The sequence below is a fragment of the Streptomyces sp. WY228 genome (assembly GCF_019287315.1).
Classification (GTDB): domain Bacteria; phylum Actinomycetota; class Actinomycetes; order Streptomycetales; family Streptomycetaceae; genus Streptomyces; species Streptomyces caviscabies.
In genome coordinates this window covers 6728090-7185451 of the sequence record NZ_CP079114.1, presented here as the reverse complement: position 1 = coordinate 7185451, position 457362 = coordinate 6728090, and the positions used below count along the sequence as shown (strand labels likewise).

The following is a 457362-nucleotide window of genomic DNA, read 5'->3' as shown; positions in this document are numbered from 1 at the left end:
GCGCAGTCGAAGGCGGCGCCGGAGGTCTTGGTGGCGAAGTCGTAGTCGATGTAGGGCTCGTTGTCGCCGACGCAGAAGGGCCAGCCGAAGTTGGCGGCCTTCGTCACCCGGGCGAACTCGACCTTGCCGGCCGGTCCGCGCTTGGGGTCGGCCGCGCCCGCGTCGGGGCCGTAGTCACCGACGTACACGGTGCCGGTGGCCTGGTCGACGGAGAAGCGGAAGGGGTTGCGGAAGCCCATCGCGTAGATCTCGGGGCGGGTCTTGTCCGTCCCGGGCTCGAAGAGGTTGCCCTCCGGGACGGTGTACGAGCCGTCCTCGGCGACCTTGATGCGCAGGATCTTGCCGCGCAGGTCGTTGGTGTTGCCCGAGGTACGCCGGGCGTCGAACGCCGGGTTGCGGTCGGGGCGTTCGTCGATCGGGGTGAAGCCGTCGGAGGCGAAGGGGTTGGTGTCGTCGCCGGTGGAGAGGTAGAGGTTGCCCTCGGCGTCGAAGTCGATGTCACCGCCGACGTGGCAGCAGGTGCCGCGCGAGGTGGCGACGTCCAGGACCTTCTTCTCGCTGGCGGTGTCGAGGGTGCCGTCCTCGTTGAGGACGAAGCGGGAGAGCCGGTTGACGCCCTCGAACTTCGCGAAGTCGGCGGCGGTGCCGGTCTCCGGGGCGTCGCCCGCGGGGGTGTCGAGCGGGGGTGCGTAGAAGAGGTAGATCGCCCGGTTCTCGGCGAAGTCCGGGTCGACGCCGACGCCTTGGAGGCCCTCCTCATCGTGCGTGTACACGGGGAGGGTGCCGGAGATCCTGGTGTTGCCGGCGCTGTCGGTGATCCGCAGCTCGCCGCTGCGCGAGGTGTGCAGCACGCTGCGGTCGGGGAGGACCGCGAGCGACATGGGCTCGCCGGTCTCCTCCGCGCCCTTGGCGAGGGTGACTTGCTGGAAGTCCTCCGCCACGGGTTCGTCGTGGCCCGGGTGACCCGGGTGGGCGGTGGCGCCGGGAGCGGAGCCGAGGGTCAGGGTCGCGGCGGCGAGCAGGCCGCCGGTGAACAGCGCGAGGGTCTTTCGGACGCGGGTCCGGGCCAGGAGCCGCTTTCGTGTTCTGTGCACGTTGGTCCTCCGGAGAGTGCCGGTTGTACGGGCGGGTGTAGCCGTGCCGTGCCGCGCGGGGACTGCCGCGCGTGCGCCGCCGGGGTCAGGAGCGACCCCGGTGACGCGAGTCATGTCGTGTACACGTGGTGGACGGTAGACCTGTTCGTCCTCGACGGAAAGCCCTTGTGCAACAGGTAAGTCGAACTTCTGCTTCCGTCAGGACAAAGCGATTTCCGGGCAGGGCGAGGCCGCCCCGGGGGCTGGGGCCCGATGTGCGGATCATGCCCCCGGGGCCTGCCGGACCGTGCTACTCGCCGCCGCCGAAGGCCGCGTCGAAGGAGGCCGACGGCGGGTCGAAGTCGAACCGCTTCAGGCTGGCAAGCGCTTCCGGAGCGCCGTGCAGCCGGTCCATGCCGGCGTCCTCCCACTCCACGGAGACCGGGCCCTCGTAGCCGATGGACCGGAGCATCCGGAAGACGTCCTCCCAGGGCACGTCACCGTGGCCGGCCGAGACGAAGTCCCAGCCGCGCCGGGGGTCGCCCCAGGGCAGATGCGAGCCGAGGCGGCCGTTGCGTCCGTCGAGACGCTTGCGGGCCTCCTTGCAGTCCACGTGGTAGATCCGGTCGCGGAAGTCGTAGAGGAAGCCGACCGGGTCGAGGTCCTGCCAGACGAAGTGGCTCGGGTCGAAGTTCAGCCCGAACGCGGGCCGGTGGTCGACCGCTTCGAGGGCGCGCTTGGTGGTCCAGTAGTCGTAGGCGATCTCGCTCGGATGCACCTCGTGGGCGAAGCGCACCCCCTCGGCGTCGAAGACGTCCAGGATCGGGTTCCAGCGCTCGGCGAAGTCCTCGTAGCCCCGCTCGATCATGTGCGGCGGGACGGGCGGGAACATCGCGACCAGGTGCCAGATCGAGGAGCCGGTGAAGCCGATGACCGTGTCGACGCCGAAGGCGGCGGCGGCCCGGGCGGTGTCCGCGATCTCCGCGGCGGCCCGCTGCCGTACGCCTTCGGGCTCGCCGTCGCCCCAGATGCGGGCGGGCACGATGCCCTGGTGGCGTTCGTCGATCGGGTGGTCGCAGACGGCCTGGCCGACCAGGTGGTTGGAGATCGCGAAGCACTTCAGCCCGTACTTGTCGAGCAGTTGGTGCCTGCTGTCCAGGTACCCGGGATCGGCGAGCGCCTTGTCGACCTCGAAGTGGTCGCCCCAGCAGGCGAGTTCGAGTCCGTCGTAGCCGAAGTCGCGGGCGTGGCGGCAGACCTCCTCCAGCGGGAGGTCGGCCCACTGGCCGGTGAAGAGGGTGAAGGGGCGGGGCATGGGCGGCGACCTCCTAGGCGGGGACCGGAGTGTGGACGGAGTTCTTGGCGGCGCTCTCCTCGACGGCGGCGAGCACCCGCTGCACCTGGAGTCCGTCCGCGAACGAGGGCCGGGGCGCGGTGCCTTCGGCGATCGTGTGGATCACGTCGCGGGCCTGGTGGACGAAGGTGTGCTCGTAGCCGAGGGCGTGGCCCGGCGGCCACCAGGCCTCCAGGTAGGGGTGCTCGGGCTCGGTGACGAGGATGCGCCGGAAGCCCGCGGTGGCGGCGGGTTCGGTGTGGTCGTGGAAGGACAGTTCGTTGAGCCGCTCCAGGTCGAAGGCGAGCGAGCCCAGCTCCCCGTTGATCTCCAGGCGCAGGGCGTTCTTGCGCCCCGCCGCCATCCGGGTGGCCTCGAAGGAGGCCAGTGCGCCGGAGGCGAGGCGGCCGGTGAAGATCGCCGCGTCGTCCACGGTCACCTCGCCGCGTTCCACCGTGTCGGCGCTGCCGGAGAGCCCGGCCGAGGCCCCGGAGAGCAGGGGCCTCTCCCGTACGAAGGTCTCGGAGACGGCGGACACGCCGGTGATCAGCTCGCCCGACAGGAACTGGGCGAGGTCGACGATGTGCGCGCCGAGGTCGCCGAGCGCGCCGGACCCGGCGTGTTCGCGCTTGAGCCGCCAGGTGAGCGGGGAGGCGGGGTCCACCAGCCAGTCCTGGAGGTAGGTGGCCCGCACATGGCGCAGCGGGCCGAGCCGGCCGTCCGCGATGAGCCGGCGGGCGTAGGAGATCGCGGGCACCTTGCGGTAGTTGAAGCCCACGATGGCCATCTGGCCGCGTGCGGCGGCCGCTTCGGCGGCGCGGACCATCGCCTCCGCCTCGTCGACGTTGTTGGCGAGCGGCTTCTCGCACAGCACGTGCTTGCCCGCCTCCAGGGCGGCGATGGCGATCTCCGCGTGGCTGTCGCCCGGGGTGCAGATGTCGATCAGCTGGACGTCGTCCCGGGCGATCAGGGCCCGCCAGTCGGTCTCCGCCGCGGCCCAGCCGTGCCGGGCGGCGGCGGCTTCGACCGCCGTCCGGTCGCGTCCGCAGATCGCGGCGAGAGCGGGCCGCAGCGGCAGATCGAAGACGTGTCCTGCGGTGCGCCACCCCTGGGAGTGGGCGGCGCCCATGAACGCGTATCCGACCATGCCGACCCCGAGCGTTCCCGGCGCCTGCCGCGGCGGGGTTGCTGGGGTCTGCGTTTCCGTCTCTTGACTACGGGCCATGCGGACTTCCTCCTCGTCGGTGTGCGGTAACGGGCCGGGGGATGCGCTCTCCGCATCCCCCGGAGTCCCGGTCAGTTGAAGCCCGTCGGCAGGTACTGGTCGATGTTGTCCTTCGTCACGACCGCGGAGTACAGGGTCAGCGAGGTGGGGATCTCCATCTCGGAGAGGCCGCTGACGCCCTTGCCCTGGCCGAGCGCCCGCGCCAGGTCGATCGCGGACGCGGCCATCGTCGGCGGGTAGAGGACGGTCGCCTTGATGACCGAGTCGTCGGCCTTGATGGCGTCCATCGCGGACTTGGCGCCGGCGCCGCCGACCATGATGAACTCGTCGCGGCCCGCCTGCTTGATGGCGCGCAGCGCTCCGACGCCCTGGTCGTCGTCGTGGTTCCACAGGGCGTCGAACTGCTTCTGCGCCTGGAGGAGCTGGGCCATCTTCGCCTGACCCGACTCGACGGTGAAGTCGGCCGCCTGACGGGCCACCAGCTTGATGTTGGAGTAGTTCTTGAGGGCGTCGGCGAAGCCCTGGCTGCGCTGCTTGGTCAGCTCCAGGTTGTCGATCCCGGCGAGTTCGACGACCTTGGCGTTCGGCTTGTCCTTGAGCTGCTCGCCGATGTAGTGCCCGGCGTTGAGGCCCATGCCGTAGTTGTCCCCGCCGACCCAGCAGCGGTAGGCCTGCGGGGAGGCGAAGATGCGGTCCAGGTTGACGACCGGGATGCCCGCCCGCATCGCTTCCAGGCCGACCTGGGTGAGCGCCTTGCCGTCGGCGGGGAGGACGACGAGGACGTCGACCTTCTTGTTGATGAGGGTCTTGACCTGGCCGATCTGGGCGGCGGTGTCGTTGGAGCCCTCGGTGATCTCCAGGGTGACGTCGGAGTACGTCTCCGCCCGGGACTTGGCGTTCACGTTGATCGCGTTGAGCCAGCCGTGGTCGGCCTGCGGTCCGGCGAAGCCGATGGTGACCGCCTTGCCCGGCTTGTCGTCGGCGGGCGCGCTGTTGCCCGCGGGCTCCGTCTTCTTGGGCTCGTTGCTGGTACAGGCGGTGAGGAGCGCGCCCGCGGAGACGGCGGCGGTTCCGAACAGCAGCCCTCTGCGGCTGGTTTCTGGCATGACGGTCTGACCCTTCATCCGGTGGGTGCTACGAGGTGCGGGTGCGGGGAGGTGCGTTGTGGGGCGCTCGGGTGCGGTCGGGCGCGCGGTCAGGTCTCCCTGCCGCGCATGGTGCGGCGCTGGACCAGGACGGCGGCGACGATGATGGCGCCCTTGGCGATCTGCTGGACGTCGCTCTGGAGGTTGTTGAGCGCGAAGATGTTGGTGATCGTGGTGAAGATCAGGACGCCGAGCACGGAGCCGACGATGGTGCCGCGGCCGCCGCTGAGGAGGGTTCCGCCGATGATCGCGGCGGCGATGGCGTCGAGCTCGTACAGGTTGCCGTTGGTGTTCTGGCCGGAGCCGGCCAGCACGATCAGCATGAAGGCGGCGATGCCGCAGCACAGCCCGGACAGCAGGTAGAGGTACAGGCGCTGACGGCGGACGTCGATGCCGGCGAGCCGGGCGGCCTCCGCGTTGCCGCCGACGGCGACGGTGCGGCGGCCGAAGGTGGTCCGGTTGAGGATCAGCCAGCCGACGACGGTGACCGCGGCGAACATGATGACCAGCGGCGGGATGCCGAGGATGTAGGAGTCGGGCAGGCCGAGGTCGAGGACCGAGTCGACGGTGACGATCTGGGTCTTGCCGTCGGTGATCTGGAGGGCGAGTCCGCGGGCCGAGGCGAGCATGGCCAGCGTCGCGATGAACGGGACCATGCCGCCGTACGCGATGAGGACGCCGTTCACGAGTCCGGCGGCGAGGCCGACGATCACCGCGGTGAACGCGATGCCCGCGAAGCCGTACTCCTGGGTGGCCAGGGTCGTCGCCCACACCGAGGCGAGGGCGACCATCGCTCCGACGGAGAGGTCGATGCCGCCGCTGATGATGACGAAGGTCATGCCGACGGTGACGACACCGATGACGGAGGCCTGGGTCAGGATCAGCTGGAGGTTGCCGGTGTCCAGGAAGGCGTCCGGTTCGGTGATGCCGCCGACCAGGATCAGGGCGGCGAGGACACCGAGCAGGGACAGGATCCGGACGTCGAGCCGCAGTCCGAGGGCCGGCCTGCCGCTGCCCGGCTTCGCGGGCGGTGCGTCGGAGGGGCCGGTGGGAGCCCCCTTGTCCGGCCCGTTGTGCTGCGCCGACGGGGCGGGCTGTGTCATGGCGTCGGGCTCCCTTCCATCACGAGGTCGAGTACGCGGTGCTCGTCGAGCTCCTGGGCGGGGGCCGTGTGGACCACTTCGCCCTCGCGGAGGACCAGCACCCGGTCGGCGAGGCCCAGGACTTCGGGCACTTCGCTGGAGACGAGCAGGACGGCGAGGCCTTCGTCGGCCAGCCGGCGGATCACGGCGTAGAGCTCGGCGCGCGCGCCGACGTCGACGCCACGGGTGGGTTCGTCCAGCAGCAGGACCCGGCAGCCGCGCAGCAGCCAGCGGGCGAGGACGGCTTTCTGCTGGTTGCCGCCGGAGAGGGTGCGGACGGCGGCGTCCGGGTTGTCGGGCCGCATCTGCAGTTCGCGGGTGGCGCTCCGCGCGGCCTTCCGCTCGCCGCCCCGGTCGATCCAGCCGATCCGGGCGAAGCGGGAGAGCGAGGAGACGGAGACGTTACGGGTGACCGACTCGGTCATCAGCAGGGCCTGGGCCTTGCGTTCCTCGGGGGCGAGGCCGATGCCCGCGGCGACGGCGGCGCGGACGCTGCCGGGCCGGAGCTGCTTGCCCGCCACGGTGACGGTTCCGGTGCTCGCCTTGCGGGCGCCGTAGATCGTCTCCAGGATCTCCGAGCGGCCCGAGCCGACGAGTCCGGCCAGGCCGACGATCTCGCCGGGCCGCAGTTCGAGGTCGACGGGCGCGAACTCGCCCTTGCGGGAGAGGCCTTGGACCCGGAGCACCGGTTCGGCGGTGGCGGAGGCCGGCTCTTCGGGGCGCGGCGGGAAGACATAGGCGACGTCGCGGCCGGTCATCATGGCAACGATGTCGCGCGTGGGGGTGTCGGCGGCGGGCAGTCCGACGGCGACGGTCCGGCCGTCCTTGATGACGGTGACCCGGTCGCCGATGCGGCGGATCTCCTCCAGCCGGTGCGAGATGTAGACGACCGCCACCCCGTCGGCGGTGAGGCCGTCGACGATCCGGAAGAGGTTGTCGACCTCGTCGGGGTCGAGGGCGGCGGAGGGTTCGTCCATCACGATGAGCCGGACGTCGTGGGAGAGCGCCCGTGCCATGGAGACGATCTGCTGCTGGGCGGCGGAGAGGTCGCCGACGTGCCGGGCCGGGTCGATCTCCGGGTGGCCGAGGCGGGCCAGCAGCGCTTTCGCCGCCGAACGCCCCTCCCCCGTACGGACGATGAAGCCCGCACTGGTCGGCTCGTGGCCGAGGAAGACGTTCTCGGCGACCGACAGGCCTTCGACCAGGTCGAGTTCCTGGTAGATGGTGGCGATGCCCAGGCGCATGGCGGCGATCGGCGACTTGAGCTGGACGGTTTCGCCGCGCCAGGTGATCTCGCCGTCGTTGGGCTGGTGGGCTCCGGCGAGCACCTTGATGAGGGTGGACTTGCCCGCACCGTTCTGGCCGAGGAGGCAGTGGACCTCGCCGGCCTGGACTTCCAGGTCGACGCCGTCCAGGGCGCGCACGCCCGGGAAGAGCTTGGTGATGCCTGACATGGTGAGCAGGGGTGGTTCTGGTGCCATGACGAATCCCCTCGGCGAATGGGGTCTCCCCTGCTCGGGCGGTGCCGAGGGGCCGGGGAGGGCCGGTGAGCGGACAGGGCGCAGGGCTGGAGGTGCCGTGGAGCCGGCGGCACCGCGAACGGCTGCTGACTGAAGAGGTGGTTCCGTGGAGCGTGGTGCGTACGGCAGCTGACGGGGTGGTGCGTCGTGCGGCCTGGGGTCAGGCCGGCGAGAAGAGGTGGTCGCTGATGAGCCGGGCCGCGCCGATCACTCCGGCGGTGGGCCCCAACTCGCCCAGCACGATGGGGAGGTTGCCGGTGGCCAGGGGCAGGGACTGCTTGTAGACCTGGGTGCGGACACTGGCGAGGAGGTTGTGACCGAGGCCGGTGACCCCGCCGCCGATCACCACCAGACCGGGATTGAAGAAGCTGACCAGGCTCGCGATGACCTGGCCGAGTCGGTTGCCGCCCTCACGGATGAGGTCGAGGGCGGCGGCGTCGCCGGCCGCGGCGGCGGCCGCCACATCGGCGGCGGTGAGGCGGCCCGCTGTCTCCAGCCGGGCGGCGAGCTCGGGCGAGCGGCCCTCCCGGGCGGCGTCCTCCGCGTCGCGGGCGAGCGCGGCACCGCTGAAGTGGGCTTCCAGGCAGCCCTTGTTGCCGCAGGCGCAGGGCCGGCCGTCCGGGTCCACCTGGATGTGCCCGATGTCGCCGGCGCTGCCGGTCGTACCGCGGTAGACCTCGCCGCCGACGACGATGCCGCAGCCGATACCCGTACCGATCTTGACGCAGAGGAAGTCGCCCACGGAGCGGGCGACGCCCGCGTGCTGCTCCCCCATCGCCATGAGGTTCACGTCGTTGTCGACCATGACGGGGCAGCCCAGCTCCTGGCTGAGCGCCTCGCGGACCGGGAAGCCGTCCCAGCCGGGCATGATCGGCGGCGCGACCGGCACGCCCTCGGGGAAGCGGACGGGGCCGGGAACCCCGATGCCCGCGCCGTCGAAGCCCTCGGCGAGCCCGGAGGCCCGCAGTTTGGCGGCCAGCGACAGGACCTGCTCGAAGACGGCGACGGGTCCTTCGCGCACGTCCATCGGGTGGTTGAGGTGTCCCAGTACCTCCAGCTCCGCGTTGGTGACGGCCACGTCTATCGAGGTGGCGCCGATGTCGACGCCGAGGAACCGCAGTTCGGGAGCGAGCCGGATGTTGTGCGAGCGGCGCCCGCCGCGCGATGCGGCGAGTCCGTCGGCCACCACCAGGCCGGTCTCCAGCAGCCGGTCCACCTCGACGGCGAGCTTCGAGCGGGAGAGATCGACCTGATCGCCCAGTTGCGCACGGGAGTTGGGTCCCCCGTCGCGCAGCAGCCGGAGCAGCCGCGCCTGATGCGCGTTCGCGGGTCGTGCCGTCATACGTCTCACGCGTCCCTCCCCGCCACATCGGCCAGTCCGTCGGGCTTTCGAGGGGAACGTAGCAGCGCTTTCCCGGAGTGGGAAGAAGTTGCGCAGGAATCGGCCCCAACTTTTTCCACACTCAGGACAAAGGTCGGCGGGGAGGGGTCACGGAGATCGACGGGGCGGCAGTACGAAGGTCTACGGGGAGGGGTCGTGGAGCTCCGCGGAGGCGGTCAGGGGCAGCGGATGACCTGGCCCGCGTAGGAGAGGTTCCCGCCGAATCCGAAGAGCAGGACGGGCGCTCCGGAGGCGACCTCGCCGCGCTCGACCAGCTTGGACAGGGCCATCGGGATGGAGGCGGCCGAGGTGTTGCCGGAGTCCACCACGTCCCGGGCGATGACGGCGTTGACCGCGCCGATCTTGCGGGCGACCGGCTCGATGATCCGCAGATTGGCCTGGTGCAGGACGACCGCGCCCAGGTCCTCCGGGGCGATGCCGGCCTTCTCGCAGACCTGCCGGGCGATCGGGGGGAGCTGGGTGGTGGCCCAGCGGTAGACGGACTGGCCCTCCTGCGCGAAGCGCGGCGGCGTGCCCTCGATCCGCACCGCGTTGCCCATCTCCGGCACCGAGCCCCACAGCACCGGTCCGATGCCGGGCCCGTCCGGGGTGTCGGGGGCGGCCGGGTCGGCGGTGACGACCGCGGCGCCCGCTCCGTCGCCGAGCAGCACACAGGTGGAGCGGTCGGTCCAGTCCGCGATGTCGGCCATCTTGTCGGCGCCGATCACCAGCGCCCGGGTGGCCGCACCGGCGCGGATCGTGTGGTCGGCGGTGGCCAGCGCGTGCGTGAAGCCGGAGCACACCACATTGATGTCCATCACCGCGGGCGACCCCATGCCGAGCCGGGCCGCGACCCGCGCCGACATGCTCGGGGACCGGTCGATCGCGGTGGAGGTGGCGACGAGGACCAGATCGATGTCCGAGGCCTGCAGACCGGCCGCGGCCAGCGCCTTGGCTGCCGCGTGCGCGGCCATCTCGTCCACCGGCTCGTCGGGGCCACCCACATGGCGGGTCTTGATGCCGACCCGGCTGGTGATCCACTCGTCGCTCGTGTCGACCATGGCCGCCAGGTCGTCGTTGGTGAGCACCTTGGCGGGCTGGTAGTGGCCGAGCGCCACGACACGTGAGCCGGTCATACGGGTTCCCATCGTCAGGTAGGGCAGGAAACATCCAGTCTTGGTCGCTACCGCCGGGTACGGGGGCACGTGATCCCACAGATATCCGGCCCACACGTTGGAGCATTGACAACAGCCTGGTCAGCGTGCTGAACAGGCGACGGCGACACGCCGGTGCGGGTGCCGGACAATGACGGAGTCAGGTTTCGGCTTCCGCCCACGGACACGGAAGCCGCCGCACACGGACAGAATCGGGTTCACATCCATGGGACGGGTCACCGAACGCCGACGCACCCTCCGCATCCGGGACGGTGCCGTCTCCTCCCGCGCGGACACCCTGGTGGCGGAGGAACCGCTGGAGATCCGGCTGAACGGCCGGCCGCTGGCCATCACCATGCGGACGCCGGGCGACGACTTCGCGCTGGCCGCGGGCTTCCTGGTCAGCGAGGGGGTGATCGCCGAGGGGGACGAGGTCCAGTCGATCGTCTACTGCGCCGGGGCCACGGCGGACGGTGTGAACACCTACAACGTGGTGGACGTGAAGCTCGCGCCCGGGGTCCGGGTCCCCGACATCACGCTGGAGCGGAACGTCTACACCACCTCCTCGTGCGGCCTGTGCGGCAAGGCCAGCCTGGACGCGGTACGCACCACGACCCGGCACCCGGTGGCCGACGCTCCCCCGGTGCGGGTCACTCCGGAACTGCTGTCCGCCCTCCCGGACCGGCTGCGCGCCGAGCAGCAGGTGTTCGACCGGACGGGAGGTCTGCACGCCGCCGCGCTGTTCTCCGAGGAGGGCGAGCTGCTGGACGTCCGCGAGGACGTCGGCCGGCACAACGCGGTCGACAAGCTGGTGGGCCGCGCGCTCACGGACCATCGGCTGCCCCTGTCGCGGGCCGTGCTGCTGGTGTCGGGGCGGGCCTCGTTCGAGCTGGCGCAGAAGGCCGTGATGGCGGGGATCCCGGTGCTCGCGGCGGTCTCGGCCCCGTCCTCGCTGGCCGTGGACCTGGCGGCGGAGAGCGGACTGACGCTGGTCGGCTTCCTGCGGGGCCCGTCGATGAACGTGTACGCCGGTGAGCACCGGATCGCGCTGGAGGCGGCGGCGCCGCAGGTCCGACCCGCCTGAGGGACCGGGGCGGCCGCTCTCCGCTCACCGCCCCGGGTATCCGCCGTGCACCAGGCCGCCGCTCACTCCCCCGCGAAGGCCAGGCCCTCGGCGGCCAGCGCCTCGCGGAGGACCCCGATCGCCTTCGGGCCGACCCCGTGCAGCGCGAGCACCTCCGCGGCGGTCACGGTCGTGAGCTGGGCGAGGCGGGTGTAGCCCGCCGCCCGCAGAGCGCCGCGGGCCGGATTGCCCGCCCCGTGCGGGAAGTCATCGGCGGGCGTACCGGGCTCGTCACTCATGGCATTCCCTCGCTGCCGGCTACCGGCTACCGTAACCGGTGGGTCCGACAACGCCCCGGAGGCGGCGGCCGGGCCTCCGTGCGGTTCCGGGTCACGGGAGCGGCGTTTGGCGATCACCGCGCAGACCATCAGCTGCATCTGGTGGAAGAGCATCAGCGGCAGCACGGCCAGGCTCGCGTGCGCCCCGAAGATGACGCTCGCCATCGGCAGCCCGGCCGCCAGGCTCTTCTTCGAACCGGCGAACTGGATGGCGATCCGGTCCTCCCGGTCGAACCCCAGCCGCCGTGCCCCGTACCAGCTCAGGGCGAGCATCAGCGCCAGCAGGACCACCTCGGCGGCGAGCAGCCCGCCGAGCCGGGCCGGGGTGACCTGGTGCCAGACCCCCGCGACCATCCCCTGGCTGAACGCGGTGTAGACGACGAGGAGGATGGACCCCCGGTCGACCAGTCCGAGCACCTTCTTGTGCCGGACGAGGAAGCCGCCGACCCAGCGGCGCAGCAGCTGTCCGGCGAGGAACGGGACGAGCAGCTGGAGCACGATCCGCAGCAGCGAGTCCGCCGAGAAGCCGCCCCCGGTCGAGCCGAGGAGCAGGGCGGCGAGGAGCGGGGTCACGAAGATCCCGGCGAGGCTGGAGAAGGATCCGGCGCAGATCGCCGCGGGCACATTGCCCCGCGCGATCGAGGTGAAGGCGATGGACGACTGGATCGTCGAGGGGACCAGGCACAGGAAGAGGAAGCCTGCCTGGAGCTCGGGCGTCAGCACGTACGGCACCAGGCCGTGGCTTGCCAGCCCCAGCAGCGGGAAGGCGACGAAGGTGCAGGCCAGGACGGTGAGGTGGAGGCGCCAGTGCTTGAGCCCGTCGAGCGCCTCGGCCGTGGAGAGCCGCGCCCCGTAGAGGAAGAACAACAGGGCGACCGCGCCGGTGGAGGCCCCGCCCGCCACCTCGGCGGCGGCGCCCCGGGCGGGCAGCAGCGCCGCGAGGGCCACGGTCGCGGCCAGCGCCAGGATGTAGGCGTCGACCGGCAGCCAGGACGGCGGTCGCGGAAAGCGGCGGGTCATGTGCTCGGGGCTCCGGCGGTAGGCGTTTCGGTCCGGCGTCCATCCTGCTCCCGTACCGCGCCATCGGGAATCCGGTATTCCACTCTGACTGTCATCACGGAACCCGATAACGTGGCTCCATGGACGCCACGTACGACCCCGCCCAGCTGCGTACGTTCCTCGCCGTGGCCCAGACGCTCAGCTTCACCCAGGCCGCGCGCCGGCTCGGGATCCGCCAGTCCACGGTCAGCCAGCATGTGCGGCGGCTGGAGGAGGCGACCGGGCGGCAGCTGTTCGCCCGGGACACCCATCGCGTCGATCTCACCGAGGACGGCGAGGCGATGCTCGGCTTCGCGGGGACGATCCTGTCGGCGCACGAGCGGGCCGCGGCGTTCTTCGCGGGCACCCGGCTGCGCGGCCGGCTGCGGTTCGGGGCCTCCGAGGACTTCGTGCTGACCCGGCTCCCCGAGATCCTGGAGTCCTTCCGCCGCGACCATCCGGAGGTCGAGCTCCAGCTCACCGTGGAGCTGTCCGGGACGCTGCACCGGCAGCTCGAAGCGGGCCGGCTGGACCTGGTGCTGGCCAAGCGGCGTACCGGTGACACCCACGGCGAACTGATGTGGCAGGACGCGCTGGACTGGATCGGCGCACCCCAGCTGCGGGTCGATCCGGAGCGCCCCGTGCCGCTGGTCGTCTTCCCGCCGCCGGCCATCACCCGGGCCCGCGCCCTGGAGGTGCTGGAGGAGCACGGTCGGGCCTGGCGGATCGCCTGTACGAGTACGAGCCTGAGCGGTCTGGTCGCGGCGGCGCGGGCGGGCCTGGGGGTGATGGCGCACTCGCGCGGGATGGTCCCGCCGGGCCTGGTGCCGGTTCCGGCCAGGACGGGGCTGCCTGAGCTCGGCACCGTCGACTTCGTCCTGCTGCACGGGAACCGCCGGGGCGCGTCCCAGGAGGCGGCCGACGCGCTGGCCTCAGCGATCCTGGCGGGCGGCGACCGGCTGCACCGCGGGACCGGCCGCTAGCGGCAGCCTCCCGCTCGCCGCCTCCGGCGCGGGCCCGCGGTGGTAACGGCGGGCGGATTCGGTGGAGATTCCGGCGCGAGCCGCTTACCCCTCCGTCAGAACTGGACCGGGCGGACGCCCGAGCCTTGCCCATCTGGCCGGATTTCGACGGTTGACCTGTGCGGACGACTCGGTGTGCGGCGGCTCCGGGCCCCTCCCGCCGGGCCCCGCCTTGGGGTAGCGTCGCGGCGCTGTGCGGAGCGCCACTAGGAGCATGTCATTGCGCGATTTCACTGTCCCACCCATGGCGGCGGCGCCTCAAGTCGGCGGTCTGGCCGATGTGGTCTTCGACTACGCGGAGGACGATCCGCACCGCGTCGCGCTCGGCCGCAAGGACGCCGGGGGCCAGTGGCGTGATGTGACCTCCGGGGAGTTCCGCGATTCCGTGCTGGCCCTGGCCAAGGGGCTGATCGCGCACGGGGTGCGGTTCGGCGACCGGGTCGCGCTGATGTCCCGTACGCGCTACGAGTGGACGCTCTTCGACTTCGCGCTCTGGACCGTCGGGGCCCAGTCGGTGCCGATCTACCCGACCTCCTCCGCCGAGCAGGTCCTGTGGATGCTGCACGACGCCGAGGTGGTGGCGGTGATGGTCGAGCACGAGGACCACTCCATGACCGTCGGTTCGGTGATCGACCGGCTGCCGCATCTGAAGCGGCTGTGGCAGCTGGACGCCGGAGCGGTGGACGAACTGGTCGCGGCGGGCGCGGGCATCGACGACGAGGTGGTGCAGCGGCACCGGCGCGCGGTGACGCCCGATTCCGTGGCGACCGTCATCTACACCTCGGGGACGACGGGCCGCCCCAAGGGGTGCGTGATCACGCACGCGAGCTTCATGTTCGAGAGCGACACGATGGTCACGCGCTGGGAGCCGGTGTTCCATTCCAAGCCCGGCGACGAGGCGGCCACGCTCCTCTTCCTGCCGCTGGCCCATGTCTTCGGGCGGATGGTCGAGATCGCCGCGGTCCGCGGCCGGGTCAAGCTCGGCCATCAGCCGGAGCTGTCGGCGAACGCGCTGATGCCGGACCTGATGACGTTCCGGCCGACGTTCATCCTGGCGGTGCCGTACATCTTCGAGAAGGTGTTCAACGGGGCCCGGCGCAGGGCCGAGGCGGAGGGCCGGGCCGGGCCGTTCGAGAAGGCCGTCGACATCGCGGTGAAGTACGCGGAGGCCCTGGAGCAGAAGGCGTTCGGGGACGGTCCCGGTCCTTCGGCCGGGCTGCGGATGCAGCACCAGTTCTTCGACAAGGTCGTCTACAAGAAGGTCCGCGACGCGATGGGCGGCCGGGTGCGGCACGCGATGTCGGGCGGCTCGGGGATGGACCGCCGGCTCGGGCTGTTCTTCGCGGGCGCCGGGGTGACGGTCTTCGAGGGGTACGGGCTCACCGAGTCGACCGCCGCGGCGACGGCGAACCCTCCGGAGCGGACCCGGTACGGCACGGTCGGGCAGCCCATCCCCGGCACCTCGGTGCACATCGCGGACGACGGCGAGGTGTGGGTGCACGGGCCGAACGTGTTCTCCGGCTATCTGGGCAACCCGGCGGCCACCCGGTCGGTGCTGCAGGACGGCTGGCTGGCGACCGGGGACCTCGGTGCGCTGGACGAGGACGGCTATCTGACGATCACCGGGCGGAAGAAGGAGATCCTGGTGACGTCCGGCGGCAAGAGCGTCTCGCCGGCCGGCCTGGAGGAACGCGTACGGGCGCATCCGCTGGTGGCGCAGTGCATCGTCGTCGGCAACGACCGCCCGTACATCGCGGCGCTGGTCACCGTCGACCAGGAGTCCGTGGAGCACTGGCTGACGATGCAGGGCCGCACCCCGCTGGGCCCGGCCGACCTGGTGCGCGACCCGGACCTGGAGATGGAGGTCCGACGGGCGGTGGTGGCCGCCAACACGGCGGTGTCGCAGGCCGAGTCGATCCGTACGTTCCGGATCCTGGCCCATCCGTTCACCGAGGAGCTGGGGCTGCTGACGCCCTCGCTGAAGCTGAAGCGGAAGGCGATCGAGACGGCGTACGCGGTCGAGGTCGACGCGCTCTACCACTGACCGGCGGCCACGGGAATGCCTGGACCCGCCCGGTCGTTGTCGTGGGGAGTCACCAACCGACGACGTTAGGATCGATCGCTCGTGAGCCAGGTCCCCTCCATCACCCTCAACAACGGCCTCGACATGCCGCAGCTCGGTTTCGGCGTCTGGCAGGTGCCGGACGACGAGGCGGAGAAGGCGGTCGCCACGGCCATCGAGACCGGGTACCGGAGCATCGACACCGCCGCGATCTACGCGAACGAGACGGGCACCGGCAAGGCCATCGCCGCCTCCGGCGTCGCCCGCGACGAGCTCTTCGTCACCACGAAGCTGTGGAACAGCGAGCAGGGCCACGACAGCACGCTGCGCGCCTTCGACGCCTCGCTGGACAAGCTCGGCCTGGACTACGTCGACCTGTACCTGATCCACTGGCCGGTCCCGGTGAAGGACGCGTACACCGACACGTACAAGGCGTTCGAGAAGATCCTCGCCGACGGCCGTGCGAAGGCCATCGGCGTGTCGAACTTCCACCCCGAGCACCTGAAGCGGCTGCTCGCCGAGACCTCCGTCGTCCCGGCCGTCAACCAGATCGAGCTGCACCCCCAGTTCCAGCAGGCCGAGTCCCGCGCCTTCCACGCCGACCACGGCATCGCCACCGAGGCGTGGTCGCCGCTGGGCCAGGGCAAGGGCCTGCTGGAGGTGCCGACGGTCGTCGCCATCGCCCGGAAGCACGGCCGCACCCCCGCCCAGGTGGTGCTGCGCTGGCACCTGCAGACCGGCAACATCGTGATCCCGAAGTCCGTGACCCCGTCGCGGATCAAGGAGAACCTCGATGTGTTCGGCTTCGAGCTGGACGCCGACGACCTGGCCGCCTTCGCGGCCCTGGACGAGGGCAGGCGGCTCGGCCCCGACCCGGCGGAGTTCACGGTCGGCGCCTGAGCCGACGGCCGGCGTCGATCGGGGAGACGGAAATCATGAGCGGCGGACTGGCGCCCGTGGTCGAGGCGGGTCCGTACCGCCTGCGCAACGTCGGCAGCCGGCTGCTGCTGGAGGTGTACGGCGCGGCCAAGGGCAGCGGGGCCCGGGTCCAGCAGGGCCAGGACGACGGGACGGCCGCGCAGGTGTGGCGGCTGTCCCCGGTGCACGAGGGCGCGGCCCTCTTCCACCTGGTCAACGAGCACAGCGGGAAGCGGCTGGACGTGGCAGGCGCCGACACGTCGAACGGCACCCGTATCCAGCAGTGGAAGGCCAACAACTTCGGCGCCCAGGAGTGGCTGATCGAGCAGCATCCGGAGGCCCCCGGAACGGTGACGCTGGTGAGTTTCATCAGCGGTCTCGCCATGGAGGTCGCGGACCGTTCCACCGAGGACGGCGGCTCGATTCAGCAGTGGGAGGACACCGACTCCCCCTTCCAGTGGTGGCGGTTGGAGCCGGTGAGGTAGCGCACCGGGGCCGCCGGCTCAGTCGGCGCGGCGGCCCAGGTGCACCGTGCGGGCGGTAAGCAGGTGGACGTCGGGGCGGTGGTGCAGGCCTTCGGGGTCCTCGGGGTCCAGCAGCCGTTCCAGTACGGCGCTGTCCTCGGCCGTCAGCAGGTCGCCGAGCACGTCGCGCTCGCGGGTGATGCTCGCGACGACATGGTCGCGGGCGGCCGGGGAGAGCGGGGCGGGCAGGTCGAGGAGGAAGCTGCGGGTGCCCTGCGGGACGAGGCCGACCGCGGTGAAGAGAGCACTCCAGTCCTCGGTCTCCCGCTTGGCTCCCGGGAGTTCGGACCGCATGCGCTCGAAGCGCGTGGCGGCGGCCGCGGTCATCCGGGCCTCCAGACCGGGCTGTCCGATGCCGATGTCGCGGGGCAGCCGCCGGGCGGGCAGGCCGCCCTCGACGAGCGCGACCGTGCCGCCGGGCCGCAGAAGCCCGGCGAATCCGGCCAGCGCGGCGCGCTGGTCGCCCAGATGGTGCAGGGAGTTGCCCGCCCAGATCAGATCGGCCTCGCCCAACCGGTCGAAATGATCGGGGAGTTCGGCCTCCAGGGTCCGGAAGCGGTCGATCACGCCGAGGCGTCGGGCCCGGTTCTTCGCCCGTTCCAGCAGAGCGGGCGTGGCGTCCACGGCCACCACCTCGGCCTCCGGGAAGACCTCGGCCAGCAGACAGGAGACGACACCGGGACCGCTGCCGACGTCCAGGACCCGGCGGACCTTCGGCGCGGTGGGCAGGGCGGCGATCCAGCGGGCCGCCTCCTCGTACTGGGTACCGTTGAGTTCGGCTTCCCGCTCCAGCAGGGGACCCAGGACGTCCCAGTCGATGTCGGCGGGGTGCGCTTCGTGGTGGCCGTGACCGGCGTGGCTGCTCATGGGGTCAGCCTCCCCGGACGGGACGCACGCGGCAAGCTTCTTTGCCGGTCCGGCAAATCGAGGCGGCCGCCGCGGACGACGCCCCGCACGGCCGAACCGGAACGTTCTTCGCCGCGGTCGGCCCGGCGGAATACACCACCCGTACACCGACCGAACGGTAGGCGGAGCACACATATTGCCGGGGTGACTCCGGGCCCATAACTTTCCCTTATGGAGCTGGAGTTGCGCCATCTACGTACGGTCCGTGCCATAGCCGACACCGGCAGCCTCACCAAGGCCGCCGCCACGCTGGGGCTTGCCCAGCCCGCTCTCAGCGCTCAGCTGCGGCGGATCGAGAAGGCCCTGGGCGGCGCTCTCTTCGACCGCGACCACACCGGGGCGCGGGCCACCCCGCTCGGCGAACTGGTGCTGGAGCGGGCCCGGGTGGTCCTGCCCGCGGTCAGCGAACTGCAGGCGGAGGCCGTGCGGTTCGCCAATGCCACGGGGTCGCTGGACCGGTTCCGGCTGGGCGGCACGCACGGTCCGCTGCTCGGCGGCCTGGTGGACCGGATGGCCGCCGCGCACCCGTCGGTGCCGGTGTCGACGTACACCTCGTGGTCGGTGGCCGAGATCGCCTCGCTGGTGATCGACGGGCGGCTGGACTTCGCACTGATCGGCACCTGCGGCGAGAGTCCGCCGCCGCTGGCGGACCGGCTGTCCTGGGAGGTCGTCGGGGTGGATCCGGTCTTCGTGATGCTGCCGGAGGATCACGCCCTGGCCGGCGAAGCGGAACTGGATCTCGCCGCGCTCGCGGACGAGTGCTGGGCGGACGTGCCGGGCGACGGCTGCTTCGCCGACTGTTTCACCGCGGCCTGTGCGCGGTCGGGCTTCACCCCGGTGTCGGTGTACGAGACGGACACCTCGTCCGTCGTCCACCTGGTGCAGGTGGGGCGGGCGATCGGGCTGTGCCGGGCGACGTTCCCGCCGACGCCCGGCGTGGTGACCCGACCGCTCGCCGGTGCGCCGCTCAGCTGGCGTCATCTGGTGGGCTGGCACCCGCACTCCCCCGCCGCGGACGCCGCGGCGGGGACGGTGGCCGGGGCGACCCGCGCGGCGTACGCGGAGGCGGTGTCGCGCAGCCCGGTCTACGCGCAGTGGCTCGGCGCGAACCCGCGGTTCGGCACGGTGGCCTGAGCCAAAGCGGCCTCCCGGTGCGCCGGGCTATTCGGCTCCGTGGGCCGGGGCGGCGGACGCCACCCGGGCGGCGAGCGCGAGGTCCTTCTCGGTGACCGCGCCTCCCGCGTCGTGCGTGTGGACGGAGAGGGCCACCGTGTTGTATCCGAGGGTCAGATCGGAGTGGTGGTTCAGCTCGTCCTGGATCCGCGCGATGTGGACCGTCAGCGCGGCGGCGGCGAAGTGGGAGGGCAGCCGGAAGGTCCGGGTGATCCGGTCCCCCTCCAGCGCCCAGCCGGGCAGGCTCTCCAGCCGGCGGTCGATCTCGGTCGGCGACAGCGGTTCGGCGCTCATGGAACGGCTCCCGTGGGTCTCGGTTGCTCACGTCTCGGTGGGCCGGCGTACACGTCACAGCGGCCCGTACCGGCCCCGGCCCGCCGGTGACGTTACGGTCTTGGCATGACGACTGTCTCGCCCGACACGGGAGTGGGGCCGCTGCTGCGCGACTGGCGCGAGCAGCGGCGCATCAGCCAGTTGGAGCTGGCCCTGCGCGCGGACTCCTCGGCCCGCCACATCTCCTTCATCGAGACGGGCCGCTCCCGGCCCAGCGAGGACATGGTCCTGCGGCTGGCCGAGCAGCTGGACGTCCCGGTCCGGGAGCGCAACGCGCTGCTCGTGGTCGCCGGTTACGCGCCCCGCTACGCGCAGACGCCGCTCGACGACCCCGCGATGGCCGCCCTGCGCGAAGGGCTCGACCGGCTGCTGGCGGCGTACGAGCCGTATCCGGCGCTCGTGGTGGACGGCGTCTACGGCGTGGTGGCGGCCAACCGGGGCATCGCGCTGCTGCTGGAAGGCGTGTCGGAGAAGCTGCTGGCCCCACCGGTGAACGCCATGCGGCTCACCCTCCACCCGGACGGGCTCGCCCCGCGCATCGTGAACCTCGCCGCGTGGCGGGCGGACCTGCTGGCGCAGATGGACCGGCAGATCGCCCTCGTACGCTCGCCCGAGCTGCGCGCGCTGTACGACGAGGTCGCCGCCTATCCCGTACCCGCACGGGCGGACGGAACGGACGGCACGGGGCCGGATCGGGGGCGGGAGCAGGAGCGGCCCGCCGCGTTCGCGCTGCCGATGCGGCTCGAACACGGGGGCCGGGTCCTGTCGTTCGTGTCGTCGATCGCGACGTTCAACACGCCCATGGACGTGACGGTGGCCGAGCTGGCCATCGAGACGTTCCTTCCCGCCGACCGCGGGACCGCCGCCTATCTGCACGCCCACGTACCGTCCTGACCCGGCCCCTTCCTGTCACCTCGGACGCGGGCCCGTCACCTCGGACGCGGTTCTGTCAGCTCAGACGCGGGCTCCGTTGTCGAGCGGGTCGCGGCGCTTCGGGCGGGGCTTGCCGCGCGCCGTGCCCTTCCCCTTGCCCGGTACGGGCGGCGGGGCCTTGGCGGTCCGCTCCAGGACGAGAGCCCCCGGTACGGCGGTGAACACCGAGGACCAGGTGCCGACGACGATGCCGATGAGCAGGGCGAGCGCGAAGTCGGCGAGCGAGTCGCCGCCCAGCACCGCGAGGGCGGCCAGGATGAACAGGGCGCCCATCCCGGTGTTCACCGTGCGAGGAACGGTCTGCAGGACGGCCCGGCGGGAGATGGTGTCCAGAGGTGTCTTCCGGTTGGTCCCCCACAGCTCGCGGACCCGGTCGAAGACCACCACCGAGTCGTTGACCGAGTAACCGATGACGGTGAGCAGGGCGGCCAGGAAGATGCCGTCCACCGGCCGCCCCAGCCAGGCGAAGGCGCCCACCACGAGGATCACGTCGTGCACCATGGCCCCGACGGAGGCCACGGCGAATGTCCAGCGGAAGCGGACCGCCAGATAGGCCAGTTGCACGGCCACCGCGACCGCCAGGGCGATCAGCGCGTTGCGCCGCAGTTCGTCGCCGAGGCTCGGGCCGATCAGCTCGTCCCGGACCTTCGTCGTCTCGCCGCCCTCCTCGGCGAGGGCGGCCCGCAGGGCGTGTTCGCCGTCGTTGTCGAGCTTCCCGGTGCGTACGGACAGATCGCCGTCGCCGGCCGTGGTGACCTCGGCGTCGCCGAACCCGGCGGCGGTGAGCGCGTCCCGGGCCGTCTCGACGTCGACCGGCCTGCTGGTGGAGTACTCGACCAGCCGGCCCCCGGTGAACTCGACGCCCAGGTCGATCCCGCGCACCACGATCCCGGCCACCGCGACGACGACCAGCGCCGCCGAGACGACGAGCCAGCGGACCGGCTTCCGGAAGAGCCGCGGATCCTTGCGGACCAGCCAGGTCCGTACGGCGCCGGGGCGCCCGATGCCGTTGACGCCGCGGTAGTCGCTGACGAAGCGGGTGTTCGCGGCGATCTCGGTGAGCGCGCGGGCGATGACCAGCGCGGAGAACATCGAGGCGAGGACGCCGATGGCGAGGGTGACGCCGAAGCCCTTGACCGGGCCCGAGCCCAGGAAGAAGAGCAGTCCGGCGGCGATCAGGGTGGTGACGTTGGAGTCGGCGATCGCGCTCCACGCCTGCTGGAAGCCGGTGGTCAGCGCGGAGCGCAGCGAGCGTTTCGGCCGCTCCGCGCACTCCTCCCTGGCCCGTTCGAAGACCAGGACGTTCGCGTCGACCGCCATGCCGATCGCGAGGACGAAACCGGCGAGGCCGGGGAGGGTCAGCGTGACGCCGAGGGCGACGAGCGCGGCGTAGGAGATCACCCCGTACGCGCCGAGCGCCACGGCGGCCAGCGCGCCGAAGAGGCGGTAGACGACGGTGATGAAGAGTGCGGTGGCGGCGGCCCCGATGAGGGCCGCCTGCATGCTCGCGTCGATGGCCGCCGCTCCGAGCGTCGGGCCGACGGTCCGCTGCTCGACGATCTCGACGGGTACGGGCAGGGCCCCGCCCTTGATCAGCAGCGCCAGGTCACGCGCCTCGTCCGCGCCGAACGAACCGGTGATCTGGGTGGCCCCGGACGGCAGTCCGGCCCGGCAGCCGACCGAGGGGTCGACCTGCGGTGAGGAGATGATCTTCTCGTCGAGGACGATGGCGACCCGGCGCCGGTCGTCCCCGGCCGGATGGCAGGCGGCCTCGCCGGTCAGCCGCTTCCAGTCCTGGCCCGCGTCCTTGCGGAATTCGAGCGAGACGCTCCAGCCCGCTCCGCCCTGCGCGTCGAACCCGGCGGTGGCGTCCTCGACGCCCGCGCCGGAGAGCCGGCTGGGGCCGAGCGCGAGGGGGCGGCCCTGTTCGTCGGGGAGGGTCAGCCGCTCGGGGTCGGCCGGGTCGGAGTCCGGGGTCTTCCCATCCGGCTCCTCGGCCGCCGGGCCCTCGACCGCGTGGAAGCTGAGCTGAGCCGTCCGGCCGATCACCTCGGTGGCCTGGCGCGGATCCTGGACGTCGGGCAGTTCGACGATGATCCGGTCCTCGCCGGAACGGGTCAGATTCGGTTCGGAGACGCCCAGCGAGTCGATCCGCTGGCGCAGCACCTCCAGGGTGCGGTCGGTGGTCTCCCGGTCCGCCTGGACGGTGGCGGTGTCCCGGGCCTGGAGCACGATACGGGTGCCGCCCTGGAGATCGAGGCCGAGTCTGGGCGACATGGTCAAGGTGATGAAGACGGAGACGAGCAGAACGGCGGCAGCCAGAACCGCTCGCACCACGGTGGCGCGAGTCATGGAGATCCTCCGGTGGGGCGTCGAGCGCCCTCACCTCAGTGAGGACGCGACGCCGATGCGGCAGATGCGGAACAGGACGGATGACCGGTCGTGGGACCGGTGGTCGTCCTGCCCGGAGGCCCCCGGACACCGGGGAGCGCGCCCCTGCGGCTGCCGGGCACGTCGAAGGTGTCCGTGGCGGTCCGCCGTACTCCGGCGCACGGCTCGGCGAGCCCCGGCGGAGCGGGCGTCAGCGCGTCGTGCGGGGGCGGCGGGGCGTGCAGGAGCAGATACGGCCGGCCGCTGCCCGCCCGCGGAGCCTGCGCCGGATCGGCCGCCGCCCGGGGCCGCTCGTGCCCGGCCCGCGCCACCGCACCGGTGTGGTGGCGCTCGGAGTGATCGGTCCGCGCGTGATCGGTCCCGGTCCGGTGGGTCGTCGGTGCGGCGGACACCGAGGTCACGGTGGTGGCGGCGGGGGCGCCGGCGGACATGGCGGCGGGCGCCGTGCTCCGGGCGGTCAGGGCGGGTGCCGCGCCGCTCGCCGTGGCGGCACCACCCACCAGGGTGAGAACGGTGAGCAGCAGCGCGGACAGCACGGACCGCACCCGGAACGCGTTCTCCCGGGGCCGTCCCGGGTACCGCGTCACCTCGGTCGGCCGGAGTGCTCGGGCGGCGCCGTCCGGTGGCGGAGCACGGAGCTGAGGATCTGTCCGGCGCCCCGGACGACCGTGGTCGACGGGTCGTCGGCCAGGCGCACCCGGGTGCCGAGGCAACGGGCGATGCGGTCGGTGACATCGGCCCGCAGCGCGCCGCCGCCCGCGAGCACCGGGCCCTTGCGCAGGGCTCCACGGATCGCACCGTGCCGGTCGTGCCGCCACATGGAGGTGATCATGTCGAGCACCGTGCGGACGAGGGCGGCGGGCAGCGCCGCCGGATCGAGGCCGTCGAGATCGTCGAGCCCGCTCTCGGCCTGCCGGGCGTCGGCGACCAGGCCGCCCACCAGGAGCGTGACCTCGGTCAGCTCGGCCCCCATGTCGACGACGAGCAGCGGGCCCGCCTCCCTCGGACCGGCGTACGCGGCGGCGGCCCGGGCGCTGCTGAGGACCACGACCCGCGTCGTCCCGAGCCCGGCGAGCAACGCGCGCGCGGCGGTACGGTGTTCGGCCCCGGCGAGCACCGGGTGGCTGAGGACGATCACGCTGTCGCTGCGGTCGGGGCCCAGAGCCGCGTCGGCGATCCGGCCGAGCAGCCGCCCGCAGGACTCGGGGTCGACGATGCGCCCGCGCCGGACCGGCCGTTCGGCGCCCCCGTGGGGGGCGGAGGCGGGGTACGGGTCGAGAACCAGGCCCCGGCCGGGCACCCAGGCCCGGGTACGGGAGCTGCCGAGGTCCAGGGCCAGACCCCGGGCGGCCGGAACGGCATCCGCTGCGCCCAGCGTGCCCGGCACGCCCTCGTGCCGGCGGTACGTCCGGAGGCCCGCGTGGGAACGGCCTGCCCCGAACGCCCCGGCACCGCTTCCGTCACGAAGCGGTCCGGGGCCCTTCCCCCATGGGCCCGCACCCGGGTGGAGCGGCCCTCGCCACTCGCCGGGCGCGGAAGCGGTCGGGAAACGGACAGCCGGTGGCGCGGTGGCCGGAAGGGCGGCGGCCGGGGCGGGGGCCGACGACGGGGGGACGGCGCGACCCGGTCGCTGTCCGTCGTGCACAGAACGCATCGTCCCTCACCCCCGGCCGCCCGTCGCAGCCGTCCACGCACCCCGTCGGCCCGCTGATAGCGAGGCGCGACCGATCCCTCACTATGCAATACGGGGTGGTGGAACGCCACTTCCCCGCAGATTCACAGGCCTCGACCTCGCCTCCGCACGGCGGGCGTCATCGGCTCAGCTCTCCTCCCCCGCAGCGAGGAAAGCGCCGACCAGCTCCGCGAACTCCTCCGGCACCGCGATCCGGACCCCCAGGTCCTCCGCCTTGGTGCGCTTGGATCCGGCCTTCTCCCCGGCGACCAGCATGCTCGTGCGCTTGGAGACGCTGGAGGACGACTTGCCGCCCGCCCGCTCGATCAACTCGTTCATCTCGTTGCGCGTCAGCTTCTCCAGCACTCCGGACATCGCTCCCGTGACCACCACGGTCATCCCCGACAGAGGCAGCGCGGAGCCGCTTCCGCCGTCGCCATCGGCCTCCGCCCCGGTCTCCCCGCCACCGGCGGCCTGCGCGTCCGCACCGGCCGGCTCCTCCGCCCCGGGCTCCGGGGGCGGGGTGGCGCCCGGCTCCGTCATGTTCACCCCGGCCGCGACGAGCTTGCCGATCAGCGGGGCCAGCTCCGCCAGCTCGGCGACGACCGCGGCGGCCTTCTCCTTGCCGATGCCGTCGACCCGCTGGAGCGTCTCCACGTCGGCGGCGACGATCCGGTCCATCGTGGCGAAATACCGCGCGACGCGGCGCGACATGGAACGCCCCGTGCCGCGCACGCCCAGGGCGCAGAAGACCCGGGAGAGCGGCCGGGCGCGGGCGGTGTCGATGGCGGCCAGGAGGTTGTCCGTGGAGGTCTCGCCCATCCGGTCGAGGGAGAGCAGCTGCTCGCGCTCCAGGGTGAACAGATCCGCGAAGTCGGCCACGAGGCCCGCGTCGACGAGCTGGACGACCCGCGTGGAGCCGAGGCCCTCGATGTCGAGCTGATCGCGCCCCGCCGCATAGGAGACGGAGGCGACCAGCCGGCAGTCGCGGCCCCGGGTGCAGCGCCAGCGCTGCTCGCTCGTGTCGATGGCGGAGCCGCACTGCGGGCAGCTCTCGGGGAAGGCGATGGGCGTCTCGTCGCCGGTGCGCAGGTGCACGACGGGGGCCTCGATGCGCGGGATGATGTCGCCCGCCTTGTAGACCATCACCTGGTCGCCCAGCCGCAGGTCGCGGCGGGTGATGTCGGCCGGGTTGTGCAGGGTGGCGTAACCGACGGTGGAGCCGTCGATCTCCACGGGCTCCAGGACGGCGCGCGGCGCGATGATGCCCGTGCGCCCGACGTTCCACTCGACGGACAGCAGGCGGGTGATCTTCTCCACGGCGGGCAGCTTGTGGGCGATGGCCCAGCGGGGCGCGCGGGTGCCGGAGCCCGCCTCGCGCTGGTCGGCCGCCAGATCGGCCTTGATCACGATCCCGTCGATGCCGAACGGCAGCGAGGCGCGCAGGGAGGCCGTCTCGGCCACCCGCGCCTGGACCTCCTCGACCGTGGAGACCCGGACCGGCGCCACGTCGGTGCCCGCGGCCGTGTGCACGCCGAGGCCGGCGACGTACGCCAGGATCTCGCTGTGGGGCAGTTCGCCGAGGGTGTCGGCGAGCTCCCCGGAATCGGGCAGCGGCAGTGCGCCGTAGGCGAAGAAGGTCGTCTCCACGCGGTAGGCCCGGTCCTTGGCACGCAGGGTGCCCGCCGCCCCGTTGCGCGGATTGGCGAAGGGGGCGCCGCCGTGCTCCGTACGGATCGCGTTGCCCTGCTCGAACTGCTCGTTGGTCATGAGGATCTCGCCGCGCACCTCGATGGTGACCGGCTCGGCCAGCCGCTCCGGCAGACCGACGACCGCACCGGCCGCGTGCGAGACGTCCTCGCCCGCCGTGCCGTCGCCCCGCGTGATGAGGCGCTCGAACCGGCCGTTCCGATAGCGCGCGGCGACGGCCAGGCCGTCCAGCTTCGGCTCGACGCTCCACGCCGTCACCGGCCTGCCGATCCGCCGCTCCAGCGACGCGGTCCAGGTCGCGAACTGCTCGGCCGAGAACACGTTGTCCAGCGACAGCATGGGCGCCGTGTGCGGCACGTCGCCGACGGCGGCCCCGCCCGCGACCTTGCCCGTCGGCGAGGCGGCGAGCACCTCGTCCGGGTGGTCCGCCTCGTACGCGGCTATCCCGCGTGCCAGCCGGTCGTAGGCGTCGTCGTCCAGCGCGCTCTCGCCCGTGGCGTAGTACGCGGCGGCGGCGAGCGAGGCCTCTTCGACCGCGGCGGCATAGGCGGCGGCATCGGCGAGCACAGCAGCTGAGTTCGTCATGGCCACCATTCTTCCGCCCACCACTGACAACGCCGCCGATCCCGCCTCCGCCCCGATCTTGAGAGAGCGCTCTCCCATGAACGCATCCCCAACTCGTCGCCCATCAGGCTTATTTCTTGGATCTGCGCACTCTCTTGACATGCACAGAAGGCAATCCTACGTTCCTCCGAGAGAGCGCTCTCTCTCATGATCAAGGAATCCCCCCATCCCCCCACGTCCCGAACAGGAGTGCCGTGCTCTTTCGTCATCGACGCAATCCGGACCACCGCCGTCAACGTTCCCTGCCGCCCTGGCGGTACAGAATCGCCGGGCTCGCCGCGGCGGCCCTCGCCCTCTCCTTCCTCCAGGCCAACGTGGGCAACGCGGCGGCCGACCGGGCCGCCGCGGACACCGCCCCGAAGGCCGCCGCGGATGTGGTGCGGGTGGCCGAGTTCCTCGCGGAATGCCCGTACACCCACCGGGCCCCCGACGACCCGATCGTCTTCCCCGGGCTGCCGGGCGCCTCCCACATGCACAGCTTCTTCGGCAACGACACCACGCACGCCGGCTCCGACCTGGCCTCGCTGGAGCAGGGCCGCACCTCGTGCTCCCCCGACACCGACCTGTCGTCGTACTGGGTGCCCACCCTCTACGACGGCGACCAGGAGGTGGAGCCCACCGGGACCACCTTCTACTACCTCGGCGAAGGGGTCAGCGACGACGTCATCCGGCAGATCCAGCCCTTCCCCCGGGGCCTGCGCATCGTGGCGGGCAACGCGAAGGCGACCGGCCCGCAGGACAACACGATCGCCCGCTGGTCGTGCCTGCACGCCGGCGAGGTCAACCCCTCGACGGACTTCGTGAACTGTCCGCCCGGCACGATGATGGAGTCCTACCTGGACTTCCCGCAGTGCTGGAACGGTACGGATCTCGACTCCGCCGACCACAAGAGCCACATGGCCTACCCGGTGAACGGCGGCTGCCCGTCCACCCACCCGGTGCCGGTTCCCAAGCTCCGGCAGGTGCTGCGCTACCCGGTGAACGGCGACCCGGCCCGCTTCCGGCTGGCGTCCGGGCCCGGCTACACCATGCACGGCGACTTCTTCAACGTATGGCCGGAGGAGGAGATGGCGCAGCGCGTCCGCGACTGCATCAACGCGATCGTCAAGTGCGGTTTCGACGGCAAGCCCTGACCGTACGTCAACTCCGTGCGCACCGCGTCCGCTCCGGGGCCCCGGCTCCGGGGCGGGCGCCCTCCCCCACCGTACGAGGACGCCTCATGAACCGCATGAACCTCCCGAAGCTCCCCCACCGGGCCGCCGTCCTCGGCCTGCTGGGCGTGCTGGCCCTCACCGGCGCGGCCGGCTGCTCATCGGCGGCGGACTCCGCACCTCGTACGACGGCGGATTCCGCGCCCCGTACGGCAGAGGCACGGACGTCCGCGCCGCCGTCCGCCACCGGATCCGCCTCCGCATCCGCCACTGACGTCGGCTGGGTCCAGCTGATGACCCCGATGAACCAGCAGGCGGTGAAGCTGCTGACGCTCGCCGCCGAGCGTGCGGACGAACCGCGGCTCCGCGCCTTCACGGTCCGGCTGCGCGCCGATCAGGAGGCGGAACTCGACCGCTTGAGGCCCCTGTTGACCCGGATGGGGCTGCCCCTGACCGATGTGCACGCGGGGCACGACATGCCCGGCATGGTGACCGAGCGGGACCTGACGGCGGCCCGCGCAGCCGAGGGGCCCGCGTTCGACCGGCTGGTCCTCGCCGGGATCCGGGACCATCTGCGCCAGTCCGCGCAGGTGTCGCGTTCCGAGATCACCGCGGGCGGCCGGGCGGACGCCCGTGAACTGGCCCGCGCCCTTGTCACGGCGCGCGAGACCTTCCTCGCCGAGCTGGCACGACTGCCGGGCGCGGAGCGGGCCCTCGGCTGAACGGGGCGGCCTGCCTGCGGGTATAAAGGGCTGCATGACAGCCGAAGTGCCGCCGCCCGTACGCCCCACGACCTTGGAGGACGTGGCGGCCGTGGCCGGTGTGTCACGGGCGACGGTGTCCCGGGTGATCAACGGGGCGACCACGGTGGACCCCGCCCTGCGCACCGTGGTCGAGGAGGCGGTGGCGACCACCGGCTATGTGCCCAACCGGGCGGCGCGCTCGCTGGTGACCCGGCGGACCGACTCGGTGGCCCTGGTGGTCTCCGAGCGGGAACGGCGGCCGATGTCCGAGCCGTTCGTCGGCCGGATGTTCTCCGACCCGTACTTCGGCCGGGTCGTCAGCGGGCTGCTGGAGGTGCTGCGCCCGGCCGGGATCCAGATGGTCGTGATGCTGGCCGACGACGAGGCCTCCCGGACCCAGCTGCTCTCCTATCTGCGCCACGGCCATGTCGACGGGGTCGTGCTGATCACCACGCACGCCGACGATCCGCTTCCCGGGCTGCTCCAGGAGACCCGGATGCCCGCCGTCCTCGCGGGCCGTCCGCACAAGCCGTCGCCGCTGGCCTATGTGGAGGTCGACCAGCACGCCGGGGCGCGGCTGGCGGCCGACCATCTGGCCGCGCTGGGGCGGCGGCGCATCGGCACCGTCTCGGGGCCGCAGGACATGCCCGCCGGACAGGTCCGGCTGACCGGTTTCCTGGAGGCCGTCGCCGCGCACGGCATCGAGGACGTGGCCTGCGCCGAGGGGGATTTCACGCATCTGGGCGGGGCCGCGGCCATGCGCAGGCTGCTGGCGGACCGCCCCGACCTGGACGGGGTGTTCATCGCCTCCGACCTGATGGCGCTGGGCGCGCTCCCGGTGCTGCTCCGGGCCGGGCGCGATGTGCCGTCCGATGTGGCGGTGGTCGGCTTCGACGACAGCAGCGCGGCGGCCGCCTGCGACCCGCCGCTGACCACGGTCCGGCAGCCGGTGGAGGAGATGGCCGCGGAGATGGCCCGGCTGCTGCTGAAGCAGATCGGCGAGCCGAGCGGCCCCTCGCCCTCCGTGCTCTTCCCGCCGACGCTGGTACGGCGGCAGTCGGCCTGAGTCAGGCCTTCGTCTCCGGCGCGTCCGGAACGGGGCTCTCCGGCACGTCCGGAACGACGGCCTCCGGCACGGAAGTCTCCGGCACATCCGGAACAGGGGTCTGTCGAACAGGGGTCTGTCGAACAGGGGCCTCCGGAACTGGCGGCTCCGGCGCCGGAGCCGCGGCCGGGAACGGCTCGTCCGCCAGGTCGGCCCCGGCGAAGCCCTCGGCCCGGACCGGTACCTGAGGTCCTGAGGACTCCTGGAGCCAGCGGGTCAGCACCCGGTGCACCGCCTCGGCGCCCACCAGCCCGCCGCCCGGCGGCACGGGCGCGCCCTCCGCGGTCTCGGCGGCCACGATGTCGAGCGGGTCGGTCAGTCCGCGCGGCCAGAGCAGGAACGGCCGGGACTGTTCGCCGCCGAGGCCGCCGTGCGAACCGATCTGCTCCTCGAAGGCGTGCACGGTGCCGGTGGCGGGGTCGTACATGGAGTTGACCATGACGTCGGCGACGTGCGGGAAGGTGTCGGTGCGCCGTACGGCGGCGGCCGCGCCGACGCCGAAGTCCGTGAGCGGGCCCTCGCCGTCCGCCAGTGCGGCGACGGGCACCTCGGCCCCGCCGGGTCCGAGCACCACGGAGCCGTGTGTCTCGCTGCGTACGAGGAGGAAGCCGATCCCCGGGTGGTTGGCGAGCGTGGAGAGCAGCGCCGGATGGCGGCGCTCGATCTGTTCGCGGGAGGCGCGGCCCTCGATGTCGGGGAAGGAGATCAGCCCGAGGTTGCCGGAGGCCAGCACGATCGGGTCGGAGAGCTTGGCCGGGTGCTCGGCCTCCTGGTCCTCGACGGGGCGGTGCAGGGCGATCCGCACCGCGTCGCGGGCCTCGGAGGCGCTGCGGGTGCGCTGGGCCCGACGCGGCACGGGCAGGCCGCAGCCGGCCCGGACGAGGTCCTTGAGCGTGAGTCCGTACTTCCCCGCGAAGGTCTCGCCGGGGCTCTGGCCGTGGTCGGACAGCAGCACGATCCGGTAGGCGCGCGGCGTGTGGTCGGCGATCTTGGCGATCAGGGCGAGCGAACGGTCCAGGCGTACGAGGACCTTCTCCGCGTCGCGGCTGTGCGGGCCGGAGTGGTGGGCGACCTCGTCGTAGGCGACCAGGTCGGCGTAGACGGCGGTGCGGCCGGCGAACATGTCGCCGAGGACGGCGGCGGCGACCACATCGCGCTCCACGACGGTGGCGAAGGCGCGGATGAAGGGGTAGAGCCCGCCGCGCTTGATCCTCGGGGTGACCTTCCGGGCGCGGGCCCGGGTCGACTGGCCGATCTCGCGGAGGACCTCGGCGACGAAGGAGAGAGCGGTACGGGTGGCGTTGGCCGGGTCGGAGAAGTAGGCGAAGTATCCGGCGCGGGAGCGGCGGCCCTTGCCGCGCCGGGCGGCCATGGAGAGGACCAGGGCGAGCTGTCCGGCGCCGCCGCTGAAGAGGTTGCCGCGGCTCGCGCCGTCGACGGTGAGCAGCCCTCCGTCGTGGGTGTGCGCGATGGCCCGGCGCTGCATTTCGAGGGCGCTCGCGGGCCGGCTGGAGACCATGAGCGTGCGGGTCTCCTTCTCGTACCAGCGGAACGCGGGCACGTCGTGGTTGCTGCCGTGCAGGATGCCGAGCTGGCTGGCGCCGGTCTGGCTGGACCAGTCGGTGCGCCAGGGGGTGAGGCGGTGTCCCGAGGAGTCGGCAAGCCAGCCGGCAACGGTCGGCATCAGCCCGTCGGCGGCGGCCTTCACCAGCACGTCGTGGCCGACGCCGTCGAGCTGGAGGAAGACGGTGCCGGGCGGTCCTTCGCGGCCGGGCTCCGGCGGGCGCGGGGAGCGGCCGCGTCTGCGGCGCCGGTCGGCGAGCCGGGACAGCCTGCGGCGGTAGGCCTCGTCGTCGCGGACGGCGAGGGCGGTGGAGGTGGCGGAGGCCACGGCGGACATCACGGCGGCCACGACGACGGCGGTCTCCGGCGCGGCGTCGCCGCGTCCGTCCGGGATGAGCCGCAGCGCTATCAGCAGCAGCGAACCGTTGAGGAAGAAGACCAGCGCGCCGAGGACGAGCGCCGGCACGATGAGCAGGGACCGTACGAGGACGGGCCAGACCAGGGCGGAGAGCAGACCGAACGCGCCCGCGCCCCAGGCGGCGGTGAAGGCCGTCTTGGTGATGGTGTCGCCGTCGTCGGACTGGAGCTGGAAGTCGGGCAGGATGCCGGCGAGCGCGAGCATGGTGAGGGTGGACACCGCCCAGACCGCGGTCACCCGCATCAGGGCTCTGCCCGCCGTACGCCACTTCCCGTCACCCACGCCGGTCCACCTCACGTCCTCTCCGCCCCCGGCCCCGCTGGTCCGGGGTCCGCTCTTCAGCTTTTCACAGCGTCGGTCCCGGTCAGCGGCTTCCGGGCGGACCGGCCGGGGGCGGCGGGACGGTACGGGGGGCGCATAGGCTCGTAGCGGCAGCGCACCCGGGCACGGGTGGCGCGGGCCGTGCCCGGACACGGGGTCACGGGGGTCGAGCGAGGAGGCGGACGTGCCGGTGGAGGTCACCTGGTGGGGTCATGCCACCTGCACGATCGAGGACTCGGGGGTGCGGGTGCTGACCGACCCCCTGTTCGTACGGCGCTTCGCGCATCTGCGCCGCCGCCGGGGCGAGGTGCCGCCGCCGCAGGCCGCGGTCGCGGAGGTGGTGCTGGTCTCCCATCTCCACTCCGACCATCTGCATCTGCCGTCGCTGGCCCGGCTGGCTCCCGGCAGCCGGCTGATCGTGCCGAGCGGCGCGGTGGCGGCCGTGCCGGGGCTGCGGACGCTCCGGCGGAGGCGGCAGCTGCAGATCACCGAGGTGCGGCCGGGCGACACGGTCCGGGTCGGCGAGGTGCGGGTGCGGGCGGTGTTCGCGCTGCACGACGGACGGCGGCTGCCGGTCGGACCGCACCGCGCGCCCGCGCTCGGTTACGTCGTCGAGGGCGAGGCCCGGACGTACTTCGCCGGGGACACCGGGCTCTTCGACGACATGGCGGACGCGGTGGGGCCGGTGGACGTGGCGCTGCTCCCGGTGGGCGGCTGGGGGCCCTACCTGGGGCACGGCCATCTCGACCCGGCCCGCGCCGCCGAGGCCCTGACCCGGCTCGCGCCGCGCTCCGCGGTGCCGGTGCACTACGGCACGTACTGGCCGATCGGGCTGGACGGGGTGCGTCCGCACGAGTTCCACGCGCCGGGCGACGAGTTCGTCCGGCACGCGGCGAAGCGCGCGCCCGAGGTGACGGTGCACCTGCTGGGGCACGGCGAACGGGTCGGTCCGGAGGTGGGCCGGTGATCCAGGAGATCCAGCAGGTGGTGCGGGAGCTGCCCACCGAGTCGACCCAGCAGGCGGTCGGCTACCCGACGCTGTTCGCCCTAGTGGCGCTGGGGTCCTTGGTGCCGGTGGTGCCGACGGGGGCGCTGGTGAGTACGGCGGCGGTGGTGGCGTTCCACCAGACGTCGCCGTTCGCCCTGCTCCTCGTGTTCGTGGTGGCGTCGGCCGCCGCGTTCCTCGGCGACATCTGTCTGTACTGGCTGGGGCAGCGCGGAGTGCGGTCGAAGAACGGCTCGAAGTGGCTGGAGGCGATCACCCGCCGGGCCGCGCCGGAGCGGCTGGCCCAGGCGCAGGCGAAGCTGGACGAGCGGGGCGGGACAGTGCTGGTGCTCTCCCGGCTGGTGCCGGCCGGGCGGATTCCGGTGATGCTGGCCTGCCTGCTGGGCCGGATGCCGTTGCGCCGGTTCGCCCGGGGCGACGTTCCGGCGTGTCTGGCCTGGGCGGCGACGTACCAGCTGATCGGGATCCTGGGCGGTTCGCTGTTCCCGGAGCCGTGGCAGGGGGTGGTCGCGGCGGTGGCCCTGACGCTGCTGATCAGCGGGGCTCCGGCGGTGTGGCGCAGGCTGCGGTCGGGGTTCGGCCCGGCGTCCTCGTGACCGTGCGGCGTGGTGACCGCGTGCCCTCGTGACCGTGCGGCGTGGTGACCGCGTGCCCTCGTGACCGTGCGGCGTGGTGACCGCGTGCCCTCGTGACCGCGTGCCCTCGTGACCGCGTGCCGTCGTGACCGCGCGACCTCGCCACGTCGTGGCCTCGTGACCACGCCCCGTCGCGGCCTCGCTCGGCGGCCGCGCACGGTCCACGCCGTCATCGGCGCAGTGCGGCGAAGACCGCCGCGAAACCGTCCAGCGCCCGTGCCACATGCGGGAGCTCCAGGGGTCGCGCGGCGGTGAGGGACTCCGTCTGCTGCTGCGGCGTGGCGCCCAGCAGCGGCCCCGTGCCCAGGCGTACGCGCAGGGCGCCGAGCTCGTCCCCGAAGCGGTGGCCGCCCGGGGCCGGTGCGCCGAGCCGGTCGGTGAGGTACTCCTCCAGCTCCATGGAGTCCGTGACGCCCAGATCGGCCAGCCGGGCGCGGAGCGGGCCGAGGTCGGCGTAGAGGTGGCGGCCGGCCTGCGGAGGGCGGGCCAGTGCGCCGGAGGCGAGGACCGCGCGGTGGGCGGCTGCGGCGACCTCGGTCTGGAGCGCCGCGGCCCGCCGGATCCGGTCGCGTACGGAGTCCGGTTCCGCCAGCGCGTGGGCGGCCGTGTGGGCGATCGGACCGGCGACGAGCGCGCCGAGCGCGGTGAGGATGTCCAGGGTGCGGGCGTGCCGGACGGCAGCCCGGGCGGTGTCCGGGAAGCGGGCGACGGCGACCGGCCAGGCGGCGGGCGCGAGGGCTCCGGCCAGGTCGGCGATGACCGTGACATCGTCCGGGCACATCTCGGCGGGGCTGAGCAGGACGGTGTCGCGGGGCCGGTGCACGGTGTCGCGCCAGGTCTCGTCGCTGATGATGTGCAGCCCTTCGCCGACCGCCGCCTCGCAGGCCTCGCGGACCAGCTCGGGCGGAGCGACGGTGGCGGTGGGGTCGTCCACGACGGACAGCAGCAGCAGTTTCGGCCTGCCTCCCTCGGCACGGACCCGGCGGACGGTCTCCAGCAGGGCGTACGGGTCGGGCACGCCGCCGCACTCGGCCGGGGTCGGCACATGGTAGGCGGGCCGCCCCAGCAGCCGGGCCTGCGGCATCCAGGTGGCCGGGCAGGGTCGCGGCATGAGCACATCGCCGCCGTGCGCGCCGATCAGCGCCAGGAGAAGCGGCTGGGCGCCGGGGGCGGCGGCGATACCGCCCGCCGTACCGTGCAGCCCGCGCCGGTCCCAGTAGCCGCGGGCGGCCTCCCGCAGGACCGGGCCGCCGCCGGGAGGTTCGGGGCGGGTCCGCTCGGAGGCGGCGGCCAGCACGGCGGCCAGTTCGGGAACGACCGGAAGACCGGGGTCGGGCGCGGGCGGCCCGTAGCGGACGGGGCCGTGGTCCTCGTGCGCGGGGGCGGCCTCCTCACCCGACCGACGGGCCCGGTCCTGTCCGTGGGCCCGGTCCTGTCCGTGAGCCCGGTCTTGCGCGGGGGCGGCCTCCTCGCCCGACCGACGGACCCGGTCCTGCGCGGATGCGGCCGCCGGGCCCGGCCGACGGGCCGGGTCCTGCGCGGGGGCGGCCTCCTCGCCCGGCCGACGGACCCGGTCCTGTCCGTGCGCCCGGTCCTGCGCCGGGTCCCGGTTCCCGGGCCGGCCGGTGTCCTCGGTCCCGTCGGTCCCGTGCATCCGGGCCTCCTCCGCCACTCGTCGCTCCGCGTCCGCGCCCCGGCCGCCCGCCCGGCCACCGGGCCCGGTGCCGCCACCCGGCTCCGGGCCGACGGCGTCTCCGGCTTCCTCATGACGGCCTCTCCGGATGACGGCCTCTCCGGCCCTTTATACGGAGGTTCCGGGCGGCCCGCCCGCTCACTTCGGGTGCCCGGCGCCGGGACCGTCACCGCGTGGGCCGTTCCGCCGGTCGGCGGCTCCACGTGGCCAGGGTCTCAGCGCGCCTGCTGGTTCAGCCCGGCCGCGCCGGGTATTCGCTGAGCCATGTCCACACCGAGAACCTCATCCGCCGCCCCCGCCGCCGCCCGCCTGCGCGGCTGGCTGCAGGGGCGGGACCTGGCCGTCTTCCGGAGCGTCGCGGACCGGCACTGGCCGGGCGCCGATCCGCTGCTGCCCAGGCTGAGCCGGAGCGCCAACCACGGGCTGCTCTGGTTCGGGGCGGCGGCCGGGATCGCGGCCCTCGGCAGCAGTGCGCGCTCCCGGCGGGCCGCGCTGCGCGGGGTGGCGTCCCTCGCCGTGGCCTCGGCGGCGATCAACACGGTCGGCAAGGGCGCGGTGCGCCGCGAGCGGCCGATAGTCGACCTGGTGCCGGTGGTGCGGCAGCTCAAGCGGCAGCCTGTCACCACCTCGTTCCCCTCCGGCCACGCCGCGTCGGCCGCCGCCTTCGCCACCGGGGTGGCGCTGGAGTCCAGGGGCTGGGGCGCGGTCGTGGCCCCGGTCGCGGTGGCCGTGGCCGCCTCGCGGGTCTACACCGGCGTCCACTATCCGAGCGATGTGCTGGCGGGTGCGGCGCTCGGCGTGGGTGCCGCGTTCGCGCTGCGCGGGGTCGTGCCCACCCGGGGCCAGCTGCCCGCGCCCGGCCGCCCGCCCGGTGAGGCCCCTGCGCTGCCCGCCGGGAAGGACCTCGTCGTGGTGGTGAACCACGAGTCGGGCACGGCCACCGCGACCGCGTCGCTGGTGCGTGAGGCGCTGCCCGCGGCGCAGGTGGTGGAGGTGCCGCCGGAGGAACTGTCGGCCGCGCTGGAGAAGGCGGCGGGTCAGGGGCGGGCGCTGGGCGTCTGCGGCGGCGACGGCACGGTGAACCTGGCGGCGTCGGTGGCGGCGACGCACGGCATGCCGCTGGCGGTCTTCCCCGGCGGCACGCTCAACCACTTCGCCTACGACCTCGGCATCGAGACCGTCCACGACACCGCCGCCGCCCTCGCCGCGGGCGATGCGATCCGGGTGGACCTCGGCCGCTTCCGGCCGGGCCCCAAGGGTGCGGACGGGGCGGACGGCTATTTCCTCAACGCCTTCTCGCTGGGCGTCTATCCGGAGCTCGTGCGCACCCGGGAGCGCTGGTCGCCCCGGATCGGCGGCTGGCCGGCGGGGGTGCTCGCGGCGTTCCACGTGCTGCGCGGCGAGCGGCCGCTGGAGGCCGAACTGCAGGGCCGCAGGCGTCCGTTGTGGCTGCTCTTCGTCGGGAACGGGCTCTTCCAGCGGGTGGGGCCCGCCCCGGGCCGCCGCCACAATCTGGCGGACGGGCTGCTGGACGTCCGGGTGGTGCACGGTGGCCGGGGGCCCGCGCTACGGCTGCTGGCGGCGGCGGTGGCGGGACCGCTGACCCGCTCCCCCGCCCATGCGGCGGTGCGGCGGCGCCGGGTGCGGATCGGCGGTCTCGCACCGGGGACTCCGTACGCGTACGACGGTGAAGTGGCGCACTCCGGAACGGAGTTGCTGATCGACAAGCTGCCGGAGGCGCTGACGGTCTACTGCCCGATGCCGGTCTGACGCATCGAAGCAACGTCCGCATGGCAAGACACCTATCTCATCATCCGACATGGCGACGTACGGTTGTTCCTGTCGCCGTGCCCGTCGGCGCGAGGTTTCGGGAGAGGACGCAACGCCATGCCGAAGGAGACCGCCGTGTACACGCACGGCCACCACGAGTCGGTCCTGCGCTCGCACCGCTGGCGGACCGCCGCCAACTCGGCGGCGTATCTCCTCGGTGAACTCGGCCCCGGCCTGACGGTGCTGGACGTCGGCTGCGGTCCCGGGACCATCACCGCCGATCTGGCCGCACTGGTCGCGCCGGGCCGGGTCACCGCGGTGGACACCAGCACCGGCATCCTCGGCCAGGCCGCCGCTGTGGCGTCCGAACGAGGACTGGAGAACGTCGAGTTCGCGGTGGCCGACGTCCACGCGCTGGACTTCCCGGACGACTCGTTCGACGTGGTCCACGCCCATCAGGTGCTCCAGCACGTGGGCGACCCGGTCCAGGCGTTGCGCGAGATGCGCCGCGTCTGCCGGCCCGGCGGTGTGGTCGCGGTGCGCGACAGCGACTACGCGGCGATGACCTGGTATCCGGAGGCACCCGGGCTCGACACGTGGCAGGAGGTGTACGGCCGGGTGGCCCGCGGCAACGGCGGCGAGCCCGACGCCGGCCGCAGGCTCCTGTCGTGGGCGCGGCGGGCCGGTTTCACCGACATCACCCCGACCGCGGGCGCCTGGTGCTTCGCCACCCCGGAGACCCGTGCCTGGTGGAGCGGCCTGTGGGCGGACCGTACGACGGACTCGGTCTACGCCGAACTGGCCGTACGCGGCGGCCACGCGAGCACCGAGCAGCTCACGGCCATCGCCGGGGCGTGGCGCGCCTGGGGCGAGGAGGGCGACGGCTGGTTCCTGGTCCCGCACGGCGAGGTGCTGTGCCGGGCCTGAGGTGACGGCCCGACCGGAATCGATCACATCGGCGGCGGCCGCCAACTACCCTCGTACGCATGGAGATCCTCGGAGCCACGCTGCGTATCTGCGTCGACGACCTGGAGGCCGCGGTGGCCTTCTACGAGGGGCTGACGGGCACGTCGGCCCTGCGCTTCGAGCGCGGTGGGGTGTCGGTGGCCGCGATCGGCTGCTTCCTGTTGATGAGCGGGCCGGAGTCGGAGCTGGAGGTGCTGCGCAAGGTGGGCGCCACCATCGCCGTCAAGGACGTCGACGAGGCGAACGAGGCGCTGACCCGGGCGGGCGCGCGGGTCATCGCGGGGCCGGTGCCGACCCCGGCCGGCCGCAACCTCATCGCGCTGCACCCGGACGGCTCGGTCTTCGAGTACGTGGACCGCAACGTCACCGTCTGACCGGCCGCCCGGGGCTTTCGTCGATCACTCCTGGGGCGGGCGCATGCGGAAGTCGTAGGCCTCCGGCAGCGGCTCGTCGCTGACCGCTGCCCACAACTCGTCGAGGATTCCGGCCCCTTCGCGCAGGTCGGCAACCTCGAACCCGGCGTCGAAGACCGCCCGCGCCGCTCCGGTGTCGCCCTCGGCGACCAGGATCCGGGCGTCGAGCAGCCGGAAGCGTCCGCGCTCGCGGATCGCGTCCGGCAGTCCGGCCAGCAGGGTCCGGGCCGCGCCGGAGCGGCCGGCGGACAGCTGTGCCTCGATGGTCTCGCGGGCCAGGGCGGTGAGCAGGGCGCCGCCCTCCGCCGATGCGATGAGGTCGCCCGTTCCCGGGGCGCCGAGGTCCGCGAAGGCCTCGGCGTACAGCTCGGCGGCGTGGTCCGGCCTGCCGCTCTCCTCGGCGGCGACGGCGAGGCAGCGCAGCAGCGGCCAGCGGGGCGCCGGATCGCCCTCCAGGCCGCGTTCCCAGCTGCGGACGGCCTGGGCCCGGTCGTCGGCGTGCCACTGTGCGATGCCCAGGTGGTATTCGGTGTGCGGGTCCGCGTCGGCGGTCTCCAGCATGTCGCGCCAGGGCGGCGAGACCGGTGTCGGCCCCGGTATGCCGTGCGGGCCCGGCTGCGGCAGGGTGCCGTGCTCCAGCAGCTCACGCCAGGGCGCCTGTGGTGCGCCGATGGTGCGGAGCGGGAACGGCGTGCCGGGCAGCCGGTGGCCGGTCCTCAGCACCTCCAGCGCGCCCCAGCCGGAGCCGGCGGCGAGGATCTCGCCCGGTTCGGCGTCGGCGTACGGCAGCCAGGCCGCGTACGCCTCCTCCACTGTTCCGCGCGGCAGCGCCTGCGCCAGCCGCGCGCCCGCCTCCTCGGTGGCGGCGGCCCAGTCGCCGCCGTGCACGGTGGCCGGGTCGGCGGACAGCGGGCCGTAGGACTCCAGCCAGCTGAAGGAGGCGCCCGCCTCCAGCGGCACGTGCTCCAGCTGGGTGCGGGCGAGACCGGCCTGGATCTCCGCGTAGCCACCGCCCCCGGGCCCGTTCAGCCACTCCTGCCAGCGGCGGCCGCCCTTCCCGTGGCCCCAGCGGAACAGTTTGCGGCCGCGCAGCAGGTCGGTGGAGGTCTGGGCGAGCCCGTGGCCGTCCGCGTCGAGCGCGGCGATCCACCGGCGGGCGTCCTCGGGCAGCTCGTAGAAGTGGTCGGCGGGGTACGCGGAACGCAGCGGGTAGGTGTGGTCGAGGCCGTCCGCCTCCGGGACGCCGACCCGGGTGAGGGTGTGGTCGTAGCCGAAGTGCCAGGCCTCGTCGGCCGGGACCAGCACCCGGGTGTCCGGGGTCTCCGGCACGGCGATGTTGGACCACCAGTAGACGGGTGCGGGCTGCTCGTGCGGGTTGCGTATCCGTACGCCGACGTGCAGGAAGTCGGAGTCGTCGGGGAGCCAGAGGTCCACCTGGAAGGGCAGGTCGCGCAGCCGCTCCCACTCCCAGAGGCGGACCATCGTGCCGCCGTCGGGTGCGGGCACGAGCGCGGCGTGCAGCGGCGCGCAGGACAGGGTGGTGTGGCCGGTGGCGCCGATGTTCCACTCGATCCCGCCGGAGAACCAGGCCCCGTTGAGGGCGAAGGCGGCGGGCTGGAGGACCGGGTTGCGGTGGAGGAGTTCGCGGCCGGTGGGCTTGTGGTGCAGGGAGTGGATCCGGCCGCCGAGTCCGGGCAGCACGGTGACCCGCAACCGCCCGTTCTCGATGACGACGGCGTCGATGCCGGTGGGGGTGCGCTCACGCCCGTACCCGTCGAGCAGCCGGGTGGGCAGGACGGTGCCCAGGGGCCGGTGGCCCAGTTGCCGGGCCATGTCGCGGGGCAGGCCCGCCCGTTCGCGGGGGTCGAGGGTGGGCGGCGCGGCGGGCGTGCGCAGTGGTGGGAGCGGGTTCTCCGGTCCGAGCGGTGCTGCGGGCAGGTTCAGTACGGCACGTCGTACGGTCGTGGCCAAGGCGCCCTCGTTCCCTCGCGGTGGGCCGCCGCGGGTCCGGGCGCCCCCGGTGACCATGGAACACGCAGGTGGCCGCGTGGGCCAGAGCCCCGTCGGCCGGATTTCGCGCGCCCTGGCCCGCCGGTAACTCCGTACGGCCGCGGCCGGCTCCTCAGGCGCCCTTGAGCGCGCCGACGACGAGGTCGGCGTCCCGCATGCCGAAGAGGCGGACGTCCTCGTCCTTGAGGTAGGGGCGGAGCCCTTCGAGGTCGCTGAGGTCCGGCTGCCCCCGGCCGGTGGCGATGGCCAGTTCCTCGCCGCCCGCCACGCCGATCCGGTCGCTGTTGCCGGTGTGCCGGAAGTCGGCGGATCCGTCGACGGCGGCGAGACCGTACCGGCCGATGCGGCGGAGGGCAGGGCCTGTCGTCACATTCCCGTCGTCCGGTGTCCTTCGATGCGGTCGGCGAGGGTGCGGGGGCGTCGAGGACCACGATCGTACGCATGCGGATCATCCCCGCCGGGGCGGCGCAGGGCCCTCAAGCGGTTTCGCCGACAGTGTGCGCGGCTCCCGTGCGGCCCGGTCCGGGGCCCGCCGTCACTGCTTCCGGCGGCGGAAGAGGTAGCCGCCGCAGCCGAGCCCGATGAGGAACATGGCGGCCAGCGCGGACCACAGCGGCATCGTCACCTCGGGGATCAGCACCCGGATGGTGACGTCGTTCGTGTTCACGCAGATGAACACGATGACGAGCACGACCACCACACCGACCGCGATACGCCCCGGAGTGAGCCATCCCTGGGCGCGCCCGCTGTCGCTCGATACGTCCTTGGGGCTCATGGTCCGGCCCTTCCGCTCGTCCTCGCCCGTCCGGCCCGCCGTCGTGCGCGCGACCGCCCCCCGGGGTCCCAGCATGGGCGGATGCCGGGTCCGGAGGGCGGTGATGTTGCGCCGTTCGGGTGAACGAGCGGGGGCGGGCGTCAGCCGGCCGGGACCACCGGGAGTTCCAGGACGCCGGTGTCCTCGGGGGCGTGGACGACGGTGACGGGCTTGATGCCCCGGTTGCCGAAGTACGCGGTGTCGCTGGCGGCGATGGCGAACTCCAGCCGGTGCCCCTTCTCGTACCGGTGGACGATGCCGGGCAGCTCCACCGTGAAGGGCCGGGTGACGTCGGGCACCCGGACGGGCGAGACGAGCCGGTTCACCAGTGTCCGGGTGCCGTCGGGGGCGACGTCGTAGACCTTGGCGAACAGGACCAGCTTGTCGGCGGCGTCGCCGCTGTTCTGGACCCGTTCCGTCTTCGGGGAGAGGACCTTCAGGGTGGCCTTCGGCGCGCCGACGACGTCGAGGGGCGCGGTGAGGGGTTCGCTGCGCCAGCCGAGGTAGGTGCCCTTGATGTCGTACGGCTTCGGGTCGGGCAGTCCGATCAGCGGGGCGATGGAGCTCTCGGAGTGGCTGGTGGGCACGAGCCAGTTGGTGTACTGACGGCTGCCGCGCGCCACCTTGGAGCGGTTGTCGACGAGCTTGCCGTCGCCGGAGAGGTAGAGGGACTGCGAGAGGGCGGGGACGTCGGCGGCCGAGCCGTAGCCGCTGTGCCAGTCACGGTAGTAGGAGAAGGCGGGCCCGGTGTCGGTGTCCGTCTTCTTCTGAAGGTAGCGGTCGAACCAGGCCAGCACCCGCTGCCCGACGTGGCTGGTCTCCAGATTGCCCTGGCTCAGGTCGAGTTCGCCGGGAACCTGGCCGCCGCTGTGTCCCCAGGACTGCCAGATCATCTTCGTCTCGGTGCCCTGCGCCTTGAGCGTCCGGTAGGTCGCCGTGGCCTCGTTGAGGTTGAACAGGCTGTCGGCCTGGCCCTGGACGATGAGGGTGGGGGCCTTGACCCGGTCGAGGTAGGAGACGGGCGAGACGCTGCGCGCGTAGGCGAGCATGTCCTCGGCCCTGTCGGCGGGGTAGCGGCCGGAGTTGAGCAGCCGGATGGTCTCGCAGGCGCGGGTGGCGAAGTGCAGGCAGTCCAGCCGGTTGATGCGGGACGGGTCCAGGCTCGGGTTGAGGAGCGGCTGGCCCTCGCCGATGAGGTAGAAGCCGTTGGTCCACTGCCACTTGAAGACGCCGGGGGTGTCGGAGGTGACGCCGGTGCGCGCCCCGGTGTTGTTGGGGGCGAGCGCGTAGCCGAGGTCGTTCCAGGTGATCAGCGGGACGAGGGCGTCGACGCGGGGGTCGACGGCGGCGGTGGCCAGCTGGATCGCGCCGCCGTAGGAGCCGCCGATCATGCCGACGCGCGGGTCGCCGTCGGCGTCCTGGGTGACGAAGTCGGCCTTGGTCCCGTCGTCGGCCGCGCGGACTCCCCCGAGGAAGTCGAGGAGTTCGGTCGCGGCCCGGCCGTCGATCCCGGGGTCGTCGAGGGTGATCAGACAGCCGGACTTGCCGAAGCCGAGGCCGGAGTAGACGAGTCCGACGTAGCCGCGTTCGGCGAAGGCCTTGCCGATGGCGTCGGTGGAGCCGTCGGACTTGCTGCCGCCGAAGCCGTTGGTGGCGAGGACGGCGGGGGCGGGGCGGTCCGCGTCGACTGCGGTGGGCCGGTAGAGATCGGCGTCCACCGTGCAGGTGCGGTCGCCCGCCCCGACGGTGAACGTCAGCGGGGTGACGGTGTACGGATCGGCCTCGGCATGGGCCGGACCGGCGAGGACGAGGGGGGCGACGAGGGCCGCCCCGGCGACCGCCACCAGCGGGCCGCGCACTCTGGAAACAGCACCTGACACGAAGACCTCCACACCGAGGACACCTTACCGACCGGTAAGTAATGGGCCGCGCTCATGCTGTGACACAGGTCATAGCCGTGTCAACGCATCGGTCAGCGGTTCTTGACGGAAGTTCACGTTCCGCGCGTGCGTGCACACATCTCCGGGCGGGAGGTCCGGGGAGAGGTTCAGCGCAGGGCGGGCTCCTCGACGGTGAGCGTGCAACGCCCCCCGTCCGCCGGTGCGTCGAGCACCGCGGACACGCCCAGCGGAATCGTCAGGGCGGTCGGGCCGTGGCCGAAGCCCAGCTCCTCGACCACGGGTATGCCCAGCGGGCCCAGCCGGTCGGCGAGGACGGCGCGGATCCTCTCGTACGGTCCGCACTCCTGCCAGGAGCCGCAGGCCACCCCGGCGACCCCGGCCAGGGCTCCGGAGCGCAGCAGCCGGGTGAGGATGCCGTCGAGCCGGTAGGGCTCCTCCCCGGTGTCCTCGATCACGAGCAGGCCGCCCCGGGCGTGGGCCCGGCCGCCCGGAGTGCCGGTGTCGGCGGCGAGCAGGCTGACGCATCCGCCGTACAGGACGCCCCGCGCCCGGCCGGGGACCAGGGCTCCGGCCGATTCCAGGCCGAGGGTGCGGACGGTCTCCGGCTCGAAGAGGGTGGCGCGCAGATGTTCGCGGGTCGGCGCGTCCTTGAGGAACGTCTCGGTGGCGACCATCGGCCCGTGCAGGGTCGAGAACCCGGCCCGCAGGGCGAACGCCTCGTGCAGCACGGTGATGTCGCTGTAGCCGACGAACGCCTTGGGCCCGGCGGCACGGATCGCCGCCCAGTCGACCAGGTCGACCATCCGGTGCGCGCCGTAGCCGCCCCGGGCGCAGAGCACGGCGTCCACGGACGGGTCGCACCACGCCTGCTGGAGGTCCGCCGCACGGTCCGCGTCCGCCCCCGCGAGGTAGTCCAACTCCGGGTGGGTGTCGCGAACATGGGCGCCGAGGACAGGTTCGAGGCCCCAGCCGCGCAGCACGGCGAGGCCTTCCTCCAGCCGGTCGGCCGGCACGGGGCCGCTGGGCGCGACGACGGCGACCCGGGAGCCGGGGTGCAGCCGGGGCGGCCGGGCGAGCGGGGCGGCCGGGCTGTGGCCCTCGGCCGCCCGGTCCCGGTCCGCACCGGTCACGTGGTCAGCTCCAGGGGCTCCACGTCGGGCCGATCGATACCGAACGTCTGTGCGTAGAGGGAGAGTTCGGCCTCCAGTGCGCGGATGAGGGTCTCCGCGCGCCGGAATCCGTGGCTCTCCCCCGGGAAGGCGATATAGGCGTGGGCGACGCCCCGGCCGGCGACGGCGGCGAGGAACCGCTCGCTCTGGGCGGGCGGGCAGATCACGTCGTCCAGGCCCTGGAGCAGCAGGAACGGGGTGTTGAGCCGGTCGGTGCGGTTCATCGGGGAGCGTTCGCGATAGCGCTCGGGCACCTCGGCGAACGGGCCGACCAGGGACTCCAGATACCGCGACTCGAAGTCGTGGGTCTCGTCCGTGGCCCACCCTTCGAGGTCCAGGATCGGGTAGAGGATCGTCCCGCAGGCGTACAGATCGGTGGAGGTCAGCGAGGCCGCGGTGGTCCAGCCGCCCGCGCTGCCGCCCCGGATCGCGAGCCGGTCCGGGTCGGCTGCGCCCTCCTCGACCAGGGCCGAGGCCACGGCCGCGCAGTCCGCCACGTCGACCACGCCCCACTGGTCGCGCAGCCGTTCGCGATAGCCGCGTCCGTAGCCGGTGGAGCCACCGTAGTTGACCTCGGCCACACCGATGCCGCGCGAGGTGAAGTAGGCGATCTCCAGGTCGAGGACGAGCGGCGCGTGGCCGGTGGGCCCGCCGTGCGCCCGGACCACGTACGGCGGCTTCCCGCCCTCGGGGCCGGTGCGGTCGGGGCTGTGCGGCGGGTAGATGTGGGCGTGGATCTCACGGCCGTCGGGGCCGGTGAAGGCGCGCTCCTCGGGCTCCGGGTAGTAGGCGGGGTCGACCGCGTCGTGGTGGGGTGCGCCGATGGTGCGGGTGCGCCCGGTGGTGGTGTCCAGCTCGACGACCTCGGGGGCGCTGCGCGGGCTCGCGGCGACGCCGACGACCCGGCTGCCGTGCACGGCGAGCGTGTCGGACCAGGAGGTCCAGGGGCCCGGGGCGTCGGCGAGTTCGCCGGTCTCCGGGTCGAGGATGCCGAGCCGTTTGCCGCCCTTGCCGTGCAGGACGGCGATCAGTCCGTTGTCCAGCGGGTGGAACCAGCGCAGCCCGATCTTCCACAGGGGCCCGCCGAACTCCTCGCCCCGGGGCGGCAGCAGGCGGCTGCTGGGGACCACGCCGCCCGCGACCGCGTCGGGCCGGATGCGCTGGAGCTCCCACCAGTCGGCGAGGTCGGAGACGAACAGCAGGCTGCCGTCGCGGTCCCACTCCACCTGGCAGACCGATTCGTCGAGGTCGCCGACGAGGGGCCGTACGCCGGTGAACGCACCCGCGTCGGTGATGTCGGCCAGCATGACCACCGTGCCGTCCCAGGGCATCCGGGGGTGGTCCCAGGCGATCCAGGCCGCCCGCCGCCCGTCGTGGGAGACCTTGGGCCCGGTGACGAACCGGTGCCGGTCGTCGGAGAGTTCACGGATCGCGGCACGGTCGTCGGCCGCCGATCCGTCCAGCGGTACGGCGGCGACGACCCGGCGTACGTCGGTGGGCGCGGGCCCGGTGAACTCCTCCAGCACGCACCACACTTCGCCCGCCGCGCCCTGTTCCGGGCGCACCTGCGGGTCCACCCAGCGCAGCCCGCCGCCGACGTCCGACACGGGAGTGAGCGGCCATGGCTCGTCCGGCCCGTCGGGGCTGTACGCGTACAGCCGCTGATCGGTGAAGTGGACGAACACCACGAGGAGTTCGCCGTCCGCGCGCACCGTGCCGGCCCAGGGCTGTCCGCCGTACTCGATCACCCGGCTGCGGGCGTTCCAGGGGGCGGGCAGTACGGGGGCGGTGGTGCCGTCGGCGCGGCGGCGCATCAGGGCGCGCCGGCCGCCCTCGGCGGGGCGCGGCTCGGTCCACCACACCTCGTCCCCGACGGTGCCGAGGTGGTCGGGACGGCCGTCGTGCGAGGCGGCGAGCGCCGCGTCGATCGGCGACGGCCAACTTCCGTACGGCGCTGCTGGCACGGTGTTCACGTAGGTCGGTCCCCCCGGGGTGCGGATCGGTCGGCAGAGGTCGGACGGGTCGGCGGTCGGCCCGACGGTCGGTCAGGCGGTGCGCAGGTAGTGGTCGAGGACGCGGACGCCGAAGTGGAGGGCGTCGACCGGGACGCGCTCGTCGACGCCGTGGAAGAGCCGCTGGTAGTCGAAGCCGACGGGCAGCTTCAGCGGGGTGAAGCCGTAGCCGGTGATGCCGAGGCGGGAGAACTGCTTGGCGTCGGTGCCGCCCGACATGCAGTACGGGACGGTGTGCGCGTCCGGGTCGAACCGCTCGACGGCGGCGCGCAGCTTGGCGTACGTCGGTGAGTCGACGGGGGCCGTCAGGGCCGTCTCGCGGTGGTAGAACTCCCAGGAGACGGAAGGGCCGGTGAGCCGGTCGAGGGTCGCGTGGAACTCCTCGTCGCCGCCGGGGACCGTACGCCCGTCGATGAAGGCGGTGGCGTGGCCGGGGATGACGTTGACCTTGTAACCGGACTCCAGCATCGTCGGGTTGCTGCTGTTGCGGACGGTGTTCTCGACCAGCGAGGCGGCCGGGCCGAGCTTGCCGAGGAGCTGGGCGACGTCGAAGCCGGGGTCGTCGAGGTCGACGGTGATGCCGTGCAGGGCGGCGATCTCGGTGATCGCGGCCCGGACGGTCGGGGTGAGGCGGATGGGCCACTCGTGCTCGCCGATCCGGGCGACGGCGGCGGACACCGCCGTCACCGCGTTCTCCCGGTTGACCTTGGAGCCGTGCCCGGCCCGGCCCTCTGCGGTCAGCTTCAGCCAGCCGGTGCCGCGCTCACCCGCCGCGATCGGGTACAGCGCGAGGCCGTCGCCCGCGTGGAAGGTGAAGGCCCCGGACTCGCTGATGCCCTCCGTACAGCCCTCGAAGAGCCCTGCGTGCTGCTCGGCGAGGAAGCCGGAGCCATCGGCGGCGCTGTCCTCCTCGTCGGCTGTGTAGGCGATGACGATGTCGCGCGCCGGGCGGAAGCCCTCGCGGGCCCAGCCCCGTACGACGGAGAGGACCATCGCGTCCATGTTCTTCATGTCGACGGCGCCCCTCCCCCACACGACTCCGTCGCTGACCTCGCCGGAGAAGGGGTGCACGGTCCAGTCGGCGGGCTCGGCCGGCACCACGTCGAGGTGGCCGTGGACGAGCAGCGCGTCGGCCGACGGGTCGGTGCCGGGGATCCGGGCGACCACATTGGTCCGGCCGGGGGTCCGCTCCAGCAGCGTCGGTTCGATTCCGGCGTCGGCGAGCCGCTGGGCGACGTACTCGGCGGCCGGGCGCTCCCGGCAGTCGCCGCCGCCCCGGTTGGTGGTGTCGATGCGGATGAGTTCGGAGGTGAACGTCACCACCTCGTCGAGCGCCTGCCGGTCGACGGGTCCGAGCAGGTCGGGGGCGTCAGCCATACTGTTCCTCCACGGCGGCCGACACGATCGTCGTCACCGCCTTGAACGTGCGAATTCCTTCGTACATCGTCGCGCTGGTGTACGCGACGCGCCTCTCGCCGCTGGGCGCCACGCCGGGGACGACGGTGGCCGCGGCCGCCAGATGTTCGGCGTCGAACTCCAGCTCCACGGTGAACGCGGTGCCCCTGACGGGCTGCCCCCGGCCCGCGAGCACGGTGGCCGATTTCGCCGCCGCCCTGATGTCGGCGGCGGTACGGGCGGGGGTGCGGCACACCGCCGCGTAACGGGAGACGTAGTCCTTGACGGCGACCTTCCGGGCGTCGGGGGCGTATCCGTCGGCGTCCACGCAGGTCAGGTCGTCGCCGGTGACGAGGACGACGGGCACGCCGTACTCGGCGGCGACATGCGCGTTGAGCAGGCCCTCGCTGGCGCGGACGCCGCCCAGCCAGACGCCGGTGATGGAGTTGGCGAGGTAGGTGTGGGCGAGGACGCCCTCCGTGCCGGCCCCGGTGTGGTAGCCGACGAAGGCCACCGCGTCCACGTCGCCGTGCTGGATGCCCTCCACCATGGACAGCGACTTGTGCTTGCCGGTCAGCATCTGAACGCGTTCGTCCAGGTGCTCCAGCAGCAGATTGCGCATCGACCAGTGGGCCTCGTTGACCAGGACCTCATCCGCGCCGCCGTCGTAGAAGCCGAGCGCCGCCGCGTTCACGTCCGAGGTGAACATCGACCGGCAGCGCTCCCATTGCGGCGTCCCCGGCAGCACATCGGCAGGCCAGGTCACTCCGGTCGCGCCTTCCATGTCCGCGCTGATGAGGATCTTCATGCCGCCACACCGTACGCGCCGTGAGCGGCGCGGGCCAGGGAGGGGCGGCCCGCCAGTGGTCCAGTCCGCAGAAGGTCCCTCCGGTGGCCCTGCCTTCGTCCTCCCGGGGGGCCTCCGGGCGAACACTATGAACGCAATGTGCGCGGGGCTTCTCCCCCGGCCGCGCCGCTTCCTAGCATCCCGGCAATCCGGCGCACTCCGCGCCGGGCAGACAGCCAGGAGCCGCGCCCGTGAACTCCCCCCACCCGCCCGCCCGTGTCCGGCCGATGTACCGCCGCCACCGGTTCCGCTCCGCCGCGCTGGCCGCCACGATCACGGCCCTGCTGCTCGGCACCGCGGGCAAGGCCCCGGCCGCGCCCGCTCCGGCGGGCAGCCCCGCCGGGGCCCCGGTCGCGGCCGACTGCCCGGCGGCGCTGGCCGGAAAGGCTCGGTGTTACACGGGTCAGGACGGGAACGGGGCGCACTACGCCCTCGCCGTGCCCACCCGCTGGAACGGCTCGCTGGTGGTGCACGCGCACGGCGGGCCCGACCTGGGCGACGCCTCGGACCCGGCCCGCTCCACCGAGGACCTCGAGCGCTGGGCGGTCATGGTCCAGGAGGGGTACGCCTGGGCCGGCTCCTCCTACCGGCGCGGCGGCTACGGCACCCGGATGGCGGCGGCCGACACCGAGAGCGTGCGCCGGGTGTTCCTCGACCGGTTCGGGAAGCCGGAGCGGACCTTCGTGCACGGCCAGTCCTGGGGCGGGAACGTGGCCGCCAAGGTGGCGGAGACGTACGGCACGAAGCCGGGGGCGTACGACGGGGTGCTGCTGACCAACGGCGTGCTGGGCGGCGGTTCGCGCGGCTACGACTACCGTGTGGACCTGCGCGTGGTCTACCAGTACTACTGCGGCAACCACCCCCGCCCCACCGAGCCGCGGTACCCGCTGTGGCAGGGGCTGCGCCCGGACTCCACGATGACGGCCACCGGACTGCGCGCCCGGCTGCGCGAGTGCACCGGTTTCGACGCCGACCCGGCCGCCCGGACCGCGCTCCAGCAGCGCAACCTCGACGACATCCTGGCGGTCACCGGGGTTCCGGAGCGGTCGCTGGAGTCGCATCTGCGGTTCGCGACGTTCACCTTCCGCGACATCGTCTCGACCCGGCTGGAGGGCCGTAACCCCTTCTCCAACAGGGGTGTGCGGTATGCCGGTTCGCACGACGACCGGGCGCTGAACGCGGGCGTGGAGCGCTTCTCGGCGGACCCCGCCGCGCTCCGCGACCTCTCGTGGGACAGCGACCTGACCGGGCGGGTGTCGCTGCCCGTCCTCACCCTGCACGCGATCGACGACCCCACGGCGTTCGTCGAGCACGAGTCCGCCTACCGGGCCACGCTGCGCGGCGCGGGCCGGGAGCACCGGCTCGTGCAGAGCTTCACCCGGGAGAGCGAGCACTCCGGGCTGAGCAGCGCGGAGTACGCCAACTCGATCACCGCGCTGGACCGTTGGGCCCGCACCGGCCACAAGCCCACCGCGCGCTCGCTGGCCGACTCGTGCGCCGCCTTCGACCGGACGTACGGCACGGGCTGCTTCTACGATCCGGCCTTCCGCCCGTCCTCGTACGCCTCCCGGGTGCTGCCCCGGCCGGGCGGGCTCGGCTGGCCCGCCATGACCGCGGCCCAGGAGCGGGCCTGGGGCCGGATCGACGGGGTGGGCATCGCGCCCTGACGCACCGTCACCATGCGGTGAGCCCACCGAAACGCCGCCTTCACACCGGCCGTACGCGAGGGTAATGGCGACTGCCTAGCGTCGCCCGCCATGGACACCCGCGCACAGCTCGCCGAACCGGCTCCACCGGACCCCGCACCGCCCGCCGCCCCCGACGAACGTCAGGCGGTGCGGGAGACGCTGGAGGACTACACGCTCCGTTTCGCGCCGCGCAGTTACCGGCGCTGGACCCCGATGGTCGTGGCGACCACCGCGCTGGGCGGTATCGCGTACATGGCCGACTTCTCCATCGGCGCCGGGATCGCCATGGCCCACGGCACCGGCAACGCCCTGGTCGCGATCACCGTCGCGGCGGCCCTCATCTTCGTCACCGGCTTCCCGCTCGCCTACTACGCGGCCCGCTACAACATCGACCTGGACCTGATCACCCGGGGCTCCGGCTTCGGCTACTACGGCTCGGTCCTCACCGCCGTCATCTTCGCCAGTTTCACCGTGATCTTCTTCGCCCTGGAAGGCGCGATCATGGCGCAGGGCCTGGAACTCGGCTTCGGGCTCCCGCTGTGGCTGGGCTACGCCGTCTCCACGCTCATGGTCATCCCGCTCGTCGTCTACGGGATGAAGGCGCTCAGCAAGCTCCAGGTGTGGACCACTCCCATCTGGCTGCTGCTGATGGTCGGCCCGCTGGTCTATCTGGTCGCCACCGACCCGGGCACGGTCGACAGCTTCCTCGCCTACGCGGGCACCGACGGCGAGGGCAGCCTCAACACGGCGTCCGTGCTGCTCGGCGCGGGCGTCTGCCTCTCGCTGATCGCCCAGATCGGCGAGCAGATCGACTACTTGCGGTTCATGCCGCCGAAGACCGAGGCGAACAAGCGCGGTTGGTGGACGGCGATGGTCATGGCCGGTCCCGGCTGGGTGGTGCTCGGCGCGGTCAAGCAGGCCATCGGCGTCTTCCTCGCCGTCTACATCCTCTCCGAGGTGGGGCCGGCCGCGGCGACCGAGCCGATCCAGCAGTTCCGCGGGGCGTTCGACGCGATGATGCCGTCCTGGCTGGTGGTCCCGCTGGCCGTGGTGCTGGTGGTGATCAGCCAGATCAAGATCAACGTCACCAACGCGTACTCCGGTTCGCTGGCGTGGACGAACTCCTTCACCCGCGTCACCAAGCACTACCCCGGCCGCATGATCTTCGTCCTGGTCAATCTGGCCTTCGCGCTGATCCTGATGGAGGCCGACATGTTCAGCTTCCTCAACAGCATCCTGGGCTTCTACTCCAACTGCGCCATCGCCTGGGTGGTGACCGTCGCCACCGACATCGGGGTCAACAAGTACCTGCTGAAGCTGTCCCCGCACGCCCCGGAGTTCCGTCGCGGCATGCTCTACGCGGTCAACCCGGTCGGCGTGACGGCGTTCACCGCCGCCTCCGGGCTGTCCATCGCGATGTACTTCCACGCCTTCGGCGACACGGTCCAGCCGTACTCCCCGGTCGCCGCCGTCGTGATCGCCTTCGTCCTCACCCCGGTCATGGCGATCGTCACCCGGGGCCGGTACTACCTGCGCCGGGGCGACGACGGCATGCCGGTGCCGCTGCTGGACGCCGAGGGCAACCCGAGCGCGGACGCGTACGACTGCCACGTCTGCGGGCAGTCCTTCGAGCGCCCGGACCTGGCCGCCTGCGCCACGCACGGGGCCATGGTCTGCTCGCTGTGCCTGAGCACGGACAAGGCGGGCGACCATGTGCTGCCGGCCGCCCCGCCCGTACCGCTCTCCGGCGCCTGATCCGCGTCAGGCGGCCTTCGCGTCCCGCAGCAGTTCCTCGATCCGGGACAGCTCGTCCTCGGTGAAGTCGAGGTTCCGGGCGGCCTCGACGCTGTTCTCCAGCTGGGCGACGCTGCTCGCGCCGACGACGGCGGAGGTGAGCCGGCCGCCGCGCAGCACCCAGGCCAGGGCCAGCTGCGCGAGCGACTGGCCCCGCTCCTTCGCCAGCGCGTCCAGCGCGCGCAGCCGCTCCACCAGCTGCGGGGTGACGGCGTCGGCGGACAGGAAGGGGCTCGCGCCGGCCGCCCGGGACCCGGCCGGAATGCCGTTCAGATAGCGGTCGGTGAGGATGCCCTGCTCCAGCGGCGAGTAGGCGATGGACCCGGCGCCCAGCTCGTCCAGGACGTCCGGCAGCCCGTCGTCCTCGATGCGGCGGTCGAGCATCGAGTACCGGGGCTGGTGGATGAGGAGCGGGGTGCCGAGGTCCTTCAGGATCGCGGCGGCCTCACGGGTCTGCGCGGCGGAGTAGTTGGACAGCCCGACGTACAGCGCCTTGCCCTGCCGTACGGCGGAGTCGAGCGCGCCCATGGTCTCTTCGAGGGGCGTGTCCGGGTCGGGGCGGTGGGAGTAGAAGATGTCGACGTACTCGACGCCCAGGCGCTTCAGGCTCTGGTCGAGCGAGGAGCGCAGATACTTCCGCGAGCCCCACTCCCCGTACGGCCCCTCCCACATGTGGTAGCCCGCCTTGGTGGAGATGACGAGCTCGTCGCGCAGCCGGGCGAAGTCGGTCGCCAGGGCGCGGCCCAGCGTCTCCTCGGCGGAGCCGGGCGGCGGGCCGTAGTTGTTGGCCAGGTCGAAGTGGGTGATGCCGAGGTCGAAGGCGCGGCGCAGGATGGCGCCCTGCGTCTCGGGCGTCCGGTCGCCCCCGAAGTTGTGCCAGAGGCCGAGCGAGAGCGCGGGCAGCAGGAGACCGCTGCGGCCGGTGCGCCGGTAGGGCATGGCGGAGTAGCGGTCGGCGGACGGCAGGTACATGGGCAGGCTCCGCTGGAGAGATCCGGGGCGTACGAGGGGAACGGAGACCAGGCTTCCGCAGATCGATCCAGCAGTCCAACAGGAGATTCCGCTCGGATTCATCGCCTACATTGCTCAATCATGGAACTGCGTCAGCTGGAGCACTTCGTCGCCGTGGCGGAGGAGCAGCACTTCACCCGCGCCGCCGAGCGCCTCGCCGTCTCGCAGTCCGGGCTCTCCGCCTCCGTACGGGCGCTGGAGCAGGAGCTGCGGACCCCGTTGTTCAGCCGCACCACGCGCACGGTCCGGCTCACCGAGGCCGGGCGGGCGCTGCTGGTGGAGGCGGAGCGCACGCTGGCGGGCGCGCGGGCGGCGCGGAGCGGGTCGAGCCGTGCGGGGCTGTTGCCGATGGTGCTGCTGTGTGCGGCGGGGCACGGGTTCGCCGGGCGGCCCGAGGTGGGGTGGGCGGAGCTGCCGGGGGCGTCGTTCATCGACTTCCACCCGGACTGGGGGCCGCGCCGGGCCGCCGACGAGGCGTTCGCGGCGGCCGGGGTGCGGCGGACCGTGGGGCTGGAGGTCAACGATGTGCACAGCCTGCTGGAGCTGGTGCAGGAGGGGCTGGGGATCGCGGTGGTGCCGCACCACTTCTCCCGGAAGCCGGAGGCGGCCCGGCTGGTCACGGTGGAGCTGGCGGGCGGGCACCGGCCGGTGTACGAGAGCGTGGCGGTGCTGCCTGCGGCGCGGAGCCTGAGCCCGGGGGCGCGGGCGCTGATGCGGCTGGTGGCGGAGGACCCGCTGCGGGAGCAGGCCGGCGAGGTCGTACGGGAGCCGGCGGCGGGCTGAACCCCGGAGCCTCACCGGCCCCGGGGTCCAGCCCGCCCCGTCCCGTACGCCTCAGTCCTCGTGGCCGAGCTGGAGGTCGCGTTCGGTGCGGCCGCCGCCCGCGACCTGGAGGACGGTGGCGACCGGCGGGTAGCCGGCCGCGATCACGGTGTACTCGCCGGACGACAGATCGACGAACCGGAACGAGCCGTCCGCCCCGGTGGTGAGCGTGTCCACCACATTGCCCGCCGCGTCGAGCAGGGTGACCCGGGCGTCCTCGACGGGGCGTCCGCCGGTGGCCCGGACGACGCCGCGCAGGACCGCTCCGCCCGCCAGCTCGATGTCCTGCCGGGTCTCGCGGGCGGCCTGCACGCTGACCGGGAGGGCGGCGGGGCGGAAGGCGGGGGCGCTGGCGGCGAGGGTGTACTCACCGGCGATCAGCTCGCCGATGACATAGCCGCCCTCGCGCCCGGTCCGGGTGGAGGCGACGACCTCGCCGCGTACGTCGGTGAGGGTGACGGCCGCGTCGGGTACGGGGGCGCCGTCGGGGGTGAGGACGGATCCGGCGAGGCGTCCGGCGCCGCCGAGCACCACGTCCAGCTCGACGGGACGCTCGCCCACGGTGACGCTGACGGCCTGCGGCTGGTGTCCGCCCGCCGCCGCGATCAGGACGTACGAGCCGGCGCCGGGCACGCTCAGCGCGTACCGCCCGTCCTCGCCGCTGGCCCCGCGCCCGACCTGCTGCCCCTGGACGTCGATGAGGGTGAGGGCGGCCCGGGAGACGGTGGTGCCGTCGGGGTGCTGGACGCTGCCGTGGACCGGGACGCCGGAGAGGTAACCGGTGGCCGGGCGGCCGGAGTCGGCGCGGGCGGCGGGGATCTGGGTGGTCGTGGGCTCGGCGGCGGCTTCGGGGCTGTGGTGGGACACCAGCGGTTTCTCCTTGAGGAAGAAGGCGAGGATCAGGCCGAGCACGAGCACCGGCACGAGGTAGAGGAAGATGCGCGGCATCGCGTCGACGTACGCCTGGATGTAGGCGTCGCGCAGCGCGGGTTCCATCGCGTGGACGATCTGCGGGGTGATCGACTCGGGGTCGGGCAGCTCCGCGCCGGTGGGCAGGCGTACGCCGAGGGCGTCGGAGAGCCGCCCGGCGAACAGCGTGCCGAAGATCGCCGCGCCGACGCTGCCGCCGATCTGCCGGAAGTAGTTGTTGGCGCTGGTGGCGGTGCCGAGGTCCGAGGGGCGTACGGAGTTCTGCACGGCGAGCACCAGAACGGACATGACCAGTCCGATGCCGATGCCGAGAACGGCCTGGTAGAAGCTGTACACCTGCGGGGAGGTGTCCGCCTCCAGCAGGGACAGCAGCCCCATGCCGACCACCGAGACGGCGCTGCCGACGATCGGGTAGATCCGGTAGCGGCCGGTGCGGGTGATGAGCTGGCCGGAGACGACGGAGCCGCCGACGATGCCCATCATCATCGGGAGCATCAGCAGCCCGGACTCGGTGGCGCTGACCCCGTCGACCATCTGGAGATAGGTGGGGAGGTAGCTGGCGGCACCGAAGAGCGCGATGCCGACGACCGCGCCGACCAGGCCGGTGACGTTGAAGACGGAGTCGCGGAACAGCCGCAGCGGAATGATCGGTTCTGCGGCCCGGTGTTCGGCGAGGACGAAGAGCGCCGTCGTGAGGACCGCGCCCGCCGAGAGGGCCAGGATGGTGCGCGAGCCCCAGGCGTACTCGGTGCCGCCCCAGCTGGTGACCAGCACCAGGCAGGTGGAGGCGACGGCGAGCAGCACCGCGCCGAGGACGTCGAGGCGGGGCCGGACGGCGGGCCTCGGCAGCTTGAGGACGACCGCGATGACGGCCAGGGTGACCAGGCCGAAGGGGACGTTGATGTAGAAGCACCAGCGCCAGGAGGCGTGGTCGGTGAAGAAGCCGCCGAGCAGCGGTCCGGCGACCGAGGCAAGGCCGAAGACCGCGCCGATGAGCCCCATGTAGCGGCCGCGCTCCCGGGCCGGGACGATGTCCGCGATGATCGCCTGGACGCCGATCATGAGGCCGCCGCCGCCGATGCCCTGGAGGGCGCGGAAGGCGATCAGCTCGTCCATGGTGCGCGACCAGCCCGCCAGTGCGGAGCCGATGATGAAAACCACGATGGCGAACTGGAAGACGCCCTTGCGGCCGAAGAGGTCGCCGAGCTTGCCGTAGAGCGGCAGGACGATCGTGGAGGCGAGGAGGTAGGCGGTGACCGCCCAGGACATCTTCTCCAGGCCGTGCAGCTCACCGACGATCTTCGGCAGGGCGGTGGCGACGATCATCTGGTCGAGCGCCGCGAGCAGCAGGGTGAGCATCAGCCCGAGGAAGACCATGCGGACCTGGCGGGGGCTGATCTCCGCCGCGCCCGGGTCGGGTGCGGGTCCCGTCGGAGGGGGTGGCGGGGGCGGTGCGGCGGGGAGTTCGACCGTCGCCGCCGTGCCGTCCGGAGTCGGGCCGTCGGGCCCCGTGCCGTCCGGCTCGTCCTTCACCAGCGTGATACCGCCCACCACGTAACGCTCCCCTCGTCGCACCTGCGCCGCCCATTTGTCGCATCGCGCGGCAAGGCGGGGCAAACGTGATGAGGGGCGTGCACGGCGCGTACGGAGGGCTTATGCGCCGGTGGGAGCCACTACGGCGCACAACCGGCCACCCCGGAAAACCACCCGTTCCGGTGAGGCCGGTCGTGCGTGCGCTTCTCCTTCTCGCCCTCTACTTCTCGACCTCGGTCGCGAGGTTCTGGAGCAGCTCGTCGTAGATCCGGCCGAGGCCCTTGGGCGCGAAGGTCCGCTCGAAGAACCCGCCGATGCCGCCCGCGCCGTCCCAGACCGTGGTCACGACGGCCTTGGACTTCCCCTCACCGGCCGGGGTGACGGTCCAGGTGGTGACCATGGAGGAGTTGCGGTCCTTCTCGACGAGCTGCCCGTCGGTCGGCTCGCTGACCTCCAGCAGGCAGTCGCGGACGCGCTTGCTGGTCGCCTGGAGCTTCCAGTGCACGAGGGTGCCCTCGCCGTCGCCGCCCTCCCGGACCTCGTACTCGCTGAAGTGCCCGGTCAGCACCTTGCCGCGGACGTCCTTGTAGTCGGCCAGCGCGTCGAACACCGCCTCTGCGTCCGCCGCGATGATCCGCTCCGTGGTGGCCTCGACCTGCGCCATGGCTGTTCCTCCAGCAATCCGTGATTCGGGGGGTGGGCTGAGCCAACCACCTGGGGTGCGGCCGCTCAAAATCGGGGCCGGACGGGGTCAGGGGCAGCGGGTCCCGAGGACGCAGAACTCATTGCCCTCCGGGTCGGTGAGGACGACCCAGTGCGCGTCGCCCTGACCGACGTCGGCGCGGCGGGCGCCGAGCGCGAGCAGCCGCTCGACCTCCTCGCTCTGCTCCCGGTCGGTGGGGTTGACGTCGATGTGGAGCCGGTTCTTGACGGACTTGCCCTCGGGGACCCGCGCGAAGGTCAGCGCCGGGGGCACGGGCCCGGGGCGGCTCTTGCCCTCGGGCACCTCGGGCGAGCCGATCATGACGACGCCGTCCTCCTCGTCCGCGTCCTGCACCTCGTAACCGAGGACCGCGCACCAGAAGCGGGCGAGGGCGGCGGGGTCGGCGCAGTCGATCGCGAGCTCGGTGAACTTGCTGGCCATGGTCGAAACCTCCGGTCACGTAGCGGTTCCTCGCAGGGTCGCACGGTGGTCGCGGGCCTGTCCCGCACGATCAAGGGAACAAGTGTTCTATTCTGCGGTCAGTGCTACCGAGGAGGCGTCCATGCGCTGGGACAATCTGGTCGAGAACAGCTCGACGACCGGGAACAGCGCGCTCTTCGCCGCGGACGCGGTGACCACGCGCACGTTCGACACACCTGAATTCCGAGGAATCACCTTCCATGAGATCCGGGCCCGGTCGATCCTGAACCGGGTGCCCGGGGCCTCACGGATGCCGTTCGAATGGACGGTGAACCCGTACCGGGGCTGCACCCACGCCTGTGTGTACTGCTTCGCCCGCAAGACCCACAGCTATCTGGACCTGGACACCGGCATCGGCTTCGACTCCCAGATCGTCGTCAAGGTCAACGCCGCCGAGCTGCTCCAGCGGGAGCTGGCCTCCCGGCACTGGCGGGGCGAGCACATCGCGATGGGCACCAACGTCGACTGCTACCAGCGGGCGGAGGGCCGCTACCGGCTCATGCCGGGCATCATCACCGCCCTGCGCGACCGGGCCAACCCGTTCTCCATCCTGACCAAGGGCACGCTGATCCTGCGGGACCTGGAGCTGCTGCGGCAGGCCGCGGAGGTCGCCGAGATCGGCGTCTCGGTCTCCGTGGGCTTCACCGACCGGGAGCTGTGGCGGACGGTCGAGCCGGGCACGCCCTCGCCGGAACGCCGGCTGGACGTGGTGCGCGCGCTCACCGACGCCGGCATCGGCTGCTCGGTCCTGATGGCCCCGGTCATCCCGTTCCTCGGCGACCGCCCGGAGCAGCTGCGCGCCACCGTCGCCGCCGTCGCGGACGCGGGCGCGGCATCGGTGACCCCGCTGGTGCTGCATCTGCGCCCCGGCGCGCGCGAGTGGTACATGCACTGGTTGGGGCAGCACCATCCGCATCTGGTGGAGCGCTATGAGCGGATGTACGCGGACGGGGCGTACGCCCCCACCTGGTACCAGCGCCGGATCACCCGTCAGGTGCACGAGCTGGCGGACGAGTTCGGGATCGGCCCGGCGCACCGGGGCGCGGCCAGGCGGATCGACCCGGCGCCCGCCGCCGCACCGGAGCCCGGCCCGACCCAGCTGACCCTGCTGTGAGGGCCGTGGGGCCTCCGGTGGGGCCGATGGCGTGACCGTACGGGCCGAGTCCGCGCGGAACGGGCCCTTCCGCCGGGGAATTCGGGGAGCATGCGGCGGGGACCGGTGATCCGGCGCCGCGTCCCGCCACTCCGGGAGGCCCCATGACGAAACGTGCAGGAATTCTGGTCGCCGTCGGTGCGACCGTCGCCGGTCTGCTGACCGCCGCGCCCGGCCCGGCCGCCGCCACCCCGGCGAGCACGCCGCCCGCACCGAAGCTGAAGTGGACCGACTGTCCGACCGAGAGCTATCCGACGCTCCAGTGCGCGAAGGTCCGCGCCCCGCTGGACCACCGCAGCCCGTCGGGCCGCCAGATCACGCTCGCGCTGTCCCGCGTGCCGCACACCGCGAAGAAGTTCCAGGGCCCGCTGCTGGTCAACCCGGGCGGTCCGGGCGGCAGCGGTCTGTCGATGGCCGGGTTCGTGGCGTCCTCGCTGCCGAAGAAGGTCGCCGCGCAGTACGACGTGATCGGCTTCGACCCGCGCGGCGTCGGCAAGAGCACCCCGGCCCTGAACTGCCTGCCCGGGCACTTCGATCCGGTGCGCCCGGACTCGGTGCCGACGTCCTACCGCGCGGAGCGGATCAACCGCGACCGGGCGGAGTCCTTCGCCCGGGCCTGCGGCGAGAAGCACGGCGACGTGTTGCCGTACATGGACACGGTCAGCGCGGCCAAGGACCTGGACGTGATCCGCCGGGCGCTGGGCTCCCGCCAGATCAACTACTTCGGCTACTCCTACGGCACCTACCTCGGCGCGGTCTACGCCAAGCTGTACCCGGAGCGGGTCCGCCGGCTGGTCCTGGACTCGGTCGTCGACCCGGACGACGTCTGGTACGAGGGCAACCTCGGCCAGGACTACGCCTTCGACGACCGCCACAAGGCCTTCGCCGCCTGGGTCGCGCAGCACGACGCGGCGTACGGCCTGGGCACCGACCCGGCGGCGGTCGAGGCCGCCTGGTACCGGATGCGGGCGGACGTGGCGCGGGAGCCGGCGGGCGGCACGGTCGGCGCGAGCGAGCTGGAGGACACCTTCCTGCCCGGCGGGTACTACAACGGCTACTGGCCCTACCTCGCCGAGGCGTTCGCCGCGTACGTGAAGAACCGCGACGCCGAGGCACTGGTCGAGGTGTACGAGAACTTCGGCGCGGTCGACGCGAGCGGCGACAACGGCTACTCGGTCTACACGGCCGTCCAGTGCCGCGACGCCGGCTGGCCGGAGCACTGGAGCACCTGGCGCAACGACAGCCGCCGGATCCACAAGAAGGCGCCGTTCATGACCTGGAACAACACCTGGTACAACGCGCCGTGCGCGAACTGGCCGGTGGCGCCGCTGCAGCCGGTCCCGGTGAACAACCGTCAGCTGCCCCCGGCGCTGATCCTCCAGGCCACCGACGACGCGGCGACCCCGTACGGCGGCGCGGTCAGCATGCACCGCAAGCTCAAGGGCTCCAGCCTCGTCGTGGAGGAGGGCGGCGGCAACCACGGCATCACGCTGAGCGGCAACGACTGCCTGGACGAGCATCTGACGGCCTATCTGACCGACGGCACGGTGCCGCGCGGCCGGGGCGAGGCGGACGCGGTCTGCGCCGCCCTGCCGGACCCGAAGCCGCTGCCCGCCGAGAAGGCGGCGGCCCAGTCGGTGGACAACAGCAAGGGCAGCCGTCTGCACGGCCTGCTGGGCTTCCGCCGCTGAGCCGCATCCGGCGGGCCGGTTGACGGCCTGCGGAAAATCACGGGCGGGGCGCGGGAGAGTGCACGAGGATGGCCCGGCATGAGCCACTCCACCACTCCCCCGCGCCCGTCCCCGTCCGCGCCCGGCACCACGATCCGCGACATGCGCGTCGACGACTGCGAGGCGGTCGCCACGGTCCGGGTGCGCGGCTGGCAGCACGCCTACCGGGGCCTGCTGCCGCAGCCGTATCTGGACGGCATGGACATCGCCGAGGAGACCGGGCTGCGGCGCACGTACTTCGAGGAACGCGGCGAGAGCGTGAACGTGGTCGCCGAACAGCCCGACGGGACCGTGATCGGCTGGGCCTGCGTCGGCCCGCACCGCGCCGAGGACCACGGGCGCCCCGGCTGCGAGCTGTACGCGATCTACGTCCTGCCCGAGCACATCGGGACCGGCACCGGTCGCGCCCTGCTGGCCGAGCTGACGGCCCGGGCCGCCGCCGCGGGCCACCCGGACATGGCGCTGTGGGTGCTCCGCGAGAACGGTCCGGCGCGCCGGTTCTACGAGCGGGCCGGGTTCCGGCCGGACGGGGGCGAGGACACGTTCACGGCGGGCGGGGTCCTGGTGACCGAGGTGCGTTACGTCCGCCCGCTCACCGCCCCGGCAGCCGGCTGAGCGCGTCCGCCGCCGCCGTGCCCAGGCGCGGATGCGGCAGGGCCGCCGTGAGGACCGGCCGGGCGCGGTCGTCGGCGAGGCGGCCGAGGCCCTCGACGCAGGCCAGGGCGACGCGCCAGTGCGGTTCGCCGGGGGCCAGCAGGCGTTGGAGGGTGGTGACCAGGGCGGGGACCGACTCGGGGGCCCGCAGGTCGGTCAGCAGGCGCACCGGGTGCAGGGCGTAGGCGGTGCGCAGCGCGTTGGTGGCAAGGGCGGCGGCGGCCCTCGGGGTGCGGGGGTCGTTCAGGCGGGCCAGGGCGTGGGCGGCGGAGACGCAGCGTTCGGGGTCGCGGTGGTTGAGCAGGAGCACCAGGGCCTCGAAGGCCCGCCGGTCGCCCGCGCAGCCGAGCCGGAAGGCGGCCAGCTCGCGGGCCCACAGCGGCCGGTGCGGCTCCACCAGGACCCGGGCCAGCTCCTCGGGGTCCTCGACGGCGACGAGCCGGGCGTACTGCGGCGATCCGGCGGCCTCGGGTTCCAGCCGGTCCACGAGTGAACGGAACTCCTCGTCCATGACGTCATCCATGACGCTCAGCGTATCGACGGACACGCTCCGTACGGGCGGGCATCGAGGAGTTCCTGTGGCCCAGGGCACAGGGATCCAGGGGTGGCGCGCTCGTTACTCGCCGGTTAGTCTCATCTGAGCGGGGCACACTCCCCGCAGGCTCCGGTGGCCTGGTGACGCAGCCATCCGGAGTGCTTGTCGGTTCGGCTTTCCGTGCGACGTGACCCCGGGACAGGGTCCGTCACCCCCTCACGGCCGGGCGCGCGCTCTTCGCGCCTCGGCCCCGCGCTCCACGACACGCAGCTTCCGTACGCCACGCGCCGCTCCCTCATCGCCGCGCGCGCCGTGCTCCCACAGTCGTCACTCACCCTGGAGTCCCGTGATGGACACCCCTCTCTCCACCATCGCCGTCGTCGGCCTCGGCACCATGGGCACCGGCATCGCCGAGGTCCTGGCCCTGGCGGGCCGCGAGGTCGTCGGCATCGACATCAGCGAGACGGCCGCCCTGGCGGCCGTCGCCTCCCTCGAAGCGTCCACCGCACGGGCCGTGGGCCGTGGACGGATCACCGAGCAGCAGCGGAGCGACGCCCTCGCCCGGTTCCGCACCTCCGACGACCTGCGCACCGCCGCCGAGGCCGAGCTGGTCGTCGAGGTGGTGCCGGAGACGTACGAGATCAAGCAGCAGGTGTTCCGGGAGCTCGACGCGATCGTCTCCCCGACCGCGATCCTGGCGACCGGCACCAACGCCCTGTCGGTGACCCGGCTGGCCGCCGAGTCCCAGCACCCCGAGCGCGTTCTCGGCCTGCACTTTTTCAACCCGGCGCCCGCGATGAAGCTGGTCGAGGTGGTCTCCTCGGTGCTGACCGCGCCGCCCGCCGTCGAGGCCGTCACCCGGCTGGCCCGGGACCTGGGCAAGGAGCCTGTCGCGGTCGGCGACCGGCCCGGGTTCGTCGCGGACGGGCTGCTCTTCGGGTATCTCAACCAGGCCGCCGCGATGTACGAGGCGAACTACGCCTCCCGCGAGGACATCGACGCCGCGATGAAACTGGGCTGCGGGCTGCCGATGGGGCCGCTCGCCCTGCTGGACCTGATCGGCATCGACACCGCCCGCACGGTCCTGGAGGCCATGTACGCCGAGTCCCACGACCGGCTGCACGCCCCGGCCCCCGTCCTCGGCCAGCTCAGCAGCGCGGGCCTCACCGGTCGCAAGGCCGGGCGCGGCTTCTACACGTACGACGTCCCGGGCGGCCAGAGCGTGGTGCCCGACGCGCTGACCCCGGCGGCCGACGCCGAGGCCGGTACGGGCCGCGCGGTGGCGTCGGTGGGCGTCGCGGGCTCCGGGACGATGGCGTCCGGGATCGCGGAGGTCTTCGCGAAGGCCGGTTACGCCGTGGTGCTGGCGGCCAGGACCCAGGAGAAGGCCGATGTCGCCAAGGGCCGGATCGCGAAGTCGCTGGAGCGCTCGGTGGCCAAGGGGCGGCTGACCGCCGAGGCCCGGGACGAGACGCTGGGCCGGATCACGGCGGCCGGTTCGCTGGACGCGTTCGCCGAGGTCGACCTCGCCGTCGAGGCGGTCGCCGAGGATCTGGAGATCAAGCGGCAGCTGTTCGCCACGCTGGACAAGGTCTGCCGGCCGGGCGCGGTCCTCGCCACCACCACGTCCTCGCTGCCGGTCGTCGCCATCGCCCGGGCGACCGCGCGCCCCGAGGACGTCATCGGGATGCACTTCTTCAACCCGGCGCCCGCGATGAAGCTGGTCGAGGTCGTCCGCACGGTCCTGACCGCCGACGACGTGCACGCCACGGTCCGCGCCGTCTGCGCGAAGATCCGCAAGCACCCGGTGGACTGCGGGGACCGGGCCGGGTTCATCGTGAACGCGCTGCTGTTCCCGTACCTCAACAACGCGATCAAGATGGTCGAGGAGCACTACGCCTCGCTGGACGACATCGACGCGGCGATGAAGCTGGGCGGCGGTTACCCGATGGGCCCGTTCGAACTGCTCGACGTGGTCGGCCTGGACGTCTCGCTGGCCATCGAGAAGGTGCTGCACCAGGAGTTCCGCGACCCGGGTCTGGCGCCCGCGCCGCTGCTGGAGCATCTGGTCGCCGCGGGCTGCCTCGGCCGCAAGACGGGGCGTGGCTTCCGCGAATATGCCCGTCGCTGACCCGGGAGCCGGGTGGGGCGGGCTGCTGGGACCCTCCGGCGGCCCGCCCCCGCAGGCGCGCTCTCCTGCACCGATGCGTTACGTTCATGCCATGTCCCAGCCCGCCAAGTCACCCCGTGCCACCGCCGCGACCGACGCCCCGGAGACCACCGCGGGGACGCGCGCGGCCGCCCAACGGCTCAAGATGCGCCGCGAACTGGCCGCCGCCGCGATGGAGCTCTTCGCCACGAAGGGCTACGAGGCGACCACCGTCGACGAGATCGCGGGCGCCGCGGGAGTGGCCCGGCGGACGTTCTTCCGCCACTTCCGCTCCAAGGAAGAGGCCATCTTCCCGGACCACGACGACACCCTCGTCAGGGCTGAGGCCGTCCTCAACGCGGCCCCCGCGCACGAGCATCCGCTCGACACCGTCTGCCGCGGCATCAAGGAAGTCATGAAGATGTACGCGGCCAAGCCCGCCGTCTCCGTGGCCCGCTACAAACTGACCCGTGAGGTACCGACCCTCCGGGAGGCCGAGATCGCGTCGGTGGCCCGCTACGAGCGGCTGTTCACCCGCTATCTCCTGGGCCACTTCGACGAGCGCGACCACCATGTGGGCAACGACGACCCGCTGCTCGCGGAGGTCGCCGCGTCCGCCGTGGTCACCGCGCACAACCATGTGCTGCGCCGCTGGCTGCGGGCGGGCGGCCAGGGCGATGTGGAGGCCCAGCTCGACCGCGCCTTCGCGATCGTCCGCGACACCTTCGGCACCGGCATCGGAGCCGGCCGGACCACGGGCGCCGAGCCCGAGCGGGCCCCGGCGGCGACGGTCGCGGCGGAGGGCGAGGTGCTCGTCGCGGTGGCGCGTACCGACGCCCCGCTGGACGAGGTCATGCGGACGATCCAGCAGGCCCTCAAGGAGCGCTGAGGCCCCCGCGGGCCGCGCCGTAAACCCGTTCGCGGCGGCCCGGGGCCCGTGGTTCGGTTCGCCCATGCGAACCGATGAAGTACGCGACCTGTACGACCGCACGATGCGCGAGCACGCCCGCCCGGACGGGCCGGGCGTGCGGGTCGAGCGGGCCGGGCCCGTGGTACGCCAGGTGGGCGGGCCCGACGACTGGAACGGCGTCGTCTGGTCGGACCCGGAGCTGGCCGCCGCCGGGGCCGACGCGGCGATCAGGGCCCAGATCGAGCATTGGGCCGCACTCGGCCACGAGGAGTTCGAGTGGAAGCTCCACTCCCATGACCGGCCGGCCGACCTGGGCGAGCGGCTGCGCGCGGCCGGATTCGCACCCGAGCCGCCGGAGACCCTGCTGGTGGCGCCCACGGAGCTGCTGACCGGACCGGTCGTGCTGCCCGAGGGCGTCACGCTGCGCCCGGTGACGGACGCGGCGGGTGCGGAGCTGATGGCACGGGCCCATGAGCGGGCGTTCGGCACGGACGGCACCCGCCTCCTGCACCAGGTCGTGAAGCGGCTGGAGGAGGCCCCCGACGACTTCGTGGCGGTCGTGGCGCTGGCCGCCGGGGAGCCGGTCAGCTCCGCCCGGATGGAGCTGTACCCGGGCACGGGCTTCGCGGGGCTCTGGGGCGGCGGGACGGTCGCGGAGTGGCGGGGCAGGGGCGTCTACCGGGCACTGGTCGCGTATCGGGCCCGGATCGCCGCCGAGTGCGGCTACGGCTTTCTGCAGGTCGACGCGAGCGCCATGTCGGCCCCGATCCTGGCCCGGCTCGGCTTCACGGCGCTCGGCACGACGACGCCGTATGTGTACCGCGCGGCCGGATAACCGCCTGCCAGCAGGACAGAACGTCCCGTAACACCCATCGTGTTGCTCATGCGTGCCCACGGGATGACAAGTGAGAGAAATTGTTGGCACTGGGTGCCTTGTCAGGTGTCACGGAGTGCCATACGTTGAAGGTGTCCGGGCGGCCGGCGTGCTGAGACCTCACACGTACGCCGGCTGTCCCCGCAACCACCGTGCTGCGCGCCCGGACGCCTGCGTCACAGGCACCCTTCTGCTCCACCGGGCAAAGCCGAGCTCCACCTGCCGAACCGACGGCAACACCTCCACACCGCACCGCTCCCCCTGCCAGCAGGGCCCCTCAAGCGTTCCCTCGACGCCGCATCACCGGAGGCAACACCGTGAAGGAAATCCTGGACGCGATTCAGTCGCAGGACAGCACGGCCGCGGACTTCGCGGCCCTGTCCCTCCCCGAGTCCTACCGCGCCATCACCGTGCACAAGGACGAGGCGGAGATGTTCGCGGGCCTCGAAAGCCGTGACAAGGACCCCCGCAAGTCGATCCACCTCGACGACGTCCCGGTCCCCGAACTCGGCCCCGGCGAAGCCCTCGTCGCCGTGATGGCCAGCTCGGTGAACTACAACTCCGTCTGGACGTCGATCTTCGAGCCGGTGTCGACGTTCAACTTCCTGGAGCGCTACGGGAAGCTCAGCGAGCTCACCAAGCGCCACGACCTGCCGTACCACGTCATCGGCTCCGACCTCGCGGGCGTCGTCCTGCGCACCGGCCCCGGCGTGAACGCCTGGAACCCGGGCGACGAGGTCGTCGCGCACTGCCTGTCGGTCGAACTGGAGTCCTCCGACGGCCACAACGACACGATGCTCGACCCCGAGCAGCGGATCTGGGGCTTCGAGACGAACTTCGGCGGCCTGGCGGAGATCGCCCTCGTCAAGTCCAACCAGCTGATGCCCAAGCCCCAGCACCTCAGCTGGGAGGAGGCCGCGTCCCCGGGCCTGGTCAACTCCACCGCGTACCGCCAGCTCGTCTCGCGCAACGGCGCGGGCATGAAGCAGGGCGACAACGTGCTGATCTGGGGCGCGAGCGGCGGGCTCGGCTCCTACGCCACCCAGTTCGCGCTGGCCGGCGGCGCCAACCCGATCTGTGTCGTCTCCTCCCCGGAGAAGGCCGACATCTGCCGCGCCATGGGCGCCGAAGCGGTCATCGACCGCAACGCCGAGGGCTACAAGTTCTGGAAGGACGAGCGCACCCAGGACCCGAAGGAGTGGAAGCGCTTCGGCAAGCGCATCCGCGAGTTCACCGGCGGCGAGGACATCGACATCGTCTTCGAGCACCCGGGCCGCGAGACCTTCGGCGCCTCGGTCTACGTCACCCGCAAGGGCGGCACGATCACCACCTGCGCCTCCACCTCGGGCTACATGCACGAGTACGACAACCGCTACCTGTGGATGTCGCTCAAGCGCATCATCGGCTCGCACTTCGCCAACTACCGCGAGGCGTGGGAGGCCAACCGCCTGATCGCCAAGGGCAAGATCCACCCGACGCTCTCCAGGACGTACTCCCTGGAGGACACCGGGCAGGCCGCGTACGACGTCCACCGCAACCTCCACCAGGGCAAGGTCGGCGTCCTCGCCCTGGCCCCCCGCGAGGGTCTGGGCGTGCGCGACCAGGAAATGCGCGAGCAGCACATCGACGCCATCAACCGCTTCCGCAACGTCTGAGGTTCTCCGATGAACGAACGTCAGAAGGACCGGCCCTGGCTCATGCGGACGTACGCCGGTCACTCGACCGCCGAGGCGTCCAACGAGCTGTACCGCCGCAACCTCGCCAAGGGCCAGACGGGTCTCTCGGTCGCCTTCGATCTGCCCACGCAGACCGGATACGACCCGGACCACATTCTCGCCCGCGGCGAGGTGGGCCGTGTCGGTGTTCCCGTCTCGCACCTCGGTGACATGCGGCGGCTGTTCCAGGACATCCCCCTGGAGCAGATGAACACCTCGATGACGATCAACGCGACCGCCATGTGGCTGCTGGCGCTCTACCAGGTGGTCGCGGAGGAGCAGGGGGCCGACCCCACCAGGCTCCAGGGCACCACGCAGAACGACATCGTGAAGGAGTACCTCTCGCGCGGGACGCACGTCTTCCCGCCGGCGCCCTCGCTGCGGCTGACCACGGACATGATCACGTACACGGTCAACCGCATCCCCAAGTGGAACCCCATCAACATCTGCAGCTACCACCTCCAGGAGGCGGGGGCCACCCCGGTCCAGGAGATCGCGTACGCCATGTCGACCGCCATCGCGGTGCTCGACGCGGTCCGCGACTCGGGCCAGGTGCCCGAGGAGAAGTTCGGTGACGTGGTCGCCCGGATCTCGTTCTTCGTGAACGCGGGCGTCCGCTTCATCGAGGAGATGTGCAAGATGCGCGCCTTCGGCCGCATCTGGGACCGCGTCACCCGCGAGCGGTACGGCATCGCCAACGAGAAGCAGCGCCGCTTCCGCTACGGCGTCCAGGTCAACTCCCTCGGGCTGACCGAGGCGCAGCCGGAGAACAACGTCCAGCGCATCGTCCTGGAGATGCTGGCCGTCACGCTCTCCAAGGACGCCCGCGCCCGCGCCGTACAGCTGCCGGCCTGGAACGAGGCGCTGGGGCTGCCCCGGCCCTGGGACCAGCAGTGGTCGCTGCGGATCCAGCAGGTGCTGGCGCACGAGAGCGATCTGCTGGAGTACGAGGACATCTTCGCCGGCTCCCATGTCATCGAGGCCAAGGTGGACTCGCTGGTCGAGGAGTCGCTGGCGGAGATCGACCGGATCCAGCAGATGGGCGGCGCGATGGCGGCCGTCGAGTCCGGCTACCTCAAGTCCGAGCTGGTCTCCTCGCACGCGGCACGCCGGGCCCGGATCGAGGGCGGCGAGGAGAAGATCGTCGGCGTCAACATCTACGAGACGACCGAGCCCAACCCGCTCACCTCCGACCTCGACGGCGCGATCATGACCGTCGACCCCGAGAACGAGGCCCGGGTCGTGGCGGCCCTGCACGAGTGGCGCGACAACCGCGACGAGGCGCGGGCGTCCGAGGCGCTGGCCGCGCTGAAGAAGGCCGCGGCGGGCACCGAGAACATGATGGAGGCCACCGTCGAGTGCGCCCGCGCGGGCGTCACCACCGGCGAGTGGTCCTGGGCGCTGCGGGACGTCTTCGGCGAGTTCCGCGCGCCCACCGGGGTCTCCTCGGCCCCGGTCGCGGTCACCGCCGAGCCGGGCAGCACGCTCGCCCTGGTCCGCGAGAAGGTCACCCGGACCGCCGCAGACCTCGGTGTCGGGCGCCTGCGCCTGCTGGTCGGCAAGCCGGGCCTGGACGGGCACTCCAACGGCGCCGAGCAGATCGCCGTACGGGCCAGGGACGCCGGGTTCGAGGTGGTCTACCAGGGCATCCGGCTGACCCCCGAGCAGATCACCGACGCGGCGATCGCCGAGGACGTGCACTGCGTGGGGCTCTCCATCCTCTCCGGCTCGCACGCGGAGCTGGTGCCCGACGTGCTGCACCGGCTGCGCGAGGCCGGGGCGCCGGACATCCCGGTGATCGCGGGCGGCATCATCCCGCCGGCCGACGCCACCGCTCTCATCGAAGCCGGAGTGGCCGCCGTCTTCACCCCGAAGGACTTCGGCATCACCGAGATCATCGGCCGTATCGTCGACGAGATCCGGAAAGCGAACAAGCTCGACCCTCTGGAGGTCCCCGCATGACCACGCCCACCCCCTCGGTCAACCGTCTGCGCCCGCGCCGTTCGTGTCTGGCCGTGCCGGGCTCGAACCCGCGCTTCCTGGAGAAGGCCCAGGGCCTCCCGGCCGATCAGGTCTTCCTGGACCTGGAGGACGCCGTCGCGCCGCTCGCCAAGGAGGGCGCCCGCCACCACATCGTGGACGCGCTCAACAACGGTGACTGGAGCGGCAAGACCCGGGTCGTGCGGGTCAACGACTGGACGACGCACTGGACGTACCGGGACGTCATCACGGTCGTCGAGGGCGCGGGGCCGAACCTCGACTGCATCATGCTGCCGAAGGTCCAGGACGCCCAGCAGGTCGTGGCGCTGGACCTGCTGCTGACCCAGATCGAGAAGACGATGGGCTTCGAGGTCGGGAAGATCGGCATCGAGGCGCAGATCGAGAACGCCAAGGGCCTGGTGAACATCGACGAGATCGCCGCCGCCTCGCCCCGGCTGGAGACGCTGATCTTCGGTCCGGCCGACTTCATGGCCTCGATCAACATGAAGACCCTGGTCGTCGGCCAGCAGCCGCCCGGCTACCCGGCGGACGCCTACCACTACATCCTGATGCGCATCCTGATGGCGGCCCGCACGCACGACCTCCAGGCGATCGACGGCCCGTTCCTCCAGATCCGTGACGTGGACGCCTACCGCGAGGTGGCCGGCCGCGCCGCCGCCCTCGGCTTCGACGGCAAGTGGGTGCTGCACCCGGGTCAGGTCGACGCGGCCAACGAGGTGTTCTCGCCCTCGCAGGAGGACTACGACCACGCCGAGCTGATCCTCGACGCCTACGACTGGTGCACCTCCGAGGAGGGCGGCAAGAAGGGCTCCGCGATGCTCGGCGACGAGATGATCGACGAGGCCAGCCGCAAGATGGCGCTGGTCATCGCGGGCAAGGGCCGGGCCGCCGGAATGCAGCGCACGTCCAAGTTCGAAGCCCCGGAGGCCTGATCATGCAGTTCGGACGCACCTTTGAGGAGTTCGAGGTCGGTGCCGTCTACAAGCACTGGCCCGGAAAGACGGTCACGGAGTACGACGACCACCTCTTCTGCCTGCTGACCATGAATCACCACCCGCTGCACATGGACAGCAATTACGCGGAGAAGACGACCGACTTCGGCAAGAACGTGGTCGTCGGCAACTACGTCTACTCGCTGCTGCTCGGCATGTCGGTGCCGGACGTCTCCGGAAAGGCCATCGCCAATCTGGAGGTCGAATCACTCCGGCACATCGCGCCGACCTTCCACGGCGACACGATCTACGGCGAGACGACCGTGCTGGACAAGACCCCGTCGAAGTCCAAGAACGACCGCGGGATCGTGTACGTGGAGACCAAGGGCTACAAGCAGGACGGCACGGTCGTCTGCGTGTTCCGGCGCAAGGTGATGGTCCCCACCGAGACGTACATCAAGGAGCGCGGCGGGGAGCAGCCCGGCCGCCCGACGCCCGCCAAGTAACCGTGTGAAGCCTTAAGGCCATCCGCGTGAAGCCACAGGAGAAGCAGCCATGACGCGACTCGCCCAGACCGCCGGTCTGAACGACATCCAGCGGGAAATCCTTTCCACGGTCCGGGATTTCGTCGACAAGGAGATCATTCCGGTCGCGACCCAGCTGGAGCACCGCGACGAGTACCCGACGGAAATCGTCGAGGGGCTCAAGGAACTCGGCCTGTTCGGGCTGATGATCCCCGAGGAGTACGGGGGTCTGGGTGAGTCGCTGCTCACCTACGCGCTGTGCGTGGAGGAGATCGCGCGCGGCTGGATGAGCGTGTCGGGCATCATCAACACGCATTTCATCGTGGCCTACATGCTCAAGCAGCACGGCACCCAGGAGCAGAAGGACACGTTCCTGCCGCGGATGGCGCTCGGCGAGGTGCGGGGCGCGTTCTCGATGTCCGAGCCGGCGCTCGGCTCGGACGTCTCGGCGATTTCGTCGAAGGGCGTGAAGGACGGCGAGGAGTACGTTCTCAACGGCCAGAAGATGTGGCTGACGAACGGCGGAACGTCCTCGTTGGTGGCCGTTCTCTGCCGAAGTGACGAAGGCCACCCCGAGGGGACCGCGCCGCACAAGTCGATGACGACCTTCCTGGTGGAGAAGGAGCCCGGATTCGGAGAGGTCCGGCCCGGCCTCACGATCCCCGGGAAGATCGACAAGATGGGTTACAAGGGCGTCGACACGACCGAGCTCATCATGGACGACCTGCGCATTCCGGCCAATCGCGTCCTGGGCGGCACGACCGGCCGAGGGTTTTACCAAATGATGGACGGCGTCGAGGTCGGGCGGGTGAATGTCGCCGCGCGTGGCTGCGGAGTCGCGCAGCGTGCGTTCGAGCTGGGCGTTTCGTACGCCCAGCAGCGTCATACCTTCGGCAAACCGATCGCCCAGCACCAGGCGATCCAGTTCAAACTGGCCGAAATGGCCACCAAGGTCGAAGCCGCTCATGCGATGATGGTGAATGCGGCACGCAAAAAGGACTCCGGGGAACGAAACGACCTGGAGGCAGGGATGGCGAAGTACCTCGCCTCCGAGTACTGCAAGGAAGTCGTCGAGGACGCCTTCCGTATCCACGGCGGTTACGGCTTCTCCAAGGAGTACGAGATCGAGCGCCTCTACCGCGAGGCGCCGATGCTGCTGATCGGTGAAGGTACCGCCGAGATCCAGAAAATGATCATTGGCCGGCGCCTCTTGGAGGAGTACCGATTCCAGGGCTGAATGTCCCTTTCGAGGCGATTTGGTGGCGAAGAACATCACACCAGGTCAGCCTCGGCGGGTGCCTTTCCGCCGTCCGACTCGGCTGCTGGCTTGCCCAGTTGCGCCCGGCAACCGATAGCATCTTCGGAAAGCCGCCGTCCCCCGTTGCCAGCGCGGCATCATCCGCTACGAAGGTCATCCATGCCCGACAGCACTTCCTCCGCACCCCGCGGCGGGGTCCGCATCGCCCGCGGAGCATCGCCGTGGCTCCTGCCGACCGTCGCCACCGCAGCCCTCAGCCTGGCCCGCGCCCGCAAGTCGGGGCGCTGGGCAGCAGCGGCTGTGCCCACCACCGCGCTCGCGGCGGGCATGCTGTGGTTCTTCCGTGACCCCGAGCGCGAGATCACTGACGGCCGGGTCATCTCCCCGGCCGACGGTGTGGTGCAGAGCATCATGCCGTGGAAGGACGGGCGCACCCGCGTCGCGATCTTCATGAGCCCGCTCAACGTCCACGTCAACCGCGCGCCGCTGGCGGGCACCGTGACGTCGGTCGAGCACATCCCGGGCGGGTTCGTTCCGGCTTTCAACAAGGAGAGCGAGAACAACGAGCGCGTTGTCTGGCACTTCGACACCGAGCTCGGCGACATCGAGATGGTGCAGATCGCGGGAGCGGTCGCCCGTCGGATCGTGCCGTACCTCCCCCAGGGCACGAAGGTGGAGCAGGGCGAGCGCATCGGCCTGATCCGCTTCGGCTCGCGCGTGGACATCTACCTCCCGGAGGGGATCGATGTCGCGGTCGAGGTCGGTCAGGCCACCACCGCGGGGGTGACTCGAATTGACCGTGATTGATCCTGATACCAAGGCCGGCTGGGTGCCGGAGGCGGACGAGGAGAACGACGCCGACGGCGCGGAGGACATGCCGCTGTCGATGCGGCTGTCGATAGCGGACACGCTCACGCTCGGTAACGCGACGTGCGGGTTCATGGCGGTGTACTTCACCACCACGGGCATTCTGATCCCGCACCTCACGGGCAGCGACGAGACGGGCATGGCCCGGCACTCGGCCGCCACCGCCGTGATCCTCATGCTGATGGCCGCGATCTTCGACCTGTTCGACGGACTCGTGGCGCGCAAGCTGCGCTCCTCGCCGATGGGCGCCGAGCTGGACAACCTCTCGGACCTCATCAGCTTCGGTCTCGCGCCGGCCTACTTCGTGCTCGTGTACGGCATGGTCGCCGACGACGCCCATCAGCGGGTGTCGGCACTGGCGGCGATCGTCGTGTTGCTGGCGGTGGTGCTCAGGCTTGCCAGATTCTCCTGTGTGACGTTGAAGGACGGCATGTTCCAGGGCATGCCGAGCCCCTTCGGAGCGCTGACGGTCGTCTCGATCGTGCTCCTGGAGCTGCCCTTCATCCCGACGCTGCTCGCGATCGTCGGCGTGGCATGGCTGATGGTGAGCCGGGTGGAGTACCCCAAGCCGCGGGGCATCCTCGCGGTGGCGATGCTCGGCTGGATCGTGGCCGCGATGGGGCTGCTCGCCGCATGGGCGTTCGACGCGCCCGGCGGTCAGCTGCTGCTCCAGACGGGCTGCGCGCTCCAGGTGGTGCTCGGCGCGGTGATCCCGCTGTTCGCCACGGCGCGACGGGTGAACACGTTCCGTGACAACCGGCGCGAGGCGCGGGCGGCACAGCTGCCGTAGCGGCGGACAGGTAGGACCAAGACAGGGCGAGGGCCCGGATGCTCCCCGGCATCCGGGCCCTCGTGCGTTCCCGCCCGGTCAGGAGGGCCCGCTCGGCGCCGCATACCACCGCTCGGGCCGGGCCGCCAGAGGCGAAGCCCTCCCGGTGGCTGAGAAGTTTCGGCAGTGAGGTGAGTACGGGGTTCCCGTCACCACAGCGTGAACCGCTTCTAGGATCACCTCGCAACCGACGCCCGGGCCCTTTCGGCCAGGGTGCGGTCCGGGGGGCCAGGGGGGTCCGAGATGAAACTGATGCTGGTGGGGACACGCATGGTGGCGGTCGCGGCGGCGGGGGTGCTGCTGGCCGGATGTGGCGGGTCGGGGTCGAAGGGCGAGGACCGGCCCGACCCGAAGCCGAGCGGATCGGCAAAGCAGGGCGGACCGGCGGCCGACGGCGAGAAGACCGGGGCGACCGGGAAGCCGGACCCGAAGCAGTCCACGCTGCCGGGGGCGCTGCCCAGCGCGTACGACTTCACGCCGGACCCGGAGCGGGTGCCGAAGACCGCGGCCCAGGCCCGGAAGCTGACGCGGAACGCCGCGCTCGGCGAGGCCGACTGGACGGCCGGGATGGTCCGGCACACACCGTACGAGAGCGCCGGCAGCTGGACCGTGCTCCCGGACTCCTGCGTCTGGACCCGCTCCGCGCTGCCCTCCGGCGTACTGGACAGCTTCACGCGGCGGCTCGACATCCCGGCGCAGGACGGCAAGGGCCGGGTCCAGGGGGCGGTCACCGTGACCGTGCACCGGAGCGAGGCGGGCGCCGACAAGGAGATCAAGGACACCGTCCAGGAGAGCTTCCGCTGCCCGCAGCAGGAGCTGGGCGGCGGGCAGCGGCTGAGCGGTCTGATGTCGCTCCAGTTCGACCAGAAGGACGTGCGCAACGCGGACGCCTCGCTCTTCGAGGCGGGGAAGTACACCGGCCCCGGCTCCGGCGGGACCCAGGACTATGTGTGGACCAAGTCCCGGATCGGCCCGGTGACGACGGCCGTGTCGGTCAAGGGCGCGAAGGGCTACCTGAACAGCGACCTGCTGCGGATCGCCGCCGAGGGCGGCGCCAAGGTGCTCTACCGCGTCGAGCTGGAACTGAAGTGACCGCGGGCCCGGACGAAAGGCACTGACCACTGATGGAACCGCTCCGTTCCGCCGACCCGGCACGGATCGCCGGATACCGCATCCTCGGCCGGCTCGGCGCCGGCGGCATGGGTGTGGTGCTGCTCGGCCGGTCGCCCGGCGGCGCGCTGGTGGCGATCAAGCTGATCCGCGCGGAGTACGCCGACGACCCCGGCTTCCGGGCCCGCTTCCGGCGGGAGGTGGCGATCGCCCGGCAGGTGCGCAACCGGTGGGCGGTGCCGGTGGTCGACGCCGACACCGAGGCGCCGGCCCCGTGGCTGGCCACCGAGTTCGTGCCGGGGCCCGCCCTGAGCGAGGCGGTCGGCGGCGGAGGGCCGCTCCCGGAACGCGGGGTGCGGGCGCTGGGCTCGATGCTGGCGGAGGCGCTGGAGGCCGTCCACGCGGCGGGGCTGGTGCACCGGGACGTCAAGCCCGGCAATGTGCTGCTGGGGCTGGACGGGCCCCGGCTGATCGACTTCGGGATCGCGCGGGCCCTGGACGACACCGTCCTCACCGCGACGGACGTGATCGTCGGCTCCCCCGGCTTCCTCTCGCCCGAGCAGGCGCAGGGCCGGCGGATCGGTCCGGCGAGCGACGTCTTCTCGCTGGGCTGCGTCCTGGTGTACGCGGCCACCGGCGGGCGGCCGTTCGGCACCGGTCCGGTGGAGGCGATGCTGTTCCGTACGGTGCACGACCCGGCGGAGCTGGGCGCGCTGCCGCCCGGGCTGCGTCCGGTCGTCGAGGCGTGCCTGTCCAAGGCCCCCGAGGGCCGTCCGACGACGGCGGACATCCGGCGCGCGTTCGCCGAGGACCTGTCGGGCGGCAGCTGGCTGCCCGGCCCGGTCACCCATCTGATCGCCGAGCGCTCGGCGCGGATGCTCGCGCTGCCCGACATCGACGCGACGAGCCTGGACGCCGGATCCGGCACCGGCCTGGACGGCGGCCCGGACACGGGCACCGGCACCGGCACCGGTCTCGGTACGGGGCCCGGCGGGCGGGACACGACCGCCGTTCCGGCCCCGGTCGGCCGTCGCCGCTTCCTCGCGTACGTCGCCGGGGGCACGGCCCTCGCGGCGACGGGCGGGACCGCCGCGTGGCTGGGCTTCTCCGGCGACGGCAAGGACCCGGGCGGGAAGGGCGAGGAGGACGACGGGAAGGCGGCCCGCCCGGAGCTGCACATCGGGCTCCAGGCCGACCTCAGCGGTCCGTCGGCGGCCGTCGGCAAGGGGCAGGACCGGGCGGCGCGGCTCGCGGTGGCGGAGCACAACGCCCGGGGGAACGCGCCGTTCACGCTGCGGCTGACCACGGTCGACGACGGGGGCGACGAGGAGCGGGCGAAGGCGGCGGTGCGCCGGTTCGCCGAGGACCCGCTCCTGGTGGCCGCGATCGGGGCGACCGGCACGGACGCGGCCCGGGAGGCGCTGGTCGCGTACGACGAGGCGGCGCTGCCGCTGCTCAGCGTGGTCGACGGCGACATCCGGCACCTGAACCGGATCTTCCTGTGCGCCCGGCCGCGCAACGACATGCAGATGCTGCCGGTGGCCCAGTTCCTCGGGGCGTACGAGATCGACCAGGTCGCGCTGGTCGACGACGGCACCGAGTACGGCCGGCAGACCACCCGCTTCCTGGACACGGGGCTGCGCGGCAACGGCCGCACCGTGTTCGCGGAGACCGTACGGGAAGGCACCCGCGACCTGGACGCCGAGGCCGGGCGGATCGCCGCGAAGCGGCCGGGGGCTGTGGTGTACGGGGGCGGCTGGCGGGATGCCGGACGGTTCGCGAAGTCGCTGACCCGGGCCGGGTTCCTGGGCCCGAAGATCGGCACCCAGGCCGTGCACGACCCGCGGTTCCTGGCGGAGGCGGGCGAGGCCGCGGCGGGCTGGCTGGTCGTCTCGACGGCCGCGGACCCCGCCTCCGTACCCTCGGTGCACCCGTTCGCCGCCGCCTACCGGGGGCGCTTCGGCGGCGCGCCGCCGCTGTTCGCCGCGGAGGCGTACGACGCGGTCGGGCTGATCGCCGCCTGCGCCGAGGGACTGGGCCGGGAGACGGTCAGCCGGCAGGATCTGCTGCCCGCGCTGCGGACGACCTCGTACAAGGGCGTGTCCAAGAGCTACGCCTTCGAGTCGGCCAACGGGATGTACACCGGGACCGGGGTCTTCATCTACCGCGTGGAGCGGGGGCGCTTCCGGTACATCGGGATGGACGGCACGGAGGTCTGACCGGGCTGCCCCGGTCAGACCTCCCGGCCCGGCTCAGGAACCGCCGGTGAAGGACTCGGCCGCCGCGGCGACCTCGGCCGGCCGGACCACCTTCAGACCGCCGGAGGCGCCCGCGTCGGGCTTCATGATGACGCTCTCGCGGGTGGACGGCGCCTTCGGGTCCGAGAAGTCGTGCGTCACCCCGAATTCGGTCCCGTACCCCTTGATCGTGAGCAGCGCCTTGTCGATGCCCTCGCGGGTGAGGTCCTTGTCGTCGCACGCCTTCGACAGGGCCTCGCCGAACAGGGAGGCCGCCGTGTAACCGGCGACGACGCCGTTGTCGAGGACGTCCTTCGGGTACTGGGCGGCGTACTCCTTGGCGAGCTTGGCCGGGCCGTCGCCCGGGTCGCCGATGGGCAGGGTGGAGGCGGCGACGTAGTAGTCCTTGAGCAGGGCCGGGCCCGCCTGGGTCTTCAACAGCTGGGGTGCGAAAGCCGAGTTGTTGCCGACGACCGGGACATCGAAGCCGGTGGCCGTCGCGACGCCGACCAGCGAGGCCGCCTGGCGCGGACCCGCGCTGACGATCACGGCCTTGACCCCGGCCTGCTTGAGGGCGGCGACCTGGGCCGTCATGTCGTTGTCGGTCGGCTTGATCTTCTGCTCGACGACGGTGAGCCCGGCCTCCTTCGCCGCGTGCTTCGAGCCGACGAGCGCGTTCTCGCCGTAGTCGCCCTCGAAGTAGACGTGACCGATCCTGTCGCCCTTCGCGATGCGCTTCTCGGCGAGGAGGTAGTCGATCAGGTTGATCGTCTCGACGTCGTAGGTGGCGCCGATGACCCGGATGTACGGGGAGCCCAGCAGGTTCGCCGACCAGGCCTGCGGCAGCACCAGGCCCTTGTCCTGGCCGTCGACGCGCTGCTCGACGGCGGCGACGAACGGCGAGCCGATGAACTGGGCGAAGCCGAGCACCTTCGGCTCCAGCTCGGTGTACGCGGCGATCGCCTTCTGCGGGTCGTATCCGTGGTCGCGGACCGTCAGTTCGATCTTCCGGTCGCAGATGCCGCCCGCGTCGTTGGTCCGCTTGACCCACAGCTGCTGCGCCTGGGTGACGCTCTTGCCGAGCGAGGCGTAGACGCCGGTCATGTCGGTCAGCACGCCGAGGGAGATCGTCGAGGAGGAGACCCCGGGGCCGGTCTTGAGGCCGCCCTCGCCCTCCTCGTTCGCCTTGGAGTCGGTCGCCTTGCCGCTGCACCCGACGAGGGTGACGGCGAGGGTCGCGACCACGGCCGTGAGCACTCTCAGTTTCATGACTTCTCCCCTGGATTCTTCGGAGCCGCTGGTTGCTTCGGAACAGCCGGTTTCTTCGGAGCCTTCGGCTTCTTCGTACGGGCGAGGCGGAGGCGGGCGAGGCCGCCGGGCAGGAACAGGACCACCGCGACCACCGCGGCGCCGTACAGATAGCGGGACGCCTCGCCGGGTGCCAGACCGCCCGTACCGGGGGCGGAGACCAGCGGCAGGGAGTCGCTGTAGTGCGTGAACACCTGGGGCAGCAGCGAGACGAAGGCGGCGCCGATCACGGCGCCCGCGACGCTGCCGAGCCCGCCGATGACGATCATGGCGAGGTATTCGAGGGACAGGATCATGCCGAAGTACTCGGGCACGGTCCGCTGGAAGACCAGGGCGAGCAGAACGCCCGCGAGGCCCGCGTACATCGAGGACAGGACGAAGACGCCGGCCCGGTAGCGGGCCACCGGCACGCCCATCACCCCGGCGGCGATCCGGTGGTCGCGGATGGCGTTCATGGCCCGTCCGGGCCTGCCGCGCAGCACCCCCCGGGCGAACAGCGCGCTCAGCAGGAGTGCGGCCAGGCCCGCGTACCAGAGCTTCTCCGAGGAGCCGAACGGCACGGCGGCGACGATGAGTTCGCTGTCGTCGAAGGTGAAGCCGAACAGCGACAGCGGCGGGACCGCCCGGCCGTTGTAACCGCCGGTCAGCGAACCCGCGTTGAACAGGACGTGCTGCCCGATGAAGATCAGCGCCAGCGTCGCGATGCCGAGGTACGCGCCGCGCAGCCGGCCGGCGATGGGGCTGAAGAGCCCGCCCGCCGCTCCGGCGAGCAGCACGGCGAGGATCGCGGCGAGCCAGGTGGGCAGCCCGAGTCCGGTCAGCGTGTGCCCGTTCTCGGTACTGCTCTCCCCCGCCAGGACGCAGTAGCCGTACGCGCCCACGGCGAGGAAGAACGCGTGGCCCATGGAGAGTTGGCCGGTGGCGCCGGTGAGCATGTTGAGCCCGATGGCGCCGATCGCCGCCGCCATCGCGAACAGTCCGGCCTGGAGCCAGAAGCGGTCCAGGTAGAACGGCAGGACGAGGAGCAGCAGGGAGCCGATGAGGACGGCGTACGTACGGGGGCTGCGCAGCCGGTCGGTGACGCCCGCCGATCCACCGCGGACGGAAGCGGGCGCGGCGGGGGCTTCGACGGTGGTGTCAGACACGGGCCAGCTCCTTCGTGCCGAAGAGTCCCGCCGGCCGGATCAGCAGGACGGCCACCATCACCAGGTAGGGCGCCAGATCGCCGATGCCCCGGCCGAGGAAGGAGAGGTCGCTCTGGTAGCCGGTGGCGAGCGACTCGGTGATGCCGACGATGAGTCCGCCGGCCAGCGCCCCGGTGGTGGAGTCGAGTCCCCCGAGGATCGCGGCGGGGAACGCCTTGAGCGCGGCGAGCGAGGTGGCGCGTTCCAGGCCCGGGGTCGGGAACACGGTGAGGAAGAGCGCGGCGACGGCGGCCAGCGCCCCGGCGACCGCCCAGGCGGCGAGCGAGACCCGGCCCAGTTTGATGCCCATGAGCGCCGCCGTCTGCGGGTTCTCGGCGGCGGCCCGCATCGACACACCCCACGAGGTGTAGCGGAAGGCGAGCAGGAACACGGTGATCAGCAGCCCGGCGGCGAGGAACGCGGCAATGCGGGTCTGGGCGAGCGTGATGGAGCCGACGTGGACGACCTCGTTGCCCCACGGGTCGCCGAGGGCGAGCACGTCCGTGCCCATGCGGCGGGTGAGTTCGGTGATCAGGAGGATGTCGACGCCGATGGTGACGATGGCCAGGACGCTGTGGTCGCTGCCCCGGTAGCGGCGCATCACGAGGAACTCGATGGCCGCCCCGACAGTCGCGGCCCCGGCGATGCCGACGAGCAGCGCGGGCCAGAACCCGATGTCGTCGTGGAGCACGGCGGTGACATAGCCGCCCGCCAACAGCAGGGACGCGTGGGCGAAGTTGACGACCTCGGTGGCCTTGAAGATGACGACGAAGCCGAGCGCGATGAGGGCGTAGACCGAGCCGATCGACAGGCCGCCGAGGAGGAGTTCGACGAACGTGGTCATTGAGGTGCTCCCAAGTAGGCCTGGACGACGGCCGGGTCGTTCTGGACCTCGGCGGGGGTGCCGCCCGCGATCCTGCGTCCGAAGTCGAGTACGGTCACCGCGTCCGCGAGCCGCATCACGACGCCCATGTCGTGCTCGACCAGCACGATGGAGATGCCGAGGCTGTCGCGTACGTCGGCCACGACGGCGGCGGTGCGGCGGCGCTCGTCCGCGGTCATGCCGGCGATCGGCTCGTCCAGCAGCAGGACCTTCGGCTCCATGCACAGGGCGCGGCCGAGCTCGACGAGCTTCTGCTGTCCGTACGGCAGCGAGCCCGCCGGCCGCTCCAACTCACCGGCCAGGCCGATGAATTCGGCGATCTCGCGGACCCTCTCCCGGTGGCGGCGTTCCTCCCGGGCGGCGGAGGGCAGGCGCAGGCCGGTGGCGAGGAACCCGGAGCGGGTCAGCCGGTGGCGGCCGAGGAGGAGGCTGTCGGCGACGGTCGCGTGCGGGGGCAGCGCCAGGTTCTGGAAGGTGCGGGCGACCCCGAGGTCCGCGATGGCGTGCGGCGGGAGTCCGGTGAGTTCGGTGTCGCCGAGGCGGACGTGTCCGGAGGTGGCCCGGTAGACGCCGGACAGGACGTTGAAGCAGGTGGACTTGCCCGCGCCGTTGGGTCCGATGACGGCGTGCACGCTGCCGGGTTCGACGGTGAAGGAGACGCCGTCCAGGGCGGTGAGCCCGGCGAAGCGGACGGTGACGTCCTCGACGGCGAGGGCGGCCGTGGTGCTGTGCGCAAAGTCCGTGGCGGTGGTGGTCACGCGGACCACCTGCTCAGGGTGCGCCGGGTCCGGGCGGCCGGGTCGGCGTCCGCCGCCGCGTCCTCGTCGACGACGCCCAGATAGCGGCGGCGCACCTCGTCGGAGGCGGCGAGTTCCTCGGCGGGCCCGGACAGGGCGACCTCGCCGACGTCGAGGACGTACGCGGTGGAGGCGAGCCGCAGCGCGATGGCCGCGTTCTGCTCGACGAGCATGACGGAGGTGCCGCTCGCGTTGATCTCTTGGACGGTCTCGGCGATCCTGGCCGCCATCAGCGGGGCGAGGCCGAGCGAGGGCTCGTCCAGCAGGAGCAGCCGGGGCCCCGCCATCAGGGCGCGGCCCATCGCCAGCATCTGCTGCTCGCCGCCGGAGAGCAGCCCGGCCCGCTGGTGCGCGCGGTCGGCGAGCACCGGGAACAGCTCGTGGACACGGGCCAGTGCGGCGCCCGTCTCCTTGCGTCCGCCGCGCGCCCCGAGGGCGCCCGCCCGCAGGTTGTCGGCCACCGTCATCCGGGCGAAGACCTGCCGGCCCTCCGGTACCTGGACCACTCCGGCGGCCACCACCTGGGCGGGCCGCAGCCCTTCCAGGGGGCGGCCGTCGAACCGGATGGTTCCGGTGCCCGTCCCGCGGTGGAAGCCGAGGGTCCGCGACACGGCCCGCAGCAGCGTGGTCTTGCCCGCGCCGTTGCCGCCGAGTACGGCGGTGATCCCGCCGTCCGGCACATCGACGGAGATGTCGCGCAGCGCCCGGACCGGGCCGTAGCCGACGGACAGCCCGCGGATCTCTAGCGTTGCCATGCGTCCTCCTCCTTCCGCCTTGTCGTGTGTCGTGTGTCGTGCTGGTCCGTGGGGGTGGTGCCACAGACCAGCACCGGGCGGGACGTGCGTCCACGGGGCGGGACCGACTCGATGCGGGCGACCAGCGAACGCGGGGCCTCGTTGTGCACGCGCACAGACGCGGTGACGGGCGGCCGCCCGCACCTCCGGCCGGTGGCATCCTCATCGGTCGTCAGGTGCGCCCGGACCCGGGGACGGAGCGGCGGATGCGGCGTGGAACGCGGTACGGGGCGCTGCTCGGCCCGCTGCTGGCGGGCGGGGCGCGGCCGGACCTGGTGGCGCGTGCGGCGCGCGGACTCGGGCTGCCGGAACGGGGGCGTTACGCGGTGGTGGTGCTGGGCGCGCCGGTGCCGGATGCGGCGGTGGTCGAGGGCCCGGACGCGGACGGCGCGCGCTGGTGGTGGGGCGGGGCCGAGGGCGCCCCGGGCGAGGCGGAGGGCCGGGAGGAGGCCCGTGAGGTCGCGGTGGTGCTGCTGGGCCCGGCGGGACCGGCCCGGGCGGTGGCGCGGCTCAGGGAGCTGGGCGCCGGGCCGGGGGGTGTGAGCCCGGTGGTGGGTTCCCTGGCGGAGCTGGGCGCCGCGCGCCGGCTGGCGGGTACGGCGCTGCTGACGTGCGAGCCGGGCAGCCGGGAGATCGTCCGGCTGGACGAGCGGCTGCCGGCGGCCCTGCTGGTGAGCCGCCCGGAGCTGTCCACCCGGTTGCTGGCGGAGGTGTTCGGCCCGCTGCTGACCCTCGTACCGGCGGAGCGGTCACTGCTGGTGGAGACGTTGGAGGCGTGGCTGGCGTGCGGGGGTTCGGTGGGGCGGGCGGCGACCCGGCTGGGGTGTCATCGCAACACGGTGTTCAACCGGCTGCGGCGGCTGGAGCGGCTCACCGCGCGCTCGCTGTCCCGGCCGCGCGAGCTGGTCGACCTGGTGCTGGCGCTGGACGTGCTCCGGCTGACGTCGGCGCCGCCGGGTCCCGGGGGCGGGGGCTGAGGGGGCGGGGCCGGTCGAGGTGGTACGGCCCTGCTCGGCGAGGGGCCCGGTCGCCGGCAGCCGCCACGGGAAGGGGCCCGGGTCGTCGTCCCGGGCCCCTCCCCGTACGGGGTCGTACGGACGTCAGCGCAGCAGGAAGTCCCGGGCGAGCGACTGTGCCGCCCGCTCCAGCAGCGGCCCGGCCTGGGCCATGGACACCGCCGGGTCCGGTTCCAGCTCGGCCAGGGCGTAGGCGCGGCGGATGCCCGCCTTCTCCAGGGCCTCCAGGGGCAGGGCGAGGCGGCCGCAGACCGCGACGACCTCGATCCCGGCCGCGCGGGCGGCGGCGGCCACCCCGGCCGGGGCCTTGCCGTGCAGCGTCTGCTCGTCGAGCGAGCCCTCGCCCGTGATGACCAGCGTGGCCCGGGCGAGCGCCGGGGCGAAGCCCAGCACGTCGAGCATGACCTCGATCCCGGGGCGGAAGCGGGCGCCGAGGGCGACGAGCGCCCCGTAACCGATGCCGCCGGCCGCGCCCGCGCCGGGCAGGGCGGCCGTCTCCGGGCCCAGCACCGAGGCGAAGTGCGTCAGGGCCGCGTCGAGGACCGCGATGTCCTCCTCGCTCGCGCCCTTCTGCCGCCCGTACACCTCGGGGGCGCCCTTGGGCCCGGTCAGCGGGTTGTCCACATCGCTGGCCAGGACCAGGTCGACGTCCGCCAGGCGCGGGTCGAGCCCGGACAGGTCGGCCTCGGCCAGCTCGGCGAGCGATCCGCCGCCGGGGCCGACGGGCTTGCCGTCCGCGTCCAGGAAGCGGGCGCCGAGGGCGGCGAGCATGCCCGCGCCGCCGTCCGTGGTGGCGCTGCCGCCGACCCCGAAGACGATCGTCGTGGCACCCGCCTCCAGGGCGGCCAGCAGCAGTTCGCCCGAGCCGTACGTGGTGGCCGTGAGCGGGGCGAACACCCCGTCGGGCAGGAGCTGGAGGCCCGAGGCCTCGGCCATCTCCACCACGGCGGTGGACCCGCGCAGCGCGTACGCCGCCGTCACCGGCTCCCCGAGGGGGCCGGTCACCCGCGCCTCGCGGCGCTCGAATCCGGCGGCCACCGCCGCCGCGACCGTACCGTCGCCGCCGTCCGCGACCGGCAGGGTCTCCACCCGCACGCCGGGCACGACGCGCCGCAGCCCGGCCGTCACCCGCTCCGCGACCTGTACGGCCGTGAGCGAGCCCTTGAACTTGTCCGCCGCGACGAGCACGCGCGCGGTCTCCACATCTGCTCCGTCCGTCACCTTGCATCCCTTGCTTTCGAACAGGCAGTCGCGCCGCCCCGACCCTATCCGCACGACCCCTGATCTGCCCATGGCCGTCCACGGCCGGACCCGTGCCACTACGCTGGCGGCCGTGACGACTCACGATGCCGACTACGCCGCGTACATCGCCGGGCTCCCCCGGGTCCTGGCCGGTGCCGCCACGCTCTTCCGTGACGTGGAAGGGCGGATCCTGCTCGTCGAGCCGAACTACCGCGAGGGCTGGGCGCTGCCCGGCGGGACGGTCGAGTCGGAGACCGGCGAGGGCCCCCGGCAGGGCGCCCGGCGTGAGACGGCGGAGGAGATCGGCCTCGACGTGGCCCCGGGGCGGCTGCTCGCCGTGGACTGGGTGCGGGGCGTGGGCCGGCCGCCGATCGTGGCGTACGTGTACGACGGCGGGGTGCTGACCGCCGCCCGGCTGGCGGCGATCCGGCTCCAGGAGGAGGAACTGCTGTCCTGGAAGCTGGTGGCGCCCGCCGATCTGGACGGCTTTCTGCTGGGCGCGCTCCGTCACCGGGTTCGGGCGGCGCTGGCGGTCCTGGTCTCCGGCGGCGGACCGGCGGAGCTGGAGGACGGCGAGCCGGTCGCGTAGGCGCGCGAAGGTCGCGTACTCCCGCGAAAGTCGCGTTGTCGCGGGAAAGCGGCTGCGGGCGGTCAGCCCTGCTGCGCGTCCGGCTTGATCTCGACGTCGCGCGCCGCACCCTCGCGCTCGGCGACCACGGCCTCGGTGCGGTGGCCGCGCGCGATGTAGTCCCGCACCACGAGTTCGACGGCGTCCTGGGGGTTCCCGACCCCCGCGAGCACCATGACTTCGACGACGAGTTCGGCATCCAGACTGACGGTCACCTTGGCCATGCGCGGACCCTACCCCGGCATGTTCCGCGCGTGGGCCGCTTCCCGCCGCTTTCCCGGAAGGGCGACGCCGGGCGGGCGGGACCACCATCCGGCCCGGCCCCGATGTGTGGCCGGACGCCATCGTCGTGGGCCGTCGCGGGTTCCTAGTCTCGTCGCAGCCGATGCGACGAGAGGTGTGCGGATGAGCAGGGACAAGGTGGTCGCCGACGCGGCGGACGCGGTCGCGGACGTGGCGCGCGGAGCGTCGCTGGCGGTGGGCGGTTTCGGGCTGTGCGGGATACCCGGTGTGCTGATCCACGCGCTGCTGGAGCGGGGCGCCGGTGAGCTGCGGGTGGTGTCCAACAACTGCGGCGTGGACGACTGGGGCCTGGGCCTCCTGCTGCGGGCGGGGCTGATCGCACGGATGACCAGCTCGTACGTGGGTGAGAACAAGGAGTTCGCGCGCCAGTATCTCCAGGGCGAACTGGAGGTGGAGCTCGTCCCGCAGGGCACCCTGGCGGAGCGGTTGCGGGCCGGTGGTTCGGGCATCCCGGCGTTCTACACCCCGGCCGGTGCGGGCACCGTGATCGCCGAGGGCGGTCTGGCCTGGCGGTACGGCGCGGACGGCTCCGTCGCGGTCGCCTCGCCGCCCCGGGAGACCCGGGTCTTCGGCGGGCGGGAGCATCTGCTGGAGGAGGGCATCACCACCGACTTCGCGCTGGTGCGCGCCGCCGTGGGCGACCGGCACGGGAACCTCCGCTTCGACTCCTCCGCCCGCAACTTCAACCCGCTCGCCGCGATGGCCGGGCGCATCACGGTGGCGGAGGTGGAGGAACTCGTCGAGCCCGGCGAACTCGCCCCCGACGACGTCCATCTGCCCGGCGTCTTCGTCCAGCGGGTCGTCCCCATCGTCCCCGGTGACCCGCACGCCGAGAAGCGCGTCGAGCGCCGTACCGTCCGCACCGCCCCCGCCGCTCACGCCACCGCCCACGAAGGGACCGTCTGAGATGCCGCTGACGCGTACGCAGATGGCGGCCCGCGCCGCCGAGGAGCTGGCCGACGGCTCCTACGTCAACCTCGGCATCGGTCTGCCGACGCTCATCCCGGACCACCTGCCGGACGGCGTCGAGGTGGTGTTCCAGTCGGAGAACGGCATCCTCGGCGTCGGCCCCTACCCCGACGCGTCCGAGGTCAGGCCCGACCTGATCAACGCGGGCAAGGAGACGGTGACGCTGCGGTCCGGGGCGTCCTGTGTCGACTCCGCGCTCTCCTTCGCGATGATCCGGGGCGGGCACATCGACGTCGCGGTGCTGGGGGCGATGCAGGTGTCCGCCTCCGGCGATCTGGCGAACTGGGTGATTCCCGGCAAGGTGATCAAGGGCATGGGCGGCGCCATGGATCTGGTCCACGGGGCCCGGCGCGTCATCGTGTTGACGGAACACACGGCACGCGACGGCTCCCCCAAGCTGCTCGACGCCTGCACGCTGCCGCTCACCGGGCGGGGCGTGGTGCACCGGATCATCACCGATCTCGCGGTGCTCGACGTCACCCCCGAGGGCTTTCTGCTGCGGGAGGTGGCCGACGGGGTGACGGTCGATCAGGTGCGGGCCGCGACCGGGGCGGAGCTGACCGTGGCGCACGAGCCGGTACCGGTGCGCGCGTAGCAGCCGGGCGTACTCCCGGCAACAGGTCGTGGCCCCCGGCTCCCGGGCCGGTTGTGGCGGGCATCGCCATTACCCGCCCTCCCGCCCGCTTCCTACGGTGACCGCACCTCGGCCGCACCGCCGCCGCACGGCGCGCCCCGGCCGGGGTCACGGGATCACGGGCGATCCCGTGCACCGTCCCACGGGAGGTCACCATGTCGTACGCCATGCCGTCGCACCCGGCTCCGTTCGGGGCTCCGCCCGGCGCCCCGCCGCCCGGAGCGCGGCGGGGCGGGCGGTGGAGCCGTGCCGTCCGCCGGTTCGCCGCCGTCGTCGCCCTGGCCACCGGGGCGGCGCTGGCGGGACCGGGGCTCGCCGGGGCCGCATCGACAGACCCCGTGGCCGCCGAGGTCCGGGCGGCCGCCTCGCTGGAGCGCGTCGCCGCGTTCGGGGCCAACCCCGGCGGCCTGAACATGTACGTGTACCGGCCCGCGGCCCTGCCCGCGAACGCGCCGGTGGTCGTCGCCCTGCACGGCTGCACCCAGAGCGCGCAGCTCTACTCCGACAACTCCGGGCTGAACACCTTCGCCGACCGGCACGGATTCCTGGTCGTCTACGCCGAGACCACCACCGCCAACAACGCCAACAAGTGCTTCAACTGGTTCCAGCCGGGCGACACGCGGCGGGGCCAGGGCGAGGCCGCGTCGATCCGGCAGATGGTCGCCCATGCCGCGACCGCCTACGGGGTGGACACCGGCCGGGTCCAGGTGACAGGTCTGTCGGCGGGCGGGGCGATGACGTCGGTCATGCTGGCCGCCTACCCGGACGTGTTCTCCGCGGGCGCGGTCGTCGCGGGCATCCCGTACGGCTGCGGAGTCGACGTCGTCTCGGCGTTCGGCTGTATGAGCCCCGGCGCGGACCGCACTCCGGCGGCGTGGGCGCAGGCCGTCCGGGACGCGCACCCCGGCTTCGCGGGCCCCTGGCCCCGGGTGGCGATCTGGCACGGGGACGGCGACGCGACCGTCGCCCCGAGGAACGCCGATGAGCTGCGGGACCAGTGGACCGCGGTGCACGGCCTCGGCCAGACGCCGGACCGTACCTCCACCATCGGCCCCAACAGCACCCGCAGGAGCGAGTATCTGGCGGCCGACGGCGCGAGCGTCGTCGAGGTCGACCGGGTGCCCGGCATCGGGCACGGCACTCCGGTCGATCCGGGCGGCGGCGCGGAGCAGTGCGGCGCCACCGGCACCCAGCACTTCATCGACTCGATCTGCTCCTCCTACTGGATCATCCGGTTCTTCGGTCTCGACGGCACCACCACCCCGGAGCCGCCCGTCGACCCGCCCACCGAACCCGCCGCCTGCTGGACGTCCAGCAACTACGAGCACGTACGCGCCGGGCGGGCCACCACCACCGGCGGCCTGGTGTACGCGAAGGGCTCCGGCCAGGACCTGGGGCTCTACAACACCTTCGTGACCCACACCCTCAAGGAGTCACCGCCGGGCCACTACGTACTCGCCGACGGCACCTGCCCCTGACACCCCTCACTCTCCAACACACCGACGTACCCACATCCGCTCGCCCACTCACCCGCTCATCGACGGAGGCCCAGCCCATGCCAGTCGCCCCACCGGCAGTCCGGCACACCGGATCACGACACGACCGTCCGCGTGGTCCGGCCCGCGGCCGGTGGCTGCGCGGGGCGGCCGTCGCCGCGGCCCTGCTGACGGCGTGGACGGCGGCCCCGTCCGCCGCCGCCCCGCTGTCGCCGGACACCGGCAAAGGCGGTCACTGCGCGCGCTCCGGCCTGCTGAGGGTGCCCGGGGCCGCCCATCAACAGACCGACTGCCTAAGGGAGTTGACGACGGCAGGTACGGTGACGTCCGGGCACACCGACCCGGCCGACTGGGCCGGGCTCACGCCGGAGGGCCTGGCCACACCCACCGGCGTACCGGGCATCCAGATCGACGGCTACTTCCCCGACACCTCCACCGGCAACACCAACCACGGCTGGAACCACGACTCCCAGTTCGTCATCCGGCTCCCCGACCGCTGGAACGGCGGCCTCGTCGTCGCCGGATCGCCGGGGGTGCGCGAGCAGTACGCCAACGACCGGGCCTTCGGCGACTGGGCGCTCGCCCGGGGCTACGCGTTCGCCGCCACCGACAAGGGCAACACCTCGGCCGCCTTCCACCGGGACGGCACAGCCCCCGGTGACGCCATCGCCGAGTGGAACACCCGCGTCACCCAGCTCACCCGCGCGGCCCGGCTGACCGTCGCGCAGCGCTACCACCGCCTCCCCTCCCGCACCTTGGCGATGGGCATGTCCAACGGCGGCTATCTGGTGCGCTGGCAGCTGGAGAACCACCCCGGGCTGTACGACGGCGGGGTGGACTGGGAAGGCACGCTCTGGACCGCCGATGGGCCGAACCTCCTCACCTTCCTGCCGCCCGCCCTCCGCGCCTATCCGCGCTACGCGGCCGGGGGCGCGGACGCCGAGGAGGCCCACCGGGCCATGACGGCCGCCGGATTCCCGGCGGGTTCGGAGTTCCTCTGGCCGTACCACCACCAGTACTACTGGGATCTGACCCAGCGGATCTACCGGGAGGAGCTGGACCCGGAGTTCGACGGCGCGACCGAGGCCGGCACGCCGTTCTGCGCGCCGGGAACGCCCGCGTGCGACGCCGACTACGGCTACGCCGAACGGCCGGCCGAGGTCCGCGACGCCGTCGCGAGGATCGCCCTGACGGGCCGGATCGGGAAGCCGCTGATCAGCTTCCACGGCACCCTGGACGTCCTGCTGCCGATCTCCGTGTCCTCGGACGCGTACGCCTCGATGGTGCGGCGAGAGGGCCGCGGCGCGCTCCACCGCTACTACCGGGTCGAGGGCGGCACCCATGTGGACTCGCTCGTCGACGCCTTCCCCGACCGGCTGCGGCCGCTCGTGCCGTGCCACCGTTCGGCGGCCGCCGCGCTGGAACGCTGGCTGGACGGGAGCGGGCGGCCGCCGTCGAGCCGGACCCTGAAGCTGCCGGAGGGCGCCTCTCCCGCCGAGCTGCTCGCCCGCTGCCGCCTGGACGGGTAGCGGCCGCCGGCCGGCTCGCCCGCCCCCGACGGGGCCCTCCACTCCGGAGGGCCCCGTCCCGTGCGTTTCGCCGGTTTCGTCGTGGTGTCCGCCCCGTGGCCCCTGGTGCCCCGCACGTCACACAGGGTTCGGCGGGTGGCGATGTCCGCCACTTCCCGCCCGCCCACTGTGGAGATCCACGCCATGGGCGGCCCGGCGGAGTGTCTCTAGCGTTTCCGGCCATGACGAGCCAATTTCACGCAGCGCCCGGTTCCCCGGCGCCGGAGGCCGGGGCCGTGGACCTCAGGGGGCGTACCGCCCTCGTCACCGGCGGCGGCAGCGGCATCGGCCGGGCCACCGCCGAGGCGCTCGCCGGGGCCGGGGCCCTGGTCCATGTCGTCGACCGCGAGGCCGGGAGCGCCAAGTCCGCCGCCGCCGCGGTCGGCGGCGTGGCCCACGTCGTGGACCTGGCCGACCCCGAGGCGATCGGGACGCTGCCGGACGCTGTGGACGTCCTGGTCAACAACGCGGGGCTGCAGCACGTGGCCGCCATCGAGGACTTCCCGCCGGACCGCTTCGAGCTGATCCAGAAGGTGATGGTGAGCGCCCCGTTCCTGCTGATGCGCCACTGCCTTCCGCACATGTACGCCGAGGGGTGGGGCCGGATCGTCAACGTCTCCAGCATGCACGGGCTGCGGGCCAGCGCCTTCAAGTCCGCCTACGTCACCGCCAAGCACGGCATGGAGGGGCTGAGCAAGGTGGCCGCGCTGGAGGGCGCCCCGCACGGGGTGACCAGCAACTGCGTCAACCCCGGCTACGTACGTACGCCGCTGGTCGAGGGCCAGATCGCGGGCCAGGCCGCCGCGCACGGGATCGCCCCGGAGGAGGTCGTCGCCGGCATCCTGCTGGACCGCTCCGCGATCAAGCGGCTGATCGAACCCGAAGAGGTCGCCGCCGTCTGCCTCTGGCTCTGCGGCCCCCACACCTCGTACATCACCGGCGCCTCGCTCCCCGTCGACGGGGGCTGGGGCGCCCACTGACCCCACACCCGCCTCCGGTCCCCACCGGAGCCGGGCGCACCACCCGCACCCCCGTCCCTGACCCACCTGCCAACGAAACGCGGTGACTCACCATGGGTTCCCCCAGCTCCGCCCCGCCCGGCAACGGCCGGATCGGCCGGATCGTCGCGGCCAGCCTCGTCGGCACCACCATCGAGTGGTACGACTTCTTCCTCTACGGCTCGGCCGCCGCGCTCGTGTTCAACACGCTGTTCTTCCCCAGCAGCGACCCGCTCGTCGGCACCCTGCTGGCCTTCCTGACGTACGCGGTCGGCTTCGCCGCCCGTCCGCTCGGCGGCGTCGTCTTCGGCCACTACGGCGACAAGATCGGCCGCAAGAAGCTCCTCGTGATCAGCCTGCTGATGATGGGCGGCGCGACCTTCGCGATGGGGCTGCTGCCCACCCACGCCAGCATCGGCGTGTGGGCTCCGATCCTGCTGACGGTCCTGCGGCTGGTCCAGGGCTTCGCGCTCGGCGGCGAGTGGGGCGGCGCGGTCCTCCTCGTCTCCGAACACGGCGGTGACGAGCGGCGCGGCTTCTGGGCCTCCTGGCCGCAGGCCGGAGCCCCCGGCGGCAATCTGCTCGCGACCGGCGTCCTGGCGCTGCTGGCCGCCGTCCAGTCCGACGAGGCCTTCCTTGCCTGGGGCTGGCGCATCCCGTTCCTGCTCTCCGGCGTCCTCGTGATGCTCGGCCTGTGGATCCGGATCTCCGTCGAGGAGTCCCCGGTCTTCCTGGAGGCGCAGAAGAAGGCGCAGGAGCAGGCCGCCGCGGGCGTCAAGGAGCAGCCGCCGGTCGTCGAGGTGTTCCGCAGGAGCTGGCGCGAGGTGCTCCTCGCCATCGGCACCCGCTTCGGCGAGAACATCTCGTACTACATCCTCACCGCGTTCCTCCTGGTCTATGTGACCGTGCACCTGGAGCTGTCCAAGAGCGACGCGCTCAACGCCGTACTGATCGGCTCGGCGGTCCACTTCGTCACCATCCCGCTGTGGGGCGCGCTCTCGGACCGGATCGGCCGCCGGCCCGTCAGCCTGATCGGCGCGCTCGGCATGGCCGTCTGGGCGTTCGGCTTCTTCGCGCTCCTGGACACCAGGTCCTTCCCGGTGATCGTCCTGTCGGTCACCGTCGGGCTGCTGCTGCACGGGGCGATGTACGGGCCGCAGGCGGCCTTCATCTCCGAGATGTTCGACACGAAGGTCCGCTACTCCGGCGCCTCGATGGGCTCCCAGCTCGCCTCGATCATCGGCGGCGCGCTCGCCCCGCTCATCGCGGTCGAACTGCTCAAGGACTACCGCTCGTCCGTCCCGATCTCCCTCTACCTCTGCTTCGCCGCCCTGGTCACCGCGGTGACGGTGTGGATCGCGAAGGAGACCCGGGGCCGCGATCTGGCCAAGGACGGCCTGGGCTCCTCGGTCCCCGCCGCGCCGGCCGCCACCCGCGAGGACTCGGTCCCGCTCGGCCGCTGACCCCCCGCCCTCCCGCGCGCCGCACCGCTCGTACGGCGCGCGGGAGACGCACACACCCCCGCTGCCCGCTCGGCCCTCCCCGGGAGGCGATCACCGTATGCTCACCGGCGTGACAGCCCCCGGCCCCCAGCACTCCGCGGCAGCCCTGCGCCGGCTCCTCGACCTGCTGGCCCAAGGTGCGGCGGCCGAGGAGTTCGACCGGCCCGCCACCGCCGCCCGGCAGGCGGGAGCCTCCGCGGCCGAGCTGGCCGAGATCGCGGAGGCCGCCGCCGTGGCGCTGCGCATCCGGCGCACGCTCAGCCAGCACCGGGTGCGCGAGGCGCAGCTCACCGCCCTGTTCGACACCGCCAGCGACCTGGCGGCCCTGCGCGACCTGGACGCCGTGCTGCGGGCCATCGTCCACCGGGCGAAGCTGCTGCTCGGCACCGACGTCACCTACCTCTCGCTCAACGACGACACCGCGGGCGACACCTATATGCGGGTCACGGACGGGTCGGTGGCCGAGGCGTTCCAGCGGGTGCGGCTCGGCATGGGCGAGGGCCTGGGCGGACTGGTGGCCCAGACCGCCCGCCCGTACGCGACCGGCGACTACCAGGCCGACACCCGGTTCCACCACACCACCACCATCGACAGCGCGGTCCTGGACGAGGGGCTGCGGGCGATCCTCGGTGTGCCGCTGCGGCTGGGCTCGCACATCATCGGTGTGCTGTACGCGGCCGACCGGGCCCCCCGCGAGTTCACCGCGGGCGAGGTGGCGCTGCTCTCCTCGCTGGCCGACCACGCCGCCATCGCCATCGACGGGGCCCGGCTGCTGGAGGAGACCCGGGCCGCACTGGTCGACCTCAACGCCGCGTCGGAGACCATCCGGACGCACAGCGAGGCGATGCGCCGCGCCGAGGAGGCCCACGACCAGCTCACCGACCTCGTGCTCCAGGGCGGCGGAGCCGACGACGTGGCGGCGGCCCTCGCCGACATCCTGGACGGCGGGATCCTCATCCATGACGCGGACGGCGCGGAACTGGCCCGTGCCCGCACCGAGCCGCTGCCGCAGCCGATCCCGGCCGTGTCCGCCTCGCGGGCCAGGGGCCGGGCCGTTCCGCTGGGCGGCACCTGGGTCTGCGCCGTCCTCGCCGGACCCGAACTCCTCGGCTCCATCGCGCTGACCGGCCGGGCGGGGCTCGCGGACGCCGACCGGCTGCTGTTCGAGCGCGCCAGCGTCGTCACCGCGCTGCTGATGCTGCTGCGCCGCTCGGTCGCCGAGACGGAGGACCGGGTACGGGGCGAGCTGCTGGGCGATCTGCTCTCACGCACCGGCGACCCGGGCACCCTGGCGGCCCGCGCCCGGCGCCTCGGCGTCAACCTGACCCGCCGGCACAGTGTGTTCGTCGCGCACAGCGAGGTGGCCCCCCGGCACCGGCTGCTGGCCGCGACCGCCCGGAGCGCGCAGGCCCGCAACGGTCTGGCCGGGCTGCACCACGACCACGTCGTCCTGGTGGCGCCGTCCGAGGAGCCGGGACCGGCCGCGCAGGCGCTCGCCGCCGAGCTGGGCCAGGCGGTCGGCTGCCCCGTCACGGTCGGCGCGGCGGGCCCCGCCACCGGTCCGGTCGACCTGCCGCACGCGCACAACGAGGCCGACCGCTGCCTCTCCGCGCTGCGCGCCCTCGGTCACACCGGGAGCGGCGGGGCCGTCGCGGACCTCGGGTTCATCGGCGTGCTCCTGGGCGACCAGGCGGACCTGGGTGGCTATGTCCGGCGGACGCTGGGGCCCGTGCTCGACTACGACAGCCGGCGCGGCACCGATCTGGTCACCACGCTGGACGCCTATTTCGCCGAGGGCGCGAGCCTCACCCGGACCAGGGCCCTGCTCCATGTCCATGTGAACACGGTGGTGCAGCGGCTGGAGCGCATCGGCCGGCTGCTCGGCCAGGACTGGAACACACCGGCCCGCACGCTGGAGATCCAGCTGGCCCTGCGCCTCCACCGGCTGACCCGGGGCCTGTGAGGGGCCGCGTCCCTTCGGCGGGAGGGCTCTCAGCCGTCCAGGCCCGCCGAGACCCGGCGCGAGGGCTTGAAGACGTACAGGTCGAGGATGTCCGGGGCGTCCGCGAGGCCCGGGCCGCCCGCCGCCGCCCAGGTCACGATGTCCTGCTCGGCGTGCTCGTCGTTGACCAGGCCCAGCCAGACCGGCCGGCCCCCGGCGCGACGGCCCTCGGCGGAGGGCTGCACGACGATCACGTTGCCCTGCTCGCAGGCGTCCAGGCAGTCGACGGCCCGTACGGTGGCGGCGCCCTCCAGGCCGGAGCGCAGCCGCGCCAGCTGGGCCGCGTGGTCGACGCCGGGGATCTTCTCGGTACCGCAGCAGCAGCCCCGGCAGACGCTGACGGTGGGCCGGGGGACGCTCTGGGCGGGCACGTCCTTGCGGGAGCGGCGGCTCATGGGGGCACTTCCCGTCGCGGTGGGTGATGGGGAGGGGACCACCGGTGGCACGGGTGATCATCACGACTCTACCGAGGCGGCCACGGCTCGAACACCAGCGCCCTCGTCCGGCCGGGTGGGGTATCGTTGACGGCTGCGAAGGGGAGTAGCCCCGCAAACCGGTCGTCGACATACTGGAGCCTTCGGGTTCCCGGTGGCCGGGCTCGTGAGTCCTGTCGAAGGGATCTCCACGGGCGGGCGAGACCTTCGGTCCTGTATGACACGTCCACGTCCTGTGGGCGCTGCCGTCATGCCGGGCCGAGTGGTCCTCCGAAAGAGCCCGAGCGGCGCTTCGCGAAGATCCGGGGCCCGGCTCGAACAGAAAGCCACCCGGAATGCACCTCGACCCTCTGGCGATCATCACCGCCTTCGGGCTGATCTTCCTCGCGGAGCTCCCCGACAAGACGATGTTCGCGTCGCTGGCCATGGGCACGCGGATGCGGCCGCTCTATGTGTGGTTCGGCACGTCGTCCGCGTTCATCGTGCATGTCGCCATCGCCGTGGGTGCGGGCGGACTCATCGGCCTGCTGCCCGACTGGATCGTCAAGCTGGTCTCGGCCTCGCTCTTCGCGCTCGGCGCGTTCCTCCTGCTGCGCGGCAGCGGCGGGGACGACGAGGAAACCGAGGTGAAGACCGTGACCGGCTTCTGGCCGGTCTACTCGACCGCGTTCATGGCGGTCTTCATCAGCGAGTGGGGCGACCTGACACAGATCACCACTGCCAACCTCGCGGCGAGCAACGGCGCCTGGTCCACGGCGCTCGGCTCGGCCGCCGCCCTGATGTCCGTCTCGGCGCTGGCGCTGCTCGCGGGGAAGTTCATCGCCAAGCGCGTACCGCTGAAGACCGTGCAGCGCATCGGCGGGCTCTGCATGCTGGGCCTCGCCGTCTGGACGGCCGTGGAGATCTTCACCGGCTGAGGCCGGCTGAGTCCGGTGCGCGGCGCACGCGTCGGGCGGGGGCGTTCCGGTTCCGGAACGCCCCCGCCCGCGCCCGGGACCACTCCCCCGCCCGCGCTCAGAAGAGAGCCTGCGCCTCCTCCCCCGTACCGCCGCTCTCGAACGCGAGGAGGCGCTGCTTGCGGTCCAGGCCGCCGCCGTATCCGGTGAGGCTTCCGGAGGCGCCGATCACCCGGTGGCACGGCACGATGATCCCGACCGGGTTCTTGCCGTTGGCCAGGCCGACCGCCCGTGAGGCGCCCGGTTTGCCGAGTTCCTCGGCGAGTTCGCCGTACGTACGCGTCTCGCCGTACGGGATCCTCAGCAGCTCCGCCCAGACGCTCCGCTGGAACGGGGTGCCGTGCAGGTGCAGCGGGAGGTCGAAGGCGGTGCGGTCCCCGGCGAAGTACTCCGTGAGCTGCCGGACCGCCTCCCCGAAGGGCTCCGGGTCCGGTACGCCGAAGGTCTCCTCGGGCGGCCGGTGGCGCTGGTCGGTCATGTAGAGGGCGGAGAGGACGCCGTCGGTGGCGACGAGCGTCAGCGGGCCGTAAGGGCTGTCGACCACTGTGTGCTGCTTGGTGGGGGGCGCGGGGGCCAGGGGTGTCACGGGGTTCTCCTTCAGGCGGGCAGGTGGTTGATGGGGTGGTCGTCCACCGTCCAGAGGTACTGCACGGCGTACGCCCGCCAGGGGCGCCAGCCGGCGGCCCGTGCGGTGAGGGCGGCGGGAGTGGCCGGCAGCCCGAGGCGCTCGGCGGCCCGGCGGATGCCCAGGTCGGTGGGGAGGAAGGCGTCGGGGTCGCCGAGGGCCCGCATGGCGATGGACTCGACCGTCCAGGGGCCGAAACCGGGCAGTGCGGCCAGCTCCGCGCGGGCCCGCTCCCAGTCGGTGTCGGTGCCGAGCCGCAGCCGGTCCTCCGCGAGGGCGGCGACGAGCGTGGTGAGGGTGGTGCGGCGGGTGCGCGGCAGGGCCAGGGCCTCCGGGTCCAGGCCCGCCAGCGCCTCCGGCGTCGGGAAGAGGTGGGTCAGGCCGCCCTCGGGGTCCTCGACCGGGACGCCGTGGGCGGTGACCAGGCGGGCCGCGTGGGTGCGGGCGGCGGCGGTGGAGACCTGCTGGCCGAGCACCGCGCGTACGGCGAACTCCGCGCCGTCCACCGTGCGGGGCACCCGGCGGCCCGGGCCCGCGTCGACCAGCGGGGCGAGCAGCGGGTCGGTGCGCAGCTGGGCGTCCACGGCGACCGGGTCCGCGTCCAGGTCGAGGAGCCAGCGGCAGCGGCTGATGGCCCGGGTGAGGTCGCGGGGGTCGGTGAGGGAGAGCCGGCAGGCGATGTGGTCGGAGGCCGGGGCGAGGGCGACGACGCCGTGCCCGTACGGGAGGGTGAGGGTGCGGCGGTACGCGCCGTCGCGCCACTCCTCGACGCCGGGGACGGCGGTCGCGGCGAGGTGGCCGAAGAGGTTGCTGGGGTTGAGCGGAGCCCGGTACGGCAGGCGGAGCGCGATGACGCCCGGTACGGCGGTGGCCCGCGGGCCCCGGGCGGCGCGGGTGCGCAGCTCGCCGGGGGCCAGGGCGAAGACCTCGCGGACCGTCTCGTTGAAGGCGCGGATGGAGGAGAAACCGGCGGCGAACGCCACCTGTGCCATGGGCAGTTCGGTCGTCTCGATGAGGAGGCGGGCGGTCTGCGCGCGCTGGGCGCGGGCCAGGGCCAGTGGTCCCGCGCCCAGCTCGGCCAGCAGCTGGCGTTCGATCTGGCGGGCGGAGTAGCCGAGCCGGGCGGCGAGTCCGGGCACCCCCTCGCGGTCGACGACCCCGTCCCGGATCAGGCGCATGGCGCGGGCCACCGAGTCGGCGCGGGCGTTCCACTCGGGGGAACCGGGGCTGGTGTCGGGGCGGCACCGCTTGCAGGCCCGGAAGCCCGCCTGCTGGCAGGCGGCGGCGCTCGGGTAGAAGGTCATGTTGGCGACCTTGGGCGGTACGACGGGGCAGCTGGGGCGGCAGTAGATCCGGGTGGTCAGGACCGCGGTGAAGAACCAGCCGTCGAAGCGGGCGTCCTTGGACTGGACGGCCCGCACGCAGCGCTCGGTGTCGGTGTGCATGGTTCCAGGATGGTGCACCGGTCAGCGGCCTGGCTGGCGGAAATCCGACATGGGCCTCACGGTGCCGGAGCCGCCCCGGGAGCCTGTTCAGCCGCGCATCGCGAGGACTTCCTCGAACTCCACGTACGCGTGCGCGTCGAAGAGCACGAAGCGCACCTCCTCGACCGGCTCCACGGTCTCCGCCAGGACCGTGCGGACCGCGATCCGGGCCCCGTCGTCCATCGGCCAGCCGTAGATGCCGGTGGAGATCGCCGGGAACGCGATGGACTTGGCCCCCAACTCCGCCGCCAGGCGCAGGGATGCGCGGTAACAGGAAGCGAGCAGGGCGGAGCGGTCCTGGGCGCCGGAGAAGACCGGGCCGACCGTGTGCACGATCCACTGCGCGTCGAGGCGTCCGGCGGTCGTGGCGACGGCCTGCCCGGTGGGCAGCCCCTTTCCGTAGTGCGAGGCGCGCAGTTCACGGCAGGCGGCGAGGATGTCGGGTCCGCCGCGCCGGTGGATGGCGCCGTCGACTCCGCCGCCGCCGAGGAGCGAGGAGTTCGCCGCGTTGACGATGACGTCCACGGACTGGTCGGTGATGTCGCCGCGGACCAGACGTACGGCGGGAGAGACAGAGGTGCTCATGCGGACATCATGCCGCGCGCCGGGGGCCTTCGCCGCCCGGTCCGGCGGACCGGGCGGCGCGAACCGCGACAGTGTCGGGCGCGGCACCGGCCGGCGGCGTTCAGGAGGCGCGCAGCCGTCGCCATACGGCCTTGGCGGCGTGGTGGCCGGACATGCCGTGCACGCCGGGTCCCGGCGGGGTGGCCGAGGAGCAGAGGAAGACCGCCGGGTGCGCGGTCGCGTACGGGACGCGGGCGAGCTTGGGGCGGATGAGGGTCTGCAGGCCCGAGAAGGCTCCGCACGCGATGTCGCCGCCGATGTAGTTGGCGTTGCGCTCGGCGAGCTGAGGCGGTCCCGAGATCGCGCGGGCGAGCACCAGATCGCGGAACCCGGGGGCGAAGCGCTCCAGTTGGCGTTCGATGACGTCGGTGGCGTCGCCCTCCCAGCCGGCCGGGACATGTCCGTACACCCAGAAGACCTGGCGCCCTTCGGGGGCCCGGGAGGGGTCGGTGAGGCTCGGCTGGGCGGTGATGAGGAAGGGGGCGTCGGGGTCGCGGCCCTCGACGGCGGCCCGCAGCGCGGTGTCGATGGCTCCGGCGGTGGGGCCGATGTGGACGGTGCCGGCGCGGCGCGCTTCCTCGGCGGTCCAGGGAACGGGGCCGGACAGTGCGTAGTCGATCTTGAAGGCGGCGGCGCCGTAGCGGTAGTGGCTGTAGGCGGAGCCGAGGCCCGCGATCCGGGCGAGCGCGGAGGGCGAGGTGTCGAAGATGTAGGCGCGGGCGGGCGGGAGTTCGTCCAGCCGCTTGACCTCGCTGCCGGTGCGGATGGTGCCGCCCTGCTCGCGGAGGTAGGAGGCGAGGGCGTCCGAGATCGCCTGGGAGCCGCCGCGCGGCACCGGCCAGCCGTTCTCGTGGGCGGCGAGCGCGAAGACGAGGGCGATGGCGGAGGTGGCGAAGCCGCTGGTGGGAGCTATGGCGTGGGCGGCGAGCCCGGCGAAGAGGCCGCGCGCCTTCTCGCCCCGGAAGCGCCGGGAGACCCAGGTGGCGGGCTGGAGGCCGAGCAGCCCGAAGCGGGCCAGCCGGTACGGGTCGCGGGGCAGGCCGTCCCAGGGGGTGCGCAGGAAGTCGGCGGCCAGGGTGTCCCAGCGGCCGAGGAAAGGGGCCATGAGGCGGCGGTAGGCCCCGGCGTCGGCGGGCCCCAGCGACATCGCGCTCTCGCCGACGGAGCGGGTGAGCGCGGCGGCGGTGCCGTCCGGGAAGGGGTGGGCGAGGTCGACCTCGGGGTGCAGCCACTCCAGTCCGTGCCGGGCCAGCGGCATCGCCCGGAACGCGGGCGAGCCGATCCCGAGGGGGTGCACGGCGGAGCAGGGGTCGTGCCGGAACCCCGGCAGCGTCAGCTCCTCGGTGCGGGCGCCACCGCCGACGGTGTCGTGCGCCTCGTGGACCTCCACGGCGAAGCCCCTGCGGGCCAGTTCGGCGGCGGCGGTCAGCCCGTTGGGCCCGGCCCCCACGACGACCGCATCGAGCATCGAGGGCACCTGGGGACTCCTTCGTCGGCCGGCGGGCGGAGACCCAGGATATTCGGGCGCGCCGACAGCGCGGACGCGGGTACCCCGGGGCCGGCCCGGCGGGTCAGCCGCCGGACCGCAGCGCGGCCAGGACGCGCTGGGCGGTGGCCTCGTCGCGGGCCGCCGTGAACGGCAGGTCGTTGCCGCCCGTGATCCGGAACGGGGCGCCGGACAGGGTGGACTGGACGCCGCCCGCCTCGGTGACCAGGAGCAGGCCCGCGGCGTGGTCCCAGGCCAGCTCCCAGTTGAAGGCGACGGCGTCCTGCGCGCCGCGGGCGACGGCGAGGTATTCGAGCCCGGCCGAGCCACAGGGGCGGGGAGCGATGCCTTCGGTGCGCAGGCCGAGCAGGGCCCGCTTCTGCGCGTCGGTGGTGTAGTCGGGGTGCGAGGTCGCCACGTCGAGCACCGCGCCGGGGGCGGGCGACCCGGAGCGTATCGGTACGCCGTTGAGCGTGGCGCCCCGGCCGCGCACGGCGACGGCCATCTCGCCGAGGACGGGTGCGTACGTCCAGGAGGCGTGGACCTCGCCGTGCAGGGCGAGGGCGACCAGGGTGCAGAAGCCGGCCTCGCCGCGGACGAACTGGCGGGTGCCGTCGACCGGGTCGACGATCCAGACCGGGGCGTCGCCGCCGAGGGCGTCGTAGACGGCCGGGTCGGCGTGGACGGCCTCCTCGCCGACGACGACCGAACCGGGCAGCAGCTTGGTGAGGGCGGCGGTGAGGTGCTCCTCGGCCAGCCGGTCGGCGGCGGTGACCAGGTCGTGCGGGCCGCTCTTCTCGATGATCTCGTGGGCGGCGAGCTTCCGGTGGCGGGGCATGATCTCGGCCGCCGCCGCGGCGCGCACGGCCGCCTCGACGTCGGCGGTCGGCCCGGTGTGCCCGGCGGTCCCGTACAGGAAGTCATCGATCATGGGCCCACCCAATCACGCTCGGCCGGCGAGGCGGCCACCCACCCGGCCCGTCCGGCGTCCCGGCCCGTCCGGCGTTCGAGGACGGATCCGGCACCGTCGCCGAGCGGCCCCTCACCACGCGCGGGCGGCCCCGGTCAGCAGATCCCGCACCCGCGCCACCTGAGGGTTGACGGCGGAGCCGGGGCGCTGCACCAGGTACGTGGTGTTGATCGGCGGGTCCTCGGGGGCGTACAGCTCGACGAGGGCGCCCGAGGCCAGTTCGTCCGCGCAGAGGTAGCGCGGCAGCACCGTGAAGCCCGCCCCCGCCACCACGGCGGCGAGCACCCCGCGCAGGTCGGGCACGGTGACGGCGGCCCGGCAGTCGAGGCGGCGGCCGAAGACGTGGCGCCAGTAGCGGCGGGCGATGGGCAGATCCTCGGCGTACGTCACCAGCGGCAGGCCGTGCAGCGCCCCCGGGCCCTCGGCCGCGAGGCGCTCCGGTGCCCCGGTCCGGGCGGCCCAGTGCGGAGCGGCCGTCAGGACGAACTCCTCGTCCATCAGCGGCACCGCGGACAGCGCCCGGCCGCGCGGCCGGGTGGTCGCGATGACCAGGTCGTGGCGGCCCGCGCGCAGCTCGTCCAGGAGCGGATCGGTGAGCCCGGTCGCGGCGCGGAGCAGCAGCCCGTCCGCGACCAGCGGGGCCAGCGCGGGCAGGACCCGCAGGCACATCAGCTCGGCGGGGCCCGCCAGATGGACGGGGGCGGCCGGGCGCTCACCGGCCGGGACCGTATCGCCGGTGACCTCGGCGAGGGCGTCCAGCGGGGCGACGATCCGGGCCGCCAGCTCGTCCGCGTACGGCGACGGGGCGACCCCGCGCGGCAGCCGCTCGAACAGCTCCCGGCCCACCTGTCGCTCCAGGGCCCGCATCTGGGCGGTGACCGTGGGCTGGGACAGGCCGAGCAGCCGGGCGGCGGCGGTGAAGGACCCCGACCGGTGCACGGCGAGGAAGGTGCGCAGCAGATTCAGATCGGCCGGGCCGGCCGGCTGCACGCCCGTATCCGCGTGCGCGTCCGCCGTCCGGCCCAGCCCGGCGAACCCATCAGGACCCTTATGCCTCATAGCTGCCAGCCTATTGGAAATCTATGGAAGATCCGTCCTACGGTCGCATGAGTCAGCCCTCACCGGGACTCCCCCGCACACACTTCTCTCTCGACCTACGGAGACGTACGACATGGCAAAGATCCTTTTCGTGGTGACCGGCGCGGACCACTGGACCCTGGCGGACGGCACGAAGCACCCCACGGGCTTCTGGGCCGAGGAGGCCGTGACCCCGTACGAGACCCTCACGGCGGCCGGTCACGAGGTGGTCGTCGCCACCCCGGGCGGCGTCGTCCCGACCGTGGACCGAGGCAGCCTGGCTCCCGAGTTCAACGGCGGCCGGGAAGGCGCGGACCGGGTCGCCGCCGCACTGGACGGGTTCGAGGAGCTGCGGCGGCCCGTCGCGCTGGAGGACGTGGACCTGGACGCGTACGACGCGGTCTTCTACCCCGGCGGCCACGGCCCCATGGAGGACCTCGCGGTGCACGAGGCATCCGGCCGGCTGCTCGCCGACACGCTGGCCTCGGGCAAGCCGCTCGGCGTGGTCTGCCACGGTCCGGCAGCCCTGCTGGCCGCGACCGGCCCCGACGGCGCAAACGCGTTCGCCGGGTACCGGCTGACCGGTTTCACCAACACCGAGGAGACCCAGGCGGGCCTCGCGGAGAAGGCCAAGTGGCTGCTCCAGGACCGGCTGGTGGAGCTGGGCGCGGACTTCCAGGAGGGCGAGCCCTGGGCCCCGTTCATCATCACCGACCGAAATCTGATCACCGGTCAGAACCCGGCGTCCTCCGCCCCGCTGGCCGCCGAACTGCTGAGCCGGCTCGGCTGACGGGCGCCGCGAGGCCTCAGGCCCCGCCCGTTCAGACCCAGTCCCGCCGTGCGGGCGGCTCGCAGAGTTCCAGCACGACCGCGCCCGTCTCCGGTTCGTCCCCGGAGACGGGCCGCACGCGCGCTCCGACCGTCACCAGATGCGGTGCCGCGCCCACGATCCGGCAGCGGAACACGAACCCTTCGGGGAACCGCACCAGCGACTCGTTCCGCGCGGCCTCGGTGTAGCGGTGGACGACGGCGGTACGGACGACCACGCCGTGGCCGGTGGTGCGTTCAGGCTCCAGTTCGCTCGACGCGCACACCGGGCACAGCAACCGCCGGAACGAGGCGGTGCCGCACCAGCGGCAGCGGTGGTAGGAGAGGCCGCACTCCTCGTGCGCCTTCTGGACGGTGCCCATTCCTGTCTGGGACACGGCTCGACCCCCTGCGCTCGACTCGGACGCGCCGCACCTGCACTGCCGGCGCGTCCGCACCATATGGCACTCAGTGCCGGACAGTAAAGGCACTGAGTGCCCATTGATACACGGTTCCGGCCGCCACGGCGCTCAGCTCTCGCCGACGGCGGCCTCGATCTGCTGCACGACGCGCCACATCGGAGTCCCTTTCCGCGCCACCATCACGACCACCTCGCCGTCGACGGAGACGGGCGTCGAAGCGGCCGCGCCGACCGCCTCCGCCGCCTCCCGCTCCGGCCGCGCCGAGACCGGGACCACCTCGCCGACGGGCCGCGCCCACACCGCGCGCACCAGGTCGAGCGCATGGTCGACGGCTTCCTCGGGGTCACCCTCCCCGCCCGAACGCAGCCACAGCCGCAGCCCGTTGTTGTGCGCGGCCACCACGGACGCCGCGATCACCTCGGCCCGCAGCTCCCCGTCGCCACCCTCACCGAACCGGCCCCGCAGATGCCCGGCGAGGGTCTGTTCGTAACGGCGCACCACCGACAACTCGTACGTCCGCAGCCCCGGCACCTCCCGGGTGAGGCGGTAGCGCTGTACGGAGAACTCGGGGTTGTCCGCGTACATCCGCAGCACGATGCGCGCGGCGTCGCACACCGCACCGACCGGGTCGCTGTCGTCGACGGCCGCCAGGAACTCGGTCATCTCGGCGAGGCAGCGCTCGTGATCCGGGAAGACCGCGTCCTCCTTGGACGGGAAGTAGCGGAAGAACGAGCGCCGCCCCACCCCGGCCCGGGCCACGATGTCGTCCACGGTCGTCCGCTCGAAGCCCCGCTCCAGGAACAGCTGGAAGGCCGCCTGGGCGAGCACCTCCCGCATGGGTGCCTTCTTCTCGGGTCCTCGCGCCTCGCTCATGCGGCGAAACGTAGCACCGGAACGGCACTTTTGGCACTGGGTACCTTTACAGAGGGTACTGAGTGCCATAGTGTCGTCACCACTACGAACGACACCCAGGTGGGACCACACCCAGGTAGGCAGGAGAGCCGGCGTGAGCTTGAGGATCGTTGTCTGTGTGAAGTACGTGCCCGACGCGACCGGTGACCGGCATTTCGCCGATGACCTGACGCTGGACCGTGAGGATGTCGACGGTCTGTTGTCGGAGCTGGACGAGTACGCGGTCGAGCAGGCGTTGCAGATCGCTGACGAGGCTGATGATGCGGAGATCACCGTGGTGACGGTGGGTCCGGAGGATGCCAAGGACGCGTTGCGCAAGGCGTTGTCGATGGGTGCGGACAAGGCGGTTCACGTCGAGGACGACGATCTGCACGGTTCGGACGTGATGGGGACGTCGCTGGTGCTGGCGAAGGCGGTGGAGAAGACCGGCTATGACGTGGTGATCTGCGGGATGGCTTCCACCGATGGTGTGATGGGTGTGCTGCCGGCTCTGCTGGCGGAGCGGCTGGGTGTTCCGCAGGTGACGCTTCTCTCCGAGGTCGCGGTCGCGGGGGGCGTGGTGACGGGGCGTCGTGACGGTGACACCGCCTCGGAGCAGTTGGAGGCGTCGTTGCCGGCGGTGGTGTCGGTGACCGACCAGTCGGGTGAGGCGCGTTACCCGTCGTTCAAGGGGATCATGGCGGCGAAGAAGAAGCCGGTGGAGTCGCTGGATCTGGAGGATCTGGGGCTGGAGGCGGACGAGGTGGGTCTGGCGGGTGCGTGGACCGCGGTCGACTCGGCGACGGAGCGTCCGGCGCGTACGGCGGGCACGATCGTGAAGGACGAGGGTGAGGGCGGCAAGCAGCTCGCCGAGTTCCTCGCGGGCCAGAAGTTCATCTAGGCCCCCCTCCCTCCCCTCTCCCTCTCTCTCCCTCTCTGTCTCGTTTCTTCTCGTCTGGAGTGCGTTGTCATGGCTGAAGTTCTTGTTCTGGTCGATCATGTGGACGGTGCGGTGCGTAAGCCCACGCTGGAGCTGCTGACGCTGGCGCGTCGTGTCGGTGACCCGGTCGCGGTGGCGCTGGGTACGGGTGCGGAGGCGACCGCGGGTGTGCTGGGTGAGCACGGTGCGGTGAGGGTGCTGACCGCTGATGCCCCGGAGTTCGCGGACTATCTGGTGGTTCCGAAGGTCGATGCGCTGCAGGCCGCCTACGAGGCGGTGTCCCCGGTGGCGGTTTTGGTGGTGTCCTCCGCGGAGGGCAAGGAGATCGCTGCGCGGCTGGCGCTGCGGGTCGGCTCGGGCATCATCACCGACGCCACCGATCTGGAGGCCGGTGAGCAGGGTGTCGTGGCGACGCAGGCGGCGTTCGCCGCTTCGTACACGACGAAGTCGCGGGTCTCCAGGGGTGTTCCGGTGATCACGGTGAAGCCGAACTCCGCCCCGGTCGAGCCGGCTGCGGCCGCGGGTGCTGTGGAGGCTCTGTCGGTGTCGTTCGGTGCGAGCGCGACGGGCACGAAGGTGACCGCGCGTACGGCGCGTGAGTCGACGGGGCGTCCGGAGCTGACGGAGGCGGCGATCGTGGTCTCGGGTGGCCGTGGGGTCAACGGGGCGGAGAACTTCCCCGTGATCGAGGCGCTCGCGGACTCCCTCGGTGCCGCGGTGGGTGCGTCGCGTGCGGCGGTGGACGCGGGCTGGTATCCGCACACCTCGCAGGTCGGGCAGACGGGCAAGTCGGTCTCGCCGCAGCTGTACATCGCTTCGGGTATCTCGGGCGCGATCCAGCACCGGGCGGGTATGCAGACCTCGAAGACGATCGTCGCGATCAACAAGGACGCCGAGGCCCCGATCTTCGAACTCGTCGACTACGGCGTCGTCGGCGACCTCTTCGCCGTCGTTCCCCAGCTCACCGAAGAGATCAACACCCGCAAGGGCTGACCTTCGGCGACCGGAACCGCTCCGGGCCGCACGGTGAACCCACCGTGCGGCCCGTCCGCGTTCTCAGCGTCGTTCTTCCTCGGTCGCACGTGACGGCGGCGGGTCGGCGTCCTCGCGGTCCTGGGCTTCCAGGCCGAACGTGGTGAAGGCCGTGCGCTCGGGCAGCGGGTAGAACTCTTTGCCCGTCAGCGCGTTAACGATGACGGCGGACCGCCAGGCGGCCAGGCCCAGGTCCGGTGCGCCGACGCCGTGCGTGTGCCGTTCGGCGTTCTGCACGAAGACGGAACCGGCGATCTCCGGGGCGAGGACGAGCCGTTGGGTCGCGTCGACCTGCGGACGCCCGGCCCCGTCGCGGACGATGGACGGGTCGAGAGCGGCGAGCAGGGTGTCGACGGGGCGCTCCCGGTAGCCGGTGGCGAGGACGACCGCGTCGGTGACGAGCCGGCCCCGCGTCTCCTGCTGGCCGTGCTCCACGCTCAGTTCGATGCGCCCCTCCGCGGTGGTGGCAGCGCCGGTGACCTCGATGCCGGGCGTCAGTGTGACGTCGGGCCAGCCGCCGCCGAGGCTGCGGCGGTACAGCTCGTCGTGGATGTCTCCGAGCGTGTCCCCGCTGACGCCCTTGTACAGCTGCCACTGCCGGGGCAGGAGCCGGTCCCGGGTGGCCTGCGGAAGCCCGTGGAAGTAGCGGGTGTAGTCGGGCGTGAACTGCTCCAGGCCGATCTTGCTGTACTCCATGGGCGCGAACGCGGGCGTACGGGCCAGCCAGGTCAGCCCCTCCGCCCCCTCGGGCCGGGCCCGCAGCAGGTCCAGCAGGACTTCGGCGCCCGACTGGCCCGAGCCGACGACGGTGATGTGGCGGGCGGCCAGCAGCCGGTCCCGCTGGGCGAGGTAGTCCGCGGAGTGCAGCACGACGGCGGCCGGGTCCTGGATTAACTCCCGCAGTGGCTCCGGGACATACGGTTCCGTGCCGACCCCCAGGGCGAGGTTGCGGGCATGGGTGAGCCCGGTCGACAGAGTCTGCCCGTCCGGGTCCAGCCGGGTGAACTCCACGGCGAACGCGCCCTGTCCGGGGTCCCAGGCCACCGTGTCGACGCGGTGGCCGAAGCGGGTGGCGGGGAGCTCGGTGCTCACCCAGCGCAGATAGCTGTCGAACTCGGAGCGGAGGATGTGGAAGCGCTCGGCGAAGTAGAAGGGGAAGAGCCTGCGGCGGATCTTGATGTAATTGAGGTAGGACCAGGGGCTGGTGGGCTCCACCAGGCTCACCAGGTCGGCCAGGAAAGGCACTTGGAGGGTGGCTCCCTCGATGAGCAGCCCGGGGTGCCAGTGGAAGGCGGCGCGCTGTTCGTGGAAGACGGTGCGCAGGCCCGGTACACCGTCGGCGAGCGCGGCGAGCGAGAGGTTGAAGGGCCCCGCCCCCACTCCCAGCAGATCGAGGGGCGGCGTGCGCGGTCCGGGCGTCATCGGGTTCCTCCGGCGGGTGTCACGGGGGCGGCGGTGGGTCGTCCCGGGCGAGTCGTGCGCATCGTCGACATCATGGCGACAGCCTTTCCGCCCCGGGGGCTTCGGTACCTTCGGCCGCCTGGGCTTCGCTCACGGCACGGTCCGCCGCCGCTGTGACCAGGTCGAGCAGCGGAAGCAGGTCGGCCGTCGCGGCGTTCGGGTGCAGCAGGGTGGCCTTCAGCCACAGGCGGCGCCGGCCGTCGCCGTCCTCCGCCACCGCCCGGCCGAGCACGGCGCGTCCCTCGGCGAGCAGGATCCGGCGGACGGCGGCGACCACGGCGTCGCCCGCATCCTCGGGCAGCGTGTCGGCCACCGCCGGCCGGAACAGCACGGTGCTGATACCGATCCCGCCGGGCCGGCGGCGCAGTGCGGGCCGCGCGTCGACGGCTTCGCCGAACTCATGGGCCGTCCGCACGCAGTGCTCCACCAGTTCGCCGAGTCCCCGGCGGCCGAGCGCCCGGAAGGTGACCGCCATCTTCACGGCGTCGGGGCGTCGGGTGGTGCGGATCGAACGGCCCAGCAGGTCCGGGAGTCCGGCTTCGGTGTCGTCGTCGGCGTTGAGGTAGTCGGCGCGCAGGGACAACGGCGTGAGCATTCCGGCGTCGGCGACGGCCAGCACCCCGGCGGCGACCGGCTGCCAGCCGAGCTTGTGCAGGTCGAACGTTACGGAGTCGGCGCACTCCAGGCCCGTGAGCAGCGGGGCCAGCCGCTCGCTGAACAGCAGCGGACCCCCGTACGCGGCGTCGACATGGAGCCGGGCCGTGTGCCGCTCGGCGATCCGGGCGATCTCCGGGAGCGGGTCGATGCGGCCCTCGTCGGTGGTCCCCGCGGTGGCGACGACCAGCAGCGGCGCTCCGGCAAGGCCGGTCAGGGCGCGGTCGAGGGCGTCCGGGTCGATCACGCCGTCGTGGCAGGCCACGACCGTGGGGGCGGGGAGTCCGAGCATCCAGGCGGCGCGGTGGACGCTGTGGTGGGCGTTGGCGCCGGTCACCACCCGCAGTGGACCGGGCGTCGCCCGTTCCCTGGCGAGGAGGAGGGCGACGAGGTTGGACTCGGTGCCGCCGCTGGTGATGAGCGCGTCGGGGGCGGGGGCCGCCGGGTGGACGAGCCGGGCGAGGGCGGCCGTGGTCAGCTCCTCGATCACCCCGGCAGCGGGCGCCTGGTCCCAGGAGTCCATGGAGGGGTTGAGGGCCGCCCCCGCCAGCTCTGCCGCGACGGCCACGGCGAGCGGCGGGCAGTGCAGATGGGCGACGCAGGCGGGGTCGGCCGGATCGGCGGCCCCTTCCGCGACCGCGCGGACCACGTCCGCGAGCGCCGCCTCGGGGCCGACGCCCTCCTCCGGCAGCACCGGGGAGCAGAGGGCGCGGGTGCTCAGGGCCACGGCCCCGGGGCCTCCGGCGGGCAGCGGGCCGCCCCGGGCCCGGGGTGCGTCCTCCAGCGCGTCCAGGACGATCGTGGTGAGGTCCCGCAGCCGCCCGGGCCCGTCCGCGCCGCCCGCGAGGAGGCTTGCCCGTACGCCCTGTGCGCCGGGCGCCGGCGGCGTACCGGCGCTCACACCCCACGGCTCCAGGGGCGGTTCACCGGACGGTGAGAGGTGAGCAGGTGGCATGGCGAAGCCCTTCGGTCACAGTGCGCGGCGGGTCGGGCGGGAGCGGTGTCCGCACGCAGAGCCGTACCGGGGGCGGGAAGAAGATCCACCACCGGATATCCGCTGGTTAGGCTAACCTAACTTCGAGGGCGCGCATGACGGCGACCCGCCGGGCCCTGGAGGCTGCTTCGCTTGCCAGGAGCCCAAGTTGCCGGGTCCTGCCTACGCAGCCCGGCGCAACGCGTCGGTGGTTCCCAACAGTTCGGGCGGCAGATAGCGGGAGCGGACGCCGAGCTCCCATCCGTGCGCCTGCACCGCGAGCGCGGCCAGGGCGAGGGCGTCGAGCGGCAGCAGGGTGCGGGGCGCGGAATCGGGCCCCTGGCTCTCCCGATAGCTGTCGAGCCGGTCCGCCAACGCCGCTTCGAACGCGTGCTGTTCGTCGTCGAGGAGGATGCGCAGCAGTCGCTGATCGGGCGTCGGCGCGCCCGCGGCGTCCAGTGCGGCGGCCGCCCGTTGCCGCTCGTCGGCGTCCGGCCGGCGCAGCGGCACGGTGGGCCAGTGCCGGGGCAGATGGCCCTCCGCCTCGCGCAGGTAGAGGCAGAGCGCGTCCATGGCCGCGAGGTCCGCCGGGTCCGATGCGGAGGTGAGCGGGGAGTACGGAACGCCCTCGTGGATCGCGGGCGCGTAGTCGTTCCGCAGCAGAAGTCCGATCACCCGCTGCCAGTCCAGTACGAGGCCGCTGACCAGGCAGACGGCGAAGGCGTCGAGCCAGGTCCGGGCGGAGGGGGCCGCTGCTCCCGGGTGGCCGATGGCAGCGCCGAAGGACATGTCCTCGGTGCTGAGCTGCTCGCCGATCAGCGGGAAGGGGATCTCCTGGTCGCCGTCGGGGAAGCAGCCGACGCTCAACTCCCCCAGGCGGCATTCGGCCGCCGTGCGCAGCGCGGCGCGTGCGACCTCGTCGAGCACGGCTCCGCGCCCGGTGCGGGCGGCGACGTGGTCGAGCAGTTCGGCGGCGGCTTCGGCCATGCGCCGCGGGGCCGGATCGTCGTAGCGCATCCCGTGCCACCGCCCCGCGGCTCGTCCGACGATGTCCTCCGACGCTTCGTCCAGCCGCCGGGCGTCCACCTCATGACACGTCACTTCCCGCACCTACCCCGCCCTTTCGTGATCTTCGATCCGGAAGCGGCACGCTATCAGCGGTCTCGGACATCACCCGGGCCCCACGGGTACGGCCCGGTGCGGAAGCGGCGGTGGCCGCTCCCGCACCGGGCCGCGATCACGCCGCTTCGGTGGGCAGCTCCGCGCGGATCTCCCGCGCGGCGGCGACCAGGTTCTCCAGGGAGGCCCGGGTCTCGGGCCAGCCCCGGGTCTTCAGGCCGCAGTCGGGGTTCACCCACAGGCGCCCGGCCGGAATGGCCTCAAGTCCCTTGCGCAGCAGGGCCGCTGCCTCTTCGGCGCTGGGGATGCGCGGGGAGTGGATGTCGTAGACGCCGGGTCCGGCCTCACGGGGGTAGCCGTGGGCGGCGAGTTCGCGGGCGACCTGCATGTGGGAGCGGGCCGCCTCCAGGCTGATGACGTCGGCGTCGAGGTCGTCGATGGCCTGGACGATGTCGCCGAACTCCGCGTAGCACATGTGGGTGTGGATCTGGGTGTCCGGACGCACCCCGGCGGTGGCGAGCCGGAAGGACTCGGTCGCCCAGCGAAGGTACGCGGCGTGCTCGGCGGTCCGCAGCGGAAGCGTCTCGCGCAGGGCGGGCTCGTCGACCTGGATGACCGAAGTACCGTTCGCCTCCAGGTCGTTGACCTCGTCGCGCAGGGCGAGGGCCACCTGGCGGGCGGTGTCGCCGAGCGGCTGGTCGTCCCGGACGAAGGACCAGGCGAGCATGGTGACCGGGCCGGTGAGCATGCCCTTGACGGGGCGCTCGGTCAGCGACTGCGCGTACGTGGTCCAGCGCACGGTCATCGGCTCGGGGCGCGAGATGTCGCCCGCGAGGACCGGCGGGCGGACGTAGCGGGTGCCGTAGGACTGCACCCAGCCGTGCTGGGTGGCGAGGTAGCCGGTGAGTTGCTCGGCGAAGTACTGGACCATGTCGTTGCGTTCGGGCTCGCCGTGCACCAGGACGTCGAGTCCGGCCTTCTCCTGGAAGGAGAGGACCTCGCGGATCTCGTCCTTGATCCGGTCCTCGTAACCGGCCTCGTCGATCCGGCCGGCCCGCAGGTCGGCCCGCGCGGTGCGCAGTTCGGTGGTCTGCGGGAACGACCCGATGGTGGTGGTCGGCAAGAGCGGCAGCCCGAGGTGGGCGCGCTGGGCGACGGTGCGTTCGGCGTACGGCTGCGAGCGGCGGCCGTCGGCGTCGGTGATGGCCGCCGTACGGGCGCGGACGGCCGGGTCGCGGGTGATGGCGGCGTCGGCGCGGGAGGCCAGGTCGGCCCGGTTGGCGGCGAGTTCGGCGGCGATGGCCTCGGTGCCGTCGGACAGGCCGCGGGCCAGGACGACGATCTCCTGGGTCTTCTGCCGGGCGAAGGCGAGCCAGCGGGCGATCTGCGGGTCGATGTCGCTCTCGGCCTTCGCGTCCAGCGGGACGTGGAGGAGGGAGCTGGAGGCGGAGACGTCGACGTGGTCCGCCAGGCCGAGGAGCGTGCCGAGGGTGGCGAGCGACTTCTCGTAGTCGTTGATCCAGATGTTGCGGCCGTTGACGACACCGGCGACCAGGCGCTTGCCGGGCAGTCCGCCGGCCGCCGCGAGGTCGTCGAGGTTTCCGGCGCCGGACTCGGTGAAGTCGAGCGCGAGACCGTCGACGGGCGCCTTGGCCAGGACCGGCAGCGCCTCGCCGAGCCGCCCGAAGTACGAGGCGACCAGCAGCTTCGGCCGGTCGGCGAGCCCGCCGAGCTCGCGGTAGGCGCGGGCGGCGGCGTTCAGCTCGGCCGGGGTCCGGTCCTGGACGAGCGCGGGCTCGTCCAGCTGCACCCATTCCGCACCGGCCGCACGCAGGTCGGCGAGGACTTCGGCGTACACGGGGAGCAGCCGGTCCAGCAGGGTCAGCGGCTCGAAGTCGGCGGCCACACCGGGGGCCGCCTTGGCGAGCAGGAGGTAGGTGACGGGGCCGACGAGCACCGGGCGGGGGGTCAGGCCGAGAGCCAGGGCCTCCTTGAACTCCGCGACCTGCTTGGCGGAGTCGGCGGTGAACTCCGTGTCCGGGCCCAACTCGGGCACCAGGTAGTGATAGTTGGTGTCGAACCACTTCGTCATCTCCAGCGGCGCGACGTCCTGCGTGCCGCGGGCCATGGCGAAGTAGCCGTCGAGGGCGTCGGCGCGGACCGCTGCGCGGTGCCGCTCGGGGACAGCGCCGACCATGACGCTGGTGTCCAGGACATGGTCGTAGTACGAGAAATCACCGGTCGGCACGTCGTGGACGCCGGCCTCGGCGAGCTGCTGCCAGGTTCCCCGGCGCAGTTCGGCGGCGGTCTGCCGGAGGGTGTCCGCGGTGACGCGGCCCTTCCAGTAGCCCTCGATGGCCTTCTTCAGTTCACGGTTCCGACCCTGGCGGGGGTAGCCGTACACGGTGGCCCGTGCTGCCGCGGCTGCGGGCTTCGCTGTCACGTGACTCTCCTTCGCGAGCGCGTCTGCTGTGCAGATCCCGGGACGGGACGCGGACGCGAAGGGATGACGCATCGGGCGGACACCGGACACCTGGAGCCGTGCCCGTCCCACCTGATGGTTACGCCGACCCGCCCACGAGGTCACCGGGATCTCCGCACGCGAACGGTCGCGTGCGGGCAGCGGGCAGGTCTTCGGACTCGCGGGCACGTCTGCCGGAGGCAGACACCTAATGGCCGTCGCTTCCCAGACCCGGCCGGGCCCAGTGCGTATGACGGCGGTCGTTCCCACTCACCGCTGCGGGGCAGTCCCGGATTCCCACCGGGTTCCCTCTTACGACGCCCTGTCTGGCGGACAGAGCGAACCAGCTGCACCGGTCACCCTAAGGGGGCGACCGGCGGGCGCACACCGTTGTTCACACTTCGGACGGTGATGTGAGACACGGGGCGGCGCTTTCCGGCCGCCCGCGGCCCGCGTCGCGCGGGGGCGGTCCGGTGCGCCGGCGCGTGCCCGGCAGCAGCGCCGCGGGGATGAGCGCGAGCGCGGCCGTCGCGGCGAGCACCATCAGCGCTGGTCCGCAGGGCGACCGGCAGCCCGAGCCGGTCCGGTGGGTAGACCTGGCGCAGCAGGGCCAGCGTCGCCGGCTGCAACAGGGCTCCGAACACGCCTTGTACGGCGCGCAGCGCGATGACCCAGCCGACCGAGGGCACCACGGCGATGCCCAGGGACGCGGCCCCGAAGCCGAGCGATCCGGTCAGGAGCAGGCGGGTGTGGCCGTACCGGTCCCCCAGCCGTCCGGCGAGGACGAGAAGACTCGCCACCGCGAGGAGGTAGGCCGTACTCGTCCACTGCACCTGGGCGAGAGAGGCGGAGAGATCGCGTTGAAGGCTGGGCTGGGCCACGAAGAGGACGGAGCCGTCGAGCGCGACGATCATCGCCCCGGCGACACTGCCCGCGAGGGCGAGGCGGGGGCGGTCGCTGAGCCGGTCGACGGGGGTACGGGCGGGGGCGCGGGTACGGTCACGGTCGCGCCGGTCCGAGGTGGGCGTCGACCGTCCGGGCGATCAGCGGCGCGAGGCTCTCGCGGTCGCGCGCGTCGCCGGGCGAGGGGGCTGCCAGGGTGAGGGAGAGGCTTCCCCAGCTCCAGAGTTGGGCGATGCCGTGGACGTTCGCCCAGAGGGCTGCGGCCACGACGTCCGGGGCGGGCCCGGGCCCGGCGGGCGACGGCCGGGCGGAGTCCTGCAGGTGCCGGGCGACCAGGGCGACGAGCGAGCCGAACAGCGGAAGGGTCTTCTCCCGCAGCCTGGGCCGCCCGTCGGCCTCGTCGCCGCCGTCCAGCAGGTCGTGGCGGAACATCAGCTCGAACATCGGGCGCTGCTCGACGGCGAATCCGACGTAGCCCTCGACCAGGAGGCACAGCTGGGCGCGCGGGTCGCCGTCCGGCCTCAGCGCGGTGTCTAGCCGGTCCTTCAAGGCGTCGAAACCGCGCCCCGCGATGGCGGAGAGCAGCGAGCGGTGGGTCGGGAAGTAGCGGCGCGGCGCGCCGTGCGAGACACCGGCACGGCGGGCGATCTCCCGCAGCCCCAGCGCCGCGATCCCCTCGGTCGCCACCATCTCGACGCCGATGTCCACCAGTCGTTCCCGCAGCGGGGTCCCGTCTTCCATGGGAAACTTCTAGCACCATCGAGTAGACAGTGTCTACTCGATGGGCGAGGGGCGCCACGGACGTTCCGCGCCCGTTCCGCCGTTCGTCATCCGCTTCCTGACCGCCGGTCAGGTCGATGACCTCGACTGTGCCGAGGCAGTGACCCAGATGTAACCGAATGGCGTAGAGAACGCGGAACCACGGAGCGTCACAAGCCGTTCTTCTTCCCACTACACGGCCGCCGGACCCCGGCGACGTACGACCGGAGGAAAGGAAAACGCCCTATGAAGAAGACCGTCGGATGGGCCCAGGACGGCGACGACTGGACGATCACCGTGAACGGCACGCTGTATCGCGCGATCGAACGGCCGACGGACGGCCGGGTGCACAACTATCTGGTGCGGGGCGACGATCTGACCGCCGAGTGCCCGAGCCTGGGGCACGGGCTCGGCGTGATCCGGGCGCACGAGACCCGGCGCTGACACCCCGCCGGTCCGACGACGAGGTGCGGAGGCCGCTGCCGCCCGCGCCTCGACGTGGACCCGCCGCCCGACCGTGGCCTCAGGCGTCCGTGACGTCCGGCGCCGGGCGCAGCAGATAGGTGTCCATGATCCAGCCGTGCCGCTCGCGGGCCTCCGCGCGCAGCCGGCTGATCCGTCCGGCCACCTCGTCGAGCGGGCCGGAGACCAGGATCTCGTCCGGGGTGCCGATGTACGCGCCCCAGTGGATCCACAGCCCCCTGCCCGTCAGATGGGCGAAGGTCTCATGGCCGTCCAGCATCACGACGATGTCGACGTCGTCCCCGGGAAAGCCCTGGGCCAGCCGCCGGCCGGGGGTGATGTGGATGGGGCGGCCGACCCCGTTCAGGGTGACGCGGTGCCGGGCGGCGAGGGCGGAGACGCTGCTGATGCCGGGGATCACCTCATGGCCGAATTCCACCGCTCCACGGCCCCGGATATCGTCGAGGATCGCGAGGGTGCTGTCGTACAGCGACGGGTCGCCCCACACCAGGAAGGCTCCGCACTGCCCCGGCGCGAGCTCCTCGGTGATCAGGCGTTCGCAGATGTCGGCGCGGCGCCGGCGCCAGTCGTGCACCGCCGAGGCGTAGCGCCCGCCGTCCTGCTGGGTGCGGTCCCGCCACGGGTCCTCGGCCTCCACGACGCGGTAGGGGCCGGTGAGGTGTTCGTCCAGGATGTCCCGCCGCAGCCGGGTCAGGGAATCCTTCTCCTTGCCCTTGCCGAGGACGAAGAAGACGTCGGCCCGGCGCATGGCCTTGACCGCGGCGAGCGTCAGGTGGTCGGGGTCTCCGGCGCCCATGCCGATGACGAGGACGTGGCGCGGTGCGTGGCTCATGTCGGCCGATGATGCCAGGGGCGAGCCGGGGTGGGCTTACCAGGACGTCCAGCCATGTCTTCGGGGCAACGGGGTGACCGGTGCGCAGCCGGACGCCCTCACGGCCCGTGGCGTCAGGGAAGCCGGTGCGAATCCGGCGCGGTCCCGCCACTGTGACCGCCCGGGTACCGCTGGCCGGCCGCTCGGCGTCGTCGCGGGCATCACCCCGTTCAACTTCCCCGCGATGATTCCGCTGTGGAAGGCGGCCCCCGCTCCGGCCTGCGGGAACGCCTTCATCCCGAAGCCCTCCGAGCGGGACCCGTCGGTGCCGTTGCGGCTGGCCGAACTGTTCCTGGAGGCGGGGCTGCCGCCCGGGGCGCTGAACGTCGTCAACGGCGGCAAGGAGACGGTCGACACCCTCTTGGAGGACCAGCGCGTCAAGGCGCTCGGCGTCGTCGGCTCGACCCCGATCGCCGCGCACATCTACGCCACCGCCGCCGCCCACGGCAAGCGCGCGCAGTGCTCCGGCGGGGCGAAGAACCACATGATCGTGCTGCCGGACGCCGACCTGGCCCAGGCGGTCGCCGCACTGACCGCCCGCGCTCCGAGCGCCGGTTCCTGGGCCGCGACGCCGGTGGCCTGGGCCGCCGCCCGCACGGCCGGCAGCACCCCCACCCCTACGTCATCGACCGGCATCACCACCGCCGGCCCGCGAGGACGGGCGCGGTGCGGCGGGGATGATCCGCCCCCTGACGCGCGTTACCTCCAGGTGTGTCCGGCTCATCGTCGACCGGGCCACGGAACTGGAGCTGGAGGCGGCGCTGTGCACGGTGAGTACAAGGTTCCCGGCGGCAAGCTGGTCGTGGTGGACCTGGAGGTGGCGGGCGGTGCGTTGCGGAACGTCCGGGTCGCCGGGGACTTCTTCCTCGAACCGGACGAGGCGATCCTCGCGATCGACGCGGCGCTGGAGGGCGCCCCGGCCCACACCGACACGGCCGGGCTCGCGGCCCGGATCGAGGCGGCGCTGCCCGACTCCACGGTGATGCTGGGGCTGAGCGCGGAAGGCGTCGCCGTCGCCGTACGCCGGGCGCTCGCGCAGGCCACGGAGTGGAGCGACTACGACTGGCAGCTGATCCACGAGGCCCCGCAGTCGCCCGCGCTGCACATGGCGCTGGACGAGGTGATCACCGCCGAGGTCGCGGCGGGGCTGCGGCCGCCGACGCTGCGGGTCTGGGAGTGGGACGCCCCCGCCGTGATCATCGGCAGCTTCCAGTCGCTGCGCAACGAGGTCGACCCGGCGGGCGTCGAACGGCACGGCGTGAACGTCGTCCGCCGGATCTCCGGCGGCGGCGCGATGTTCGCCGAGCCGAGCTCCACCATCACCTACTCGCTGGCCGTTCCGCAGTCGCTGGTGTCGGGCCTCTCCTTCGCCGACAGTTACGCCTATCTCGACGACTGGGTCCTGGAGGCCCTCGCCGACATGGGCATCAAGGCCTGGTACCAGCCGCTCAACGACATCGCCACCGAGGTCGGCAAGATCGCCGGGGCCGCGCAGAAGCGGATGGTCGGGCCGGACGGCGGGCCGGGAGCGGTGCTGCACCACGTGACGATGGCGTACGACATCGACGCCGACAAGATGCTGGAGGTCCTGCGGATCGGCAAGGAGAAGATGTCCGACAAGGGCACCCGGTCCGCGAAGAAGCGCGTCGACCCGCTGCGCCGGCAGACGGGGCTGCCCCGGCAGATCGTCATCGAGCGGATGATCGACTCCTTCCGCAAGCGCCACGGCCTCACCCCGGGAAGCGTGACGGACGCCGAGCTGGCCCGCGCGCAGGAGCTCGTACGCACCAAGTTCGGTACGCCGGAGTGGACGGCCCGGGTGCCGTAGGCGGACCCCGCCCGGGTGCCGGGAGTCTCCGACGGCAGCACGATGGAGAGGACCGTACGCGGGGGGCCCACGGCGGGAGGCCCCGGTGGCACGCAGCGGATCGACCGACGTACTCGTCGCGGGAGCCGGCCCGGTCGGGCTGACGCTCGCCGCCGAGCTGCGGCGCGCGGGCGTCCGCTGCCGGATCGTGGACCGCCTCCCGGCCCGGCTGCCGTACGCCAAGGCGGTCGGTGTCCAGCCACGCACGCTGGAGCTCTTCGACCGGATGGGCGTGGTGCGGGACGTGCTGGACGCGGCGGTGCCGATGCGCGGTCAGCTGACGTACGTGAACGGGGCCGCGCAGGACCGGATCGAGCTCGTGCTGCCGCCGGAGGTGCCGTACGGCTTCGCGGCGCTGCCGCAGTACGCCACCGAAGGCGTCCTGGAGGAGTTCCTGGGGCGGTTCGGCACGGCGATCGAGCGGTCCACCGAGCTGGTGGGGTTCGACCAGGACGCCGCCGGGGTGACCTGTCGGCTGACCACGGCGTCCGGGGGCGAGGAGGAGGTGCGGTCCCGGTTCCTGGTGGGGTGCGACGGGGCGCACAGCCTGGTCCGCAAGGGGCTCGGGCTGTCCTTCGGGGGCGGCGCGTTCCCGGAGGAGTACATGCTCGCCGATGTGGAGGTGGGCTGGGGGCTGCCGCCCGGGTACGCGGTGCGGTCGATGCACCGGGGCGAGGACGGCGCGACCGACGACCTGCTGGTCTGCGTCCCGCTGCCGGGCGACGGCCGCTACCGGATGTCGATGCCGGCGCCGCCCGAGCTGTCCGCCGCACGGCGGGCCTCCGGCGCCGGGGCCGGTGACGGGGTGGTCCACGGGCTCGAAGGCGGCACGGCTCCCGCGCTCGCCGACATCCAGAAGGTGCTGGACCGGCTGGCCCCGGAGCCGGTCACGGCGTCCGCGCTGCGCTGGTCGTCGGTGTTCCGGATCAGTCACCGGCTGGTGGACCGCTACGGCGAGGGCCGGGTGTTCGTCGCCGGGGACGCGGCGCACATCCATCCGCCGACCGGAGCCCAGGGCATGAACACCGGGATCCAGGACGCGTGCAATCTGGCGTGGAAGCTGGCCCTGGCGGTGGGCGGGGCGGCGGGCCCGCGGGTCCTCGCCGGTTACGACGCCGAACGCCGCCCGGTCGGCGAGGAGGTCGTCGGGCGGACCGTCCGGCACGCCGCCGAGGGGGTCCAGGCCGATCCGACGGACCGGGAGACGCTGCTGCTGCGCGAGGCCCAGCTGCTCATCGGCTACCGGGACAGCCCGCTGGTGACGCCGCCGCCCCGGGCCGACGGGAGCGGACCGCAGCCCGGCGACCGGGTTCCGGACTGCGGAGGGCTCACCGGGGACATCGCCGCCTATCCCCTGCGGCTGTTCGACGTGCTGCGCGGGAGCGGGCACGTCCTGCTGGTGTACGGGTCGCACCCGGCGGGCGACTCCGTGTCCGATCTCGCCTCGGCGGCACGGGAGTGGTCCCACGGACTGATGGAGACCCGCTGGATCCTGCCGGCCGACGCGACCGCCCCGCCGTCGCCCGTTCCCTGTCACCGGGACGGACTCGGCGCGTTCGCGCGGCGGTACGGGGCCGGGGAGGGGACGGCGTTCGTGGTGCGGCCGGACGGGTATCTGGGCGCCCGGCTCCGTCCTCCGACGGTACGGGAGCTGGCGTCGGCGCTCGGGAGGGTCTTCGGCGATGGCTCGACGCAGGGGCCGACCGGTCCTGGCAGGTGACCGGCCGGGTCAGTCGACGGTCACCACGACCGAGTGCCAGCCGCTGGCGCCGTCGGGCACGGTCTTGGTGCGCCGCTCGGTCTGAACCTCGCCGGTGCGGTCGGTGGCGCGGACGGTCAGGGTGTGGCCGCCGGGGGTCGCCTGCCAGGGGTAGGACCACTGGCGCCAGGTGTCGACGGTGTCCTGTTCGGCGAGGAGCGCGGGCCGCCAGGGGCCCTCGTCCACGCGGATCTCGACCTTCTCGATGCCTCGGTGCTGGGCCCAGGCCACTCCGGCGACCATGACCGTGCCGGCCTCGGGGCGTCCGAAGGGCTTGGGGGTGTCGATCCGGGACTGGGTCTTGATCGGGGCCTTGCGGGCCCACTCGCGCTTCACCCAGTACGGGTCGTAGGCGTCGAACGTGGTGAGTTCGATGTCCTCGATCCACTTGCAGGCGGAGACGTATCCGTACAGGCCGGGGACGAGCATGCGCACGGGGAAGCCGTGGACGAAGGGCAGCGGTTCGCCGTTCATCCCGACCGCGAGCATCGCGTCCCGGCCGTCCATCACGTCCTCGACGGGGGTGCCGAGCGTCATCCCGTCGACGGACCGGGCGACGATCTGGTCGGCCGGGCCGCCCCGGGACGGCGGCTTCACCCCGGCCTCCTTGAGCAGGTCGGCGAGCCGGACCCCGATCCACCGGGCGTGACCGACGTAGGGGCCGCCGACCTCGTTGGAGACGCAGGTGAGGGTGATCTCCCGTTCGATCAACGGGCGGTTCAGCAGGTCCTGGTAGGTGAGTTCCAGGTCCTGTCGGACGCCCTTGCCGTGGATGCGGAGCCGCCAGGAGTTCGCGTCGACCTTCGGGACCACCAGGGCGGTGTCCACCCGGTAGAACGTGTCGTTCGGGGTGGTGAACGGGCTGATGCCGGGGATCCGCAGCCGTGCTCCTGCCGGGGTCGGCTTCGCGGGCGAGGCGGGGGCGGGCAGTTTCACGGAGGCACGGGAGGCGACGGCGTCACGGCTGCTGCGGCCGTTCAGCGTCCGGCCGATCGCGCCCGCGGCCGTGGACGCGGCGGCCGCGGCGGTGGCGGCGACCAGGAACCCGCGCCGGTCCCAACCGGCCTCGGACGCCTGCTCGTTGCCCTGCTCATTGCCTTGCTCGTTGCCCTGCCCGTTGCCCTGCTCGCGCTGCTCGTCCCGGCCGGCGGTCCGGTGCGGGACGGTGAGGCGGCCGATGAGGACGTACAGCAGGACGGCCCCGACGACCGCGCCCAGCAGGGACGGCAGCCCGTCCACGAGGCCCGTGGAGTCCGGCCTGCTGACGGCGGCCGCCGTGCCGACCACGCCGAAGAGCAGGACGGCGGCGGCGCCGGTCCGCCGGTGCCGCAGCGCCAACAGGCCGACGGCCAGGGCGAGAAGGGCGAGTGTGGCGACGATGCCGAGTTGCAGGACGAGCTTGTCGTCCTCGCCGAAGGTCCGGATCGCCCAGTCCTTCACTCCGGCGGGCGTCCGGTCGATGGCCGCTCCGCCGACCGCTGTGACGGGACTCGCCTCGGGCCTGACGGCCGCCGATACGAGCTCGGCGAAGGCCAGCGAGGCGAACCCCGCGAGCAGTCCGCTCAGGGCGGCGAGCGTGCCGCGGGTCAGTGCTGTCCGGGAGATCCTCACGGTCGTCATTCGGAGCCGTGGGAGCGGCGGATTGGTTCGTCCCCCGTACGGCCCCCCGGAACGCGGACCGCCCCGGCGGGCACAGGGCCTGCCGGGGCGGAACAGTGGGGCGGACGGGTCCGCCCCCATCAGGTCAGCCGAGGGTGGCGATGGCCTGGTTGAACGTGGCGGACGGGCGCATGACCGCCGCGGCCTTGGCCGGGTCGGGCTGGAAGTAGCCGCCGATCTCGGCCGGGGAGCCCTGCACCGCGATCAGCTCGGCGACGATGGTCTCCTCCTGCTCGGCCAGGGTCTTGGCGAGCGGGGCGAACGCCTCGGCGAGCTTGGCGTCGTCGGTCTGCCGCGCCAGCTCCTGGGCCCAGTAGAGGGCCAGGTAGAAGTGGCTGCCGCGGTTGTCGATGCCGCCGAGGCGACGGCTCGGGGACTTGTCCTCATTGAGGAAGGTGCCCGTCGCCCGGTCCAGGGTGTCGGCGAGGACCTGGGCCCGCGCGTTGTCCGTGGTGGTGGCCAGGTGCTCGAAGCTGACCGCGAGGGCCAGGAACTCGCCCAGGCTGTCCCAGCGCAGGTAGTTCTCCTTGACGAGCTGCTGGACGTGCTTGGGGGCCGAGCCGCCCGCGCCCGTCTCGAACAGACCGCCGCCGTTCATCAGCGGGACGACGGAGAGCATCTTGGCGCTGGTGCCGAGCTCCAGGATCGGGAAGAGGTCGGTGAGGTAGTCACGGAGGACGTTGCCGGTGACGGAGATGGTGTCCTCGCCGCGGCGGATGCGCTCCAGGGAGAAGGCGGTGGCCTCCTCCGGGGTCTTGATCGAGATGTCCAGGCCGTCGGTGTCGTGGTCGGCGAGGTACGTGGTGACCTTGGCGATCAGGTTGGCGTCGTGCGCGCGGCCCTCGTCCAGCCAGAACACGGCCGGGTTGCCGGTGGCGCGGGCGCGGGTGACGGCGAGCTTGACCCAGTCCTGGATCGGGGCGTCCTTGGTCTGGCACATCCGGAAGATGTCGCCGGCGCCCACGGCCTGCTCCAGCACGACGGCGCCGTTCGTGTCGACGACGCGCACGGTGCCGGTGGCGGGGATCTCGAAGGTCTTGTCGTGGCTGCCGTACTCCTCGGCCTTCTGCGCCATCAGACCGACGTTGGGCACCGAGCCCATGGTGGCCGGGTCGAAGGCGCCGTTGGCGCGGCAGTCGTCGATGACGACCTGGTAGACACCGGCGTAGCTGCTGTCCGGGAGGACGGCGATGGTGTCGGCCTCGTTGCCGTCGGGGCCCCACATGTGACCCGAGGTGCGGATCATGGCGGGCATCGAGGCGTCGACGATGACGTCGCTGGGGACGTGCAGGTTGGTGATGCCCTTGTCGGAGTCGACCATCGCGAGGGCGGGGCCCTCGGCGAGCTCGGCCTCGAAGGACGCCTGGATCTCGGCGCCAACGTCCGGCAGCGAGTTCAGGCCCTTGAGGATGCCGCCCAGGCCGTCGTTGGGGGTGAGACCGGCGGCGGCGAGCTGCTCGCCGTACTTGGCGAAGGTGTTCGGGAAGAAGGCGCGGACCGCGTGGCCGAAGATGATCGGGTCGGAGACCTTCATCATGGTGGCCTTGAGGTGCACGGAGAACAGCACGCCCTCGGCCTTGGCGCGGGCGACCTGCGCGGTGAAGAACTCGCGCAGCGCGGCGACGCGCAGGACGGCCGCGTCGACGACCTCGCCCTTGAGGACGGGTACGGACTCGCGGAGCACGGTGGTGGTGCCGTCGTCGCCGTGCAGCTCGATGCGGAGCGAGCCGTCCTCGGCGATGACCGCGGACTTCTCGGTGGAGCGGAAGTCGTCGACGCCCATGGTGGCGACGTTCGTCTTCGAGTCGGCCGACCAGGCGCCCATGCGGTGCGGGTGGGCCTTGGCGTAGTTCTTGACGGAGGCGGGGGCGCGGCGGTCGGAGTTGCCCTCGCGCAGGACCGGGTTGACGGCGCTGCCCTTGACCTTGTCGTACCGGGCGCGGACGTCCTTGTCGGCGTCGGTCTGCGGGTCGTCCGGGTAGTCCGGAAGCGCGTAGCCCTGCTCCTGGAGCTCGGCGATGGCGGCCTTGAGCTGCGGGATCGACGCCGAGATGTTCGGCAGCTTGATGATGTTCGCGCCGGGCGTCCTGGCCAGCTCGCCGAGCTCGGCGAGCGCGTCATCGATACGCTGCTCGGCCTTGAGGTGCTCCGGGAAACTGGCGATGATCCGGCCCGCGAGGGAGATGTCACGGCGCTCGACCGTGACGCCTGCGGTCGAGGCGTAGGCCTCGACGACGGGCAGGAACGAGTAGGTCGCCAGGGCAGGGGCCTCGTCGGTGTGCGTATAGATGATGGTCGAGTCAGTCACCGGGTGCTCCGCTCCACGTCTGCAACATTGCTTGACATCAAGATATCTCGTCACCGTGCCGGGCTCCACAAGGCCCCCGCACGGTTTCACCGCCGGCGCCCTGGACGGGCCGGGGCCGTGACCGCGCGCTCACGGCGGGTGAGACTCCGGGCCCCGCCGGACCTCGCGCCGCTCGTCACGGCCCGCCACCGCCCGGTGGGCCCCCGGGGCCGAACGTCAGCGTGAGCAGCGCCCCGCCGCCCGGCGCGGCCCCCGCCGTCAGCTCCGCCCCGTGCGCGCGGGCGATCTGCCGGGCCATCGCCAGGCCGAGGCCCGAGCCGGGCAGGGCGCGCGCCGCCTCGGCCCGGTAGAAGCGGTCGAAGACGTACGGGAGGTCCGCGGCCGGAATCCCCGGACCGTGGTCCCGGACCGTCAGCACCAGCCCGCCACCGCTCCCGGGCCCGCCGCCGCCCTCGCCCCCGCTCCCGTACGCGCTCAGCGCCACCTCCACCGGGGTGCCCGGCGGGCTGAACTTGGCCGCGTTGTCCAGCAGGTTCGTCAGCAGGCGCGCCAGCCGCGCCGGAACCCCGGGCCGGACCGTCTGCGCCGCACCCGGCCCCACCTCCAGCAGGAATGGGGTCCACGGCCAGTGCGTGCGGGCCGTGGCCACCGTGTGCTCCGCCACCTCCGCGATCCGCACCTCTTCCAGGAGCGGCAGCGGCTCCTCGTCCCGGGCCAGCTCGATCAGGTCGTTCACCAGCCCGGTCACCTCCCGGATCCCCCGCCCCAGCGCCCCCGACGCCCGGTCGCGCTGCTCGGGCGTCAGCCGGTCGCCGCGGGTCAGCAGCTCCGCGTTGGTGCGCAGCGCGGTCAGCGGGGTCCGCAGCTCGTGGGAGGCGTCCGCGACCAGCCGGCGCTGGGAGCTCACCGACTGCTCCAGCTCCCCGAGCATCGTGTTGAAGCTGGCCGCCAGCCGGGTCACCTCGTCCTGCCGGCCCGGCGGGCCCGGGGGCAGCTCGATGCGGTGGCGCGGGTCCCGGGTCGCCGCGATCCGCTCGGCGGTCGAGGTCAGCCGGGCCACCGGGGCCAGGCCCGTGCGCGAGACGGCGTACCCGAGCAGGCCCGCCAGGAGCACCCCCGCCCCGCCGACCGCCGCCAGCAGCACGGCCGCCTGCCGCACGCCCTTCTCGACCGGGTCCGCCCGCAGCGCCACCTGGAGCGCCCGCCCGTCCCCGAAGGAGGTCGTCAGCATCCGCAGCGGCTGCCCGAAGCGGCTGACGTTGCTGTAGTACGGGGCCCGCTTCCCGGCCGCGACCTCGCGTACGGGGGCGGAGACGGGCAGCAGATACGCCGGGTCGGGGTCCGCCGCCGGGTCGGCCGGGACGATCTGGGCGCAGGCGGGCGCGGAGAGGTAGCGGCACTCGCCCGCCACGGTCTGCGGGCCCTCGCCCCGGTTCTCCTGGATCACCCGGGTCGCGGACTGGGTGAGGGACAGGTCGAGCTGGTGCAGCAGCTCGTAGCGGATGACGAAGAAGGCCGCCGCGCACACGCCGACCGCGACCAGCGCCACCGCCGCCGAGGCCGCCACCGCGAGCCGCGTCCGCAGGGGCCGCCTGCGCCGCCAGCGGGCGCCCGGGCGGCGCACCCCGCTCACGCCACGTCCAGCCGGTAGCCGAGCCCGTGCACGGTGTGGACGAGGCGCGGCTCGCCGCCCGCCTCCAGTTTCCGCCGCAGATATCCCACGTACACCGCGAGCGAATTGGAGTCGGGCCCGAAGTCCTGACCCCAGACCCGCTCCAGGATCACCTCGCGCGGCAGCGCCTGCCCCGGGTGGCGCAGCAGCAGTTCCAGCAGCGCGGCCTCGGTGCGGGAGAACTCCACCGGGCGGCCGCCGCGCCGTCCGGTCCGCGTCACCGGGTCCAGCGTCAGATCCGCGAAGGCGAGGTCCCCGTCCGGGGCCGGCGGCGCGGCCCGCCGCAGCAACGCCCGTACGCGTGCGACCAGTTCGTCCAGGGCGAACGGTTTCACCAGATAGTCGTCGGCCCCCGCCTCCAGCCCGTCCACCCGCTCGCTCACCGAGGAGAGCGCGGTCAGCACCAGCACCGGCGTCCGGTCCTTGATCGCCCGCAGCCTCCGGCACACCGCGAGCCCGTCGAGGACCGGCATCATCACGTCCAGGACCAGTGCGTCCGGCTTCCCAGGCGGCCACCGCCGACAGCGCCGCCAGGCCGTCGCCGACTCCGCGGACCTCGTACCCCTCGACGCTCAGCCCGTCCTCGACGGCGGCCCGTACGTCCGGCTCGTCCTCGGCCACCAGAATCCTGCCCGTACTCCGCAGGCCGCTCACGTCACTCACACCGCTCATGCCCCGAAGCCTGCCAAACCGGACTCTTAGAACCTTCTTAAGCCTCCCGCCCAGAGTGGCGGCCATGCGCACACCCCTCTCCGTCGTGATCGGTGCGGGCGGCACCGGCGGCCACATCTACCCCGGTCTCGCCCTCGCCGAGGCCCTGCGCCGCGCCGACCCGGACGCGGTCATCTCCTTCATCGGCACCGAGCGCGGGCTGGAGACGACCCTGATCCCGGCGGCCGGATACCGGCTGCACACCGTCGACATGATCCCCTTCGACCCCGCGCTCGGCGCGAAACGCTTCCTCCTCCCGGCCGCGCTCCTGCGCTCCGGGGCCCAGGCCCGCTCGGTCCTGCGCACCCAGCAGGCGCAGGTCGTCGTCGGCATGGGCGGCTATCCGAGCGCCCCGGCGATCGTCGGGGCGAAGCTGGCCGGGCTGCCCAGCGTGATCCACGAGTCCAACGCGGTGCCGGGCCGGGCCAACCAGTTCGCCGCCCGGCTCACCGAACACCTCACCGTCGCCTTCGACGGCAGCCGCGCCCATCTGTCGGGCGGTGAGCGGGCGCGGACCGTCGGCATGCCGATCGCCGCGTCGCTGGCCGCCCTGGACCGGCCGGCCCTGCGTGAGGAGGCGCGGCGCGCCTTCGGGATACCCGAGGGGGCGCGGGTCGTCCTCTTCAACGGGGGCAGCCTCGGCGCGGCCCGGCTCACCGCCGCCGCGGTGGGGCTCGCGGCCCGGTGGCGGGAGCGCGGGGACGTCCACCTCCTGATCAAGACGGGTCCGGCCTCGCTCGAAGAGACCCGTCGGAAGCTCGTCGACGCGGGGGCGGGGGCCGACGGGCACCGGCGCGGGCCCGTCGCGCAGGCGGTGCCCTACCTCGACCGGATGGACCTCGCCTACGCGGTCGCCGACCTGGTGGTCTGCCGGGCGGGCTCGGCCACGATCGCCGAGCTCGCCACGACCGGGGTGCCCGCCGTCCTCGTGCCGTACCCGCACGCCCCCGGCGACCACCAGACCCACAACGCGCGGGTCCTCTCCGACGCGGGTGCTGCCTGCCTCGTCCCCGATGCCGAGACCACCGCCGACCGCCTCGCCGAAATCGTCGACCCCCTGCTCGCCGACCCCGCGCGGCTCGCCGTGATGGGACGCGCCGCGGACCCGGGCCACCATGCCCGCGCCGCCGACCTGCTCGCCGAAACCGTCATCCGCCTCGCCGGACACCCCACCACCGCACAGGAGTTCACCTCATGAACAGCACCATCGCCGACATGAACAGCACCGCCGTCGACTGGACCGGCCGTACCGTCCTCGTCACCGGGGCCGAAGGCTTCATCGGCTCCACCCTCGTGGACCTGCTCGTCGAACGCGGCGCGCGCGTCCGGGCGTTCGTCCACTACAAGCCGTACGCCGACAAGGGCCACCTCGCCCGTCACCTCGACGACCCGCACGGCCCGGTCGAGTTCATCGCCGGGGACGTCGGCGACGCGGGACGCGTGATGGACGCGGTCGCGGGCTGCGACACGGTCTTCCACCTCGCCGCGCTCATCGGCATCCCCTACAGCTACGACTCCCCCGGCGCGTACGTCCGCACGAACGTCGTCGGTACGGAGAACATCGCCGAGGCCTGCCGCCGCCACTCCGTGCGCCGCCTCCTGCACACCTCCACCAGCGAGGTGTACGGGACCGCGCTGACGGCCCCGATCGGCGAGGACCACCCCCTCCAGCCGCAGTCGCCGTACTCCGCGTCGAAGATCGGAGCGGACATGATGGCCCTGTCCCACTGGCACGCCTTCGAGCTGCCGGTGACGGTCGTGCGCCCCTTCAACACCTATGGGCCTCGCCAGTCGGCCCGGGCGGTGATCCCCGCGATCCTCGCCCAACTGCACTCCGGAGCGCGGGAGATCCGCCTGGGCTCGCTGACCCCGACCCGCGACTTCACCTACGTCACCGACACCGCCGCCGGGTTCCTGGCCCTGGCCGGCTGCGACCGGGCGCTGGGCGAGAGCGTCAACCTCGGTACCGGCCGGGAGATTTCGGTGGGGGACCTCGCGAAGGCCCTCATCGCCGCCTCCGGCCGGGACGCCGAGATCGTCGTGGACCCGGCGCGGCTGCGCCCCTCCGGCAGCGAGGTCCACCGACTGCTGTCCGACAACACCCGCGCCCGCACCTGGGCGGGCTGGGAGCCCGAAGTCGGCCTGGAGGAGGGCCTGGAGCGCACCTCGGCCTGGGTGGCGGACCACCTGCACCTGTTCGCGCCGACGCGCTACCAGGTCTGAGCGACCCGCCGGGGCGGATGGCCGCCGGTCAGACCGGCGGCCGGTGCTCGTACCAGCGCAGGTCGTCCTCCAGCTGGGCGGCGAGCGCGATCAGCCGCTCCTCGCTGCGGGAGGGGCCGAGCAGCTGGGCGCCGACGGGGAGGCCGGAGCGGGTGAAGCCGGCCGGAACGTTCACGCCGGGCCAGCCGAGGACGTTCCACGGCCAGGCGTACGGGCAGGCGGCCGCCATGGTGACGTCGGTGCGCCAGGCGCCGAGGCGGTCGAAGGTGCCGATCCGGGGCGGCGGCGCGGCGGTGGTCGGGGTGAGGAGGACGTCGTACGAGTCGAAGAGGGCGCCGATCCTGCGGTGCTGGCGCACTTCGCGGGCGCGGGCGGCCCGGACCACCCGCCCGCCCAGCCGGGTCCCGGTCCGCAGGGCGCTGCGGGTGCGCGGGTCGAGGAGGGCCGGTTCGGGGTGGCGGGCGGCGAATTCGGCGATGCCGACGGTGGCGCGGGGCACGAAGGCGAGGCCGATCAGCCCGTACCGGGGGCGGGCCTCCTCGACGTGGTGGCCGAGCCGGGCGAGGGTCTCGGCGAGCGCGGCGACGGCCCGGCGCACCTCGGGGTCGGGTCCGGCGCCGGTGAGGGTGAGCGGGGGACGCCAGGCCAGGGCGATGCGGAGGCGGCCCGGGTCGCGGCGGGCGGCGTCGGCGGCGCGTACGGCGGGCGGGCGGTGGAAGTCCTCGGGGTGGGCTCCGGCGACGGCGTCCAGCAGCAGGGCGGCGTCGGCGACCGTACGGGCGAGGGGGCCGTTCACGGTGAGCCCCTGGAAGGCGTCGCTGTGCGGGTGGACGGAGATCCGGCCGCGCTGCGGTTTGATGCCGACGAGGTGCGTCCAGGCGGCGGGGATGCGCACGGATCCGGCGCCGTCCGAACCGAGGGCGGCGGGGACGAGCCCGGCGGCGACGGCCGCGGCGGAGCCGCCGGAGGAGCCGCCCGGGGTGTGCGCGGTGTTCCACGGGTTGCGGGTGGCGCCGAAGGCGGGTCCTTCGGTGAAGGGCCACTGGCCCAGTTCGCAGGAGTTGGTCTTGCCGACGACGACGGCTCCGGCGGCGCGCAGCCGGCGGACCGCCTCGCTGTCGGACACGGCCGGGGGCAGCTCGCCGTCGCAGCCGAAGTGGGTGGGCAGGCCCGCCACATCGGTGTCGTCCTTGACGGCGACCGGCACGCCGAGCAGGGGCAGCCGCTCCCCCGCCGCGAGCCTGCGGTCGGCCTCCGCTGCCTCGGCGAGGGCGGCTTCGGTCCGCAGGTGGCGGAAGGCGTTGAGGGTGGGCTGGGTGGCCTCGATGCGGGCGAGGGCGTCGGCGACGAGTGCGGTGGAGGTGGTGGTGGCGTCGGCGAGTCCGCGGGCGCTCTCCGCGAGTCCGGGCAGCGGCGGCGCGGCGGGGGCGGCCGTGCGGGGTGCGCGACCGGGTTCCCGTACGGCCGGGCCGGTCTGCTCGGTGGGCTCCGCTGAGGACATGGGCGTGCCGCCTCCCTCGTGTCGCGGGGCCGGCCGGTCGTCCCGGTTGCGCCCACGGCTACTTACTGGAGGGTAACGAGAGGAGGCGGCACGCTCAACCGGTGCGGCCGTTGCGGCCGTTCGGGCCGCGGCGGCCGGGGCCGCTACGGCGCTACGGCCCCGGCGTCACGGGCGGACGTGGATCTCGCCGATTCCGGTGCCGATCTTCCCGCAGTGGGCGGTGGACTGGCCGGACTCGCCGGGCCTCAGGGTGACGTGGTTGCCGTCGACGTCCGGGGCCCAGCCGCAGACCAGATGGACCCAGAAGGTCTGCGTCTGGCTGCCGTTGTTACGACAGAGCGCGAAGCCCGTGTACTCGTCGATGGCGTGTTTGCCGGTGTCGCAGGAGAGGCCGGGCGGAATCGCGACCGGGGCGGCCGTTGCGGTCACGGCGGTGACCGGGACCGTCAGCGCGGCCGCCATGGCGGTGGCGGCGACGGTCCGCCGAACTGACCGGAATCGCTCGCTCCGCGTGGCCGGCCTCTTCCCCGTGAACAGCTTCATGGTTCTCCTTCGTGGTGCGTGTCCGCGGTGATCCCGGGCGGGATCACCGCAGCTCTGCCCACCCTCCGTGACGAGAAACGCCTTCACTCCTGACGCTCCGTGTGCGCGCCGGGCGGCTCCCCCGCTCCCGGCGTACGCTCGAATGTGCCGGTTCTCATGGAGCGCACCCCCTGACCGGGGCGTTTTCGAGGAGGCGACGTGAGCGGACACCGTTGGGCCGCGCGTGCGGCGACCGGGGCCGCGGCCGTGGCCCTCACCCTGACGAGTGGTGTGGTCGCGCAGGCCGATGACGACATCGACTCACTGAGCGCCGAGGAGATCGTCGAACGCTCGCGCGACGCCCTGCTCGATGTGCAGTCCCTGCATCTGAGCGCGCGCGGCAGCATCGACGGAGCCGACGCGGACCAGAGCCTGGACCTCACCCTGGACCGCGAGGGGAACTGCGCGGGCGGGGTCGACATGGGCGACGACGGTTCGGTGGAGATCGTGAAGCGCGGCGACGACGTCTGGCTGAAGCCGGACGCCGCCTTCTGGAACACTCATGTGCCGATCGGCGGCTCCACCTTCGACGCGATCCTCGACGGCCGGTACATGAAGGCGAAGGCCGACGACCCCCGGCTGCTCAGCGTCACCGAGGTCTGCGATCTCGACACCTTCCGCGACCTGATCACGGACAACGACGTCACCGCCGACCGGGGTGACCTGACGAAGGGCGCGAAGACCGAGGTGAACGGGGCGCCCGTCGTACCGGTGACCTTCGCCTCGGGCGGCGAGCGGCTGACGGCCTATGTGGCGGCCGAGGGCACGCCGTACCCGGTGCGGATCACCGTGCGCGACGCCGGTGAGGAAGGGACCGTGGACTTCTCCGGCTTCGACCGGCCGGTGCCCACGGCCACTCCCTCGGCGGACGAGACGGTGGACGTCACGGCCCTGCTGGGCCGCAGCATCACACCCGTGTAGCCCGCCCACCGCTCTCGTACCGCTACGGATAGGCCACCAGGTTGGCCACGTTGCTGCCGGAGTTGGACGGTCCTCCCGTGTTGTTGATGACGTGGTTGATCGTGCCGGTCCCGCCGAGCGAGACGGTGACCATGTTGTGGAACCGCACCCCCGCCGTGTTCGGGGCCTCGAAGGCGCGCTCGGCCACCACGGACGGGTTGGCGTTGAAGAAGCAGTAGCTTCCCAGGCCCCACGCCTCGTGGCGGGTGACGGACGGGGACACCTTGTAGGCGTCGTAGCCGCGCGTCGAACCGTTCATCCAGGCGGCCTGGTCGGGCGGGTCGTACGGCATCTCGTTCTGGAAGAAGTAGGTGCGGCCGCCGTTGCCGTTCCAGATGACCTGGTGCTGCTGGTAGTGCTCGACGAACAGCCCGTACATCGTGACGTCCGTGCCGTTGACGACGAGTCCGGTGGCCGCGGTGTTGGTGTTCCAGCCGATGCCGCTGCCGTGGTCGCCGCGCCACAGCCACAGGTGGTCGCCGATGACATCGGAGCTGTTGACGACCAGGCTCTGGGTGGCCTTGCCGACGGCTGCTCCGCCGATGCGGAAGAAGACGTCGTGCAGCGAGGTGGGGTTGGCGGTGTGCCGGGCCGTGGCCCCGGGCTGTCCGACCTGCATCAGGGTCGGGGAGTTGACGGTGCCCGCGTCGATCAGCAGTCCGGCGATCTTGACGCCGTCGACGTCGGCGACGTTCATGGCGGTGATGCCGTTCTCGGGGACGATCGTGGCGAGCCCGAGTCCGAGGACGACGGTGTCGGCACGGGTGACGTTGATCGGCTGGTTGATCCGGTGGACGCCCGGGGTGAAGAGCAGGTTCTTGCCCTCGGCGAGTGCCGCGTTGATCTGGGTCGCGGTGGCGCCCGGCTTCACGATGAAGAACTGGCTGATGGGCAGTGACTGTCCGGCAGGTGTGCCCGAAGCCCAGCTGACACCCTGGGAATCGGTGCGCAGGGCCGGGACGAAGACCTGGTAGGCGCCGGCCCCGTCGACGTACAGGAAGGGCTTCTCGCGGCTGACGGGTGTCCGGTCGACGGTGGTGTAGGGCGGGTTGGGGAAGCTGTTGGCCGGGGCGTTGACGTCGCCGACGAAGACCATGTTCCAGTTGGAGCCGGTCCAGCTGTTCCACTGGCTGTTGCGGGAGAGCCACTGCTGCTGGGTGCCGGAGCGGACCTGGCCGTCGATCCTGGAGTCGGCCATGAAGCCGCCGCTGGACCAGCCGCCGTCGTCCAGCTGGAGGTTGCCGCGGACATGCATGCGGCGGTACGGGGCGGCCTGCGAGACGGCCCAACGGTCGGTGCCGGAGGGCGGGTTGACCGAGAGGTTCTCGGCGGAGCGCCAGAAGTTGTGGGTGGCGTTGCCCTGGAACCAGTCGGCCTCGGCGTGCACGCCGCCGTTGATGGTGACGTCGTCGGGCGACAGGCCGAGCCCGGCCACCTGGGTGTAGAAGCCGACGTTCGCGTCCACCTCGTAGCTGCCGGGCTTGAAGAGGAGGGCCTGGCGCTGGGAGCCGAACTGGTTGGTCTCCTGCTGGGCGAAGACCTGGTTCAGCTTGTTCTGGATGGTGGCCCGGGGCGTGGTGGGGTCGAAGACGGTGACGTTGGGGCCGAAGTCGGGGGTGCCGGGCGGGTTCGGTACGTCGGTGGCGCCCACGGTGAAGGACTGCGCGGCCGATCCGTTGCAGGTGTACTGCTGGATGCGGGCGCTGTCGGCGGTGGAGGCGGACGGGACGTCCAGGCACTTGCCGCTGTTGCGGTTCACGAAGTGGAAGCTGCCGCCGGGCTCCTCCACGGGCAGCCACTGCTGGTTGCCGCCGCCGGAGTACGACCACAGCTGTACGGGTGCCGCGTCGGCCGTGGACACATCGGTCACGTCCCAGCTCTTCGTGGCGTCGTTGCGGTTGTCGACCCGGACGTACCCCCCGCCGACGGACCGGAACTGCCACTGCTGGGCGGCCGATCCGTTGCAGGTGTACTGCTGCACCGCGGTGCCGTCGGCGGTTCCGGCGGCGGCCGCGTCCACGCACTTCCCGCTGTGACCTGCCGTCACGGTCGCCCAGCCGGTGGGAAGTTCGGCGGCCCGGGCGGTCGGGGCCGTGGCGACGGCGGTGAGCAGGGAGGCCACCAGTCCGCCGAGGGCCAGCAGCGGCACGGATCGGCGCCGGGGTCTGTGTCCGTCGCGGCGCGAGCCGCGGGCCGTGAGGGTGACCGGCATTCTCATATGTGTCTCCTGCGGGCGCGGGGGGCTTACTTCAGGCCGTGAAGTTAGGCCCGTTCCGTGGACACGTCAAGACCGCGCGTACGGAAGATGAATCCACCGGCATCGGCCATGATCGGCACCAACTCCCGTCACGAGGGCCTGTGTCGACGAAAGGCGAGCAGTTCCACGCTGGTCCGGACCAACCTCTTGACACGTTGTTCCGTTCACTTCTTAATCACATGGTGGAACGGTCGCCACATGGACGAACAAAGGACCCCACCCATGCCCCAGGCCCCCCACGGCCGCTCGCGCGCCGGCCTGTCGCTCCTCGCCCTCCTCGCCCTGCTGCTGGGACTTCTCGTGTCACCGGCCGGCGCGACTCCTCGATCACCGTCCGCCGCGGCGCCGTTCAAGGTCGTCGCGTTCTCCAGCGGAACCTGGGACGCGGCCCACATCAGCTTCGTCAAGGAAGCCAACGAGTGGTTCCCGAGGCAGGGCGCGGAGCACGGCTTCACCTACACCGCGACGAACAACTGGAACCTGCTCAGCGACAGCGCGGCGCTGAAGCAGTACGACGTGGTCCTCTTCCTCGACGACGCCCCGCAGTCGGCGGCCCAACGCGCGGGCTTCGAGGCGTACATGCGTGGTGGCGGGGCCTGGATGGGCTTCCATGTCGCGGCGTTCACCACCGACTCCGGAAGCTGGCCCTGGTACTACGAGCAGTTCCTGGGCAGCGGCGACTTCGCCACCAACACCTGGGGCCCCACCACCGCGACGCTGCACACCGACCACCGCACCCACCCGTCGACGGAGCGCCTGCCGGGCACGTTCACCTCGTCGGTGAGCGAGTGGTACAGCTGGAGCCGTAATCTGCGCACCAACCCCGCCATCGACGTACTGGCCTCGGTCGACCCGGTGAGCTTCCCGCTGGGCACGGACCCCGATCAGAGCTGGTACAGCGGCGACTACCCGCTCGTGTGGACCAACCACGACTACCGCATGCTGTACGCCAACTTCGGCCACAACGCGATGAACTACGAGACCGGTACGCCGCTGTCGTCGACCTTCGACTCCGCCACCCAGAACACCTTCCTCCTGGACGGGCTGAAGTGGCTCGGCACCGGTGCGACCTCCGCTCAGCCCGTCGCCGCCCCGCTCCCCCGGCGGGTCAGCGCCACGTACAGCACCAGCGAGGAGGCGAGCCCGACCGCCCAGCCGTAGTCGGCGAGCGGCTTCAGGAACGGGATCAGACCGTCGGCGGGGAAGGGCCCCTTGCCGGGAGCCGAATGCGAGCCGCCCACCGCGAGGACACCGCCGACCACGAAGGCCGCCACCGCCCGCCAGTTCCAGCCGCTCCGGTACCAGTAGCGGCCGCCGGGGCGGTAGAGGTCGGCCAGGTCGAGGACCGTGCGGCGGACGATCCAGTAGTCGGCGATCAGGATGCCCGCGACGGTGCCGAGCAGCCCGCCCACCAGCCCCAGCCAGGTGAAGATGTACAGCTCCGGGGTCTCGGTGAGCTTCCACGGCATGATCACGACCCCGATCACGCCCGTGATCAGCGCCCCGGTGCGGAAGCTGATGAACTTCGGCGCGAGGTTCGCCAGGTCGTACGCCGGTGAGACCACGTTCGCCGCGATGTTCACCGAGACCGTCGCGATCAGCACCGTGACCAGGCCGAAAACCAGTCCGAAGACGTTGTCGGTACGGGCCACGAGCTGGACCGGGTCCCAGATGGCCACCCCGTACACCGCCTGCGAACCGGAGGTGACGAAGACCGAGAGCAGGGCGAAGAAGGTCATCGTGGTCGGCAGGCCGAGCGACTGTCCGCGGATCTGGGCCCGTTGGCCGGCGCCGAAGCGGGTGAAGTCGGGGATGTTGAGGGAGAGCGTCGACCAGAAGGCGATCATGCCCATCAGGGACGGGAAGAAGACCGGCCAGAAGTCGGCGCCCCAGCCGAGCGCGGACGGCTGGTCCAGCAGCGGGCCGAAACCGCCCGCCTTGACCGCCACCCAGACCAGCAGCACGACCGCCCCGACCAGGACGAAGGGCGCCGCCCAGTTCTCGAAGCGGCGCAGGGTGTCCATCCCCCGGTAGATGATGGCCAGTTCGAGCGCCCAGAAGAGGGCGAAGCAGAGCCAGAGCGTCCAGGGCTGCCCGCCGATCTCCGCCGCGCCGGCCCAGCCGCCGAAGATCTTGCCGAGCAGCGTGAAGATGCCGACGCCGCCGATCCAGGTCTGGATGCCGAACCACGCGCAGGCGACGGCGGCCCGGATCAGGGCGGGCAGATTGGCGCCGCGCAGCCCGAAGGAGGCGCGGGCCAGGACGGGGAAGGGAATGCCGTACTTGGGCCCGGCGTGCCCGGTGAGGAGCATCGGGGCCAGCACGATCACATTGGCGAGCGCGATGGTGAACACGGCCTGTTTCCAGTCCATGCCGAGCGCCACCAGACCGGAGGCGAGCAGCCAGGACGGGATGTTGTGGGCCATGCCGATCCACAGGGCCGCGAAGTTGTACGTCGTCCAGGTGCGCCGCTCCACGGGAACGGGCAGCAGGTCCTCGTTGGCGAAGCGGGGGTCGTCGGGGACGTAGCCGTGGGCGAGTTCGACCCGGTCGGAGGCGGCGGGCGCGGGTATCGCGTCCGGGGGCGGTGGGGTGGGCGGGACGGTGGCGGTCATGGTGGTGCCCTTCGCTCGGGAGCGGTGCCGTGCGGGGCGGTGCGGGCGGTGCGCGTGCGAACAGCGGCAGGGGGAGGGTGAAGGGAAGGCCGGGCGAGGCCGCGCGGTCAGCCGGACAGGCGGTCAGCAGACAGGCAGTCGCGCGGTCAGGCGGTCAGGCGGTCAGGGCCGGGATGATCTCGGCTCCGTACGCGTCGATGGTCTTCTCGCGGGCGTCGTGCATGTTGTACAGCGCGAACTGGTCGACCCCCATGTCCCGCAGCGCCTGGAGCTTCTCGATGTGCGCCTCGGCGGGGCCCAGCAGGCAGAACCGGTCGACGATCTCGTCCGGGACGAAGGCGGTGTCCGGGTTGCCGGTGCGGCCGTGGTGGCTGTAGTCGTAGCCGGAGCGGCCGGCGATGTACGCGGTCAGCGCCTCGGGGACCAGACCGGAGTGTTCGCCGTAGCGGGCGACCAGGTCGGCGACATGGTTGCCGACCATCCCGCCGAACCAGCGGCACTGCTCCCGGGCGTGGTCGAGGTCGTCGCCGACGTAGGCGGGGGCCGCGACGCAGATGGTGACGGAGTCCGGGTCCCGTCCGGCGTCGGACGCCGCGTCCCGTACCGCCTTGATCATCCACTCGGTGAGGAAGGGGTCGGCGAGCTGGAGGATGAAGCCGTCGGCCTTCTGCCCGGCCAGCGCCAGGGCCTTGGGCCCGTACGCCGCCATCCACACCGGCAGCCGCCCGTCCTTCACCCACGGCAGTTGCAGCGGCTGCCCGTCGACCGTCGCCTCCCGGCCCTCGGCGAGGTCCCGGATGACGTCGATGGCCTCGCCGAGCCGGGCCAGGGTGTTGGGCCTGCGGCCCGCGACGCGCATCGCGGAGTCGCCGCGTCCGATGCCGCAGACGGTGCGGTTGCCGTACATGTCGTTGAGGGTGGCGAAGGTGGAGGCGGTGACCTCCCAGGTGCGGGTGCCCGGGTTGGTGACCATCGGGCCCACGATCAGCTTCTCCGTGTGCTCCAGGATGCGGCTGTAGATGACGAACGGTTCCTGCCAGAGCACCGCCGAGTCGAAGGTCCAGCCGTAGCGGAACCCGTTGCGTTCGGCGCGCCGCATCAGGCCGACGACGGCGGAGGCGGGCGGGTCCGTCTGGAGGACGAGGCCGAAGTCCATGGCGGGATCTCCTAGTCGAGGTACTGACAGGTGGCGCGGGGGGTGTACATGCCGTGTCCGGCGCGGCCGGTGAACTTCCGTCCGTCGATGACGAGTTCGCCGCGCGAGAGCACGGTCTCGACCTGGCCGGTGATGCGCTTGCCCTCGTACGCCGAGTAGTCGACGTTCATGTGGTGCGTCTCGGCGGAGAGGGTCTGTTCGGCGGCCGGGTCGTAGATGACGATGTCGGCGTCGGCTCCCGGGGCGATGGTGCCCTTCTTCGGGTAGAGGCCGAACATCCGGGCCGGGGAGGCGCAGGCGATCTCGATCCAGCGGCGGCGGGTGATGTGGCCGTCCACGACGGCCTGGTGCAGCAGGTCCATGCGGTGCTCGACCCCGGGCATGCCGTTGGGGATCTTGGAGAAGTCGCCGCGGCCCATCTCCTTCTGGCCCGAGAAGCAGAAGGGGCAGTGGTCGGTGGAGACGACCTGGAGTTCGTTGTTCCGCAGGCCCCGCCACAGGGCTTCCTGGTGCTCCTTGGGCCGCAGCGGGGTGGAGCAGACGTACTTCGCGCCCTCGAAGTCGGGTTCGGCGAGGTTGTCGGTGGAGAGGAAGAGGTACTGCGGGCAGGTCTCGCCGAAGACCGGGAGGCCCTTGTGGCGGGCGGCGGCGATCTCCGCCACGGCCTCGTCGGCGGAGACGTGGACGACGTAGAGGGGGGATCCGGCGACCCGGGCGAGCTGGACGGCGCGGTGGGTGGCCTCGGCCTCCAGGGCGACCTTGCGGACGTCGCCGTGGTAGCGGGGGTCGGTGTGCCCGGCGGCGAGCGCCTGCTCGACCAGGACGTCGATGGCGATGCCGTTCTCGGCGTGCATCATGATCAGCCCGCCGTTTCCGGCGGCCTTCTGCATGGCGCGCAGGATCTGGCCGTCGTCGCTGTAGAAGACGCCGGGGTAGGCCATGAACAGCTTGAAGGAGGTGACGCCCTCGGCGACGAGGAGGTCCATCTCCTTGAGCGAGGACGGGTTCACGTCCGCGAGGATCATGTGGAAGGCGTAGTCGATGGCGCAGTTGCCGTCGGCCTTGGCGTACCAGGCGTCGAGCCCTTCGCGCAGGGAGCTGCCCACGCTCTGGATGGCGAAGTCGACGATGGTGGTGGTGCCGCCCCAGGCGGCGGCCCGGGTGCCGGTCTCGAAGGTGTCGGCGGCGTACGTCCCGCCGAACGGCATCTCCATGTGGGTGTGCCCGTCGACGCCGCCCGGGATGACGTACCTGCCCGTCGCGTCGATCCTCCGGTCGGCGTTCCAGCTCTCGGCGGCGTCGGTTCCGTGGGCGGCGAGGGCGACGATCCGGCCGCCTTCGACGAGTACGTCGGCGTGGATCTCGTCGGACGCGGTGATGACCAGACCACCGTGGATGACGGTACGGCTCATGGGGTCCCTCCTCAACTCGGGGCGGTTCACCGGCCCTTGGGCGTACGGCCGGGGCGGCCCCGTGCGGTTCGTATACGTACGGGGCCGCCGGGCGCGGGTCAGCCCGCCGCGTGCAGGGCGTCCGCGAGGATCGCCGCGCCCTCCTCGGCCTCGGCGACGGTCAGGGTCAGCGGCGGGGCGATGCGGAGCACGCTGGTGTTGTGGCCGCCGCCCTTGCCGATGAGCAGCCCGCCCGCGCGGGCCGCTTCGAGGACGGCCGCGGCGGCGTCCGGGTCGGCCTCGTCGGTGCCGGGTTTCACCAGCTCGATGCCGATCATCAGGCCCCGGCCGCGCACCTCGCGTACGGCGGGCGAACCGGCGGCGACCGAGCGCAGCCGTTCGATGAGCAGCCCGCCGACGCGCCGCGCGTTGCCCTGGAGGTCGTGCTCCAGGACGTAGGAGAGGTTGGCGAGCGAGGCGGCCATGGTGATCGGTGAACCGCCGAAGGTGGAGATGGAGTTGGCGTCGAGGCAGTTCATCACCTCGGCGCGCGCCACCACTCCGCCGACCGACATGCCGTTGCCGATGCCCTTGGCGAAGGTGAGGATGTCCGGCGGCCCGTTCTCGGCGTGCGCCTGCCAGCCCCAGAAGTGCTCGCCGGTACGGCCCCAGCCGGTCTGCACCTCGTCGGAGATCCACAGCACCCCGTGCCGGTCCAGGACTTCGCGGAACGCGGCGAACAGCCCGTCGGGCGGCGAGGTGAACCCGCCGACGCCCTGGATGGGTTCGGCGATCAGGGCCGCCGGGTTGCGGGTGTGTCCGAGCAGGTCCTCCAGGTCGGCGACGCATGCCCGGATGAACGCCTCGTCGCTCAGCTCGGCGTACGGGCCGCGGGTGCGGACGCCGCCGTGGACGTACAGGGTCTGGAGCGGCGACAGACTCGTGGGCGACCAGGCCTGGTTGCCGGTGATCGAGACCGTCGAGAAGGACCGGCCGTGGTAGCTGTTGCGCATCGCGAGGATCTGGTTGGACCTGCGGTACGCGGTGGCGAGCAGCAGCGCGGTGTCGTTGGCCTCGGTGCCGGAGGTGGTGAAGAAGACCCGGGCGTCGGGGATGCCGGAGAGGGTGGCGATCCGCTCGGCCATCTCCACCATGGGGCGGTTGAGGTAGAGGGTGGAGGAGTGGATGATCCGCCCGGCCTGTTCGGCGACCGCCTTGGTGACCTCGGGCAGCGCGTGGGCGGTCATCGTGGTGAGGATGCCGCCGAAGAAGTCCAGGTAGCGGTTGCCGTCCGCGTCCCAGACATGCCGGCCCTCGCCGTGGGTGAGTTCGATGGGGTGGCGGTAGTAGAGGGCCAGCCACTCGGGGCTGACGGCGAGGTGGCGCTCGTACAGTCCGGTCACGGCTCCACCAGCCCGTCATACGCGTCGGGCCGTCGGTCCCGGTAGAAGGCCCACTGCTGCCGGACCTCCTCGATCAGGTCGAAGTCGAGGTCGCGTACGACGAGTTCCTCCTCCTTGTCGCTGGCGACCTCCCCGACGAACTGGCCGCGCGGGTCGACGAAGTAGCTGGTGCCGTAGAAGTCGTTGTCGCCGTACTCCTCGCGGCCGACGCGGTTGATCGCGGCGACGAAGTACTCGTTGGCGACGGCGGAGGCCGGCTGTTCCAGCTGCCAGAGGTGGCTGGAGAGCCCACGCGAGGTGGCCGACGGGTTGTACACCAACTGGGCTCCGCCCAGTCCGAGTTGACGCCACCCCTCGGGGAAGTGCCGGTCGTAGCAGATGTACACGCCGACCTTGCCTACGGCGGTGTCGAAGACCGGCCAGCCGGCGTTGCCGGGCTTGAAGTAGTACTTCTCCCAGAACCCCTTGACCTGCGGGATGTGGTGCTTGCGGTACTTGCCGAGATACGAGCCGTCGGCGTCGATCACGGCCGCGGTGTTGTAGTAGAACCCGGACTGCTCGATCTCGAAGACCGGGACGACGATCACCATGCCGGTCTCGCGGGCCAGGTCCTGCATCCGCTGCACGGTCGGCCCGTCCGGGACGGGCTCGGCCCAGCGGTAGTGCTCGGGCTCCTGGACCTGGCAGAAGTAGGGGGCGTTGAACACCTCCTGGAAGCCGATGATCTTCGCCCCCTGCCGGGCGGCCTCGCGCGCGTGTTCCTCGTGCTTGGCAAGCATGGATTCGGTGTCGCCGGTCCAGGTCGCCTGGACGAGTGCGGCGCGTACGACGTGGGACATGAGCTGCTCCTTCGACGCGGCGTCAGAGAGCCTGCACGCGTTCTCTACGCACGTAGATCGGTGCATGGATGGAGAACGTAAGCCCCTCCGTCCGGCGGGGCAAGACCATCGCCGTGAACCGGCTGAGTCGATCATGTTTCGCACCCGAGCGGTCCACAACGGACACCGTACCGATTCGGCAACGCCGCACCCGGGAGCTCAGACCCCCGGCACGCCCGCGACCCGCAGCGCGTGCACCAGGTCCCACTCCCGCTCGACGGAGACCTCGCGGGCCGCCGCCAGCAGGAGCGGCAGCAGCCGGGTGCCGTCTCCGGCCAGTGCGGCGGACTCCTGCGGTGTGCGTACGCGGACGAAGGCGCCGAGCAGGTCCCGCGCCTCCCGTTCCCGGCCGGCGTCGTCCAGGGCGAGCACGGACGCGGCGACCTCGGCGGCGGGCCGGGCCACGCCCTGGCGCAGCAGCAGCCCGCAGTCCGCCTCGCGCCCGGCGGCGGCCAGCGCGCCGGCGGCCGCGGCGAACCCGGCGGGCGGCAGCGAGGACACCTCCCAGAGCAGGGTCGTCCAGTCGGCGGCGAGCCCGGCGCGGTACAGGGCGACCGCGAGCACCGGCAGCCAGGGCGCGGGCCAGGCCGCGACCTCGCAGAGCACCACGTGCGCCTCACCGCTGCGCCCCTCGGCGCGCAGCCGGACCAGCTGGGCCACGGCCCCGGCGACGGCCTGCCCGGCGGCCGGATCCGGCAGGGCGTCCGGCGCACGGTCCCGCCCGGTCCCACCCCGGCCCTCGTGCCCCTCCCGGCCCTCCTCCCCCGCGCCGCCGAAGCGGGCGCCGCGCGGGGCGGGCGCGGCCGAGCGCGCGGGGGCGGGCGGGCCGGGCAGCGGCATCGGGGCGTAGCCGGTCTCCTCCTCGTCGACCTCCAGTCCGGCGAACCGGGCGCCTCGCGGCTTCTTCCGCCGGGGCGCCGGGGCAGCTGGGCCGGGTGGGGCAGGTGGGGCGGGCGATGTGTCGGGGGCAGGCGCGTCATGGGCGGCCGTGTCCGGGGCGGGGGCGGCCTGGGCCCCGGCCCCGGTTCCGTCGTCGCTCGCGGGCCACCGGGCTCCGGGGTGTCCGGCCGCCGGGTCCCGCACCTCGGCGCGCGGCCGCGGAACCCGGCCGGTCCCGGCCGTCCCGGCGGGCCGCTCCTCGGGGTGCTCCGCCCGGAACCAGCCCTCGGGCGCCGCCACGGCGGCCAGCCGCTTGCGCAGTTCCGCACACCGCGCGGTGGCCCGTTCATGGTCGTCGCGGGCCCAGGCCAGCGCCTCCGGCCCGGCCGGATCCGGGCCGCCGGGCCCGGCGCCGCGCAGCCGCTCCGCCGCCCGGTGCTGCTCGCGGACCATCAACTCCAGCCGGTGGACCAGCTCCTGGCGTCCGCCGGGCCGCCGGTCGTGGGTGGCGGCGGACGCGGAGTAGAGCGCGGCGGCGCGCACCGAGACCTGCTCGGCGAACCGGGCGCCGTGCAGTGCGGCGAGGTCCGCGAGCAGCGACTCCACCACGTCCCAGGGCGGGATCTCGACTCCGTCGAGGCAGGACCGCATATCGGCCGGATCGCGCCGGCCGAAGACCCCGTACCAACCGCGTCCGGGGTCGAGACGGGCCACCAGGTCCCGCAGGTATTCCGCGAACGCCCCTACTTCGTCAGCCTGTTGATGCACCGTCATCGTCGCCCTCGCCGACCCTCGACCGGAGCCTTCCCGTCCGGAGGCATTCGACCGCAGACGTGTTACGGGACGGCTACGCGCGGCTTTCGGGCACGCTGCGGCGGGAGCACGGCGCCCGGCCGCGCGCCCCCGCGCGCGCTCCGTCCGGTCCGGTGGCGACGGGCCCGACCGGGCTCAGAAGGTGACGGCGATCCCGGTGTGCGGACGCTTGCCGAGCCGGGCGATCGTCGCCGGCCAGTCGACGATCCAGAACTTCCAGGTGTACTTGCGGGCCAGCAGCTTGCGCGCCGCGCGGGTGCCGTCCTCGTCGAGGAGCGTCGCCGTGCCCTCCGCGCTGGGGGCTCCGTCGGCGATCCTGCCGCGCACGTCGCAGACGGTCACGACGACCTTGCCGTTGTTGCGCAGCCGCTTGACCTTCCACGAGTCGGAGCGGGTCCAGATGTACAGCACATCACCTTCGGCGGCGGCCCAGACGGGCGTGGCGACGGCTGTGCCGTTCTTCCGGTACGTGGTCAGGCTGACGTATTCGCTGCGCGCGAAGTCCTGGAGAGTCACGGCGCGACCCTACGCGCCCCGGTGGGCGTCCTGCCGGTCGGGGCCGTCCGCATGGGTGAGGGTCTCCCAGGCGACGAACAGATCGTCCGTGCCGGCGGGACGCGTGGCGGCGGCCAGCTTCTCGGTCTCCGGGAGCGCCAGGTGCAGGCGGTGGCTCAGATGGTTCAGGGCGATCTCGACGTCCGGGCCCATGGTCCGCACCACCGTGCCGCCGCAGAGCCACTTCGGCGGTTTCGCGCCGAGCTGGTAGCGGGCGTGGAACTCCACGGCGGAGCGCAGCCGCTGGGCCTGTTCGGCGTAGAGGTCGACGCCCTGGTGCCAGGCGGTCTCGGCGATGTGCGCGGTGGCGGCGAGCGCGTAGCCGATGTGCATGAGGTTGCGGCAGGTCTCCTGGCCGAGCCCGTCCACGTACTTCCGCTGCTCGAACCAGTACGCGCGGATCTCCTCCGGGGTGTCGATGGTGCTGCCGGGCGGCGGCTTCGGCAGCGGCCCGTCGGAGGTCAGGTAGAAGTAGGCGGGCACCCGGTCGCGGTAGCGGCGCAGGGCGTCGGCGAAGACGGTGTGGTCCTCCAGGAAGACGGCGATGCCGATGGCGGCGTCGGTCATCGTCAGTTCCCAGTTGCCGTTGTAGTCGGGCACCGGCGCGGTGACGTCGGGGAGGTAGGCCTTGCGCAGCATCCACTTGAAGCGCTGGACGGCGGGGCCCTGCCAGGCCGGGTAGGTGGCGTGGACGAGGTCCGCGGCCCTGGCCCAGGTGGAGCCGGCCCAGGCGGCCTGGAGACCGGCGTTGCCGTCGCTGTGCTTCTTGAGGGCGGCGGACCAGGCGTCCATGATCCGTACGGCCTCGGCGGCGTACCGGGGCTCTCCGGTGAGCTGCCAGAGCAGGGCGTGGGTGTACGCGGCGATGGCGTCCTCGCGCTCCGCCAGGCAGGCCAGCGGCCCGGAGTTGGGCGGGCAGGCGACGTCCTCGGCCGGGTGCGGCGTGTAGGCGAGCGAGGCGTACCGGCTGGCCTTCATCGCGTCGAACGCGGACTTCCAGGGCTCCCGGCCTTCGGCGACCTTCTCCCGTACGGCGGCGAGCCCGTCGGCGCTGACCACCACGCCGGGATGCCGGAAGGCGGCCGGGCCCGTGGTGTCCTTGGGCGCGGCGGAGTCGTGGGCGGCGGGGGCGCAGGCGGGCAGCAGGAGCAGCGGGGCGATCAGGGCGGCGCGAAGACTCTTCCGTACGGGCACGCCTCCACGGTGGACCGGGGCGGGGCGAGGCGCAGGATCTGTTGCGCCGCCCGTGCGCGGTCGCCCGGTTACGCGATCAGCGGCACCGCGGACGGTTCCGGCGCGCAGCGGCCGAGGATCTCGTCCAGGGAGAGGCCCAGCGCACCGGCGAGGGCGGCCACGGTGAAGAAGGCGGGTGTGGGGGCGCGGCCGGTCTCGATCTTCCGGAGGGTCTCCGCGGAGATTCCGGCGCTCGCCGCGACGGCGGCCATGCTGCGCTCCCCGCGCGCCGCACGGAGCAGCGTGCCGAGCCGTTCGCCGCGCAGGCGCTCTTCGGGTGTCAGAGGGGTGCGGACCATGGGCCCATCGTACTACGGAATGCCATTTCTATACCGTCATTACTATACCGCTTCGACCGGTATAGTAATGGGCATGGTGCACATCAAGACGGACACACAGCTCGAAGCGATGCGCGAGGCCGGACGGGTCGTCGCGCGGATCCTGACCCGGGCGCGGGAGGCGGCGGCGGTCGGCGTGACCCCCCGCCAACTGGACGAGGCGGCCCGCGAGGTGCTGAGCGAGGCCGGAGCCTCCTCGCCCTTCCTGAACTACAAACCGCACTTCGCGCCCACCCCCTTCCCGGCCGTCGTCTGCGTCTCGGTGAACGACGCGATCGTGCACGGCATCCCCTCGGCCGAGCCGCTGCGCGACGGGGACCTGGTCAGCGTGGACGCGGGCGCGCTCCTCGACGGCTGGGCCGGTGACTCGGCGATCAGCTTCACCGTGGGCGAGGCCCGCCCCGCCGACACCCGCCTCGTCGCCGCCGCGAACCGGGCCCTGGAGGCCGGGATCGGCGCGGCCGTGGTGGGCAACCGGATCGGGGACATCGCGCACGCGATCGGCACGGTCTGCCGCGAGGCGGGCTACGGGATCATGGAGGGCTACGGCGGGCACGGCATCGGCCGGACCATGCACGAGGACCCGTCCGTGCCGAACGAGGGGCGCCCCGGGCGCGGTATGCCGCTGCGGCACGGCATGGTCCTGGCGATCGAGCCCATGCTCATCGCCGGCGGCGGTGACGAGTTCCGCCACGACGCGGACGGCTGGACGCTGCGGACGACCGACGGCAGCCGGGCCTCGCACGCCGAGCACACGGTGGCGATCACGAACGACGGCCCGCGCATCCTGACCGCGCTGTGAACACTCGGTACAGCCGGACACCCCCTAGGAGCGTCCGACGAACTCCCTGGCCAGGGCCGCTCCCCGGCTCTGCGCCCGGGCGCGGCTCTCGATCGGGGAGACGCGGGAGTTCTTGAACGCGATGTACGTGACACCGGACGCCGCGCCTCCGGTCGCGGGGTCGGGGTCGATGCCCAGGGCCTTCGCCATGGCGTACGACGCCTCGCCGATGATGTTCGTGGGGCCGGTGTCGCCGATCACGCCGTAGCGCACCCGGTCGCGGTACACGACGGCCACGACGCTGCCGCCGGTGAGCCCCGACTTCCGGTAGTCCCACACCTTGCTCGGGCCCGGTACCACCACATAGGGGAGCGCGGCCGAGTCCAGCGGTTCGCCGCGGGAGCTCTGGAACGCGGTCTCCGGCAGGAAGTACGGATCGGTCTTCCTGTTGCAGGCCTTCGTCTTCCGGCCGTCGCAGTCGATGTCCATGTCCGCCTTCCAGAAGACGGCGTCCTCGGTGCCGCAGACGGGCACCGTGGCCTTCGCGCTGCCGCTGTCCGTGCGGTATGTGCCCTTCGAGATCCGGGCGCAGGCGCGAACCTCGGCCAGCAGCTCGGCGGCGGTCGCCGCGGTGGCCGTCGCCGGCTCCTGTCCGGGGGCGGGCCCGGGGCCGGTGGCGGACGCGGGCAGGGCCGCCGCTCCGAGGAGCGCGGCGCCGCAGGCGGCGGATGTCAGGGCGAGCATGCGGGTGCGCATCGTGCGGAAGAACCCTTCCCTCGGACCTGGGGACGCCCGTACGGGTTCCCTTGGCGGTGCGCCAAGGCCGCGGGGCCGGTACCGCGCGCTGTGTCGCGTGATACCGGCCCCGCCGCCCCTGCTTCGTCCGGCCGGCTCAGTGACCGCCGCCCGGATGCACCACCATGGCCGAGCCGCCGCCCCGGCGCACCTTTTCCGCCGCCGCGAGCCAGCGGCCGTCGGGCAGCCGCTGCACTCCGGTGGCGGCTCCGATCTCCGGGTTCTGCTTGAAGGCGTGGCCGAGCTTCTCCAGCTCCGCGCGGACCGGACTGTTCCACAGATCGGGCTCGATCTCCGTCGTCGGCGCGTTGCGCTGGCTGGCGCGCGGCGCGGCGATGGCGTCGACCAGCGGGAGCCCCCGGTCCAGATGGCCGGTGAGCGACTGGAGGACCGTCGTGATGATCGTCGCCCCGCCCGGCGAGCCGAGCGCGAGCACCGGCTTGCCGTGCTTCAGCACGATGGTCGGCGAGATCGACGAGCGCGGCCGCTTGCCCGGGCCCGGCAGGTTCGGGTCGTGGACCGCCGGGTTGGCGGGGGCGAAGGAGAAGTCGGTCAGTTCGTTGTTGAGCAGGAAGCCGCGGCCGGGCACGGTGATGGCGCTGCCGCCGGTGGACTCGATCGTCAGGGTGTAGGCGACGACGTTGCCCCACTTGTCGGCCGTGGTGAGGTGCGTGGTGTTCTCGCCCTCGAACGTGGTGGGCGCGGCGGTGCCACCGCTGCCGCACCGCTCGGGGTTGCGCGGGTCGCCCGGCGGCAGCGGGCTGGTCAGCGCCCGGTCGTCGCGGATCAGACACTCGCGCGCGTCGGCGAACCGCTGGCTGAGCAGTTCCTTCGTCGGTACGTCCTCGAAGGCGGGGTCGCCGACCCAGCGGCCCCGGTCGGCGAAGGCGATCCGGCTCGCCTCGATGAGCCGGTGGAGGTACTGGGTCCGGCCGGCCCGGGAGAGGTCGGTGGACTCCAGGATGTTGAGCGCCTCGCCGACGCTGGTGCCGCCGGAGGAGGAGGGGGCCATGCCGTAGACGTCCAGGCCCCGGTAGTTCACCTTGGTCGGGTCCTGGCGCAGGGTCCGGTAGGAGGCCAGGTCCTTGCGGGTCAGATCGCCGGGGCGGACGACCCGGGTGGCGTCCGGGTCGACGGGCGGCTTGCGCACGGTGCGCACGATGTCGTCGGCCAACTCACCCCGGTACAGCTCTCCGACGCCCTTGCGGCCGAGCTTCTCGTACGTACGGGCCAGGTCCTGGTTCTTGAACACCGAGCCGACGACGGGCAGTTCACCGCCGGGCAGGAACAGCTTCGCGGAGGCCGGGAAGTCGGCGAACCTGGCCTGGTTGGCGGCGGTCTGCGAGCGGAAGGTGTCGTCCACGACGAAGCCGTCCCGGGCCAGGCGTTCGGCCGGTTTCAGCAGCGTACGCAGGGACTTGGAGCCCCAGGCGTCCAGCGCCCGCTCCCAGGTGGCCGGGGTGCCGGGTGTGCCCACCCCGAGGCCGCTGGTCACACCCTCCTCGAAGGGGATCGGTGTGCCGTTCTCCAGGAAGAGCGAGGCGTCCGCGCTGCGCGGGGCGGTCTCGCGGCCGTCGATGGTCCGCACCTGGCGCGTCTTCGCGTCGTAGTGGACGAAGTAGCCTCCGCCGCCGATGCCCGCGGAGTACGGTTCCGTCACGCCGAGCGCCGCCGCGGTGGCCACGGCCGCGTCCACCGCGTTGCCGCCCTTGCGCAGCACCTCGATCCCGGCGGCGGACGCGTCCGCGTCGACGCTCGCCACCGCTCCCCCGTGCCCCACCGCCACCGGGGACTTGGGCGGCGCGGGCCTCGGCGCGGTGGGCCCGGCGGTGGCCGCCGGGGCGGCGGCTCCGACCGAGGCGACCACGGCGAGGACGGCCAACAGCGACGTGTTCCGACCGACGGAACGGCGCATACGTACCTCCAGTCAACGGATCTCCGCCGCAGGGTAGCCCCGGCGGACCCGGATCGTCAGGACCGCCTCGAACGGTTACCCGAATGACCGATACCATGCGCGCCCATGACGGACGACGTACGCAACATCGTGCTGGGCGTGATAGCCGCCGGCATCAGCGCCTCGCTGGGCTGGCTGGCCCGGACCTATCTCTGGCGGCGCAAGCTCCGCCGCAAGCAGGTCTTCTTCGGACTGCCGGCGAACTCCGAATGCCTGCTGGTGGTCAACCGGTACGCCGGCGCCGACGGTTCCGTGCACCGCCACGACGCCTTCGCGCTGCTCGAACTCTCCGCGCTGATCAAGGACTGCGCGGCGCACGCGCAGATCGTCACGCACGACACGGCCCAGCAGGGATTCGGCGAGCGTACGGAGTTCTGCGTCGGCGGTCCGATGTCCAATCAGCGGATGGCGGCCCACCTGCGGACCCTGCTGCCCGGCGTGCGGATCAACATCGAGCAGGATCCGGGCCCGGACCGGGTGGCGTTCCAGGTCGGCTCGGAACGCTACCGGCTGGAGCCGGGCACCTCCGAGTACGTGCTGCTCGCCCGGCTGACGGGTGGTCAGGAGGCGCGCCCGGTCTTTCTGTTCTGCGGTCAGCGGGCCATCACCAATCAGGCGGCGACCCGTTATGTGGCGCGGAACTACGAGAAGCTGCTCCGCAAGCACGGCAACAAGTCGTTCTGCCTGCTGCTGAAGGTCGTCAACTCCCAGGCGTACGGCCCCGATGTGGTCGAGCTCGTCGGCGATGTGACCCGCGAGGCGCAGGCCCCGGCGCCCACCGCCCCGCCCGCCTCGCACCGGGCGGGCAGCTGACCGCGCCCCTTCATCGGCGTCGCAGCCGTGCCCGGCCGGCGGCGACCGCCGTGGTGATCTCGCCGATCCCGAACGGCCGGGCCAGCAGCACCACGACGAGCAGCAGTGCGAGGGTTCCGGCTCCGGCGGCGGCCACGTCCCCGGCGCCCTCCGTCGCGCGGGCCGCGCCGTACGCCAGCGCACCGGCGGGCAGACAGGCGGCGATCAGCCGGACGTGCGCGCCGAGGGTCGGCGACCGCAGCGGGGAGGCGGCCCCGGGCCCCGACAGCCGCCTCGACAGGACGTATCCGGTGACGGCGAACCCGGCGAAGAAGGCCACCGTGCTCGCCCCGGCCATCCCGGTCACCGCCCAGCGCGCCGGCAGCAGCAGATACGCGGCGACCGAGAGGCCCGCCTGCACGGCGGCGATCACCAGGTTGAGCAGGAACGGGGTGCGGGTGTCGCTCATCGCGTAGAAGCCGCGCGAGAGGACGTACTGCCCGGAGAAGGCGAGCAGCCCGGGGGCGAACGCCATCATGATTCCGGCCATCACCGTGATATCGGCGTCGGTGGTGCGCCCGTACCCGAAGACGGAGCCGAGCACCCAGGGCGCCAGCACCAGCAGGGCGGTGGCGGCGGGCACGACGACGGCGGCGCTGGTGCGCAGGGCGTACGCGACGTCGCGCCGCAGCCCGGCGAGGTCGCCGTCGGCCGCCGCCCGGCTCATCCGGGGCATCAGCGCGGTGACGAGCGAGACGGTGATGATGCCCTGCGGGACGACCCAGAGCTGGTAGGCGTAGCTGTACGCGGTGTAGCCCGCCCCGCCCGCCACCTGCTGCTCGAACGCCTCCTGACCGGCGATGGTGGAGTACCGGGTGACGACCCAGTACGCGAGCTGGTTGGTGAGGACCAGCAGCACCAGCCAGCCGGCCGCGCGCATCGGCCGGGTCAGTCCGCTGCCGCGCCAGTCGAACCGGGGCCGCCAGCGGAACTTCGCGGCGCGCAGGGCGGGTATCAGGGCGAGGGTCTGGACGGCGATCCCGGCGGTGGTGCCCCAGCCGAGGAGATGGGCGTCGGTGTCGGAGAGGGCGCCGTCCGAGCTCGCGGCGACGGCGATGTAGAGGCCGAACACCCCTATGATCACTACGTTGTTGAGGACCGGGGTCCACATCATCGCGCCGAACCTGCCGCGGGCGTTGAGGACCTGGCCGAGCAGGGTGAACAGCCCGTAGAAGAGGATCTGCGGCAGGCAGTAGCGGGCGAGGGCGACGGTCAGTTCGGCCTGACGGTCGTCGTAGTCGGTGTAGAGCCCGACGATGAGGGGCGCGGCCGCGACGGCGAGCGCGGTGAGCGCGAGGAGGCCGACGGTGCACAGGGTGAGCAGCCGGTCGGTGTACGCCGCTCCCCCGTCGGCGTGCTCCTTGGCGGCCCGGACCAGTTCGGGGACGAAGACCGCGTTGAGCGCGCCGCCGATGAGCAGGATGTAGAGGATGTTGGGCACGGTGTTGGCGACCGTGTAGCCGTCCGCGGTCAGGCCGGTGCCGAGTGCGGCGACGACGACGGCCGAGCGGACGAAGCCGGTGGCGCGCGAGACGACGGAGCCGGCCGCCATCACGGCCCCGCTGCGCAGCACCGAGGCCGGCTTGACCGAAGGCCCGGCGGTGCTGTCGACGGTCGCGCTCACTGAAGGTCTCCCGTGTTCCGAGGTGCAGGCCGACGGTGGAGCGTACTCCGGACCGCGGGGACGCCTCGACGTCAGGGTTTTCCCGGAGCGGACGGAACCCGACATGGGGGAAATACCTCTCCCATGCCGAGCGTCTCTGCCCTGGAGGTTTTTCCGTTGAGTCCCGCACGCCCGCACATCCGTCGTACCGCCCCGGCCGGCCGGAGGGCCCGGCTCGCCCTGACCGGGCCCGCGGCGCTGCTCGCCGCCGCGCTCACCGCGTGTTCGGGCGGCTCCTCGGGATCCGCCGGGTCGGGCGGGGACGACAAGGCGCCCGCCACCAGCGTCTCGGTGAACCTCACGGGCAAGGCCGCGACGCCCGGCGGTCCGGTGAAGGTGACGCTGGCGCACGGAAAGCTCCAGGCCGTGTCGGTGACGGCGGGCAAGGGCGGTGCGCTGGCCGGGAAGATATCCGCCGACGGCCGGACCTGGACGTCGGAGCGGGTCGCCGCACCGGGCACCGCGTACACCGTCGAGGCGAAGGACACGGGCGGCGGCAGCGACCGGGCGGCGTTCACCACCGCCGCGGCCGAGAAGGTCAACAAGCTGTCGCTGGCGCCGGGGAAGAACACGACCGTGGGCATCGCACAGCCGCTGTCCGTCGTCTTCGACCACCCGGTGAAGGACAAGGCGGCCGTCGAGAAGGCCCTGAAGGTCTCGACGTCCAACGGCACCGAGGGCTCCTGGGGCTGGCTCCAGGACTACTCGGGCAAGGACCGCGTCGACTGGCGGCCCGAGGAGTACTGGAAGCCCGGTACGAAGGTCACCCTGGACGCACGGCTGAACGGCGTGAACACCGGCGCCGACGGCGGCTGGTTCGTCCGCGACTACGCGACGACGTTCACGGTCGGCGCGGCCCAGGTGGTCGAGGTCGACCTCGACCGGCACCGGCTCGCCCTGCGCCGGGACGGGAAGCAGGTCCTGGACCTCCCGATGTCGGCGGGCACCCCGGGCGGCGAGAAGGCCTCCTGGCGGGGCACGGCGGTCCTGATGTCGAAGGAGGGCACGATCAACATGCGCTCCGAGACGGTGGGCCTCGGCGACGCCTACGACAAGATGGTCGACTACTCGATGCGGCTGACCTGGTCGGGGATGTACGCCCACGCGGCCCCGTGGAACGCGCGCCACTTCGGTCAGGCCAACCGGAGTTCGGGCTGTGTCGGGATGAGCGACGCCGACGCGGCCGCGCTGTACGGGCAGGTGCGGGTGGGCGACCCGTTCGAGATGACCGGCGCGGAGGCCAAGGGCACGGTCGCCGAGGGCAACGGCTACGGCGCGTGGAACGTCTCGTGGGCCGACTGGCGGGCCAAGAGCGCCCTGTAGCGAGCGGCTGCTGACACGACGGCCGGGGCCCGACGTCCGCCGAGCGGCCCCGCGTCGCGTAGTTCCACGACGCGGGGCCGCTCGGCGTCGGCAGACTGGTCGGCGATGCCCCCGTACACCTTCCACGGGCAGACGCCGGGCCGGCCGTTCCCCGTAGACCCGGAGCTGTGCTCCACGGCCCACGACGTCCCGGCCGGTCACCGGCTCGCCCTGGTGATCGACACCGTCGATCCGCTGTACATCGAGCACAACCCGACCGGCGCGCAGCTGACCTTCTTCCCGCCCTCCACGGACCCGGGTCGACTCCCGGTCCCGCTGCGCGAGAAGTGATCACCGACTGCTGCCGGGCGGGCACTGCCCGGCTACTGCCCTCCCGGCAGCAGCGTCCCCGGTTCGGCCGGGGTCACCCCCACCGCCTTCGTCTTCGGATTGCGCCGCTGACGACGGGCCGCCCAGGTGGCGAACCACGAGAGCAGCATGCACATCCCGATGTAGATCGGGGAGATCACCATCACGACGGGGATGAAGGGAAGATCGTAGTCGAGATTCGACGCGATCAGCTTTCCGGCGTGGAGGAATTCCTCGTAGGTGATCAGATAGCCCAGTGAGGTGTCCTTGAGCGCGACCACCAGCTGACTGATGATGGTAGGCAGCATCGCGCGTACGGCCTGGGGTGCCAGGACGAACGTGGTGACCTGTGTCTTGCGCATCCCGAGCGCGTACGCGGCCTCGCGCTGGCCCCGGTCCACGGAGTTGATCCCGGTGCGGAACACCTCCGCGAGGACCGAGCCGTTGTAGAGCGTGAGACCGGCGACCAGGGCGGGCAGCGGCTGGACCTTCAGCGCCACGAAGATGAAGAAGATCATCACCAGTACCGGCATGGCCCGGAAGAACTCGACCAGCAGGGTGGAGATCCAGCGCAGCACCCGGTGTTCGGAGAGCCGGCCGACCGCGAGGACCGCGCCGAGCGCGAGCGAGAGGACCGCGGCGTACGCGAACGCCTTGAGGGTGTTGCCGAGGCCGCGCAGCAGCAGTTCCTGAATGCCCTTGTACTCGAAGGGCGTCCACTTCTGCGCGGTGAACTGGTCGGTGTCGAAGAGCAGATAGACGATCCAGCCGAACAGCGCCACGATCAGCACCGTCGAGGCGATCCCGTACATCAGGTGCCGCTTGCGGGCCACCGGTCCGGGGATGTCGTAGAGCGCGGTGGCCGCGGGCGACGACGGCCTGCGGGTGAGGGTCTTGGTCATCGTGCCACTCCCCAGCGCTTCTCCATCACGTTGAACACCGCGCTGATGGTCAGGGTGATGATCAGGTAGCCGACGGCGATCCAGATGAAGGACCAGATGATGCTGTAGCCGAGCTCGTTGAGCGTCTTGTAGGTGCCGAGGAGTTCGGTGACGCTGAACGCGCCGGCGATCGCGGAGTTCTTCGCCAGGGCGATCAGGGTCGAGCCGACCGGGGGGATCACCGACCGGAACGCCTGCGGCAGCACCACGGTGCCGAGGGTCTGGCTGAAGTTCATGCCGAGGCTGCGGGCCGCCTCGCCCTGGCCCTTGGGCACGGTGTTGATGCCGGAGCGCAGCACCTCGCAGATGAAGGCCGAGGTGTAGCAGCCGAGCGCGATGACGGCGAAGACCTGGAACGGCAGGACGAGCCCGAAGCGGGGCAGGCCGAGCAGGACCGCGAAGAACAGCAGCGTCAGCGGGGTGTTGCGGAGCACGGTGACCCAGACCGTGCCCAGCACCCGGAAGGAGCCGACGGGCGCGACCCGGAAGGACGCCATCAGGAAGCCGAGGACGAGCGCCAGCGCGGAGGCGTAGACGGTCAGCTCGACGGTCCCGAGGAAGCCCTTGCCGTAGAGGGAGAAGTTCTCTGTCAGTACGTCCATGGGTGAGGCGCGTCCCCTCAGTTCGCCGGGTAGCGGTCGATGGGCGGCGGGGTCGGCGCGGGCGCTCCGGAGAGGCCGAGCGTCGCTTCGTACGCCTTCTTCCAGTTGCCGTTTCTCTCGTTGGCCTCCAGCGCGTCGTTGATCGCGTTGCGCAGGGCGTTGTCGCCGCGCGGTACGCCGATGCCGTACGGCTCCTGGGAGAAGGGCTTGCCGACGACCTTCATCTCGTCGGGCGCCTTGGCCGCGAATCCCAGCAGGATCGCGTCGTCGGTGGTGACGGCGTCGACCTGGTAGGTGAGGAGGTTGTCGACGCAGATCGAGTACGTGTCGTACGCGACGAGCGTCGCCTTGGGGTAGTCGGCGGCGATGCGCTGGTAGGGCGTGGAGCCGGCCGCCGAGCAGACGGTCTTGCCCGCCAGGTCCTGGGGCCCGTTGATGTCGTTCTCGTCGGTGCGCACCAGCAGTCCCTGGCCCGCCATGTAGTACGGGCCGGCGAAGCCGACGAGCTTCTTGCGCATGTCGTTGATGGTGTAGGTGCCGACGTAGTAGTCGATCTGGCCGTTCTGCAGGGCCGTCTCGCGGTTGGCGGAGGCGATCGTGCGGAAGCGGATCGTCTTCGGTTCGAAGCCGAGCGAGGCCGCCACCATCCGGGCGATCTCGATGTCGAACCCGGAGTAGATCCCGGTCGCCGGGTCCTTCTCCCCCAGGTACGGCTGGTCCTCCTTGGCGCCGACCACCAGGTAGCCGCGCCGCTTCGCCTTGGTCCAGGTGCGGGAGTCGGGCAGTTCGAAGCCGGTGTCCACCTGGTACGTCGGCAGGGCCTCGGCCTTGGGGCCCTTGACCGGCGGGCTGCCGTCCTTCCCGCAGCCCGCGGCGAGTGCGGCGAGCAGGAGACCGGCCACCAGGGCGACCGCCCTGCCCGTACGCGTGTTCCTCGTGCGCAACATGGAAGCCTCCCCTCAGTGCTTGAGGATCTTGGACAGGAAGTCCTTGGCGCGGTCGCTCTCCGGGTTGGTGAAGAAGTCCTCCGGAGTGCGGTCCTCGACGACACAGCCGTCGGACATGAACACGACGCGGTTGGCGGCGGAGCGGGCGAAGCCCATCTCATGGGTGACCACGACCATGGTCATGCCGTCCCGGGCGAGCTGCTGCATGACCTCCAGCACCTCGTTGATCATCTCCGGGTCGAGCGCCGAGGTCGGCTCGTCGAAGAGCAGCGCCTTGGGGTCCATGGCCAGGGCGCGGGCGATGGCCACGCGCTGCTGCTGGCCGCCGGAGAGCTGGGCGGGGAACTTGTCGGCGTGCGCGGCCAGACCGACCCGCTCCAGCAGCTCGCGGGAGCGCCGGTCGGCCTCGTCCTTCTTGCGCTTGCGGACCTTCAGCTGCGCCAGCGAGACGTTGTCCAGCACGGTCTTGTGGGCGAAGAGGTTGAACGACTGGAAGACCATGCCCACTTCGGCACGGAGCTGGGCCAGGCCCTTGCCCTCCTCGGGAAGGGGTCTGCCGTCGATCGTGATGCTGCCGGACTCGATCGTCTCCAGCCGGTTGATCGCCCGGCAGAGGGTGGATTTCCCGGAGCCGGAGGGGCCGATGACCACCACCACCTCCCCGCGGCCGACGGTGAGATTGATGTCCTGAAGTACGTGCAACTCCCCGAAGTGTTTGTTGACGTCCCTCAGTTCGATCAACGGATCGACGGCCATGCGCTGCCCTACCCACTTGTCGCTGTGTCGAGGTCAGCGCAAACTATCCATCGCGAAAAGGGACTTCGCACCCGACACGCGTAAATGGCGCAAAAGGCTTTTTAACTGGATTAGTCGAAGAGGGTAGGTGCGGACGGGGCGGGCGGGGGCGGCCGACTCCCGGGTCAGTTCTCCGCGGACTCCGCGTACACCTGGGAGAGCTCCGGGCTGCCCGCCACCGCCCAGTCGAGACCTGCCGCGACGACGTCGATCTCCCGCCCGGACTCCAGCCGCACCACGGGCCGGCCGCTCGGCCAGACGTCCCACACGGCGCCCGGGACGGTCCGCACGATCACCGTGCCGAGATAGAGACCGGCGTCGTTGCCGAGCCAGGGAAGCTCTTCGGGGTCGTCGCGCCAGCGGGGCGGCAGCTGGTCGAGCGCGGCCAACGAGGCGGAGGTGTCGTCGAGTTCGAGTCCGTGCTGCCCCGCCCGGACGCGCAGCAGTTCGCATTCGGCGAGCAGCTCGGCCACACCGTCGGGGTCCGTCTCGACGGCGGCGGCGAGTGTGCCCGAATGCGTACCACCCTGACGCTTACGCCAGTTGTCCAAGAAAGGGATGTTCATACCACTAGGGTCCCATCCCGGCCAGGTTCCGCACCACAGGGCGCGCGGCGTTCACCGTTCCCCCACCCGCCCCGGCCCGGTGACCGAGCGAATATCTAAGGTACGTACATGAGTGCACAGACGTACGTCGCGGAACTGTTCTCGCTGGAAGGCCGGGTGGCGGTGGTCACCGGCGGCAGCTCCGGCATCGGCCGGGCGATCACCGGCGCGCTGGCCCGGGCCGGGGCGAGCGTCGTGGTCATGGCCCGCCGGGAGGCGGAGCTGAGGAAGACCGTGGACGAGCTGACCGCCGAGGGCTGCCGGGCGGCCTGGGTGAGTGCGGACCTGAGCACCACCGAGGGGGTCCACACGGGGGCGGAGGAGGCCGTGGTGCCGTTCGGCGAGCCGGACATCCTGGTGAACTGTGCCGGGATCAATCTGCGCCCGCCGATGACCGGGCTCGGCGAGGACGTCTGGGACACCACGATGGCGGTGAATCTGAAGGCCCCGTTCCTGCTGGGGCAGCGCTTCGGGCCGGGCATGGCCGAGCGGGGGTACGGGCGGATCATCCACGTCACCTCGCAGCAGGCGCACCGGGCCTTCGTGAGCAGCGGCGCCTACGGGGTGTCCAAGGGCGGCCTGGAGTCGCTGACCCGCTCGCAGGCCGAGGCGTGGTCGCCGCACGGCGTCACCGTGAACAGCCTGGTGCCCGGTTTCGTGCTGACCCCGCTGAACGCGCGGCTCCAGTCGGACCCGGAGAAGGTGGCGGCGCTGGCCGCCCGCACCCTGGTGGGCCGCAACGGTCTCGCGGAGGACTTCGCGGGGGCGGCGGTGTTCCTGGCGGGGCGCTCCTCGGCGTATGTCACGGGGCAGTCGGTGTGCGTGGACGGCGGGTTCTCGGTGCACTGAGGCCGCCGCCCACGCGAGGGGCCGCTGTGGAGCTCAGGGGTTCTGCTGCCGGAGGGCCCCGGCCGCCTCGCCCACCGCCCGCTCCACCGCGGCGGACACGGCCTCCTTGTCCAGGCCGAGGCCGGTCAGCACGCCGGAGCCGTCCTCGAACTCCAGCAGGGCCAGCAGGATGTGCTCGGTGCCGACGTAGTTGTGGCCGAGCCGCAGGGCCTCGCGGAAGGTCAGCTCCAGGACCTTCTTGGCGTCCGCGTCGTACGGGATCAGCTCGGGCGCCTCGTCCACGGGGGCGGGCAGCGCCGCGGTCGCCGTCGCCCGCAGCGCGTCCGGCTCAACGCCCTGCCCGACGAGGACGCGGGCGGCGATGGCCTCGGGCTCGGCGAGCAGGCCGAGGATCAGATGGGCGGGGACGATCTCGGCGTGCCGGGCGGCCTGGGCCTCGTTGTGGGAGGCGACCACCACGTTGCGGGCGCGCGGGGTGAAGCGGTTGAAGCCCTCGTTCGGGTCCAGGTCCGAGGAGCTTTCGCCCTTCTTGGGCACGAAACGCTTCTGGGCGGCCTGGCGGGTGACCCCCATGCTGCGGCCGATGTCGGTCCAGGAGGCGCCGGAGCGGCGGGCCTGGTCCACGAAGTGGCCGATGAGGTGGTCGGCCACGTCGCCGAGGTGGTCGGCGGCGAGGACCGCGCCCGAAAGCTGCTCCAGGGCGTCGTCGTTGGTCTTCTTGATGGCCTCGATCAGATCGTCGAGGCGTACGGAAGGGGTGACGGGAAGAGGCTGCGTCATGTGACAACCGTAGGTTGACACCCAGGGAGTGTCAACCTCGGGTTGTCACGTGGCGCGGGACCTCGCGCCCGCCTCCGCCCGACCGCTCAGAGATCCAGGTCGACGACGACCGGGGCGTGGTCGGACGCGCCCTTGCCCTTGCGCTCCTCGCGGTCGACGTAACTGTCCTTGACGGCGGCGGTGAACGGGGCGTTGCCGAAGGTGAGGTCGATCCGCATGCCCTTGTTCTTCGGGAACCGCAGCTCGCGGTAGTCCCAGAAGGTGTAGGCGCGGTCGTACTTGAGGGGGCGGGGGTGGACCTCGCTCAGACCCTCCGCCTCCAGGGCCGCGAGGGCGGCGCGCTCGGCGGGCGTCACATGGGTGGCGCCCTCGAACAGCGCCGGGTCCCAGACGTCCTCGTCGGTCGGGGCCACGTTGAAGTCGCCCAGGACCGCGAACGGCAGGCTCCCTGCGGCGTCCGCCGCCACCGCCTTCCGCAGGGCCTCCAGCCAGCGCAGCTTGTACGCGTAGTGCTCGTGCGCGACCTCGCGGCCGTTGGGCACGTACACCGACCACAGGCGCAGCGGACCGCAGGTCGCCGAGATCGCGCGGGGCTCCTGCACCCCGTCGTACTCCGGGCCGCCGGGCAGCCCGGTGACGACGTCGGCGAGGCCGACCCGGGAGAGCAGCGCGACCCCGTTCCACCGGCCGGTGGCGTTGACCGCGGACTCGTAGCCCGCCTCGCGCAGGGCTTCGGCGGGGAACTGCTCCGCCGTGCACTTGGTCTCCTGGATGCACAGCACATCGGTGCCGCTGCTCTCCAGCCAGGCCAGAAGCCTCGGCAGCCGGGCGGTGATCGAATTGACGTTGTACGTGGCGATGCGCATGGCAGCCAACCTAGCGGCTCCCACTGACAGCGGCCGCCGGGCTCACAGCTCGGTGGTGCCGCCCGGGGCCAGCCGGCCGTGGTCCGCGCCGCCCAGGGCGCCGATCTGGTGGTCGTAGACCGGCCGCGCCAGATCGGTCAGCAGGGCGTCGTGGACGTCGATGGCGCGGCGCGGCTCGACCTCGCGTACGTAATCGATGACCTCGGAGATCTTGCTCCAGGGGGCCATCACCGGCAGCAGGAGGGTGTCCACGGGACGCTCGGGCACGGTGAGCGCGTCGCCGGGGTGGAAGACCGAACCGTCGACGAGGAAGCCCACGTTGGTGATCCTCGGGATGTCCGGGTGGATCACCGCGTGCAGCTCGCCGTGCACGGTGACGTCGAATCCGGCGGCGGTGAACGCGTCCCCGTCGCCCACGGTGTGCACCCGCCCCGGGAACGCGGCCGAGAGCTGCTCGGCGACGCTGCGCAGCGTCCAGATCTCGGCCGCCGGGTTCGCCTCCAGGCCTGCCCGCAGCCGCGCCTCGTTGAAGTGGTCGGGGTGCTCGTGCGTCACCAGCACGGCGTCCGCGCCGAGCGCCGCGTCGTCCTCGGAGAAGCCTCCGGGGTCGATGACCAGGACCCGGCCCTCCTTCTCGATCCGGACGCAGGAGTGGGTCTTCTTGGTCAGGGTGAGTGCCCGAGGCGATGCGTTCATGGCCCCATCCTGCTACGCGGGCGGCGTGGTTTCCTCCTGGATCACCTGCTGCGCGACGGCGAAGGCGGCCCCGGCGGCCGGGATGCCGCAGTAGACGGCGGTCTGGAGCAGAACTTCCTTGATCTCGGCGGGCGTCAGACCGTTGCGCAGGGCGGCCCGGGTGTGCGCGGCCAGGCCCTCCAGGTGGCCGGAGGCGACGAGCGCGGTGAGCGTGATGACGCTGCGGGTGCGGCGGTCGAGGCCGTCCCGGCTCCAGACCTCGCCCCAGGCGTACCGGGTGACCAGCTCCTGGAAGTCCTCGGTGAAGGCGTCGGCCGAGGCGTTCACCGCGTCGACATGGGCGTCGCCCAGCACCTCGCGGCGTACCTTCGTGCCCTGCTCGTGCCGGATGTCCGGGGCCGGCGCGGGGGCGTCGGCGGCCACTGCGGCCGGGGCGATCTCGGCCACCGGGGCGAAGGGGACCGCGGGCGTCGCGGGGCCCGGGACCGTCGGCAGTACGGGGATCGCGGCCGAGGTGTCCTGCTGCCACGCGGTGGAGAAGTGCATCAGCAGCAGATCGCTGACGGCGGCGGGCTGCTCGACCGGCGCGAGGTGCGAGGCGCCGGGCACCAGCGCCAGGCGGGCGTCCGGTATCCCGGCGACCAGCGTGCGGGCCTCGGCGGGCCCGGTGACCTGGTCCTCCGCCCCGACCAGGACCAGCGTGGGAACGCCGATCCGGCCCAGCGCGCCACGGATGTCGAACGCCGCGAGCGCCTCGCAGGCGGCGATGTAGCAGCCGGGGTCGGTGGTGCGGACCATTTGCACGGCCCACTCGACGATGGCGGGCTGCGCGGCGGCGAAGCCGGGGGTGAACCAGCGCTCCGGCGCGGTGCGGGCCATCGGCTCCAGGCCGTTGGTACGGACGATCACGCCGCGCTGACGGAACTCGTCGGCCGTGCCGAACCGGGGCGAGGAGGCGACGAGCGCCAGCGAGGCCACCCGGTGCGGGTGGCGCAGGGCCAGGTCCGCGCCGATCGCGCCGCCGATCGAGCAGCCCGCGTAGCCGAAGCGCTGGACGCCGAGACCGTCCAGGGTCGCGAGCAGCCGGTCGCCCAGCTCGGCGACGGAGGCGGCGGCGTGGGCGGGCGCGCCGCCGTGGCCGGGCAGGTCGTAGCGGAAGATCCGCCAGTGCTGGGACAGCTCGGGAATCTGGCGATCCCACATGTGCCACGTCGTCCCGAGCGAGGGGCCGATCACCAGGACCGGGGCGTCCTCGGGCCCGTCGAAGCGGTACTGCATGGATTCCGTCGGATTGTCACTCACCGTTCCCACGCTCCCACATCTCTCCGGGCCGCCGACCGGCGGGGGCCGGAGAGCGGCCGCACCGCGTCGGGCGGTACGGAGGCGGAGCACGGCACACACAGGTGGCCCCCTTTCGCCGACCGGCGCAGAAAGAGGGCTCGCCCTATGCGAACGCAAATGAAGGATGGGCACGCGAGAATACGGAAGGCAGGGGCGTGCCGATATGGAACGAAGCCCGGGGAATTGCCTCCCCGGGCTTTTCCCTACCGGAGCACAGGGGTTTCCGGCTTTCCGTACCGGAGCAGAGCGGCGCACAGAGCACCGAGACTCAGAACACAGAAAAGGGTCCGGAAGATGTTCACCGGCACCCAGACCGATTTGAAGTCGTGGATCACCGCGTGCACGTCCTGGGCGGACGCGGAGCCGCCGAGCGCCGCGAGGTCCGCGTTGAGGGGAAGGTTGACCGCGACGGTGACGACGAGCACCAGCAGATAGCAGAGTGCCGCGGCGGCCAGCGGCAGGGCCACCGCGCGGCGCTTGCGGCGGAAGGCCACGATCGCGGCGGCGACCGTGAGCCCCAGCGTGGCGAGGAAGACCAGGCCGAACAGCGCGCTGCCGTCGATCGCCGCGTTGAACCGCTGCATGGCCGCCGCGTAGGCGGCGTCGTCCAGCTCGGCCAGGCCCGGCATCACCGAGATGTCGTAGGCGAAGAACAGCCCCGCCATCAGCCCCGTGCAGAGCACGGATGCCACGAGGAGCGGCGCGGTGATCCGGTCACCGGCGGGCGGATGCCCGCCGGGCCGGACCGGGCCGGCCTGGTACGGGGTGGCATGGGGAGGGTAATGGCTCATGTCGCAGTCCTGTCGATCGGATGGACTCTCCCGGGCGGTGGCGTACGGTGCACGCGGCAGAACGGAGCGTGTACGCGGTGCGCGCGATCATCCCAACAGGTTCAGGGCCCAAAGGTCCATACCTCACGCACTCACGCGCATACGCGTACGTCACCCCCGGCCGCCGGAGGAGGCCGCCAGGCACTCCTCCAGGAACGCCAGCGCCCGTGCGTGGTAGAGCGGGGCGGCCAGCCCGAGGCTGAGGTTGTGTCCGGCCTCCGGCAGGCGTTCGACGGCCGGGCGGCGCGTGCCCGTGAAGCTCGCGGCCACCGCGGCCAGTTCGTCCCGGTCCAGGCGCCACCAGCCCTCGTACGCGCCGAAGGTGAGGCGTACCGGGCAGCGCACCCGGGCGGCGGCCGCCGGGAACCGGGCGGGCCACCGCCCCGTCTCCGCCTCCTCCGCGGCCGGAACCTCACGGAGGAGGGCACGGCTGGCCCGGAAGGTGCCGCCCGGATAGAGGCGCAGCGGCCCCCAGTTGAGCTCTCCCGCCCCGCCGGCCAGCGTGTCCGGGAAGTGGGCGGCGGCCGGTGCGTAGTGCCAGCCGCAGCCGTTGAGGTCGAGCCCGAGCAGGCGGTCGGCGGGGGTCGCTCCGGTCCAGGGCTCCCCTGCCAGGTGCAGGGCGGTCTTGCCGCCGTCGGAGTGTCCGAGCAGGAAGAACCCGGCCCCGACCGGGTGGAGTCCGGCGTAGTCGGCGAGCGATCGGCGCAGCAGCAGGGCCTGTTCGGCGAGCGGCAGACCGTGCGGGAGGGCGGCGCGGGAGAGACCGTAGCCGGGCCGTTCCACCGCGAGGACCGTGTGGCCGAGCGAGGTCGCGAGGGCGAGGAGCGAGGTGTGCGGGGCGACCGGTCCGGCGAAATAGCCGGGTGACATGGCCCGGCCGTGGACGGCGACGAGTACCGACCTGGGCGCACCGGTGGCCGGTTCGGCCCGCCAGGCGCCGAGGCGGTGGCGGCCGTGGCCCAGCACGATCTGCTCCACGCCGCCCGGAGCGGCGTCGTGCCCGGCCGCGGTGACGTCCGCCGTGGCCACCGACTCCGTCGGCGCGGCGCTCACGCGGGCACGTCCTCGGCCTCGCCCGCGACCGCGGGGCCGGTCACGGGGGCGGGGTGCGGCAGGACCGGGGGCGCTTCGACGGTGAGCGGCACCGTGACCCGCCCGGTCTCCTCGGTGCCCGCGGCGCGGTGTGCGTCGAACTCGGCCAGCCAGGCGTCCACGCTCGGCGCCCGCAGCAGCGCGGTCCCGATGAGCAGGCCCCGGTAGCCCCCGGCCAGCAGACCGGCGGCGGTGGCGGGGTCGCCCACCGCGCTGGCGCTGACCGGGCAGAGCGTGCCCGCGGCCCGTACGGCGGGCAGCAGCGCACGGCTGCGGTCCAGGTCTCCCGCACCCCGTTCGCGAGCGGTGATGTCCTTGTTGTTGACGGCGACGACGCAGTCCTGCGGGTCCGGCAGACCGATCGCCTCCTGGGCGTCGGTGATCTCCACGAACGGGGTCAGCCCGTGCGCCCGGCATGCGCGGGCCAGGTCGTGCAGGGACTCCCGGGGCAGCAGCGCCGCGGTCAGCAGGACCGCCGAGACGCCCGCTCGGGCGGCGGCGGTGACCTGGTCGTGCCGTGTCACGAAGTCCTTGAGCAGCACCGGGACGTCCACGCGGGCCGTCACCTCGTGCAGCATGGCGGCCGAACCGCCGAACCAGCGGCCGGTCACGACGGACACGCACGGGGCTCCGGCCCGCTGGTAGGCGGCGGCGATGTCGCCGGGGGTGCGGCCCCGCAGCAGGTCGGCGCCGTGCGCGTCGCGGGACTTCACCTCCATGATCACGGGACGGTCCGCGCCGAGGAGCGCGGAGAGGAAGGGTTGCGTCATCGGGCTTTCCTCACGGAGTGGCGGGCTTCTCTTGCGGGGCGGGGGACGTCACGGCGCAGGGGCGGGTGTGCCGGTCCAGGCCCGGTCCAGCGCGGCGACCCGGGCCGGGTCGAGAAGGCCGGCGTCCGCACGGGCGGCGTGGTCGATGTCGACGCCCCGGAACCCCGCGTGCGCGGCGAAGGCGTGACCCGGTGCGTCGGCCTCGCCGAGGCCGCCGGCGAGGATGAACGGCCGGGGCAGGACGGGCAGCAGGGCCTCCAGCGCCTCGGCCGGCACGCGGTGGCCGGTACTGCCGACCGCCCCGCCCCGGGTCGCCGCGTCGACGAGGAACAGGTCCGCTCCGGCGCGGGCGTACGCCGTCAGGAACGGCCGCTCGACGCACGCCCCGTCAAGAACGTGCACGGCCTTGACCAGCACCGCGTCGGGAAGGGCCGCGCGCAGGGCGGCCACGGCCGCGGGCGGCTGGTAGGCGTGGAGCTGGATCCAGCGCACCCGGGCGGCGCGGGCGGCGGCGGCGATCCGTTCGGCGTCGTGCAGGAAGGTGACGAGCACCGGCTCGGCCCGGCCCGCCGTGCGGACGGCGTCGGCCAGTTCGGTCAGTCGGGCTCCGGTCAGGTCGCGGGCCCCGTTCTCCACCCCGTACCAGAGGCCGACGAGATCGGCCCGTGGCGCGACGGCGGCGGCCTCCTCGGGGGCGGTGGCGCCGCACACCTTGAGCAGTGGCCGGGGCGGGGTGCTCATCCGCCCAGCCCCAGGGCCGAGGCGACGTGGTTGTACTGGATGTCGTTGGTCCCGGAGTAGAGGGTGCCCGCGACCGCGGCGCGTACCTCCTTCTCCAGGCCGACCTCGGCGAGGTAGCCCGCGCCGCCGAAGACGCGGACCGCCGAGAGGCTGGTGGACAGGGCGGCCTCGCTGGCGAGGATCTTGGTGATGGCGAGGTCGGCGGTGACGTCCTCGCCCGCGGCGAGCCGCTCGGCGGTGTCGTAGAGCCACTTGGCGGCGGTGTCGGTGCGGATCTTCATGTCGACCACGCGGTGCGAGACCGCCTGGTAGTCGCCGATGGGGTGGCCGAAGGCCCGGCGTTCCCGGGCGTAGCCGACGGTGCGCTCCAGCCGGTGGCGCATCTCGCCGAGCTGGACGGTGAAGCCGAACAGGATCTCGCGCTTCATCACGTGGTCCAGGACGAGCAGTCCGCCGCCGACCCGGCCCAGCACCCGGTCGGCGGGTATCCGGCAGCCGTCGAGGTGGAGGGTGGACAACGGGGCGGTGCGCAGGCCCATCTTGGCGGTCGTCCCGCCGACGGAGAGCCCGGGGGTGTCCCGGTCGACGAGGAAGGCGGTGGTGCCGAGCGGTCCGCCCTCCGGTCGGGTACGCGCGTAGACGACGAAGACGTCGGCGATGGGGCCGTTGCTGACGAAGGCCTTGCCGCCGGTGAGGACGTAGTGCGTGCCGTCGCGCTCGGCACGGGTGGTCATCGCCATGGCGTCGGACCCGCTGTCGGGCTCGGTGATGGCGTGCGCGCCGATCAGCTCGCCCGAGCAGATGCCGGGCAGATAGCGCTCGCGCAGGGCGTCGCTGCCGAAGGCGGTCAGGGGGACGCCGGTGCTGGCCATCGACGTGGTGGCGCAGAAGTTCAGCCCGGACTCCCGGCAGGTCTCGCCGAGGGTCTCCAGGACGTGCAGGGTGGTCAGAAGGGACTGGCCCGCGCCGCCCCACTGTTGGGGGAACGGCAGCCCGAGGACTCCGCTGTCGGCGAGGGACCGCCAGCGGTCCGGTTCGAACGCGGACCGGGCGTCCGCCTCGATGTGTCCTTCGCTCAGGATCTTGCCCCACTGGGCCATGCCGGCGCAGAGCGCCTGCTGATCCGCGTCGCGGTTTCTCATGGCGGAGCCTTCCGTACGGGCCGTGCGGGTGGCCTCGGTCGATGACGGGCGGAGGGGTGACGGCGGTGTCCCGTCGTCATCAGGTCGGCGGGCGCCCCTGGTTCAGGCGCCCGTCGGGTGAGCGGCTGTGCTGCCCGGACAGGCCTAGTAGGCCGAGGAGACGCCTTCGGCCAGGCTGTGCACCTCGTCGCCCTGGAGCGCCGGGGCGAAGACGCAGACCAGACGCAGGTCCTCGTGCGGCGAGGCGATCAGGAAGTGCGGGTCGTTGTTGTCGAGCGAGTAGAGGACGCCCGGCGTCAGCGGATGACTGGTGCCGTCGAGTTCCACCACCTCGCCGGAGCCCTCGATGCAGTAGCAGGTCTCCAGGTGGTTGCGGTACTCCAGGCGGGACTTGGTCCCGGCACGCACGGTGGTGTCGGTGACGCTGTAGCCCAGGCCGTCGGCGTCCAGGATGAATCTGCGGCTGAGTCCGTTGCCCCAGTCGACGGTCTTGACGGTCTCGATGTTACGGATGAGCACGGGGGTCCTCCTTCGGACGGGCGGTGTGGGGACGGCCGAGGGCGGCGACGAAGGAGCGGTAGCCGTCGACCGGGTCGGACCCGGCCTCCAGACTCCGTTCCACCGCGGCCACTCCGGCGGAGCCGACGATCGCCGCGTCCGCGCCGCTGCGGGCGACGGAGGCGAGATCCTCGGCGGTGGACACCCCGAAGCCGACGGCTATCGGGGAGGCGGTGAGGTCGCGCAGGGCGGCGACGGTCGGCGCCAGACCGGCGTGGCCGCCGTCGGGCGTTCCGGCGCCGCTGCGCCCGTAGCGCGCGACCAGGTAGAGGTATCCGGTGGCGTGGGCCGCCGCCTCGGCGACGGTGGCCGGTGCGCTGGCCGGATAGCAGGTGGTGACCTCGGGCAGGCCCGCCGCGTGCAGCGCCTCGTGGTGGGCCGGCCGCAGCCGGGGCGGCAGACCGTGGGCCAGCAGGGCGTCGGCGCCGCTGTCCGCGACGGCACGGGCGTAGTCGGCGGGCGCTGCGGTGCGCAGGCTGTGGCTCCAGTCGGCGAGCACCGCGATCCGCAGCCGCTTCAGCCCCGGCCGTACGGCGGCGACGAAGGCCAGGGTCTCGCGCAGCCCGACGCCCCGGGTCAGCGCCCGGTCGGCGGACCGGCGCACGACGGGCCCGTCGGTGGGCGAGTCGGGGAAGGGGACGGCCAGTTCGAGGCAGTCGACGCCCGACGCGTCCAGCTGCGCGACGAGGTCGGTGAGGACGGGCAGCGGCGGGTCGCCCGCGTTGAGGAAGACCGCCAGGCCCAGCTCCTCGCGGGCGCGGGCCTCGGCGAAGAATTCATCCGGCACGGCCCGCACCCTTCCCCTTCAGCCGGTCCAGCAGGTCGAGCGCCGCCCCGTCGTCGAGCGCGGCGCCCGCCTCGGCGACCGCCTTCGCCCAGTCGTCGCGGTGACCGGCCGCCAGGGCGAGCGCGGCCGCGTTGAGCTGGAGGGTGGCGCGCAGGGGACCGCCCGCCCGGCCGGCGAGGACGGTACGGAAGTGCTCGGCGGCGGCCTCCCGGGGGACGGGGGCGAGATCGTCGGGTGATCCGCCCGCGGGGACGAGGTCGCCGGCGCGGAGTGTCAGTGTGCCGCCGTCGGGGAGGTGGACCGTGTTGTCGCAGATGCTGAGGAGTTCGTCGGCGCCGAGCGGGTTGGTCACCAGCCAGGTCGCCGGGGCGCCGGGCCGGGCGGCCACGGCCCGCAGGGCGGGCGGGACGCGGCCCCCGCTGACGCCGGTGACCTGGGCGGCCACCGGGACGGCCGCGAGGAACGGGCCCAGGGTGTTGAGGAACCGGCCGAACACCCGCATGGGCGTGGGCACGGCCAGCAGGGCGAGCCGGGCCAGCTGCACGGGGTAGACGAACGGCCCGGTGAAGACGATGCCGTGGGCGTCCAGTTGGCCGGACGCCTGGTCGAGGGAGGCGGCGAACGGAACGCCCAGCCGGTCCAGGAGGTCGACCGAACCGGTGCGCGCGGTGTGGGCGCGGGAGCCGGACTTGACGACCCGGACCCCGCAGGCGGCGGCGACCAGCGCGGCGGCCGTGGACAGGTTCACGGTGGGCGGACCGCCGCCGGTGCCCACCACGTTGACGGTGCCGGGCCAGGGCGTCGCGGGCCGCGCCGGGCGCCGCCGGTCCAGCGCGTCGAGCAGGGCGAGCAGGCTGTCCTCCTCGGGCAGGGCCGCGGTGAGGGAGGCGAGGAGCGCCAGCGCGTCACCGCGGTCCAGTGCTCCGTCGGCCAGCGCCTGCCAGAGTGCGTCCCACTGCTCGGGGCCGGCCGGGGCGCGCCGGTCGACCATCGGGACGAGGGCCGGGTGCACGGCTCAGCCTCCCGTGGCGGCGGTGCTCCGGGAGCGCGCGATGTAGGCGTCGATGGCGTTGACGCTGCGGAAGTTCTCGGGGTCGAGGTCGGTGTCGCCGACCGCCAGCCGGAAGTGGTGCTCGACCCAGGCGATCAGCTTGAGGACGCCGAGGCTGTCGAGCGCGCCGTCGGCCAGGAGGTCCATGTCGTGCGGGAGTTGGGAGGGGGTGAGGTCGGGAAGGAACTCCCGGACGATGTACTCGCTGATCTGGTCGGCGTTGCTCACGGGGCGCTCCTTGGCGGGTTGCTCGTACGGGGTTCTCGGGTGGCGCGGGGCCTGTCGGCGGCTGCCGGGCGGTCCGCGGAGGACGGTCGGTCCGGGTCAGGACGCGGTGGCGGCGGGTGCGGCCGCGGTCCGGGTGATCGCGCGGCGGTCCACCTTGCCGGTGCTGGTGCGCGGCAGGGGCTCGGTCACGGGGACGAGGAGGCCCGGTACCCAGCCGCGGGCCAGCCGGGCGGTGCAGTGCCGTTTGAGGTCGAGGCTGTTGGCGGTGGAGCCGTCCTTCAGCCGTACGACGGCGATCAGACGGCGGCCCTCGACCGGGTCGGGGACGGTGGTCACCCCGGCCTCCAGCACCTCGGGGTGTTCCAGCAGCACCTGTTCGACCTCGCCGGTGTTGACGGCGACGCCGCGGATCTTCACCTGGTGGTCCAGCCGGCCGACGAGCCGGAGAGTGCCGTCCTCGTCCTGCTCGACCAGGTCGCCGGTGCGGAACCACCGGGTGCCCGGACCGCCGTCCGCCGCCGGGTCCAGGACGAACTTCTCGGCGGCCCGGCGCGGATCGGCGTAACCGGTGCTCTGGAAGGGGGTGGAGACCTCCAGTTCGCCGCGTCCGGGCCCGGTCAGCAGCCGGCCGTCGGAGTTCCGCAGCCTCAGGCGTACGCCGGGGAGCGGGCGGCCCAGCGGCATCGGGGCGGACTGCGGGAGGCTTCGGTCGACCTCGTGGATCAGGCTGTCGTTGGTCTCGGTGCAGCCGTAGATGTTGTGCAGCCGGGCGCCGGGGGCGAGGTCCATGAGTTCGGCGAGCGCCTGCTCGGGCATCACGTCGCCGGTGAACGCCGCGTGCCGGACGGTCTCCAGCGGGCCGCCGCCCTCCACCCGGACCTGGGTGCCGACCAGGGCGTAGAAGAGCGGGACCGCCTGGACCACCTCGACGCGGTGGGTGCGCAGCAGGCGCAGGAGCCCCCGGCCGCTGGCCGCCGTCGCCGGGTCCACCAGGACCACCTGGCCGCCGTGGGCGAGGGTGGTCCAGACGTCCAGCAGGCAGAGGTCGAAGTTGAGCGGGGCGTAGTTGAGCACCGGGGTGGTCTCGGCGATGCCGAAGGCGTCCGCGGCCCAGCCGGTGAAGGCCTCCACGGACCGGTGCGGCAGCGGGACCGCCTTGGGGATGCCGGTGGAGCCGGAGGTGGTCAGGACGAGGGCGGTGCCCGGCGGCACCGCTCCCCCGCCGCCCTCGCCGTGCTCCGGATCCCTCGCCGTGACGGCAGGACCGGCGAGCGCGTACCGGCAGCCCGCCTCCGCCATCACCGCCGCGACGTGGTCGGGCGGCAGGGTGGGCGAGGGCAGCAGTGCGGGGCGGCCGGTGGCCAGGCAGGCCAGGACGGTGGCGACGGTGCCTGGCGACTTCTCGTCGAGCACGGCGACCGTGGCCCCGGCGGGGACGTGTTCGGCGAGCCGGGCGCGGGCGGCGGCGGTCGCGTCGGCCAGTTCCCGGTAGCTGGTGGGGCTGCCGTTCCACCACAGGGCGGGGGCGTCCGGGGTCTTGTCGGCCCAGCGGAGCACGGATTCGGCGGTCTCGCCGTGGCGGTCGGTCCGGGTCATCGGCCCGCTCCCGTCCCGGGGCCCAGCCGGAGCCAGCCGCCCTTGACGGCCGCGGCGCCCCCGGACCGTACGGTGAAGGCGACGGTGTCCCCGGCGGCGGAGGGCGTGAGGTCGAGGGTCGTTGCCTCGCCGGGCAGGACCGGGCGGGCGAAGCGCGCGCCGATCGCCCGGACCCGGTCGACGTCTCCGTCCGCGTACCGTTCGGCGGCCTCCTCCACGGCGAGTGCCACGAGGCTCATGCCGTGGGCGATGACATCGGCGAACCCGGCCGCCCGGGCGGCCTCCGGGTCGAGGTGGACGGGGTTGAGGTCGCCGGCCGCGTGCCCGTAGTCGGCTATCCACCCGCGGTCGATCGCGAGGTCGCGGCTGACGGTGTCGCCCGGTGTCTGTGGACGCGCCGATGCCGTGGGGACGAGGGTGCCGTGCGGTTCGGCCGCTCGGATGCCGGCGAGCAGGATGTGGGCGGTGAGCCGGGCCTGTTCGGCGCCGGTCGCCCGGTCGGTGAGTGTGGTGGTCAGGACGAGCCGGGTGCCCTTGGCCTCGACGCGTACGGCGTCGAGTGCGGCGGACGCGTCGAGCGGGGCGCCGGGGCGCGGCGGGTGGTGCAGCTCGATCTCCTGGGCGAGGTGGACCAGCGAGTACGGGCCGTGGCCGGCGGCGAGGCCGGCGACCGTGCGCTCGGCGAGCGGATGGGTGAGGACGAAGGCGGCGAGGGGCCCCGCCTCGGCCCGGCCGGGCGCCGGGCGGCCCAGCGCCCGGCGGGTGACGGCGCGGTGGCGGTGGGCGGCGGCCGCGTCGAGGAGCGGTGCGGACGGGGCGGGCGCGGAGGCGGGGGTCGTCATGCGGGGGTCACCACCAGGCTGCTGTTGTGGCCGCCGAAGCCGAAGGAGTTGGTCAGCGCGGGGCCGGTGGGGACAGGCCGCGGGGTGCCGTGGACCACGTCGATCTCCATCTCGGGTTCCGTTCGTGTGTGGTTGGCGGTGGGCGGCACCGCACCGGCGTTCATCGACAGCACGGCGACCACGAGTTCGACGGCTCCGGCCGCTCCGATGAGGTGGCCCAGCACGCCCTTGCTGGCGGTGACCGGCGGGCCGTCCGGCCCGAACACCTTGGCCAGGGCGGTGGCTTCGGCGCGGTCGTTGTGCACGGTGGCGGTGCCGTGGGCGTTGACGTGGGCGATGTCCGAGGGGGCGAGACCGGCGTCGGCGAGCGCGCCGGTCATGGCTTCGGCGGCGTACGCCCCGTCGGGGTGCGGGGCCGAGAGGTGGTGGGCGTCCGAGGTGGCGGCGTATCCGGCGACCAGGCCGTGCGCCCGGCCGCCCCGGGCGCGCACGTCGGCCGCCCGCTCCAGCACCACGAAGGCGGCGCCCTCGCCCATCACGAAGCCGTCCCGGCTCTCGTCGAACGGCCGGCACGCGGTGGCCGGTTCGGTGCGCAGGGAGGCGGCGTTGAGGTTGCCGAACCCGGCGAGGGTGATCGGGGTGAGGGTCGCCTCGCAGCCGCCCGCGATCACCACGTCGGCGCGGTGGTCGCGGAGCATGGCCGCGCCGATCCCGATGGCGTCGGCCCCGCTGGCGCAGGTGGTGGAGACGGTGAGCGCCGGTCCGTGCCAGCCCAGTTGGAGGGCGATCTGGGCGGCGGCCGCGTTCGGCATCGTCATCAGGGGCATCAGCGGGCGGACCCCGCCGGGCCCCTTCGCCGCGAAGTTGACGGACTCGGCGTCGCTGGTGCTGCGGCCCCCGACGGCGTTGCCGACGACGATGGCGCAGCGGGCGGCGGGCGCCTGCGGCAGCCCGGCGTCGGCGTGGGCGGCCAGCGCCGCGGCGAGCCCGTAGCGGGCGAAGGGGTCGAGCCGCCGGGCCGCCTTGCCGGCCAGCGCCTCCTGCCAGGGCAGGCCGTGGCCGGTGAGCTCGGGCACCCGGCAGCCGATCTTGATGCGGTGGCCGGTGGTGTCGAAGTGGGTGAGGCCGACCGCGAGGGACCGGCCCGCCGACACCGCGGTCCACAGGTCCTCGGTGGTGAGTCCGGCCGGGGTGACGGCGCCGATCCCGCTGATGGCGATGTCCGGCCGGGCGGAGCGTTCCGCTTCGGTGCGCATGGTCCGTGTGGTTCCTTCCCGTTCCGGTGACCGGCCGTCGGCCGTGGACGAGGTCGCCGCGCTCGCGTGGGTGCGCGGGCGGCGCGGGCGGTGTCAGTCCGTCAGCAGGCCGCACTCTCCGGCGGCCTTGAGGAACGCCTCGGCGGCGAGGTCCACGTCCGCTTCGGTGTGCCGTGCGGTGACGGCGATCCGCAGCCGGGCCAGGTCGCGCGGTACGGCGGGGGTGACCACGGGCAGCCCGATCACGCCCAGGCGGCGGGCGGTGGTGGCCAGGTCGTAGGCCGACTCGTCGCTGCCCGCGATGAGCGGTACGACGGCGGTCTCGCTGTCGCCGGTCCGCATGCCGCCCGCGGTCACCAGCTCCCGGAACCGGGCTCCGTACCCCTGGATGAGGGCGACGCGCTCCGGTTCGGCGCGCAGCACGCGCAGCGCCTCCAGGGCGGCGCCGGCCGAGGCGGGCGCGAGGGCGGCGGAGAAGAGGAACGGCCGTGCGGCGTACCGGAGATGGCCGATCAGCTCGGACGACCCCGCGACCCAGCCGCCCATGGAGGGGATGGCCTTGGACAGGGTGCCGAGCTTGACGTCCACCCGGACCCGCCGGTCGAAGTGTTCCTCCACGCCCAGGCCGGTGCGGCCGATGACGCCGAGGGCGTGGGCCTCGTCGGCCATCAGGAGCGCCTCGTGGGCGTCGCAGACCTCGCGGAGCCGGGGCAGCGGCGCGATGTCGCCGTCCATGGAGTAGACGCTGTCGACGATGACCAGACGGACTCCGCCGGGGGCGGCGGCCTCCATGCGGCGGGCCAGGTGCTCGGTGTCGTTGTGCCGGAACCGGACCACGGTCGCCCCGCTGAGGCGGCAGCCGTCCACGATGCTGGCGTGGGCGTACTTGTCGACGAAGACGGTGTCGCCGGGGCCGACCAGGGCTCCGATCGTGCCCACGTTGGCGGCGTAGCCGGAGCCGAAGACGATGGCGGACTCCCGCTCGGCGACGGTGGCGACCTCGTCCTCCAGCTCCTCGTGGAGCGGGATGGACCCGGCGAGGGCGCGTACTCCGTGGTTGCCGGTGCCGTAGCGGGCGGCGGCGGCCTGGGCGGCGGCGACCACGCGCTCGTCGCCGGCCAGCCCCAGGTAGCTGTAGCCGGACATCATCAACAGGCGGCGGCCGTCGAGGTCGACGTAGGCGGTGTCGCGCTCGGCGGTGTAGGGGACGAAGCTGTTGCGGCGCTCGGGATCCGACTCCAGCGAGGCCACGCGCCGCCCCGTCGCCTCCAGTTTGTGCGCGATTCTCCCCCACGCTGCGGATGCCATCGGCCGTCCTCTCATTGGTGACTGCCATTGCACACGGGTGCAACGAATCTGATCCGGCTCGAATTCAACGGGCCACTCGCAATCGAGGCGCAACACGGGAGCAAGATCAAACAGTCATCGGAGGATTTGCCTGTGCCGGGGACTCTGATTCATCAGGCGTTAACTGATGCAACTTAATGGGGTAGTTGACACACACTCTTTTTGAACGAGAATGCTGTTTACTCAGCCGTGGAGAAGAATTGACCAAGCTCCTTCCGGATCACCGCAGCCCTCCCACGGGATCCTCACGTGCGCCACTGGGCACACGAGCCACACGCTGAGGTCCACGCACGGAACCGCACGCACGCCAGACAGTCGACTTCCGTCACTCATGCCGCCGAGGAAGTCGCCGCAACCTCTTCTTGGGGGGATCGATCGTGCTCATCAGGCTTGTCGGCCTCGTCTCCATCGAACATGAATCCGAAGCCCCGCGGGTGCTGGCCAGTCATCAGGCACAGATCGCCTTGGCCCGGCTCTGCCTGGAACGTCCCTCCGGCATAGGCCGGGAGCAACTCGCCGACACCATATGGCCGGACGGCCTGCCCAGCACCTGGGCCTCGGCATTACGCAGTGTCGTCAGTCGTCTCAGAGCCTCCCTCTCGGAGGGGGCGAGCGCCGAGCCGGCGGTGATCGCCCACGGCGGACGCTATCTGCTGCGACTGCCGGAGGACGCCCAGGTGGACGTGGAGCGCGCGGAGCAGGCCGCGTTCACCGCCGCCGTCGCCCACCGCGAGGGCGACCACAGCACCGCGCAGCGGCTCGCGACCACCTCCGTGTCCTTGCTGCGGGGCCCGTTCCTGGCCTCCCACGAGGGCGAGTGGGTGGAGTCCGTCCGGCGTCACCTCAAGGATCTGCGGGTCTCGGCCCTGGAGACCGCGAGCAGTTCCTCGTCCGCTCTCGGAGACACCCACCACGCCCTGCGGTACGCCGCGGAGGCGGTGCGCCAGGCGCCGTTCCGGGAGAGCGCCTACCGCTGCCAGATGACCGCGCACCGGCTGGCCGGCAACCGGGCCGAAGCCCTGCGGATATACCAGCAGTTACGCGTCGTCCTCGCCGAGGAGCTGGGCTGCGACCCCAGTCCGGAGAGCGAGGCCGCCTACCTCGGCCTGCTGGACCGGACCCGGCTGCCGGGCGCCCCGCTCCGGACCGAGTGGGAAACGATGTCAACCCACCGGCTGAGCTGATCCCCGGCACGGCAGTGGGGAGGGACGCGATCTCGCGTCCCTCCCCACTGCCGTGTACCGGCTCACATGATGGAGACACCGCTGTCGATGCTGACCACCTGTCCGGTCATGCAGTCCTGGTCGAGGAAGAGGGAGACGCTGCGGGCGACCTCCTCGACCGTGACGAACCGCGGGACGGGCGCCTTGCGCGCCATGTCCGACACGATGCTCTCCGGCAGCTGATCCGTCATCCCGGTGATCATGAACCCGGGTGACAGGGCGTTCACCGTGACCCCGCGCCGGCCGCACTCCGCCGCCAGCGCCCGGGTCATCCCCATGACACCCGCCTTGGAGGCCGAGTACGCGGTCTGCCCCGCCGTGGCGATGAAGCCCGACGGCGAGACCACGTTGACGATCCGGCCCCAGCGCTGCCGCAGCATGTACGGCAGCGCCGCCCGGCTGGTGTGGAACGACCCAAGCAGGTTGGTACGGATGACCTCGTGCCAGTCGTCCGGGGACTGCATGGCCATCAGGGCGTCCTTGCGGACGGCCCCGTTGTTGACCACCACGTCGATGGGACCGAGCGCCTCCTCCACCTCCCGGTAGAGGCGCTGGGTCTCCTCCCACGAGCCGACGTCCGCCCCGACGACGACCGAGTCGTTCGTCAGTTTCCCGCTCACCGCCCGGGCCTGGTCGGCCGAGCTGCGGTAGTGGACGGCCACCCGGCAGCCCAGCGCGTCCAGTTCGACCGCCAACGCCTGTCCGAGGCCGCCCGAGGCGCCGGTGACCAGGGCCACCGGCGCCTCGGGCCGCTTGCCCGACTGCTTCGCTCCGCTCACGTGGCGCCTCCCCAGCGCATCAGGATCGATCCCCAGGTCATGCCCGCCCCGAAGCCGGCGAGCAGCACCAGCTCCCCGGCCTTGATCCGGTCCGCCTCCAGCGCCTCGGTGAGGGCCAGCGGGATCGAGGCGGACGCGGTGTTGCCGTACCGGTCCAGGTTGGTGATCAGGGACTCCGGGCGCAGACCCGAGTGCTGCACCACGGAGTTGATGATGCGGATGTTCGCCTGGTGCGGGATGACGTGATCCACCTCCGCCGGAGAAATTTTCGCGCTCTCCAGCGTCTCCCGGACCGTCCGCACCGTGTACCGGACGGCGTTCAGGTAGATCTCGTTGCCCTTGATCTGGGCGAAGTGGAGCCCCCGCGCGACCGTTTCGGCTGTTGTGGGCATCCGACTTCCGCCCGCCGGCACCTTGAGGGCGTCCGCGCACGATCCGTCCGCGCCCAGGTTCCAGGCCAGAACGGGATCTTCCGGGCCCGGTACGAGCACCACCGCGGCCGCTCCGTCCCCGACGAGGATCGAGAGATCCCGGTCGGCGGGGTTGGCGGTCAGGGTGTGCGTGTCCGAGCCGATCAGCAGGATCGGGCGGCGGTCCATGCGCAGGATGCCCATGGCCGCGACCATCCCGTAGACGAAGCCCGCGCACTCGGAGTTGACGTCCATCGCCCCGCCGCCGATGCCCAGTTCGTGGTGGACGAAGGCGGAGGTGGCGGGGGACGGCTGCTCGGGGGTGGCCGTGGCCACGATGAGATGGGCGATGTCGGCGCCGGTCAGCCCCGCCCTGGCCAGGGCCGCGCGTCCCGCGTCGACGGCCAGGGACGCGGTGGTCTGTCCCGGGTCGACGGCCCGCCGCTCATGGATGCCGCAGCGGCTGACGATCCAGTCCTCGTCGACCCCGAAGCGTCCGGCCAGTTCGGTGCTGGTGACGACCCGCTCGGGCAGGGCCTTGCCCCACCCCGCGATGGCGAATCCACTCATGGGCCCGCCTCAGGCCTCGGCCGGCTGCGGCGCCAGGTCGACCAGCTTCGCGTACACGTCCCGCATGGTCGTGCTGTCGTCCAGGTCCGCGAAGAGAGACTCGTCGGCGGGGATGTCGGGGTGCTCGTTCTGGAAGTTGTACAGCCACTCCATCAGGTCCAGCGAGTCCACCCCCGGGATGTGCCGGATCGGCGCGTCGGGCGTCACCTCGGTGGCTCCGGAGACGGCGGCGAGCTGCTCCGAGAGAACCTCGACAGTCGGCAGTGCCATGATTTGTTCCTCTCTCAACGCGACGTACGGTCGTGTCGGCATGCAAGCCCCTCCTCGCAATCGGACCGCAACAGAGCGGTCACACGCCGCTGTTGCGGACGGATTGCACAAGTCCGCTTGGCTCCCTCTCAGCACGGTTCAGGACCGGACAGCCGCAGGGCGCGCTCTGCGCCCGGTCGGCGCAAGCTGCGAGGAGAGGGCGAGGATGGCGACGATTGCCTCCCACACCGCGGAGCCGGAGGTGGACGCAGTCCGCCACCACTACGAGGTGGGAAACGAGTTCTACCGTCTGCTGCTGGGGCCCAGCATGATGTACAGCGGCGGCTACTGGCAGGAGGGCGAGGGCCTCACCGAGGCCCTGGACCTGGCCCAGGAGCGCAAGCTCGACGCGTTCGCCGAGCTGGCGGACGCGGCGGGCAAGGACCGGGTGCTGGACATCGGCTGCGGCTGGGGCACCCTGATGGACCGGCTGACCCGGAAGCACGGCGTACGCGAGGCGGTCGGCCTGACGCTGAGCCGTACCCAGGCCGACTTCATCGCGGGCCTGGACAACCCGGCTCTCACCACCCGGGTGGAGAGCTGGTCGGAGCACAGCGCCCCGGGCTCGTACGACGCGGCGTTCTGCGTCAACGCGCTGGAGCACTTCGTGCCGTCCAGCCTGTCGCCGAAGGAGCGCACCAAGCGCTACCGGTTCTTCTTCCAGCAGGTCCACGAGGCGCTGGTGCCGGACGGCCGGTTCGTCCTGCACACCATGACCGCCGAGGCCCAGCCGATCGGCCGGAAGATCCTGGCGGACCTCAAGTTCCTCCAGCGTTCCGAGTTCGCCGGCATGCACATCCCGCACCTGCACGAGCTGGCCGCCGCCGCGGAGGGCCTGTTCGAGGTGGTGGAACTGGTCAACGAGCGTGAGGCGTTCGCCCGCGCGTGCCGTGCCTGGCTGGTGCTGCTCGCCGAGCGGCGCGAGGAGGCCGTGGCACTGGAGAGCGAGGAGGTGGTGGCCCGCTTCGAGCGCTACCTGGACATCTTCGCGTACACGCTGGAGGACCGCTTCTTCAACAACTTCCGGCTGACGCTCGCCCGCAAGGGGTGACCGGGATGGCTCAGGCACCCCTGGACCCGGCCCGCGATCTGCGGGTCGCGGTGATCGGCAGCGGCTTCTCCGGGCTCGGCACCGCGATCCGGCTCCTGCAGCAGGGCATCGACGACTTCCTCGTGTTCGAGCGGGCCGACGAGGTCGGCGGCACCTGGCGCGACAACACCTACCCGGGCTGCGCCTGCGACGTGATGTCGCACCTGTACTCGTTCTCGTTCGCGCCGAACCCGAACTGGAAGAGCACCTTCGGCAAGCAGCGCGAGCTCCTCGACTACCTGCGCGACTGCGCCGACCGGTTCGGGGTGCGCTCGCGGATCCGCTTCCGGCACGAGCTGACCGAGGCCCGCTGGGACGATCTGCGCAAGCGGTGGCTGATCTCCACCACGGGCGGCGACTACACCGCCCAGGTCCTGGTCACCGGCACCGGCTACCTCAGCGAGCCGGCCATCCCCGACGTCCCCGGTCTCTCCGGCTTCCAGGGCGAGGTGTTCCACTCCTCGCGGTGGCGGCACGACCTGGACCTCACCGGCCGCCGGGTCGCCGTCATCGGCACCGGCGCGTCCGCCATCCAGTTCGTCCCCGCCATCCAGCCGGAGGTCGGACAGCTCGACCTCTACCAGCGCACCCCGCCCTGGGTCGGCCCGAAGAACGACAAGGCCAACAGCGCCCTCCAGACGAAGCTGCTGACCTCCGTCCCCGGCTACCAGCGATTCCGCCGGAACTTCAACATGTGGGGCCGGGAGATCCTGGCGTTCGTGATGGCCCGTCCGGCCGTCGCCGGGAAGATGCAGAAGATGGCGTCCGACCACCTCAAGAAGAGCGTGCCGGACGAGGCGCTGCGGGCCCGGCTCACCCCGGACTACGTGCTGGCCTGCAAGCGGCTGCTGTTCTCGAACACGTACTACCCCGCGATCCAGCAGCCCAACGTGGAGCTGGTCACCGACGGCATCGCCAAGGTCACCGCGGACGCGGTGGTCACGGCCGACGGCCGGGAACGCCCGGTGGACACCATCGTGCTCGGGACCGGGTTCGAGGCGGTGCGCCGCCCGATCGCCGAGCGCGTCTTCGGCCGGGACGGCGCCGGCCTCAAGGACACCTGGAACGAGGGCATGAGCGCGCTGCGCGGTACGGGCGTGGCCGGGTTCCCGAACCTGTTCATGCTGCTCGGGCCGAACACCACCCTGGGCCACTCCTCCCAGGTGATCATGATCGAGGCGCAGATCGCCTATCTCCTCGACGCCCTGAAGACGATGGACGAACGAGGTCTGGCAGCCGTCGAGCCGCTGCCCGAGGCCCAGCGCGCCTACAACGACAAGCTCGACCAGCGGCTGGACGGCACCGTCTGGAACGCCGGCAACTGCCGCAGCTGGTACCTCGACGAGCACGGGCGCAACCCGTCCATCTGGCCGACCTACACCTGGCGCTTCCGGCGGGCCACCAGCCGGTTCGACCCGGCCGAGCACCTGCTGAGCACCAGCGAGGACCTGCGGGCCGCCGCGCCCGCCGCGTCCTGACCGCCGTACGCGTGACCGACGAGACTTGGAGTCCTTCCCCGTGAACCTGCACACCCCTTCCCGAAGAGCAGTGCTCGGCACGGTCGGCGCCGCCGCCACGGTGATCGGCTGGAACGCCACCACCGGCAGCTGGGCGCACGCGGCCGACACGGCGCGCCGCCCCGGCGACCGCGTCGTGGCCGTACCGCCGCTGGACGGCACGCTCACCACGGACACCAACCAGTTCGGCTCCTACAGCCACGACTTCGGCCGGCTGGTCAACGGCACCGTACCCTGGGCGGTCCTGACGCCCGGCTCGGTCCAGGACATCGCCAAGATGATCGGCTACGCGCGGACCAACCGGCTGAAGCTCGCGGTCAACGGCCGCAGCGGCACCGGCGGTGACCTGGAGTCCCACTCCTGCTACGGCCAGGCCGCCGTACCCGGGGGCATATCGGTCAACGCCCGCGGCATGGCGCGCATCCTGTCGACCGGCAGCGACTCCATCACCGTGGAGGCCGGGGCGACCTGGGCGGAGATCACCGACCACCTGCTGCCCCGCGGCCGCACGCTGCCCGCCCTGCCCGACTACCTGCCGCTCTCGGTGGGCGGCACGCTCAGCGTCGGCGGCATCGGCCTGACCATGGGCTCCGAGGGTCTCATCGCGGACACCGTGACCTCGATGACCGTGGTGACCGGGACCGGTGAGGTGGTCACCACCTCCAGGAACCGGCGCTCCGATCTCTTCCGCGCCGCGCTGGCCGGCGGCGGTCAGGTCGGCGTCATCGTCAGCGTGACGCTGCGGACCGTGCCGGCCGCCGAACGGGCCACCGTCTTCAGCCTGTTCTACAGCGACGTCACGGCCTTCATGAAGGACTCCGAGATCCTGCTCGCCGACCGCCGCTTCCAGATGCAGGGCGGCGAGATGGTCCGCAAGCCGGACGACTCCGGCTGGCGCTACAAGATCGAGGCGGTCGCCACGTACTCCGGCGGGCGCCTCCCCGACCGGGCGCGGCTGCTGTCGGGCCTCAAGGACCTGCGCGCCGAGGCGCACATCGAGGACTTCCCGCTGCGCGACTACCTCTTCCGGCTGGACGGCTACGAGGCCTTCCTCAAGGAGGCGGGGCACTGGTTCGAGGCCAAGCCGTGGCTGAGCCTCTTCCTGCCGAGCTCCCAGGCCGCCCGCTTCCTGCGCCTGGTGGAGAGCCAGCTCACCACGGAGAGCCTGGGCGCCGGGGTGCTGCTCACCTACCCGTACCCGACGTCCAAGGTCACCGTGCCGATGGCGGTGCAGCCGAGGGACCGGACCGGATACCTCTTCGACCTGCTGCGCTTCCCGAACCCGGGGACCAGCGACGCGGAGATCGCGCGGATGGTCAAGCAGAACCGCTGGCTGTACGACCGGGCCGTGGAGCTGGGCGCCAAGCGCTACCTCGTCGGGGCGGTGCCGGACCTGACCGCCGCGGACTGGCGGCGCCACTTCGGCAGCAGCTACGGGGCGCTGTGCGAGGCGAAGCGCCGCTTCGACCCCGGCAACGTCCTCACCCCCGGTCAGGGCTTCTTCGGCTGACCGAGCACGGCCCCGGGCCGCTCCTGCGGGAGCGGCCCTTCCCGTTCATCCCCAGGAGGAGGAGCAGTTGAAGAAGTACGAGCTGGTCGACGAGGCATTGCTCGCCGCCGGTCCGGACGCGGTCTGGGAGGCCCTGCTGGGCGAGCTTTCGGGCGAGGCGCGGTGGTGGGTGCCGGACAACACCTTCGAGCCGGTGGACGGCGCCCCCGACCGGGTCGGCGCACTGACCCGGATCACCGTCCACACCAAGGGCGTCGACAAGGGCGGCAAGAAGCTGCGGTTCACCGCCCGCACCACCGCCGTACAGCGGGCGGAGCGGCTGGCGCTGGAGTACGTGGAGGGGGCGTTCCGCGGTACCGCGGAGTTCACGCTCACCCCGCTGGAGGGCGGCGGCACCCGGCTCGCGATGTCCTTCCGGGCCAGCCCGCAGGGTCAACTCGCCTTCCTGGCGAACCTGGTGGACGTCGGCGCGATGCACACCCGCGCCACCCGCGCGGCGTTCGGCAGGCTGAACCAGCTGCTCGCCGCCACCCCCTCGGCCCCGTCCGCCGCTCCGGCCGCCGGGAGGACACGGTGACCGCGCCCGACGCCGGTGAGGTCTTCCTCACCGCCGAGGACGGCGGGCGGATCGCGGTCTCCGTGCTGCGCCCGCTGGAGCACGGAGGCGACGAGCGTCCCGTGGTCGTGCTGGCGCACGGCTGGGGTGGCGGCCGCCGGATCTGGAGCCTGGTGACCGACCGCCTGCTGCGCGGCGGCTTCCCGGTCGTCGCCTACGATCTGCGCGGCCACGGCGCGTCGACCGTGGGGTCCTTGGGGGTGACCTCGGAGGCCATGACCGCCGACCTGGCGACGGTCCTCTCGTACGCCGGTGACGCGCCGATCGTCGTCGGCCACTCCGGGGGCGGGTTCGCGGCGCTGGCACAGGCGGCCGGGTCCGGGCCGGACGCCGGCCCGGCGGGCCTGGTGCTGGTCGCCTCGGCCGCGCACGACCAGGACACGCCGGAGAAGGAGGCCGCCATGATGGAGGCCCCGCTCTTCTCCTGGGCGCTGCGGCGGCCCGCGCTCGGGCGGCTCCTGCTCGGCCAGATGACGGGTACGGCGCTGGATTCCCGGCTCCGCGAGGTGAACCGCCAGGTGTTCGCGGGGACCGCTCCGACGGTGCGCGCCGCCTGTTTCCGGTCCTCCCGGGGCATGGACCTGCGGGCGGCACAGGCCTCCGTGCGGGTTCCGGTCGCTGTGCTGGCCGGGGAGAAGGACAAGGTCATCCGGCCGGAGCTGGGGCGGGAGCTGGCCGCCGCGCTGCCGGACGCCACGTTCACCCTGCTGCCCGGCGCCGGACACGTCCTGCCGCTGGAGAGCCCGGACGCGGTGGTCGCGGCGGTGCTGCGGGTCCACGGGGCGTCGGCCGGCCGGTCCCGGAGCGACGGGGCCGTGAAGCGGACGGGCTCCCGGTGACCGGTGGCCCGCCGTGCTCCGCACCCCGGGGCCGGGTCCGGAAGGGCGCGCCCGGCGTGCCGGCTTCCGGGCCCGGCCCCGGGGTGCTCCGGGCGGGCGGCAGGCCGTGATCGAGCGGGTCGTTCCGGAAGGGGTCGCGCGGGCGGAGGCCTTCGACGACGCGTTGCCCGGCCTGCCCGATCCGCGGGAGCTGGCGTTGCTGCGCGGACGGCCCGAGGCGACCGTGCGGCGGTTCGCCGCCGCACGGGCCTGCGCCCACCAGTGCCTGGACCGACTCGACGTCGCGCCGGGCCCGTTGCTGCGTACGGCGGCGGGCGGCCCGGCGTGGCCGGCCGGTGTCGTCGGGAGCATCACGCACTGCGCCGGGTACCGGGGCGCGGTGGCCGCACGCGCCGAGGTGTGGGCGGCGCTCGGTGTGGACGCCGAACCGGCCCGGCCGCTGCCGACGGGGCTGCTGGATCTGGTGGCGACGGACCCGGAGCGGCGCATGGTCGCCGGGCTGTCCCAAAGCAGCCCCGAAGTCCCCTGGGACCGGCTGCTGTTCAGCGCGAAGGAGTCGGTCTACAAGGCCTGGCACCCGGCCACGGGCCGCTGGATCGGGACGCTCGCCGTCGAGGTGGCGTTCACCGCCGACGGCCTGTTCACGGCCCGGGTGCGTCCGGAGCGTACGGAACCGCCCCCGGCGCGGCGGCGGCCCGCCGCGACCGGAAGGGGCGTGCCGCGACCGGTGGGTGGCGCGTACTCCTATCCGGGCCGCTGGCACGTCGGCGGTGGACTGCTGCTCACGGCCGTGGCCGTGCCGGGCCCCGCGAACCGTCGGCCCGGTGTCTCCCGGCCGACGGCGCGGCTCAGCGTCTGAGCATCACCGTCCGGCCGTCGGAACCGGTGGCCGGCACCTGCTCCGAGCGCTTGCCCCGGCGGTACTCCTGCGGGCTGACGCCGCGCTCGCGCTTGAACGCGGCGCTGAGCGCGAACGGCCCCGAATAGCCGACCTGTTCGGCGATCTTGGCGACCGAGAGATCGGGGTCGCGCAGCAGGTCGGACGCGAGCGTGAGCCGCCATCCGGTCAGGTACGACATCGGCGGCTCGCCCACCAGCTCGGTGAAGTGACGCGCCAGCTTCGCCCGGGACACCTCCACGGCGGAGGCGAGCGAGGCGACCGTCCACGGTTCGCTCGGCCGGTCGTGCAGCAGCACCAGCGCCCGGCCGACGACCGGGTCGCTCTGGGCCCGGAACCAGAGCGGCGCACCGGTGCCGGGCTCGGCCAGCCAGGAGCGCAGCACATTGATCAGCAGCAGGTCGAGCAGCCGGTCCAGGACCACCTCCTGGCCGATGTCCTCCTGGTCCATCTCGGCGGCCAGCATGCCGATCAGCGGCGTCCGGGCGGCCGATGCGGGCTGCACCAGCAGGGCCGGCAGACTGGCGAGCAGCCGGCGGCCGACCTCGTTGGGCGCCTGGTAGGTGCCGCTCAGCATCACGGTGGAGCCGGAGCGGTGCGGCTCGCCCCAGGTGCGTACGCCCAGCGACATCGTCTCGGTGACGTCCTCGCCGTCGGTGGTGCTGCACCGCTGTTCGGCGGCGACGGTGACGCCGGGCGGGGTGGCCGGGTCGTCGGCGAGGGTGTACGGCTCGGGGCCGCGCAGGACCGCGACGTCCCCGGCGGCCAGTCTGACCGGCTCGCCGCCTTCGCGGAGCACCCACGCCGACCCGTGCAGCAGGGTGACGAGCGACAGCGGGGCGCGGTCCTCGACCCGCAGGCCCCACGGGGGGTTGAACACGGATTTCAGCAGAAAGGCCCCCCGCGCCTTGGGGCTTCCCAGCAGGCCGCTGAACGCATCCACCACAGTCACCTCATACCGTTTCGCCATCGTGGTCCCGCGAGTGGGTGCGGACCCGGCCGCCGACCACGGCACGGGCGGGTCCGTACGGCTCGGTCATGCCTCCGGGTCCTTCTGCCAACGGCCCGGAACCTGCGGCGGTTCCCGGCTCCCCGCTCGACACTTCCCGTCACCACGCCCGGGAAACCGCCCGCCGCCGGGCCGCGTCGCCGAGCAGGACGAGCGCCCCCAGGCAGGCGGCCGTACGGACGGCGTTCGCCGTCCGCCACGGCCGCTCGTAGGCGGTCCTGGCAGCCGTCACCGCCGCCGACGCGGCCACCGGGGCGCCGCGGAGCCGGCGGTTCAGCGGCAGGTTGGCGCCGACCGTCACCACGATGCTCAGACCGTAGAGCACCGCGGCGGCCCCGGCGCGCCGGGCGGCCGTGTCCCGCTCCGCACGCCGGAGCCGGCGCGCCGCGACACCGGTGGCCACGAACACCCCGAGGAAGAGCGCCCCGAAGGAGGCGCTGTCGTCGAGGGCGTCGTTGACCCGGCGCATCGCGCTCACGAACGCCTCGTCGTCGCGGCGCGCCAGCGCGGGCATCACGCCGACGTCGAAGGCGAGATACAGACCGGCCATCAGACCGGTGCCGACGGTGGCCGCGAGGAGCGCGGGGTCGGGTCGGGAGGAGGTGGGGCTCATGATGTCTCTCCGGTCGTTCGGTGGTGCGGGCCGCCGGCACCGGCGGAGGTTCCGGATCAGGTGGGCTCCAGCAGCCCGGTGACGGAGCGGCGGTAGCGCTTGGTGAGCAGGGTGCGGCCGATCAGCCGCACCGGCGCCGGCATCACCCCGTCCGGGTCGGGGAGTCCGTCCAGCAGCCAGGGCGGCAGGATCCGCTTGACGCCGAAGGGAGCGGCGGCCAGGACCCGGCGTTCCAGAGCGGCGAAGACGTCCGGCGGCACCCGGGCGAAGACCGGGAACGTCAGCTCCTCCTCCTCGTGCAGGTGCTGGTGGAGGACGGAGTCGAACATGCCGACGGGGCCGTCCAGGGCCTCGGCCCGGCCCGCCTCCAGGGCCCGGGTCACCCGGAGCATGGAGTCGTCGAGGGCCACGTGGTCCTGGACCATGAGGTGCGATCCGGCGGCGATCTCGGGGGCGTGCTCGATCAGACCCGGCCAGAGGATCTCGTCCTCCGTACGGTGGTGCCAGTCGACGATGTCCCGGAACTGCCGCCACCACTCCGCGACCGCCGGCAGGCCGCTCGATGTCAACAGCGGTACCGCGGCGACCAGTCGGCGGGAGTCACGTCGCAGCGCGAGATGCGTCTGCGCGAATCCGCGGAGGTGGCGGGGCAGCGCGCCCACGCTTCTGCCCTCCCACGCCGGCCCGTCCATCGCGTCCCTCTTTTCTTCGGGCGCTCCGGCGCTGCGCTGCCGGGCTCCCGACTTGTCGGTATGGGGCAACACACGGTCCGCAGGGCGGTCCGCGGTCCGGTTTCCCGGTACCGCGGACCACCGCTGCTCGTACGGGTGCGGTCAGACGTTCCAGGCGCCGCCCGCGGCCGCCTCCTTGGCGTAGTCCGCGAAGTCCTTGGGCTCCCGCCCGAGCGCCTCGCGTACGCCGTGCACCACACTGGCGTTGCGGCCGTCGACGATGAGGGTGAAGAGGTCGGCGAACTCCTCCGGCTCGCCCAGCTCCCGCAGCGCCGCGCGGTAGTCGTCGACGGTGACCGGGATGTAGGTGATGGTCCGGCCGGTGGCGGCCGACAGCTCGCGGACCACGTCGTGGAAGCTCAGCAGCCGCGGGCCGGACAGCTCGTACGTCTTGCCGATGTGACGGTCGTCGGTGAGCGCGGCGACCGCGACGTCGGCGATGTCGTCGGCGTCCACGAAGGGCTCGACGGCGTCACCGGTCGGCAGCGCCAGCTCACCGCCGAGGACGGGGTCGAGGAAGAAGCTCTCGCTGAAGTTCTGGTTGAACCAGTTGCAGCGGACGACGGTCCAGTCGCAGCCGGACGCCTTGAGCGCGTCCTCGCTCGCGACCGCCCCTTCCTCGCCCCGGCCGGAGAGCAGCACGAGGCGCTTGACGCCCCGCTCCACCGCGACGGCGGCGAACCGTCCGATGGCTTCCTTGGCGCCGGGGAACGCCAGGTCCGGGTAGTACGTGACGTAGGCCGCGGAGACTCCGTCGAGAGCGGCCTGCCAGGTGTTCTCGTCCTCCCAGACGAAGGGCGTCTCGCTGGAGCGCGAGCCGACCCGGGTCGGGCGGCCGAGCGCCTCCAGACGCTCGACGACGCGCCGCCCGGTCTTGCCGGTGCCGCCGATGACGAGGATGGGCGCTGTGTTCTGTCCGTGAGTGCTCATGACTCCATTAGAGTCTCTGGAACGCAGACGGTGAATAGCTCACAGACTCAGTTTCATTCGTCATCGTCTCAAGTCCGTGAAGCTTCACGTAGGAGCCATGGTGGCCGCCGACGACCGTCGGCGGCCCCTCAGCCGGTGACGGCCACGGCGACCAGGCCGAAGGCCGCGGCCGCGAACAGGGTGCGCAGGGCGTGCAGGGCGCTCCACCGGCCCTCGAAGGCCGTACGGGCGCTCCGCTCGTCGCCCCGCCCCTTCGAAGACTCCAGCGCGTTGTTCAGCGGGACGTTGCCGCCCGAGGTGATCAGGTGCCCGACCAGCGCGCACCCGGCCGCGACGCCCATCAAGGTGGTGTCGCCGCTCGCGCGGCCGTCCGGCGCGACGAAGAACGAGGCCACGGGGAGGGCGAGCGATCCGAGGAAGAGGAGCAGGAAGAGCGGGCCGGGAACCTTGCGGTTCACCGCCCGCATGACCAGGGTGAACGACGCGTCGTCCACTTCTTTGAGCGCGGGCATGACACCCGACATGAAGGCGACCATGTATCCGGCGTACAGGCCGGTACAGGCGAGGGCGAGGATCTCCAGAACTTCCGGCATGACGATCATCATCGTCGCCGAGGACGCTCCTTCGCAGGACTTCTTTGAGACGAGCCGGGAACGTGCGGCCGGTTCTCGGCCTGTCGGCGGTCCTCACCCCGGCCGCTCTCCGCCGGGCGGAGGGTCAGGGGGTCGCCGCCGACACGACATAGACGACAGGGCTGGCCGGGTCGGTCATATTGACCGTGATGTTCAGCGTGGGGCGCGGCTTCTTGTTGCTGTGCGTGGTGCTGGCCCAGTACTCGCCCGGACCGAAGGACCAGCCGGTGATCTTGATGTCCCGCTGACTGATGTCGATCTCGCCCGGCTCCAGCGCCGCGCGCCCCGTGCCCACTCCGGTCAGGAAGCGGTCGAGGCCCGCGGAGGTCGTCCGGAACTTCGCGTACATCCGGCTGGCTTTCCAGTTGTTCGTCTCGTAGTACTGGACGCCCTGGCCGTTGCCGGGGATCGGGATCTCGAAGATCCGGCGCTGCATCTTGGAGGGCCAGCCCTCGCGGAGGCCCTGGGCGGCCGCCTCGGTCTCCTTGTCCTTGCCCGAGCGGCGGCTCTGGCCGGCCGAGATCAGCAGGTAGCCGGCCGGGATGCCGATCAGCAGCACGATGATCGTGGCGGTGATGAAGCGCCGTCTGAACACCCGCCGGCGGCCCTCGGGCGGTTTGCCCTCGCCGTCGCCCGGAGACTCCGACTGGTGCGGCACCACGGGGTGCTCGGCTGCGATCATGATCAGGTGGTCCCTAGGTGCTGGGGCGACGTGACGCGACGTACGGAAAGGTGGACGCCGGAAAGGGCGGCCGCGGTTCAGTCGGCGGTACGGGTGGACCGCGTGTTGCGGATGGTGCTCGCCGCCTGGTCGTAGATCTGGGCGTACCGCTCGTACCGCTCGACGCGCCGCCGGTTGGCCCGGCGGAATCGGCGGGCGACCAGCCGGGCCAGGTCCGCCGCGCCGACCATACCCGCCTCGGGGCCGAGCTGTGCCTTGGCGATCCTGGCCTCGGGGCGGTAGCCGCGGCCGGTGAGGTGGCGCTTGAAGGCGTCCCGGGCGGGGTTGATCAGGAGGTCGTCGGCGGCGCTGACGCCGCCTCCGATGACGAAGCAGGAGGGGTCGAGCGCGGCGGCCAGATTGGCGATGCCGACGCCCAGCCACTGGCCGATGTCCTGGAGGAGTTCGATGCACATCGCATCGCCCTCGCGGGCCAGTTCGGTGATGAGCGGACCGGTGATGTCGGAGACGTTGCCCTTCACCCGGTCCAGCAGGTAGTGCGCGACCGGGGAGTCGGCGGCGGCCAGCTCCCTGGCCTCGCGGACCAGGGCATTGCCGGAGCTGTACTGCTCCCAGCAGCCCCGGTTTCCGCACGGGCAGCGGTGGCCCGAGGGCACGACCTGCATGTGGCCGAACTCACCGGCCACCCCGTACTTGCCGCGCTTGACCTGGCCGTCCTCCAGGATCGCGCCGCCGATGCCCGTACCGAGGGTGATCATGACGAGATGGTCCTCGCCGCGGCCCGCGCCGAAGCGCCATTCCGCCCAGGCGGCGGTGTTGGCGTCGTTGTCGACCATGACGGGGACGACGAGGCGGGAGGCGATGGCGTCGCGCAGGGGCTCGTCGCGCCAGGCGAGGTGCGGGGCGAACAGGACCTTGGAGCGGTCGGCGTCCACCCAGCCCGCCGCGCCGATGCCCACCGCGTGGACGTCGTGCCGGTCGGAGAGGTCCAGGACCAGCTCGACGATGGTGTCCTCGACGACCTTGGGGCTCTTGGACTTGTCGGGCGTCTCGGTCCGCAGCTGTTCCAGGATGTTGCCGTCGGCGTCGACGACGCCCGCCATCACCTTCGTACCGCCGATGTCGATCCCGACCGTGGGAACCCGGGGCGCGGTGAGGTGCGAGCGGCGTTCCTTGGTGCCGACGGTCTTGAGGACGGTGGCGCGGGCGGAGCCGCGGTGTGCGAAGTCGCGGTACGTGCTCATCGTCCCTGCGGGGTCTGGGGGTCCGGGCCGCTGTCACGGCCGGCGGCGGACGGCGCCCGCCGCGCTCGATTCTGCCACTGCCGGGCCCCGGCGGCCGTCGGCCGGGGTCGGCCGCGCCGGGGCGGGTCGGCGGTCAGGAGCCTTCTTCGGTGGCGGCGGAGCTGCCCGGGAGGGTGGGCGCCGGGGTGCGTTCCAGCTCGTGGCTGAGCTCCTCCAGCTCGCTGCCGCCCGCCATCTGCCGGGTCAGTTCGTCCAGCGTCACGTCGTCCTTGGTGTGGCTGCCGGACATCGCACCGCGCTTGAGCAGGACGAACCGGTCGCCGACGAGGTGGGCGTGGTGCGGGTTGTGCGTGATGAGGACCACGCCGAGGCCCGCGTCGCGGGCGGCCGCCACGTACTTCAGGACCACGCCGGACTGCTTGACGCCGAGCGCGGCGGTCGGCTCGTCCAGGACCAGGACCTTGGCGCCGAAGTAGACGGCGCGGGCGATGGCCACGCACTGCCGCTCGCCGCCGGACAGGGTGCCGATGGGCTGGTCGACGTCGCGCAGGTCGATGCCCATGCGGAGCAGTTCGGTACGGGTCGTCTCGCGCATCTTCCGGACGTCGAGGCGCTTGAAGGGGCCGGCGCCGAGTGTGGGCTCGGAGCCGAGGAAGAAGTTCCGCCAGACCGGCATCAGCGGGACGACGGCGAGGTCCTGGTAGACGGTGGCGATGCCCCGGTCCAGGGCGTCGCGCGGGTTGGCGAGGGTGGTCTCCTCGCCGTCGATCAGGAAGCGTCCGGCGTCGTGCCGGTGCAGCCCCGCGATGATCTTGATGAGGGTGGACTTGCCCGCGCCGTTGTCGCCGAGTACGCAGGTGATCTCGCCCGCGTGGACCTCCAGCGAGACGTGCTCCAGGGCCTTGATGTTCCCGTAGAACTTGCTGACGTCGTCCAGCTCGACCAGCGGTCCGGCGGTCGCTTCCCCGGTCGTTCCCGCGGTCTCTTCAGGGGTGGCCGTCATGACGTCGCCTCCGCGCGCTTGCGCACCCACGCGTTGAGCAGGGTGGCCAGGAGCAGCATCGCTCCCAGGAAGAATTTGAACCAGTCCGGGTTCCACTCGGCGTACACGATGCCCTTGCTGGTCATGCCGAAGATGAAGGCGCCGACCGCCGAGCCGATCGCGGAGCCGTAGCCGCCGGTGATCAGGCAGCCGCCGATGACGGCGGCGATGATGTACGTCAGCTCGTTGCCGACGCCCTCGCCGGACTGGACGACGTCGTAGCTGAACAGCAGGTGCTGGCCGGAGACCCAGGCGGCGAAGGCGACGCCGAGGTAGAGCCCGATCTTGGTGCGGATCACGGGCACGCCGACCGCTCGCGCGGCGTCGGCCTCGCCGCCGACGGCGAAGATCCAGTTGCCGAAGCGGGTACGGAGCAGGATCCAGGTGGCGATACCGACGAGCGCGATCCACCACAGGATCGTCACCTTGAACTCGACGCCGCCGATGGTCAGCGTCGAGGCGAACAGGGCGCGGGCGGACTCGAAGCCCTCCATGTCGCCGATGGCCTTGGTCGAGACGGTGCCGCTGATCAGCTTGGTGAAGCCGAGGTTCAGACCGGTCAGCATCAGGAAGGTGCCGAGCGTGATGATGAAGCTCGGCAGCTTGGTGCGGGTCAGCATGAAACCGTTGAACGCGCCGATGGCGAGGGTGACCAGCAGCGAGACGAGGACGCCGACCCAGACGTTGGCGGTCATCTGGTAGCTGAACATCGAGGAGATCAGCGCGGAGCTGGTCACCAGGACACCGGCGGAGAGGTCGAACTCGCCGCCGATCATCAGCAGCGCGACCGGGGCGGCCATGATGCCGAGGACCGAGGCCGCGTACAGCACGGTGCCGAAGCTGGAGGCCTGGAGGAAGCTGTCGGCGACGATCGCGAAGAACAGGAAGACGGCTGCCGCGCCGACGACCGAGCCGAGCTCGGGGCGGCCGAGCAGCTTGCGCAGCGGCGAGGTGCGCACCAGCCGCTCGTCCAGCTGGTCGGGGGCGGCGGTGGAGCCGCTCATCGCGTGCCCCGCTTGGTGTAGTCGGCCAGGGCGTCGGCGTCGTCCTTGGTGATGACCTGCGGGCCGGTGAGGACGGGCTGGCCGCCGCCGAGGACGTTGCGGTTGTAGCGGTAGAGCCAGAGCAGGTCGACGGCCTCGTAGCCCTGGAGGTAGGGCTGCTGGTCGACGGCGAAGCCGAGCTTGTCGGTCTGGAGGCCGGTGGCGACCTTGGCGTTGAGGTCGAAGGTGTCGATCTCGGCCTTGCTGCCCGCCGTCTGCTTGGCCTGGACGGCGGCGTCGGCGAAGGGGGCGCCGAGGGTGACGACCGCGTCGATGCTCTTGTCGGACTGGAGCTTGGCCTCGATGGACGCGGTGACGTCGGGCATGTTGGTGCCGTCGACGTACAGGTTCTGCATCGTGCCGTCGAAGGTCTTCTTCGCTCCGGCGCAGCGCTGCTCGTGGCCCACGTTGCCCTGCTCGTGCAGGACGCAGAGCGCCTTCTTGCGGCCCCGCTCGTTCAGCTCGTCGCCGACGGCCTCACCGGCGATGGTCTCGTCCTGGCCGATGTGGGTGAGCGCCCCGAACTCCTTCGACTCGGCGGAGCCGGAGTTCACGGTGACGACCGGGATGCCCGCCTTGACGGCCTTGGCGACCACGGCCTTCATGGCGTCCGGCTTGGCCAGCGAGACGATCAGCCCGTCGACCTTCTTGTCGATCGCGGTCTGGACGAGCTGGGCCTGCTGGTTGGCCTCGTCGTTGTGCGAGTAGATGAAGTTGATGTTGTCCTTCAGGGCCGCCTGCTCGGCGCCCTTCTGGACGATGTCCCAGAACGTGTCGCCATCGCCCGAGTGGGTGACCATGGCGAAGGTCCAGCGCGGTGTGTTCACCGCGGCCCGTCCCTCGGCGGCCGCGGCCGCGCGTTCTTCCGCCCGCTTGCCGCCGGTGCTGCTGCATCCCGCGAGGGAGGCGCCCAGCACCACTGCCAGCACGGCGCCCATCGCGCGTACCCCTGTCCGAACCCTTGCCACGACGCCGTGCCCTTCTACTGCTGCTCGCTGTGCGCTTGACCGGGCCGCGGAGTGTACGGCCCCGACCCGACCGCCCAAGTATCCCCGAGCCCTGCCCGGGGGCCTTGCGCGGGTGGGCCGAGGACACAGGAGCCTGGGGCACGGGGCCGCCGGAGCGCAACCCGTCTGCCGAACCATTTCAGCCCACCCACACACCGAGGGCTCGCGTCCTTCCACCCCGTCCGACGCTTGAGGGACCCGCACCTCTCCAGCCCGTCCGGCGCTTGAGGACGGAACCCTCGGGTGGGTGGCCCCGCGCCCTTCAAGCCCGTCCGGCGCTTGAGGACGGAACCCTCGGGTGGGTGGACCCGCGGAACACAGGGCCCATCGGCAGGGGCAACCCGGCAGGTTCGGGCCCGCCCACGTCAACGGTTCCGTCCTCAAACGCCGGACGGGCTGGATGCGGGCGCCCAGGAACGGGCTGAAGTGGATGGGCCGGGTCGTGGGGCTCAGGGCCGGACCAGGAGCTGGAACTCGAAGGCGTACCGGTCCGCCCGGTAGACGTGCGAGCCGAATTCGACCACCCGCCCCCCGTCGTCGTACGTCGTACGCTCCATCGTCAGCAGCGGCGCCCCCACCGGCTCCCCCAGCACCCGCGCCTGCCCCTCGTCCGCGGCGCAGGCGCCCACCGACTGGCGGGCGCTGTGCAGCGTGATGCCCGCGGCCCGCATCAGCCGGTAGAGGCCGGTGGCCTCCAGCTCCCCGGTGGGCAGCGGCAGCAGCCCCAGCGGCAGGTGGTTGCGCAGCAGGGCCACCGGTTCGCCGTGCGCGCTGCGGAGCCGCTCCACGAGGTGGACCTCGGCGCCCTCGGCGACCCCGAGCGCCGCCGCGACCTCCGCGGTGGCCGGTTCCACCGCGTTGCGCAGGACTCCGGTGGCGGGGCGCTGGCCGGCCGCCTCCAGGTCGTCGTAGAGCGAGCTGAGCTCCAGCGGGCGGCGGACCTTGCTGTGCACGACCTGGGTGCCGACGCCCCGGCGGCGCACCATCAGGCCCTTGTCGACGAGCGACTGGATGGCCTGGCGGACGGTCGGCCGGGACAGGCCGAGGCGCGCGGCGAGGTCGATCTCGTTCCCGAGCAGCGCGCCGGGGGCCAGCCGGCCCTGTTCCACGGCGGCCTCCAGCTGCTGTGCCAGCTGGAAGTAGAGCGGCACCGGGCTGGTGCGGTCCACGCTCAGCGGCAGCGGCCGGTCGGATCCTTGTGCGGTCACGGGGCGAGCGTAGTTCGCTTGTCCGGACATAGCCATGGCATGTCGTTTGTCAGGACAAACGCTTGACATGACGACCGGGCGAAGCCACCTTGGGGCCCATGCGCATCGGACTGATCGGAACGGGACGGATCGGCACCTTCCACGCGGAAGTACTGAGCCGCCACCCCGCCGTGGACACCCTGCTGCTGGCCGACGCGGATCCGGAGCGGGCCGCCGCCTCGGCCCTGCGGACCGGCGGGACGGCCGTCGCCGTGGACGACCTGTTCACCGGGGCGGGCGAGGCCCAGGGCCTGCCCGACGCCGTGGTGATCTGCTCGGCCACCTCGGCGCACGCCGGACTCATCGCCCGGGCCGCCCGCGCCGGACTGCCCGTCTTCTGCGAGAAGCCGATCGCCCTGGACCTGCCCGGCACCCTGGCCGCGCTCGCGGAGGTCGAGGCGGCGGGCAGCGTCCTCCAGCTCGGCTTCATGCGGCGCTTCGACGCCGGGTACGGCGAGGCCAGGGCCGCCGTACGGAAGGGGAGGCTCGGCCGGCTGCACACCGTGCGGGCGGTCACCTCCGACCCCGCCCCGCCGCCCGCCGCCTACCTCCCGCTCTCCGGCGGGCTGTACCGCGACTGCCTGGTCCATGACTTCGACATCCTGCGCTGGGTCACGGGGCGCGAGGTGGCCGAGGTGTACGCCGTCGGCTCGGACGCCGGACCCGCGATGTTCCGGGCGGCCGGGGACGTGGACACGGCCGCCGCGCTGCTCACCCTCGACGACGGGACGCTCGCCACCGCCACCGCGACCCGGTGCAACGGCGCCGGGTACGACGTACGGATGGAGCTGGCCGGCGAGCTGGACCAGATCGCCGTCGGCCTGGACGACCGTACGCCGTTGACCTCGGCCGAGCCCGAAGGCCCCGGAGCCCCGGCGAAGCCCTGGCCGGGTTTCCTGGAACGGTTCGCCCCGGCGTACGAGGCGGAGCTGGACGCGTTCGTGCGCGTGGCCCGCGGCGAGCTGGCCAATCCGTGCGACGGGCGGGAGGCCCTGCACGCGCTGCGGATCGCCGAGGCGTGCGAGGTCTCCCGCCGCGAACGCCGGCCGGTGGCGATGGCCGGGATCCCCGGCGGCTGAACGGAGGCCGGCCCGCCGCTACCAGGCGACCGGAAGACTCAGCGGGCCCCGCATCAGCATGCCGGTGCGCCAGGCGAGCGTCGCCGGGTCGGCGGTCAGCCGCAGGTCCGGACAGCGCTCCAGCAGCGACCGGATGGCGATCCTGGCCTCGGTACGGGCGAGCGGCGCGCCCAGGCAGAAGTGGATGCCGTGTCCGAAGGCGATATGGCCCCGGGCGTCGCGGGTGATGTCGAAGCGGGACCCGTCGGGGTAGCGGGCGGGGTCGCGGTTGGCGTCCGACATCGCGACGAGGACCAGTTCGCCGCCGCCGGGGATCACCGTCCCGCCGACCTCGATCGGATCGGTCGTGAAGCGGTACGTGGGGGTCTCCACGGGCCCCTCGAAGCGCAGGATCTCCTCGACCGCGTTGTCGATCAGCGAGAAGTCCGCGCGCAGGGCCGCCAGTTGGTCGGGGTGGGCGAGGAGGTTGTGCACGCCGTTGGTGATGAGGTTGACGGTGGTCTCATGACCGGCGACCAGCAACAGCCAGGCCATGCCGATCAGTTCCTCGCCGGACAGCCGGTCGCCGTCCTCGTCGGCGGTGTGGATCAGCGCGCTCAGCAGGTCGTCGCCCGGCTTCTCGCGCTTGTCGTCCAGCAGCCCGGCGATGTACGCGGTCATCGCCTGTGTGGAGGAGGCGCGCAGGGCCGGGTCGAGCGAGGAGACCGCCTGACCGGACCAGGTGCGGAAGTCCTCGCGGTCCAGGAACGGCACGCCGAGCAGCTCGCAGATCACCGACATGGGCAGCGGGAAGGACAGCGCCTCGACCAGGTCCGCCGTACGGTCCGGGGCAGCGAGCATCGAGTCCAGCAGCCCGTCGGTCATCTCCTGCACCCGTGGGGCCAGTCGCTCCATCCGGCGCGGGGTGAACTCGCGGGCGACCAGCTTGCGCAGCCGGGTGTGGTCGGGGGCGTCGGAGCCGAGCATCGAGGAGCCCGCGGACACCTTGCTGACCCCGAGCGCGGGCGAGGCCCGGCTCCAGTGTTTGGAGAGCCGCTGGTCGGCGAGGAGGGCGCGGCCCGCCTCGTACCCGACGACCAGCCAGGCGTCCGCGCCCTCGGGGATCCGCACCCGGTGGACCGGGCCCTTCTCCCGCAGGGCGGCGTAGGCCGGGTAGGGGTCACGGGTGAACTGCTCGCCGAGCGCGGCGAGATCGACCAGGGGTGGGGTGGTCAACGCGTTTCCCTTCGGGAGGAGGTGACGGATCGGGCCGCGGTGCGTCTCACCAGCGCACCGGAAGCCCTCGCGCCCCGCGCATCAGCAGGCCGGGCAGCCAGTCCAGCTCACCGCCGGACGGGTCGCGGGCGAGGTCCGGGCAGCGCTCCAGCAGGGCGCCGATCGCGATGCGGGCCTCCATCCGGGCGAGCGGCGCGCCCAGGCAGTAGTGGATGCCGTGCCCGAAGCCCAGGTGCCCCTGGGGCTCGCGGCGGATGTCGAAGGTGTCCGGGGCGGGGAAGCGGGCGGGGTCGCGGTCGGCGGAGGCCAGCGCGACGAGCACCGCCTGGTCGCGCGGGATCACCGTGTCGCCGACGGTCACCGGCTCCCGGGTGAAGCGGAAGGTGGCGGTCTCCACCGGTCCGTCGTAGCGCAGCATCTCCTCCACCGCGTTGTCGAGCAGCCCCGGGTCGGCGCGCAGCAGGGCGAGTTGCTCGGGGTGGTCGAGCAGGGCCCGGACCCCGTTGGCGATCAGGTTGACGGTGGTCTCGTGACCGGCGACCAGCAACACGAAGGCCATGCCGACCAGTTCGGCGGAGGAGAGGCTGTCGCCGCCCTCGTCCCGGGTCCGGATCAGCGCGCTGAGCAGGTCCTCGCCCGGCGAGCGGCGCTTGTCCTCGATGAGGTCGACGAGATAGGCGTTCATCGCCCCGACCGGGTCGGCCTCCCGCTGTTCCGGGGTGGGCGTGACGATGCCGTTCGAGAGTGCCCGGAAGGCGTCCCGGTCGATGTCCGGGACGCCGAGGAGTTCGCAGATGACGGTCATCGGCAGCGGGAAGGCGAGCGCGTCCACCAGATCCGCGGAGCCCCGGGGCACCATCGCGTCGAGGAGCTGCGCGGTGACCTCGGTGATCCGCGGGCGCAGCGCCTCGATGCGCCGGGGGGTGAACTCGCGGACGACGAGGCGGCGCAGCCGGGTGTGGTGCGGGGCGTCCAGCTCCAGCATGTTGGCGCTGAGCGCGGCCTCGGACTCGGTCCACCGTCCGCTGGTCCGCCAGTCCTTGCCGAACCGCTGGTCGGCGAGGGCGGCGCGGGCCTCCTCGTAACCGACGATCAGCCAGATGCGCTCCATCTCCTCGGTGCGCACGGTGTGCACCGGCCCTTCGGCGCGCAGCTTCGCGTAGTACGGATAGGGGTCGACGACGAAGTCCGGCAGGTTCCGCAGATCGAGCACAGCCATCGTGGTCAGCCCCTCATCCGTTCCGGTCGGCTCCGGTCCGCTCCACTCCGGTCACCCTAGGCCGCCGCCGCTCTCCTCGTCCGTGTCGAGAAGTCCCGCATCGTGGACCAACAGGGCGATCTGTACCCGATTGTTGAGTTCGAGTTTGGCGAGAATCCGTGAGACATGGGTCTTGACGGTCGCGACGCTGAGGTAGAGGGATCCTGCGATCTCCGCGTTGGACCCGCCGCGTCCGACGGCGACGGCGACGGCCTTCTCCCGCTCGGCGAGCTGGTCGAAACGCCTGCGTGCGCGGTCGGTACGGGCGCCGCGGTCGTCGGGTCCGCCGCCGGCGGCACGGGCCATCAACTGACGGGTGACGGCGGGCGAGAGCACCGGGTCCCCTGCGGCGACCCGGCGCACCGAATCGACGATCCGCGCGGGCGGGGTGTCTTTCAGGACGAATCCGGCCGCCCCGGCCCGAATGGCCCGGAGCACCTGTTCGTCCGCGTGGAAGGTGGTCAGGACGACGACTTCGGGAGCCCCGGGCCGGCCGCGCAGCAGCTCGGTCGCGGTGAGTCCGTCCATCACCGGCATCCGGATGTCCATCAGGACGACGTCGGGGCGCAGTCGCTCGACGAGCTCCTCGACCTCGACGCCGTCCGCGCCCTCCCCCACGATGTCGATGGCCTCGTCGCCGCCCAGCATCAGGGTCAGCCCGGCCCGGACCAGCGGGTCGTCGTCGACGATCAGCAGCCGGACGGGCAGGGGTGCGGGCGACGCCGGGGTGTTCATGACGGCCACCGTAACCAGCCGGGGCGTGCGGCCCGCAGGGCGGTCGTCCGGGCGGACGGTGCGGCCGCGGGCGTCACGCGGCGGGCCACGGCAGCCGGGCCCGGACCGCGAAGCCGCCGTCCTTCGTCGGGCCGTGCTCCAGCGCGCCGCCGGCCAGTGTGGCGCGTTCGGTGAGGCCGATGAGTCCCTGGCCGGAGCCGGGGACCCGTTCGAAGGGTTCGACGGGGGCGGGGTTCTCCACCTCTACGGTGAGGCCCTCGCCGGGGCCGCCCGTCACCGTGAGGCGGACCTCGGCGCCGGGCGCGTGCTTACGGGCGTTGGTCAGGCACTCCTGCACGATCCGGTAGACCGTGCGGCCGGTGGCGGCGGGGGCCTGCTGCGGGTCGGCGACCCGGTTGTCGACGGTGACCTTCATACCCGCGAGCCGGGATTCGGCGATGAGGGTGTCCAGGGTGGCGAGGGTGGGTTGCGGCCGGTCGCCCTCGTCGGTGTCGCCGGGCCCGCGCAGGACGCCGATGATCTCGCGGAGGTCCTGGAGGGCCTCGTGGGCGCTGTCCCGGATGACACCGGCGGCCCGGCCCACCTCGGCGGCGGGGGCGTCGGGCCGGAATTCGAGGGCCCCGGCGTGCACGCTGAGGAGGGTCAGCCGGTGGGCCAGGACGTCGTGCATCTCGCGGGCGATGGCCTCCCGGGCCAGCCGCTGGGCCTGCTCGGCGCGCAGCTCCGCCTCGGCCTCGGCGCGACGGGCCCGTTCCCGGAGGGTGACGACGAGCTGGCGCCGGGAGCGTACGACCATGCCCCAGCTGAGCACCAGGAGCACCAGCAGGGCCCCGATGATGGTCGAGGTGACGTAGGAGGTCGCCGGGTCGGGGCGCAGGAAGGGCTGGAGGGGCGTGACGGCCAGGGCGACCGCGCCGACGATCGCCACGGGCTTGAAGGGCCGGTGGACGGCCAGACTGAAGAGGGCCACCATCAGCGCGCCCGCCGCCACGGGTTCGATGATGCAGACGGCGGTCAGCACGGCGGCGAGTGCGACGGGCCAGCGCCGCCGGACCCAGAGCGCGCAGCAGGCCGCGGCCCCGATCACCGAGTCCACGACCACGACGACGTCCGGCGTGGTCTCGTCCGCCTCGATCGCGGCGAGGACCAGCAGGCCGACCCCCGCGGCGCAGAGGAAGGCCGTGAGGTCGACGGCCCAGTCCCGTACGGTCCGCCGCGTCCGGGCCCGGTCGTCGGGCAGCCCGGGATCGGCCATCGCCGACGGGAGCAGCCAGCGGTACTCGGTGCGCGTCATATCGACAAAGTTACGCAGCACCTCGCCGCGGAGGGGCGTCACGGGGCCAGGCGGCTACCAAAGTCGCACGGTCCGCTACTTTCGGCGCGGCGGACGGGACCGGTGGCCGACGCGGCGGGTCCGGGCCGGGCGGGAGGCTCGGGCCATGAAGAAAATCGTCGAGACGATCGGGTTCCTCGTCTTCGTCCAGGGTGTGGGCGGGCTGCTGTACGAGTGGACGGGCTGGTTCCGGCTGGGGACGGTGGTGCGGCACATCGGCTTTCTCAGCGACCGCATGCTGTTCGTCAACATCGTGCTGGTCGTGACGGGAGTGGCCGTGATGATCGCCGCGGACTCGATCAAGAGCTGACGGGCACGATCACGACCTGATGAGGGCGTAGGGCCTGATCCGAACGGCAGGCCCTACGCCCCGGCGCGCTCCCGGTCCGCGTCCCGCCTGCCCCACGCGGTGCCCGCCAGGACGAGGACCGCACCGGCCGCCCCGAGCAGCCCGAGCCGTTCCCCGCCGAGGCTGATGCCGACGGCGGCGGCCCACAGCGGTTCCGTACCGAGCAGCAGGCTGACCCGGGACGGCGAGGTGCGGCGTACGGACCACATCTGGACGAAGAACGCGAACAGCGTGCAGAACACCGAGAGGAAGACCAGCCCCGCCCATTCCCGGGCGCCGAAGTCCGCCGCCGCGCTCCACGGCGAGGCGCCGGTGCCCGGGACGGCCGCGAGGACGGCGAAGACGGCGACCGCGCTGCCGAGCTGAACGGTGGTCAGGGAGAGCGAGTCGGCGTTCCGGACCGCCTTGATCCGGGCCATCGCCAGCACATGGACGGTCCGGGCGAGGGCGGCGAGCAGCATCAGCAGATCGCCGGCCGAGGGGCTGGTGAACCCGCCGCCCTGGGTCAGCAGGACCACTCCGGTGACGGAGAGCCCGGCCGCGGCGACGAATCCGGCCGACGGGCGCACCCGGGTCACGGCGGCCTCGGCCAGCGGCGTGAAGATCATGGTGAGGCTGATGATCAGCCCGGCGTTGGTGGCGGAGGTGTGCACCACCCCGTACGTCTCCAGCAGGAAGATCCCGCTCAGCACCAGGCCCAGCACTCCGGCGCCCCGCCACTGCGCACCGGTCAGCGCCCGCAGCTTGCGCCATCCGACCGCCACGAGCACCGGCAGCACGATCGCGAACCGCAGGACGAGCACGGCGATGACGGTGTGGGTGGTGGTGATGCCCTTGGCCGCGAGGTAGCTGGCGCCCCAGACGACGGCGACCGCCAGCACGGGCAGATCGGTGGCCCAGGCGCGGCGCGGGGGTGCGACGGCGGGCACGGCGACAGCGGACACCTGGTTCTCCCGGAACTCCACGGAGGTGATGTGGAGACCTCACCGGCTCGCACGCGGAACGATCACGCTACCCGCCGGGCTCCCGGGAAGGGAACACCTGTCTCAACGGTCGGATCGCTCCCGGGCACCGGCGGGCATCGGCCGTGGTCAGAGGCGGTCCGGCCGTTCCGGCGGGCGACGGAGGGTCCGGCGACCCACGCCACCGCTCCCTAGACTGACGCCTCGATAACTCTGAGACACGGAGTGGTCACATGGCGTCGGTAAGAGCGGACGGACGGGTCGAGCGGGGGAACCAGACCCGGCAGCTGATCCTGGGGCGGGCGGTGCAGATCGCCTCGGTCGAAGGACTGGAGGGCCTGTCGCTGGGGCGGCTGGCCACCGAGCTGGGGCTGAGCAAGAGCGGCGTGTTCGCACTCTTCGGCTCGAAGGAGGGTCTTCAGCTGGCCACCGTACGGGGGGCGGTGGCCGTCTATGTGGACCATGTGCTGCGCCCGACCCGGTCGGCGCCCCCGGGGCTGGGGCGGGTCTGGCGGATGTGCGAGGCGTGGATCGCGTACTCCCGCGAGCGGGTGTTCCGGGGCGGCTGCTTCTTCTACGCCGCCACCGCGGAGTTCGACGCCCGCAGCGGCCGGGTCCACGACGCCCTGGCGTCCGCGCAGACGGGCTGGGTCACCTTCGTGGAGGAGACGATCGAGAAGGCCAGGTCCATCGGGGAGCTGCACGCGGACACCGATGTGTGCCAGCTGGCGTTCGAGGTGATCGCCCTGCTGGAGCTGGCCAACGCCGAGTCGGTGCTCCAGAACAACAACCTCGGCTACGACAAGGCGGCCCGGGCCATCCTGGACCGCCTGCGGGCGGCGGCGACGGACCCCGCGCCGCTGCCGTTACGGTAGGCGGCCCCGGGCTGCCGTGGGTGTCCGATACCCGCCGGTGCGCGGGCTCCGGCACGCGTTTGCTGGGGGATGCCGTCGGAGCGACGGCATCCCCGTCAGCGAGGAACAGCCATGTCCAGCACCGCTTCCCGTGTTTCTTCCGGCAGCTCTTCCGCACCCCTGTCCGGCACCGCTCCCGCCGCCGCTTCCGCCACCGTTCCCACCGGCCTTCCACCCCGGGCCGCCCTGGTCACCGGGGCCAGCCGGGGCATCGGCGCCGCGATCGCCCTGCGGCTCGCGCAGGACGGCGCGGACGTCGCCGTCACCTATGTCCAGGACGAGGCGGCGGCCCGTGCGGTCGTCGCGAAGATCGAGGGCTTCGGCCGCCGGGGCGTCGCCCTGCGCTGCGACGCGGCGGACGCCGACGCGGCCGCCGACGCCGTGCACCGGGCGGCGGACGCACTCGGCCGGCTCGACGTCCTGGTCAACAACGCGGGCATCGGCATCCTCGGTCCGATCGCCGCGCTCGCCGGGCCGGACGTGGACCGGACGCTGACGGTGAACGTACGGGCGGTCTTCCTCGCCTGCCGGGCGGCGGCGGAACGGCTGGCCGACGGCGGCCGCGTCATCTCCGTGGGCTCCGCCCTGAGCCGGTACGCGGGCGGGCCCGGCTCCACCCTCTACGGGCTCAGCAAGTCCGCCCTGACCGGGCTGACCAAGCCACTCGCCAGGGAGCTGGGGCCGCGCGGCATCACGGTGAACGTGATCCAGCCGGGGGCCGTGGACACCGATCTCAACCCGGCCGACGGGCCGTTGGCCGAGGGCCAGCGCGCGGCGAACGCGCTGGGGCGCTTCGGCACGACGGAGGAGATCGCCTCGCTCGTCGCCTACCTCGTGAGCGCCGAGGCGGGCTTCATCACGGGCACGGAGCTCGTCGTGGACGGCGGCCACGCGGCCTGAGCGCCCCCGCCCCGGTGTAGGCCGGGCGCGCTCCCCCGGCGGCCCCTGTCCGGCTGCCCCGTACCGGCCGCGCCCCTACGCTGGCCGGGACGGGGCAGCGACGGGAAGGACAGGACCAGCACATGTCCGGCACACCGGTTCACACGCTCAACGACGGCACACGGCTCCCGGCGGTGGGGCTCGGCACCTATCCGCTGGACGACGCGGCGGCCGAGGAGGCCGTCGCAGGGGCCCTGGGGCTGGGCTACCGGCTGGTCGACACGGCCCTCAACTACGGCAACGAGACCGGCACCGGCCGGGGCATCGCCCGCAGCGGCGTCCCCCGCGAGGAGGTCGTCGTCACCACGAAGGTACCCGGCCGGCACCAGGGGTACGAGGAGACGCTCGCCTCGTTCGAGGAGTCACGGGCCCGGCTGGGCCTGGAGTACGTCGACCTGTACCTGATCCACTGGCCGCTCCCCCGCGTCGACAGGTACGTGGACACCTGGAAGGCGATGATCCGGCTCCGCGAGGACGGCCTGGTCCGCTCGATCGGCGTCTCCAACTTCACCGCCGCGCATCTGGAGCGGCTGGAGCGGGAGACGGGCGTGCTGCCCTCGGTTAACCAGATCGAGATGCATCCGCTGCTCCCGCAGGAGGAGTTGCGGGCGGTGCACGCGGCGAAGGGCATCGTCACGGAGAGCTGGAGCCCGCTGGCCCGGGGCCGCGAGGTGCTGGAGGACCCCTCCACCGTGGCGATCGCCGAGGACCACGGGGTGAGCCCCGGCCAGGTGGTGCTGCGCTGGCACACCCAGCTGGGCGCGGTGCCGGTCCCGAAGTCGGCGGACCCGGGCCGGCAGCGCGAGAACCTCGATCTGTTCGGGTTCGAGCTGACGGCACAGGAACTGACGACGATCGCGTCCGGGCGGCAGCGGCGGTTCGGCGGCGACCCGGAGTCGCACGAGGAGTTCTAGGAAGGCTCCCCGGTCAGCGGTTGCGCGGGGTGACCTCCGCCATCCGGGACCAGCCGGTGCCCGCCACCTCGACGTTGATGATCTCGGGGACCTCGGCCACCATCTCCGACATCGTCTCGATCGCCGCCTTGAAGTGGTCGGAGTTCACATGCGCCTCGCCCGCCGCCGCGTCGGCGAAGGCCTCCAGCAGGACGAACTCGTTGGGGTTCTCCACGCTGTAGGACCAGTCGAAGAAGACGTTGCCGGGCTCGCTGCGGGTGGCGACGGTGAAGTCCTCCAGCCGGGGCAGCCAGTTGTCGCGCTCGGCGACGAGGGCGGTGAACTTGACGGCGATGAAGATCATGGGGGCTCCTGGTCGAGGACGTCGGAAGGTGCGGTTCGCCAGCCCCAGGGGCCTGCTCGCCGCACCCCGACCAGGGTGACACACCCTCACGTAACCGGACCGGCCGGGCACACCGCGATCCCCCTGCGACCGCGGTGCGTCCGGCCCTGCCCGCCTTCGGGCGTCAGCCGCCGAGCTCCCGGTGACGGGCCGCCAGCGCGGCGGCGCCCTCCTCGGTGAGCGATCCGAACAGCCGGAGCCGTGAGATGCCGCCGTCCGGGAAGATGTCGATCCGTACGTGGGTGGCGCGGACGGTCCCGTCGAGCACGAAGCGGTGGTTGGTGTCGGGCTGGAGGCGGGTGCGGGGCAGGATCTCCGTCCAGTCGCCGGCCTCGCCGTCCCGTACCGAGAGGCTCGCCCAGCCGGCGGAGTTGCCCTTGAGGTAGGCGGTGTCGATCTCGACGGCCCGGATCCCGGACTGCGCGGCGAGCCGGTAGCCGATCCAGTCGTTGCCCTTGTCGCGCCGGCGGCGGGTCTCCCAGCCGTCGTCCATCTTGCGCGAGCGGCCGGGCTGGATGGTGTTGGTGGCCGGGGAGTAGAAGCGGTCGGACGCGTCCTCGACCTGGCCGCCGTTCTCCAGCGCCGCGAGGTCGAACGTACCGAGGGCGGCGAGCCAGGCGGGGTCGGGGGCGACCTCTCCGTACACGCGCAGCCGGGCGATCCCGCCGTCCGGGTGCTGGTTGACCCGCAGGTGGGTGAAGCGCTGCTCGGCGTCGACGGCGAAGCCGTTGGCCGCGTGGCCGCCGACCGCCGTACGGGGGACGAGCACCGTCCACTTCACGTCGGGCGCGAGGAGCTCCTCGGGCGACGGCGAGCCGGGCAGGGACACCGCCTCGACGGAGACGGCCTGCGGGTAGTTGCCGCGGAAGTGGGCGGTGTCCAGGACGATGCCCCGGATGACGCCGGGGGCGCCGAGGCGGACGAGGGCCCAGTCGTGGTCGTCGGCGGTGGGGTGCGGTTCGGCGGCGCTGACGCCGCGCCGGCGGCGGGTCTCCCAGCCGTCCATGATCTTGCCCTTGTGCCCGAAGTGCTCCGGGTCGAAGACGGCCGGCTCGGGCTTCAGCAGGTTCTCGCGCTCGGCGAAGAACTCGTCGTTGGCGGCGATGACGCCCGCGCCGAGGCGGCGGTCGGCCAGGTCGACGAGGTGGGTGAAGGGGAAGTCGGCGGTGCGGTGGTCGGCGTACGGGTCGCCGCCCGCGTAGGGGCGGGCGTCTCCGGTGAAGCGGGGTATCGCGGCGTCCGTCATGGTCGGGGTGTCCTTTCGGGAACGGTCAGTGGTCGCGTTCGAGGAGGCGGCCGGTGGGCTCGGCGAGGACGCCGTCGGAGGCGATGCGGACACCGCGCAGCCAGCTGGAGCGGACCACGCCGTGCAGGGTCTTCCCGGCGTAGGCGGTGACCTGGTTGCGGTGGAAGAGCTCGGCGGGGTCGACGGTGAAGGTCGCGTCGGGGGCGAGGACCGCGAAGTCGGCGTCGCGGCCGGCCTCGATGGCGCCCTTGCGGGTCAGCCCGGCGAGCGCGGCGGGGGCGGCGGACATCCAGCGGGCCACGTCGTCGAGGGAGTGGCCGCGCCTGCGGGCCTCGGTCCAGATGGCGGGCAGGCCGAGCTGGAGCGAGGAGATGCCGCCCCAGGCGGAGGCGAAGTCCGGGGTCTTGAGGTCGGTGGTGCAGGGCGAGTGGTCGCTGACGATGCAGTCGATGGTGCCGTCGGCGAGCCCGGCCCACAGGGCGTCCTGGTTGGCGGCCTCGCGGATCGGCGGGCAGCACTTGAACTCGGTGGCCCCGTCCGGGACCTCCTCGGCGGTGAGGGTGAGGAAGTGCGGGCAGGACTCGACGGTGACGCGGACGCCCTCACGCTTGGCTGCGGCGATCAGCGGCAGCGCGTCGCTGGAGGAGAGGTGCAGGACGTGGACGCGGGCGTTCAGCCGCTTGGCGTGGGCGATGAGCCCTTCGATCGCGGTGTTCTCGGCGTCGCGCGGGCGGGAGGCGAGGAAGTCGGCGTAGGCGGGGCCGGGGCGCTGCGGGGCGTCGGCCAGGTGGTGCGGGTCCTCGGCGTGCACGATGAGCAGTCCGCCGAATCCGGCGATCTCCGCCATGGAGCGGGCCAGTTGCTCCTGGTCCAGCTCCGGGAACTCCTCGACGCCGGAGGGCGACAGGAAGCACTTGAAGCCGAAGACCCCGGCCTCGTACAGCGGGCGCAGGTCCTTGACGTTGGACGGGATCGCACCGCCCCAGAAGCCGGTGTCGACGTGCGCCTTGGGGGCGGCGACCTGCTGCTTGGTGTGCAGGTTGCCGACGGTGGTGGTCGGCGGGAGGGAGTTGAGCGGCATGTCCAGGAGCGTGGTGATGCCACCGGCGGCGGCCGCGCGGGTGGCGGTCCAGAAGCCCTCCCACTCGGTGCGGCCGGGGTCGTTCACATGGACGTGGGTGTCGACCAGTCCGGGCAGCAGGACGTCGTCGCCGAAGTCCTCCAGGCGGGCGCCGGCGGGCGCCTCGGTGTCGTACGGCAGGACCGCGTCGATCGTCCCGCCCGCGACGGCGACCGCCGCCGGGCGGGTCCCCTCGGGGGTGACGACGCGCGTCGAGCGCAGTACCAGGTTCACGTCCGGACCGGACACCCGTGCTCCTTCACTCCAGAAATGATCCACAACAGATGATCCACTGATCCACAACGGGAATTCAACGAACTGTTGAAGCTTCGATGGAGTCTTCACTCGGGGAACGCACTCGTCAAGACCCCGCCTTCCGCCGCCGGGGCCCGCCGCACCACCCGGCCGCCGGACTGGATTTTTCCACAAAGTAGAAGTCCGATTTCGAACTGCGGAACGTAGCATAGGCCAGGAGTGGCGGCGCCGAGCCGCCCGCACCGACCGGCGGCACCCGGACAAAACAGGCCCTGACCGGCACGGACGCCGACCGGGCAGCTGTGGGCCGTCCGGGAACCGCCCGGTAGGCTGCTGCCTTGCCTTCCGCTTCGAAAGGACCGTTGACGTGCCGCCGTCCCACGCCAGCACAGCCGACTCCAAGCCCTCCGGTTCCAGCGGTGGGGTGCAGTCCCTTGAGCGCGCCTTCGATCTGCTGGAGCGGATGGCCGACGCCGGGGGCGAGGTCGGGCTGAGCGAGCTGTCCGCGAGCAGCGGTCTGCCCCTGCCGACCATCCACCGGCTGATGCGCACCCTGGTCGTCTGCGGATACGTACGCCAGCAGCCCAACCGGCGTTACGCGCTCGGTCCCCGGCTGATCCGGCTCGGCGAGTCCGCCTCCCGGCTGCTGGGCACCTGGGCCCGCCCCTACCTCAGCAGGCTGGTGGAGGAGACCGGCGAGACGGCGAACATGGCGCTGCTGGACGGGGACGAGATCGTGTACGTCGCCCAGGTGCCGTCCAAGCACTCCATGCGGATGTTCACCGAGGTCGGCCGCCGGGTCCTGCCGCACTCCACCGGGGTGGGCAAGGCGCTCCTCGCGCACACCCCCGCCGACGAGGTCCGCGCGCTCCTGGCCCGTACGGGCATGCCGGCCGCCACCGAGAAGACGATCACCACGCCGGAGGGCTTCCTGGACGCCCTGGAGGCGGTGCGCCGCGCCGGATACGCGGTGGACGACAACGAGCAGGAGATCGGGGTGCGGTGCCTCGCGGTCTCCGTGCCGAACTCCCCCACCTCCGCCGCGATCTCCATCTCGGGCCCGGCGGGCCGGGTGACCGAGGCGGCCACGGAGCGGATCGTGCCGATCCTCCAGCAGGTCGCCAAGGAGCTGTCCGACGCCCTGGCGAGCAGCGGTTCGAACGGCGGCTGAGCCGCCGAGACCGCCGAGGACGCGGAGACGGGGTGGGGCGGGGCCCGGTGTTCCGGGCCCCGCCCCACCCCGTCTCCGACCGGGCCGGTCAGCCCCGGGCCGGTACGGTCAGCCGCCCGTCGTCCATCGTCACCGTGCGGTCCATCCGGTCCAGGTGCGCCCGATCGTGCGTGACCAGCACCGTGGCGGTGGCGCGCTCCCGGGTCAGGGTGACCAGCAGGTCGAGCACGGCCGCACCCCGTTCGTGGTCGAGCGCGCTGGTCGGCTCGTCGACGAGCAGGACCGCCGGTTCGTTCATCAGGGCCCGCGCGATGTTGATCCGCTGGCGCTGACCGCCCGAGAGCTGGTGCGGCCGCCGGTCGGCGCGGTCGGCCAGTCCGACCGCGTCCAGCAGCTCCAGGGCCCGGCGGCGGGCGGCGCGCACCGGGCCGCCGGAGAGGTGGCGCATCGCCTGGAGCTGTTCGGCGGCGGTCAGCGAGGGCAGCAGGTTGGGCTGCTGGAAGACGATGCCGATCCGGTCCCGGCGCAGGGCGGCCCGGCCCGCGCGGCTCAGCCCGCCGGCCGGCGTCCCGGCCACGACGACCTCGCCGGAGTCCGGGGTGACCAGGGTGGCGGCGGCCGCGAGCAGGCTGGACTTGCCGGAGCCGGAGGGCCCGACGACGGCGGTGAGCGTGCCCGCCGGTACGTCCAGCGAGACCCGGTCCAGGGCGGTGAGCCGGCCCTCGCCGTCCGGGTAGGTGAGGGTGACGTCGGTCAGGGTGAGCGTCATCGGGCACTCCCGAGTGCGGTGAGCGGGTCGACGGCGGTGATCCGCCGGACGGACAGGGCGGCCCCGAGCGCGCCGAGGGCGATCATCACGGCGGCCGGGACGAGGACGGTCGCCGCGTCCAGCACGAACGGCACGGCTCCCCCGCCGATCAGGGCGCCGGCCCCGGCGGCGAGCGCGGTGCCCAGACCCGTACCGAGGGCGAGCATCACCACGGCCTGCCCGAGCGCGTCGCGCAGGAGGTACGGGGTCGACGCGCCGAGCGCCTTCAGTACGGCGACGTCGCCGCTGCGCTGGATCGTCCAGACGGTGAAGAACGCGCCGATGACGAGGGCGGAGATGGCGAAGAGGAAGCCGCGCATCAGTTGCAGCGAACCGTTCTCCGCCTGGTAGGAGCCGATCGCGGTGAGGGAGTCGCCGAGGGCGAGCGTGCTGGTGCCCGCCGCCTCGTCCCCGGCCGCGAGGTCGACGCCGCCGGTGGTGGTCAGGGCGATCACGGTCGCCTGTTCGGCGGGCCCGGCGCCGTCGTGGCCGGTCTGCTGCCAGTCGTCGAGGGTGGTCCAGACGACGGGGGTGTGGCTGTACGAGGCGTCGGTGGCGACGGCGGCGACCTGGCGTTCGGCCCGGCCGAGCCTGATCCGGTCACCGGCGGCGGCTCCCAGGTCCTCGGCCGCCCGCTCGGAGAGCACGACCCGCCCCGGCCCGATGCCGTCCGGCCCGAGCGTGCCGTCCGGTTCGACGCCGAAGGCGGAGACGGCGGCGCTCCGCTCACCGGCGGTGGCGTTCAGGGTCCGGATGCCGACCGGCTGCGCGGCCTCGACCCCGGGCCGGGCGGCCCAGGCCCGCCAGTCGTCCTCCCGGACGGTCGAGTCGGCGAACGACTCCGCCTGCCCGTCCGGTGGCGCGGCGAACGCCAGATGGTCGGCGTCGAGCCCGGTGACGGCGGACGTGTTCTCCCGGGCCAGCCCGGCGGTGAGGCCGGACAACAGGCCCACGAGCAGCGTGATCAGCACCACGACCGTGCCCATGAGCGCGAACCGGCCCTTGGCGAAGCGAAGGTCTCTCCATGCGACGAACATGGCTCCAGCGTCGTGCGGCGCGGGCGGGAAAACATCGCGCGGCGGACGGGCCCGGGATCAACCTTTCGATTGACCGGGGCCGGGAAGGTCGCGGCTACGCTGGACGAACCATGGATTCGCGATCGCACACCCACGTCACGGCAGCCCTGCGGCTCTGTCTGCACGCGCTGCTGGCGGGGCTGCTGGCCCTGGTCGTGGTGCGCGCGGTGAGCGAGGACGCGCCGGACACGGCGGCGGTCGTGGCCGTGACGCTGCTGACGGCGGCGCTGTACGCGGCGGGGGCGCTGACCTCCTCCGTACAGCCGGGGAGCCGGGCGGGGGCGCGGTGGCTGGGCGGGCTGTGGATCCTGTGGGCGGCGCTGCTGGTGCTGTCGCCGGACGCCCTGTGGGTGGCCTTCCCGCTCTACTTCCTCCAGCTCCACTTCCTGCCGATGCGCTGGGCGCTGCCCGCCGTCGTGGTCACCGCGGCCGCCGCGATCACCAGCTTCGTCGTGCACCGGCAGGAGATCGCGCCCGGCGCGTTCATCGGGCCGCTGATCGGCGCGGCGGTCGCCGTCGCCACGGTCCTCGGGTACGACGCCCTGTTCCGGGAGAGCGAACGGCGGCGTGAACTGATCGTGGAGCTGGTCGCCACCCGTGCCGACCTGGCCGAGGCGGAACGTACCGCCGGGACGCTCGCCGAGCGCGAACGCCTCGCCCGGGAGATCCACGACACGCTGGCCCAGGGTCTGTCGAGCATCCAGCTGCTGCTGCGTGCGGCCGAGCGCTCGCTGCCCGAGGACGCCCCGGCCGCCGCGCATGTCCGTGCCGCCCGCGAGGCCGCGCAGGCCAATCTCGCCGAGGCCCGGTCCTTCGTCCGCGCCCTGACGCCGCCGGATCTGGAGCACGGTTCGCTGGCCGCCGCGCTGGAGCGGCTCTGCGCCCGTACGACCGCACCGGACCTGACCGTACGGTTCGCGGTCAGCGGCACTCCGGTGGAGCTGCCGACCCCGTACGAGGTGGCGCTGCTGCGGACCGCGCAGTCGGCGCTGGCGAACACGGTGCGCCATGCGCGGGCCGGGCGGGCGGAGATCACCCTGAGCTTCATGGACACCTCGGTGGCGCTGGACGTCGTGGACGACGGGCAGGGCTTCGACCCGTCCGGGGCGCCGGTGCACGAGAGCGGCGACGGCGGCTTCGGGCTGCCGGCGATGCGGGCGCGCGCCGGATCGCTCGGCGGTGCGCTGAGCGTGGAGTCGGCGCCCGGCCAGGGCACGGCGGTGGCGCTCACCCTGCCGCTGCCCGTCGCGGAAACGGAGCGTGCGGCATGACCGGGGGCGCGGGCGCGGAGGCGATCCGGCTGCTGCTCGCGGACGACCACCCGGTCGTCCGGGCGGGGCTGCGGGCGGTCCTGGACACCGAGCCGGACTTCCGGGTCGCCGGTGAGGCCGCCACCGCCGAGGAGGCCGTCGCCCTGGCGGCGGCGGGCGGCTTCGACGTGGTCCTGATGGACCTCCAGTTCGGTACGGGCCTGCACGGCTCGGAGGCCACCGCGACGATCACCGCGCTGCCGGACGGCCCGCGGGTCCTGATCCTCACCACCTACGACTCCGACGCGGACATCCTGGCGGCGGTCGAGGCCGGGGCGAGCGGCTATCTGCTCAAGGACGCGCCGCCGCAGGAGCTGGCGGCGGCGGTGCGCACGGCGGCGGCGGGCCGCTCGGCGCTGGCGCCCTCGGTGGCCCACCGGCTGATGGACCGGATGCGCACCCCGGCCGAGGCGCTGACCCGGCGGGAGCTGGAGGTGCTCCAGCTGGTCGGGGAGGGCCTGTCGAACCTGCAGATCAGCAAGCGGCTGTTCCTGAGCCAGGCCACGGTGAAGTCCCACCTGGTGCACATCTACGCCAAGCTGGGCGTCGACTCGCGGACGTCGGCGGTCGCGGCGGCCACGGCCCGCAGGCTCATCCGCCGCTGACGGGCCACGCCGGGCGGTTCGGCCGCGCGGCGGGCGAGGAGGTCTGCCGCCGTCAGCCGCGCGGGCGGTGAGGGCTTCGCCCCGCGCTCAGCCGCGCGGGGGCTCTCCGAAGAGGTCGACCGCGTTGCGCACCTCGCGCAGGGCCGCGGCCAGCGCGCTCACCGAGCCGATCGCCCCGGCGATCAGCAGCAGGGAACGGCGCATCCGGGGGATCTCCGGCACGCCGCTGACGGCCATCGCGTCCAGGGCCGCCAGCTCGTCCTCGGCGATCGGCCGGTCGGGGAATTCGGCCCGGAGCCCGGCCAGCTCCCGGCGGAGCCGGGACACGGCCATCCGCAGCTCGGCCACTCTCGGGTCCTCGCCGCTGCCGGTCAGCCGCTTCTGCCCCACGCTTCGCAACACAGCACTCCCCCTCGCACGTCCTTGTGCCGGTGTGACCCCCGATCCCGGGTGGTGGCCAAGTCCCCGGGTTCGCCCGCAAGTTAACGCCATGACAGGCAGTGCGCGCCAGCCCACGGAAAGAAATCAGGGTTACCCCTGAGGGTGACATGCGTGTCGCGTGTGCGAAGGGCTCAGTGGTATCCAGACCCCATGGTTACGGACATGGCTACGAACACGCGCTCCACGGCGAAGAACCCCAAGGTCGCGGGGTTGCTGCTGGCCGCCGGAGGGGGCCGTCGGCTCGGCGGCCGGCCCAAGGCGCTGCTGGAGCACCGGGGCCGCCCGCTGATCGAGCACGCGGTGCGCTCCCTGCGCAACGGCGGCTGCGGCCCGCTGCACGTGGTGCTGGGCGCGGCGGCCGACGAGGTGCGGGCCCGCGCGGACCTTCCGGCCTGCGCAGTGACGGTGAACCCGGACTGGGAGGAGGGCATGGGCTCCTCGCTCCGCCTGGGCCTGGCCGCGCTGAGCGGGACGGACGCGGATGCGGCGCTCGTTCTCCTGGTCGATCAGCCGGGAATCGGGGCAGAGGCGGTGGCGCGGGTGCGTCTGGCGTACCGCTCACGGGCGAGCCTGGCGGCCGCCTCGTACAACGGGGAGCGGGGCCATCCGGTGCTGTTCGGCGCGGACCGGTGGACGGACATCGCCGCGGGGGCGGTGGGCGACCGGGGCGCGCGGGTCTATCTGCGGGAGCACCGCGATGCGATCACGCTCGTGGAGTGTTCGGATGTGGCCGAGGCGTACGACATCGACACCTCGCAGGATCTGAAGCACCTGGAGTGACCGGACGGACCCGCGTGCCGTCCACCGTCCGTGGCCGCGCTGGCACGCTGCGCCGCCACCCGTCCGTTTCTGTCGACCCGGAGAATCTCGACATCAACAAACCATTGAACTTCCACCATGAGGAAACTACTATCCACTGGTCAGAAGCCCTCTGAACCTCAGACGGCGCCCACGGCCGTATCTCGGAGCCATGGCACGCCGTGCCGTATCAGGCGACCCGGCGGCCATGACGCCGCCGCCCGCTGAAGGAGTGACAGCTCATGTCCGCACCAGCGCCGTCCACGCTGGCCATCGTCGATGCCGAGCCCCTGCCCCGGCAGGAAGAGGTCCTGACCGACGCGGCCCTCGCGTTCGTGGCGGAACTGCACCGGCAGTTCACTCCGCGCCGCAATGAGCTGCTCGCCCGGCGCGGGGAGCGCCGCGCCGAGATCGCCCGTACCTCCACGCTGGACTTCCTGCCCGAGACGGCGGCGGTCCGCGCGGACGACTCCTGGAAGGTCGCGCCGGCTCCGGCCGCGTTGAACGACCGCCGGGTGGAGATCACCGGTCCGACCGACCGCAAGATGACCATCAACGCCCTGAACTCGGGCGCGAAGGTCTGGCTCGCCGACTTCGAGGACGCGTCCGCCCCCACGTGGGAGAACGTCGTCCTCGGCCAGCTCAACCTGACCGACGCCTACGAGCGCCGCATCGACTTCACCGACCCGAAGTCCGGCAAGTCGTACGCGCTGAAGTCCGCCGACGAACTCGCCACGGTCGTCATGCGCCCGCGCGGCTGGCACCTGGAGGAGCGCCACCTCCAGCTGGACGGCGTCTCCGTGCCCGGTGCGCTGGTCGACTTCGGCCTCTACTTCTTCCACAACGCGCAGCGCCTGATCGACCTCGGCAAGGGCCCGTACTTCTACCTCCCCAAGACGGAGTCGCACCTGGAGGCCCGCCTCTGGAACGACATCTTCGTCTTCGCCCAGGACTACGTCTCCATCCCGCAGGGCACGGTCCGGGCCACCGTCCTGATCGAGACGATCACCGCCGCGTACGAGATGGAGGAGATCCTCTACGAGCTGCGCGACCACGCCGCCGGGCTGAACGCGGGCCGCTGGGACTACCTCTTCTCCATCGTCAAGAACTTCCGTGACGGCGGCGCCAAGTTCGTCCTGCCGGACCGCAACGCGGTGACGATGACCGCCCCGTTCATGCGGGCGTACACCGAACTCCTGGTCCGCACCTGCCACAAGCGCGGCGCGCACGCGATCGGCGGCATGGCCGCCTTCATCCCCTCGCGCCGGGACGCCGAGGTCAACAAGGTGGCCTTCGAGAAGGTCAAGGCCGACAAGGACCGCGAGGCGGGCGACGGCTTCGACGGCTCCTGGGTCGCCCACCCCGACCTCGTCCCGATCGCGCTGGCCTCCTTCGACGCGGTCCTCGGCGAGAAGCCGAACCAGAAGGACCGGCTGCGCGAGGACGTCTCGGTGGCGCCCGGCGACCTGATCGCCATCGACACCCTCGACGCCAGGCCCACCTACGACGGCCTGCGCAACGCCGTCGCGGTCGGCATCCGCTACATCGAGGCCTGGCTGCGCGGCCTGGGCGCGGTCGCCATCTTCAACCTGATGGAGGACGCGGCCACCGCCGAGATCTCCCGCTCGCAGATCTGGCAGTGGATCAACGCGGACGTGGTCTTCGAGAACGGCGAACACGCCACGGCCGACCTGGCCCGCAAGGTCGCCGCCGAGGAACTGGCCGCGATCCGCGCGGAGATCGGCGAGGAGACCTTCACCGCAGGCAAGTGGCAGCAGGCCCACGACCTCCTGCTCCAGGTCTCCCTGGACCAGGACTACGCGGACTTCCTGACGCTGCCGGCGTACGAGCAACTGCGCTGACCCGTCACGACGTACGAACACCGCCCCCGGCACCGCACGGCGCCGGGGGCGGTGGTGTTCCCGGCCGGGGTCACGTGCCCAGCCGCGCCGCCCGCTCGGCTCGTCGGGCGAAGACCTCGTCCTTGGCCTCCGCCATTTCCCGCAGGGCCGCCTTACGCTCCCGCTGGGCGAGCCGGTCCAGGTAGAGACGCCCGTGCAGATGGTCCGTCTCGTGCTGGAGGCACCGGGCGAAGTAGCCCCGGCCCTCGATGACCAGCGGTTCGCCGTCCTTGTCACGGCCCCGCACGACGGCACGGTCCGGGCGGGGCACCACACGGTAGGGGCCGGGCACGGACAGACAGCCCTCGGATTCGTCGACCAGCCGACGGTGTTCGGCCGGGATCTCGTCCAGGACCGGGTTGGCGATGTGTCCCACGTGGCGCACCCCCCAGTCGTCCGTGATGTCCCACACGAACAGCCGCAGGTCCACGCCGACCTGGTTGGCGGCGAGCCCCGCGCCCTCGGCCACCCGGTTCGTGGCGAACATGTCGTCGACCAGCCGGGCGAGTTCCGGTGTGCCGAACTCGGTGACCTCCCGGCACCGCCGCCGCAGGACGTCCTCACCGACCACGGTGATGCGGCGCACCGTGCCCCGTTCGGCCTCCGGCACGAACCGCGGAAAGGAATCGACGGGGCGGCCCTGCACCCGCACTCGACGGTCCTGAGAGGAGTCGTCGTGCCGAACACCCATGGAATATCAACGCCTTTCACGCGCGTCCGCCCGAACGAGGCCGGGATACCGGCCCGTTGCGGACCGACTTGACCGAATGCTTTGCAAAGTAGCACTCTTTGCAAAGTGATTGATGAGAACCGTCCACTGGCCTCCGCCCGCCGCCCGCTTCCCGACCATCCCGTACGGGTGGCGCTGCTCGATCTGCTCGCCGAGCTGGGCACGGTCACCTCGACCCAGGCCGCCGCCCGCCTCGGACACAGCTCCGGTCTCTGCTCGTTCCATCTGCGTCAACTCGCCAAGCACGGCCTGGTCGAGGAAGCTCCGCACAGCGGGGGGCGCCGCAGGCCGTGGCGGCTTCGCTGGGAGTCGTCGGACCGGCCCTCCGGGCAGGAGTCGCCGGAACCCTCCGAGGAGTCCTTCGACGCCGTGGTCCACCTCACCCCGCAGGAGACGGCCGAACTGGCCGCGTCCGTCCGCGCCCTGCTGGCTCCCTACCGCGAGCGCGACCGACAGCCCGCCGAGCGTCCGGCGGGCTCCATGGCGGTGGCCGTGGTCGCCAGGTTGTTCCCGTTGCCGACCGAGGAAGAGGGCCGGGGCCGTATCTGAGCCGGGCGGCTCAGCGGCCCCGCCCCCTCACGTCCACACCGCTCCCAGCGCCACGAACCCGCAGATCAGGACGGACAGCACGGCCAGCAGCGGCCAGACGAACCGCAGGTATCTGTCGTAGCCGATCTTCGCCAGGGCCACCCCGCCGATGGTGACCGCCGTCGTCGGGACCCAGAGGTTCATCCAGCCGCTCGCCGCCTGCCAGGCGGTCACGACCACGGCGCGGGAGACTCCGGCGAAGTCGGCGAGCGGGGCCAGGATCGGCATCGCCAGGGTGGCGTGGCCGGAGGTGGAGGGGATGAGGAAGGCGAGGGGCAGGTTGACGAGGAAGACGAAGACCGCGAAGAGCGCCGAGGAGGTGCCCGAGACCGCTCCTTCGATCGAGTGCAGCACGGTGTCGGTGATCTGCGCGTTGTTCATGATGACCGTGACACCGCGGGCGAGGACGATGACCAGGGCCGGGGAGATGAAGTCGGCCGCGCCCTGGATGATCGTCGCGCTGAGCCGCTGCTCGCCGAACCGGGCGACGACGCCCACCAGGACCGCCGCGACCAGGAACAGGGCGGCCAGATGGGGGAAGGACCAGCCGAGTTCGAAGCCGTACGGGGTGGCGTCGGCGTCGCCGGTGAGGGCGCTGGACCAGGGGACGACCGAGAAGATCATGAAGGCGAAGACCAGGCCGACCAGGACCAGGACGATCTGGTGCAGTCGCGTCAGCTCCGGGGGCTCCGCCGCGTCCGCCGCGTTGTGTTCGCGATCGCCGGGGAGGAAGCCGGAGAGCGAGCGGTCGGGGTTCTCGCGGACGCGGTTCGCGTACCGGACGACGTAGGCGATCGTCACCGCCGTCAGGACCACCCACATGATCGCGCGCAGCACGATGCCGTCGCCGAGCGAGATATCGGCGGCGGAGGACGCGACTCCGGTGGCGAAGGGGTTGACCGTGGAGCAGAGCACGCCGATGCCCGCGCCCAGGATGATCGTGCCGGTGGCCACCATGCGGTCGTAGCCGAGGGCCAGCATCAGCGGAATGATCAGGCCGTAGAAGCCGAGCGTCTCCTCCGCGAAGCCCTCGACCGTACCGAGCAGCGCGAAGACCAGCATCACGCCCACGATGAGCAGCGCTCCGCGGTCGCGCAGCCGGTGCGCCAGGCGGCCGATGCCCCGGTCCAGGGCGCCGGTGGCGAACACCACGGTGATGAAGGCGCCGATGGCCAGCACGAAGAGGAAGACGCCCGCGCTCCCGTACAGTTCGCCGGCCAGGTCCGGGCCGACCTCGCCCGTCTTCGCGTCCTGGACGCCGTAGAGCCCGTTGACCGGGGAGAGGAAGAGGTCGTTCAGGCGGTCGACGAGGCTCTGGTCGGAGTCGACCCGGTGGTAGGTGCCCTGGACGGGTGCGCCGTCCTCGTTACGGTCGTAGGCCCCGGGCGGGATCAGGAAGGCCAGGGCCCAGACGGCCAGGGTGACGACCGCGAGGATCGTGAGCGCGCTGGGGAAGGTGAACTTCTTCTTGGCCGGGGGCTCTTCCTCCGGTGCGGGTCTCGTGTCCGCCGCACTGCTCATGCGGCACCCCCTGCGGAGTCGGCGGCCTTCGCCGGGCCGTTGACCAGCGGGGGCGGGCCACCGCTCGCGACGAAGGCCGGCTCGCTCGCCCGGCCCTCCCGGAGGCAGGCCGGACTGTCGGTCGCGGGTTCGCATCCGGGGCCCATGTCGCCGGGGGTGACGGTGAGAGGAATTCCGGACGGGCGCAGGGACTCCGGACGGGTGACGAGCGGGCCCCGCGCCTCCCTGGGGTCCTGCTCGGGGTGGAAGCGCAGATGCGGTTCGGCGCGGGCGTACGGGACGACGGCGGAGGGAATGGCCGTCAGCCGTCCCCTGTCGGCGATCAGCCCCTCCATCAGCGCATCGGCCCGTGTGCCCAGGTCGTCTCCCCGGTCCATGGTTCAGCCCCTTCGGTCCGCCGGCCCTTCCGGATCAATGGACCACAGGGTGTGCGGGGCCGCACGCCTGGAAGGCGGATGCCGCGAGCGGTCTCAGTCCGTCAGGACCACCGTCGGCTGGGCCGAGAAGTCGCCCCACTTGCCGTCCGGAAGCTTGGCCCTGAGCTTGAGCGAGTAGCGGGTGCCCGCCGGGTCCGGGAGGTTCAGGCGGTAGGTGGCCCGACCCTTCGGGGGTGTGCCGCCCCAGACGATGGTGGTGGTCAGCTTGCCGTTCAGGTAGAGCTCGTAGGCGGGGATCACACCGCCCGTGTCGGGCTGGTCCCAGGACAGGTCGAGGGTGAACTCCGCGCCCTCCTTGCCGATCTCGGTGCGCAGACCGGTGGGGGCGGTGCTCGCGGGCGCGCCGGGGGCGGACTCGGTGGTGAGGTCGAACGCGTTGCTGTCGGCCGAGGACTTGTCGGAGGCGTCGCGGGCCCGGACGGTGAAGGTGTAGACGGTCCCGGGGCGCAGGCCCGTCACCTTCGCCGAGGTCTCGGTGCCCGCGACGCTGTGGATCCGGGAGTCCTCCTGGTAGATGTCGTACGAGGTGACGCCGACGTCGTCCTTGGCCGCGCCCCAGGTGAGGGTGGCGGCGCGGCTTCCGTCGGCGCGGCCCGCCAGCTTCGCCGGGGCGGTGGGAGGCGTGTCGTCCTTGGGCGGGGTGGCCTGGGTGGTGACGGGGACGGCCTTGCTGGGCGCGGAGAGGTTTCCGGCCGTGTCCTTGGTCCGGACGCTGAAGGTGTAGTCCGTCGAGGCCGTCAGCCCGTCGACGTCGATCATGGTCTTGGTCGCGGGGACGCTCTTGACCTTGGACTTTCCCCGGTAGATCTCGTAGCCGGCGACCTTCTCGTCGTCGGATGCGGCCTTCCACATCACGTGCACCGAGGTGGAGCTGCTGGCCTGGGCGGTCACGCCCTCGGGGGTGCCGGGGGGCTGGGTGTCGGCTTCGGCGGTACCACCGCAGGCGGAGAGGAGGGGGGCGAGGAGCAGGGCGGAACAGGCCAACGCGGCAGATATGTGGGGGCGTTGCACGGGGGTGCCTTCCATCCGGACAGCAATGGTCCAGACCTGTATGACATGGCGTGGGGCCCTCCGACAAGAGTCCGGCCGGGAACCTTCCGCTATGTGCCGGGTTGCGTCGCCCGCCTCGCGGTCCGGGCGGTCGGTCGGCCGGCCGGCCGATGAGTTTCCGGGGGTGGAGGGGTCTGCCCTGTATGGATACGCACGAGACTTCCGCGTCGGCCTCCGTCCCGCTGGACCTGGCACCGGCCGCCCGGCGGATCGCCGGGCTGCTCGGTCCGGTCGACGACGGGCGGCTGCACGGCCCCACCCCCTGCCCCGACTACACCGTACGGGAGCTGCTCGGCCATCTCGCCGGGCTCGCCGCCGCCTTCCGTGACGCCGCCCGCAAGGATCTCGGCGCGAGCACCGCCGCCTCTCCGGACGCCGCCCTGCCCGTCCTCGACGACGACTGGCGAGAGGCGCTGCCCCGGCGGCTGGAAGAGGTGGCGGCGGCCTGGCGCTCCCCCGACGCCTGGACGGGCATGACCCGGGCGGGCGGCGTGGAGCTGCCCGGTGAGGTGGCCGGGGCGGTCGCGCTCAACGAACTCGTCGTCCACGGCTGGGACCTGGCCCGGTCGACGGGGCAGCCGTACGCGGCGGGCGAGGCGGAGCTGCGGTCCTGCGCGGCCCTGCTCGCTCCGGACGAGGACGACCCGGACCGCGGGGGCATCTTCGGGCCGCCGGTCCCGGTGCCGGACGGTGCCCCGCTGCTGGACCGGGTGATCGGCCTCAGCGGCCGCCGTCCGGACTGGCGGCCCCCGGGCGGCTGAGGGCAGCGGAAAGAGAGACGGAGAGCGGCGGAGAACGGCGGAGACTGGGCCCGTCCGGGTCGGCGTGCCTCGGCCTGTCCCGGCGTGCCGCACGGTTTCGTTCAGGTGCCTCTCTCACCGAAAAGTGCGTTCTTCCCGTCGGCCGATCCACCCGCCTACGGTTTCCAGGACACGGGAAGAGACCGCTGGGAGCACCCTCATGACCATCCTCAGGACATACGCACGCCTCTGGACCGACGACCTCGACCAGGCACTGCCGCTGCTGGAGGAGCTCACCGGCGAGCAGCCCCACCTGCGGCTGGCCTTCCACGAGATCGGCCTCGCCGCCATCGGGAACTTCCTGGTCATCGCGGGACCGGCCGAGGAGCGCGCGCGGTACGGTCATGCCTCCGCGACGGTCGTCGTCGACGATCTCGACGCTCTGCAGGCCACCCTGAAGTCCGCCGACGCCACGGTCACCACCCCCGAGACCGGCGGCCCGACGGGGCGGTTCCTCTACGCCCGCCATGCCGACGGAGCGGAGATCGAGTACGTCGAGTGGACGCCGGAGCTGATCCGCAGGATCATCCGGCCCTGACCACCGCGACCGCCGCGCGCGGCCGAAGCGCCCCTCAGCTGGTGAAGAACTCCGTGATGTGCGCGGCCACCTGGTCGGCCCGGGTCTCGTGCATCCGGTGGCCGCCCGGGACCGTGATCAGCCGGCAGTCCGGGATCAGGGAGGCCACATCAGCCTGGCGGTGCTGTTCCATCGTGCTCTCCGGGCCACCGGTGATGATGAGCGTCGGGGAGACGATGTCGCCGAGGGCCTCGGCCGCGTCCGGGCCCGGGTCGGCGAGCTGGTCCCGTACGGCGGGCACCGCGTTCTCGTCGTAGTCCACCGGGCCCTCGGCCCGCCCCGCCGGCCCCGGGTCGCCGGGGAACGGGGCCGGGGTCTCCACCAGCACCAGCCGCTCCACCCGGTCCGAGTGCTCCTCGGCCAGCAGCCGGGCGACGACCCCGCCCATGCCGTGGCCGACGAGGCCGACCCGGTCCAGCTCCAGTTCGTCGAGGAAGCCCACGACGTCCTCGGTCATCAGCTCCAGGTCGTAGTCGTCGGGCCAGTCGCTCTCGCCGTGGCCGCGCAGGTCCAGGGCGAAGACCCGCCACTCCTGGCCCAGCAGGGCGCCGGCCGCCTCCCAGTTCGCGGCCGAACCGCCGAGGCCGTGCAGCAGCACGACGGGCGAGCCGAACGCATCGCCCCAGGTCCGGTAAGCGAGGCGCACATCGCCGACATCCACAACAGACTGATCTTCCATGCCCCTGACGCTACAGCCGACGGACCCCGGCCGGCTCCCTGACCCCGGCCCGCGGCCCGGCGCCGGCCTGGCAGGCTGGGCGGGTGAAGCACTTCGTCCGGGCCCTGCGCCCGCCCCTCGCCGCCACGCTCCTCACGGCCGCCGCACTCGCCGGCTGCTCCGCGTCCTCGTCGAAGGCTCCGGACGAGGGGCTGAACGACCCGGCGAAGAAGCGGATCGCGATGCGGCTGGTCTCCAGCGCGGAGAACTCCTCGCTGGACTGGGAGGCGCAGTACCCGTACATCGAGGACATCGGGGACGGACGGGGGTACACGGCGGGCATCATCGGATTCTGTTCCGGCACCGGTGACATGAGGGAGGTCGTGGAGCGGTACGCGAAGGCGCGCCCCGGCAATCCGCTGGAGCGGTTCCTTCCGGCGCTGCGCGCGGTGGAGGGCAGCGACGCGCACACGGGGCTCGGCCGTCCGTTCACCCGGGCCTGGGCGAAGGCGGCCGACGACCCCGCCTTCCGCGCGGCGCAGGACGCGGAGCGCGACGCCCTGTACTTCGGCCCGGCGGTGCGGCGGGCCGAGCGGGACGGGCTCGGGGCGCTCGGCCAGTTCATCTACTACGACGCGTACGTGATGCACGGCGAGGGCGACACGGAGGGCACGGTCGGCTTCCGCACGATGCGCCGCGAGGCGATGGCGGCGGCCAGGACGCCCGCGCGGGGCGGCGACGAGCAGGCGTATCTGAACGCGTTTCTCGACGCCCGGGTCGCCGCGATCGGCCGGGAGCCCTCGCACACCGACACCAGCCGGGTGGAGACCGCGCAGCGGGTCTTCGTACGGGAGGGGAAGCTCGGGCTGGAGACGCCGTTGCGGTGGAAGGTGTACGGGGACGTCTACCGGATCGGCTAGGAAAGTCCGGCGACCGGCGCCGGTCGCCCGACACGCCCCGGGGCCGACGTCGCCGGAACACGGCCGAAGCCCCGTGCGGGGCACGGGGCTTCACCGGACGGCGGGCAGCCGGTACGTCAGTGCGCGCCCACCCCCGCGGCCGCGGGCACCACGTGCTCGCCGTGCGCCGCCTCCTCGTCCTCCGTGTCCGGCTTGCGGCCGAAGTGGTTGAAGGCGAGGTTGAGCACGATCGCCACCACACAGCCGGTGGAGATGCCCGAGTCGAGGACGACCAGCAGGCTCTCCGGGAAGGCGTGGTAGAACTGCGGCGCGGCGATCGGGATCAGGCCGATGCCGAGGGCCGCCGCCACGATCAGCGCGTTCTCCCCCTTCTCCATGGCGGCGGTGGCGAGGGTCTGGATGCCACTGGCCGCGACCGTACCGAAGAGGACGATGCCCGCGCCGCCGAGCACCGGCAGCGGTACGAGGGCGATGACCGAGGCCGCGACCGGGACCAGGCCGAGGACGATCAGGATCCCGCCGCCCACCGCGACGACGAAACGGCTGCGGATCTTGGTCATGGCGACCAGTCCGACGTTCTGGGCGAAGGCGCTGCACATGAAGCCGTTGAAGAGCGGGCTGATGGCGCTGCCGAGGGTGTCGGCGCGGAGCCCGCCCTCGATGATCTTCTCGTCCGCCGGGCGGCCGACGATCTTGCCGAGGGCCAGCATGTCCGCCGTGGACTCGGTCATGCAGACGAGCATCACGATGCACATGGAGATGATGGCGGCGATCTCGAACTGCGGGGCGCCGAAGGCGAACGGGGTCGGGAAGCCGACGACGTCCGCGTTCTTGATGGCGCTGAAGTCGGTGATGCCCGCCGGGATGGCGATCAGGGTGCCGATGACCAGACCGAGCAGGATCGCGATCTGCTGGAGGAAGCCGCGCAGCAGCTTGCGCAGGGCCAGCACGATGACCAGGGTCACGGCGGCCATGGTGATGTTGGTCATCGAGCCGTAGTCGTCCGCCGTGGCGTTGCCGCCCTGGGACCAGTTGAAGGCGACCGGGAGGAGCGAAACACCGATCAGGGTGATCACGGTGCCGGTGACGACGGGCGGGAAGAAGCGGACCAGTTTGCAGAAGTACGGGGCGAGGACGAAGCCGAGAAGACTCGCGACGATGATCGCGCCGAAGATGACGGCTATCCCGTCGTGCCCCCGGTCCTTGCCTATCGCGATCATCGGGGCGACCCCGGCGAACGAGACGCCGTTCACGAAGGGCAGCCGGGCGCCGACCTTCCAGAAGCCGATGGTCTGGAGCAGGGTGGCGATGCCCGCGGTGAACAGGCTCGCCCCCATCAGGAAGGCGGTCTCCTTGGCGGTGAGGCCGACGGCCGGCCCCACGATGAGCGGCGGGGCCACCACGCCCGCGTACATGGCGGCCACGTGCTGGAGGCCGCTGGTGAACATCTTCAGCGGGGGAAGGGTCTCGTCGACCGGGTGTTTCCGGTCGTCTCCCGGGTCCACGGCGGTGTCGGCCGTCGCGTCGGGGGCGGCTGCGTCTGCGTCTTTGCGAAACCTGGGCTCAGCGGCCACGGCGGTTCCTCCGGTCGGTTACGCGTCGTCGGCGACGCGGGTGTCAGGGAGGTGATGCGTAAGTGGTGCGGCGTTGCTTGCGGCTCTCTCAGGTGGTGCAGGTCGTGCAGGTCGTGCAGTGGAGGGGGGGTGCGGAAAAGGGCGCGCACGGGGGTGTGTGCGGGCAGCGTTCATCACCGGTCCGGCGGGCGCGCGCCATGGGGCGCGCGTCCGCCGGACCGGCTGCCGTGGGCCCCGCTCGGGTCCACGGCGGCCGGTCTCGGGCCGTCCCCCTCGACCGGCCGGTCGGGGATACCGCCCGGGGTCAGGCCCCGGCGGCGATCTGCGCGAGGCGGCGGGCCTCGTCGCGGGTGACGCGGGCGATGGCGTCCTCGTCCACCGTGGTGAGGTGGTTGCCCTCGACGACCGGCTTGCCGTCGACGAGGGAGAGGGTCACCGGGGCGGCCGCGCCGAAGATGAGCGCGGTCACCGGGTCGGCGATCGAGGAGTGGGCCAGGGTGTCGAGCTTCCACAGGACGAGGTCGGCGAGCTTGCCGGCCTCCAGGGAGCCGATCTGGTCGGCGCGGCCCAGCACCTGGGCCCCGCCGAAGGTCCCGAGGCGCAGGGCCTGACGGGCGTTCAGGGCCGCCTCGCGGTGGGCGCCGAGGCGGTTGATGAGGAGCGCGTTGCGCAGCTCGGTGTGGAGTTCGCCGGACTCGTTGGAGGCGGTGCCGTCCACGCCGAGGCCGACCGGGACGCCGGCGGCGAGCATGTCGGGGACCCGGGCGATGCCGGCGGCGAGGCGGGCGTTGGAGGACGGGCAGTGGGCGACGCCCGTTCCCGTACGGGCGAAGGCGGCGATGTCGGAGTCGTTCATGTGGACGCAGTGCGCCATCCACACGTCGTCGCCGAGCCAGCCGGTGGACTCGAAGTAGTCGGTCGGGCCCATCCCGAACAGTTCCTTGCAGAACTGCTCCTCCTCGACGGTCTCCGAGCCGTGGGTGTGCAGGCGCACATTCTTACGGCGGGCCAACTCGGCGCCCTGGCGCATCAGTTCGGTGGACACCGAGAACGGCGAGCAGGGCGCGACGGCGACCTGGGTCATCGCGTCGAAGGAGGCGTCGTGGTGCGCGTCGATCGTCGCCTCGGTGGCGGCGAGCGCGCCGTCCAGGGTCTCGACGGCGAAGTCCGGCGGCAGGCCGCCGTCCTTCTCGCTGCGGTCCATGGAGCCCCGGGCGAGGGTGAACCGTACGCCCATCTCACGGGCGGCGCCGATGATCGCGCCGGACAGGTCGCCGGAGTCCTTGGGGAAGACGTAGTGGTGGTCCATGGCGGTGGTGACGCCGCCGCGGGCCATCATGGCCAGCGAGCCCTGCGCGGCGGCGCGGGCCATCGGCTCGTCGATGCGCGCCCAGGTCGGGTAGAGGGCGACCAGCCAGTTGAAGAGGTTGTGGTCGGTGGCCAGGCCCCGGGTGATCCACTGGTAGAAGTGGTGGTGGGTGTTGACCAGGCCGGGGGTCGCGAGGTGCCCGGTGCCGTCGATGCGGCGGACGACGCCGGTCAGGCCCTCCGGCGCCTTGCCGGCGCCGATGGACTCGATGCGGTTGTCCGCCACGACGATGTACCCGGACGCGTACTCCGTGTCGTGGGCGTCGACGGTGGCGATCGAACAGTTCTCGATGACGATGCGCTGAGGGTCTGCCGAAGCTGCCATGGCGCTTCCTTCTTCTCTCTGTGGCGATGTGGGCACGGCAGGACCCTAGGAGGATTTGAGTGCCACAGCGGTGCGGCTGTGGGTGCCGAGATGGTGGAAGAACAGGTTGAGCACGACCGCGACCAGTGCTCCCGCGCTGATCCCGGAGCCGAGGACGGTCTGCGCCCAGGCCGGGAAACCGGCGTAGAAGGTGGGCGCGGCGAGCGGGATGATGCCCGCGCCGAGCGCGACGGCCACCAGGATGATGTTGGAGCTGTCGTCCAGGCCGGCCTCGGAGAGCGTACGGATGCCGCTGACCGCGATGGAGCCGAAGAGGACGATGCCGGCGCCGCCGAGGACGGGCATGGGCACGAGCGAGACGACCGCGCCGAGCACCGGGAAGGCGCCGAGGATCAGGAGGGCTCCGCCGGCCGCCGCGACGACGTATCGGCTGCGGACGCGGGTGAGCGAGACGACGCCGACGTTCTGGGCGAAGGCGCTGGTGGGGAATCCTCCGAAGACCGGGCCGAGGAGGGTGGCGATGCCGTCGGTGCGCAGGCCGCGGGTGATGGTGCGGCCGTCGGTGCGGCGGTCGCAGATCTCGCCGAGGGCGAGCATTCCGGCCGAGGACTCCGTCATCAGGACGAGCATGACGATGCAGAGCGAGAGGATCGCGGCGGGCTGGAACTCCGGCGCGCCGAAGGCGAAGGGGGTCGGCAGGGCGGCGAGCGGGGCGGACTTCAGCGCGGAGAAGTCGGCGAGTCCGAACGGGATCGCGGCCAGCGTGCCGACGAACATGCCCACCAGCAGGGCGACTTGCTTGAGGAAGCCGCGGCCGAAACGCTGGACGAGCAGGATGACGACGAGCGTGAAGGCGGCCAGCGCCAGGTACTTCATGGCGCCGAAGTCGTCGGCGGTGGCGTCGCCGCCCTGCGCCCAGGCGACGGGCACGGGCATGAGGGTGACGCCGATGAGGGTGATGACCACGCCGGTGACGAGCGGCGGGAAGAAGCGCAGCAGTCTGCCGAAGAACGGTCCGACGGCCAGGCAGAAGACTCCGGCGACGAGCACCGCCCCGTAGATCGCGGGGAGTTGGTGGCCCGGTGCGCTGGTCTCGGCGATGGCGAGCATCGGCGCGATCCCGGCGGAGGAGGCGGCGTTGACGAAGGGGAGCCGGTTGCCGGCGAAGGGGCCGAGGCCGATCGTCTGGAGGATGGTGGCGAGTCCGGCGATCAGGAGGCTCGCCGCGATGAGCCGGGTCATGCCGGCGGTGTCCAGGCCGACGGCCTGGCCGATGATCAGCGGAGGGGTGACGACGCCCGCGTACATGGCGGCGATGTGCTGGAGAGCTGCGGGGACGAGCCGCGCGGGAGGAAGCTTCTCGTCGACCGGGTGAACTGCCGTGTCGGCGGCGGTGGTCGGTGAGGTTTTGCCTGGGCCTTCTGCCGGCCCCGTTGCAGGCTGTGCCATGGGATTTCCCTCCGGGATGACCGGCCGCCGTCCGGCTGTGGACGGACGGCGGCCGGTTCAGTGCCGCGTCAGAGGTTGGTCATGTCGACCGGGATCTTCGGCTCGACGCCGTCCCGGAGCACGGTGGCCTCGATCAGACCGTAGGGACGGTCCGCCGCGAAGTAGACCTCATTGTCGTTCTTGAGGCCGAACGGTTCGAGGTCCACCAGGAAGTGGTGGTTGTTCGGCAGCGAGAAGCGGATCTCGTCGATCTCGCTGCGGCTGTTGATGATGCGCGAACCCATCTGGTACAGGGTCTGCTGGAGCGAGAGGGAGTACGTCTCGGCGAAGGCGTGGAGCATGTGCTTGCGCGCCTGCTCGTAGGACTTCTCCCAGTTCGGCATGCGCTGTTCGTCGCTGGTCCAGTTGTAGCGCCAGCGGGCGGAGACGTCCGTCGCCAGGATGCGGTCGTACGCCTCCTTCAGCGTCGTGTACTTGTCCTTGACGTAGCCCCAGAACTCGGAGTTGGTCGAGTTCATCACCGTGAGGTCCTTGAGGCCCGAGATGACCTCCCAGTTCTCACCGTCGTAGGTGATCTGGGAGACGCGGGTCTCCTGGCCCTTGCGGACGAAGGAGTGCTTGACCTCGTCGGCGCCGATGAACTTGGAGTTGCCGTCGGAGGTCGCGATGCGCTCCCAGCTGTACTCCTCGATCCGGATCCGGGCGCGGTGGATCGGCTCCTGCGAGGAGACGAAGTGCCGGGCGAGGTGGATGCCGAACTGCTCGGCGGACTCGATCCCGTGCTCCTTGGCGAACGCGAACACCGTGTTCTTGGTGGTGTCGGTCGGCAGGACGTTCGCGTTGGAGCCGGAGTAGTGCACGTCGTCCATGTCGCCGGAGAGGGCGACCGAGACGTTCAGGTCCTTGATGTGGTGGGTGTCGCCGTCCCGCGTGATCTTTACGACGCGGTTCTCTGCTTTGCCGTACTGGTTCTGGCCGAGAATCGTGGGCATGTCGGTGCTAGCTCCCTCGGTAAACGGAGTAGCCGAACGGGTTGAGCAGCAGCGGTACGTGATAGTGCTCGCCCGGCACGACCGCGAAGGCGATCGTCACTTCCGGGAAGAACGCGCCGCTGTCCCTTACGCGGGGGGCGTCCTGCTGCGCCTCGGCTTGCTTCTTGGAAAAGTACGTCTCGGTGTCGAAGTCGAGACGTACGTGGGTCGTTCCTTCCGGCAGCGCCGGGAGGTCCTTGCAACGCCCGTCCGCATCGGTCGCGGACGCTCCGAGCGTCACGTACGGCGCGTCGCTTCCGCTGCGGGCGGCGAGCGAGACGGCGACGGACGCGGCGGGGCGGCCGATGCTGGTGTCCAGGATGTGGGTGGACACCGATGCGGTCGTGTCGGTACTCAAGACCGTCACTCTCCTAGATCTCAAGAGTCCTGTGCGGGAGCGCCCTCTGCGAGGGTCTCCGTCACGAGACGGGTCAGCCGGATGCGGTTGATCTTGCCCAGTTCGGTGCGCACGATCTCCTGCTCCTGCTCGGGCGAGTTCCCGATCCGGGACTTCACCGCGTCGCGCATCTGCTCACCGGTGGCGCCGGTGGCGCAGATCAGGAAGACATGTCCGAACCGCTCCTGGTAGGCCAGGTTCAGTTCGAGCATCTCGGTCTTGAGCTCCTCGGAGACGCCGGCCATCCCCCGCTGCTCGCGGGAGGAGGTCGGGTCGCCGGGGATCGGACGCCCGATCGGCGGGTGGCCTGCCATCGCTTCGGCCAGGTCCGCCGCGGTGAGCGTCGCCATGGCGGCGTCGCTCGCGGAGAGCAGGGCTTCTTCGGTGGCGTACGGACGCCCGGCGAGGATGGTGTTTCCCCAGGTCGCACTGGCACACACCTCGTGCAGCGCGGGAGTGGCCTCGCCGTCCGCCAGGGTGTTGAACCGGGTGAGGCCCGGTGTGGAGCTCGAAGTCACGGGAGCCTCCGTGGCTGTTTTTCGCTGTGCGTTGTTCGGGCTGCGGATAGCTAACGCCCTCCGCAACACGACGTCAACACTTTGTTGAAATCTCGCGAACGAAGAAAGCCGCCGTCCCGGCATGCGGACGGCGGCTTTCCTGTGCGTTCGGCGGGTTCGGCCAACTACTCACCCTTGGCCGAATGTTCTCGGTTGAGGTAGTTGTACACGGTGAATCTGGATACGCCCAGAGCACCGGCGACGGTCTCCACTCCGTGCCGTACGGAGAAGGCACCGCGTGCCTCCAGGGTCCGGACGACGCTCTGCTTGGCCTTGCGGTCCAGGTCGGCGAGCGGCATCCCGTGCCGTCGCTCCATCGCGGCGAGGATGTGGTCCAGCGAGTCGGAGAGCTGGGGCAGCCGTACGGCTATGACGTCCCGGCCCTCCCAGGCGAGCACCACATCGTCCGGCTCGGCCTGCTCGGGGCCCAGCAGCTCGGCGCCCATCGCGTCGACGAGCGGCTTGACGGCGGAGACGAGAGGGTGATCGCCCGCCACCGGGGGGTGATCGGCGGATGCGGTCATGCCACGTCCCCCTCGATCACGTTCACCTGGAGCGAGACCCTGGTGGCGCCCGAGGCCAGGGCCTGCCGCAGCAGGGCGTCCACGGCGGTCAGCACCTCGTCGGCGCCGCCTTCCGCGGTGTTGCCGAAGGGGCCGACGTCGACGGCGTCCAGCTCGGCGCCCTGGATCACCTCGCGGGCCACCACCGCGTGGGTGGGCGCCTCGTCGAGATCGAACGGCTCGGTGGTGAATTCCACCCTCAAGCGCACTGTGCCTCCATGGTGTCCTCGCCCGGGGTGCGGGCTCCCGCGGCTCGGCCACGACTGTAACCGCTGGACGGGGCCCCGCTCCGGTGCGCGCGGGGCCCCGGGCGGGGTGGTCACGGGAGCGGCAGCACGCAGACCGCGACCGGCGCCGGGAAGGGCTCACCCGCCGCGGTCAGGGAGCCGTCGGGGCCGACGGCGAAGACGGTCACGGTGAAGGAGCGCTGGTTGGCGGCGAAGAGCAGGGAGCTGTCCGGGGAGAGGGCGAGCTGCCGGGGCCAGTCGCCGCCGACCGGCACGGTGTCCAGCAGGCGCAGGGCCGCCCCGTCGTCCTCGACCGCGTAACGGGTGAGGCTGTTGTGCCCCCGGTTGGCGAGGTAGACGTACGCCCCGTCGCCGGTGACCACCGGCTGGGCGGGGTAGCTGGTGCCCGATCCCGTACCGGTGGACTGCCCGGGGCCCGGGGTGAGGGCGCCGGTGGCGGGGTCGTACGCGCAGACGACCATCGTGTCGTCCAGCTCGCAGGCCAGGTAGGCGAACCGCCCGCCGGGGTGGAAGGCCAGGTGGCGCGGGCCGGAGCCGGGGGCCAGGGCGGCGCGGGAGACCTCGGTGAGCGTTCCGGCGGACTCGTCCAGCGCGTACGTGTACACGGTGTCGGTGCCCAGGTCGACGGCGAGGACGTGGCCGCCGTCGGGCGAGGTGACGATCTGGTGGGCGTGCGGTCCGCCCTGGCCGGGGCCGGGCGGCGGCGAGCTGTGGGTGACCAGATCGGTGCGCTCGCCCAGCGAGCCGTCCGCCGCGATCGGGTGCACGGCGACGCTGCCGGAGGTGTAGTTCGCGCTCAGCAGCCAGTCCCCGGACGGGTGGACGGAGAGGTGGGTGGGGCCCGAGCCGCCGGTGGGACGGGTGCCGAGCAGCTCGTACGTCCCGTCCGGCGCGAGCGCCACGGCGGTGACCGCGCCCGCGTCCTGCTCGGCAACCGCGTAGACGGTGGAGCCGGAGGGGTGGAGGGCCAGGTAGGAGGGGTTCTCGACGCCGGTGATCGCCGGTCCGGTGGTGATCGCGCCGGTGCCGGTGTCGTACGCGGCGGTGCCGATGCCCGTACCGCCTCCCGCCTCGGAGGTGTACGTGCCGAGCAGCAGCGGACGGGTGGCGCGCGGGGCGGCGGGCCCGGCGGCGGACCGGGGTGCGGCGTGGGCGGGGGCGGCGAGAGCCGGGGTGGCGAGTGCGGGGGCCGCGGCCAGGGCGGCTCCCGCCAGCAGACCGCCGAGGAGGCCCCGGCGACTGGGCGGTGCGGAGGCGGGGGCGTCGACGGCGGACGCGGGTGCCCGGCCGGGTCGGGCGGGGCGGCCGGGGACCGGGTTCGGGTGGGGGGCTGGGTTCATGCGAGGCACCTCGTGTGGGGGTTCGGCTGCTTCGGATGCGTCCGCCACCCTGGCCCGCCGACGCCCGTTCGACAAGAGGTGCAACCGGAGTTGCACCCTGCGCAACGTGACCGGAGGGTCGCGATCAGGCGCCCGTCTGGATGTCTCCCCTGGTCGAGGAGGCGATGGCGTCGCCGTGCGCGAAATCGCCGGGCGGAATACCCGGGTGGTGCCCCTCCCGGTCGGGGGCGATGCCGGCCGCCGGGCCGAGCGCGAGCCGGGAGACGATCCGGTAGCGGTCGCCCCGGTAGAGCGAGTGGACGTACTCCACCGGACGGCCCGTGGTGTCGGAGGTCAGCCGCTCGAAGAGCAGCGCCGGCGAGAGCTCCGGGACGTCGAGCAGCCCGGCCTCGGCGCGGGTGACGACGGTGGGCTCGATCGCCTGGACCGCCTCGTGGACGTGCACGCCGTGGGTGACGCGCAGATGCTCGTACAGATCGCCGCTCTCCAGCTCCTGCGCGCTGAGCCCCGGCACCAGCTCGGCCCGGATGTGCAGATGCTCGATGGCCATCGGCGCCCCGTCGACCAGCCGCAGCCGCGCCACGTAGACGATCTCGGCGGCCGGTGACATCCGCAGCTTGCGGCCGACCCGGGCCCCCGCCTGGAGCGTGGTGAACTCCAGCAGCCGGCTCGACCAGGCGCCCGACGCCTGCGGCACGGTCAGCGCCCGGTCCCCGGCGACCAGCTCCTGGGTGATCTTGGCGGGGGCGACGAACATGCCCCGGCCGTGCTCGCGCACCAGGAGTCCGGCGGCGACCAGCTCGTCGGCCGCCGCGCGCACGGTGGGCCGGGACACGCCGAGCAGCGTGCACAGGGCGCGCTCCGAGGGGATGGCGTCGCCGGGGCTGCGCGACTCGATCAGCTCCAGCACGGCATCACGGGTCCGCTCCCGTTTGAGCACCGTTCCCGGCACATCCGCGTCCATGGCCTTCCCTCCCGACGGCTGCATCTTTCTTACCAGTTGACCATCTCGCCACCGCAACTGGCCTGCTGGTCAGGTGAAGTGTAGCGCTCACCCTGACCAGATCAGCCGCTGCCGTTACGGCTAGATCACCAATTCCCCGTTGTACGCAGGGGCTTGACGGCCTCATTGGTCTATGCCACCTTCATCCACCACCGGCAGGCGAGCTGTCCAGTGCGCACCACTGGTCAGGTGGTCAGGCCTCGTCAGGTCCGTCCGATCCGTATCTCTTCCGAGGTGAACCGTGAAGTACCGCTTGCTCGCCGGTGGGTCCGCGCTCGTCCTGACCGCCGCACTCAGTGCCTGTAGTTCGTCGTCCGGACCGGACTCCGGCAACGGGGACGGCCGGACGACGGTGGACGTCTGGCTGATGCGCGACAGCGTCTCGGACGCGTTCCAGAAGGAGTTCACCGCGGACTTCGAGAAGCGCCATCCGACGATCGACGTGAGGGTCCAGGTCCAGGAGTGGGACGGGATCGGCCAGAAGATCACCGCCGCCCTGGCGAGCAACGACGCCCCGGACGTCATCGAGGCGGGCAACACCCAGGTGGCGCAGTTCGCCGAGAGCGGCGGGCTGCTCGACCTCAGCGACCGGACCGAGGAGCTGAACGGCGACAACTGGCTGAGCGGGCTGGCCGAGCCGGGCTCGTACGAGGGCAAGCAGTACGGCATCCCGTACTACGCGGCCAACCGGGTGGTCGTCTACCGCACGGACCTCTTCGAGAAGGCGGGCGTCGACGCCTCGGCGATCAAGACCCGCGAGCAGTGGATCGACGCCACGACCGAACTCAACAAGGGCGGCACGCAGGGCATCTACCTGCCCGGACAGATGTGGTACGCGCTGGCCGGGTTCATCTGGGACGAGGGCGGCGACCTCGCCGCCGAGTCCGGCGGGAAGTGGTCCGGCGCGCTGGACACCCCCGAGGCGCTGCGCGGCATGGCCTTCTACCAGGAGCTCCAGGCGCTCGGCAAGGGCCCCAAGGACTCCGACGAGGACGACCCGCCGCAGACCGAGGTGATGGCCCAGGGGCAGGTGGCCCAGGTCATCCAGACCCCGGGCGGGGCCAAGGTCATCGCGGAGAAGAACCCCGAACTGGCGGGCAAGCTCGCCTTCTTCCCGATCCCGGGCAAGGCCGCGGACACCCCGGGCGCGGTCTTCACCGGCGGCTCCGACCTGGTCGTGCCGGCCGCCGCGGCCCATCCCGACGAGGCGGTCACCTTCATCAAGGAGCTGACCGGGGACACCTGGCAGAAGAAGCTCGCCGTCGCCATGAGCTATGTGCCGAACCGGACCACGCTGGCCTCCGCCGTGGCCGACGATCCGGGGGCCGCCGCGATGGCGGTCGGCGCGGCCAACGGGCACGCGACGCCCAACACCCCGGGCTGGGCCGCGGTCGAGGCGGAGAACCCGATCAAGGACTACATGACGGCCGTGCTCACCGGGGGCGATCCGGCGAAGGAGGCGGCGAAGGCCTCGCAGGACATCACCCGGGCCATGAACGCCGGCTCCTGACCCGGTCCGCCACCCGAGCAGCACGAAAGGAGGCGCGCCGTGCCGGTCGTCGGCCAACGGACCGCACCCCGCACCCCCCGGCGACGCCCGGCCCCGCGCCCCGCCGCACGCAAGGCCCCGCCCCCGCGGGCCAGGGCCCAGGGCCTCTGGCCGTACGCCCTGATCGCCCCCGCCGTCGGCGGCATGCTCTATCTGCTGGTCTACCCGCTGGTGCGGGCCGTCCTGATCTCGTTCCAGGACTTCCGGCTGCGCCAGCTCATCGCGGGCGACGCGGAGTTCGTCGGGCTGCGGAACTACCGCACGCTGCTCACCGATCCACGCTTCTGGGAGGTGGTGCGCCGCACCTTCCTGTTCATGGCGGTCAATGTCGTGCTGATCATGGTGATCGCCACCCTGGTCGCCCTGATGGTGGAGCAGCTGGGCCGGATCGGGCGGACGGTGGTGCTGTGCTCGCTGGTGCTGGCCTGGGCGATGCCGGTGGTGGCGGCGACCACCGTCTTCCAGTGGCTGTTCCACTCGGAGTTCGGGATCGTCAACTGGTCGCTGACCTCGCTCGGCCTCGACTCCTTCGACCGCTATCCGTGGTTCGCGAACGGCACCGCGGCCTTCGCCATCCTGGTGACGCTGATCGTCTGGCAGTCGGTGCCGTTCGCCGCGATCACCCTGTACTCGGCGCTGACCACCGTCTCCCCGGAGCTGTACGAGTCGGCGCGGCTGGACGGGGCGGGCGCGGCGCGGATCTTCCGTTCGGTGACCTTTCCGATGCTGCGGCCGATCTTCCTGCTGGTCCTCTCGCTGGAGGTGATCTGGACGTTCAAGGCGTTCGTCCAGATCTGGGTGATGACCCGGGGCGGGCCGGGCGACGCCACGACGATCCTGCCGGTCTACGCGGTCCAGACGGCGCTCTCCAGCCAGCGGTACGACCTGGGTTCCGCCGCCTCGATGGTCACCGTGGTCCTGATGTCCGGGGTGCTCGTCCTCTACTTCCGCCAGATGCTCCGCCAGGAGGACGAGACCCGATGAGCACCCGTACGGCACTCCCTCGTACGTCCGCCCGCCCGCGCCTGCGCCGGCTTCCGCTGCACCTCGCCGCGGCCGTGACCGTCGTGGTCTGCCTCTTCCCCGTCTACTGGATGATCTCCACGGCCTTCAAGCCGTCCAAGGACATCCAGTCCGCCGACCCGCAGCTCTTCCCGCACACCTGGACGCTCGACCACTTCCGGCGGGCGGTGGAGGCCGACGGCTTCGCCCTCTTCTGGCGCAACAGCATCCTGGTCACCCTCGGGGCGGTCCTGCTGGCGCTGCTGGTCGCGCTGGGTGCGGCGTTCGCCGTGGCGCGGCTGCGGTGGAAGGGCCGGCGGCAGTTCATGCTGATGATCTTCATCGCACAGATGGCGCCCTGGGAGTCGCTGATCATCCCGATCTACATCATCTCCCGGGACACGAACATGCTGGACCGGCTGCCGACGCTGACGCTGATCTACTTCATGATCACGCTGCCGTTCACCGTCGTGGTGCTGCGCGGCTTCATCGGGACGATCCCGCCGGAGCTGGAGGAGGCCGCGCAGGTCGACGGCTGCACCCGGACCGGGGCGTTCCGGCGGGTGGCGCTGCCGCTGCTGGCGCCGGGGCTGATGGCGACCTCGCTGTTCGGTTTCATCACCGCCTGGAACGAGTTCGCCTACGCCAACTTCCTGATCATCAAGCAGCAGGACAACCGGACGCTGCCGGTCTGGCTGTCGTCCTTCCAGAACACCTTCGGCACCGACTGGGGCGCCACCATGGCCGCCTCCACCCTCTTCGCGCTGCCCGCCCTGGTGATCTTCCTGCTGCTCCAGCGCCATGTCACGTCCGGCTTCGCCGCCGGCGCCGTCAAGGGCTGAGCGTTCGACGACGCCTCGCCGCCCGCCCGCCCGCGAACCGAATCCGGAGATCCCGTGCCCGCATCGCGCCCCTCCCCCGCCCTCTCCCTCCTCCCCCGGCCCAGCCGGATCTCCTCGCTCGGCGGCCGGCTCACCCTCGACCGGGAGACCACCGTCCGGGCGCTGCGGGGCGCGGAACCGGCGGCGGACCTGCTGCGCACCCTGGTCGGCCGCACCACCGGACTGCCCCTCGCCCCCGCGCCGAACGGCCGGGTCGTCCTCGCCCTGGACGACCGGCTCGGCGGCCTCGGCGAGGAGGGGTACGGGCTGACGGTCGCCCCGCGCGCCCTCCAGCTGCGCGCCGCCCATCTCACCGGGCTGCTCCGGGGCGTCCAGACGATCCGCCAACTGCTGCCCGCCGAGGCGCTGTCGGGCGGTCCGGCGAGCACGGGTCCCTGGGAGCTGCCGTGCGTCGAGATCACCGACGTACCGGACCGGCCGTGGCGCGGAGCGATGCTGGACGTGGCGCGGCGCTTCCAGCCGATCGGCTATCTGCGCCGGTACGTGGACCTGATGGCGCTGCACAAGCTGAACGTCCTGCATCTGCACCTCACCGACGACCAGGGCTGGCGGATGCCGGTCGACGCCTACCCCCGGCTGATCTCGGTCGGCTCCCGGCGGGCCGGGTCGCAGCAGGGTCCGACCGGTCCGGACGGGGCGTACGTCGACGCGGTGCCGCACGAAGGGCACTACACCAAGGCCGAGTTGAAGGGCCTGGTGCGGTACGCGGCGGAGCGCGGCATCACCGTCGTACCGGAGATCGAGATGCCCGGCCATGTGCGGGCCGCGCTCGCCGCCTACCCGGAGCTGGGCAACCACCCGGAACGGCAGCTGGACGTGTGGACCCGCTGGGGGGTGTGCGACACGATCCTCGGCGTGCACGAAGGCGTCTTCGACTTCTGCCGCGCCGTGCTGGAGGAGGTGCTGGAGGTCTTCCCGTCGCCGTACGTCCACATCGGCGGCGAGGAGTGCCCGACCACCGAATGGGAGGAGAGCCCAGCGGCCCGCGAACGCGCGGCGGAGCTGGGGCTCGCCGACCCGGCGGCACTGCACGGCTGGTTCATGGGCCGGATCGGGGCGTTCCTGGTGGAGCGCGGCCGGATTCCGCTCGGCTGGGTCGAGAACGGGGCCGAACTCCCGCCGGAATTCACGGTGATGACCTGGCGCGACTCCTCGCACACGCGGGCCGCCGTGCACCGCGGCCACCAGGTGATCGCCGCGCACCACCGGGCGACCTACCTCGACTACGCCCAGTCCGGCGACCCGTCGGAACCGGTGGCCCAGCCCGGAGCGCCGGTCTCCCTGCACACGGTCCACGCCTACGAACCGGCCCCGCGGGACTGGCCGGAGGCCGAGCGGGGCCGGGTGCTCGGGACCCAGGCCCAGGTGTGGACGGAGTACGCCCGCACCCCCGAGGAGATCGAGTACCTCAGCTACCCACGGCTGTGCGCGCTCGCCGACCGTTCCTGGTCCGGCGGGCACGGCGACTGGCCGGGGTTCGTCGAGCGGCTGCGTCATCACACCGCCCGGCTGGACGCCCTGGGCGTCCCCTACCGCCCGCTGGACGCACGGTCGCTCGCGACGGCCGGATCCGCGTCCCCGCCCTCAGGAACAGCGCGACCCCACTCGTAACCACTCCCCCACCACCGTTCCGGAGAGGAACACACCCGTGAACCCATCACGCAGGAATCCGCGCGGGTCCAGGCTGCGCACCGCCGCCGCATCGGCCGCCGCCGTGGCGCTGGCCGCCACCGGGCTCGCCGCTCTGCCGTCCTCGGCGTCCGCCGCGGCGGACGGCATCGTCGTCCAGTACCGGACCAGCGCGTCCGGTGCGAGCGCCGACCAGAGCGAGCCGTGGCTGAAGGTCCGCAACGCCGGCTCCACCTCCGTACCGCTGAGCAGCGTGAAGGTGCGCTACTACTTCAAGGCCGACTCGGCGTCCGCCGCCTACCGGTTCGCCTGTTCCTGGGCGGTCAAGGGGTGCGGAAACATCACCGGTACGTTCGGGACGCTCGCCACCCCGACCGCCACCGCCGACCGCTATCTGGAGATCGGCTTCACCGCCGGGGCGGGCTCGCTCGCACCGGGCGCGGACACCGGCGACCTGCAGCTCCGCTTCCACCAGTCGTCCTGGGCCTCGCTCGTGCAGTCCGACGACTACTCCTTCGGGCCGGAGCAGGCCGCGTACGGCGACTGGTCCAAGGTGACGGCGCATGTCTCCGGCGCGACCGTGTGGGGCGAGGCGCCCGGCGGCAACGGGCCGACCGACCCGCCGGACCCGACGGACCCGCCCACCGACCCGCCGGGCGACGCGGCGGCGCTGTTCGACGACTTCGACTACAGCTCGCACACCGACCCGAAGATCAACGCCAACGGCTGGAGCGTACGGTCCAACTCCGGTGGTCCGGGCGTGCCGGGCGCGACCTGGGCACCTTCGAGCGTCACCTTCGCCGACCAGGGCGGAAACACGGTGATGAACCTGGAGACCTCGACGGCGGGCACCGGGGCGTCGACGAAGCACACCGAGATCCTGACGCAGTCGATGAAGTTCAAGAACGGGACGTACGCGTCGCGGGTGAAGTTCAGCGACGCGCCGCGCTCGGGCCCGGACGGCGACCGGATCGTGCAGACGTTCTTCACCATCAACGACCTCAAGGCGCCGATGGCGGACGACTACGCGGAGTACGACTTCGAGTATCTGCCGAACGGCGGCTGGGGTGAGCCGGCGAACATCCTGTACACGACGTCGTGGGAGACCTACCGGCCCGACCCGTGGGAGGCGGTCAACGCGCACAGCGAGTCGCGGCAGTCCTACGCGGGCTGGCACGACCTGGTGGTGACGATCGACGACAACGAGATCACGTACTACGTCGACGGGCAGCACTTCGGGACGCACGGGGCGGCCTATCTGCCCGAGCGGCCGATGTCGATCAACTTCAACCAGTGGCTGATCGACCTGGAGGGGCAGCCGAGCACCACGCCCCGCGCCTACGACCAGCAGGTGGACTACGTCCTGCATGTGAAGGACCAGGTGCTCACCCCGGCGCAGGTCAACGCGATGGTCGGTTCGTACCGCGACGCGGGCACGAGCTTCGAGGACACGGTCCCGGGCAGCTAGGAGCGGTGCGTACGGCGTGAGAACCGGGCGGGGCGGGGGTCGACAGCGACCCCCGCCCCGCTTTCGTATGCCCGAAGGCGCCCGCGCCACCGATTCCGTACGCCGCTGACCGGGGCGAATTTTCCGGCACCCCCTTGACAGCCCTGCCACCCTCCGGGCAATCTTCCGTTAAGCAGAAACTAACTTCCGCAATACGGAAGGAGCGCCGAAACCCTCATGGGATACCCGGACCAGCGCTTCGATGTGAACCTTTCGATCCTCTTCACGGAACTCCCGCTCCTGGAGCGTCCCGCGGCAGCCGCCGCGGCGGGCTTCACGGCGGTCGAGCTGTGGTGGCCCTGGATCGAGACCCCCGCCCCGCCGCAGGCCGAGCTCGACGCCCTCAAGAAGGCGCTCGACGACGCCGGCACCCAGCTGGTGGGGCTGAACTTCTACGCCGGACAGCTGCCCGGCCCCGACCGCGGCGCGCTCTCCGCGCCCGGCCCGGAGTCGGACCGCTTCCGGGCCAACATCGAGGTGGCGGCCGACTTCGCCGCCTCGGTCGGCTGCACGGCGCTCAACGCGCTGTACGGCAACCGCGTCGAAGGCGCGGACCCGCAGGTGCAGGACGCGCTCGCGCTGGAGAACCTGGTGCTGGCCGCCCGCGCGGCGGACCGCGTCGGGGCGATCCTGCTCGTCGAGACGCTCAACAAGCCGGAGTCGCCGCTCTATCCGCTGGTCAGCGCACCGGCCGCGATCGAGGTCGTCGACAAGGTGAACGCGGCGACGGGCCTCGGGAACGCCAAGTTCCTGCTGGACCTCTACCACCTCTCGATGAACGGCGAGGACCTGAGCCAGGTCATCAAGGCGTACGCCGCGAAGACCGGCCACGTCCAGATCGCCGACAACCCGGGCCGCGGCGCGCCGGGCACCGGCTCGCTCCCGCTGGAGCGGCTCCTGGACGAGCTCAAGGACGCGGGTTACGCGGGTTGGGTCGGCCTGGAGTACAAGCCGGGCGACCGTCCGAGCGCGGAGTCGTTCGACTGGCTCCCGGCGTCGGCCCGAGCGGCCGGCTGACCGCCCGATTCCACCAAGGGGTGAGCCCAACCCCCCTCAGACCCACCGGCAATCGGGGGGTGGGTCTTACGCACACACGCTTTTCAGGAAGGCACCCTCATGAGCAACAACCTCCCCAAGGTTGCGTGGATCGGCCTCGGCATCATGGGCTCCCCCATGTCCGAGAACCTGATCAAGGCCGGTTACTCCGTCACCGGATACACCCTGGAGCAGGACAAGATCGACCGGCTGGTCGCGGCCGGCGGCACCGGCGCCTCCTCGATCGCGGACGCGGTCAGGGACGCGGATGTCGTCATCACGATGGTGCCCGCATCGCCGCAGGTCGAGGCCATCGCCTACGGCCCGGACGGCATCCTGGAGAACGCGAAGCGCGGCGCGCTGCTGGTGGACATGTCCTCCATCACCCCGCAGACCTCCGTGGACCTCGCCAAGAACGCGGCCGAAAAGGGCATCCGGGTCCTGGACGCGCCGGTCTCCGGCGGCGAGGCCGGCGCCATCGAGGCGGTCCTGTCCATCATGGTCGGCGGCGAGCAGGCGGACTTCGACGCCGCGAAGCCGCTGCTCGAAGCGCTCGGCAAGACGATCGTGCTCTGTGGCCCGCACGGCTCCGGCCAGACGGTGAAGGCGGCCAACCAGCTGATCGTCGCGGTCAACATCCAGGCCTGCGCCGAGGCTGTGGTCTTCCTGGAGAAGTCCGGCGTCGACCTCGCCGCCGCGCTGGACGTGCTCAACGGCGGCCTGGCCGGCTCGACCGTGCTGACCCGCAAGAAGGACAACTTCCTGAAGCGGGACTTCGCCCCCGGCTTCCGGATCGACCTGCACCACAAGGACATGGGCATCGTCACGGACGCCGCCCGCAACGTCGGCGCGGCCCTGCCCGTCGGCGGCGTGGTCGCCCAGCTGGTCGCCTCGCTGCGCGCCCAGGGCGACGGCGGCCTCGACCACTCGGCGCTGCTGCGCTCGGTCGAGCGGCTGTCCGGCTCCCAGGTCTGATCCCTCCCCCGGCTCCGCAAGGAGCCCCTGGCCCCGTACGGGGCCACGGCCCGCACACGGCGGGCCCCCTGAACTCCGGGCCGCGGTGGCGCTGACACCTGTCCTGTCGCGCCCAGGCGCTGCCGCGGCCCGGAACCACACACTTCGTTTTCAACAAACTGTTGACGTTGTCTCGCGGCGAATCTACGCTCCTCAAGCCGTCAGCAGCTCGTACGAAAGGTCATCCCGCCACATGGCTAAGCGTGTGCTCACGACCGAGTCAGGCGCCCCGGTCGCCGACAACCAGAACTCCGCCACCGCCGGTGTCGGTGGACCGATCCTCCTCCAGGACCAGCACCTCCTGGAGAAGCTCGCCCGCTTCAACCGTGAGCGCATTCCGGAGCGCGTGGTGCACGCCCGCGGTTCCGGCGCGTACGGCTACTTCGAGGTCACCGACGACGTCACCGGCTTCACCCGCGCCGACTTCCTCTCCTCGGTCGGCAAACGCACCGAGACGTTCCTCCGCTTCTCGACCGTCGCCGACTCGCTCGGCGGCGCGGACGCGGTCCGCGACCCGCGCGGCTTCGCCCTCAAGTTCTACACGGACGAGGGCAATTACGACCTGGTCGGCAACAACACCCCGGTGTTCTTCATCAAGGACCCGATCAAGTTCCCCGACTTCATCCACTCGCAGAAGCGCGACCCGTTCACGGGCAAGCAGGAGCCGGACAACGTCTGGGACTTCTGGGCGCACGCCCCCGAGGCGACGCACCAGATCACCTGGCTGATGGGCGACCGCGGCATCCCCGCCTCGTACCGTCACATGAACGGCTACGGCTCGCACACCTACCAGTGGACGAACGCCGAGGGCGAGGCCTTCTTCGTCAAGTACCACTTCAAGACGAACCAGGGCGTGCGGTCCCTCTCCGCCGACCAGGCCGCCGAGCTCGTCGGCAAGGACGCCAACTCGCACCAGACGGACCTGCTCCAGGCCATCGAACGCGGCGTCAACCCGTCCTGGACGCTGTACGTCCAGGTGATGCCGGCCGCCGAGGCGGCCGACTACCGGTTCAACCCGTTCGACCTCACCAAGGTGTGGCCGCACAGCGACTACCCGCTCCAGCGGGTCGGCCGCCTGGTCCTGGACCGGAACCCGGACAACGTCTTCGCCGAGGTCGAGCAGGCGGCGTTCTCGCCGAACAACTTCGTGCCCGGCATCGGCCCGTCCCCGGACAAGATGCTCCAGGGCCGGCTGTTCGCCTACGCGGACGCGCACCGCTACCGCCTGGGCGTCAACCACACCCAGCTGCCGGTGAACGCGCCGCGGACCGCCGTCGTCGACAACTACGGCCGCGACGGCGTCCACGCGACCCGCAACGGCTCGCGCCACGACAAGAACTACGAGCCCAACTCGTACGCCGGTCCGGCGCAGACCGACGCGGCGCTCGCCGCGCCGCTCGCGATCCACGGCTGGACGGGCACGCACGAGGCGCCCGCCCACACCAAGGACGACGACTTCTTCCAGGCGGGCGAACTCTTCCGGCTGATGTCGGAGGACGAGAAGGGCCGCCTGGTCGCGAACATCGCCGGAGGCCTCTCGCAGGTCACCCGCGACGACGTGATCGAGAAGAACCTCGCCCACTTCCACGCCGCCGACGCCGACTACGGCAAGCGCGTGGAGGAGGCGGTCCGCGCCCTGCGCGAGGACTGAGCTTCCCGCTGTACCCCTGCTCGTACCGCGCACCCGGATGAGGGGTGCCGCGCGGCACGGGCAGGACGACGAGGCCGCGGCGGTCGAGCGATGCCAGTGCGGTGGTGAAGGCCCGGGGACCGTCTCCTGACCTGAAGGAGACGCCCTCACCCGGGCCGATCGCCGCCGCCGCGGTCCCTGTCACCCCCTGAACGAGGGCGTGGAGTACGGATACGGTCCCGTACTCCACGCCCTTTCGCATGCCGCGCCCACCCAGCCCGTCCGGCGCTATCCAGCCCGTCCGGCGTTTGAGGACGGAACCGTCAGGGTGATGGGGCCGCACCATACCCAGCCCGTCCGGCGTTTGAGGACGGAACCCTCGCGCGGGTGGGCGCGCACGCTTCGAAGCAGGGACGCCACCGTGCCCCTCACGCGGAAGACGGCCCGCTCCAGCCCCACGGTTCCGTCCTCAAACGCCGGACGGGCTGTAGGTCCGGCCTCGCTTGACGCGTGTAGCTAATAGCATTAGCCTTTAGCTAGTCACATTAGCTTTTGCACCGAGCAGGGAGACGCCATGACCGAGTTCATCTCCGTCCCGGGCGGCACCCTCGCCTACGAGACCGCCGGCGAGGGCCCACTGGTCGTCCTGGCCCACGGCATGGGCGACAGCCGCGCGGCGTACAGATTCGTCCTGCCGCGCCTGGCGGCGGCGGGGTACCGCGTGGCCGCGGTCGACCTGCGGGGCTGCGGCGAGTCGAGTGCGACATGGCCTTCCTACTCGCGCACCGACATCGCGGGCGATCTGCTCGCGGTGATCCGTCGCCTCGACAGCGGCCCGGCCGTCCTGGTCGGTCACTCGATCTCCGGCGGAGCCGCCACCATCGCGGCCGCCCAGGATCCCGACCTGGTCAGAGGCGTCATCGAGCTGGCCCCCTTCACGCGCGCACAGTCGATCGCGTTCGGCGACCTCCGCTCGAAGCGCTACCGCAAGGGCGCCTTCCTGCTGCTCGGCGCCGCCCTCTTCGGCAGCGTGGGACTGTGGTCCCGCTACCTCGACCACGCCTACCCGGGCCGCAAGCCCGCCGACTGGGCCGACCGGCTCGGCCGCGTCCGGGCGACGCTGGGCGAGCCCGACCGGATGCGGGCGTTGCGCAAGATGGGGCAGTCGGCGCCGACCGACGCCGGCGCCCAGTTGGGCAACGTACGGACCCCCGCCCTGATCGTGGAGGGTTCGCTCGACCCCGACTGGGTCGATCCGCGCGCCGAGGGCGAGGCGATCGTGGCCGCGATGCCTGCCGGTGTCGGGGAGGTCGCGGTGATCGAGGGAGCCGGCCACTACCCGCACGACCAGTACCCCGAGGAGACGGTGTCCCTGATGCTCGCCTTCCTGGAAACGCACACCCGTGCCTAGGGCGGGCCTCGACACGAGCGCCGTCGTCGCGGCGGGAGCGGCGCTCGCCGACGAGGTCGGCTGGGCGGGCCTGACCATGGGGCTGCTGGCCGACAGGCTCGGCGTACGGCCGCCGTCCCTGTACAAGCACGTCGCTTCCCTGCACGAACTGCGGCACGGCATCTCCGTCCGGGCCAAGCGCGAACTCGCCCAGCACCTGGCCCGGGAGTGCGTCGGCCGTTCCGGCCCGGACGCGGTGCGGGCGTTCGCCGACAGCTACCGCCGCTGGGCCCTGGAGCACCCCGGCCGCTACGCCGCCACCGTCCCCGCTCCGGCGGCCGGTGACGAGGAGGACCGGGACGCCGGCGAAGAGGCGTTGCGGGTTCTGCTCGACGTCCTCGCCGGTTTCGGCCTGCCCGACGCGCGGGTCGTCGACTCCGCACGGGCGCTGCGATCGGCACTGCACGGGTTCGTCACCCTTGAGGGCGCCGGCGGCTTCGGTCTGCCCCGTGACGTCACGCGGAGCTACCGCTTCCTCGTCGACACCCTGATCACCGGCTTCGAGGCCGCCCCTCCGGCTCACACCTCCGCACCGTGAGGACCGGGACACGACCTCCGGGGCACGACCCCGTCCGCGGCGGCCTGCGCTTCGCCGTCGAGATGACCGCCTGGGTGTGCACCCCCTGGGCCCTGTGGTCCCTCTCCGTCCCGCTGGCGATCGGCGCCGTCCTGCTGTTGATCGGGCTTCCTGCCCTCTTCGGCACCCCGGGCGACCGGCCCGGCGGTGACCCGCCCGTCGCGGTGCCCGGCATCGTCACCATCGCGCTGGTGGTGCTCCAGGCGGTGGCGGCAGCGGCGTCCGCATGGGCGCTGTGGGGGACGTGGGTCGCCACGTCGGTGACTGCCCTGTGCCTGATCCTGCCCTTTACCGAACTGCCGCGCTGGCGAGCCCTGTTGAGCGCGACCCACCGGCCGGGCTGACCGCACGGCGCGCCGTTCGCAGCGGATCCGGTCCGCGGTCGAAGCGCGAGGGCCCCTGCCCCGGAGGCTTCTCCGGGGCAGGGGCCCTCGTTCGGTGCCGGGCGGGTCAGGACACGGTCAGGGGGCGGATCGCGGTGGGCGCGTGGGACGGGTCCGTGGCGATGTCCTCGAACTCGTTGACCGACGCGATGTCCGTACCGCTCATCGCGATGTTCGTGACCCGCTCCAGGATCGCCTCGACGACGACCGGGACGCGGAACTCCGCCGCCAGCTTCTTCGCCTCCTCGAAGGCCGGCAGCAGCTGGTCCGGCTCGGTGACCCGGATCGCCTTGCAGCCGAGGCCCTCGACGACCTTGACGTGGTCGACGCCGTAGACGCCCAGCTCCGGGGAGTTGAGGTTCTCGAACTCCAGGTTGACCTGGAAGTCGATGTCGAAGTTGCGCTGCGCCTGGCGGATCAGCCCCAGGTAGGAGTTGTTCACCAGGACGTGGACGTACGGGATGCGGTGCTGCGCGCCGACGGCCAGCTCCTCCAGCATGAACTGGAAGTCGTAGTCGCCGGAGAGGGCGACGACCGTGCCCTCCGGGTCCGCGGTGGCGACGCCCAGCGCGGCCGGGATCGTCCAGCCCAGCGGGCCCGCCTGGCCGCAGTTGATCCAGTGGCGCGGCTTGTAGACGTGCAGCATCTGCGCACCCGCGATCTGCGAGAGCCCGATCGTGGTGACGTAACGGGTCTCCGGGCCGAACGCCCGGTTCATCTCCTCGTACACGCGCTGCGGCTTGAGCGGCACGTTGTCGAAGTGGGTCCTGCGCTGGAGGCTCGCCTTGCGCTCCTGCGTGGAACCGGCCCAGGCCGACCGGTCCTTGAGCTCGCCCGCGGCCTTCAGCTCGCGCGCCACCTCGACGAAGAGCTCCAGCGCGGCCTTGGCGTCGGAGGCGATGCCGAGGTCCGGGGCGAAGATCTTGCCGATCTGGGTGGGCTCGATGTCGACGTGGACGAAGGTGCGGCCCTGGGTGTAGACGTCCAGCTTGCCGGTGTGGCGGTTGGCCCAGCGGTTGCCGATGCCGAGGACGAAGTCGGACTCCAGGAAGTTCGCGTTGCCGTAGCGGTGCGAGGTCTGCAGGCCCACCATGCCGGCGTTCAGCTCGTGGTCGTCGGGCAGGATGCCCCAGCCCATCAGGGTCGGGATAACCGGGACGCCGGTCAGCTCGGCGAACTCCACCAGCAGCTCGGAGGCGTCGGCGTTGATGATGCCGCCGCCCGCGACGAGCACCGGGCGCTCCGAGGCGTTCAGCAGCTGCACGGCCCGCTCGATCTGCTTGCGGGAGGCGGCGGGCTTGTGCACCGGGATGGGCTCGTACAGCTCGGGGTCGAACTCGATCTCGGTGAGCTGGACGTCGATCGGCAGGTCGATGAGGACCGGGCCGGGGCGGCCGGTGCGCATCAGGTGGAAGGCCTGCTGGAAGACGCCGGGGACCTGCGCGGCCTCCAGGACGGTGGTCGCCGCCTTGGTGACCGGCTTGGCGATCGACGCGATGTCGACGGCCTGGAAGTCCTCCTTGTGCAGGACGGCAGTCGGCGCCTGGCCGGTGATGCACAGGATCGGGATGGAGTCGGCGATGGCGGAGTACAGACCGGTGATCATGTCGGTGCCCGCCGGGCCCGACGTACCGATGCAGACGCCGATGTTGCCGGCCTTGGCCCGGGTGTAGCCCTCGGCCATGTGGGAGGCGCCCTCGACGTGACGGGCCAGGGTGTGCTGCACCCCGCCGGAGGCCTTGAGGGCCGCGTAGAAGGGGTTGATCGCCGCACCCGGCACACCGAACGCGTTGCTGACGCCTTCGCGCTTGAGGATCTCAACTGCCGCTCGGGCAGCGGTCATACGAGGCATTGAGTGCTCCTGCTCGGGATTGGTGGAGTCGGGCTCTGTCGCGCCACCTGAGAGCACCAATTCCGCATTACGGAAATTCAGTTCTGCTATACGGAAGCAATCTAAAACCTGGGACGACCCCCGTCAAGGGCGTGAACCGCCCTCCGCCCGTACGAAGTGCGTCAATCCCTTCCCCAGAGCCTCGCTCCTGGTGGACCATGGAGTGACGAGGGAGGCACGGAGCGCAAGCGGTCGCGCGTCCGTGCCGGAGGGAGAGTTACGTGGAGTCCGTGCCGGTCCGGTGTCCTGTCTGCGGCCGGGACCACGCCTACAGCACACCGGCCTACCCCTGCCCGTGCGGGACGCCCACCGCCCCGCCGCTGCTGCCGGGCGCCCCGGCGGTCCTGGTCACCCATCGCAGCTGGAACGACGTCTGGGTCACCGTCCGCTGCGCCTCCTGCGCCCGGGAGGACCAGTGGCCGCAACCCGAGCTGTGCTGCCCGTGCGGGACCGTCCTGCGGATACCGGTGCGCCCGGTGGCCGCCGCCCCGGCCCCGGCCGCGCCGGTCTCCCCGGCCCATATCCCGCTGCCGCGCACCGCCGCGCACCCGCGCCCGACGTTCCACCCGATGACGATCCGCACGGGCCACGACGCGGTGAGCGCGGCCGGCCTCTATCTGACGTGGCTGGGCTACCGCGACGTCGGCCGGCCCGGGGCGGGCCCGGCCTCCGGGATCGATCTGCGGGCCGACGGGCTGATCGCCCAGGTCGACTCCAGCACCCGGCCGACGACGCTCCGCGCGGTCGAGACCCTCTGGCTCAACGCGCTGGGCGCCTCGGCGACCGGCGTGTTCTTCTCCCTCGCGGGGTACGCGGCCGAAGCCCGGGCCCGCGCGGACGGCGTCGGACTCCCGCTCTTCGTCATGGACCTCACCGGGACCCCGCAGCCGGTGAACAGCCCGGCGGACGAGCTGGTCAGCACGGGCGCCTGAACGGACGCCCCGGGCTCCGCCGGGAGGTGGATCCGGCCACCCGCGTACCGGTGGGCCGTCCGGCGCGGCACACTGAGTACATGCGTATCCGCTCCGCCAGACGCTCGGATCTTCCGCTTCTCCAGGACATCGAGCGCGCCGCAGGGGAGCCGTTCCGGGCCCTGGGCATGGCCTTCGTGGCCGACGACGATCCGCCCCCGCTCGACCTGCTGGAGAGCTACCGGCAGGCAGACCGTTGCTGGGTGGCCACCGACCCTCTCTCCGCCACCGGCGACCGGCCGCTCGGCTATGTGCTCGCCGACCCCGTCGACGACGCCCTGCACATCGAGCAGGTCTCGGTGGACCCGTGCGCCGCACGCCGGGGCATCGGCCGGGCCCTGATCGCCCACCTGGCCGAGCTGGCCTCGGCCCGGGGAATGGCGGCGCTGACCCTGACCACCTTCACCGATGTGCCGTGGAACGCCCCGTACTACGCCCGGATCGGCTTCCGGATCCTGCCCGAGGCCGAACTCACCGACGGGCTGCGCACGATCCGCGCCGAGGAGGCCGAGCACGGCCTCGACCGCTGGCCCCGGGTCTGCATGCGCCGCGAACTGACACCGACGGCCCGAACGCCCGCTGCCCGGCCTTCGGATGCCGTGACTGTCAGCGGTGGCACGTAAGCTGTGCGCATGGCTTTACTCCCGGACAGCTCCCTCCCCGCAGACCGCCCCGCGCCCGCCGCCGAGCAGGCCAACGAGGCCATCCGCGCGCTCGTCGACTCCTCCGGACAGGGCTGGTCCGCGGCCGAGGCGGCGACGTACGAGGTGCTGCTCATCGAGTGGGCGGCGGCGACCCGGGGCGGCCCCGACATCATCGAAGCCGCCTGACCCGCCGCCCGCCCGCTCAGTCCGCGTAGGTCTCGCGCAGCTCGATCTTGCGGACCTTCCCGCTGACCGTCATCGGGAAGGTCTCCAGGATCCGCAGCCTGCGCGGGATCTTGTAGTGCGCGAGCCGCTCCCGGCAGTGTGCGGTGATCTCCTCCAGGGTCGGCGGATCGGCCGGATCGCGGGGGATGACGCAGGCCAGGATCTCCTCGCCGTAACGCTCGTCGGGCACCCCGACCACCTGGACGTCGGCGATCTTCGGGTGGCTGTACAGGAACTCCTCGATCTCCCGTGGGTACACGTTCTCGCCACCCCGGATGATCATGTCCTTGATCCGGCCGACGACCTGGACATAGCCGTCCTCGCGCATCACCGCGAGGTCCCCTGTGTGCATCCACCGCCCCGCGTCGACGACTTCGGCGGTGCGGTCGGGCTGGTCCCAGTAGCCGAGCATCACGCTGTAGCCCCGGGTGCGCAGTTCGCCGGCGCTGCCGCGCTCCAGGGTGACGCCGGTGACCGGATCGACGATCTTGACCTCGATGTGCGGCAGCACCCGGCCCACCGTGCCGGTACGGCGCTCCAGGTCGTCGTCACGGCGGGTCTGCGTGGAGACGGGTGAGGTCTCCGTCATTCCGTAGCAGATGGAGACCTCGGCCATGTGCATCTCGGCGACGACCCGCTTCATCACCTCGGCCGGGCAGGGCGAACCGGCCATGATCCCGGTGCGCAGCGAGGAGAGGTCGTACGCGGCGAAGTCCGGCAGGTTCAGCTCGGCGATGAACATGGTGGGCACGCCGTACAGCGAGGTGCAGCGCTCCTGCTGGACGGCGGCCAGCACGGCGGCGGGCTCGAAGGACGGGCCCGGGATCACGACGCAGGCGCCGTGCGAGGTGGCGGCGAGGTTGCCCATCACCATGCCGAAGCAGTGGTAGAAGGGCACCGGGAGACAGACCCGGTCCGCCTCGCTGTAGGCGATCGTCTCCCCCACGAAATAGCCGTTGTTGAGGATGTTGTGGTGGGAGAGCGTCGCCCCCTTGGGGAAGCCCGTGGTGCCCGAGGTGTACTGGATGTTGATCGGGTCGTCGCAGGACAGCTCCGCCTCGCGGGCGGCCAGTTGTCCGCGCGTCACGGCGGGGGCGGCGGCGGTCAGCTCCGCCCAGGACGGGTCGCCGATGTAGTGGACGGCCCGCAGGCCGGGGCAGTTGCCGCGGACCTCCTCGACGAGGGTGCGGTAGTCGCTGGTGCGGTGCGAGAGCGAGGCGACCAGCAGGGAGACGCCGGCCTGCTGGAGGACGAACTCCACCTCGTGGGCGCGGTAGGCCGGGTTGATGGTGACCATGACGGCACCGATCCGGGCCGTGGCGTACTGCACGAGCACCCACTTGGGGCAGTTGACCGCCCAGATGCCCACCCGGTCGCCCTTCGCCACCCCGGACGCCATCAGGGCGCGGGCCAGCTCGTCGACGTCCGCGGCGAATTCCGTATACGTCCAGCGGCGGCCGGAGGCCACGTCGACCAGTGCCTCGCGGTCGCCGTGTGCGGCGACCGTACGGTCGAGGTTGCGGCCGATGGTGTCGCCGAGCAGCGCGGTGCCGCCGGTGCCGTGTGCGTAGGACAGCTTCTCGGGTGCCGGCTCGCTCACTTCAGGTCCCCCTCGTCGAACTCGACGCCGGTGCCCAGGGCGGTGCGCTCCCTGAGCTCGATGCGGCGGATCTTGCCCGAGACGGTCTTGGGCAGCTCCGCGAACTCCAGCCTGCGGATGCGCTTGTACGGGGCGAGGACCGCCCGGGAGTGCTCGAAGAGGATCTTCGCGGTGTCCGGACCCGGCTCCCAGCCCTCCGCGAGCACGACGTACGCCTTCGGGACGGCGAGGCGGAGCGGGTCGGGGGCGGGCACGACGGCGGCCTCGGCGACCGCCTCGTGCTCCAGCAGGGCGCTCTCCAGCTCGAACGGCGAGATCTTGTAGTCGGAGGCCTTGAACACGTCGTCGGCCCGGCCCACATAGGTGATGTAGCCGTCCTCGTCGCGTGCGCCGATGTCGCCGGTGCGGTAGTAGCCTCCGGCCATCGACTCGGCGGTGCGGTCCGGGTCGCCGTGGTAGCCGGTCATCAGGCCGACGGGGCGGTCGGAGAGGTCGAGGGCGATCTCGCCCTCCGTCGCGCCGGGCTGTCCCGTCACCGGGTCGAGCAGTTCGACGGTGAAGCCGGGGCTCGGGCGGCCCATGGAACCGGTCTTGAGGAGCTGGCCGGGGGTGTTGGCGACCTGGACGGCGGTCTCCGTCTGCCCGAAGCCGTCCCGGATCGTGACGCCCCACTTCCGCCGGACCGTCTCGATGACCTCCGGGTTCAGCGGCTCCCCGGCCGCGACGACCTCGCGCGGCGGGACCTTCAGCTGACTCAGGTCGGCCTGGATGAGCATCCGCCAGACGGTGGGCGGGGCGCAGAAGCTGGTGATGCCCGAGCGGTCCATCTCGGCCATCAGACGGCCCGCGTCGAAGCGGGTGTAGTTGAAGATGAAGACGGTGGCCTCGGCGGACCAGGGGGCGAAGAGGTTCGACCAGGCGTGCTTGGCCCAGCCGGGCGAGGAGATGTTCAGATGGACGTCGCCCGGCCTGAGCCCGATCCAGTACATGGTCGACAGGTGGCCCACCGGATAGGACACGTGGGTGTGCTCGACCAGCTTGGGGCTGGCGGTGGTGCCGGAGGTGAAGTAGAGCATCAGCGGCTCGTCCGCGTCCGTCTCCCGGCCGGGCGTGAACACGGCGGATGCCTCCGCCGCACCCGCGTACGACCGCCAGCCCGCCACCTCCTCGCCCACCGCGATCCGGGTGTAGTCCCCGGGCACCTCGTCGAACTTCGCGGTGTCCGCGTCCCGCACCAGCACATGGCGCACCCGGCCGCGCTCCACCCGGTCGCGCAGGTCGGCGGGGCCGAGCAGCGGGGTGGCGGGGATGACGACGGCGCGCAGCTTCATCGCGGCGAGGGCGGTCTCCCACAGCTCGGTCTGGTTGCCGAGCATCACGAGGATGCGGTCGCCCTCCCGTACGCCCTGCGCCTTCAGCCAGTTGGCGGCCCGGTCGGAGCGCTCCGACATCGCGGCGAAGGACACCTCGGTGCGCCGGCCGTCCTCCTCCACGATGTGCAGGGCGGTGCGGTCGTTTTTCTCGGCGATGACGTCGAACCAGTCCAGCGCCCAGTTGAAGTGGTCCGCCCGGGGCCAGCGGAAGCCCGCGTACGCGGTGTCGTAGTCCTCGCGGTGCGCCAGCAGGAAGTCCCGGGCGGCCCGGAACGTCTCGGTCGCGCTGGTTGCCGACATGTGCCCTCCTCATTACGGACCGGTCACCTGACATCATGTAAACAGTGACCCAGGTCTCACCACCCCCGGACGGGGGTGGTGCCCTCCCCCGTCCGGGGGAGGCGATACGGGCCGGGTGGAGGGGCGTCGGAGTGCCGGAACCGGTCGATGCGGTCGAGATGCAGGCGGCACTGTTGAGGCTGCGCCGCACCAGCGGGCTCCCCGTGGCCTTCGGCGGTCTGCTGTCCGACGCGCGCCACGCACGGATCGCCGAGCTGAACGGGGCACAGACCAGCGCGCTGCGGGGCCTGGTCATCTCCGCCGGGAGCGGCCTCGGCGGCAAGGCCATCGCGCTGTCGCGGCCCTGTGCGGTGACGGACTACGCCTCCTCCCGCCACATCAGCCACGAGTACGACGCGGCGGTGGCGGCGGAGGGGCTGCGCTCGGTCGTCGCGGTCCCCGTCGTCGTACGCCGGACGGTACGGGGCGTGCTGTACGGGGCGCTGCGCACACCGGTCACGCTCGGCGACCGGACCTTCGACGCGGTGGTGGCGTCGGCCCGTGATGTGGAGCAGGCGCTCGCGGTACGGGACGAGGTGCGGCGGTTGCTGGCGGCGGGCCGGGAGCAGGTGTGCGATCCGGGCACGGTGCCCGGCGCCTGGGAGGACGTGCGCGAGGCCCACCGCGAACTGCGCGCGCTGGTGCCGAGGGTCGTCGATCCGGCGCTGCGCGACGAGCTGCTGGAGGTCTGCGGGCGGCTGGCCTCGGCGTCGGGGGCCAAGGCGCCCGCGGCCCGGGAGGTCCGTCTCGCGCCGCGCGAGGTGGATGTGGTGGCGTGTGTGGCGGCGGGCGCGACGAACGCGGCGGCGGCCGAGCGGCTGGGGCTGCGGCCCGAGACGGTGAAGGGGTATCTGCGGTCCGCGATGCGGAAGTTGGGGGCGCACACCCGGCTGGAGGCGGTGGTGGCGGCCCGCCGGGCGGGACTGCTGCCCTGACCCTCGGCCCCGTACCCCGTAAGAGAGTCTCAGTCGCCGAAGTCCAGGAACGTGCCGAACCGGACGTCGTGGTCCGTCGCGTCCGTCATCACGGCCAGCATCCCCGCCGCCTCGTCGGTGATCTCCGCGCGCTCGGCGCGGGCCAGGCTCCGGAGCGGCTGGACGGTCAGGCGCGCCGCGCCGCCCTCGCGTTCGATGCGCCAGACCGCGTCGAAGAACCCGTCGATCAGCACCGTGCCGTACGCCTGGTTGCCCACCCCATTGCGCCCCTTGTTCACCGCGGGAATGACGCGGGTGCGGTCGGCGTGGCCGAGGAGGACGTTGTCGAACTCGGGCAGGAAGCGCGGCGGGGCCGGTGTGCCGGGGTCGGGGCGCGGGGCCTCGGGCAGGTCGAAGAGCTCGACGCCCCGCTCGTCGCGGAAGGTGAGCAGCCCGGGCCTGAGCCGTTCGAAGACCTCCTTCGTGCGGGTGAGGCCCGCCCAGGACTGGAAGTCCATCACCGAGGCGGGGCCGAACGCGCCGAGGTAGCGCAGCACCGTGGCGTCGAGCTCCCGCACGGGCTCGGCGGGCCGGCCGAGCCAGTGCTCCACGGTGGTCAGGGCGACCTGCCCGCTGCGGCCCCACAGTCCGCGCGGGGTGACCTGGACCAGCGGCAGCAGACAGCGGGCAGCGGCGGTGAGCGCGAGCGGGTCGGCCTCCGGCCAGTGCGCGAGGAGTTCCTTCCGCAGTTCCCCGACCGGGCGTGGGCGCTCCCGGACCAGCTCCTCGGCCACCGTCGCCAGCCGGTCGAGGTCCACCCCCTCCAGCCCGCGCCGGAAGCCCTTCAGCTCCCGCTCGCGTGCCGCCTGCACCAGCGGGCGCAGGGTGAGCGCGTCGTCCGCCGTATGGGTGTGGAGGGTGGAGCGCAGGGTGACGATCCGGACCACCTCGCGGGACTCCATCAGGGTGGACAGCTCCGCGGGGTCGAACTCCGTGAGCCGGGCGTACAGCTGGAAGTACGGCGGCTTGGTGTTCTGCGCCTGGAGCCCGACGAGGTGGGCGACGGCGTCCTTCGCGGACATCGGCGACCTGCGCAGCAGAAGCTGACGGTCCAGGGTCGCCCGGTTCAGTGCCCGGGCGGACAGGACGGCGGGGTGTGCGGCGGTGCGGTGCGTCTTCGCGGCCATGGTCCGAACGCTACCGGCAGTTGCGGTCGGATACGGTCCGCAAGTCGCGGCGTACGTACGTTACGCCCACCGGGCCCGTGCGGCGCGCGCCCCGGGCGGCCCGCCGCCATGATGGGCCGGTGATCAGTGTCCTGTTCGCCGTGCTGACCGCCCTCAGCAACGGTTGCGCCTCGGTGCTCCAGCGCCGGGCGGCGATGGAGGTGCCCGACAGCGAGGCGATGCGGCTGTCGCTGATGACCCGTCTGGTGCGGCAGAAGGTGTGGCTGGCGGGGATCGGGCTGGTGATCGTGGCGGCCGTTTGCCAGGCGATCGCGCTGGCCACCGGTCCGATCGCGGTGGTCCAGCCGATCTTCGTGATCGAGCTGCCGCTGACCCTGCTGGTCGCCGGTCTGGTGATGCGGGTGCGGGCGGACGCGGCCGTCTGGTCCGGGGTCTCGGCGGTCACGGCGGGCCTGGCGCTCGGTATGGCGGCGGCCGCCCCGGTCGAGGGCAGCGACACGGTGGAGGGCGTCGCCTGGATTCCGGCGCTGCTGGTGACCGGGGTGTTCGAGGCGGGGCTGATCGTCGCCGCGCTCCGCACCCGGGGCAACCTCCGGGCGGCCCTGCTGGGTATGGCCGCCGCCTGCGGCTACGCGCTGACGGCGGCGCTGATGAAGGACGCGATGGCGAACCTGGACGACGGCGGGGTGGTCGCGCTGCTGGCGTCCTGGCAGCTGTACGCCACGGCGGCGGCCGGGGTGGGCGCGCTGTTCCTGCTCCAGAACGCGCTGCAGGCGGGCAGTCTGGTGGCCGTTCAGCCGATGCTGACGCTGGGGGACGCGCTGATCAGCATCCTGTACGGGGTGACGCTCTTCGACGAGCAGCTGCGGACCGGCTGGTGGCTGCTGCCGGAGCTGGCGGCGCTGGCCCTGATCGCCACGGGGTGCGTGCGTCTGGCCCGTACGCCGCTGGCCAGAGGCACGCTCGCACCACCACCTCCTCCGCCGCGCGTGCGGTAGTCCGGCCGGCTCAGCCGGCGTCCGGCGGGGTGACCCGTTCGCCCGACGGCACGGGGCCCGGAGGGGTGCCGTCCCCGAAGGGACGGCCGCCGAGCTGCTCGCGGTGGTGCGCGGTGGTCCAGCCGGAGAGGTCGGGGCCGACGGGGACGATGCCGGTCGGGTTGATGCCGGTGTGCACCCGGTAGTAGTGCCGCTTGATGTGGTCGAAGTCGACCGTGTCGCCGAATCCGGGCGTCTGGTAGAGGTCGCGGGCGTACGCCCACAGGACGGGGTCCTCGGTCAGCTTGTTCCGGTTGCACTTGAAGTGGCCGTGGTAGACGGGGTCGAAGCGGACCAGGGTGGTGAAGAGGCGGATATCGGCCTCGGTGATGGTGTCGCCGACCAGGTAGCGGCGGTCGGCGAGGCGCGCGGAGACCTGGTCCAGGCGGGCGAAGAGGGCCTCGTACGCCTCCTCGTACTCCTGCTGGGTGCTGGCGAAACCGCACCGGTAGACGCCGTTGTTGACGTCCCGGTAGATGCCCTCCATGACCTCGTCGATCTCCGCGCGCAGCGGCTCGGGGTAGAGGTCGGGGGCGCCGGGGCGGTGCAGGGCGGTCCACTCGGTGGCCAGGTCGAGGGTGATCCGCTGGTAGTCGTTGGTGACCAGCTTCCCGCTCGGTACGTCCACGATCGCGGGCACGCTGACGCCGCCGGGGTAGTCGCGCTCCCGGGCGTCGTAGGCCTCGCTCAGGTAGCGGATGCCGAGGACCGGGTCCTTGCCACCGGGGTCCAGCGTGAAGCGCCAGCTGCGGTCGTCCTGGATCGGGTCGGCGACGGCGAGGGAGAGCGCGTCCTCCAGGCCGAGCAGCCGCCGGGAGACGAGCGCGCGGCTCGCCCAGGGGCAGGCGCGGCTGACGACGAGGCGGTAGCGGCCCGGTTCGACGGGCCAACCGTCGCGGCCGTCCGCGGTGATCCGGTCGGGGAAGTGGCTCCTGGACCGCTTGAACGGCTTGTGGCCGTAGGAGTCGTTGCCTTCGCTCCCGGCGCCGCCCGCTCCTGTCGCGTCCGCTGTCGTGTCGTTCATGCCGCGCTCCTCGATGCGTCGTCGGTGGATCGGTCCGCTGTACGTCGTCTGCCCCGTCGGTCGGCCGCGACGTCGGCCAGCGCCACGATCAGTCCGGCCAGTACGAAGGCGACGGACACGATGAGCCCGTGGTCGTAGGCGTCGGCCCAGCCGTCCGGGCCGACCTGGGCGAAGAACACCGCGCCCACGGCGGCGATCCCGATCGCGGAGCCCACCCGCTGCCCGGTCTGCAGGGTGCCGCCGGCGCTGCCTGCCCGGTGGACCGGGACCTCCGCGAGGGTCAGGGTCTGGTTCGGGGCGATGACCAGACCGCTGCCGAGGCCGGCGAGGAGCAGCGGGGCGACCATGGCCCAGCCCGCTCCGTCGCCGGGGACCAGGTGGACGGCGAGCGCGGTGCCCGCGAGGCCGAGGGCGACCATGGCCAGGCCCGCCACCACCAGCGGGCGGCCGAAGCGTCCGACGAGCCGGCCGCCGATGGAGGCGGCGACGCCGGAGCCGAGGGCGAAGGGGGTGATGGCGAGTCCGGCCTGGAGGGCGGAGTAGCCCAGGCCGGACTGGAGGTAGAGGGTCGTGACGAAGAAGATCGAGGTGAACCCGGCGAAGTAGAGCAGGATCAGCAGACAGCCCAGCCAGTAGGAGCGCAGCCGGAACAGCGACAGGTCCAGGACGGGGTGGGTGCGGCCGCCCGTGCACCGCGCCTCCCAGGCGACGAACGCGGTGAGCAGCGCCGCGGCCAGGACGAGCAGCAGCCACTTGGCGTTGCCGGGCCACTGCTGGGCCTGGACGAACGGCAGCAGCAGGGCCAGCACCCCGGCCCCGAGGAGGGCAACGCCCACCGGGTCGAGGTCGCGCGGCCGGACCCGGCCGGCGGAGGGGGTGTCGGGCAGCAGGCGGTGGGCGAGCAGCAGGCAGACGGCGCCGAGCGGGAGGTTGACGTAGAAGACCCAGCGCCAGCCGTGCTCCGGTCCGGCTGCCTGGATGAGCAGTCCGCCGAGCAGCGGGCCCACGGCCGTGGAGATGCCGACGACGGTGCCGAACATGCCGAAGGCCCGGCCGCGTTCCCGCCCGGAGAACATCTGCTGGATCAGCGCGGAGATCTGCGGGGAGATCAGACCGCCCGCGATGCCCTGCACCAGCCGGGCGATCACCAGCCACATGCTGGACTGGGCGGCCCCGCAGGCGGCGGAGGACAGGGTGAACAGGGCGAGGCCCACCATGAAGACCGCCCGGCGGCCCCGCGCGTCGCCGAGGCGTCCGGCGGGGATGAGGAAGAGGCCGAAGGCGAGGGCGTAGCCGGAGAGCACCCACTGGAGGTCGGACTCCGGGGTGTTCAGGCCCTCCCGGATGGAGGGGAGGGCCACATTGACGATGGAGACGTCCAGCAGGGTCATGAAGCCCGCCACCAGGCAGACGCCGAGTGCCCGCCAACGCCGGGGGTCGGGGCCGTCCGGGGCGGCGTCGCCCCCGGCCGGCCCGTGGGTCGCCGCGCTCCGTGCCATGGTTGGCACCTTAGGCGGGGTGGGGTGTTTCCTCATCCGGGACACGTCCGCGCCGGGTGGCCGGATGCCCGGGCCGGACACCGGCCCGGGTCCGGCACGGCGTGTCCGGGGCCGCCGGGGGTATCCGTTCCCGCATGACTGTGGAGAAGACGAGCGTCCTCGTCCTTGACTGCGCCGAGCCCATGGAGCTGGCCGAGTTCTACGCCGGACTGCTCGGCGGGGAGATACGGATCGGCACCGACCCCGATTTCGTCGAGATCGTCGGCAACGACGGCGTCCGGCTGGCGATCCGCCGCGACCACGGCTACGCCCCGCCGAGCTGGCCGCGCCCGGAGGACTCGCAGCAGGCGCATCTGCGGATCCTGGTCGCGCGGGAGGACATCGACGAGGCCGAGCGGGAGGCGATAGGTCTGGGCGCCCGGCCCGTCGACACCGGTGAGAGCAACAGTGGGCCCCGGGACGTGCGGGTGTACGGGGATCCGGCGGGGCACTCCTTCTCGCTGGCGGTCTATCCGCTGCCGACGGGCTGACCGGCACGGAGCTGAGGGCGGACGGCGGAAGGGTCCCAACGGGCCCTTCCGCCCCGCGCGTTAATAGACAGGAAAGTTTCCCACCACCGTTGACGTCAATTGGTAGGAACCTTTACTTTCAGTTCTGCCGACATGGCGCCTCCCACCCCCCTCCGAAGGGAGCACCACCATGCACCAGCGCACCAATCCCCCCACCGGTTCCGCCCCCAGGACCGGCCGCCGCGGACTGGCCCGCAAGGCCCTGCTCGCCGCGTCCGCGCTCGGTGTCGTCACCGCACTCATGGCTCCGGTCCGGGCCGGAGCAGCACCCGCCCCGGCCTCCCCCACCGGCGCCGCTCCCACCGCCGCCACCCCGCTCGCCGCCAACGGGCAGCTCTCCGTCTGTGGTCTCCAGCTCTGCAACGCCTCCGGCGAGGCGGTCGCCCTCAACGGGATGAGCACCCACGGCACCCAGTGGTACGCCCAGTGCGTCACGGACGGCTCGCTCGACGCGCTCGCCCAGGACTGGCGCTCCGATGTACTGCGCGTCTCCACCTACGTACAGGAGGGCGGCTACGAGACCGACCCGGCCGGATTCACCGCCCGGGCACAGAAGTTCGTCGACGCGGCGCACGCGCGCGGCATGTACGCGGTCATCGACTGGCACATGCTCTCGCCGGGCGACCCGAACGTGAACCTGGACCGGGCGAAGACCTTCTTCACGGCGATGGCGAAGAAGTACAAGAACCACCCGGGCGTGCTCTACGAGATCGCCAACGAGCCCTCGGGGGTGAGCTGGTCGGGCATCAAGTCCTACGCCGAGCAGATCATCCCGGTGATCCGGGCCGAGGACCCCGACGCGGTGGTGCTGGTCGGTACCCGCGCCTGGTCGTCCTTCGGGGTGTCCGAGGGCTCCAGCGAGTCCGAGGTCGTGAACAACCCCGTCAACGCCTCGAACATCATGTACACCTTCCACTTCTACGCGGCCTCGCACCGCGAGGAGTACCTCAACACCCTCGACCGGGCCTCCGACCGACTGCCGGTGTTCGTCACGGAGTTCGGGACGCAGGACTACGCGGGCGAGGGCGCCAACGACTTCACGATGTCGCAGCGCTACCTCGACCTGATGAAGCGCAAGAAGATCTCCTGGACCAACTGGAACTACTCCGACGACCACCGCTCCGGCGCCGTCTTCAAGACCGGCACCTGCAGCGGGAGCAACTGGACGGGGACCGGGGTCCTGAAGGAGGCCGGGGTCTGGATCCGCGACCGCATCCGCCAGTGACCCCGGCCCGCTCCCCGCGCCGTCAGGCCGAACGGCGGCGCAGGGACGCGTCGGTGAGGACCGCCGGGGTGTAACCGGCGTCGCGTGCAGACAGGTTGACGCCGGGCGGGACGATCTCGTCGATCCTGTCGAGGACGTCCCGGCTCAGCCTCACCTTGTCGGCGCCGAGCTGGCTCTCCAGCTGCGCGAAGGTGCGCGGCCCGATGATCGCCGAGGTGACGGCCGGGTGCTCCAGCACGAAGGCCAGGGCGAGTTGGACGAGGGTGAGTCCGGCCTCCTCGGCGAGGACGGCGAGCGCGTCGGCGGCGGCCAGCTTGGCCGCGTTCTCGGGCGCGGTGATGTCGAACCGGGCGGCCTGGCGCTCGGCGCGGCTGGAGGCCGGCTGCTCGGCGCCCTTGCGGTAGCGGCCGGTCAGCCAGCCGCCCGCCAGCGGACTCCAGGACAGCACACCGAGCCCGTACCGCTGCGCCACCGGAAGCACCTCGCGCTCGATGCCCCGGGCCAGCAGCGAGTACAGGGGCTGCTCGGCGACGACGCGCTCGCGGCCCCGGCGTTCGGCGGTCCACTGGCCCTCGACGATCGCGGAGGGCTCGAAGGTGGAGGTGCCGATGTAGCGGATCTTGCCCTGGTGGACCAGGTCGGAGAGCGCGCCGAGCGTCTCGTCGAAGTCGGTGTCGGGCTCGGGGCGGTGCACCTGGTAGAGGTCGATCCAGTCGGTGCCCAGCCGGCGCAGGCTGTTCTCCACCTCGCGGATGATCCAACGGCGGCTGTTGCCGAACGCGTTGGGGTCGTCGCCCAGGCGGCCGTGGAACTTGGTGGCCAGCACCACGTCGTCACGCCGGCCGCCCGCGAGCGCCTTGCCGACGATGGTCTCGGACTCGCCCTGCGAGTAGACGTCGGCGGTGTCGACGAAGTTGATGCCGGAGTCCAGGGCGTGGTGGATGATCCGGACGCTGTCGTCGTGATCGGTGTTGCCGCGCGCCCCGAACATCATGGTGCCCAGCGCGAGCGGGCTGACCCGGACGCCGGTGCGGCCGAGGTTGCGGTATTCGGTCATCTGGCACTCTCCTTGACGAGCTGACTGGTGGTGTCGGGGTGGTCCCGGTCGGGCACGGCCGGAACGCCGGTCTGCCGGAAGGCCTCCCACAGGCGGTGGTACGGACCCCGCGCCGCGAGGAGTTCGGTGTGCGTCCCGCTCTCGACGACGGCTCCGGCGTCGAGGACGACGACCCGGTCGGCGCGGGCGGCGGTGGTCAGCCGGTGGGCGACGACCACGGTGGTACGCCGACGGCACAGGGCGTCCGTCGCGGCGGCGACCCGGCGTTCGGTGGCCAGGTCGAGCGAGGCGGTGGCCTCGTCGAGCAACAGGACGTCCGGGTCGACGAGTTCGGCGCGGGCCAGGGCGAGGAGCTGGCGCTGTCCGGCGGAGAGGTTGCGGCTGCGCTCCCCCACCTGCTGGAGGTAGCCGAGCCGGAGTCCGGCGATCATCTCGTGCGCGCCCACCGCCCGGGCCGCGGCCTCCACCTCGGCGTCGGTGGCCTCGGGCCGTCCGTAGGCGATGGCGTCCCGCACGGTTCCGCTGAACAGGTACGGCTCCTGCGGTACGAGCCCGAGTCTGCGCCGGAAGGCGGGCAGGTCGAGGTCGCGCAGATCGTGGCCGTCGACCCGTACGGTTCCGGCGGTCGGGTCGTAGAAGCGGGCCAGCAGTTTGACGACGGTGGACTTGCCCGCTCCGGTGGCCCCGACCAGGGCCACGGTCTCACCGGGCGCGATGCGCAGCCGCAGCCCGTGCAGGACCTCCTGGCCGCCGCCGCCCGCGTAACCGAACGACACCTCGTCGAACTCCACCTCGCCGCGCAACCGACCCACGGCGACCGGCTGTTCGGGCTGCGGGGTGCCGGCCGGGGTGCGCATCAGGGAGCGGAGGCGGCCGAGGCCGATGACCGCCTGCTGGTAGCCGTCGAAGACCTGCGAGAGCTGCTGGATGGGCGAGAAGAACAGCTCCACGTAGAGGAGGAAGGCGATCAGGGTGCCCGCGCTCAGCTCGCCGGAGCGCACCTGGCCCGCGCCGACGACCAGGACGGCGGCGGTGGACAGGGTGCCGAGGAACTCCACGAACGGGAAGAACGTGCCCATGTACCGCTGGGCGCGCAGCCGTGAGTCCCGGAACCCCCACGCCAGTTCGGCGAAGTCGCGGGCGTTGTGCTGCTCGCGGCGGAACGCCTGGGTGACGCGGATGGCGGTGACGTTCTCCTGGAGGCAGGCGTTGACCGCGCTGACGCGTTCGCGGGCCTCGCGGTAGGCGGGGACCGAGTAGTGGCGGAAGAGGGCGGTGGCGCCGATCAGGACGGGGAGGGCGAGGAGCAGGACGACGGCGAGGCCCGCGTCGATGACGAGCAGGGCGACCAGCACGCCGAGGACGGTGAGGAGGCTGACGACGGCGGTGATCAGACCGGTCTGGAGGAAGTTCGACAGGGCGTCCACATCGGTGGTCATCCGGGTCATGATCCGGCCGCCGAGCTCCCGCTCGTAGTAGTCCAGGCCGAGCCGCTGGAGCTGGGCGAAGGTCTTCACCCGCAGGGTGTAGAGCAGCCGTTCGCCGGTGCGGCCGGTGGTGCGGACCTGGGCGATCCCGATCAGCCAGTTCGCCGCGACGACCAGCCCGGCGACGGCGGCGGCCGCCAGGAGCACTCCTCCGGCCTGCCGGGCGACACCGTGGTCCACCCCGTGCCGGACGAGGACCGGTACGGCGATCTGGGCGGCGGCGTCGAGGGCGACCAGCAGCAGCCCGAGGAGCAGCGGCAGCCGGAAGGGCCGCAGCAGGGTGCCGAGGTGGAACTCCGGGTCGGCGGCGACGGCCTGTTCGGTGGTGACCTTCGGGTCGGCCTCGGGCAGCGGGAGGCGGGCGAGTCCGGCGATCAGCTCGGGGCTCGGCGGGGCGGAGCCGAGGACCCCGCCGCCGGGTCCGCCGCGGCCGGGCCCGGAGGTGGCGGCGGCCTCGGCCAGCGCCTGGGCGGCCCGGACGGCGGTGGACTCCTCGGTGTCGACGCCCGCGGCCTCGTCCCGCAGCCACAGGTCCGCGGTGACCCCGCCGGCCGGCGCCTCGGCCACGGGCTCGGAGGCCGTGGGCTCGGCGGTGGACAGCAGCGTACGGAACAGGGCCGAGCGGGAGCGGAGTTCGTCCAGCGTGCCGGTGTCGGTGACACGGCCGCCGTCCAGCACGGCGATCCGGTCGGCGAGCTCCAGGGTGGAGCGGCGGTGCGCCACGATCAGGGTGGTCCGGCGGCGGGTCTCGGCGTGCAGTCCGGCGTGGATCTCGGCCTCGACGCGGGCGTCGATGGCGGAGGTCGCGTCGTCCAGGACCAGGATCGCCGGGTCGCCGACCAGGGCGCGGGCGAGCGCGATGCGCTGGCGCTGGCCGCCGGAGAGGGTGAGGCCCTGTTCGCCGACGACGGTCTCGTAGCCCTGCGGGAGCCGTTCGACGAAGGCGTCGGCGCGGGCGATCCGGGCGGCGGCGCGGATCTGCTCGTCGGTGGCGTCCGGCGCCCCGTAGGCGATGTTGGCGCGCACGGTGTCGGAGACCAGCAGGCTCTCCTCGAAGACGTAGCCGATCCGGGAGCGCAGCGAGGCGAGGGAGAGTTCGCGCACATCGGTGCCGTCGACGGCGACCATGCCGGAGGGGACGTCGTAGAACCGGGGCAGCAGCGCGGCGGCGGTCGACTTGCCGGAGCCGGCCGCGCCGATCAGGGCGAGGGTCTCGCCGGGGCGGACGTCGAGCGTGAAGCCGTCGAGGAGCGGCGGTCCTTCCCCGTAGCCGAAGGTGACGTCCCGCCAGGAGAGCGCGGGCGGCCGGTCGGGCAGCTCGCGGGCGGCCGGGGCGTCGGTGATGACGGGGGCCTCGTCGATGACCTCCAGGACGCGTTCGGCTCCGGCGCGGGCCTGCTGCCAGACGGTGAGCAGGGTGGCGACCTGGCGGACGGGGGTGACGAAGGAGCCGAGGTAGGTGGTGAAGGCGAGGAAGGTGCCGAGCGAGATCCGGCCGTGCAGGGCCATCCAGCCGCCGAGGGCGAGGACGGCGACCTGGCCGAGGGCGGGCACGGCCTGGAGCGCCGGGTTGTAGCGGCCGGTGAAGCGGACGACCCGCAGCCGGGAGGCGAACAGGCCCCGGGCGCGCTCCTCCAGACCGGCCAGTTCGCGGTCCTCCTGGCCGAAGCCCTTCACGACGCGGACGCCGGTGACGGTCGCCTCGACGGTGGAGGCGACCTCGGCGGCCTCCTGCTGGGCGTGCCAGTTGGCGGGGAAGAGGTCGCGGCGACTGCGCAGGGCGATCAGATGGAGCAGCGGGCCGACGACGAGGGCGACGACGGTCAGCAGCGGGGAGAGGAACGCCATGAGGACCAGCGAGGTCAGGAACATCAGGGCGTTGCCGGTGAGGTTGGGCAAGAACTGCAGCAGGGTCTGGACGAGGGTGATGTCGGAGATGGACCGGCTCACCACCTGTCCGGTGCGCAGCCCGTCCTGCTGGGCTCCGCCGAGCCGCAGCAGGGCGGCGAAGGCGTCGTTGCGCAGGTCGTACTGGACGCCGAGCGAGAGCCGTCCGGAGCGGTAGCGGCGGGTGAAGCTCGCGCCGAAGCGGACGGCTCCGAGCCCGGCGAGCAGGGCGATCCACGGGGCGAGGGAGCCGGTGGAGCCGGCGAGGCCGTCCACGACGTGGCGCAGGACGAGCGGCAGGGCGGCGGTGGCCAGAGCGGCGACGAGCGCCGCGCCGAAGGCGAGGAGGAGGTCGGTGCGGTGGCGCAGGCAGTAGGCGAACAGCCTCCGGGCCCAGCCCTGTTCGGGGTCGGGCCGCCGGCCGGCGCCGGTCCCCGGGTGCGGCCGGGGACCGGCGCCTTCGCGCGCCGTACAGTCCGTCACCGGGCCCCTGCCGGGGCCGGGGCGGCGGCCACGTGGTCCGTGCCGGTGCCGAGGGGGTCGAAGAGCTGGTTGGCGGGGCGCGGCAGACCGTAGTGCTCGCGCAGGGTGGCGCCGGTGTACTCGGTGCGGAACAGGCCGCGTTCCTGGAGGATCGGGACGACCCGGTCGACGAAGACCTCCAGGCCCGAGGGGAGCACGGCGGGCATGATGTTGAAGCCGTCGGCGGCCCCGCTGTCGTACCAGTGCTCGATGGTGTCGGCGACCTGTTCGGCGGTGCCAGCGAAGGTGCGGTGACCGCGTCCGCCGCCGAGCCTGCCGATGAGTTGACGGATGGTCAGCTTCTCGCGCCGGGCGAGTTCCACGATGAGGGTGTAGCGGCTCTTGGCGCCCTCGATCTCGTCCTCGGTGGGGATGTCCTCGGGGAGTTCGGCGTCGAGGTCGAGGTCGTCCGGGGCGATCTTCAGCCGCAGGGCGAGCTGCCGCTTGGCGTACTCGGGGACGATGAGGCGGTCCAGCTCGGCGTCCAGCTCCCGGGCCTCGGCCTCGGTGTCGCCGATGACGGGGACGATGCCGGGCAGGATCTTGATGGTGTCGGGGTCGCGGCCGAGCGCCACGGCCCGTGCCTTGACGTCCTTGTAGAAGGCGATGCCCTCCTCCAGGGTCTGCTGGGCGGTGAACACCGCCTCGGCGTAGCGGGCGGCGAAGTCCTTGCCGTCCTCGCTGGATCCGGCCTGCACCAGCAGCGGGTAACCCTGCGGCGGGCGCTGGACGTTGAGGGGTCCGTCGACGCGGAAGAACTCGCCGCGGTGCTCGATGGCCCGGACCCGGTCGGCGAGGGCGTGGACGCCCTTCTCCTTGTCGGCGACGACGGCGTCGTCGGCCCAGCTGTCCCAGAGTTTGGTGGAGACCTCCACGAACTCCGCGGCGCGGCGGTAGCGCTCGTGGTGCAGCGGGGTGTCGTCCAGGCCGAAGTTGCGGGCGGCGTCGGCCCCGGCGGTGGTGACGATGTTCCAGCCGGCCCGGCCGCCGGAGACATGGTCCAGCGAGGCGAACCTGCGGGCCAGGTTGTAGGGCTCGTTGTAGCTGGTGGAGGCGGTGGCGATGAGCCCGATGTGCTCGGTGGCCCCGGCGAGCGCGGTGAGCAGGACGGTGGGCTCCAGCTTGGCGGCGGGGCGGCGGCCGGGGTCGCCCATCAGGACCGGGCTGTCGGCGAGGAAGAGGGAGTCGAGGCGGCCGCGTTCGGCGATCCGGGCGAGGTTCTTGTAGTGCTCGATGTCGGAGCCGGCCTCGGCGGGGCTCTCGGGGAGCCGCCAGGAGGCCTCGTGGTGTCCGGTGGACATGAGGAAGGCGTTGAGGTGGAGCTGCTTGCGGGGTTCGGCGGAAGGCATGGGTGTCTCCAGGCGGGTGCGGGAGGAGTTCCCGTACGGGTGAGGTGAGGTGGCGGTCGCGCACCACCGCGGCGGGCCGATGCGGGTCTGCGCGTACGGGGCGGGCGGCCGGTGCCGTACGCGTTACGGGTCAGGCGGACGGTGCCGTACGCATACGGGGCGGGCGCCCGGTGCCGGACGCGTACGGGTCAGGCGGACGGTGCCGGCTGCTCGACGCCCAGGGCCGTGAGCAGGGCGTCGCGGTACTCCTGGAAGCGGGCGTCGCGGCGGGAGCGCGGGGTGGGCAGGTCGATGGCGAGGTCGACGGAGACCAGGCCGTCCTCCAGGACCAGGACCCGGTCGGCGAGCTCCACGGCCTCGTCCACGTCATGGGTGACCAGGAGCACCGCGGGGCGGTGGCGTTCGTACAGCTCGCGCAGCAGTCCGTGCATCTTGATCCGGGTGAGGGCGTCGAGCGCGCCGAACGGCTCGTCGGCCAGCAGGAGTTCGGGCTCCCGGACCAGGGCGCGGGCGAGCGCGGCGCGCTGCTGTTCGCCGCCGGAGAGCTCGTGCGGCCAGGAGCGGTCGCGGCCGGCCAGGCCGACCTCCGCCAGGGCGGTCAGACCGCGTTCGCGGGCGGCGGGGCCGCGCAGCCCGAGGATCACGTTGTCCAGGACGCGGAGCCAGGGCAGCAGCCGGGAGTCCTGGAAGGAGAGCGACACCCGTTCCGGGACGGTGAGTTCGCCGGAGCCCTCGACCGTGTGGTCCAGCCGGGCGACGGCCCGCAGCAGGGTGGACTTGCCCGAGCCGCTGCGGCCGAGGAGGGCGGTGAACTCCCCCGGTGCGATGTCCAGGTCGATCTCCTTGAGGACGACCCGGTCGCCGAACCTCCGTACCAGCCGTTTCGTCCGGACCGCGGGGTGGACCTCGGTGATCAGCCCGCCAGGGTGCGTCGCCATGACAGGGCCCTCCTCTCGATGGCGCGTACGGCCGCGTCCGAGGCGAAGCCGAAGATCCCGTAGGCCACCAGGCCCACGATGATCACGTCGGACTGGGCGTACAGCTGGGCCTGGAACATCATGTAGCCGATGCCGCTGGTGGCGTTGATCTGCTCGACGACGATCAGTCCGAGCCAGGACGAGGTGACGCCGAGGCGCAGGCCGACGAAGAAGCCCGGCAGCGAGCCGGGGACGACGACCTTGCGGACGAACTGGGCGCGGCTGAGGTCGAGGCCCTCGGCGAGCTCCACGTACCGGCTGTCGATGGAGGTCAGGAAGGCGAAGGTGTTGATGTACATGCTGACCGCGACGCCGAGGGCGATGACGGTCACCTTCATCTCCTCGCCGATGCCGAGCCAGAGGATCAGCAGGGGCAGCATGGCGAGCGAGGGGATGGCCCGCTTGATCTGGAGCGGTCCGTCGATCAGATACTCGCCGCCGCGGCTCAGTCCGGCGGCGACCGCGAGCACCACTCCGCTGGTGACGCCGAAGAACAGGCCGAGCCCGGCGCGTTGCAGGGAGATGAGGACGTTGTCCTGGAGGCGGCCGGTGGCCACCAGGTCGGAGGCGGTGGAGATCACGCTGCCGGGTCCGGACAGGATGCGCGGGTCCAGATAGCCGGAGGCGGAGGCGGCCCACCACAGGGCGACGAGCAGGACGGGGCCGATGAGCCGGCCGAAGGGGAGGGGCCGGCCGGGGCCGAGCCGGCGGCGGGTGCCGCGGGCGACGGTGGGGCCGGTGTCCGGGTGCGGGTCCGCCGGTGGGGCCGCGCCCTTGGTGAGAACGGTGGGTCCGCCGGAGCGGGCGCTGGGCAGCAGGTCGGTCATGAGCTCTCCCGGTACTGGGCGGGAACGGACTCGGCCGCCAGGCGCTCGAAGCGGCGGTCGAACAGGTCGGCGACGTCCTGCTTCGGTACGAAGCCGCCCTCGGCCATCAGGTCGGCAGTCTCCTGCTCCCACTGGATGGCCTTGTCCCAGCTGAGCGGGAACTGCGGCTTGTTCAGGGAGGAGACGATCCGCTTGCCGTCGGCGACGGAGACGCCCTGGTCCTTCACGTAGTACGTGTCGATCCACTCGTCCTGGTGCTCCCAGGCCCAGACGAGGCCCTTGGCCCACAGCGGGACGAAGTTGCGGACGGCGGCGGCCTTCGCCGGGTCGTCGAGCACCGCGACCGGGGCCCACAGGACGGTGAGCAGATCCACCACATCGGTCTTGAGGCCGGTGGCGCCGTCCTTGCCGTACTGGTCGAGGTACTTGGTGAGGGTGGGTTCGCCGAGCGGCGCCACGTCGACCTGCTTGGACTGCAGGGCGGTGAGGAACTGGGTGCTGGGCAGGGCGACGAGTTCGACGTCGCTGTTCTTCAGGCCGGCCGCCTTCAGGGCGCGCAGGACGACGACGCCCTGGGCCTGGCCCTGGGAGAAGCCGATCTTCTTGCCGCGGAAGTCCTCGGCCGAGGCGATGTCCGAGCCGGGCGCGGTGGCGAAGGTGTAGAGGGGCAGCGGGCGCACCTGGACGGCGACGATCTTCGTGTCGACGCCGATGGCCTTGGCCTGGATCGGCGGAATTCCGGCGTTCGATGCGAGGTCGATGGATTCGGCCCGGAATCCCTGGATGATATCCGGTCCCGCACTCAGGTTCGGCCATTCGGAAACGGTGAAGGCGAGGTCCTTCTTGAGACCGGCGGGTTCGATCTGGAGCCGGGTCTGGCGGACCGCGACGGTCAGTTTCGTACCGGCGGGTGGAGGGCCCGAGGGAAGCTTTCCGGCGGGTTCGGAACTGGCCGCGTTCTTCGTCTGCGGTGAGCAGGCGGCGAGGCCGAGAACCGTTCCGGTGGCGAGGGCGAGAAAAGACCTGCGGCCCACGGTTCTCGCAGTGGTGGTGGATTCATCGGTCCGGTGACGTGACATGGGGTGCATTCCTGGGTCTCAGAGGGAGTGGTAGGCGCCGTCGTGGAACAGCAGCGGGGCCCGGCCCTCGTCGAGCCAGGATTCGGTGACCCGGGCGATGACGATCCGGTGGTCGCCGGCGGGCACGATCTGTTCGGTCTCCAGGCGCAGCCAGCCGGCCACCCCGTCGAGCACCGGCTCGCCCTCCGGCAGCCGCCGCCAGGCGGTGGGGGCGGCGAACCGGTCGATGCCGCTGGTGGCGAAGGTGCGGGCGAGCGATTCCTGGTCGGCGCCGAGGAAGTTGACGACGGTGGAGGACGCCACCTCGACGTGCGGCCAGGAGGAGGTCGTGGTGCCGATGCCGTACGAGACCAGCGGCGGGTCCAGGGACAGCGAGGTGAGCGAGGTGGCGGTGAATCCGACGGGCCCGCGGCCGGAGTCGGCGGTGACGACGACCACGCCCGCCGGATGGCGGCGGAACACCTGCTTGAAACAGTCGGGGGCGTAGGCGGGGGCATAGGAGGGCACGGTGACGGTCAACATCTCTCCCGGAGTGGAAGGAGGGGAATGCGGGAAACGGGCGCACGGATTGGGGGGAGGACAGCGCGGATCACCCGGCGGGGCACATCAATGCCCCGCAGGAATCGGCTTCTCGCCCCTGCGCCCGGAAGTCTGCTGGGTTTATCGGGAACCCGGACAGCGGCGACAACGACAGGGCCGGGAGAAAACCCTCACCGGCGCAGCCGTGCGACAGCGGCGAGCCGTGCGGGGCACGCTCTGCTGAATACGCTGTCGGCTGGTCATGAATCCATTGTCCTGTGGTGCTGTCGGGCCGGTCAACAATGCAACGTTCTGAATTAAGTCGGGTTCCGCACCGGCGGCGGACCGGGGCCGGTGCGCGGGGTCAGGAGACCGCGGGCAGCGCGGGCCAGGGCCCCAGCGGGTCGGTGTACAGCGCGCCGAGCGCCACCGCGCCGCCCGCCGTGGCCAGCACCGATCCGGTGAAGCTGCTGGGCACCACGGCACGTTCGGGGTCGTCGCAGACCCACGAGCGCCGCGCCACCTCCGCCCGCAGGTCCGCCAGGCACTCGGGGATCCGGCCCGCTCCCGGTTCGACGACCACGAGGACCTCCGGGTCGAACATGTCCAGGAGCAGGGCGGCCGCCCGGCCGACGAGCAGGGCCCGGCGGCGGAAGAGCGCCAGCGCCCGCGGGTCGCCGGCCAGGGCGCCGTCGAGCAGTTCGGTGAACGAGGAGACGTACAGGCCCTGTTCGGCGGCGCGCCGCACCATGGCCCGCTCGGAGACCTCCGACTGGAGGCAGCCGGTGCGCCCGCACGAACAGGGCTCGGCCCCGCCCGATCCGCCTGCCCCCAGCGGCAGATGGGCCACGCTGCCCGCACCGGAGCGGGGGCCCAGATGCATGGTTCCGGAGCTGGCGAACGCCGCGTCCACCACGGCTCCGACGAAGAGCAGGACGGTGCTGGTCCGGGTCGACTCCTCGCCGAACAGCTGCTCGGCGCGGGCCAACGCCCGGGAGTGGCTGTCCACATGGACCGGGAGGCCGGTGGCGGCTTCGAGGATCTCGCGTACCGGGACGTTGTGCCAGCCCAGGTGCGGATGCTCGACGACGACTCCGGCGGCGGGGTCCACCCGGTGGCCGGTGGCGAAGCCGAGGGCGAGGACGGTCCGGCCCGCGGCGTGCTCCTCGACGAGCCGGGGCAGCCGGTCGGCGAGGTCGCGCAGCAGGGCCGGGCCGCTGACCAGGCCGCGCGCGGAGCCGCCGGGGACGGTGGCGTACGGGCCCGTCGCGCCGATGGCGTGCGGCTGCCGGTCCTCGGCGACGATCCGGCCGCGCAGGTCCATCAGCGCGACGGTGGAGTGCGCGACGGCGACATGGGCCCCGGCGACCAGATAGCGGCCGGTGTCGATCTCGACGGGTATGTGGGGGCGGCCGAGCCCTTTGGGTCCGGCGGTCTCCGCGCCCTCGCGGACGAGTCCGCGCGCCAGCAGCTGCCCGACGTGGCCGGTGACCGCCGCCGGGGAGAGGCCGGTGAGCCGGGCGACGGTGGACCGGGCGACGGGCCCGTGGTCGAGGATGGCGCTCAGCACGGAGCCGGTGCCGGAGGCGCGGCGGGCGGGGGCGGCGGCCGGGATGTCCGAGCGGCGCAGCGGAGCGGGGCGGCGGGCGGGCACGGGCGGACGCTTCACAGGTGTCTTCACAGGTCCTCGATGGCAGCGGGCCGTGCGGGAAGGCGTCCGGACGGAGCCTCGGGCCGAGCCCGGCCGGCGCCGGGCCGGAGAGGGGTCGGCTTCTCCCGTGGAACGGTGTGCCCCCGGGTGCGCGCACCGGAAGGGCTCCGGAGGCGGTCGCGACGGGGCGGGTGCGTTCAGGCCCGGTGACACGCCGCGGAGCACACGCGCTTCAGGTCGACATGACCTCGCGTCGTCAGGTGTGCGGATCGCTGCATGGCGCGCAACCTAATCGGAACGGCGTAACCCGGTCAAACCGTTGACCGCATGGTGGACGGCCGTCTCAGCAGGGCGTGTTGCCCGTCCGTTGCCGCACGTGACAGGCGTGTGGCGGGCGCGCGAAGCGGGGGTGCGGCGATCGGTGCGGGGCGGTGAGACCCGTCCTCCATCCGGATGATGCCGGGAATTAACCGATGATGCCTTGTCATGCCTTGTTCTACGCGCATAGCTTTTGCCCCTACTACTCAGTTCAGTTGGGGGCACCTCCCGTGCAGATATACAGATCCGGTTCCGTCCTGCTGACCGGCGCCGTCGCCGTCGCGCTCGCGGTGACCGCCCTGCCCGCCGCCCAGGCGGCCCCGTCCGCCACCGCCGTCATCTCCGAGGTGTACGGCGGCGGGGGCAACTCCGGCGCGACGCTGACCCGGGACTTCGTCGAGCTGGCCAACGCCGGCTCCGCGCCCTTCGAGGTCGGCGGTCTCAGCGTCCAGTACCTGCCGGGCAGCCCGTCGGCCGGTTCGCAGTGGCAGGTCTCCGAGCTGACCGGGTCGATCGCGCCCGGCGGCCGCTACCTGGTCGCCCAGGCCGCGGGCACCGGCGGAACGGTCGCGCTGCCCACCGCCGACGCCACCGGCACGGTCGCCATGGCGGCGGGCAGCGGCACCGTCGCCCTGGTCTCCGGGACGGCCCCGCTCACCTGCAAGTCGGCGGCGGACTGCACGGCGGACACCCGGATCGTCGACCTGGTCGGCTACGGCTCCGCGGTCGTCCGGGAGGGCAGCGGCCCGGTCCCCGGCGCCTCGGCCACCGCGTCCGTGGCGCGGGCCGCCTCGCTCGCCGACACCGACGACAACGCGGCCGATCTCACCGCGGCCGCCCCGACCCCGGTCAACACGAAGGGCGAGACGTCCGGCGGCGGCCAGGAGCCCGAGGAGCCCGGCCCCACCGAGCCCGGTGACGTACGGATCCACGACATCCAGGGCACCACCCGCCTCTCCCCGCTCGACGGCTCGACGGTCGACGGCGTCCCGGGCGTCGTCACCGGCGTGCGCGCCGGCGGCTCGCGCGGCTTCTGGATCCAGGACACCGCGCCCGACGACGACCCGCGCACCAGCGAGGGCCTGTTCGTCTACACCGGCTCCGCCGTCCCGGCCGTGCGGGTCGGCGACGCGGTCCTGGTCAGCGGCAAGGTCGCCGAGTACTACCCGGGCACCGGCACCCAGTCGATCACCCAGATCACCGCGCCGCGCACCACCGTCCTCTCCTCCGGCAACGCGCTGCCCGCCCCGGTCGTCCTCGACGCCCGCTCGGTTCCCGGCCGCTACGTGCCCTCGGCGGACGGCGGGGCGATCGACGCACTGCCCCTGAACCCGAAGCGCTACGCCCTGGACCTGTACGAGGCGCTGGAGGGCTCCCGGGTCCGGATCGCCGACACCCGGGTGACCGGGGCGACGACCGCGTACGACGAGATCTGGGTGACCGTCAAGCCGAAGGAGAACCCGACCCGGCGCGGCGGCACGCTCTACGCCTCGTACCAGGACCAGAACACCGGCCGGCTCAAGGTGATGTCGCTGGACCCGGCACAGCCGGTGCCGACGGCCAACGTCGGCGACGTCCTCAAGGGCCGCACCACCGGCGTCCTCGACTACGCCTCGTACGGCGGCTACAACGTGCAGGCCACCGAGCTGGGCACGGTCGTCGACAAGAAGCTGCGGCGCGAGGTGACCCGCAAGCAGAAGAAGGACGAGCTGGCGGTCGCCACGTACAACGTGGAGAACCTCGACGCCGGCGACGACCAGGCCAAGTTCGACACCCTGGCCGAGGGTGTCGCGGTCAACCTCTCCTCCCCCGACATCGTCTCGCTGGAGGAGATCCAGGACGACAACGGCGCGGTCAACGACGGCACGGTGGGCTCCGAGGCGACGCTGAAGCGGTTCACGGACGCGATCGTCGCGCAGGGCGGGCCGCGGTACGCCTGGCGCTACATCGCCCCGGAGAACAACAAGGACGGCGGCGAGCCCGGCGGCAACATCCGTAACGTCTTCCTCTACAACCCCCAGCGGGTCTCCTTCACCGACCGTCCGGGCGGCGACGCCACCACGGCGGTGGAGGCCGTGAAGGCGGGGAAGGGCGTCCGGCTCTCCGCCTCGCCCGGCCGGATCAACCCGGCGAGCGTGGCGTGGGCGGACAGCCGCAAGCCGCTGGTGGGCGAGTTCGTCTTCCGGGGCAAGCCGGTCTTCGTCATCGGCAACCACTTCGCGTCCAAGGGCGGCGACCAGCCGCTGCACGGCCGCTACCAGGAGCCGACGCGCTCCTCGGAGACGAAGCGGATCCAGCAGGCCGCCGAGGTCAACACCTTCGTCGCCTCGCTGCTCAAGGCGGACAGGTCCGCCAGGGTCGTCGCCCTTGGGGACTTCAACGACTTCGAGTTCTCGCCGACGATGAAGGCGCTGACCCAAGGCAAGGCGCTCAAGCCGCTGATCACGACGCTGCCCGCGTCCGAGCGGTACAGCTACGTCTTCGACGGCAACGCGCAGACGCTGGACCACATCCTGACGAGCCCCGGCATCCGCCGCCTCGACTACGACGTGGTGCACATCAACGCCGAGTTCGCCGACCAGGCGAGCGACCACGACCCGCAGGTGGTCCGGATCAAGGCCGAGGGTTCGCACGGCCACGGGCACTGAGGCCGTGATCCGGTGGGGCGGACCGGAGGTTCAGGTCCGCCCCACCGGGGCGCCCGCCTGGCGCGGCAGGGTGACCGCGCCGGCCACCGGCTCGCGTCCGGTGAAGAACCGCGAGACCAGCGAGGCCACCTCGTCGGCCCGTTCCAGCGCCACCCAGTGGTCGGCCTCCCCGATCGTCAGGAACCGGCTGCCCTCGATCGTCGCGGCGAACTCCCGCTGCCGTGCGGGCGAGGTGACCGTGTCGTGCTCCCCGGCGAAGACCAGCGCCGGTACGCCGGTGAGCCCGCCGGAGAAGTCGGGCCGGTCGGCCAGCGCCCGGTAGAGCGAGTCCGCCGCGTGCGGTGAGTGGGTGAGCGCGTGCAGGAACGAGCGCCGCACATAGCGGCGGGCCAACTCCCGCCGGTGCACGTGGCGTTCAGGGTCCAGGCACATCAGCGCGTCGGCCGCCGTGGCGGCGAACCCCTCGCGGTCACCCGCGGCCAGCTGCTGCCGGGCCCGCTCCCAGCAGGCGACCTGGGCCGCGTCGATGTGGACCGGGACGCCGCCGAGGGCCAGGCGCGCCACCCGCTCCCGGTGGTGGCGGGCGAAGCCGAAGGCGATGGCGGTGCCGTAGGAGAAGCCGAAGAGGTTGATCCGGGGTGCGCCGAGGTCGTCGGCGATGGAGAGGACGGCCCGGCGCAGCAGATCGGCGGCGGGGCCCGGCGGGAGCGGGTCGGCGCTGCCCATGCCCGGCAGGTCGGCGGTGACCACGTCGGCGGCCGGGCCCAGATGGTCGTCCATCTGGGGCCAGCCGAACATGCCCTGGAGCGCGCCGCCGAGAATGAGCGTCGGTTCGGTGGCGGGGACGCCGCCGGAGCGGGGGTGCGGCAGGACGCGGTAGCTGTAGCGCACCCCGTCGACCGACAGGGTCCGGATGATTTCCTCGGGCATGTGCTGGCCGCGTTCCCTTCCGTCAGGCCTTGGTGAGGACGAGTGCCGCGTTGTGTCCGCCGAAGCCGAGCGAGGTCTTGACGGCGCAGTCGAACGAGGCGGCGCGGGCCTCCTTGGCGACCACCTCGACCGGGATCCGCGGATCGGGTGCGTCCAGGTTGACCGTGGGCGGGACCAGCTGGTGCTGGAGGGCGAGGACGGTGAGCGCGGTCTCGATGCCGCCCGCCGCGCCGAGGGTGTGGCCGGTCATCGCCTTGGTGGAGGTCACCAGGGGGTGCTCGCCGAGGACCCGGCGGAGCATGGTCGCCTCGATCAGGTCGTTGGAGAGCGTCGAGGTGCCGTGCGCGTTGACGTGCCCGACGTCGGCCGGGGCGAGGCCCGCGTCGGCGAGCGCGGTGCGCAACGCCCGTTCGATGCCGAGGCCTTCGGGGTCCGGGGCGACGGCGGAGTGGGCGTCGCTGGAGGCTCCGTAACCGCTCACCCGGGCGCGGACGGTGGCGCCCCGGGCGCGGGCGTGCTCCGGGTGTTCCAGGACCACGAGTCCGGCGCCCTCGCCGACGACGAAGCCGTCGCGGTGGGTGTCGAAGGGGCGGCAGGCGGCCGCGGGGTCCTCGCGGCGGGTGGAGACGGCCTTGAGGCTGCAGGCGCTGGCGATCAGGAGGCGGGTGCAGGTGGACTCGGCGCCGCCCGCGATGACGATGTCGCACGCCCCGGAGCGGAGCATCTGGTGGGCGGTGCCGATGGCGACGGTGCCGGAGGAGCAGGCGGTGGAGACGGCCTGGCTGGGTCCATGGACGCCGAGGTCCAGGCTGACGCTGCTGGCCGCGCCGTTGACGACGCAGAGCGGGGCGAGCTTCGGGGAGACCCGGCGGGGGCCGCGTCCGGCGAGGGCGGCGGCCTGTTCGTCGTAGAAGGGCAGTCCGCCGTGGGCGGAGCCGATGACGACGCCGACCCGGCCGCTGTCCCAGACGGCCGGGTCGAGCCCGGCGTCGGCGACGGCCTCGCGGGCGGCGATGACGGCGAACTGGGCGAAACGGTCCATCAGCCGCTGGGCGGCCACCCCGAGGACGGCGCCCGGGTCGCAGTCGGTGACGGAGTAGAAGAAGTCGCAGGGCAGGTCGGCCAGTTCGGGCCGGGGGGCGGCGGCCGGCGCGAGGCCCTCGGTGACCCCGCGCCAGGCGGCGTCCACGCCCGTACCGGCCGAGGTGACCAGGCCGACGCCGGTGACGGCGGCGGCGAACGGGGCGAGCGGCGCCCGCCGGTAGGGCCGTGCGGTCGCCGCGCTCATGCGGTGACCTTCCCGTGGACCGCCTCGACGAGGCGGCCGACGGTGTCGCGCGAGGTGAGCGCGACGTCCTCCAGATCCACGTCCAGCCGGTCCTCGATGAGCAGCCGCAGCTCCTCCAGCGCGAGGGAGTCCAGCCGCAGCCGGTGCAGCGGAACATCGGGGCCGATCGCCCCGGGGTCGGTTCCGAACTTGGTCACCAGCAGCGTGCTGATCTCTTCCGACGTGCTCATTCGGCTCTCCTGGGCTCGGTGACGCGGTGACGTCGGCCGCGTGGTGAGGGGAGGTGGGGGGAGGGGCCATCGGGGGACGCCGGCTGCTCCGGAAGGACCCTTTATACGCCTTCGCGGACGGGTTCCCGGTCCGCGTTCCCCCGTGCGGTGGGAGGGGTGTCCAGGTGTACGAATCCGGGGTGCGCCGCGGGTGGGTGCCAGGATGGGGGCGGAGCCCGTACGGGAGCGCACGAGAGAAGGAGAAGCCCATGACGGCCGAGCAGGACGGCGAGCGCGACGGCACCCCGGAGGTCGCGCCGAGCCCCGCCGACTGGGTCGCCCGGCAGGCCGAGCTCTACGAGTCCTCCGGCGGCACGAAGGGCACCACCCAGCTCGGGGTGCCGTGTCTGCTGATGGACTACGTGGGACGGCGCAGCGGGACCGTGCGGCGCACGGTGCTGATGTACGGGCGGGACGGCGAGGACTATCTGATCGTGGCGTCCAACGGCGGCTCGGACCGGCCGCCGCTGTGGTATCTGAACCTCCAGGCCAACCCGGAGGTGCGACTGCGGGTGAACACCGAGCGGTTCGGGGCGGTGGCGGCGACGCTGCCGCCCGAGGAGAAGGCGCGGGTCTGGCCGGGTCTGGTGGAGCTGTTCCCGCGGTACGGGCAGTACCAGGCGGGCACCGAGCGGGACATCCCGGTGGTGCGGCTGACGCGGAGCTGAACCGGCGGGCCGGGAGCCCTTATGACGCTCGGCCGAAACCGTGAACTCCGCGATCATGACCATGGAAACGGTTCAGGCCGACCCGTCCGCCCCCGGCGGCCCCGCTCTCTTCGAAGCAGCTGATACAGGCCGCCGTCCGGGGGCCCAGCGGCGGCAACATGCAGTGTTACGAGTACGTGATGGTGACCGACCGCGCGGTGATGGCGCGGCTCGCCCCGCTGTGGAAGCGGTGCGTGGACGCGTATCTGGCGACGACCGGGAAGTACGCGCCCGCGGGCAACTTCGGGCCCGTGCGGCGGCGCCCGGTCGCGGACGTCATCCACCGCGACCGCTGGTAGCGGCGGAGCCCGCGTCAACCGGTACCGGCACCCCTGTCGGGTGACGCTCGATGTCACCCGACAGGCTCAGCCGGCCGGGCAACTGCCGTGCATTTGCAGGAAGTTGCCAGCCGAATCGCCGGTGCACCCCTTTGTCATGTCCCACTCACATCGATAGCCTGGCCGGGTTCGGCATCCCTCTGGCCCACCCGGGCCCGAGGGCTTTTTACTTCCTCCCACGGAGCAGGAGCCCCCATGCCCCCACGCACCGCCGCCAGCGCCCGGGCCCGCGTCTGCGCCCTGGCCCTCCTCACCGCCACGGCCCTCCTCGCGACCGGGCAGCCCTCGAACGCCGCCCCGCACGCGGACACGGCCGACCCGGTGAACCGCGCCTTCGCCGAGGCGGCACACGCGTACGACGTCCCGCGCGATCTGCTGGCCGCCGTCGGCTACGGCGAGTCCCGGCTGAACGGTCACGGCGGAGAGCCCAGCCAGGCGAACGGCTACGGCGTGATGCACCTGGCCAGCAACCCCGTCAACCGCTCACTGGAGAAGGCCTCCGAGCTGACCGGCGAGAGCGCCGCCCGGCTGCGCCGGGACACCACGGCCAACATCCTCGGCGGCGCGGCCGTCCTGCGCGACCACGCCGACGCGCTCGGCCTGGACGCCGCCGAGCGCCGGGACGTGGACTCCTGGTACCAGGCGGTGGCCCGCTACAGCGCCGCCGAGGGCCAGGCAGCCACGCTCTACGCGGACACCGTCTTCACGTTCCTCGCCGAGGGCGTGACCGCGAAGGTGCCCGGCGGCGAGGAGGTCCTCGTGCCCGCCCGGCCGGTCGACCCGGACAAGGGCGAGCTGTCGGCCTCCGACGTCTACGTCCAGAGCGAGGACTACCCCTCGGCGCGCTGGGTGCCCGCGTACTCCGGGAACTACGTCGTCGACCGCAAGGCCACCGTCGACAAGGTGGTCATCCACACCACCCAGGGCTCCTACGCCGGTTCCATCAGCTGGTACCAGAACCCGGAGTCGAAGGTCAGCGCGCACTACACGATCCGCTCGTCGGACGGCGAGGTCACCCAGTCGGTGCGGGAGAAGGACACCGCCTGGCACGCCGGCAGCGTCAACTCCTCGTCCGTGGGTATCGAGCACGAGGGCTACGTCGACGACCCGGCGTGGTACACGGAGGCCATGTACCGTTCCTCGGCCGCTCTCACCAAGCACCTCGCGGCGCGGTACTCCATCCCGAAGAACCGGTCGCACATCATCGGGCACAGCGAGGCGCCCGGCGCCACCCACACCGACCCCGGCCCCAACTGGGACTGGAACCACTACATGGAGCTGATCGACGGCGACCCCGGCAGCGGCGGTGACGGCCTGACCTTCCCCGTCTACTCCACCCAGCAGTCCGGCTCCTCCGGACCGCAGGTCTCCGCCGTCCAGACGCTGCTCACCGCGCAGAAGTACCAGCCCGGCACGGTGGACGGCCAGTTCGGCGCCGCCACGAAGAGCGCCGTGCAGGCGTTCCAGAAGGACCGTTCGCTCGGCGCCGACGGGATCGTCGGCCCGAAGACCTGGACGGCCCTGCTGTCGGCCGGCTCGACCCCGCTGCTGAAGCAGGGCAGCACGGGCGAGCCGGTGAAGCGGCTCCAGCGGGCCCTGACGGCGGCGCTCGGCACCACCGTCGACGCGGACGGCAGCTTCGGCCCGGCCACGGACACGGCTGTCCGCACCTACCAGACCACCCGCAAGCTGGGCGTCGACGGCCAGGTGGGCCCGGCCACGTGGGAGGCCCTGCAGAACGGGAAGTGAGCACGGACCCGGGCGGGGCTCTCCACCGCACGGAGAGACCGCCCGGGGCCCCGGACGCCCGGGGCCCCGGAGACCTGCTCCCGGACCACGCGGCCCGGCCGCCCCGCCGCTACTCCCCCGCGCCGGCCGGGTACCCGATCTCCTTGATGTCCTCGGCCAGTTCGCCGGGCACCCGCTCGGGGTTGAGCGCGGCGATCACCTCGTCGGTGAGCGGCCGCAGCGCGTAGACATGGCGTACGGCTTCGAGGTCGACGGAGACGTCGAAGTAGTCCTCGGCCCACTCCTGGTACGACTCGGGGGTGCCCGTGACCAGGAGCTGGAAGAGCCAGTCCGCGCCGTCGGAGTCCTCGCCGTCCTCCGGGAACTCGATACTGCCCGCCCGCCAGCGGTCGTCGCCGCTCTCGCGCCAGAGGCAGGCGGTGACCACCGGCAGGCCGAACTCGTCGCTGAACGACGGCTCGTCCACGTAACGGCGGAACACCGCGGGCACCTCGTCGAGCACCCCGGGCCAGGGGCCGTCCTCCACGTACGGGCTCATCGGCGACTCGTGGTCGAAGCCCCGTACGTACGCCCCGTCGGCGGAGACGACCACGGAGTACTCCCCGCCCGACCCGTCCCGCATCGAGGCCATCTGCTCCGTGGGCGACCACCGCGCGTCGAAGGCGTGCCAGCGGCTGTCCCACTCCGGGCAGAGGATCGCGTCGAGCATCGCCAGCGAACGGCAGAGATCGGTGAGGACGGATATGCCCGGCAGCCTGCGGGCCACGTCGTGAACGCTCATACGCTCATCCAACCGCACCGGAGGACGGCGCTCCGCACGCGCACCCCCGGGAGCGGTCCGGGCACACTGTCCCGATGAACGCCGAACACCCTTCCGCCCCGCCCCGCCTGCGCGCGCTGGAACATGTCGCCGCGCTGTCCTCGGGCGCTCCGCTGGACGCCGGACTGCGCGTCACCCTGAACTTCCACCCCGACCGTACGGTGGCGGGGCGGCCGATCCTGGAACGGCTGGGCGAGGACGGCCTGTACGTCTCCCAGTTCGTGACCGGCACCAGCAACGGCGGGCTCACCGCCCGCCCCGGAGGGGACCGGTGGCGCTGGGAGAGCCGGATCTTCGGCGGCGCGTACGACCGGGCCGGGCCCGCCGAACGGCCCGTCTACGGGGCGCTGGACGTGCGGCGGGCCTCCTTCGGCGCCGCGCCCCGGTTCGGGTCGGCGCACTTCCGGCTGACGGCGGACGCGCTGGGCTCGGCCACCTTCTGCTATCCGGACAGCGCTGCCGAGCCCGAGCACTTCGGGGTCGCGGCCCGGATGTCGGGGCTGGTCGAACGGGCGGCGGCGGACCGCCGTGACGCCCTGGACGACTACATCGAGGCGCAGATCCACGCCCCGGTGCGGCTGGAGAGCGATGTGGAGGCGCTCGTGCTCGACCCGGCGTTCCGGGGCACGGCGGTGGAGGCGGCGGCCGGGCGGCTGCCGTGCCCGGTCGAGTGGCACGAGGGGTTCCGGCTCGGCGTCGACGAGCTGCGCCGCCGGCCCGGCTACCGGGGGCCGGAGTATGTCGAACTCGGCGCGACCCTCGCGGTCGACGGGTATCTGGACGCCCGGATCATCGGTGACGCGGCGCGTGCCGGGGGCCATGCGGAGCAGGACCTGAAGAAGGTCTGGCATCTGCTGGCCCGGTTCGGGCGGACGGCGGCGGGCCTTCCGGCCGGGGGCTGACCGGAGAGGGCCCGCACCCTCCGGAGAGAGCCCGCACCCTCCGGGGAGGGTGCGGGCCCAGGACGCGTCAACAGGTCGCGTCAGCGGGTGACTTCAGCAGGTCACTTCAGGCCGAAGGCCCGGATGATCTCCTGGTCGACGACGAGCCCGCCGGGGCCCTCCGCGTGCGCCTTGAGCGAGACCGAGGCCGCGCCCTTCGACGGGGTGCGGAACTTCGCGGTCCACTCGCCGGTCTTCTTCTTCCGGAGGTCCAGCTTCGTCCAGTGCTTGCCGTCGTCGTAACTGACCGACAGCGAGACCCTGTTCGCCTTCACCGCGCCCGGCAGCCATTCCTGGGTGCCGGAGGAGAGGCCGATCTCCGTCGTGCGGCCGGCCCGGACGTCGCCCGCCAGGTCGGTGTCGACGGCGTAGTCCAGCTGGAGCATCGGGATGTCGGCCTGGTACGGGCCGCCCTCCGCCAGCGCGCCGGAGACGAAGCCCCACTCGGAGTGGGTGCGGGTCGACGTCTTCCAGGTCTCCGCGTCCCGCCGCGAGTCGATGACCAGGCGGTAGGGCAGCTTCTCGGTGGAGAGGTCGCCGATGTAACCGGCCCGGCCCGCGCCCTTCTTGAGCTCCTTGTCGCCCTGGTAGAAGGCGTACGAGGTGGTGTCGTACTCGTTCTCCGGCATCGAGCCGGAGTGACCGGCGCCCGCGTCGGTCCACGGGGTGATGTTGAACTGGAGGTCGTCGTACACCGTGCGGAACGGACCCCAGTAGGCGGTGCCCAGACGCGGCCGGGTCACCGGGGCGAACCACTCGGCGCGGTAGTCCTCGCCCGCCCGGTAGTCCAGCTCGGTGCTGCGCATCTCGTGCGCCCGGTCGGACTGTTCGGCGTTGAGGACCGAGTGGTTCTCGTACCAGAAGGAGTCGCCCGGCAGCGGGTTGACCCACTCCGTGCGGACGTCCGGGAACTGCTCGTACTCCTCGAAGCCGAGGCCGGGACCGTAGTCCGGGATGTCGTAGCGGTAGCCGCCGCCGAGCGTCTCCTTGTGGCCGTAGAAGGTGTTCTCCACCTTCGCCAGCTGCCGGGCCGAGGGGGCGAAGGCCAGCGAGCGGTCCGGGATCGCGCCGTCGTGGCGGTCCACCAGGTCGTACAGGTAGTCCGCGAACCTCTTCTGGTCGACCCGGACCTTCTTGCCGCGCTGGGCCGCCCGGATCAGCGTCTCGCCCGCGGAGGCCTGGACGGAGGCGACCGGGATGGTGGTCTGCTCGCCGTACGGGGTGTAGCTCTCCATCGCCACGCCGCGTCCGTCGTTGACGACGAACAGGGCCTCGGCTCCGGCGTCCAGCGCGGCCGCGAGGCGTTCGGCGGGGGTGACGTCGGCGCTGCGGGTGATCACGACGGCCTTGCCGCGCGCGTTCACGCCCCGGTAGTCCGCGGGCGCGCCCTTGCCCGCGTGCACCGCGTTCAGCTTCTGCCGGCGGTCCTCGGCGATCGCCGCGCCGCCCTGCACGAAGACCGGTATGTCACGGCCGTCGGCCTCGACGTCGACCAGTTCCTCGCCCTGCCGCCAGCGGGTCAGGAAGCTGAAGCCGCCCTGGGTGACCTTCTTGGTGGGGCTCGCCCACAACTGGTCGTAGGTCAGCGGTATTTGGTACGCGTCGCGCTGGACGGTGCCGTCCGGGGCGGTGCGGGCCATGTCGTAGCGGAGCTGGCGGGTCTCGGTCTCCTTCGGGGTGCGCACGCTCACCTTGCGGGCCTTGGAGGCGTCGAGGGTGACGGTGGTGGAGCCGGTGAGGATCGTCTCGGGGGCCGCGAGGAACGCGACGGCCTTCGCGTCGGGGCGGTCGCCGTCGATGTCGACGGAGGCCCAGGCGGTGTAGTTGCCGGGCGGCAGCCGCAGTGTGGTCTCGCCGCCGCTGACCTGGACGAGGCCGAGCTGCGGGTCGCCCAGCTCGGCGAGGACGACCAGGCCGTCCATCGGCTTGCCCGACCGGTCGCGGAGCTTCAGCGTCAGATCGTGCAGCTCCTTCTCCTTGGTGAGCGCGAAGCCGGTGTGCGCGACCGTCGTGCCCGCCGCGTCGGTGGCGACGACCTGGCCGGAGAAGGTCGTGTCGTTGGCGACCTTCGCCGGGTCCAGCGACAGGACCGCCTCGGCGGTGCCGCCCGCCGGGACGGTCAGCTGCCCGGTGGAGAGGGTGTAGGCGGCCTCGTCCGTGTCGGTGGCGAGGTTCAGCGTCACGTCCGCGTCACCGGTGTTGCGGTAGGTGATGGTGCGCTCGGCGACCTCGTCGGACGGGCTGTGCGGCCAGGCGTAGGAGGCGACCTCGACCGATCCGGTGGCCTCGATCGTGGTGTCGATCGCCGCCTTCACATCGAGCCGGCCGGTGCCCTGCTCGTACGGGGTGTACGCGTCGAGTTTCCTGGACGAGGTCATCAGCGCGTCCTTGATGCGCTGCCCCGTCCAGTCCGGGTGACGCTGCTTCAGGATGGCCGCCGCGCCCGCGACATGGGGCGTGGCCATCGACGTACCGGACATCGAGCGGTACATGCCCTCGGTGCCGGGTACGGACTGCGAGGCGGCGGCGCTGATGTCGACGCCGGGGGCCGAGAGGTCGGGCTTGAGGCCGTGGGAGCGGACGAGCGGGCCCATGGAGGAGAAGTCGGCGCGGCCGTCCTGCTTGTCGACGGCGGCGATGGTGAGCGCCTGCTCCGCCGAGCCGGGCGAGCCGATGGTGCCCGCCCCGTACGCGTTGCCGGCGGCGATCACGAACAGCGGACCGCCGTCGGCCGAGAGGGAGTTCACGGCCTGGGACATCGGGTCGGTGCCGTCGTCGGGCACCGGGGAGCCGAGGCTCATGGAGACGATGTCGGCCCCTTCGGCCTTCGCCCACTCCATGGCCTCGATGATCCCGGAGTCCGCGCCGGAGCCCTCGTCGCTGAGGACCTTGCCGACGAGCAGGTCGGCGGCCGGGGCGACGCCCTTGTTCGCGCCGTCGGACGCCGCGCCGGATCCGGCGATGGTGGAGGCGACGTGGGTGCCGTGGCCGTGCTTGTCGTCGACCTCCTCGCCGGGTATGAAGCTGCGGGAGCCGACGAGGCGGTCCTTGACGTCCGGGTGGTCGGCGTCGATGCCGGTGTCCAGGACGGCGACCTTGGCGCCCTTGCCGTCGAAGCCGTCGGCCCACGCCTGCGGGGCGTTGACCTGCGGCACCGACTCGGCCAGCAGCGCCTCGGAGCGCCCGTCCAGCCAGAGCTTCGCGATCCCGCTGTCGAGCGAACGGGCGCTCGGGGTACGGGTGACGGCGTCCCAGAAGGTGCGCGCCCCGGCCTTGTCGGCGGTGAGGGCGGCGCCGTGGATCGAGGCGAGGGTGCGGACCTTCTTCGCGCCGCGCGGGGCGGCGGGCAGGGCCTTGGCGCGGGCGGCCGGATAGGTGGCGATGACCGGGATGGCACCGCTGCCCTCGTCGTCGTACCCCATCCGGACCAGGGCCGAGACGTTGAAGAGGCGGCGGTCCAGGGTGCCCGCCGCGATCAGTGTGGTGGCCTCGTCGGGCAGGACGTACACGTCCTCGCCCGCCTGCTGGATACGGACGCCGCCGCTCGCGCCGTCCGGGCGGTCCACGGTGACGGTGTCCTGGTCGCCGGGGCCGTCGACGTATCGCACGACGTCGCCGGTGACCAGGGTGACGGTGTGGCTCTCGGTGCGCGGGGCGGGGCGCTGGGCGTCGGCGCCCGGTACCGGGGCCGCGCCGGCGGTGCCCGCTCCGGCGAAGGGGACCAGCATGCCGCCCATGAGGGCCGCCGAGGTCGCCAGGAGCAGGGCTCTGCGTCCTGGGCGAGCGGATCTCGCCCGGCCGGGAACGGAGGAGGGGGAAGAAGTCATGCAGCTGATCTACCGGTAAATCCGGGGTGGCCGCTGCGTTCGGGGCGGGCGGGAAACCGCCGTGGCGGTAACCCGCCCGAGGTGGACGGGGCGTTGACGGGCGTGTCGGGCCGCCTCAGGCCACTGAGGCAAGCGGCTGTCCGCTGCTGTCGTGGTGGATGGGCGTGTGGGCCCCGGTGAGCGGTACGCCGCTGCCGCCGCGCCGGACCGCGACGATCTCGGCGGCGATGGACAGGGCCGTCTCCTCCGGCGTACGGGCGCCGAGGTCGAGGCCGATGGGCGAGTGCAGCCGGGCCAGTTCGCGGTCGGTGAGGCCGACCTCGCGCAGCCGCTCGTTGCGCTCCAGGTGGGTGCGGCGCGAGCCCATCGCGCCGACGTAGGCGACCGGGAGGCGCAGGGCGGCCTCCAGGAGCGGTACGTCGAACTTGGCGTCGTGGGTGAGGACGCAGAGCACGGTACGGGCGTCGGTGCCGGTCCCCGCGAGGTAGCGGTGGGGCCAGTCGACGACGATCTCGTCGGCCTCGGGGAAGCGGGCCGCGGTGGCGAAGACCGGGCGGGCGTCGCAGACGGTGACCCGGTAGCCGAGGAACTTCCCGGCCCGGACGAGCGCGGCGGCGAAGTCGATGGCGCCGAACACGATCATGCGGGGCGGCGGCACGCTGGACTCGACCAGCAGCTCGATGGGCCGGCCGCAGCGCGAACCCTCCGCGCCGATGGTGAGCGGCTCGGTGCGGCCCGCGTCGAGCCGGGCGCGGGTCTCGGCGGCGGCGGTCCGGTCGAGCGCCGGGTGGCCGCCGAGCCCGCCCTCGTAACTGCCGTCGGCGCGGACCAGGAGCGGGAGCCCGAGCAGTTCCTCGGGCCCGTCCGTGACCCGTGCCAGCGCGGCCGCCGACCCCTCCGCGGCGGCCGCGAGCGCTGCGGCGAACACCGGGCGGGCGGGGTCGTCCGCCCGTACCGGTGTCACCAGGATGTCGATGACGCCGCCGCAGGTCAGGCCGACCGCGAAGGCGTCCTCGTCGCTGTAGCCGAAGCGCTCGCGGACGGACTTCCCGTCATCGAGCGCCTGTTGGCACAGCTCGTAGACCGCCCCCTCCACGCACCCGCCGGACACCGAGCCGATGGCCGTTCCGTCGCGGTCGACCGCGAGGGCGGCGCCGGGCTGCCGGGGCGCGCTGCCGCCGACCGCCACCACGGTGGCGACGGCGAACTCGCGTCCCTGCGAGACCCACCGGTGCAGCTCTTCGGCGATGTCCAGCATGGCGTATCTCCTTAAGCGGGAAGGGGGCCCGGGCGTCAGTGGACGCCCAGCCAGCTCTCGATCGGGTTGAGGGCGAAGAAGACGATGAAGATCACCGTCAGCCCCCACATGAAGGCCCCGACCTCGCGGGCCCGGCCCTGGGCGAGCTTGATGGCGCTGTACGCGATGACACCCGCGGCGACACCGGTGGTGATGGTGTACGTGAAGGGCATCAGGACCACGGTCAGGAAGACCGGGATGGCGACCGAGCGGTCGCCCCAGTCCACGTGCCGGGCGTTCTGCATCATCATCGCGCCGATGACGACGAGGGCGGCGGAGGCCACCTCGGTCGGCACGATCGCGGTGAGCGGGGTGAAGAAGAGGCAGGCGGCGAAGAAGAGGCCGGTGACGGCGGAGGCGAGCCCGGTCCGGGCTCCTTCGCCGACGCCGGTGGCCGATTCGACGAAGACCGTCTGGCCGGAGCCCGAGGCGACACCGCCGATGACGCCGCCGGCGCCGTCGATGAACAGCGCCTTGGACAGGCCCGGCATGCGGCCCTTGTCGTCGGCGAGCTTGGCCTCGGTGCCGACGCCGATGATGGTGGCCATCGCGTCGAAGAAGCCGGCCAGCACCAGGGTGAAGACGATCATGCCGACGGTCATCACGCCGACGTCGCCCCAGCCGCCGAACTCGACGTTCCCGAAGAGCGAGAAGTCGGGTGTGGAGACCGCGCTGCCCTCCAGCTCCGGCGGGCCGCTGCTCCACGACTTGGGGTCGATGTCGACGATCGCGTTGATGACGATCGCGATCAGGGTGCCGACGACGATGCCGATGAGGATCGCGCCGGGGATGTTGCGCGCCTGGAGCATGAAGATGAGGAGCAGGGTCACGCTGAAGATCAGGACGGGCCAGCCGGCCAGTTCACCGGCCGGGCCGAGCGACACGGGGGTCGCGCCGGCGCCCTTGTGGACGAATCCGGCCTTGAAGAGGCCGATGAAGGCGATGAAGAGCCCGATGCCCATGGTGATGCCGTGCTTGAGCGCGAGCGGAATCGCGTTCATGATCATCTCGCGGAGGCCGGTGACCACCAGGAGACAGATCACCACACCGTAGATCACACACATGCCCATGGCCTGCGGCCAGGTCATGTTGGGCGCGACCTGCGAGGCGAGCACTCCGGAGACGCTGAGTCCGGCGGCGAGCGCCAGGGGCACCTTGCCGACGAAGCCCATGAGCAGGGTCGTCGCGGCTGCCGCGAAGGCGGTGGCGGTGATCAGGCCGGGCTGGCTGAGGAGGTTGCCGTTGACGTCCTCCCCGCCCAGGATCAGCGGGTTGAGCAGGAGGATGTACGCCATGGCCATGAAGGTCGTGACGCCGCCGCGCACCTCGCGCGCGACCGAGGAACCTCGTTCGGATATGTGGAAGTACCGGTCGAGCCATGATCTTCCGGCGGGGATGCGCGAGCCGGGGCCCGCGCCTTCCGGGCTGGTCTTCGGTTCCACTGACTGCTGGGTCATGATGCCTGACTCCCAAGGTTCACAGGGGCACCCGCGTGGAGATTCCTGAATGCGGGATTTGGGATGACTGCGTCGGCTGCACGACCCGGGGACGGCCGGGACGGACTGTTGAAGCAGAACGGATGTGCCGGCGGCACGGATGATCCGTGAGGCGCGGCCGTGCTCTCGGCACGGCGGTGAAGAACCGCGAGCGGTGCGGTACTCGGGCCTCCGGGCGGTGCGGGGTGCGGAAAAGTGTGACGTTCTCGGCTCTGCGCACCGCCCGGAGAGATGGGGGGGACCGCTCGGAGGCTGCCGGGTGACGGCCGGTGGGAGGTCACCCGGCAGGCTCTCAGGTGGTGGTGAGGTGTTCGGGCCGCACCGGTGTCCTGTTGAGCTCAAGGCCCGTCGCGTTCCGGATCGCCGCGAGGACGGCCGGGGTGGACGACAGGGTGGGGGCCTCGCCGATGCCGCGCAGCCCGTACGGGGCGTGCTCGTCGGCGAGTTCGAGCACGTCGACCGGGATCGTCGGCGTGTCGAGGATCGTGGGGAGCAGGTAGTCCGTGAAGGAGGGGTTGCGCACCTTCGCGGTCTGCGGGTCGACGATGATCTCCTCCATCACCGCGACGCCCATGCCCTGGAGCGTGCCGCCCTGGATCTGGCCGAGGACGGAGAGCGGGTTGAGCGCCTTGCCGACGTCCTGGGCGCAGGCCAGTTCGATGACCTTGACCAGGCCCAGCTCGGTGTCGACCTCGACGACCGCGCGGTGCGCGGCGAAGGAGTACTGGACGTGGCCGTTGCCCTGTCCGGTACGGAGGTCGAAGGCTTCGGTGGGGCGGTGGCGCCACTCCAGCTCGATGTCGATGGCCTCGTCCTCCAGGACGTCGGCCAGGTCCGCGAGGACCTCGCCGCCGTCGGTGACGACCTTGCCGCCCTCCAGGAGGAGTTCGGCGGTGGCCCAGGCCGGGTGGTAGGTGCCGAACTTGGTGCGGCCCAGCTCCAGGACCTTCTCCCGGACGGCTTCGCAGGAGTTCTTGACCGCGCCGCCGGTGACGTACGTCTGGCGGGAGGCGGAGGTGGATCCGGCGGAGCCGACGCGGGTGTCGGCGGGGTGGATGGTGACCTGGTTGACGCCGAGTTCGGTACGGGCGATCTGGGCGTGCACGGTGACGCCGCCCTGGCCGACCTCGGCCATCGCGGTGTGCACGGTGGCGACCGGCTCGCCGTTGATGACCTCCATCCGCACCCGGGCGGTGGAGTAGTCGTCGAAGCCCTCGGAGAAGCCGACGTTCTTCAGACCGACCGCGTAGCCGACACCGCGCACGACGCCTTCGCCGTGGGTGGTGTTGGAGAGCCCGCCGGGAAGCGCCCGGACGTCGATGGAGGTGCCCTCGCTGCCCGCCGCCAGCCACTGCTGCTCGGGCGGCAGCGGCCGGGACTTGACCCGGCGCAGCAGCTCGGCGACCGGGGCCGGCGAGTCGCAGGGCTGTCCGGTGGGCAGCAGGGTGCCCTGCTCCATGGCGTTGAGCTGCCGGAACTCCACCGGGTCCATGTCCAGCTTCGCGGCGAGCTTGTCCATCTGCGCCTCGTAGGCGAAGCACGCCTGGACCGCGCCGAAGCCGCGCATCGCGCCGCAGGGCGGGTTGTTGGAGTAGAGGGCGATCGCCTCGATGTCGACGTCCTCGATCTTGTACGGGCCGACCGAGAGCGAGGAGGCGTTGCCGACGACCGCCGGGGAGGCGGAGGCGTAGGCCCCGCCGTCCAGGACGATGCGGCACTTCATGTGCGTGAGCTTGCCGTCCTTGGTGGCGCCGTGCTCGTAGTGGAGCTTCGCCGGGTGCCGGTGGACGTGTCCGAAGAAGGACTCGAACCGGTTGTAGACGATCTTGACGGGCTTGCCGGTGCGGAGCGCCAGCAGGCAGGCGTGGATCTGCATCGAGATGTCCTCGCGGCCGCCGAAGGCCCCGCCGACGCCGGAGAGCGTCATGCGGACCTTGTCCTCGGGCAGGCCGAGGACGGGGGCGATCTGGCCGAGGTCCGAGTGCAGCCACTGGGTGGCGACGTACAGCTCGACGCCGCCGTCCTCGGAGGGCACCGCGAGGCCGGACTCGGGGCCGAGGAAGGCCTGGTCCTGCATGCCGAAGGTGTACTCGCCCGTGACGATGACGTCGGCGCGCTCGGCGGCCTTGTCGGCGTCGCCGCGGATGATCGGCTGCCGGTGCACGATGTTGGGGTGCGGGACGTGGCCGATGTGGTGGTCGTCGCGGTTCTCGTGGACGAGCACGGCGTCCGGGGCGGTCGCCGAGGCCTCGTCGGTGATGACGGGCAGCTCGCGGTACTCGATCTTGATCTTGGCGGCGGCGCGGCGCGCGGTCTCCGGGTGGTCGGCGGCCACGATGGCGACCGGTTCACCGTGGTGGCGGACCTTGCCGTGGGCGAGAACCGGCGTGTCCTGGATCTCCAGGCCGTAGTTCTTCATCTCGGCGGGCAGGTCGTCGTACGTCATCACGGCGTAGACGCCGGAGGTGGCCAGCGCCTCGGAGGTGTCGATCGAGACGATCTCGGCGTGCGCGACGGTGGAGCGCAGCGTCTGGCCCCAGAGCATGTCCTCGTGCCACATGTCGGAGGAGTACGCGAACTCTCCGGTGACCTTGAGGGTGCCGTCGGGGCGGAGCGTGGACTCGCCGATGCCGCCCTTGGTGGGCGAACCCTGGGTGATCTTGGTGGGCGTGCCGGCCGGTACGGTCTGGGCCTTCGGCATCGTGGCCGCGGGGCGCGTGGTGGCTTCGGGGCGCGTCGTCATGACTGGACCGCCTCTTCCTGGCGGGCGGCCGCGAGGCGGACCGCGTCGAGGATCTTCTCGTAACCGGTGCAGCGGCAGAGGTTGCCGGAGAGCGCCTCGCGGATGTCCTGGTCGGTCGGCGAGGGGGTGTTCTCCAGCAGCTCGTCGGCGGCGACCAGCAGGCCGGGGGTGCAGAAGCCGCACTGGACGGCTCCGGCGTCGATGAACGCCTGCTGGATCGGGGACAGCTCGACGGCCTCGCCGGTCTGGCCGTCGGTGGGCTTGGACTGCCAGCGCTTGGCGGCGTCCAGGGTGGTGCCGCAGGATCCGGCGGCGCAGCCGCCACCGGGGTGGGCGTCCTCGCGGTGCTTGGCGTAGTCGGCCAGGCCCTCGACGGTGACGACCTCGCGGCCCTCGACCTGACCGGCGGCGACCAGGCAGGAACAGACCGGGACGCCGTCCAGGCGGACCGTGCAGGAACCGCACTCGCCCTGCTCGCAGGCGTTCTTGGAGCCGGGCAGGCCCATGCGCTCACGCAGGACGTACAGGAGGGACTCGCCCTCCCACACGTCGTCGGCTTCCTGCTGACGGCCGTTGACCGTGAAATTGACTCGCATGGTTACGCAGCTCCTTCCAGCGTGCGGCCCGCGCCGCGGTACTGCTCCCAGGTCCAGCCGAGCGTGCGGCGGGCCATGATGCCGACCGCGTGCCTGCGGTACTTCGCCGTGCCGCGTACGTCGTCGATCGGGTTGCAGGCGCCGGACGCGAGGGCGGCGAACTGCTTGGCGATCGCGGGCGTGATGATCTTGCCGTTCTCCCAGAATCCGCCCTCGTCGAGCGCGGCGTTCAGGAATGCCTCGGCCTCCTTGGCCCGGACGGGCGTCGGGGCGGCGGAGCCGATGCCGGTGCGCACGGTGCGGGTCTCGGGGTGCAGCGCGATACCGAACGCGCAGACGGCGATGACCATGGCGTTGCGGGTGCCGACCTTGGAGTACTGCTGCGGTCCGTCGGCCTTCCTGATGTGCACGGCGCGGATCAGCTCGTCCGGCTCCAGCGCGTTGCGCTTGACCCCTGTGTAGAAAGCGTCGATCGGAATCAGCCGCGTGCCGCGCACCGATTCGGCCTCGACCTCGCAGTCGGCCGCGAGCAGGGCCGGGTGGGCGTCGCCGGCCGGCGAGGCGGTGCCGAGGTTGCCGCCGACGCCGCCGCGGTTGCGGATCTGCGGCGAGGCGACGGTGTGCGAGGCGAGCGCCAGACCGGGCAGCTCGGTACGCAGGTGCTCCATGATGCTGCTGTACGGCACGGAGGCGCCGAGCCGCACGCTCTCCTGGCCCACCTCCCACTCGGACAGCTCACCGATGCGGTTCAGGTCCAGGAGGTACTCGGGCCGCCGGTGGTCGAAGTTGATCTCGACCATCACATCGGTGCCGCCCGCGATGGGCACAGCCGTGGGGTGCTCGGCCTTGGCGGCGAGCGCCTCCTCCCAGCTGGCGGGGCGAAGGAAGTCCATGAGTGGCTCTCTTCTCAATCGGGTCGTTCGCCGGGGCCGGGGACGGCCTGCCTCGACTGGCTCGTTCATGTGGTGTTCACGTGGTGTGTGGCCCAGTACACAAGCCCAGCCCCTGTCGGTGCAGTCACCGAAACACTGAAGGAGTTGGCTGGTGTCCGTCCTCGTCTTGTAGATTCGAACGAATGGCGGGGATCAGTAACCTCACCGCAATTCACAGATACCCGCTCACCCCACTGCTCTCCCCCTCACGACCTCCTTCCCCCTCCCCTTTCACCTGCTCCCCCTACGGAAAGATCGGCGGCGACGAGATGCGGCTGCGCGCACTGCTGGAGACCGACGCGCTGGGCCTGCGGCTGCTCGGCGGCGAGGACGAGCTGGACCGCACGGTCCGGGGCGTCATGACGACCGACCTGCGCGACCCCAGCCGCTATCTCTCCGGCGGTGAGCTGGTGCTCACGGGCCTCGCCTGGCGCCGGGACGCGGCGGACTCCGAGCCGTTCGTCCGGATCCTGGCGGGCGCCGGGGTCGCCGGTCTCGCGGCCGGTGAGGCGGAGCTCGGCGACATCCCCGCCGATCTGGTCAAGGCCTGCCTGCACCACCGCCTCCCCCTCTTCGCCGTGCACGAGACCGTGGCCTTCGCAACGATCACCGAGCACGTCGTCCGCCAGGTCTCCGGCGAGCGGGCGGGCGATCTGGCCGCCGTGGTGGACCGGCACCGCCGGCTGATGACCTCGGGCCCGGCGGGCGGCGGCCCCGAGGTGGTCCTGGACCTCCTCACCTCCGACCTGGACCTGCGGGCCTGGGTCCTCTCCCCCACCGGCCGCCAGATCGCCGGGGCGGGCGCCCCGCTGCCCGGTCCGCTGGGCGCGGCGCTGGCCGGGCACCACCTGGCCGCGACCCGCACCGGCCGCCGGGGTCCGTACCGGGCGGCGGTCGCCGGTACGACGTATTCGCTCTTCCCGATCCGGAACACCGGCCGGGGCGCGGTGCCGGCCGCCCGCGACGTACGGGAGTCGGTGCTCTCCGACTGGCTGCTGGCTGTCGAGGCGGACGCCTCGGACTGGCCCGCCGCCCGGCTCGACCTGCTCCAGGGCGTCACCCAGCTGATCGCGGTCGAGCGCGACCGCCGCGACGCGGCCCGTACGGTACGCCGCAGACTCGCCCAGGAGGTCCTGGAGCTGGTCCAGGCGGGCGCCGCGCCCGCCGAGATCGCGGCCAGGCTGCGGGTGGCCGCGCCGGTCCTGCTGCCCGGCCTCGGCGTCGCCCCGCAGTGGCAGGTCGTGGTGGCCCGGGTGGACTGGAGCGCCTCAAGCCAGGGGGCCGCCGCGGGCGACATCGCGAGCGGTCCGGTGGCCCAGGCGCTGCTGGAGGAGATCCTCGTCGACCCGGCGGTCAGCGGGCCCGACTCCGCCGACCGGATCGCCGTCGCCCACACGGGCGAGGAGGCCATCGCCCTGGTGCCGCTGCCCACGGTCGTCACCGTGCCGGCGGAGTCCGGTGAGGGCGAGGGCGGCGACGCGGCGCGGGCGGCCGTCGAGGACGCCGACGCGCTCGCCGGGGAGCCCGGGCTGCACGCCGACGCGCTGCTCGCCTCGGTGCGCGAACCGCTCTCGGCGGGGCTCGCCGACGACGGCCGGCTGACACTCGGTGTCAGCGCGGCCGTGCATTCCGCCGAAGGGCTGCGCGGGGCGCTGGAGGAGGCCCGGCACGCCCGCCGGGTGGCCGCGGCCCGACCGGGGCGGGTCTGCGCGGCCGGTCACCACGAACTGGCCTCGCACGTGCTGCTGCTGCCGTTCGTCCCCGACGACGTGCGGCGCGCCTTCACCGCCCGGCTGCTGGACCCGCTGCGCGACTACGACCGGCGCCACCGGGCGGAGCTGATCGAGACGCTGGAGGCGTTCCTGGACTGCGACGGTTCCTGGACCCGCTGCGCGGCCCGGCTGCACCTGCACGTCAACACACTGCGCTATCGCGTCGGACGAATCGAGCAGTTGACGGGGCGTGACCTTTCGCGCCTGGAGGACAAGCTCGACTTCTTCCTCGCCCTGCGCATGAGCTGATCTTCCGGCCGCGCACGGGGTCCGGCGGTTCGCCGTCGCACTCCGACCGATTGTGAAATCTTTCACCTGACATTGTCCGGACCCCTTGGCCCGGCGTGCCATTCCATGCTGTGATGCGCCGTACCCAACAGCACAATGGCGCGCTCGGGGAGGGCAATGTGGCGCATACCGCCATGTCTGGTTCCGGAACGACAGCAGATGACGATCCGCCGCTCCAGACCGCGGTATGGCGGCTGCGGTCACGCGCCTGCTGGACGGACGCGGCCGCACTGCTGGAGCACCACGCGCACACCGATCCGGCGGCGGCGCTCCAGCGCACCGCCCTGCTGACCGAGCGCTGTCTCTACACCGGTCAGGGCTGGACCGACGCCGAGGACGCCCTGCGCACGGCGGAGGCCGTCGCCCGCGGCGACGACGAGCGCGGCGCGGCCGCCTCCGAGCGCGGCCATCTGGCGTACGCCTCGACCCTCCTGGCGGTACGGGACCGGTCCGACGAGGCGAGCGTGGCGCTGAGCCGGTCGGCCGCGCTGCTGGCCCCCGCGTCCCCGGCCCGGCCGCTGCTGGACTTCCGGCGCGGGCTGATCGCGCAGAACATCGCGGAGTCGCCGGAGTCGGCGCGCGCCGCGTTCCGCCGGGCGCACGCCGGTGCGACGGCCCGGGGCGACGAACTGCTGCTCTCGTCCACCTGGCGGCATCTGGCCGCGCTGGCCCTGCGCGAGGGCGAACTGGCGGAGGCCCGGCACGGCTTCGCGGAGTCGCTGCGGATCCGGGAGGAGCTGGGGTTCCTGGTCGGTACGGCCCCGGCGCTGATCTCCCTCGCGGAGGCGGAGGAGGAACCGGAGGCGGCCCGGCTGCGCGCCGAGGCCGGCCGGCTGTTCCGGCTGCTGGGCGGTGTGCCGACCTGGCTGGCCCCGTATCTGGGGCCGCCCGCGCCGCGCACCGCACAGGCGAGCTGAGCGGACCGACCGACGGACGGCTGGCTGGCTGGCTGGCTGGCTGGCTGAACGGACGGTACGGGGCGGACGCGCGGTGGTCCGCCCCGGTCGGCCGCGTCCGGTCAGCCGCCGGTCCGGTCGTCGACCGGGTCCCCCGGCTGCCACCGCGCGTCGGTCCAGTCCGGCTCCGGGACCGGGCGCGGCGGAGCGGGCGGCGGGTTCGGTCCCCGGTTGGGGTTCTGCGGTACGACGGTGGCCCCGGAGCCCGAGCCGCCGCCGTCCCGGCGCGGCGGGATCACCGGTGTCTTCGGCGGTACGGGCCTGCTGGTGCGCGGCACGGGCAGGGGCGCGCCGGGCGTGGACCGGGGCGGGACGGTGGGCGGAGCGGTCGTCGCGGGGGCGGTGGTGGGGCTCGGCGAGGCGCTGGGACTCGGGCTCGCGCTCTCCCCGGCGCTCGCGCCGGGCGTCGGCGTGGCGGAGGCGCTCGTGGCGGATGCCGTCGGGGCCTCGGGCGTACGGTCGTCCGCCCCGTCCGAGCAGCCCGCGAGCCCCGTGACCAGCGCGGCCGCCGCCATGGCCGCCGCCACCGGACCCCGCGGTCGTCTTCGTGCCTTCGCCGTACCCGCCATGTCCTTGCCCCTGCTTCCCGTGCGCCTCGTGCGTCTCGTGGGCACCACGGGGAAATGATCATGTCCGCGCGGTGCGGGCACACCCTATCCGGCGGGGCGGCGGCCCCCGGTGGGCCGTCGGGGTCAGCCGTCGGCGCCGGTGAAGTGTTCGCGGACCAGCGACTGGACGACGTTCAGGTCCTGGGCGATGAGGGCGTCGAGCAGGGCGGTGTGCTCGGAGGCGTCCGCCAGCAGGTCGGCCCGGCGGGTGGCCGGGCTGGAGACCAGCGGCCACTGGGAGCGCCGGTGCAGTTCGTCGGCGACGCTCACGAGCTGCTCGTTGCCCGACAGGGCGAGGACCGCGCGGTGGAAGGCCCGGTCCGACTCGGCGTAGGCGGCCCGGTCCCCCACGGCCGCCGCCGTGACCGTGGCCTCCGCGAGCGGGCGCAGGACGCTCCAGCGGTGCGCCGGGACCGTACGCGCCAGGCTCAGCATCACCGGTACCTCGATCAGCGCCCGCACCTCGGCCAGCTCCGCCACCTCGCGGGGGCCGCGTTCGCTCACCCGGAAGCCGCGGTTCGGCACGACCTCGACGGCGCCCTCGACGGCCAGCCGCTGCATGGCCTCGCGCACCGGCGTGGCGGAGACCCCGAAGCGGGCGCCGAGCGCGGGGGCCGAGTAGACCTGGCCGGGCACCAGCTCGCCGTCGACGAGGGCGGCGCGCAGGGCGTCCAGGATCTGGCCGCGTACCGAGTGGCGCCGGACGACACGCGGCGCGGGAGGCTCACTGTGGGTGTGCTCGCCCCGGGCGTGCTCGGTGCGGGGCTGTTCCGTCCGGGGCTGTTCCGTCCGGGACTGCGCGGTCTGGGACTGTTCGCCCCGGGCCTGTTCCGGCACCCGGCCCTCCGGAATCCGTCGCTCCGCCGGGGCGTGCGGGAACACTCCGGGGGCGTACGCCGGACGTGCGCCCTCACGCGCGCTGCCCTGCTCCACCCGGACCTCCTCCACCTGCCGCGGACCGACTCGCGTACGCCGGGCCTCCTGTGCACGATAGATGCAGGAGGCTGCAGTTCAAACATCGATGACGTCGGGTAAGGTTAGCCTTACCTGCCAACGATCCCGATTCGGTGGTCCCCTGCATGCCCCTCTCCCCGCCGTTCACCGGTACCGCGACGTCCCCCGTGACCGCCGCGTACGCCCGACTGACCGAGGTGTTCCCCGGTCTGCGGGCCGACGTGCTCGACGGCGACGCCGTCGCCCCGTCCGGCGCGGGCTGGGTCGGCGCGGCGGAGCTGGCCGCCGGCGGCCCCGCCGTGGACGCCTTCCTGGCCTGGGACAACGCCCAGGTGCTGCGCGACCACGGCCGGCAGGCCCGCCCGGACGTGGTGGCCAGCTTCGGTCTGCACCGGTACGCCTGGCCCGCCTGCCTGCTGGTGACGATGCCCTGGTTCCTGCAGCGCCGGGTGCCCCGCATCCCGGTCGAGGACGTGGCCTTCCAGCGGGCGCTCGGGCACCTGACCGTGCGGATCCGGGAATTCGCCTGTCTGCCGGACGACCCGGCGGCCTCGCTGCCCGGAGCCCGGGTGGTCGCCGACGAGGCGGCGCTGCGGGCCGAGGTCCTGGCCTCCCTGACCGAGCACCTCGCTCCGGTGCTGGACGGCTTCGGACCGCGCATGCGGCGCGGCAAGCGGGCCCTGTGGGGGATGGCGACGGACGAGATCGTCGAGAGCCTCTGGTACATCGCGCATCTGCTGGGCGAGGAGCGCCGGGCGATGGCCGAGCTGGAGCTGCTGCTCCCCGGCACGACCAAGCCGTACGTCGGCGCCGCCGGCTTCCGTGAGCTGACCGGGCCCGACGGCCGGTCGCTGCCGACCCGGGACCGGGCGAGCTGCTGCCTCTTCTACACCCTGCGCCCCGAGGACACCTGTGTGACCTGCCCGCGTACCTGCGACGCCGACCGGGTGCGCAAGCTGAGGGCAGCTTCCTGATCCACACCGCCCGTCCGGATGACGTGGAATCGAACGCAACTCGGCCCGACCGGGCGGCCGTTCGAGAAGATTCCACCCATCGATAGCCTCTCCCACCCCCATGGCGTGCTCTTGTCCCGAAACCACCGGAGCGGGACGGGAATTCCGTCACGATGGCGCACGAAACGCCCTACGTGACGCAAGGGACCGCGCATGAGACTGACCGACATATCGCTTGACTGGCTGCTTCCGGGCGCCGTACTGCTCGTGGGAGTCATGGCGGCGGTGACGGTGGTCGCACGCGGCAAGCGTGCCGCCGGCAAGGCCGCGGCCGACGACTCCTGGGAACGCAGCGAGGAACGCCGCAGACGCAAGGAAGCGCTGTACGCCACCGCCAGTTACGTCCTGCTGTTCTGCTGCGCGGCGGTCGCCGCCGCGCTCTCCTTCCACGGGCTCGTCGGCTTCGGCCGGCAGAACCTGAATCTCAGCGGAGGCTGGGAGTATCTGGTCCCGTTCGGACTCGACGGCGCCGCGATGTTCTGTTCCGTGCTGGCCGTACGGGAGGCGAGCCACGGAGACGCGGCTCTCGGCTCCCGGCTGCTGGTGTGGACGTTCGCCGGGGCCGCCGCCTGGTTCAACTGGGTGCACGCCCCCCGGGGCATGGACCACGCGGGTGCTCCGCACTTCTTCGCGGGGATGTCGCTCTCGGCCGCGGTACTCTTCGACCGCGCGCTGAAGCAGACCCGCCGCGCCGCGCTGCGCGAACAGGGCCTGGTGCCCCGTCCGTTGCCGCAGATCCGGATCGTCCGCTGGCTGCGGGCGCCCCGGGAGACCTTCGGCGCCTGGTCGCTGATGCTCCTGGAGGGCGTCCGCACCCTGGACGAGGCGGTGGACGAGGTGCGGGAGGACCGCAGGGAGCGTGAGCAGGACCGGCTGCGCCGACGCGACCAGGAGAAGCTGGACCGGGCCCGGATCAAGGCCCTGAACCGGCAGAACCGGGTCTGGGGGCGCGGCGGCCGGGCCGGGCAGCAGGTGGACGTGCCCGCCCTCACCCCTGCCTCGGGCGGCGCGCCGGCCGTCGCGGAGCCCGCCATAGCAGAGCCGGGTCAGCTGCCTCTGCGACCCCGGCCATCCCTGCAAGCCGTCGGCCCGAAGCAGGCGGCGGACGGTTCGAGCTCGAAGAGCCTGGACGCGCCGAACCAGGGAAGTGACCCGCGGACCGTCGACCTCACCGCGGAGGACGACACCCAGACACTCCCCCGGCTCGACTCGCTGGAACAGAAACTGAAGGATCTGGAGCAGCAGTTCGGCTGATGGCGCCTCGCGGCGGAGGGCCCCTCAGGGCCTTCCGCCGTGCAGCTCGAACCAGACGACCTTGCCCAGGGCCTGTGCCTCCACGCCCCAGGCGTCGGCCAGGCTCCGGACCAGGATCAGGCCCCTGCCGTGCGTACCGTCGTCGGCGTTCGGTACGTACGGCGCGGGCAGATCCTCCGAGGCGAAGTCCTGTACCTCCACCCGCAGTCGGGCGGTGGTCGCCGTGGCGGTGACCACGGCTCCGTGCCGGGTGTGGATGAGGGCGTTGGTCACCAGCTCGCTCACCAGCAACTCCGCCGCGTCGGTCTGCTCCTGGCCGGAGCGATGTCGGAGGAACTCCCGCAGCTCCCTGCGCACGTCCCCCACCGCCGACCGTTCGGTGTGGCCGACCCTTCGGCGCATCCGGGCCGGCAGCGGCGCCTCACCCGGTCTCCGCCCCCGGGGGCCGCGCCCCTCGACGGCCGTGGTCCTCTTCTGGCGCTTCGTCATTTCCCCCGCCCGCACAGTGAACCGACCTCCTTCACTCAGGCTGTCCGTCGAACAGCCTCACGGGATGCATGCCCCTGTACGCACACGGTCACGCTTGTCGACTCATCAATAAGTGAACGGTCGGGAGCGGCGAGGGGCGCACGGAACATCCCACCCGCGCACGCCATCACCACATAGGCGCAGCTCCGGTTAACGTCCGGCGAATACACCCGAGTTGGCGTTGACGGCCCGACTTCTACGCGCGTCATCATGATGGCATGCGCATCCCCCCACGCATCACCCGGCTCGGCGGCTCGGCCGCCCTCCTGTCCCTTCTCCTCGCCTCGGGCCCGGTCACGGCCCAGGCCGCCACCCCGGCGACGACCTCCACCACCGCCTACTCCGCGACCGCGTTCCGGACGGCGGCGGTGGGCAGCATCTGCTACTCCGCCCTGCCGTCCCAGGCGCACGACACCCTGGACCTGATCGAGCAGGGCGGGCCGTTCCCGTACGAGCAGGACGGCACCGTCTTCCAGAACCGCGAGGGCCTGCTGCCCGATCAGTCCACCGGCTACTACCACGAGTACACGGTCATCACGCCCGGCTCCGACAACCGCGGCGCCCGCCGGATCGTCACCGGCGAGCAGGTGGAGGAGGACTACTACACCGCCGACCACTACGCCTCCTTCGACCTGGTCGACCACGACTGCTGACCCCGCTTCCGAGGGGTGTTCCGCCCGCTCCGGGGGAAGGGAAACCTGAGCCGTCAGGCCAGGACCCCACGCCTTCCCGAGGAGCTGTGATGCACGACGACCGCACCCTGGTGGAGGGCCGCCTGGAGAGGGCCCTCCACCAGTTCGTCCGCCCGGCCCAGTACGCCGCCCGCGCCCCGCTCGCCCTGTCCGTATGGCACGTTCCGGGCGAGCCGGTGCCGGTGGCCGAGGCCCTCGGGGCGGACTTCGCGCCGTTCACGGCCGGTACGGAGTGGGGGAAGCCCTGGTCCACCAGCTGGTTCCGGCTCCGGGGGGCGGTGCCCGGTCAGTGGTCGGGGCGCCGGGTGGAGGTGGTCGTCGACCCGGGGTTCACCGGCCAGGGTCCTGGCTTCCAGGCGGAAGGCATGCTGTACGACCATCTGGGCGTCCCTCTCAAGGGTGTTCATCCCCGCAACCGGCACCTGACGCTCGCGGCCCCGGCGGCGGGCGGGGAGCCGGTGGACCTGCTGCTGGAGGCGGCGGCCAACCCGGCGGTCCTGGAGCACGGCTTCGCACCGACGCCGCTCGGCGATGTGCTGACCGCGGGCGACCGCCCGCTGTACCGCTTCGCCTCCGCCGACCTCGCGGTCCTGGACGAGGAGGTCTGGCATCTGGTCCTGGACATCGAGGTGCTGTCCGAGCTGATGCACGAGCTGCCCGACGACCGTTCGCGGCGGCACGAGATCCTGCGGGCGCTGGAGTCGATGCTCGACGCGCTGGATCTGCACGACGTCTCCGGCACCGCGGCGGCGGGCCGGGCGGCGCTGGCCGAGGTGCTGGCGCGGCCCGCATCGGCGAGCGCGCACCGGATCTCGGCGAGCGGGCACGCGCACATCGACTCGGCCTGGCTGTGGCCGCTGCGCGAGACCGTCCGCAAGGCCTCCCGTACGTTCGCCAATGTCACCGCCCTCGCGCGGGACTACCCGGAGCTGGTCTTCGCCTGCTCGCAGGCCCAGCAGTACGCCTGGGTGAAGGAGCACCAGCCGCACATCTGGGAGCGGATCAAGGAGGCGGTGGCGGCGGGGCAGTGGTCTCCGGTCGGCTCGATGTGGGTGGAGTCGGACGCCAATATGCCGGGCGGCGAGGCGCTGGCCCGCCAACTGGTGCACGGAAAACGCTTCTTCGCCGAGGAGCTGGGCGTGGACACGGAGGAGATCTGGCTGCCCGACTCCTTCGGTTGCACCGCCGCCTTCCCCCAACTGGCGAAGCTGGCAGGGGTGAAGTGGTTCCTCACCCAGAAGCTGTCCTGGAACCAGCACAACAGGATGCCGCACCACACCTTCTGGTGGGAGGGCATCGACGGCACCCGGGTCTTCACCCACTTCCCGCCGGTCGACACCTACAACGCGCAGCTCCACGCCCGCGAACTGGCGCACGCGGAGAAGAACTTCGCCGACAAGGGCCGGGCGACGCGCTCACTGGTGCCGTTCGGCTGGGGCGACGGCGGGGGCGGTCCGACCCGCGAGATGCTGGAGCGGGCCCGCCGGCTGCGGGACCTGGAGGGCTCGCCGCGCGTGACGGTCGAGAAGCCCTCGGCGTTCTTCGCGGCGGCCGAGGAGGAGTACGGGGAGCGGGCGCCCGTCTGGTCGGGCGAGCTGTATCTGGAGCTGCACCGGGCCACGTACACCACACAGGCGAAGACGAAGCAGGGCAACCGCCGCAGCGAACATCTGTTGCGCGAGGCCGAGTTGTGGGCGACGGCGGCAGCCCTGCGCTCGCCCGCCTATGCGTATCCGTACGAACGCCTCGACCGGGTGTGGAAGACAGTGCTGCTGCACCAGTTCCACGACATCCTGCCCGGCTCGTCGATCGCCTGGGTGCACCGCGAGGCGCGCGACACCTATGAGGAGGTGCGCGCCGAGCTGGCGGACGTGGTGGCCGACGCGGTGACCTCGCTGGGCGCGGCCGAGGGCATGGTGGCGCTCAACTCCTCGCCGTACGACCGGTTCGAGGTGATCGAGCTGGACGCGGAGGCGGCCGGGGTGCTGCCGTCCGGGGCGCGGGTCCAGGAGCTGGGCGAGGGCCGGGTGGCGGTGCCGGCACGGAGTCCGGGGCTCGGGGCGGGGCTGCTGGACGGTGCCGCGGTCCCGGAGCATCCGGTGACGGCGGAGGTCTCGGATTCCGGTGAGATCGTCCTGGACAACGGGCTGTTGCGGGTCGTGGTGGACGGGGACGGGCTGGTCCCGTCGGTCCGGGATCTGGTCGCCGGGCGTGAGGTGCTGGTCCCCGGCGCCCGCGCCAACCTCCTCCAGCTGCACCCGGACCACCCCAACCACTGGGACGCCTGGGACATCGACCGGCACTACCGCCGCAGCCGCACCGATCTGACCGCCGCCGATTCCGTGTCGCTGGTGGAGGACGGGCCGCTGCGGGCGGCCGTGCGGGTGGTCCGCTCCTTCGGGAAGTCGACCGTGGTGCAGGAGCTGCGGCTCGCGGCGGGGGCCCGGCGGTTCGACATCGACACCGAGGTGGACTGGCAGGAGTCGGAGAAGGTCCTCAAGGCCGCCTTCCCGCTCGACGTCCACGCCGAACGGTTCACCGCCGAGATCCAGTTCGGTCATGTCCACCGGGCGACCCACGACAACACCTCCTGGGACGCCGCCCGTTTCGAGATCTGCGCCCACCGCTGGCTGCGGGTGGCCGAACCGGGCTACGGGGTCGCGCTGCTCAACGACTCGACGTACGGCCACGATGTGACCCGCACCCCGCACCCGGACGGTCTCGGCACCACGGTCCGGCTGACGCTGCTGCGCGCCCCGCACAGCCCGGACCCGCACACCGACCTGGGTGTGCACCGCTTCCGCTACGCGCTCGCGCCCGGCGCGGAGGTGACGGACGCCGTACGGGAGGGCCTGGCGCTGAACCTTCCGCTGCGGGCGGCGGTGGCCCCGGCCGTGCCCGCCCTGGTGTCGACGGGGCATCCGGCGGTGACGGTCGAGTCGGTGAAGCTCGCCGAGGACCGGGGCGGGGACGTGATCGTACGGCTCTACGAGTCGGCGGGCGGCCGGGCGCGGACCCGGCTGACGGTGTCGTTCCCGGTCGCCGACGCCCGGATCACCGATCTGCTGGAGCGGCCGCTGCACCCGGCGGAGACCGACGAGGACGGGCTGGTCCTCGACCTGCGGCCGTTCCAGATCCTGACGGTGCGCCTGACCCCGGCCTGAGCGACCTCAGGGGCGCGGCACGTTACGGAGGTTGGAGCGGGCCATCTGGAGCATTCGGCCCACTCCGCCGTCCAGCACGATCTTGCTGGCGGAGAGCGCGAAGCCGGTGACCATGTCGGCGCTGATCTTCGGCGGGATGGAGAGCGCGTTCGGATCGGTGACGACGTCGACGAGCGCGGGGCCCTTGTGCTTGAACGCGTCCTTGAGCGCGCCCTGCAATTGCTTGGGCTTCTCCACGCGTACGCCGTAGGCGCCGGCCGCCCGGGCGATGGCGGCGAAGTCGGGGTTCTTGTTGGTGGTCCCGTACGAGGGCAGCCCGGCCACCAGCATCTCCAACTCGACCATGCCGAGGGAGGAGTTGTTGAACAGCACCACCTTCACCGGCAGGTCGTACTGGACCAGGGTGAGGAAGTCGCCCATCAGCATGGAGAATCCGCCGTCGCCGGCCATCGCGACGACCTGCCGGTTCAGGTCGGTGAACTGGGCGCCGATCGCCTGCGGCAGGGCGTTGGCCATCGAGCCGTGGCTGAACGAACCGATCACCCTGCGTTTGCCGTTGGGCGTCAGATAGCGGGCGGCCCACACGTTGTTCATGCCCGTGTCGACGGTGAACACGGCGTCGTCGTCGGCCATCTCGTCCAGCACGGAGGCCACGTACTCGGGGTGGATCGGGACGTGCTTCTCGACCTTGCGGGTGTAGGCCTTGACCACGCCTTCCAGGGCGTTCGCGTGCTTCTTCAGCATCCGGTCGAGGAACGTGCGGTCGGACTTGGGCTTCACCCGGGGGGTGAGACAGCGCAGGGTCTCGCGCACATCGCCCCAGACCGCGAGGTCGAGCTTGGAGCGGCGGCCCAGGTGCTCGGGGCGTACGTCGACCTGGACGATCTTCACATCGTCCGGGAGGAAGGCGTTGTACGGGAAGTCCGTGCCGAGCAGGATGAGGAGGTCGCACTCGTGGGTCGCCTCGTACGCCGCGCCGTAGCCGAGCAGCCCGCTCATGCCGACGTCGTACGGGTTGTCGTACTGGATCCACTCCTTGCCGCGCAGCGCGTGCCCGACCGGTGACTTGATCCTCTCGGCGAACTCCATCACCTCGGCGTGCGCCCCGGCCGTGCCGCTGCCGCAGAACAGCGTCACCCGTTTGGCCTTGTCCACCATGCGGCAGAGCTTGTCGATCTCGTCGTCGCCGGGGCGTACGGTCGGCCGCGCGGTGACGAGGGCGTGCTCGACGGACTTCTCGGGTGCGGGCTTGGAGGCGACGTCGCCCGGCATCGAGACGACGCTGACACCGCCGCGCCCGATGGCGTGCTGGATCGCCGTCTGGAGCAGCCTCGGCATCTGCTCCGGGTTGGAGATCATCTCGTTGTAGTGGCTGCACTCCTGGAACAGCAGCTCGGGATGGGTCTCCTGGAAGTAGCCGAGGCCGATCTCGCCGGAGGGGATGTGCGAGGCGAGGGCCAGCACCGGGGCCATGGAGCGGTGTGCGTCGTACAGACCGTTGATCAGGTGCAGATTGCCCGGACCGCAGGAGCCGGCGCAGGCCGCGAGCGAGCCGGTGACCTGCGCTTCGGCTCCGGCGGCGAAGGCGGCGGTCTCCTCGTGCCGGACGTGGATCCAGTCGATGGCGGAGTTACGCCGGATGGCGTCGACGACGGGGTTCAGGCTGTCACCGACGACGCCGTACAGGCGCTTGACGCCCGCCCTGGCGAGGATGTCGACGAACTGCTCCGCCAGGTTCTGCTTGGCCATGGGTGCGCGCCCTTCCTTGCCCGTGCTCCGTGCACGTCGGTTGTCCGGGGACCGGAGCGGCGAAACACCGTTCCGCCGGGCTCCGGAACCATCAACCCACGGCGGGCGCGGTTACGCCTCCCAGACGGCGGCGCAGGTGCGGTCGTCGGCGTACCCCTTGACCCGGAGCTGGGTGTCGGCGAGGAAGGCGGGCAGACCGGGCGCCCCTTCGCTCCCCCAGCGCTCGGCGAGCTCACCGGGGAGCGCCGCCTCACCGCGCATCGGCTCGGCGAGGCCGTTGCTGCACAGCATCAGCGTGTCGCCGGGCCGCGCCACGGAGGCCCGGAAGCGGAAGGGCTCGGCGGGCGGCTGTGCGGGCCCCTCGATGTGCGGGGCCGGCGGCGCGGTGATCTGGAGATCCATGGTCAGCCGGTCCCCGTCGGGGCCTTCCTCCTGCTCGTCGCCCGGCCGCGGGGCGGCGCCGCTCTCCGGGATGTAGGGCTCCAGGTCCTGCCAGAGTCCGTCGCGGAGGCGGAAGAGGCCGCCGCTGCCGACGCCGAAGAAGACCCGGGTGCGGCAGTCGGGGTCGGCGGAGAGCAGGAGGCAGCGGAGGCTCGCGGTGTACGCGTCGGGTTCGACGCCGAGTTCGGCGGCGCGGGCGCGCAGCTTGCCGTACGTACGGTCGGTGAGCCGGTGCAGCCCGGACTTCAGGTCGCCCCGGCGGCCCGCTCTTATGTCCTCGGAGAGCCGGACGTGGCTGCGGGCGACGGCCCCGCCGATCCAGCGGCAGGCGTCGGCCGCGGCGAGGTGCGCCGCTTCGGCGTCCCGCCTGCCGCCGGCCACGGCGACGAGGACGAGGGCGCTCTCGGCGGCCCCGAACCGGGCGGTGAGCAGCCCGTCGCGCCGTGGTTCGCCCCGGAAGCGGGCGGAGTCGCCGCGCACGGAGACGGCCCGCAGGGTGTACGTCCCGTACCGCGCGCCGTCCAGGACGGTGTCGGGGACGAGGCCGTCCAGATTCTCCGAGGTGGCGGAGGGCAGGGCGGCGGGCTCGGCGTCGTAGGTGGGCGGCCGGTCCCCGAGATGCCCGACGGCGGGCCGGCCGTCGTCGCCACCGCCGTCGGCGAGGTCCGGCAGCCGGTGCAGGGCGCTGGGGTCGGGCGCGAGATCGGGCTCGGGCACTTCCGCCGCCCGCGGCACGGCGAACGTCCGGGGCCCCGAGCGCCCGGCGGGCGCCTCCCAGGGGGCGGGAAAGGCAGTGGTGCGGGGTGGGGGCGGCGGCGTAGGTGTGGGGGTCGGGGCGGCTGCGGCGGAGGCGGCCGGTACCGGCTCCGGCCGCGGGTCGCGCCGCGTGTACGGGTCCCAGGCCGAGCGCGGGTCCGGCACCGGATCCGGCACGGCGTCCGCCACCTGCGGGACCTCCTCGCGTTCCGCGCGCGGAACGTCGGGGCGGTCCGCGTACGGGCTCTCGTCGCGTTCCGCGTCCGGTTCCTCGTAGCGGTCCGCGTACGGGTCCTCGTACGCCTCCGCGTACGGATCCCGGACGCCTCCGCGCACGGTGTCCGGGCCGCGGTGGTCGTCCACCGGTCTGCTCACCGTGTCCGACACGGAGTCGAAGCGGTCGTCGAGGCTGTCGGCCGCGCTGCTGGGACCGGTGTCCGGCGCGGTCTCGTCGTACAGCTTGCGCCACCAGTCGTCCTCGTGGGCGGCGGGCTTCTCCCCCTGCTGACTCATGCCCTTATTGTCCACCGCGAAGGTGCTCCGAAAACGGGGCATCGGGAAAAAGTGGCCCGTAAAAGAGGTCCGCCGGGCGGCCCCCACCCCCCACGGGAAGGGACGCCCGGCGGACCGGTCGCGGTGATCGGCAGATCAGCGTTTCAGCGCGTCGACCGTTCGTACGAACACCCGATCACCGGGTCGACGGCTCATCGGCCCCGCCGCTTCACCGCACCGCGTACGCGTCGTCGACGGTCTGGACGACGGTGTTGCCGTTCGCGTCGGTCAACTCCGTCCGCAGGGCGACGGACTTCCCGCTCGCGTCCGCGTGGTCGACGGTCGCGGTCCAGCGCCCGCCCTGCCGCGCGGTGGTGGCCGCGTGCCAGGTCTCGCCACCGTCGTAGCTGAAGGAGACCTTCGCGCCGGTGAGTTCGCCGGGGGTGTATCCGGCGTGCCCGGTCGCGTCGAGCCCGATCCTCTGGCCGTTCTTCGCGGGCACGGTCTTCATCCCGTCCTCCGGCACGTCGTAGCGCGGGAAGAGCAGCGGGAGACCCTGCGACACCACGTCCGGCTTCCGCTCGGAACGGAACGTCCAGGTGGTCTCGGTCTGCGTGGACCGCTTCCAGACCGCGGCGGGCGAGCCGATCTTCGTGGTCGTCATGGTGAGTTCGTACGCGGCGGCCTCGGCGGGTACGTCGAAGACGCCGAACGGATAGCCGCTGCTGCCGACGAGTTCGCCCTCGCGCTTGAGCTGCACATTGCCGATGTCGCCGAACGAGCCCTGCTGGCCGATGTGTTCGGAGTCGGTCAGGAACGCCGGGGCGACGCCGATCCGATCGCCCTGCCGCTCACCGGCGAGCGCCTCCTCGCCCTTCGCGTCGCGCGGGGCGCCGGGGACCAGCAGGCCCCGGTACCACTCCTCCGTCTCGGCCCGGCCCGCCCGGTACGTACGGGCCTCGCCCGTCATCAGCTCGCCCCAGGGGAAGCTGGAGGAGAGCATCTTCTGCCAGACGGTGTCGCCCGCCGTGTAGTACTCGGTGCGCTTTCCGGGGGCGGAGACCAGGGCGAGCGAGGACGCGCCGAAGGTCGCGCCGTAGGGGCGGGAGACCAGGAGCGTGTCGACGTAGTCGGCGGCCACGCCCATGGCCGCGTGGGTGGAGACCACCGAACCGAGCTTCCTGTCACGGACCTTGTAGGTGCGGTCCGAGGTGATCCGCCCCTGCTCCGGGAAGGAGAGGTTGTAGACGAAGGGGCTGACGGCCGTGGCCGTCCAGGAGACCTCCGCCTTGCCCTTGCCCAGTGCCTTCTTGAGCACGGCGGCCTCGTCGGCGCGCAGTCCGAGCACCGGCAGGGGCGCGGCCCCATAGCCGAGGGACGGCTGCCAGTCGCCGACCGACGGCCGGTGCACCAGGAGCGCGGTGGCCCCGGCGTCCTGGGCGGCCCGGGCCTGGGTGAGGACGGCCGAGGAGTCGTCGCCGACCTTCACCAGGGCGATCCGGCCGCGCGCTCCGGCGGCCTCCAGCTCGGCGGCGCTGCCCGCACCGGCGTCGACGACCTCGGCGCGGCCGGTGCCGTCCAGGTTGACCGAGCCCGTGGTGGCGGGCCGGGGGTGCAGGGCCGCTCCGCCGACGAGGGCGAACTTCTGGATCTGCGGGGCGTAGGCGCGCCAGAAGGAGGCGAACTCGAAGTCCCCGTCACGGGCCTTGCCCTGGACGTCGACCAGGTAGTCCTTGACGATCCCGGTGCCGGAGATGGACCCGGAGTGCAGCCAGGTGTCGTCCCAGGAGCGCCCGAACGCGAGGGTCGCGCCGCGCGTCTCGGCGGCCCGGTCCTCGGTCCGCACCTTCAGGCGGTGGGCCTTGCGGGCGTCGAGGACGAGAGTGGTGTCCTTGGAGACATTGAGCTGAGGGTGTGCCAGATAGCCGACCGAGCCCACGAGTTGACCGGTCGCGTCGGTGGTGTCGGGCGAGGCGATGAAGCTGGAGACGAAGTACGCGCCGGGCCGGACCCGGTAGGTCTGGTCGGTGGCGCCCTCGTTGAAGCGGCGTTCGCCGGACGCGGTGTCGGTGCCGATGAGGTCGAGGGAGGAGACGCCGTCGGCGGGCTTGCCGGTGCGGTCGACGAGCTTGACGCGCAGGGTGACCGTCTCCGGTTCCACGTACAGCGAGAACGGTGTGGAGACCCGCACTCCGCCGGGGGCCGTGGCGAGGACGCGGCCGGTGACGTCGCCGTACTGGGCGGCGGTCAGCCGGGCGTCCGGGTCGAGGGCGAGCGGCACCTCGACGGTCGCTCCGGCGGGCACGGTGACGGATGTCCGGCCGAGCGAGGCGACCTTGGAGCCGACGGTCGAGCCGTCGTTGCCGGTGACGCCCGCGACCTTCAGCGAGAGCTTCACGGGCTTGCCGCTCGTGTTGGTGTACGGCACGGCGACGGTGGTGCGATCGCTCGTGTCCTGCGGCCAGTTGAAGGTGCCGCCCTGGACCGCCGGTGCGCCGAGCAGGGGCGTACGGATCGCGCGGTCGACGTCGAGACGGCCGCCTCCGGTCTCGCGCACGTCACCGGGCACGGCACTGTGCGCCGAGGAGACGAGGGCCGCCTTGATCTGCTGGGCGGTCCACTCGGGGTGGCGCTGCTTCACCACGGCCGCCGCGCCCGCGACATGCGGGGTCGCCATCGACGTACCGGACATGGAGCGGTACGCCTGTGAGCCCCGGCCGCCCGCGGCGGCGGCGGAGATCGCGACGCCGGGCGCGGCGATCTCGGGCTTGAGGGTGTGCGAGACGATCGCGGGACCGCGGCTGGAGAAGTTCGCGGTGGAGTCGTCGCGGTCGACCGCGCCCACGGTCAGCACGCCGGGGGCGCAGCCGGGCGAGGAGACGGTGTTCAGGGACGGGCCGAGGTTTCCGGCGGCGACCACGAACAACGTGTCCTTGTTCTTGCCGAGTTCGGTGGCGGCCAGGCTCATCGGGTCGGTGCAGTCGGTCGGTTCGGCGCTGCCGAGGCTCATGGAGACGACGTCGGCCTTCTGGTCGACGGCCCACTCCATGCCCGCGATGATCCAGGAAGCGGCGCCGGAGCCACTGTCGTTGAGGACCTTGCCGACCAGCAGATCGGTACCGGGCGCCACGCCCTTGTTCTTCCCGTCGCTCGCCGCGCCGGAGCCGCCGACGGTGGACGCGACATGGGTGCCGTGGCCCTGGCGGTCCTCGGTGTCGGCGGAGTCGGTGAAGTTCTCCGATGCGGTGATCCGGCCCTGGAGGTCAGGGTGTTCGGCGTCGGCCCCGGTGTCCAGGACGGCGACCTTGGTGCCGGTGCCGTCATAGCCGGCGGCCCAGGCGAGATCGGCGCCGACCTGCTTGGTCGACTTGTCGAGACTGGCCTGAACCTTGCGGTCGAGCCAGAGCTTCTCGAGTCCGGAGGCCGACCGGGAGCGGGGTGCGGTGAGGTCGGCCCAGAAGGCGGCGGCCTTCTTCTTGTCGGCCTTCAGCGCGAGTCCGCCGATGATGTCGAGGGCCGCTCCCCGCTCGGCCCCGCGCGGGGTGACGAGGGTGCGGCGGGCGGTGTCGCCGGTGTACGTGGCGATCAGCGGGACGGAGTCGGTGCGGCTGTCGTCGTAGCCCTGGCGGATCAGCCCGGTGACGTTGAACAGTTCCTCGTCCACGGTGCCCGCGGCGAGCGCGGACACGGCGGACTCGGGGTAGACGTACAGGTCAGGGCCCGACTGCCGGGTCTGGACGAGCGGCACGGTGCCGTCCTCGCGGGGCAGCGCGGTGGCGGTGGACGCGCCCGAGGGGTCCGTCGTCACCAGCACCGTGTCGCCGGTGACGAGCGTCAGCGTGACGGGCTTCGGCCCCTCGGCGGCGGCCGCGCTTCCGGTGATCGGTCTGTTCGCGTCCCGCTCGTCCGGTGGCGCGGCCACCGACGGCGCGATCACGGTGACGGCGAGCACGGCGGCGGTCGCCGCTCCGAGTGCCGTACGCGATATCGGGCGCATCGCTCTCCCCAGGTCATTCCGGAATAAAGCAGCCCAAGAGGCCGCATCCCGGAGGTTGTTGGTGCTGCGGTGGCGCCACAGTGGCAGAGGGTCCAGGGGTACAGGGGATGATGTGGGCGGCGGGTTTACGCCGTGGCCCTTTCCCGCCACCCAGGACCCCGCCGCAGGGGCGCCGTGATGCGCGATCACCACACCAGGGGAGGTCGGGAGAATGCTGGGGGCCATAGGTCTCGACGAGAGGCAGGAGAGCGCGTACCGCGCGCTCGTCGCCGCGGGAGCCGCGGAGCTCACCGATCTCGCACACCGGCTGGCGCTGTCGGAGGCGGAGGCCGAGCGCGTGCTGCGACGGCTGGAGCAGCAGGGTCTGGCCGCCCAGTCCTCGGCCCGTCCCGGCCGCTGGGTGGCGGCGCCGCCCGGAGTGGCGCTGGGCGCACTGCTGATCCAGCAGCGGCACGAGCTGGAGCAGGCGGAGCTGGCGTCCGCGCTGCTCGCCGAGGAGTACCGGGCCGAGGCGAGCGAACCGGCGGTGCACGATCTGGTGGAGGTGGTGACGGGGGCGAGCGCCGTCGCGCAGCGCTTCCACCAGCTGCAGCTGGGGGCGGTGTCCGAGGTGTGCGCCCTGGTGACGGGCAAGCCGATCGCGGTGACCGGGATGGAGAACGAGTCCGAGGAGCGGGCCACCTCGCGCGGGGTGAGCTACCGGGTGGTGGTCGAGCGGGAGGTGCTGTCGACGCCGTTCGGGATCCTGGAGCTGTCGGCGGCGCTGAGCCGGGACGAGCAGTGCCGGGTGGTGGACCGGGTGCCGACGAAGCTGGTGGTCGCCGACGGGAGCCTCGCGATGGTCCCGCTGACCGGTCGCGGCGAGGAGCCCGCCGCCCTGGTGGTGCACGCCAGCGGTCTGCTGGAGTCGCTGATGGGTCTCTTCGAGGCGGTGTGGCGGGAGGCGATGCCGCTGCGGCTGGGCGAGGGCGGCGGCGGGGTGCGCGAGGACGGGGTGGGGCCGGATCCGACGGACCTGGAGATCCTGTCGCTGCTGCTGGCGGGGCTGACGGACGCCAGTGTGGCCAAGCAGCTGGATCTGGGGCTGCGGACCGTGCAGCGCCGGGTCAAGGGCCTGATGGAGCTGACCGGGGTCTCCACCCGGCTCCAGCTGGGCTGGCATGCGTACGAGCGTGGCTGGGTGGCCCGTACCGAGCCGGCCTGAGGCATACCGCCCGGGGCGGCATCGGCGCAGGTGGCCGCAGGTCGCCGGGGCGCGCTGACGGGCGGAGCGGGGCACTCTCCGGCAGGCTGGTCAGATGAGTGTCTGGCAGCTCGTCGCCGTGGGCCTGGTCATGCTGCTGGGCCTGGTCGGGGTGCTGGTGCCGGGCGTGCCGGGGCAGGCGATCGTCTGGGCGGCGGTGCTGTGGTGGGCGCTGACGGACATGACACCGGCGGCCTGGGGCGTCCTGATCGGCGCGACGGCGCTGATGCTGCTGAACCAGGCCCTCAAACCGCTGCTGCCGCCGCGCCGCCCGGGTGAGTCGGGGGCGCCGCGCCGGACGTTGATGATCGGCGGGGTGGCGGGGATCGTCGGCTTCTTCGTGGTGCCCGTGGTGGGCGGCGTCCTCGGGTACGTGGGGGCCATCTTCGGCGCGGAGCGGCTGCGTCTGGGCAGTCGCGGCGCGGGCTGGGCGTCGGTGCGCTCGGTGATGCGGGCGACGGGCTACGCGGTGCTGGTGGAGCTGTTCTGCTGCCTGCTGGTGGCGGGCGCCTGGCTGGGCGCGGTGCTCTGGTCCTGACCGGAGCCCCTCCGGCGGCCGGGGCCGGGCAAGGTCAGGCCGGGACCGCCGTCTCCGCCGCGCCCGCCGTTTCCAGGTGGCGGACGGCGTAGGAGCGCCAGGGCCGCCACCGCTCCGCGCCCGGCGTTCCGTACGGGTCGACGTCGGGGTCGCCGAGCGCCCGCAGCCGGATCAGGGCGGCGGTGCGCCGGCCGATCCCGGGCAGCGTCAGCAGCGTCCGTTCCGCCTCGTCCCGGTCGGCCCCGGCGTCCAGCCGCAGCCGGCCGTCGGCGAGCGCGGCGGCCAGGCCCGCGAGCGCCGGATCCTCGGCGGAACCGGCGAGCACGTCCGGCTCCGGGAACACATGCGTGAGCCCGCCGCACGGCACGTCCAGCGCCTTCCCGTACCGCTCGACCAGCTCCGCGGCGGCCGCGCGCCCCAGCAGGGTCCGCAGCGCGGCTTCCTCCGGGTCGGCCGCGCCCGGCGAGCGCAGCCCGGGGCGGGCGGCGACCAGCGGGGCGAGCCGGGGGTCGGCGGCCAGGGCCTCGTCCACGGCGTACGGATCGGCGTCCAGGTCGAACAGCCGGCGGACCCGCTGGACGGCGGTGGTCAGATCGCGCAGGTCGGTGAGCTGGACCCGGGCCTCCAGCCAGGGGCCGCCGGGCGACGCCTCGTCGACCGCGACGAGCCCGGTGCCGTACGGCAGCCGCAGGGTGCGCCGGTAGGTGCGGCGGCCGGGCGGTCCCGCCACCTCCTCCACCCGCGCGACCGCCTCGGCGGCCAGCAGGTCGAACAGGGCGCCGGTGGCGTACGGGCCCCGATGGGCGAGCCGCAGCGGGATCCCGGCCCGCAGCCCCTCGCGGCGCCCGCCGCCGAGCCCCGTGCCGGCCTCGGCGCGCAGGGCGCTCGGGGTGCGGGCGTAGATCTGCCGGATGGTGTCGTTGAACTGCCGGACACTGGCGAACCCGGCGGCGAAGGCGATCTCGGTGACCGGCAGCCCGGTGGTCTGGAGGAGCACCCGGGCGGTGTGGGAGCGCTGGGCCCGGGCGAGCGCGACGGGTCCGGCGCCCAGCTCGGCGTTGAGCTGGCGCTGGACCTGCCGGGCGCTGTAGCCGAGCCGCCCGGCGAGTCCGGGTACGCCTTCGCGGTCCACGACGCCGTCGCCGATCAGCCGCATGGCCCGGCCGACCACGTCCGCGCGGACGTTCCACTCGGCGGAGCCGGGCACGGCGTCCGGGCGGCAGCGGCGGCAGGCCCGGAAACCGCCCGCCTGGGCCGCCGCCGCGGTGGGGTAGAAGCGCACGTTGGCGCGTCTGGGGGTGACGGCGGGGCAGCTCGGCCGGCAGTAGATGCCGGTGGTCACGACGGCGAAGAAGAACGCGCCGTCGAACCGTGCGTCGCGGCTGCTCACCGCCTCGTACCTGGTCCGTTCGTCCATCACACCGTCCAGTGTGCGGCAGCCGGAGCCGCCGCACTCGCGGGATTCGGACGTCGAATCCGTACGCCCCCGGCTACCGGACCCGGCCGCGCTTGGCCTGCATGGCCGCACGCCCCTCCGCGCCCTTGCGCTTCCAGTCCCGCAGGATCTCGGCGCGTACCCGGGCATCGGTCTTGGCGACGATCCGCTGGTTCTCGCGGATCAGCTTGCGGTAGCTCTCCAGCCGCCGCTCGGGCAGGGTCCCGTCCTCCAGGGCGCCGAGGACCGCGCACCCCGGTTCGGCCTCGTGGGCGCAGTCGTGGAACCGGCACTCCTCGGCCAGCTCCTCGATCTCGGAGAACACCTCGCCGACCCCGGTCGCGGCGTCGAAGAGGCCGACCCCGCGCAGTCCGGGGGTGTCGATGAGGACGCCCCCGTGCGGCAGGAGCAGGAGGTTGCGGGTCGTGGTGGTGTGCCGGCCCTTGCCGTCGACGTCACGGGCGGCCCGCACCTCCATCACGTCCATGCCGAGCAGGGTGTTGGCCAGGGTGGACTTGCCCGCTCCGGAGATGCCGAGCAGCACGCTCGTACCGCCGGAGACGATGGCGCCGAAGACGTCGAGCCCTTCGCCGGTGGTGGAGCTGACGGGCAGCACCTGGACGCCGGGGGCGATGGCCTCGACGTCCTGGACGAGGTGGGACAGGGTGACCGCGTCGGGTACGAGGTCGGCCTTGGTCAGGACCACGATCGGCTGGGGCTGCCGCTCCCCGCCCGAGCCGTCGCCCAGCAGCGCGGCGCCCTCCGAACTGGACAGGGCGAGCGCGAGGAACCGCTCGACCCGCCCGAGGTCCAGCTCGACCGCGAGTGAGACGCAGATGGCGATGTGGTCGATGTTGGTGGCGAGCACCTGCCCCTCGGACCGCTGCGACGAGGTCGAGCGGACGAAGGCGGTCCGGCGCGGCAGCAGCGTACGGACGAAGCGCGGGTCGCCGTCCGCGTCGAGCGCCACCCAGTCGCCGGTGCAGACGATCCGCATCGGATCACGCGGCACCACGAACGCGGTGTCGGCGCGGACCGTGCCGTCGGCGGTGATCACGTCGCACTGACCGCGATCCACCCGCACGACCCGCCCCGGCACGAGCCCCTGCCGGGCGTACGGGGAGAAGGCGGCCGCCCAGTCCTCGTCCCAGCCGTACGGAGTCAGCGGGTGCGAGGAAGAGACAGCGGAAGAAGAGAGGGAAGGAAACGAGAAAGACAAGGGAGACCCTTCACAGGGTGGCCCCGGCACGCGCGCTCGGCGCGGATCAAGGAGAGAAGTGGTCAGCCGGTGGCCACGGGGATGAGGACGATGCTCTTCCGGTTGTGGGCAGTGCCCACCGCAACGACAGTCATCAATGTCCTCACCTCCTGATTCCTCTGATTCCTCTGATTCCTCTGGTTCCTCCGGCTTCCGGCTTCCGGCTTCCGGCTTCCGGCTTCCGGCTTCCGGCGGAACGGTGATCACCCTAGCCCGGCCCCCCGGAGCAGCGTCAACCGATTTATCCGGGCCCACGGTCGAGGGATGCCCGGACAGGCACATGCGCGAGGAATAACCGCAATCTCCCTCGATCGGGTGATACGCATGCATGAGGCCCGGTTCATGGCCGTTAGGGTGCCGAGCATGACCACACCCCAGGGCTCCACCGTCACGTTCACACAGGCCCAGTTGGGCACCCAGATCCTGATCGGCTGGAGCGGCCGGCAGCCCGACGCCGACCAGGACACCGCCTTCCTCCTCGCCTACTCGCTGGGCGACGGAAAGGACGGTCCGGTGGTCGGCCGCGAGGCCATGCGCGCCGCACTGGAGCGCGCGGGCCTCCAGGTCGGCGGCGCGATCCAGGACGCGGCCGAGTCCCCGGGCATCCAGGCGAAGCTCCTCGTCCAGGCGGGCCGGGCCGTCCTGACGCTGCCTCACCTCACGGCGCAGTACCCCGCCCCCGCGGAGTGGCTGGCCGCCGCTCAGGCACAGGGCCAGGTGTACGGGATGTTCGCCACCAGCCCGTGGCCGGAGGCCGTTCCCGGGCAGCCGGTCAGCGAGGACCAGCTGCGGGCCTTCGCCGCCGACGAGGAGGTCGTCCGCACGGCCGCCCACTGCCTGCTCCCGGTCCGCTCTCTGGGCTGAGCCCGCCACCCCCGCCGCTCCGCACGAACGACGAGGCCCACCACCCCCCGTGGAGTGGTGGGCCTCGCCCGTGCCGCGGTGCGACCGTGTCGCCGTGCCGCGGAAACGAGGACGGGCGGCCCGGAGCGTGATCTCCGGACCGCCCGTGCTCGGTACGTCAGTTGTTGCCGACGCCGTTGCCCGAGAGGACCGGGATGTCGTCCAGGACGTGCGACAGCGGCTCGTCGCCCTTGGCCTGGGTGGAGTTGTCGGCGCACTGCTGGTTCTGCGGGTTGGACAGGACGTTGATGTCCTGGACCGCGACCGGCACGAGGCCGACGAGCGAACCGACGTTGGCCTTGGCCGGCAGGCCGATGCAGAGCTTGTTCAGCGTGCCCTGCACGAGCTGGTTCTGCGGGCTCCAGTCACCCTTGGTCTCGGCGTTGCCGAACTCCTGCTCGGCGCCGTTGCCGTTGACCGTGGTGGTGCCACCGTCGTTGCCGATCGCCATGGCCGTGGGAGCCGCGGCTGCGGACAGACCGAGCAGGGACACAGCCACTGCCGCGCCGGCCATCATCTTCTTCATCAAGCTTCACCTTTCGGAACGTCCCGTTGTGGAACGCACTGATCAACCGACGCGGACCGTGATCGGTTGCGCAGTACCACTCAAATGGGTTTGATCCGGCGCAAGGTCGACGCCGTCGTTCACGTCCCGGCGGCCTCGTCCGAGGAGCGCGCCGCCGGGACGAAGCCGGTGCGGGGGGCGGCCGGCTGCCGGGGGGTCTCCGGCAGGGGGTCGTGTCCGGAGGCCCGCCACTCGGCGACGAGCCGGTCGTAGATCGGCGTGCCGCTCGGTGCGGGCTGCTGCTCTCTGCGCTGCGGGGGCTGACTGCCGTACGGATCCATGGGGATGCACTACCCGGGCACGGTCGGACCGTCAGCAGGTGCTACGGCATCCGGCCCAACCGCCCGCCGCCCTCCGCTCGCCCACCGCTCACACCCGCTCGTCTTCGCGCGGGACGCGTCCGTACACGCCGAAGGGCCAGCCCGTCCGGTCCGGCGAAGAACGGTCGCCGTACGGAAGAGCTGGCCCCGGGGTCGTGCCGGGTGGCGTCAGTTGTTGGCGACGCCGTTGCCCGAGAGGATCGGGATGTTGTCCAGGATGTGCGACAGAGCCTCGTCACCCTTGGCCTGGGTGGAGTTCTCGGTGCACTGCTGGTTCTGCGGGGAGGACAGGACGTTGATGTCCTGGACCGCGATCGGCACGACGCCGACGAGGGAGCCGAGGTTCGCCTTGGCGGGCAGGCCGATGCAGGGCTTGTTCAGCGAGCCCTGGATGAGCGCGAACTGCGGGCTCCAGTCGCCGTGGGTGGCGGAGTTGCCGTAGGCCTGCGAGGCGCCGTTGCCGTTGATCGACGTGGTGCCGCTGTCGTTGCCGATGGCCATGGCGGAGGGGGCGGCCGCAGCGGAGGCACCGACGACCGAGGCAGCGACGGCTGCCGAGGCCATAATCTTCTTGATCATGAAAAGCCCTTCTGGATGAAACGTGTGCCCGCCTGTCCGGAGCGATCTGATCAACTCGTTCCGGCGGGGTCTGGTTATGCCCATTCACTCGAACGGTGCTTTTCCTTCCGGGTGTCCACGATTTCGGGTGTCCACGAGAAGGGAGAACGGCACCGGAGGAAGGGGACCGGCGAAAGCCGGTGGAGCCGCCGTCCTGGACGGTCAGCCGCCGAGGGGCACTCCGCCGAGCAGCGGGGCCGCGCCTCCGGCCACACCGGTGGCCTCGCCCGCCAGCTTGCCGACCGTGCCGTCCTTCGAGACCGTCTCGGTGGTGTCGCCGACGGTCTCGACCAGCGGTTCCACGACCTGCGGGGCGCTGGCCATGACCTGGTTGAGACCACGGTCGAGGCTGAAGTTGGGGGCCGTGACGTCAGTAGCGGCGAAGGCGGGAGCAGCCGCTCCGAGGGCGGCCACGGAACCGGCAACGAGCGCGGCGGTCTTCGCGTACTTCACTGGGAATCCCTTCTGCGCGGCATCTGTTTCGGTCACGTTCCCGTGCCGCACACAAGCCTTCTTTACCTGTGACTTCTGCCGCTTTCTCCTTGAATAACGATCAGGTCGCTTTCTGGAAACTGCGGGGCGGCGAGTTTCTCCGGCGGTGCACGAGAAGGGCCCCGGGCGGCGAATGCCGTCCGGGGCCCACCGGCTCACGAGCGCGCGGCCCGGCCGGTCAGAGGTTCACTTGTTGATGCAGGTGTTGCCGAACGCCGGGTTCAGCGCACCGATCACGTTGACGGTGTTGCCGCAGACGTTCACCGGAATGTGGATCGGGGCCTGGAGGATGTTGCCCGACAGCACGCCCGGGGAGTGCGCGGCAATGGCCTCGGCGCCCGAGTCGGCCATGGCCGGCGCGGCGGCACCCATCGCCATGAGCGTTCCGGCGGCGACGGCGGCAATCTTGGTGTACTTCACTTTTCTTCCCTTTCCTCGGCGGAGTCCGGTGCGGTCACGACATTCGTGCCGCCCGAGCCGGGTCCTGATCGCTCGTGACTCCGGCGCTGCTATTCGTAACGACGGAGGTTCGCGATCGAAACTCTTCCGGGAGCGGTTTTCCGGAGAACCGCCCGAATGCCGCAATGCCCGGTACAGCAGCGGGCCCGAGCCGCTCGGTGGAGGAACTCCGAGGGCCCGGGCCCGGGTATTTCAGCCGTATCAGCCGTTGTTGGCGCCGTTGCCCGACAGGATCGGGATGTCGTCCAGGATGTGCGACAGAGCCTCGTCACCCTTGGCCTGGGTGGAGTTCTCGGTGCACTGCTGGTTCTGCGGCGAGGACAGGACGTTGACGTCCTGGACCGAGATCGGCACGAGGCCGACGAGCGAACCGGCGTTGGCCTTCAGCGGCAGACCGACGCAGGGCTTGTTGAGCGAGCCCTGGACCAGGCCGAACTGCGGGCTCCAGTCGCCGTGGGTCTCGGCGTTGCCGAAGGACTGCGAGGCGCCGTTGCCGTTGACCGAGGTCGTGCCTCCGTCGTTGCCGATCGCCATGGCCTGCGTCGCGCCGAGACCGAGGATGGAGGCGGCGACAGCGCCCGTAGCCAGAACCTTCTTGATCACGATGAACCCTTCTCGTACCGATTGCCCCGCGGCGGAGCCCCCTGGTCAACTCGCGACCCGGCGTTTGGTTCCGCCCATTCACCCGAATGCCGGACAGAGGGCAGCCCCCCACCTCTGTTCGTACGGCCGTCCGTTCGTGAAGAAATTGCGCACGCCCGTCCCGAAACCTTTCGCCCGAACGGGTGGGCGAGGATCGACGGCCGTGACGCCGCTCCGCATCCGGGGTGAGCATTTCCCCGGGGTCAACACCGTCGGACTGCGGCCCAGTTGAGGGCGAATCGTTTTTCTCGCGCTGCGCACCGGGATGCGCGGGATCGAGAGACACCACCCGTTCGGGTGATTACACAATTTCCACGCAATTCCAAGTTTCCCGTACGCACCCGCATCGTTATGGCAATCGTCCAGCGCGCACGTCTTCATCACTTTCACCATGGCTTCCCACGCGATCCGGCTGTGCAGCGGCTCCGCCCGATGGCTGCCCGTCCGCGCGCGAAGCACCCACGCGATGTCCTCGCGAATGTCCTAAGGAAGGGCAAGTAATGCGACAGGTCTTGAACAAAAGCATTATCGTCATGGCGGCCGCCTCGGGCCTCCTGGCAGCGGTGGGCGGCACCGCGCACGCCGACGCGTCGGCCGAGGGCGCGGCCGTCGGTTCGCCGGGGGTCGGTTCGGGCAACGCCGTGCAGGTGCCGGTGCACGTCCCGGTCAATGTGTGCGGCAACACCGTCAACGTCATCGCTCTGCTGAACCCGGCCTTCGGCAACAAGTGCGTGAACGCCGACGGCCCGAAGCACGAACACCCGCCGGTCAAGCCCCCGGTGGACGAGCCGCCGGTCGACGAGCCGCCCGTGGACGAGCCGCCGGTCGATGAACCCCCGGTGGACGAGCCGCCGGTCGACGAGCCGCCGGTCGACGAGCCGCCCGTCGATGAACCCCCGGTGGACGAGCCGCCCGTGGACGAACCGCCGGTCGACGAGCCGCCCGTGGACCAGCCGCCGGTCGACGAGCCCCCGGTCGACGAGCCGCCCGTGGACCAGCCGCCGACCGACACCCCCGGTACCGACACCCCCGGCTCGGACACGCCCGGGTCCAACACCCCCGGGGCCAACACCCCCGGGGCCAACACCCCGGGCGCGCACCTGGCCGACACCGGTGCCGCCGACCTCGGCCTGGCGGCCGGCGCGAGCGCCGCGCTGCTGCTCGGCGGTGCGGTGCTGATGCGTCGTACGCGCAACGCGCGGGACTGACGGAGCTCCCGCGGAAGAACGAGGTCCGGCCGGACAGCGGGGACTGTCCGGCCGGACCTTCTGTGGACGACGGGAAGGGCCGGGAACGTGGCGACCGCGTTACGTATCGGGGTGGTCGGCGGCAGTATCGCGGGGTGCGCGGCGGCCGTCGCGGGCCGGCGGGCCGGGGCGGAGGTCACCGTGTACGAGCGGAGCGAAGCCGAGCTGCAGGACCGGGGGTTCGGCATCGTGATCCCGCCGCCGCTCCACGCGGAGCTGGTCGGATCCGGGTATCTGGACGCGGCGATGCCGACGGCCCCGGTGGGCACGCGGGTCTGGCTGACCCGGGAGCCCGGTGGCCGGTCGGCGCGGGAGCTCGCCCGGCAGCCCTCCCCCGTGACCCCGTGCAACTGGGGCCTCCTGTGGCGGTCGTTGCGCGCGAGCGCCGGAAGCGCGCGCTACCTCCGGGGGCTGCCGGTGGTCTCGGTCGGTGCGGGCGGATCCGGCGGGGCGGTGATCACCACCGCGGGGGGCGGGGAAACGTACGACATGGTCGTGGGCGCCGACGGGCACGCCTCCGCCACCCGGCAGCTCCTCGCCCCGGGGCTGCGGCCGCGGCCCGCCCCGTATCTGGTCTGGCGCGGTGCGATCCCGCTCGACGCGCTGGCCGGGCACCCCCGGGAGCTGGAGCTGCTGCGCGGCGCGTGGGTGACCCTGGGGTACCCCGGCGGGCACGGCATCTTCTATCTGATCCCGGGCGGCCCGCAGGACGGTGACGGAAGCGGTGGTGCGGGCAACCGGCTGCTGGCGTACGCCATTTACGGCCGCCCTCCCGAGGGGGCCGAGCCGGGGCCGTACGTGCACGAGCTGGCGCGGGAGCACTTCCCCGCCGCGTGGGCGGAGATCGTCGCGCGGGGCGGGCGGCGGGCGGCGGTCTGCCACCCGGTCGCCGATGTGCAGGCGCCCCGGGTCGCCCGCTCACCGCTGCTGCTGGCCGGGGACGCGGCCGGGGTGACCAGGCCGCACACCGCCACCGGCGCGGTCAAGGCCCTCCAGGACGCCCTGTGTCTGGAGCGGGTGCTCCGGGAAGGGCCGGACCTCGCCGCGGCGCTGGAGCGGTACGCGGACGAACGCACGGCGGCGGGCGCGCACTTCGTGGAGCTGGGCCGGCGGATGGGGCGCGCTCTGGTCGAGGAGACCCCGGACTGGCCGGCGATGGGGCAGAACGAGGTGGACGTCTGGTTCCGCGGGGTACTGGCCGGGGCGCGGCACTACTTCTACGAGGAGACCGCCGTCGTCCCGTGAGGCGGCGGCGGCCCGACTGCCCTCAGTCCGCGATGCGTTCGAAGACCGCGGCGAGGCCCTGGCCGCCGCCGATGCACATCGTCTCCAGGCCGTACCGCGCCTGGCGGCGGTGGAGTTCGCGGGCGAGGGTGGCGAGGATGCGGGCTCCGGTGGCGCCGACCGGGTGGCCCAGCGAGATGCCCGAGCCGTTGACGTTGACGCGCTGCTCGTGGTCCTTCTCGCCGAGGCCCAACTCCCTTGTGCAGGCCAGCACCTGGGCGGCGAACGCCTCGTTCAGCTCGATCAGGTCCAGGTCGGCGAGGGTGAGTCCGGCCCGGCCTAGGGCGGTGCGGGTGGCGGCGACGGGGGCGATGCCCATCGTCGCGGCGGGCACCCCGGCGCGGGCGAAGGAGACGAGCCGGACGAGCGGGGTGAGGCCGAGGCGTTCGGCGGTTTCGGCGCTGGTGACCAGGCAGGCGGCGGCCGCGTCGTTCTGGCCGCTGGCGTTGCCCGCGGTGACGGTGGCGTCCGGGTCGGACTTCGCCATCACCGGCCGGAGGGCGGCGAGTTGTTCGGCGGTGGTGTCGGGACGGGGGTGTTCGTCGGCGGTGACGGTCGTCTCACCCCTGCGGGTGCGTACGGTGACGGGGACGGTCTCCGCGTCGTAGCGGCCCTCGGCGACGGCGCGGGCGGCCCGCTGCTGGGAACGCAGGGCCAGGGCGTCCTGGTCGGCGCGGCCGATGCCGTACTCCCGGCGCAGGTTCTCCGCCGTCTCGATCATGCCGCCGGGGACCGGGTGGTTGACGCCTCCGGCGGTGACGCGGCCCCGGGCGAGGGCGTCGTGGAGCTGGAGGCCGGGGCCCTTGATGCCCCAGCGTCCGTCGTGGGTGTAGTAGGGGGCGGCGCTCATCACGTCGACGCCGCCCGCGATCACGACCTCGCTAAACCCGGCCCGGATCTGCATCGCCGCGTCCAGCACCGCCTGGAGCCCGGAGCCGCAGCGGCGGTCGATCTGGGTGCCGGTGACCGTGGTGGGCAGTCCGGCGTCCAGGGCGGCGACCCGGCCGATGGCGGGGGCCTCGCTGGTCGGGTAGGCGTGGCCGAGGATCACCTCGTCGACCCGGTCGGGGTCGATGCCGGTGCGGGTGACGATCTCCGCGATGACGCGTGCGGCCAGCGCGGCCGGGGTCTGCTGGGCGAAGGCCCCGCCGAACCGGCCGATGGGGGTGCGCAGGGGTTCGCAGATGACGACGTCGAGCGGCACGGCGGGGCCTTTCCTTCAGGGCGACGGGCGGGACGCGGGTGGCGGGGTGCGCGGAGCGGCGGGTGCTGAGGCGACCTTCGCATCCGGTGACTGAGCCGGTCCAATACCGGATGTGTCCGCCATCGAGAGGCCCGGCGTCTCAATCGGTTCGCCGCGTGGTCCGCGTACGGGGGTCGGCAGGGCGTCCCGGGCGACGGCGAGCACGGCGTGCAGGGCGGCGGAGGGGTTGTCGGCACGCCAGGCCAGGGCCGCCTGGCGGCGGATGGGCGGTCCGGCGAGGGGCCGGTAGATGAGTCCGCTCTGCTGGATGTGGCGTACGGAGGTGACCGTGAGGGTGACGCCGACCCCGGCGGCGACGAGCGCCATGATCGTGTACGAGTCGGGGGCCTCCTGGACGACGCGCGGGGTGAACCCGGCGCTCTCGCAGGCCTCGGTCATGGCGTCGCGCACGGTGGAGCCGGTGTTGGCGGGGAAGGAGACGAACGGCTCGTCCGCCAGCTCGGCGAGCGGCACCGCCGCGTGCCGGGCGAGCGGGTGGTCGAAGGGCAGGGCGCACAGCAGCTCCTCCTCGTCGATCACCCGGTGGGCCACTCCGGGCCGGGTCACCGGCAGCCGGACGAAGCCGAGGTCGAGCGAGCCGTCGGCGACCCGGGACAGCGCGACGTTGGCGTACGTCTGGCCGGTCATGACCAGTTCGAGCCCGGGGTGTGCGGCGCGCACGGCGCGGGTGAGACGGGGCAGCGTCTCGTGGCTGGAGGCGCCGGCGAAGCCGATGGTCACCCGGCCGTACTCGCCCCGGCCCGCCGAGCGGGCGGCCCGGACGGCGGTGTCGAGGTCGTCGAGGACGGTCCGTACGGGATCGAGGAAGGTCTCCCCCGCGCCGGTGAGCCGGACGGAGCGGGTGTTGCGGCGGAAGAGCTGGACGCCCAGCTCCTTCTCCAGCTGCCGGATCTGCTGGCTCAGGGGCGGCTGTGCCATCTGGAGGCGTTTGGCGGCCCGGCCGAAGTGCAGTTCCTCGGCCACGGCGAGGAAGGCCTTCAGGTGGCGCAGTTCCATATGTCTGCCTCCCCTCCCGGTCCTCCGAGGCCCGAATGAGACCTGATGCCTCTCAATGCGAGCCTAATTCGGTATTGGACACCGATCAATGGCCCCTGGCACGGTGGTGCGACCTGTACACCGACGCCGGGGAGCGCTGTGGAACGGACGGCCGGCAAGGTCGTGTCGATGCGGGAGGCCGTCGCGCGCTTCGTGCACGACGGGGAGACCGTGAGCCTGGAAGGGTTCACCCATCTCATCCCGACCGCCGCGGGCCACGAGATCATCCGGCAGGGGCGGCGCGGGCTCACCGTCGTGCGGATGACGGCGGACATCGTGGTGGACCAGATGCTGGCAGCCGGGTGTGTGGCGCGGCTGGTCTCCTCCTTCGTGGGCAACTCCTCCGCCGGTTCGCTCGGTGAGCTGCGGCGGCGGATCGAGCGGGCCGACCCGGAGCCGCTGGCGTTCGAGGAGTACAGCCACTACGGAATGGTGTGCCGGTATCTCGCCGGTGCGCAGCGGCTGCCGTTCCATCCGCTGCGCTCGTACGGCGGCAGCGACCTGCCCTCGGTGAACCCGGGCATCCGCAAGGTGACATCGCCCTATCCCGGGCCGGACGGGCGCGAGCCGGAGCAGATCTACGTGGTGCCGCCGGTCAACCCGGACGTGACGTTCGTCCATGCGCAGCGCGCCGACCGCCGGGGCAACACCCAGATCTGGGGGCTGACCGGGGTACAGGCCGAGGCGGTGTTCGCGGCGGAGCGGGCGGTCGTGGTGGTGGAGGAGCTGGTCGCGGACGAGGTGATCCGCTCGGACCCGAACCGCACGCTGATCCCGGCGCACGCGGTCGACGCGGTGGTGGTCTGCCCGCGCGGGGCGCACCCCTCGTTCGCACAGGGCTACTACGACCGGGACAACGCCTTCTACCGGTCCTGGTCCGCGATCAGCGCGGACCCGGTGCGGCTGCGGGAGTGGCTGGAGGAATGGGTGTACGGAACGGCCGACCACGCGGCGTACGTGGCGAAGCTGGGCGAGGAGTTCTGGGCGGGGCTCGCGGTCGGTGAGGCCCTGAGCGAGCCGGTGGACTACGGGCGGCGGCTGTGAGCGGCCGGCCGGCGGAGACCACCGAGTCCACGGAGCCCACGCGGTCCGTCACCTCCTCGGAGCTGCTGTCCGTCGTCGCCTCGCGTGAACTGGCCGGGCGCCGCACGGTGTTCGCGGGCATCGGGCTGCCGACGCTGGCGGCCGAGCTGGCGCGGCTGACGATCGCGCCGGACATCGAGGTGGTGTACGAGTCCGGGGTCTGCGGCGCGCACCCCTCCCATCTGCCGGAGACCATCGCGGACGCCGTCCTGATCACGGGCGCCGAGGCGGTGGTGTCCATGCCGACGCTGTTCGGCTCGGTCCTCCAGGGCGGGCACATCGACGTGGGCTTCCTGGGGGCCGCGCAGATCGACCGGTGGGGCAGCCTCAACACCTCGGTCATCGGGGACTGGGACCGCCCGTCGGTGCGGCTGCCGGGTTCCGGGGGCGCGGTCGAGGTGATGGCGAACGCCCGGGAGGTGTTCGTGGTGATGCGCCGCCACACGCCGCGTTCCTTCGCCGCTGAACTGGACTTCTGCACCACGCCGGGTCCGGAACGGGCGCTGGCGGACGGGATCCGTCCGCTGGGCGTCGGCGTCACCCGGGTCGTCACCGAGCTGGGCGTCCTCGCCCGGGAGGGCGTCGGCGACGAACTGCGGCTGGTCGCCGTGCACCCCGGGGTCACCGTGGAGCAGGTCCGGGCCGCGACCGGCTGGGAGCTGGAGGTGGCCGGCACGGTCGCGACGACGGACCCGCCCACCCCTGCGGAGCTGCTGCTCCTGCGCGACGATGTCGACCCGGGCCGGGTCTACCTCCGTTGAACAAACCGTGTACTCCACCGCGGGTACCGCCGTCGAAAGGGCTCTCACCGCCATGCGTATCAGGATCGTCGGAGCCGGGGCCATGGGCCGCGGTATCGCCCAGTGGGCGGCGAGCGCCGGACACACCGTCGAGCTCGGGGACGTACGGCCCGAGGCGGTGACGGAGGCTCTGGGCTTCGTCGCCTCGATGCTGGACCGGGCGGTGGCCAAGGGCCGGATGTCCGCCGCCGACCGGGACGGGGCCGTGGCCCGGCTGGTGCCGCTCGCCGAGCCGTGGGCGGCGGGTCCGGAGGTGGAGCTGGTGATCGAGGCCGTGCGGGAGGATCTGGAGACCAAGGCGGAGGTGTTCGGGAAGCTGGAGCGGGCACTGCCCGCCTCCGCCGTCTTCGCGACCAACACCTCCTCCCTGTCGGTGACCCGGATCGCGGCGACGCTCCAGGACCCCTCGCGCCTGGCCGGGCTGCACTTCTTCAACCCGGTGCCGCTGATGCGGATCGTGGAGGTGGTGCCGGGCGCGGCCACCCGCCCGGAGATCCCGGCGCTGCTCACCGAGCTGGTGGAGGGGTGCGGACACCGGGCGGTGACGGTGGCCGACACCCCCGGGTTCCTGGTGAACCACGCCGGGCGGGGGCTGGTGACCGAGGCGCTGGCGCTGCTGGAGGAGTCGGTGGCGGACCCGGCGGAGATCGACCGGATCGGCCGGGACGTGCTGGGGCTGCGGATGGGCCCGTTCGAGCTGATGGATCTGACCGGTCTCGATGTGACGGCCGCGGTGATCGACTCGATCTGGCAGGGCTTCCGGTACGAGGACCGGCTGCGCCCGTCCTTCCTGACCCCGAACCGGGTGGTGGCGGGGCTGCACGGCCGTAAGACGGGCCGGGGCTGGTACGCGTACGGCGACGGGGCGGCCGGCCCGGCACCGGAGAGCGCGGTCACCGGGGACGCGGATCGCCCGGTGTTCCTGGTGCCGGGCGGGCGGCCGGAGACCGCCGCGTACGAGGAGGCCCTGGCCGGTGCGCTGGAGGCGGCGGGGGCCCGGCTGGAGCGGGGTGCGGGTCCGTCGGCGGATGCCGTGGTGCTGGTGCCCGTCTGGGGGACGGCGGTGTCGGCGGCGGTCGCGGCGGGCGGGCTGCCCCGGGAGCGCACGTTCGGCGTCGAGGTGCTGCCGGCGGCGGGGCGGCGGCGGGTCCTCGCGGTGACGGCGGCCGGTGATCCGGCGGCCGCCCGGGACGCGCGGGCGGTGCTGGCGCGGGCCGCGGAGGGCGGTGAGCCGTACGCGGTGTCGGTGGTGCGGGACACCGCGGGCACGGTGGCGCAGCGGCTGCTGTCCTCGGTCGTCGCGGTCGGCTGCTCGATCGCGGAGCGCTCGCTCGCCGCGCCCGCCGACATCGATCTGGCGGTGACCACGGGGCTCGGCTATCCGGCCGGTCCGCTGGCCTGGGGCGAGCGGGTCGGGGCCGCGAGGGTGCTGGGGCTCCAGCGGTCGCTGCACGCGACGACGGGCGACCCGCGCCACCGACCGACGCGGTGGATCACCGAGCGGGCGGCCCTGGGCCTCGCGCTGACCGATCCGGGGACCTCGCCGGAGGACTGCCTGGGGTGAACCCGCCGGTTCGGGTGACCGATTCGTACAAGACGGCCGCGGTGCCGCGTGCCTACGGTCGGGGCATGACTCCACGACTCGACGCGATCAGTATCGTCACGGCGGACCTGGCGGCCTCGCTCGCCTTCTACCGCAGGCTCGGCCTCGACATCCCCGACGGGGCGGAGTCCGCGCCCCATGTCGAGGTGACCCTGCCGGGCGGGCAGCGGCTGCTGTGGGACACGGAGGAGGTCATCGCCTCGTTCGATCCCGCCTGGAAGCGCCCGGCGGGCGGCGGTGAGCGGGTCGCCCTGGCCTTCGTCTGCGACAGCCCGCGGGAGGTGGACGCGGTGTACGCGGAGCTGACCGGGGCCGGGTACACCGGGCATCTGAAGCCGTGGGACGCGGTGTGGGGGCAGCGCTACGCGGTCGTGCTGGACCCGGACGGCTGCGGGGTCTCGCTGTTCGCCGCGGCCGACGCCTCGTAGCGCCCGAAGTGGGCCCCGAGGGTCGTGCCGGCCAGGTCGCGCATCTCGCGGGCCAGGTGCGCCTGGTCGGTGCAGCCCGCCCGGTACGCGGCCTCGGCGTAGGGCAGGCCGGTGCGGATCAGGGCAAGGGCGCGTTGGAGCCGGAGGATCCGGGCCAGCGTCTTGGGGCCGTAGCCGAAGGCGGCGAGTGAGCGGCGGTGCAGCTGGCGGGGGCCGAGGCCGGTCTCGGCGGCCGTCGACGCCACGGAGCGGCCGCGCCGCAGCCGGTCGGCGACGGCCGCCGTGAGCGGGTCCGGGGGGCCCGTGTCGGCGGCCCGGCCCAGGGCGAACTCCTCCAGGGCGGTGACGGGGTCGGCGGCCCGGTCGATCCGACCGGTGAGTTCCCGGACGGTGGTGCGGGGCCAGAGGTCGGCGAGTTCGACCCGGTGGTCGCGCAGTTCGTACGCCGGTACGCCGAGCAGGACGGGGGCGGTGCCGGGCCCGAACCGGATCGCGGCGCAGGAGCCGCGGTCGCGGGGGTCGACCTGGAAGGCGTGGGTGTCGGGCCCGGCGACGACGAGACGTCCGGCGGTCCAGATCAGGTCCATGCAGCCGTCGGGCAGGACGGGCCGGGCGGTCTGTCGCGGGCCGGGCGGAACGTCGAGCGTCCAGACGACGGCCCCGTCCAGCCGGGAGGGCCGCTCCCGGTAGCGCGGGTGCTCCTGGTCGCGCTGCTCTTCCCGGGCCATGCCTCCACGCTAACGCGAGGGCGGCTCCTCGGCTTCCCTGGCGTGCGTGGGTTCCCTGGGCTCCTGCGGGTCCTTGGGTTCCTTCTCCCAGGTCGCGTGCAGCCGGGACTTCACGTCGTCGGGCGGCAGGAAGCGGGACCAGCGTTCGGGGAACTCGGAGGGCATGTACGCCGGGCCGTCGTCCTCGTCGTCGTCATCGTCGTCCTCGTCCAAGGCCTCGTAACCGGTTGAGCGGGTCCGGGCGACGAACTCGGCGGCCTGCGCGGCCCGGACGCGCTCGGTGGCCTCGCGGGCGGCGGCCGTGGCGAGCGAGGGCCACACCCGGTCGATGGCCGCGTTGACCGCGGCGCCGACCAGGACCGCGAAGGCGGAGATGCCGATCCACAGCAGGACGGCGATGGGCGCGGCCAACGAGCCGTAGATGGTCGGGCCTTCGACCGTGTTGGTCAGATAGATACGCAGCAGGAAGCTGCCGAGGACCCACATGCCGAGCGCCACCAGCGCCCCGGGCACATCCTCGATCCAGGGGGAACGCACCGGCACGGACACGTGGTAGAGCGTCGTGAGGAACGCGACGGTCAGCAGCATCACCAGCGGCCAGTACAGGACGGCTATGACCTCGGTGCCCCAGGGCACGAACTCGACCACCCGGTCCGGGCCGACGACCAGCAGCGGCAGCACCACGGCGCCGAGCAGCAGGGCGACGACGTACAGCAGGAAGGCCAGCAGCCGGGTCTTGACGATGCCGCGGTGGCCGTCGAGTCCGTACATGACGGTGATGGTGTCGATGAAGACGTTCACCGCGCGGGAGCCCGACCACAGGGCGATGGCGAAGCCGATGGAGATGACGTCGGGGCGGGCCCCGGTCGTGACGTCGGCGAGCAGCGGTTTGGCGAAGTCGTTGACCCCGCGTTCGGACAGCACGGTCTGTGCGGCGGAGAGGATGTTGCGCTCGATGGAGGCGACCGTGGTCGTGGTCGTCCACTCGTCGACGTAACCGAGCAGTCCGATCAGGCCGAGCAGCAGCGGGGGCAACGAGAGCAGGGTGAAGAACGCCGCCTCGGCCGCGAGCCCCAGAATGCGGTACTCGATGCACGAGTTGACGGTGTCCTTGAGCAAGTGCCACGCCATCCGCCTCTTGGAGACGTTGCGGTAGAGCACTCGCGCCCGGTGGAGCCGGCCCGGTGGCCGCTCGGGTGTTTCATTTGCTGCCTGCACGTCCTTACCGTATCGGCATGGCAGCCACCACCCACACCGTGACCAATCAGGTTCCGCCGCTGGTCGGCTATGACGTCTTCGCCGCCGACCGGGTGCTGTCCGAGGCCGTCGAGCGTCATGTCGAGCCCGGTGTCCGGCCCGTGGCACGGGAGGAGCTCGGGGAGCTCGGCCGGTCCGCGGGCTCCGCGCAGGCGCGGGAATGGGGTGCGCTGGCGAACGCGTATCCGCCCGTCCTGCGCACCCATGACCGTTATGGGCATCGCATCGACGAAGTGGAGTTCCATCCGTCCTGGCACCGGCTGCTGGGGCACGCGGTCGAGGCCGGGCTGACGGATGCCTGGGGGCGGCCGGCCGGCCATGTCCGGCGTGCGGCGGGGTTCCTGGTCTGGACGCAGGCCGAGGCGGGGCACGGCTGCCCGCTGTCGATGACGCACGCGGCGGTGCCCGCGCTGCGGACCGATCCGGCGCTGGCCGCCGAGTGGGAGCCGCTGCTGACCTCGCATGTGTACGAGGAGGGGCTGCGGCCCGCCCGGCTGAAGAGCGGGGTGCTCTTCGGGATGGGCATGACGGAGAAGCAGGGCGGCACGGATGTGCGGTCCACCACCACGCGGGCGGAGCCGGCCGGCGGCGAGGGCGCGTATCTGCTCACCGGGCACAAGTGGTTCTGTTCGGCGCCGATGTCGGACGGCTTCCTGGTGCTGGCGCAGGCGCCGGGCGGACTGAGCTGCTTCCTGGTGCCGCGCGTGCTGCCCGACGGTACGCGCAACGTCTTCGCGCTCCAGCGGCTCAAGGACAAGCTGGGCAACCGGTCCAACGCCTCCGCCGAGGTGGAGTTCGACGGGACGTGGGCCCGCCGGGTCGGTGAGGAGGGGCGCGGGGTGCGCACCATCATCGAGATGGTGGCGGCCACCCGGCTCGACTGCGTGGTGGGTTCGGCGGCGCTGATGCGGCAGGCGGTGGCGCAGGCGATCCATCACAGTGCGCACCGCGCCGTGTTCGGCGGACCGCTGATCGACAAGCCGCTGATGCGCAACGTCCTGGCGGATCTGGCGCTGGAGTCGGAGGCGGCGACCGTGCTGGCGATGCGGCTGGCCGCGGCGTACGACACGGACACCGAGGAGGAGCGGGCCTTCCTGCGGCTCGCGGTGCCCGCCGCGAAGTACTGGGTCACCAAGCGCTGTCCGGCCGTGGTGGGCGAGGCGCTGGAGTGCCTGGGCGGCAACGGGTACGTGGAGGAGTCCGGGATGCCCCGGCTGCTGCGCGAGGCGCCGCTCAACTCGATCTGGGAGGGCTCGGGCAACGTACAGGCGCTGGACGTGCTGCGGGCCCTGCGGCGGGAGCCGCGGGCGCTGGACGCGTTCCTGCGGGAGGTGGGGAAGGCGCGCGGGGCCGATCACCGGCTGGACGCGGCGATCAAGGACCTGCTGACGGAGCTGGCGGATCTGGAGGGCATCGAGGCGCGGGCGCGGCGGCTGGTGGAGCGGTTCGCGCTGGTGCTCCAGGGTGCGCTGCTGGTGCGCTGGGCTCCGTCGGAGGTGTCCGACGCGTTCTGCGCCTCGCGGCTGGGGCGGGACCGGGGCACGGGGTTCGGGACGCTGCCGCACACGCTGGGGCTGGCCTCGGTGGTGGCGCGGGCCCGGCCGGTCGTCGACTAGCAACCGCGCGGCGGAGAAGCGACGGAGGGTGGTGCTGCGCCGACACGGCACCACCCTCCATGCTTCTGCACCACCGGGCGACCGGGACAGGCCCGGCGCACAGTGTTCTGCCAGTCTTGTACGGACCCGCGGGCATCGCCAGAGTTGCAAAGGGTTGCAACCATTGTGTGGACTGATCGGTGGCTCCGGGCCGTTGGGCGGCAGGATGGGACGGGCCGGGGGTCGGGAAGCGTTCGGGGGGAACGGGGACCATGACGGAGACAGGTTCTGTGGGGGTGGTGCGGGTGACGGGCCAGGGGGCGGGCCGCCAGGCGACCCGGCTGCTCCACCGGGCGCGGGAGGCCCGGCTGGCGGGCGAGCGGTCCGCGGTCGCGCCCCGGGCGGAGATCGACGCGTCCTGGGACCGGGTGGTGCGCAGCGGTATCGATCCCGGCCAGTCGCCGGAGAGCCGGTTGCTGGAGGCGGACGAGATCGAGCACCGGCGTCGTAGTACGGCGCTCGGCGAGCTGATGCCGTTGCTGCGGGCGGGGCTGGCCTCGATCGCGGACGCCGCGCAGCAGATCATGGTGGTGACCGACACCGAGGGCCGGGTGCTGTGGCGGCAGGGCAACGCCGGGGTGCTGCGCCGGGCCCACGACATCTGTCTGGAGGAGGGGGCGGCCTGGGCCGAGGCGGCGACCGGGACGAACGCGATCGGGACGGCGCTGGCCGCCCGGGTCCCCATCCAGGTCCACTCGGCCGAGCACTTCATCCGGGCACTGCACGGCTGGACCTGTGCGGCGGCCCCGGTCCGGGATCCGCGCGACGGCCGGCTGATCGGGATCGTGGACATCAGCGGACCGGCGTCCACCTTCCATCCGGCGACGCTGGCCCTGGTCGACTCGGTGGCCCGGCTCGCCGAGGGCGAGATCCGCACCCGCCATCTGATGGAGATCGAGCGGCTGCGGGCGGTGGCCGCGCCGATCCTGTGCCGGGTCGGCGGCCGGGCGCTGGCGGTGGATGTGCACGGGCGGCTGGCGGCGGTGACGGGCATGGCCCCGGTGGACCGGCTGCCGCTGCCGAAGTCGCTGCGGCCGGGTCCGGTGTGGCTGCCCTCGCTCGGCATGTGCCAGGTGGAGCCGCTGCCGGGCGGCTGGCTGGTGCAGGTGGACGACGGCGGGGAGCGGGGTGTGCCGCGCCGGGTGGTGCTGGATCTGAGCCGGCCGCGGGCGCTCGCGGTGCATCTGACCGGGCCGCTGGGGAACCGCACCGAGCGGCTCTCGCCGCGTCACGCGGAGCTGTTGTACGCGTTGGCGGTGCACCGGCAGGGGCGGACGGCCTCGGAGCTGGCGCGGGACGTCTTCGGGGACGCGACCCGGACGGTGACGGTCCGGGCCGAGGTGTCCCGGCTGCGGCGTCATCTGGCGGAGGTGCTGGCCCACCGCCCGTACCGCTTCGGCGACGGGGTCGAGGTGGAGGTGATCCACCCGGAGCACGGTGCGGATCTGCTGCCGCACTCGATGGCGCCGGTGGTGGCGGAGGCCCGCAGGGCGGCTCGGGCCACCTGAGCCGGGAGGGGGCCGCTGTGCGGGGGTGGGCGAGGGCATGGTTTTCTGGCCGTCATGAGCGACATCCAGCAGCCCGCAGCGCCGACCACCGAGGTGACCGTCTGGTCGCTGGAGCAGACCTCGCCCGCCGATCTGCGTCCGGCGCGTGAGCCGGAGGGCGATGTACGCATCGTCCGGTCCGAGGTTCCGTTGCCGGAGTTCAGCCGCTTCCTCTACTCCGCGGTGGGCGGCGACATCCGGTGGACCGACCGGCTGAGCCTGACGTACGCCCAGTGGCAGGAGGCCCTGGAGCGGCCCGGGGCGGAGACCTGGGTGGCGTACGAGAACGGGACGCCGGCCGGGTACGTGGAGCTGGACGCGCAGGACGACGGTGTGGTCGAGATCATGTACTTCGGGCTGATCCCGGCGTTCCGGGGCCGGCGGATCGGCGGTCACCTCCTGTCGTACGGGGTGGCGCGCGCCTGGGATCTGGCGGAGCGCTGGCCGGAGCGTCCGGCGACGAAGCGGGTGTGGCTGCACACCTGCTCGAAGGACGGCCCGCACGCGATGGACAACTACCTGCGGCGCGGCTTCCGGCTCTTCGACACGAAGACCGAGGTGGAGCCCGAGGTGGCGACGCCCGGTCCGTGGCCCGGGGCGTACGCCTCCTGACCGTCGGTGTTCCGGGGGCGGTGGAACGGCCGCCCTCTCCTCGGCGATCCCCGCACGGGCGATTTGTCGCCTATGCCGATCCTCCACTCCGTGACGAGCGCCACATCGTCTCACCTTTCGAGACCCAGCCGTCCACATGGCGGATAGTGGTGGACTGCCCCGAGATGCGCGTGACACGCTTCCGTCATGTCTGGAACTGGAATTGCCTTGGTGAGTCGACGCCACGTCGACCTCGGCCGCATGTCCAGCGCCATCTGTCCGGCGAGCTGAGAGACCCAGCACCGCCGCACTTCTCTTACCTCTGAACCGCCCTGCGCACCGCCGCGCCTCAGCGCGAGTGTGCCGCTCAGAGCCGCCCTCCCGCAGTCCCGAAGGACGTATTGCCATGGCCGCTACCCCGGAACAGCCTGCGACCGCCACGCCCCGCCGCAAGGCCGGACGGCACCGTGGTGAAGGTCAGTGGGCCGTGGGCCACCACACGCCCCTCAATGGGAACGAGCAGTTCAAGAAGGACGACGACGGTCTCAACGTACGGACGCGTATTGAGACGATCTACTCCAAGCGCGGTTTCGACTCCATCGACCCCAACGACCTGCGCGGACGTATGCGCTGGTGGGGGCTGTACACCCAGCGCAAGCCCGGCATCGACGGCGGCAAGACGGCCGTGCTGGAGCCGGAGGAGCTGGACGACAAGTACTTCATGCTGCGCGTCCGGATCGACGGCGGCCGGCTGACCACGCGGCAGCTGCGGGTGATCGGAGAGATCTCCCAGGAGTTCGCGCGCGGTACCGCCGACCTCACCGACCGGCAGAACGTGCAGTACCACTGGATCCGCATCGAGGACGTGCCGGAGATCTGGCGGCGGCTCGAAGAGGTGGGCCTGTCCACCACCGAGGCCTGCGGTGACACGCCCCGTACGATCCTCGGCTCGCCCGTCGCGGGCGTCGCGGAGAACGAGATCATCGACGGCTCGCCCGCCATCGACGAGATCCAGCGCCGGTTCATCGGCAACCCGGACTTCTCCAACCTGCCCCGCAAGTTCAAGACGGCGATCTCCGGCTCTCCGCACCTGGACGTGGCGCACGAGATCAACGACATCGCCTTCGTCGGCGTGAACCACCCGGAGCACGGCCCCGGCTTCGACCTCTGGGTCGGCGGCGGCCTCTCCACCAACCCCAAGCTCGGGGTGCGGCTCGGCGCCTGGGTGCCGCTGGACGAGGTGCCCGACGTGTACGGCGGGGTCATCGGGATCTTCCGTGACTACGGATACCGGCGGCTGCGCACCCGCGCCCGGCTGAAGTTCCTGGTCGCGGACTGGGGCGCGGAGAAGTTCCGCCAGGTCCTGGAGGACGAGTACCTGAAGCGGAAGCTGGTCGACGGGCCCGCGCCCGAGGAGCCCGCCCAGACCTGGCGCGACCACCTCGGGGTGCACCGGCAGAAGGACGGCCGCTTCTACGTCGGCTTCGCCGCGCGCGTCGGCCGGGTCGACGGCTCCACGCTCACCAAGATCGCCGAGGTCGCCGAGGCACACGGCTCCGGCCGGGTGCGGACCACCGCCGAGCAGAAGATGATCGTGCTGGACGTGGCCGAGGAGCAGGTGGAGTCCCTGGTCGCCGGCCTGGAGGCGCTGGACCTCAAGGTCACGCCGTCCCCGTTCCGGCGCGGCACGATGGCCTGCACCGGCATCGAGTTCTGCAAGCTGGCGATCGTCGAGACGAAGGCGCGCGGCGCCTCCCTCATCGACGAACTGGAGCGCCGCATCCCGGAGTTCGACCACCCGATCACCATCAACATCAATGGCTGCCCGAACGCCTGCGCCCGCATCCAGGTCGCCGACATCGGCCTCAAGGGCCAGCTGATGCTGGACGCCGACGGCAACCAGGTCGAGGGCTACCAGGTGCACCTCGGCGGAGCGCTCGGCCTGGAGGCCGGGTTCGGCCGCAAGGTCCGTGGCCTGAAGGTCACGTCCGCCGAACTGCCGGACTACGTCGAGCGGGTGCTCGGCCGCTTCCAGGAGGAGCGCGAGGACGGCGAGCGCTTCGCCACCTGGGCGGCGCGCGCCAGTGCGGAGTCGCTGTCATGAGCGAGCGAGCCGCCCCGTTCTACTGCCCGTACTGCGGCGACGAGGACCTGCGCCCCAACGAGACCGGTCACGGCGCCTGGGAATGTGCTTCCTGCAACCGCGCGTTCCAGCTGAAGTTCCTGGGTCTGCTGACCCGGGGCGTTCAGCGCAACGACGGTGAAGGGGACCGGATATGACGGACACTCTGCTGAGCGGCGAGCTGACCGACGAGGAGCTCCGGGAGCTGGCCGAGCGGGCCGGGCGGGAGCTGGAGGACGCCTCCGCGACCGAGATCCTGACGTGGGCGACCGACACCTTCGGGCCGCGTTTCTGCGTCACCTCCTCGATGGAGGACGCCGTGGTCGCGCATCTGGCCTCGCGGGTGCTGCCGGGCGTGGACGTGGTGTTCCTGGACACCGGCTACCACTTCCCGGAGACCATCGGCACCCGGGACGCGGTGGACGCGGTGATGGACGTCAACGTCATCACGATCACCCCCCGGCAGACGGTCGCCGAGCAGGACGCGGAGTACGGCGAGAAGCTGCACGACCGCGACCCGGACCTGTGCTGCGCGCTGCGCAAGGTCAAGCCGTTGGAGGACGGCCTGACCGCGTACGCCGCGTGGGCGACGGGGCTGCGCCGCGACGAGTCCCCGACCCGGGCGAACACCCCGGTCGTGGGCTGGGACGCCAAGCGACGCAAGGTGAAGGTCTCCCCCATCGCCCGCTGGACCCAGGACGACGTGGACGCCTACGTCGCCGAGCACGGGGTGCTCACCAACCCGCTGCTGATGGACGGTTACGCCTCCGTCGGCTGCGCACCCTGCACCCGCCGGGTGCTGGAGGGCGAGGACGCACGGGCCGGCCGCTGGGCCGGACGGGGCAAGACCGAATGCGGGCTGCACGGCTGATGACGACTGATCAGGAGACTTCGATGAGCGTGACGGAGACGGGGGCCACGATCTGGCTCACCGGTCTGCCGAGCGCGGGCAAGACCACCATCGCGTACGAGCTGGCGGGCCGGCTGCGGACCGAGGGCCACAAGGTGGAGGTGCTCGACGGCGACGAGATCCGCGAGTTCCTCTCCGCGGGCCTCGGCTTCTCCCGCGAGGACCGGCACACCAACGTGGCCCGGATCGGCTTCGTCGCCGAGCTGCTGGCCGCCAACGGCGTGAAGGTGCTGGTCCCCGTCATCGCCCCGTTCGCCGACAGCCGCGAGGCCGTCCGCAAGCGGCACGCCGCCGAGTCCACCACCTACCTGGAGGTGCACGTCGCGACGCCCGTCGAGGTGTGCTCCGTACGCGATGTGAAGGGGCTGTACGCCAAGCAGGCGGCCGGCGAGATCAGCGGTCTCACCGGGGTCGACGACCCCTACGAGGCCCCCGAATCGCCCGACCTGCGGATCGAGTCGCACCAGCAGACCGTGCAGGAGTCCGCAGCGGCGCTCCACGCGCTGCTCACCGAGAGGGGCCTGGCGTGAGCACCGTCGCCACCGTGCCGGAAGGCACCGTCAATCCGTACGCGCTCAGCCACCTGGACTCCCTGGAGTCCGAGGCGGTCCACATCTTCCGTGAGGTGGCGGGTGAGTTCGAGCGGCCGGTGATCCTGTTCTCCGGCGGCAAGGACTCCATCGTGATGCTGCACCTGGCGCTCAAGGCGTTCGCGCCCGCGCCGGTGCCGTTCACGCTGCTGCACGTGGACACCGGGCACAACTTCCCCGAGGTCCTGGAGTACCGCGACCGGACGGTGAAGAAGCACGGGCTGCGGCTGCACGTCGCCTCCGTGCAGGAGTACATCGACGCCGGGAAGCTCCGCGAGCGCCCCGACGGCACCCGCAACCCGCTCCAGACGGTCCCGCTGACCGAGGCGATCCAGCAGCACCGCTTCGACGCGGTGTTCGGCGGCGGTCGGCGCGACGAGGAGAAGGCGCGCGCCAAGGAGCGGGTCTTCTCGCTGCGCGACGAGTTCTCGCAGTGGGACCCGCGCCGGCAGCGGCCCGAGCTGTGGCAGCTGTACAACGGCCGGCACGCCCCCGGCGAGCACGTCCGGGTCTTCCCGATCTCCAACTGGACCGAGCTGGACGTCTGGCAGTACATCGAGCGCGAGTCCATCGAGCTGCCGGAGATCTACTTCGCCCATGAGCGCGAGGTCTTCAACCGCAACGGCATGTGGCTGACCGCCGGGCACTGGGGCGGGCCCAAGGAGCACGAGGCCACCGAGACGCGTCTGGTGCGCTACCGCACGGTCGGCGACATGTCCTGCACCGGCGCCGTCGACTCCGACGCCACCACGCTGGACGCCGTGATCACCGAGATCGCCGCCTCCCGGCTCACCGAGCGGGGCGCGACCCGCGCCGACGACAAGATGTCCGAGGCCGCGATGGAAGACCGCAAGCGCGAGGGGTACTTCTAAATGACCACCACAGCTGAGCAGTTGAGCGCCACCACCCTGCTGCGCTTCGCCACCGCCGGGTCCGTCGACGACGGCAAGTCCACCCTCGTGGGCCGTCTGCTGCACGACTCCAAGTCGGTCCTCACCGACCAGCTGGAGGCCGTCGAGCAGGCCTCGCTCAACCGCGGGCAGGAGGCGCCGGACCTGGCGCTGCTGACCGACGGGCTGCGGGCCGAGCGCGAGCAGGGCATCACCATCGATGTCGCCTACCGCTACTTCGCCACCACCCGGCGCCGGTTCATCCTCGCCGACACCCCGGGCCATGTGCAGTACACCCGGAACATGGTGACCGGCGCCTCCACCGCCGAGCTGGCCGTGGTGCTGGTCGACGCCCGCAACGGGGTCGTCGAGCAGACCCGCAGGCACGCCGCCGTCGCCGCGCTGCTGCGCGTCCCGCACGTGGTGCTGGCGGTCAACAAGATGGACCTGGTCGACTACGCGGAGCCCGTGTTCGCCTCGATAGCCGAGGAGTTCACCGCGTACGCCGCCTCGCTCGGCGTCCCGGAGATCACCGCGATCCCGATCTCGGCGCTGGCCGGGGACAATGTGGTGGAGCCCTCCGCGCACATGGACTGGTACGGCGGGCCGACCGTTCTGGAGCACCTGGAGACGGTGCCGGTCAGCCATGACCTCACCGCCTGCCACGCGCGCTTCCCCGTGCAGTACGTGATCCGCCCGCAGTCCGCCGAGCACCCCGACTACCGGGGGTACGCCGGTCAGATCGCGGCCGGGGTGTTCCGGGTCGGCGAGTCCGTCGCCGTCCTCCCCTCCGGGCGTACGACCACGATCACCGGCATCGACGCGCTCGGCGAGAGCGTCGACATCGCGTGGGCGCCCCAGTCGGTGACGCTCCGGCTGGCCGACGACATCGACATCTCGCGCGGCGATCTGATCGCCCCCGCCGGCGACGCCCCGCCGGCCACCCAGGACGTCGAGGCGACCGTCTGCCACGTGGCCGACCAGCCGCTCTCGGTGGGCCAGCGGGTGCTGCTCAAGCACACCACCCGGACCGTCAAGGCGATCGTCAAGGACATCCCGTCCCGGCTCACCCTCGACGACCTCTCCCAGCACCCGGCCCCCGGACAGCTGGTCGCCAACGACATCGGCCGGGTCGTGGTGCGCACCGCCGAGCCGCTCGCGCTCGACGCGTACGAGGACTCCCGGCGCACCGGCTCGTTCCTGCTGATCGACCCGGCGGACGGGACGACGCTGAGCGCCGGAATGGCGGGCGCCGCGTTCGCCGCGGCCGCCGAGGCCGTCGGGGCGGCCGACGACGACGCCGAGTGGGACTTCTGATGGCCACCGACTTCTTCTCCTCCTTCGCGAAGGAGGGCGGCCGGGTGGGCAGCGGCGCCCTCGGCAGCGGCCAGGGCGGGGTCGGGCGATGTGCGTGATGACGTACGCGCACCGCTCGCGCGCCCCGCACCCCCCGCACCCGTACCGCCGAAGACCTGCCGACCTCCCGGCCGCGCCCCCCTGACCAGACAGCGGGGCACGGGACCGGGTCAACGAGAGGAAAACCTCCCGTGCCTGCCCCCCGTTCCACCGTTCGCCGCGGCCTCGCCGCCGTCGCCGCCCTGCCGCTGCTCGCCCTGGCGGCCACCGCCTGCGGCTACGGCTCCGAGGCGAAGGAAGACGACGCCAAGACGAACGTCTCCGCCGGAGGGAAGAAGCTCTCCTCCGACACCGTGAAGATCGGGTACTTCCCGAACCTCACGCACGCCACCGCCCTGGTCGGTATCCAGGAAGGCACCATCCAGAAGGAACTGGGCGGCACCAAGGTCGAGTCCACGACCTTCAACGCGGGCCCCTCCGAGATCGAGGCGCTGAACGCCGGGTCCATCGACATCGGCTTCATCGGCCCCTCCCCCTCCATCAACGCCTACACCAAATCCCAGGGCAAGGGGCTGCGGATCATCTCCGGTTCGGCCTCCGGCGGCGTGAAGCTGGTCGTCAACCCGGACAAGATCAAGACCCTGGACGACCTCAAGGGCAAGAAGATCGCCACCCCGCAGCTCGGCAACACCCAGGACGTGGCCTTCCTCAACTGGATCTCCGAGAAGGGCTGGAAGGTCGACGCCCAGAGCGGCAAGGGCGACGTCTCGGTGGTCCGCTCGGACAACAAGGTGACGCCGGACGCCTACAAGTCCGGTGATCTGGACGGCGCGTGGGTGCCCGAGCCGACCGCGTCCAAGCTGGTCTCCGAGGGCGCGAAGGTGCTCCTGGACGAGACGGACCTGTGGCCGGACAAAAAGTTCGTGATCACGAACATCATCGTGTCGCAGAAGTTCCTCGAGGAGCACCCGGACGTGGTCGAGGCGGTGCTGAAGGGTTCGGTGTCCACCAACAAGTGGATCAACGCCAACCCGGAGGAGGCCAAGGCGTCCGCCAACAAGGCGCTGGAGAACCTGAGCGGCAAGGCGCTGCCCAAGGAGATCCTCGACCCGGCGTGGGAGTCCATCGAGATCACCGACGACCCGCTGGCCGAGACGCTCAAGACGCAGGCCGGGTACTCGGTGAAGTCCGGTCTGCTCAAGGACCCGAACCTCCAGGGCATCTACGACCTGGGCCCGCTGAACAAGATCCTCAAGGCCGAGGGCCGACCCGAGGTCGCCGACGCCGGCATCGGCGTCAAGTAGCCCGCCCATCCGTACCAGGACCAGGATCCCCAGGAGGTGACGACCATGGCGACCACCACCCTCACCAAGGCCGAGGACCGTACGACGGTCGAGCACGCCGCCCGTCTCTCGCACGTCTCGAAGTCCTTCGCCGGACCCACGGGTCGGCAGCTCGTCCTGGACGACATCACGCTCGATGTCGCTCCGGGCGAGTTCGTCACCCTCCTGGGAGCCTCCGGGTGCGGAAAGTCGACGCTGCTCAATCTGGTGGCCGGACTCGACCGCCCGTCCGCGGGGTCCATCGAGACCCCCGGCGGGCGGCCGGCCCTGATGTTCCAGGAGCACGCCCTCTTCCCGTGGCTGACCGCGGGCAAGAACATCGAACTGGCCCTGCGGCTGCGCGGGGTGCCGAAGTCGGAGCGCCGCACCGAGGCGGAGCGGCTGCTCGAACTCGTCCGGCTCGGCGGCGCGTACGGCAAGCGGGTGCACGAGCTGTCCGGCGGTATGCGGCAGCGCGTCGCGATGGCCCGCGCGCTCGCCCAGGACAGCCAACTGCTGCTGATGGACGAGCCGTTCGCGGCGCTGGACGCCATCACCCGCGATGTGCTGCACGACGAGCTGACCCGGATCTGGCGGGAGACGAACGCCTCGGTCCTCTTCGTCACCCACAACGTGCGCGAGGCCGTACGGCTCGCGCAGCGCGTCGTGCTGCTGTCGTCCCGGCCGGGCCGGATCGCCCGCGAGTGGACGGTCGACATCGAGCAGCCGCGCCGTATCGAGGACACCGCCGTGGCGGAGCTGTCCGTCGAGATCACCGAAGAACTGCGTGGGGAGATCCGCCGACATGGCCAGCACTGACATCACGTCCGACCGGAAGCGGCCGGACGGGGCGGCCGGACCGGTCGACACGAAGCCCGACGATCTGGCGGGCCTGGAGGCCGGGCTCGACGCCCTGGACGCGGTGCAGATCCGCCGCACCCCGGTGCGCGAGGTCCTGCTGCGCAAGGTGCTGCCGCCGGTCGTGGCGGTGACCCTGGTCCTGGTGGTCTGGGAGCTGCTGGTCCGCGCCCAGGTCACCGAGGTCTACAAGCTGCCGCCGCCGTCCGCGGTGTGGGACAGCGCGCGGGAGATGTGGCTCAAGGGCACGCTGCTGGAGGTCGTCTGGACCAGCGTCTCGCGCGGTCTGCTCGGCTTCCTGCTCGCGGTCGCCATCGGTACGCCGCTGGGGCTGCTGGTGGCCCGGGTGAAGCTGGTCCGGGCCGCGATCGGCCCGATCCTGTCCGGGCTCCAGTCGCTGCCCTCGGTCGCCTGGGTGGCCCCGGCGGTGATCTGGCTCGGTCTGAACGACCAGATGATGTTCGCGGTGATCCTGCTGGGCGCGGTGCCCTCGATCGCCAACGGGCTGGTCTCCGGCGTCGACCAGGTGCCGCCGCTGTTCCTCCGGGCGGGCCGCACCCTGGGCGCGACCGGGATCCGCGGGACGTGGCACATCGTGCTGCCGGCCGCGCTGCCCGGCTATCTGGCGGGGCTCAAGCAGGGCTGGGCGTTCTCCTGGCGTTCGCTGATGGCCGCCGAGATCATCGCCTCCTCGCCCGAACTGGGCCTGGGGCTCGGGCAGTTGCTGGAGAACGGCCGCAGCAACTTCGACATGCCCGGGGTCTTCCTCTCGATCCTGCTCATCCTGTTCGTCGGCATCGCGATCGACCTGCTGATCTTCAGTCCGCTGGAGCGGTGGGTGCTGCGCAGCCGCGGTCTCCTCGTCAAGAACTGAGTCACGCCATGTCCCGTCCCACGCTTCTCGTCATCGCCCACGGCAGCCGCGACCCCCGGCACGCCGCTACCGTGCACGCGCTCACCGAGCGGGTACGCGCCGAGCGGCCGGGGCTGCGCGTGGAGACCGGGTTCCTGGAGTTCAACGCCCCTTCCGTGCCCCGGGTGCTGGAGCGCCTGGCCGCGGAGGGGGCGGACGAGGTGGTGGCCCTGCCGCTCCTTTTGACCCGGGCGTTCCACGCCAAGACCGACATCCCCTCGGTCCTGCGCGAGGCCCGCGCCCGGCTGCCCCGGCTGCACATCCGGCAGGCCGACGTCCTCGGCCCGTCCCCGCTGCTCAACGCCACCCTCGGGCGGCGGCTGCGGGAGGCCGGGATCCGTCCCGGCGACCTCCCCCGGACCGGGCTCGTCCTGGCCTCGGCGGGATCCACAGACCCGGAGGCGATCGCAGTGATCGCTGAAATCGCGCGGGAGCTGCGGCACACCGGTTGGTGCGCCGTGCGGCCTGCGTTCGCCTCCGCACTCCTCCCCCGTACCGAGGACGCGGTACGGGCGCTGCGCGCCGAGGGCGTGGCCCGGGTGGCGGTGGCCCCGTACGTCATCGCGCCCGGCCGGCTCCCCGACCGCATCGCGGCGGGCGCCGAGGCGGCCGGTGCGGACGTCCTGGCCGATGTGCTGGGCCCCGCACCGGAGCTGGCGCGGCTGCTGCTGGACCGGTTCGACGAGGCACGGGGGCGGGAGCGGGCTTCGCTGTCGGCGTGAGGCCGGGACGAGCGGGGCGGCTCTCAGCCGATCACTCCGGCGACCGCGCAGACGACGGCCCCGAGCGCCATGGTGTCCGCCCCCACCGACCAGGTGTACCGCCGCTCCACCGCCGCGTAGCGTGAGGACGCCTTACGCGACCGGGGCGAGCCAGACCGGGCCGAGCGCGCTCGGGGCGACTTCGATCGGGCCGTGCGGACATGGGCTTCCATGGCGTCGGCGCAGACGCCGGAGAAGTCGTAGAACAGGTCCCACAGAGACCCGTCCAGCCACCAGAAGTGGACCTCTTCCCCCGCATGGGTCTCCAGGGCGAACGGTGAGCGGCCCTCCGGACGGACGAGCCGCCTCACGGCGGAGCAGGGCACGACGGTGTGACGCCACAGGCCGTGGCGGACGATCGCACCGGGACGCAGCACCACCCTGATTAGGGAGAACCGCCAGACGGCGGACGCGATCACGAGGACTAGGGCCTGTCGTCAAACTGCCGTCGTCGCCCGAAGGGCGGCCGGGCGGCGCATGGTGCGTGCGATCGCAAGGCGCCGGAATGGTCTCGTAGCGGAGCTACTTGGCCATTTCGGCAACGCAGCGAGCGTGCGTGCCAGGCGTCGCCCGGCAGACGGCAGTTTGACGACAGGCCCTAGGGTCCCCACCAGGCCTCTCTCGCCGGTGTCCGCGGCGGGGGGCGGGTCCAGGGTCACCGCCAGAGCGATGACGGCCAGGAGCACGGCCGCCACCCGGATGCAGCCGATCCGCGCCCAGCGCGCCAGCTTGATGTGCCCCCGCCGATTCGGGCGGTAGCTCCGCACGCGCTGCACGAGCGGGGTCCCCGGCCCGTACCAGGCCCTCAGCCCCGCGTCCCACAACCCCGCCCCCGTCGCCATGTCCTCGATCCTAAGGACGGACCGGCGCGGACTCACCGGCGGCCCGGCGGCTCAGTCGTAGGACAGCCCGCCGGAGCGGGCTCGCTTGAGTTCGAAGAAGCCCGGGTGGTTCGCGAGGACCCGGAAGCTGTCGAAGAGTCCGGCCGCCTCCTCGCCGCGCGGGATCGCGTTGAGGACCGGGCCGAACCAGACCGTGCCGTCGACGTGGATCGTCGGCGTGCCCACGTACGCGCCCTGTTCCGGGTCCTTGCCCGCGTCGTGGCTGCGGGCGACCTCGTCGTCGTACGCCGTGGAGTGCGCGGCTTCCGCCAGGGCGGCGGGCAGTCCGAGTTCGGCGAGGGAGGCGGCGATCACCGCGTCGAAGTCCTCCTCCTTGTGCCGGTGGATGCGGGTGCCGAGCGCGGTGTAGAGGTCGCGCAGGATTCCGTCCCCGTGGGCGGCGGCCGCGGCGACCGCCACCCGGACCGGGCCGATCGACTTGTCGACCAACTCGCGGTACCAGTCGGGCAGGTCGTTGCCCTCGTTGTGCAGGTACAGGCTCATGGGGCGGAAGCGCAGCTCGATGTCCCGGTGCCGCTCCACCTCCAGCATCCAGCGGGAGGCGATCCAGGCGAACGGGCAGGCGGGGTCGAAGAAGAAGTCGACGGCGGTGCGGGCAGCGGGCCCGGTGGTGGCGTGCTGGGTGCTCATGCGTCCGAGCCTAGACAGCGAGTGGCATGAGATCCCGGGCCAATCCGCGGCCGGTGCGGTGGGCCATTTCGGTACGCCGTCCAGGGCGCGGAACGGCCGAACAGGCGCCGTTGACGGGCAACGGGCCTCATGTCAGCGTCGGTTCGCGCGGAGCGACCGCGCGCGGTCCCGCCGGCAGGGCGGGCGGCCGGGAGGGGAACCATCATGAGAAGACGCGGGTCGACGACGATTCCGGCGTTGGCGCTGGTGCTGTCCGGGGCGATGCTCACCGCCGGGGCGGCCGCACCGGCCCTGGCCGCCGGCAGCGGGCACACCGGCACTCCGCCGGCCGCCGGGGCGTTCCGGCTCCAGGCCGATCCGACGCCCGCGGAGCAGGAGCGTCTGCGGGAGATCGCGGGCGCCATCTGGACGCCCCAGCTCGCCGCCGGCTGGAACATGAACGCCGAGGTCGCCGACGTGCTCTCGCAGGCCACCGACCAGATCCTGCGGTGCTCCGAGGCGTTCGCGCTGGTGCCCCGGCCGCCGGGCTTCGTGCCGGGCCTCGGCTATCTCGTGCAGTACGGGAAGAACCTGCGCGACTACTTCCTCGTGGTGAAGGACAACCGCACCTACCGCGCCTGCGTGGTCGCGACGGCGGCCAACTACCGCTCCGTCATCGAGATGGCGTCGGCGGGCATCTGAGTCCGTCCTCGGGCGGGCCGTCGTACGGACGGTGCGTGCGGCGGCCCGTCACGGGGATCACCAGCCGTGGGGTCAGGGGTGCGGCGCGGTGCGGCTGCCGGACCAGGCGCGCCAGAGGGCGGCGTACGGGCCGTCCGCGTCGCGCAGTTCCTCGTGCGGGCCGCTCTCGACGACACGGCCGGCCTCCAGCACGACGACCCGGTCGGCGGCGACGGCCTGGGTGAGGCGGTGGGCGACGACCAGGGCGGTGCGGCCGGCGAGGGCGGCTTCGGCGGAGCGTTCCAGGACCCGGGCGCCGGCGCTGCCCGCCTCGGCGGTCGCCTCGTCGAGGACGGCGAGAGCGGGGTCGGCCAGGACGAGCCGGGCGAGGGCGAGTTGCTGGGCGCGGGCCGGGTCGAGGCGGTGGCCGCCCTCGCCGACGACGGTGCCGAGCCCGTCCGGGAGTGCCTCGGCCCAGTCGAGGGCGTGCACCGTGGCGAGGGCCGCGCGCAGGTCGGCGTCGGTGGCGTCGGGGCGGGCGAGCCGGAGGTCCTCGGCGAGGGTGCCGGTGAAGACGTGGACCTCCTGGGTGACCAGGACGACCGCCGCCGCTCCGGTGCCCGCCGGTGCGGTGACCGTGCCCGAGGTGGGCTGCTGGACGCCCGCGACGATCCGGGCGAGGGTCGATTTGCCGGCCCCGCTGGTCCCGACGAGCGCGACGTGTTCGCCGGGCTCCAGGGTGAGGGAGACCTCGTGCAGTACGGGGCGGCCGGGTCCGTAGGCGTGACCGACGGCGTGCGCGGTGACGGCGGCGGTGGCGGGCACGGTGTCGGGCGCGGTGCGCTGGTGCGGTACGGGGCAGGGGTCGGGGTCCGCCTTCCCGGCCGCCGGGCCCGGGTCCTCCGCGAGGTCGGTCACCCCGACCAGCCGGGCCAGTCCGGCCGCCGCCGACTGGGCGTCGTCCAGCAGCACCAGGGCGGCGTTGACGGGCCCGAAGAGGCTGTGGAAGTAGAGGGCGGCGGCCGTGGCCGTGCCGATGGAGACCGCGCCGTCGCGGACCAGCCAGAATCCGGCGATCAGGACGGCGGCCAGGCCGATGTACTCGGCGATGTGCAGCCGCCCGTAGAAGCCCAGCACCAGGTTGACGCTGCGCATGGTCAGGTCGACGGCCCTGCGCGAGCGTCCGGCGCTGCGCTCGGTGTGCCGCGCCTCCAGCCGGTGGCCGCGTACGGTCACGGCGCCGCCGATGGTCTCCAGGAGCTGTTGCTGCTGGGCCCCGTTGGCGATCCGCTGGTCGGCGTAGAGGGTGAGGGCCCGGCGTACGTACCAGCGGGCGGTGAGCAGTTGGACGGGGACCGCGAGGAGCGCGGCGAGCAGGAACCGTACGTCCAGGAGGGCCAGCGCGCCGAGGGTGAGGACGATCGCGAGGACGGAGCGGGCCATCTCGGGCAGCGCGGAGCGGACGGCCTCGGCGACCCGGGCGACGTCGCCGGTGACGCGGGCGGTGAGGTCTCCGGCCCCGGCGCGTTCCAGGCGGTCGGCGGGGAGGTTCAGGGCGCGTTCGACGAACCGCTCGCGCAGCCGGGCCAGTACGGTCTCGCCGAGCCGGGCGACGCGGGTCAGCCCGATCGTCGTGGTCAGGCCCTGGACGGCGGCGACCGCGACGAGGAGGACGGCCGGGAGGGTCAGGTCGGCTGCGGGGCGGCCGTCGGCGACGATGTCGACGATCCGGCCCAGCAGCGGCTGCACGAGGAGGCCGACGGCGGTGGCCGCGACGAGGACGCCGATGCCGGTGAGGGCGAGGCCCCGGTCGGGGCGGATCAGTGCGCGCAGCGCGGCCCGGGTGCGGGCGGGGGTGGCGACGGGGAGCAGTTCGGCGCTGTCGCCGCCGCTCTCCGCGCGCTCGGGCATGTCCGCGGTCGTGGTCATGTGAGCACCGCCGTGCGGTAGACGGGATGGTCGCGTACGAGGTCCTCGTGCGGGGCCTCGGCGGTGATCGTGCCGCCGTCGACGAGGACGACGCGGTCGGTCGCGGCGAGCAGCGCGGGGCTGCTGGTGACCAGGACGGTGGTGCGGCCGGTGCGGGCGCGCCGGATGCCGGCGGCGATCCGTGCCTCGGTCGCGGCGTCGACCGCGGTGGTCGGGTCGTGGACGACGAGGACGCCCCGGTCGGCGGCGAGCGCCCGGGCCAGGGCGACGCGCTGGCGCTGGCCGCCGGAGAGCGAGCTGCCGCGCTCGCCGATCCGGCCGCCGACGCCGCCGGTCAGGGCGGAGGCCACCTCGTCGACGGCGGCGGCGTCCATGGCGGGGTGCGGGTCGGCCCCGGCGGGGGCGGCGGCGGTGACGTTGTCCAGGAGGGTGCCGTCGAAGAGCTGGGCGTCGTGCTCGGCGACGAGCAGCGCGGAGCGCAGGGCGGCGGGGGCCAGTTCGGTGAGGGGGACGCCGTCGAGTTCGACGCTCCCCCGGTCCGGGTCGCAGCGGCGGGCCAGGCAGTGCAGCAGGGTGGCGGCGTCGGCCGGGTCGGTGACGACGATGCCGAGGTGTTCGCCCGGGTGGACGGTCAGGTCGAGGTCGTCGAGTCCGGCGTGGCCGAGTCCGTTCAGGCGCAGTTCGCCGGGGGCGTCGGCGGCCGGTTCGGCGGTGCCGCCGGTGGTCTCGCCCGGGGCGGCCAGGACGTCGGCGATCCGGGCGGCGGAGGCGCGGCCCTTGGCGAGTTCGGCGCCGACCCGGGCCAGCACGCTGATCGGTCCCGGCAGGAAGAGGGCGAGGCCGACGGCGGAGACGAGGGCGCCGAGGCCGATGGAGTCGCTGAGGACCAGGCGGCCGCCGACGAGGGCGACGAGCGCGATGAACGCGCCGGTGAGGGTGAGCATCAGGCCGGTCTGGAGGGCGGCGGCCCGGGCGGCGCGCACATTGGCCTCGCGGGAGGCCTGGCTGGTGGCGCGGTAGCGGTCGACGGCGGCGCGCTCGGCCCGCAGGCCCTTGAGTACGCGGACTCCGGCGACCAGGTCGGCGGCGACTCCGGAGGCGTGCGCGGCCTGTTCCTGTTCGGCCTCGCTGCGGTGCTCCAGGGGGCGGGCCAGGAAGTGGCCGAGCGCCATCAGGAGAGGGGCGCCGACCAGGACGAGGAGCCCGAGGGGCAGGGAGGCACGGAGCAGGAGCACCGCGCCCGCGACGACGCCGACGACGGCGGCGATGCCGAGGGTCAGGGCCATGGTGACGGCGCCGACCCGGCGGGCGTCCTCGGTGGCCACGTTGACCAGCGCTCCGGGCGGGCGGCCCGCCTCCGCGCCGCCGTGCGGGGCGAGGACCCGGCGTACGACGTCGAGGCGCAGCTGGTGGGCGGCCTGTTCGGCGGCGCGTTCTCCGGCGCGGGCGCCGAAGCGGAAGCCGAAGGAGAGGAGGGTGTAGACGACGGCGAGGACCACCAGCCAGATCGCGAGGGCTCCGCCGTCGGGGCGGACCACGGCGCGGTCGACGATCAGCCCGATGAGTACGGGGACGAGCGCCTCGCCGATCTGGTGGCAGGCGCCCAGCAGCGATCCGACGACGACGTCCCGCCGCTGACCTGCGACGGCCCGGCGTATGACCCCGCGCCCGGCGGTATCGGACCCCACGTCATCTGCTCCTCAGCGTGTCACGGACAGCGGAGAGGCGATTTCCGGCCACCCATCTCCAGCCAAACGCAGGCAAGGCTAACCCGTATCCGGCACGGCCGGACTCCCGGCCCCCGCACCGGCGGGTCAGACCTCGGCGGCGGGCCCGGCGAAGGGGTCGTCGAGGACGTCGTCGCTGAACGGCGTCGCCTGGTGGAAGTAGAGCCGCCAGCCCTCCGCGGTCAGCCGCCACAGGGAGCTGCGGTGCGAGCGGACCCCCTTGGACTCCGTGTCGAAGGTGAGGTGCACCAGATCGGCGCAGAGCTGCTCGCCGCGCATCCGGGAGGCGGTGAGCGGGCCGGGGCGCGGGGCGTCGTCCGCGGTGAGCGAGGCGATGATCGTCTCCCGGCTCCAGAGCCGGCCGCTGGTGCCGATCTCCCGGAAGTCGGGGTGCAGCAGCGAGGCGAGGAGCCCGGCGGAGGCCCGTACCGCCGGGTCCAGCAGGCGCAGTTCGCCCTCGATGGCTGCGGCCACGGCGGACGAGGGCTCAGCCACGGGTCATCTCCACGAGTTTCACCACGGTGTTCCAGTTGCGGGAGGTGGCGGTGAGGCCCTTGACATGGCGCGGTCGGCCCAGCGCGACGGCCAGTTTGGAACGGCCGAGCCCGTCGGGGGCGTACAGATACAGACAGCGGTCGCCGAGCCGGAACTCCTCCGGCAGGAACTCCGCCGCCGCCAGGTCCGCGAAGCGTCCGGCGTCCACGGGCCGGTCGAAGTAGGTGACGTGGAGCTGCCTGCCCTCCAGCTCGGCGGCGGGGAAGGGGCAGGCGTCGGCGACGGCGGCGAGATAGCCGGCGTCGCGGACGAGGCAGTCGACGGCGAACCCGAACCGGCGGCGCAGGGCCTGTTCCAGGTCGACGGCGAGCGCGTCCTCGTCGTCGCTCCCGCTCCGGAAGACGGCGTTCCCGCTCTGCAGATAGGTGGCGACACCGGTGTGTCCCAGTTCGGTGAGCACGGTGCGCAGTTCGGGCATCGGGACCCGTTTGCTGCCGCTCACGTTGATCCCCCGCAGCAGCGCCGCGTACGTCGTCGTCATGGCCACCCACCCTAGGCCCTCGCGCCGGGATCCGGCCGGATTGGCCGGATCGGGAACGGGTCCGGCACGGGCCGGCGGAGGTCAGTGGACCAGGCCGTTCCGGTAGGCGTAGACGACGGCCTGGACCCGGTCGCGGAGGGCGAGTTTGGTGAGGATGCGGGAGACGAAGGTCTTGACGGTCTCCCGGCTGATCACCAGGGCCGCGGCGATCTCGGTGTTGGACAGGCCGTCGGCGATCAGCCGGAGGACCTCCAGCTCACGGGGGGTCAGCGGGCCGGCCGGGTCCGCGTCCGGGGTGGCGGGCCTGATCCGGGTGGCGTACCTGCCCACCAGGGTGCGCGTCACCTCGGGGTCCAGCAGGGCCGCGCCCGAGGCGACGGTACGGATGCCGTGCAGCAGCCGGTCCGGTGGCGCGTCCTTGAGGAGGAAGCCGCTGGCTCCGGCGCGCAGTGCCTCGTAGACGTAACTGTCCAGGTTGAACGTCGTCACCACCAGCACCTTCACGGGCCGGTCCACCCCGGCTCCGGCGAGGAGCCTGGTGGCCCCGATTCCGTCGAGGCCGGGCATGCGCAGGTCCATGAGCACGACGTCGGGCCGTACCGCGGCGGCGAGGTCGACCGCGCTCCGCCCGTCGCCGCATTCACCGGCCACCTCCATGTCGGGCTGGGCGTCGATGATGGTCACCAGTCCGGTACGGATCAGCACCTGGTCGTCGCAGACCACGACCCGGATCGGCGCGGTCATGAAGGACCGCCCGGAGCGGGGACGGAGGCCGGGCCGGGGGTGGGCGAAGTCGCGGGGACGGGCGCCTTCACGGGGATGGCGGCCCGCACCACGAAGCGGCCGCCGGGCTCGCGGCCCGCGGTGAACTCACCGCCGAGCGTGTCGACCACCCGCTCCCGCAGTCCGGCCAGGCCACGGCCGCTGCCTCCGGGCGACCGCCCCCGGGGCCCGGACGCCCGGGTGCCGACCTCCACCGTCGTCTCCTTCTCGCCGTGGCGCACCCGGACCGTGGTGTCGACGCCGTGGGCGTACTTGAGGGCGTTCGTCAGGGACTCCCGTACGACGCGGTAGGCCACGAGGTCCGCGTCGCGGGCGGCCTCTCCGGCGGCCCGCTCCTCGGCGAACTCCTCGTTGAACTCCACGGGCTGGCCCGCCCGGCGGGTCCGCTCGACGAGGTCGTGGAGCCGGCCGGAGCCCGGGGAGCCGGCCGGTGCGCCATGGCCGGGGTCGAGGAGATCGAGCAGCTGACGCAGATCGCCGATGGCCGCGCGTCCCGTGGCCGTGACGGCGGTCAGGGCCTCTTCCAGCCGGTCGGGCGCGGCGGTCAGATAGCGGGCCGCCTCCGCCTGGACGACCATCGCCGTCACATGGTGGGTCACCACGTCGTGCAGTTCGCGGGCGATGCGGGTGCGCTCCGCCTCCCGGGTCTCCTCCGCCACCCGGCGCCGGTGCTCGGCCTGGGCGATCCGCGCGGAGCGGAGCCGCGAGCCGATCCACCACACCAGGGCGCACGCCAGGTAGAACATGACGAACTCGCTTGCGGGCTCGCCGGATCCGAGCCGCGCGAGGGCGACGGCGAGGGGGACATAGGCGAGGGAGAGCCCCAGGACCGTGGCGCGACGGTGGTCGTCCAGCCGCGATCCGGCGCCGAGGAGCGCGAAGGCGAAGGCCGTGCCCGCCAGCGAGTGGTATCCGCGCAGCTGGTCGACGGCGAAGCCCGCCGACACCAGGGCGAGGACGGTCACGGGCCATCTGCGGCAGACCGTCAGCGGGAGGCACTGGAGGGCGATGGCCACCACGGCGAGGAGATCGTAGGGGCGGTCGGGCACTCCGCCGACCTGGGTGCCGTGGGCGTGGAAGGCCGGTACGAACGCGGCCGCCAGCAGCAACGGCCCCAGGGCGACGAACCAGTTGGTGACGTCGAACCGCTGCCACCGCCCGGCGGCCCAGCGCCGCCGGACCCGGGCCGGCATCCCCGTAACCGTCATCGGGCGAGCCTAGTCGTTCGCGGCGGAGGCGGCTCCCGCCGTGACCCGCCGGATGGCCGCGGTGGCGAGGTCGGGCCGGTCGACGTGGATGTAGTGGCCGCTGCCGGGGGCGGTGCTGAGCTTGCTGTTGCCGGAGAGCAGCCGCCACTTCTCCTGGCCCGCCGACCACATGCGCTCCAGGGCGGGCCCGTACTCGGGGACCTCCGCGTACTGGGACGCGTGCTGGAGGATCTCCACGGGGATGTCCCCGGCGGGGCGGACCTCGCCGTCCGGGATGACCAACTGCTCGGGGTTCTCGCCCTTGTTGACCGCGATGGCCTGGTCCCGCAGCTGCGCGGGCATGCCGGTGGCGGAGGCGGGGATCGTCCGGGAGATGTCGGCGGTCAGCGTCGGGACGGTGGCGTCCAGCAGCACGAGGCCCTTGATCCGGTCCGGGTGGGCGGGCGCGTAGCGGGCGGCGAGTTGACCGCCCAGCGAGTGGCCGGCCAGCACGACCGGGCGGTCGCCGGCGAGGCGGTCGAGCACCGAGGTGAGGAGCGCCGAGCTGTCGTCGATGCTCTGGGGCCCGTCCGGCTTGTCGCTCGCGCCCTCGCCGAGCCGGTCGTAGGAGCAGACCCGGGACTTCTCGCTCACGGCCTTGCCGAGCGGGGCCATGGTCTCCAGGCCGTCGCCGCCGCCGGCCATCAGCAGGACGAGGGGCCCGGGCCCGGAGGCGTCGCCCGTGCAGGAGACGTTGACCGAACGGCCGTCGATCCGGATCTTCTTGGTTCCGGTGAACGGGTCGCCGAGAGAGCCCTCGGAGCGGGTTCCCGGCGAATCCTTCTTGATGAACTCCTCGTAGCCGACCAGGCCCATGCCGCCCACCGTGCAGACGACGGCGATGGCGGCGAGGGCCTTGAAGAGGGTGCGGAACACGGGAAAGCCTCCAGGGAGCGGTGCGCGGATATGGCCGGGCCCGGGCCTGTCGTGACGACAGGCGCGGTGAGCCCCGGCTGATCGGAACGCTATGGAGATCGCGGCCCGAAAGCGTCACCCCGCGGTGGACACCTCGGTGTAGCTCCCGTGGGGGACGACCGCTCCGGATCCGCGCCCGGACACGGCGCAGCCGCCGCGCCCCGTGGGGGAGAGCGCGGCGGCTGCTGTGCGCGGGGCCGGGCCGCGGTGGTACGTGACCACCGCGGCCCGGCGTCCGGTCGGAACCGGAGTGGTTACTCGACGACCTTGAGGAGCAGGTTCGCCGTGCCCTCGGTGGCGTTGCTGATGGCGTCCGGGGTGGCTCCCTCGGTCAGCGCCGTGGCGACGTCCTCCGGGGTGGCGTCCTGGTGGCCCGCCAGGTAGACGGCGGCAGCGCCGACGACGTGCGGGGTGGCCATGGACGTACCGGAGATGGTGTTGGTGCCGGTGTCGCTGTCGTTCCAGGTGGACGTGATGTCCGAGCCCGGGGCGTAGATGTCCACGATCGAGCCGTAGTTGGAGAACGAGGACTGCTCGTCGGCGTCCGTGGACGAGGCGACGGTGATCGCCTCGGGGACGCGGGCGGGCGAGCCCTGGCCGGCGTCGCTGGACTCGTTGCCGGCGGCCACACCGAAGGTGACGCCCGCGGCGATGGCCTTCTGGACGGCCTCGTCGAGCGCCGGGTCGGCTCCGCCGCCGAGGCTCATGTTGGCGACGGACGGGCCCTTGGCGTTGGCGGCGACCCAGTCGATGCCGGCGATGACCTGCTCGGTGGTGCCCGAGCCGTTGTCGTCCAGGACGCGGACGGCCACGATGTTCGCCTTCTTGGCGACGCCGTGCGCGGCCCCGGCTATGGTGCCCGCCACGTGGGTGCCGTGCCCGTTGCCGTCGTCGGCGTCGTCGTCGTTGTCCACGGCGTCGAAGCCCGAGGTGGCGCGGCCCTCGAAGTCCTCGTGGGTGACGCGGACACCGGTGTCGATGACGTACGCGGTGACGCCCTCGCCGCCGGCGTCCGGGTAGGTGTAGGCGTTGTCGCCCGCGGTCTCGGTCTGGTCGATGCGGTCCAGGCCCCACGACGGCGGGTTGTCCTGGGTGGCGTCGATGGTGAACTTCTTGTTCTGCACCACCTTGGCGACGGCCGGGTCGGCGGCGAGGCGCTTGGCCTCCGTCTCCGAAAGACCGCTGGCGGAGAAGCCGTTGATGCTGGAGGTGTAGTTGCGCTTGAGCTTGCCGCCGTACTCCTTGGCGAGCTTGGACTTGTCGGCCTTCTTCTCGTCCAGCAGGACGATGTAGCTGCCGGACACCGCGGTCGCGGCGTCCGCGCCGTAGACCGTGCCCATGGGAGCCGGTGCGGCGCCCGCGAACGAGGTACCGAGAAGGGTGACTCCGGCGGCGGCCGCCACGGCGGTGATCGCGGCGGTCAGCTTGATGCGACGGGTGCGCTGGTGCTTTGCCATGAAGAGGGCACTCCTCGTCATTCTTTGTGGGGGGATTGGCCCTCGGCCGGACGATCTCCGGGGGCTGGCTCGAAACCCTGACCGATTGACGAGCACAGTTCAAGGCCTTCATGGAGGTGTGACTTCCTCAACAAGGTTGCGTAAGGGGAAATCGGCCATGGCTGGTCACACGGGCCGCGGAGGGCCGACAGACGTCCGGCTCGCCCGGAACGACCGATTCCGAGCCGCTCCGGCAGAGCGCTCGAACTGTCCATATCGCCTGCTCAGAGCGGCCCTTGAGGGGTCGGGGGCCGGCCGCCCGGCCACCACCCGCACCTCACCGGGAGCCCCATGGGGCAGAAGTGACCATGCGTGAAGACACGTGAAGACCCGTGAAGGTGTGCGCGCGGGGCGTGAACACCCGGTTCCTGGTGTGAAATCGCCAGGGCGTGCGTGCAGATGCGCCGACCGCACCCGTCGTGACAGAGGCTTCACAGAGCCGAAACACAGCCGTCCCGCCCCGGAAAACCGCAGGTGCGGCACGTGGGGCGGGACGGAGAACGTCCGGATAGCAGTCGGCCGGTTCCGCTCAGCGCGACAGTTCGGCCTCGATGAGGTCGGCGGCCCGTGGGGTGCCGCCCTCCCGCGCCGTCTGTTCGCTCAGACGCTCGCACCGGGCGCCGACTTCGGGGTCGTCCACGAGGGCGAGCACGGCGGCGCGCAGGCTCGCGGCGTCGGCCTCCTCCATCGGCAGATGCCGGGCCACGCCGAGCGACTGGAGCATGTCGGCGTTGCCGAACTGGTCGACGGCCTGCGGGACGGCGACCATCGGGGTGCCGGTGACGAGACCTTCCTGGCTTCCGCCCGCGCCGGCGTGGGTGATGAAGGCGTCGGCCTGCTTGAGGACGGCCAGCTGCGGCACCCAGCTGCGCACCTCCACCCGGTCCGGTACGTCTCCGAGTTCGGCGGGGTCGACGTGCGCGCCGATCTGGAGCACCACATGCCAGCCGGGCAGGTCGCGGAAGGCTTCGACGCACGCGCGGTAGAAGGCGGGCTGCTTGGTGAACGAGGAGCCGAGCGACACCAGCAGCACCTTCTCCGCACCGGCCGGCCGGACCCACTCCCCCTGGTCCGCGCGGTCGCCCTGGCAGGCGCCGACGAAGGTGTACATCTCGCGGTTCACCCGGTCCGCGTTCGGCTGGAGCGCCTCGGGGATCAGGACGAGGCCGCGGCGCGGGCGGGCCACGAAGTCGTCGCTGGAGACATGGCCGAGGCCGTTCTCGGTGAGCCAGTCCGCGAAGCGCGCGTAGTACGCCTTGCCGCGCTCGGTCTGCTTCAGCTCGGCGGTCATGGGCTCGCCGACCTCCTTCTCGTACCCCTCCCAGGGGACCAGGTTGGGCCAGAGGGAGACGGCGGGGACGCCCCAGCGGTGGGCGAGGACCCGGGCGGGATAGGAGGTGATGTCGTGCAGGACGAGGTCGGGCTCGTCGCCCGCGAAGGCCTCGGCGAGCTGCGGCAGCGCCTGGATCGCGTCGTTCAGGAAGGGTTCGATGTTGTCGATCAGCTCGGTGCCCCAGGCCTCGGGGTCCTCGTCGGTCGGCAGGGTCGAGGTCCAGATCACGGGCTCGGCGCCGGTGGCGGCGACCTTCTCGGCGAAGGAGGCCGGGATGGCGTAGCTGACACGGTGTCCACGGTCGACGAGCTCGCGGATGACGTCGAGGCTCGGGTTCACATGTCCGTGGGCGGCGATGGAGAACATGGCGATGTGGGCACGCGGGGATTCCGTCATGCCGTGGACACTAAACGAGACGAGACGTCTCGTGCAACCTCTTTCCGTGCCCGGATCCTCCGGTGCCGGGGTCAGCGTTGATAGCGGGCCAGCACCCGGTTCCCGTCCTCCACCAGCCGTTCGCTCAGCTCGTCGGCGTCGATCGCGCCGCTGTAGTACTCCTGGAGCGCGGGGGTCGCCACCTTGTCCTTCCACTCCGGATAGCCCCGCACCGACGGGGCCGGCGCCGGCCGCAGCCCCTTCGCGAGCGCGGTGCCGACGGCCCAGCCGTGCTCGGCCGTCCGCAGCGACGGATCGGCCAGCGCCTCGGCCCCGGTCGGCAGCATCCAGTCGCCGCGCGCCAGGCGCACCATGTTCGGCGGCCGCAGCAGGAAGTCGATGAACGCGACGGCCTCCTTCTTGTGCGGGCTGTCCTCGGCGACCGACAGCGTCTGCGGGCTGACGCCCTGGACCGCGCCGCCCGCGCCGGCCGGCATCGGCAGCACGGTCCAGCCGAACCCTTCGGGGGCCTGCTGGATGACCTGCTGGCGGTAGGAGAACCCGAGCGGGAGCATCGCGTACTTGCCGCCGAAGAACCCGGGCAGCGCGTCCGATCCGCCCATGCCCAGCGCGCTGCGGGCCGCGCTGCCGTCGGTGTTGACCTGGTCGTGGATGGTGCCGGTGACCACTCCGTCGCCCGGCTCGAAGCGCAGGACCGCCTTGTCCTCGTCGTCGCGGTGGAAGAGCCGGCCGCCGCCGGACAGGCCGAGGTTGAGGGTGACGGAGACCGGCTCCTTGAGCGGCCAGGCGATCCCGTACCGCCCCTCGCCCGTCAGCTCCTTCGTCACCCGCCGGAACTCCTCCCAGCTCCAGGGCCGTTCCGGGGTCGGCATGCGCGCGCCCGAGGCCTTCAGCAGCTTCGTGTTGGCGATCAGCACCCGGGGCTCCTGGAGGAAGGGCACCCCGTGGACGCCCTCGCCGAACGTGGTGGTGCGCCAGGACTGTTCGGGGATGTCGGCCTTGAGCCGGTCGGGCAGGAAGGGGCGCAGGTCGGCGAGGTAGCCCCCGTACGCGAAGTCGGCCAGGTCGTCGGAGGCGTCGTGGATGACGTCGGGGGCCTCGCCGCCCTCGAAGGAGGTGAGCAGCTGGTCGTGGACGCTGTCCCAGCTGCCCTGGACGTAGTCGACCTGGACGCCGGGGTGGGCCGCGTTCCACTCCTTCACCAGCTGCTTGTTGGCGTCGACGGACTCCTTCTGCCAGGCCAGCGACTGGAACCGGAGCCGGATCGTGCCGTCCGGGTCGCGCCCGTCGTCGCCGCCTCCGGAGCAGCCGGTGAGCAGCAGGGCCAGTACGGCGACGGCGGTGGCCGCCCGCCGGATCGGCGCGCGCATCAGTTCTTCACCGCCCCGGCCGTCATCCCGCCGGTGATCCGCCGCTGGATGAAGGCGAAGAGGACGAGGGAGGGCAGGGTGGCGAGGAAGGCGGCGGCGGCGAGCGGGCCGAGGTCGGCCACGCCCTCCGCGCCGAGGAAGTGGGTGAGGACGACCGGCAAGGTCTGCTTCTCCGGGGTCTTGAGCAGGACGAGCGCGAAGAAGAACTCGTTCCATGCGGTGATGAACGCGAACAGCGCGGTGGCGACGATGCCGGGAGCGAGCAGCGGGGCCACGACCGATACGAGGGTGCGCACCCGGCCCGCCCCGTCGACGGCGGCGGCCTCCTCCAGCTCGGTGGGTACGGCGCGCACGTATCCGGCGAGCATCCACAGCGCGAAGGGCAGCGACCAGACGACGTAGACGAGGATCAGGCCCCACAGGGTGTTGATCAGATGCAGGTTCTTCAGGATCAGGAAGAGCGGAATGATCACCAGGACGAACGGGAACGCCTGGCTGACCACGACCCAGCCGGTCGCCGCCGTGGCGAGGCGGCCCCGGTGGCGGGCCATCACATAGGCCAGCGGCGTGGCGATCACGACGGCGATCACGGCCGCGCCGACGGCGGCGAGCAGGGAGTTGGCTGCGGCCTGGAGCAGCGGCTGCTCGTCGAAGGCCTGCCGGAAGTTGTCCAGGGTGGGCTGCTCGGGGATCCAGGTGGGGTGCAGCGAGCCCAGTTCGCGGGCGGGTTTGAAGGCGGTCGAGATCAGCCACACGAACGGGAACGCCAGGAAGACCAGATACGCCAGGAGGGCCGCGTACTGCCCGGTGCGGGCGGCCCGGCCGGTACGCAACCCGGTGGACTCCCGCCCGGAGGCCGCGCGTTTCGACGGCCCTCGCCTCATCGGTCCTCGGCGGATCGGTTCCCGGCTCGTAGGTTCTCGGCTCATCGGTCCTCGCCTCCCCCGAGTCGGCCGACGAGATGGACGGCGAGGAGCACGGAGATCACCGCGACCATCACACAGCCCATCGCGGCGGCATAGCCGAACTGCCCGTAGCGGAAGCCCTCCTCGTAGGCGAACAGCATCGGCAGCCGGGTCCGGCCGCCGGGTCCTCCGCTGGTCAGGACATAGACCAGGGCGAAGGAGTTGAAGTTCCAGATCAGGTTGAGCGCGGAGATGGCGAGCGCGATCGGCTTGATCGCGGGCCAGGTGACCGTACGGAACCGGCGCCAGGCGCTCGCCCCGTCCAGGGCCGCCGCCTCGTGGAGTTCGCGCGGGGTGTTCTGGAGTCCGGCGAGCAGGGCCACGGTGGTCTGGGGCATGCCCGCCCAGATGCCGACGAGGATGACGGCGGGCAGCGCGGTGGCGAGGCCGGTGAGCCAGTCGCGGCCGTCGCCGAGTCCGAGATCGCGGATGGTCTCGTTGAGGATGCCGGCGTCCGGGTTGTAGACGAGCCGCCACATGATGCCGACGACGACCTCCGGCATCGCCCAGGGGATGATCGCCAGCGCCCGGGCCAGCCAGCGCATCCGCAGGTTCTGGTTGAGCAGCAGGGCCAGGCCGAGCGCCAGGAGGAACTGCGGGACGGTGACGCCCACGGCCCAGATGAGGCCGATCCGGAACGAGTCCCAGAACAGGGTGTCGTGCAGCAGGTCCTGGAAATTGAGGGTGCCGATCCACTGGGTGGAGCGGGTCCGGCCGGACTGCGCGTCGGTGAAGGCGAGAGCGATGCCGTAGAGGAGCGGTCCGACGCTGAGGATCAGGATCGGGATGAGCGCGGGCAGCACCAGGAACCAGCCGGCCCGGTCGCCGAACGCCTTGCGCTCCGGCTGCTCCGGCCGGCGGAACCTCCCCGCGCGCCCGCCCTTTCCACCGCGCCCGCCGCGCCCGCCCTGCCCGTCCCGTCCGCCCCGGCCGCTCCGCCCGTCATGCGGGCCGTCCGGTCCGGACCGCTTCGTCGCGGTCACCGATGTCACGAAGAAGACCCCTCTGTCCTGTAAATCACTGATGTGCCTGAGGTGGACTTCATCCCGTTCTGACGTTCCGGGAGGCCTCCGTCATCGTGCTGACGGTCCGTCGGTTCGTCAAGGTGGCCGCCGGGGGTGCGAAAATCGCATCCATGAACGAGATGCGTGCGCGCGAGGTGCTCACGGCCGCCGGTTTCCCCGGCACGGCGGAGCTGCTCGCGCTGGGCGAGAACGCGGTCTTCGCGGCCGGCGACCTGGTGGTCAAGGTCGGCCGGGACGCCACCGGCCACCCCGAGCTCCGTGAGCGGGCCGAGCGTGAGGTGGCCCTCGCCGACTGGCTCGCCGCGTCCGGTGTCCCGGCCGTCCGAGCGGCCGAGCGGCGTCCGCGCCTGGTCGAGGGCCACCCCGTGACCCTGTGGCACCGGCTTCCCGATCCCGTACGCCCCGCCGAGCCGCGCGACCTCGCCCCGCTGCTCGCCCTGGTGCACGCACTGCCCGCCCCGACGGAGTTCACCCTGCCGCGCCGCGAACTGCTGGGCGGTGTGGAGCGGTGGCTGAGCCTGGCGGGAGACGCGATCGACCCGGCGGACGCCGACTACCTCCGTGAGCGCCGTGACGGCTTCGCGGCCGCGGCCGCCGATCTCGTCCCGCATCTGCCGCCCGGCCCGATCCACGGCGACGCGCTGCCGCGCAACGTCCATGTCGGACCCGACGGCCCGGTCCTGGTCGACCTGGAGACCTTCTCCGCCGATCTGCGCGAACACGACCTGGTCGTCCTCGCCCTCTCCCGCGACCGCTACGGCCTCGACCCGGCGGCCTACGACGCCTTCACCTCCGCGTACGGCTGGGACGTCCGGGAGTGGGAGGGGTGCGCGGTGCTGCGCCAGCCAGCACGCCCCGGCCAACCCGAAGGCGCTCGCCGAGTTCCGCCGCCGGGTGGCCTCGCTGCGCGAGGGCGACCCCGAGGTCCGCTGGTACCCCTTCTGAACGGCCCGGCGGGCTCCGGGCGGCTCAGCGGCTCACACGCCGAGAAGCACAGCGATTCAGCAGCTCAGCGGCTGCGCGGGATGAGCGGCCAGGACGACTCGACGACCGCCGCCGGGTCGGCCGTGCGGCGCAGATAGGCCTGGAGCGAGGCCGACTGCTCGGCGGCCGCCCGGATCTGAAGGGCGTGCAGCTCGGCGGGCGGCAGGGTGCCGACCGGCCGGTGGCGCTCGCCCATCCGGCGCACCACACGCACCGCGGCCACCGCGTCGGCGCTCGCCTCGTGGGCTCCGTCGAGCGTGACCCCGTAGTGGTCGCACAGCGCCTGGAGGGCCCGCTTGCCCTTGCGGTACTTGTCGACGTGCTTGTCGATCACCAGCGGGTCGATGACCGGCGAGGGCGCTCCGCCGACCCGCTCCTCGACCGAAGGCAGCGCGTACCTGCGGCACTCGCGGTCCAGCAGCGAGAGGTCGTAGCGCGCGTTCATCACGACCAGCGGGATGTCCGAGCGCAGCACCTCGGCGACCGCGTGGGCGATCTCCTCGACGGCGGAGGAGGCCCGCGCCCCGTGTTCACGGGCGTGGTCGGTGCCGATGCCGTGGATCGCGGACGCCTGTTCGGGTATGGCCACGCCCGGGTCGAGCAGCCAGGTCCGCTGCTCGGCCACCGTCCCGTCCGGCTCCAGCCGGACGAGTGCGGCGGTGACGATCCGGTCGTGCTCGACGTCGGTCCCCGTCGTCTCCAGGTCGAAGCCGACCAGTGTGCCCTGGTGCCAGCTCATCCCGATACCTCCTTCATCATGCTCCCCCGTGGTGCTCCCCCCGAGTGATGACCACCTTCGCACGGGCCACTGACAGAGCCCTCGTGCGGCCCACGGCGCACGGCCCGCCAGAAGAGCCACCGGACCCCACCGCAGGACCGGGCCGAGGCCCGTCAGGAGACCGGCCGGGAGTCGGTCCAGACCGACTCGAACTCCTCGCGGTACGTCTCGAAGAGGCCGTGCTCGTTGTCCTGTCCCGCCCGCACCACCGTGCGCCTGCCGCCGCCGCGCAGCACCAGTACGGGCGCCTCCATGCCCCGGGCCCGGCGCAGATAGGGCTGGACGACGCCCACCGCGTCCGGCCCGTCGCCGTCCACCAGGTAGGCGGTGAAGCGCGGTGTCTCGTCGAAGACCTGGATCTCGAAGGCGCCCGGGTCGCGGAGCTTGGAGCGGACCCGGCGCATGTGCAGGATGTTCATCTCCACCGAGCGGCTCAGCTCGCCCTTCTTGAGGCCGAGTTCCCGCTCGCGGCGGCGGACCGCGCTGCTGGCCGGGTTGATGAACAGCAGCCGGACCCGGCAGCCCGACTCGGCGAGCCGGACGAGCCGGCGGCCGGAGAAGTTCTGCACGAGCAGGTTGAGGCCTATGCCGATGGCGTCGAGCCGCCGCGCCCCGCCGAACAGGTCCTCGGCGGGCAGCTGGCGCTGGAGCCGGACCCGGTCGGGGTGGACGGAGACCACGTCCGCGTACCGGTCGCCGACCAGCTCCTCCACCGCGTCCACCGGCAGCCGGTCGGCCGAGGGCACGCCGGCCCCGCTGCCGAGGATGTCCAGCAGCCGGGCCGAGGCCCGTTCCGCCTGGGCGAGGACCGCCTCGTTCAGCGCGCGGTTGCGGGAGACGACGTTACGGGCGACCTCCAGCTCGTCGAGGGCCAGCTCGACGTCGCGCCGGTCGTCGAAGTACGGCTCGAAGCACGGCCAGTGCTGGACCATCAGCTCACGCAGCTGCGGGAGCGTCAGGAAGCTGAGGACGTTGTCGTCGGCCGGGTCCAGCAGATAGCCCTTGCGGCGCGAGACCTCGCGTACGGCGACGGCGCGCTGCACCCACTCCTGCCCGGCCGGTCCGGCCGCGGCCACCACCCACTCCTCGCCGTGCACCGGCTCGTAGATCGGCCGGAGGACGGCGGCGACCACTGCTCGAAGGCGCTGTTCGACCAGATTCAGCCAGATATAGGCCCGCCCGGCGCGCTGGGCGCGGGTCCGCACCTCGCCCCAGGCCTCCGATCCCCAGTCCAGCTCGGCGCCTATCTCCATGGGCTGCGCGAGGGACACCGCCCCGGGCGGGGCATCGGTCGATTCCCCCTCGTGACCTGCGTCACCTGGGGGTAGCTCGAACCCTCCCGAGCTCACCCGCGTACCCGCCTTCCACTCCCCCACCCAACGATCAAGGAAGGGTACTCCGGGAGCGTGATCCGACGCAGCCCGATGCGCAGGCGACTTTCTCAACTCCCCCATTGCCGAGGCTTGTTCCTTGCGGCGAGATCGGGTGGAGTGAGCGGATTCATAGTGATTGGAACCCCTGCCGCCGGTCGGGAACCGGACGCCCGCCGGACGACACGGCCCGGATGCGTGTCCGGGGCGGCACGGGAGTGTCCGAAGTTGACCGGTGCGGGCCGGGCCGGGCGACGGGACCCGGCCGCACCGCGCGACGTCCTAGGTGAGCACCGTATTTTCGGGGAGTATTCGGGAAGTAACGGGCCGAGGAAAGCCACCGCACCCGGATCAGAAGTGGAAGAGTCTTCATCATGCAGGTCTGGCCGGGACACGCTTATCCCCTCGGCGCCACGTACGACGGCGCCGGCACCAATTTCGCGGTCTTCTCCGAAGCCGCCCACCGGATCGAGTTGTGCCTGTTGCACGACGACGGTTCGGAGACGGCGGTGGAGCTCCGCGAGACCGACGCGTTCGTGCGCCACGCCTATCTGCCCGGGGTGATGCCGGGTCAGCGGTACGGCTTCAGGGTGCACGGACCCTACGAACCCCAGCGCGGGCAGCGGTGCAACTCCGCGAAGCTGCTGCTGGACCCGTACGCCCGTGCGGTCGCCGGGAGGATCGACTGGGGCGAGGCGGTGTACGGCTACCCCTTCGGGAGGCCGGACGCCCGCAACGACCTCGACTCCGCGCCGCACACCATGAGCTCGGTGGTGGTGAACCCCTACTTCGACTGGGGCGACGACCGGCGCCCCCGGACGGACTACCACCGCACGGTGATCTACGAGGCCCATGTGAAGGGCCTGACGATGCTGCACCCGGGCCTCCCGCCCGAGCTGCGCGGTACGTACGCGGGCCTCGCGCACCCGGAGGTGATCGCCCATCTGACCGAGCTGGGCGTCACCGCGATCGAACTGATGCCCGTCCACCAGTTCGTCCAGGACCATCGGCTCTCCGACATGGGGCTCACCAACTACTGGGGCTACAACACCATCGGCTTCTTCGCCCCGCACAACACCTATGCCTCCTGGGGCGACCGCGGCGAACAGGTGCTGGAGTTCAAGCAGGCGGTGAAGGCGCTGCACCAGGCGGGGATCGAGGTCATCCTCGATGTGGTCTACAACCACACGGCGGAGGGCAACCACCTCGGGCCCACGCTTTCCTTCCGCGGCCTCGACAACGCCTCCTACTACCGCCTGACCGACGATCAGCGCTACTACATGGACACCACGGGCACCGGGAACTCGCTGCTCATGCGGTCCCCGCACGTCCTCCAGATGATCATGGACTCGCTGCGGTACTGGGTGACCGAGATGCATGTGGACGGCTTCCGCTTCGATCTGGCGGCGACACTCGCCCGCCAGTTCCACGAGGTGGACCGGCTCTCCTCGTTCTTCGACCTGGTGCAGCAGGACCCGGTGGTCAGCCAGGTGAAGCTGATCGCCGAGCCGTGGGACGTCGGCGAGGGCGGCTACCAGGTGGGGAACTTCCCGCCGCTGTGGACCGAGTGGAACGGCAAGTACCGCGACACGGTCCGCGATCTGTGGCGGGGCGAGCCGCGCACCCTGGCGGAGTTCGCCGGGCGGCTCACCGGCTCCTCCGACCTCTACCAGGACGACGGCCGACGCCCCCTCGCCTCGATCAACTTCACCACCTGCCACGACGGCTTCACCCTCCACGACCTCGTCTCGTACAACGACAAGCGCAACGAGGCCAACGGGGAGGACAACCGGGACGGCGAGAGCCACAACCGCTCCTGGAACTGCGGAGCGGAGGGCGAGAGCGACGACCCGGAGGTGCTGGAGCTGCGGGCCCGGCAGATGCGGAACTTCATCGCCACGCTGATGCTCTCGCAGGGCGTGCCGATGCTGAGCCACGGCGACGAGTTCGCCCGTACGCAGCAGGGCAACAACAACGCCTACTGCCAGGACAACGAGCTGGCCTGGGTGCACTGGCCCGATCCGGACGAACCGGCCGACGCGCCGGCCTCCACCCTGCTGGAGTTCACCCGGGCCATGGTGTGGCTGCGCCGCGACCACCCGGTCTTCCGGCGTCGCCGGTTCTTCCACGGCCGGCCGGTGGAGGGCACCCACGACGAGCTGTCCGACATCGCCTGGTTCACACCCGAGGGTGAGGAGATGACGCAGCAGGACTGGCAGGCGGCCCATGCCAAGGCGATGACCGTGTTCCTGAACGGCCATGCGATCTCGGAGCCGGGGCCGCGCGGCGAGCGGATCTCCGACGATTCGTTCCTGCTGATGTTCAACGCGAGCGCCGAGACGCTGGAGTTCGCCGTCCCGGTCGACCACGGGGAGCAGTGGCAGGTCGTCGTGGACACCGCGCGGCCGGACGGAGTGGAGCCGGGGACGGGGCCGAAGGTGGCCGAGGGCGAACAGGTCACGCTGATCGGGCGCAGCCTGACCGTGCTGAAACGGCCCGCCTGAACGGTGGGCGGGAAGCGACGGCAGGAGTGAGTGTTCCGCCCGGGGTGACACGGATCGCCCCGGGCGGGGTACGTAGGAATCCATGACGCCCTCCGCCACGTACCGGCTTCAGCTCCAGCCCGACTTTCCGTTCGCCGCCGCCGAGAAGGCCGTGCCGTACCTCGCCGAGCTCGGCGTCTCGCACCTCCACCTCTCGCCCGTGCTGGAGGCGGTCCCCGGCTCCCGGCACGGCTACGACGTGGTCGACCACAGCCGGGTCCGGGCGGAGCTGGGCGGTGAGGAGGGGCTGCGGTCGCTCGCCTCGGCCGCCCGGGAGCACGGGCTCGGCCTGGTCCTGGACATCGTGCCCAACCACATGGCGGCCTCGCCCCGGCACAACCGCCGGCTGTGGGAGGTGCTGCGCGAGGGCCCGGCCTCCCCGTCCGCCCGTTGGTTCGACATCGACTGGGCGGCGGGCGGCGACCGGGTCCTGCTGCCGGTGCTCGCCGGGCCGCTCGGCCGGGAGCTGGAGCACCTGGCCGTGGACGCCGACCGGGAGGTACTGCGCTACCACGAGCTGGAGTTCCCGTTGCGCGCCGGTACGGCGGGCCTTGCGCTGCCGGAGCTGCTGGACGCCCAGCACTACCGGCTCGGCTGGTGGCGGCTGGCCCGCACCGAGCTGAACTACCGGCGCTTCTTCACCGTCCCGGAGCTGATCGGGGTGCGCGTCGAGCATCCGGAGGTCTTCGACGCCACGCACGCCAAGGTCATCGAACTGCTCCGCGACGGAGTGCTGGACGGGCTGCGCATCGACCATCCGGACGGTCTCGCCGCGCCCGCCGCCTATCTGGAACGGCTGAACGAGGCCACCGGCGGCCGCTGGACGGTGGTGGAGAAGATCCTCACCGGCGACGAGCGCCTCCCGGCGGACTGGGCGGTCGCGGGCACCACCGGGTACGACGCGCTGCGCCGGATCGACGGGCTGTTCACCGATCCGTCCGGCGCGGCGGAGCTGCTCGCCCGCTACCGGGAGTTCGCGGGCCCGCCCGGCGACCGGGGCGGCGACTGGACGGCCACGGTGCGCCGGGCCGCGTACCGGGTGGTGACCCATGAGCTGGCCGCCGAGACGGCCTGGCTGACCCGGCAGGCCACCGGGATCTGCGACCGGGATCCCGCACTGCGCGACCACGCGCCGTGGGCGCTGCGGACGGCGGTGCGGGAGCTGCTGGTACGGGTGCCGGTCTACCGCCCGTACGTCACGGCGGGCGAGCCGCCGACCGGGATCGCCCGGGAGACGCTGACCGACGAGGCGGTACGGGAGGCCAAGGCGGTGTTCTCCGTGCCGGAGGAGGCGGCGGCCGTCGACGTCGTACGGGATCTGGCGCTCGGGCTGCTCGGTGGCGGAGAGCAACAGGCAGCGTTCTGCGCCCGGTTCGCCCAGACCGCTTCCGCGCTGCACGCCAAGTCGGTGGAGGACACGGCGTTCTACCGGTACGTCCCGCTGACCTCGGCCACCGAGGTGGGCGGGGACCCGGGGCGGCCGGCGGTGTCGCCGGAGGAATTCCACGCCTTCGCCGCCCGGACCGCCCGCGACCGGCCGGCCACCGGCACGGTCCTGACCACGCACGACACCAAGCGCAGCGCGGACGTCCGGGCCCGGATCGCGGTGCTGACCCAGTGCCCCGAGCGGTGGGCGGCGCTGGTGGCGCAGCTGACGGCGGCGACCGCCGTCGCGGCCCCGGATACACAACTGGCCTGGGCCGCCTGGCAGTCGGCGTACGGCTGCGCGGAGCTGCCGGCCGATGAGCTGTTCGAGCGGCTGGAGCCGGCCCTGCTGAAGGCGGTGCGCGAGGCGGGCCTGTTCACCAGCTGGACGGAGCCGGATCCGGCGTACGAGCGGGCGGTGTCGGAGTTCGTCGCCGCCGGTCCGGGCGACGGGTCGGGCGTGGCCCGGACGCTGATCGCCGAGTTCGCGGACGCGCTCGCCCCGCATGTGCGGGCCCAGGTGCTGGGGGCGGCGCTGGTGCATCTGACGATGCCGGGGGTGCCGGATCTCTACCAGGGCACGGAGAGCGAGTACCTGGCCCTGGTCGACCCGGACAACCGGCGGCCGTTCCGGCGGCCCGAGGTACCGGACGAGAAGCAGGCGCTGACGGCCCTCGCGCTGGGGCTGCGGCGCGAACTGCCGGACGTGTTCGGCGCCTCGGGTACGTACGCGCCGCTGGCGGCCGACGGCCCGGCCGCCTCCCATCTGCACGCGTTCCACCGGTCCGGCGAGGTGGTCACGGCGGTGACGCGGCTGTCGCTGCGGCTGGCCGAGGGCGGCGGCTGGCGGGACACGGTGCTGGAGCTGCCCGCCGACGGGCCCTGGCGGGATCTGCTGTCGGCCACACCCGGCCGGGAGTTCCCGGGCGGCGCGGTGGCGGCGGCGGAGCTGTTCGCCGAGCGGCCGGTGGCGCTGCTGCGGCGGGTGCGGGACTGACGGCCACCGGGGGTCATGGCCCCGGCGGTCAGGACGGGCGTACGAGCAGGGTGCGCGGGCCCCGGGTCAGCAGGCCGCCCGCCGCCGGGCGGAAGCCCTCGGCCCAGCGGATGCCGGGCATCGCCGTCAGCAGGGCGCGCAGACCGTGTTCGGCCTCCAGCCGGCCGAGGAGGGCGGCGGGGCAGCCGGCCGGGCCGATGAGCAGCGGGTCGGCGTCGGTGCGCAGCGGGTCGAACCGGTCGGGTGCGCCGAACCGGGCCGGGTCGCGGCCGGCCGCGCCGATGAGGCAGGCGACGGGCGCGTCGGCGGGGAGCGTGCCGCCGCTGACGGTCACCTCGGTACGGGTGCGGCGCAGCACGATCTGGACGGGCGGATCGCGGCGCAGCGTCTCGGTCCAGGCCCGCCCCAGCAGCGTCCCGGGCCCCGCTCCGGTGCCGGGTCCGGCCGTCGCGGCGGCCAGCAGGTCGGGGTCGTCCAGCATGTTCGCCAGGAACGAGGCGAGTGCGTGTTCGCGCAGTGCGGTGGGCCCGGTGCAGTCGTCGGCCGCCCCGCCGGTCCGCCGCTGGTGGGCGTGGCGGGGCAGCGTGCTCAGGTCCGGGTAGGAGAGCCCGGCCGCCGCCGCGGCGGCCCCGGCGGGCAGCCACCGGCAGAAGTCGGCGACCAGGTCCGCCCGCTCGCGGCCGGCGATCCGGCGGGCCAGGACGTACGCGGTCCGCTCGACGGCGGGTGCGGCGGCGCTCCACGGCACGGTGGACGGACCGCAGACCAGGCTGCCCCGGCAGAGGCCGAGCGGGACGGGGGCCCGGCCGCGCGGGGCGCCGTCGTGCGGGTAGCCGGTGAACCGGGGGTCGGTGAGGGCCTGGGCCACGTCCATGTAGCGGCTCAGCAGCCAGGCGCCTAGGCCAGGGTCGTAGCCGAGGGGGTAGTCGGTGCGCAGCAGGCGGTAGAGGCGCAGCCGGTACGGATCCGTCGTGGCCCCCGGCGTCAGCAGTCCCGGCCGGCCGCCCGCGAGCCGGTGCGGACGGCGGGCGGCGGGCAGGGATTCGGGGCGTTCGACAGACATCTCGCACCCCCTGGAATTCGGTGCGCCGGCTACCGGCGCGCGTTCTCCCAGGGGACCACCGCCGGGTGCGCGCCGCAGTCGGCGTACGCCCGTTCGGGTGAGGCGGCGGTGGGGTGCGGCGGGCGTATCCCGGTGACCGGCAGGGTGGCGAGCAGTTCGGTGAAGGCGGCCGCCGCCCCGGTCAGGGGGACGCGGGAGAAGACGGCGAGGGCGCGCAGCCAGGGCGGGTCGACGCTCAGGACCGCGCAGTCCTCGCCGAGAGCGCCCCGGACGGTGTGGCCGGGTGCGGTGGAGACGCCGACCCCGGCCGCCGCCATCCGGATCGCGGTCGAGGTGTGCTCGGTCCGCACGGCCGTACGCGGTTCGAAGCCCGCCGCGCCGCAGATGCCGTCGAGGAAGGGGCGGCCGTCGACGACCGGTTCCATCGCGCACCGCACCCAGGCCCGGTCGGCGAGCTCGTGCAGGGCGACCGAGGAGCGCCCGGCCAGCGGGTCGTCGAACGGCACGACAAGCACGATCTCCTCCTCGCCCACCGGGACGAGGGGCCCGCTCCACCGCTCCGGGACCGGCCCCAGGGCGAGGTCGGCGATGCCGCGTTCCACCTGGTCCGCCAGGGCGTCGGCGCTGGCGTACTCGTGGAGGACCAGGCAGACGCCCGGATGGGCGCGCCGCCAGTGCGCGAAGACGTCGGGCAGGACGCCGACGGCCACCGAGTGCACGGTGGCGATGTGCAGTTCGCCGCCCTGCGCCCCGGCGGCCGCGCGGGCGGCACGGCGGGCCTGGGCGGCGCTGCGGACGGAGCGTTCGGCGTGCGGGAGGAAGGCCCGGCCCATCGGGGTGAGCAGGACGCCGCGCGGCAGCCGCTCCAACAGCTCGCCGCCGACCGCCCGTTCCAGCGCCTTGATCTGGTGGGAGAGGGCGGGCTGGGTGACATGGAGGCGTTCGGCGGCACGCGTGAAGGAGGACTCCTCGACCACCGCGACGAAGTACTCCATCTGACGCAGGCTCATGAACCGCACCTCCTCATGGACTTCACCGGCCACCACGTCCACGTCCCATGAACGTTGTGCATCGACTTCACACGCATTCTGCCTTGGACGCATGACCGGGCCCCGGGCCAGGGTGGAGCCATGACGCGGACGAACACGGAGCAGGCGACGGATGTACTGGTGATCGGCGGCGGCACGGGGGGCTACTCCACGGCGTTGCGGGCCGCCGCCCTGGGGCTGAAGGTCGTGCTCGCCGAGCGGGACGCGATCGGCGGCACCTGTCTGCACCGCGGCTGCATCCCGAGCAAGGCGATGCTGCACGCGGCCGAGCTGGTCGACGGGATCGCCGAGGCCCGGGAGCGGTGGGGGGTGAAGGCGACGCTCGACTCGGTGGACTGGCCCGCCCTGGTCGCGACCCGGGACGACATCGTCGCCCGTAACCACCGGGGGGTCGAGGCGCAACTCGCCCGGGCCGGCGTGGAGGTGGTGCGGGGCAGTGCCGAGCTGACGGGCCCGCGCTCGGCCCGGATCGGCGGGTACGGAGAGGTCGTGGCCCGGCGGGGCGTGGTGCTGGCGACCGGTTCGCGGCCGCGGATGCTGCCGGGGCAGGCGGTGGACGGGCGGCGGGTGGTGACGAGCGACGACGCCCTGGACGCACCGGGGCTGCCCGGGTCGGTGCTGGTGGTCGGCGGCGGGGCGATCGGTGTCGAGTACGCCTCGTTGCACCGGTCGATGGGGGCCGAGGTCACATTGGTGGAGGCCGCCGACCGGCTGGTGCCGCTGGAGGACGCGGAGGTGTCGCGGCATCTGCTGCGGGGGCTCAGGAAGCGGGGCATCCGGGTGGAGGCGGGCGCGCGGCTGCTGGAGTGGGCGGTGGTGGACGAGGGGGTGCGGGCCGTCGTGCGGACCGCCCGGGGCGAGAGCCTCACGGTGGCGGCCGAGCGGCTGCTGGTCGCGGTCGGCCGGGAGCCGGTGACCGAGGGCCTGGGGCTCGCGGCGGCGGGGCTGACGACGGACGGGCGGGGCCATGTGGTGCCGGCCGACTGGTCGCGGCTTGAGACCGCGGTGCCGGGCGTCCACGTGGTGGGCGACCTGCTGCCGCCGCCCTCCCCGGGCCTGGCCCACGCCTCGTTCGCCGAGGGGCTGTTGGTCGCGGAGACGCTGGCCGGGCTGCGTACCGTCCCGGTCGACTACGCCGCCGTTCCCCGGGTCACGTACTCCTCGCCGCAGACCGCGGCGGTGGGGCTGACCGAGGCGCAGGCCCGGGACGCGGGGCACGACGTGGTGGTGAACACCCTGCCGCTGACCGCCGTGGCCAAGGGCATGGTGCACGGCCGGGGCGGCATGGTGAAGGTGGTCGCCGAGCGGGCGGGCCGGGTGCTGGGCGTCCATCTGGTCGGCCCGCAGGTCTCGGAGATGATCGCGGAGAGCCAGCTGGTGGTCGGCTGGGACGCGGAGCCCGCCGATGTGGCCCAGCACATCCACGCCCATCCGACGCTCTCCGAGGCGGTGGGCGAGGTGTTCCTGACGTTGGCCGGACGCGGGCTGCACCAGCAGCACTGACGCCCCGGCCGGGCACGGGCCCGGGCGTCCCGGCGCGGGGTCAGCCGGGCGGGAGGCCGGGACCCTGCGGCGGGCGGTCGGAGCCCTGCTCCGGGCGGCCGGGCCCGTTCGACGGGGGTTCGGGGGCGGGCGGCGGGAGCTGGGGCGGAGCGGCGGCGGACGGCCGGGGCGCGTGCGGTGGCAGTTCGGGCGCGCGGGCGGCGGACGGCCGGGCCTCGGGCGGGCGGGGGGCCGGGGCGGTGAGGCGGAAGCTCATCCGGCCGAAGCTCACCTGGTCGCCGTCGCGCACCGGAATGGAGCCGACGAGCCGCTGGCCGTTGACGCAGGTGCCGTTGGTGGAGCCGAGGTCGCGCAGCACCCAGCGGCCGTTCTGCGCGGAGAGTTCGGCGTGCAGCCGGGAGACCGTCTCGTGGTTGAGGCGCAGTCCGTTCGCCGGGTCGCGGCCGATGAGCAGCGGATACGGGCCGGGCGCGGGGAGCAGCAGCTTGGGGAGCCGCTCGGTCTGCCAGGCGCGGCGCAGCCGCCCGGGGAAGGCGGAGATTCCGCCGACCGCCCGGACCAGGCCCTGGGACCAGCGGCCGCCGCCGTCCAGGTCGGAGGTGAGGGCCGCCAGCTCCTCGGGGCGGCGGGCGACGAGGGCGAGCTCCATGCGCCGCATGAAGGTGTCGTGCGACAGCTTGCCCTGGGCGGCACCCTCTCTGAGCAGGCCGAGAACACGGTCGCGCTGGGCGTCCGACAGCCGCGCGGGACTCGTGTGGAACTCGAAGGAGGATGTCACGTGGACGATTGTCGGGCCGAGGGGCCCGAGGTGTCCAGACGAGACCGTGTTTCCTCCCGCGCTGACCTGCGCCGCTTTCTCACGGGACGGCCGCCGGGCCCCTTGCTAGGGTCTGCCGCGCACCCACCACGAGGAGACCGTGTGCCCCCTGCGCCATCCCGCCTGACGATCCGCCCGCTGTCCGGGCCCGGCGAACTCGACCTGTTCCGCCGCCTTTCGTACGTTCTCGACCATGAGCTGGCCGACGACCTCGCCACCGGACGCCGCCTCCCGGAGTGGATGTGGGTCGCCCTGGACGGCGGGCGGGTCGTCGCCAGGGCCGCCTGGTGGACGAACGCGCCGGGCGGCGAGCCGCTGGCGCTGGACTTCTTCGACCTGGACGACGCGCTGCCCGCCCCGGAGCGGATCGAGATCGGCGTCCGGCTGCTGGAGAGGGCGACGGAGGCCGTGGTTCCGGCCGGGGCGCAGCGGCCGGAGTACGGGCGGTTCGTACCGCCGGACTGGCGCGAGGACCCGGTGGCCCGGGAGGCCGTCGGGGCCCGGATCGCGGCGGTGGAGGCGACCGGCGCGCGGATGCTGGTGGAGCGGCTGCGGCTGGAGTGGCGGGCCGGTACGCCGGTGCCCGGGGACTCCGGCCGGCTGGTGTTCCGTCCGGTCACCGGCCGGGAGGATCTGCTGGCGCTGATGACGCCGGTGATGGAGGGCACTCTCGACGCCCATGGGCAGGAGGACCTGGCGTCCGGGCTCGACGCCCGCGCGGCGGCCGAGAAGCACTACGACGAGGAATTGGCGGGGTACTCGACCCCGATGGCCTGGTGGCGGATCGCCGAACTGCCCACCGGCGAGCCGGTCGGCTTCGTGATCCCGGCCCGCAACAACTACCACCCGATCATCGCGTACATCGGGGTGCTGCCCGCCCGGCGCGGCCACGGGTACATCGACGATCTCCTCGCCGAGGGCACCCGGGTGCTGGCGGCCGAGGGCGTGGACCGGATCCGGGCGGCGACCGATCTCGGCAACGTACCGATGGCGAAGTCCTTCGATCGGCTCGGGTACGTCACCTTCGAGCGGGCGTTCAACATGGTGTGGGACGCGGAGAAGAGCGAGGAACGCACCGGATGAACGCGTGGTCGGCGTTGGCGGCGGACGAACCGGTGGTCGTCACGGTGCTGGGCGTGCTCGTCGCGCTCCTGGTGCTTCTGGTCTTCGGCGGGCTGGCGATGGTCGTCTTCGTCAGCCCGCGCAAGCACCGTACGCCCGAGGACCGGAGGCGGGCCCGCGAGCGGAAGGCCGCCCACCGTCGGCAGGCCGCGCTCCGCAAGCGCCGCGAGGCGTTGCGGCGCCGGAGCCGCGACCGGGAGTGAGGGGCCCCGGGCACGCCCGGAAGAAGGGTCACGGATTCGCGCCGGAAACGCGGTGGACGGCGGTATCGGCGTCGGCTACGGTCTGTCTCGACATCCGACGCCCGTCGTGGAAGGAGGCGAGAGATATGCGCGGGAACAGCCGCACCACCATCCGCAGTACATCTTTCTCGCGCTCCCGTCCCGTCCGCCGGGCGGTGTCGGACCTCGTCTGACCGGGAGCGCGGCATTCCGTCCCGGAGGACACCTTCATGACCGATCCGGTCATCCGCGCGCTCACGCCGAGCGACGCCGCACTCTTCACCACGTTCCAGGACAGCCCCTTCGTCGGCCGGGCCGCCTTCGGCCACGCATACACCTCGACCGCCGACGGCGGCGAGTACCGCCCCGACTGGTCGTGGGTCGCCCTGCGCGGGGACACCGTCATCGCCAGGGCCGCCTGGTGGGGCGGGCCCGGGGACACCGAGCCCGTCGTGCTCAACTGGTTCGACTTCGCGGACGGGGAGGCTCAGGCGGGCGCCGAACTCCTGCGCCGCGCCCCGTTCGACAAGGAGTACGAGCTGATCGCGCCCGCCGGATGGCGGGACGACCCGGCGGCGCGGGCCGCCGTCGAGGAGCGGGTCGCCGCCGCGACGGCGGCCGGGATGAAGCCGCTGGTCGAGCGCTACCGCTACCGCTGGACCCCCGGCTGCCCGCTCCCCGAGCGGACGGGCCGGCTCACCTACCGCCCGGAGCCGGACGACGAGGTCATCCTCGATGTGCTGCGCCGGGTGCACTCGGCGACGCTGGACGCCCACGCCCGCAAGGCCATCGAGGGCCCCGGCGGCCTGGAGGCGGCGGCGCGCGAGGAGTTGGATTTCTTCCACTGGTGCCCCTCGCCGAGGGAGTGGTGGCGGCTCGCGTACACCCCGGACGGGGAGGTCGCGGGCATCCAGATTCCGGCGCACAACCCGTCGGGGCCCTGCGTCGGCTTCATCGGGGTCGTGCCCGAGGCGCGCGGGCACGGCTACGGCTACGACCTGCTGGTGGAGTGCACGCGCTTCCTGGTCGAGCAGGGCGCCGAGTTCGTCGCGGGGGCGACGGACCAGGGGAACGCGCCGATGGCCGCCGCGTTCGCCCGCGCCGGGTACCCCGTCATCCAGGAGTGGGTCCATCTGGCGTGAGGGCCCCGGCCTCCTCGGCCAGCCACTCCAGGCGCAGGCGCTGCTCGGCGGGGATCGTCGCGTCCTCGCCGCGCGGCCCCACGTTGAGCAGCACGTTCCCGCCGTCGGCCGCCGTGTCCCGGACCAGTGAGGTCAGCGCCTCGCGGCCGATGAAGGAGTCCGGCCCCGAGGCCCGGTTGTAGCCGAAGCTGTGGTCGACGCCCCGGGTGATCTCGTACGGGTCGGAGCCCTCGTAGCGGGCGTACTCCGGGGTGCGGAAGTCGAAGACGGGCGGTGTGCGCGGGACGAAGCCCTCGCCCTGCGCCACCGTCCGGCGGTCCCACCAGTTGTACAGCGCCTTGGCGCCCGGCAGGTTCAGGCCCCGCCAGTGCGGTGCGTACGGCAGCAGACGGTCGTTGACGACGCCGTGCGGCACGGTGAAGCGGTAGAAGTCGACCAGCGAGCGGACCTCGGCGGCGGAGGCGGGCCAGGCGATGTCGTTCCAGAGGATGTCGGGGCGGTAGCGGCGGATCAGCTCGCGCAGCTGCGCGTCGGCGTACGCCGGGTAGGCGCCGCGCGGGACCGCGGAGAACATGGCGGCGGCGGTGCCGATGGGCCGGTCGTCGAAGGTCCAGTCGAGTCCACCGGAGTAGTAGACGCCGAAGCGCAGGCCCTCGGCCCGTACGGCTTCGGCGAACTCGCCGACCACGTCCCGGGTGGTGTGCCAGCCGGAGCGGTGCGGGTTCTCCGTCTCGGAGGGCCAGAGGCAGAACCCGTCGTGGTGCTTGGTGACCAGGACCGCGTATCCGGCGCCCGCCTCGCGGAAGGAGCGCGCCCAGGCGGCCGGGTCCCAGCCGGCGAGCCCGTCCTCGAAGTCGTGGCCGAAGTCGGTGTAGGGGCGCTTCCCGTAGGTGGCGCGGTGGTGGGCGGAGACCGGGGAGCCGGGGAAGCGGAGGGAGTTCTCGTACCACTCCGCGTACGAGGTCCAGCCCAGCGGAGCGCGCCGGCCCGCCGCCGGGAGTTCGGCGGCGGGGACGTAGGGCGGGGCCCAGCCGGGTACGGATGCGGGTGTCCAGTGAACGAAGATCCCCAGCCGGGCCCGGGACCACCATGAAGCGACCATGGCGGGAAGTATTGATCACTCGGGGGGTGCCGCGTAAGCCCCCTCGACCGCCGGGTTCCGCTTCTGTGTCTTCTGTGCGCGGATCAGGTCGCGGTACCAGGCGTACGAGGCCTTCGGCGTACGGGTCAGCGTCTCGTAGTCGATGTGGACGAGGCCGAACCGCTGCGAGGCGCCCTCCGTCCACTCGACGTTGTCGGTGAGCGACCAGGTGAAGTAGCCGCGTACGTCGACCCCGGCGTCCATCGCCGAGCGCAGGGCGGTGAGGTGGCTCTCCAGGTAGGCGATGCGGCGGTCGTCGGCGTGCGGTTCCTCCAGGGCGCAGCCGTTCTCGGTGATGTAGAGCGGCGGGAGGCGGTCGCCGTAGCGGGTGTGCAGCGTGGTGACGATCTCGGTGAGGCCCTCGGGGACGACGGGCCAGCCGAAGCCGGTCTTCTCGTACCCCTCGATCTCCCGTATCCCGAAGGGGAGTTCGGCGGGCATGGCGAAGCCGGAGAAGGTGTCCAGGGCTTCGGGCCGGGGCGCTCCCACGAGGGTCGGGTTGTAGTAGTTGACGCCGTACCAGTCGAGCGGGGTGGAGATGACCTTCAGGTCGTCGGCGACCGGGCCCGGCATCAGGGCGGCGAGGCCCTCGTCCGGGTAGCGGCCGGTGAGGACCGGGTCGGCGAAGAGCCAGTTGGTGAGCGTGTCGTACAGCTCCGCGCCGAAGCGGTCCTCGTCGGTGTCCCCGGCCGTCCAGACCGGGGCGTGCGAGAAGGCGGCCCCGATGTTGTCCGCCCCCACCGCGCGCAGGGCGCGGACCGCGAGGCCGTGGGCGAGGAGCTGGTGGTGGGCGGCGGGCAGGGCGTCGAAGAGCAGGGTGCGGCCCGGGGCGTGCTCGCCGAGCGCGTAGCCGAGCATGGTGACCTCGGCGGGCTCGTTGATCGTGATCCACATGGGGACGCGGTCGGCGAGGCGTTCGGCGACGATGCCCGCGTACTCGGCGAAGCGGTGGGCGGTGTCCCGGTCGAGCCAGCCGCCCGCCTCCTCCAGCGGGAGCGGGGTGTCCCAGTGGTAGAGGGTGGGGGCGGGGGTGATGCCGTGGGCGCAGAGCTCGTCGACGAGCCGGTCGTAGAAGTCGAGCCCGTCGGCGTTGACGGCTCCGCTGCCGCCGGGCACCACACGGGGCCAGCTGACGGAGAACCGGAAGGCGTCGGCGCCGAGCCCGGCCAGCAGGGCGACGTCCTCGCGGTAGCGGGCGTGGAAGCCGGTGCCCCGGGTGGTGTCGGTGCCGTCCTTGATCCGGCCGGGCCGGGCGGCGAAGGCGTCCCAGCCGGAGGGGCCCTTGCCGTCCGCGTCCACCGCCCCCTCGGTCTGGAAGGCGGAGGCGGAGGCTCCCCAGAGGAAGCCGGGCGGGAACATCGGCAGGGTCATCGCGGCCTCCAGCAGCCGTGCGTCTGAGCGGAACCGGTACGTGTCGCCAAAACCAGTACGTGTGCGCGAAATCCGTATGAGCGGGAACGCGCCGGGCAATGATCAGGACCAGACCTTAATCGCCGGTGGCGGGCGGCAACAGAGCCTGTCGCGTGGAGCGTGAAGCCCGGCCGCGGGCCGCGCGCGCCCCGCCCAGGGACGAGGAGTGGTGGATGCAGTTCGAGGTGTGGGCCCCCGAGGCGGACTCGGTCGTGCTGGAGGCGGCGGACGTCCGCTCCCCGATGGAGCGCGACGCGGGGCGCGAGGGCTGGTGGACGGCCGAGGCGGAGGCGTCCGACGGGGACCGTTACGGGTTCCGGGTGGACGACGGGCCGCTGCTGCCGGACCCCCGGTCGCGGCGTCAGCCGGACGGGCCGGACGGTCCGAGCGCGGTCGTCGACCAGGAGGCGTACGCCTGGCGCGACGGATGGGCGGGGCGGCGGCTGAACCGGGCGGTGCTGTACGAGCTGCATGTGGGGACGTACACCGCCGAGGGCACCTTCGACGCGGCGGCGGCGCGGCTGGGCCATCTGGCGGAGCTGGGCGTCACCCATGTGTCGCTGATGCCCCTCTGCCCGTTCCCGGGGGTCAACGGCTGGGGCTACGAGGGCGTCTCGCTCTGGGCGGTGCACGAGCCGTACGGCGGGCCCGAGGGGCTGAAGCGCTTTGTCGACACGGCGCACGGGCTGGGGCTCGGGGTGGTCCTGGACGTCGTCCACAACCACCTGGGCCCGTCCGGCAACCACCTGCCCGCCTTCGGCCCGTACTTCACCGACACCCACCACACCCCGTGGGGCGCGGCGGTCAATCTGGACGCGCCGGGCTCCGACGAGGTGCGGGCGTTCCTGCTGGGCAGCGCGCTGGCCTGGCTGCGCGACTACCGGCTGGACGGGCTGCGGCTGGACGCGGTGCACGCGCTGGCCGACACCCGGGCGCTGACCTTCCTGGAGGAGCTGGCGGCGGCGGTGGACGCGCTGGCGGTGGAGCTGGGGCGGCCGCTCGGGCTGATCGCGGAGTCCGACCTCTGCGACCCGCGCACCACCACTCCGCGTCCGGCGGGCGGCCTCGGGCTGCACGCGCAGTGGAACGACGACTTCCACCACGCCCTGCACACCGCGCTGACCGGCGAGTCGCAGGGCTACTACGCCGACTTCGCCCGCGCCCCGCTCGCCGCCCTCGCCAAGACGGTGACGTCGGCGTTCTTCCACAACGGGACGTGGTCCAGCTTCCGGGGCCGGACCCACGGCCGCCCGGTCGACGTGTCCCGTACCCCGGCGCACCGCTTCGTCGGGTACGCGCAGACGCACGACCAGATCGGCAACCGCGCGCTCGGCGACCGGCTCGCCTCCTCCCTCTCCCCCGGGCTCCAGGCGTGCGCCGCCGCGCTCGTGCTGACCGGTCCGTTCACGCCGATGCTGTTCATGGGCGAGGAGTGGGGGGCGCGCACCCCGTGGCAGTTCTTCACCGACCACACGGACCCGGAGCTGGCCGAGGCCGTACGCAACGGCAGGCGGCGGGAGTTCGGCGCGCACGGCTGGGCCGAGGAGGAGATCCCCGACCCGCAGGACCCGGCGACCCGCGACCGCTCGGTCCTCGACTGGACCGAGCCGGAGCGCGAACCGCACGCACGGCTGCTCGCGTGGTACCGCGAACTGATCGCGCTGCGGCGGACGTTGCCCGATCTGCACGACCCCGACCTGGCGTCGGTGAAGACCGCGTTCGACGAGGACGCGCGGTGGTTCGCGTACCGCAGGGGCGATCTGCGGGTCGTGGTGAACCTGGCCGACAAGCCGGCGGCGATCCCGCTCGGTCTCGGCCGCCACCGCCGGTCCGGAGGACGGGTGCTGGCGGCCTGGGAGCCGGTGGAGGCGCCGGGGGCGGACGGGGTGCTGCGTCTGCCGCCGGAGTCCTGCGTGGTGCTCGCGGACGACTGAACTCCCGCGCCCGCGCGCCTACTCCACGACGGCCAGTTCGCGGGCGGTGGTGTTGAGCCGCCGCCCGCCGTCCCCGGTGACCGCCACGATGTCCTCGATCCGGACGCCGAAGCGGCCCGGGAGGTAGATGCCGGGCTCCACGGAGAAGCACATGCCGGGCACGAGCGGCTGCTCCTCGCCCTCGATCATGTAGGGCGGCTCGTGGGTGGTGACGCCGATGCCGTGGCCGGTGCGGTGGATGAACCGGTCGCCGTAGCCGAACTCGGTGATCACCGCGCGGGCCGCCCGGTCGATCTCCTGGCAGGCGACGCCGGGCCGGACGGCGGCGCAGCCCGCCTGCTGGGCCTCGCGGACGATGTCGTGGACCCGCTGCTCCTCGGCGGTGGGCTCGCCGACGTGGACCGTACGGGAGGTGTCGGAGCCGTAGCCGTGCTTGAGCCCGCCGAAGTCGAGGACGACCATGTCGCCGCGCTCGATGGTGCGTTCGCCCGCCTCGTGGTGCGGGTTGGCCCCGTTCGGGCCGGATCCGACGACGGTGAAGTCGACCTGGGAGTGTCCGAACTCCCGCAGCAGCGCGGCGAGATCGGTGGCCAGGTCGATCTCCCGGCGGCCGGAGAAGCGCATCTTGAGGATTTCCTCGTACGTGGCGTCGGCGGCGGCCCCGGCGGCGGCGAGCCGTTCCAGCTCGGCGGCGTCCTTCACCGCACGGAGCATCGGCAGCGCCTCGGTGAGCGCGGTGTAGGAGGTGCCGGGCAACTCCCGCTGGAGGCCCAGCAGATGCATCGCCCAGGCGTTGTCGCTGACGCCGAAGCGGCCCTCGGCGTCCAGCAGCGGGGCGGTCACCGCGTACGGGTCCTTGCCGTCGGTCCAGTCCCGCAGGGTGAGGGCGGGCGCCCCGGTGGCGGCGGCCGCGTCGGGGGCCTCCAGGGTCGGGACCACCAGGACCGGGTCCTGACCGGCCCGCAGCACCAGGAGCGTGAGGCGTTCGGTGCTCACGGGGCGGTAGCCGGTGAGGTGCACGAGGTCGGGGCCCGGCGCGACGATCACCCCGGCGAGCCCGGCCTCGGCGGCGGACTCGGCGGCCCGTGCCATCCGGGCCCGGTAGTCGTCGGCGGTGAAGGGCGCGGGCGGGACGGGCTGCTGGGCGGACGGGGTCGGGCTGGACATTCGGGGCCTCCTGGCGGTGCGACACGGCACACAGCATCCTGCCCGCCCGGCGGGGCGTACGCGACCGGCTTGCCGGTGTGTGTCGGACGCCTTGGTCGGGTGCCGGACACTGTGACCGTGTGCCGTACGCCGTGGCGCGTGCCGAGCGCCGTGGCCGTGTGCCGTACGCCGTGGCGCGTGCCGTACGCCGTGGCCGTGCGCCGGGAGCGCCCGGCGGGTCAGAGGCGCACGACCAGGTCGGCCAGGTCGCGGCCGCCCGCCACCAGCCGGGCGTTCGCCTCGTCGGAGCGGGCCACCCACTCTTCGGCGTCCGGCCGGGGCCGGCCGTGGCGCACATGGCGGTCGACGAGCCGGCGCACCCGGACCTCCGGGTCGAGGTCCAGGAACCACACCTCGTCCAGCAGCCCAAGCACCGGCGTCCACGGCCCTTCGTCGAGCAGCAGGTAGTTGCCCTCGGTGACGACGAGCGGCACGTCCGGCGGTACGGGCAGCGCACCGGCGACCGGCTCCTCCAGCGACCGGTCGAAGGCGGGCGCGTAGACCACGTGCTCCGGGTCCGGGTCGCGCAGCCGGCGCAGCAGGGCCGCGTACCCGGCCGCGTCGAAGGTGTCCGGCGCGCCCTTGCGGTCGGCGCGGCCCAGGCGGTCCAGTTCGGCGGCGGCGAGGTGGAAGCCGTCCATCGGGACGAGGGCGGCGCGTCCGTCCAGGGCCGCGACCAGCCGGTCCGCCAGAGTGGACTTGCCGGCTCCGGGCGGGCCCGCGATCCCGAGGACGCGCCGCTGTCCGGCGTCCGCGAGCGCGCGGGCCCGGTCCGTCAGGGCGGCGAGGCCGCGGTTGCTCGTACCGTCCACGATGTCCATGCGGAGCATTGTGCGGCGGCGGGACGCCCCGGCGTTAGTGTTACGTATAACCTCACCGTCGGAAGGACTCCCCCGCCATGTCCCACATCGCCCTGGTCACCCTGGTCGTCCGCGACTACGACGAGGCGCTCCCGTACTACCGCGACGCGCTCGGCTTCGAGCCGGTGGAGGACACCGACCGGGGCGACGGCACCCGCTGGGTGGTGGTGCGCCCGCGCGGGGCGGCCGCGGGCACGGGGCTGCTGCTGGCCCGGGCGAAGGACGAGGCGCAGACCGCGGCCGTCGGGGCGCAGACGGGCGGCCGGGTCGGCTTCTTCCTGCACACCGAGGACTTCGCGGCCGACCACGCGCGGATGAGCGCGGCCGGGGTGCGGTTCCTGGAGGAGCCCCGGCACGAGACGTACGGCTCGGTCGCGGTCTTCGAGGACCTGTACGGCAACCGCTGGGACCTGCTCCAGCCGGCCGCCTGAGCCCGAGGACCACCTCCTGGGCCCGGGGCTCAGTGCCCGCCCCGGCCCTCCAGGTAGGCCAGCACCGCGAGGACGCGCCGGTGCACGGTGCCGTCGTCCGGCTCCAGGCCGAGCTTGGCGAAGATCGAGCCGATGTGCTTGCTCACCGCCCTTTCGGAGACGGTGAGTTCGGCGGCGATGGTGCCGTTGGCCTTGCCCTGCGCCATGTGTTCCAGGACCTCGCGCTCGCGGGCGGTGAGACTCTGGAGCGGGCCCGCCGAGGACTTGCGGGTGAGGAGCTGGGAGACGACTTCCGGGTCGAGCGCGGTGCCGCCCGCCGCCACCCGGTCCAGCGCCTCCAGGAACTGTTCGACCCGGCCCACCCGGTCCTTGAGCAGATAGCCGATGCCCCGGGCGCCCTGGGCGAGCAGTTCGGCGGCGTACGTCTCCTCGACGTACTGCGAGAGGACCAGGATCGGCAGGTCCGGCAGTTCGGCGCGGGCGGCGAGCGCGGCCCGCAGGCCCTCGTCGCGGAAGGTGGGCGGCAGCCGTACGTCCAGGACGGCGACGTCCGGACGGTGTTCGAGCAGGGCGGGCAGGATCTCCGGGCCGGCCGCCGCGTCGGCCACCACCTCGTGTCCGGAGCTGGTGAGCAGCAGGATCAGGCCCTCGCGCAGGAGGGCGTTGTCCTCGGCGATCACGATCCGCACGGCAGCTCCACTTCGATGTCCGTCGGCCCCCCGGCGGGGCTGCTGACGCGGGTGGCGCCGTCCAGTGCGGCGACCCGCCGCCGGATGCCCACCAGCCCGCTGCCGGCGCGTTCGTCCGCGCCGCCGCGACCATCGTCGCCGATGGTCACCCGCAGCAGACCGGGGGGCCGGTCGATGCGGACCCGGGCGGCGGTGGCGCCGCTGTGCTTGCTGATGTTGGTGAGCGCCTCGGCCACCACGAAGTAGGCGGCGGCCTCGATCGCGGCGGGCAGCCGCCGGCCGTCCTCCACGGCGTCCAGGTCCGCCGTGACGGGTACGGCGACATCGGCGGCCAACGCCCGTACCGCACCGGCCAGTCCACGGTCGGTGAGCACCGGCGGGTGGATGCCGCGCACCACGTGCCGCAGCTCGGCGAGCGCGGCGTCCGCCCCGTCCTGGGCCTCGTCCAGGCGGGCCCGCGCGGCGGCCGGGTCGCGGTCGAGGAGCTGTTTGGCGAGCCCGATCCGCATCGACAGGGCGACGATCCTGGCCTGGGCCCCGTCGTGCAGATCGCGTTCGATGCGCCGCAGTTCCGCCCCGTGCGCGGCGACCGCACCGGCCCGGCTCTCGGTGAGGTGGGCGATCCGCTCGGTGAGTTCGGCGGCGGGCGGCGGGGCGAGCAGGGCCAGCGTCCAGCCCGCCGAGAGGTCGGCCAGCACCGGGTGCCAGCGCAGCGCCCAGCCCGGCCGCTCGGGCGGCTCGGTGCCGTACTCGTCGGCCCGCCGCCGGTCCACCAGTCCCACGACGGGCAGGACGATCCCGTCCACCAGCAGGGCGACGGGCCACAGGACCATCGCGAGATAGCCGAGGCCCATCCCGAAGAGCGTCTGCACGGGCAGCCAGAGCGCGAGCCGCCAGGTGGTCCGGTCGGTGAGCGTCCACCGGACCCGTTCGGACAACTCGCCGCCGGGCGGCGGCGGGTAGGAGACCGGCCGGTGTCCGGGCCCGAGCCGGGCCGCCGCCCGGCGGCTCTCCGCCCCGGCGGCCCGGCGCAGCAGCGTGGCGGCCTCCGGCAGGGCGGGCAGCCCGATGATCGCGACGGCGAACAGGAGGGCCGCCACCACCAGGAACGCGCCGAGGTAGGTCAGCAGCGCGATCCCGATGCCGAGGAAGAGGTAGCGCGAGGCGTCCCAGGAACGCCGGACGGCGAGCGTGAGAGGGGCGGACGGGGAGCTGCTCATGGCAGCCCACGGTACGGGGGCGGGCCCACCGCCGGAGGGGGGCGGGCCCCCGGCCGGGGGTGCAGCTGGCTCCACCCCCGGTCCGGTAGTGCGCACCCTCGCCCGGCCGCGCCCGGGCTCATAGCGTTCTAGCAGGTCAAACAGCTTGTGGACGGTACGGGGACGGTGGAGGCGAACAGTGCGCACGACGATGGTGGAGCAGGCGGCCGCGCTCGGTCTTGAGGAGGTGAACCGGAGCTACGGGCGGCGCGGAAGCGGCCGGTGGACGGCGGCGCTCGACGCGGTCAGCTGTACGGTCCCGGCCGGGAGCTTCACCGCGGTGGTCGGCCCCTCGGGTTCGGGCAAGAGCACCTTCCTCCAGGTCGCGGCGGGCCTGGACCGGCCGACCTCGGGGACGGTGCGGATCGCCGGCGTCGATCTCGGGTCGCTCTCGGAGGCGGCGCTGACCCGGCTGCGCCGGGACCGGATCGGGTTCGTCTTCCAGTCGCACGCGCTCAATCTGGTGCCGTCGCTGTCCATCGAGGAGAACGTGGTGCTGCCGCTGGTGCTGGGCGGTGCGGACCCGGGCGGACCCGAGGTCCTGGCGCGGGGACGGGAGTTGCTGGCCCGGGTGGGCCTGGCGGGGCGCGGCGGCGACGGGCCGTCGACGCTGTCGGGCGGCCAGCAGCAGCGGGTCGCGGTGGCCCGGGCGCTGGTGACGGAGCCCGAGGTGATCTTCGCGGACGAACCGACCGCCTCGCTCGACCCGGAGTCCGCGACGCTGGTGCTGGCCCTGCTGCGGGACGCCGTACGGATCGAGGGCCGCACGGTCGTGATGGTCACCCATGACCCGGTGGCGGCGAGCTGGGCGGACACCGTGCTGACGATGGACGGCGGCCGGCTGCGATGAGGAAGCGTACGACGACGAAGAAGGCGGCCGTGGTGGAGGCGGCCGCGGTGAAGCCGCCTGCCGCGAAGTTCGCCGGGACGCGTTCCACCGCGGCACGGGAGCGGTCGGGCACGGCGGCCCGGGAGGCGCGGGGCGTACGGCGGGGGTCACGGCGGGCGTCGGCCTTCCTGGCCCGGCGGTCGCTGGCCACGCACCGGCGGGCCTGGGCGGCGGTGATCGTGGCGACGGGCGCGGCGGCCGCGCTGATCGGCGCGTTCGCGTTCGTGGTCGGCTCGCTGCTGGTGGCCGCGCCGCCGGTGCAGCGGTACGCGGGCGCCGACGCGGTGGTGGCGGCGGACCAGAAGGTGTCGTACACCGCGAAGCCCTGGGGCGGTGAACCGCAGACGGCGACGGCGTATCTGCCCGAGCGGGCCCGGCTGGACCGGTCGGTGCTGGCCGCCGTCGCCGGGGCCGACGGGGTGGCGAAGGCCGTCGCGGACGACTCCGTGCCGGTGGCCACCGGCGACGGGCGGCCCGCGGTGGGCCGCTCCTGGCCGTCCGCCGCGCTCACCCCGTACGAACTGGCGGAGGGGCGGGCCCCACGCGACGCGACCGAAGTCGTCCTGGACGGCACACTGGCGGCCGACGGCCCCGCCCCGGGAGGACGGATCGTCCTGCGGGCCGACGGGACCGCCCGGACGTACACCGTCAGCGGCATCGCCCGCGCCGGGCACAACGGCGACGGTCCCCCGGCCGTGTTCTTCACCGAGCCCCGGCTGACCGCCCTGGCCGGGCACCCGGGCCGGATCGACGCGATCGGTGTCATCGCGGAGCCGGGCGTTCCGCCGAAGGCGCTGCGCGACGCGATCGGCGCGGTGCTGCCCGAGGACGCGGGCGTCGCCGGATCCGACCGGGGCGTACGGGTGCTGACGGGGGCGGAGCGCGGGGAGGCCGAGCAGGTGGACGCGCTCGGCGGGCGCGGTGACCGGCTGGCCCTGCTCGGGTCGATCGGCGGGACGGTGCTGATGGTGGCGCTCCTCGTGATCGCCTCGACGCTGTCCCAGGCGATCCATCAGCGGTCCGGGGAGCTGGCGTTGCTGCGGGCGGTGGGGGCCTCGCCCCGTCAGCTCCGGTCCGCGATCGGCCGGGAGGCGGGCCGGGTCTCCGCGGTGGCGGCGCTGCTGGGCGGGCTCGGGGCCGTACCGCTGGGGCTCGCGATGCGTTCGCTGCTGACCACCGGGACGCTGCCGCTGCCGGTGCCGTGGTGGCTGCCGCCCGCCGCCGCGCTGGCCGGCGGGCTGCTGGTCGCGCTGCTGGCGCGGCCGGTCGCGATGCTCGCCGCCCGGTCCATCACCCGGCTGCGGCCCGCGGCCGCGCTGGGTGCGGCGACGGCGGACGAGCCGAGCGGGCCGGGGCGGTTCCGTACGGTCGCGGGTGTGGTGCTGGCCTTCGCCGGGGTCAGCTCGGCGGGCGTGGCGACAACGCAGAGCGGTCAGGCCGCGGGCGCCGCCGCCTCGGGCGCGGCGCTGTCGCTGGTGATCGCGGTCGCCCTGCTGGGGCCCCGGGTCGCCCGGATCGCCCTGGGTGCGCTGGGCCGTCCACTGCGCCGGGCGGGCGGCGTCTCGGGGTTCCTGGCCGAGCGGGCGGCCTCGGCGCACACCCGGCGGCTGGCCGCCGCGTTCACCCCGATCGTGCTGGTGGTCGCGTTCGTCTGTGTGCAGCTCGCCGCGGGGCCGACGCTGGAGCGGGCCTCCGACCGGCAGGCGTCCGCCGCGCTGCGGGCGGACCTGGTGGCGACGGGCGGTGCGGCGGGCCTGCCCGCCGGGGCGGCCCGGGCGGTGCGGGAGGCGCCGGGGGTCACGGCGGCGACCGGGGTGCTGCGTTCGGCGGTCGTCCTGGCCGACCGGGAGGCGGGCGAACCGGTGCTGACCCGACTGCCCGTGCTGGGCGTGGAGGCGCGCGGCCTGTCCGGCATCCTCGACCCGCGGGTCACGGCGGGCGACCTGGACCGGCTCACGGGGCGGGACGCGGTCGCGGTCGGGGCGGACCGGGCCAAGAGCCTGGGGGTCGGACCCGGGGACCGGGTGGCGCTGCGGCTCGGCGACGGTACGCGGGTGGAGCCCCGGGTCGTCGCGGTGTACGGACACGAGCTGGGCCTGGGCGAGTTCCTCTTCCCGCGCGAGGCGCTGGCGGGCCATGTCTCGGCGGCACGGGACCAGGTCGTCCTGATCCGGACCGGGGCCGGGGCCTCGTCCGGTGCCGCGTCCGGGGCGGACCCGGTGGCCGCCGTGCGGAAGGCACTGGCCCCGTACGGAGGCGGGGTGGCGGTGCGGGCCGCCACGCCCGACGACATCAGGACCGCTCCGCCGGTGCCGGACGAGGACAACGCCATGATCGTCATCGGCGTCGGGGTGATCGGCGGCTTCGCCCTGCTGGCCGTGGTGACCACGCTGGCGCTGATCACGCTCGGCCGCCGGGGCGAGTTCCGGCTGCTGCGGACGGTCGGCACGGGCCGTCGGCAGCTGCGGCGGATGCTGGTGCTGGAGACCGGTCTGGTGACGGTCGCCGGGCTGGTGATCGGCACGGCGGTGGCCGCCGTCCCGCTGACCGCGTTCGCCGTCGCGGTGGCGGGCACGGCCCCGTACCTCCCGCCGGCGCACTACGGAGTGATCGCGGGGGCGGTGGCGCTCGCCGCGGCGGCAGGAACGCTGGTCCCGGGCGCGTCGGGCGGACGCTTCGTCCTGGGGCGCGGGGCGCGGTGAGGGCCAGGGGCGCGGTCACGGGTGGCGGACGGCCGCCGCCCCCGACCGCGCCCCGTCGCCATTCGGCCCACAGCCGAGGCGCGGCCGGACACCGTCCGATGACCAGGGGTCCATGGAGGCCAAGGAGTCCACGGGGAGCGCCGCGCCCGCCGAGCGGCACGCCGGCTGGAACGAGCTGTTCTTCGACCTCGTCGTCGCCGGGGCGGGACAGCTGGCCCATCTGCTGCACGGCGGCCCGCACCTGGCGGACAGTTCCCAGTTCCTCTACGACCCGGGCCGGGCGGATGCGGCGGCGACCGGGCTGCGGGGGGGCGCGGGATCAGGCGACGTACGCGCCTTACGTGACCCGGGCGCGCACGACCGGGCACGGCCCGAGGGAGGGGCGGGCGCTCAAGCCCACCCGCCGGGAGCGGCGGCGCTCGGGCCCGCCCCGTCGGCCGGGTGCGGGCGGGCCGGCGCTCAGGCGCGGGCCAGCCCCGCTTCCCGTACGGCCACCGCCTCCATCGCGACCAGCACCGGCCGGATCAGCGGATGGCCCTCGGCCCCCTGCCGTACGGCCGCGAAGACCCGGCGGGTGGGGGCGCTGCCCTCGACCGGGCGGACGACCACCCCGGTCAGCTCCATCCCGCGCAGCGCGGACCTCGGCACCAGGGCCACTCCGGCGTCCGCCCCGGCCAGGGCGACCACGGCGTGGAAGTCGTCCGACGCGTGTTCGAGGCGCGGGGCGAACCCGGCGTACTCGCAGGCCAGGACCACCACGTCATGGCAGGGGTTGCCCGGATACTGGCCGATCCACAGGTCCTTCGCGAGGTCGGCGATCGCCACCTGGGCCTGGTCCGCGAGGCGGTGGTTCACCGGGAGCACCACGTCGAACGGCTCCGAGTACAGCGGTACGCGGGTGAGGCGGCGGTCGTCCTCGGCGGGCGCGCCCCGGTATTCGACGGCCACCGCCACGTCGACCTGCCGGTCCAGCACCATCGGCACGCTCGCGTCGCCCTCCGCGTCCTGGACCTTGACCCGGATGCCGGGTGCGGTGCGGGCCAGCTCGGTGAGGGCGGGGGCGAGGACGAGGCCGATGCCGGTGGCGAACGCGGCGACCGTGACCGTACCGGCGACACCCGCGCTGTAGTCGGCCAGCTCCGCCTCGGCCCGCTCCAGCTGGGCCAGGACCAGGTTGGTGTGGCTGAGCAGGATCTCCCCGGCGGCGGTGAGCCGGGCGCCGCGCGCGCCGCGTTCGACGAGGCGGTGGCCGGTCTCCTGCTCCAGGGCGGCGAGCTGCTGGGAGACGGCGGAGGGCGTCAGATACAGGGCGGCGGCGGCCGCGGTCACCGTGCGGTGGTCGGCCACCGCACGGAGGATTCGCAGCCGCCGCGCATCGATCATGTGCCCATTGTCCCAGGTGGCGGCGGAACCACCGACCCGGTCGGCGGGTCAGGTGGTCTCCGCCTCCAGCGCGGCCCGCGCGTCGACGAACGCGTCCACGGCGCGGTTCACGTCGGCGGTGGAGTGCGCGGCCGAGAGCTGGACCCGGATGCGGGCCGCGCCCTGCGGGACGACGGGGTACGAGAACCCGATCACGTACACGCCGCGCTCCAGGAGCAGTTCCGCCATCCGGCCCGCCTTGCCCGCGTCGCCGATCATGACGGGGGCGATGGCGTGGTCGCCGGGCAGGATGTCGAAGCCCTCTGCGGTCATCCGGGTGCGGAACAGCTCGGTGTTGGCGGCCAGCTGCTCGCGCAGGTCGCCGGCGGACTCCAGCAGGTCGATGACCTTGAGGGAGGCGGCGGCGATGACCGGGGCGAGGGAGTTGGAGAAGAGGTATGGGCGCGAGCGCTGGCGCAGCAGGGCGACGATCTCCGCGCGGGCCGCGACGTAACCGCCGGAGGCTCCGCCGAGCGCCTTGCCGAGGGTGCCGGTGATGATGTCGACCCGGTCCATGACGCCGTGCAGTTCGGGCGTGCCGCGACCGCCGGGGCCGACGAAGCCGACGGCGTGCGAGTCGTCGACCATGACCATGGCGTCGTAGCGGTCGGCCAGGTCGCAGATCTCCTGGAGCGGGGCGACGTAACCGTCCATGGAGAAGACGCCGTCGGTGACGATGAGGCGGCGGCGCGCCCCGGAGGCCTCCTTCAGCTGCGTCTCCAGCTCGGCCATGTCGCGGTTGGCGTAGCGGTGGCGCTTGGCCTTGGAGAGCCGGATGCCGTCGATGATGGAGGCGTGGTTGAGGGCGTCGGAGATGACCGCGTCCTCCGGGCCGAGCAGCGTCTCGAAGACTCCGCCGTTGGCGTCGAAGCAGGAGGAGTAGAGGATCGTGTCCTCCTGGCCGAGGAAGGCCGAGAGCCGCTGCTCCAGCTCCTTGTGGACCTCCTGGGTGCCGCAGATGAAGCGGACCGAGGCCATTCCGTAGCCCCAGCGGTCCAGTGCCTCGTGGGCGGCGGCGATGACCTCGGGGTGGTCGGCGAGGCCGAGGTAGTTGTTGGCGCAGAAGTTGAGGACCTCGCCGGCGCGTCCGCCGGAGGTGACGGCCACGGTCGCGGACTGCGGGGTGCCGATCACGCGCTCGGGCTTGTGCAGCCCGGCGGCGCGGATCTCGTCGAGGGTGGTGCGCAGATCGTCGCGTACGGAGTCGAACATGCGGATTCCTTAAGGAGTGCGAGGAGAAGTTCGAGGATCAGACGGTCAGACGGTCCAGTCGAGGATGACCTTGCCGCCGAGGCCGCTCGCGGCGTCGTCGAAGGCCGCCTCGAAGTCGCGGAAGCCGTACCGGCCGGTGATCACGGGGGCGAGGTCGAGGCCGCCCTCCAGCAGGACGGACATGGCGTACCAGGTTTCGAACATCTCGCGGCCGTAGATCCCCTTGATGGTGATCATCGAGGTGACGATGCGGGACCAGTCGACGGCGAACTCCTCGGCGGGCAGGCCGAGCATCGCGATCCGGCCGCCGTGCGTCATGTTCGTGACCATGTCGCGCATCGCCTCGGGGCGGCCGGACATCTCCAGGCCGATGTCGAAGCCCTCGCGCAGGCCCAGCTCGCGCTGCCCGTCCGCGATGGTGCGGTCGGCGACGTTGAGGGCGAGGCTGACGCCGACCTTGCGGGCGAGGGCGAGGCGGGCCTCGCTGACGTCGGTGATGACGACGTTGCGGGCGCCGGCGTGCTGGGCGACGGCGGCGGCCATGATGCCGATCGGGCCCGCACCGGTGATCAGGACGTCCTCGCCGACCAGCGGGAAGGAGAGCGCGGTGTGCACGGCGTTGCCGAACGGGTCGAAGATCGCCGCGATGTCGAGGTCGACGGGGGCCCGGTGCACCCAGACGTTGGAGGCGGGCAGGACCACGTACTCGGCGAACGCGCCGTCGCGGCCGACGCCGAGGCCGACGGTGGAGCGGCAGAGGTGGCGGCGGCCGGCGAGACAGTTGCGGCACTTGCCGCAGACGAGGTGGCCCTCGCCGCTGACCAGGTCGCCGGTGGCGATGTCGGCGACGTCGGAGCCGATCGCGGCGACCTCGCCGACGAACTCGTGGCCGAGGATCAGCGGGGTGGTGACCGCCTGCTGGGCCCAGCCGTCATAGGCGCGGATGTGCAGGTCGGTGCCGCAGATACCGGTGCGCAGGACCTTGATCAGGACGTCGGTGGGGCCGTACTCCGGCTCCGGCACGTCCATCAGCCACAGTCCGGGTTCGGCCTTCTGCTTGACGAGTGCCTTCACGGCTGCGGCTCCCTGACGTCGGTACGCGAAGTGGATACCCCGGGCCTCGGGGCATGTCGGAGGAACCCTGCGGCCCGGGGTGGATCTTGGGTGTCACCCACCATGGTGGGGGTTCGGCGGGACGGGACGGAGCATCTCGAAAGGCTCCACGCGCCGTTTCCGGCCGTCACCGAGAAGGCTGCCGTACGGCGGGGCCCCGGGTCCATCGAGGATTTCTTAAGCGCCGCCGCAGGAGATCTTCACACCTGGCCGTGGCTTCACGGACCGCTGCCGTTCTCCGGCCTTCGTTTCCTCGGCTAGGGCCTGTCGTACGGGCCGAGGAAGCGGGGGCGGCCCTGCTCGATCCGGTAGAGGAAGATCCCGCTCTCGTACCGCACCTGGCGGGTCGAGGCCTGGAAGGCGAGGGTCCGCACGATGCCCCGGTGCTCGGTCCGCACGATCCGCCCGCCGATACCGCTGCGGACCTCGCCCGACGCGCTGGTGGTCCCGGCGGCTCGGGCGATCAGGCCGACCGCGTCGTACGCCTCGGCGGCCCAGGTGGCGGGCGGTGCGCCGAAGCGCTTGCGGTGGGCGGCGGTGAACGCCTCGGCTGCCGGGAGGGCGGCCGGGTCGGCGTACGCCTCGGCGAAGACCCAGCCCTCGGCCGCCTCGCCCGCCCCGTCGAGGAAGGCGGGCCCGAGGGCGGATCCGAGGGCGACCCGGGCGCCGGTGAAGCCCTCGTCCGCGAGCGCGGTGGCCAGGCGGGCGGCCCGGGACGCGTCGCCGCTGCCGAGGACCACGGCGTCGGCCTTGCCGGTGACAGCCTTGCGGGCGACCGCGCCGAAGCCCGCGTCGCCCCGGACGAGGGGGTGTTCGAGGAGCGTGGCACCGGTGGGGGTGGACTCGCGGAACGCGCTCCCGACCTCCCCAGCGAGCCCGGGATCGGCGGCGTCCTCGACGAGGAGGATGCGGCCGGCGGGGGTCGTGCGGGCCAGGTGGCTGATCAGGCCGGTGGTGAGCATGTCGTCCAGGGGGCGGGTCACACAGAGGTGGAGCCCGGTGCCGGTCTCGACGGTGCTGGCGCCCGCCGCGACGACGACGGTCGCCAGCCGCGCCGCGCCGTACCGCTGGACGAGCTCCTCGCGCAGCAGCTGCCCGGTGGGGCCGAGGACGGCGATGACCGAGGTGTCCGCCGCCAGCCGCTCGGCCACCCGGAGCGCCGCCGCCGGGTCGCCCGCGTCGTCCTCGGTCCGCAGGGCGAGCCGGAACGCCTTGTCCTTACGGGCGTTGTGGTCGGCGACGGCGAGCTGAGCACCGCGCTGATGGGCCAGCCCGGTGGCCCGGCCGGGTCCGCCGAGGTCGGCGTGGAGCCCGATCCTGTACGTGTCCGGCTCCCCGGACCCCGCCGACGAACCGGCGTCGCCGCGCCCGCGCAGGGCGTTCCGGACGGCGGCGGTCCCGCCGACGAGGAGGACTGCCCCGGCGGCCCCGGCGGTCAGGACTCTGCGGCGGCCGGGACCGCTTTTCCGGCCTGTGGCTTCGTCCCCGACGGTCTCGTCCGTGGCCGGGGTGAGCGTGCTGGGCAGCGGTTCGGGGTCCGGCAGCGCGAGGGCGGCGGCGGACCGCTCGGCGATCAGCGCGGGAAGCCCGGCGGGGGCCTGCCAGGGGGCCGGGGCAGGGGCAGAGGCAGGGGCGGGGGTGGTACGGGCGGGCTTGCCCGGGGCCGATGCCTCCGGCCGAGCCACGTCAGGGAACTCGCCCGGGGCCGGGTCCGGGTCCGAGGCGGCCCGGAGGGACTCGCGCGGGTCCGGCGGACCCGGCCGGGCCGGGTCCGCCATCGCCCGCCCGGCCGGGTCCGGGGCCGCATCCCCGCCCGGCTCCAACGCCTCGCGGACCCGGCTCGCCGTCGGCCGGGCGGCCGGGTCCTTCGCGAGGCAGGCGGCGATCAGCGGGGCCAGGCCGGGCGGAACGCCCGTCAGGTCCGGCTCCTCGTGGATCGTGCGGAACAGGGCGCCCGCCCCGCCGCCCTCGCCGAACGGCGGCCGGCCGGCGGCCGCGTACCCGAGGACGCAGCCGAGCGAGAACACGTCGGCCGGCGGCCCCGGCGGCGCGGCCGAGGCCTGTTCGGGGGCCAGGTAGCCGGGCGTGCCGATCACCGCGCCGCTGGTGGTGAGCGCGGTGGCGCCCTCGTGGCGGGCGATCCCGAAGTCGATGAGGCGGGGGCCGTCGAGGGCGAGGAGGACGTTGCCGGGTTTGACGTCGCGGTGGATCAGCCCGGCCTCGTGGACCGCGACGAGGGCCGCGGCGAGCCGGCTGCCGAGCGCCCGCACGGTGGCCTCGGGCAGCGCACCGCCCGCTCCGACCACCTCGGCCAGCGAGGGCCCGGGTACGAACGCGGTCGCCAGCCACGGTTCGTGGGCCTCGGTGTCCGCGCCGAGGACCGGGACCACCCACGGGCCGGTGATCCGGGCGGCGGCCTCCGCCTCGCGCCGGAAGCGGGCCCGGAAGCCGGGGTCGGCGGCGTGCTCGGCCCGGATCACCTTGACGGCGACGAGCGTCCCGCCCGCCGAACGCGCCAGATAGACCACGCCCATGCCGCCCGCGCCGAGCCGGACGAGGGTGCGGTACGGGCCGACGGTGCGCGGGTCCTCGGAGGTGAGGGGCCGCACGTCAGCTCTTCGGCTTCGGGGCGGGGCCGACGTAGCGGAGGCGGCCGTCCTCCACCCGGTACAGGTGAGCGTCCTGGCCGACGAGTTGCTGACGCTCCTCGTCGAACGCGTAGGAGCGCGAGACCCCTTCGTACCGGGCGGCGGCGATCGCGGTGGTGAGCGCGGACCGGGTGGGCCGGCCGTCGCCGGAGGGCGTCGCGCCTGCCGACGGGCTCTTGTCACCGGCGGTCGCGCTCTTCGTCCCGGCCGTCGCCGCCTTGGAGGCGGCCCCGGCGAGGGTGGCCAGCTCGCGGGCGACGAGCCCTGCCACGTCGTACGCCTCGGCCGACCAGGCGGCGGGCGCGGCGCCGAAGCGTTTGCGGTGGGCGGCGGCGAAGGTCGCGGCGGCCGGGGTGGTGGCGTCGATGAACGGGGCGACGAACTCCCAGCCCTCGGCCGCCGCGCCCGCCTGTTCCAGGAAGTCCGGCCCCATGACGGTGTGCTGGGCCATGCGCGGCCCGGCGAAGGACTGCTCGGCCAGGATGCGGGCGACTTTGGCCGCGCCTGCCGCTTCACCGGCGTAGAAGAGGGCGTCGCTCCGGTGCGACAGGAGGTCGGTGACGACCGGGTCGAAGACGGTGGTCCCGGCGGGCACCACCCGGGGGTGGGTGGTGCCCGTGGTGAGTTGGGGCGTCATCAGGTTGACTGCGTAGCCCGCCTGGTAGGCGGACTGCCCGCCGGACCGGTCGATCAGGATGCCCAGCCGCTCGACGTCGGGGCGCAGCAGCAGGTGGTTGACGACGGGGAAGGAGAGCTCGGCGTAGGTGGGGGAGGCCTGGAAGAAGGAGGCGTTGGCACGCTCCGGGAAGGCCATCAGGAGGACCGACACCGTCAGGACCGGCATGACCGCCTCGTCGTACGTGGACAGGGCCGCCCCCGCCGCCGCGTCGCCCGTGGGGCCGATCACCGCGATGACCTCCGGGTCGCGGGCGAACTCCTCGGCGACCCGGGCCGAGCGGGCGGCGTCTCCCTGGTCATCGAGGACCTTCACGGCGAGCCGGAAGGGCTGGTCGCCGAGGGAGTTGAAGCGGTCGACGGCGAGCCGGACGCCGCGTTCCTGGGCACGGCCGGCGGCGCTCAGGGGCCCGGTGAGATCGGCGTGGACGCCGATGATGAGGCGCCGTCCGCCGGGCGCCCCGTCGCCTCCTGCCCCGTCTGCTCCGTCGCCGGTGAGCCGTACGGCGGCGAAGGCCCCGGCGCCGAGCGCGAGGGCGCCACCGGCCGCGAGGAACAGGAAACGCCGTCGGCCGGGGGCGGGGCGCGGGGGTCCGGGTTCCTCGGTGACGCCGACGGTGGCGTCGATGTCGGGCAGGGCCAGCAGGGCGGCGGCCCGGTCCGCGATGATCCGGGCGACGTCCTCGGGCAGCCAGTCGGCACTGGCTCCGGCGGGCACGTCCTCGGCGATCAGGGTGTCGAGGTCGGCGGCGGCCGGACGCTCGTCCGGGTCCTTGGCGAGGCACCGGTCCAGCAGCGCGCGCAGCCCGGGGTCGTCGATGCCGTCGAGGTCGGGTGCGCCGTGCACGGTGCGGTAGAGGACGGCGTCGACCGCGCCGCTGCCGAAGGGCGGCCGGCCGGTGGCCGCGTACGCCAGGAGGCAGCCGAGCGAGAAGACGTCCCCGGCGGAACCGGCAGACCCGTCGGCGCCGTCCGCCCCGGTGGCCCCCGTCGCACTGCCCGACGCCTGCTCCGGCGGGAGGAAGCCGGGGGTGCCGACGATCAGTCCGGTGGCGGTCAGGGCGGTGGCGTCGGCGGCGCGGGCGATCCCGAAGTCGATCAGGCGGGGGCCGCTCGCGGTCAGCAGGACGTTGCCCGGTTTGACGTCGCGGTGGACGAGCCCGGCGGCGTGCACGGCGGCCAGGGCGCGGGCGAGCAGCCGGCCGAGGACGGTGACGCTGCGCACGGGCAGCGGACCGCGCCGGACGACGACGTCGGACAGGGTCGGCCCGGGCACGAACTCGGTGGCTAGCCACGGCCGTTCGGCCTCGGTGTCGGCGCCGGTGACGGGCACGGCCCAGGGGCTGTCGACCCGGCGGGCGGCCTCGGCCTCGCGACGGAAGCGGGCCCGGAAGTCGTCGTCCCCGGCGTGCTCGGGCAGGATCACCTTGATCGCGGCGAGCGCGCCGGCGTCGGTGCGCCCGAGGTAGACGACGCCCATGCCGCCCGCGCCGAGGCGGCCGAGGAGCCGGTGGCCGCCGATCCGGGCGGGGTCGGTGGGTCGCAGGTCGTCCATCGTCCGGCCTCAGCTCTGCTTCTCGACGGCGGATTCCAGCCGGGCCAGCATGGCGCCCTGCGCCTGGACGACGAGTTCGTCGATCTCCCGCTCGGTGCGCCCCTTCGCCCCCTTGCCGGTCACGGCCACGGTGAACTGCAGGGTCTGCGCCTGCTGCCAGAAGTAGTGGTGCGGTCCGCCGAGTTCGGAGCTCCGGTACTCCCCCAGCTCGGTGAGGGAGTCCTCGGAGGCGGTCTGCGTGGCCTCGCCGCCGAGGAGCGCACCGGCGATCATGGACCCGATCTGTTCGCCCTCGCGCAACTGCTGGGTGGGGCAGCGCATGGACTCCTCGATCGACTCCGCCATCTCCCAGGCCGCGTCCTCGCGGGTGCGGTGCACGGTGACGATGGCGGCGAGGCGCACCGGCCCCTTGCCCTTCTCCGCGGGCAGCTCGAACGACCGGGTGAGGGTGGCGAGGACACTGCGGGCGGGCTTCCGCTGCTGCCAGACGCAGTCCTCGCCGAGCACGGGCCAGGTGGCCGGGTCGCTCTCGTACGGGCTCCGCTTCACCACTCCGGGGCCGAAGCTGTCGGGCGCGGCGATGACGTGGTCGATGAACGCGCGTGCCGAGGCTTTGGTCCTGGGCAGCCGGGCGGGGTCGGGTTCGAACGTGGCCGACGCCCCGGGGCCCGGTCCGCTCCCGGTTCCACCACCGGAGTCCGCCCCCGCACCCGCACGCGAACTCGCGCTCTCACTCGCAGAGGTGTCGCGCTTCTCCGCGCCCCCGGGGTCGTCCGCGGCTCCGGAGCAGCCGGCGAGCAGCACGGTCGTCAGTGTCAGGGCCAGTACCCGGGTCAGGGGCAGCGCGAAGCGGACCCCTCTTAACGGCACGCGACCGGTCACAGCGTTTCCCCGTTCCTCCTCGACGCCGCGTCGATCATAAGTTCGCCCGGCGCGGCAGGCGGGGGCTTGTCCAGGGACTGTTACCGCGTCGGGACCTGGGCGGCACCGCCCCGGGGCCGCCCGGCCGAGGCCGTCGGGCCGTCAGGCCGTCTCGGCGAGGAAGGCGCCGATGTGTTCGACGAGGGCGTCCGGCCGGTCCCGGGGAAGGAGCGTGTAGCTGTCGGCCACCTCCACCAGCCGCCCCCGCGGCAGGATCTCGGCGAGCCGGCGCCCGTGCTCGACCGGCATGACCCGGTCCTCGGTCGCCCAGATCACCAGCGCGGGCCGGTCGAACGTACGCAACTGCTCGGTCCACCGCAGCAGTTCGGCCTTCTCGGGGACGCCGAGCACATAGGCGCGCAGGTCGCGCCGGATCTCCGCCGAGCTCTGCGCCGGCCGGAACCACCGGTCCATCGTGGCGTGCGGGACGGGCCGCTTGCTCATCCACCCCCAGGTCATGGGCAGCCGCCGCGCGGGCTTCAGCCGGAGCAGCGAGAAGGCGAACCCGAGCCCGCCGGGCACCCTGGCCAAGGTCGCGAGGTTACGGCCGGGGAGCCCGGGCGGATAGTTGTCGAACGCCTCGCAGGACGTGATCACGAGCCGCCCGATCCGGTCGGCCCGCCCGTCGGCGACCAGCGCCTGAGCGCCGCCCCAGTCGTTCATGACCAGGGTGACGTCCTCCAGCCGGAGGGCTTCCAGGAACTCCGCGACCAGCCGCGCCACCCCGAGGACGGACAGGTCGGCCCCGGCCTCCATGGGCCTGCGGTGGCCGCCGAGCGGCAGGGTCGGCACGATGCACCGCACCCCGTCCCCGAGTCCGGCGACGACGTCGTCCCACAGCGATCCGTCCATGGCCACGCCGTGCAGGAGGACCACCACGGGCCCGTCACCACCGGTGTCGCGGTACTCGATCACGCCCGCCGAAAGCCTCACGTCGCCCATGAGGTCAACCTAGTCCGTCCACCCTCGGGCCGACCTCGGGCCGGGGCCTGACGCAGCGTAGGGATTACCTCCCCGTCCTTGATAGCGTCGCCCCCGCGGCTGCGGACTTCTCCCCCGACCCAGCCGTACGGGGGCAGGCACGGGGACCGGGCGCGGCAGGACGAAGAGGGCCGACAGATGAGCCTTGCACAGGTGCACTACACCTCCGCCGCGCCGGGGGCCGAGGGATCCGAAGGGTCGGCGGGCCGGTTCACGGCGGTCGGAGCAGGGGTGTCGAGCGCCCTGCTGGCGGAGATCGAGCCCTTGCTGCGCCACGAGCTTCCCGGAGGCGTTCCCGACCGGCCGTCCGACAGTGAACTCCGTTCACTGCCGCAGGCGTTCACGTACGCGACGCTGTCCGACGGCAGCAGGCTGGTGGCGCGTTCGGCCCCGGTACGGGACACGGGCGGCGGCAGCGACTCGGCGTCGGGGTCAGGACCGGGGTCGGGGTCGAGGCAGGGCATCCGGTTCCATGCGCACGCGGTGCACCTGCCGCCGGGGGTTCCGCTGCCGGGCGACCGGCTGCCGGTCGAGGCGTGGCGCTCGCCGCTCTGGGTGTCGACGACGCCCGCCGGGGCGATACCGGACCCGCTGACGCTGCCGCCGGGCCCGACGGCGGTCTCCGAGGGCCTGGACGACTTCGCCGTCTCGCGCGGCCCCTGGCTGGCGGCGGTGCTGGCGGATCTGCGCCGGGCGAGCGAGGCGGAGGCCTTCGACGGCCGCCCGGTGGTGCTGGTGGAGCGGCAGTGCGCGGACGTGGCCCGATGGCTGGGACTGGCGTCCGTGACCCTTCCGAGAGAGGGCGTGGAGCGGCTGACGTTCACCACGTACACCCGGCGGCCGGGGAGTTCGGCGTCGCGGGTGGTGGGGGTGTTGCCCGAGGACGCGGCGGCGGCGCGGGCGGCGGGCCTGCGGGTGCACGAGTGCGCGGGGCAGGCTCCGGTGGCCGGTACGGACGACGACGTATGGGCGACGACGGCGGCCCGGATCTGGCGGAGCCGGTCGCCGGAGCTGTTCCGGGAGGCGCGCGAACTGCCCGGAGAGCCGTTCGCCGCGGGCCCGTTGGCGGTGACGGCGCTCTGCGCGGGGATCGCGCTCGGCCCGGACGGGCGCGCGGCGGCGGCCGGTTGGGCGGCCGACCGCCCCTACACCCTTGACGCGAAGCGCACCGGCCAGCTGGTCGAGGCCCTCACCTCCCCCGGCATCGACGACCGTACGGGCCCCGAATTCGACGCGGCCGGGCGGCTGTTCGGCGCGCTGGAGGGCCGCTGCCCGGCCTCGGTCACCGCGCCGCTCGCGGCGATGCTGGTCACCGAGGCGGTACGGGGCGGCAACGGCTCGCTGGAGCTGCCGCGCCGGGACGCGTTCGTGGGCCCGGAGGGCGCGGAGGTCGCCGGACGGCTGGGCCCGGAGATCCTGACCGAACTGGCCGACACCGTGGGTTCCCGCTCGGTGGCGCGGACCGTACAACTGCTGCGGGTGGCACGGCTGCTGGGCGTGGACGGCACGGACCTGCTGCCGGGCGTGGTGGCCCGCCTGGCGCCGGCACTCCTGGCGGAGGCGGCGCAGGAGGAGGGCGAAGGGGAAGGCGAAGGCCCTGAGAGCACCCCGGCCTTCGCACCCGCCCTGCTGGAGTTGCTGGACGAGCAGTTCGAGGTGCGGACGGCGCTGCTCGGCGCACTGGACCGGATCGCGCCGCAGGACCCGGGGGCGGTGGCCCGGTTCCTGGAGCGGGTGACGCTGCCGTTCACGGGTACGCAGGCGCTGCCGCATCTGCGGATGTGCGCCGAGGTGCCGGGCGCGATGGCGACCCTGGGCGGTGACCGGGCGGCGGTGTGGCACCGGGTGCTGCGGGCGGCGGGCCTCTCCCCCTTCGCCGAGCCGCTGGTGCTGCGCACGGCGGTGGGCCTGGTCTGGGAGGACCGCGCCCCGACGGTGGAGGAGGCCCGCCTGCTGCTGGACGCGGCCACCTCCGACTCGCACCGCGCGGCCGGTACGTGGGCCCGCCTGGTCGACGCGGCGCTCGGCGCGTCCGCCGCCGGCACGGACGAGGCGGCCGGCCTCGCCCATGACCTGCTGCGCGGCTATCCGACCGAGATCGGCGGCCGCGAACGGGCCGGCCTCCTCCTGCTGGACCTGATCCGCGAACTGCGCACGGGCGCACCGGAGCCCGGCTGGGCGGAACGGGTCCGCACCCTGTGCGCCCGGGCGGAGCCGGTCGAACCGGCGCTCCGGGAGCGGGCGTACGCGGCCCTGGTCGAACGCCTGCTGGCCCCGGACCGCCCGGGTGCCGAGCTGTACGACTTCGTCCACGGCGACGACCCCGACCTGATCGCCGCGTACGACCGCACCGCCCGTACGGAAGCCGTACGGACCCGGCTGCGCACCCAGCCCGCCTACGCGGCGGACTGCTTCACCGTCTGGACCGCCCACCCGCACGCGGGCCGCACCTGGCCCCCGGTGGCCGCCGCCCTCCTGGAGGAGGTCCTGCGCCCCGCCGTCCGCGCGATGGCGGCCGAGGACGTCGCGGAGGTCGAGGCGACGGTGGGCCGCACGGGCAGCAGCGGCCGCGCCGACGCCTTCCGCACCTGGAACCGCGTCAGCACCCTGGGCCGACTGGGCCGCCGGATCGCTGGGCGGGTGCGGCGAGGGTGAGCGGGGGCGGCGCCGGCATCCGGGAGCTACGCATCCATCACGCCTGGTCGCCTCGGGGCTCCGCGCCGCTCAGAACGGTCTTCACCGCGTACACCGGGTTGAGGGGCTCCACGAGTTCCCTGGTGGCGACGGCCACGAGGCGGACCGGCGCGTCCCCCTCCAGCAGCGCGGTCACGTACTCGATGGCTTCGGCGGGCGAGAGCGCGGGGAGCTTCCGGCGCAGGGTCCGCACAGCATGCATGCGTCCGCGCGTGAACGCGGCGTCACGAAGCGCATCGTGCAGATCATCCACGGCTGTGCGTACCGGCAGCCCCCGTATACGGCCCCGGTAGTCGTCCTCCCACGCGCCCGTCACCGACGAGACGACGCCGATCTCGTGCAGTCCCCCGTCAACGCGATCGACCAGGTACGGCCCACCGCCTGCCAGGATGAACGACGGATCCCCGGTGCGCACGAACGCCTCGGACGTCCAGTGGACGATCCACACCAACGCATGCTCCTCGACGTCCACCACAGCCATGCGGAGTGCCGCTTCGTCCACGGCGCGCCACCTCTGGTAGTCACGCTCCAGTTGCGCCTCGACGGCCCTGACCGCAGATTCTCGATCGATCACATCCGCAGCATTCCGCACCGCCTCGGGGCCGTCCAGCGCGCCGAGGCACCCGCACACCACCGTTGCTTCCGCGGTCACGGGACAGGGCGGCGCATGCGCAGGACTTCGCCGACGCGCGGCGGTCAGCCTGCGCTTTACTCGCAGTTGGAGGCAAGAGCCTTGGCCGCGGGCGCTTCCGATCGTGACGTGACCGTGGGACGCGCCGCCTTCAATGCCGCCACGAGGGCATCGGCGCTCTTTCCGGCGAGTTCGTCCTCCAGCCGGGGCACGGGATCGTCGGAGCCGGACAGGGCAGCGGCGACCTCCTTGGCCGACTGTTCCCCGCCTTCCATCTCTCCCTGGCCGATGGTGTCGTCGTCGTACGGCACCGTGCTTCCCTCGCCGAGCCCCACCCAGCGCGCCGGCTCCTCGGGGTCGCCTTCGGAGCAGGTCGCTCCCCGCCAGGCGAGCGCGATGATGTAGTGGTGCCCCAACTCGATGCGCGGCCTTTCGGCCAGGGCATATTCGGTGCGGTTGTCGAGGTCGCCCTCCTTGAACACCCACCCCGATGAACTGCGCTGCCAGGTCGCCGGTGCGGGCTGGGCCGGATCACTTCTCGACCAGAGAACCTTCTCGACCTTCATACGCACATCACGACCGATCATTCCCTCCCCCCGGTCCACCTCACTCCGGCCCGGAGCCACTTCACTTTCCTTGGTCGGTGTGGCGATGACGACATGGTCCGCATAGGTCACCCAGTCCTCAGCGGTACGACTGGGCATACGGTCCTTGCCCTCACCCCGAATCGGTCCGACCACCGTATCCGCACCGTCGGAACATCCCGCCAGCAATACGGCGGAGACGGCGAATCCCAGAAAGCCGAAGATACGCGCACGACTCATCACGGTCTACCTCCACGTATTCGCTCAGTAGGTGCCATTGATGTTGCTCACGTTGTTGCTTCCGAGATCACTGCTGTAACCGTGGGCAATCATGCAGCCCAGCCTCGAATCTTCGGAGGGCAACGCCGGATATGCGCTCCCACCATGCAGCAGGCCCACTGCGTGGCCCATCTCATGACAGGTGATACTGGGGTCGTAATTTCCGTTCCCCCGGATCCTGATCACTTGCTGATCACACTTGTACCCGGAGACGGGGTCGTCGCACCATGCCATCCCCTCCGCATCGTCGTCCAGACCCTTCGCCCCTTCCTGCCAGACGACATCCGTTTCTGCCGACCCCGAGAATTTCGGCGTGGCATCGTACTTGATCACCAGGTCGGTCGGAGAATACTCGCCCTTGAGCATGGCAGTGACATACGACTTGTCCACCGCTTCCAGCTTGAACTCGCCGCTGCTGTCCATGTAGTAGGTGACATCTTTGTTGTCCGTCTGACACACCCGCCCCTTTGTACAAAGATGCGGTGTGCTGATCGTGGGCACCATGTTGTCGGTGACCACAGCCGCTGCCGCAGCCCCCACAGCGATGACGGTAGCCCCGATCGCGGAAACCACGACGCCGCCTCGGGAACCGCGTAAATACCGTCCGAACGATCGCACGCCATCCCCCCGCTTCGCATACCGACTTCCCATGGAGCAGCATGCGGAGAAACTCCACTCTCGGCATGACGCCGAATGTCGCGGCAGCCTAGCCCGCCCAAGGACAGGAAGACACAGTTCCGGTGCACGACAGCGATGCCGCCGGAAAGAACGGCGCATTTTGAGCCAGGAAAAGCACCCACCCAACCCGTCAAACGCGGTCGTGAAGCGTGACGTGGTAGCCGTCGGGGTCGGCGAAGGTGAACGTGCGGCCGAAGGGGCCGTCGACGGGGGCCGAGACGATGGTGTGGCCGGCGGCGGCGAGCGCGTCGTGGATGGCCTGGACGTCCGTGGCGTGGAACCAGAGCGCCACCCCGACACCGGGCTGGGCGGCGGACGCGAGGTCCGTGCCGGGGATGAGCTCGCGGAGTGCGAACGCGATCGGCTTCGTCTCGAAGACGACGGCGTGCGGAGGCCCGGCCTGCGAGCGGACGAGGCCGAGGTACTGCTCGTAGAACGCCTGCGAGGCGTCGAGGTCGCTCGTCTGGAGCGAGAGGAAATCGGGACCGGTGGCGGGCATGGCGGTGCCCCTTCGCGTCGCACTTCGTGTCAGTTATCTGACATGCACCACTGTATGTCAGACTTCTGACATGAGTCAAAAGAGCCCCGGCGTCGACCTGGACACATCACTGGGCTACCTGCTCAAAGAGGCTTCGAGCGCCCTGCGCGCAGCCATGGAGGAGGTGCTGCGGCCACTCGGCATGACCGTGACGCACTACTCCTGCCTGGAACTGCTCGCGCAACGGCCGGGCATGTCGAACTCCGAGCTCGCGCGCGGCGCGTTCGTGACACGGCAGACCATGAACGTGCTGCTCCAGGCGCTGGAGCGGGACGGCTACGTGGTCAGGCCCGCGGAAGCGGCAGTCGGGAAGGTTCTTCCGGCGCAGCTCACGCCCCGCGGGCGGCAGAGCCTGGAGAAGGCGACCGCGGCGGTCCGTTCCGTCGAGGTCAGAATGCTGGCCGGCATGACCGAGACCGAACAGGCAACCGCGTTCCGGGTCCTGCGGAGCATGGTTCGCTCCTTGCGCGAGGGCGACCACGACGACAGCGCCTGACAGAGGCTGCCGCGCCGAGGACCCTCGGCGCGGCAGATCCGGGTCCCGACCGGGCAGCCGGAGGGTGGGAGCCGCCGACTAGAATGTTCTTTCATGTCGAAGCCTGACGAGTTGCTCTCCGCTGTCGCAGCCCTGGTGGAGTCCGGGCACAGCAACCAGATGTCCCTGACCGTCGTCGCCGGAGGCGCTGTCATCACCGGCCGCCTGGCCCCGGAGTCCGTCTGGAGGCAGCGGGTCTCCGAGGTCCTGGCGGACTCGGACCGGCTGAGCGAGTTCGCCGCCGTCTTCACCTCCGCCGCACGCAAGGAGGGGCCGCCCACGCATCTGCATTTCCATGTGGCCCGGATCCTCCAGGGATCGGTGGGAATCCCGGAGACGGGCGGGATGTACCGCGTGGCCATCGAGGATGTCAGCGCCTGGACCATGGGCGACTTCAGCTACTCCGACCACTGACCCGCCCACGCCCCGCAGTCCACTGCCCTCCGTCGGCCGGACCACCAGCGCCGTCCGCTCGAACCGGCCCCGTGCCCGCCCGTCAGGCGGCCGCGGGGCCGCCGAGCAGTGCGGAGGCCTGCTGGAACGGGCTGAGCACACGCCGAGGCGCGACAAGTGCGCGCTCGGGCACGGCGGTTGCGGCCGTCGCGGCGCCGCCGGTGCAGGTGAAGCCGAGTCGGCTCATGGCCCGGAGGACTTCGCTCGCGCTGAAGTCGCGGCGGTCCTGGCGGGTGATGACCTGCCCGACCTGCTTGACCGGGTAGGTGCGCCGCCCGATGATCACGGACTCACCGCTGACCTGCTCGGGCTTGATGCCCCTCATCGACTCCAGGACGCCGCTCTTGGTGAGGTCGAAGGGGAAGCGGGCGATGACACAGCGCATGTTGCCTCACAGAGTGAAGGGCGAAGGGCGAAGGAAAAGCGGCGAAGCCGCGAGAAAGGGCGAGGAACGGCCGCGAAGGCTAGGCGGCCGCACCGAACGACGACTGACGCCCCGCCGCACGCCGGGTGGCGGAGGCGGAGCCGCGCCGTCCGCGCGGGGCCGCACTGCGCCGACGCCGCTCGGCCACCGGCGCGGTGATCGTCACGGGGATGCCGGACGGGGCCTGGGATCCGGTGATCCGACTGAGCGCCTCCTCGCCGGAGCGGACCTGCGTGGTCAGGGGAACGATCCCGGCGGCGGTCATCAGGCGGGTCATGTCGCGGCGCTGGCCGGGCGTGACCAGGGTGACGACGCTGCCGGTCTCCCCGGCGCGTGCGGTACGGCCGCCGCGGTGGAGGTAGTCCTTGTGGTCGGTCGGCGGGTCGACGTTGACGACGAGGTCGAGGTGGTCGACGTGGATGCCGCGCGCCGCGACGTTCGTGGCGACGAGGACGGTGACGTGCCCGGTCTTGAACTGGGCGAGGGTGCGGGTCCGTTGCGGCTGGGACTTCCCGCCGTGCAGGGCGGCTGCCCGTACGCCGCTGTGCAGCAGGTGATCCGTGAGCTTGTCCACCGCGTGCTTGGTGTCCAGGAACATGATCACCCGGCCCTCGCGCGCCGCGATCTCGGTCGTCGCCCGGTGCTTGTCGCCGCCGTGGACGTGCAGGACGTGGTGCTCCATCGTCGTGACGGCCCCCGCGGACGGGTCGACGGAGTGGACGACCGGGTCGGTGAGGTAGCGGCGGACCAGGAGGTCGACGTTACGGTCGAGGGTCGCGGAGAACAGCATGCGCTGGCCCTCGGGGCGGACCTGGTCCAGGAGCGCGGTGACCTGCGGCATGAAGCCCATGTCAGCCATCTGGTCGGCCTCGTCCAGCACGGTGATCGCGACCTGGTCCAGGACGCAGTCGCCGCGCTCGATGAGATCCTTGAGCCGCCCCGGGGTCGCGACGACGACTTCCACGCCGCCGCGCAGCGCGCCCGCCTGCCGGCTGATGGGCATGCCGCCCACCACCGTGGCCAGGCGCAGCCTCACCGAGCGGGCGTACGGGGTGAGCGCGTCGGTGACCTGCTGGGCCAGCTCACGCGTCGGTACGAGGACCAGAGCGAGCGGCTGACGGGGCTCGGCACGCTGTCCGGCGGTACGGGCCAGCAGGGCCAGGCCGAAGGCGAGGGTCTTGCCCGAGCCGGTCCGCCCCCGGCCGAGGACGTCACGGCCCGCGAGGGTGTTCGGCAGGGTCGCGCCCTGGATCGGGAACGGAACGCTCATACCCTGCACGGTGAGCGCGGCCAACAGCAGCGCGGGCATGTCGAGTTCGGCGAACGCCTCGACGGCGGGCAGTGCGGGGGTGAGCGTCTTCGGCGGTGCGAACTCGCCCTGGACCACGACGGGCCGCCGACCGCGGCCGACCGGACGCGGGCTGCTCGGGCCGCCGGTACGGCTGCGGTTGCGGGAAGTGCGTGAGGTGCGGTCGTTCGTACGGGTGGAGTTCACAGGAAGCCTTCCTTGATACGGCACGTACCAAGGAATTCCCGCAGCGGATAAACAGCGCGGGGAATCACAGGAACGGGCCGAAAGAAACGTGCGAGAAATTTCGACGCGCAGACACACAGGCACACAGGCACACAGTCGGAGGAGAGCACGAAGCAGCAGATACGAGATGCGGGCGAGGTCAGGCGGGAACGATGTTCTCGGCCGTCAGACCCTTCTGGCACGACATGATGTCGAAAGTGACCTGCTGACCTTCGAGCAGTTCACGGAAGCCGTCGGTGGCTATGTTGGAGAAGTGGGCGAACACATCGTCCCCACCGCCGTCCTGCTCGATGAATCCGAAGCCTTTGGCTGCGTTGAACCACTTCACAGTGCCGGATGCCATGTCGTGTCTCCCTTGGGGCAGTACACCGGCCCGTGAGGTACGGATGCCGGGTCGCCGCGGTGATGCCCCACCCGGAGAACGATGTCCGGAGAAACCGAAGCGCCTGCACCAGCCGTAAATCGGCGGCGGCGCTCGAAGTTTGGGAGACAGCAAGACTGCAACTGGGAATGACAGTAGCACGCCGTAGTGATCCGGATGCCGAGAATAACCCCGCTCCCCCACTCGAAGCAAAAACCCTCTTCGCCCGACGAACCGAAACCTCATGCGACGGCCACAGATATTGCCCCACCCGGAGCGCAGCGTTTCAGGTCCGGGGAATCAGAAAAAGAGCTCACGGTTACACTCCGACATTTTCCGATAACCTGGATGAGCAAAGGGCGTGAGCAACAGCCCGAGAGCGCTTCAGGAGGCAGACCATGATCCATGCAGCCGAAATCCGTGAGTGGCGCGACCGGAACGTCATCGACCCGGAGGGCCACAAGATCGGGGGGCTCGAAGCGGTCTACGTGGACACCTCCACCGACGAACCGGCCATGGCCACCGTGCGTATCGGGCTCCCCACCCGTCACCAACTGGCCTTCGTCCCCCTCGGCGAGGCGCTCGTCGGCCCGGACTACGTCAGGGTCGCCTACGACAAGGCGCTGGTGAAGAAGGCGCCGTCGATCGGCATGGACGACATCCTGCCCGCCGAGGCGGAAGAAGAGGTCTTCACGTACTACGGGCTGCCCTACCGGCCGGGCGCCGGCGGAGAGCGTCAGCTCGCCCGCCGCTGACCGCACACGACCAACGCCCGCCCCGGCCGGAACCGTCAGTGCAGCAGGTCCAGCTCCGCCCGGACCGTCTTGCCCGGGTTGCGGTCGAAGACCGCCCAGCGGTCCGCCAGGGCCTCCACGATCAGCAGCCCGCGCCCGCCGTCGGCGCCGCCGTCCGGCACGGTGATCTCACCGGGGCCGGGCGGCCGGCGCTCGCCCCGGGTGTCGGACACCTCGATCCGCAGAAGGCCGGGCGCGGCCGGGTCGCCCGGCATGTACGACAGGCGCAGTTCGAAGTTGCGGCCCGGCACCCGGCCATGGGTCGCCGCGTTGGCCGTCAGCTCACCGATGATCAGGGCCGCCGACTCCGATGCGTCACTGAGATACGGGATGCCCCAGGTGTGCAGCTTGTGGAGGCCGACACGGCGGGCGAGCCGGGCACCGCGTGGATCTGCGCAATATTCACGGTTGAACACACGTACGGTTACGGGGGGTTGGGTCTTCGTAGATGCTTCCATGCCCCCAGATTCCGGGCCTCCGACCCGGTCCACCAGGTCAGCAACCCGTACGCTCAGTCAGCGTACGGGTGCGAAGGGTAGACGGTACGGGTCACGTTCCGTGAGCATGGACAGGTCTCGGACCAGGACAGGCGCACGGGGAGGTGGCCGTACATGACGCACGGCACGGACGGCATCGACAGCACCACGTACGGAACCTTCGGCAACGGCGGCGGGCGCAGCGGCGAACCCGAACCGCAGTACATCCTCAAGATGTTCGGAGAGGTGGTCAAGACCTTCCGCAAGCGGGCACGGCTGACGCAGGAGCAGTTCGCCCCGCTCGTCGGGTACTCCCCCGAGACCGTCGCCTCCATCGAACAGGGCCGCCGCCTCCCGCCTCCGGACTTCGCGGAGCGCGCGGACAGCATCCTCGACGCGTTCGGGGTGATCCTGGCGGCGGCGAAGCATCTGACGCGGCGCAAGGGGCTGGCGAGTTGGTTCCGGCAGTGGGCACAGCTGGAGCTGGAGGCGCTGAGCCTGTACACGTACGAGTGCCGTTTGATTCCGGGGCTGTTGCAGACGCCCGCGTACGCACGGACGCTGTTCGTCGACCAGTTGCCACCGCTCGCCGACGAGCAGATCGAGGCACAGCTCGCGGCTCGGCTGGAACGTCAGGAGCTTCTGCGGAACCGGCCCAACACCGCGTTCAGCTTCATCCTCGAAGAGCACTTGTTCTTGCGGGACTTGGGCGGCGAGCAGGTCACCAACGAGCTGATCGACCACATCCTCGATCTGTCCGAGCTGCGCAATGTGGACGTGCAGATCATGCCGCTGGTACGGCATCATCACGCGGGGCTGCACGGGCCGATGCAGCTGCTGGAGACGCCGGATCACCAGTGGCTGGGCTACTTGGAAGGGCAGGAGCACGGGCAGTTCGTCTCCGACCCCAAAGTGGTCAGCGCACTCCAGATGCGGTGTGCCAGTATGCGTTCACAGGCTCTCTCGTTGGACGACTCCAAGAGCCTGATGCGGCGGATGCGAGGAGCGAGATGAGCACCACAGACCTGGCCTGGTTCAAGAGCAGCTACAGCAGCGGCTCCGGAGACTCCTGCGTCGAAGTCGCGCTGGCGTGGCACAAGTCGAGCTACAGCAGCGGCTCCTCCGGCGACTGCGTCGAGGTCGCCGCCTACCCCTCCACCGTCCATGTCCGTGACTCCAAGATCGAGGAGAGCCCGCAGCTCGCCCTCGCCCCGGCCGCCTGGACGCACTTCCTCGCGTACGCCGTCCAGGGCTGACAAGCAGCCTGAGGCCGCCGGTCCCAACGCGAGCATGCCTGCCCGGGTCATGCCTCCTGATCGTCCGTCACGGGCAGGCACTCGGTGAGCAGGTCGACGACGTCGCGCCAAGCGCGCCGCGCGTGTTGTGGGTGGTAGCCGACGCCGGGGACCGTGGGGTGGTCGACCGGCGGGTGGTGGAAGGCGTGCAGGGCACCGCCGTAGACCGTGAGACGCCAGTCGACGCCCGCGGCCTGCATCTCGGCGGTGAACGCCTCCCGTTGCGCGGGCGGCATGATCGGGTCCTCCGAGCCGACCCCGGCCCACACCGGGCAGCGGATGCGCGCCGCCTCGCCCGGCCGGCCCGTGGTGGTCGCGTTGACCGTCCCGATCGCGCGCAGGCCGACGCCGTCGCGGCCGAGCTCCAGCCCGACCGCGCCCCCGGTGCCGTAGCCGATGGCGGCGATCCGGTCGGGGTCGGTCCGCGGTTCGGCGCGCAGCACGTCGAGCGCCGCGTGGCCGATGCCCCGCATCCGGTCGGGGTCGGCGAGCAGCGGCAGGCACCGGGCGAGCATCTCCTCGGGATCGCCCAGATAGCGCCCGCCGTGCAGGTCGAAGGCCAGCGCCACATAGCCCCGTTCGGCGAGCGCGTCGGCCCGGCGGCGCTCGACGTCGCTGAGCCCCATGCCCTCCGGTCCGATCAGCACGGCGGGGCGGCGGCCGGCACCGGCCGGGAGCGCGAGGTGCCCGACCATCGTCAGACCGTCGGCCGGGTACTCGACCGTACGCGTCGTCACCGTTGTCGTCGCCGTAGTCATCGTCGTCGTCGCCATGGGACCGGACTGTAGTGACCGTCGAGCCCGGTCCGGCCGGTGTTCTGCCGACGGCAGAGCAGCGAGGCTAATCGCCGGTCCGGGCGCCGAGACCGCCCGTGATCAGGTCGGTCAGCGCGGTGACCGCGTCGTCGGCGGAGACCCGCCCCCGGTTCAACTCGGCGGCCATCACCTCCGCCGCGCCGAGCACGCCCACGCACCGCAGCCGGAGGGCTTCGGGTGTGTGGCCGGAGTGCGGCAGCAGCGCCGCGGCCATCAGGTCCGCGTAGCTGTCGAGCAACTCGCGCTGGACCGCCTCCATCTCCGGATTTCCCTTCAACGCGGCGGATACGGCGTTGAGTTCCGGCATGCCCGTGGCGCAGGCGAAGTACGCGGCGCTGATGACGCGGGCGGCCTCGTCGGCAGTGGGCGCGGCCTCCTCCAGCGCCTGGACGATCGCCGCGCGGTGACGTTCGTCGAGGCGTCGGTAGAGCGCGAGCAGCAGGCCGGGGCGCGTGCCGAAATGGTCGTACACGATCGGCCTGCTCACCCCGGCGGCCTCCGCGAGGGTGACCAGCGTCAGGCCGTCGGCGCCCTGGTGCCGCACGATCGTCACGGCGGTGTCGAGCAGCTGCTCCCGCCGGGCCTGCTTGGGCAGACGGGTCGAGGTGGTGGCCATGGTCCTCCGTTGTGTCGCCCTCCAGGCGATGTTACAAAACGTAGCCTACAAAATGTAGCTTCACGGATGCGAGGGCTCACGGTGGAACGGTCGAAACCAGTACTGATCTTGGGCGGCTCGGGGCAGGCGGGCTCGGACACCGCCGCTCTGCTGCGCCGGTGGCACCCGGAACTGCCCCTGACGATCGCGGGTCGCGACATCGGCCGCGCACGGCGGGTGGCCGACGGCCTCGGCGGCGCGACAGCCGTGACCGTCGATCTGCGACGCGGCGATCTCGGCTTACCGGCCGGGCACAACTACGCGGCGGTGGTCGCCGCGCTGTGGGACGACCGCCTGAACGGGCTGCGCTACGCGCAGGACCGCGGCGTGCCCTACCTCAGCATCTCCAGCAGCCTGGTGGAGATCGCCCCGGAAGCCCTCGCCGCCGCACAGCGCGGAAACACCTCACCGATCCTGGTGGCCGGCCACTTCTGCGCCGGTGCCGTCGTGCTCGCGACGCTGGCCTCGGCCCGGGAGTTCGACCGGGTCGACACCGTCCGGATCGGCGCCGTACTGGACGAGTCGGACACCGGCGGGCCCGCGGGGCAAGCGGATCTGGAGCGGTGGGCAGTCGCCACCACGGCGGGGACGGTGCGCCGGGACGGCGTCTTCACCTGGGTCGACGGTCCGGACGCCGAGGCGGATGTGGCCCGTACCGACGGTGTCGTCCTGCCCGGCCGGAGCATCGCCGTCCTCGACGTACCGAGCCTCGCCCTCGCCACCGGAGCGGCGAACGTCCGCTTCGACATGGCCGTCGGCGAATCCGCGGCACGCTGCCGCGGTGACGCCGCCTCCAGCGCGATCCGGATCGACCTCGAAGGAGTGGACACGAGCGGTGCACCGCTCAGCAGCAGCCGCTACCTCGTTCACCCGGCAGGACAACGTCCGCTGACCGCACTCGGTATCGCGCTCGGTGTCGAGCGACAGCTCGGCCTGCGCGGCGAAGCCGCACCGCCGGGCCTCCACACCCCGGAGACCCTGGTCGACCCGGCCTACGCGGTCGAGCGCATGGCGGAGATCGGCGCCGTCTTCATCGACAACTGAGCATCAGACAGGCGGCATCAGATCGCTCGCGCTGACGGTGTACGTCAGCGAGGGGTAGACGAAGTCCGTTTCCTTGTTCTCACGGCGTCGCAGTCGGTAGAACTCGCTCTGCTGCTCCTCGTCGGCCGACGTGAGACGCGCACCCTGCGGAAGGTGCGCGTGTCCGTCACGGAAGCGGACCAGCGTCTTCGACGTCCGGAAGGTGACACCCAGCCAGGAGTTGTCCGCCGTCCGGTCGGGCGCGTCCAGAACGATCTTGTGCTTGAGCCGCCGATTCGATGCGACGGAGAACACGACGACGCTGTTGTGGGCGAGGGGGATCTCCAGCTTCTCGCCGCCGGAATCACCGGAATCAGCGGCCGTCTCTTTCACTTCGAAGATCAGCTTCCTCGGCGGGCTCGCCTCCGGATGCTGATAGCAGGAAAAGACGGCGATGAACGAGTCGTCGGCCAGATCAAGAGCCTGGTCGGAATGGAAGCCCATGGTCGTATAGGCGTTCGTGTAGCTCTCGATGAGGGCGTTGTTGAACGCGGCGGCCGAAAGCTCCGCACGTTCCTGGATCTGTTGCGCCAACCGCTCGTGCACCGCCCGGAAGCGCTGCGTCGGGCTTCCGTACCGCGTGGTGGTGCGCACGAGCGGCACTCCACCCGCCTCGTCGATCCTGGCCAGCGTGGCGCCCCGCCGGCCTTTCCCCACGTCTTCCCAACGAACCGATTCCGACAGCTCCGCGAAAGGATTCGGCTCGATCGGCAGCGCGTACGAGCGGATCTCGTCCGAGAAGTCAGCGCGGTCAGAGCGATCAGAGAGGTCAGGGAGGTCAGGGAGGTCAGACCCGGGGCGCATCGTAGTCTCCGGAGTTCATGCTGAAGAGGAACTTGTCGCCGTAGTCGATGAAGGACGCGGTCCTGTTCTCCTCGGCGTACAGCCTGCGCAGATCCTCCATGCCGTCCTCGGTGGGCGGCCCCAGCCTCACCAGGCCTCCGGCCTTCTTGAGGTAGGTGCCGCCGTCCTTGTGCACGGCTTCGGCGCTCGAACAGCGCACCACATAGCCCAGGCGGGTCGGCAGCAGCTCGGCGTCCAGACCCGAGGGCCGGATCTCGTGCGTGTACAGGCGGTTGGTGGACAGCGGCATGAAGAAGACGGAGCCGGGATAGAGCGTCAGCGCGAACTGCTGCGGAAGCGCGGTCTCTTCGGGCCCCTCCACTCCCTCTGCCGACTTCTTGAGGCGGAAGTGCAGTCTGGTCAGGCCGCTGGCACGCTTCACACCGTGGTCGAAGGGGTCTTCGGCCAAGGGGCGCAGTTTGTCGAGACCGTCGTAGAACGTGCAGAAAGCCATGATGCCGTTGGCGGGCATGTCCTTGGTCTTGTCGGCATGGGCCGAGATCTTCGCCTTGGACTGTTTACGCTCGGGCGTCGCAAGGGTGTTGTGGTAGACCTGCGCGAGGACGTGGTTCAGCGGCGCCTGGTCACGGAATACGTCGGCGGCCTCGCGATTCAGCGCATCGACGATCTGCGTATCGGTAGGGCGGAAGCTTTCGGTCGGCCCCGAGAAATTCGTGGAACACCGGAGCAGACGGAAATGCAGTCCGTCGCCGTCCTCCGTGACGGGCGTCAGATAGATTCCGCTGCGGTGGGCGGTTCCGGGCTTGGTGGACTCCGTCAGGGACTGGAACGCGTGCTCCGCGCTGATCCGTCCGAAGTGATCGGCGTCGCGTTCGAAGAAGCGGCGGTAATACACGCCGACTCCGTGCACGCGGAGAGGAACCCTGCCGATGCCGACGACGGCCCACGGCGCGTCGGCGCCCTCGCCGTAACCGCTCGACAGCTCGCGCACGACGAACACCCGGTCGGCCGCGCGCAGTTGGCTGTCGCTGATTCCGGATACGTCGCCGCACAGGTAGACGGTCTTCCGCGCGAGGTCCGGCGCACCAGAGGCAAGGTGCTCCGGCGTGATCGTGAGGCCGAAGAAATCCCGGACCACGTCGTCGTCCTGCAATGCCGAAGGAGCGACCAGGACGTTGTTCGCGTCCTCGATGCGGGCTTCTGATACCTCTGTTGTATACATCGGACGTGATGCTCTCACGGGGTCTCGACGGCGAGCAACGAAGTTCCCAGTAGTCCCCCGTGGGCCCCGTGGCCTCCGTGATCTCCGTGGCCCCCGTGTTCTCCGCCGTCTCTAGTAACGTAAAGAGGTAATGATCTGACTCATGGGCCTCCTGGCGGGCTGCGTGAACCCAGGAGGAACCACATGACGACCAACCGTGGACGCAAGGACGTCATCCGCGACCGGATGGCCGCCACCGGCGAGTCGTACAACGTCGCCGCCCGCAACCTCAAGGCCATGAAGGACATGGGCGCCACCCGCGAGGCCGTCCTCGTGCAGCGCTGGACGCCCGCCGACTCCTTCGACGTGCCGTGTCCGTGCGGCGGGACCTGCGAGCCGGGCGAGACCTGTGACCGCTGCCACGCCCGCCACCGCCATGTGAAGCGCTACCCGGGCTCCACCACCGAGGTCGAGACCTGGGCCGACCGCTACGAGTGCACCGGCTGCTCCTCCTCGTACACCCTGACCATCCACCTGGCCGGGCGGCCCTGGGGCGTCGCGGAGACCGTCGTCCGGGGCGGGTCGGCCGAGGAGTTCGTGCAGGCGACGGTCTTCCCGGGCGTGATCCACCCGCTGCTGCGGTCGGAGGCGGAGACGCCCTCGGACGGGTGATCCCCCCGCCGTGGTGGGGGTGACAGCACTGTGCCCCCGCCCCCTCCCGCGTATGCCGGGAAGGGGCGGGGGCACAGCTGTGAGCCCGGCCGGGCTCAGCTCTCGTCCGGCGCCAGGGTCAGCGAGATCGAGTTGATGCAGTAGCGCTGGTCCGTCGGGGTCGGGTAGCCCTCGCCCTCGAAGACATGGCCCAGGTGCGAGCCGCAGCGGGCGCAGCGCACCTCGGTGCGGACCATGCCGTGGCTGCGGTCCGCGATCAGCTCGACCGCGTCGGTGTCCTTCGGGTCGTAGAAGGACGGCCAGCCGCAGTGCGACTCGAACTTGGTGTCGGAGCGGAACAGCTCCGCCCCGCAGGCCCGGCAGGAGTAGACGCCCGCCGTCTTGGTGTCGGTGTACTCACCCTTGAACGCGGGCTCGGTGCCGGCCTGGCGCAGCACCGCGTACTCGGCGGGGGTCAGCTCTTCCCGCCACTGCTCGTCCGGCTTCTCGACGTCGTACGGCACGGCTCGCTCCTCAGCTCGACAGATGGTCGCTCGCTCCGGTCGCCTCTCGGCTACCGGGCGCTCGACAGGTGGTCCAGGATGCGCGGGCCGAGGTCGGTGACGTCGCCCGCTCCCATGGTGAGAACGAGATCGCCGGGCTTCGCCATTCCCGCGATCGCGGCGGGCACGTCCGCCTGGTCGTGGACGGCGGTGACATCGGCGCCCGCCGCCTTCGCCGCGTCGATGATCAGGGCGCTGGTGATGCCCGGGATCGGGTCCTCGCGGGCCGGGTAGATGTCCAGGACCACGGAGGCGTCGGCCAGGGCGAGTGCCTGGCCCATCTCGGTGCCCAGCTCCTGCGTACGGGAGAACAGGTGCGGCTGGAAGACCACCAGGATGCGGGCGTCGGCGGCGGCGCCGCGCATGGCCTCCAGGTCGGCGGTCATCTCGGTGGGGTGGTGGGCGTACGAGTCGATGACCTGCACGCCCGCCGCCTCGCCCTTGAGCTGGAGGCGGCGCTTGACCCCGGTGTACGAACCGAGGGCGGAGGCCAGGTTGTGCGCCGGGATGCCGAGGGCGACCCCGGCGGCGAGCGCGGCGACCGCGTTGTGGGCGTAGTGGGCGCCGGGGACCGAGACCGTGAAGGTGAGGAACTTGCCGTTGAGGAGGACGGTGACCTCGCTGGTCAGGCCGCGCGGGGTGACCTTGTGGACGCGTACGTCGGCGTCCTCGGCGGAGCCGTACGTGACGACCTTGAGGTCGGAGAGGTCGCGGACCCGGCGGGTCAGCTCGACCGCGCCGGGCTGGTCGGCGGAGACGACCAGGGTGCCGCCGGGGACGATCTTGCCGACGAAGGTCTCGAAGGAGTCGTAGATCTCGTCCATCGAGGCGTAGTTCGCGTGGTGGTCCAGCTCCACGTTGAGGACGATCGCGACCTCGGGGTCGTACTTCTGGAAGCTGCGGTCGCTCTCGTCCGCCTCCGCGACGAAGATGTCCCCTTCGCCGTGCGTGGCGTTGGTGCCGGGGCCCTCCAGGTCGCCGCCGATGGCGTACGAGGGGGCGAGGCTCAGCGAGGAGAGGGCGACGGCCAGCATCGACGTCGTCGTCGTCTTGCCGTGGGTGCCGGCCACCGCGATGGCGCGCAGGCCGTTCATCAGCGAGGCCAGCGCGTCGGAGCGGTGCACCACCGGGATGTCCAGCTCGTTCGCCCGGAGCAGCTCCGGGTTGTCGGCGCGGATGGCGCTGGAGACGACCACACAGGACGCGTCGTCGGCCAGATGGCCTGCCGCGTGTCCGATGTGCACGGTCGCCCCCAGCGCCCGCAGCGATGCGGCGGTGGCGGACTCCTTGGCGTCGCTGCCCGCCACCTTCGCCCCGCGCTGCGCGAGGATCTTCGCGATGCCCGACATTCCGGCGCCGCCGATGCCGATGAAGTGCGGTCGTTCCATGGCGGCGGGAATGCCGGGTGCCATCTGTGCTCCTCTGGACGTGTGCTCTCGGGCGCGGTCCGGTGCCACTCCGGGCCGCGGGCCCAGCCTATTCGCTGTGCGCGAAGAGCTTGAGCACCGGGACGCCCACCTTGTGCCGGGCCCGGGAGGCCCAGTCGCGGTGGAAGAACTCCTCCACGTAGTGCGGGGCCGTCAGGACGATCACCTCGTCCGCGCCCGCGTCCTCGACCACGGTCTTCAGCTTGTCGAGCGGGTGATCCTCGATCACCTGTCCGACCGCTTCGGAGCCCGCCTCGCGCAGTGCCCGTAGGGAGTATTCGAGGCCGATCTCTGCGGGTTCGCGGGCCTCGTTGCCCTCCGGCTCCTCCCCCTCGCGGACCGCTTCCTTCAGTTCCCCCATCGCCACGTCGTCGATCGCGCGCAGCAGGACATCGGCCTGGTCACCGCGCGGCTGCAACAGAACGACGAACGAGATCCGCTCCTCGCCGTGGAGGGTGGTGACGAAATCCACGTCCTCGGGAGTGAGCGGCTTCTCGATCATCAAAACGCTTGTGAACACGACAGGCGCCCTTCCGCTTCTTCGTCTCGTCGACTGCCGGCTCGACCGTCGACGGTCGTTTGCTGAAACCATCCTTCCCCGCGCTTCCACGGGGACTGCAGGGGTAAGTGTGCCCAGCCGAAGCTAAGCGGAACGGGAAATTCCGCTAACTGTCAGTCCGACGGTACCGAGTGAAGAGGAAACCGGCCTCTTCCAGCAGTGATGCCAGGAAAAAACGTTCCGGCACGGCGACCCCGGGCCCCCCGGCGATGCGCTGGGCGTCACCCGCTGTGAGCATCGGGGAGATCGTCAGGCACAGCTCGTCCAGCACACCGGCGGCCACGAACTGGCCGAGCAGCCGGGGTCCGCCCTCGGTGAGCTGCCGGGTCAGCCCCCGGCCGGCCAGCTCGCGCACGGCACGGGCCGGGTCCACCCGGGCGCCGTCGCCCGCGATCACCACCTCGGCGCCCGCCTTCCGGGCCGCCGCGATCCGGTCGGCGGGGGCTCCGGCGCCGGTCAGCACGAGGGTCGGGACGAGCGGCTCGGTGAAGAGCGGCAGCGAGAAGTCCAGGTCCATCGAGCCGGTCACCACGGCGACGGCGGGCGCGGGCCCCTGCCCGGCCGCCGCACGCCGCGCCGCGAACGCCTCCCGGGCGCGGGCCGGACGGTACCCCTCCAGCCGTACGGTCTCGGCCCCGGCGATCACCACGTCGGCCAGGCCCCGCAGGGTGCCGAAGATCCGCATGTCGGCGGCGCAGGAGATGGGCTGCGAGCGGCCGTCGTGCTGGGCGGCTCCGTCGAGGGTGGAGACCATGTTGGCGCGCAGCCAGGGGGTCCCGGCGGCGAGGCCGGCGGAGGGGTCGGCGCCGAGGCCGGCGGAGGGGTCGGCCGTGAGCTCGGCGGGGTAGGCGTACGCCTCCGCCAGCTCGTCGAGGCTCCACTCGCGGTCGGGGGCGGCGGGGCCCGTCGTTGTCAGGTCCGTCACAGGGAACAGGCTTCGCATGGGTTGCAGTCTGGCACGGGCCTTAGGGTGGAGAGTTGTGTCGTCATCCACCGCGTTTCCGGGGCAGAGCCCCCTTTCCGAAACGGCCCCGCTGTCCCTGTGCGCCCGTGAGCCGCACGTCCCCGCAGACCGTCTGGTCGCCGAGATGGTGCCGCCGCCGCGCTTCGATTCGGTGCGCTTCGACACGTACGTACCCGACCCGAACCAGCCCAGCCAGCGCGAGGCCGTCACGGTCCTGGCGGACTTCGCCGCCGGGCTCGGCGGGGCGCACGCGACGGGCGCCGGGCGGCGCAAGTGGTTCGGAAGCAGGAAGCCGGCCGCGCCGACCGGGCCGCGCGGCGTCTATCTGGACGGCGGCTACGGCGTCGGCAAGACCCACCTGCTGGCCTCCCTCTGGCACGCCACGCCCGCCGAGCCGTCACTGAAGGCGTTCGGCACGTTCGTGGAGCTGACCAACCTCGTGGGCGCGCTGGGTTTCCAGCAGACCGTGCGGACCCTGAGCGGGCACCGGCTCCTGTGCATCGACGAGTTCGAGCTGGACGACCCGGGCGACACCGTGCTGGTGTCCTCGCTGCTCAGCCGGCTCGTGGAGGCCGGGGTGGCGCTCGCCGCGACCTCGAACACGCTGCCGGGCAAGCTCGGTGAGGGCCGGTTCGCCGCCGCCGACTTCCTGCGCGAGATCCAGGGCCTTTCCGCGCACTTCCGCCCGCTGCGCATCGACGGCGAGGACTACCGGCACCGGGGGCTGCCCGAGGCCCCGCCGCCGTACGACGACGAGCAGGTCACCCGGGCCGCGTACGCCACGCCCGGCGCGTCCCTCGACGACTTCCCCGGCCTGCTGGAGCACCTGGCCCGGGTCCACCCGAGCAGGTACGGCGCGCTGACCGACGACCTCGGCGCGGTCTGTCTGACCGGCGTGACGGCGGTGCCCGACCAGTCGACCGCGCTGCGCCTGGTGGTGCTCGCCGACCGGCTGTACGACCGGGAGGTGCCGGTGCTCGCCTCCGGGCTGCCGTTCGACAAGCTCTTCAGCGACGAGATGCTGAACGGCGGGTACCGGAAGAAGTACTTCCGGGCGATCTCCCGGCTGACGGCGCTGGCGCGTGACGCGAAGGGACTGGTGGCGCAGTAGGTTCGGGGGCGTAACGCAACGGGGCACCGCGCGCCGCGAGGTGCCTCCTGTTATCCCGTACCACCGCGCACACCGTCCGAAGGGATCCAGCATGGCTACCACGCGTCAGGCGCACACGAACTGGGAAGGCAACCTGATCGAGGGCAAGGGGGTCGTCACCTTCGACTCCTCCGGCATCGGTGACTACCCGGTCTCCTGGCCCGCCCGCTCGGAGCAGGCGAACGGGAAGACGAGCCCCGAGGAGCTCATCGCCGCCGCCCACTCCAGCTGCTTCTCGATGGCGCTCTCCCACGGTCTCGCCGGGGCCGGCACCCCGTCGACCCGGCTGGAGACCAAGGCCGAGGTGACCTTTCAGCCCGGTACGGGCATCACCGGCATCCACCTCACCGTCGTGGGCGAGGTGCCCGGTCTCGACGAGGACGCCTTCCTGAAGGCCGCCGAGGACGCCAAGGCGAACTGCCCGGTCAGCCAGGCGCTGACGGGCACGACGATCACGCTGTCGGCTTCGCTGGCCTGATCCTCCGCGGACGGCTGCTCCCAACGGGGCCCGTCCCAGCGGCAACACGGGGCGCGGGGGTACGCATGGTTCCCCCGCGCCTCAGTGCGTGCTACACACGTGCGGGTCACTTCACCTGTCCGCCAACAGGGAGTCACCTCATGTCAACCGCACCCCGCACCACCACCACCCGACGTCAGGTCCTGGCAGGCAGCGGCGCAGCCGCCGCAGTCGCCTTCACGGGAGCCTTCTCCGAACTCTTCGCGGGCACGGCCGCCGCACGCGGCCACGCCGGCTACGGCCCCCTCGTCCCCGACCCGGACGGTCTGCTCGACCTGCCGAAAGGATTCCGCTACCGGGTGCTGTCCCGGGAGGGCGAACCGCTGCGCTCCGGCGAGGGGCCGGTGCCCAGCAACCACGACGGGATGACCGCCCTGCCCGGCCGCAACGGGCGGGTCCACCTCGTCCGCAACCACGAGAACCGGCACACGGCCGAGATCGGCGTACCGACCGTCGAGGGGCTGACCTACGACCCGGCGGCCAAGGGCGGCTGTACGTCGCTGGAGCTGGACGGCCGCAACAAGGTGCTGGGCGAGCGCGTCGCCATCGCGGGTACGGCGGTGAACTGCGCGGGCGGGCCCACCCCCTGGCGCACCTGGCTGACCTGCGAGGAGACCGAGGACAAGGCCGGGACCAACGGCTACACCAAGGACCACGGCTTCATCTTCGAGGTGGACGGCGCCGATCCGCACCGCACCGGGGCCGTCCCGCTGACCGCGATGGGCCGCTTCCAGCACGAGGCGATCGCCGTCGACCCGAAGTCCGGGATCGTGTACGAGACGGAGGACGCGTTCGAGAAGCCGTTCGGGCTCTTCTACCGCTTCCTGCCCGAGAAGCCGCTCGGCGGCACCGGTTCGCTGCGCGCGGGCGGGGCGCTGGAGGCGATGCGGGTGCCGGGCGTGCCGGACCTGTCGGCCGTCCAGGAGACCGGCGCGAGCTTCGACCGGATCGAGTGGGTTCCCGTACCGGATCCGCTGGCCGCCGAGACGGCGATCCGCTTCCAGGACTTCGGGCCGAAGGGCATCACGCACGCGCAGAAGCTGGAGGGCTGTTACTGGGGCGGCTCCTCGGTCTACTTCGTCTCCAGCTTCGCCCACCGCGACGAGGGCTCGGCGGCCGACCACTACGGGCAGGTGTGGCGCTACGAGCCGAAGAAGCGGCGGCTCACGCTGGTCGTGCTCTTCGGCCCGGACACCGACATCCAGCTGCCCGGCGAGTCCCCCGACAACATCTGCCTGGCGGCCGACGGCGGGCTGATGGTCTGTGAGGACGGCGGCGGCGCGCAGCACGTGCTCGGGGTGACGCGGCGCGGCGAGGTGTACGCGATGGCGCGCGGGCGGCAGAACATCGGGACGCCCGAGGAGCCGGAGTGGGGCGAGTTCGCGGGGGTCACGTTCTCGCCGGACGGCTCGACGATGTACGTGAACTGCTACACGCCGGGGACGACGTTCGCGGTGACGGGGCCGTGGTGCTGAGGTAGCCCGGACCGCCCTGGTGCGCCGGCTCACCGGAGTGCCGTCAGAAGATATGACCATCTTGTCGGATATTTTCCGTGAGTGATCACTGCTGCACGGAAGATGACGACACTGACGGTTCTCGGGGCGCTGACCGGCGCCGCTCTGAGCGGGTGCGGGGCGAGTCCCCCACCCGCTCCCCCCACCCCCTCCCCAAGACCTCCGCCCCCGCCCCCGCCTCCGCCGTACCGGAGAAGCCGCCCACGATGGCCCCCGGTCCGGCGGGCCGCACCCCGGTCTTCGAGCGGAGACCGACGGGCGGGGGCACGGCGGGCCGCTCGGCGGAGAAGGTCGTGGCACTGACGTTCGACGCCGACATGACGGCCGATCAGGGCCCCCGGGCCGCCTCCGGCGAGCGTTTCGACAACCCGGAACTGATCGCGCTGCTGCGCCGGCTGAAGGTGCCCTCCACCGTCTTCATGACCGGGCGCTGGGCCGAGGAGTACCCGGCCCAGGCGAAGGCCATCGGCGCGGACCCGCTGTTCGAGGTCGCCAACCACTCCTACAGCCACCACGCTTTCAGCGCCCCCTGCTACGGCCTGCCGGTGGTCGAGAAGGCCGCCATGACCCGCGATGTGGAACGCGCCTTCACGGCGTTCCGGAAGGCGGGCGTACGGAACGTGGTGCCGTACTTCCGCTTCCCCGGCGGCTGCTACGACGACACGGCGCTGCGCGCCCTGGCCCCGGCCGACGTGACGGCGGTGCAGTGGGACGTGGTCAGCGGCGACGCGTTCGCGACGGACGCGGGGGCGGTGGCCGAACAGGTGCTGGACGGGGTGCGGCCGGGGTCGCTGGTGGTGATGCACTGCACCCGCAGCGCGGCCCCGGCCACCGAGGCGGCGGTACGCCGGATCGTGCCGGAGCTGCGCGAGCGCGGCTACCGCTTCGTGAAGGTGTCGGAGCTGATGGAGGACGGCGCCTGAGCACCGGGGCTGCTCAGCTGCAGTTGATCCTCGCCCCGGTTTCCAGGCTGTAGTTCGCCCACACCATCGCGTCGCGGGTCGCCATGCCGTACTCCCCGTCGGGGACCACCTTCACCTTCTTCTGCACGGCGATGAGCGCCGACTCGGTGAGACCGCCGAAGATCCCGTCCGTCTCCAGCTTGTAGCCGTAACAGGCGTTCAAGTTCTTCTGCAGAGCCTGGACCCCCTTGTTGTTGTGCCCCCGGACCATCCAGCAGTACGGAGAACCCGAGGCGTAGGGGAGGACGATGTAGGAGGTGGGATTCGTGGCGCTGTTCTCCCGGTACCCGGCCGCGTTGCAGGCCGGATAGGGAGTCGCGGTCGCGGAAGGCTGTCCGGCGGCGACCGCCGACGACGCTCCGGTCAGGGAACCGCCGAGAAGACCGGCGACCAACGCGCCTGCGGCGAGAGCCGACTTGGCGTGCACGTTTCGAATCGTGAGCATGCTCAACTCCAGGTGTCGATGTCCGACCGCGCGTGCGCCACGCCCCTGCCCGGCGCACTCCCGTACGGGGCGACAGATGCCCGTGCCCTTCGCCCCGCGGCAGACCTTAGAACCGATGGAGGGGCCGGACTGTGTCCTGCGTGCGGGGGGCTGTTCCAGCCGTGCTCCACCGCGGCCGGAATCGTTGCGCGGTGGCCGGACCACTGCCATGCTCATGCGATGTCGTCCGCTGGTGAGGGGTGGCTTGTGAGCGAACGGGCAAGGGTGTCACCAGGCTCTTCGCGAGGTCGGCGGGAACAGGGCCCGGCCCGGTGAGCCCGGTCCTGGACACCACGTTCGTGCCACCTCGGGACCGGGCGGAGACGTTCCGGCACGCGGTGTGGGAATCCGTCGTACCGGTCGACATCGATCACCACCTTCCGGCGGAGGATCTCTCGGTCCACATCGGGCTCGGCTCCGTCGGAACGATCAGGATCTGCTCGGCGCGAGCGACGGCACTGACCGTGGAACGGACCGAGCGGCTGGCCCGGCTGGACGAGGAGCCGGCCGTCTTCCTCGGACTTCAGGTGACGGGCACCAGCCTGGTGGTGCAGAACGGCCGCCAGTCCGTGCTGCACCCGGGCGACTTCGCGCTCTACGAGACGACCAAGCCCTACACACTTCTCTTCGACGAGGGAGTCGCCCATCACTTCCTTCGCTTCCCCCGCTCTGCCCTCGCGCTCCCCGAGCGGTCGCTGCGCGCCGTCGCGGCGGTCCGCCTCGGAGCCGACAACCCCGTCGCGGGCCTCGCCTCCACGTACTTCTCCCAGCTCGCGACCGACGTACATCTGCGCGGGCACCTCCATGCCGACGCGGTCGTGGAACCGAGTCTGGAACTCATCCGTGCCGTCGTGACATCACAGCTCGGCGACACCGATACGGCCAGGGCACCCTTGGAGTCGACGCTCAGCCTGCGAATCACCCAGTACATGCGGGCTCACCTGGCTGAACCCGATTTGTCGGCCACGCGGATCGCCGCCGCGCACGGCATCTCGGTCCGCCATCTCTACACCGTGCTGGGCCGGTCGAACATCAGACTCGGGGAATGGATGCGTTCACATCGCCTGGCCGAATGCCGACGGGAGCTTGCCGGTCCGCACGGCCACCTGCGCACCATCGCGGCGACAGGGCGACGCTGGGGCTTCGTGGACGCGAGCCACTTCAGCAAGGTGTTCAAACAGGCTTACGGCATCTCGCCCCGGGACTGGCGTGACCTGAACCGTCCCAGGCCCACAGCCTGAGCCGACGGGCACGACCGCCGGACGTCCTGCAGGAAGCCCGGCCCGCGCACCCCGCGCGGCAGACTCCCCACTGTGCACCTCAGCCGGAACAGGCCGTGCGGCCCGCCTCCTGCCAGGCGCAGACCGGGCAGAGCGTGGCGCCCTTCGTCGACTCCGGGTACTCGGTCGGCTCGCGGCACAGCACGCACTCGGCGTAGGGAGGGCCCTCGGCGGCTCCGGCGGGCGGGGCGGGCGCGATCGGTCCCGGGGCCTCGCAGTACGAACCGTTCGTGTCGTGCGTGTCGTCGGTGTCCACGTCCACGAGCCTACGCATCCGCCCGGCTCATCCGCGCCGGGCGGCGAGCCGGCAGACCGCGAGCGCCACCGCCCCGGCGAGAGCCGCCGCCCCGAGCAGGGCCAGGGCGGGCGGCTGGAACGTCCCGGTCCGTGATCCCGTGACCAGGGCGGTGACCGCGTAACGCGCCGGGGATCCGGTGGTCACCAGCGCCAGGAGCGAGCCGAGCACCGCCGCCGCCACGGACCAGCCCCGGCGGACCGTCACCGGGCGGCTGCTGAGCGCCCCCACGACCGCGCCCAGCAGGACGCAGCACAGGGCGGCCGCCAGTCCGGCGAGCGCGGCGGACGGTCGGGAGACCGCGTGGGCGCCGTCGTCGGTGGCCGGGCTGCTGACGAGCAGGACGACGGCGGTGCTCACCACGGCGAGCGCCGCCGCGCAGCCCGTGGCGGTGAGCAGCGCGGCCAGGTGCGCCCGCCGGGGGCCCACGGCGGCCGAGGCGACCGTCCGGGCGGCGGGCGGCTCCTGGGTGACGCAGAGGTGGACGGCCCACGCGGTCACGGGCAGCAGGGCGGCGACGCCGAGCGAGCCCAGCACGGGCTGCCCGCCCTGCACGCCGACGGCGAGGACGGCCGCGTACAGCAGGAGGGGCGCCAGCCAGCGCTGGGAGCGGGCGAGCACGGCGGTCTGGTAGCGGAGGAGGGCGGTCATGATGCTTCGGACACCTCTGCCGCTGCCTCGGAGGACTCGGGTGACTCGGGTGACGTGACCGGTGCGGGGGCTTGTGCCGGGGCGACCTGTCGGATGTGCCACGGCGGGCGGGCCGTGAGCAGGGCTGCCAGGAGCGCGTCGGAGTACGGGGCGGGGACGGTGAGGCGTACGACGGCGGAGCCCGCGCCGTGGTCGGGTCCGTCACCCGGGCCGGGGCCGGGGCTGTAGTCAGCGGTGCCGCCGCCCGGGACGGAGACGGCCGCACCCGCGCCGAAGCCGCCCGTCCCGCTCCTCCGCTCCCGGACCGGGTCGCCCGGCAGGGCCTCGGGCAGCGTCGCGCCCGGTGGGCCCACCGCCTCGATCAGAACCCGGGGGCCGGGGTCGGGGCCGGTCGCTGTCGCGGCCGTCGCCCGGTGCACCCCGCCGTCGGCGGTTCGCAGGGTGAGGTCCGCCGCCCCGGCCAGGCGTCGCGGGTCGTGGTCGACGAAGACGACGGTGGCGCCGGCCGCCACGCGTTCGGCCACGGCGCGGTCCAGCTCGGCGCGGGCCGCCGTGTCCAGGCCGGTCCAGGCCTCGTCCAGAACCAGCAGGTCCGGCGCGGCCAGCAGCGCCTGGGCGACGGCGACCTTCTGGCTGGTGCCCTTGGAGAGTTCCGTCAGCGGGGTACGGGCGTGATCCGCCGCGCCGAACCGGTTCAGCCACTCCCCCGCCCGCCGCTTCGCCTCGGCCGTGCGCAGCCCATGGATCCGGCCGAGGTGGACGAGGTAGCCGGTGGCGGTCAGCGGCAGCGCGGCCGGGAAGCGCTCGGGAACGTATGCCGTACGGGCCGGGCGGCCGGTGATCCGTCCCTCGGCGGGGGCGTCGATCCCGGCGAGCAGCCGCAGCAGGGTCGACTTGCCGACCCCGTTGGCCCCCTCGACCCGGACGAGCGCCCGCGCGGGCAGCGCGAGGTCGACCCCGCGCAGCACCCAGGCGCCGCGGAGGCCGTACCGGTGGCCCACGCCCCGGAGATGCAGGGTCAGTTGGAGGTCTTCTCGGGCCGGGCCTCGCTGGGCCGCACGATGACGAAGCCCTCGCCCTGGAGCATCAGCTGAACCGCCTCGCCGGAGCCGCCGCGCACCATCGAGCCGACGCTCTGGGAGCGGTTGAGGCTGGTCGCGAGCTGCTGGCTCCAGCCGACGACCGCGTCCGTGTCCACGTACACCGGCTGAGCGGCCGTCACGGGGATCACGATCGGCGTGCCCTCGCACATCAGGCCGAGCTTGCCGTAACCGGTGAAGACGCTGTTGAAGAGGCCGCCGCCGACCATTCCGGCGCCCTTCACCGTCTTGATCTCGTAGGAGAGCGTCGGGTCGAAACACAGGACGTTGCGGCCGTTGATGGTGATGGAGTCGCCCTGGTCCAGCTCCACGATGAAACAGTTCGCCGCCTCGTGCGCGAACCACGCCTCGCCCTGGCCCCGGACCGCCATCAGCGCGAGGCCCTCACCGGTGACCGCGCGCTTGAGCAGGCCGCCGATGCCCTGGCCCTTGCGCTCGAACTGGAGGTTGCCGCGGAAGGCGATCATCGAACCCTGCCGGGCGTGCATCTCCCCGTTGACGGCGTACTTGATCGACTTGGAGTTCTGCAGGGTCATACCGGGGGCGGTGGCCGGCTGGGCCATGTGCTCGCTGGAAAAGAGATCGCTCTTCATGCGGAGCATCCTCACCCGGAGCCGGTCGTTCCGCCAAGGAGGTGAACCGACCACCTGGCAGACTGGGGCGGTGACCAGCAACGACACCCCTGTCTCCGAAAGCCCGTTCCACAACGGTCCGACCGACCGCGACCAGGCGCCGCAGTTCGTGCTGCCGCTGGTGCTCCACCTGGAGAAGACGGACCCGCCCGCCCGCACCGACGCGCTGCGGACCGCCGCCCGTGCGGTGCTGACGATCCTCTCCGACGAGCGGTCGCTCGGCGACGGCGAGTGGGCCGCGGCGATGCGGGACTGGCAGGACGCCCGGATCCGCAAGGTCGTGCGCCGGGCGCGCGGTGCGGAGTGGCGCAAGGCCACGGCGCTGGACGGCATCACGGTGACGGGCGAGGACGGCGCTGAGGTACGGGTGTTCCCGCCGATCCCGCTGGACGGCTGGCCGAAGGAGCTGGCCAAGCTCCAGGTGTCGGGCACCGACCTGGAGGAACCCGAGCCGCCCGCCGCGCCCGATCTCTCGGGCCCGGTGCTGTGGCTGAACCCCGAGGTGGACATGTCGGCGGGCAAGACGATGGCCCAGGCCGGGCACGGGGCGCAGCTCGCCTGGTGGGAGCTGTCCGACGCCGAGCGCAAGGCCTGGCGGGAGGCCGGGTTCCCGCTCTCCGTCGCCACCCCCGGCCCGGAGCGCTGGCGGGAGCTGACGGTGAGCGGGCTGCCGGTGGTGCGCGACGCGGGGTTCACCGAGATCGCCCCGGGCTCCTGCACGGTGGTCGCCGACCATCCGGCGCTGCGCCGCTGAGCGGGGCGGTGACCGCGACGGATCGCCCGTGTCGCGGAGCCGCCGAGCGGGACACGACCACATCGCCGCCGTGCTGAACGTTTCCGGTCCCTTCTCCGTATCTCCCGGTACTGCCCTTTCGGCATTACCGCCAAGTAGCCTGCGCAGCCGGTCGACTGGCGGTTGATTGACGCCTGTTCGATCGACGCTGCCACGCCTCGGCCCCGGGAGACACCTTGTTGCGACGCATCAACGGAACGGCCCTCATCATCGCGGCGCTGGTCGCCACCATCGGCGCGCTCGCGTTCCCCGTCTGGTCCTACGCGGACCGTTCGGGCACCGGCGAGGCGAACCTCAACGCCTCCAGTGTCGCGACCCAGTGGGGACCGCTCTCCGCGACCGACCGGGACTTCCTGGTCAAGGTGCGGCTCGCCGGGCTGTGGGAGCTGCCCGCCGGGCAGCAGGCGATCGAACGGGCGCCCAGTGAGGCGACGAAGGCCGCCGGGGACCACCTCGTCGTCGGGCACGCCGATCTGGACCGGCGGGCCCGGGACGTGGCGGCGAAGCTCGGGGTGGAGCTGCCCAACCAGCCGACCGCCCAGCAGCAGGAGTGGCTGCGGGAGCTGACGGCGGCGAGCGGGGACGAGTACGAGCGGAAGTTCGCCAACATCCTGCGCGCCGCCCACGGCAAGGTCTTCGGCCTGATCGGCCAGGTCCGCCACACCACCCGCAACACGCTGATCCGGCAGCTGGCGAGCGACGCCAACCAGACCGTGCTGGACCACATCACCATGCTGGAGGCCACCGGGTTCGTCGACTTCGACGCCCTGGCGCGCGAAGCGGCGAGCGGGTCGACCGCCAGTCCCTCCGGCCCGTCGATGCCCCGGGACGGCCAGGTCCCGCCGGCCCCGGTGCCGGCGACGCCGACCGGCGACCAGTCCTTCACCTCGCGGCCGGTGCCGCCCACGATGATGCCGATGCCATAACGAGGCCGCCGGTCCCGGAACCTCAAATCCAGCTCTGAACGTCCCCTCTGTCGGGTTCAGCACCGTTCGGCGGGGTCATGACCCCTGGACAGAACGACAGAGCGAAGGCCTGGGTGAGCAGGGGGACACCATGAAGCTGGGCATCGGTATCGGCTGGCGGCCGGAGATCGCGGACGAGGTGGAGGCGCTGGCGGGGATCGACTGGGTCGAGGCCGTCGCGGAGAACCTCTGCGCCGACCATCTCCCGGATTCCCTGGTACGGCTCCGGGAGCGCGGGGTGACCGTCGTGCCGCACGGGGTGGCGCTCGGGCTCGGCGGTGCGGACCGGCCCGACCCCGGCCGCCTCGCCGCTCTCGCGGCGCGCGCCGAACTGCTGGGGACGCCGCTGGTGACCGAGCACATCGCGTTCGTACGGGCCGGGGGGCCGCTGACCGCGTCACCGAGGCTGGAGGCGGGGCACCTGCTGCCGGTGGCGCGTACCTGGGACGCGCTGGACGTGCTGTGCGAGAACGTGCGGATCGCGCAGGACTCGCTGCCGGTGCCGCTCGCCCTGGAGAACATCGCGGCGCTGATCTCCTGGCCGGGCGAGGAGCTGACCGAGGGGCAGTTCCTCGCGGAACTGGTCGAGCGGACCGGGGTGCGGCTGCTGATCGACGTGGCCAATCTGCACACCAACCACGTCAACCTCGGCCAGGACCCGGCGGAGGCACTGGACGAGCTGCCGGTGGAGGCCATCGCGTACGTGCATGTGGCGGGCGGGGTCGAGAAGAACGGCGTCTGGCACGACACGCACGCCCACCCGGTGTCCGCACCCGTCCTGGAGGTGCTGGCCGAGCTGCGCTCCCGGGTCGACCCGCCGGGCGTGCTGCTGGAGCGGGACGACGCGTTCCCGCCGGGCACGGAGCTGGCGGGCGAACTGGACGCGATCCGGGCGACGCTGCGGCAGGCGGCGACCGTTCACACGCCGGCCGAATCCGGTGAACGTACGGACACCGCCGAATCCGGTGAGCGTACGGGCGTCGCCGACCCCGCGCCCGCCGAAGGCCGCGCCGCGGCCGACCCCGTGCCGGCCGGCACCCGTGACCGTACCGCCGTCGCGCAGACCGCGCTGCTCTCCGCCCTGGTGGTCGGGACCCCGGCCCCCGAGGGCTTCGACCACCGGCGGCTGCGGGTGCAGAGCCGGGCGCTGGCCGCCAAGCGCGCCGACGTCGTCGCCAAGGTGGCCCCCGAGCTGCCGGAGATCCTCGGCGACGGCTACCGCCCCGCGTTCCTCGCGTACGCCGGCAGCCGCCCGATGTCCGGTGGGTACCGCCGCGACGCCCTGGACTTCGCGGAGCATGTGCTCATCGCGGGCGGTCCCGCCGATCCGGTGGCGCGGCGCCGGCTGACGTACTGGTGGCAGGACCGGTCGGGCGCCCGGCCGCCGGGCCGCACCACCCGTCTGGTCCGGGCGGCCCGTGCCGTCCTCGTGGGGAAGTGACCGCTGTGAACGTCTTCGCTGTGCTGGCGACCCTCGGGGTCGTCGTCTCGTCGGTGCTGCTCGTCGTGAAGGCGGTGGCCGAGCGGTCCCGCCGCCCCGCCCCGGGGCCCGGCGTCGCCCTTCACGACCTGTACGAGGTCGCGTTCCTCAACGGCGGTCCGGCCAGGGTGGTGGACACCGCTCTCGCCTCGCTGCACGCGGACGGCCGGCTGGCCGTCGGCGGGCCCGGCATCGTCGCCGTACAGCGGGCGCAGGCGAACGACCCGGTGGAACGCGCGGTGTTCCAGGAGCTGGCCGCCGCCCCGAGCGGCGCCCTGCACGTCCTGCGGGAAGCGGTGATGCGCCACCCGGCGGTCCAGGAGGTCGGCGACGGGCTCGCCGCTCGCGGGCTGCTGGTGCCGCCCCACCGGATCCGGCCGCTGCGGCGGTGGGGGCTGATCCAGGGGGTGGCGTGCCTCATCGCCCTGCCGTTGAGCCTGGTGGTCACGTTCGTCCAGCTCGCGGTGGTCGACACCATGGACTTCCCGGTCCCGTTCATCGTGAAGATCCTGCCCGCGATCGTGATCGGCGCGTTCAGCGGCCTGATCGTCGCGGGCGCCTCCGCGAGCCGCATCACGAAGTCGGGGCAGCACGCCGCCCTGGCGTTCCGGACCGCCTACGCCCATGTGGTGACGCCCGCCCACCTCGTCGCCACGCTGGGGCTCCGCGCGCTGCCGGACCCGGTGCTCCAGGCCCAGCTGGTGGCCGCGGCACGGCTGAGCGCTCCGCGCCGGCGGTCCTCGTCGTACGTCGCCGGGTCCACGGCGGCGGGCGTCACCGCCGTCGGCGTCGCGACGGTCTGGTGCGCCGCCGCCGGCCCCGGCGGCTCCAGCTGCGGCGGGTCGACCGGGGGCGGCTCCGGATCGAGCTGCGGCGGCGGGTCCGGATGCTCCTCGGGGTCCGGATGCTCCTCCGGGTCCGGGTGCGGAGGCAGCAGCGGTTCGAGCTGCGGCAGCTCGGGCGGCTCCAGCTGCGGGGGCGGTGGCGGCGGCTGCGGCGGCGGGTCCTGAACCGCTCCTGATCCGGGCGAACCGAGGCCACTCGTACGGTTGTTGACCGCCCATCAGGGTGGTTCCCGGTGACATTCCGGGGCGGTACTGGACATCGGCGCCCGTCCGCCCGACCATCCCTCTCCGCATCCGCAGAGAGGCCCCGCGCGTGAGAACAGCTGCGCTGTACACATCGATCGGCTCCCTGGTCCTGTCCGCCCTGGCCGCCGCTCCCGCGAACGCCTGGGAGGCGCCGGGCTCCGCCGAGTCCCGGGGCACCGCGATCGCCGCCGCCCGGGCCACCGCCGCCGGGATCGACTTCGCCGCCTGCCCCGAGGAGGAGATGCTCCCGGACTCCCTGAAGTGCGGCACGGTGAAGGTGCCCCTCGACTACGCCGAGCCGGACGGGCGGCAGCTCGAACTGACCGTCAGCCGCACGCCCGCCACCGGTCCGGCGCAGGAGCGGCAGGGCTCGTTCGTCTACAACCCGGGCGGCCCCGGCGCGTCCAGCATCACCTTCCCGCTGGCCGGGGAGCTGCCGGAGTGGAAGGAGATCGCCGAGGCGTACGACCTGGTCGGCTACGCCCCGCGCGGGGTGAACGGCTCCTCCGCCCCGCTGTCCTGCCAGGACCCCGCCGCGTACACCAAGGGTCCGACGGACGCGCCGACGCACCCGACGCAGGCGTACAAGGAGCGGCGCGTCGCCCGTGCGAAGGCGTACGCGCGGGGCTGCGCGGAGCACGCGGGCGCGACGCTGCGGCACTACACCTCGCTGAACAACGCCCGTGACCTGGACGTCCTGCGGGCCGCGCTCGGCGAGAGCCGGCTGACGTTCATGGGGGCGTCGTACGGGACGTACTTCGGCGCGCTGTACGCGACGCTGTTCCCCTCGCACGTACGGCGGATGGTCTTCGACTCGGTGGTCGACCCGGACCCGGAGCAGATCTGGTACCGCTCCAACATGGACCAGTCGCTGGCCTTCGAGACGCGCTGGGAGGACTTCCGCCGCTGGGTGGCCCGGCACGACGACGTGTACCACCTGGGGGCCACCCCGGAGGCGGTGCAGCGGCGCTACGACGAGGTGCGCGCCGAGCTGGCGGTGAAGCCCGCGGGCGGCAAGGTCGGGCCGGGGCAGCTGCATTCGGCGTTCCTGGGGGCCGGTTACTACGACGACTACTGGGCGATGCGGGCGACGGCCCTGTCGGAGTACGTGCGGGGCAACCCGGAGCCGCTGGTCGCACAGGCCTCCCCGCGTGCGGTGGCGGCGAAGGACAACGAGAACGCGCAGGCGGTGTACACGGCGGTCGAGTGCAACGACGCGCCCTGGCCGGAGGAGTTCGAGATCTGGGACCGCGACCACACGGACCTGGCGCGGGTCGCTCCCTTCGAGACCTGGGACAACGCCTTCACCAACCTGCCGTGCGCATTCTGGCCCGCGCCCCGGCAGCGGCCGCTGGAGGTGGGGACGCGGTGGGGCGAGCTGCCGCCGGTGCTGATCCTGGCGGCGGAGCGGGACGCGGCGACGCCGTACAAGGGGGCGCTGGAGCTGCGGAAGCGGCTGCCCGGGTCGTCGCTGGTGACCGAGCGGGGCGCGGGGACGCACGGCGTCGGCGGGGCCGGGAACACCTGCGTGGACGATCATCTGCGCCGGTATCTGCTGACCGGTGAGGTGCCGGGGCGGGGTGCGGACTGTGCCGCGCACCCGGAGCCGAACCCGGTGTCGCTGGACTGAGCCGAGTACGGAGCGGGGGCCGCCGCACCTTCACGGTGCGACGGCCCCCGAAGCCGAACCCGGTGTCGCTGGAGGGGCGGACGGCACGATCGGTGCCCGGTGCCCGTCCCTCTGATCTTCCGGGTTGGGGTGGTGCGGGACTCGCTGGTTATGCGAGCCCGGCCACCAGGTCTGCGACGCTCTTCCTGCGGCCCGTGTAGAACGGGACCTCCTCGCGCACGTGGAGCCGTGCCTCGGAGGCGCGCAGGTGACGCATCAGGTCGACGATGCGGTACAGCTCGTCCGCCTCGAAGGCGAGGATCCACTCGTAGTCGCCGAGCGAGAACGAGGCGACGGTGTTGGCGCGGACGTCCGGGTAGCCCCGGGCCATCTTGCCGTGGTCCGCGAGCATGCGGCGGCGGTCCTCGTCGGGCAGCAGATACCAGTCGTAGGACCGGACGAAGGGGTAGACGCTGATGTAGTCGCGGGGCGTCTCGTCGGCGAGGAACGCCGGGATGTGCGACTTGTTGAACTCGGCGGGGCGGTGCAGCGCCATGTTCGACCAGACCGGGTCGAGCGCGCGGCCGAGCTTGGTGCGCCTGAAGAGGTTGTACGCGTCCTGGAGCTGGTCCGAGGTCTCCGCGTGCCACCAGATCATGATGTCCGCGTCGGCCCGCAGCCCGGAGAGGTCGTAGGTGCCCCGGACGGTGACGTCCTTGGCCGCGAGCTGGTCGAACAGCTCCTGGACCTCGTCGGCGTAACCGGCGCGGTCCAGCGGGAGGACGTCGCGCAGTTTGAAGACCGACCACAGGGTGTAGCGGATGACCTCGTTGAGGTCCTTGGCCTTCTTGCCGGCGTTCGGACTCTTGCTTGATGTCACAGTCTCAGGAGCACTCATACGGCTATTGTCCCGCCTCGCTCCCCGTGCCCCGAACCAGGGTCGGCGTGGCGATGATCTCCCTGGTGATCTCGTCGGCCGCCCGGTGGGCGCTCGCGATGCAGGCGGGGATGCCGACGCCGTCGTAGACCGCGCCGCAGACCCGCAGGGCGGGCAGCTTGGCGACCTCGTCGCGGATCCGGGCGACCCGGGTGAGGTGGCCGACCGGGTACTGCGGCAGTCCGCCGATCCAGCGGGTGACCTCGCTGTCGACGGGCCGGGCGGTGAGTCCGGTGGCCGCGGCGAGGTCGCGCAGGGACACGGAGACCAGTTCCTCGTCCTCGCGGTGGAGGTGGTCCTCCTCGCCGTACCGGCCGACGGAGGTGCGGAGCACGAAGAGGCCGGGGGCGGCGTCGGCGACCCACTGCCATTTGTTGCTGGAGAACGTGGACGCCTTGATGGTGTGCCCGTCGACCGGCGGTACGAGGAAGCCGGAGCGGCCGCGCAGGGCCGAGTACGCCTCGATGTCGGTACGCCGGAAGGCCAGGGTGACCAGGGCCATCGAGGCGTACTCGACGCCGGACAGCTCGGCGGAGGCGGCCGGGGACTCGGCGGCCAGCAGGGTGCCGGCGGACCAGGCGGGGGTGGCCAGGACGATGCCGTCGGCGGCGATCGTCCGGGTGTCGGTGCGGACGGCCCAGCCCGTTTCCGTACGGGTGAGACCGAGGACGGGCGTCTCGGTGATGATGTCGCCGCCCCCGGCCCGTACGGCGTCGCCGACGGCGGCCGGGAGGGTGCCGATGCCGCCCTCGATGCCCTGGAAGACCGGGCCGGCCTGCTGCCGGGCCGCCGCGCGTTCCTGGATGCGGCCCACGGCCTCCAGCAGCGGGCCGCCTTCCTTCACCGCTTCGAAGAGCTGGGGTACGGCGGCGCGCATCGAGATCCGGTAGGCGTCGCCCGCGTAGACCCCGCCGAGGAGGGGCTCCACCAGCCGGTCCACGACCTCGCGGCCGAGCCGGTCGGCGACGTACGCGCCGACCGCGACGTCCTCGCCCACGGGCGTCGGGGTGAGGTCGCGCTCCTCGGCGATCCGGGCCAGGCCCTCGGGTGACAGCACCTCGCCGAGGACCGCGGGGTCGCCGGGGACGCCCATGACATGGCCCTTGGGCATGGGGCGCAGCGCGTCGCGGGTCCAGAGCGAGGCGGTGGCGGTGGCGGGCGGCTGGAGGCGGTCGGCGAGGCCCACCGCCTCGGCCAGGGCGACCGCCTCGGGGCGCCGGGCGAGCATCGACTCGGCCCCCAGGTCGACCTGGACGCCCGCGACCTCGCCGGTCATGAGCTTGCCGCCGAGCCGGTCCGTGGCCTCCAGGAGGGTGACCCGCACTCCGGTGGTGACGAGGCGGTGGGCGGCGGCCAGGCCGGCGATGCCGCCGCCGATGACGACGACGTGGCCCGGGGGCGTTTCCGCACGCTGTTGAGAACGCTGCATGGGTCCACTCTCTCAAACCCGTACCGCGTCCCGACCGTGACCACTTCGAAACCGGTGGGCGGCAACCGGCCCCGGGGCCGCCGCGTCGAACCGACGATGTCAACCAACGTCCTGGGGGGACCAGTTATGGATCCGGTTACGGATGGGGAGAGCGGAAGCCGTCGGTCGTTCGTCCGCGCACGTGCGGCGCTCGTGGCCGGGGCGCTCGGCCTGCTGCTCGCCGTCGGCGGCTGCGGGGCGTCGGGCGACGCGTCGGACGACGGCGCGAAGGCGGCGGACGGAAAGGCCGCGCCGCGCGAGGGGTTCGCGGACGAGGCCGGGGCAGCGGCCTCCGCCGCCCCCGAGGAGCAGGCCGACGGGAAGGGGGCCGGGAAGAAGGCGGCGCCGAAGCCGGGGGGCACCCATGTGATCCGTACGGCCACGCTCTCCGTCGAGGTGAAGAGCGTGCCGAAGGCGGTCGCCGCCGCGCGCGGTGCCGCCGAGGGCGCGGGGGGCCTGGTGGCGTCGGAGAACACCGAGCGCCTCGACGACACCTACGAGACCTCGCATCTGGTGCTGCGGGTGCCGCAGGAGCGGTTCCAGGAGGTGCTGCGGGAGCTGTCCGGTTCCGGGAAGCTGCTGTCGCGCACCTCGGACGCGAAGGACGTCACCGGCCAGGTGGTCGACGTGGACAGCCGGATCTCCACCCAGCGCGCGAGTGTGGCGCGGGTGCGGGAGCTGATGGACAAGGCGGAGCGGATCAGCGATGTGGTGGCCCTGGAGGGCGAGCTGAGCAGCCGTCAGGCCGATCTGGAGTCGCTGCTGGCCCAGCAGGCGAGTCTGAAGGACCGCACCTCGCTGGCGACGATCACGCTGGACCTGACGCCGCCGGACGCCCCGGACGACGACGGGGAGAAGGAGGACGACCCGGAGTTCCTGGAAGCGCTGGGCGGCGGCTGGGACGCGTTCGTGACGGTGCTGCGGTGGATCGCGGTGGCGTTCGGGGCCGCGTTCCCGTTCCTGGTCACCGCCGCCGTGGCGGTGCTGGTCTGGCGGGTGCTGCGCGGGCGCGGGGCGGCCCGCGGTGCCGCTCCGGCGGTGACGGCGCCCGCGGCCGGGAAGGACGACGGCGCCTCGGACTCCTGAGCCGCCCGGGCGTCGTAGCGTGGGGCCCTGACCGCCGGTTCGCCGAATCGGCGGACCGGCGGAAGGGACCCGGCATGGCAGCGGAGCGACTGGTGGTCATCGGCGGTGACGCGGCGGGCATGTCCGCCGCGTCCCAGGCCCGCAGGCTGAAGGGGCCGGACGCGCTGGAGATCGTCGCCTTCGAGCGCGGCCACTTCGCCTCGTACTCCGCCTGCGGCATTCCGTACTGGGTGGGCGGCGACGTCGGGGAGCGCGACGACCTGATCGCCCGCACCCCCGAGGAGCACCGGGCGCGCGACATCGATCTGCGGATGCGGACCGAGGTGACCGAGCTGGACGTGGCCGGGCGACGGGTGAAGGCGCTGGACCTGGAGAGCGGGCGGACGTACTGGACGGACTTCGACAAGCTGGTGATCGCCACCGGGGCCCGTCCGGTGCGCCCGGCGCTGCCCGGCATGGACGCGGCCGGGGTGCACGGGGTGCAGACCCTGGACGACGGGCAGGCGCTCCTGGACTCGCTGGACGCCCTGGGCGGCGGGGAGACCCGCCGGGCGGTCGTGGTGGGAGCGGGGTACATCGGTGTGGAGATGGCCGAGGCGATGCTCAAGCGGGGCTTCGAGGTGACCGTGCTCAACCGGGGCGAGCAGCCGATGGCGACGCTCGACCCGGACATGGGGCGGCTCGTCCACGAGGCGATGGACGGTCTGGGCATCACCACGGTCAACGGGGCGGCCGTGACGGAGATCCTGACCGGCCCCGGCGGCCGGGTCACCGGCGTGGCGACGGAGGCGGGGACGTATCCGGCGGACGTGGTGGTCCTCGGCATCGGCGTGGAGCCGGAGACGGAGCTGGCGCGCGAGGCCGGGCTGCCGGTGGGTCCGCACCGGGGGCTGCTCACCGACCTGTCGATGCGGGTGGTGGGCCACGAGAACATCTGGGCGGGCGGCGACTGCGTGGAGGTCCTGGACCTGGTGGCGGGCCGCACCCGGCACATCGCGCTGGGCACGCACGCCAACAAGCACGGCCAGGTGATCGGTTCCAACGTCGGGGGCGGCTACGGCACGTTCCCGGGTGTGGTCGGTACGGCGGTGAGCAAGGTCTGCGACCTGGAGATCGCCCGGACCGGGCTGCGGGAGAAGGACGCCCGCGCGGTCGGGCTGCGCTATGTCACGGCGACCATCGAGTCGACGGGGCGGGCGGGCTACTACCCGGGGGCGAAGCCGATGACGGTGAAGATGATCGCGGAGCTGCGCACGGGCCGGCTGCTCGGGGTGCAGATCGTGGGCCGGGACGGGGCGGCGAAGCGGGTGGACGTGGCGGCGGTGGCGCTCACGGCCGGGATGACGGTGGAGCGGATGACGGCGCTCGACCTGGGCTACGCCCCGCCGTTCTCGCCGGTCTGGGACCCGGTGCTGGTCGCCGCGCGCAAGACGGTGGCGGCGGTGCGGGGCGCGGGAGGCTGACGAGGCCTCCCGCGCCCGGGGCGCGACTGCTTCAGCGCGCGGTCTGCTCGTGCACGTGGCTCACGAGGCGGGTCAGCGCGTCCGGGTCCATGGTCGGCATGACTCCGTGGCCCAGGTTGAAGATGTGGCCCTCCAGACCGGCGGCGGCGTCCAGCACCTCGCGGGTCTTCTCCTCGACGGCCGGGGTCGGCGCGTACAGCACGGCCGGGTCGAGGTTGCCCTGGAGGGCCTTGCCGGGGCCGACGCGGCGGGCGGCCTCGTCCAGCGGGACCCGCCAGTCGACGCCGACGACGTCCGCGCCGGCCTCGCCCATCAGGCCCAGCAGCTCGCCGGTGCCGACGCCGAAGTGGATGCGGGGGACGCCGTAGGGGGCGACGGCGTCGAAGACCTTCGCGGAGGCGGGCAGCACCGCGCGGCGGTAGTCGGCGGGGGCCAGCGCGCCGACCCAGGAGTCGAAGAGCTGGACGGCGGAGGCGCCGGCCTCGATCTGGACCTTGAGGAAGGCGCCGGTGATCTCCGCGAGCCGGTCCACGAGGTCGGCCCAGAGCTGCGGGTCGCCGTACATCATGGCCTTGGTGCGCTCGTGGTTGCGCGAGGGGCCGCCCTCGACGAGGTAGCTGGCCAGCGTGAACGGGGCCCCGGCGAAGCCGATGAGCGGGGTGGCGCCCAGCTCGGCGGTGAGCATCCCGATGGCCTCGGTGACGTACGGGACGTCCTCGGGGGTGAGGTCGCGCAGCCGGGCGAGGTCGGCGCGGGTGCGGATCGGGTCGGCGATGACCGGGCCGACGCCGGGCTTGATGTCGAGGTCGATGCCGATGGCCTTCAGGGGCACGACGATGTCGCTGAAGTAGATCGCGGCGTCGACCTTGTGGCGGCGCACGGGCTGCAGGGTGATCTCGGTGACCAGCTCCGGCATCATGCAGGAGTCGAGCATCGCGATGCCCTCGCGGACCTTCAGATACTCGGGCAGCGAGCGCCCCGCCTGGCGCATGAACCAGACCGGCGTGTGCGGGACGGGTTCACGGCGGCAGGCCTTGAGGAACGCCGAGTCGTGGGTGGCGTGGCGGACCGCGTCGAGGCTGGCGGAGGTCGTCGTCTGCTGGCCCGAAGGGCTGTCGTTGGCACTCACGCACAGAATCTTCGCACGCGTGCCGAAGGAGCCCGGCCCCGCACGGGTGTCTCTCCCTGCGCGAGGCCCGCCTTCCGCCTACTCTTCCCCGCATGGCTCCGGCTCAGGGACAATTTTCCGATCATTCCGACGGCGTTGACAGCAAGGAACGCGCGGAGGGTCCTTCCGCACCGCCCGCGTTCCTGGCGGCGGTCGAAGCGCTGCGCTCCGCGCGCCTCCGACCGGAGCTGGAGGTGGAGGTGACCAGGCCGCCCCAGCGCCTCGCGCCGCACGCGTACGCCCTGGAGGCGGCGGTGGTGGACGGCGAGGACGATCTCGCGGACGGCAGGCTGGTGCTGCTGCACGATCCGGCGGGGCACGACGCCTGGCAGGGCGCGTTCCGGCTGGTGACGCTGGTCCGGGCGGAGCTGGAGCCGGAGATGGCGGCGGACCCGCTGCTGCCGGAGGTGTGCTGGTCCTGGCTGACGGGTGCGCTGGACGCGCGGGGCCTGTCGTACGGAGAGGCCGGCGGAACGGTGACACGCGCCGGATCGCACTACTTCGGTGCGCTCTCCGCGCGCCGTCCGGCGACGCAGATCGAGATCCGCGCCTCGTGGACGCCGCGCGAGGGCCGGGGCGGGGTGCCGGACGCGGCGTCACACCTGATGGCCTGGGGCGACCTGCTGTGCCAGATCGCGGGGCTGCCGCCCTCGGATCCGGCGGACGCGGCGGTGGTGACGCTGCCGCAGCGGCGCGGGCCGCAGGTTTCGTAACACTCCGTCACCCGTTTCGCACAAGTACCGGCTCTCTTTTCGTACAATCGATCGCGCGTCCTATTTGCCCGAATTGTTACTCACCAAATCGTGATCTTCCCCTAAAGGAGGACGGGTCCGCTGCCGAAGAGGTCAATGACCCTTCAAGCACGGTTCGCCCCCGGCTTCATCCCCCGAGCCGGCCCGTCCCGCCACTCCCCCCAGGAGGCCTGGTGTCCGTTCTCCTTGAGCAGCCCGCAAGCCTGGTCGCCTACCGCCCGAACAAGCCGACGGCCATGGTCGTCGTGGCCGACCCGCGCGTCCGTTCCACCGTCACCCGCCATCTGTGGGCCCTCGGAGTACGTGACGTCATCGAAGCGTCGTCCATCGCGGAGGCACGCCCCCGCGTCGGCAACCCGCGCGACATCTGCATTGCCGACGTCCACCTGCCCGACGGTTCCGGGCTGACCCTGCTGTCCGAGACCCGCGCCGCAGGCTGGCCCAACGGTCTCGCCCTCTCCGCCGCCGACGACATCGGCGCCGTTCGCAACGCCCTCGCGGGCGGCGTGAAGGGCTACGTCGTCACCGGCACCCGAACCAACATCGGCCACCCCACCCGCCCCGGCGTCGCCCCCATCGGCGCCAACGCGGCCCGTATGCACCGCAGGCCTCCCGGTTCCCCGAGCCACCCGGGCGGCTACCGCGAACTGTCCGGACGTGAGGTGGAGGTGCTCCGCCTGGTCGCCGAAGGCCAGTCCAACAAGGCCATCGGCGTCTCGATGGGCCTCTCCGCCCTGACCGTCAAGTCCCACCTCGCCCGCATCGCCCGCAAGCTGGGCACCGGAGACCGGGCCGGCATGGTCGCGGTCGCCCTGCGGACGGGCATCATCCACTGACCGCACCCCGCCGGGACGTGCACCGATGCGCCTCCGGCTGGAATACGTGCATGGCCGCCCGTCGACGGAACGTTCCGTCGACGGGCTCCGTGCATACACAGATACCCTTGACACGTGACCGACGCCCAAGAGACCGCAGCAGACACTTCACTGCGAACCACCGGGGGCGCTCCCCCGGACGACGTCGCCCCGGCGCCGATCCCCTTGCTCGAACCTCGCGAGGGCATTCCCCCGGTGGTGACGTCCGACGACGCCCTGGCCCGGGTGATCGCCGCCTTCGCCGCGGGCACCGGCCCGGTGGCCGTCGACGCCGAGCGCGCCTCGGGCTACCGCTACGGCCAGCGCGCCTACCTCGTACAGCTGCGCCGCGACGGCGCGGGCAGCGCCCTGGTCGACCCGGTCGGCTGCCCCGACCTCTCCGGCCTCGGCTCCGCGCTGAACGGCACCGAGTGGATCCTGCACGCCGCCACCCAGGACCTGCCGTGCCTGCGGGACATAGGCATGACCCCCACCTCGCTGTTCGACACCGAGCTGGCCGGACGGCTCGCGGGCTTCCCGCGCGTCGGCCTCGGCGCGATGGTGGAGAACGTCCTCGGCTACGCCCTGGAGAAGGGCCACTCCGCGGTCGACTGGTCCACCCGCCCGCTGCCCGAGCCCTGGCTGCGCTACGCCGCACTCGACGTGGAGCTGCTGATCGACCTGCGCGACGAGCTGGAGGAGGAGCTGGAGCGGCAGGGCAAGCTGGAGTGGGCCCGCGAGGAGTTCGACGCCATCGCCGCCGCGCCGCCCGCGCCGCCCCGCAAGGACCCGTGGCGCCGGACCTCGGGCATGCACAAGGTGCGCCGCCGCCGTCAGATGGCCGTCGTCCGGGAGCTGTGGACCACCCGTGACCAGGTCGCCCAGCGCCGCGACGTCTCGCCGGGCAAGGTGCTCGGCGACGCCGCGATCGTCGAGGCCGCGCTCGCGCTGCCGAACGATGTGCAGGCCCTGACCGCGCTGCCGGGATTCGGCCACCGGATGGGCCGCCGTCAGCTGGAGCAGTGGCAGGCGGCCGTGGACCGGGCCAGGGCGCTGCCCGAGTCGGAGCTGCCGCAGCCCGGTCAGCAGCCGGCCGGACCGCCGCCGCCGCGCTCCTGGGCCGACAAGGACCCGGCCGCCGCCGCCCGGCTCTCGGCCGCCCGCACCGCCGTCTCCGAGCTGGCCGAACGCCTTCGCATGCCCCAGGAGAACCTGATCACCCCGGACACCGTGCGCCGGGTCTGCTGGGAGCCGCCGAAGAACCCGACCCCGGGCGCCGTCGAGGACGTCCTCGCCGGGTACGGGGCGCGGAACTGGCAGATCCAGCAGGTCGCCCCGCTCCTGGTCCGGGCGCTGAACGCCGGCGCCTGACCTCGGGAGACACGGACACGGGGGCGGACACCGGGGGGCGGCCGTGGGGACCACGACGTACGGGGACTGGATACGCGACTTCGAGGCGGCGCGCCGTGAGCGGGCCGAGCGGGGCGATCCGGACTGGCGGACCGGGGTGAAGCAGCACCCCGCGATCCGGCGCAGTGTGCAGCGTTTCCAGGTCGGTGAGGACGGCGACGGGGCCGGGCTGATCACCAAAGCGGAGGCGGCCGGTGACGCGGAGTACGCGTCGGCGGTGCGGATGTTCGTCGCGGAGGAGCGAAATCACGCCAGGTTGTTGGCGCTCCTGCTCGCCTCGGGCGGCGCGCCGCTGATCGCCTCGGACTGGAGCGACCGGATCTTCGTGGCGCTGCGCCGGGCGCTGGGGCTCCGCCTCGAACTGCTGGTCCTGATGATCGCGGAGGTGGTCGCGCTGCGCTACTACCGGGCGCTGCGGGACGGGGCCGGCGATGCGCTGACGCGCGAGGTGGCGGGGCGGATCCTGGCCGACGAGGAGCGGCACGTGCCCTTCCACTGCCACCGGCTGCGCCGGGCGCTGCGCCCGCTGCCGCCGCCGGTGCGGGTGCTGGTGACCTCCGGGTGGCGGGCCGCCCTCGCGGCGGCCGCGCTGGTGGTGGCGGTGGACCACGGCCCGGCGCTGCGGCGGCTGGGAGTGGGCCGGTTCCGGTTCGCCCGTGAGGTGGTCCGGTCCTCGGGTCCGATCGCGGCGACGATGCGGTGAGAGGTGTGACCTTCGACGCTCCGGCCGTGGGGGGTGGGCAGTCTGGTTACCCGCAAGTAGCATGATGGCAGGCGGTGCGCCCCCGTGGCGTGCCCCGCAGCAGTGCCATCCCGCACCCTGGAGGAGAGCCACCGTGCCTCGTACCATCCGGGACGTCGTCTTCGTCGACGGCGTCCGCACCCCGTTCGGCAAAGCGGGCCCGAAGGGCATCTACCACGAGACCCGCGCCGACGACCTCGTCGTGAAGGCCATCCGGGAGCTGCTGCGCCGCAACCCGGACCTGGACCCCAAGAAGATCGACGAGGTCGCCATCGCCGCGACCACGCAGATCGGGGACCAGGGCCTGACGCTCGGCCGCACCGCCGGAATCCTGGCCGGTCTGCCGCAGTCCGTCCCCGGCTACTCGATCGACCGCATGTGCGCGGGCGCGCTGACCGCCGTCACCTCGACGGCCGGTTCCATCGCCTTCGGCGCGTACGACGTCGTCGTGGCCGGTGGCGTCGAGCACATGGGCCGCCACCCGATGGGCGAGGGCGTCGACCCGAACCCGCGTTTCGTGTCGGAGAAGCTGGTCGACGAGTCCGCCCTGTTCATGGGCATGACGGCGGAGAACCTGCACGACCGCTACCCCACGATCACCAAGGAGCGCGCCGACGCCTACGCGGTGCGTTCGCAGGAGAAGGCCGCCAAGGCGTACGCCAACGGCAAGATCCAGCAGGACCTGGTGCCGGTATCGGTGCGCCGCACCAACGCCGAAGCCGGTGAGACGGGCTGGGGCCTGGTCACCGCCGACGAGCCGATGCGCCCGGGCACCACCATGGAGTCCCTCGCGGGCCTCAAGACCCCCTTCCGCGCCCACGGCCGCGTGACGGCCGGTAACGCCGCAGGTCTCAACGACGGCGCCACCGCCTCGCTGCTCGCCGCCGAGGACGTCGCCAACGAGCTGGGCCTCCCGGTCAAGATGCGCCTGGTGTCCTACGCCTTCGCGGGCGTGGAGCCGGAGGTCATGGGCTACGGCCCGATCCCGGCGACCGAGAAGGCGCTGGCCCAGGCCGGTCTGTCCATCGAGGACATCGGTCTCTTCGAGATCAACGAGGCCTTCGCCGTCCAGGTGCTCGCCTTCCTGGAGCACTACGGCATCGCCGACGACGACGCCCGGGTCAACCAGTACGGCGGCGCGATCGCCTACGGCCACCCGCTGGCCTCCTCCGGTGTCCGGCTCATGACGCAGCTGGCCCGGCAGTTCGAGGAGCAGCCCGAGGTCCGCTACGGCCTGACGACGATGTGCGTCGGCTTCGGCATGGGCGCCACGGTCGTCTGGGAGAACCCGCACTTCAACGCCGACGGAGGCACCAAGTGAGCTCCACCACTGAGCTTCTGAAGGGTGCGGCCGAGCTGTTCCCCGGCGAGGTCGTCACCCAGGCGCACGTTCGTCACCTGGACCTGCCGTTCGGCGCGGGACGGTTCGCGCTCATCACGCTGGACAACGGCCTGGACCACACCAAGCCGACCACCTTCGGACCGCAGTCGCTGGCGAACCTGAACGCCGCGATCGACCAGGTCGAGAAGGAGGCGGCCGACGGCGCCGTCACCGGTGTCGGCATCACCGGCAAGCCGTTCATCTTCGCGGTCGGCGCCGACCTCAAGGGCGTCGAGCTGCTGAGCCGTCACGAGGACGCGCTGGCCATCGGCAAGGGCGGCCACGACGTCTTCCGCCGTCTCTCCGGCCTCGCGGTCCCCACGTTCGCGTACTACAACGGCGCGGCCATGGGCGGCGGTGTCGAGGTCGGTCTGCACTGCACCTACCGCACCGTCTCCAAGGCGCTGCCGGCGTTCTCGCTGCCCGAGGTCTTCCTCGGTCTGGTCCCCGGCTGGGGCGGCTGCGCCCTGCTGCCGAACCTGATCGGCGCGGACCGCGCGGTCTCGGTGATCATCGAGAACTCGCTGAACCAGAACCGTCAGCTCAAGGGCAAGCAGGTCTTCGAACTCGGCATCGCGGACGCGCTGTTCGAGGGTGCGGACTTCCTGGAGCAGTCGCTCGTGTGGACCGCGAACGTGCTCAAGGGCACGGTCGCCGTCGAGCGCGCCGAGGTCGACCGCGGTGACGCCTGGGACGCGGCCGTCGCCCGCGGCCGGGCCATCGCCGACTCCAAGGTGCACGGCGCCGCCCCGGCCGCGTACCGCGCGCTGGACATCATCGCCGCGGCCAAGGACGGCGACCTGTCCGCCGGCTTCGACGCCGAGGACCAGGCGCTCGCGGACCTGATCATGGGCGGCGAGCTGCGCAGCGGCATCTACGCCTTCAACCTGGTCCAGAAGCGCGCCAAGCGCCCGGCCGGCGCCCCGGACAAGAGCCTGGCCCGCCCGGTCACCAAGGTCGGCGTCGTCGGCGCGGGCCTGATGGCCTCGCAGCTGGCGCTGCTGTTCCTGCGCCGCCTGGAGGTCCCGGTCGTCCTCACGGACATCGACCAGGAGCGCGTCGACAAGGGTGTGGGCTACGTCCACGCCGAGATCGAGAAGCTGCTCGGCAAGGGCCGCATCAACCAGGACAAGGCCAACCGCCTCAAGGGCCTGGTCTCCGGTGTCCTCGACAAGGCCGAGGGCTTCGCGGACGCGGACTTCATCATCGAGGCCGTCTTCGAGGAGATCGGCGTCAAGCAGCAGGTGTTCGCGGAGGTCGAGGCGGTCGCCCCGGCGCACGCGATCCTCGCCACCAACACCTCCTCGCTGTCGGTGACCGAGATGGCGTCGAAGCTGAAGAACCCCGAGCGGGTCGTCGGCTTCCACTTCTTCAACCCGGTCGCGATCCTCCCGCTGCTGGAGATCGTGCGCGGCGAGCAGACCGACGACGCCTCGCTGGCCACCGCGTTCGGTGTGGCCCGGAAGCTGAAGAAGACCGCGGTCCTGGTGAAGGACGCCCCGGCGTTCGTCGTCAACCGCATCCTCACCCGCTTCATGGGCGAGATCCAGAACGTCATCGACGAGGGCACCCCGGTCGAGGTCGCGGAGAAGGCCGTCGAGCCGCTCGGCCTGCCGATGTCCCCGCTGGTGCTCCTGGAGCTGGTCGGCCCGGCCATCGGCCTGCACGTCTCCGAGACCCTGAACCGCGCCTTCCCGGAGCGCTTCACGGTCTCCGAGAACCTCGCGGCGGTCGTCAAGGCCGGCAAGCGCGGCTTCTACGTCTACGACTCCGGTGCGCCGGTCCTCGACCCCGAGGTCGCCGCGCTCCTCAAGCAGGGCGACACCGTCCTCACCGAGGAGCAGACCCGCGACCGCGTGCTCGACGCGGTGGCGCAGGAGATCGGCCTGATGCTGGACGAGGGCGTCGTCGCCGAGGCCCAGGACATCGACCTGTGCCTGATCACCGGTGCGGGCTGGCCCTTCCACCTGGGCGGCATCACGCCGTACCTGGACCGTGAGGGCGTCTCCCAGCGGGTGAACGGCAAGCCGTTCCTCGCGCAGGGTGTGGCGAGCGTTCCGGCGTAACCACGCCGCCCGGAACCAACGCGCTCGGGCCGTACGGGAGTTGCCTCCTGTACGGCCCGAGCGCGTATCCGGTCCGGTCGGCCGGTTTCCGGACACCCATTCCCACAGACACCTGTTCTATAGTGCTCGGTCAGTCGCCCCTTCACGGACCGGTCACACCCCCCACCCGAGTCCCACCTACTCCCCTGCCCTCCCCGGGCACCGAGATGCGAGGACTCGACCACGATGAGCAACGACGAGACGACACCGGGCTCCCGCGCCTCCCGCCGCCGGGCCGGACCCCGCAAACGCCGCCGCGGCCTCACGATCGCGCTCGGCGTCCTGTGCGTCCTGCTGCTCGCCGCCGGTGGCACCGCCTACTGGCTCTACAGCCGGCTCGACGGGAACATCAAGGGCGTCGACATCGAGAAGGCGCTCGGCGAGGACCGCCCGGAGCGGCTGCCCACCAGCGGGCAGAACCTGCTGGTCCTCGGCTCGGACTCGCGGGCCGGGGCGGAGAACGAGGAGCTGGGCGGCGGCGGGGCCGTCAGCGGCGCCCGCTCCGACACCGCGCTGGTCGTGCACATACCCGAGGGCCGGTCGAGGGCCGTCGCCGTCTCCATCCCGCGCGACACCCTGGTGACCCGGCCCGAGTGCGCCGGCGACGACGGATCCACCGTGTCCGCCAAGGAGCGCGTCATGTTCAACTCCGTCTACGCGCAGGTCGGTCCGGCCTGTGTGGTGAAGACGGTGGAGAAGATGTCCGGCGTCCGGATCGACCACTATCTGGAGATCGACTTCGCCGGGTTCAAGGACCTGGTCGACGCCATCGGCGGCGTCACCGTCGACGTACCGCAGGACATCCACGACAAGGCGTCGGGGCTGGACCTCACCGCCGGTCCGCAGAAGCTGGACGGCGCCGAGTCCCTCGCGTACGTCCGCACCCGGTACGGCATCGGCGACGGCAGCGACCTCGGCCGCATCGGACTCCAGCAGCAGTTCCTGCTGGCCCTGCTGAGCGAGGTCAAGTCGCAGGATCTGCTGGGCAGTCCGGCGAGCTCCTACCGAATCGCCGACTCGGCGACCAAGGCGCTCACCACCGACTCCGGGCTCGCCTCGCTCACCTCGCTGGCGGAGTTCGCCCGCTCCATGAACGGCGTCGACCCGGGCTCCATGGAGACGATCATGCTGCCGGTGGCGTACGACACGATCGACCCTAACCGCGTGATCGCGGCCGAGCCGCAGGCGGGTCAGCTGTGGAAGGCGATCCGCGAGGACGGCACGATCCCCGAGGAGGCCAAGAAGTCCCCCGCCACCGGCGGCTGACGGCCCGTCGCGCCCCGCTCGGCGTGACACCCTGCCGGAATGAGCGACGACGGCAGGGCACTGGTGATCGTGGACGGGGCCAATGTGGTCGGTTCCGTGCCCGACGGGTGGTGGCGGGACCGGCACGGGGCCGCCGTACGCCTGCGGGACGCGCTGGCCCCGTACGCGACGGCCGGGCTGCCCGGGCTGCCCGGCCCGGTGGAGCTGGTGCTCGTCGTCGAGGGGGCCGCCCGGGGCGTCGCGTCCGTGGCCGGGGTCCGGGTCGAGTCGGCCGCCGGCAGCGGCGACGACCTGATCGCCGGGCTGGCGGCCGGGGCCGCCCCGGACCGCGACTGCGTCGTCGTCACCGCCGACCGCGGGCTGCGGCGGCGGGTCGAGGCGTACGGGGCCCGGTGCGTCGGACCCCGTACGGTACGGCCCTAGACCGACCGGCAATTGGAGGGTGGGAGAAGGAGCGGGGCTGGGTGCGTGCAGCTGCAAGGCGGAGGATTGAGTCAACGCGGAGCGTTGGTGATTGACGACAACGCCGCAGATGCGCGTGCCCAGCCCCGTGACGCCGCCCCCCAATTGCCGGTCGGTCTTAGCGGCCCCGCTTGCCCAGCAGGCTGTGGGAGCGCCCGTACACGAAGTAGATGACCACCCCGAGGACCATCCAGGCGCCGAAGCGCACCCAGGTCTCCACCGGCAGGTTGAGCATCAGCCAGACCGAGGCGGCCACCGAGACGATCGGGAGCACCGGCACCCACGGGGTACGGAACGCGCGGGGCAGGTTCGGCTGGGTGCGGCGCAGGACCAGGACGCCGAGGGCGACGACGACGAACGCGAAGAGCGTGCCGATGTTCACCAGGGTGGCCAGTTCCTCGATGCTGGTGAACCCGGCGATGATCGCGATCAGCACGCCGAGCAGGATCGTCGGGCGGTAGGGCGTGCGGAAGCGCGGGTGCGTCTTGGAGAAGAAGCGCGGCAGCAGCCCGTCACGGCTCATCGCGAAGAAGACCCGGGTCTGGCCGAGCAGCAGGATCATGCAGACCGTGGTGAGACCGACCGCCGCGCCGAAGCTGATCAGACCGGCGTAGAAGGGGTGTCCGGTGGCCTTGAAGGCGTCGGCGAGCGGGGCGCTGACGGAGAGTTCGCTGTAGTGCTGCATGCCGGTCACCACGAGCGAGACCGCCACGTAGAGCACCGTGCAGATGACCAGCGAGCCGAGGATGCCGCGCGGCATGTCGCGCTGGGGCAGCTTGGTCTCCTCGGCGGCGGTGGCCACCACGTCGAAGCCGATGAAGGCGAAGAAGACGATGGAGGCGGCGGTGAAGATGCCCATCACGCCGAAGTTCGTGGGCTCGTAACCGAACATCAGCTGCACGAGCGGCGCGTCCCAGCCCGAACCGGCGGGCTGCGACTCGGCCGGCGGGATGAAGGGCTTGTAGTTGTCGGCCTTGATGAAGAACAGGCCCGCGATGATCACCATGAGGACCACCGCGACCTTGATCGCCACCACCACCGAGGTGACCCGGGCGGACAGCTTCATGCCGATGACCAGGATGACGGTCAGCACCAGCACCAGGGCGAAGGCCAGGATGTCGAAGCCGAATCCTTCCGCCACGTCCGTGCCCGAGAGCACCTCCGGCATCGTCCAGTCGACGTTGTCCATCAGTGAGCGGACGTAGCCGGACCAGCCGACCGCGACGACCGCGGTGCCCAGCGCGAACTCCAGCACCAGGTCCCAGCCGATGATCCAGGCCACCAGTTCGCCGAGCGCGGCGTACGCGAAGGTGTACGCGGAGCCGGCCACCGGGACGGTGGAGGCGAATTCGGCGTAGCAGAGCGCGGCCAGCGCGCACACGACGCCCGCCACGGCGAACGCGATGGCGGTGGCGGGGCCGGCCGTCTCCTTGGCGACCTGTCCGGTGAGGACGAAGATGCCGGTGCCGATGATGACGCCGACGCCGAAGACCGTCAGGTCCAGGGCGGAGAGGGACTTCTTGAGCGCGTGTTCCGGCTCCTCGGTGTCCTGGATCGACTGTTCGACGGACTTGGTGCGGAACATGCCGTTTCCGCGGGGTGGTGTGACCTGCGCGCTCACCTGCGTTACCTCCACGCATTCGTTGTGAACGCCATGATTCGGACAGGTCCGGCGCGGGATCGCGCCATCCGGTCCGTTTCACGCGAATGGGCCGGGAGAACCACCCGTACAGGGGCGGTTCGCCCGGCCCATCCGGCCGTACGAAGGCGAGCGCGTCAGTCGCGGGCGGGCTCGACCGCGCGGCTCTCGAAGCGGCCGTCGAGCTTGGCGACCAGTCCGGTGACCTGCCGGGCGATGTCCGGTGCGGTCAGTCCGATCTCGGCCATGACCTCGCCGCGCGAGGCGTGGTCGAGGAAGACCGGCGGGATGCCGAAGTCGCGCAGCGGTACGTCGACCCCGGCGTCGCGCAGGGCCTGGGCGACGGCCGAGCCGACACCGCCGGCCCGGCTGTTGTCCTCGACCGTGACGACGACCCGGTGGCGCTCGGCGAGCGGGGCGAGCGCCTCGTCGACGGGCTTGACCCAGCGGGGGTCGACGACGGTGGTGGAGATGCCCTGGGCGTCCAGCAGGTCGGCGATCTCCAGGCACATCGGGGCGAGCGCGCCGACGGAGACGACCAGGACGTCCGGGCGGGCGGCCTTCGGCCGGCGCAGGATGTCCATGCCGCCGGCCTTGCCGACCGCCTTGACGGCGGGGCCGACCGCGCCCTTGGAGAAGCGGACCACGGTCGGCGCGTCGTCGACGGCGACGGCCTCGCGCAGCTGGGCGCGGACCTGGTCGGCGTCGCGCGGGGCGGCGATCCGCAGGCCGGGCACGCACTGCAGGATCGACATGTCCCACATGCCGTTGTGCGAGGCGCCGTCCGTGCCGGTGATGCCGGCCCGGTCCAGGACGAAGGTGACGCCGCACTTGTGCAGGGCGACGTCCATCAGGACCTGGTCGAAGGCGCGGTTGAGGAAGGTGGCGTAGACCGCGAAGACCGGGTGGAGTCCGCCGGTGGCGAGGCCCGCCGCGGAGACCGCGCCGTGCTGCTCGGCGATGCCGACGTCGTAGATCCGGTCCGGGAAGGCCTCCTCGAACTTGCCGAGGCCGACCGGCTGGAGCATGGCCGCGGTGATCGCGACGATGTCCTCGCGCTCCTGGCCGAGCTTGAGCATCTCCTCGCCGAACACGGAGGTCCAGTCGAGGCCGGAGGTGGAGATCGGCAGGCCGGTGTCCGGGTGGATCTTGCCGACCGCGTGGAAGCGGTCGGCCTCGTCCTCCAGGGCCGGGGTGTAGCCGCGGCCCTTCTCGGTGAGGCAGTGCACGATGACCGGGCCGCCGAAGCGTTTGGCGCGCTGGAGCGCGGATTCCAGGGCCTCGATGTCGTGGCCGTCGATCGGGCCGACGTACTTCAGGCCGAGGTCCTCGAACATGCCCTGCGGGGCGATGAAGTCCTTGAGGCCCTTCTTGGCGCCGTGCAGGGTCTCGTACAGCGGGCGGCCGACGACGGGCGTGCGCTCCAGGATGTCCTTGCCGCGGGCCAGGAACCGTTCGTAACCGTCGGTCGTACGGAGCGTGGCGAGGTGGTTGGCCAGGCCGCCGATGGTCGGGGCGTAGGAGCGCTCGTTGTCGTTGACGACGATGACCAGCGGGCGGTCCTTGGCGGCGGCGATGTTGTTCAGCGCCTCCCAGGCCATACCGCCGGTGAGCGCGCCGTCACCGATGACCGCGACGACGTGGTCGTCCTTCTTCAGGACCTCGTTCGCCTTGGCGAGGCCGTCGGCCCAGCCGAGGACGCCGGAGGCGTGGCTGTTCTCGATGACGTCGTGGTCGGACTCCGCGCGGGAGGGGTAGCCGGAGAGGCCGCCCTTGCTCTTGAGGCGGGAGAAGTCCTGGCGGCCGGTGAGGAGCTTGTGGACGTAGGCCTGGTGGCCGGTGTCCCAGAGCACCCGGTCCCGGGGCGACTCGAAGACCCGGTGCAGGGCGATGGTGAGCTCGACGACGCCCAGGTTGGGGCCGAGGTGTCCACCGGTCTTGGACACCGCGTCCACGAGGAAGGTGCGGATCTCCTCCGCGAGCTGGTCCAGCTCACCGAGGCTGAGCCGGTCCAGGTCGCGCGGTCCCTTGATGCGGGTCAGCAGATCCACCCGTGCCTCCTTGCGTTTGAGCTGATCGAGCGTGCCGATCCGATGAGTCTAATGTTCCACCGCCGGACGTGGGCAGCGGGAGCCTGTGTTCGAACGCCGCGTGCCGCGCACGCGCAGGTGCCCGGCACCCCCGTGGGGTACCGGGCACCTGCGCGGTTCCGCGGTCAGGCGCGGCCCGCGGTCTTCTGGGTCTTACGGGTGACGGAGTCGATGACGACCGTGGCGAGCAGCACGGCGCCGGTGACCATGTACTGGATCGGCGTGGCGATGCCCTCCAGCGACAGTCCGTACTGGATGGAGACGATGACCATGACGCCGAGCAGCGCGTTCCAGGTGCGGCCGCGGCCGCCGAAGAGGCTGGTGCCGCCGATGACGGCCGCCGCGATGACGTTCATCAGGAGGTCGCCGGTGCCGGAGCCCTGGTTGGCCGCCGCGATCTTGGAGGCCCAGAACAGGCCGCCGATCGCCGCGAAGGTCCCCGCGATGGAGAAGACGGAGATCCGGATCGCGGTGACGTTGATACCGGCGCGCCGGGAGGCCTCGACGCTGCCGCCGAGCGCGAAGATCTTCCGCCCGTAGGCCGTACGGCGCAGCAGGAAGTCCGTGCCGACCAGGACGATCAGGAAGAGGACCAGGGCGAGCGGCAGGCCGCGGTACTGGTTGAACATGTACGCGGCGGCGAAGGCGAACACCGCGAGGACGACGGTGCGCACCACGATGTCGGCGATCGGGCGGGCCGGGATGCCGGCCGCCTCGCGGCGGCGGGTGTCCAGGAAGGCCGCGGCGAAGTAGCCGAGGACCGCGATGGCGGCGAGCCCGTAGGCGGCGGCGACATCGGTGAAGTAGTACGTGGTCAGCTGGCCGACCACGCCTTCGCCGTCGAGGTTGATCGTGCCGGAGTCGCCGAGCAGCTGGAGCATGAAGCCGAGCCAGAACAGCAGGCCGGCCAGGGTGACGGCGAAGGCCGGCGCCCCGATCCGGGCGAAGAAGAAGCCGTGGATCGCGCCCATCACCGCACCGCTGACGATGGCGACGAGGATCGCCAGCCATTCGTTGAGGCCCTGGGTGACGCTGAGCACCGCGACGAGGGCGCCGGAGACACCGGAGACGGAGCCGACCGAGAGGTCGATCTCGCCGAGCAGCAGGACGAAGATGATGCCCACGGCCATCATGCCGGTGGCGACCATGGTGACCGCGATGTCGCTGATGTTCTTCGCGGAGAGGAACTCGGAGTTCATGCTCTGGAAGACGATGGCGATGATCGCGAGGCCGACGACCACCGGGATCGAGCCGAGGTCACCGCCGCTGATCTTGCGCTTGAACTCGGTGAGGTAGCCGGCGAAGCCCTGCTCACGGATGAGCAGACGGGGGTCGACGACCGTGGCGGCGCCCTCGGCCGCGTCCGGGTTGCCGACCGGCGGCGCGTCCGCGACGGCCGTGCCCTTGTCCAGCGAGGTGCTGTTCTCGTCCACCGGGTTGGTGGTCTCGTCGGTGGTCACTTGGAAACCTCCGCGTTGCGCGCCGCACGTCGGGTCACGGCGTTGTCCGTGGCGCCCGTGATGGCGGAGATGATCTCTTCCTGGGAGGTGGTCTTCACATCGAAGACACCGTTGTTCCGGCCCAGCCGGAGCACGGCGACCTTGTCGGCGACGGCCTTCACATCGGCCATGTTGTGGCTGATGAGGATGACCGCGTGACCGCGCTCGCGCAGCCGCTCGACGAGGTCGAGGACCTGGGCGGTCTGCTCGACGCCGAGGGCTGCGGTCGGCTCGTCGAGGATGACGAGCTTGGGCTCGCCGAGCATCGACCGGGCGATGGCCACGGTCTGGCGCTGGCCGCCGGAGAGCGAGGCGATCGGGATGCGGACGCTCGGGATGCGGATGGAGAGCGTGGAGAGCAGCTCACGGGAGCGGCGCTCCATCTCGACCTCGTTGAGGACGCCGAACCTGCGCAGCTCGCGGCCGAGGTAGAGGTTGCCGACGACATCGATGTTGTCGCACAGCGCGAGGTCCTGATAGACGGTCGCGACGCCGAGGTTCTGGGCGTCGTGAGGCTTGTCGATCTGCACGGCCCTGCCCTCCCACTCGATGACACCGTCATCGATGGGGTGCACTCCGGCGATCGTCTTGACCAGCGTTGATTTACCGGCGCCGTTGTCGCCGACCAGGGCGACCACCTCGCCGGCGTGGACCTCAAGCTCTACATCGGTGAGTACCTGTACGGCACCGAATCGCTTGGAGACCCCTCGCAACGCCAACACGGGCGTAGCGGACACATGAACCATCTCCTTCGCCGCCTGACCGGCGGGGATGCCGCACCCGGGGGAAGGTGCGGCGGTGTCGAGCAAAGAACAGATGAGGTGTGAGCGTTCCGTCCGGCGCCCCGCCCGGTAGCGGGACGGTTGATGTGCGGGGCGCCGGACAGGCTTCGTGCGCGCGCGGGCCGGGGTACGGCTCTCGCGTACGCGGGCGGTGGGGCCGCCGCGCCCTCGCGCGGGCGCGCTGGGCGTTGCGACGGGCGGGACCCGGCGGCTCGGGGGCGGGCCGGGTCCCGGGGGCCGGGGCCCCTGAGGACTACTTCAGACCGATCTTGTCGCACTCGGCCTTGTACTTGGCCGTGCAGATCTCGTCCAGGGTCCAGATGCCGTCCTTGAGAACGGTGTCCTGGATGTTGTCCTTGGTCAGCGAGACGACCGGGACGAGGACCGTCGGGATGCCCTTGGTGGTGGCGCTGTCGACCTTGGAGGTGGCGATGGAGTCGAGCTTCTCGCCCTTGGCGAGGGCGACGGCCATCTCCGCGGCGACGATGCCCTCGGCGGGGTAGGACTTGTAGACGCTCATGAACTGCTCACCGGAGACGATGCGCTGCACACCCGCGAGCTCGGCGTCCTGGCCGGTGACCGGCGGGAGCGGGTCGATGCCGGCGGCCTTGAGGGCGGTGATGATGCCGCCCGCCATGCCGTCGTTGGCGGAGTAGACGCCGTCGATCTTGTCCTTGCCGAGCGCGGTGATCGCCGCTTCCATGTTGGCGTTGGCGTTCTCCGGCTTCCACTCCTTGGTGTCGTACTCCTTGCCGTACTTCACCTTGCCGTCGAGGACGGACTTGGCGCCCGACTTGAAGAGCGCGGCGTTCGGGTCGGTGATCGCGCCGTTCATCATCACGATCGTGCCGCCGTCGGCCTTGTCGCCCAGGGCCTCCAGCAGGGCGGTGCCCTGGGCCCGGCCGACCTCTTCGTTGTCGAAGGAGGTGTAGGCGTCGATGGGGCCCTCGGCGAGGCGGTCGAAGGCGACGACGGGGATGCCGGCGTCCTTGGCCTTCTTGACGCTGTTGGCGATCGCCTTGGAGTCGACCGAGCCCAGGATGAGGGCGTCGACCTTGTTGGTGATCATGGTGTCGACCTGCTGAGCCTGCGTGTTCGCATCCTGCTTGGCATTGGCGTAGGTGACCTTCGCCTTGCCGCCGGTGAGCTCGTCGATCTTCTTCTCGATGATCGGCCGGTCGAACTTCTCGTAACGGGCCGTCTGGTTCTCGGGGAGGAGCAGACCTATCTTCAGGTCGTCGCCCTTCTTCTCCGAGCTCTGTTCGGCCTTGTCGCCGGACTCCTTGGCGCTCCCGCAAGCGGCCAGCGAGATCGCCATCGTGGTGGCGGCAACGGCAACGGCGGCACGACGCATACGCGTGTTCATTCTCGAACCTCCCTGACGAGGCCGCGACGTTGCGGCCGAGGTGGCTGGAAGTCAACTCGGCCGCAGCGTCAGCGTCAAGGAGTAAATCCTTAACGAGATGACAACGGTGCCATTCGTTATCTAAGTGAAGGCAGGAGTCGCTGCGGGGAGGGTGCTCTCCAAAAGGGTTGAATCCCCCATCTCGCTGAGCACCAGGGCGAGGGCGCCCAGCACTTCGGCACGGCCGCCGAGCGCGCCGGGGAGCACCGAGAGCTGCCGGGCGGCGCTGGGGATCGCGTACCGCGACACGGAGTCCCGTATGGGCCCCAGGACCAGCTCCCCGGCCTCCGCCAGCGAGCCGCCGAGCACGACGCGGCTGGGGTTGAGCAGATTGCACAGGTTGGCCACGCCGCTGCCTATGTGGCGGCCCACGTCCCCGATCACCCGGCGGCAGCCCGGATCGCCCTCCCGGGCCAGCTGGACCACCCGCTCCATGGTGAGCCCGGGGCCGTGGCTGGGCTGGAGCAGCGGCAGGACGTAGCGGGCGGCCGTGAAGGTCTCCAGGCAGCCGCGGTTGCCGCAGCGGCAGACCGGGCCGGACTCGTCGAGGGTGATGTGTCCGATCTCGCCGGCCGTGCCGCCCGGGCCCCGGTAGATGGTTCCGTCGATCACCAGACCGGCGCCGACGCCGCTGGCCACCTTGATGTACGCGAGGTCCTTGACGCCCCGCCCGCTGCCCCAGACCAGCTCGCCGAGCGCTCCGAGGTTGGCGTCGTTGTCGACGTACACGGGCACGCCGAGGCGGCCGGAGAGCTCCTCGCTGGGGTTGATGCCCGTCCAGCCCGGCAGGATCGAGGTGGAGCCCAGCGTGCCGGACTCGACGTCGATCGGGCCCGGCACGCCGAGCCCGATGCCGATCACCTTGTCCGGGCCGATGCCGGTGGCCTCGATCAGCCGCTTGACCAGGACTTCCGCCCGGTCGAAGCCCTCCGCGGACGAGGCGTCGACGTCCAGCGGCTCGGACTCCTCGGCGAGCACCTGGTGGGCGAGGTTGCCGACCGCGACGCGCAGGTGCGTATGGCCGAAGTCGACGCCGATGACAATGCCCGCGTCGCCGCTGAGCGAGACGCTGCGGGCCCGGCGGCCGCCCGCCGAGGTGGGGGTGACCTCGACCGTTCCGCCGTCCTTCAGTTCGCGGACGATATTGGAGACCGTGGCTGCGGAGAGCCCGGTGCTCCGGGCGATCTCCGCCTGGGTGAGCGATCCCGCCATCCGTACAGCGCGTACGACCCGCTCCAGATTGGCCCTGTGCAGCGATGTCTGCGACCCGGGAGTCTCCATCGACTCATCCACTCCTGCCCTTGGCGGGCGGTCCCTGAGGACCGCCCCGACCGGGGCCGCAGCGATGAGACCCCGGCTTCCTCCAACATGTGAACTCTAAGCTGACCGTTTGGGGGTGCCTCCCGTCAAGACCTGAGCGGGCAGGGGCTCACGTGCGCGGACACGGCCCGGTGCCCCGGCGGAGGAATCCTCCGCCGGGGCACCGGGCCGTGTCCGTAAGGTGATCCGCTACTTCAGGGCGCCCGCCGTCAGACCGGAGACGACCTGGCGCTGGAAGATGATGTACGCGGCCAGCACGGGCAGCATCGCGATCACCAGGCCGGCGAAGAGGCCGGAGTAGTCGCCCTTGTAGCCCTGGCTGGAGGCCAGCTCCACCAGGCCCTGGGCCAGCACCCGCTTCTCCGGGTCGGTGTTGAGCACCGTCGGCAGCATGTACTGGTTCCACTGCCCCAGGAAGTTGAAGATGCCGACGCTGATCAGGCCGGGCTTGGCCATCGGCAGCATGACCTGGAAGAACGTGCGGGTGTGCGAGGCCCCGTCGATGATCGACGCCTCCGCCACCGAGGTCGGCAGCGTACGGAAGAACGAGGTCAGGAAGAACACGGTGAACGGCAGCGAGTACGCGATGTACACCAGGATCAGGCCGTGGATCGTGTTCAGCAGCCCCATGTTGTCCATGACGTAGAACAGCGGGACCAGCGCCAGCATGATCGGGAAGCTCATGCCGCCGACGAACAAGAAGTAAATGAAGCGGTTGCCCGGGAACTCGAAGCGGGCGAGCACATAGGCGGCCATCGACCCGAGGACCAGGGTGCCGACGAGCGAACCGCCCACCACCAGGATGGTATTCAGGAAGTACTCGCTCATGTGGGCCTGGCTCCAGGCCCGGCCCCAGCTGTCGAAGTTCAGCGAACTCGGCAGCGACCACGGGGTGTTGAAGATGTCCGAGTCGGTCTTGAACGAGGACATCACCGCCCAGAACAGCGGCAGGACGACCATGATCGCCCACAGGATCAGCATCCCGTGCGAGAAGACGTTGAGGACCTGGCCCTCACTGCTCTTCACGGGGGCCGACGAGCCCTTGGAGACCGTCCCGGCGCGCTGGGCCGGGACCTTGGCCGCCTCGGCGTCGGACGGGGGGCCGGAGGGCCCGGAGGGAGGGGTGTCAGTGGTCTTCATCAGAACTCCAGCCGCTCGCGCCGGCCCACCCGCATGACGATGGCGGCGAACGCCAGGGTCACGATGAGCAGGGCGACACCGATCGTGGTCGCGTAGCCCGCCTGTCCGTCACGGAACGCCGCCTGGTAGACGTACAGCGGCAGGACGGTGGTCGAGTAGTCGGGCCCGCCGGGGCCGACGCTCATGATGTGGACGATGGCGAAGCCCTCGGCGCCGAGCGCCAGGATGCCCATGTAGACCCAGCCGGACTGGACCGTGTCCCACAGCAGGGGCAGCGTGATCCGGAAGAAGGTCGTGAAGCGGCTCGCCCCGTCCAGCAGGGCGGCTTCGTAGAAGTCCTTGGGGATGGAGGCCATGCCCGCGGAGAACAGCACCACGAAGAAGCCGGTCGTGCACCAGACGAGGACCGCCATGATGCACCACAGGGCCAGCTCGGGATCGCCCAGCCAGTCCGGTACGTCGCTGATCCCCACGGCCTTGAGCGTGCCGTTGATCATGCCCTGGGCCGGGTCGAAGGCGAACTGGAACAGGATGGCCACGATCGCGATCGAGAGCACCTGCGGGAAGAAGTACGCGATCTTGTAGAAGCCCGAGCCCCGTACGCCGGTGACGGCGGCGCCCTTGCGGCGCCGCCCGCCCACGTTGAGCATGAAGGCGAAGAAGAGCGCGAGGCCCAGCGTCACCAGCGGCAGCAGCACCGCCAGCAGCACACTGTGCTGCAGCGATTTCCAGAAGATGTCGTCGTCGAGCATCTTGGTGTAGTTGTCGAACCCGACCATCTTGAAGTCGGGGCTCAGACCCGTCCAGTCCGTGAACGAGTAGTAGATGGACTGGATGAAGGGCCAGATGACGAAGATGACGTACAACGCCATCGGGACCACCAAGAACCCGACTATGAACCGGTATTTACCGTGTTGCATCGTTACCGACTCCGACCTTCCCGTGCTGCCCGCCGCTGGTGACGCGTGGTCACTGGTGCTTGAAGTGCTTGATGGACTGGTCCTTGGCGGTCGCGTCGGCGAAGGCCTGGATCTTCTTGATGGTCTCGGCCGGCTTGGCGCGGCCGGCCATCATCTCGCCGAGCGCGGCGACACCGATCTGCTCCTTCTGGAGCTTCACGTACCAGTCCTGCAGGCGCGGGTTGACCACGTTGGTGCCGGCCTTCTCCAGCGCCGCGACACCGGACTTCAGGCCGTCGGAGAGCTCGATGCCGTCCGTGCCGCCGTTGAAGGCGGAGAGCGACTTGGTGCTCGTGGTGAAGGACTTGGAGGAGGCCTCGCTGAGCATGATGCGCAGCTGCTCCATGCCGCCCTCGGGGTTCTTCGCCTTGCTCGGGACGATGAACGGCTCGCCGCCGGACGCCCAGAGGGTGCCGAAGGGCATCTTGTCCGAGGAGTCGAGGCTGGAGGGGGCGCCCACGGCCAGCTTGAAGTCCTTGGGGATGATCGCCGCTTCCTCGTTCTCGACCCAGGAGCCGTTCGGGATGAACAGCGCCTTGCCGCGGGCCCACGCACCCTGGGAACCGCGGTGGTCCAGGCCCGGGGTGCCCTTGAGGATGTAGTCCTTGGCGACGAGCTCGTAGTACGCCTCGAAGGCCGCCTTGACCGCGGGGTGCTCCCAGGCCTTCGGCTCCAGGTTGTCGATCGCGTCGAGGACCTCGACACCGCCGATCTTGGCGATGAAGGGGTACAGCGAGAAGGGGAGGTAGTAGGGGTGCTTGCCGGGGTAGGTCCAGCCGGCGATGCCCTTCTT

General features: G+C 72.5%; 402 protein-coding genes, 11 pseudogenes and 2 riboswitches (2 of these 415 only partly in view). Of the genes and pseudogenes, 173 read left to right on the top strand and 240 right to left on the bottom strand.

Annotated elements, in window-relative coordinates:
• From KV381_RS31500 to KV381_RS31465, 8 genes are all read right to left on the bottom strand, one after another.
• Positions 1-1094 carry the 5' portion of a ThuA domain-containing protein gene (locus KV381_RS31500; RefSeq protein ID WP_218786854.1) on the bottom strand. Its footprint begins 2626 nt before the window's first position, so 1094 of the gene's 3720 nt are visible here — the first part of the coding sequence; the start codon lies at positions 1092-1094; its stop codon lies beyond the left edge, outside the window.
• A gap of 289 nt (positions 1095-1383) precedes the next feature.
• On the bottom strand, positions 1384-2388 hold the full coding sequence (locus tag KV381_RS31495) for a sugar phosphate isomerase/epimerase (RefSeq protein ID WP_030076081.1): 1005 nt from the start codon (positions 2386-2388) through the stop codon (positions 1384-1386).
• A 13-nt stretch (positions 2389-2401) separates the two neighbouring features.
• Entirely contained in the window at positions 2402-3631 is a 1230-nt protein-coding gene (locus KV381_RS31490) for a Gfo/Idh/MocA family protein (RefSeq protein WP_098025643.1), read from the bottom strand.
• A gap of 71 nt (positions 3632-3702) precedes the next feature.
• The gene (locus tag KV381_RS31485; RefSeq protein ID WP_030076077.1) at positions 3703-4737 is read right to left on the bottom strand and encodes a substrate-binding domain-containing protein; all 1035 of its coding nucleotides are present in this window, start codon (positions 4735-4737) and stop codon (positions 3703-3705) included.
• Between the two features lie 89 nt (positions 4738-4826).
• Positions 4827-5879 carry an ABC transporter permease gene (locus tag KV381_RS31480; protein WP_030076075.1) on the bottom strand — a complete coding sequence of 351 codons (1053 nt, stop codon included), beginning with the start codon at positions 5877-5879 and terminating at the stop codon, positions 4827-4829.
• Entirely contained in the window at positions 5876-7399 is a 1524-nt protein-coding gene (locus KV381_RS31475; RefSeq protein ID WP_086777547.1) for a sugar ABC transporter ATP-binding protein, read from the bottom strand. The genes KV381_RS31480 and KV381_RS31475 overlap by 4 nt, the downstream gene beginning before the upstream one ends.
• Before the next feature lie 199 nt (positions 7400-7598).
• On the bottom strand, positions 7599-8780 hold the full coding sequence (locus KV381_RS31470; RefSeq protein ID WP_030076071.1) for an ROK family transcriptional regulator: 1182 nt from the start codon (positions 8778-8780) through the stop codon (positions 7599-7601).
• 215 nt (positions 8781-8995) lie between these two features.
• Entirely contained in the window at positions 8996-9955 is a 960-nt protein-coding gene (locus tag KV381_RS31465) for a beta-ketoacyl-ACP synthase III (protein ID WP_030623560.1), read from the bottom strand.
• A 244-nt stretch (positions 9956-10199) separates the two neighbouring features.
• On the opposite strand from KV381_RS31465, the gene fdhD reads away from it, so the two are divergent.
• Entirely contained in the window at positions 10200-11057 is an 858-nt protein-coding gene (gene fdhD, locus KV381_RS31460) for a formate dehydrogenase accessory sulfurtransferase FdhD (RefSeq protein WP_193462707.1), read from the top strand.
• 305 nt (positions 11058-11362) lie between these two features.
• On the opposite strand, the pseudogene KV381_RS31455 reads toward fdhD, so the two are convergent.
• Positions 11363-12394 (bottom strand): annotated as a pseudogene (locus tag KV381_RS31455) (bile acid:sodium symporter family protein); the annotation flags it as partial.
• Positions 12395-12513: 119 nt separating this feature from the next.
• Between KV381_RS31455 and KV381_RS31450 the strand changes: the two are divergent.
• From KV381_RS31450 to KV381_RS31435, 4 genes are all read left to right on the top strand, one after another.
• Positions 12514-13395, top strand: a complete 882-nt coding sequence (locus tag KV381_RS31450) for a LysR substrate-binding domain-containing protein (RefSeq protein ID WP_030083725.1) — start codon at positions 12514-12516, stop codon at positions 13393-13395.
• A gap of 283 nt (positions 13396-13678) precedes the next feature.
• The gene (locus KV381_RS31445; protein ID WP_218786853.1) at positions 13679-15478 is read left to right on the top strand and encodes a long-chain fatty acid--CoA ligase; all 1800 of its coding nucleotides are present in this window, start codon (positions 13679-13681) and stop codon (positions 15476-15478) included.
• A gap of 81 nt (positions 15479-15559) precedes the next feature.
• Positions 15560-16396, top strand: coding sequence for an aldo/keto reductase (locus tag KV381_RS31440; protein ID WP_030083721.1), 837 nt, complete (start codon positions 15560-15562; stop codon positions 16394-16396).
• A 35-nt stretch (positions 16397-16431) separates the two neighbouring features.
• On the top strand, positions 16432-16899 hold the full coding sequence (locus tag KV381_RS31435; protein WP_218786852.1) for an RICIN domain-containing protein: 468 nt from the start codon (positions 16432-16434) through the stop codon (positions 16897-16899).
• A gap of 18 nt (positions 16900-16917) precedes the next feature.
• Here the strand turns inward: KV381_RS31435 and KV381_RS31430 are convergent, their stop codons facing one another.
• The gene (locus tag KV381_RS31430) at positions 16918-17805 is read right to left on the bottom strand and encodes a trans-aconitate 2-methyltransferase (RefSeq protein ID WP_098025638.1); all 888 of its coding nucleotides are present in this window, start codon (positions 17803-17805) and stop codon (positions 16918-16920) included.
• Positions 17806-18015: 210 nt separating this feature from the next.
• On the opposite strand from KV381_RS31430, the gene KV381_RS31425 reads away from it, so the two are divergent.
• Positions 18016-18978: a LysR family transcriptional regulator gene (locus tag KV381_RS31425; protein ID WP_030083715.1), complete on the top strand. Its 963-nt coding sequence runs from the start codon at positions 18016-18018 to the stop codon at positions 18976-18978.
• Between the two features lie 27 nt (positions 18979-19005).
• Here KV381_RS31425 and KV381_RS31420 read toward each other — a convergent pair whose 3' ends face one another.
• A complete protein-coding gene (locus KV381_RS31420; RefSeq protein WP_007459845.1) occupies positions 19006-19311 on the bottom strand; it encodes a 4a-hydroxytetrahydrobiopterin dehydratase in 306 nt (101 codons plus the stop codon).
• A 105-nt stretch (positions 19312-19416) separates the two neighbouring features.
• Between KV381_RS31420 and KV381_RS31415 the strand changes: the two genes are divergently transcribed.
• A complete protein-coding gene (locus tag KV381_RS31415) occupies positions 19417-20244 on the top strand; it encodes a helix-turn-helix domain-containing protein (protein ID WP_218786851.1) in 828 nt (275 codons plus the stop codon).
• Between the two features lie 60 nt (positions 20245-20304).
• Here the strand turns inward: KV381_RS31415 and secD are convergent, their stop codons facing one another.
• The 4 genes from secD to ligA form a co-directional block, all read right to left on the bottom strand.
• Positions 20305-22635 carry a protein translocase subunit SecD gene (gene secD / locus KV381_RS31410; protein WP_218786850.1) on the bottom strand — a complete coding sequence of 777 codons (2331 nt, stop codon included), beginning with the start codon at positions 22633-22635 and terminating at the stop codon, positions 20305-20307.
• A 35-nt stretch (positions 22636-22670) separates the two neighbouring features.
• Positions 22671-23261 (bottom strand): hypothetical protein, encoded by a 591-nt coding sequence (locus KV381_RS31405; RefSeq protein WP_218786849.1) that lies wholly within the window; start codon positions 23259-23261, stop codon positions 22671-22673.
• Positions 23258-23974, bottom strand: coding sequence for a rod shape-determining protein (locus KV381_RS31400; protein ID WP_030083706.1), 717 nt, complete (start codon positions 23972-23974; stop codon positions 23258-23260). Before KV381_RS31400 ends, KV381_RS31405 begins: the two co-directional genes overlap by 4 nt.
• A 519-nt stretch (positions 23975-24493) precedes the next feature.
• On the bottom strand, positions 24494-26650 hold the full coding sequence (gene ligA, locus KV381_RS31395; protein WP_218787338.1) for an NAD-dependent DNA ligase LigA: 2157 nt from the start codon (positions 26648-26650) through the stop codon (positions 24494-24496).
• 224 nt (positions 26651-26874) lie between these two features.
• Here ligA and KV381_RS31390 point away from each other — a divergent pair, with 224 nt between their 5' ends.
• From KV381_RS31390 to KV381_RS31380, 3 genes are all read left to right on the top strand, one after another.
• A complete protein-coding gene (locus KV381_RS31390; RefSeq protein WP_218786848.1) occupies positions 26875-27813 on the top strand; it encodes a DUF1996 domain-containing protein in 939 nt (312 codons plus the stop codon).
• A gap of 86 nt (positions 27814-27899) precedes the next feature.
• Positions 27900-28553, top strand: coding sequence for a DUF305 domain-containing protein (locus KV381_RS31385; RefSeq protein WP_218786847.1), 654 nt, complete (start codon positions 27900-27902; stop codon positions 28551-28553).
• A gap of 34 nt (positions 28554-28587) precedes the next feature.
• Entirely contained in the window at positions 28588-29640 is a 1053-nt protein-coding gene (locus KV381_RS31380) for a LacI family DNA-binding transcriptional regulator (protein WP_030083698.1), read from the top strand.
• A gap of 1 nt (position 29641) precedes the next feature.
• On the opposite strand, the gene KV381_RS31375 is transcribed toward KV381_RS31380, so the two are convergent.
• The gene (locus KV381_RS31375; protein ID WP_230543985.1) at positions 29642-31942 is read right to left on the bottom strand and encodes a phage holin family protein; all 2301 of its coding nucleotides are present in this window, start codon (positions 31940-31942) and stop codon (positions 29642-29644) included.
• 223 nt (positions 31943-32165) lie between these two features.
• On the opposite strand from KV381_RS31375, the gene KV381_RS31370 reads away from it, so the two are divergent.
• Both KV381_RS31370 and KV381_RS31365 read left to right on the top strand, forming a co-directional pair.
• Positions 32166-32948, top strand: a complete 783-nt coding sequence (locus tag KV381_RS31370; protein WP_030083694.1) for an MBL fold metallo-hydrolase — start codon at positions 32166-32168, stop codon at positions 32946-32948.
• On the top strand, positions 32945-33583 hold the full coding sequence (locus KV381_RS31365; protein ID WP_098026834.1) for a DedA family protein: 639 nt from the start codon (positions 32945-32947) through the stop codon (positions 33581-33583). The genes KV381_RS31370 and KV381_RS31365 overlap by 4 nt, the downstream gene beginning before the upstream one ends.
• A gap of 208 nt (positions 33584-33791) precedes the next feature.
• On the opposite strand, the gene KV381_RS31360 is transcribed toward KV381_RS31365, so the two are convergent.
• The gene (locus KV381_RS31360; RefSeq protein WP_256995184.1) at positions 33792-35276 is read right to left on the bottom strand and encodes an aminotransferase class I/II-fold pyridoxal phosphate-dependent enzyme; all 1485 of its coding nucleotides are present in this window, start codon (positions 35274-35276) and stop codon (positions 33792-33794) included.
• 303 nt (positions 35277-35579) lie between these two features.
• Between KV381_RS31360 and KV381_RS31355 the strand changes: the two genes are divergently transcribed.
• The 3 genes from KV381_RS31355 to KV381_RS31345 all read left to right on the top strand — a co-directional run bounded on the left by KV381_RS31355 (position 35580) and on the right by KV381_RS31345 (position 38425).
• Positions 35580-37085 carry a bifunctional phosphatase PAP2/diacylglycerol kinase family protein gene (locus KV381_RS31355; protein WP_218786846.1) on the top strand — a complete coding sequence of 502 codons (1506 nt, stop codon included), beginning with the start codon at positions 35580-35582 and terminating at the stop codon, positions 37083-37085.
• A gap of 117 nt (positions 37086-37202) precedes the next feature.
• Complete coding sequence (locus KV381_RS31350; RefSeq protein ID WP_030083686.1) at positions 37203-38012, top strand: methyltransferase domain-containing protein; 810 nt, start codon at positions 37203-37205, stop codon at positions 38010-38012.
• Between the two features lie 59 nt (positions 38013-38071).
• Positions 38072-38425, top strand: coding sequence for a VOC family protein (locus KV381_RS31345; RefSeq protein ID WP_218786845.1), 354 nt, complete (start codon positions 38072-38074; stop codon positions 38423-38425).
• A 24-nt stretch (positions 38426-38449) separates the two neighbouring features.
• Here the strand turns inward: KV381_RS31345 and KV381_RS31340 are convergent, their stop codons facing one another.
• From KV381_RS31340 to KV381_RS31305, 8 genes and pseudogenes are all read right to left on the bottom strand, one after another.
• On the bottom strand, positions 38450-40435 hold the full coding sequence (locus tag KV381_RS31340; RefSeq protein ID WP_218786844.1) for a DUF5107 domain-containing protein: 1986 nt from the start codon (positions 40433-40435) through the stop codon (positions 38450-38452).
• Positions 40436-40616: 181 nt separating this feature from the next.
• Positions 40617-40829: pseudogene (locus KV381_RS31335) on the bottom strand (arginase family protein); the annotation flags it as partial.
• Between the two features lie 180 nt (positions 40830-41009).
• Positions 41010-41249 carry a LapA family protein gene (locus KV381_RS31330; RefSeq protein ID WP_086777989.1) on the bottom strand — a complete coding sequence of 80 codons (240 nt, stop codon included), beginning with the start codon at positions 41247-41249 and terminating at the stop codon, positions 41010-41012.
• Positions 41250-41389: 140 nt separating this feature from the next.
• On the bottom strand, positions 41390-43147 hold the full coding sequence (locus KV381_RS31325) for a CocE/NonD family hydrolase (RefSeq protein ID WP_218787336.1): 1758 nt from the start codon (positions 43145-43147) through the stop codon (positions 41390-41392).
• A 188-nt stretch (positions 43148-43335) separates the two neighbouring features.
• Complete coding sequence (locus KV381_RS31320) at positions 43336-44319, bottom strand: LD-carboxypeptidase (protein WP_218786843.1); 984 nt, start codon at positions 44317-44319, stop codon at positions 43336-43338.
• Positions 44316-46331: a prolyl oligopeptidase family serine peptidase gene (locus KV381_RS31315; protein ID WP_030083676.1), complete on the bottom strand. Its 2016-nt coding sequence runs from the start codon at positions 46329-46331 to the stop codon at positions 44316-44318. The genes KV381_RS31320 and KV381_RS31315 overlap by 4 nt, the downstream gene beginning before the upstream one ends.
• Before the next feature lie 72 nt (positions 46332-46403).
• Complete coding sequence (locus KV381_RS31310) at positions 46404-47747, bottom strand: M20/M25/M40 family metallo-hydrolase (RefSeq protein ID WP_098026719.1); 1344 nt, start codon at positions 47745-47747, stop codon at positions 46404-46406.
• On the bottom strand, positions 47740-48573 hold the full coding sequence (locus KV381_RS31305; RefSeq protein WP_030083672.1) for a M55 family metallopeptidase: 834 nt from the start codon (positions 48571-48573) through the stop codon (positions 47740-47742). The genes KV381_RS31310 and KV381_RS31305 overlap by 8 nt, the downstream gene beginning before the upstream one ends.
• Before the next feature lie 230 nt (positions 48574-48803).
• Between KV381_RS31305 and KV381_RS31300 the strand changes: the two genes are divergently transcribed.
• Together KV381_RS31300 and KV381_RS31295 are read left to right on the top strand one after the other, a co-directional pair.
• A complete protein-coding gene (locus KV381_RS31300) occupies positions 48804-50279 on the top strand; it encodes a hypothetical protein (RefSeq protein WP_373461166.1) in 1476 nt (491 codons plus the stop codon).
• A gap of 90 nt (positions 50280-50369) precedes the next feature.
• Positions 50370-52055: a cytosine permease gene (locus KV381_RS31295; RefSeq protein ID WP_098026793.1), complete on the top strand. Its 1686-nt coding sequence runs from the start codon at positions 50370-50372 to the stop codon at positions 52053-52055.
• 6 nt (positions 52056-52061) lie between these two features.
• Here KV381_RS31295 and KV381_RS31290 read toward each other — a convergent pair whose 3' ends face one another.
• The gene (locus tag KV381_RS31290) at positions 52062-53066 is read right to left on the bottom strand and encodes an aldo/keto reductase (RefSeq protein WP_030623618.1); all 1005 of its coding nucleotides are present in this window, start codon (positions 53064-53066) and stop codon (positions 52062-52064) included.
• Positions 53067-53186: 120 nt separating this feature from the next.
• Between KV381_RS31290 and KV381_RS31285 the strand changes: the two genes are divergently transcribed.
• Positions 53187-53888: a LysR family transcriptional regulator gene (locus KV381_RS31285; protein ID WP_218786842.1), complete on the top strand. Its 702-nt coding sequence runs from the start codon at positions 53187-53189 to the stop codon at positions 53886-53888.
• 51 nt (positions 53889-53939) lie between these two features.
• Here KV381_RS31285 and KV381_RS31280 read toward each other — a convergent pair whose 3' ends face one another.
• From KV381_RS31280 to KV381_RS31270, 3 genes are all read right to left on the bottom strand, one after another.
• On the bottom strand, positions 53940-56411 hold the full coding sequence (locus KV381_RS31280; protein WP_218786841.1) for an MFS transporter: 2472 nt from the start codon (positions 56409-56411) through the stop codon (positions 53940-53942).
• Positions 56412-56610: 199 nt separating this feature from the next.
• Positions 56611-57054: an SRPBCC family protein gene (locus KV381_RS31275; protein ID WP_030588950.1), complete on the bottom strand. Its 444-nt coding sequence runs from the start codon at positions 57052-57054 to the stop codon at positions 56611-56613.
• Positions 57055-57141: 87 nt separating this feature from the next.
• Positions 57142-57534: a VOC family protein gene (locus KV381_RS31270; protein WP_218786840.1), complete on the bottom strand. Its 393-nt coding sequence runs from the start codon at positions 57532-57534 to the stop codon at positions 57142-57144.
• A 121-nt stretch (positions 57535-57655) separates the two neighbouring features.
• On the opposite strand from KV381_RS31270, the gene KV381_RS31265 reads away from it, so the two are divergent.
• From KV381_RS31265 to KV381_RS31255, 3 genes are all read left to right on the top strand, one after another.
• Positions 57656-58687 (top strand): Rv2578c family radical SAM protein, encoded by a 1032-nt coding sequence (locus KV381_RS31265; RefSeq protein ID WP_030083658.1) that lies wholly within the window; start codon positions 57656-57658, stop codon positions 58685-58687.
• A gap of 143 nt (positions 58688-58830) precedes the next feature.
• Positions 58831-60417, top strand: coding sequence for an alpha/beta hydrolase (locus KV381_RS31260; RefSeq protein ID WP_193464611.1), 1587 nt, complete (start codon positions 58831-58833; stop codon positions 60415-60417).
• A 78-nt stretch (positions 60418-60495) separates the two neighbouring features.
• A complete protein-coding gene (locus KV381_RS31255; RefSeq protein ID WP_218786839.1) occupies positions 60496-61071 on the top strand; it encodes a GNAT family N-acetyltransferase in 576 nt (191 codons plus the stop codon).
• Here KV381_RS31255 and KV381_RS31250 read toward each other — a convergent pair.
• Positions 61049-61633 (bottom strand): adenylosuccinate lyase, encoded by a 585-nt coding sequence (locus KV381_RS31250; RefSeq protein ID WP_030623640.1) that lies wholly within the window; start codon positions 61631-61633, stop codon positions 61049-61051. The genes KV381_RS31255 and KV381_RS31250 overlap by 23 nt on opposite strands.
• Positions 61634-61994: 361 nt before the next feature.
• Here KV381_RS31250 and KV381_RS31245 point away from each other — a divergent pair, with 361 nt between their 5' ends.
• The 12 genes from KV381_RS31245 (at position 61995) to KV381_RS31190 (ending at position 77033) form a co-directional block, all read left to right on the top strand.
• Positions 61995-63776: a 3-hydroxyacyl-CoA dehydrogenase family protein gene (locus tag KV381_RS31245; RefSeq protein ID WP_193464612.1), complete on the top strand. Its 1782-nt coding sequence runs from the start codon at positions 61995-61997 to the stop codon at positions 63774-63776.
• A 91-nt stretch (positions 63777-63867) separates the two neighbouring features.
• Positions 63868-64683 (top strand): TetR family transcriptional regulator, encoded by an 816-nt coding sequence (locus tag KV381_RS31240; RefSeq protein ID WP_030623646.1) that lies wholly within the window; start codon positions 63868-63870, stop codon positions 64681-64683.
• Between the two features lie 64 nt (positions 64684-64747).
• Positions 64748-65539: a GNAT family N-acetyltransferase gene (locus KV381_RS31235; RefSeq protein ID WP_193464613.1), complete on the top strand. Its 792-nt coding sequence runs from the start codon at positions 64748-64750 to the stop codon at positions 65537-65539.
• Positions 65540-65895: 356 nt separating this feature from the next.
• Positions 65896-67233, top strand: coding sequence for a crotonyl-CoA carboxylase/reductase (gene ccrA / locus KV381_RS31230; protein ID WP_030083644.1), 1338 nt, complete (start codon positions 65896-65898; stop codon positions 67231-67233).
• A gap of 9 nt (positions 67234-67242) precedes the next feature.
• Complete coding sequence (locus KV381_RS31225) at positions 67243-69255, top strand: protein meaA (protein WP_218786838.1); 2013 nt, start codon at positions 67243-67245, stop codon at positions 69253-69255.
• Positions 69252-70226: a CoA ester lyase gene (locus tag KV381_RS31220; RefSeq protein ID WP_030623659.1), complete on the top strand. Its 975-nt coding sequence runs from the start codon at positions 69252-69254 to the stop codon at positions 70224-70226. Before KV381_RS31225 ends, KV381_RS31220 begins: the two co-directional genes overlap by 4 nt.
• A 2-nt stretch (positions 70227-70228) precedes the next feature.
• Positions 70229-70732, top strand: coding sequence for a MaoC family dehydratase (locus tag KV381_RS31215; RefSeq protein ID WP_030083638.1), 504 nt, complete (start codon positions 70229-70231; stop codon positions 70730-70732).
• A 49-nt stretch (positions 70733-70781) separates the two neighbouring features.
• Positions 70782-71987, top strand: coding sequence for an acyl-CoA dehydrogenase family protein (locus tag KV381_RS31210; RefSeq protein WP_030083636.1), 1206 nt, complete (start codon positions 70782-70784; stop codon positions 71985-71987).
• 180 nt (positions 71988-72167) lie between these two features.
• Positions 72168-72815 carry a phosphatidylserine decarboxylase gene (locus tag KV381_RS31205; RefSeq protein ID WP_030083634.1) on the top strand — a complete coding sequence of 216 codons (648 nt, stop codon included), beginning with the start codon at positions 72168-72170 and terminating at the stop codon, positions 72813-72815.
• 22 nt (positions 72816-72837) lie between these two features.
• On the top strand, positions 72838-73665 hold the full coding sequence (pssA, locus tag KV381_RS31200; protein ID WP_030083632.1) for a CDP-diacylglycerol--serine O-phosphatidyltransferase: 828 nt from the start codon (positions 72838-72840) through the stop codon (positions 73663-73665).
• Positions 73666-73947: 282 nt separating this feature from the next.
• Positions 73948-74796, top strand: coding sequence for a hypothetical protein (locus KV381_RS31195; RefSeq protein WP_218786837.1), 849 nt, complete (start codon positions 73948-73950; stop codon positions 74794-74796).
• A 32-nt stretch (positions 74797-74828) separates the two neighbouring features.
• A complete protein-coding gene (locus tag KV381_RS31190; protein WP_218786836.1) occupies positions 74829-77033 on the top strand; it encodes a bifunctional serine/threonine-protein kinase/ABC transporter substrate-binding protein in 2205 nt (734 codons plus the stop codon).
• Positions 77034-77066: 33 nt separating this feature from the next.
• On the opposite strand, the gene KV381_RS31185 is transcribed toward KV381_RS31190, so the two are convergent.
• From KV381_RS31185 to KV381_RS31165, 5 genes are read right to left on the bottom strand one after another with little or no spacing between them, the layout of a single operon-like run.
• The gene (locus KV381_RS31185; RefSeq protein ID WP_098025764.1) at positions 77067-78320 is read right to left on the bottom strand and encodes an ABC transporter substrate-binding protein; all 1254 of its coding nucleotides are present in this window, start codon (positions 78318-78320) and stop codon (positions 77067-77069) included.
• Entirely contained in the window at positions 78317-79504 is a 1188-nt protein-coding gene (locus KV381_RS31180) for a branched-chain amino acid ABC transporter permease (RefSeq protein WP_086779901.1), read from the bottom strand. The genes KV381_RS31185 and KV381_RS31180 overlap by 4 nt, the downstream gene beginning before the upstream one ends.
• Positions 79497-80387, bottom strand: coding sequence for a branched-chain amino acid ABC transporter permease (locus tag KV381_RS31175; protein ID WP_030083623.1), 891 nt, complete (start codon positions 80385-80387; stop codon positions 79497-79499). Before KV381_RS31175 ends, KV381_RS31180 begins: the two co-directional genes overlap by 8 nt.
• The gene (locus KV381_RS31170; RefSeq protein WP_218786835.1) at positions 80384-81184 is read right to left on the bottom strand and encodes an ABC transporter ATP-binding protein; all 801 of its coding nucleotides are present in this window, start codon (positions 81182-81184) and stop codon (positions 80384-80386) included. The genes KV381_RS31175 and KV381_RS31170 overlap by 4 nt, the downstream gene beginning before the upstream one ends.
• On the bottom strand, positions 81181-81978 hold the full coding sequence (locus KV381_RS31165) for an ABC transporter ATP-binding protein (RefSeq protein WP_086779902.1): 798 nt from the start codon (positions 81976-81978) through the stop codon (positions 81181-81183). The genes KV381_RS31170 and KV381_RS31165 overlap by 4 nt, the downstream gene beginning before the upstream one ends.
• A gap of 245 nt (positions 81979-82223) precedes the next feature.
• Between KV381_RS31165 and KV381_RS31160 the strand changes: the two genes are divergently transcribed.
• A complete protein-coding gene (locus KV381_RS31160) occupies positions 82224-82994 on the top strand; it encodes a CdaR family transcriptional regulator (RefSeq protein ID WP_030083620.1) in 771 nt (256 codons plus the stop codon).
• Positions 82995-83117: 123 nt separating this feature from the next.
• Here KV381_RS31160 and KV381_RS31155 read toward each other — a convergent pair whose 3' ends face one another.
• Positions 83118-84236: a glycerate kinase gene (locus KV381_RS31155; protein WP_103537563.1), complete on the bottom strand. Its 1119-nt coding sequence runs from the start codon at positions 84234-84236 to the stop codon at positions 83118-83120.
• 130 nt (positions 84237-84366) lie between these two features.
• Between KV381_RS31155 and KV381_RS31150 the strand changes: the two genes are divergently transcribed.
• The gene (locus KV381_RS31150; protein ID WP_086779204.1) at positions 84367-84864 is read left to right on the top strand and encodes an NUDIX hydrolase; all 498 of its coding nucleotides are present in this window, start codon (positions 84367-84369) and stop codon (positions 84862-84864) included.
• Between the two features lie 62 nt (positions 84865-84926).
• Here KV381_RS31150 and KV381_RS31145 read toward each other — a convergent pair whose 3' ends face one another.
• Positions 84927-85127: a type II toxin-antitoxin system VapB family antitoxin gene (locus KV381_RS31145; protein WP_030083617.1), complete on the bottom strand. Its 201-nt coding sequence runs from the start codon at positions 85125-85127 to the stop codon at positions 84927-84929.
• 181 nt (positions 85128-85308) lie between these two features.
• Between KV381_RS31145 and KV381_RS31140 the strand changes: the two genes are divergently transcribed.
• From KV381_RS31140 to KV381_RS31110, 7 genes are all read left to right on the top strand, one after another.
• Complete coding sequence (locus KV381_RS31140; RefSeq protein WP_098025759.1) at positions 85309-86112, top strand: CoA transferase subunit A; 804 nt, start codon at positions 85309-85311, stop codon at positions 86110-86112.
• 1 nt (position 86113) lies between these two features.
• Positions 86114-86770 carry a 3-oxoacid CoA-transferase subunit B gene (locus KV381_RS31135; protein ID WP_098025758.1) on the top strand — a complete coding sequence of 219 codons (657 nt, stop codon included), beginning with the start codon at positions 86114-86116 and terminating at the stop codon, positions 86768-86770.
• 194 nt (positions 86771-86964) lie between these two features.
• Entirely contained in the window at positions 86965-88287 is a 1323-nt protein-coding gene (locus KV381_RS31130; protein ID WP_218786834.1) for a PHB depolymerase family esterase, read from the top strand.
• A gap of 77 nt (positions 88288-88364) precedes the next feature.
• Positions 88365-89834 (top strand): 3-hydroxybutyrate oligomer hydrolase family protein, encoded by a 1470-nt coding sequence (locus tag KV381_RS31125; RefSeq protein ID WP_256995183.1) that lies wholly within the window; start codon positions 88365-88367, stop codon positions 89832-89834.
• A 221-nt stretch (positions 89835-90055) separates the two neighbouring features.
• Complete coding sequence (locus KV381_RS31120) at positions 90056-90853, top strand: 3-hydroxybutyrate dehydrogenase (RefSeq protein ID WP_030083607.1); 798 nt, start codon at positions 90056-90058, stop codon at positions 90851-90853.
• A gap of 92 nt (positions 90854-90945) precedes the next feature.
• The gene (locus KV381_RS31115; RefSeq protein ID WP_030083605.1) at positions 90946-92334 is read left to right on the top strand and encodes an MFS transporter; all 1389 of its coding nucleotides are present in this window, start codon (positions 90946-90948) and stop codon (positions 92332-92334) included.
• Positions 92335-92431: 97 nt separating this feature from the next.
• Complete coding sequence (locus KV381_RS31110; RefSeq protein ID WP_030083603.1) at positions 92432-94336, top strand: GAF domain-containing protein; 1905 nt, start codon at positions 92432-92434, stop codon at positions 94334-94336.
• 29 nt (positions 94337-94365) lie between these two features.
• Here KV381_RS31110 and KV381_RS31105 read toward each other — a convergent pair whose 3' ends face one another.
• Positions 94366-94770 carry a (2Fe-2S) ferredoxin domain-containing protein gene (locus tag KV381_RS31105; RefSeq protein WP_030083601.1) on the bottom strand — a complete coding sequence of 135 codons (405 nt, stop codon included), beginning with the start codon at positions 94768-94770 and terminating at the stop codon, positions 94366-94368.
• Between the two features lie 374 nt (positions 94771-95144).
• On the opposite strand from KV381_RS31105, the gene KV381_RS31100 reads away from it, so the two are divergent.
• The gene (locus KV381_RS31100) at positions 95145-95726 is read left to right on the top strand and encodes a TMEM165/GDT1 family protein (RefSeq protein WP_030083600.1); all 582 of its coding nucleotides are present in this window, start codon (positions 95145-95147) and stop codon (positions 95724-95726) included.
• A 97-nt stretch (positions 95727-95823) separates the two neighbouring features.
• Here the strand turns inward: KV381_RS31100 and KV381_RS31095 are convergent, their stop codons facing one another.
• The 6 genes from KV381_RS31095 to KV381_RS31070 form a co-directional block, all read right to left on the bottom strand.
• Positions 95824-96342 carry a methylated-DNA--[protein]-cysteine S-methyltransferase gene (locus KV381_RS31095; protein ID WP_373461218.1) on the bottom strand — a complete coding sequence of 173 codons (519 nt, stop codon included), beginning with the start codon at positions 96340-96342 and terminating at the stop codon, positions 95824-95826.
• A gap of 20 nt (positions 96343-96362) precedes the next feature.
• On the bottom strand, positions 96363-97835 hold the full coding sequence (locus KV381_RS31090; protein WP_218786833.1) for an AlkA N-terminal domain-containing protein: 1473 nt from the start codon (positions 97833-97835) through the stop codon (positions 96363-96365).
• Between the two features lie 87 nt (positions 97836-97922).
• Positions 97923-98459 carry an O-acetyl-ADP-ribose deacetylase gene (locus tag KV381_RS31085; RefSeq protein WP_030083594.1) on the bottom strand — a complete coding sequence of 179 codons (537 nt, stop codon included), beginning with the start codon at positions 98457-98459 and terminating at the stop codon, positions 97923-97925.
• A gap of 100 nt (positions 98460-98559) precedes the next feature.
• Positions 98560-99975, bottom strand: a complete 1416-nt coding sequence (locus KV381_RS31080) for an NAD(P)/FAD-dependent oxidoreductase (RefSeq protein ID WP_086779808.1) — start codon at positions 99973-99975, stop codon at positions 98560-98562.
• Between the two features lie 94 nt (positions 99976-100069).
• Positions 100070-100915, bottom strand: coding sequence for an inositol monophosphatase family protein (locus KV381_RS31075; protein WP_030083590.1), 846 nt, complete (start codon positions 100913-100915; stop codon positions 100070-100072).
• Positions 100916-101026: 111 nt separating this feature from the next.
• Positions 101027-102013 carry a LysR family transcriptional regulator gene (locus KV381_RS31070; RefSeq protein WP_256995182.1) on the bottom strand — a complete coding sequence of 329 codons (987 nt, stop codon included), beginning with the start codon at positions 102011-102013 and terminating at the stop codon, positions 101027-101029.
• 112 nt (positions 102014-102125) lie between these two features.
• On the opposite strand from KV381_RS31070, the gene KV381_RS31065 reads away from it, so the two are divergent.
• A complete protein-coding gene (locus KV381_RS31065; RefSeq protein WP_030083586.1) occupies positions 102126-102821 on the top strand; it encodes a type 1 glutamine amidotransferase domain-containing protein in 696 nt (231 codons plus the stop codon).
• A gap of 31 nt (positions 102822-102852) precedes the next feature.
• Here the strand turns inward: KV381_RS31065 and KV381_RS31060 are convergent, their stop codons facing one another.
• Both KV381_RS31060 and KV381_RS31055 read right to left on the bottom strand, forming a co-directional pair.
• Positions 102853-103221 carry a Zn-ribbon domain-containing OB-fold protein gene (locus tag KV381_RS31060; RefSeq protein WP_030083584.1) on the bottom strand — a complete coding sequence of 123 codons (369 nt, stop codon included), beginning with the start codon at positions 103219-103221 and terminating at the stop codon, positions 102853-102855.
• A gap of 147 nt (positions 103222-103368) precedes the next feature.
• The gene (locus KV381_RS31055) at positions 103369-104097 is read right to left on the bottom strand and encodes a TetR family transcriptional regulator (protein WP_218787333.1); all 729 of its coding nucleotides are present in this window, start codon (positions 104095-104097) and stop codon (positions 103369-103371) included.
• A 169-nt stretch (positions 104098-104266) separates the two neighbouring features.
• On the opposite strand from KV381_RS31055, the gene KV381_RS31050 reads away from it, so the two are divergent.
• Together KV381_RS31050 and KV381_RS31045 are read left to right on the top strand one after the other, a co-directional pair.
• Complete coding sequence (locus tag KV381_RS31050; protein WP_218786832.1) at positions 104267-105052, top strand: electron transfer flavoprotein subunit beta/FixA family protein; 786 nt, start codon at positions 104267-104269, stop codon at positions 105050-105052.
• A gap of 69 nt (positions 105053-105121) precedes the next feature.
• Complete coding sequence (locus KV381_RS31045; RefSeq protein WP_218786831.1) at positions 105122-106084, top strand: electron transfer flavoprotein subunit alpha/FixB family protein; 963 nt, start codon at positions 105122-105124, stop codon at positions 106082-106084.
• Between the two features lie 63 nt (positions 106085-106147).
• Here KV381_RS31045 and KV381_RS31040 read toward each other — a convergent pair whose 3' ends face one another.
• The 6 genes and pseudogenes from KV381_RS31040 to KV381_RS31015 all read right to left on the bottom strand — a co-directional run bounded on the left by KV381_RS31040 (position 106148) and on the right by KV381_RS31015 (position 114435).
• Complete coding sequence (locus KV381_RS31040) at positions 106148-107545, bottom strand: lysine N(6)-hydroxylase/L-ornithine N(5)-oxygenase family protein (RefSeq protein ID WP_218786830.1); 1398 nt, start codon at positions 107543-107545, stop codon at positions 106148-106150.
• Between the two features lie 70 nt (positions 107546-107615).
• Positions 107616-109193 (bottom strand): aminotransferase class V-fold PLP-dependent enzyme, encoded by a 1578-nt coding sequence (locus KV381_RS31035; RefSeq protein ID WP_218786829.1) that lies wholly within the window; start codon positions 109191-109193, stop codon positions 107616-107618.
• A gap of 201 nt (positions 109194-109394) precedes the next feature.
• Positions 109395-110321 (bottom strand): Imm49 family immunity protein, encoded by a 927-nt coding sequence (locus tag KV381_RS31030; RefSeq protein ID WP_218786828.1) that lies wholly within the window; start codon positions 110319-110321, stop codon positions 109395-109397.
• A gap of 127 nt (positions 110322-110448) precedes the next feature.
• Positions 110449-112773 (bottom strand): 5-methyltetrahydropteroyltriglutamate--homocysteine S-methyltransferase, encoded by a 2325-nt coding sequence (gene metE / locus KV381_RS31025; protein WP_218786827.1) that lies wholly within the window; start codon positions 112771-112773, stop codon positions 110449-110451.
• A 164-nt stretch (positions 112774-112937) separates the two neighbouring features.
• Positions 112938-113154, bottom strand: a riboswitch (cobalamin riboswitch).
• Positions 113155-113330: 176 nt separating this feature from the next.
• A pseudogene (locus KV381_RS31020) lies at positions 113331-113705 on the bottom strand (MFS transporter); the annotation flags it as partial.
• 85 nt (positions 113706-113790) lie between these two features.
• Positions 113791-114435 carry a TetR/AcrR family transcriptional regulator gene (locus KV381_RS31015; protein WP_030084230.1) on the bottom strand — a complete coding sequence of 215 codons (645 nt, stop codon included), beginning with the start codon at positions 114433-114435 and terminating at the stop codon, positions 113791-113793.
• 264 nt (positions 114436-114699) lie between these two features.
• Here KV381_RS31015 and KV381_RS31010 point away from each other — a divergent pair, with 264 nt between their 5' ends.
• The gene (locus KV381_RS31010; protein ID WP_030084228.1) at positions 114700-114897 is read left to right on the top strand and encodes a hypothetical protein; all 198 of its coding nucleotides are present in this window, start codon (positions 114700-114702) and stop codon (positions 114895-114897) included.
• 79 nt (positions 114898-114976) lie between these two features.
• Here the strand turns inward: KV381_RS31010 and cobF are convergent, their stop codons facing one another.
• Positions 114977-115768: a precorrin-6A synthase (deacetylating) gene (gene cobF, locus KV381_RS31005; protein WP_218786826.1), complete on the bottom strand. Its 792-nt coding sequence runs from the start codon at positions 115766-115768 to the stop codon at positions 114977-114979.
• 116 nt (positions 115769-115884) lie between these two features.
• Positions 115885-115937: riboswitch (cobalamin riboswitch) on the top strand.
• Between the two features lie 9 nt (positions 115938-115946).
• Here cobF and KV381_RS31000 point away from each other — a divergent pair.
• From KV381_RS31000 to KV381_RS30990, 3 genes and pseudogenes are all read left to right on the top strand, one after another.
• Positions 115947-116339: pseudogene (locus KV381_RS31000) on the top strand (aldehyde dehydrogenase family protein); the annotation flags it as partial.
• A gap of 231 nt (positions 116340-116570) precedes the next feature.
• On the top strand, positions 116571-117635 hold the full coding sequence (locus KV381_RS30995) for a biotin/lipoate A/B protein ligase family protein (RefSeq protein ID WP_193463025.1): 1065 nt from the start codon (positions 116571-116573) through the stop codon (positions 117633-117635).
• Between the two features lie 85 nt (positions 117636-117720).
• Complete coding sequence (locus KV381_RS30990; RefSeq protein WP_218786825.1) at positions 117721-119394, top strand: FAD-dependent monooxygenase; 1674 nt, start codon at positions 117721-117723, stop codon at positions 119392-119394.
• Between the two features lie 9 nt (positions 119395-119403).
• On the opposite strand, the gene KV381_RS30985 is transcribed toward KV381_RS30990, so the two are convergent.
• From KV381_RS30985 to KV381_RS30970, 4 genes and pseudogenes are all read right to left on the bottom strand, one after another.
• On the bottom strand, positions 119404-121053 hold the full coding sequence (locus KV381_RS30985) for a molybdopterin-dependent oxidoreductase (protein ID WP_218786824.1): 1650 nt from the start codon (positions 121051-121053) through the stop codon (positions 119404-119406).
• Positions 121054-121177: 124 nt separating this feature from the next.
• Positions 121178-123400: an NADP-dependent isocitrate dehydrogenase gene (locus KV381_RS30980; protein WP_218786823.1), complete on the bottom strand. Its 2223-nt coding sequence runs from the start codon at positions 123398-123400 to the stop codon at positions 121178-121180.
• A gap of 175 nt (positions 123401-123575) precedes the next feature.
• Positions 123576-125033 carry a cell wall metabolism sensor histidine kinase WalK gene (locus tag KV381_RS30975; RefSeq protein WP_218786822.1) on the bottom strand — a complete coding sequence of 486 codons (1458 nt, stop codon included), beginning with the start codon at positions 125031-125033 and terminating at the stop codon, positions 123576-123578.
• Positions 125030-125744 (bottom strand): annotated as a pseudogene (locus tag KV381_RS30970) (response regulator transcription factor). Before KV381_RS30970 ends, KV381_RS30975 begins: the two are co-directional and overlap by 4 nt.
• A gap of 64 nt (positions 125745-125808) precedes the next feature.
• On the opposite strand from KV381_RS30970, the gene KV381_RS30965 reads away from it, so the two are divergent.
• Both KV381_RS30965 and KV381_RS30960 read left to right on the top strand, forming a co-directional pair.
• Positions 125809-126981, top strand: a complete 1173-nt coding sequence (locus KV381_RS30965; protein WP_218786821.1) for a glycosyltransferase — start codon at positions 125809-125811, stop codon at positions 126979-126981.
• A 17-nt stretch (positions 126982-126998) separates the two neighbouring features.
• On the top strand, positions 126999-128006 hold the full coding sequence (locus KV381_RS30960; protein WP_218787332.1) for a GDP-mannose 4,6-dehydratase: 1008 nt from the start codon (positions 126999-127001) through the stop codon (positions 128004-128006).
• Positions 128007-128034: 28 nt separating this feature from the next.
• Here the strand turns inward: KV381_RS30960 and KV381_RS30955 are convergent, their stop codons facing one another.
• Together KV381_RS30955 and KV381_RS30950 are read right to left on the bottom strand one after the other, a co-directional pair.
• On the bottom strand, positions 128035-129507 hold the full coding sequence (locus tag KV381_RS30955) for an amidase (protein ID WP_218786820.1): 1473 nt from the start codon (positions 129505-129507) through the stop codon (positions 128035-128037).
• A gap of 165 nt (positions 129508-129672) precedes the next feature.
• Entirely contained in the window at positions 129673-130050 is a 378-nt protein-coding gene (locus KV381_RS30950) for a hypothetical protein (RefSeq protein WP_103537319.1), read from the bottom strand.
• Between the two features lie 198 nt (positions 130051-130248).
• On the opposite strand from KV381_RS30950, the gene KV381_RS30945 reads away from it, so the two are divergent.
• Positions 130249-131010 carry a hypothetical protein gene (locus tag KV381_RS30945; protein ID WP_030084200.1) on the top strand — a complete coding sequence of 254 codons (762 nt, stop codon included), beginning with the start codon at positions 130249-130251 and terminating at the stop codon, positions 131008-131010.
• Between the two features lie 22 nt (positions 131011-131032).
• Here KV381_RS30945 and KV381_RS30940 read toward each other — a convergent pair whose 3' ends face one another.
• Entirely contained in the window at positions 131033-133267 is a 2235-nt protein-coding gene (locus KV381_RS30940) for an RICIN domain-containing protein (RefSeq protein ID WP_218786819.1), read from the bottom strand.
• Positions 133268-133528: 261 nt separating this feature from the next.
• Between KV381_RS30940 and KV381_RS30935 the strand changes: the two are divergent.
• A pseudogene (locus KV381_RS30935) lies at positions 133529-134404 on the top strand (ThuA domain-containing protein); the annotation flags it as partial.
• Here KV381_RS30935 and KV381_RS30930 read toward each other — a convergent pair.
• The 9 genes from KV381_RS30930 to KV381_RS30890 all read right to left on the bottom strand — a co-directional run bounded on the left by KV381_RS30930 (position 134383) and on the right by KV381_RS30890 (position 144528).
• The gene (locus KV381_RS30930; RefSeq protein ID WP_098025508.1) at positions 134383-135921 is read right to left on the bottom strand and encodes an NCS1 family nucleobase:cation symporter-1; all 1539 of its coding nucleotides are present in this window, start codon (positions 135919-135921) and stop codon (positions 134383-134385) included. The pseudogene KV381_RS30935 and the gene KV381_RS30930 overlap by 22 nt on opposite strands.
• Before the next feature lie 154 nt (positions 135922-136075).
• Positions 136076-137077, bottom strand: a complete 1002-nt coding sequence (locus tag KV381_RS30925; RefSeq protein WP_030084191.1) for a TIGR03842 family LLM class F420-dependent oxidoreductase — start codon at positions 137075-137077, stop codon at positions 136076-136078.
• Positions 137078-137088: 11 nt separating this feature from the next.
• On the bottom strand, positions 137089-138489 hold the full coding sequence (hydA, locus tag KV381_RS30920; protein WP_103537322.1) for a dihydropyrimidinase: 1401 nt from the start codon (positions 138487-138489) through the stop codon (positions 137089-137091).
• Positions 138490-138587: 98 nt separating this feature from the next.
• Positions 138588-139871, bottom strand: a complete 1284-nt coding sequence (locus KV381_RS30915) for an aspartate aminotransferase family protein (RefSeq protein ID WP_030625100.1) — start codon at positions 139869-139871, stop codon at positions 138588-138590.
• Positions 139868-140710, bottom strand: a complete 843-nt coding sequence (locus tag KV381_RS30910; protein ID WP_103537323.1) for a nitrilase-related carbon-nitrogen hydrolase — start codon at positions 140708-140710, stop codon at positions 139868-139870. Before KV381_RS30910 ends, KV381_RS30915 begins: the two co-directional genes overlap by 4 nt.
• Positions 140711-140908: 198 nt before the next feature.
• Entirely contained in the window at positions 140909-142402 is a 1494-nt protein-coding gene (locus KV381_RS30905; protein ID WP_218786817.1) for a hypothetical protein, read from the bottom strand.
• Positions 142403-142576: 174 nt separating this feature from the next.
• Positions 142577-142957 (bottom strand): PPOX class F420-dependent oxidoreductase, encoded by a 381-nt coding sequence (locus tag KV381_RS30900; RefSeq protein ID WP_086778384.1) that lies wholly within the window; start codon positions 142955-142957, stop codon positions 142577-142579.
• A gap of 9 nt (positions 142958-142966) precedes the next feature.
• Positions 142967-144190 (bottom strand): alginate lyase family protein, encoded by a 1224-nt coding sequence (locus tag KV381_RS30895; protein ID WP_218786816.1) that lies wholly within the window; start codon positions 144188-144190, stop codon positions 142967-142969.
• A gap of 68 nt (positions 144191-144258) precedes the next feature.
• A complete protein-coding gene (locus tag KV381_RS30890) occupies positions 144259-144528 on the bottom strand; it encodes a helix-turn-helix domain-containing protein (protein WP_030084178.1) in 270 nt (89 codons plus the stop codon).
• A gap of 73 nt (positions 144529-144601) precedes the next feature.
• Between KV381_RS30890 and map the strand changes: the two genes are divergently transcribed.
• Positions 144602-145369 carry a type I methionyl aminopeptidase gene (gene map / locus KV381_RS30885; protein ID WP_218786815.1) on the top strand — a complete coding sequence of 256 codons (768 nt, stop codon included), beginning with the start codon at positions 144602-144604 and terminating at the stop codon, positions 145367-145369.
• 24 nt (positions 145370-145393) lie between these two features.
• On the opposite strand, the gene KV381_RS30880 is transcribed toward map, so the two are convergent.
• Complete coding sequence (locus KV381_RS30880; protein WP_030084173.1) at positions 145394-146104, bottom strand: glycoside hydrolase family 75 protein; 711 nt, start codon at positions 146102-146104, stop codon at positions 145394-145396.
• A gap of 136 nt (positions 146105-146240) precedes the next feature.
• Positions 146241-148058 carry a gamma-glutamyltransferase gene (ggt, locus tag KV381_RS30875; RefSeq protein WP_218786814.1) on the bottom strand — a complete coding sequence of 606 codons (1818 nt, stop codon included), beginning with the start codon at positions 148056-148058 and terminating at the stop codon, positions 146241-146243.
• A gap of 105 nt (positions 148059-148163) precedes the next feature.
• Between ggt and KV381_RS30870 the strand changes: the two genes are divergently transcribed.
• Entirely contained in the window at positions 148164-148910 is a 747-nt protein-coding gene (locus tag KV381_RS30870; RefSeq protein ID WP_030084169.1) for a hypothetical protein, read from the top strand.
• A gap of 10 nt (positions 148911-148920) precedes the next feature.
• Here the strand turns inward: KV381_RS30870 and murJ are convergent, their stop codons facing one another.
• Complete coding sequence (murJ, locus tag KV381_RS30865) at positions 148921-150573, bottom strand: murein biosynthesis integral membrane protein MurJ (protein ID WP_030084167.1); 1653 nt, start codon at positions 150571-150573, stop codon at positions 148921-148923.
• A 156-nt stretch (positions 150574-150729) separates the two neighbouring features.
• Here murJ and KV381_RS30860 point away from each other — a divergent pair, with 156 nt between their 5' ends.
• Positions 150730-151935: an Ig-like domain-containing protein gene (locus KV381_RS30860; protein WP_086778388.1), complete on the top strand. Its 1206-nt coding sequence runs from the start codon at positions 150730-150732 to the stop codon at positions 151933-151935.
• 65 nt (positions 151936-152000) lie between these two features.
• Positions 152001-152265: pseudogene (locus KV381_RS30855) on the top strand (CocE/NonD family hydrolase C-terminal non-catalytic domain-containing protein); the annotation flags it as partial.
• 32 nt (positions 152266-152297) lie between these two features.
• Here the strand turns inward: KV381_RS30855 and KV381_RS30850 are convergent.
• The 5 genes from KV381_RS30850 to KV381_RS30830 form a co-directional block, all read right to left on the bottom strand.
• Positions 152298-153185 (bottom strand): amino acid ABC transporter permease, encoded by an 888-nt coding sequence (locus KV381_RS30850; protein WP_218786813.1) that lies wholly within the window; start codon positions 153183-153185, stop codon positions 152298-152300.
• A complete protein-coding gene (locus tag KV381_RS30845; RefSeq protein WP_098025482.1) occupies positions 153182-153826 on the bottom strand; it encodes an amino acid ABC transporter permease in 645 nt (214 codons plus the stop codon). Before KV381_RS30845 ends, KV381_RS30850 begins: the two co-directional genes overlap by 4 nt.
• Positions 153827-153843: 17 nt before the next feature.
• On the bottom strand, positions 153844-154773 hold the full coding sequence (locus KV381_RS30840) for a glutamate ABC transporter substrate-binding protein (protein ID WP_030084158.1): 930 nt from the start codon (positions 154771-154773) through the stop codon (positions 153844-153846).
• 12 nt (positions 154774-154785) lie between these two features.
• On the bottom strand, positions 154786-155529 hold the full coding sequence (locus tag KV381_RS30835; protein ID WP_030084156.1) for an amino acid ABC transporter ATP-binding protein: 744 nt from the start codon (positions 155527-155529) through the stop codon (positions 154786-154788).
• 164 nt (positions 155530-155693) lie between these two features.
• On the bottom strand, positions 155694-156134 hold the full coding sequence (locus KV381_RS30830) for a DUF6278 family protein (RefSeq protein WP_218786812.1): 441 nt from the start codon (positions 156132-156134) through the stop codon (positions 155694-155696).
• A gap of 108 nt (positions 156135-156242) precedes the next feature.
• Between KV381_RS30830 and KV381_RS30825 the strand changes: the two genes are divergently transcribed.
• Positions 156243-157022, top strand: a complete 780-nt coding sequence (locus KV381_RS30825) for an SDR family NAD(P)-dependent oxidoreductase (protein WP_218786811.1) — start codon at positions 156243-156245, stop codon at positions 157020-157022.
• A gap of 33 nt (positions 157023-157055) precedes the next feature.
• On the opposite strand, the gene KV381_RS30820 is transcribed toward KV381_RS30825, so the two are convergent.
• The 17 genes from KV381_RS30820 to KV381_RS30740 form a co-directional block, all read right to left on the bottom strand.
• A complete protein-coding gene (locus KV381_RS30820) occupies positions 157056-157802 on the bottom strand; it encodes a Clp protease N-terminal domain-containing protein (protein WP_098025484.1) in 747 nt (248 codons plus the stop codon).
• A gap of 86 nt (positions 157803-157888) precedes the next feature.
• A complete protein-coding gene (locus tag KV381_RS30815; protein ID WP_030625136.1) occupies positions 157889-158668 on the bottom strand; it encodes an exodeoxyribonuclease III in 780 nt (259 codons plus the stop codon).
• 42 nt (positions 158669-158710) lie between these two features.
• On the bottom strand, positions 158711-159364 hold the full coding sequence (locus KV381_RS30810) for an MBL fold metallo-hydrolase (protein ID WP_193462992.1): 654 nt from the start codon (positions 159362-159364) through the stop codon (positions 158711-158713).
• A gap of 12 nt (positions 159365-159376) precedes the next feature.
• Positions 159377-160642, bottom strand: a complete 1266-nt coding sequence (locus KV381_RS30805) for an alpha/beta fold hydrolase (RefSeq protein WP_193463024.1) — start codon at positions 160640-160642, stop codon at positions 159377-159379.
• A gap of 266 nt (positions 160643-160908) precedes the next feature.
• Complete coding sequence (locus KV381_RS30800) at positions 160909-161496, bottom strand: DUF1772 domain-containing protein (protein ID WP_218786810.1); 588 nt, start codon at positions 161494-161496, stop codon at positions 160909-160911.
• Positions 161497-161646: 150 nt separating this feature from the next.
• Positions 161647-162588 (bottom strand): alpha/beta hydrolase, encoded by a 942-nt coding sequence (locus tag KV381_RS30795; RefSeq protein ID WP_256995181.1) that lies wholly within the window; start codon positions 162586-162588, stop codon positions 161647-161649.
• Positions 162585-163397: an indole-3-glycerol-phosphate synthase gene (locus KV381_RS30790; protein WP_218786809.1), complete on the bottom strand. Its 813-nt coding sequence runs from the start codon at positions 163395-163397 to the stop codon at positions 162585-162587. The genes KV381_RS30795 and KV381_RS30790 overlap by 4 nt, the downstream gene beginning before the upstream one ends.
• 48 nt (positions 163398-163445) lie before the next feature.
• The gene (locus tag KV381_RS30785) at positions 163446-164138 is read right to left on the bottom strand and encodes an N-(5'-phosphoribosyl)anthranilate isomerase (RefSeq protein WP_098025489.1); all 693 of its coding nucleotides are present in this window, start codon (positions 164136-164138) and stop codon (positions 163446-163448) included.
• Positions 164135-165280 (bottom strand): acyl-CoA dehydrogenase family protein, encoded by a 1146-nt coding sequence (locus KV381_RS30780; protein WP_030084135.1) that lies wholly within the window; start codon positions 165278-165280, stop codon positions 164135-164137. Before KV381_RS30780 ends, KV381_RS30785 begins: the two co-directional genes overlap by 4 nt.
• 144 nt (positions 165281-165424) lie before the next feature.
• Positions 165425-165799 (bottom strand): ectoine synthase, encoded by a 375-nt coding sequence (locus tag KV381_RS30775; RefSeq protein WP_030625146.1) that lies wholly within the window; start codon positions 165797-165799, stop codon positions 165425-165427.
• Complete coding sequence (trpA, locus tag KV381_RS30770; protein ID WP_030625149.1) at positions 165786-166625, bottom strand: tryptophan synthase subunit alpha; 840 nt, start codon at positions 166623-166625, stop codon at positions 165786-165788. The genes KV381_RS30775 and trpA overlap by 14 nt, the downstream gene beginning before the upstream one ends.
• On the bottom strand, positions 166615-167637 hold the full coding sequence (locus KV381_RS30765) for an anthranilate phosphoribosyltransferase (RefSeq protein WP_030625152.1): 1023 nt from the start codon (positions 167635-167637) through the stop codon (positions 166615-166617). Before KV381_RS30765 ends, trpA begins: the two co-directional genes overlap by 11 nt.
• 3 nt (positions 167638-167640) lie before the next feature.
• Positions 167641-167904: an acyl carrier protein gene (locus tag KV381_RS30760; RefSeq protein ID WP_030084126.1), complete on the bottom strand. Its 264-nt coding sequence runs from the start codon at positions 167902-167904 to the stop codon at positions 167641-167643.
• 96 nt (positions 167905-168000) lie between these two features.
• Entirely contained in the window at positions 168001-169500 is a 1500-nt protein-coding gene (locus KV381_RS30755; RefSeq protein ID WP_032786159.1) for an AMP-binding protein, read from the bottom strand.
• Complete coding sequence (locus tag KV381_RS30750) at positions 169497-170342, bottom strand: MaoC/PaaZ C-terminal domain-containing protein (RefSeq protein WP_218786808.1); 846 nt, start codon at positions 170340-170342, stop codon at positions 169497-169499. Before KV381_RS30750 ends, KV381_RS30755 begins: the two co-directional genes overlap by 4 nt.
• Complete coding sequence (locus KV381_RS30745; protein ID WP_086778398.1) at positions 170339-171598, bottom strand: beta-ketoacyl synthase; 1260 nt, start codon at positions 171596-171598, stop codon at positions 170339-170341. The genes KV381_RS30750 and KV381_RS30745 overlap by 4 nt, the downstream gene beginning before the upstream one ends.
• Before the next feature lie 93 nt (positions 171599-171691).
• A complete protein-coding gene (locus KV381_RS30740) occupies positions 171692-172906 on the bottom strand; it encodes an aminotransferase class I/II-fold pyridoxal phosphate-dependent enzyme (protein WP_030084120.1) in 1215 nt (404 codons plus the stop codon).
• A 416-nt stretch (positions 172907-173322) separates the two neighbouring features.
• Here KV381_RS30740 and KV381_RS30735 point away from each other — a divergent pair, with 416 nt between their 5' ends.
• Positions 173323-174129: a BTAD domain-containing putative transcriptional regulator gene (locus tag KV381_RS30735; RefSeq protein ID WP_030084118.1), complete on the top strand. Its 807-nt coding sequence runs from the start codon at positions 173323-173325 to the stop codon at positions 174127-174129.
• 62 nt (positions 174130-174191) lie between these two features.
• Here KV381_RS30735 and KV381_RS30730 read toward each other — a convergent pair whose 3' ends face one another.
• Genes KV381_RS30730 through KV381_RS30720 form a run of 3 tightly spaced genes read right to left on the bottom strand, consistent with a single transcriptional unit; the run spans position 174192 to position 176197 of the window.
• Entirely contained in the window at positions 174192-174947 is a 756-nt protein-coding gene (locus KV381_RS30730) for an SDR family NAD(P)-dependent oxidoreductase (RefSeq protein ID WP_030084116.1), read from the bottom strand.
• Positions 174944-175927, bottom strand: coding sequence for a 3-oxoacyl-ACP synthase III family protein (locus KV381_RS30725; RefSeq protein WP_218786807.1), 984 nt, complete (start codon positions 175925-175927; stop codon positions 174944-174946). The genes KV381_RS30730 and KV381_RS30725 overlap by 4 nt, the downstream gene beginning before the upstream one ends.
• 9 nt (positions 175928-175936) lie before the next feature.
• Positions 175937-176197 (bottom strand): hypothetical protein, encoded by a 261-nt coding sequence (locus KV381_RS30720; protein WP_030084112.1) that lies wholly within the window; start codon positions 176195-176197, stop codon positions 175937-175939.
• Positions 176198-176402: 205 nt separating this feature from the next.
• On the opposite strand from KV381_RS30720, the gene KV381_RS30715 reads away from it, so the two are divergent.
• The 6 genes from KV381_RS30715 to KV381_RS30690 all read left to right on the top strand — a co-directional run bounded on the left by KV381_RS30715 (position 176403) and on the right by KV381_RS30690 (position 182667).
• A complete protein-coding gene (locus tag KV381_RS30715; protein WP_030084110.1) occupies positions 176403-177287 on the top strand; it encodes a class I SAM-dependent methyltransferase in 885 nt (294 codons plus the stop codon).
• Positions 177288-177292: 5 nt separating this feature from the next.
• Positions 177293-178804: an NAD(P)/FAD-dependent oxidoreductase gene (locus KV381_RS30710; RefSeq protein WP_218786806.1), complete on the top strand. Its 1512-nt coding sequence runs from the start codon at positions 177293-177295 to the stop codon at positions 178802-178804.
• A 40-nt stretch (positions 178805-178844) separates the two neighbouring features.
• The gene (locus tag KV381_RS30705) at positions 178845-180353 is read left to right on the top strand and encodes an FAD-binding protein (RefSeq protein WP_032786198.1); all 1509 of its coding nucleotides are present in this window, start codon (positions 178845-178847) and stop codon (positions 180351-180353) included.
• A gap of 67 nt (positions 180354-180420) precedes the next feature.
• Entirely contained in the window at positions 180421-180930 is a 510-nt protein-coding gene (locus KV381_RS30700; protein ID WP_030084104.1) for a hypothetical protein, read from the top strand.
• Positions 180927-181808, top strand: coding sequence for an alpha/beta fold hydrolase (locus KV381_RS30695; protein ID WP_218786805.1), 882 nt, complete (start codon positions 180927-180929; stop codon positions 181806-181808). The genes KV381_RS30700 and KV381_RS30695 overlap by 4 nt, the downstream gene beginning before the upstream one ends.
• Positions 181809-181914: 106 nt before the next feature.
• The gene (locus KV381_RS30690; protein WP_218786804.1) at positions 181915-182667 is read left to right on the top strand and encodes a 4'-phosphopantetheinyl transferase; all 753 of its coding nucleotides are present in this window, start codon (positions 181915-181917) and stop codon (positions 182665-182667) included.
• Here KV381_RS30690 and KV381_RS30685 read toward each other — a convergent pair.
• From KV381_RS30685 to KV381_RS30635, 11 genes are all read right to left on the bottom strand, one after another.
• Complete coding sequence (locus KV381_RS30685; RefSeq protein WP_030084098.1) at positions 182657-183649, bottom strand: AraC family transcriptional regulator; 993 nt, start codon at positions 183647-183649, stop codon at positions 182657-182659. The two genes, KV381_RS30690 and KV381_RS30685, sit on opposite strands and share 11 nt — an antisense overlap.
• Before the next feature lie 166 nt (positions 183650-183815).
• Positions 183816-184328, bottom strand: coding sequence for an anthrone oxygenase family protein (locus tag KV381_RS30680; RefSeq protein WP_030084096.1), 513 nt, complete (start codon positions 184326-184328; stop codon positions 183816-183818).
• Positions 184329-184384: 56 nt separating this feature from the next.
• Positions 184385-185020 (bottom strand): hemerythrin domain-containing protein, encoded by a 636-nt coding sequence (locus tag KV381_RS30675; RefSeq protein WP_030084094.1) that lies wholly within the window; start codon positions 185018-185020, stop codon positions 184385-184387.
• A 141-nt stretch (positions 185021-185161) separates the two neighbouring features.
• Complete coding sequence (locus KV381_RS30670) at positions 185162-185989, bottom strand: NmrA family NAD(P)-binding protein (RefSeq protein WP_030084092.1); 828 nt, start codon at positions 185987-185989, stop codon at positions 185162-185164.
• A gap of 128 nt (positions 185990-186117) precedes the next feature.
• Entirely contained in the window at positions 186118-186582 is a 465-nt protein-coding gene (locus KV381_RS30665; RefSeq protein WP_249626263.1) for a DUF1772 domain-containing protein, read from the bottom strand.
• Between the two features lie 124 nt (positions 186583-186706).
• Positions 186707-187303 (bottom strand): hypothetical protein, encoded by a 597-nt coding sequence (locus KV381_RS30660; RefSeq protein WP_218786802.1) that lies wholly within the window; start codon positions 187301-187303, stop codon positions 186707-186709.
• Positions 187304-187380: 77 nt separating this feature from the next.
• Positions 187381-188547, bottom strand: coding sequence for an ROK family glucokinase (locus KV381_RS30655; RefSeq protein ID WP_030084086.1), 1167 nt, complete (start codon positions 188545-188547; stop codon positions 187381-187383).
• Between the two features lie 133 nt (positions 188548-188680).
• Entirely contained in the window at positions 188681-189550 is an 870-nt protein-coding gene (locus KV381_RS30650; RefSeq protein ID WP_030084084.1) for an ATP-binding cassette domain-containing protein, read from the bottom strand.
• Positions 189547-190593, bottom strand: a complete 1047-nt coding sequence (locus KV381_RS30645; protein ID WP_218786801.1) for an ABC transporter permease — start codon at positions 190591-190593, stop codon at positions 189547-189549. Before KV381_RS30645 ends, KV381_RS30650 begins: the two co-directional genes overlap by 4 nt.
• Complete coding sequence (locus KV381_RS30640; protein WP_086779050.1) at positions 190590-191570, bottom strand: sugar ABC transporter substrate-binding protein; 981 nt, start codon at positions 191568-191570, stop codon at positions 190590-190592. The genes KV381_RS30645 and KV381_RS30640 overlap by 4 nt, the downstream gene beginning before the upstream one ends.
• A 518-nt stretch (positions 191571-192088) precedes the next feature.
• On the bottom strand, positions 192089-192847 hold the full coding sequence (locus KV381_RS30635) for a GntR family transcriptional regulator (RefSeq protein ID WP_030625177.1): 759 nt from the start codon (positions 192845-192847) through the stop codon (positions 192089-192091).
• A gap of 98 nt (positions 192848-192945) precedes the next feature.
• On the opposite strand from KV381_RS30635, the gene KV381_RS30630 reads away from it, so the two are divergent.
• The gene (locus KV381_RS30630; RefSeq protein ID WP_218786800.1) at positions 192946-193965 is read left to right on the top strand and encodes a Gfo/Idh/MocA family oxidoreductase; all 1020 of its coding nucleotides are present in this window, start codon (positions 192946-192948) and stop codon (positions 193963-193965) included.
• A gap of 18 nt (positions 193966-193983) precedes the next feature.
• Here KV381_RS30630 and KV381_RS30625 read toward each other — a convergent pair whose 3' ends face one another.
• The 4 genes from KV381_RS30625 to KV381_RS30610 form a co-directional block, all read right to left on the bottom strand.
• On the bottom strand, positions 193984-195180 hold the full coding sequence (locus tag KV381_RS30625; protein ID WP_030625181.1) for a cytochrome P450: 1197 nt from the start codon (positions 195178-195180) through the stop codon (positions 193984-193986).
• A gap of 46 nt (positions 195181-195226) precedes the next feature.
• Positions 195227-196399: a cytochrome P450 gene (locus tag KV381_RS30620; protein ID WP_103538382.1), complete on the bottom strand. Its 1173-nt coding sequence runs from the start codon at positions 196397-196399 to the stop codon at positions 195227-195229.
• A gap of 51 nt (positions 196400-196450) precedes the next feature.
• Positions 196451-197173 (bottom strand): response regulator transcription factor, encoded by a 723-nt coding sequence (locus KV381_RS30615; protein WP_103538383.1) that lies wholly within the window; start codon positions 197171-197173, stop codon positions 196451-196453.
• A gap of 73 nt (positions 197174-197246) precedes the next feature.
• A complete protein-coding gene (locus tag KV381_RS30610; protein ID WP_086779879.1) occupies positions 197247-198467 on the bottom strand; it encodes a sensor histidine kinase in 1221 nt (406 codons plus the stop codon).
• Positions 198468-198612: 145 nt separating this feature from the next.
• Here KV381_RS30610 and KV381_RS30605 point away from each other — a divergent pair, with 145 nt between their 5' ends.
• The gene (locus KV381_RS30605) at positions 198613-198816 is read left to right on the top strand and encodes a hypothetical protein (RefSeq protein WP_030084066.1); all 204 of its coding nucleotides are present in this window, start codon (positions 198613-198615) and stop codon (positions 198814-198816) included.
• Between the two features lie 53 nt (positions 198817-198869).
• Here the strand turns inward: KV381_RS30605 and KV381_RS30600 are convergent, their stop codons facing one another.
• On the bottom strand, positions 198870-199799 hold the full coding sequence (locus KV381_RS30600; RefSeq protein ID WP_030084064.1) for a DMT family transporter: 930 nt from the start codon (positions 199797-199799) through the stop codon (positions 198870-198872).
• Between the two features lie 251 nt (positions 199800-200050).
• Between KV381_RS30600 and KV381_RS30595 the strand changes: the two genes are divergently transcribed.
• The 3 genes from KV381_RS30595 to KV381_RS30585 all read left to right on the top strand — a co-directional run bounded on the left by KV381_RS30595 (position 200051) and on the right by KV381_RS30585 (position 202584).
• On the top strand, positions 200051-200692 hold the full coding sequence (locus KV381_RS30595) for a TetR/AcrR family transcriptional regulator (protein WP_218786799.1): 642 nt from the start codon (positions 200051-200053) through the stop codon (positions 200690-200692).
• Between the two features lie 159 nt (positions 200693-200851).
• Complete coding sequence (locus KV381_RS30590) at positions 200852-201631, top strand: SDR family NAD(P)-dependent oxidoreductase (RefSeq protein ID WP_218787330.1); 780 nt, start codon at positions 200852-200854, stop codon at positions 201629-201631.
• A 122-nt stretch (positions 201632-201753) separates the two neighbouring features.
• Entirely contained in the window at positions 201754-202584 is an 831-nt protein-coding gene (locus tag KV381_RS30585; RefSeq protein ID WP_030625189.1) for an aldo/keto reductase, read from the top strand.
• A 13-nt stretch (positions 202585-202597) separates the two neighbouring features.
• Here KV381_RS30585 and KV381_RS30580 read toward each other — a convergent pair whose 3' ends face one another.
• From KV381_RS30580 to allB, 3 genes are all read right to left on the bottom strand, one after another.
• Positions 202598-202927 carry a putative quinol monooxygenase gene (locus KV381_RS30580; RefSeq protein WP_086779877.1) on the bottom strand — a complete coding sequence of 110 codons (330 nt, stop codon included), beginning with the start codon at positions 202925-202927 and terminating at the stop codon, positions 202598-202600.
• Between the two features lie 163 nt (positions 202928-203090).
• Entirely contained in the window at positions 203091-204212 is a 1122-nt protein-coding gene (gene alc / locus KV381_RS30575; RefSeq protein WP_218786798.1) for an allantoicase, read from the bottom strand.
• Positions 204213-204237: 25 nt separating this feature from the next.
• Positions 204238-205581, bottom strand: a complete 1344-nt coding sequence (gene allB / locus KV381_RS30570; RefSeq protein WP_030084045.1) for an allantoinase AllB — start codon at positions 205579-205581, stop codon at positions 204238-204240.
• Between the two features lie 373 nt (positions 205582-205954).
• Between allB and KV381_RS30565 the strand changes: the two genes are divergently transcribed.
• Positions 205955-206758, top strand: a complete 804-nt coding sequence (locus KV381_RS30565; protein ID WP_030084043.1) for an IclR family transcriptional regulator — start codon at positions 205955-205957, stop codon at positions 206756-206758.
• Positions 206759-206846: 88 nt separating this feature from the next.
• Here KV381_RS30565 and KV381_RS30560 read toward each other — a convergent pair whose 3' ends face one another.
• Together KV381_RS30560 and KV381_RS30555 are read right to left on the bottom strand one after the other, a co-directional pair.
• Positions 206847-207527, bottom strand: a complete 681-nt coding sequence (locus KV381_RS30560; protein ID WP_030084041.1) for an ABC transporter ATP-binding protein — start codon at positions 207525-207527, stop codon at positions 206847-206849.
• A complete protein-coding gene (locus KV381_RS30555; protein ID WP_218786797.1) occupies positions 207524-208603 on the bottom strand; it encodes an ABC transporter permease in 1080 nt (359 codons plus the stop codon). Before KV381_RS30555 ends, KV381_RS30560 begins: the two co-directional genes overlap by 4 nt.
• 110 nt (positions 208604-208713) lie before the next feature.
• On the opposite strand from KV381_RS30555, the gene KV381_RS30550 reads away from it, so the two are divergent.
• Together KV381_RS30550 and KV381_RS30545 are read left to right on the top strand one after the other, a co-directional pair.
• The gene (locus tag KV381_RS30550) at positions 208714-209913 is read left to right on the top strand and encodes a sensor histidine kinase (RefSeq protein WP_030625197.1); all 1200 of its coding nucleotides are present in this window, start codon (positions 208714-208716) and stop codon (positions 209911-209913) included.
• Positions 209910-210557 carry a response regulator transcription factor gene (locus KV381_RS30545; protein WP_030084035.1) on the top strand — a complete coding sequence of 216 codons (648 nt, stop codon included), beginning with the start codon at positions 209910-209912 and terminating at the stop codon, positions 210555-210557. Before KV381_RS30550 ends, KV381_RS30545 begins: the two co-directional genes overlap by 4 nt.
• Before the next feature lie 87 nt (positions 210558-210644).
• Here the strand turns inward: KV381_RS30545 and KV381_RS30540 are convergent, their stop codons facing one another.
• Positions 210645-210947: a DUF5955 family protein gene (locus KV381_RS30540; protein ID WP_032790627.1), complete on the bottom strand. Its 303-nt coding sequence runs from the start codon at positions 210945-210947 to the stop codon at positions 210645-210647.
• 201 nt (positions 210948-211148) lie between these two features.
• Here KV381_RS30540 and KV381_RS30535 point away from each other — a divergent pair, with 201 nt between their 5' ends.
• Both KV381_RS30535 and aceB read left to right on the top strand, forming a co-directional pair.
• The gene (locus KV381_RS30535) at positions 211149-211778 is read left to right on the top strand and encodes an NTP transferase domain-containing protein (protein ID WP_373461162.1); all 630 of its coding nucleotides are present in this window, start codon (positions 211149-211151) and stop codon (positions 211776-211778) included.
• A gap of 260 nt (positions 211779-212038) precedes the next feature.
• Positions 212039-213658, top strand: a complete 1620-nt coding sequence (aceB, locus tag KV381_RS30530; protein ID WP_098026246.1) for a malate synthase A — start codon at positions 212039-212041, stop codon at positions 213656-213658.
• Between the two features lie 70 nt (positions 213659-213728).
• On the opposite strand, the gene def is transcribed toward aceB, so the two are convergent.
• Positions 213729-214388, bottom strand: a complete 660-nt coding sequence (gene def / locus KV381_RS30525) for a peptide deformylase (RefSeq protein ID WP_030084027.1) — start codon at positions 214386-214388, stop codon at positions 213729-213731.
• Positions 214389-214493: 105 nt separating this feature from the next.
• Between def and KV381_RS30520 the strand changes: the two genes are divergently transcribed.
• Positions 214494-214976 carry a helix-turn-helix transcriptional regulator gene (locus KV381_RS30520; protein ID WP_030084025.1) on the top strand — a complete coding sequence of 161 codons (483 nt, stop codon included), beginning with the start codon at positions 214494-214496 and terminating at the stop codon, positions 214974-214976.
• Between the two features lie 27 nt (positions 214977-215003).
• On the opposite strand, the gene KV381_RS30515 is transcribed toward KV381_RS30520, so the two are convergent.
• From KV381_RS30515 to KV381_RS30505, 3 genes are all read right to left on the bottom strand, one after another.
• A complete protein-coding gene (locus KV381_RS30515) occupies positions 215004-216536 on the bottom strand; it encodes a YfcC family protein (RefSeq protein WP_218786795.1) in 1533 nt (510 codons plus the stop codon).
• A complete protein-coding gene (locus KV381_RS30510) occupies positions 216533-216913 on the bottom strand; it encodes a hypothetical protein (RefSeq protein WP_218786794.1) in 381 nt (126 codons plus the stop codon). Before KV381_RS30510 ends, KV381_RS30515 begins: the two co-directional genes overlap by 4 nt.
• Before the next feature lie 93 nt (positions 216914-217006).
• On the bottom strand, positions 217007-217999 hold the full coding sequence (locus KV381_RS30505; protein ID WP_030084019.1) for a fibronectin type III domain-containing protein: 993 nt from the start codon (positions 217997-217999) through the stop codon (positions 217007-217009).
• Between the two features lie 167 nt (positions 218000-218166).
• Between KV381_RS30505 and KV381_RS30500 the strand changes: the two genes are divergently transcribed.
• Together KV381_RS30500 and KV381_RS30495 are read left to right on the top strand one after the other, a co-directional pair.
• Positions 218167-218784, top strand: a complete 618-nt coding sequence (locus tag KV381_RS30500; protein ID WP_218786793.1) for a TIGR03086 family metal-binding protein — start codon at positions 218167-218169, stop codon at positions 218782-218784.
• Between the two features lie 199 nt (positions 218785-218983).
• Positions 218984-219361 (top strand): VOC family protein, encoded by a 378-nt coding sequence (locus KV381_RS30495; RefSeq protein ID WP_086779988.1) that lies wholly within the window; start codon positions 218984-218986, stop codon positions 219359-219361.
• A gap of 34 nt (positions 219362-219395) precedes the next feature.
• Here the strand turns inward: KV381_RS30495 and KV381_RS30490 are convergent, their stop codons facing one another.
• A complete protein-coding gene (locus KV381_RS30490; protein ID WP_086779989.1) occupies positions 219396-220079 on the bottom strand; it encodes an alpha/beta fold hydrolase in 684 nt (227 codons plus the stop codon).
• An 83-nt stretch (positions 220080-220162) separates the two neighbouring features.
• Between KV381_RS30490 and KV381_RS30485 the strand changes: the two genes are divergently transcribed.
• A complete protein-coding gene (locus KV381_RS30485; RefSeq protein WP_086779990.1) occupies positions 220163-220978 on the top strand; it encodes a chitosanase in 816 nt (271 codons plus the stop codon).
• Between the two features lie 116 nt (positions 220979-221094).
• On the opposite strand, the gene KV381_RS30480 is transcribed toward KV381_RS30485, so the two are convergent.
• The 10 genes from KV381_RS30480 to KV381_RS30435 form a co-directional block, all read right to left on the bottom strand.
• On the bottom strand, positions 221095-222552 hold the full coding sequence (locus tag KV381_RS30480; RefSeq protein ID WP_030084010.1) for a nucleobase:cation symporter-2 family protein: 1458 nt from the start codon (positions 222550-222552) through the stop codon (positions 221095-221097).
• A gap of 304 nt (positions 222553-222856) precedes the next feature.
• Positions 222857-224245 (bottom strand): 8-oxoguanine deaminase, encoded by a 1389-nt coding sequence (locus KV381_RS30475; RefSeq protein ID WP_030084009.1) that lies wholly within the window; start codon positions 224243-224245, stop codon positions 222857-222859.
• Positions 224246-224290: 45 nt separating this feature from the next.
• Positions 224291-225694, bottom strand: coding sequence for a nucleobase:cation symporter-2 family protein (locus KV381_RS30470; RefSeq protein WP_030625217.1), 1404 nt, complete (start codon positions 225692-225694; stop codon positions 224291-224293).
• Positions 225695-225762: 68 nt separating this feature from the next.
• Positions 225763-226686 carry a factor-independent urate hydroxylase gene (gene pucL, locus KV381_RS30465; RefSeq protein WP_030084004.1) on the bottom strand — a complete coding sequence of 308 codons (924 nt, stop codon included), beginning with the start codon at positions 226684-226686 and terminating at the stop codon, positions 225763-225765.
• A gap of 7 nt (positions 226687-226693) precedes the next feature.
• On the bottom strand, positions 226694-227083 hold the full coding sequence (gene uraH / locus KV381_RS30460) for a hydroxyisourate hydrolase (protein ID WP_018514694.1): 390 nt from the start codon (positions 227081-227083) through the stop codon (positions 226694-226696).
• 20 nt (positions 227084-227103) lie between these two features.
• On the bottom strand, positions 227104-227640 hold the full coding sequence (uraD, locus tag KV381_RS30455; RefSeq protein ID WP_030084001.1) for a 2-oxo-4-hydroxy-4-carboxy-5-ureidoimidazoline decarboxylase: 537 nt from the start codon (positions 227638-227640) through the stop codon (positions 227104-227106).
• 164 nt (positions 227641-227804) lie between these two features.
• Positions 227805-228203 (bottom strand): helix-turn-helix domain-containing protein, encoded by a 399-nt coding sequence (locus KV381_RS30450; protein WP_030083999.1) that lies wholly within the window; start codon positions 228201-228203, stop codon positions 227805-227807.
• Positions 228200-228451 (bottom strand): hypothetical protein, encoded by a 252-nt coding sequence (locus KV381_RS30445; protein WP_078611212.1) that lies wholly within the window; start codon positions 228449-228451, stop codon positions 228200-228202. Before KV381_RS30445 ends, KV381_RS30450 begins: the two co-directional genes overlap by 4 nt.
• A 110-nt stretch (positions 228452-228561) precedes the next feature.
• The gene (locus KV381_RS30440; protein ID WP_218786792.1) at positions 228562-229830 is read right to left on the bottom strand and encodes a lactonase family protein; all 1269 of its coding nucleotides are present in this window, start codon (positions 229828-229830) and stop codon (positions 228562-228564) included.
• Between the two features lie 124 nt (positions 229831-229954).
• On the bottom strand, positions 229955-230794 hold the full coding sequence (locus KV381_RS30435) for a GntR family transcriptional regulator (protein ID WP_218786791.1): 840 nt from the start codon (positions 230792-230794) through the stop codon (positions 229955-229957).
• Positions 230795-231074: 280 nt separating this feature from the next.
• On the opposite strand from KV381_RS30435, the gene KV381_RS30430 reads away from it, so the two are divergent.
• The 11 genes from KV381_RS30430 (at position 231075) to KV381_RS30380 (ending at position 243472) form a co-directional block, all read left to right on the top strand.
• Positions 231075-232343 (top strand): extracellular solute-binding protein, encoded by a 1269-nt coding sequence (locus tag KV381_RS30430; RefSeq protein WP_218786790.1) that lies wholly within the window; start codon positions 231075-231077, stop codon positions 232341-232343.
• 39 nt (positions 232344-232382) lie between these two features.
• Positions 232383-233366: a carbohydrate ABC transporter permease gene (locus KV381_RS30425; protein ID WP_218786789.1), complete on the top strand. Its 984-nt coding sequence runs from the start codon at positions 232383-232385 to the stop codon at positions 233364-233366.
• Positions 233363-234226 (top strand): carbohydrate ABC transporter permease, encoded by an 864-nt coding sequence (locus tag KV381_RS30420; RefSeq protein WP_030083991.1) that lies wholly within the window; start codon positions 233363-233365, stop codon positions 234224-234226. The genes KV381_RS30425 and KV381_RS30420 overlap by 4 nt, the downstream gene beginning before the upstream one ends.
• Positions 234227-234280: 54 nt before the next feature.
• Complete coding sequence (locus KV381_RS30415; protein WP_218786788.1) at positions 234281-235897, top strand: beta-N-acetylhexosaminidase; 1617 nt, start codon at positions 234281-234283, stop codon at positions 235895-235897.
• Positions 235898-235934: 37 nt separating this feature from the next.
• Positions 235935-237383 (top strand): cellulose binding domain-containing protein, encoded by a 1449-nt coding sequence (locus tag KV381_RS30410; protein ID WP_218786787.1) that lies wholly within the window; start codon positions 235935-235937, stop codon positions 237381-237383.
• A 216-nt stretch (positions 237384-237599) separates the two neighbouring features.
• Positions 237600-238439 (top strand): TIM barrel protein, encoded by an 840-nt coding sequence (locus KV381_RS30405; protein ID WP_086779619.1) that lies wholly within the window; start codon positions 237600-237602, stop codon positions 238437-238439.
• 99 nt (positions 238440-238538) lie between these two features.
• On the top strand, positions 238539-239432 hold the full coding sequence (locus KV381_RS30400) for a 2-hydroxy-3-oxopropionate reductase (RefSeq protein ID WP_218786786.1): 894 nt from the start codon (positions 238539-238541) through the stop codon (positions 239430-239432).
• A gap of 232 nt (positions 239433-239664) precedes the next feature.
• Entirely contained in the window at positions 239665-241122 is a 1458-nt protein-coding gene (locus tag KV381_RS30395) for a catalase (protein WP_086779618.1), read from the top strand.
• A gap of 553 nt (positions 241123-241675) precedes the next feature.
• Entirely contained in the window at positions 241676-242512 is an 837-nt protein-coding gene (locus KV381_RS30390; RefSeq protein ID WP_218786785.1) for an alpha/beta fold hydrolase, read from the top strand.
• Positions 242505-243089 carry a TetR/AcrR family transcriptional regulator gene (locus KV381_RS30385; RefSeq protein WP_218786784.1) on the top strand — a complete coding sequence of 195 codons (585 nt, stop codon included), beginning with the start codon at positions 242505-242507 and terminating at the stop codon, positions 243087-243089. The genes KV381_RS30390 and KV381_RS30385 overlap by 8 nt, the downstream gene beginning before the upstream one ends.
• Entirely contained in the window at positions 243086-243472 is a 387-nt protein-coding gene (locus tag KV381_RS30380) for a hypothetical protein (RefSeq protein ID WP_218786783.1), read from the top strand. Before KV381_RS30385 ends, KV381_RS30380 begins: the two co-directional genes overlap by 4 nt.
• A 106-nt stretch (positions 243473-243578) precedes the next feature.
• Here KV381_RS30380 and gcl read toward each other — a convergent pair whose 3' ends face one another.
• Positions 243579-245363 carry a glyoxylate carboligase gene (gene gcl, locus KV381_RS30375; RefSeq protein ID WP_030083976.1) on the bottom strand — a complete coding sequence of 595 codons (1785 nt, stop codon included), beginning with the start codon at positions 245361-245363 and terminating at the stop codon, positions 243579-243581.
• A gap of 260 nt (positions 245364-245623) precedes the next feature.
• On the opposite strand from gcl, the gene KV381_RS30370 reads away from it, so the two are divergent.
• From KV381_RS30370 to KV381_RS30360, 3 genes are all read left to right on the top strand, one after another.
• On the top strand, positions 245624-246334 hold the full coding sequence (locus KV381_RS30370; protein WP_218786782.1) for a hypothetical protein: 711 nt from the start codon (positions 245624-245626) through the stop codon (positions 246332-246334).
• A gap of 80 nt (positions 246335-246414) precedes the next feature.
• Positions 246415-246996, top strand: coding sequence for a GNAT family N-acetyltransferase (locus tag KV381_RS30365; RefSeq protein WP_030083974.1), 582 nt, complete (start codon positions 246415-246417; stop codon positions 246994-246996).
• Positions 246997-247005: 9 nt separating this feature from the next.
• Positions 247006-247203, top strand: coding sequence for a hypothetical protein (locus KV381_RS30360; protein WP_030083973.1), 198 nt, complete (start codon positions 247006-247008; stop codon positions 247201-247203).
• A gap of 16 nt (positions 247204-247219) precedes the next feature.
• Here KV381_RS30360 and KV381_RS30355 read toward each other — a convergent pair whose 3' ends face one another.
• Both KV381_RS30355 and KV381_RS30350 read right to left on the bottom strand, forming a co-directional pair.
• Positions 247220-248842, bottom strand: a complete 1623-nt coding sequence (locus KV381_RS30355; RefSeq protein WP_218786781.1) for an AMP-binding protein — start codon at positions 248840-248842, stop codon at positions 247220-247222.
• Positions 248839-250515 carry an AMP-binding protein gene (locus tag KV381_RS30350; protein ID WP_193462964.1) on the bottom strand — a complete coding sequence of 559 codons (1677 nt, stop codon included), beginning with the start codon at positions 250513-250515 and terminating at the stop codon, positions 248839-248841. The genes KV381_RS30355 and KV381_RS30350 overlap by 4 nt, the downstream gene beginning before the upstream one ends.
• Positions 250516-250646: 131 nt before the next feature.
• Between KV381_RS30350 and KV381_RS30345 the strand changes: the two genes are divergently transcribed.
• Positions 250647-251489 (top strand): response regulator transcription factor, encoded by an 843-nt coding sequence (locus KV381_RS30345; protein ID WP_030625253.1) that lies wholly within the window; start codon positions 250647-250649, stop codon positions 251487-251489.
• A 29-nt stretch (positions 251490-251518) separates the two neighbouring features.
• Here KV381_RS30345 and KV381_RS30340 read toward each other — a convergent pair whose 3' ends face one another.
• Positions 251519-252655, bottom strand: a complete 1137-nt coding sequence (locus KV381_RS30340; protein ID WP_218786780.1) for a winged helix DNA-binding domain-containing protein — start codon at positions 252653-252655, stop codon at positions 251519-251521.
• 119 nt (positions 252656-252774) lie between these two features.
• On the opposite strand from KV381_RS30340, the gene KV381_RS30335 reads away from it, so the two are divergent.
• Entirely contained in the window at positions 252775-253653 is an 879-nt protein-coding gene (locus KV381_RS30335; RefSeq protein WP_218786779.1) for a DMT family transporter, read from the top strand.
• 10 nt (positions 253654-253663) lie between these two features.
• On the opposite strand, the gene KV381_RS30330 is transcribed toward KV381_RS30335, so the two are convergent.
• Together KV381_RS30330 and KV381_RS30325 are read right to left on the bottom strand one after the other, a co-directional pair.
• On the bottom strand, positions 253664-254716 hold the full coding sequence (locus KV381_RS30330) for a glutathione S-transferase family protein (RefSeq protein ID WP_086777125.1): 1053 nt from the start codon (positions 254714-254716) through the stop codon (positions 253664-253666).
• Entirely contained in the window at positions 254713-256215 is a 1503-nt protein-coding gene (locus tag KV381_RS30325) for an MFS transporter (protein ID WP_030083959.1), read from the bottom strand. The genes KV381_RS30330 and KV381_RS30325 overlap by 4 nt, the downstream gene beginning before the upstream one ends.
• A 134-nt stretch (positions 256216-256349) precedes the next feature.
• Here KV381_RS30325 and KV381_RS30320 point away from each other — a divergent pair, with 134 nt between their 5' ends.
• Together KV381_RS30320 and KV381_RS30315 are read left to right on the top strand one after the other, a co-directional pair.
• Complete coding sequence (locus tag KV381_RS30320) at positions 256350-256745, top strand: VOC family protein (RefSeq protein WP_030083957.1); 396 nt, start codon at positions 256350-256352, stop codon at positions 256743-256745.
• A gap of 169 nt (positions 256746-256914) precedes the next feature.
• Positions 256915-258009 (top strand): glycoside hydrolase family 5 protein, encoded by a 1095-nt coding sequence (locus tag KV381_RS30315; protein WP_030625264.1) that lies wholly within the window; start codon positions 256915-256917, stop codon positions 258007-258009.
• A gap of 22 nt (positions 258010-258031) precedes the next feature.
• On the opposite strand, the gene KV381_RS30310 is transcribed toward KV381_RS30315, so the two are convergent.
• From KV381_RS30310 to KV381_RS30275, 8 genes are all read right to left on the bottom strand, one after another.
• Complete coding sequence (locus tag KV381_RS30310) at positions 258032-259066, bottom strand: aldo/keto reductase (RefSeq protein ID WP_218786778.1); 1035 nt, start codon at positions 259064-259066, stop codon at positions 258032-258034.
• Entirely contained in the window at positions 259063-262923 is a 3861-nt protein-coding gene (locus KV381_RS30305; RefSeq protein ID WP_218786777.1) for an ABC transporter ATP-binding protein, read from the bottom strand. Before KV381_RS30305 ends, KV381_RS30310 begins: the two co-directional genes overlap by 4 nt.
• Positions 262920-264311 (bottom strand): LLM class flavin-dependent oxidoreductase, encoded by a 1392-nt coding sequence (locus KV381_RS30300; RefSeq protein ID WP_103538134.1) that lies wholly within the window; start codon positions 264309-264311, stop codon positions 262920-262922. Before KV381_RS30300 ends, KV381_RS30305 begins: the two co-directional genes overlap by 4 nt.
• A 188-nt stretch (positions 264312-264499) precedes the next feature.
• Positions 264500-265249, bottom strand: a complete 750-nt coding sequence (locus KV381_RS30295; RefSeq protein WP_103538135.1) for an ABC transporter ATP-binding protein — start codon at positions 265247-265249, stop codon at positions 264500-264502.
• On the bottom strand, positions 265225-266115 hold the full coding sequence (locus KV381_RS30290) for an ABC transporter permease (RefSeq protein ID WP_218786776.1): 891 nt from the start codon (positions 266113-266115) through the stop codon (positions 265225-265227). The genes KV381_RS30295 and KV381_RS30290 overlap by 25 nt, the downstream gene beginning before the upstream one ends.
• Positions 266112-267194, bottom strand: a complete 1083-nt coding sequence (locus KV381_RS30285) for an ABC transporter substrate-binding protein (protein ID WP_218786775.1) — start codon at positions 267192-267194, stop codon at positions 266112-266114. Before KV381_RS30285 ends, KV381_RS30290 begins: the two co-directional genes overlap by 4 nt.
• A gap of 18 nt (positions 267195-267212) precedes the next feature.
• The gene (locus tag KV381_RS30280; protein WP_218786774.1) at positions 267213-267716 is read right to left on the bottom strand and encodes a flavin reductase family protein; all 504 of its coding nucleotides are present in this window, start codon (positions 267714-267716) and stop codon (positions 267213-267215) included.
• A gap of 361 nt (positions 267717-268077) precedes the next feature.
• Positions 268078-269382: an ROK family transcriptional regulator gene (locus KV381_RS30275; protein WP_218786773.1), complete on the bottom strand. Its 1305-nt coding sequence runs from the start codon at positions 269380-269382 to the stop codon at positions 268078-268080.
• Positions 269383-269912: 530 nt separating this feature from the next.
• On the opposite strand from KV381_RS30275, the gene KV381_RS30270 reads away from it, so the two are divergent.
• Positions 269913-272330 carry an endonuclease/exonuclease/phosphatase family protein gene (locus tag KV381_RS30270; RefSeq protein WP_218786772.1) on the top strand — a complete coding sequence of 806 codons (2418 nt, stop codon included), beginning with the start codon at positions 269913-269915 and terminating at the stop codon, positions 272328-272330.
• A gap of 30 nt (positions 272331-272360) precedes the next feature.
• Here KV381_RS30270 and KV381_RS30265 read toward each other — a convergent pair whose 3' ends face one another.
• Genes KV381_RS30265 through KV381_RS30255 form a run of 3 tightly spaced genes read right to left on the bottom strand, consistent with a single transcriptional unit; the run spans position 272361 to position 274778 of the window.
• A complete protein-coding gene (locus KV381_RS30265) occupies positions 272361-273260 on the bottom strand; it encodes an alpha/beta fold hydrolase (RefSeq protein ID WP_030083949.1) in 900 nt (299 codons plus the stop codon).
• A gap of 22 nt (positions 273261-273282) precedes the next feature.
• A complete protein-coding gene (locus KV381_RS30260) occupies positions 273283-274548 on the bottom strand; it encodes a beta-ketoacyl synthase (protein WP_030083947.1) in 1266 nt (421 codons plus the stop codon).
• On the bottom strand, positions 274545-274778 hold the full coding sequence (locus KV381_RS30255; RefSeq protein WP_030083945.1) for an acyl carrier protein: 234 nt from the start codon (positions 274776-274778) through the stop codon (positions 274545-274547). The genes KV381_RS30260 and KV381_RS30255 overlap by 4 nt, the downstream gene beginning before the upstream one ends.
• A 248-nt stretch (positions 274779-275026) precedes the next feature.
• On the opposite strand from KV381_RS30255, the gene KV381_RS30250 reads away from it, so the two are divergent.
• The 3 genes and pseudogenes from KV381_RS30250 (at position 275027) to KV381_RS30240 (ending at position 277611) form a co-directional block, all read left to right on the top strand.
• Entirely contained in the window at positions 275027-275485 is a 459-nt protein-coding gene (locus tag KV381_RS30250; RefSeq protein ID WP_030083943.1) for a nitroreductase family deazaflavin-dependent oxidoreductase, read from the top strand.
• A 55-nt stretch (positions 275486-275540) separates the two neighbouring features.
• Positions 275541-275802: pseudogene (locus KV381_RS30245) on the top strand (nitroreductase); the annotation flags it as partial.
• Positions 275803-276057: 255 nt separating this feature from the next.
• Positions 276058-277611: an N-acetylmuramoyl-L-alanine amidase gene (locus KV381_RS30240; RefSeq protein ID WP_030083938.1), complete on the top strand. Its 1554-nt coding sequence runs from the start codon at positions 276058-276060 to the stop codon at positions 277609-277611.
• 109 nt (positions 277612-277720) lie between these two features.
• Here the strand turns inward: KV381_RS30240 and KV381_RS30235 are convergent, their stop codons facing one another.
• On the bottom strand, positions 277721-278392 hold the full coding sequence (locus KV381_RS30235; protein WP_030083937.1) for a hypothetical protein: 672 nt from the start codon (positions 278390-278392) through the stop codon (positions 277721-277723).
• Positions 278393-278466: 74 nt separating this feature from the next.
• On the opposite strand from KV381_RS30235, the gene KV381_RS30230 reads away from it, so the two are divergent.
• Positions 278467-279333, top strand: coding sequence for a DUF3626 domain-containing protein (locus KV381_RS30230; RefSeq protein WP_030083936.1), 867 nt, complete (start codon positions 278467-278469; stop codon positions 279331-279333).
• Between the two features lie 101 nt (positions 279334-279434).
• Here the strand turns inward: KV381_RS30230 and KV381_RS30225 are convergent, their stop codons facing one another.
• From KV381_RS30225 to KV381_RS30200, 6 genes are all read right to left on the bottom strand, one after another.
• Entirely contained in the window at positions 279435-283100 is a 3666-nt protein-coding gene (locus KV381_RS30225; RefSeq protein WP_218787329.1) for a S8 family serine peptidase, read from the bottom strand.
• Between the two features lie 214 nt (positions 283101-283314).
• The gene (locus tag KV381_RS30220) at positions 283315-284457 is read right to left on the bottom strand and encodes an XdhC family protein (RefSeq protein ID WP_030083932.1); all 1143 of its coding nucleotides are present in this window, start codon (positions 284455-284457) and stop codon (positions 283315-283317) included.
• A gap of 35 nt (positions 284458-284492) precedes the next feature.
• The gene (locus tag KV381_RS30215; RefSeq protein ID WP_030083930.1) at positions 284493-285953 is read right to left on the bottom strand and encodes an NCS2 family permease; all 1461 of its coding nucleotides are present in this window, start codon (positions 285951-285953) and stop codon (positions 284493-284495) included.
• Positions 285954-286284: 331 nt separating this feature from the next.
• Entirely contained in the window at positions 286285-288735 is a 2451-nt protein-coding gene (locus tag KV381_RS30210) for a xanthine dehydrogenase family protein molybdopterin-binding subunit (RefSeq protein ID WP_098026122.1), read from the bottom strand.
• The gene (locus KV381_RS30205; protein ID WP_030083926.1) at positions 288732-289331 is read right to left on the bottom strand and encodes a (2Fe-2S)-binding protein; all 600 of its coding nucleotides are present in this window, start codon (positions 289329-289331) and stop codon (positions 288732-288734) included. Before KV381_RS30205 ends, KV381_RS30210 begins: the two co-directional genes overlap by 4 nt.
• 2 nt (positions 289332-289333) lie before the next feature.
• The gene (locus tag KV381_RS30200; protein WP_030083924.1) at positions 289334-290224 is read right to left on the bottom strand and encodes a xanthine dehydrogenase family protein subunit M; all 891 of its coding nucleotides are present in this window, start codon (positions 290222-290224) and stop codon (positions 289334-289336) included.
• A gap of 308 nt (positions 290225-290532) precedes the next feature.
• Between KV381_RS30200 and KV381_RS30195 the strand changes: the two genes are divergently transcribed.
• From KV381_RS30195 to KV381_RS30185, 3 genes are all read left to right on the top strand, one after another.
• Entirely contained in the window at positions 290533-292284 is a 1752-nt protein-coding gene (locus KV381_RS30195; protein WP_030625294.1) for a PucR family transcriptional regulator ligand-binding domain-containing protein, read from the top strand.
• Positions 292285-292457: 173 nt separating this feature from the next.
• Complete coding sequence (locus KV381_RS30190) at positions 292458-293240, top strand: hypothetical protein (protein ID WP_030083920.1); 783 nt, start codon at positions 292458-292460, stop codon at positions 293238-293240.
• A gap of 231 nt (positions 293241-293471) precedes the next feature.
• A complete protein-coding gene (locus tag KV381_RS30185; RefSeq protein WP_218786771.1) occupies positions 293472-293906 on the top strand; it encodes a hypothetical protein in 435 nt (144 codons plus the stop codon).
• A 65-nt stretch (positions 293907-293971) separates the two neighbouring features.
• On the opposite strand, the gene KV381_RS30180 is transcribed toward KV381_RS30185, so the two are convergent.
• Positions 293972-294820 carry a GntR family transcriptional regulator gene (locus KV381_RS30180; protein WP_218786770.1) on the bottom strand — a complete coding sequence of 283 codons (849 nt, stop codon included), beginning with the start codon at positions 294818-294820 and terminating at the stop codon, positions 293972-293974.
• A 146-nt stretch (positions 294821-294966) separates the two neighbouring features.
• Between KV381_RS30180 and KV381_RS30175 the strand changes: the two genes are divergently transcribed.
• Positions 294967-295815 carry a (2Fe-2S)-binding protein gene (locus KV381_RS30175; RefSeq protein WP_218786769.1) on the top strand — a complete coding sequence of 283 codons (849 nt, stop codon included), beginning with the start codon at positions 294967-294969 and terminating at the stop codon, positions 295813-295815.
• A gap of 192 nt (positions 295816-296007) precedes the next feature.
• Positions 296008-297108, top strand: coding sequence for a DUF2637 domain-containing protein (locus KV381_RS30170; protein WP_030083916.1), 1101 nt, complete (start codon positions 296008-296010; stop codon positions 297106-297108).
• Positions 297109-297132: 24 nt separating this feature from the next.
• Here the strand turns inward: KV381_RS30170 and KV381_RS30165 are convergent, their stop codons facing one another.
• Complete coding sequence (locus tag KV381_RS30165) at positions 297133-297510, bottom strand: ATP-binding protein (protein WP_030083914.1); 378 nt, start codon at positions 297508-297510, stop codon at positions 297133-297135.
• Between the two features lie 344 nt (positions 297511-297854).
• On the opposite strand from KV381_RS30165, the gene KV381_RS30160 reads away from it, so the two are divergent.
• Both KV381_RS30160 and KV381_RS30155 read left to right on the top strand, forming a co-directional pair.
• On the top strand, positions 297855-298289 hold the full coding sequence (locus tag KV381_RS30160; RefSeq protein ID WP_193462952.1) for a ribonuclease domain-containing protein: 435 nt from the start codon (positions 297855-297857) through the stop codon (positions 298287-298289).
• Between the two features lie 89 nt (positions 298290-298378).
• Positions 298379-301492, top strand: a complete 3114-nt coding sequence (locus KV381_RS30155) for a glycoside hydrolase family 38 C-terminal domain-containing protein (protein ID WP_218786768.1) — start codon at positions 298379-298381, stop codon at positions 301490-301492.
• Positions 301493-301498: 6 nt separating this feature from the next.
• On the opposite strand, the gene KV381_RS30150 is transcribed toward KV381_RS30155, so the two are convergent.
• The 3 genes from KV381_RS30150 to KV381_RS30140 all read right to left on the bottom strand — a co-directional run bounded on the left by KV381_RS30150 (position 301499) and on the right by KV381_RS30140 (position 308927).
• Positions 301499-303241: a pyruvate dehydrogenase gene (locus tag KV381_RS30150; RefSeq protein ID WP_218786767.1), complete on the bottom strand. Its 1743-nt coding sequence runs from the start codon at positions 303239-303241 to the stop codon at positions 301499-301501.
• Between the two features lie 111 nt (positions 303242-303352).
• Positions 303353-304951 (bottom strand): protein phosphatase 2C domain-containing protein, encoded by a 1599-nt coding sequence (locus KV381_RS30145; RefSeq protein ID WP_218786766.1) that lies wholly within the window; start codon positions 304949-304951, stop codon positions 303353-303355.
• Between the two features lie 208 nt (positions 304952-305159).
• Positions 305160-308927, bottom strand: coding sequence for a S8 family serine peptidase (locus tag KV381_RS30140; RefSeq protein ID WP_218786765.1), 3768 nt, complete (start codon positions 308925-308927; stop codon positions 305160-305162).
• Between the two features lie 211 nt (positions 308928-309138).
• Between KV381_RS30140 and KV381_RS30135 the strand changes: the two genes are divergently transcribed.
• Together KV381_RS30135 and KV381_RS30130 are read left to right on the top strand one after the other, a co-directional pair.
• A complete protein-coding gene (locus tag KV381_RS30135) occupies positions 309139-310131 on the top strand; it encodes a LuxR family transcriptional regulator (protein WP_030625326.1) in 993 nt (330 codons plus the stop codon).
• Between the two features lie 94 nt (positions 310132-310225).
• Entirely contained in the window at positions 310226-310708 is a 483-nt protein-coding gene (locus KV381_RS30130; protein ID WP_030083899.1) for a DUF456 domain-containing protein, read from the top strand.
• A gap of 34 nt (positions 310709-310742) precedes the next feature.
• Here the strand turns inward: KV381_RS30130 and KV381_RS30125 are convergent, their stop codons facing one another.
• Together KV381_RS30125 and rsgA are read right to left on the bottom strand one after the other, a co-directional pair.
• The gene (locus KV381_RS30125; RefSeq protein ID WP_306438623.1) at positions 310743-312125 is read right to left on the bottom strand and encodes a DNA-3-methyladenine glycosylase 2 family protein; all 1383 of its coding nucleotides are present in this window, start codon (positions 312123-312125) and stop codon (positions 310743-310745) included.
• A 73-nt stretch (positions 312126-312198) separates the two neighbouring features.
• Complete coding sequence (gene rsgA, locus KV381_RS30120; RefSeq protein WP_218786763.1) at positions 312199-313362, bottom strand: ribosome small subunit-dependent GTPase A; 1164 nt, start codon at positions 313360-313362, stop codon at positions 312199-312201.
• A 402-nt stretch (positions 313363-313764) separates the two neighbouring features.
• Between rsgA and KV381_RS30115 the strand changes: the two genes are divergently transcribed.
• Positions 313765-314265, top strand: a complete 501-nt coding sequence (locus tag KV381_RS30115) for a DUF5949 family protein (protein ID WP_030083893.1) — start codon at positions 313765-313767, stop codon at positions 314263-314265.
• 157 nt (positions 314266-314422) lie between these two features.
• Here KV381_RS30115 and KV381_RS30110 read toward each other — a convergent pair whose 3' ends face one another.
• The 6 genes from KV381_RS30110 to KV381_RS30085 form a co-directional block, all read right to left on the bottom strand.
• Positions 314423-314830, bottom strand: a complete 408-nt coding sequence (locus tag KV381_RS30110; RefSeq protein ID WP_030083890.1) for a rodlin — start codon at positions 314828-314830, stop codon at positions 314423-314425.
• 119 nt (positions 314831-314949) lie between these two features.
• Complete coding sequence (locus KV381_RS30105) at positions 314950-315150, bottom strand: hypothetical protein (protein WP_098024896.1); 201 nt, start codon at positions 315148-315150, stop codon at positions 314950-314952.
• 207 nt (positions 315151-315357) lie between these two features.
• The gene (locus tag KV381_RS30100) at positions 315358-315768 is read right to left on the bottom strand and encodes a rodlin (RefSeq protein ID WP_030625334.1); all 411 of its coding nucleotides are present in this window, start codon (positions 315766-315768) and stop codon (positions 315358-315360) included.
• 201 nt (positions 315769-315969) lie between these two features.
• Positions 315970-316260, bottom strand: coding sequence for a hypothetical protein (locus KV381_RS30095; RefSeq protein ID WP_218786762.1), 291 nt, complete (start codon positions 316258-316260; stop codon positions 315970-315972).
• A 225-nt stretch (positions 316261-316485) separates the two neighbouring features.
• Entirely contained in the window at positions 316486-316719 is a 234-nt protein-coding gene (locus KV381_RS30090; protein WP_030083882.1) for a chaplin, read from the bottom strand.
• Positions 316720-316959: 240 nt separating this feature from the next.
• On the bottom strand, positions 316960-317361 hold the full coding sequence (locus KV381_RS30085) for a rodlin (protein ID WP_030625336.1): 402 nt from the start codon (positions 317359-317361) through the stop codon (positions 316960-316962).
• A 539-nt stretch (positions 317362-317900) separates the two neighbouring features.
• On the opposite strand from KV381_RS30085, the gene KV381_RS36970 reads away from it, so the two are divergent.
• Both KV381_RS36970 and KV381_RS30075 read left to right on the top strand, forming a co-directional pair.
• Positions 317901-318608, top strand: coding sequence for a chaplin (locus KV381_RS36970; protein ID WP_218786761.1), 708 nt, complete (start codon positions 317901-317903; stop codon positions 318606-318608).
• Positions 318609-318695: 87 nt separating this feature from the next.
• Positions 318696-319892 (top strand): monooxygenase, encoded by a 1197-nt coding sequence (locus KV381_RS30075; RefSeq protein ID WP_256995180.1) that lies wholly within the window; start codon positions 318696-318698, stop codon positions 319890-319892.
• Between the two features lie 22 nt (positions 319893-319914).
• Here KV381_RS30075 and KV381_RS30070 read toward each other — a convergent pair whose 3' ends face one another.
• Positions 319915-321135, bottom strand: a complete 1221-nt coding sequence (locus tag KV381_RS30070; protein WP_086779790.1) for an acetyl-CoA C-acetyltransferase — start codon at positions 321133-321135, stop codon at positions 319915-319917.
• 15 nt (positions 321136-321150) lie between these two features.
• Positions 321151-322191, bottom strand: a complete 1041-nt coding sequence (locus KV381_RS30065; protein WP_256995179.1) for a LysR substrate-binding domain-containing protein — start codon at positions 322189-322191, stop codon at positions 321151-321153.
• Between the two features lie 138 nt (positions 322192-322329).
• Between KV381_RS30065 and KV381_RS30060 the strand changes: the two genes are divergently transcribed.
• From KV381_RS30060 to KV381_RS30045, 4 genes are all read left to right on the top strand, one after another.
• The gene (locus tag KV381_RS30060; protein WP_208635496.1) at positions 322330-323274 is read left to right on the top strand and encodes a CoA transferase subunit A; all 945 of its coding nucleotides are present in this window, start codon (positions 322330-322332) and stop codon (positions 323272-323274) included.
• On the top strand, positions 323271-324074 hold the full coding sequence (locus KV381_RS30055) for a CoA-transferase subunit beta (RefSeq protein ID WP_218786760.1): 804 nt from the start codon (positions 323271-323273) through the stop codon (positions 324072-324074). Before KV381_RS30060 ends, KV381_RS30055 begins: the two co-directional genes overlap by 4 nt.
• A gap of 52 nt (positions 324075-324126) precedes the next feature.
• Entirely contained in the window at positions 324127-325677 is a 1551-nt protein-coding gene (locus KV381_RS30050) for a 3-hydroxyacyl-CoA dehydrogenase (protein WP_218786759.1), read from the top strand.
• A gap of 65 nt (positions 325678-325742) precedes the next feature.
• The gene (locus KV381_RS30045; protein ID WP_098024902.1) at positions 325743-326144 is read left to right on the top strand and encodes a VOC family protein; all 402 of its coding nucleotides are present in this window, start codon (positions 325743-325745) and stop codon (positions 326142-326144) included.
• On the opposite strand, the gene KV381_RS30040 is transcribed toward KV381_RS30045, so the two are convergent.
• Both KV381_RS30040 and KV381_RS30035 read right to left on the bottom strand, forming a co-directional pair.
• On the bottom strand, positions 326078-326872 hold the full coding sequence (locus KV381_RS30040; protein ID WP_030083861.1) for a DUF6597 domain-containing transcriptional factor: 795 nt from the start codon (positions 326870-326872) through the stop codon (positions 326078-326080). The genes KV381_RS30045 and KV381_RS30040 overlap by 67 nt on opposite strands.
• Before the next feature lie 9 nt (positions 326873-326881).
• On the bottom strand, positions 326882-328033 hold the full coding sequence (locus KV381_RS30035) for a YihY/virulence factor BrkB family protein (protein ID WP_030083859.1): 1152 nt from the start codon (positions 328031-328033) through the stop codon (positions 326882-326884).
• 74 nt (positions 328034-328107) lie between these two features.
• On the opposite strand from KV381_RS30035, the gene KV381_RS30030 reads away from it, so the two are divergent.
• From KV381_RS30030 to KV381_RS29970, 14 genes are all read left to right on the top strand, one after another.
• On the top strand, positions 328108-329745 hold the full coding sequence (locus KV381_RS30030) for an acyl-CoA dehydrogenase family protein (protein WP_218786758.1): 1638 nt from the start codon (positions 328108-328110) through the stop codon (positions 329743-329745).
• Positions 329746-329996: 251 nt separating this feature from the next.
• Complete coding sequence (locus KV381_RS30025) at positions 329997-331292, top strand: GAF domain-containing protein (RefSeq protein ID WP_030625362.1); 1296 nt, start codon at positions 329997-329999, stop codon at positions 331290-331292.
• A 54-nt stretch (positions 331293-331346) separates the two neighbouring features.
• Entirely contained in the window at positions 331347-331943 is a 597-nt protein-coding gene (locus tag KV381_RS30020; RefSeq protein ID WP_030083853.1) for a GNAT family N-acetyltransferase, read from the top strand.
• Between the two features lie 186 nt (positions 331944-332129).
• Entirely contained in the window at positions 332130-332213 is an 84-nt protein-coding gene (locus KV381_RS37140; protein WP_309486338.1) for a putative leader peptide, read from the top strand.
• Positions 332214-332328: 115 nt separating this feature from the next.
• Entirely contained in the window at positions 332329-334026 is a 1698-nt protein-coding gene (locus tag KV381_RS30015) for a nitrite/sulfite reductase (protein ID WP_086778152.1), read from the top strand.
• Positions 334023-334202 carry a hypothetical protein gene (locus KV381_RS30010; RefSeq protein ID WP_007449013.1) on the top strand — a complete coding sequence of 60 codons (180 nt, stop codon included), beginning with the start codon at positions 334023-334025 and terminating at the stop codon, positions 334200-334202. The genes KV381_RS30015 and KV381_RS30010 overlap by 4 nt, the downstream gene beginning before the upstream one ends.
• Positions 334199-334915, top strand: a complete 717-nt coding sequence (locus tag KV381_RS30005) for a phosphoadenylyl-sulfate reductase (protein ID WP_030083849.1) — start codon at positions 334199-334201, stop codon at positions 334913-334915. Before KV381_RS30010 ends, KV381_RS30005 begins: the two co-directional genes overlap by 4 nt.
• Positions 334915-335484, top strand: a complete 570-nt coding sequence (cysC, locus tag KV381_RS30000; RefSeq protein WP_073823014.1) for an adenylyl-sulfate kinase — start codon at positions 334915-334917, stop codon at positions 335482-335484. The genes KV381_RS30005 and cysC overlap by 1 nt, the downstream gene beginning before the upstream one ends.
• Complete coding sequence (gene cysD, locus KV381_RS29995; protein WP_030083842.1) at positions 335481-336416, top strand: sulfate adenylyltransferase subunit CysD; 936 nt, start codon at positions 335481-335483, stop codon at positions 336414-336416. The genes cysC and cysD overlap by 4 nt, the downstream gene beginning before the upstream one ends.
• A complete protein-coding gene (locus tag KV381_RS29990) occupies positions 336417-337751 on the top strand; it encodes a sulfate adenylyltransferase subunit 1 (RefSeq protein WP_086778150.1) in 1335 nt (444 codons plus the stop codon). It begins immediately after the preceding gene.
• Between the two features lie 230 nt (positions 337752-337981).
• Entirely contained in the window at positions 337982-339094 is a 1113-nt protein-coding gene (locus tag KV381_RS29985) for an aliphatic sulfonate ABC transporter substrate-binding protein (RefSeq protein WP_218786757.1), read from the top strand.
• Positions 339095-339139: 45 nt separating this feature from the next.
• A complete protein-coding gene (locus KV381_RS29980; RefSeq protein ID WP_030083835.1) occupies positions 339140-339931 on the top strand; it encodes an ABC transporter ATP-binding protein in 792 nt (263 codons plus the stop codon).
• A complete protein-coding gene (locus KV381_RS29975; RefSeq protein ID WP_030083833.1) occupies positions 339918-340844 on the top strand; it encodes an ABC transporter permease in 927 nt (308 codons plus the stop codon). The genes KV381_RS29980 and KV381_RS29975 overlap by 14 nt, the downstream gene beginning before the upstream one ends.
• A gap of 8 nt (positions 340845-340852) precedes the next feature.
• Entirely contained in the window at positions 340853-341605 is a 753-nt protein-coding gene (locus KV381_RS29970; protein ID WP_030083831.1) for a sirohydrochlorin chelatase, read from the top strand.
• Between the two features lie 23 nt (positions 341606-341628).
• Here the strand turns inward: KV381_RS29970 and KV381_RS29965 are convergent, their stop codons facing one another.
• Both KV381_RS29965 and KV381_RS29960 read right to left on the bottom strand, forming a co-directional pair.
• Positions 341629-342063 carry a hypothetical protein gene (locus KV381_RS29965; protein ID WP_234024632.1) on the bottom strand — a complete coding sequence of 145 codons (435 nt, stop codon included), beginning with the start codon at positions 342061-342063 and terminating at the stop codon, positions 341629-341631.
• Between the two features lie 474 nt (positions 342064-342537).
• A complete protein-coding gene (locus KV381_RS29960) occupies positions 342538-343176 on the bottom strand; it encodes a DsbA family protein (protein ID WP_030625386.1) in 639 nt (212 codons plus the stop codon).
• 204 nt (positions 343177-343380) lie between these two features.
• On the opposite strand from KV381_RS29960, the gene KV381_RS29955 reads away from it, so the two are divergent.
• Complete coding sequence (locus KV381_RS29955; RefSeq protein ID WP_063755537.1) at positions 343381-343857, top strand: hypothetical protein; 477 nt, start codon at positions 343381-343383, stop codon at positions 343855-343857.
• A gap of 72 nt (positions 343858-343929) precedes the next feature.
• Here the strand turns inward: KV381_RS29955 and KV381_RS29950 are convergent, their stop codons facing one another.
• The 12 genes and pseudogenes from KV381_RS29950 to KV381_RS29895 all read right to left on the bottom strand — a co-directional run bounded on the left by KV381_RS29950 (position 343930) and on the right by KV381_RS29895 (position 358025).
• Complete coding sequence (locus KV381_RS29950; protein WP_208635418.1) at positions 343930-345765, bottom strand: ABC transporter ATP-binding protein; 1836 nt, start codon at positions 345763-345765, stop codon at positions 343930-343932.
• A complete protein-coding gene (locus KV381_RS29945) occupies positions 345762-347453 on the bottom strand; it encodes an ABC transporter ATP-binding protein (protein ID WP_086778147.1) in 1692 nt (563 codons plus the stop codon). The genes KV381_RS29950 and KV381_RS29945 overlap by 4 nt, the downstream gene beginning before the upstream one ends.
• 126 nt (positions 347454-347579) lie before the next feature.
• Positions 347580-347987: a DUF4440 domain-containing protein gene (locus KV381_RS29940; RefSeq protein ID WP_030083818.1), complete on the bottom strand. Its 408-nt coding sequence runs from the start codon at positions 347985-347987 to the stop codon at positions 347580-347582.
• Complete coding sequence (locus KV381_RS29935) at positions 347980-348528, bottom strand: DUF1697 domain-containing protein (RefSeq protein WP_218786756.1); 549 nt, start codon at positions 348526-348528, stop codon at positions 347980-347982. Before KV381_RS29935 ends, KV381_RS29940 begins: the two co-directional genes overlap by 8 nt.
• A gap of 81 nt (positions 348529-348609) precedes the next feature.
• A complete protein-coding gene (locus KV381_RS29930) occupies positions 348610-349272 on the bottom strand; it encodes a response regulator transcription factor (RefSeq protein ID WP_030083815.1) in 663 nt (220 codons plus the stop codon).
• A complete protein-coding gene (locus tag KV381_RS29925; protein WP_218787327.1) occupies positions 349269-350504 on the bottom strand; it encodes a sensor histidine kinase in 1236 nt (411 codons plus the stop codon). The genes KV381_RS29930 and KV381_RS29925 overlap by 4 nt, the downstream gene beginning before the upstream one ends.
• 24 nt (positions 350505-350528) lie before the next feature.
• Positions 350529-351434: an alpha/beta fold hydrolase gene (locus KV381_RS29920; RefSeq protein WP_218786755.1), complete on the bottom strand. Its 906-nt coding sequence runs from the start codon at positions 351432-351434 to the stop codon at positions 350529-350531.
• Between the two features lie 293 nt (positions 351435-351727).
• Positions 351728-352930 carry a S8 family peptidase gene (locus KV381_RS29915; protein WP_030083812.1) on the bottom strand — a complete coding sequence of 401 codons (1203 nt, stop codon included), beginning with the start codon at positions 352928-352930 and terminating at the stop codon, positions 351728-351730.
• Between the two features lie 568 nt (positions 352931-353498).
• Positions 353499-354780: pseudogene (gene mgt / locus KV381_RS29910) on the bottom strand (macrolide-inactivating glycosyltransferase).
• The gene (locus KV381_RS29905; protein ID WP_030083808.1) at positions 354770-356068 is read right to left on the bottom strand and encodes a sugar ABC transporter substrate-binding protein; all 1299 of its coding nucleotides are present in this window, start codon (positions 356066-356068) and stop codon (positions 354770-354772) included. The pseudogene mgt and the gene KV381_RS29905 overlap by 11 nt, the downstream one beginning before the upstream one ends.
• Entirely contained in the window at positions 356068-356952 is an 885-nt protein-coding gene (locus KV381_RS29900; RefSeq protein ID WP_256995177.1) for a carbohydrate ABC transporter permease, read from the bottom strand. The genes KV381_RS29905 and KV381_RS29900 overlap by 1 nt, the downstream gene beginning before the upstream one ends.
• Positions 356953-356993: 41 nt before the next feature.
• On the bottom strand, positions 356994-358025 hold the full coding sequence (locus KV381_RS29895) for a carbohydrate ABC transporter permease (protein ID WP_218786754.1): 1032 nt from the start codon (positions 358023-358025) through the stop codon (positions 356994-356996).
• Between the two features lie 143 nt (positions 358026-358168).
• On the opposite strand from KV381_RS29895, the pseudogene KV381_RS29890 reads away from it, so the two are divergent.
• Positions 358169-359003: pseudogene (locus KV381_RS29890) on the top strand (phosphotransferase enzyme family protein).
• A gap of 64 nt (positions 359004-359067) precedes the next feature.
• Here KV381_RS29890 and KV381_RS29885 read toward each other — a convergent pair.
• Together KV381_RS29885 and KV381_RS29880 are read right to left on the bottom strand one after the other, a co-directional pair.
• Positions 359068-359781: a 3'-5' exonuclease gene (locus tag KV381_RS29885; protein ID WP_030625422.1), complete on the bottom strand. Its 714-nt coding sequence runs from the start codon at positions 359779-359781 to the stop codon at positions 359068-359070.
• Between the two features lie 152 nt (positions 359782-359933).
• Positions 359934-361169: an SAV2148 family HEPN domain-containing protein gene (locus KV381_RS29880; protein ID WP_030625425.1), complete on the bottom strand. Its 1236-nt coding sequence runs from the start codon at positions 361167-361169 to the stop codon at positions 359934-359936.
• Between the two features lie 395 nt (positions 361170-361564).
• On the opposite strand from KV381_RS29880, the gene glgX reads away from it, so the two are divergent.
• Complete coding sequence (gene glgX, locus KV381_RS29875; RefSeq protein ID WP_030625427.1) at positions 361565-363694, top strand: glycogen debranching protein GlgX; 2130 nt, start codon at positions 361565-361567, stop codon at positions 363692-363694.
• Positions 363695-363776: 82 nt separating this feature from the next.
• The gene (gene treY, locus KV381_RS29870) at positions 363777-366155 is read left to right on the top strand and encodes a malto-oligosyltrehalose synthase (RefSeq protein ID WP_218786753.1); all 2379 of its coding nucleotides are present in this window, start codon (positions 363777-363779) and stop codon (positions 366153-366155) included.
• A 28-nt stretch (positions 366156-366183) separates the two neighbouring features.
• Here the strand turns inward: treY and KV381_RS29865 are convergent, their stop codons facing one another.
• The gene (locus KV381_RS29865; protein ID WP_086778447.1) at positions 366184-367218 is read right to left on the bottom strand and encodes a cytochrome P450; all 1035 of its coding nucleotides are present in this window, start codon (positions 367216-367218) and stop codon (positions 366184-366186) included.
• A 29-nt stretch (positions 367219-367247) separates the two neighbouring features.
• Positions 367248-368228 carry a LysR family transcriptional regulator gene (locus KV381_RS29860; protein WP_086778448.1) on the bottom strand — a complete coding sequence of 327 codons (981 nt, stop codon included), beginning with the start codon at positions 368226-368228 and terminating at the stop codon, positions 367248-367250.
• Between the two features lie 120 nt (positions 368229-368348).
• Here KV381_RS29860 and lpdA point away from each other — a divergent pair, with 120 nt between their 5' ends.
• Positions 368349-369770, top strand: a complete 1422-nt coding sequence (lpdA, locus tag KV381_RS29855; RefSeq protein ID WP_218786752.1) for a dihydrolipoyl dehydrogenase — start codon at positions 368349-368351, stop codon at positions 369768-369770.
• 40 nt (positions 369771-369810) lie between these two features.
• Here the strand turns inward: lpdA and KV381_RS29850 are convergent, their stop codons facing one another.
• Positions 369811-370548 carry a DUF1707 and FHA domain-containing protein gene (locus KV381_RS29850; protein ID WP_078611210.1) on the bottom strand — a complete coding sequence of 246 codons (738 nt, stop codon included), beginning with the start codon at positions 370546-370548 and terminating at the stop codon, positions 369811-369813.
• 141 nt (positions 370549-370689) lie between these two features.
• On the opposite strand from KV381_RS29850, the gene KV381_RS29845 reads away from it, so the two are divergent.
• The 3 genes from KV381_RS29845 (at position 370690) to KV381_RS29835 (ending at position 373072) form a co-directional block, all read left to right on the top strand.
• Positions 370690-371670, top strand: a complete 981-nt coding sequence (locus KV381_RS29845) for a GNAT family N-acetyltransferase (RefSeq protein ID WP_218786751.1) — start codon at positions 370690-370692, stop codon at positions 371668-371670.
• Positions 371667-371912: a hypothetical protein gene (locus KV381_RS29840; protein WP_050495699.1), complete on the top strand. Its 246-nt coding sequence runs from the start codon at positions 371667-371669 to the stop codon at positions 371910-371912. Before KV381_RS29845 ends, KV381_RS29840 begins: the two co-directional genes overlap by 4 nt.
• A gap of 248 nt (positions 371913-372160) precedes the next feature.
• On the top strand, positions 372161-373072 hold the full coding sequence (locus tag KV381_RS29835; protein ID WP_086778160.1) for a GNAT family N-acetyltransferase: 912 nt from the start codon (positions 372161-372163) through the stop codon (positions 373070-373072).
• Here KV381_RS29835 and KV381_RS29830 read toward each other — a convergent pair.
• Both KV381_RS29830 and KV381_RS29825 read right to left on the bottom strand, forming a co-directional pair.
• Positions 373044-374174 (bottom strand): alpha-L-fucosidase, encoded by a 1131-nt coding sequence (locus KV381_RS29830; protein WP_103538308.1) that lies wholly within the window; start codon positions 374172-374174, stop codon positions 373044-373046. The genes KV381_RS29835 and KV381_RS29830 overlap by 29 nt on opposite strands.
• A 15-nt stretch (positions 374175-374189) precedes the next feature.
• Positions 374190-375584, bottom strand: coding sequence for a GH1 family beta-glucosidase (locus KV381_RS29825; RefSeq protein WP_030083775.1), 1395 nt, complete (start codon positions 375582-375584; stop codon positions 374190-374192).
• A 212-nt stretch (positions 375585-375796) separates the two neighbouring features.
• Here KV381_RS29825 and treZ point away from each other — a divergent pair, with 212 nt between their 5' ends.
• Positions 375797-377557 carry a malto-oligosyltrehalose trehalohydrolase gene (treZ, locus tag KV381_RS29820; protein WP_030083773.1) on the top strand — a complete coding sequence of 587 codons (1761 nt, stop codon included), beginning with the start codon at positions 375797-375799 and terminating at the stop codon, positions 377555-377557.
• Positions 377558-377575: 18 nt separating this feature from the next.
• Here treZ and KV381_RS29815 read toward each other — a convergent pair whose 3' ends face one another.
• Positions 377576-378724: an aminopeptidase P family protein gene (locus KV381_RS29815; protein WP_218786750.1), complete on the bottom strand. Its 1149-nt coding sequence runs from the start codon at positions 378722-378724 to the stop codon at positions 377576-377578.
• 218 nt (positions 378725-378942) lie between these two features.
• Entirely contained in the window at positions 378943-379584 is a 642-nt protein-coding gene (locus tag KV381_RS29810; protein WP_218786749.1) for a nucleoside/nucleotide kinase family protein, read from the bottom strand.
• Between the two features lie 77 nt (positions 379585-379661).
• On the opposite strand from KV381_RS29810, the gene KV381_RS29805 reads away from it, so the two are divergent.
• The gene (locus KV381_RS29805) at positions 379662-380054 is read left to right on the top strand and encodes a VOC family protein (protein ID WP_218786748.1); all 393 of its coding nucleotides are present in this window, start codon (positions 379662-379664) and stop codon (positions 380052-380054) included.
• Positions 380055-380083: 29 nt separating this feature from the next.
• Here KV381_RS29805 and KV381_RS29800 read toward each other — a convergent pair whose 3' ends face one another.
• Together KV381_RS29800 and KV381_RS29795 are read right to left on the bottom strand one after the other, a co-directional pair.
• On the bottom strand, positions 380084-380743 hold the full coding sequence (locus KV381_RS29800; RefSeq protein WP_086778155.1) for a response regulator transcription factor: 660 nt from the start codon (positions 380741-380743) through the stop codon (positions 380084-380086).
• Positions 380731-381963, bottom strand: a complete 1233-nt coding sequence (locus KV381_RS29795) for a sensor histidine kinase (protein ID WP_218786746.1) — start codon at positions 381961-381963, stop codon at positions 380731-380733. Before KV381_RS29795 ends, KV381_RS29800 begins: the two co-directional genes overlap by 13 nt.
• Before the next feature lie 190 nt (positions 381964-382153).
• Between KV381_RS29795 and KV381_RS29790 the strand changes: the two genes are divergently transcribed.
• Complete coding sequence (locus KV381_RS29790) at positions 382154-382852, top strand: ABC transporter ATP-binding protein (protein WP_218787326.1); 699 nt, start codon at positions 382154-382156, stop codon at positions 382850-382852.
• The gene (locus KV381_RS29785) at positions 382849-385593 is read left to right on the top strand and encodes an ABC transporter permease (protein WP_256995176.1); all 2745 of its coding nucleotides are present in this window, start codon (positions 382849-382851) and stop codon (positions 385591-385593) included. Before KV381_RS29790 ends, KV381_RS29785 begins: the two co-directional genes overlap by 4 nt.
• Positions 385594-386052: 459 nt before the next feature.
• Here KV381_RS29785 and KV381_RS29780 read toward each other — a convergent pair whose 3' ends face one another.
• From KV381_RS29780 to KV381_RS29750, 7 genes are all read right to left on the bottom strand, one after another.
• Positions 386053-386976, bottom strand: a complete 924-nt coding sequence (locus KV381_RS29780; RefSeq protein WP_030625472.1) for a LysR family transcriptional regulator — start codon at positions 386974-386976, stop codon at positions 386053-386055.
• A gap of 48 nt (positions 386977-387024) precedes the next feature.
• Positions 387025-388227: a glycine C-acetyltransferase gene (locus KV381_RS29775; protein ID WP_218786745.1), complete on the bottom strand. Its 1203-nt coding sequence runs from the start codon at positions 388225-388227 to the stop codon at positions 387025-387027.
• A gap of 45 nt (positions 388228-388272) precedes the next feature.
• Positions 388273-389301, bottom strand: coding sequence for an L-threonine 3-dehydrogenase (gene tdh / locus KV381_RS29770; protein WP_218786743.1), 1029 nt, complete (start codon positions 389299-389301; stop codon positions 388273-388275).
• Between the two features lie 296 nt (positions 389302-389597).
• Entirely contained in the window at positions 389598-391949 is a 2352-nt protein-coding gene (locus KV381_RS29765) for an ABC transporter substrate-binding protein (protein WP_218786742.1), read from the bottom strand.
• Position 391950: 1 nt separating this feature from the next.
• A complete protein-coding gene (locus KV381_RS29760; protein WP_086778842.1) occupies positions 391951-394218 on the bottom strand; it encodes a bifunctional serine/threonine-protein kinase/ABC transporter substrate-binding protein in 2268 nt (755 codons plus the stop codon).
• Between the two features lie 9 nt (positions 394219-394227).
• Positions 394228-395043, bottom strand: coding sequence for a hypothetical protein (locus KV381_RS29755; RefSeq protein WP_086778846.1), 816 nt, complete (start codon positions 395041-395043; stop codon positions 394228-394230).
• A gap of 198 nt (positions 395044-395241) precedes the next feature.
• Complete coding sequence (locus tag KV381_RS29750; protein ID WP_030625482.1) at positions 395242-396081, bottom strand: alpha/beta fold hydrolase; 840 nt, start codon at positions 396079-396081, stop codon at positions 395242-395244.
• Positions 396082-396258: 177 nt separating this feature from the next.
• Here KV381_RS29750 and KV381_RS29745 point away from each other — a divergent pair, with 177 nt between their 5' ends.
• The gene (locus KV381_RS29745) at positions 396259-398775 is read left to right on the top strand and encodes a GTPase-associated protein 1-related protein (RefSeq protein WP_218786741.1); all 2517 of its coding nucleotides are present in this window, start codon (positions 396259-396261) and stop codon (positions 398773-398775) included.
• 37 nt (positions 398776-398812) lie between these two features.
• Here KV381_RS29745 and KV381_RS29740 read toward each other — a convergent pair whose 3' ends face one another.
• From KV381_RS29740 to KV381_RS29725, 4 genes are all read right to left on the bottom strand, one after another.
• Positions 398813-399388, bottom strand: coding sequence for a YrhB domain-containing protein (locus KV381_RS29740; RefSeq protein ID WP_030083746.1), 576 nt, complete (start codon positions 399386-399388; stop codon positions 398813-398815).
• Positions 399389-399522: 134 nt separating this feature from the next.
• Positions 399523-400269, bottom strand: coding sequence for a hypothetical protein (locus KV381_RS29735; protein ID WP_247594978.1), 747 nt, complete (start codon positions 400267-400269; stop codon positions 399523-399525).
• A gap of 24 nt (positions 400270-400293) precedes the next feature.
• Positions 400294-400881, bottom strand: a complete 588-nt coding sequence (locus KV381_RS29730; protein ID WP_050504817.1) for a hypothetical protein — start codon at positions 400879-400881, stop codon at positions 400294-400296.
• Positions 400882-401116: 235 nt separating this feature from the next.
• Positions 401117-401485 carry a VOC family protein gene (locus KV381_RS29725; RefSeq protein ID WP_030625487.1) on the bottom strand — a complete coding sequence of 123 codons (369 nt, stop codon included), beginning with the start codon at positions 401483-401485 and terminating at the stop codon, positions 401117-401119.
• A gap of 70 nt (positions 401486-401555) precedes the next feature.
• Here KV381_RS29725 and KV381_RS29720 point away from each other — a divergent pair, with 70 nt between their 5' ends.
• Positions 401556-402020: a MarR family winged helix-turn-helix transcriptional regulator gene (locus tag KV381_RS29720; RefSeq protein WP_098025839.1), complete on the top strand. Its 465-nt coding sequence runs from the start codon at positions 401556-401558 to the stop codon at positions 402018-402020.
• 93 nt (positions 402021-402113) lie between these two features.
• A complete protein-coding gene (locus KV381_RS29715; protein ID WP_086778838.1) occupies positions 402114-402473 on the top strand; it encodes a hypothetical protein in 360 nt (119 codons plus the stop codon).
• An 82-nt stretch (positions 402474-402555) separates the two neighbouring features.
• Here KV381_RS29715 and KV381_RS29710 read toward each other — a convergent pair whose 3' ends face one another.
• From KV381_RS29710 to KV381_RS29700, 3 genes are all read right to left on the bottom strand, one after another.
• Positions 402556-402897, bottom strand: a complete 342-nt coding sequence (locus KV381_RS29710; RefSeq protein WP_030083734.1) for an SCO5918 family protein — start codon at positions 402895-402897, stop codon at positions 402556-402558.
• Positions 402898-402976: 79 nt separating this feature from the next.
• The gene (locus KV381_RS29705) at positions 402977-404431 is read right to left on the bottom strand and encodes a DEAD/DEAH box helicase (protein ID WP_086778836.1); all 1455 of its coding nucleotides are present in this window, start codon (positions 404429-404431) and stop codon (positions 402977-402979) included.
• A gap of 178 nt (positions 404432-404609) precedes the next feature.
• Complete coding sequence (locus tag KV381_RS29700; RefSeq protein WP_030079656.1) at positions 404610-404813, bottom strand: cold-shock protein; 204 nt, start codon at positions 404811-404813, stop codon at positions 404610-404612.
• Between the two features lie 416 nt (positions 404814-405229).
• Between KV381_RS29700 and KV381_RS29695 the strand changes: the two genes are divergently transcribed.
• Positions 405230-405586 carry a PRC-barrel domain-containing protein gene (locus KV381_RS29695; RefSeq protein ID WP_086778835.1) on the top strand — a complete coding sequence of 119 codons (357 nt, stop codon included), beginning with the start codon at positions 405230-405232 and terminating at the stop codon, positions 405584-405586.
• A 35-nt stretch (positions 405587-405621) separates the two neighbouring features.
• On the opposite strand, the gene KV381_RS29690 is transcribed toward KV381_RS29695, so the two are convergent.
• Positions 405622-406083 carry an ATP-binding protein gene (locus KV381_RS29690; RefSeq protein WP_218786740.1) on the bottom strand — a complete coding sequence of 154 codons (462 nt, stop codon included), beginning with the start codon at positions 406081-406083 and terminating at the stop codon, positions 405622-405624.
• 153 nt (positions 406084-406236) lie between these two features.
• Here KV381_RS29690 and KV381_RS29685 point away from each other — a divergent pair, with 153 nt between their 5' ends.
• Both KV381_RS29685 and KV381_RS29680 read left to right on the top strand, forming a co-directional pair.
• Complete coding sequence (locus KV381_RS29685; RefSeq protein ID WP_086778833.1) at positions 406237-407115, top strand: helix-turn-helix transcriptional regulator; 879 nt, start codon at positions 406237-406239, stop codon at positions 407113-407115.
• Positions 407112-407357, top strand: a complete 246-nt coding sequence (locus tag KV381_RS29680; protein ID WP_086778832.1) for a DUF397 domain-containing protein — start codon at positions 407112-407114, stop codon at positions 407355-407357. Before KV381_RS29685 ends, KV381_RS29680 begins: the two co-directional genes overlap by 4 nt.
• Positions 407358-407404: 47 nt before the next feature.
• Here the strand turns inward: KV381_RS29680 and KV381_RS29675 are convergent, their stop codons facing one another.
• Together KV381_RS29675 and KV381_RS29670 are read right to left on the bottom strand one after the other, a co-directional pair.
• On the bottom strand, positions 407405-408169 hold the full coding sequence (locus KV381_RS29675; protein WP_256995175.1) for a dienelactone hydrolase family protein: 765 nt from the start codon (positions 408167-408169) through the stop codon (positions 407405-407407).
• Positions 408170-408236: 67 nt separating this feature from the next.
• Positions 408237-408827, bottom strand: coding sequence for a TetR/AcrR family transcriptional regulator (locus KV381_RS29670; protein WP_030079668.1), 591 nt, complete (start codon positions 408825-408827; stop codon positions 408237-408239).
• 108 nt (positions 408828-408935) lie between these two features.
• On the opposite strand from KV381_RS29670, the gene KV381_RS29665 reads away from it, so the two are divergent.
• The gene (locus KV381_RS29665; protein WP_256995174.1) at positions 408936-409910 is read left to right on the top strand and encodes a saccharopine dehydrogenase; all 975 of its coding nucleotides are present in this window, start codon (positions 408936-408938) and stop codon (positions 409908-409910) included.
• A gap of 3 nt (positions 409911-409913) precedes the next feature.
• Here KV381_RS29665 and KV381_RS29660 read toward each other — a convergent pair whose 3' ends face one another.
• Both KV381_RS29660 and KV381_RS29655 read right to left on the bottom strand, forming a co-directional pair.
• A complete protein-coding gene (locus KV381_RS29660; protein WP_256995173.1) occupies positions 409914-410753 on the bottom strand; it encodes an alpha-ketoglutarate-dependent dioxygenase AlkB in 840 nt (279 codons plus the stop codon).
• Positions 410737-411975, bottom strand: coding sequence for a hypothetical protein (locus KV381_RS29655; protein ID WP_218786739.1), 1239 nt, complete (start codon positions 411973-411975; stop codon positions 410737-410739). Before KV381_RS29655 ends, KV381_RS29660 begins: the two co-directional genes overlap by 17 nt.
• Before the next feature lie 183 nt (positions 411976-412158).
• Here KV381_RS29655 and KV381_RS29650 point away from each other — a divergent pair, with 183 nt between their 5' ends.
• Positions 412159-412626, top strand: a complete 468-nt coding sequence (locus KV381_RS29650; RefSeq protein ID WP_218786738.1) for a hypothetical protein — start codon at positions 412159-412161, stop codon at positions 412624-412626.
• Between the two features lie 95 nt (positions 412627-412721).
• Here KV381_RS29650 and msrB read toward each other — a convergent pair whose 3' ends face one another.
• The 4 genes from msrB to KV381_RS29630 form a co-directional block, all read right to left on the bottom strand.
• Positions 412722-413129 (bottom strand): peptide-methionine (R)-S-oxide reductase MsrB, encoded by a 408-nt coding sequence (gene msrB / locus KV381_RS29645; RefSeq protein ID WP_030079678.1) that lies wholly within the window; start codon positions 413127-413129, stop codon positions 412722-412724.
• A 50-nt stretch (positions 413130-413179) separates the two neighbouring features.
• On the bottom strand, positions 413180-414580 hold the full coding sequence (gene murC, locus KV381_RS29640; protein ID WP_218786737.1) for a UDP-N-acetylmuramate--L-alanine ligase: 1401 nt from the start codon (positions 414578-414580) through the stop codon (positions 413180-413182).
• A gap of 64 nt (positions 414581-414644) precedes the next feature.
• A complete protein-coding gene (locus KV381_RS29635) occupies positions 414645-415097 on the bottom strand; it encodes a hypothetical protein (protein WP_030079682.1) in 453 nt (150 codons plus the stop codon).
• A 163-nt stretch (positions 415098-415260) separates the two neighbouring features.
• Positions 415261-416097 carry a pyrimidine reductase family protein gene (locus tag KV381_RS29630; RefSeq protein WP_030625502.1) on the bottom strand — a complete coding sequence of 279 codons (837 nt, stop codon included), beginning with the start codon at positions 416095-416097 and terminating at the stop codon, positions 415261-415263.
• Positions 416098-416134: 37 nt separating this feature from the next.
• Between KV381_RS29630 and zapE the strand changes: the two genes are divergently transcribed.
• The 4 genes and pseudogenes from zapE to KV381_RS29610 all read left to right on the top strand — a co-directional run bounded on the left by zapE (position 416135) and on the right by KV381_RS29610 (position 420222).
• Positions 416135-417229 carry a cell division protein ZapE gene (gene zapE, locus KV381_RS29625; RefSeq protein WP_086778827.1) on the top strand — a complete coding sequence of 365 codons (1095 nt, stop codon included), beginning with the start codon at positions 416135-416137 and terminating at the stop codon, positions 417227-417229.
• A 91-nt stretch (positions 417230-417320) separates the two neighbouring features.
• On the top strand, positions 417321-417746 hold the full coding sequence (locus KV381_RS29620; protein WP_030079687.1) for an OsmC family protein: 426 nt from the start codon (positions 417321-417323) through the stop codon (positions 417744-417746).
• Between the two features lie 140 nt (positions 417747-417886).
• The gene (locus KV381_RS29615) at positions 417887-419260 is read left to right on the top strand and encodes an alkaline phosphatase PhoX (RefSeq protein ID WP_218786736.1); all 1374 of its coding nucleotides are present in this window, start codon (positions 417887-417889) and stop codon (positions 419258-419260) included.
• A gap of 102 nt (positions 419261-419362) precedes the next feature.
• A pseudogene (locus tag KV381_RS29610) lies at positions 419363-420222 on the top strand (polysaccharide deacetylase family protein).
• 13 nt (positions 420223-420235) lie between these two features.
• On the opposite strand, the gene KV381_RS29605 reads toward KV381_RS29610, so the two are convergent.
• On the bottom strand, positions 420236-420706 hold the full coding sequence (locus KV381_RS29605) for a peptidoglycan-binding protein (RefSeq protein WP_218786735.1): 471 nt from the start codon (positions 420704-420706) through the stop codon (positions 420236-420238).
• A 311-nt stretch (positions 420707-421017) separates the two neighbouring features.
• On the opposite strand from KV381_RS29605, the gene KV381_RS29600 reads away from it, so the two are divergent.
• Positions 421018-421986: a helix-turn-helix domain-containing protein gene (locus KV381_RS29600; protein WP_218786734.1), complete on the top strand. Its 969-nt coding sequence runs from the start codon at positions 421018-421020 to the stop codon at positions 421984-421986.
• A gap of 79 nt (positions 421987-422065) precedes the next feature.
• Here the strand turns inward: KV381_RS29600 and KV381_RS29595 are convergent, their stop codons facing one another.
• From KV381_RS29595 to KV381_RS29580, 4 genes are read right to left on the bottom strand one after another with little or no spacing between them, the layout of a single operon-like run.
• Positions 422066-422299, bottom strand: coding sequence for a hypothetical protein (locus KV381_RS29595; protein ID WP_050495553.1), 234 nt, complete (start codon positions 422297-422299; stop codon positions 422066-422068).
• 9 nt (positions 422300-422308) lie between these two features.
• Positions 422309-422971 (bottom strand): hypothetical protein, encoded by a 663-nt coding sequence (locus tag KV381_RS29590; RefSeq protein WP_030079700.1) that lies wholly within the window; start codon positions 422969-422971, stop codon positions 422309-422311.
• Positions 422968-423987, bottom strand: a complete 1020-nt coding sequence (locus tag KV381_RS29585; protein WP_218787322.1) for an ATP-binding cassette domain-containing protein — start codon at positions 423985-423987, stop codon at positions 422968-422970. The genes KV381_RS29590 and KV381_RS29585 overlap by 4 nt, the downstream gene beginning before the upstream one ends.
• Positions 423988-423989: 2 nt before the next feature.
• On the bottom strand, positions 423990-424664 hold the full coding sequence (locus KV381_RS29580; protein ID WP_030079702.1) for an AIM24 family protein: 675 nt from the start codon (positions 424662-424664) through the stop codon (positions 423990-423992).
• A gap of 70 nt (positions 424665-424734) precedes the next feature.
• Here KV381_RS29580 and KV381_RS29575 point away from each other — a divergent pair, with 70 nt between their 5' ends.
• The 5 genes from KV381_RS29575 to KV381_RS29555 all read left to right on the top strand — a co-directional run bounded on the left by KV381_RS29575 (position 424735) and on the right by KV381_RS29555 (position 430662).
• Positions 424735-425457, top strand: coding sequence for a peptidyl-tRNA hydrolase (locus KV381_RS29575; RefSeq protein ID WP_218786733.1), 723 nt, complete (start codon positions 424735-424737; stop codon positions 425455-425457).
• 218 nt (positions 425458-425675) lie between these two features.
• Positions 425676-426422, top strand: a complete 747-nt coding sequence (locus tag KV381_RS29570) for a DUF4142 domain-containing protein (RefSeq protein ID WP_030631816.1) — start codon at positions 425676-425678, stop codon at positions 426420-426422.
• A 130-nt stretch (positions 426423-426552) separates the two neighbouring features.
• Positions 426553-427902: a DUF692 domain-containing protein gene (locus KV381_RS29565; protein ID WP_218786732.1), complete on the top strand. Its 1350-nt coding sequence runs from the start codon at positions 426553-426555 to the stop codon at positions 427900-427902.
• Positions 427903-427907: 5 nt separating this feature from the next.
• Positions 427908-428951 (top strand): TIGR04222 domain-containing membrane protein, encoded by a 1044-nt coding sequence (locus KV381_RS29560; protein WP_218786731.1) that lies wholly within the window; start codon positions 427908-427910, stop codon positions 428949-428951.
• 148 nt (positions 428952-429099) lie between these two features.
• On the top strand, positions 429100-430662 hold the full coding sequence (locus tag KV381_RS29555; protein ID WP_218786730.1) for an alpha/beta hydrolase: 1563 nt from the start codon (positions 429100-429102) through the stop codon (positions 430660-430662).
• Between the two features lie 148 nt (positions 430663-430810).
• Here the strand turns inward: KV381_RS29555 and hemQ are convergent, their stop codons facing one another.
• Together hemQ and hemG are read right to left on the bottom strand one after the other, a co-directional pair.
• A complete protein-coding gene (hemQ, locus tag KV381_RS29550; protein ID WP_030079714.1) occupies positions 430811-431539 on the bottom strand; it encodes a hydrogen peroxide-dependent heme synthase in 729 nt (242 codons plus the stop codon).
• A gap of 4 nt (positions 431540-431543) precedes the next feature.
• Positions 431544-433007 (bottom strand): protoporphyrinogen oxidase, encoded by a 1464-nt coding sequence (hemG, locus tag KV381_RS29545; protein WP_030631799.1) that lies wholly within the window; start codon positions 433005-433007, stop codon positions 431544-431546.
• A gap of 126 nt (positions 433008-433133) precedes the next feature.
• Between hemG and KV381_RS29540 the strand changes: the two genes are divergently transcribed.
• Positions 433134-434132: a DUF4349 domain-containing protein gene (locus tag KV381_RS29540; RefSeq protein ID WP_218786729.1), complete on the top strand. Its 999-nt coding sequence runs from the start codon at positions 433134-433136 to the stop codon at positions 434130-434132.
• A gap of 74 nt (positions 434133-434206) precedes the next feature.
• Entirely contained in the window at positions 434207-435595 is a 1389-nt protein-coding gene (locus KV381_RS29535; protein WP_218786728.1) for an FAD-dependent oxidoreductase, read from the top strand.
• A 31-nt stretch (positions 435596-435626) separates the two neighbouring features.
• Here the strand turns inward: KV381_RS29535 and hemE are convergent, their stop codons facing one another.
• Positions 435627-436724, bottom strand: coding sequence for a uroporphyrinogen decarboxylase (hemE, locus tag KV381_RS29530; protein WP_030079721.1), 1098 nt, complete (start codon positions 436722-436724; stop codon positions 435627-435629).
• A gap of 92 nt (positions 436725-436816) precedes the next feature.
• On the opposite strand from hemE, the gene KV381_RS29525 reads away from it, so the two are divergent.
• From KV381_RS29525 to KV381_RS29490, 8 genes are all read left to right on the top strand, one after another.
• A complete protein-coding gene (locus KV381_RS29525) occupies positions 436817-437476 on the top strand; it encodes a DUF3000 domain-containing protein (protein WP_030079723.1) in 660 nt (219 codons plus the stop codon).
• 212 nt (positions 437477-437688) lie between these two features.
• The gene (locus tag KV381_RS29520; RefSeq protein ID WP_003965521.1) at positions 437689-438351 is read left to right on the top strand and encodes a response regulator transcription factor; all 663 of its coding nucleotides are present in this window, start codon (positions 437689-437691) and stop codon (positions 438349-438351) included.
• 114 nt (positions 438352-438465) lie between these two features.
• A complete protein-coding gene (locus KV381_RS29515) occupies positions 438466-439740 on the top strand; it encodes an HRDC domain-containing protein (RefSeq protein ID WP_030631789.1) in 1275 nt (424 codons plus the stop codon).
• A 43-nt stretch (positions 439741-439783) separates the two neighbouring features.
• A complete protein-coding gene (locus KV381_RS29510) occupies positions 439784-440482 on the top strand; it encodes a ferritin-like domain-containing protein (protein WP_030079732.1) in 699 nt (232 codons plus the stop codon).
• A 133-nt stretch (positions 440483-440615) separates the two neighbouring features.
• The gene (locus KV381_RS29505) at positions 440616-441842 is read left to right on the top strand and encodes an acetyl-CoA C-acyltransferase (protein ID WP_030631786.1); all 1227 of its coding nucleotides are present in this window, start codon (positions 440616-440618) and stop codon (positions 441840-441842) included.
• Positions 441839-443968, top strand: coding sequence for a 3-hydroxyacyl-CoA dehydrogenase NAD-binding domain-containing protein (locus tag KV381_RS29500; RefSeq protein ID WP_030079736.1), 2130 nt, complete (start codon positions 441839-441841; stop codon positions 443966-443968). The genes KV381_RS29505 and KV381_RS29500 overlap by 4 nt, the downstream gene beginning before the upstream one ends.
• A gap of 225 nt (positions 443969-444193) precedes the next feature.
• Positions 444194-445273 carry an LCP family protein gene (locus KV381_RS29495; RefSeq protein ID WP_218786727.1) on the top strand — a complete coding sequence of 360 codons (1080 nt, stop codon included), beginning with the start codon at positions 444194-444196 and terminating at the stop codon, positions 445271-445273.
• Between the two features lie 39 nt (positions 445274-445312).
• Positions 445313-445696: an NTP pyrophosphohydrolase gene (locus tag KV381_RS29490; protein ID WP_218786726.1), complete on the top strand. Its 384-nt coding sequence runs from the start codon at positions 445313-445315 to the stop codon at positions 445694-445696.
• Positions 445697-445853: 157 nt separating this feature from the next.
• On the opposite strand, the gene KV381_RS29485 is transcribed toward KV381_RS29490, so the two are convergent.
• The 9 genes from KV381_RS29485 to ngcE form a co-directional block, all read right to left on the bottom strand.
• Positions 445854-447320, bottom strand: a complete 1467-nt coding sequence (locus KV381_RS29485) for an amino acid permease (protein WP_030079745.1) — start codon at positions 447318-447320, stop codon at positions 445854-445856.
• Positions 447321-447511: 191 nt separating this feature from the next.
• On the bottom strand, positions 447512-449425 hold the full coding sequence (gene dxs / locus KV381_RS29480) for a 1-deoxy-D-xylulose-5-phosphate synthase (protein WP_030079747.1): 1914 nt from the start codon (positions 449423-449425) through the stop codon (positions 447512-447514).
• Between the two features lie 164 nt (positions 449426-449589).
• A complete protein-coding gene (locus KV381_RS29475; protein WP_179889381.1) occupies positions 449590-450924 on the bottom strand; it encodes a sugar ABC transporter permease in 1335 nt (444 codons plus the stop codon).
• Positions 450921-451709 (bottom strand): ATP-binding cassette domain-containing protein, encoded by a 789-nt coding sequence (locus tag KV381_RS29470; protein WP_030079750.1) that lies wholly within the window; start codon positions 451707-451709, stop codon positions 450921-450923. Before KV381_RS29470 ends, KV381_RS29475 begins: the two co-directional genes overlap by 4 nt.
• Before the next feature lie 289 nt (positions 451710-451998).
• Positions 451999-453111, bottom strand: a complete 1113-nt coding sequence (locus tag KV381_RS29465; protein WP_030079752.1) for a sugar ABC transporter substrate-binding protein — start codon at positions 453109-453111, stop codon at positions 451999-452001.
• Between the two features lie 120 nt (positions 453112-453231).
• Positions 453232-454431: an ROK family transcriptional regulator gene (locus KV381_RS29460; protein WP_030079755.1), complete on the bottom strand. Its 1200-nt coding sequence runs from the start codon at positions 454429-454431 to the stop codon at positions 453232-453234.
• Positions 454432-454659: 228 nt separating this feature from the next.
• Positions 454660-455610, bottom strand: coding sequence for a carbohydrate ABC transporter permease (locus KV381_RS29455; protein WP_030079756.1), 951 nt, complete (start codon positions 455608-455610; stop codon positions 454660-454662).
• Entirely contained in the window at positions 455610-456530 is a 921-nt protein-coding gene (locus tag KV381_RS29450) for a carbohydrate ABC transporter permease (protein ID WP_030631771.1), read from the bottom strand. The genes KV381_RS29455 and KV381_RS29450 overlap by 1 nt, the downstream gene beginning before the upstream one ends.
• Positions 456531-456579: 49 nt before the next feature.
• Positions 456580-457362 carry the 3' portion of an N-acetylglucosamine/diacetylchitobiose ABC transporter substrate-binding protein gene (gene ngcE / locus KV381_RS29445; RefSeq protein WP_030079760.1) on the bottom strand. Its footprint extends 663 nt past the window's final position, so 783 of the gene's 1446 nt are visible here — the last part of the coding sequence; its start codon lies beyond the right edge, outside the window; its stop codon occupies positions 456580-456582.

Excerpts from the sequence above, each read along its gene's own strand:
- KV381_RS29780 (WP_030625472.1), bottom strand. The coding sequence starts at position 386,976 with ATGATCGATGCGCGGCGGCTGCGAATCCTCCGTGCGGTGGCCGACCAC.
- KV381_RS30580 (WP_086779877.1), bottom strand. The coding sequence starts at position 202,927 with ATGATCTTCATCGCCGTCAAGTTCACCGCCCTCGTCGCCGAGCGCGAC.
- KV381_RS31245 (WP_193464612.1), top strand. The coding sequence starts at position 61,995 with ATGGACACCCCTCTCTCCACCATCGCCGTCGTCGGCCTCGGCACCATG.
- KV381_RS31145 (WP_030083617.1), bottom strand. The coding sequence starts at position 85,127 with ATGGCCAAGGTGACCGTCAGTCTGGATGCCGAACTCGTCGTCGAAGTC.
- KV381_RS29955 (WP_063755537.1), top strand. The coding sequence starts at position 343,381 with ATGAGAAGACGCGGGTCGACGACGATTCCGGCGTTGGCGCTGGTGCTG.
- KV381_RS30810 (WP_193462992.1), bottom strand. The coding sequence starts at position 159,364 with ATGAACGCATCGCCTCGGGCACTCACCCTGACCAAGAAGACCCACTCC.
- KV381_RS31350 (WP_030083686.1), top strand. The coding sequence starts at position 37,203 with ATGCCGAAGGAGACCGCCGTGTACACGCACGGCCACCACGAGTCGGTC.
- KV381_RS30535 (WP_373461162.1), top strand. The coding sequence starts at position 211,149 with ATGGTTACGGACATGGCTACGAACACGCGCTCCACGGCGAAGAACCCC.
- KV381_RS30450 (WP_030083999.1), bottom strand. The coding sequence starts at position 228,203 with ATGACCGCATCCGCCGATCACCCCCCGGTGGCGGGCGATCACCCTCTC.
- KV381_RS31010 (WP_030084228.1), top strand. The coding sequence starts at position 114,700 with ATGAAGAAGACCGTCGGATGGGCCCAGGACGGCGACGACTGGACGATC.
- KV381_RS30495 (WP_086779988.1), top strand. The coding sequence starts at position 218,984 with ATGACCATCCTCAGGACATACGCACGCCTCTGGACCGACGACCTCGAC.
- KV381_RS30715 (WP_030084110.1), top strand. The coding sequence starts at position 176,403 with ATGGCGACGATTGCCTCCCACACCGCGGAGCCGGAGGTGGACGCAGTC.
- KV381_RS30880 (WP_030084173.1), bottom strand. The coding sequence starts at position 146,104 with ATGCGCACCCGCATGCTCGCCCTGACATCCGCCGCCTGCGGCGCCGCG.
- KV381_RS30750 (WP_218786808.1), bottom strand. The coding sequence starts at position 170,342 with ATGACGACCCCCGCCTCCGCGCCCGCCCCGTCCGCACCGCTCCTCGAC.
- lpdA (WP_218786752.1), top strand. The coding sequence starts at position 368,349 with ATGACGCGGACGAACACGGAGCAGGCGACGGATGTACTGGTGATCGGC.
- KV381_RS30125 (WP_306438623.1), bottom strand. The coding sequence starts at position 312,125 with ATGGACGAACGGACCAGGTACGAGGCGGTGAGCAGCCGCGACGCACGG.
- KV381_RS30190 (WP_030083920.1), top strand. The coding sequence starts at position 292,458 with ATGTCTGGTTCCGGAACGACAGCAGATGACGATCCGCCGCTCCAGACC.
- KV381_RS29815 (WP_218786750.1), bottom strand. The coding sequence starts at position 378,724 with ATGTCCAGCCCGACCCCGTCCGCCCAGCAGCCCGTCCCGCCCGCGCCC.
- KV381_RS31160 (WP_030083620.1), top strand. The coding sequence starts at position 82,224 with ATGCGGCGTGGAACGCGGTACGGGGCGCTGCTCGGCCCGCTGCTGGCG.
- KV381_RS30840 (WP_030084158.1), bottom strand. The coding sequence starts at position 154,773 with ATGTTGCGCACGAGGAACACGCGTACGGGCAGGGCGGTCGCCCTGGTG.
- KV381_RS30205 (WP_030083926.1), bottom strand. The coding sequence starts at position 289,331 with ATGCGAGTCAATTTCACGGTCAACGGCCGTCAGCAGGAAGCCGACGAC.
- KV381_RS30240 (WP_030083938.1), top strand. The coding sequence starts at position 276,058 with ATGCCCCCACGCACCGCCGCCAGCGCCCGGGCCCGCGTCTGCGCCCTG.
- KV381_RS30340 (WP_218786780.1), bottom strand. The coding sequence starts at position 252,655 with ATGGCCGCGAAGACGCACCGCACCGCCGCACACCCCGCCGTCCTGTCC.
- KV381_RS29690 (WP_218786740.1), bottom strand. The coding sequence starts at position 406,083 with ATGGAAGCATCTACGAAGACCCAACCCCCCGTAACCGTACGTGTGTTC.
- KV381_RS31345 (WP_218786845.1), top strand. The coding sequence starts at position 38,072 with ATGGAGATCCTCGGAGCCACGCTGCGTATCTGCGTCGACGACCTGGAG.
- KV381_RS30285 (WP_218786775.1), bottom strand. The coding sequence starts at position 267,194 with ATGTCACGTCACCGGACCGATGAATCCACCACCACTGCGAGAACCGTG.
- KV381_RS31075 (WP_030083590.1), bottom strand. The coding sequence starts at position 100,915 with ATGATCGATGACTTCCTGTACGGGACCGCCGGGCACACCGGGCCGACC.
- KV381_RS30550 (WP_030625197.1), top strand. The coding sequence starts at position 208,714 with ATGGATTCGCGATCGCACACCCACGTCACGGCAGCCCTGCGGCTCTGT.
- KV381_RS31295 (WP_098026793.1), top strand. The coding sequence starts at position 50,370 with ATGGACACCCGCGCACAGCTCGCCGAACCGGCTCCACCGGACCCCGCA.
- KV381_RS31060 (WP_030083584.1), bottom strand. The coding sequence starts at position 103,221 with ATGGGCACCGTCCAGAAGGCGCACGAGGAGTGCGGCCTCTCCTACCAC.
- KV381_RS30215 (WP_030083930.1), bottom strand. The coding sequence starts at position 285,953 with ATGACCCAGCAGTCAGTGGAACCGAAGACCAGCCCGGAAGGCGCGGGC.
- KV381_RS29750 (WP_030625482.1), bottom strand. The coding sequence starts at position 396,081 with ATGGGCGACGTGAGGCTTTCGGCGGGCGTGATCGAGTACCGCGACACC.
- KV381_RS31385 (WP_218786847.1), top strand. The coding sequence starts at position 27,900 with ATGAACCGCATGAACCTCCCGAAGCTCCCCCACCGGGCCGCCGTCCTC.
- KV381_RS30435 (WP_218786791.1), bottom strand. The coding sequence starts at position 230,794 with ATGGACGCGGATGTGCCGGGAACGGTGCTCAAACGGGAGCGGACCCGT.
- KV381_RS29670 (WP_030079668.1), bottom strand. The coding sequence starts at position 408,827 with ATGGCCACCACCTCGACCCGTCTGCCCAAGCAGGCCCGGCGGGAGCAG.
- KV381_RS30905 (WP_218786817.1), bottom strand. The coding sequence starts at position 142,402 with ATGACGGTGCATCAACAGGCTGACGAAGTAGGGGCGTTCGCGGAATAC.
- KV381_RS31210 (WP_030083636.1), top strand. The coding sequence starts at position 70,782 with ATGACGCGACTCGCCCAGACCGCCGGTCTGAACGACATCCAGCGGGAA.
- KV381_RS31250 (WP_030623640.1), bottom strand. The coding sequence starts at position 61,633 with ATGGATGACGTCATGGACGAGGAGTTCCGTTCACTCGTGGACCGGCTG.
- KV381_RS30140 (WP_218786765.1), bottom strand. The coding sequence starts at position 308,927 with ATGCGCCCGATATCGCGTACGGCACTCGGAGCGGCGACCGCCGCCGTG.
- KV381_RS29900 (WP_256995177.1), bottom strand. The coding sequence starts at position 356,952 with ATGAGGCGAGGGCCGTCGAAACGCGCGGCCTCCGGGCGGGAGTCCACC.
- KV381_RS30845 (WP_098025482.1), bottom strand. The coding sequence starts at position 153,826 with ATGGACGTACTGACAGAGAACTTCTCCCTCTACGGCAAGGGCTTCCTC.
- KV381_RS29810 (WP_218786749.1), bottom strand. The coding sequence starts at position 379,584 with ATGGACATCGTGGACGGTACGAGCAACCGCGGCCTCGCCGCCCTGACG.
- KV381_RS31285 (WP_218786842.1), top strand. The coding sequence starts at position 53,187 with ATGGAACTGCGTCAGCTGGAGCACTTCGTCGCCGTGGCGGAGGAGCAG.
- KV381_RS30680 (WP_030084096.1), bottom strand. The coding sequence starts at position 184,328 with ATGAGCCCCACCTCCTCCCGACCCGACCCCGCGCTCCTCGCGGCCACC.
- KV381_RS31450 (WP_030083725.1), top strand. The coding sequence starts at position 12,514 with ATGGACGCCACGTACGACCCCGCCCAGCTGCGTACGTTCCTCGCCGTG.
- KV381_RS29590 (WP_030079700.1), bottom strand. The coding sequence starts at position 422,971 with ATGACCGCCCTCCTCCGCTACCAGACCGCCGTGCTCGCCCGCTCCCAG.
- KV381_RS30025 (WP_030625362.1), top strand. The coding sequence starts at position 329,997 with ATGACGGAGACAGGTTCTGTGGGGGTGGTGCGGGTGACGGGCCAGGGG.
- KV381_RS31425 (WP_030083715.1), top strand. The coding sequence starts at position 18,016 with ATGGAGCTGGAGTTGCGCCATCTACGTACGGTCCGTGCCATAGCCGAC.
- KV381_RS30265 (WP_030083949.1), bottom strand. The coding sequence starts at position 273,260 with ATGCCCGAGGAAATCATCCGGACCCTGTCGGTCGACGGGGTGCGCTAC.
- KV381_RS29760 (WP_086778842.1), bottom strand. The coding sequence starts at position 394,218 with ATGGACGACCTGCGACCCACCGACCCCGCCCGGATCGGCGGCCACCGG.
- KV381_RS30220 (WP_030083932.1), bottom strand. The coding sequence starts at position 284,457 with ATGCTGGACATCGCCGAAGAGCTGCACCGGTGGGTCTCGCAGGGACGC.
- KV381_RS30280 (WP_218786774.1), bottom strand. The coding sequence starts at position 267,716 with ATGTTGACCGTCACCGTGCCCTCCTATGCCCCCGCCTACGCCCCCGAC.
- KV381_RS30420 (WP_030083991.1), top strand. The coding sequence starts at position 233,363 with ATGAGCACCCGTACGGCACTCCCTCGTACGTCCGCCCGCCCGCGCCTG.
- KV381_RS30965 (WP_218786821.1), top strand. The coding sequence starts at position 125,809 with ATGCGCACACCCCTCTCCGTCGTGATCGGTGCGGGCGGCACCGGCGGC.
- KV381_RS29975 (WP_030083833.1), top strand. The coding sequence starts at position 339,918 with ATGGCCAGCACTGACATCACGTCCGACCGGAAGCGGCCGGACGGGGCG.
- cysC (WP_073823014.1), top strand. The coding sequence starts at position 334,915 with ATGACGACTGATCAGGAGACTTCGATGAGCGTGACGGAGACGGGGGCC.
- KV381_RS29540 (WP_218786729.1), top strand. The coding sequence starts at position 433,134 with ATGGATCCGGTTACGGATGGGGAGAGCGGAAGCCGTCGGTCGTTCGTC.
- KV381_RS31040 (WP_218786830.1), bottom strand. The coding sequence starts at position 107,545 with ATGACGCCCGGACCGCGCACGCCGCCCCTCGATCTGCTGGGAGTGGGG.
- KV381_RS30295 (WP_103538135.1), bottom strand. The coding sequence starts at position 265,249 with ATGGCGACGCACCCTGGCGGGCTGATCACCGAGGTCCACCCCGCGGTC.
- KV381_RS29620 (WP_030079687.1), top strand. The coding sequence starts at position 417,321 with ATGGCTACCACGCGTCAGGCGCACACGAACTGGGAAGGCAACCTGATC.
- KV381_RS31330 (WP_086777989.1), bottom strand. The coding sequence starts at position 41,249 with ATGAGCCCCAAGGACGTATCGAGCGACAGCGGGCGCGCCCAGGGATGG.
- KV381_RS30010 (WP_007449013.1), top strand. The coding sequence starts at position 334,023 with ATGAGCGAGCGAGCCGCCCCGTTCTACTGCCCGTACTGCGGCGACGAG.
- KV381_RS31240 (WP_030623646.1), top strand. The coding sequence starts at position 63,868 with ATGTCCCAGCCCGCCAAGTCACCCCGTGCCACCGCCGCGACCGACGCC.
- KV381_RS30605 (WP_030084066.1), top strand. The coding sequence starts at position 198,613 with ATGAAGAAAATCGTCGAGACGATCGGGTTCCTCGTCTTCGTCCAGGGT.
- hydA (WP_103537322.1), bottom strand. The coding sequence starts at position 138,489 with ATGAGCCGTACCGTCATCCACGGTGGTCTGGTCATCACCGCGTCCGAC.
- KV381_RS29805 (WP_218786748.1), top strand. The coding sequence starts at position 379,662 with ATGTCCCACATCGCCCTGGTCACCCTGGTCGTCCGCGACTACGACGAG.
- glgX (WP_030625427.1), top strand. The coding sequence starts at position 361,565 with ATGCAGGTCTGGCCGGGACACGCTTATCCCCTCGGCGCCACGTACGAC.
- KV381_RS30985 (WP_218786824.1), bottom strand. The coding sequence starts at position 121,053 with ATGACGACCGTGAGGATCTCCCGGACAGCACTGACCCGCGGCACGCTC.
- KV381_RS30110 (WP_030083890.1), bottom strand. The coding sequence starts at position 314,830 with ATGAAGAAGATGATGGCCGGCGCGGCAGTGGCTGTGTCCCTGCTCGGT.
- KV381_RS31175 (WP_030083623.1), bottom strand. The coding sequence starts at position 80,387 with ATGACCACGTTCGTCGAACTCCTCCTCGGCGGCCTGTCGATCGGCTCG.
- KV381_RS29490 (WP_218786726.1), top strand. The coding sequence starts at position 445,313 with ATGAGCGACGACGGCAGGGCACTGGTGATCGTGGACGGGGCCAATGTG.
- KV381_RS30585 (WP_030625189.1), top strand. The coding sequence starts at position 201,754 with ATGTCCGGCACACCGGTTCACACGCTCAACGACGGCACACGGCTCCCG.
- KV381_RS29720 (WP_098025839.1), top strand. The coding sequence starts at position 401,556 with ATGAGTCAAAAGAGCCCCGGCGTCGACCTGGACACATCACTGGGCTAC.
- KV381_RS30045 (WP_098024902.1), top strand. The coding sequence starts at position 325,743 with ATGACTCCACGACTCGACGCGATCAGTATCGTCACGGCGGACCTGGCG.
- treY (WP_218786753.1), top strand. The coding sequence starts at position 363,777 with ATGACGCCCTCCGCCACGTACCGGCTTCAGCTCCAGCCCGACTTTCCG.
- KV381_RS29495 (WP_218786727.1), top strand. The coding sequence starts at position 444,194 with ATGAGCAACGACGAGACGACACCGGGCTCCCGCGCCTCCCGCCGCCGG.
- KV381_RS30820 (WP_098025484.1), bottom strand. The coding sequence starts at position 157,802 with ATGACGCAGCCTCTTCCCGTCACCCCTTCCGTACGCCTCGACGATCTG.
- KV381_RS31055 (WP_218787333.1), bottom strand. The coding sequence starts at position 104,097 with ATGCGGGAGGTGCTCGCCCAGGCGGCCTTCCAGCTGTTCCTGGAGCGG.
- KV381_RS30160 (WP_193462952.1), top strand. The coding sequence starts at position 297,855 with ATGCGCATCCCCCCACGCATCACCCGGCTCGGCGGCTCGGCCGCCCTC.
- def (WP_030084027.1), bottom strand. The coding sequence starts at position 214,388 with ATGGGTGTTCGGCACGACGACTCCTCTCAGGACCGTCGAGTGCGGGTG.
- KV381_RS29460 (WP_030079755.1), bottom strand. The coding sequence starts at position 454,431 with ATGGAGACTCCCGGGTCGCAGACATCGCTGCACAGGGCCAATCTGGAG.
- KV381_RS29695 (WP_086778835.1), top strand. The coding sequence starts at position 405,230 with ATGATCCATGCAGCCGAAATCCGTGAGTGGCGCGACCGGAACGTCATC.
- alc (WP_218786798.1), bottom strand. The coding sequence starts at position 204,212 with ATGACGGACGCCGCGATACCCCGCTTCACCGGAGACGCCCGCCCCTAC.
- KV381_RS30610 (WP_086779879.1), bottom strand. The coding sequence starts at position 198,467 with ATGACGCGCACCGAGTACCGCTGGCTGCTCCCGTCGGCGATGGCCGAT.
- KV381_RS30545 (WP_030084035.1), top strand. The coding sequence starts at position 209,910 with ATGACCGGGGGCGCGGGCGCGGAGGCGATCCGGCTGCTGCTCGCGGAC.
- aceB (WP_098026246.1), top strand. The coding sequence starts at position 212,039 with ATGTCCGCACCAGCGCCGTCCACGCTGGCCATCGTCGATGCCGAGCCC.
- KV381_RS29980 (WP_030083835.1), top strand. The coding sequence starts at position 339,140 with ATGGCGACCACCACCCTCACCAAGGCCGAGGACCGTACGACGGTCGAG.
- KV381_RS30470 (WP_030625217.1), bottom strand. The coding sequence starts at position 225,694 with ATGGCACAGCCTGCAACGGGGCCGGCAGAAGGCCCAGGCAAAACCTCA.
- KV381_RS30645 (WP_218786801.1), bottom strand. The coding sequence starts at position 190,593 with ATGAGCGGCTCCACCGCCGCCCCCGACCAGCTGGACGAGCGGCTGGTG.
- KV381_RS31420 (WP_007459845.1), bottom strand. The coding sequence starts at position 19,311 with ATGAGCGCCGAACCGCTGTCGCCGACCGAGATCGACCGCCGGCTGGAG.
- KV381_RS31480 (WP_030076075.1), bottom strand. The coding sequence starts at position 5,879 with ATGACACAGCCCGCCCCGTCGGCGCAGCACAACGGGCCGGACAAGGGG.
- KV381_RS31065 (WP_030083586.1), top strand. The coding sequence starts at position 102,126 with ATGGCAAAGATCCTTTTCGTGGTGACCGGCGCGGACCACTGGACCCTG.
- KV381_RS30050 (WP_218786759.1), top strand. The coding sequence starts at position 324,127 with ATGCGTATCAGGATCGTCGGAGCCGGGGCCATGGGCCGCGGTATCGCC.
- KV381_RS30135 (WP_030625326.1), top strand. The coding sequence starts at position 309,139 with ATGCTGGGGGCCATAGGTCTCGACGAGAGGCAGGAGAGCGCGTACCGC.
- KV381_RS31430 (WP_098025638.1), bottom strand. The coding sequence starts at position 17,805 with ATGAGCAGCCACGCCGGTCACGGCCACCACGAAGCGCACCCCGCCGAC.
- KV381_RS30655 (WP_030084086.1), bottom strand. The coding sequence starts at position 188,547 with ATGAGCACGTACCGCGACTTCGCACACCGCGGCTCCGCCCGCGCCACC.
- KV381_RS30555 (WP_218786797.1), bottom strand. The coding sequence starts at position 208,603 with ATGTTCGTCGCATGGAGAGACCTTCGCTTCGCCAAGGGCCGGTTCGCG.
- KV381_RS31360 (WP_256995184.1), bottom strand. The coding sequence starts at position 35,276 with ATGCACGGGACCGACGGGACCGAGGACACCGGCCGGCCCGGGAACCGG.
- KV381_RS31485 (WP_030076077.1), bottom strand. The coding sequence starts at position 4,737 with ATGCCAGAAACCAGCCGCAGAGGGCTGCTGTTCGGAACCGCCGCCGTC.
- KV381_RS30195 (WP_030625294.1), top strand. The coding sequence starts at position 290,533 with ATGCGGCTGCGCGCACTGCTGGAGACCGACGCGCTGGGCCTGCGGCTG.
- KV381_RS30475 (WP_030084009.1), bottom strand. The coding sequence starts at position 224,245 with ATGGCAGCTTCGGCAGACCCTCAGCGCATCGTCATCGAGAACTGTTCG.
- murC (WP_218786737.1), bottom strand. The coding sequence starts at position 414,580 with ATGGCACCCGGCATTCCCGCCGCCATGGAACGACCGCACTTCATCGGC.
- KV381_RS30500 (WP_218786793.1), top strand. The coding sequence starts at position 218,167 with ATGGATACGCACGAGACTTCCGCGTCGGCCTCCGTCCCGCTGGACCTG.
- KV381_RS29950 (WP_208635418.1), bottom strand. The coding sequence starts at position 345,765 with ATGACCACGACCGCGGACATGCCCGAGCGCGCGGAGAGCGGCGGCGAC.
- KV381_RS30950 (WP_103537319.1), bottom strand. The coding sequence starts at position 130,050 with ATGAAGCTGTTCACGGGGAAGAGGCCGGCCACGCGGAGCGAGCGATTC.
- hemQ (WP_030079714.1), bottom strand. The coding sequence starts at position 431,539 with ATGAGTGCTCCTGAGACTGTGACATCAAGCAAGAGTCCGAACGCCGGC.
- KV381_RS30960 (WP_218787332.1), top strand. The coding sequence starts at position 126,999 with ATGAACAGCACCGCCGTCGACTGGACCGGCCGTACCGTCCTCGTCACC.
- KV381_RS30310 (WP_218786778.1), bottom strand. The coding sequence starts at position 259,066 with ATGACCGAATACCGCAACCTCGGCCGCACCGGCGTCCGGGTCAGCCCG.
- KV381_RS31110 (WP_030083603.1), top strand. The coding sequence starts at position 92,432 with ATGCTCACCGGCGTGACAGCCCCCGGCCCCCAGCACTCCGCGGCAGCC.
- KV381_RS30615 (WP_103538383.1), bottom strand. The coding sequence starts at position 197,173 with ATGAACACCCCGGCGTCGCCCGCACCCCTGCCCGTCCGGCTGCTGATC.
- KV381_RS30620 (WP_103538382.1), bottom strand. The coding sequence starts at position 196,399 with ATGGCTGTGCTCGATCTGCGGAACCTGCCGGACTTCGTCGTCGACCCC.
- KV381_RS29595 (WP_050495553.1), bottom strand. The coding sequence starts at position 422,299 with ATGCGTAGGCTCGTGGACGTGGACACCGACGACACGCACGACACGAAC.
- KV381_RS30870 (WP_030084169.1), top strand. The coding sequence starts at position 148,164 with ATGACGGACGACGTACGCAACATCGTGCTGGGCGTGATAGCCGCCGGC.
- KV381_RS31100 (WP_030083600.1), top strand. The coding sequence starts at position 95,145 with ATGCACCTCGACCCTCTGGCGATCATCACCGCCTTCGGGCTGATCTTC.
- KV381_RS29835 (WP_086778160.1), top strand. The coding sequence starts at position 372,161 with ATGACCGATCCGGTCATCCGCGCGCTCACGCCGAGCGACGCCGCACTC.
- KV381_RS30260 (WP_030083947.1), bottom strand. The coding sequence starts at position 274,548 with ATGAGCGCGGCGACCGCACGGCCCTACCGGCGGGCGCCGCTCGCCCCG.
- KV381_RS31495 (WP_030076081.1), bottom strand. The coding sequence starts at position 2,388 with ATGCCCCGCCCCTTCACCCTCTTCACCGGCCAGTGGGCCGACCTCCCG.
- KV381_RS31490 (WP_098025643.1), bottom strand. The coding sequence starts at position 3,631 with ATGGCCCGTAGTCAAGAGACGGAAACGCAGACCCCAGCAACCCCGCCG.
- KV381_RS30065 (WP_256995179.1), bottom strand. The coding sequence starts at position 322,191 with ATGGAACTGCGCCACCTGAAGGCCTTCCTCGCCGTGGCCGAGGAACTG.
- KV381_RS31465 (WP_030623560.1), bottom strand. The coding sequence starts at position 9,955 with ATGACCGGCTCACGTGTCGTGGCGCTCGGCCACTACCAGCCCGCCAAG.
- cobF (WP_218786826.1), bottom strand. The coding sequence starts at position 115,768 with ATGAGCCACGCACCGCGCCACGTCCTCGTCATCGGCATGGGCGCCGGA.
- KV381_RS29970 (WP_030083831.1), top strand. The coding sequence starts at position 340,853 with ATGTCCCGTCCCACGCTTCTCGTCATCGCCCACGGCAGCCGCGACCCC.
- KV381_RS29795 (WP_218786746.1), bottom strand. The coding sequence starts at position 381,963 with ATGAGCAGCTCCCCGTCCGCCCCTCTCACGCTCGCCGTCCGGCGTTCC.
- KV381_RS29830 (WP_103538308.1), bottom strand. The coding sequence starts at position 374,174 with ATGGTCGCTTCATGGTGGTCCCGGGCCCGGCTGGGGATCTTCGTTCAC.
- KV381_RS30785 (WP_098025489.1), bottom strand. The coding sequence starts at position 164,138 with ATGAGCACCCCGCCCCGGCCACTGCTCAAGGTGTGCGGCGCCACCGCC.
- KV381_RS30320 (WP_030083957.1), top strand. The coding sequence starts at position 256,350 with ATGACTGTGGAGAAGACGAGCGTCCTCGTCCTTGACTGCGCCGAGCCC.
- treZ (WP_030083773.1), top strand. The coding sequence starts at position 375,797 with ATGCAGTTCGAGGTGTGGGCCCCCGAGGCGGACTCGGTCGTGCTGGAG.
- KV381_RS29710 (WP_030083734.1), bottom strand. The coding sequence starts at position 402,897 with ATGCGCTGTGTCATCGCCCGCTTCCCCTTCGACCTCACCAAGAGCGGC.
- KV381_RS31215 (WP_030083638.1), top strand. The coding sequence starts at position 70,229 with ATGCAGTTCGGACGCACCTTTGAGGAGTTCGAGGTCGGTGCCGTCTAC.
- KV381_RS31260 (WP_193464611.1), top strand. The coding sequence starts at position 58,831 with ATGACGAAACGTGCAGGAATTCTGGTCGCCGTCGGTGCGACCGTCGCC.
- KV381_RS29935 (WP_218786756.1), bottom strand. The coding sequence starts at position 348,528 with ATGACGACGACGTACGCGGCGCTGCTGCGGGGGATCAACGTGAGCGGC.
- KV381_RS31185 (WP_098025764.1), bottom strand. The coding sequence starts at position 78,320 with ATGAAACTGAGAGTGCTCACGGCCGTGGTCGCGACCCTCGCCGTCACC.
- KV381_RS31195 (WP_218786837.1), top strand. The coding sequence starts at position 73,948 with ATGAAACTGATGCTGGTGGGGACACGCATGGTGGCGGTCGCGGCGGCG.
- KV381_RS30940 (WP_218786819.1), bottom strand. The coding sequence starts at position 133,267 with ATGAGAATGCCGGTCACCCTCACGGCCCGCGGCTCGCGCCGCGACGGA.
- fdhD (WP_193462707.1), top strand. The coding sequence starts at position 10,200 with ATGGGACGGGTCACCGAACGCCGACGCACCCTCCGCATCCGGGACGGT.
- KV381_RS29675 (WP_256995175.1), bottom strand. The coding sequence starts at position 408,169 with ATGGCGACGACGACGATGACTACGGCGACGACAACGGTGACGACGCGT.
- map (WP_218786815.1), top strand. The coding sequence starts at position 144,602 with ATGGTGCACATCAAGACGGACACACAGCTCGAAGCGATGCGCGAGGCC.
- KV381_RS29715 (WP_086778838.1), top strand. The coding sequence starts at position 402,114 with ATGTCGAAGCCTGACGAGTTGCTCTCCGCTGTCGCAGCCCTGGTGGAG.
- KV381_RS30595 (WP_218786799.1), top strand. The coding sequence starts at position 200,051 with ATGGCGTCGGTAAGAGCGGACGGACGGGTCGAGCGGGGGAACCAGACC.
- KV381_RS31415 (WP_218786851.1), top strand. The coding sequence starts at position 19,417 with ATGACGACTGTCTCGCCCGACACGGGAGTGGGGCCGCTGCTGCGCGAC.
- KV381_RS29735 (WP_247594978.1), bottom strand. The coding sequence starts at position 400,269 with ATGAGTCGTGCGCGTATCTTCGGCTTTCTGGGATTCGCCGTCTCCGCC.
- KV381_RS30330 (WP_086777125.1), bottom strand. The coding sequence starts at position 254,716 with ATGAACGACACGACAGCGGACGCGACAGGAGCGGGCGGCGCCGGGAGC.
- KV381_RS30390 (WP_218786785.1), top strand. The coding sequence starts at position 241,676 with ATGACCGAGTTCATCTCCGTCCCGGGCGGCACCCTCGCCTACGAGACC.
- KV381_RS29825 (WP_030083775.1), bottom strand. The coding sequence starts at position 375,584 with ATGACCCTGCCGATGTTCCCGCCCGGCTTCCTCTGGGGAGCCTCCGCC.
- KV381_RS30560 (WP_030084041.1), bottom strand. The coding sequence starts at position 207,527 with ATGACGCTCACCCTGACCGACGTCACCCTCACCTACCCGGACGGCGAG.
- KV381_RS29960 (WP_030625386.1), bottom strand. The coding sequence starts at position 343,176 with ATGAGCACCCAGCACGCCACCACCGGGCCCGCTGCCCGCACCGCCGTC.
- KV381_RS30170 (WP_030083916.1), top strand. The coding sequence starts at position 296,008 with ATGAGACTGACCGACATATCGCTTGACTGGCTGCTTCCGGGCGCCGTA.
- KV381_RS30230 (WP_030083936.1), top strand. The coding sequence starts at position 278,467 with ATGAACGCCGAACACCCTTCCGCCCCGCCCCGCCTGCGCGCGCTGGAA.
- KV381_RS30235 (WP_030083937.1), bottom strand. The coding sequence starts at position 278,392 with ATGAGCGTTCACGACGTGGCCCGCAGGCTGCCGGGCATATCCGTCCTC.
- KV381_RS30780 (WP_030084135.1), bottom strand. The coding sequence starts at position 165,280 with ATGAGAAACCGCGACGCGGATCAGCAGGCGCTCTGCGCCGGCATGGCC.
- KV381_RS30210 (WP_098026122.1), bottom strand. The coding sequence starts at position 288,735 with ATGACGACGCGCCCCGAAGCCACCACGCGCCCCGCGGCCACGATGCCG.
- KV381_RS30255 (WP_030083945.1), bottom strand. The coding sequence starts at position 274,778 with ATGAGCACGTCGGAAGAGATCAGCACGCTGCTGGTGACCAAGTTCGGA.
- KV381_RS30675 (WP_030084094.1), bottom strand. The coding sequence starts at position 185,020 with ATGGACGGGCCGGCGTGGGAGGGCAGAAGCGTGGGCGCGCTGCCCCGC.
- KV381_RS30100 (WP_030625334.1), bottom strand. The coding sequence starts at position 315,768 with ATGATCAAGAAGATTATGGCCTCGGCAGCCGTCGCTGCCTCGGTCGTC.
- KV381_RS29650 (WP_218786738.1), top strand. The coding sequence starts at position 412,159 with ATGACGACCAACCGTGGACGCAAGGACGTCATCCGCGACCGGATGGCC.
- KV381_RS30755 (WP_032786159.1), bottom strand. The coding sequence starts at position 169,500 with ATGACCCGGACCGACCGCCACGGCGAGACCGCCGAATCCGTGCTCCGC.
- KV381_RS30150 (WP_218786767.1), bottom strand. The coding sequence starts at position 303,241 with ATGGCCAAGCAGAACCTGGCGGAGCAGTTCGTCGACATCCTCGCCAGG.
- KV381_RS31115 (WP_030083605.1), top strand. The coding sequence starts at position 90,946 with ATGGGTTCCCCCAGCTCCGCCCCGCCCGGCAACGGCCGGATCGGCCGG.
- KV381_RS29775 (WP_218786745.1), bottom strand. The coding sequence starts at position 388,227 with ATGTTCGACTCCGTACGCGACGATCTGCGCACCACCCTCGACGAGATC.
- KV381_RS31070 (WP_256995182.1), bottom strand. The coding sequence starts at position 102,013 with ATGAGGCATAAGGGTCCTGATGGGTTCGCCGGGCTGGGCCGGACGGCG.
- KV381_RS30175 (WP_218786769.1), top strand. The coding sequence starts at position 294,967 with ATGCCCCTCTCCCCGCCGTTCACCGGTACCGCGACGTCCCCCGTGACC.
- KV381_RS31475 (WP_086777547.1), bottom strand. The coding sequence starts at position 7,399 with ATGGCACCAGAACCACCCCTGCTCACCATGTCAGGCATCACCAAGCTC.
- hemG (WP_030631799.1), bottom strand. The coding sequence starts at position 433,007 with ATGCAGCGTTCTCAACAGCGTGCGGAAACGCCCCCGGGCCACGTCGTC.
- KV381_RS30505 (WP_030084019.1), bottom strand. The coding sequence starts at position 217,999 with ATGGAAGGCACCCCCGTGCAACGCCCCCACATATCTGCCGCGTTGGCC.
- KV381_RS30200 (WP_030083924.1), bottom strand. The coding sequence starts at position 290,224 with ATGGACTTCCTTCGCCCCGCCAGCTGGGAGGAGGCGCTCGCCGCCAAG.
- KV381_RS29450 (WP_030631771.1), bottom strand. The coding sequence starts at position 456,530 with ATGCAACACGGTAAATACCGGTTCATAGTCGGGTTCTTGGTGGTCCCG.
- KV381_RS30890 (WP_030084178.1), bottom strand. The coding sequence starts at position 144,528 with ATGGTCCGCACCCCTCTGACACCCGAAGAGCGCCTGCGCGGCGAACGG.
- KV381_RS30365 (WP_030083974.1), top strand. The coding sequence starts at position 246,415 with ATGCGTATCCGCTCCGCCAGACGCTCGGATCTTCCGCTTCTCCAGGAC.
- KV381_RS31035 (WP_218786829.1), bottom strand. The coding sequence starts at position 109,193 with ATGCCACCTGCTCACCTCTCACCGTCCGGTGAACCGCCCCTGGAGCCG.
- gcl (WP_030083976.1), bottom strand. The coding sequence starts at position 245,363 with ATGCCTCGTATGACCGCTGCCCGAGCGGCAGTTGAGATCCTCAAGCGC.
- ggt (WP_218786814.1), bottom strand. The coding sequence starts at position 148,058 with ATGCGCCGTTCCGTCGGTCGGAACACGTCGCTGTTGGCCGTCCTCGCC.
- KV381_RS30665 (WP_249626263.1), bottom strand. The coding sequence starts at position 186,582 with ATGCCGGAAGTTCTGGAGATCCTCGCCCTCGCCTGTACCGGCCTGTAC.
- KV381_RS30670 (WP_030084092.1), bottom strand. The coding sequence starts at position 185,989 with ATGAGCACTCACGGACAGAACACAGCGCCCATCCTCGTCATCGGCGGC.
- KV381_RS31165 (WP_086779902.1), bottom strand. The coding sequence starts at position 81,978 with ATGGCAACGCTAGAGATCCGCGGGCTGTCCGTCGGCTACGGCCCGGTC.
- KV381_RS29525 (WP_030079723.1), top strand. The coding sequence starts at position 436,817 with ATGGCTCCGGCTCAGGGACAATTTTCCGATCATTCCGACGGCGTTGAC.
- KV381_RS29860 (WP_086778448.1), bottom strand. The coding sequence starts at position 368,228 with ATGAGCCTGCGTCAGATGGAGTACTTCGTCGCGGTGGTCGAGGAGTCC.
- KV381_RS29885 (WP_030625422.1), bottom strand. The coding sequence starts at position 359,781 with ATGAGCTGGCACCAGGGCACACTGGTCGGCTTCGACCTGGAGACGACG.
- KV381_RS31105 (WP_030083601.1), bottom strand. The coding sequence starts at position 94,770 with ATGAGCCGCCGCTCCCGCAAGGACGTGCCCGCCCAGAGCGTCCCCCGG.
- KV381_RS30720 (WP_030084112.1), bottom strand. The coding sequence starts at position 176,197 with ATGGCACTGCCGACTGTCGAGGTTCTCTCGGAGCAGCTCGCCGCCGTC.
- KV381_RS30740 (WP_030084120.1), bottom strand. The coding sequence starts at position 172,906 with ATGGCATCCGCAGCGTGGGGGAGAATCGCGCACAAACTGGAGGCGACG.
- KV381_RS30165 (WP_030083914.1), bottom strand. The coding sequence starts at position 297,510 with ATGCGCCGAAGGGTCGGCCACACCGAACGGTCGGCGGTGGGGGACGTG.
- KV381_RS29930 (WP_030083815.1), bottom strand. The coding sequence starts at position 349,272 with ATGACCGCGCCGATCCGGGTCGTGGTCTGCGACGACCAGGTGCTGATC.
- KV381_RS31275 (WP_030588950.1), bottom strand. The coding sequence starts at position 57,054 with ATGGCGCAGGTCGAGGCCACCACGGAGCGGATCATCGCGGCGGACGCA.
- KV381_RS30640 (WP_086779050.1), bottom strand. The coding sequence starts at position 191,570 with ATGGGCGCCGTGCTGGCAGTGGTGCTGGGCGCCTCCCTCGCGGGATGC.
- KV381_RS31355 (WP_218786846.1), top strand. The coding sequence starts at position 35,580 with ATGTCCACACCGAGAACCTCATCCGCCGCCCCCGCCGCCGCCCGCCTG.
- KV381_RS30400 (WP_218786786.1), top strand. The coding sequence starts at position 238,539 with ATGAGCAACAACCTCCCCAAGGTTGCGTGGATCGGCCTCGGCATCATG.
- KV381_RS30805 (WP_193463024.1), bottom strand. The coding sequence starts at position 160,642 with ATGCAGTACCGCTTCGACGGGCCCGAGGACGCCCCGGTCCTGGTGATC.
- KV381_RS30725 (WP_218786807.1), bottom strand. The coding sequence starts at position 175,927 with ATGAGTGGATTCGCCATCGCGGGGTGGGGCAAGGCCCTGCCCGAGCGG.
- KV381_RS29680 (WP_086778832.1), top strand. The coding sequence starts at position 407,112 with ATGAGCACCACAGACCTGGCCTGGTTCAAGAGCAGCTACAGCAGCGGC.
- KV381_RS30440 (WP_218786792.1), bottom strand. The coding sequence starts at position 229,830 with ATGAACCCAGCCCCCCACCCGAACCCGGTCCCCGGCCGCCCCGCCCGA.
- KV381_RS31380 (WP_030083698.1), top strand. The coding sequence starts at position 28,588 with ATGACAGCCGAAGTGCCGCCGCCCGTACGCCCCACGACCTTGGAGGAC.
- KV381_RS29605 (WP_218786735.1), bottom strand. The coding sequence starts at position 420,706 with ATGCTCACGATTCGAAACGTGCACGCCAAGTCGGCTCTCGCCGCAGGC.
- KV381_RS29685 (WP_086778833.1), top strand. The coding sequence starts at position 406,237 with ATGACGCACGGCACGGACGGCATCGACAGCACCACGTACGGAACCTTC.
- KV381_RS31305 (WP_030083672.1), bottom strand. The coding sequence starts at position 48,573 with ATGAAGATCCTCATCAGCGCGGACATGGAAGGCGCGACCGGAGTGACC.
- KV381_RS30850 (WP_218786813.1), bottom strand. The coding sequence starts at position 153,185 with ATGACCAAGACCCTCACCCGCAGGCCGTCGTCGCCCGCGGCCACCGCG.
- KV381_RS29915 (WP_030083812.1), bottom strand. The coding sequence starts at position 352,930 with ATGGCAAAGCACCAGCGCACCCGTCGCATCAAGCTGACCGCCGCGATC.
- KV381_RS29865 (WP_086778447.1), bottom strand. The coding sequence starts at position 367,218 with ATGTCTGTCGAACGCCCCGAATCCCTGCCCGCCGCCCGCCGTCCGCAC.
- KV381_RS30130 (WP_030083899.1), top strand. The coding sequence starts at position 310,226 with ATGAGTGTCTGGCAGCTCGTCGCCGTGGGCCTGGTCATGCTGCTGGGC.
- KV381_RS29580 (WP_030079702.1), bottom strand. The coding sequence starts at position 424,664 with ATGAAGAGCGATCTCTTTTCCAGCGAGCACATGGCCCAGCCGGCCACC.
- KV381_RS30290 (WP_218786776.1), bottom strand. The coding sequence starts at position 266,115 with ATGACCGACCTGCTGCCCAGCGCCCGCTCCGGCGGACCCACCGTTCTC.
- KV381_RS30155 (WP_218786768.1), top strand. The coding sequence starts at position 298,379 with ATGCACGACGACCGCACCCTGGTGGAGGGCCGCCTGGAGAGGGCCCTC.
- KV381_RS31255 (WP_218786839.1), top strand. The coding sequence starts at position 60,496 with ATGAGCCACTCCACCACTCCCCCGCGCCCGTCCCCGTCCGCGCCCGGC.
- pucL (WP_030084004.1), bottom strand. The coding sequence starts at position 226,686 with ATGCCCACGATTCTCGGCCAGAACCAGTACGGCAAAGCAGAGAACCGC.
- KV381_RS31470 (WP_030076071.1), bottom strand. The coding sequence starts at position 8,780 with ATGACGGCACGACCCGCGAACGCGCATCAGGCGCGGCTGCTCCGGCTG.
- KV381_RS31445 (WP_218786853.1), top strand. The coding sequence starts at position 13,679 with ATGGCGGCGGCGCCTCAAGTCGGCGGTCTGGCCGATGTGGTCTTCGAC.
- KV381_RS30405 (WP_086779619.1), top strand. The coding sequence starts at position 237,600 with ATGGGATACCCGGACCAGCGCTTCGATGTGAACCTTTCGATCCTCTTC.
- KV381_RS29565 (WP_218786732.1), top strand. The coding sequence starts at position 426,553 with ATGAAGCTGGGCATCGGTATCGGCTGGCGGCCGGAGATCGCGGACGAG.
- KV381_RS31225 (WP_218786838.1), top strand. The coding sequence starts at position 67,243 with ATGAACGAACGTCAGAAGGACCGGCCCTGGCTCATGCGGACGTACGCC.
- KV381_RS31140 (WP_098025759.1), top strand. The coding sequence starts at position 85,309 with ATGAGCAGGGACAAGGTGGTCGCCGACGCGGCGGACGCGGTCGCGGAC.
- KV381_RS30650 (WP_030084084.1), bottom strand. The coding sequence starts at position 189,550 with ATGACGGCCACCCCTGAAGAGACCGCGGGAACGACCGGGGAAGCGACC.
- KV381_RS30360 (WP_030083973.1), top strand. The coding sequence starts at position 247,006 with ATGGCTTTACTCCCGGACAGCTCCCTCCCCGCAGACCGCCCCGCGCCC.
- KV381_RS29790 (WP_218787326.1), top strand. The coding sequence starts at position 382,154 with ATGGTGGAGCAGGCGGCCGCGCTCGGTCTTGAGGAGGTGAACCGGAGC.
- KV381_RS30745 (WP_086778398.1), bottom strand. The coding sequence starts at position 171,598 with ATGCGCACCGAAGCGGAACGCTCCGCCCGGCCGGACATCGCCATCAGC.
- KV381_RS31045 (WP_218786831.1), top strand. The coding sequence starts at position 105,122 with ATGGCTGAAGTTCTTGTTCTGGTCGATCATGTGGACGGTGCGGTGCGT.
- KV381_RS30225 (WP_218787329.1), bottom strand. The coding sequence starts at position 283,100 with ATGCTGGTCCCCTTCGCCGGAGCGGGCACCGCCGGCGCGGCCCCGGTA.
- KV381_RS30835 (WP_030084156.1), bottom strand. The coding sequence starts at position 155,529 with ATGGCCGTCGATCCGTTGATCGAACTGAGGGACGTCAACAAACACTTC.
- KV381_RS30800 (WP_218786810.1), bottom strand. The coding sequence starts at position 161,496 with ATGAGCCATTACCCTCCCCATGCCACCCCGTACCAGGCCGGCCCGGTC.
- KV381_RS29485 (WP_030079745.1), bottom strand. The coding sequence starts at position 447,320 with ATGTTCCGCACCAAGTCCGTCGAACAGTCGATCCAGGACACCGAGGAG.
- KV381_RS30815 (WP_030625136.1), bottom strand. The coding sequence starts at position 158,668 with ATGCGCATCGCCACGTACAACGTCAATTCGATCACCGCCCGGCTGCCG.
- KV381_RS29630 (WP_030625502.1), bottom strand. The coding sequence starts at position 416,097 with ATGCGAAGCCTGTTCCCTGTGACGGACCTGACAACGACGGGCCCCGCC.
- KV381_RS30910 (WP_103537323.1), bottom strand. The coding sequence starts at position 140,710 with ATGTCCCACGTCGTACGCGCCGCACTCGTCCAGGCGACCTGGACCGGC.
- KV381_RS31125 (WP_256995183.1), top strand. The coding sequence starts at position 88,365 with ATGCCAGTCGCCCCACCGGCAGTCCGGCACACCGGATCACGACACGAC.
- KV381_RS29785 (WP_256995176.1), top strand. The coding sequence starts at position 382,849 with ATGAGGAAGCGTACGACGACGAAGAAGGCGGCCGTGGTGGAGGCGGCC.
- KV381_RS30925 (WP_030084191.1), bottom strand. The coding sequence starts at position 137,077 with ATGGACTTCGGCCTCGTCCTCCAGACGGACCCGCCCGCCTCCGCCGTC.
- KV381_RS36970 (WP_218786761.1), top strand. The coding sequence starts at position 317,901 with ATGCGACAGGTCTTGAACAAAAGCATTATCGTCATGGCGGCCGCCTCG.
- KV381_RS30250 (WP_030083943.1), top strand. The coding sequence starts at position 275,027 with ATGACGGCCGAGCAGGACGGCGAGCGCGACGGCACCCCGGAGGTCGCG.
- KV381_RS29470 (WP_030079750.1), bottom strand. The coding sequence starts at position 451,709 with ATGGTTCATGTGTCCGCTACGCCCGTGTTGGCGTTGCGAGGGGTCTCC.
- KV381_RS30825 (WP_218786811.1), top strand. The coding sequence starts at position 156,243 with ATGAGTGCACAGACGTACGTCGCGGAACTGTTCTCGCTGGAAGGCCGG.
- KV381_RS31270 (WP_218786840.1), bottom strand. The coding sequence starts at position 57,534 with ATGGCCAGCAAGTTCACCGAGCTCGCGATCGACTGCGCCGACCCCGCC.
- KV381_RS29905 (WP_030083808.1), bottom strand. The coding sequence starts at position 356,068 with ATGCGCGCGCCGATCCGGCGGGCGGCCACCGCCGTCGCCGTACTGGCC.
- KV381_RS29635 (WP_030079682.1), bottom strand. The coding sequence starts at position 415,097 with ATGATCGAGAAGCCGCTCACTCCCGAGGACGTGGATTTCGTCACCACC.
- KV381_RS30930 (WP_098025508.1), bottom strand. The coding sequence starts at position 135,921 with ATGACCGCCACCGTCCCGCCCACCCCACCGCCCCCGGACGCGATACCC.
- KV381_RS31265 (WP_030083658.1), top strand. The coding sequence starts at position 57,656 with ATGCGCTGGGACAATCTGGTCGAGAACAGCTCGACGACCGGGAACAGC.
- secD (WP_218786850.1), bottom strand. The coding sequence starts at position 22,635 with ATGACTCGCGCCACCGTGGTGCGAGCGGTTCTGGCTGCCGCCGTTCTG.
- KV381_RS30350 (WP_193462964.1), bottom strand. The coding sequence starts at position 250,515 with ATGTCGGCAACCAGCGCGACCGAGACGTTCCGGGCCGCCCGGGACTTC.
- KV381_RS37140 (WP_309486338.1), top strand. The coding sequence starts at position 332,130 with ATGTCTGGAACTGGAATTGCCTTGGTGAGTCGACGCCACGTCGACCTC.
- KV381_RS31130 (WP_218786834.1), top strand. The coding sequence starts at position 86,965 with ATGTCGTACGCCATGCCGTCGCACCCGGCTCCGTTCGGGGCTCCGCCC.
- KV381_RS29655 (WP_218786739.1), bottom strand. The coding sequence starts at position 411,975 with ATGTATACAACAGAGGTATCAGAAGCCCGCATCGAGGACGCGAACAAC.
- KV381_RS29615 (WP_218786736.1), top strand. The coding sequence starts at position 417,887 with ATGTCAACCGCACCCCGCACCACCACCACCCGACGTCAGGTCCTGGCA.
- KV381_RS31135 (WP_098025758.1), top strand. The coding sequence starts at position 86,114 with ATGCCGCTGACGCGTACGCAGATGGCGGCCCGCGCCGCCGAGGAGCTG.
- KV381_RS31090 (WP_218786833.1), bottom strand. The coding sequence starts at position 97,835 with ATGCACACCGACACCGAGCGCTGCGTGCGGGCCGTCCAGTCCAAGGAC.
- KV381_RS30710 (WP_218786806.1), top strand. The coding sequence starts at position 177,293 with ATGGCTCAGGCACCCCTGGACCCGGCCCGCGATCTGCGGGTCGCGGTG.
- KV381_RS30830 (WP_218786812.1), bottom strand. The coding sequence starts at position 156,134 with ATGAACATCCCTTTCTTGGACAACTGGCGTAAGCGTCAGGGTGGTACG.
- KV381_RS30015 (WP_086778152.1), top strand. The coding sequence starts at position 332,329 with ATGGCCGCTACCCCGGAACAGCCTGCGACCGCCACGCCCCGCCGCAAG.
- KV381_RS30325 (WP_030083959.1), bottom strand. The coding sequence starts at position 256,215 with ATGGCACGGAGCGCGGCGACCCACGGGCCGGCCGGGGGCGACGCCGCC.
- KV381_RS30510 (WP_218786794.1), bottom strand. The coding sequence starts at position 216,913 with ATGGACCGGGGAGACGACCTGGGCACACGGGCCGATGCGCTGATGGAG.
- ligA (WP_218787338.1), bottom strand. The coding sequence starts at position 26,650 with ATGGTGGCCATGACGAACTCAGCTGCTGTGCTCGCCGATGCCGCCGCC.
- KV381_RS30315 (WP_030625264.1), top strand. The coding sequence starts at position 256,915 with ATGCACCAGCGCACCAATCCCCCCACCGGTTCCGCCCCCAGGACCGGC.
- KV381_RS30005 (WP_030083849.1), top strand. The coding sequence starts at position 334,199 with ATGACGGACACTCTGCTGAGCGGCGAGCTGACCGACGAGGAGCTCCGG.
- KV381_RS30115 (WP_030083893.1), top strand. The coding sequence starts at position 313,765 with ATGACCACACCCCAGGGCTCCACCGTCACGTTCACACAGGCCCAGTTG.
- KV381_RS29745 (WP_218786741.1), top strand. The coding sequence starts at position 396,259 with ATGAGCCTTGCACAGGTGCACTACACCTCCGCCGCGCCGGGGGCCGAG.
- KV381_RS30515 (WP_218786795.1), bottom strand. The coding sequence starts at position 216,536 with ATGAGCAGTGCGGCGGACACGAGACCCGCACCGGAGGAAGAGCCCCCG.
- KV381_RS29660 (WP_256995173.1), bottom strand. The coding sequence starts at position 410,753 with ATGCGCCCCGGGTCTGACCTCCCTGACCTCCCTGACCTCTCTGATCGC.
- KV381_RS30790 (WP_218786809.1), bottom strand. The coding sequence starts at position 163,397 with ATGACGCAACCCTTCCTCTCCGCGCTCCTCGGCGCGGACCGTCCCGTG.
- KV381_RS31220 (WP_030623659.1), top strand. The coding sequence starts at position 69,252 with ATGACCACGCCCACCCCCTCGGTCAACCGTCTGCGCCCGCGCCGTTCG.
- KV381_RS31120 (WP_030083607.1), top strand. The coding sequence starts at position 90,056 with ATGACGAGCCAATTTCACGCAGCGCCCGGTTCCCCGGCGCCGGAGGCC.
- KV381_RS30630 (WP_218786800.1), top strand. The coding sequence starts at position 192,946 with ATGCGCATCGGACTGATCGGAACGGGACGGATCGGCACCTTCCACGCG.
- KV381_RS29725 (WP_030625487.1), bottom strand. The coding sequence starts at position 401,485 with ATGCCCGCCACCGGTCCCGATTTCCTCTCGCTCCAGACGAGCGACCTC.
- KV381_RS30395 (WP_086779618.1), top strand. The coding sequence starts at position 239,665 with ATGGCTAAGCGTGTGCTCACGACCGAGTCAGGCGCCCCGGTCGCCGAC.
- KV381_RS29455 (WP_030079756.1), bottom strand. The coding sequence starts at position 455,610 with ATGAAGACCACTGACACCCCTCCCTCCGGGCCCTCCGGCCCCCCGTCC.
- KV381_RS30030 (WP_218786758.1), top strand. The coding sequence starts at position 328,108 with ATGGCAGCCACCACCCACACCGTGACCAATCAGGTTCCGCCGCTGGTC.
- KV381_RS30040 (WP_030083861.1), bottom strand. The coding sequence starts at position 326,872 with ATGGCCCGGGAAGAGCAGCGCGACCAGGAGCACCCGCGCTACCGGGAG.
- KV381_RS31435 (WP_218786852.1), top strand. The coding sequence starts at position 16,432 with ATGAGCGGCGGACTGGCGCCCGTGGTCGAGGCGGGTCCGTACCGCCTG.
- KV381_RS30490 (WP_086779989.1), bottom strand. The coding sequence starts at position 220,079 with ATGGAAGATCAGTCTGTTGTGGATGTCGGCGATGTGCGCCTCGCTTAC.
- KV381_RS29535 (WP_218786728.1), top strand. The coding sequence starts at position 434,207 with ATGGCAGCGGAGCGACTGGTGGTCATCGGCGGTGACGCGGCGGGCATG.
- KV381_RS30300 (WP_103538134.1), bottom strand. The coding sequence starts at position 264,311 with ATGCCTTCCGCCGAACCCCGCAAGCAGCTCCACCTCAACGCCTTCCTC.
- KV381_RS30660 (WP_218786802.1), bottom strand. The coding sequence starts at position 187,303 with ATGATCGCAGCCGAGCACCCCGTGGTGCCGCACCAGTCGGAGTCTCCG.
- KV381_RS31235 (WP_193464613.1), top strand. The coding sequence starts at position 64,748 with ATGCGAACCGATGAAGTACGCGACCTGTACGACCGCACGATGCGCGAG.
- KV381_RS29925 (WP_218787327.1), bottom strand. The coding sequence starts at position 350,504 with ATGCCGGCCCGGGTCCGGCGGCGCTGGGCCGCCGGGCGGTGGCAGCGG.
- KV381_RS30955 (WP_218786820.1), bottom strand. The coding sequence starts at position 129,507 with ATGTCCTCAGCGGAGCCCACCGAGCAGACCGGCCCGGCCGTACGGGAA.
- KV381_RS30020 (WP_030083853.1), top strand. The coding sequence starts at position 331,347 with ATGAGCGACATCCAGCAGCCCGCAGCGCCGACCACCGAGGTGACCGTC.
- KV381_RS29840 (WP_050495699.1), top strand. The coding sequence starts at position 371,667 with ATGAACGCGTGGTCGGCGTTGGCGGCGGACGAACCGGTGGTCGTCACG.
- KV381_RS30105 (WP_098024896.1), bottom strand. The coding sequence starts at position 315,150 with ATGGATCCGTACGGCAGTCAGCCCCCGCAGCGCAGAGAGCAGCAGCCC.
- KV381_RS31310 (WP_098026719.1), bottom strand. The coding sequence starts at position 47,747 with ATGGCTGACGCCCCCGACCTGCTCGGACCCGTCGACCGGCAGGCGCTC.
- KV381_RS31085 (WP_030083594.1), bottom strand. The coding sequence starts at position 98,459 with ATGAGCACCTCTGTCTCTCCCGCCGTACGTCTGGTCCGCGGCGACATC.
- KV381_RS31190 (WP_218786836.1), top strand. The coding sequence starts at position 74,829 with ATGGAACCGCTCCGTTCCGCCGACCCGGCACGGATCGCCGGATACCGC.
- KV381_RS29700 (WP_030079656.1), bottom strand. The coding sequence starts at position 404,813 with ATGGCATCCGGCACTGTGAAGTGGTTCAACGCAGCCAAAGGCTTCGGA.
- KV381_RS29465 (WP_030079752.1), bottom strand. The coding sequence starts at position 453,111 with ATGAACACGCGTATGCGTCGTGCCGCCGTTGCCGTTGCCGCCACCACG.
- KV381_RS30145 (WP_218786766.1), bottom strand. The coding sequence starts at position 304,951 with ATGAGTCAGCAGGGGGAGAAGCCCGCCGCCCACGAGGACGACTGGTGG.
- KV381_RS31290 (WP_030623618.1), bottom strand. The coding sequence starts at position 53,066 with ATGTACCTGCCGTCCGCCGACCGCTACTCCGCCATGCCCTACCGGCGC.
- KV381_RS29990 (WP_086778150.1), top strand. The coding sequence starts at position 336,417 with ATGACCACCACAGCTGAGCAGTTGAGCGCCACCACCCTGCTGCGCTTC.
- KV381_RS31015 (WP_030084230.1), bottom strand. The coding sequence starts at position 114,435 with ATGGAAGACGGGACCCCGCTGCGGGAACGACTGGTGGACATCGGCGTC.
- KV381_RS31205 (WP_030083634.1), top strand. The coding sequence starts at position 72,168 with ATGCCCGACAGCACTTCCTCCGCACCCCGCGGCGGGGTCCGCATCGCC.